Annotated in this window: 432 protein-coding genes, 7 tRNA genes, 1 pseudogene and 3 riboswitches (2 of these 443 cut by a window edge); of the genes and pseudogenes, 239 read left to right on the top strand and 201 right to left on the bottom strand. The window is 69.2% G+C overall.

Translation table 11 applies throughout. The features are described from left to right. The 7 genes from KF887_16975 to KF887_16945 all read left to right on the top strand — a co-directional run. A protein-coding gene (locus KF887_16975; GenBank protein ID QYK41060.1) for a DEAD/DEAH box helicase crosses the window boundary here: on the top strand, window positions 1-24 show its 3' end. Its footprint begins 5,916 nt before the window's first position; the window shows 24 of its 5,940 coding nt (coding positions 5,917-5,940); the start codon falls outside the window, past its left edge; its stop codon occupies window positions 22-24. Between the two features lie 448 nt (window positions 25-472). Then, window positions 473-961, top strand: a complete 489-nt coding sequence (locus tag KF887_16970; GenBank protein QYK41059.1) for a hypothetical protein — start codon at window positions 473-475, stop codon at window positions 959-961. A gap of 44 nt (window positions 962-1,005) precedes the next feature. Continuing rightward, window positions 1,006-1,335, top strand: a complete 330-nt coding sequence (locus KF887_16965; protein QYK41058.1) for a hypothetical protein — start codon at window positions 1,006-1,008, stop codon at window positions 1,333-1,335. A gap of 39 nt (window positions 1,336-1,374) precedes the next feature. Next, entirely contained in the window at window positions 1,375-1,527 is a 153-nt protein-coding gene (locus KF887_16960) for a hypothetical protein (GenBank protein QYK41057.1), read from the top strand. Window positions 1,528-1,791: 264 nt separating this feature from the next. Next, window positions 1,792-6,822 carry a RecQ family ATP-dependent DNA helicase gene (locus KF887_16955; protein QYK43627.1) on the top strand — a complete coding sequence of 1,677 codons (5,031 nt, stop codon included), beginning with the start codon at window positions 1,792-1,794 and terminating at the stop codon, window positions 6,820-6,822. A 94-nt stretch (window positions 6,823-6,916) separates the two neighbouring features. Continuing rightward, entirely contained in the window at window positions 6,917-7,210 is a 294-nt protein-coding gene (locus tag KF887_16950) for a DUF1778 domain-containing protein (GenBank protein QYK41056.1), read from the top strand. Beyond that, window positions 7,207-7,713 (top strand): GNAT family N-acetyltransferase, encoded by a 507-nt coding sequence (locus KF887_16945; protein ID QYK41055.1) that lies wholly within the window; start codon window positions 7,207-7,209, stop codon window positions 7,711-7,713. Before KF887_16950 ends, KF887_16945 begins: the two co-directional genes overlap by 4 nt. 361 nt (window positions 7,714-8,074) lie before the next feature. Here KF887_16945 and KF887_16940 read toward each other — a convergent pair whose 3' ends face one another. Genes KF887_16940 through KF887_16925 form a run of 4 tightly spaced genes read right to left on the bottom strand, consistent with a single transcriptional unit; the run spans window position 8,075 to window position 10,033 of the window. After that, a complete protein-coding gene (locus KF887_16940; protein QYK41054.1) occupies window positions 8,075-8,596 on the bottom strand; it encodes a hypothetical protein in 522 nt (173 codons plus the stop codon). Between the two features lie 30 nt (window positions 8,597-8,626). Then, window positions 8,627-9,574, bottom strand: coding sequence for a helix-turn-helix domain-containing protein (locus tag KF887_16935; protein QYK41053.1), 948 nt, complete (start codon window positions 9,572-9,574; stop codon window positions 8,627-8,629). Beyond that, entirely contained in the window at window positions 9,571-9,765 is a 195-nt protein-coding gene (locus tag KF887_16930) for a hypothetical protein (protein ID QYK41052.1), read from the bottom strand. The genes KF887_16935 and KF887_16930 overlap by 4 nt, the downstream gene beginning before the upstream one ends. Window positions 9,766-9,778: 13 nt before the next feature. Continuing rightward, on the bottom strand, window positions 9,779-10,033 hold the full coding sequence (locus tag KF887_16925) for a helix-turn-helix domain-containing protein (protein QYK43626.1): 255 nt from the start codon (window positions 10,031-10,033) through the stop codon (window positions 9,779-9,781). A gap of 300 nt (window positions 10,034-10,333) precedes the next feature. On the opposite strand from KF887_16925, the gene KF887_16920 reads away from it, so the two are divergent. The 4 genes from KF887_16920 (at window position 10,334) to KF887_16905 (ending at window position 15,776) form a co-directional block, all read left to right on the top strand. Further along, a complete protein-coding gene (locus tag KF887_16920; protein ID QYK41051.1) occupies window positions 10,334-11,101 on the top strand; it encodes a hypothetical protein in 768 nt (255 codons plus the stop codon). A gap of 153 nt (window positions 11,102-11,254) precedes the next feature. Further along, window positions 11,255-12,484: a tyrosine-type recombinase/integrase gene (locus KF887_16915; protein ID QYK41050.1), complete on the top strand. Its 1,230-nt coding sequence runs from the start codon at window positions 11,255-11,257 to the stop codon at window positions 12,482-12,484. A 234-nt stretch (window positions 12,485-12,718) separates the two neighbouring features. Next, entirely contained in the window at window positions 12,719-14,710 is a 1,992-nt protein-coding gene (locus tag KF887_16910) for a restriction endonuclease subunit M (protein ID QYK41049.1), read from the top strand. 541 nt (window positions 14,711-15,251) lie between these two features. Further along, on the top strand, window positions 15,252-15,776 hold the full coding sequence (locus KF887_16905) for a hypothetical protein (GenBank protein ID QYK41048.1): 525 nt from the start codon (window positions 15,252-15,254) through the stop codon (window positions 15,774-15,776). A 763-nt stretch (window positions 15,777-16,539) separates the two neighbouring features. Here the strand turns inward: KF887_16905 and KF887_16900 are convergent. Together KF887_16900 and ychF are read right to left on the bottom strand one after the other, a co-directional pair. Continuing rightward, window positions 16,540-16,629, bottom strand: a tRNA-Ser gene (locus KF887_16900). Between the two features lie 388 nt (window positions 16,630-17,017). Then, window positions 17,018-18,115: a redox-regulated ATPase YchF gene (gene ychF, locus KF887_16895; GenBank protein QYK41047.1), complete on the bottom strand. Its 1,098-nt coding sequence runs from the start codon at window positions 18,113-18,115 to the stop codon at window positions 17,018-17,020. A 113-nt stretch (window positions 18,116-18,228) separates the two neighbouring features. Between ychF and KF887_16890 the strand changes: the two genes are divergently transcribed. Genes KF887_16890 through trpA form a run of 3 tightly spaced genes read left to right on the top strand, consistent with a single transcriptional unit; the run spans window position 18,229 to window position 19,980 of the window. Next, complete coding sequence (locus KF887_16890; GenBank protein ID QYK41046.1) at window positions 18,229-18,642, top strand: VOC family protein; 414 nt, start codon at window positions 18,229-18,231, stop codon at window positions 18,640-18,642. Then, window positions 18,639-19,139: a GNAT family N-acetyltransferase gene (locus KF887_16885; GenBank protein ID QYK41045.1), complete on the top strand. Its 501-nt coding sequence runs from the start codon at window positions 18,639-18,641 to the stop codon at window positions 19,137-19,139. The genes KF887_16890 and KF887_16885 overlap by 4 nt, the downstream gene beginning before the upstream one ends. A gap of 49 nt (window positions 19,140-19,188) precedes the next feature. Continuing rightward, window positions 19,189-19,980, top strand: coding sequence for a tryptophan synthase subunit alpha (gene trpA, locus KF887_16880; GenBank protein QYK41044.1), 792 nt, complete (start codon window positions 19,189-19,191; stop codon window positions 19,978-19,980). A 3-nt stretch (window positions 19,981-19,983) separates the two neighbouring features. Here trpA and KF887_16875 read toward each other — a convergent pair whose 3' ends face one another. Together KF887_16875 and KF887_16870 are read right to left on the bottom strand one after the other, a co-directional pair. Beyond that, window positions 19,984-20,709, bottom strand: a complete 726-nt coding sequence (locus KF887_16875; protein QYK41043.1) for a hypothetical protein — start codon at window positions 20,707-20,709, stop codon at window positions 19,984-19,986. Then, the gene (locus tag KF887_16870) at window positions 20,706-21,206 is read right to left on the bottom strand and encodes an RNA polymerase sigma factor (protein ID QYK43625.1); all 501 of its coding nucleotides are present in this window, start codon (window positions 21,204-21,206) and stop codon (window positions 20,706-20,708) included. The genes KF887_16875 and KF887_16870 overlap by 4 nt, the downstream gene beginning before the upstream one ends. Window positions 21,207-21,383: 177 nt before the next feature. Between KF887_16870 and KF887_16865 the strand changes: the two genes are divergently transcribed. After that, the gene (locus KF887_16865) at window positions 21,384-22,760 is read left to right on the top strand and encodes a S8 family serine peptidase (GenBank protein ID QYK41042.1); all 1,377 of its coding nucleotides are present in this window, start codon (window positions 21,384-21,386) and stop codon (window positions 22,758-22,760) included. 9 nt (window positions 22,761-22,769) lie between these two features. Here the strand turns inward: KF887_16865 and KF887_16860 are convergent, their stop codons facing one another. Together KF887_16860 and KF887_16855 are read right to left on the bottom strand one after the other, a co-directional pair. After that, window positions 22,770-23,225: a MarR family transcriptional regulator gene (locus KF887_16860; GenBank protein QYK41041.1), complete on the bottom strand. Its 456-nt coding sequence runs from the start codon at window positions 23,223-23,225 to the stop codon at window positions 22,770-22,772. Next, the gene (locus tag KF887_16855) at window positions 23,218-24,330 is read right to left on the bottom strand and encodes a twin-arginine translocation pathway signal protein (GenBank protein QYK41040.1); all 1,113 of its coding nucleotides are present in this window, start codon (window positions 24,328-24,330) and stop codon (window positions 23,218-23,220) included. Before KF887_16855 ends, KF887_16860 begins: the two co-directional genes overlap by 8 nt. Window positions 24,331-24,477: 147 nt before the next feature. On the opposite strand from KF887_16855, the gene KF887_16850 reads away from it, so the two are divergent. After that, complete coding sequence (locus tag KF887_16850) at window positions 24,478-25,647, top strand: alpha-hydroxy-acid oxidizing protein (GenBank protein QYK41039.1); 1,170 nt, start codon at window positions 24,478-24,480, stop codon at window positions 25,645-25,647. A 52-nt stretch (window positions 25,648-25,699) separates the two neighbouring features. On the opposite strand, the gene kdsA is transcribed toward KF887_16850, so the two are convergent. The 9 genes from kdsA to cbiE all read right to left on the bottom strand — a co-directional run bounded on the left by kdsA (window position 25,700) and on the right by cbiE (window position 34,795). Further along, window positions 25,700-26,551 (bottom strand): 3-deoxy-8-phosphooctulonate synthase, encoded by an 852-nt coding sequence (gene kdsA / locus KF887_16845; GenBank protein ID QYK41038.1) that lies wholly within the window; start codon window positions 26,549-26,551, stop codon window positions 25,700-25,702. Next, window positions 26,548-28,515, bottom strand: coding sequence for a cation-translocating P-type ATPase (locus tag KF887_16840; protein ID QYK41037.1), 1,968 nt, complete (start codon window positions 28,513-28,515; stop codon window positions 26,548-26,550). Before KF887_16840 ends, kdsA begins: the two co-directional genes overlap by 4 nt. 83 nt (window positions 28,516-28,598) lie before the next feature. Beyond that, window positions 28,599-29,354, bottom strand: a complete 756-nt coding sequence (gene cobF / locus KF887_16835) for a precorrin-6A synthase (deacetylating) (protein ID QYK41036.1) — start codon at window positions 29,352-29,354, stop codon at window positions 28,599-28,601. 81 nt (window positions 29,355-29,435) lie between these two features. Continuing rightward, complete coding sequence (locus tag KF887_16830) at window positions 29,436-30,107, bottom strand: energy-coupling factor ABC transporter permease (GenBank protein ID QYK41035.1); 672 nt, start codon at window positions 30,105-30,107, stop codon at window positions 29,436-29,438. Between the two features lie 32 nt (window positions 30,108-30,139). Beyond that, window positions 30,140-30,372: riboswitch (cobalamin riboswitch) on the bottom strand. 17 nt (window positions 30,373-30,389) lie between these two features. After that, window positions 30,390-31,151, bottom strand: coding sequence for a uroporphyrinogen-III C-methyltransferase (gene cobA / locus KF887_16825; GenBank protein ID QYK41034.1), 762 nt, complete (start codon window positions 31,149-31,151; stop codon window positions 30,390-30,392). Beyond that, entirely contained in the window at window positions 31,148-32,458 is a 1,311-nt protein-coding gene (locus tag KF887_16820; protein QYK43624.1) for a cobyrinate a,c-diamide synthase, read from the bottom strand. The genes cobA and KF887_16820 overlap by 4 nt, the downstream gene beginning before the upstream one ends. Window positions 32,459-32,460: 2 nt before the next feature. Next, window positions 32,461-33,237, bottom strand: a complete 777-nt coding sequence (cobM, locus tag KF887_16815) for a precorrin-4 C(11)-methyltransferase (GenBank protein QYK41033.1) — start codon at window positions 33,235-33,237, stop codon at window positions 32,461-32,463. After that, a complete protein-coding gene (locus KF887_16810; protein QYK41032.1) occupies window positions 33,234-33,617 on the bottom strand; it encodes a cobalamin biosynthesis protein in 384 nt (127 codons plus the stop codon). Before KF887_16810 ends, cobM begins: the two co-directional genes overlap by 4 nt. Continuing rightward, a complete protein-coding gene (gene cbiE, locus KF887_16805) occupies window positions 33,614-34,795 on the bottom strand; it encodes a precorrin-6y C5,15-methyltransferase (decarboxylating) subunit CbiE (protein QYK41031.1) in 1,182 nt (393 codons plus the stop codon). Before cbiE ends, KF887_16810 begins: the two co-directional genes overlap by 4 nt. 73 nt (window positions 34,796-34,868) lie before the next feature. Between cbiE and KF887_16800 the strand changes: the two genes are divergently transcribed. Next, window positions 34,869-35,621 carry a cobalt-precorrin-6A reductase gene (locus KF887_16800; GenBank protein ID QYK41030.1) on the top strand — a complete coding sequence of 251 codons (753 nt, stop codon included), beginning with the start codon at window positions 34,869-34,871 and terminating at the stop codon, window positions 35,619-35,621. On the opposite strand, the gene cobJ is transcribed toward KF887_16800, so the two are convergent. From cobJ to KF887_16765, 7 genes are read right to left on the bottom strand one after another with little or no spacing between them, the layout of a single operon-like run. Continuing rightward, on the bottom strand, window positions 35,588-36,331 hold the full coding sequence (cobJ, locus tag KF887_16795; protein ID QYK41029.1) for a precorrin-3B C(17)-methyltransferase: 744 nt from the start codon (window positions 36,329-36,331) through the stop codon (window positions 35,588-35,590). The genes KF887_16800 and cobJ overlap by 34 nt on opposite strands. Further along, entirely contained in the window at window positions 36,328-37,050 is a 723-nt protein-coding gene (gene cobI / locus KF887_16790) for a precorrin-2 C(20)-methyltransferase (GenBank protein QYK41028.1), read from the bottom strand. Before cobI ends, cobJ begins: the two co-directional genes overlap by 4 nt. Then, window positions 37,050-37,679: a precorrin-8X methylmutase gene (locus KF887_16785; GenBank protein ID QYK41027.1), complete on the bottom strand. Its 630-nt coding sequence runs from the start codon at window positions 37,677-37,679 to the stop codon at window positions 37,050-37,052. Before KF887_16785 ends, cobI begins: the two co-directional genes overlap by 1 nt. Beyond that, window positions 37,663-38,808 (bottom strand): precorrin-3B synthase, encoded by a 1,146-nt coding sequence (gene cobG / locus KF887_16780; GenBank protein QYK41026.1) that lies wholly within the window; start codon window positions 38,806-38,808, stop codon window positions 37,663-37,665. Before cobG ends, KF887_16785 begins: the two co-directional genes overlap by 17 nt. Beyond that, window positions 38,805-42,041 carry a cobaltochelatase subunit CobN gene (gene cobN / locus KF887_16775; GenBank protein ID QYK41025.1) on the bottom strand — a complete coding sequence of 1,079 codons (3,237 nt, stop codon included), beginning with the start codon at window positions 42,039-42,041 and terminating at the stop codon, window positions 38,805-38,807. Before cobN ends, cobG begins: the two co-directional genes overlap by 4 nt. Before the next feature lie 5 nt (window positions 42,042-42,046). Continuing rightward, a complete protein-coding gene (gene cobW, locus KF887_16770) occupies window positions 42,047-43,078 on the bottom strand; it encodes a cobalamin biosynthesis protein CobW (protein ID QYK41024.1) in 1,032 nt (343 codons plus the stop codon). Then, window positions 43,068-43,463 carry a DUF1636 domain-containing protein gene (locus KF887_16765; protein QYK41023.1) on the bottom strand — a complete coding sequence of 132 codons (396 nt, stop codon included), beginning with the start codon at window positions 43,461-43,463 and terminating at the stop codon, window positions 43,068-43,070. Before KF887_16765 ends, cobW begins: the two co-directional genes overlap by 11 nt. Window positions 43,464-43,566: 103 nt before the next feature. After that, window positions 43,567-43,790, bottom strand: a riboswitch (cobalamin riboswitch). A gap of 39 nt (window positions 43,791-43,829) precedes the next feature. Between KF887_16765 and cobO the strand changes: the two genes are divergently transcribed. The 3 genes from cobO (at window position 43,830) to KF887_16750 (ending at window position 46,546) form a co-directional block, all read left to right on the top strand. Then, complete coding sequence (cobO, locus tag KF887_16760) at window positions 43,830-44,471, top strand: cob(I)yrinic acid a,c-diamide adenosyltransferase (protein ID QYK41022.1); 642 nt, start codon at window positions 43,830-43,832, stop codon at window positions 44,469-44,471. Between the two features lie 28 nt (window positions 44,472-44,499). After that, window positions 44,500-45,942, top strand: coding sequence for a cobyric acid synthase (locus tag KF887_16755; protein QYK41021.1), 1,443 nt, complete (start codon window positions 44,500-44,502; stop codon window positions 45,940-45,942). Window positions 45,943-46,033: 91 nt separating this feature from the next. After that, entirely contained in the window at window positions 46,034-46,546 is a 513-nt protein-coding gene (locus tag KF887_16750) for an OmpA family protein (GenBank protein QYK41020.1), read from the top strand. A gap of 102 nt (window positions 46,547-46,648) precedes the next feature. Here the strand turns inward: KF887_16750 and KF887_16745 are convergent, their stop codons facing one another. Continuing rightward, entirely contained in the window at window positions 46,649-48,781 is a 2,133-nt protein-coding gene (locus tag KF887_16745) for a caspase family protein (GenBank protein ID QYK41019.1), read from the bottom strand. A 341-nt stretch (window positions 48,782-49,122) separates the two neighbouring features. On the opposite strand from KF887_16745, the gene KF887_16740 reads away from it, so the two are divergent. The 5 genes from KF887_16740 to KF887_16720 all read left to right on the top strand — a co-directional run bounded on the left by KF887_16740 (window position 49,123) and on the right by KF887_16720 (window position 53,327). Then, on the top strand, window positions 49,123-49,509 hold the full coding sequence (locus KF887_16740; protein QYK41018.1) for a hypothetical protein: 387 nt from the start codon (window positions 49,123-49,125) through the stop codon (window positions 49,507-49,509). 273 nt (window positions 49,510-49,782) lie between these two features. Beyond that, window positions 49,783-50,742, top strand: a complete 960-nt coding sequence (locus KF887_16735) for a MotA/TolQ/ExbB proton channel family protein (GenBank protein ID QYK41017.1) — start codon at window positions 49,783-49,785, stop codon at window positions 50,740-50,742. A gap of 9 nt (window positions 50,743-50,751) precedes the next feature. Further along, entirely contained in the window at window positions 50,752-51,207 is a 456-nt protein-coding gene (locus tag KF887_16730; protein QYK41016.1) for a biopolymer transporter ExbD, read from the top strand. Between the two features lie 3 nt (window positions 51,208-51,210). Beyond that, entirely contained in the window at window positions 51,211-51,624 is a 414-nt protein-coding gene (locus KF887_16725; protein ID QYK41015.1) for a biopolymer transporter ExbD, read from the top strand. Then, window positions 51,621-53,327 (top strand): hypothetical protein, encoded by a 1,707-nt coding sequence (locus KF887_16720; GenBank protein ID QYK41014.1) that lies wholly within the window; start codon window positions 51,621-51,623, stop codon window positions 53,325-53,327. Before KF887_16725 ends, KF887_16720 begins: the two co-directional genes overlap by 4 nt. Before the next feature lie 120 nt (window positions 53,328-53,447). On the opposite strand, the gene KF887_16715 is transcribed toward KF887_16720, so the two are convergent. From KF887_16715 to KF887_16690, 6 genes are all read right to left on the bottom strand, one after another. Next, window positions 53,448-55,538 carry a serine/threonine protein kinase gene (locus KF887_16715; GenBank protein QYK41013.1) on the bottom strand — a complete coding sequence of 697 codons (2,091 nt, stop codon included), beginning with the start codon at window positions 55,536-55,538 and terminating at the stop codon, window positions 53,448-53,450. Window positions 55,539-55,543: 5 nt separating this feature from the next. Continuing rightward, window positions 55,544-56,350: a serine/threonine-protein phosphatase gene (locus tag KF887_16710; GenBank protein QYK41012.1), complete on the bottom strand. Its 807-nt coding sequence runs from the start codon at window positions 56,348-56,350 to the stop codon at window positions 55,544-55,546. Window positions 56,351-56,550: 200 nt separating this feature from the next. Beyond that, window positions 56,551-66,090 carry an autotransporter-associated beta strand repeat-containing protein gene (locus tag KF887_16705; protein QYK41011.1) on the bottom strand — a complete coding sequence of 3,180 codons (9,540 nt, stop codon included), beginning with the start codon at window positions 66,088-66,090 and terminating at the stop codon, window positions 56,551-56,553. Window positions 66,091-66,269: 179 nt separating this feature from the next. After that, complete coding sequence (locus KF887_16700; protein ID QYK41010.1) at window positions 66,270-66,998, bottom strand: hypothetical protein; 729 nt, start codon at window positions 66,996-66,998, stop codon at window positions 66,270-66,272. A 145-nt stretch (window positions 66,999-67,143) separates the two neighbouring features. Further along, on the bottom strand, window positions 67,144-70,833 hold the full coding sequence (locus tag KF887_16695) for a glycosyltransferase (GenBank protein ID QYK41009.1): 3,690 nt from the start codon (window positions 70,831-70,833) through the stop codon (window positions 67,144-67,146). 61 nt (window positions 70,834-70,894) lie between these two features. After that, window positions 70,895-71,833, bottom strand: a complete 939-nt coding sequence (locus KF887_16690; protein ID QYK41008.1) for a LysR family transcriptional regulator — start codon at window positions 71,831-71,833, stop codon at window positions 70,895-70,897. A 155-nt stretch (window positions 71,834-71,988) separates the two neighbouring features. On the opposite strand from KF887_16690, the gene KF887_16685 reads away from it, so the two are divergent. The 5 genes from KF887_16685 (at window position 71,989) to KF887_16665 (ending at window position 78,515) form a co-directional block, all read left to right on the top strand. Next, window positions 71,989-73,056, top strand: coding sequence for a sugar-binding protein (locus KF887_16685; protein QYK41007.1), 1,068 nt, complete (start codon window positions 71,989-71,991; stop codon window positions 73,054-73,056). A gap of 64 nt (window positions 73,057-73,120) precedes the next feature. After that, complete coding sequence (locus KF887_16680; GenBank protein QYK41006.1) at window positions 73,121-74,650, top strand: sugar ABC transporter ATP-binding protein; 1,530 nt, start codon at window positions 73,121-73,123, stop codon at window positions 74,648-74,650. Then, complete coding sequence (locus KF887_16675) at window positions 74,647-75,849, top strand: sugar ABC transporter permease (GenBank protein QYK41005.1); 1,203 nt, start codon at window positions 74,647-74,649, stop codon at window positions 75,847-75,849. Before KF887_16680 ends, KF887_16675 begins: the two co-directional genes overlap by 4 nt. A 12-nt stretch (window positions 75,850-75,861) precedes the next feature. Beyond that, complete coding sequence (locus tag KF887_16670; protein ID QYK41004.1) at window positions 75,862-77,604, top strand: dihydroxy-acid dehydratase; 1,743 nt, start codon at window positions 75,862-75,864, stop codon at window positions 77,602-77,604. A 5-nt stretch (window positions 77,605-77,609) separates the two neighbouring features. Then, window positions 77,610-78,515: a Gfo/Idh/MocA family oxidoreductase gene (locus KF887_16665; protein QYK43623.1), complete on the top strand. Its 906-nt coding sequence runs from the start codon at window positions 77,610-77,612 to the stop codon at window positions 78,513-78,515. Between the two features lie 9 nt (window positions 78,516-78,524). Here KF887_16665 and KF887_16660 read toward each other — a convergent pair whose 3' ends face one another. Further along, window positions 78,525-79,790: a lytic murein transglycosylase gene (locus KF887_16660; protein ID QYK41003.1), complete on the bottom strand. Its 1,266-nt coding sequence runs from the start codon at window positions 79,788-79,790 to the stop codon at window positions 78,525-78,527. Window positions 79,791-80,115: 325 nt separating this feature from the next. Between KF887_16660 and KF887_16655 the strand changes: the two genes are divergently transcribed. After that, the gene (locus KF887_16655; protein ID QYK41002.1) at window positions 80,116-80,940 is read left to right on the top strand and encodes a response regulator; all 825 of its coding nucleotides are present in this window, start codon (window positions 80,116-80,118) and stop codon (window positions 80,938-80,940) included. Here the strand turns inward: KF887_16655 and KF887_16650 are convergent. After that, the gene (locus tag KF887_16650) at window positions 80,937-83,135 is read right to left on the bottom strand and encodes a PAS domain S-box protein (GenBank protein QYK41001.1); all 2,199 of its coding nucleotides are present in this window, start codon (window positions 83,133-83,135) and stop codon (window positions 80,937-80,939) included. The two genes, KF887_16655 and KF887_16650, sit on opposite strands and share 4 nt — an antisense overlap. A 597-nt stretch (window positions 83,136-83,732) precedes the next feature. Between KF887_16650 and KF887_16645 the strand changes: the two genes are divergently transcribed. From KF887_16645 to KF887_16625, 5 genes are read left to right on the top strand one after another with little or no spacing between them, the layout of a single operon-like run. Next, window positions 83,733-84,407, top strand: a complete 675-nt coding sequence (locus tag KF887_16645) for a hypothetical protein (GenBank protein QYK41000.1) — start codon at window positions 83,733-83,735, stop codon at window positions 84,405-84,407. Window positions 84,408-84,459: 52 nt separating this feature from the next. Continuing rightward, entirely contained in the window at window positions 84,460-86,787 is a 2,328-nt protein-coding gene (gene bcsA, locus KF887_16640; GenBank protein ID QYK40999.1) for a UDP-forming cellulose synthase catalytic subunit, read from the top strand. Then, on the top strand, window positions 86,784-89,180 hold the full coding sequence (locus KF887_16635) for a cellulose biosynthesis cyclic di-GMP-binding regulatory protein BcsB (protein QYK40998.1): 2,397 nt from the start codon (window positions 86,784-86,786) through the stop codon (window positions 89,178-89,180). Before bcsA ends, KF887_16635 begins: the two co-directional genes overlap by 4 nt. Then, on the top strand, window positions 89,177-90,250 hold the full coding sequence (locus KF887_16630) for a glycosyl hydrolase family 5 (GenBank protein QYK40997.1): 1,074 nt from the start codon (window positions 89,177-89,179) through the stop codon (window positions 90,248-90,250). The genes KF887_16635 and KF887_16630 overlap by 4 nt, the downstream gene beginning before the upstream one ends. Then, on the top strand, window positions 90,247-91,641 hold the full coding sequence (locus tag KF887_16625) for a hypothetical protein (protein QYK40996.1): 1,395 nt from the start codon (window positions 90,247-90,249) through the stop codon (window positions 91,639-91,641). The genes KF887_16630 and KF887_16625 overlap by 4 nt, the downstream gene beginning before the upstream one ends. A 1-nt stretch (window position 91,642) precedes the next feature. Here KF887_16625 and KF887_16620 read toward each other — a convergent pair whose 3' ends face one another. Next, a complete protein-coding gene (locus KF887_16620; GenBank protein ID QYK40995.1) occupies window positions 91,643-92,707 on the bottom strand; it encodes a hypothetical protein in 1,065 nt (354 codons plus the stop codon). Beyond that, entirely contained in the window at window positions 92,694-93,590 is an 897-nt protein-coding gene (locus KF887_16615; GenBank protein ID QYK40994.1) for a viral aspartic protease, read from the bottom strand. Before KF887_16615 ends, KF887_16620 begins: the two co-directional genes overlap by 14 nt. Before the next feature lie 187 nt (window positions 93,591-93,777). On the opposite strand from KF887_16615, the gene KF887_16610 reads away from it, so the two are divergent. Next, window positions 93,778-94,755 (top strand): sensor domain-containing diguanylate cyclase, encoded by a 978-nt coding sequence (locus KF887_16610; GenBank protein ID QYK40993.1) that lies wholly within the window; start codon window positions 93,778-93,780, stop codon window positions 94,753-94,755. 24 nt (window positions 94,756-94,779) lie between these two features. Here the strand turns inward: KF887_16610 and KF887_16605 are convergent. Beyond that, window positions 94,780-94,856 (bottom strand) — tRNA-Ile (locus KF887_16605). Window positions 94,857-94,991: 135 nt separating this feature from the next. Here KF887_16605 and KF887_16600 point away from each other — a divergent pair. From KF887_16600 to KF887_16590, 3 genes are all read left to right on the top strand, one after another. Further along, entirely contained in the window at window positions 94,992-96,752 is a 1,761-nt protein-coding gene (locus KF887_16600; protein ID QYK40992.1) for a glycoside hydrolase family 19 protein, read from the top strand. Window positions 96,753-96,820: 68 nt separating this feature from the next. Then, window positions 96,821-97,867 carry a phosphoribosylformylglycinamidine cyclo-ligase gene (gene purM, locus KF887_16595; protein QYK40991.1) on the top strand — a complete coding sequence of 349 codons (1,047 nt, stop codon included), beginning with the start codon at window positions 96,821-96,823 and terminating at the stop codon, window positions 97,865-97,867. Then, a complete protein-coding gene (locus tag KF887_16590; GenBank protein ID QYK40990.1) occupies window positions 97,864-98,454 on the top strand; it encodes a phosphoribosylglycinamide formyltransferase in 591 nt (196 codons plus the stop codon). The genes purM and KF887_16590 overlap by 4 nt, the downstream gene beginning before the upstream one ends. 5 nt (window positions 98,455-98,459) lie before the next feature. Here KF887_16590 and KF887_16585 read toward each other — a convergent pair whose 3' ends face one another. Then, on the bottom strand, window positions 98,460-99,440 hold the full coding sequence (locus KF887_16585) for a Hint domain-containing protein (protein QYK43622.1): 981 nt from the start codon (window positions 99,438-99,440) through the stop codon (window positions 98,460-98,462). 251 nt (window positions 99,441-99,691) lie between these two features. On the opposite strand from KF887_16585, the gene rnd reads away from it, so the two are divergent. Continuing rightward, window positions 99,692-100,849: a ribonuclease D gene (rnd, locus tag KF887_16580; protein QYK40989.1), complete on the top strand. Its 1,158-nt coding sequence runs from the start codon at window positions 99,692-99,694 to the stop codon at window positions 100,847-100,849. Window positions 100,850-100,861: 12 nt separating this feature from the next. On the opposite strand, the gene KF887_16575 is transcribed toward rnd, so the two are convergent. After that, complete coding sequence (locus tag KF887_16575) at window positions 100,862-101,317, bottom strand: hypothetical protein (protein QYK40988.1); 456 nt, start codon at window positions 101,315-101,317, stop codon at window positions 100,862-100,864. A 135-nt stretch (window positions 101,318-101,452) separates the two neighbouring features. Here KF887_16575 and KF887_16570 point away from each other — a divergent pair, with 135 nt between their 5' ends. Continuing rightward, on the top strand, window positions 101,453-101,857 hold the full coding sequence (locus tag KF887_16570) for a SufE family protein (GenBank protein ID QYK40987.1): 405 nt from the start codon (window positions 101,453-101,455) through the stop codon (window positions 101,855-101,857). On the opposite strand, the gene KF887_16565 is transcribed toward KF887_16570, so the two are convergent. From KF887_16565 to KF887_16550, 4 genes are read right to left on the bottom strand one after another with little or no spacing between them, the layout of a single operon-like run. Then, a complete protein-coding gene (locus KF887_16565; protein ID QYK40986.1) occupies window positions 101,851-102,195 on the bottom strand; it encodes a DUF427 domain-containing protein in 345 nt (114 codons plus the stop codon). The genes KF887_16570 and KF887_16565 overlap by 7 nt on opposite strands. A 35-nt stretch (window positions 102,196-102,230) precedes the next feature. Beyond that, window positions 102,231-104,030, bottom strand: a complete 1,800-nt coding sequence (locus tag KF887_16560) for an aminopeptidase P family protein (protein QYK40985.1) — start codon at window positions 104,028-104,030, stop codon at window positions 102,231-102,233. Window positions 104,031-104,078: 48 nt separating this feature from the next. Beyond that, window positions 104,079-105,947 (bottom strand): cobaltochelatase subunit CobT, encoded by a 1,869-nt coding sequence (gene cobT / locus KF887_16555; protein QYK40984.1) that lies wholly within the window; start codon window positions 105,945-105,947, stop codon window positions 104,079-104,081. 49 nt (window positions 105,948-105,996) lie between these two features. Beyond that, entirely contained in the window at window positions 105,997-106,404 is a 408-nt protein-coding gene (locus KF887_16550) for a helix-turn-helix transcriptional regulator (GenBank protein ID QYK40983.1), read from the bottom strand. Between the two features lie 51 nt (window positions 106,405-106,455). Here KF887_16550 and KF887_16545 point away from each other — a divergent pair, with 51 nt between their 5' ends. Then, window positions 106,456-107,058: an NAD(P)H-dependent oxidoreductase gene (locus KF887_16545; protein ID QYK40982.1), complete on the top strand. Its 603-nt coding sequence runs from the start codon at window positions 106,456-106,458 to the stop codon at window positions 107,056-107,058. Window positions 107,059-107,062: 4 nt separating this feature from the next. Here KF887_16545 and KF887_16540 read toward each other — a convergent pair whose 3' ends face one another. Both KF887_16540 and KF887_16535 read right to left on the bottom strand, forming a co-directional pair. Next, window positions 107,063-107,422, bottom strand: a complete 360-nt coding sequence (locus KF887_16540; protein QYK40981.1) for a hypothetical protein — start codon at window positions 107,420-107,422, stop codon at window positions 107,063-107,065. Window positions 107,423-107,473: 51 nt separating this feature from the next. Further along, a complete protein-coding gene (locus KF887_16535) occupies window positions 107,474-107,836 on the bottom strand; it encodes a hypothetical protein (protein QYK40980.1) in 363 nt (120 codons plus the stop codon). Window positions 107,837-108,022: 186 nt separating this feature from the next. On the opposite strand from KF887_16535, the gene KF887_16530 reads away from it, so the two are divergent. Next, window positions 108,023-108,511 carry a DUF1801 domain-containing protein gene (locus KF887_16530; protein QYK40979.1) on the top strand — a complete coding sequence of 163 codons (489 nt, stop codon included), beginning with the start codon at window positions 108,023-108,025 and terminating at the stop codon, window positions 108,509-108,511. Here the strand turns inward: KF887_16530 and KF887_16525 are convergent. Then, complete coding sequence (locus KF887_16525) at window positions 108,508-109,185, bottom strand: aspartate/glutamate racemase family protein (GenBank protein ID QYK40978.1); 678 nt, start codon at window positions 109,183-109,185, stop codon at window positions 108,508-108,510. The genes KF887_16530 and KF887_16525 overlap by 4 nt on opposite strands. Window position 109,186: 1 nt before the next feature. Continuing rightward, complete coding sequence (gene cobS, locus KF887_16520) at window positions 109,187-110,161, bottom strand: cobaltochelatase subunit CobS (GenBank protein QYK40977.1); 975 nt, start codon at window positions 110,159-110,161, stop codon at window positions 109,187-109,189. A gap of 113 nt (window positions 110,162-110,274) precedes the next feature. On the opposite strand from cobS, the gene tgt reads away from it, so the two are divergent. The 22 genes from tgt to rpmE all read left to right on the top strand — a co-directional run bounded on the left by tgt (window position 110,275) and on the right by rpmE (window position 128,792). Beyond that, the gene (gene tgt / locus KF887_16515) at window positions 110,275-111,405 is read left to right on the top strand and encodes a tRNA guanosine(34) transglycosylase Tgt (protein ID QYK40976.1); all 1,131 of its coding nucleotides are present in this window, start codon (window positions 110,275-110,277) and stop codon (window positions 111,403-111,405) included. Window positions 111,406-111,723: 318 nt separating this feature from the next. Then, on the top strand, window positions 111,724-112,344 hold the full coding sequence (rpsD, locus tag KF887_16510; GenBank protein ID QYK40975.1) for a 30S ribosomal protein S4: 621 nt from the start codon (window positions 111,724-111,726) through the stop codon (window positions 112,342-112,344). Window positions 112,345-112,502: 158 nt separating this feature from the next. After that, window positions 112,503-114,116 (top strand): hypothetical protein, encoded by a 1,614-nt coding sequence (locus KF887_16505; GenBank protein QYK40974.1) that lies wholly within the window; start codon window positions 112,503-112,505, stop codon window positions 114,114-114,116. Window positions 114,117-114,193: 77 nt separating this feature from the next. Continuing rightward, on the top strand, window positions 114,194-115,279 hold the full coding sequence (locus tag KF887_16500; GenBank protein ID QYK40973.1) for a histidinol-phosphate transaminase: 1,086 nt from the start codon (window positions 114,194-114,196) through the stop codon (window positions 115,277-115,279). Next, on the top strand, window positions 115,276-116,214 hold the full coding sequence (locus KF887_16495) for a prephenate/arogenate dehydrogenase family protein (GenBank protein ID QYK40972.1): 939 nt from the start codon (window positions 115,276-115,278) through the stop codon (window positions 116,212-116,214). The genes KF887_16500 and KF887_16495 overlap by 4 nt, the downstream gene beginning before the upstream one ends. An 11-nt stretch (window positions 116,215-116,225) precedes the next feature. Next, window positions 116,226-117,407, top strand: a complete 1,182-nt coding sequence (locus KF887_16490) for an extensin family protein (GenBank protein QYK40971.1) — start codon at window positions 116,226-116,228, stop codon at window positions 117,405-117,407. A gap of 60 nt (window positions 117,408-117,467) precedes the next feature. Further along, window positions 117,468-118,952 (top strand): D-alanyl-D-alanine carboxypeptidase/D-alanyl-D-alanine-endopeptidase, encoded by a 1,485-nt coding sequence (dacB, locus tag KF887_16485; GenBank protein QYK43621.1) that lies wholly within the window; start codon window positions 117,468-117,470, stop codon window positions 118,950-118,952. A gap of 211 nt (window positions 118,953-119,163) precedes the next feature. Continuing rightward, on the top strand, window positions 119,164-120,657 hold the full coding sequence (ffh, locus tag KF887_16480) for a signal recognition particle protein (GenBank protein ID QYK40970.1): 1,494 nt from the start codon (window positions 119,164-119,166) through the stop codon (window positions 120,655-120,657). Beyond that, window positions 120,654-121,199 (top strand): GNAT family N-acetyltransferase, encoded by a 546-nt coding sequence (locus KF887_16475; GenBank protein QYK40969.1) that lies wholly within the window; start codon window positions 120,654-120,656, stop codon window positions 121,197-121,199. Before ffh ends, KF887_16475 begins: the two co-directional genes overlap by 4 nt. Further along, the gene (locus KF887_16470) at window positions 121,196-121,693 is read left to right on the top strand and encodes a GNAT family N-acetyltransferase (protein ID QYK40968.1); all 498 of its coding nucleotides are present in this window, start codon (window positions 121,196-121,198) and stop codon (window positions 121,691-121,693) included. Before KF887_16475 ends, KF887_16470 begins: the two co-directional genes overlap by 4 nt. Next, a complete protein-coding gene (locus KF887_16465) occupies window positions 121,690-122,187 on the top strand; it encodes a GNAT family N-acetyltransferase (GenBank protein QYK40967.1) in 498 nt (165 codons plus the stop codon). The genes KF887_16470 and KF887_16465 overlap by 4 nt, the downstream gene beginning before the upstream one ends. Continuing rightward, window positions 122,184-122,690, top strand: a complete 507-nt coding sequence (locus tag KF887_16460; protein QYK40966.1) for a GNAT family N-acetyltransferase — start codon at window positions 122,184-122,186, stop codon at window positions 122,688-122,690. The genes KF887_16465 and KF887_16460 overlap by 4 nt, the downstream gene beginning before the upstream one ends. Then, window positions 122,687-123,223, top strand: coding sequence for a GNAT family N-acetyltransferase (locus KF887_16455; protein QYK40965.1), 537 nt, complete (start codon window positions 122,687-122,689; stop codon window positions 123,221-123,223). The genes KF887_16460 and KF887_16455 overlap by 4 nt, the downstream gene beginning before the upstream one ends. Further along, window positions 123,220-123,786, top strand: a complete 567-nt coding sequence (locus KF887_16450; GenBank protein QYK40964.1) for a GNAT family N-acetyltransferase — start codon at window positions 123,220-123,222, stop codon at window positions 123,784-123,786. The genes KF887_16455 and KF887_16450 overlap by 4 nt, the downstream gene beginning before the upstream one ends. Then, a complete protein-coding gene (locus KF887_16445; GenBank protein ID QYK40963.1) occupies window positions 123,783-124,094 on the top strand; it encodes a chorismate mutase in 312 nt (103 codons plus the stop codon). The genes KF887_16450 and KF887_16445 overlap by 4 nt, the downstream gene beginning before the upstream one ends. A 40-nt stretch (window positions 124,095-124,134) precedes the next feature. Beyond that, window positions 124,135-124,488: a 30S ribosomal protein S16 gene (gene rpsP / locus KF887_16440; protein ID QYK40962.1), complete on the top strand. Its 354-nt coding sequence runs from the start codon at window positions 124,135-124,137 to the stop codon at window positions 124,486-124,488. Between the two features lie 52 nt (window positions 124,489-124,540). Beyond that, window positions 124,541-125,047, top strand: a complete 507-nt coding sequence (gene rimM / locus KF887_16435) for a 16S rRNA processing protein RimM (protein ID QYK40961.1) — start codon at window positions 124,541-124,543, stop codon at window positions 125,045-125,047. Window positions 125,048-125,123: 76 nt separating this feature from the next. Beyond that, window positions 125,124-126,053: a hypothetical protein gene (locus KF887_16430; protein QYK40960.1), complete on the top strand. Its 930-nt coding sequence runs from the start codon at window positions 125,124-125,126 to the stop codon at window positions 126,051-126,053. A 42-nt stretch (window positions 126,054-126,095) separates the two neighbouring features. Next, window positions 126,096-126,914 (top strand): tRNA (guanosine(37)-N1)-methyltransferase TrmD, encoded by an 819-nt coding sequence (gene trmD, locus KF887_16425; GenBank protein QYK40959.1) that lies wholly within the window; start codon window positions 126,096-126,098, stop codon window positions 126,912-126,914. Beyond that, window positions 126,907-127,920 carry a phosphotransferase gene (locus KF887_16420; protein QYK40958.1) on the top strand — a complete coding sequence of 338 codons (1,014 nt, stop codon included), beginning with the start codon at window positions 126,907-126,909 and terminating at the stop codon, window positions 127,918-127,920. The genes trmD and KF887_16420 overlap by 8 nt, the downstream gene beginning before the upstream one ends. A gap of 270 nt (window positions 127,921-128,190) precedes the next feature. Then, the gene (gene rplS / locus KF887_16415; GenBank protein QYK40957.1) at window positions 128,191-128,565 is read left to right on the top strand and encodes a 50S ribosomal protein L19; all 375 of its coding nucleotides are present in this window, start codon (window positions 128,191-128,193) and stop codon (window positions 128,563-128,565) included. Window positions 128,566-128,570: 5 nt separating this feature from the next. After that, window positions 128,571-128,792, top strand: a complete 222-nt coding sequence (gene rpmE / locus KF887_16410; GenBank protein QYK40956.1) for a 50S ribosomal protein L31 — start codon at window positions 128,571-128,573, stop codon at window positions 128,790-128,792. A gap of 173 nt (window positions 128,793-128,965) precedes the next feature. Here the strand turns inward: rpmE and metZ are convergent, their stop codons facing one another. Beyond that, window positions 128,966-130,147 (bottom strand): O-succinylhomoserine sulfhydrylase, encoded by a 1,182-nt coding sequence (gene metZ, locus KF887_16405; GenBank protein QYK40955.1) that lies wholly within the window; start codon window positions 130,145-130,147, stop codon window positions 128,966-128,968. 45 nt (window positions 130,148-130,192) lie between these two features. Next, window positions 130,193-130,270, bottom strand: a riboswitch (SAM riboswitch). A gap of 147 nt (window positions 130,271-130,417) precedes the next feature. Here metZ and KF887_16400 point away from each other — a divergent pair. The 3 genes from KF887_16400 to KF887_16390 all read left to right on the top strand — a co-directional run bounded on the left by KF887_16400 (window position 130,418) and on the right by KF887_16390 (window position 133,790). Beyond that, a complete protein-coding gene (locus KF887_16400) occupies window positions 130,418-131,296 on the top strand; it encodes an alpha/beta hydrolase (GenBank protein QYK40954.1) in 879 nt (292 codons plus the stop codon). A gap of 24 nt (window positions 131,297-131,320) precedes the next feature. Then, a complete protein-coding gene (locus tag KF887_16395) occupies window positions 131,321-132,022 on the top strand; it encodes a glutathione S-transferase N-terminal domain-containing protein (protein ID QYK40953.1) in 702 nt (233 codons plus the stop codon). 319 nt (window positions 132,023-132,341) lie between these two features. After that, window positions 132,342-133,790: a TrkH family potassium uptake protein gene (locus KF887_16390; GenBank protein QYK40952.1), complete on the top strand. Its 1,449-nt coding sequence runs from the start codon at window positions 132,342-132,344 to the stop codon at window positions 133,788-133,790. Window positions 133,791-133,796: 6 nt separating this feature from the next. Here the strand turns inward: KF887_16390 and KF887_16385 are convergent, their stop codons facing one another. Further along, a complete protein-coding gene (locus tag KF887_16385; protein QYK43620.1) occupies window positions 133,797-135,599 on the bottom strand; it encodes a peptidoglycan-binding protein in 1,803 nt (600 codons plus the stop codon). 198 nt (window positions 135,600-135,797) lie between these two features. Here KF887_16385 and KF887_16380 point away from each other — a divergent pair, with 198 nt between their 5' ends. From KF887_16380 to KF887_16345, 8 genes are all read left to right on the top strand, one after another. Beyond that, window positions 135,798-136,724: a glycine--tRNA ligase subunit alpha gene (locus KF887_16380; GenBank protein ID QYK40951.1), complete on the top strand. Its 927-nt coding sequence runs from the start codon at window positions 135,798-135,800 to the stop codon at window positions 136,722-136,724. Window position 136,725: 1 nt separating this feature from the next. After that, a complete protein-coding gene (locus KF887_16375) occupies window positions 136,726-137,256 on the top strand; it encodes a histidine kinase (GenBank protein QYK40950.1) in 531 nt (176 codons plus the stop codon). 4 nt (window positions 137,257-137,260) lie between these two features. Further along, window positions 137,261-139,477 (top strand): glycine--tRNA ligase subunit beta, encoded by a 2,217-nt coding sequence (glyS, locus tag KF887_16370; GenBank protein ID QYK40949.1) that lies wholly within the window; start codon window positions 137,261-137,263, stop codon window positions 139,475-139,477. A 122-nt stretch (window positions 139,478-139,599) separates the two neighbouring features. Further along, window positions 139,600-142,146, top strand: coding sequence for a pyruvate, phosphate dikinase (locus tag KF887_16365; GenBank protein QYK40948.1), 2,547 nt, complete (start codon window positions 139,600-139,602; stop codon window positions 142,144-142,146). A 190-nt stretch (window positions 142,147-142,336) separates the two neighbouring features. Then, entirely contained in the window at window positions 142,337-143,005 is a 669-nt protein-coding gene (locus tag KF887_16360) for a cell wall hydrolase (protein ID QYK40947.1), read from the top strand. Between the two features lie 83 nt (window positions 143,006-143,088). Beyond that, complete coding sequence (locus KF887_16355) at window positions 143,089-144,000, top strand: dihydroneopterin aldolase (protein QYK40946.1); 912 nt, start codon at window positions 143,089-143,091, stop codon at window positions 143,998-144,000. Between the two features lie 46 nt (window positions 144,001-144,046). After that, window positions 144,047-145,081 (top strand): dihydropteroate synthase, encoded by a 1,035-nt coding sequence (gene folP, locus KF887_16350; protein QYK40945.1) that lies wholly within the window; start codon window positions 144,047-144,049, stop codon window positions 145,079-145,081. Continuing rightward, window positions 145,078-146,421: a phosphoglucosamine mutase gene (locus KF887_16345; GenBank protein QYK40944.1), complete on the top strand. Its 1,344-nt coding sequence runs from the start codon at window positions 145,078-145,080 to the stop codon at window positions 146,419-146,421. Before folP ends, KF887_16345 begins: the two co-directional genes overlap by 4 nt. Window positions 146,422-146,533: 112 nt before the next feature. Here KF887_16345 and KF887_16340 read toward each other — a convergent pair whose 3' ends face one another. Beyond that, complete coding sequence (locus KF887_16340; protein QYK40943.1) at window positions 146,534-147,751, bottom strand: MFS transporter; 1,218 nt, start codon at window positions 147,749-147,751, stop codon at window positions 146,534-146,536. Between the two features lie 73 nt (window positions 147,752-147,824). Between KF887_16340 and KF887_16335 the strand changes: the two genes are divergently transcribed. Continuing rightward, the gene (locus tag KF887_16335; protein ID QYK40942.1) at window positions 147,825-148,283 is read left to right on the top strand and encodes a MarR family transcriptional regulator; all 459 of its coding nucleotides are present in this window, start codon (window positions 147,825-147,827) and stop codon (window positions 148,281-148,283) included. A 113-nt stretch (window positions 148,284-148,396) separates the two neighbouring features. Here KF887_16335 and ilvC read toward each other — a convergent pair whose 3' ends face one another. Further along, a complete protein-coding gene (gene ilvC, locus KF887_16330) occupies window positions 148,397-149,419 on the bottom strand; it encodes a ketol-acid reductoisomerase (GenBank protein ID QYK40941.1) in 1,023 nt (340 codons plus the stop codon). Window positions 149,420-149,547: 128 nt separating this feature from the next. Between ilvC and KF887_16325 the strand changes: the two genes are divergently transcribed. Further along, window positions 149,548-150,672: an alanine--glyoxylate aminotransferase family protein gene (locus KF887_16325; GenBank protein QYK40940.1), complete on the top strand. Its 1,125-nt coding sequence runs from the start codon at window positions 149,548-149,550 to the stop codon at window positions 150,670-150,672. A gap of 17 nt (window positions 150,673-150,689) precedes the next feature. Here KF887_16325 and KF887_16320 read toward each other — a convergent pair whose 3' ends face one another. From KF887_16320 to KF887_16310, 3 genes are all read right to left on the bottom strand, one after another. Continuing rightward, window positions 150,690-151,886 (bottom strand): UbiH/UbiF family hydroxylase, encoded by a 1,197-nt coding sequence (locus tag KF887_16320; protein ID QYK40939.1) that lies wholly within the window; start codon window positions 151,884-151,886, stop codon window positions 150,690-150,692. A 68-nt stretch (window positions 151,887-151,954) separates the two neighbouring features. Further along, window positions 151,955-152,197 (bottom strand): hypothetical protein, encoded by a 243-nt coding sequence (locus tag KF887_16315; protein QYK40938.1) that lies wholly within the window; start codon window positions 152,195-152,197, stop codon window positions 151,955-151,957. Between the two features lie 95 nt (window positions 152,198-152,292). Continuing rightward, complete coding sequence (locus tag KF887_16310; protein QYK40937.1) at window positions 152,293-152,940, bottom strand: pyrimidine 5'-nucleotidase; 648 nt, start codon at window positions 152,938-152,940, stop codon at window positions 152,293-152,295. Between the two features lie 126 nt (window positions 152,941-153,066). Here KF887_16310 and KF887_16305 point away from each other — a divergent pair, with 126 nt between their 5' ends. After that, entirely contained in the window at window positions 153,067-153,702 is a 636-nt protein-coding gene (locus KF887_16305) for a GntR family transcriptional regulator (GenBank protein QYK40936.1), read from the top strand. 2 nt (window positions 153,703-153,704) lie between these two features. Here KF887_16305 and KF887_16300 read toward each other — a convergent pair whose 3' ends face one another. Continuing rightward, entirely contained in the window at window positions 153,705-155,735 is a 2,031-nt protein-coding gene (locus KF887_16300) for a glycosyltransferase (GenBank protein QYK40935.1), read from the bottom strand. Between the two features lie 98 nt (window positions 155,736-155,833). Continuing rightward, complete coding sequence (gene carA, locus KF887_16295; protein ID QYK40934.1) at window positions 155,834-156,994, bottom strand: glutamine-hydrolyzing carbamoyl-phosphate synthase small subunit; 1,161 nt, start codon at window positions 156,992-156,994, stop codon at window positions 155,834-155,836. Window positions 156,995-157,171: 177 nt separating this feature from the next. On the opposite strand from carA, the gene KF887_16290 reads away from it, so the two are divergent. Further along, the gene (locus tag KF887_16290; protein QYK40933.1) at window positions 157,172-157,630 is read left to right on the top strand and encodes a GatB/YqeY domain-containing protein; all 459 of its coding nucleotides are present in this window, start codon (window positions 157,172-157,174) and stop codon (window positions 157,628-157,630) included. Window positions 157,631-157,764: 134 nt separating this feature from the next. Here the strand turns inward: KF887_16290 and KF887_16285 are convergent, their stop codons facing one another. The 7 genes from KF887_16285 to lipB form a co-directional block, all read right to left on the bottom strand. Then, entirely contained in the window at window positions 157,765-158,760 is a 996-nt protein-coding gene (locus KF887_16285) for an alpha/beta hydrolase (protein ID QYK40932.1), read from the bottom strand. Between the two features lie 119 nt (window positions 158,761-158,879). Further along, the gene (locus KF887_16280) at window positions 158,880-159,374 is read right to left on the bottom strand and encodes a DUF2244 domain-containing protein (GenBank protein QYK43619.1); all 495 of its coding nucleotides are present in this window, start codon (window positions 159,372-159,374) and stop codon (window positions 158,880-158,882) included. Window positions 159,375-159,466: 92 nt separating this feature from the next. Next, the gene (locus tag KF887_16275) at window positions 159,467-160,213 is read right to left on the bottom strand and encodes a Stf0 sulfotransferase (GenBank protein ID QYK40931.1); all 747 of its coding nucleotides are present in this window, start codon (window positions 160,211-160,213) and stop codon (window positions 159,467-159,469) included. Between the two features lie 52 nt (window positions 160,214-160,265). Further along, complete coding sequence (gene bla, locus KF887_16270; protein QYK40930.1) at window positions 160,266-161,162, bottom strand: class A beta-lactamase; 897 nt, start codon at window positions 161,160-161,162, stop codon at window positions 160,266-160,268. Window positions 161,163-161,245: 83 nt separating this feature from the next. Continuing rightward, entirely contained in the window at window positions 161,246-162,916 is a 1,671-nt protein-coding gene (gene ctaD, locus KF887_16265) for a cytochrome c oxidase subunit I (GenBank protein QYK40929.1), read from the bottom strand. A 235-nt stretch (window positions 162,917-163,151) separates the two neighbouring features. Then, window positions 163,152-163,580 (bottom strand): cytochrome C, encoded by a 429-nt coding sequence (locus KF887_16260; GenBank protein ID QYK40928.1) that lies wholly within the window; start codon window positions 163,578-163,580, stop codon window positions 163,152-163,154. A gap of 155 nt (window positions 163,581-163,735) precedes the next feature. Then, window positions 163,736-164,404, bottom strand: coding sequence for a lipoyl(octanoyl) transferase LipB (gene lipB, locus KF887_16255; protein ID QYK43618.1), 669 nt, complete (start codon window positions 164,402-164,404; stop codon window positions 163,736-163,738). 158 nt (window positions 164,405-164,562) lie between these two features. Here lipB and KF887_16250 point away from each other — a divergent pair, with 158 nt between their 5' ends. The 7 genes from KF887_16250 to KF887_16220 all read left to right on the top strand — a co-directional run bounded on the left by KF887_16250 (window position 164,563) and on the right by KF887_16220 (window position 171,275). Next, window positions 164,563-166,002, top strand: coding sequence for a peptidoglycan-binding protein (locus tag KF887_16250; GenBank protein ID QYK40927.1), 1,440 nt, complete (start codon window positions 164,563-164,565; stop codon window positions 166,000-166,002). Between the two features lie 90 nt (window positions 166,003-166,092). Further along, window positions 166,093-166,179: transfer RNA gene (locus KF887_16245), tRNA-Leu, on the top strand. Between the two features lie 165 nt (window positions 166,180-166,344). Next, window positions 166,345-167,487 carry an ABC transporter ATP-binding protein gene (locus KF887_16240; protein QYK40926.1) on the top strand — a complete coding sequence of 381 codons (1,143 nt, stop codon included), beginning with the start codon at window positions 166,345-166,347 and terminating at the stop codon, window positions 167,485-167,487. A gap of 54 nt (window positions 167,488-167,541) precedes the next feature. Further along, entirely contained in the window at window positions 167,542-168,609 is a 1,068-nt protein-coding gene (locus tag KF887_16235) for an ABC transporter substrate-binding protein (protein ID QYK40925.1), read from the top strand. 53 nt (window positions 168,610-168,662) lie between these two features. After that, on the top strand, window positions 168,663-169,928 hold the full coding sequence (locus KF887_16230; GenBank protein QYK40924.1) for an ABC transporter permease: 1,266 nt from the start codon (window positions 168,663-168,665) through the stop codon (window positions 169,926-169,928). Between the two features lie 4 nt (window positions 169,929-169,932). Further along, complete coding sequence (locus KF887_16225) at window positions 169,933-170,325, top strand: hypothetical protein (protein ID QYK40923.1); 393 nt, start codon at window positions 169,933-169,935, stop codon at window positions 170,323-170,325. Continuing rightward, window positions 170,322-171,275 (top strand): ABC transporter permease, encoded by a 954-nt coding sequence (locus KF887_16220; GenBank protein ID QYK40922.1) that lies wholly within the window; start codon window positions 170,322-170,324, stop codon window positions 171,273-171,275. The genes KF887_16225 and KF887_16220 overlap by 4 nt, the downstream gene beginning before the upstream one ends. A 14-nt stretch (window positions 171,276-171,289) precedes the next feature. Here the strand turns inward: KF887_16220 and KF887_16215 are convergent, their stop codons facing one another. The 8 genes from KF887_16215 to betC form a co-directional block, all read right to left on the bottom strand. Further along, the gene (locus tag KF887_16215; GenBank protein QYK40921.1) at window positions 171,290-172,225 is read right to left on the bottom strand and encodes an AEC family transporter; all 936 of its coding nucleotides are present in this window, start codon (window positions 172,223-172,225) and stop codon (window positions 171,290-171,292) included. Window positions 172,226-172,346: 121 nt separating this feature from the next. Then, window positions 172,347-173,150, bottom strand: a complete 804-nt coding sequence (locus KF887_16210) for an MBL fold metallo-hydrolase (protein QYK40920.1) — start codon at window positions 173,148-173,150, stop codon at window positions 172,347-172,349. Beyond that, window positions 173,147-173,959, bottom strand: a complete 813-nt coding sequence (locus KF887_16205) for a TatD family hydrolase (GenBank protein QYK40919.1) — start codon at window positions 173,957-173,959, stop codon at window positions 173,147-173,149. Before KF887_16205 ends, KF887_16210 begins: the two co-directional genes overlap by 4 nt. Before the next feature lie 17 nt (window positions 173,960-173,976). Further along, window positions 173,977-175,119, bottom strand: coding sequence for a DNA polymerase III subunit delta' (locus tag KF887_16200; GenBank protein QYK40918.1), 1,143 nt, complete (start codon window positions 175,117-175,119; stop codon window positions 173,977-173,979). After that, the gene (gene tmk / locus KF887_16195) at window positions 175,116-175,730 is read right to left on the bottom strand and encodes a dTMP kinase (GenBank protein ID QYK40917.1); all 615 of its coding nucleotides are present in this window, start codon (window positions 175,728-175,730) and stop codon (window positions 175,116-175,118) included. Before tmk ends, KF887_16200 begins: the two co-directional genes overlap by 4 nt. 16 nt (window positions 175,731-175,746) lie before the next feature. Next, the gene (locus KF887_16190) at window positions 175,747-176,898 is read right to left on the bottom strand and encodes a D-alanyl-D-alanine carboxypeptidase (protein QYK40916.1); all 1,152 of its coding nucleotides are present in this window, start codon (window positions 176,896-176,898) and stop codon (window positions 175,747-175,749) included. Window positions 176,899-176,915: 17 nt separating this feature from the next. Next, window positions 176,916-177,884 carry an SPOR domain-containing protein gene (locus tag KF887_16185; GenBank protein QYK40915.1) on the bottom strand — a complete coding sequence of 323 codons (969 nt, stop codon included), beginning with the start codon at window positions 177,882-177,884 and terminating at the stop codon, window positions 176,916-176,918. A gap of 199 nt (window positions 177,885-178,083) precedes the next feature. Further along, entirely contained in the window at window positions 178,084-179,604 is a 1,521-nt protein-coding gene (betC, locus tag KF887_16180; GenBank protein ID QYK40914.1) for a choline-sulfatase, read from the bottom strand. A 129-nt stretch (window positions 179,605-179,733) separates the two neighbouring features. On the opposite strand from betC, the gene KF887_16175 reads away from it, so the two are divergent. From KF887_16175 to KF887_16155, 5 genes are all read left to right on the top strand, one after another. Then, window positions 179,734-181,722 carry a CocE/NonD family hydrolase gene (locus KF887_16175; GenBank protein QYK40913.1) on the top strand — a complete coding sequence of 663 codons (1,989 nt, stop codon included), beginning with the start codon at window positions 179,734-179,736 and terminating at the stop codon, window positions 181,720-181,722. Between the two features lie 94 nt (window positions 181,723-181,816). Next, window positions 181,817-183,403, top strand: coding sequence for an ABC transporter substrate-binding protein (locus tag KF887_16170; protein ID QYK40912.1), 1,587 nt, complete (start codon window positions 181,817-181,819; stop codon window positions 183,401-183,403). A gap of 10 nt (window positions 183,404-183,413) precedes the next feature. Continuing rightward, complete coding sequence (locus tag KF887_16165; protein QYK40911.1) at window positions 183,414-184,370, top strand: ABC transporter permease; 957 nt, start codon at window positions 183,414-183,416, stop codon at window positions 184,368-184,370. Next, window positions 184,367-185,182, top strand: a complete 816-nt coding sequence (locus KF887_16160) for an ABC transporter permease (GenBank protein QYK40910.1) — start codon at window positions 184,367-184,369, stop codon at window positions 185,180-185,182. Before KF887_16165 ends, KF887_16160 begins: the two co-directional genes overlap by 4 nt. Beyond that, window positions 185,175-186,806, top strand: coding sequence for an ABC transporter ATP-binding protein (locus tag KF887_16155; GenBank protein ID QYK40909.1), 1,632 nt, complete (start codon window positions 185,175-185,177; stop codon window positions 186,804-186,806). The genes KF887_16160 and KF887_16155 overlap by 8 nt, the downstream gene beginning before the upstream one ends. 11 nt (window positions 186,807-186,817) lie before the next feature. On the opposite strand, the gene KF887_16150 is transcribed toward KF887_16155, so the two are convergent. Both KF887_16150 and KF887_16145 read right to left on the bottom strand, forming a co-directional pair. Beyond that, window positions 186,818-188,842: a M3 family metallopeptidase gene (locus KF887_16150; protein QYK40908.1), complete on the bottom strand. Its 2,025-nt coding sequence runs from the start codon at window positions 188,840-188,842 to the stop codon at window positions 186,818-186,820. Between the two features lie 33 nt (window positions 188,843-188,875). Continuing rightward, window positions 188,876-189,814 (bottom strand): alpha/beta hydrolase, encoded by a 939-nt coding sequence (locus KF887_16145; GenBank protein ID QYK40907.1) that lies wholly within the window; start codon window positions 189,812-189,814, stop codon window positions 188,876-188,878. A 187-nt stretch (window positions 189,815-190,001) separates the two neighbouring features. Here KF887_16145 and KF887_16140 point away from each other — a divergent pair, with 187 nt between their 5' ends. After that, window positions 190,002-190,442 (top strand): hypothetical protein, encoded by a 441-nt coding sequence (locus KF887_16140; protein ID QYK40906.1) that lies wholly within the window; start codon window positions 190,002-190,004, stop codon window positions 190,440-190,442. Between the two features lie 69 nt (window positions 190,443-190,511). On the opposite strand, the gene KF887_16135 is transcribed toward KF887_16140, so the two are convergent. Then, window positions 190,512-190,718 (bottom strand): cold-shock protein, encoded by a 207-nt coding sequence (locus KF887_16135; protein ID QYK40905.1) that lies wholly within the window; start codon window positions 190,716-190,718, stop codon window positions 190,512-190,514. 242 nt (window positions 190,719-190,960) lie between these two features. On the opposite strand from KF887_16135, the gene KF887_16130 reads away from it, so the two are divergent. The 4 genes from KF887_16130 to KF887_16115 all read left to right on the top strand — a co-directional run bounded on the left by KF887_16130 (window position 190,961) and on the right by KF887_16115 (window position 192,594). Beyond that, on the top strand, window positions 190,961-191,215 hold the full coding sequence (locus tag KF887_16130) for a GlsB/YeaQ/YmgE family stress response membrane protein (protein QYK40904.1): 255 nt from the start codon (window positions 190,961-190,963) through the stop codon (window positions 191,213-191,215). Window positions 191,216-191,247: 32 nt separating this feature from the next. Continuing rightward, complete coding sequence (locus KF887_16125) at window positions 191,248-191,568, top strand: antibiotic biosynthesis monooxygenase (GenBank protein QYK40903.1); 321 nt, start codon at window positions 191,248-191,250, stop codon at window positions 191,566-191,568. A gap of 107 nt (window positions 191,569-191,675) precedes the next feature. Beyond that, window positions 191,676-191,930, top strand: coding sequence for a GlsB/YeaQ/YmgE family stress response membrane protein (locus KF887_16120; protein ID QYK40902.1), 255 nt, complete (start codon window positions 191,676-191,678; stop codon window positions 191,928-191,930). A 70-nt stretch (window positions 191,931-192,000) separates the two neighbouring features. Then, a complete protein-coding gene (locus tag KF887_16115; protein QYK40901.1) occupies window positions 192,001-192,594 on the top strand; it encodes a hypothetical protein in 594 nt (197 codons plus the stop codon). A 93-nt stretch (window positions 192,595-192,687) separates the two neighbouring features. Here the strand turns inward: KF887_16115 and uvrB are convergent, their stop codons facing one another. Further along, window positions 192,688-194,874: an excinuclease ABC subunit UvrB gene (uvrB, locus tag KF887_16110; GenBank protein ID QYK40900.1), complete on the bottom strand. Its 2,187-nt coding sequence runs from the start codon at window positions 194,872-194,874 to the stop codon at window positions 192,688-192,690. 97 nt (window positions 194,875-194,971) lie between these two features. Here uvrB and KF887_16105 point away from each other — a divergent pair, with 97 nt between their 5' ends. The 6 genes from KF887_16105 to KF887_16080 all read left to right on the top strand — a co-directional run bounded on the left by KF887_16105 (window position 194,972) and on the right by KF887_16080 (window position 198,322). Further along, window positions 194,972-195,850: a methyltransferase domain-containing protein gene (locus KF887_16105; protein QYK40899.1), complete on the top strand. Its 879-nt coding sequence runs from the start codon at window positions 194,972-194,974 to the stop codon at window positions 195,848-195,850. A gap of 261 nt (window positions 195,851-196,111) precedes the next feature. Beyond that, on the top strand, window positions 196,112-196,423 hold the full coding sequence (locus tag KF887_16100; protein QYK40898.1) for an ETC complex I subunit: 312 nt from the start codon (window positions 196,112-196,114) through the stop codon (window positions 196,421-196,423). 71 nt (window positions 196,424-196,494) lie between these two features. Then, complete coding sequence (locus KF887_16095; GenBank protein QYK43617.1) at window positions 196,495-196,881, top strand: GNAT family N-acetyltransferase; 387 nt, start codon at window positions 196,495-196,497, stop codon at window positions 196,879-196,881. A 38-nt stretch (window positions 196,882-196,919) separates the two neighbouring features. After that, a tRNA-Arg gene (locus KF887_16090) sits at window positions 196,920-196,996 on the top strand. Between the two features lie 184 nt (window positions 196,997-197,180). Then, complete coding sequence (locus KF887_16085) at window positions 197,181-197,771, top strand: hypothetical protein (GenBank protein ID QYK40897.1); 591 nt, start codon at window positions 197,181-197,183, stop codon at window positions 197,769-197,771. Between the two features lie 110 nt (window positions 197,772-197,881). Further along, complete coding sequence (locus KF887_16080) at window positions 197,882-198,322, top strand: hypothetical protein (protein ID QYK40896.1); 441 nt, start codon at window positions 197,882-197,884, stop codon at window positions 198,320-198,322. Here KF887_16080 and KF887_16075 read toward each other — a convergent pair. Next, the gene (locus KF887_16075) at window positions 198,312-199,574 is read right to left on the bottom strand and encodes a mandelate racemase/muconate lactonizing enzyme family protein (GenBank protein ID QYK40895.1); all 1,263 of its coding nucleotides are present in this window, start codon (window positions 199,572-199,574) and stop codon (window positions 198,312-198,314) included. The two genes, KF887_16080 and KF887_16075, sit on opposite strands and share 11 nt — an antisense overlap. Window positions 199,575-199,624: 50 nt before the next feature. Further along, a pseudogene (locus KF887_16070) lies at window positions 199,625-200,759 on the bottom strand (MFS transporter). On the opposite strand from KF887_16070, the gene KF887_16065 reads away from it, so the two are divergent. Further along, window positions 200,671-200,862, top strand: a complete 192-nt coding sequence (locus KF887_16065) for a hypothetical protein (protein QYK43679.1) — start codon at window positions 200,671-200,673, stop codon at window positions 200,860-200,862. The pseudogene KF887_16070 and the gene KF887_16065 sit on opposite strands and share 89 nt — an antisense overlap. Window positions 200,863-201,029: 167 nt before the next feature. Here KF887_16065 and pcaD read toward each other — a convergent pair whose 3' ends face one another. From pcaD to glpX, 10 genes are all read right to left on the bottom strand, one after another. Continuing rightward, window positions 201,030-201,824: a 3-oxoadipate enol-lactonase gene (pcaD, locus tag KF887_16060; GenBank protein ID QYK40894.1), complete on the bottom strand. Its 795-nt coding sequence runs from the start codon at window positions 201,822-201,824 to the stop codon at window positions 201,030-201,032. Window positions 201,825-201,830: 6 nt separating this feature from the next. After that, on the bottom strand, window positions 201,831-202,799 hold the full coding sequence (locus KF887_16055; GenBank protein QYK40893.1) for a threonine/serine dehydratase: 969 nt from the start codon (window positions 202,797-202,799) through the stop codon (window positions 201,831-201,833). Between the two features lie 25 nt (window positions 202,800-202,824). Continuing rightward, window positions 202,825-203,667, bottom strand: a complete 843-nt coding sequence (locus KF887_16050) for an alpha/beta hydrolase (GenBank protein QYK40892.1) — start codon at window positions 203,665-203,667, stop codon at window positions 202,825-202,827. Window position 203,668: 1 nt separating this feature from the next. Next, complete coding sequence (locus KF887_16045) at window positions 203,669-204,352, bottom strand: haloacid dehalogenase type II (GenBank protein QYK40891.1); 684 nt, start codon at window positions 204,350-204,352, stop codon at window positions 203,669-203,671. Between the two features lie 250 nt (window positions 204,353-204,602). Next, on the bottom strand, window positions 204,603-206,495 hold the full coding sequence (locus tag KF887_16040; GenBank protein QYK40890.1) for an acyl-CoA synthetase: 1,893 nt from the start codon (window positions 206,493-206,495) through the stop codon (window positions 204,603-204,605). Between the two features lie 158 nt (window positions 206,496-206,653). Further along, a complete protein-coding gene (locus KF887_16035; protein QYK40889.1) occupies window positions 206,654-208,444 on the bottom strand; it encodes an ATP-binding cassette domain-containing protein in 1,791 nt (596 codons plus the stop codon). An 85-nt stretch (window positions 208,445-208,529) separates the two neighbouring features. Then, on the bottom strand, window positions 208,530-208,973 hold the full coding sequence (gene dtd / locus KF887_16030) for a D-tyrosyl-tRNA(Tyr) deacylase (protein ID QYK40888.1): 444 nt from the start codon (window positions 208,971-208,973) through the stop codon (window positions 208,530-208,532). A 16-nt stretch (window positions 208,974-208,989) separates the two neighbouring features. Further along, window positions 208,990-209,919 (bottom strand): carbohydrate kinase, encoded by a 930-nt coding sequence (locus KF887_16025; GenBank protein QYK40887.1) that lies wholly within the window; start codon window positions 209,917-209,919, stop codon window positions 208,990-208,992. 51 nt (window positions 209,920-209,970) lie between these two features. Then, a complete protein-coding gene (locus tag KF887_16020; GenBank protein QYK40886.1) occupies window positions 209,971-210,948 on the bottom strand; it encodes a phosphoribosylaminoimidazolesuccinocarboxamide synthase in 978 nt (325 codons plus the stop codon). Further along, window positions 210,948-211,913 carry a class II fructose-bisphosphatase gene (gene glpX, locus KF887_16015; GenBank protein ID QYK40885.1) on the bottom strand — a complete coding sequence of 322 codons (966 nt, stop codon included), beginning with the start codon at window positions 211,911-211,913 and terminating at the stop codon, window positions 210,948-210,950. The genes KF887_16020 and glpX overlap by 1 nt, the downstream gene beginning before the upstream one ends. 125 nt (window positions 211,914-212,038) lie before the next feature. On the opposite strand from glpX, the gene KF887_16010 reads away from it, so the two are divergent. Both KF887_16010 and KF887_16005 read left to right on the top strand, forming a co-directional pair. Further along, window positions 212,039-212,749 carry a hypothetical protein gene (locus tag KF887_16010; GenBank protein ID QYK40884.1) on the top strand — a complete coding sequence of 237 codons (711 nt, stop codon included), beginning with the start codon at window positions 212,039-212,041 and terminating at the stop codon, window positions 212,747-212,749. Continuing rightward, window positions 212,742-213,824 carry a GSCFA domain-containing protein gene (locus KF887_16005; GenBank protein ID QYK40883.1) on the top strand — a complete coding sequence of 361 codons (1,083 nt, stop codon included), beginning with the start codon at window positions 212,742-212,744 and terminating at the stop codon, window positions 213,822-213,824. Before KF887_16010 ends, KF887_16005 begins: the two co-directional genes overlap by 8 nt. On the opposite strand, the gene KF887_16000 is transcribed toward KF887_16005, so the two are convergent. Continuing rightward, window positions 213,825-215,111: a homoserine dehydrogenase gene (locus KF887_16000; GenBank protein ID QYK40882.1), complete on the bottom strand. Its 1,287-nt coding sequence runs from the start codon at window positions 215,109-215,111 to the stop codon at window positions 213,825-213,827. It lies immediately after the preceding gene. A 73-nt stretch (window positions 215,112-215,184) separates the two neighbouring features. Next, the gene (locus KF887_15995) at window positions 215,185-215,421 is read right to left on the bottom strand and encodes a hypothetical protein (GenBank protein ID QYK40881.1); all 237 of its coding nucleotides are present in this window, start codon (window positions 215,419-215,421) and stop codon (window positions 215,185-215,187) included. Between the two features lie 82 nt (window positions 215,422-215,503). On the opposite strand from KF887_15995, the gene KF887_15990 reads away from it, so the two are divergent. Beyond that, the gene (locus KF887_15990) at window positions 215,504-216,118 is read left to right on the top strand and encodes a TetR family transcriptional regulator (GenBank protein QYK40880.1); all 615 of its coding nucleotides are present in this window, start codon (window positions 215,504-215,506) and stop codon (window positions 216,116-216,118) included. A gap of 175 nt (window positions 216,119-216,293) precedes the next feature. Here the strand turns inward: KF887_15990 and KF887_15985 are convergent, their stop codons facing one another. Continuing rightward, window positions 216,294-217,205 carry a pirin family protein gene (locus KF887_15985; protein QYK40879.1) on the bottom strand — a complete coding sequence of 304 codons (912 nt, stop codon included), beginning with the start codon at window positions 217,203-217,205 and terminating at the stop codon, window positions 216,294-216,296. A gap of 192 nt (window positions 217,206-217,397) precedes the next feature. On the opposite strand from KF887_15985, the gene KF887_15980 reads away from it, so the two are divergent. Together KF887_15980 and KF887_15975 are read left to right on the top strand one after the other, a co-directional pair. Further along, a complete protein-coding gene (locus tag KF887_15980) occupies window positions 217,398-217,694 on the top strand; it encodes a hypothetical protein (protein QYK40878.1) in 297 nt (98 codons plus the stop codon). A gap of 65 nt (window positions 217,695-217,759) precedes the next feature. Then, window positions 217,760-218,239 carry a hypothetical protein gene (locus tag KF887_15975; GenBank protein QYK43616.1) on the top strand — a complete coding sequence of 160 codons (480 nt, stop codon included), beginning with the start codon at window positions 217,760-217,762 and terminating at the stop codon, window positions 218,237-218,239. On the opposite strand, the gene KF887_15970 is transcribed toward KF887_15975, so the two are convergent. Genes KF887_15970 through KF887_15960 form a run of 3 tightly spaced genes read right to left on the bottom strand, consistent with a single transcriptional unit; the run spans window position 218,236 to window position 221,063 of the window. Beyond that, window positions 218,236-218,820 (bottom strand): hypothetical protein, encoded by a 585-nt coding sequence (locus KF887_15970; GenBank protein QYK40877.1) that lies wholly within the window; start codon window positions 218,818-218,820, stop codon window positions 218,236-218,238. The genes KF887_15975 and KF887_15970 overlap by 4 nt on opposite strands. A 15-nt stretch (window positions 218,821-218,835) precedes the next feature. Then, window positions 218,836-219,366, bottom strand: a complete 531-nt coding sequence (locus KF887_15965; protein ID QYK43615.1) for a pilus assembly protein — start codon at window positions 219,364-219,366, stop codon at window positions 218,836-218,838. A gap of 26 nt (window positions 219,367-219,392) precedes the next feature. Further along, window positions 219,393-221,063 (bottom strand): hypothetical protein, encoded by a 1,671-nt coding sequence (locus KF887_15960; protein ID QYK40876.1) that lies wholly within the window; start codon window positions 221,061-221,063, stop codon window positions 219,393-219,395. Window positions 221,064-221,541: 478 nt separating this feature from the next. Here KF887_15960 and KF887_15955 point away from each other — a divergent pair, with 478 nt between their 5' ends. After that, window positions 221,542-222,981, top strand: a complete 1,440-nt coding sequence (locus KF887_15955; GenBank protein ID QYK40875.1) for a Glu/Leu/Phe/Val dehydrogenase — start codon at window positions 221,542-221,544, stop codon at window positions 222,979-222,981. A 16-nt stretch (window positions 222,982-222,997) separates the two neighbouring features. On the opposite strand, the gene msrB is transcribed toward KF887_15955, so the two are convergent. After that, the gene (gene msrB / locus KF887_15950) at window positions 222,998-223,486 is read right to left on the bottom strand and encodes a peptide-methionine (R)-S-oxide reductase MsrB (protein QYK40874.1); all 489 of its coding nucleotides are present in this window, start codon (window positions 223,484-223,486) and stop codon (window positions 222,998-223,000) included. Window positions 223,487-223,662: 176 nt separating this feature from the next. Here msrB and KF887_15945 point away from each other — a divergent pair, with 176 nt between their 5' ends. The 7 genes from KF887_15945 (at window position 223,663) to KF887_15915 (ending at window position 231,436) form a co-directional block, all read left to right on the top strand. Continuing rightward, on the top strand, window positions 223,663-224,913 hold the full coding sequence (locus KF887_15945) for a sarcosine oxidase subunit beta family protein (GenBank protein ID QYK40873.1): 1,251 nt from the start codon (window positions 223,663-223,665) through the stop codon (window positions 224,911-224,913). Between the two features lie 9 nt (window positions 224,914-224,922). Next, window positions 224,923-225,408 (top strand): hypothetical protein, encoded by a 486-nt coding sequence (locus tag KF887_15940; GenBank protein QYK40872.1) that lies wholly within the window; start codon window positions 224,923-224,925, stop codon window positions 225,406-225,408. Further along, window positions 225,408-225,740: a sarcosine oxidase subunit delta gene (locus tag KF887_15935; protein ID QYK40871.1), complete on the top strand. Its 333-nt coding sequence runs from the start codon at window positions 225,408-225,410 to the stop codon at window positions 225,738-225,740. The genes KF887_15940 and KF887_15935 overlap by 1 nt, the downstream gene beginning before the upstream one ends. Further along, complete coding sequence (locus KF887_15930; protein ID QYK40870.1) at window positions 225,730-228,642, top strand: sarcosine oxidase subunit alpha family protein; 2,913 nt, start codon at window positions 225,730-225,732, stop codon at window positions 228,640-228,642. The genes KF887_15935 and KF887_15930 overlap by 11 nt, the downstream gene beginning before the upstream one ends. Beyond that, window positions 228,635-229,177, top strand: a complete 543-nt coding sequence (locus tag KF887_15925) for a sarcosine oxidase subunit gamma (protein ID QYK40869.1) — start codon at window positions 228,635-228,637, stop codon at window positions 229,175-229,177. Before KF887_15930 ends, KF887_15925 begins: the two co-directional genes overlap by 8 nt. Next, window positions 229,177-230,322: an amidohydrolase gene (locus KF887_15920; GenBank protein ID QYK43614.1), complete on the top strand. Its 1,146-nt coding sequence runs from the start codon at window positions 229,177-229,179 to the stop codon at window positions 230,320-230,322. The genes KF887_15925 and KF887_15920 overlap by 1 nt, the downstream gene beginning before the upstream one ends. A gap of 166 nt (window positions 230,323-230,488) precedes the next feature. Next, window positions 230,489-231,436, top strand: coding sequence for an NAD(P)-binding protein (locus KF887_15915; GenBank protein ID QYK40868.1), 948 nt, complete (start codon window positions 230,489-230,491; stop codon window positions 231,434-231,436). On the opposite strand, the gene KF887_15910 is transcribed toward KF887_15915, so the two are convergent. From KF887_15910 to KF887_15880, 7 genes are all read right to left on the bottom strand, one after another. Beyond that, the gene (locus KF887_15910) at window positions 231,430-232,407 is read right to left on the bottom strand and encodes a 2-dehydropantoate 2-reductase (protein QYK40867.1); all 978 of its coding nucleotides are present in this window, start codon (window positions 232,405-232,407) and stop codon (window positions 231,430-231,432) included. The genes KF887_15915 and KF887_15910 overlap by 7 nt on opposite strands. Next, window positions 232,404-233,936, bottom strand: coding sequence for an AMP-binding protein (locus tag KF887_15905; GenBank protein ID QYK40866.1), 1,533 nt, complete (start codon window positions 233,934-233,936; stop codon window positions 232,404-232,406). Before KF887_15905 ends, KF887_15910 begins: the two co-directional genes overlap by 4 nt. A 24-nt stretch (window positions 233,937-233,960) precedes the next feature. Then, window positions 233,961-235,007, bottom strand: coding sequence for an Ldh family oxidoreductase (locus KF887_15900; GenBank protein QYK40865.1), 1,047 nt, complete (start codon window positions 235,005-235,007; stop codon window positions 233,961-233,963). Window positions 235,008-235,012: 5 nt separating this feature from the next. Then, on the bottom strand, window positions 235,013-235,774 hold the full coding sequence (locus tag KF887_15895) for an ABC transporter permease (GenBank protein QYK43613.1): 762 nt from the start codon (window positions 235,772-235,774) through the stop codon (window positions 235,013-235,015). A 101-nt stretch (window positions 235,775-235,875) separates the two neighbouring features. Beyond that, window positions 235,876-236,685, bottom strand: coding sequence for an ABC transporter ATP-binding protein (locus KF887_15890; protein ID QYK40864.1), 810 nt, complete (start codon window positions 236,683-236,685; stop codon window positions 235,876-235,878). Continuing rightward, window positions 236,685-237,707, bottom strand: a complete 1,023-nt coding sequence (locus tag KF887_15885; protein QYK40863.1) for an ABC transporter substrate-binding protein — start codon at window positions 237,705-237,707, stop codon at window positions 236,685-236,687. Before KF887_15885 ends, KF887_15890 begins: the two co-directional genes overlap by 1 nt. Window positions 237,708-237,777: 70 nt before the next feature. Next, window positions 237,778-238,692, bottom strand: a complete 915-nt coding sequence (locus KF887_15880) for a fumarylacetoacetate hydrolase family protein (GenBank protein ID QYK40862.1) — start codon at window positions 238,690-238,692, stop codon at window positions 237,778-237,780. Window positions 238,693-238,866: 174 nt separating this feature from the next. Between KF887_15880 and KF887_15875 the strand changes: the two genes are divergently transcribed. Continuing rightward, the gene (locus tag KF887_15875; GenBank protein ID QYK40861.1) at window positions 238,867-239,547 is read left to right on the top strand and encodes a FadR family transcriptional regulator; all 681 of its coding nucleotides are present in this window, start codon (window positions 238,867-238,869) and stop codon (window positions 239,545-239,547) included. A 12-nt stretch (window positions 239,548-239,559) separates the two neighbouring features. On the opposite strand, the gene KF887_15870 is transcribed toward KF887_15875, so the two are convergent. Next, a complete protein-coding gene (locus KF887_15870; GenBank protein ID QYK40860.1) occupies window positions 239,560-240,246 on the bottom strand; it encodes a fumarylacetoacetate hydrolase family protein in 687 nt (228 codons plus the stop codon). Between the two features lie 427 nt (window positions 240,247-240,673). Here KF887_15870 and KF887_15865 point away from each other — a divergent pair, with 427 nt between their 5' ends. From KF887_15865 to KF887_15845, 5 genes are read left to right on the top strand one after another with little or no spacing between them, the layout of a single operon-like run. Further along, window positions 240,674-241,417, top strand: coding sequence for a FadR family transcriptional regulator (locus tag KF887_15865; protein ID QYK40859.1), 744 nt, complete (start codon window positions 240,674-240,676; stop codon window positions 241,415-241,417). Next, window positions 241,390-242,412, top strand: a complete 1,023-nt coding sequence (locus tag KF887_15860) for a 4,5-dihydroxyphthalate decarboxylase (protein QYK43612.1) — start codon at window positions 241,390-241,392, stop codon at window positions 242,410-242,412. The genes KF887_15865 and KF887_15860 overlap by 28 nt, the downstream gene beginning before the upstream one ends. A 53-nt stretch (window positions 242,413-242,465) precedes the next feature. Next, window positions 242,466-243,443, top strand: a complete 978-nt coding sequence (locus tag KF887_15855; GenBank protein ID QYK40858.1) for a tripartite tricarboxylate transporter substrate binding protein — start codon at window positions 242,466-242,468, stop codon at window positions 243,441-243,443. A gap of 33 nt (window positions 243,444-243,476) precedes the next feature. Then, a complete protein-coding gene (locus KF887_15850) occupies window positions 243,477-243,929 on the top strand; it encodes a tripartite tricarboxylate transporter TctB family protein (GenBank protein QYK40857.1) in 453 nt (150 codons plus the stop codon). Between the two features lie 22 nt (window positions 243,930-243,951). Next, the gene (locus tag KF887_15845; protein ID QYK40856.1) at window positions 243,952-245,436 is read left to right on the top strand and encodes a tripartite tricarboxylate transporter permease; all 1,485 of its coding nucleotides are present in this window, start codon (window positions 243,952-243,954) and stop codon (window positions 245,434-245,436) included. Here the strand turns inward: KF887_15845 and KF887_15840 are convergent, their stop codons facing one another. Next, complete coding sequence (locus tag KF887_15840) at window positions 245,437-246,552, bottom strand: AFG1 family ATPase (GenBank protein ID QYK40855.1); 1,116 nt, start codon at window positions 246,550-246,552, stop codon at window positions 245,437-245,439. Between the two features lie 3 nt (window positions 246,553-246,555). Then, window positions 246,556-247,200: a FadR family transcriptional regulator gene (locus KF887_15835; GenBank protein ID QYK40854.1), complete on the bottom strand. Its 645-nt coding sequence runs from the start codon at window positions 247,198-247,200 to the stop codon at window positions 246,556-246,558. A gap of 120 nt (window positions 247,201-247,320) precedes the next feature. Between KF887_15835 and KF887_15830 the strand changes: the two genes are divergently transcribed. After that, window positions 247,321-248,175: a fumarylacetoacetate hydrolase family protein gene (locus KF887_15830; GenBank protein QYK40853.1), complete on the top strand. Its 855-nt coding sequence runs from the start codon at window positions 247,321-247,323 to the stop codon at window positions 248,173-248,175. A gap of 16 nt (window positions 248,176-248,191) precedes the next feature. On the opposite strand, the gene KF887_15825 is transcribed toward KF887_15830, so the two are convergent. Continuing rightward, window positions 248,192-249,133, bottom strand: a complete 942-nt coding sequence (locus KF887_15825) for a ketopantoate reductase family protein (GenBank protein ID QYK40852.1) — start codon at window positions 249,131-249,133, stop codon at window positions 248,192-248,194. Window positions 249,134-249,239: 106 nt separating this feature from the next. Further along, window positions 249,240-250,178, bottom strand: a complete 939-nt coding sequence (locus KF887_15820; GenBank protein ID QYK40851.1) for a LysR family transcriptional regulator — start codon at window positions 250,176-250,178, stop codon at window positions 249,240-249,242. A 264-nt stretch (window positions 250,179-250,442) separates the two neighbouring features. Here KF887_15820 and KF887_15815 point away from each other — a divergent pair, with 264 nt between their 5' ends. Genes KF887_15815 through KF887_15800 form a run of 4 tightly spaced genes read left to right on the top strand, consistent with a single transcriptional unit; the run spans window position 250,443 to window position 254,159 of the window. Next, on the top strand, window positions 250,443-251,441 hold the full coding sequence (locus tag KF887_15815; GenBank protein QYK40850.1) for a tripartite tricarboxylate transporter substrate binding protein: 999 nt from the start codon (window positions 250,443-250,445) through the stop codon (window positions 251,439-251,441). A gap of 26 nt (window positions 251,442-251,467) precedes the next feature. Then, window positions 251,468-251,920 carry a tripartite tricarboxylate transporter TctB family protein gene (locus tag KF887_15810; GenBank protein ID QYK40849.1) on the top strand — a complete coding sequence of 151 codons (453 nt, stop codon included), beginning with the start codon at window positions 251,468-251,470 and terminating at the stop codon, window positions 251,918-251,920. 21 nt (window positions 251,921-251,941) lie between these two features. Then, window positions 251,942-253,429: a tripartite tricarboxylate transporter permease gene (locus KF887_15805; protein QYK40848.1), complete on the top strand. Its 1,488-nt coding sequence runs from the start codon at window positions 251,942-251,944 to the stop codon at window positions 253,427-253,429. Between the two features lie 31 nt (window positions 253,430-253,460). Further along, window positions 253,461-254,159: a substrate-binding domain-containing protein gene (locus KF887_15800; GenBank protein ID QYK40847.1), complete on the top strand. Its 699-nt coding sequence runs from the start codon at window positions 253,461-253,463 to the stop codon at window positions 254,157-254,159. A 3-nt stretch (window positions 254,160-254,162) separates the two neighbouring features. Here KF887_15800 and KF887_15795 read toward each other — a convergent pair whose 3' ends face one another. From KF887_15795 to KF887_15780, 4 genes are all read right to left on the bottom strand, one after another. Beyond that, complete coding sequence (locus KF887_15795; protein QYK40846.1) at window positions 254,163-255,188, bottom strand: AbrB family transcriptional regulator; 1,026 nt, start codon at window positions 255,186-255,188, stop codon at window positions 254,163-254,165. Window positions 255,189-255,197: 9 nt separating this feature from the next. Further along, complete coding sequence (locus KF887_15790; GenBank protein QYK40845.1) at window positions 255,198-256,703, bottom strand: tripartite tricarboxylate transporter permease; 1,506 nt, start codon at window positions 256,701-256,703, stop codon at window positions 255,198-255,200. A 9-nt stretch (window positions 256,704-256,712) separates the two neighbouring features. Beyond that, the gene (locus tag KF887_15785; protein ID QYK40844.1) at window positions 256,713-257,153 is read right to left on the bottom strand and encodes a tripartite tricarboxylate transporter TctB family protein; all 441 of its coding nucleotides are present in this window, start codon (window positions 257,151-257,153) and stop codon (window positions 256,713-256,715) included. A gap of 72 nt (window positions 257,154-257,225) precedes the next feature. Continuing rightward, window positions 257,226-258,191 carry a tripartite tricarboxylate transporter substrate binding protein gene (locus KF887_15780; GenBank protein QYK40843.1) on the bottom strand — a complete coding sequence of 322 codons (966 nt, stop codon included), beginning with the start codon at window positions 258,189-258,191 and terminating at the stop codon, window positions 257,226-257,228. Between the two features lie 212 nt (window positions 258,192-258,403). Here KF887_15780 and KF887_15775 point away from each other — a divergent pair, with 212 nt between their 5' ends. The 10 genes from KF887_15775 (at window position 258,404) to phoB (ending at window position 268,428) form a co-directional block, all read left to right on the top strand. Beyond that, window positions 258,404-259,066 carry a response regulator transcription factor gene (locus KF887_15775; GenBank protein ID QYK43611.1) on the top strand — a complete coding sequence of 221 codons (663 nt, stop codon included), beginning with the start codon at window positions 258,404-258,406 and terminating at the stop codon, window positions 259,064-259,066. Continuing rightward, the gene (locus KF887_15770; protein QYK40842.1) at window positions 259,053-260,492 is read left to right on the top strand and encodes a sensor histidine kinase; all 1,440 of its coding nucleotides are present in this window, start codon (window positions 259,053-259,055) and stop codon (window positions 260,490-260,492) included. Before KF887_15775 ends, KF887_15770 begins: the two co-directional genes overlap by 14 nt. Then, complete coding sequence (locus KF887_15765; GenBank protein QYK40841.1) at window positions 260,489-261,517, top strand: ABC transporter substrate-binding protein; 1,029 nt, start codon at window positions 260,489-260,491, stop codon at window positions 261,515-261,517. Before KF887_15770 ends, KF887_15765 begins: the two co-directional genes overlap by 4 nt. A gap of 91 nt (window positions 261,518-261,608) precedes the next feature. After that, entirely contained in the window at window positions 261,609-262,160 is a 552-nt protein-coding gene (locus tag KF887_15760) for an invasion associated locus B family protein (protein QYK40840.1), read from the top strand. A gap of 207 nt (window positions 262,161-262,367) precedes the next feature. Beyond that, complete coding sequence (locus KF887_15755) at window positions 262,368-263,408, top strand: substrate-binding domain-containing protein (protein QYK40839.1); 1,041 nt, start codon at window positions 262,368-262,370, stop codon at window positions 263,406-263,408. Window positions 263,409-263,493: 85 nt separating this feature from the next. Further along, on the top strand, window positions 263,494-264,870 hold the full coding sequence (gene pstC / locus KF887_15750; GenBank protein ID QYK40838.1) for a phosphate ABC transporter permease subunit PstC: 1,377 nt from the start codon (window positions 263,494-263,496) through the stop codon (window positions 264,868-264,870). 13 nt (window positions 264,871-264,883) lie between these two features. Further along, window positions 264,884-266,188, top strand: a complete 1,305-nt coding sequence (pstA, locus tag KF887_15745; GenBank protein ID QYK40837.1) for a phosphate ABC transporter permease PstA — start codon at window positions 264,884-264,886, stop codon at window positions 266,186-266,188. Between the two features lie 17 nt (window positions 266,189-266,205). Beyond that, a complete protein-coding gene (locus tag KF887_15740) occupies window positions 266,206-267,003 on the top strand; it encodes a phosphate ABC transporter ATP-binding protein (protein ID QYK40836.1) in 798 nt (265 codons plus the stop codon). A 13-nt stretch (window positions 267,004-267,016) separates the two neighbouring features. Next, window positions 267,017-267,727 (top strand): phosphate signaling complex protein PhoU, encoded by a 711-nt coding sequence (phoU, locus tag KF887_15735; protein QYK40835.1) that lies wholly within the window; start codon window positions 267,017-267,019, stop codon window positions 267,725-267,727. 8 nt (window positions 267,728-267,735) lie between these two features. Beyond that, the gene (phoB, locus tag KF887_15730) at window positions 267,736-268,428 is read left to right on the top strand and encodes a phosphate regulon transcriptional regulator PhoB (protein ID QYK40834.1); all 693 of its coding nucleotides are present in this window, start codon (window positions 267,736-267,738) and stop codon (window positions 268,426-268,428) included. A 9-nt stretch (window positions 268,429-268,437) separates the two neighbouring features. On the opposite strand, the gene KF887_15725 is transcribed toward phoB, so the two are convergent. Further along, entirely contained in the window at window positions 268,438-268,698 is a 261-nt protein-coding gene (locus KF887_15725; GenBank protein QYK43610.1) for a hypothetical protein, read from the bottom strand. A gap of 219 nt (window positions 268,699-268,917) precedes the next feature. After that, window positions 268,918-269,802: a dienelactone hydrolase family protein gene (locus tag KF887_15720; GenBank protein ID QYK40833.1), complete on the bottom strand. Its 885-nt coding sequence runs from the start codon at window positions 269,800-269,802 to the stop codon at window positions 268,918-268,920. A gap of 243 nt (window positions 269,803-270,045) precedes the next feature. Between KF887_15720 and nrdR the strand changes: the two genes are divergently transcribed. Both nrdR and ribD read left to right on the top strand, forming a co-directional pair. Beyond that, window positions 270,046-270,513, top strand: a complete 468-nt coding sequence (gene nrdR / locus KF887_15715) for a transcriptional regulator NrdR (protein QYK40832.1) — start codon at window positions 270,046-270,048, stop codon at window positions 270,511-270,513. Between the two features lie 14 nt (window positions 270,514-270,527). Beyond that, the gene (gene ribD / locus KF887_15710; protein QYK43609.1) at window positions 270,528-271,607 is read left to right on the top strand and encodes a bifunctional diaminohydroxyphosphoribosylaminopyrimidine deaminase/5-amino-6-(5-phosphoribosylamino)uracil reductase RibD; all 1,080 of its coding nucleotides are present in this window, start codon (window positions 270,528-270,530) and stop codon (window positions 271,605-271,607) included. 62 nt (window positions 271,608-271,669) lie between these two features. On the opposite strand, the gene KF887_15705 is transcribed toward ribD, so the two are convergent. The 3 genes from KF887_15705 to polA form a co-directional block, all read right to left on the bottom strand. Continuing rightward, a complete protein-coding gene (locus tag KF887_15705) occupies window positions 271,670-272,098 on the bottom strand; it encodes a VOC family protein (GenBank protein QYK40831.1) in 429 nt (142 codons plus the stop codon). 186 nt (window positions 272,099-272,284) lie between these two features. Further along, window positions 272,285-272,614, bottom strand: coding sequence for an MmcQ/YjbR family DNA-binding protein (locus KF887_15700; GenBank protein QYK40830.1), 330 nt, complete (start codon window positions 272,612-272,614; stop codon window positions 272,285-272,287). A 35-nt stretch (window positions 272,615-272,649) separates the two neighbouring features. Next, complete coding sequence (polA, locus tag KF887_15695) at window positions 272,650-275,478, bottom strand: DNA polymerase I (GenBank protein QYK40829.1); 2,829 nt, start codon at window positions 275,476-275,478, stop codon at window positions 272,650-272,652. 72 nt (window positions 275,479-275,550) lie between these two features. Here polA and KF887_15690 point away from each other — a divergent pair, with 72 nt between their 5' ends. Further along, window positions 275,551-275,766 (top strand): hypothetical protein, encoded by a 216-nt coding sequence (locus KF887_15690; protein QYK40828.1) that lies wholly within the window; start codon window positions 275,551-275,553, stop codon window positions 275,764-275,766. Between the two features lie 66 nt (window positions 275,767-275,832). Here KF887_15690 and KF887_15685 read toward each other — a convergent pair whose 3' ends face one another. From KF887_15685 to KF887_15675, 3 genes are all read right to left on the bottom strand, one after another. Then, a complete protein-coding gene (locus KF887_15685; protein QYK40827.1) occupies window positions 275,833-276,018 on the bottom strand; it encodes a zinc-finger domain-containing protein in 186 nt (61 codons plus the stop codon). Window positions 276,019-276,046: 28 nt separating this feature from the next. Next, complete coding sequence (locus KF887_15680) at window positions 276,047-276,307, bottom strand: DUF2798 domain-containing protein (GenBank protein QYK40826.1); 261 nt, start codon at window positions 276,305-276,307, stop codon at window positions 276,047-276,049. A gap of 99 nt (window positions 276,308-276,406) precedes the next feature. Further along, window positions 276,407-276,997 carry a DUF1285 domain-containing protein gene (locus KF887_15675; protein QYK40825.1) on the bottom strand — a complete coding sequence of 197 codons (591 nt, stop codon included), beginning with the start codon at window positions 276,995-276,997 and terminating at the stop codon, window positions 276,407-276,409. 87 nt (window positions 276,998-277,084) lie between these two features. On the opposite strand from KF887_15675, the gene KF887_15670 reads away from it, so the two are divergent. From KF887_15670 to KF887_15650, 5 genes are all read left to right on the top strand, one after another. Continuing rightward, window positions 277,085-278,098 carry a MoxR family ATPase gene (locus KF887_15670; GenBank protein QYK40824.1) on the top strand — a complete coding sequence of 338 codons (1,014 nt, stop codon included), beginning with the start codon at window positions 277,085-277,087 and terminating at the stop codon, window positions 278,096-278,098. Between the two features lie 55 nt (window positions 278,099-278,153). Beyond that, entirely contained in the window at window positions 278,154-279,023 is an 870-nt protein-coding gene (locus KF887_15665) for a DUF58 domain-containing protein (GenBank protein QYK40823.1), read from the top strand. After that, window positions 279,023-281,794 (top strand): DUF4159 domain-containing protein, encoded by a 2,772-nt coding sequence (locus tag KF887_15660; protein ID QYK40822.1) that lies wholly within the window; start codon window positions 279,023-279,025, stop codon window positions 281,792-281,794. The genes KF887_15665 and KF887_15660 overlap by 1 nt, the downstream gene beginning before the upstream one ends. Further along, on the top strand, window positions 281,791-283,857 hold the full coding sequence (locus tag KF887_15655) for a hypothetical protein (GenBank protein QYK40821.1): 2,067 nt from the start codon (window positions 281,791-281,793) through the stop codon (window positions 283,855-283,857). Before KF887_15660 ends, KF887_15655 begins: the two co-directional genes overlap by 4 nt. A gap of 64 nt (window positions 283,858-283,921) precedes the next feature. Continuing rightward, a complete protein-coding gene (locus KF887_15650) occupies window positions 283,922-285,154 on the top strand; it encodes an FAD-dependent oxidoreductase (protein ID QYK40820.1) in 1,233 nt (410 codons plus the stop codon). A 12-nt stretch (window positions 285,155-285,166) separates the two neighbouring features. Here the strand turns inward: KF887_15650 and KF887_15645 are convergent, their stop codons facing one another. Then, window positions 285,167-286,042, bottom strand: a complete 876-nt coding sequence (locus KF887_15645) for an N-acetylmuramoyl-L-alanine amidase (GenBank protein ID QYK40819.1) — start codon at window positions 286,040-286,042, stop codon at window positions 285,167-285,169. 226 nt (window positions 286,043-286,268) lie between these two features. Next, the gene (locus tag KF887_15640; GenBank protein ID QYK43608.1) at window positions 286,269-286,958 is read right to left on the bottom strand and encodes a DUF599 domain-containing protein; all 690 of its coding nucleotides are present in this window, start codon (window positions 286,956-286,958) and stop codon (window positions 286,269-286,271) included. A 98-nt stretch (window positions 286,959-287,056) separates the two neighbouring features. On the opposite strand from KF887_15640, the gene KF887_15635 reads away from it, so the two are divergent. From KF887_15635 to KF887_15580, 12 genes are all read left to right on the top strand, one after another. Next, window positions 287,057-288,490, top strand: a complete 1,434-nt coding sequence (locus tag KF887_15635; GenBank protein QYK40818.1) for an FAD-binding protein — start codon at window positions 287,057-287,059, stop codon at window positions 288,488-288,490. A 55-nt stretch (window positions 288,491-288,545) separates the two neighbouring features. Next, the gene (locus KF887_15630; GenBank protein ID QYK43607.1) at window positions 288,546-289,664 is read left to right on the top strand and encodes an FAD-binding protein; all 1,119 of its coding nucleotides are present in this window, start codon (window positions 288,546-288,548) and stop codon (window positions 289,662-289,664) included. Beyond that, the gene (locus KF887_15625) at window positions 289,664-289,993 is read left to right on the top strand and encodes a hypothetical protein (protein QYK40817.1); all 330 of its coding nucleotides are present in this window, start codon (window positions 289,664-289,666) and stop codon (window positions 289,991-289,993) included. Before KF887_15630 ends, KF887_15625 begins: the two co-directional genes overlap by 1 nt. Beyond that, complete coding sequence (glcF, locus tag KF887_15620; GenBank protein QYK40816.1) at window positions 289,993-291,282, top strand: glycolate oxidase subunit GlcF; 1,290 nt, start codon at window positions 289,993-289,995, stop codon at window positions 291,280-291,282. Before KF887_15625 ends, glcF begins: the two co-directional genes overlap by 1 nt. Window positions 291,283-291,375: 93 nt before the next feature. Further along, window positions 291,376-292,191: a trypsin-like peptidase domain-containing protein gene (locus tag KF887_15615; protein ID QYK40815.1), complete on the top strand. Its 816-nt coding sequence runs from the start codon at window positions 291,376-291,378 to the stop codon at window positions 292,189-292,191. 10 nt (window positions 292,192-292,201) lie between these two features. Beyond that, window positions 292,202-292,672: a hypothetical protein gene (locus KF887_15610; GenBank protein QYK40814.1), complete on the top strand. Its 471-nt coding sequence runs from the start codon at window positions 292,202-292,204 to the stop codon at window positions 292,670-292,672. A gap of 69 nt (window positions 292,673-292,741) precedes the next feature. After that, window positions 292,742-293,176: a hypothetical protein gene (locus KF887_15605; GenBank protein ID QYK40813.1), complete on the top strand. Its 435-nt coding sequence runs from the start codon at window positions 292,742-292,744 to the stop codon at window positions 293,174-293,176. Next, window positions 293,173-293,760, top strand: coding sequence for a hypothetical protein (locus tag KF887_15600; protein QYK40812.1), 588 nt, complete (start codon window positions 293,173-293,175; stop codon window positions 293,758-293,760). The genes KF887_15605 and KF887_15600 overlap by 4 nt, the downstream gene beginning before the upstream one ends. Before the next feature lie 8 nt (window positions 293,761-293,768). Next, the gene (locus KF887_15595) at window positions 293,769-294,647 is read left to right on the top strand and encodes a trypsin-like peptidase domain-containing protein (GenBank protein ID QYK40811.1); all 879 of its coding nucleotides are present in this window, start codon (window positions 293,769-293,771) and stop codon (window positions 294,645-294,647) included. Window positions 294,648-294,782: 135 nt separating this feature from the next. Then, window positions 294,783-295,253, top strand: coding sequence for an Hsp20 family protein (locus tag KF887_15590; protein ID QYK40810.1), 471 nt, complete (start codon window positions 294,783-294,785; stop codon window positions 295,251-295,253). A 119-nt stretch (window positions 295,254-295,372) separates the two neighbouring features. Continuing rightward, on the top strand, window positions 295,373-296,431 hold the full coding sequence (locus tag KF887_15585) for a membrane dipeptidase (GenBank protein ID QYK40809.1): 1,059 nt from the start codon (window positions 295,373-295,375) through the stop codon (window positions 296,429-296,431). 106 nt (window positions 296,432-296,537) lie between these two features. Further along, window positions 296,538-297,143, top strand: coding sequence for a response regulator transcription factor (locus KF887_15580; protein QYK40808.1), 606 nt, complete (start codon window positions 296,538-296,540; stop codon window positions 297,141-297,143). A 23-nt stretch (window positions 297,144-297,166) separates the two neighbouring features. Here the strand turns inward: KF887_15580 and KF887_15575 are convergent, their stop codons facing one another. Continuing rightward, window positions 297,167-298,555 (bottom strand): glutamine synthetase, encoded by a 1,389-nt coding sequence (locus tag KF887_15575; GenBank protein QYK40807.1) that lies wholly within the window; start codon window positions 298,553-298,555, stop codon window positions 297,167-297,169. Continuing rightward, the gene (locus KF887_15570; protein QYK40806.1) at window positions 298,552-299,922 is read right to left on the bottom strand and encodes an aspartate aminotransferase family protein; all 1,371 of its coding nucleotides are present in this window, start codon (window positions 299,920-299,922) and stop codon (window positions 298,552-298,554) included. Before KF887_15570 ends, KF887_15575 begins: the two co-directional genes overlap by 4 nt. 165 nt (window positions 299,923-300,087) lie before the next feature. On the opposite strand from KF887_15570, the gene KF887_15565 reads away from it, so the two are divergent. Continuing rightward, entirely contained in the window at window positions 300,088-301,524 is a 1,437-nt protein-coding gene (locus KF887_15565; GenBank protein ID QYK40805.1) for a hypothetical protein, read from the top strand. 9 nt (window positions 301,525-301,533) lie between these two features. On the opposite strand, the gene KF887_15560 is transcribed toward KF887_15565, so the two are convergent. The 3 genes from KF887_15560 to KF887_15550 are packed head-to-tail and all read right to left on the bottom strand — an operon-like array spanning window position 301,534 to window position 304,936. Then, complete coding sequence (locus tag KF887_15560; GenBank protein ID QYK40804.1) at window positions 301,534-303,105, bottom strand: 5-guanidino-2-oxopentanoate decarboxylase; 1,572 nt, start codon at window positions 303,103-303,105, stop codon at window positions 301,534-301,536. Next, window positions 303,102-304,280 (bottom strand): pyridoxal phosphate-dependent aminotransferase, encoded by a 1,179-nt coding sequence (locus KF887_15555; protein ID QYK40803.1) that lies wholly within the window; start codon window positions 304,278-304,280, stop codon window positions 303,102-303,104. The genes KF887_15560 and KF887_15555 overlap by 4 nt, the downstream gene beginning before the upstream one ends. Next, window positions 304,277-304,936 carry a TetR family transcriptional regulator C-terminal domain-containing protein gene (locus tag KF887_15550; protein QYK40802.1) on the bottom strand — a complete coding sequence of 220 codons (660 nt, stop codon included), beginning with the start codon at window positions 304,934-304,936 and terminating at the stop codon, window positions 304,277-304,279. Before KF887_15550 ends, KF887_15555 begins: the two co-directional genes overlap by 4 nt. 90 nt (window positions 304,937-305,026) lie before the next feature. On the opposite strand from KF887_15550, the gene KF887_15545 reads away from it, so the two are divergent. Genes KF887_15545 through KF887_15530 form a run of 4 tightly spaced genes read left to right on the top strand, consistent with a single transcriptional unit; the run spans window position 305,027 to window position 308,159 of the window. Next, on the top strand, window positions 305,027-305,824 hold the full coding sequence (locus KF887_15545) for an ATP-binding cassette domain-containing protein (protein QYK43606.1): 798 nt from the start codon (window positions 305,027-305,029) through the stop codon (window positions 305,822-305,824). 31 nt (window positions 305,825-305,855) lie between these two features. After that, window positions 305,856-306,626, top strand: coding sequence for a transporter substrate-binding domain-containing protein (locus KF887_15540; GenBank protein QYK40801.1), 771 nt, complete (start codon window positions 305,856-305,858; stop codon window positions 306,624-306,626). 25 nt (window positions 306,627-306,651) lie between these two features. Beyond that, on the top strand, window positions 306,652-307,365 hold the full coding sequence (locus tag KF887_15535; GenBank protein ID QYK40800.1) for an ABC transporter permease subunit: 714 nt from the start codon (window positions 306,652-306,654) through the stop codon (window positions 307,363-307,365). 14 nt (window positions 307,366-307,379) lie between these two features. Beyond that, window positions 307,380-308,159, top strand: coding sequence for an ABC transporter permease (locus KF887_15530; protein QYK43605.1), 780 nt, complete (start codon window positions 307,380-307,382; stop codon window positions 308,157-308,159). 218 nt (window positions 308,160-308,377) lie between these two features. On the opposite strand, the gene KF887_15525 is transcribed toward KF887_15530, so the two are convergent. The 3 genes from KF887_15525 to KF887_15515 all read right to left on the bottom strand — a co-directional run bounded on the left by KF887_15525 (window position 308,378) and on the right by KF887_15515 (window position 311,228). Next, window positions 308,378-309,325, bottom strand: a complete 948-nt coding sequence (locus KF887_15525; GenBank protein ID QYK40799.1) for a hypothetical protein — start codon at window positions 309,323-309,325, stop codon at window positions 308,378-308,380. 386 nt (window positions 309,326-309,711) lie between these two features. Continuing rightward, window positions 309,712-310,608, bottom strand: coding sequence for a cation diffusion facilitator family transporter (locus tag KF887_15520; GenBank protein ID QYK40798.1), 897 nt, complete (start codon window positions 310,606-310,608; stop codon window positions 309,712-309,714). A 62-nt stretch (window positions 310,609-310,670) separates the two neighbouring features. Next, entirely contained in the window at window positions 310,671-311,228 is a 558-nt protein-coding gene (locus tag KF887_15515) for a hypothetical protein (GenBank protein ID QYK40797.1), read from the bottom strand. Window positions 311,229-311,345: 117 nt separating this feature from the next. On the opposite strand from KF887_15515, the gene KF887_15510 reads away from it, so the two are divergent. Continuing rightward, on the top strand, window positions 311,346-312,332 hold the full coding sequence (locus KF887_15510; GenBank protein ID QYK40796.1) for a D-glycerate dehydrogenase: 987 nt from the start codon (window positions 311,346-311,348) through the stop codon (window positions 312,330-312,332). 4 nt (window positions 312,333-312,336) lie between these two features. On the opposite strand, the gene KF887_15505 is transcribed toward KF887_15510, so the two are convergent. Further along, a complete protein-coding gene (locus tag KF887_15505) occupies window positions 312,337-312,741 on the bottom strand; it encodes a c-type cytochrome (protein ID QYK40795.1) in 405 nt (134 codons plus the stop codon). 139 nt (window positions 312,742-312,880) lie between these two features. On the opposite strand from KF887_15505, the gene KF887_15500 reads away from it, so the two are divergent. Then, the gene (locus tag KF887_15500; GenBank protein ID QYK40794.1) at window positions 312,881-313,696 is read left to right on the top strand and encodes an aldo/keto reductase; all 816 of its coding nucleotides are present in this window, start codon (window positions 312,881-312,883) and stop codon (window positions 313,694-313,696) included. A 100-nt stretch (window positions 313,697-313,796) separates the two neighbouring features. On the opposite strand, the gene KF887_15495 is transcribed toward KF887_15500, so the two are convergent. Then, window positions 313,797-314,786, bottom strand: coding sequence for an NAD-dependent epimerase/dehydratase family protein (locus tag KF887_15495; GenBank protein QYK40793.1), 990 nt, complete (start codon window positions 314,784-314,786; stop codon window positions 313,797-313,799). A gap of 49 nt (window positions 314,787-314,835) precedes the next feature. Next, window positions 314,836-317,232 carry a ligase-associated DNA damage response DEXH box helicase gene (locus KF887_15490; protein QYK40792.1) on the bottom strand — a complete coding sequence of 799 codons (2,397 nt, stop codon included), beginning with the start codon at window positions 317,230-317,232 and terminating at the stop codon, window positions 314,836-314,838. A gap of 111 nt (window positions 317,233-317,343) precedes the next feature. On the opposite strand from KF887_15490, the gene KF887_15485 reads away from it, so the two are divergent. The 4 genes from KF887_15485 (at window position 317,344) to KF887_15470 (ending at window position 321,684) form a co-directional block, all read left to right on the top strand. After that, the gene (locus KF887_15485) at window positions 317,344-318,156 is read left to right on the top strand and encodes a TIGR00282 family metallophosphoesterase (protein QYK40791.1); all 813 of its coding nucleotides are present in this window, start codon (window positions 317,344-317,346) and stop codon (window positions 318,154-318,156) included. Beyond that, the gene (locus tag KF887_15480; GenBank protein ID QYK43604.1) at window positions 318,153-319,037 is read left to right on the top strand and encodes a DMT family transporter; all 885 of its coding nucleotides are present in this window, start codon (window positions 318,153-318,155) and stop codon (window positions 319,035-319,037) included. The genes KF887_15485 and KF887_15480 overlap by 4 nt, the downstream gene beginning before the upstream one ends. Before the next feature lie 48 nt (window positions 319,038-319,085). After that, on the top strand, window positions 319,086-320,864 hold the full coding sequence (locus KF887_15475) for an SLC13 family permease (protein QYK40790.1): 1,779 nt from the start codon (window positions 319,086-319,088) through the stop codon (window positions 320,862-320,864). A 76-nt stretch (window positions 320,865-320,940) separates the two neighbouring features. Further along, the gene (locus tag KF887_15470; GenBank protein QYK40789.1) at window positions 320,941-321,684 is read left to right on the top strand and encodes a YebC/PmpR family DNA-binding transcriptional regulator; all 744 of its coding nucleotides are present in this window, start codon (window positions 320,941-320,943) and stop codon (window positions 321,682-321,684) included. Window positions 321,685-321,755: 71 nt separating this feature from the next. On the opposite strand, the gene KF887_15465 is transcribed toward KF887_15470, so the two are convergent. Then, window positions 321,756-322,775: a ribose-phosphate pyrophosphokinase gene (locus KF887_15465; GenBank protein ID QYK40788.1), complete on the bottom strand. Its 1,020-nt coding sequence runs from the start codon at window positions 322,773-322,775 to the stop codon at window positions 321,756-321,758. Between the two features lie 85 nt (window positions 322,776-322,860). Here KF887_15465 and KF887_15460 point away from each other — a divergent pair, with 85 nt between their 5' ends. Next, window positions 322,861-323,454, top strand: a complete 594-nt coding sequence (locus KF887_15460; GenBank protein QYK40787.1) for a 2-hydroxychromene-2-carboxylate isomerase — start codon at window positions 322,861-322,863, stop codon at window positions 323,452-323,454. A gap of 2 nt (window positions 323,455-323,456) precedes the next feature. Continuing rightward, entirely contained in the window at window positions 323,457-324,257 is an 801-nt protein-coding gene (locus KF887_15455; GenBank protein QYK43603.1) for an alpha/beta hydrolase, read from the top strand. Between the two features lie 11 nt (window positions 324,258-324,268). On the opposite strand, the gene KF887_15450 is transcribed toward KF887_15455, so the two are convergent. From KF887_15450 to KF887_15420, 7 genes are all read right to left on the bottom strand, one after another. After that, window positions 324,269-325,294 (bottom strand): low specificity L-threonine aldolase, encoded by a 1,026-nt coding sequence (locus KF887_15450; protein QYK40786.1) that lies wholly within the window; start codon window positions 325,292-325,294, stop codon window positions 324,269-324,271. Beyond that, window positions 325,294-325,737: a YcgN family cysteine cluster protein gene (locus KF887_15445; GenBank protein ID QYK40785.1), complete on the bottom strand. Its 444-nt coding sequence runs from the start codon at window positions 325,735-325,737 to the stop codon at window positions 325,294-325,296. Before KF887_15445 ends, KF887_15450 begins: the two co-directional genes overlap by 1 nt. Further along, window positions 325,730-326,650 (bottom strand): bifunctional riboflavin kinase/FAD synthetase, encoded by a 921-nt coding sequence (locus KF887_15440; protein QYK40784.1) that lies wholly within the window; start codon window positions 326,648-326,650, stop codon window positions 325,730-325,732. Before KF887_15440 ends, KF887_15445 begins: the two co-directional genes overlap by 8 nt. A gap of 30 nt (window positions 326,651-326,680) precedes the next feature. Next, window positions 326,681-327,124, bottom strand: coding sequence for a MaoC family dehydratase (locus KF887_15435; GenBank protein ID QYK40783.1), 444 nt, complete (start codon window positions 327,122-327,124; stop codon window positions 326,681-326,683). Window positions 327,125-327,246: 122 nt separating this feature from the next. Next, window positions 327,247-328,143, bottom strand: a complete 897-nt coding sequence (locus tag KF887_15430; GenBank protein ID QYK40782.1) for a TIGR01459 family HAD-type hydrolase — start codon at window positions 328,141-328,143, stop codon at window positions 327,247-327,249. Window positions 328,144-328,263: 120 nt separating this feature from the next. Then, window positions 328,264-329,184, bottom strand: coding sequence for a manganese-dependent inorganic pyrophosphatase (locus tag KF887_15425; protein ID QYK40781.1), 921 nt, complete (start codon window positions 329,182-329,184; stop codon window positions 328,264-328,266). 635 nt (window positions 329,185-329,819) lie between these two features. Beyond that, the gene (locus KF887_15420) at window positions 329,820-330,884 is read right to left on the bottom strand and encodes a TraB/GumN family protein (protein ID QYK40780.1); all 1,065 of its coding nucleotides are present in this window, start codon (window positions 330,882-330,884) and stop codon (window positions 329,820-329,822) included. A gap of 400 nt (window positions 330,885-331,284) precedes the next feature. Between KF887_15420 and KF887_15415 the strand changes: the two genes are divergently transcribed. Next, a complete protein-coding gene (locus tag KF887_15415; protein QYK40779.1) occupies window positions 331,285-331,611 on the top strand; it encodes a hypothetical protein in 327 nt (108 codons plus the stop codon). A gap of 55 nt (window positions 331,612-331,666) precedes the next feature. On the opposite strand, the gene KF887_15410 is transcribed toward KF887_15415, so the two are convergent. Beyond that, window positions 331,667-331,963 carry a hypothetical protein gene (locus tag KF887_15410; protein ID QYK40778.1) on the bottom strand — a complete coding sequence of 99 codons (297 nt, stop codon included), beginning with the start codon at window positions 331,961-331,963 and terminating at the stop codon, window positions 331,667-331,669. Window positions 331,964-332,276: 313 nt separating this feature from the next. Between KF887_15410 and KF887_15405 the strand changes: the two genes are divergently transcribed. The 3 genes from KF887_15405 (at window position 332,277) to KF887_15395 (ending at window position 334,737) form a co-directional block, all read left to right on the top strand. Further along, complete coding sequence (locus KF887_15405; GenBank protein ID QYK40777.1) at window positions 332,277-332,564, top strand: co-chaperone GroES; 288 nt, start codon at window positions 332,277-332,279, stop codon at window positions 332,562-332,564. A gap of 46 nt (window positions 332,565-332,610) precedes the next feature. Then, window positions 332,611-334,254, top strand: a complete 1,644-nt coding sequence (groL, locus tag KF887_15400; GenBank protein QYK40776.1) for a chaperonin GroEL — start codon at window positions 332,611-332,613, stop codon at window positions 334,252-334,254. A 141-nt stretch (window positions 334,255-334,395) separates the two neighbouring features. After that, entirely contained in the window at window positions 334,396-334,737 is a 342-nt protein-coding gene (locus KF887_15395; protein QYK40775.1) for a hypothetical protein, read from the top strand. Between the two features lie 11 nt (window positions 334,738-334,748). Here the strand turns inward: KF887_15395 and KF887_15390 are convergent, their stop codons facing one another. Further along, window positions 334,749-335,504 carry an alpha/beta fold hydrolase gene (locus tag KF887_15390; protein ID QYK40774.1) on the bottom strand — a complete coding sequence of 252 codons (756 nt, stop codon included), beginning with the start codon at window positions 335,502-335,504 and terminating at the stop codon, window positions 334,749-334,751. 63 nt (window positions 335,505-335,567) lie between these two features. Here KF887_15390 and KF887_15385 point away from each other — a divergent pair, with 63 nt between their 5' ends. Then, a complete protein-coding gene (locus KF887_15385) occupies window positions 335,568-336,041 on the top strand; it encodes an NUDIX hydrolase (GenBank protein QYK40773.1) in 474 nt (157 codons plus the stop codon). 18 nt (window positions 336,042-336,059) lie between these two features. Here the strand turns inward: KF887_15385 and KF887_15380 are convergent, their stop codons facing one another. The 3 genes from KF887_15380 to KF887_15370 form a co-directional block, all read right to left on the bottom strand. After that, a complete protein-coding gene (locus KF887_15380) occupies window positions 336,060-336,521 on the bottom strand; it encodes a low molecular weight phosphatase family protein (GenBank protein ID QYK40772.1) in 462 nt (153 codons plus the stop codon). Window positions 336,522-336,523: 2 nt separating this feature from the next. Then, window positions 336,524-337,000 carry a UPF0262 family protein gene (locus tag KF887_15375; GenBank protein ID QYK40771.1) on the bottom strand — a complete coding sequence of 159 codons (477 nt, stop codon included), beginning with the start codon at window positions 336,998-337,000 and terminating at the stop codon, window positions 336,524-336,526. Between the two features lie 71 nt (window positions 337,001-337,071). Next, entirely contained in the window at window positions 337,072-337,446 is a 375-nt protein-coding gene (locus KF887_15370) for a helix-turn-helix transcriptional regulator (GenBank protein QYK40770.1), read from the bottom strand. A 58-nt stretch (window positions 337,447-337,504) separates the two neighbouring features. On the opposite strand from KF887_15370, the gene KF887_15365 reads away from it, so the two are divergent. Further along, complete coding sequence (locus tag KF887_15365; GenBank protein ID QYK40769.1) at window positions 337,505-337,900, top strand: MAPEG family protein; 396 nt, start codon at window positions 337,505-337,507, stop codon at window positions 337,898-337,900. A 19-nt stretch (window positions 337,901-337,919) separates the two neighbouring features. On the opposite strand, the gene KF887_15360 is transcribed toward KF887_15365, so the two are convergent. After that, window positions 337,920-338,573 (bottom strand): glutathione S-transferase family protein, encoded by a 654-nt coding sequence (locus KF887_15360; protein QYK40768.1) that lies wholly within the window; start codon window positions 338,571-338,573, stop codon window positions 337,920-337,922. 98 nt (window positions 338,574-338,671) lie between these two features. Further along, window positions 338,672-339,973: a histidinol dehydrogenase gene (hisD, locus tag KF887_15355; GenBank protein ID QYK40767.1), complete on the bottom strand. Its 1,302-nt coding sequence runs from the start codon at window positions 339,971-339,973 to the stop codon at window positions 338,672-338,674. 170 nt (window positions 339,974-340,143) lie between these two features. Between hisD and KF887_15350 the strand changes: the two genes are divergently transcribed. The 7 genes from KF887_15350 to tdh all read left to right on the top strand — a co-directional run bounded on the left by KF887_15350 (window position 340,144) and on the right by tdh (window position 344,612). Continuing rightward, window positions 340,144-341,082 (top strand): pirin family protein, encoded by a 939-nt coding sequence (locus KF887_15350; GenBank protein QYK40766.1) that lies wholly within the window; start codon window positions 340,144-340,146, stop codon window positions 341,080-341,082. A gap of 71 nt (window positions 341,083-341,153) precedes the next feature. Next, on the top strand, window positions 341,154-341,426 hold the full coding sequence (locus KF887_15345) for a hypothetical protein (GenBank protein QYK40765.1): 273 nt from the start codon (window positions 341,154-341,156) through the stop codon (window positions 341,424-341,426). Between the two features lie 61 nt (window positions 341,427-341,487). Beyond that, window positions 341,488-341,564 (top strand) — tRNA-Asp (locus KF887_15340). A 38-nt stretch (window positions 341,565-341,602) separates the two neighbouring features. After that, window positions 341,603-341,679: transfer RNA gene (locus KF887_15335), tRNA-Asp, on the top strand. Between the two features lie 42 nt (window positions 341,680-341,721). Next, entirely contained in the window at window positions 341,722-342,285 is a 564-nt protein-coding gene (locus KF887_15330; protein QYK40764.1) for a helix-turn-helix domain-containing protein, read from the top strand. A gap of 109 nt (window positions 342,286-342,394) precedes the next feature. After that, a complete protein-coding gene (gene kbl / locus KF887_15325; GenBank protein QYK40763.1) occupies window positions 342,395-343,585 on the top strand; it encodes a glycine C-acetyltransferase in 1,191 nt (396 codons plus the stop codon). A 1-nt stretch (window position 343,586) separates the two neighbouring features. Then, complete coding sequence (gene tdh, locus KF887_15320) at window positions 343,587-344,612, top strand: L-threonine 3-dehydrogenase (GenBank protein QYK40762.1); 1,026 nt, start codon at window positions 343,587-343,589, stop codon at window positions 344,610-344,612. Between the two features lie 12 nt (window positions 344,613-344,624). Here the strand turns inward: tdh and KF887_15315 are convergent, their stop codons facing one another. Then, the gene (locus tag KF887_15315; GenBank protein QYK40761.1) at window positions 344,625-345,665 is read right to left on the bottom strand and encodes a two-component sensor histidine kinase; all 1,041 of its coding nucleotides are present in this window, start codon (window positions 345,663-345,665) and stop codon (window positions 344,625-344,627) included. Window positions 345,666-345,801: 136 nt separating this feature from the next. Between KF887_15315 and KF887_15310 the strand changes: the two genes are divergently transcribed. Then, entirely contained in the window at window positions 345,802-346,173 is a 372-nt protein-coding gene (locus KF887_15310; protein QYK40760.1) for a hypothetical protein, read from the top strand. A 3-nt stretch (window positions 346,174-346,176) separates the two neighbouring features. Here the strand turns inward: KF887_15310 and bfr are convergent, their stop codons facing one another. The 6 genes from bfr to KF887_15280 form a co-directional block, all read right to left on the bottom strand. After that, window positions 346,177-346,662, bottom strand: coding sequence for a bacterioferritin (bfr, locus tag KF887_15305; GenBank protein ID QYK40759.1), 486 nt, complete (start codon window positions 346,660-346,662; stop codon window positions 346,177-346,179). After that, window positions 346,610-346,903, bottom strand: coding sequence for a (2Fe-2S)-binding protein (locus KF887_15300; protein ID QYK40758.1), 294 nt, complete (start codon window positions 346,901-346,903; stop codon window positions 346,610-346,612). The genes bfr and KF887_15300 overlap by 53 nt, the downstream gene beginning before the upstream one ends. 94 nt (window positions 346,904-346,997) lie before the next feature. Beyond that, the gene (locus KF887_15295) at window positions 346,998-347,939 is read right to left on the bottom strand and encodes a nucleoside hydrolase (GenBank protein ID QYK43602.1); all 942 of its coding nucleotides are present in this window, start codon (window positions 347,937-347,939) and stop codon (window positions 346,998-347,000) included. A 100-nt stretch (window positions 347,940-348,039) separates the two neighbouring features. Continuing rightward, complete coding sequence (locus tag KF887_15290) at window positions 348,040-349,047, bottom strand: Fe(3+) ABC transporter substrate-binding protein (protein QYK40757.1); 1,008 nt, start codon at window positions 349,045-349,047, stop codon at window positions 348,040-348,042. Window positions 349,048-349,179: 132 nt separating this feature from the next. Further along, window positions 349,180-349,989: a nucleoside triphosphate pyrophosphohydrolase gene (mazG, locus tag KF887_15285; GenBank protein QYK40756.1), complete on the bottom strand. Its 810-nt coding sequence runs from the start codon at window positions 349,987-349,989 to the stop codon at window positions 349,180-349,182. Between the two features lie 65 nt (window positions 349,990-350,054). Next, complete coding sequence (locus tag KF887_15280) at window positions 350,055-350,657, bottom strand: DUF922 domain-containing protein (GenBank protein QYK40755.1); 603 nt, start codon at window positions 350,655-350,657, stop codon at window positions 350,055-350,057. A 125-nt stretch (window positions 350,658-350,782) separates the two neighbouring features. Between KF887_15280 and KF887_15275 the strand changes: the two genes are divergently transcribed. Continuing rightward, on the top strand, window positions 350,783-351,946 hold the full coding sequence (locus KF887_15275; GenBank protein QYK40754.1) for an amidohydrolase: 1,164 nt from the start codon (window positions 350,783-350,785) through the stop codon (window positions 351,944-351,946). A gap of 15 nt (window positions 351,947-351,961) precedes the next feature. Here the strand turns inward: KF887_15275 and KF887_15270 are convergent, their stop codons facing one another. The 4 genes from KF887_15270 to KF887_15255 form a co-directional block, all read right to left on the bottom strand. After that, on the bottom strand, window positions 351,962-353,173 hold the full coding sequence (locus tag KF887_15270) for a multidrug effflux MFS transporter (GenBank protein ID QYK40753.1): 1,212 nt from the start codon (window positions 353,171-353,173) through the stop codon (window positions 351,962-351,964). A gap of 131 nt (window positions 353,174-353,304) precedes the next feature. Further along, window positions 353,305-353,979, bottom strand: a complete 675-nt coding sequence (locus tag KF887_15265; protein QYK40752.1) for a DsbA family oxidoreductase — start codon at window positions 353,977-353,979, stop codon at window positions 353,305-353,307. After that, complete coding sequence (locus KF887_15260) at window positions 353,976-355,499, bottom strand: acyl--CoA ligase (GenBank protein ID QYK40751.1); 1,524 nt, start codon at window positions 355,497-355,499, stop codon at window positions 353,976-353,978. The genes KF887_15265 and KF887_15260 overlap by 4 nt, the downstream gene beginning before the upstream one ends. A gap of 231 nt (window positions 355,500-355,730) precedes the next feature. Next, window positions 355,731-357,446 carry an ABC transporter substrate-binding protein gene (locus KF887_15255; GenBank protein QYK40750.1) on the bottom strand — a complete coding sequence of 572 codons (1,716 nt, stop codon included), beginning with the start codon at window positions 357,444-357,446 and terminating at the stop codon, window positions 355,731-355,733. A gap of 388 nt (window positions 357,447-357,834) precedes the next feature. Here KF887_15255 and KF887_15250 point away from each other — a divergent pair, with 388 nt between their 5' ends. Beyond that, entirely contained in the window at window positions 357,835-358,608 is a 774-nt protein-coding gene (locus tag KF887_15250; GenBank protein QYK40749.1) for a 3-hydroxybutyrate dehydrogenase, read from the top strand. Next, the gene (locus tag KF887_15245; GenBank protein ID QYK40748.1) at window positions 358,586-359,650 is read left to right on the top strand and encodes a patatin-like phospholipase family protein; all 1,065 of its coding nucleotides are present in this window, start codon (window positions 358,586-358,588) and stop codon (window positions 359,648-359,650) included. The genes KF887_15250 and KF887_15245 overlap by 23 nt, the downstream gene beginning before the upstream one ends. Before the next feature lie 9 nt (window positions 359,651-359,659). Here the strand turns inward: KF887_15245 and KF887_15240 are convergent, their stop codons facing one another. From KF887_15240 to KF887_15225, 4 genes are all read right to left on the bottom strand, one after another. Beyond that, window positions 359,660-360,385 carry a DUF502 domain-containing protein gene (locus KF887_15240; protein QYK40747.1) on the bottom strand — a complete coding sequence of 242 codons (726 nt, stop codon included), beginning with the start codon at window positions 360,383-360,385 and terminating at the stop codon, window positions 359,660-359,662. Between the two features lie 69 nt (window positions 360,386-360,454). Next, a complete protein-coding gene (locus tag KF887_15235) occupies window positions 360,455-361,405 on the bottom strand; it encodes a pseudouridine-5'-phosphate glycosidase (protein QYK40746.1) in 951 nt (316 codons plus the stop codon). Further along, window positions 361,402-362,295, bottom strand: a complete 894-nt coding sequence (locus tag KF887_15230; protein ID QYK40745.1) for a kinase — start codon at window positions 362,293-362,295, stop codon at window positions 361,402-361,404. Before KF887_15230 ends, KF887_15235 begins: the two co-directional genes overlap by 4 nt. A gap of 70 nt (window positions 362,296-362,365) precedes the next feature. After that, entirely contained in the window at window positions 362,366-362,959 is a 594-nt protein-coding gene (locus KF887_15225; protein ID QYK40744.1) for a transglycosylase SLT domain-containing protein, read from the bottom strand. Between the two features lie 179 nt (window positions 362,960-363,138). On the opposite strand from KF887_15225, the gene gatB reads away from it, so the two are divergent. Beyond that, a complete protein-coding gene (gatB, locus tag KF887_15220; protein QYK40743.1) occupies window positions 363,139-364,650 on the top strand; it encodes an Asp-tRNA(Asn)/Glu-tRNA(Gln) amidotransferase subunit GatB in 1,512 nt (503 codons plus the stop codon). A 96-nt stretch (window positions 364,651-364,746) separates the two neighbouring features. Here gatB and KF887_15215 read toward each other — a convergent pair whose 3' ends face one another. The 10 genes from KF887_15215 to KF887_15170 form a co-directional block, all read right to left on the bottom strand. Then, window positions 364,747-365,028: a hypothetical protein gene (locus tag KF887_15215; protein QYK40742.1), complete on the bottom strand. Its 282-nt coding sequence runs from the start codon at window positions 365,026-365,028 to the stop codon at window positions 364,747-364,749. A 71-nt stretch (window positions 365,029-365,099) separates the two neighbouring features. Further along, window positions 365,100-365,531: a hypothetical protein gene (locus tag KF887_15210; GenBank protein ID QYK40741.1), complete on the bottom strand. Its 432-nt coding sequence runs from the start codon at window positions 365,529-365,531 to the stop codon at window positions 365,100-365,102. Beyond that, window positions 365,528-366,136: a hypothetical protein gene (locus KF887_15205; GenBank protein QYK40740.1), complete on the bottom strand. Its 609-nt coding sequence runs from the start codon at window positions 366,134-366,136 to the stop codon at window positions 365,528-365,530. The genes KF887_15210 and KF887_15205 overlap by 4 nt, the downstream gene beginning before the upstream one ends. 430 nt (window positions 366,137-366,566) lie before the next feature. Beyond that, entirely contained in the window at window positions 366,567-366,923 is a 357-nt protein-coding gene (locus KF887_15200) for a cupin domain-containing protein (GenBank protein QYK40739.1), read from the bottom strand. After that, window positions 366,895-367,560, bottom strand: coding sequence for a cysteine hydrolase (locus KF887_15195; GenBank protein QYK40738.1), 666 nt, complete (start codon window positions 367,558-367,560; stop codon window positions 366,895-366,897). The genes KF887_15200 and KF887_15195 overlap by 29 nt, the downstream gene beginning before the upstream one ends. After that, window positions 367,560-369,095, bottom strand: a complete 1,536-nt coding sequence (locus tag KF887_15190) for an ABC transporter ATP-binding protein (protein QYK40737.1) — start codon at window positions 369,093-369,095, stop codon at window positions 367,560-367,562. Before KF887_15190 ends, KF887_15195 begins: the two co-directional genes overlap by 1 nt. Further along, window positions 369,092-369,769: a cysteine hydrolase gene (locus KF887_15185; GenBank protein ID QYK40736.1), complete on the bottom strand. Its 678-nt coding sequence runs from the start codon at window positions 369,767-369,769 to the stop codon at window positions 369,092-369,094. The genes KF887_15190 and KF887_15185 overlap by 4 nt, the downstream gene beginning before the upstream one ends. Before the next feature lie 7 nt (window positions 369,770-369,776). After that, window positions 369,777-370,700 carry an ABC transporter permease gene (locus tag KF887_15180; protein ID QYK40735.1) on the bottom strand — a complete coding sequence of 308 codons (924 nt, stop codon included), beginning with the start codon at window positions 370,698-370,700 and terminating at the stop codon, window positions 369,777-369,779. Next, the gene (locus tag KF887_15175; protein QYK40734.1) at window positions 370,700-371,800 is read right to left on the bottom strand and encodes an ABC transporter permease; all 1,101 of its coding nucleotides are present in this window, start codon (window positions 371,798-371,800) and stop codon (window positions 370,700-370,702) included. Before KF887_15175 ends, KF887_15180 begins: the two co-directional genes overlap by 1 nt. A gap of 16 nt (window positions 371,801-371,816) precedes the next feature. Continuing rightward, a complete protein-coding gene (locus KF887_15170; protein ID QYK40733.1) occupies window positions 371,817-372,956 on the bottom strand; it encodes a BMP family ABC transporter substrate-binding protein in 1,140 nt (379 codons plus the stop codon). A gap of 149 nt (window positions 372,957-373,105) precedes the next feature. Between KF887_15170 and KF887_15165 the strand changes: the two genes are divergently transcribed. After that, window positions 373,106-374,008, top strand: a complete 903-nt coding sequence (locus KF887_15165) for a LysR family transcriptional regulator (GenBank protein QYK40732.1) — start codon at window positions 373,106-373,108, stop codon at window positions 374,006-374,008. A 72-nt stretch (window positions 374,009-374,080) separates the two neighbouring features. Here KF887_15165 and atzF read toward each other — a convergent pair whose 3' ends face one another. The 7 genes from atzF to KF887_15130 are packed head-to-tail and all read right to left on the bottom strand — an operon-like array spanning window position 374,081 to window position 383,518. Next, window positions 374,081-375,874 carry an allophanate hydrolase gene (gene atzF / locus KF887_15160; protein QYK43601.1) on the bottom strand — a complete coding sequence of 598 codons (1,794 nt, stop codon included), beginning with the start codon at window positions 375,872-375,874 and terminating at the stop codon, window positions 374,081-374,083. Further along, window positions 375,874-379,380 (bottom strand): 5-oxoprolinase/urea amidolyase family protein, encoded by a 3,507-nt coding sequence (locus KF887_15155; GenBank protein ID QYK40731.1) that lies wholly within the window; start codon window positions 379,378-379,380, stop codon window positions 375,874-375,876. The genes atzF and KF887_15155 overlap by 1 nt, the downstream gene beginning before the upstream one ends. A 4-nt stretch (window positions 379,381-379,384) precedes the next feature. Continuing rightward, a complete protein-coding gene (locus tag KF887_15150; protein QYK40730.1) occupies window positions 379,385-379,981 on the bottom strand; it encodes an urea carboxylase-associated family protein in 597 nt (198 codons plus the stop codon). A gap of 11 nt (window positions 379,982-379,992) precedes the next feature. Next, on the bottom strand, window positions 379,993-380,787 hold the full coding sequence (locus KF887_15145) for a DUF1989 domain-containing protein (protein QYK43600.1): 795 nt from the start codon (window positions 380,785-380,787) through the stop codon (window positions 379,993-379,995). Between the two features lie 15 nt (window positions 380,788-380,802). Next, a complete protein-coding gene (locus tag KF887_15140; protein QYK40729.1) occupies window positions 380,803-381,618 on the bottom strand; it encodes an ABC transporter ATP-binding protein in 816 nt (271 codons plus the stop codon). Continuing rightward, window positions 381,615-382,433: an ABC transporter permease subunit gene (locus tag KF887_15135; GenBank protein QYK40728.1), complete on the bottom strand. Its 819-nt coding sequence runs from the start codon at window positions 382,431-382,433 to the stop codon at window positions 381,615-381,617. Before KF887_15135 ends, KF887_15140 begins: the two co-directional genes overlap by 4 nt. A gap of 14 nt (window positions 382,434-382,447) precedes the next feature. Beyond that, window positions 382,448-383,518, bottom strand: coding sequence for a putative urea ABC transporter substrate-binding protein (locus KF887_15130; protein QYK40727.1), 1,071 nt, complete (start codon window positions 383,516-383,518; stop codon window positions 382,448-382,450). 462 nt (window positions 383,519-383,980) lie between these two features. Between KF887_15130 and KF887_15125 the strand changes: the two genes are divergently transcribed. Next, window positions 383,981-385,210 (top strand): hypothetical protein, encoded by a 1,230-nt coding sequence (locus KF887_15125; protein ID QYK40726.1) that lies wholly within the window; start codon window positions 383,981-383,983, stop codon window positions 385,208-385,210. 6 nt (window positions 385,211-385,216) lie between these two features. On the opposite strand, the gene KF887_15120 is transcribed toward KF887_15125, so the two are convergent. From KF887_15120 to KF887_15110, 3 genes are all read right to left on the bottom strand, one after another. Further along, window positions 385,217-386,305: a 5-(carboxyamino)imidazole ribonucleotide synthase gene (locus tag KF887_15120; GenBank protein QYK40725.1), complete on the bottom strand. Its 1,089-nt coding sequence runs from the start codon at window positions 386,303-386,305 to the stop codon at window positions 385,217-385,219. Further along, complete coding sequence (gene purE, locus KF887_15115; protein QYK40724.1) at window positions 386,298-386,774, bottom strand: 5-(carboxyamino)imidazole ribonucleotide mutase; 477 nt, start codon at window positions 386,772-386,774, stop codon at window positions 386,298-386,300. Before purE ends, KF887_15120 begins: the two co-directional genes overlap by 8 nt. 72 nt (window positions 386,775-386,846) lie before the next feature. Then, window positions 386,847-387,065: a DUF465 domain-containing protein gene (locus tag KF887_15110; protein ID QYK40723.1), complete on the bottom strand. Its 219-nt coding sequence runs from the start codon at window positions 387,063-387,065 to the stop codon at window positions 386,847-386,849. A gap of 208 nt (window positions 387,066-387,273) precedes the next feature. On the opposite strand from KF887_15110, the gene KF887_15105 reads away from it, so the two are divergent. Both KF887_15105 and KF887_15100 read left to right on the top strand, forming a co-directional pair. After that, a complete protein-coding gene (locus KF887_15105; protein ID QYK40722.1) occupies window positions 387,274-387,711 on the top strand; it encodes an Hsp20 family protein in 438 nt (145 codons plus the stop codon). Window positions 387,712-387,724: 13 nt separating this feature from the next. After that, a complete protein-coding gene (locus tag KF887_15100; GenBank protein QYK40721.1) occupies window positions 387,725-387,958 on the top strand; it encodes a DUF1150 family protein in 234 nt (77 codons plus the stop codon). A gap of 71 nt (window positions 387,959-388,029) precedes the next feature. Here the strand turns inward: KF887_15100 and KF887_15095 are convergent, their stop codons facing one another. The 3 genes from KF887_15095 to trxB form a co-directional block, all read right to left on the bottom strand. Next, window positions 388,030-389,745: a bifunctional sulfate adenylyltransferase/adenylylsulfate kinase gene (locus tag KF887_15095; protein QYK40720.1), complete on the bottom strand. Its 1,716-nt coding sequence runs from the start codon at window positions 389,743-389,745 to the stop codon at window positions 388,030-388,032. A gap of 176 nt (window positions 389,746-389,921) precedes the next feature. Beyond that, entirely contained in the window at window positions 389,922-391,046 is a 1,125-nt protein-coding gene (locus tag KF887_15090; GenBank protein QYK40719.1) for a 2OG-Fe(II) oxygenase, read from the bottom strand. 118 nt (window positions 391,047-391,164) lie between these two features. After that, the gene (gene trxB, locus KF887_15085; GenBank protein QYK40718.1) at window positions 391,165-392,103 is read right to left on the bottom strand and encodes a thioredoxin-disulfide reductase; all 939 of its coding nucleotides are present in this window, start codon (window positions 392,101-392,103) and stop codon (window positions 391,165-391,167) included. Window positions 392,104-392,293: 190 nt separating this feature from the next. On the opposite strand from trxB, the gene KF887_15080 reads away from it, so the two are divergent. Next, window positions 392,294-392,794 carry an Lrp/AsnC family transcriptional regulator gene (locus KF887_15080; GenBank protein ID QYK40717.1) on the top strand — a complete coding sequence of 167 codons (501 nt, stop codon included), beginning with the start codon at window positions 392,294-392,296 and terminating at the stop codon, window positions 392,792-392,794. 322 nt (window positions 392,795-393,116) lie between these two features. On the opposite strand, the gene KF887_15075 is transcribed toward KF887_15080, so the two are convergent. The 4 genes from KF887_15075 to lgt form a co-directional block, all read right to left on the bottom strand. Beyond that, window positions 393,117-393,299 carry a hypothetical protein gene (locus tag KF887_15075; GenBank protein QYK40716.1) on the bottom strand — a complete coding sequence of 61 codons (183 nt, stop codon included), beginning with the start codon at window positions 393,297-393,299 and terminating at the stop codon, window positions 393,117-393,119. A 229-nt stretch (window positions 393,300-393,528) separates the two neighbouring features. Next, the gene (pgeF, locus tag KF887_15070) at window positions 393,529-394,278 is read right to left on the bottom strand and encodes a peptidoglycan editing factor PgeF (protein ID QYK40715.1); all 750 of its coding nucleotides are present in this window, start codon (window positions 394,276-394,278) and stop codon (window positions 393,529-393,531) included. After that, on the bottom strand, window positions 394,263-395,333 hold the full coding sequence (locus KF887_15065) for an SAM-dependent methyltransferase (GenBank protein QYK40714.1): 1,071 nt from the start codon (window positions 395,331-395,333) through the stop codon (window positions 394,263-394,265). Before KF887_15065 ends, pgeF begins: the two co-directional genes overlap by 16 nt. Beyond that, entirely contained in the window at window positions 395,330-396,214 is an 885-nt protein-coding gene (lgt, locus tag KF887_15060) for a prolipoprotein diacylglyceryl transferase (protein ID QYK40713.1), read from the bottom strand. The genes KF887_15065 and lgt overlap by 4 nt, the downstream gene beginning before the upstream one ends. Window positions 396,215-396,376: 162 nt before the next feature. Here lgt and KF887_15055 point away from each other — a divergent pair, with 162 nt between their 5' ends. Together KF887_15055 and KF887_15050 are read left to right on the top strand one after the other, a co-directional pair. After that, entirely contained in the window at window positions 396,377-396,640 is a 264-nt protein-coding gene (locus KF887_15055; protein ID QYK40712.1) for an accessory factor UbiK family protein, read from the top strand. A gap of 181 nt (window positions 396,641-396,821) precedes the next feature. Continuing rightward, on the top strand, window positions 396,822-397,469 hold the full coding sequence (locus KF887_15050; GenBank protein QYK40711.1) for a sugar transferase: 648 nt from the start codon (window positions 396,822-396,824) through the stop codon (window positions 397,467-397,469). Between the two features lie 19 nt (window positions 397,470-397,488). Here KF887_15050 and KF887_15045 read toward each other — a convergent pair whose 3' ends face one another. Beyond that, entirely contained in the window at window positions 397,489-398,412 is a 924-nt protein-coding gene (locus tag KF887_15045) for a LysR family transcriptional regulator (protein ID QYK40710.1), read from the bottom strand. Window positions 398,413-398,533: 121 nt separating this feature from the next. Here KF887_15045 and KF887_15040 point away from each other — a divergent pair, with 121 nt between their 5' ends. From KF887_15040 to KF887_14990, 11 genes are all read left to right on the top strand, one after another. Then, window positions 398,534-399,520, top strand: a complete 987-nt coding sequence (locus tag KF887_15040) for a class 1 fructose-bisphosphatase (GenBank protein QYK43599.1) — start codon at window positions 398,534-398,536, stop codon at window positions 399,518-399,520. A gap of 1 nt (window position 399,521) precedes the next feature. After that, the gene (locus tag KF887_15035) at window positions 399,522-400,394 is read left to right on the top strand and encodes a phosphoribulokinase (GenBank protein ID QYK40709.1); all 873 of its coding nucleotides are present in this window, start codon (window positions 399,522-399,524) and stop codon (window positions 400,392-400,394) included. A 10-nt stretch (window positions 400,395-400,404) separates the two neighbouring features. Continuing rightward, window positions 400,405-402,384, top strand: coding sequence for a transketolase (gene tkt / locus KF887_15030; GenBank protein QYK40708.1), 1,980 nt, complete (start codon window positions 400,405-400,407; stop codon window positions 402,382-402,384). A gap of 4 nt (window positions 402,385-402,388) precedes the next feature. Next, window positions 402,389-403,468 (top strand): fructose-bisphosphate aldolase class II, encoded by a 1,080-nt coding sequence (fba, locus tag KF887_15025; protein QYK40707.1) that lies wholly within the window; start codon window positions 402,389-402,391, stop codon window positions 403,466-403,468. Window positions 403,469-403,480: 12 nt separating this feature from the next. Further along, complete coding sequence (locus KF887_15020; GenBank protein ID QYK40706.1) at window positions 403,481-404,944, top strand: form I ribulose bisphosphate carboxylase large subunit; 1,464 nt, start codon at window positions 403,481-403,483, stop codon at window positions 404,942-404,944. An 11-nt stretch (window positions 404,945-404,955) separates the two neighbouring features. Further along, window positions 404,956-405,345 carry a ribulose bisphosphate carboxylase small subunit gene (locus KF887_15015; GenBank protein ID QYK40705.1) on the top strand — a complete coding sequence of 130 codons (390 nt, stop codon included), beginning with the start codon at window positions 404,956-404,958 and terminating at the stop codon, window positions 405,343-405,345. Between the two features lie 69 nt (window positions 405,346-405,414). Then, the gene (cbbX, locus tag KF887_15010) at window positions 405,415-406,332 is read left to right on the top strand and encodes a CbbX protein (protein ID QYK40704.1); all 918 of its coding nucleotides are present in this window, start codon (window positions 405,415-405,417) and stop codon (window positions 406,330-406,332) included. Beyond that, on the top strand, window positions 406,329-407,030 hold the full coding sequence (locus tag KF887_15005; GenBank protein ID QYK40703.1) for a ribulose-phosphate 3-epimerase: 702 nt from the start codon (window positions 406,329-406,331) through the stop codon (window positions 407,028-407,030). The genes cbbX and KF887_15005 overlap by 4 nt, the downstream gene beginning before the upstream one ends. Beyond that, window positions 407,023-407,715, top strand: a complete 693-nt coding sequence (locus KF887_15000) for an HAD-IA family hydrolase (protein QYK43598.1) — start codon at window positions 407,023-407,025, stop codon at window positions 407,713-407,715. Before KF887_15005 ends, KF887_15000 begins: the two co-directional genes overlap by 8 nt. Continuing rightward, entirely contained in the window at window positions 407,712-408,362 is a 651-nt protein-coding gene (gene gph, locus KF887_14995; GenBank protein ID QYK40702.1) for a phosphoglycolate phosphatase, read from the top strand. Before KF887_15000 ends, gph begins: the two co-directional genes overlap by 4 nt. Before the next feature lie 52 nt (window positions 408,363-408,414). Then, complete coding sequence (locus KF887_14990) at window positions 408,415-409,209, top strand: dimethylarginine dimethylaminohydrolase (GenBank protein QYK40701.1); 795 nt, start codon at window positions 408,415-408,417, stop codon at window positions 409,207-409,209. 116 nt (window positions 409,210-409,325) lie between these two features. Here the strand turns inward: KF887_14990 and KF887_14985 are convergent, their stop codons facing one another. Beyond that, on the bottom strand, window positions 409,326-409,703 hold the full coding sequence (locus tag KF887_14985) for a hypothetical protein (protein ID QYK43597.1): 378 nt from the start codon (window positions 409,701-409,703) through the stop codon (window positions 409,326-409,328). A 95-nt stretch (window positions 409,704-409,798) separates the two neighbouring features. Here KF887_14985 and KF887_14980 point away from each other — a divergent pair, with 95 nt between their 5' ends. Then, entirely contained in the window at window positions 409,799-410,800 is a 1,002-nt protein-coding gene (locus tag KF887_14980) for a hypothetical protein (protein QYK40700.1), read from the top strand. Window positions 410,801-410,855: 55 nt separating this feature from the next. Here the strand turns inward: KF887_14980 and KF887_14975 are convergent. Then, window positions 410,856-410,930 (bottom strand) — tRNA-Gly (locus tag KF887_14975). A gap of 184 nt (window positions 410,931-411,114) precedes the next feature. On the opposite strand from KF887_14975, the gene KF887_14970 reads away from it, so the two are divergent. Beyond that, window positions 411,115-411,930, top strand: coding sequence for a phosphate ABC transporter ATP-binding protein (locus tag KF887_14970; GenBank protein ID QYK40699.1), 816 nt, complete (start codon window positions 411,115-411,117; stop codon window positions 411,928-411,930). 141 nt (window positions 411,931-412,071) lie between these two features. Here KF887_14970 and KF887_14965 read toward each other — a convergent pair whose 3' ends face one another. Next, the gene (locus KF887_14965; protein ID QYK40698.1) at window positions 412,072-415,530 is read right to left on the bottom strand and encodes a pyruvate carboxylase; all 3,459 of its coding nucleotides are present in this window, start codon (window positions 415,528-415,530) and stop codon (window positions 412,072-412,074) included. A gap of 223 nt (window positions 415,531-415,753) precedes the next feature. Here KF887_14965 and KF887_14960 point away from each other — a divergent pair, with 223 nt between their 5' ends. Next, window positions 415,754-416,149: a hypothetical protein gene (locus tag KF887_14960; GenBank protein ID QYK40697.1), complete on the top strand. Its 396-nt coding sequence runs from the start codon at window positions 415,754-415,756 to the stop codon at window positions 416,147-416,149. 69 nt (window positions 416,150-416,218) lie between these two features. Continuing rightward, the gene (locus tag KF887_14955) at window positions 416,219-418,609 is read left to right on the top strand and encodes a UvrD-helicase domain-containing protein (GenBank protein ID QYK40696.1); all 2,391 of its coding nucleotides are present in this window, start codon (window positions 416,219-416,221) and stop codon (window positions 418,607-418,609) included. Window positions 418,610-418,612: 3 nt separating this feature from the next. Here KF887_14955 and KF887_14950 read toward each other — a convergent pair whose 3' ends face one another. Next, on the bottom strand, window positions 418,613-419,752 hold the full coding sequence (locus tag KF887_14950) for a benzoate/H(+) symporter BenE family transporter (protein ID QYK40695.1): 1,140 nt from the start codon (window positions 419,750-419,752) through the stop codon (window positions 418,613-418,615). Window positions 419,753-420,256: 504 nt separating this feature from the next. Further along, on the bottom strand, window positions 420,257-420,472 hold the full coding sequence (locus KF887_14945; protein QYK40694.1) for a DUF1127 domain-containing protein: 216 nt from the start codon (window positions 420,470-420,472) through the stop codon (window positions 420,257-420,259). Between the two features lie 252 nt (window positions 420,473-420,724). On the opposite strand from KF887_14945, the gene KF887_14940 reads away from it, so the two are divergent. The 13 genes from KF887_14940 (at window position 420,725) to KF887_14880 (ending at window position 434,656) form a co-directional block, all read left to right on the top strand. Beyond that, complete coding sequence (locus KF887_14940) at window positions 420,725-421,789, top strand: Mrp/NBP35 family ATP-binding protein (GenBank protein ID QYK40693.1); 1,065 nt, start codon at window positions 420,725-420,727, stop codon at window positions 421,787-421,789. 646 nt (window positions 421,790-422,435) lie between these two features. Next, window positions 422,436-422,957, top strand: a complete 522-nt coding sequence (locus KF887_14935) for a division/cell wall cluster transcriptional repressor MraZ (protein ID QYK40692.1) — start codon at window positions 422,436-422,438, stop codon at window positions 422,955-422,957. A gap of 21 nt (window positions 422,958-422,978) precedes the next feature. Further along, window positions 422,979-424,007, top strand: a complete 1,029-nt coding sequence (rsmH, locus tag KF887_14930; protein QYK43596.1) for a 16S rRNA (cytosine(1402)-N(4))-methyltransferase RsmH — start codon at window positions 422,979-422,981, stop codon at window positions 424,005-424,007. After that, window positions 424,004-424,360: a cell division protein FtsL gene (locus KF887_14925; protein QYK40691.1), complete on the top strand. Its 357-nt coding sequence runs from the start codon at window positions 424,004-424,006 to the stop codon at window positions 424,358-424,360. Before rsmH ends, KF887_14925 begins: the two co-directional genes overlap by 4 nt. Beyond that, window positions 424,357-426,141: a penicillin-binding protein 2 gene (locus KF887_14920; GenBank protein QYK40690.1), complete on the top strand. Its 1,785-nt coding sequence runs from the start codon at window positions 424,357-424,359 to the stop codon at window positions 426,139-426,141. The genes KF887_14925 and KF887_14920 overlap by 4 nt, the downstream gene beginning before the upstream one ends. A gap of 17 nt (window positions 426,142-426,158) precedes the next feature. After that, window positions 426,159-427,631, top strand: coding sequence for a UDP-N-acetylmuramoyl-L-alanyl-D-glutamate--2,6-diaminopimelate ligase (locus KF887_14915; GenBank protein ID QYK40689.1), 1,473 nt, complete (start codon window positions 426,159-426,161; stop codon window positions 427,629-427,631). Between the two features lie 112 nt (window positions 427,632-427,743). Continuing rightward, the gene (gene murF, locus KF887_14910; protein ID QYK40688.1) at window positions 427,744-429,180 is read left to right on the top strand and encodes a UDP-N-acetylmuramoyl-tripeptide--D-alanyl-D-alanine ligase; all 1,437 of its coding nucleotides are present in this window, start codon (window positions 427,744-427,746) and stop codon (window positions 429,178-429,180) included. Between the two features lie 59 nt (window positions 429,181-429,239). Next, on the top strand, window positions 429,240-430,322 hold the full coding sequence (mraY, locus tag KF887_14905; protein ID QYK40687.1) for a phospho-N-acetylmuramoyl-pentapeptide-transferase: 1,083 nt from the start codon (window positions 429,240-429,242) through the stop codon (window positions 430,320-430,322). 563 nt (window positions 430,323-430,885) lie between these two features. Next, on the top strand, window positions 430,886-431,515 hold the full coding sequence (locus KF887_14900; GenBank protein ID QYK40686.1) for a LysE family translocator: 630 nt from the start codon (window positions 430,886-430,888) through the stop codon (window positions 431,513-431,515). Continuing rightward, window positions 431,508-432,185 carry an SDR family NAD(P)-dependent oxidoreductase gene (locus KF887_14895; protein ID QYK40685.1) on the top strand — a complete coding sequence of 226 codons (678 nt, stop codon included), beginning with the start codon at window positions 431,508-431,510 and terminating at the stop codon, window positions 432,183-432,185. Before KF887_14900 ends, KF887_14895 begins: the two co-directional genes overlap by 8 nt. Continuing rightward, complete coding sequence (locus KF887_14890) at window positions 432,179-432,598, top strand: ACT domain-containing protein (protein ID QYK40684.1); 420 nt, start codon at window positions 432,179-432,181, stop codon at window positions 432,596-432,598. The genes KF887_14895 and KF887_14890 overlap by 7 nt, the downstream gene beginning before the upstream one ends. Before the next feature lie 75 nt (window positions 432,599-432,673). Continuing rightward, window positions 432,674-434,074, top strand: coding sequence for a UDP-N-acetylmuramoyl-L-alanine--D-glutamate ligase (locus KF887_14885; protein ID QYK40683.1), 1,401 nt, complete (start codon window positions 432,674-432,676; stop codon window positions 434,072-434,074). A gap of 81 nt (window positions 434,075-434,155) precedes the next feature. Next, entirely contained in the window at window positions 434,156-434,656 is a 501-nt protein-coding gene (locus tag KF887_14880) for a GFA family protein (protein QYK40682.1), read from the top strand. A 79-nt stretch (window positions 434,657-434,735) separates the two neighbouring features. Here KF887_14880 and KF887_14875 read toward each other — a convergent pair whose 3' ends face one another. Genes KF887_14875 through KF887_14855 form a run of 5 tightly spaced genes read right to left on the bottom strand, consistent with a single transcriptional unit; the run spans window position 434,736 to window position 436,895 of the window. Next, window positions 434,736-435,215, bottom strand: coding sequence for an SRPBCC domain-containing protein (locus KF887_14875; GenBank protein ID QYK40681.1), 480 nt, complete (start codon window positions 435,213-435,215; stop codon window positions 434,736-434,738). 17 nt (window positions 435,216-435,232) lie between these two features. Then, on the bottom strand, window positions 435,233-435,691 hold the full coding sequence (locus tag KF887_14870) for an SRPBCC domain-containing protein (GenBank protein QYK40680.1): 459 nt from the start codon (window positions 435,689-435,691) through the stop codon (window positions 435,233-435,235). Beyond that, a complete protein-coding gene (locus tag KF887_14865; GenBank protein ID QYK40679.1) occupies window positions 435,684-436,169 on the bottom strand; it encodes an SRPBCC domain-containing protein in 486 nt (161 codons plus the stop codon). The genes KF887_14870 and KF887_14865 overlap by 8 nt, the downstream gene beginning before the upstream one ends. Continuing rightward, window positions 436,147-436,521 carry a winged helix-turn-helix transcriptional regulator gene (locus KF887_14860; protein QYK40678.1) on the bottom strand — a complete coding sequence of 125 codons (375 nt, stop codon included), beginning with the start codon at window positions 436,519-436,521 and terminating at the stop codon, window positions 436,147-436,149. Before KF887_14860 ends, KF887_14865 begins: the two co-directional genes overlap by 23 nt. Continuing rightward, window positions 436,518-436,895 (bottom strand): nuclear transport factor 2 family protein, encoded by a 378-nt coding sequence (locus tag KF887_14855; protein QYK40677.1) that lies wholly within the window; start codon window positions 436,893-436,895, stop codon window positions 436,518-436,520. The genes KF887_14860 and KF887_14855 overlap by 4 nt, the downstream gene beginning before the upstream one ends. 167 nt (window positions 436,896-437,062) lie before the next feature. Here KF887_14855 and KF887_14850 point away from each other — a divergent pair, with 167 nt between their 5' ends. The 14 genes from KF887_14850 to recN all read left to right on the top strand — a co-directional run bounded on the left by KF887_14850 (window position 437,063) and on the right by recN (window position 451,650). Further along, window positions 437,063-438,229 (top strand): cell division protein FtsW, encoded by a 1,167-nt coding sequence (locus tag KF887_14850; GenBank protein ID QYK40676.1) that lies wholly within the window; start codon window positions 437,063-437,065, stop codon window positions 438,227-438,229. Then, a complete protein-coding gene (locus tag KF887_14845; protein QYK40675.1) occupies window positions 438,226-439,323 on the top strand; it encodes a UDP-N-acetylglucosamine--N-acetylmuramyl-(pentapeptide) pyrophosphoryl-undecaprenol N-acetylglucosamine transferase in 1,098 nt (365 codons plus the stop codon). The genes KF887_14850 and KF887_14845 overlap by 4 nt, the downstream gene beginning before the upstream one ends. Next, entirely contained in the window at window positions 439,320-440,741 is a 1,422-nt protein-coding gene (locus KF887_14840; GenBank protein QYK40674.1) for a UDP-N-acetylmuramate--L-alanine ligase, read from the top strand. Before KF887_14845 ends, KF887_14840 begins: the two co-directional genes overlap by 4 nt. Then, a complete protein-coding gene (locus KF887_14835; GenBank protein ID QYK40673.1) occupies window positions 440,738-441,010 on the top strand; it encodes a DUF2484 family protein in 273 nt (90 codons plus the stop codon). Before KF887_14840 ends, KF887_14835 begins: the two co-directional genes overlap by 4 nt. After that, window positions 441,007-441,252 carry a DUF2484 family protein gene (locus KF887_14830; protein ID QYK40672.1) on the top strand — a complete coding sequence of 82 codons (246 nt, stop codon included), beginning with the start codon at window positions 441,007-441,009 and terminating at the stop codon, window positions 441,250-441,252. Before KF887_14835 ends, KF887_14830 begins: the two co-directional genes overlap by 4 nt. Window positions 441,253-441,254: 2 nt before the next feature. Next, the gene (locus KF887_14825) at window positions 441,255-441,518 is read left to right on the top strand and encodes a hypothetical protein (protein QYK40671.1); all 264 of its coding nucleotides are present in this window, start codon (window positions 441,255-441,257) and stop codon (window positions 441,516-441,518) included. Between the two features lie 406 nt (window positions 441,519-441,924). Further along, window positions 441,925-442,848: a UDP-N-acetylmuramate dehydrogenase gene (murB, locus tag KF887_14820; protein ID QYK40670.1), complete on the top strand. Its 924-nt coding sequence runs from the start codon at window positions 441,925-441,927 to the stop codon at window positions 442,846-442,848. Window positions 442,849-442,886: 38 nt separating this feature from the next. After that, window positions 442,887-443,807 carry a D-alanine--D-alanine ligase gene (locus tag KF887_14815; protein ID QYK40669.1) on the top strand — a complete coding sequence of 307 codons (921 nt, stop codon included), beginning with the start codon at window positions 442,887-442,889 and terminating at the stop codon, window positions 443,805-443,807. Continuing rightward, complete coding sequence (locus KF887_14810) at window positions 443,795-444,688, top strand: cell division protein FtsQ/DivIB (GenBank protein ID QYK40668.1); 894 nt, start codon at window positions 443,795-443,797, stop codon at window positions 444,686-444,688. The genes KF887_14815 and KF887_14810 overlap by 13 nt, the downstream gene beginning before the upstream one ends. Next, window positions 444,685-446,019 carry a cell division protein FtsA gene (gene ftsA / locus KF887_14805; GenBank protein QYK40667.1) on the top strand — a complete coding sequence of 445 codons (1,335 nt, stop codon included), beginning with the start codon at window positions 444,685-444,687 and terminating at the stop codon, window positions 446,017-446,019. The genes KF887_14810 and ftsA overlap by 4 nt, the downstream gene beginning before the upstream one ends. 213 nt (window positions 446,020-446,232) lie before the next feature. Beyond that, complete coding sequence (gene ftsZ, locus KF887_14800) at window positions 446,233-447,837, top strand: cell division protein FtsZ (GenBank protein QYK40666.1); 1,605 nt, start codon at window positions 446,233-446,235, stop codon at window positions 447,835-447,837. A gap of 207 nt (window positions 447,838-448,044) precedes the next feature. Next, window positions 448,045-448,965 carry a UDP-3-O-acyl-N-acetylglucosamine deacetylase gene (locus tag KF887_14795; GenBank protein QYK40665.1) on the top strand — a complete coding sequence of 307 codons (921 nt, stop codon included), beginning with the start codon at window positions 448,045-448,047 and terminating at the stop codon, window positions 448,963-448,965. Window positions 448,966-449,087: 122 nt separating this feature from the next. Further along, window positions 449,088-449,930: an outer membrane protein assembly factor BamD gene (locus KF887_14790; protein ID QYK40664.1), complete on the top strand. Its 843-nt coding sequence runs from the start codon at window positions 449,088-449,090 to the stop codon at window positions 449,928-449,930. A 76-nt stretch (window positions 449,931-450,006) separates the two neighbouring features. After that, window positions 450,007-451,650, top strand: a complete 1,644-nt coding sequence (recN, locus tag KF887_14785; protein QYK40663.1) for a DNA repair protein RecN — start codon at window positions 450,007-450,009, stop codon at window positions 451,648-451,650. Here the strand turns inward: recN and KF887_14780 are convergent, their stop codons facing one another. Further along, window positions 451,651-451,868 carry the 3' portion of a DUF4440 domain-containing protein gene (locus tag KF887_14780; protein ID QYK43595.1) on the bottom strand. 121 nt of this gene lie beyond the right edge of the window, so only the last 218 of its 339 coding nucleotides appear in the window; its start codon lies beyond the right edge, outside the window — the gene reads right to left on this strand; it ends in the stop codon at window positions 451,651-451,653.

The following is a 451,868-nucleotide window of genomic DNA, read 5'->3' as shown; positions in this document are numbered from 1 at the left end:
TTCCTAACGATTGAGCGCCTGTAACCGTGGGGCAGCTTACACTGCGACTATTCTGTCGCAACCTGTGCTCGGGTTGCTTATGCTTGGATGAAGCAAATTCCTTCGGCGATCGCGCAAGAAAGCCCAGCTGGGCGAACGCATCTGTCACCGGATTTCCCCCGCAGACGCCCACTGTCGCGCCAAGCTGACTGCGCTCGCGAAACTATCCTGATCAGCCGACTAAAGCGGGCTGCGCGCTAGTGCGGCGAATTGGGTCTTATCCACCCCCAACCGCGGGCTCGCTACTGCGAACTCGCGGTGCTGGCGGTCGAAGCCCTGGGGGCGGGGTTCGAAAACTTGGGACCGGGCTGATCGTTGCTTTGTCCGCACTCTAGAAGTTTGCGGTCGCCTCCCCCTCTTCGCGACGCGCGCCACGTCACCCTTGAAAACGTATCCGGGATACGCCATCTTGTCATGAGTAGGAGTGCGTCCGATGTCGGTTCAAGAGAGGATCAAGCGGTACAAGTCAACTGGCGGGGCAGCGGGCCTTGTCCGGGTCGAAGTCTTGGTGCCGTCCGAAGATCGTGCGCAGATTCTGGCCATGGCCGCAGAGCTTCGCGCGCGCCACCGTGCCCTGAAGCCCGCACCCACAGCACCGGCCGTCAACCGCGAGACGGTCAATGACCGTGCAAAGCTGATCTTGCACCGTCTGGTCGCAGGGCATCTGCGCCGCAGTGACCGGCTTCTGGTGGAAGCCCGGCAGCGCTTCAAGGCCATGCCGCAGCCGGTGCCCGACTATGTTCGGGACTGGCTCGAAATCCTTGACCAACCGGTCGGCGTGGTTGCAAGGCTGATCGTGAAGCGATCGGATGCTCTGACGCGGCTTCGCACTGCCTCTCCTTTCCGGCTATCGGCCGCCTATGACGACCCTGCCTGGCGCCGCCGCGTCTGGCAGAAGGCAAAACTCGGTGTGGCCCAGTGAGGCCAGTCCGCGATCGCGACGATCTTTTGCGCGCGGCACGTTCGGTGGCTGAGCATTTCCAGGCCGACCGTGTCATTGTGGTCGGCAGTCAGGCCATTCTGCTGACATGGCCCGACGCTCCGATGGCGCTAAAGATCACGCCCGAGATCGACCTCTATCCGGAAAACAACCGGGACTGGGAGGCGCGGAATCCAGGGTTCGAAGCATCTGAGGAAATCAGCGCGCTATTCGGCGAGATGTCTGCATTTCACCAAAGGTTCGGCTTCTATCTGGACGGTGTTGATGAGAACACGGCCCAGATGCCACCTGACTGGATGAAACGCGCGGCGACCGCCGAAATCGACGTCTATGGCCGGACCGTGGTCATCGTTTGACCGGCAATTCAGGATGTGGTCGTTTCGAAACTAAATCGCTTGGCCGAAAAGGATGTGGACTTCATTCGAGAATGCGTTGCCGCCGGTCGCATCGAGGTTGCTTCGGTTCTTGCGGGCCTGCGCGCGACAAAGCCTGACCCAGCCATTCTTTCGCGGGCGCAAAGCCTGTTTGAGGGAATGGCCACGCGCTGAAATGCAGGTTGGCCTGGAAGGGAGCGGCCAGCGCTGCGTGATCACTGAACTTGCGGGGATGGATGTCGTTCGTTGTTCTGGCGACCTGCCGCGGTGAGAGGGCGCGGCCGACGCCGCTGAGGTGCAAGCCGGGGTGCGCCCGAAACCCTTCCTTGCATCCATGAGTAGCAAGGTTATCAATCAGTTGATCTAAAGTTTAGCACCAGAAGCCCCAGTTTGACCCCTGACGCCTCCTCTTTCCTGTCGCGCTGCGTCTCTATTGATCTGGAGGTCGATCCGAAGTCTGCGCGGCTTTTCGCGTTTGCGGCGGTAAGGGGTGAGGCGGCGCTGGTTCACAAGGGGGCCGCGCTTGACCCCGCGCTGGACCGGCTGGAGGCGCTTTGCGACGGGGCGGCGCATCTGGTGGGTCACAACATCCTGCGCCATGACCTGCCGCATCTGGTGGCCAACCGGGCGCGGCTGGCGGGGCTGGGGGCGGCCGCCATCGACACGCTTTGGCTGAACCCCTTGGCCTTTCCGCGCAATCCCTATCACCATCTGGTCAAGCATTATCACGATGGGCGGCTGCAGGTCGGTCACGTGAATGACCCCGAACAGGATGCGCGGCTGGCGTTGCAGGTGCTGGCCGATCAGATCGCGGCCTTCACGCGGCTGGGGCAGGAGGCGCCGGATGCCCTTTTGGCCTATCATCATCTGACCACGCGGGGCGAAGTCTCGGCCGGGTTCGATGACCTGTTCCAGTTCCTGCGCTGCCCTGCGCCCGGTGAGGCCGCAGCCCATGCCGCCATCCGTCGCTTGCTGAACGGCCGGGCCTGCGATCATCGGCTGGAGCAGACCCTCGGCCGCCTGTCCGATCCGCGCAACGGCTGGCCGATGGCCTATGCGCTGTCGTGGATTTCGGTGGCGGGCGGGGACTCGGTGATGCCGCCTTGGGTGCGGATGCAGTTCCCGCAGGCCGGACGGATCGTTCGGCACCTGCGTGACACCAATTGCGGCGATCCTGCCTGCGGCTGGTGCGCCGAGAAGAACAACCCGAATGCAGCGCTGGAACGGTGGTTCGGCTTTCCTTCGTTCCGCCCACAACCCGTCGATGACATGGGCCGTCCCTTGCAGGAACGCATCGTGGCCGAGGCGATGGCGGGCAAATCGGTGCTTGGCATCCTGCCCACCGGTACGGGCAAATCAGTCTGCTATCAGATCCCGGCGCTGTCACGGTTCGACAAGACCGGGGCGCTGACGGTGGTGATCTCGCCTTTGGTGGCGCTGATGGCCGATCAGGTGCAGGGGCTGGCGCGAGCGGGGATATCGGCGGCGGTCACGGTGAACGGCATGCTGTCGCTGCCGGAACGTCATGACGCGCTGGAAAAGGTGCGGATGGGCGATGCGGCGATGCTGCTGATCTCGCCCGAACAGTTGCGGTCACCGTCGATCCGTACGGTGCTGCAACAACGCGAGGTCGGGCTTTGGGTGCTGGACGAGGCGCATTGCGTCAGCAAATGGGGCCACGATTTCCGGCCCGACTACCGCTACGTCAGCCGTTTTATCAGGGAATTCTCAGGCGATAGCCCAGCGCCCGTCCTGTGCCTGACCGCCACGGCCAAGCCGGAAGTGGTGCGCGACATCCGCGACCACTTCCAGACGCGCCTTGGGGTGGACCTGATGCTACTGGATGGGGGCGCGGTGCGCACCAACCTGTCCTTCGCTGTGCTGCCCACGCAGAAGGCGACCAAGCTGACCGACATCCTGTCGGCAATCGAGGCGAACCTTCCGCCCGAAGGCGCCTCGGGGGCTGTGGTCTATTGTGCAACCCGTGGGGCGACGGAAAGGGTAGCGGAGTTCCTTAAAGGGCAGGGGTTGGCGGCGGATTTCTTCCACGCGGGTCTGCCGCCTGACCGAAAGCGCGATGTGCAAGAGGCGTTTCGCACCGGCCAGTTGCGGGTGATCGCCGCGACCAACGCTTTTGGCATGGGGATCGACAAGCCCGATATCCGGCTGGTCGTTCATGGCGACATTCCGGGCTCCTTGGAAAACTACCTGCAAGAGGCAGGGCGCGCCGGTCGGGATCGCGCGCCCGCCAATTGTGTGCTGCTGTTCAGCCCCGAGGATGTGGAGCGGCAATTCTCGCTGTCGGCGCGCTCGCGTCTGGCCCGGCATGAGATCGGCGCGATCCTGAAGGCGTTGAGGCGGATGGAAAAGCACAAGTCGGGCGAAGTGGTTGCCACGCCGGGCGAGATCGTGCGCGAGGAAAAGGATCAGGAGTTCGAGCGCGACAAGACCACCGACGACACCCGCGTGAAAACCGCCGTGGCCTGGCTGGAGGAAGCGACGCTGCTTTCCCGCGAGGAGAACCGGGTGCAGGTGTTCCCGTCATCGCTGCGCATCCGGTCGGTGGATGAGGCGGCGGCGATTTTGGAAAAGGCGCAGATCACCGGTGTCAGGCGCACGCAACTGATGGACCTTGTGCGCCATGTGATGAATGCGCCCGTCGATGCCGGAGTTTCGACAGATGACCTAACGGGCGCTTGCGGCTTGTCAGGGCGCGAGTTGCACCGGGCCTTTGCCGATCTGGAGGCGCTGGGCATCGCCAGCAACGACACGGGCATCACGGTTTATGTGCATCTGGGTGTAGAGGATGCCTCGGCCCGCCGTCTGGATCACGCAGGCCGGATGGAGGCTGACCTGATTGCCCTGATGCAAGAGGCGGTGCCGGATGCCGAAGGAGCCGAGGCGCAACCCTTGAACCTGACCGAGACGTGCCAGGCCTTGCGCGACAAGGGTCATGTGCAGGTGCGCCCCGATCTGATGGAAACCATCCTGCGTGGCATGGCCCAAGATGGGCGTGATCAGGATGGCGGCAGGGGCAACCTGACCCTGCGCAAGGTCAGCCGCAACACGATTTTCGTGCGGCTGGAGCGGTCATGGCCTGTCGCCGCCCGTACGGCTGAACTGCGGCGGCAGGGCGCGCAGGCACTTCTTGGGCATCTGACAGGCAAGGTCGCGAAGGGGACACGCGGCAAGGACATTCAGGTGGAAACCACCCTTGGCGCGATGCTGGATGCGCTGAACGGCGACGCGCTGCTCAGGGCCGAGGTCAAGGACATGAACCGCCTGATGGACCGTGCGCTCTTGTGGCTGCACGAACAGCAGGTGGCCACGCTTGGCCGGGGCCTGACGGTGTTCCGCCCGGCAATCACTGTGCACCTGAACCCTAAGGGCGGGCCATTCTCTGTGCAGCACTTCGCGCCCCTCGAAGAGCATTACAGCGAGACGACAATCCAGACCCATGTGATGGCCGCCTATGCCGAGAAGGGCCTGGAGGCGATGGATCAGGCCCAGCGCCTCTCCGAGGATTACTTTGTGCTGGACCGCGATGCCTTTTTGCGCCGCTGGCTGCCCGGGCGCGGTACGGAAATCCGGCGGCAGACCACCGGCACATCCTGGCACGCAATTGTCGATGCGCTGGACAACCCCGCCCAGGCCGAAATCGTCCGCGATGATCGCGAACAGACCAACGTGCTGGTGCTGGCCGGGCCGGGATCGGGTAAGACGCGGGTGCTGGTGCATCGCATCGCTTACCTGATCCGTGTGAAACGTGAAGACCCGCGCGGCATTCTGGTGCTGACCTACAACCGCCATGCCGCCGCCGAGATCCGCGAACGCCTGCGCCGACTGATCGGAGATGACGCTGCGGGGGTGACGGTCTCGACCTGCCACGCGCTGGCGATGCGGCTGATGGGGGCAAGCTTTGCAGGTGACCAAGACGGCCCGCGCGATTTCGACGGTATTGTCATGCAGGCGGTGGCCCTGCTGCGCGGGGACGGGCTGGGCAAGGCCGAGGCCGAGGCGCTGCGCGAGACGCTGATCCAAGGCTACCGCTGGCTTCTGGTGGACGAGTATCAGGATATCGGCCCCGAGGAATACGCCCTGATCGGTGCGGTGGCGGGGCGGTCACTGGAGGATGACCTGCGCATCAGCTTGTTTGCTGTCGGCGATGACGATCAGAACATCTATGCCTTTGCCGGGGCCAGCATCGACTTCATCCGCCGGTTTGAGGCGGATTACGCTGCCAAGCCGGTCTGGCTGATCGAGAACTATCGCTCCTCCGCCCACATTGTCGCAGCGGCCAATGCCGTGATCGGCCCGGCGGCCCAGCGCATGAAGGCGGGCCACGACATCACCGTGAACCGCGCCCGTGCCAAGGCTGCGCCAGGGGGCGACTGGGCGGCGCTGGACCCGGTGGCGCAGGGTCGGGTCACGCTGCTGGATGCCGGGGGTGATGCTGTGCAAGCGGTGGCGGCGCTGGACGAACTGCTGCGCCTGTCACTGCTGGACCCGGATTGGTCCTGGCGTCGATGCGCCGTGATCGCCCGCGATTGGCGGCGGCTGGAACCCGTGCGCGCCTATGCCGAGGCGCTGGGCATTCCGATCGACATGGCCAACGAAAAGCCGCTCACCTTGTGGCGCATGCGCGAGATGCAGGGATTTGTCCGCGCCCTGCTGGCGGATCGGACCCGGTTGCTGACCATCCCTGATCTGGTCGGTATCCTGAACGCCCAACCGCAATCGCGCTGGACCGACCTGATCGGCGAAGGCATTGGCACCCTCGCACGCGAACTGGTGGAAAAGGCCGCCCCGGTGCCCGACATCGTGCAGTGGTTCGGCGAATGGGCGCGGGATGTGCGGGGCGAACAGCGCGGGCTGTTGCTGATGTCCGCCCACCGCGCCAAGGGGCTGGAATTCGACCATGTCGCGATCCTGAACGGCGGCTGGGATCGCCCGTCGCGCGGTGAGGATGCCGACGCCCCGCGCCGCCTGTTCTATGTCGCGATGACGCGGGCGAGGTCCACGCTGACCGTGCTGACCGACGGACCCCACGCCTTCGTGCAGCCCGGTGATGCTGTCCTGCCCCGCCGCGTCACCCCCGACGCTGCCGCCCTGCCGCGCGCCCGCCTGCGCTATGTGCCGCCCGATCCGAAACTGGTGGACCTGTCCTTTGCCGGGCGTCTGCGGCCGGGTGATCCGTCGCTGCTCGCCATCGCCGCCGCACGCCTTGGCGACTCCGTCCACCTGACCCGCGACGGCGACCGCTGGCGGATCGAGAACGTCCAGGGCCAGACCCTTGCCCGGCTCTCCCGCGCCTTTGCCCCGCCCGAGGGCACCACCTTCCTGCGCGGCGAGGTCGCGGCTATCCTCAACTGGCGGCGTGAGGATGGGGACAAGGAATATAACCAGCTGCTTCGCCGCGATGAATGGGAGGTGGTCCTGTCCGAACTCGTGTTCGAAAGCCCTCCGTGACCCACCCGCTCTGCGCCGGATCGCTCCATACGGCGGCAGGTTGATCTGTAAAGCGTTTGTCTTTACATTGGTTCTGTAAGTGGAGAGCAGAACCATGGTCGCAGTAACGCCCCAAGACGAAGCGCAGCGCCGGTCGCTGATCAACCTGCGGGTCACGCCGCGGGACAGGGACCTGATTGACCGCGCTGCCGCCAGCCTCGGCAAGAACCGGTCCGAGTTCATGATGGACGCAAGCAGGCAGGCCGCCGAGGACGCTTTGCTGGACCGGCAGGCGTTCCGGCTGGACGCGACACAATTCGCCGATTTCGTTGCTGCGCTTGACGCACCGCCCGCGCCGAATGACCGGTTGCGCCGCCTGATCGCGACTCCGGCGCCTTGGGACAAATGACCGACGGCACGCTGCAGGCTCCCGTCCCTCTGGCCGATCATCACGACGTTGAAGCATTCGCGTCTGGAGCCCCAACGCTTGATGCCTGGATCAGGCGAAAGGCGCGAGCCAATCAGGCCTCTGGCGCCTCGCGGACCTACGTCCTGTGCCGCACCGATCGGGTTGTGGGGTTCTACGCCTTGGCGGCCGGATCGGTCAGTCACGACCTCAGCCCCCGCAAGCTGCGCCAGAACATGCCCGATCCGGTGCCGGTCATTGTGCTGGGGCGTTTGGCAGTCGATGTCCGCGAACAGGGCAACGGCCTTGGCCGCGCGCTTCTCCGCGACGCCGTCCTGCGGGTTGCCGCTGCGGCGCGCGAGGTCGGGGTTGGCGCCATGCTCGTCCACGCTCTGAACGACCGGGCGAAGGCGTTCTACGTAGGCGCGGGCTTTGAACCATCCCCCGTGGACCCGATGGTGCTTATCCTGCGGATCAAGGACATCAATGCCCTGCTCTGCGAATGACCGACACGAACCTGCGTGCCTGCCATCAACGCCGCCTCCGATGCGGGCATTGCGGATGTAGGGAACCAGCCGGTCAACCGGAAGCATGTCTATCTGAAGCACGAGGCGGGGCCTTTCGGGGAAGGGCGGCCGGGCGGTGCGGCCTCAGGTGCGCACCCGCGCACCCAGAGCGCGCACCCAAGGCGCGGACCCAGATTTTTGTTCTGTCACTGGCGGATAGACGCGCCTAGGCCCCCCGCATAGGTCTCCCTTCCGGGAGAACCTAACGCGGGGGGCCTGCCGGGAGCGGCGGCGGGAGCAGGGGTGACGGGGTTGGGGCCGAAGCTTCGCGCTTCCGACACCCTTCGCCATCTTGCCCTCTTTATGCGTCAAAACCCGGGAAAGTGTCGCGCCCGAAGTTCGACGGATCGGGCCGGTTGTCGTCGGCTTCCGCGCCGCTTTCGCGCGGCGTTGTGCGGGTGGTTGCGGTGAGGGGTTTTGCGCCCTTGCCTTTGGCCTTTGATTTGTCGAGCTTTTCCAGCTTCTTCGAGATGGTGAGAAGGGCGGCCACCCAACGCCGCCAGGCGGTCGATCGCACCACCCCGGCGCGGATGCAGACCTGCCGCCAGCGAGCACCCTCGGCCCGGAGCCAGACGATCCGGGCGTCCTCAGGGTGCAGCATCAGCAGCCAGTCGAAGCATTCCTCCATCCGGCTGATGGCAGCGGCGCTGGGGATCACCCGCATCGGCCGTTCGGGTGTGTAGCCGTAGGCATGCTTGGCATCATGCACCACCGGCGGCCAGGAATTGCCGTAGCCGCGGGGGCGATCCTTCTCGGGCAGGTTCCTCAGGGTGTAGGCGGCTTCCTCGAGGCGATCCTCGATTTCGCGGGGCGTCAGGCGCAATGGGGGGCTCCTTCGGGGTAGGGGGCGGGGCTAGTAGATTTGGCGGGCGCGCAGGGTGGCCTCGGTGACAAGGCCCGCCCTCAGCAGGGCGTCGCGGGTGGTGTTGGTGAAGGCGCTGGGGGGCACGTAGCTGCCGGAGTTGATCCAGGCGGCGAGGCGCATCAGGTGTTCGGGAATGCCGCCCGGGGTGCCGGACTCCGCGGGTGGGCCGCCAGGGGCAACGGCAGGGCCAGCGCCAGCTTCCCCAGCCCCTTGCGACCGTGCCGCCTGTGCCAACCGCCGGGCATGGCGCGCCGCGATCGCCTGGGAGAAATACTCCCACGTCCGGATCGGGCTGCCTCGGGCTTTGGCCGTCCGTTCGGCGATCACCGGCAGGACGTCCAGTTCGAGGTCGTAGCCCGCCTTCAGCCATGCGCCGATCGTCGCCGTGGTTGCGGTGATTGCCGCCCGCGCTGCCGGTGCCATCCCTTCACCGCAGGCGGCAAGGCAGGCAGCCTCGGCCGCGTCCAGATCGGGGCCGTCATCCTCGGTCGAAGCCTCAGCCCGGGCCTCGCGCGTCGCGCCCGCGTCACGCGCGGTAGTAATTACTGGTTCTTTACTTACAGGGTTAGTGTCCAGATTCTGGACACGGCTTTTCGCGAAATCTGGACACGGCTCTGGGGTCGACCCATGTCCAGAATCTGGACATGGCTTGAGGGCGAAACCCTCCTCGAAGCCGAGGAAGTACCGGGTCGTCCGCTGGCGTTTCGTGTCGTCGTCGAGGCGCCGTTCGCGGCGGATCAGTCCGGCCCGTTCCAGCTTGTCGAGGTGGGTGTTGAGGCTGGCACGCGAGATTTCGGCATCGGCCGCCAACTCGTCCTGCGACGGAAAGCACCCGTAATCCGGGTTGTGCCGGTCGCAGAGATGCCAGAGGACGAGCTTGGTCGCAGGCGCCAGCCCGCGCTGCTGGATCGCCCAGTTGGTGGCACGATGGCTCATAGCGCGGCCGTCACCGTCAGCCGCTTCACGATCGCCTCCATCAGCGCGATCCGCAGATGCGCGTCGTCCTGACGCATCTTTCCGGCCCGAACCCGGGCCCAGTAGAACTGGCGCCGCAGGTCAAGTTCGCGCTGGGCTTCGGTGATCAGGGCAGAGACCGGGAACCGGCCCTCGGGGGTGATCTTGCTCATCGGTGCCCCCATCTCAGCGCCGCCCGGCCACGGCCTTGTGCTGGCCGGTTTTTCGAACTTCCTGATCACGCAGCCAGTCGCGGACGGCCTCCTTGCGATAGAGCACCTTGCGGCCGACGCGGACGCAGGGCGGCCCAACGCGCCGGGTCTCCCAGCGTTGCAACGTGTCGACAGAGAGGGCCAGTTGCCGGGCCAGCTCGGCCCGGTCAAGCCAGCCATCGAGCAGTGCCGGATCGGCGCCCGCGTCTTTCAAGGGATTGGTATCAATGGGTTTCTTCTCGCGCCGCCGCCCCGGGGATCGGGGCTGGTCATCGGCCAGGAGAGGCAAGCACGGGGCAGGGACCGGCGAAGAGGCGGAAACCGGCGGAAAGGAAAAGGGATTTACGCCGGTCACGCTGGACCGTAGTTCAACCGGCGAAACGGGCCCTCCAACCGGCTTGATCGGCGATAGTTTGAGTTATGGAAATGGGACCTTCAAATAGTGCTCTTACTTTAACGTTGCATGGCAAGCCACTAGTGAGTAGCCTCAACTTACTATATGTATCCTTGAGGCAGACGAGGCTGCAGAATGTTCTGGGAGTGGTGCTTCTTTTTCTCAAGCATTGTAGGATCTTTCGCTATACTTGACTCTATTGTTCCAAAGAAGCAGAAGAACGATATCGCATGCTTTATTTTTGGATTTCATAATTTCAATCTTTCGGGGCTCGAGCTCAATCTGTCTGACTCCGTTGTTGCGATGTTCTTAGATGGATATAGGCCAAAACTCATTCGGTTGTACGCATTCTCAGTAGTGAGCAATGTGCTTCTTTGGGTTCTTTTGACGCTCTTTCTTCCAGTCGTAAGCGGAAACATGTCGCTTGGTCAGAGCGCCGCATTTGTATCTGTCATGTTCGACAACTCAATCGCATATATTTTTGGGGTTTTTCTTGCAGTTGGCGCCGTGGGGCTCCCGGCAGACTATGTTAACTTCCTTGTTACCAAGTTTATCTTTCAGAGGCCAGTGTTTCGTCATCATCCTATAGTTGGTTTGGCTCTTGATGCAGTTCTTACAATTGGAACTTTCCTTATTGTCTTGGTGATTTTTTCTAGATTTTTGGCGTTGGGTGAAGATTTTCTGGTTCTGGCTTCGCCTTTCCTTCTCGGCCTTATTTCCGCCGTATTTTATTTTGGCGTTAAGATTCTGATCCTGTTGGTGAGCTTCGCCGCTAGGGGTTGTATACTGGCCACCAAGTTGAACTCGCGCTTGGTTCTTTTCTCTGATGTCCATGAGCATCCCTTCTTGTTTCTTGGATTGGTTGTTGGCGTTCTGGCAGTTGGCTTTGGCCTGCTTGATTGATAGACTGCAAGGATCCCATCTCCCCAAGTAGATTGGATCAAAGAAACACCGATCCTGCTGGGGTGTTTTTTCCGCCTCTGCGCCGGTTTGGCCCGAATGAGACATTGCTCCGCGCCGCGGGTCGTCGCTGACTGCGGGTGAAAGGAGCGTCGCATGAAGGCAAAACTCTCTGAACGCGTTGTAAAGGCTGCGGAAATCGGCAGCCGGAAGTACGTCCTTTTCGATGAGGATACCCCGGGCTTCGGGCTCTGTGTCTACACCACAGGCCGCAAGGGCTTCGTGCTGATCTACCGGATCGCGGGTCAGCAAAAGCGCTTCACCATCGGCGTCTGGCCGACATGGTCGGTCACGGCTGCCCGGGATGAAGCCAAGCGACTGATCCGCGAAATCGACCGAGGCGAGGACCCGCTTGATACCCGTAAGGCCGCCCGCGGCGCGCCGACAGTCAAGGAACTCGCCGAGCGTTTCATTGAGGAACATCTGCCGAAGCTGGCCCCGACCAATGCCTCGGATCAGAAGAGCATGCTAGAAAAGCTGGTTCTGCCGGAATGGAAGAACCGCAAGGTGGCCGACATCACGCCCACCGACGTCGATCGCCTGCTGACCAAGATCGCCGCAGGGCGGGCGCGGCCGTCCAAGAAGAAGCCTACCCAGAAGCGGCGCAAGAAGCTCGCTCCGCCGAAGCCCACGCCGGTGCGGGCCAACCGGGCTGGGGAAATGCTTCGCAAGATGTTCAATCTCGCCATGCTGTGGAAAATGCGCACCGACAACCCGGCCTTCGGGTTCCGCCGCCGCCCCGAGATCGCCCGTGACCGGTTCCTGTCCTTCGAGGAAATCGAACGACTAGCCAACGCCCTGGCCGTCGACGAGGACCAGCGGGCCGCCAGCATCATTCGCCTCTGCATGCTGACCGGCGCCCGGCTAGGGGAGGTCAGGACGGCGACCTTTGACCAGTTCAACCTCGATCTGGCGATCTGGACCAAGCAGGCTGCCTACACCAAGCAGCGCCGCATTCACCGCGTGCCGATCTCGCATGAGGCCGTCGCCCTGATCCGGCTCCGCCGGGAGATCGTGCCCAAGGGTTGTCCCTTCCTCTTCCCCGGCGACGTGCCCGACCAGCCCGTCGGTGATCCCAAGCGCTTCTGGCCCAAGATGCAGAAGGTCGCGCAGATCCCCGACGTCCGCATCCACGACCTGCGCCACACCTTCGCGTCCTTGTTGGTCTCTGGCGGCGCCTCGCTGGAAATGATCGGCCGCCTCCTCGGCCACACCCAGATCGGCACCACTCAGCGCTACGCCCACCTTATCGACGCCCCCTTGCGCGCTGGGGTGAACGCCGTGGGCGAGATGCTGAAGCCGAGGCTCAGGGTGGTGGGGGAGTAGGTGACGCGTGATGCTTGCAGGGGCCGCAGCGATGAACAGGGTGCAGAGCCCTTGTTCCACATGCAAAGACATGAAAGAAAAAGGGAAAGTGGCCTCAGACTTGACCCGTTGAAAGTGAGAACGAAAATGCAGCGTAGTTCGGATCAAGATTGGCTATCGCGTGCGTTCGCTGATGGACATCTCCAGCTCATTGCCGCCGGAAAATCTGAAAAGGTTCGATATGTCACGTGCAACGTGGCCGAGAAATGGAGCGATCCAGAGGAAAAAGTTCGCGCCGCTTATTACGCCGAACTGATATACCGCTACGGCTATGATCCTGAATTGCTTGGTGTCGAGGTCACAGTCCCCGACCGTGTCCCATATGATCGGGCGGACATAGTAGTTTTTCGAGATAAGGCGCAAACTCGTCCTTTTGCGGTGATCGAGTGCAAGCGCGATGGTGTGACCGACACCGAATTGAAGCAGGCCATCGAGCAGGCTTTTGGAAACGGTCATGCCCACAAGTTCCGCGCCGAATACATCGGCGTCATCGCTGGTCAGACGCGTGCTTTCTACGATTGCTCGGACAACTTCGGCGCTCTGGAACGTGAAGCGAATATCGTTGCCGACCTTCCCGTGAAGTTCGGCAAGCCTGAGGAGTTCAAGTACTACTTCGCCGCACCTCCCAAACCCGACATCTCGGCTGTTGGGCGCGATGACCTGATCAAGACCATTCGTAAGTGCCACCAGACCCTTTGGGGTGGTGGCCGTCTTTCGCCGCCGACAGCGTTCGGTGAGCTTTGCAAGCTCATCTTTGTCAAGACCCGCGACGAGAAGAAGCCGCGCCGAAAGGGCGAGCCCTACGAGTTCCAGATCAAAACTAACGAGAAACCTGAACGCCTCGCCGGGCGTATCCGGGCGCTCTATGAGGCCGAGCAGAAGAAGGACCCCGAAGTTTTCAACGAGGGGATCAAGATCGACGACGTGACCTTGAAGAACGTCGTTCTGCACCTTGAAGGCGTGAACCTCACCGCGACCGACCTGGATACTAAGGGGGTCGCGTTCGAGCAGTTCATGGACGGCTTCTTCAAGGGCGACTTCGGCCAGTATTTCACGCCGCGCAACATCATCGCCTTCTCGATCCAGATGCTGAACATCGAAAGCGATGACACCGTCATGGACCCAGCTTGTGGCTCGGGCGGCTTCCTGCTGCATGCGCTTGACCATATCCGCAAACAGGCCAGCGACTTTTACCCCGAAGACAGCCCGCAACATTTCAATTACTGGCACGACTTTGCGGAAAAACGTCTGTTCGGGATCGAGATCAACGAAGAGATCGCCCGCGTCGCCAAGATGAATATGATCGTCCACGATGACGGCCACACCAACGTCATCGGCAACGACGCCCTTGAACCCCTGACGGTGATCGCGGATCGCAACGAAACCTTTGCCCGGATCATGGGGATCGACCGGATCACCGGGCGGCGCGACGAGAGCAAGGGCTTCTCGAAAATCCCGACAAACCCGCCTTTCGGGGCCGTGGTGAAAGAGGAATTGCACACTTACCTGAGCAGTTACGAACTCTCCCGCTACGTCGCCAAGGGCACGGCGGGCGAGGATGAGGACGATGACGCCCGCAGCCCCAGTTCAGGCAAGAAGTCGATCAAGCAGCGGGCCAGCGTCAAGACAGAGATCATCTATGTCGAACGCATCTGGCAGCTTCTGAAACCCGGTGGTCAGGCGGCGGTCGTGCTGCCAGATGGCCTGTTGACCAACGCCAGCTTGCAAGGGGTCCGCGACTGGCTGTTAGAACGCTTCAAGGTTCTGGCCGTGGTGTCGCTGCCGCAGTTCGCCTTTGCCCATTTCGGCGCGGGCGTGAAGTCCAGCGTTGTCTTCCTTGAAAAACGCCCCTTCTCGATCACCAAGCGCCAGGGCAAGGAGATCGTTGTCGTCGGCTCAGTCAGCGATGACGAACCCATCTTCATGGCGATGGCCGAGAACATCGGCTACGACGCCGCCGGGCGGAACACCTACCAGATCGAGGTGTTAAGCGAGACGCCCGAAGTGGAGCGGATCGAACGGCATCGCAGCGACCTGTTCGATTGGCGGGTGGTTTATGACTGGAAGCCCGGCGAAGGGAAGAAGCCCGGCGCTTGGACGGAACGGCACCGCAACGTCACGCCGGGCAGCGGCCTTCTTGGCCAATACGCAGCATTCCAGCGGGACCCGACGCCTTTTTTCGTCTAACCCCCGTTCCCGCCGGGCAGGCTGTCTGCTTTGCGGTGAAACGGGGGGACCTGCCTCCTAGGCTAGACGCTGGCTTTACCCAAGCCCAGTCCTTTGCGCGGCAGCGTTTTGCCTTCCCAAAGGTGACCCTAGGTGAACTCGCTATCTCCATGAAGAGCGGGGGCACGCCGACTACATCTGTTCGTGAATACTGGAAACCTGAAAGCCTTTGGGTCAGCCCTAAAGATTTCGGAAACGACTTATACATAGACGATAGTGAGCTTTCGATCAGCAGGGAAGGCGCAGACGCTGCCAGACTTCAGGTCCTTGATCCCGGCACTTTAGCAATGGTCGTCCGAAGTGGTGTTCTCGCGCACACCTTGCCAGTTTCGGTATTGCAGGTGGAGGGGGCAACGTCACGACCAAGACGGAAACTACAAAGGGGGTTCGCGGGGGTGAAGGTGGACGCTTTCTTGTAACTGGCGAGATGTGGCGCGGCGAGTGGATCGAGCCCGCCGAAATGTCTTGGCGGATTGGCTATGGAGAGCCGGATGAGGCTATCATGGTCCAACTCGATGGTGGTGGAGGAAGAGTTGATCTGAAGACCCTCAACCGAGAGGAAGTGGGGAAGTACCTGTGGTTCAAACCGGAAGTGATAAATGACGTTCTGTCGCGCCGGGGCGCAATGATGCGTTGGTATACACACGATACGGGCGGTGTTTCCCCTTCACCCGATTGGTTGCTACACTTCGGTGTCAACAAACTCGGCCTCATCAACGCCTACGCATATGACGTCGCACGCCGACCGCTTTGGGAGCGGAGAATTTGGGGGGCGCACAATTGTCGGCCAGATGGAGGAGTATCCGCTGAACTCATGCAGGCGCAAATGGCTTGCGAACCCGCCTCGACCAAGTCCCCCGAGTTCCTGATCCACCATGCCCTCGGCTGGATCGGTCAAGTCTTCCAAGAAAGGTTTAATGTCACTCTTTTCAGAGACCACCATGAAGTGGAGGGACTGTCTTTCAGAATTCACAGATTCCGTGCACCGATGAGAGCGGTTTACGATCCCTTGCGAAGGATTTGGTAAAGATCTCAATCGAGAGGATCAATAAGAAGAGCCTGATAGAAGCACTGGGAGAAGGTAGGTCAGATCAAGGCACACTCAAGCTGCTCCAAAAACTGTTGGCCAAGTACACAGATGAGGACTACGCATACAGACGAATGAGCCCTTTATTTGGGGCTTATGATCTGCGGGGTGCGGATGCGCACCTGTCCAGTTCGGATGTGAGTGATTGCTATGAAAGAGTCGGTGTAGATCGCTCAGCTCCGCTGATAAAGCAAGCCGAACAATTGATACATAGAGTTGCAGAGGCGTTCGGAATTATCGGGACCGAGCTTCGAAGGTACGTTCCTGACCAGCAATCTCGAACGGGAAGTGACGGGCTGGGCCGCTGAAATCGCTCCACAGTCGCCCTAAGTTCTGAATGTCTGCTAGCTTTACCGACGGCAGAAACTTGGTCGTCGCAGCGAATGCCTGGAATCCGCCCTTCGCGCCGTTCAAACCAAATCTCCAAGGCGAACGGCGAAGGTTCGACCACAGACCCAAGACGTGCAGACGCCACTCAGATCCAAGTCCAATTTTGGGTTCCTGACAGCTGTTATTCTGCAATACTTTACAACCTATTCACCAAACTCGCACAGTCATGAGGTCCAGAGAACATCGGCCCCGAGAGACCGCTTCCGGGCCTCCCGGTGCAGAGTCCAGTACTCAGCCCCACCCGCATAACCCTCGAAAACAACGGAAAAATCCGGCCGCAGCCGGATCGGGAGAACGCTTTCGCGGGGGCATATGGCGGAGACGAAGGGATTCGAACCCTCGAGACGGTTTCCCGTCTGCACCCTTAGCAGGGGTGTGCCTTCGACCACTCGGCCACGTCTCCGTCCGCCGGTTTAGGGGGGAAGGCGGGCGGGAGCAAGGGGGATGTGGGCCCCGTGCCAGGACGATCGAGGTCGGGCGATGCGGTCGCCGCCGCTCGGGGCCGGGCGAGGGTGCCGGGGGTGGCCCGCCGCCGCTGGCCGGGGGATGGCGCGGTCGGCCGCCTCGCGCGGCCTGCCTGCGGCGCGTGTCGGCGGGCCGGACCGGGTCGCCCCGCCCCGGGCGCAGGGTCGGGTGGCTGATTCGCCGTTGCAGGTTAACGCGCCGCCGCGAACGGGCTGTCGGGACGGATGCCAGACGCGGACCAGACGCCCGCCAGACGCGAACCCGACCGGCGCCGCGCTGCCCGGCATGTCATGAATCCAGCGTTCGCAAGGAGTTGCGATGCAGGGTCAGCCCGAGAACAGGAAATGCAGCACGTCGCCGTCCCTGACCTCGTAGGTCTTGCCCTCGACCCGGAACCTGCCGGCCTCCTTGGCGCCGGCCTCGCCGTTCCCGGCGATGTAGTCCTCATAGGCCACGGTCTCGGCCCGGATGAAGCCGCGCTCGAAATCGCCATGGATGACACCTGCCGCCTGCGGCGCCAGGGTGCCCTTCGGGATCGTCCAGGCCCGGGCCTCCTTCGGCCCGACGGTGAAATAGGTCTGCAATCCCAGAAGGGTGTAGCCGGCGCGGATCAGCCGGTCCAAGCCGGGCTCGGCCAGGCCCATCTCCGCAAGGAACATCGCGGCCTCGTCGGCTGGCAGTTGCGCCAGTTCCTCCTCGATCCGGGCCGAGATCACCACCGATCCGGCACCCTGGGCGGCGGCCATCGCGGCCACGCGGTCCGCTTGCGCATTGCCGGTTGCCGCGGAATTTTCCTCGACATTGCAGACATATAGAACGGGTTTCGCAGTCAGCAGCTGCAGCATCCGCCAGGCGCGCCGGTCATCCTCGGCCACCGCGACGGTGCGGGCCGGGCGGCCTGCGTTCAGCGCCGCCTCGGCGATCGCCAGCAGGCGGTCCTGATCGGCCGCCTCCTTGTCGCTGCCCTTGATCTTGCGCGCCAGGTTCGCGCGGCGGCGGGTGATCGACTCCAGGTCGGCCAGCATCAACTCGGTCTCGATCGTCTCGGCATCGGCCACGGGATCGATCCGGCCCTCGACATGGGTGATGTCGCCATCCTCGAAGCAGCGCAGCACATGGGCGATGGCGTCGCATTCGCGGATATTGGCAAGGAACTGATTTCCAAGGCCTTCTCCCTTCGACGCGCCGCGCACCAGGCCCGCGATGTCGACGAAGGTCATGCGGGTCGGGATCACCTGCCGCGACTGGGCAATCGCCGCGAGCCTTTCCAGCCGGGCGTCGGGCACCGCCACCTCGCCGACATTCGGTTCGATGGTGCAGAACGGAAAATTCGCGGCCTGGGCGGCCGCGGTGCGGGTCAGGGCGTTGAAAAGCGTCGATTTCCCGACGTTCGGCAGACCCACGATTCCCATTCGAAAGCCCATGGCATCCCCCGGCGTTGACGCGCCCGCTTCTAGGGGCGCAAGGGCGCGGGTTCAAGGTTGTCCGTCGGGTCGGGCCGCCCTAAGCTGGCACCGACCCAGACGGATCCCGCGCGATGGCTTTCGTTCCGCTTCTCCAGTTCGACGGCACCTGTGCCGATGCGATGGCGTTCTACGCCCGGATTTTCCAGGCAGAGCTTTCGCTTACCCGATACTTCGAGGTGTCCGAGGGTGCCGGCCTGCCGGCCTCGGACCGGGTGATCCAGGCCGAACTCGTTCTGGACGGGGCGCGGCTGCTGGGCATGGACCTTCCCGACGGCGTGCCCGCGATGCCGCAGCAGGGGGTGGTGGTCACGTGGCGGGTGCCGGATGCCGCGGCGGGCCAGCACCTGTTCGACCTGCTGCTCGACGGCGGTTTCGCCATCATGCCCTACGGGCCGACGGTCTGGGCCGAGGGATTCGGGATGCTGCGCGACCGGTTCGGGACGCACTGGCTGATCTCCACGCCCGGCGGGCCGGGCGACCTGTGACGGCTCTGGCCGACCTGCGTGCGGCGCCGGAGCCGCTGCTGCGGTCGGTTCTGGCGCTGAATGCCGGGGTCGAGGATCTGACCTCGCCGCTCGACCGGGACCGTCTGGCGCAGCTTGTCGGATGGTCGGCGATGGCGGTCGCGGTGACGGACGGGCAGGGCGGTGCCCTTGGTTTTCTGATCGGCATGGCGGCAGGATCGGATTACGACAGCCCGAACTACCGCTGGTTCGCCGAACGTCTGCCCCGATTTTCCTATGTGGATCGGGTGGTTGTGGCGCCGCAGGCGCAGGGCAGGGGGGTGGCGCGCATGCTCTATGCCGCCTATGCGGACCACGCCCGCGCGGCGGGCCTGGGGCCGCTGTGCTGCGAGGTGAACACCGTGCCGCCCAATCCGGCATCGGACGCATTCCATGCCAGGCTGGGCTTTGCCGAGATGGGCCGCATGGTCTTTGGCCCGGACAAGGCGGTGCGCTACCTGATCCGGCGCGACGGTTGACTTTTCGCGCCCGCCGTCGCACCCCGGAGCCGAGGACAGGGAGACCCGAATGACCCGCATCGACGACACCTTCGCCCGGCTGCGCGCGCAAGGTCGCAAGGCATTTGTCGCCTATATCATGGCGGGGGATCCCGATGCGGAAACCTCGCTTGCGGTGATGAGGGGTCTGCCTGCCGCGGGGGCGGACATCATCGAGCTCGGCATGCCCTTTACCGATCCGATGGCCGATGGTCCGACGATCCAGCTGGCCGGGCAGCGCGCCCTTGACGGCGGGCAGACGCTGGACCGCACGCTGCAGATGGTGCGGGACTTCCGCGCCGGGGATGCCGTCACGCCGATCGTGATGATGGGCTACTACAACCCGATCTACTCGCGGGGGGTGGAGCGGTTCCTGGCCGACGCCACGGAGGCCGGGATCGACGGGCTGATCGTGGTGGACCTGCCGCCCGAGGAGGATTCCGAGCTTTGCCTGCCCGCGCAGGCGGCGGGGCTCAACTTCATCCGTCTGGCGACGCCGACGACGGATGACAAGCGGCTGCCGAAGGTGCTGCAGAACACCTCGGGCTTTGTCTATTACGTCTCGATCACCGGGATCACGGGGGCCGCGGCTGCGCAGGCCGCAGACGTCGGCCCCGAGGTCGCGCGCATCAAGGCCGCGACCGACCTGCCGGTCATCGTGGGCTTCGGCATCACCACGCCCGAGGCGGCAAGGGCCATCGCCGGAATCGCGGACGGCTGCGTCGTGGGATCGGCCATCGTGCGCGACATCGGGGCGCGCCGCCCGGTGGACGAGGTGCTGGCGGGCGTGGCGGCGCTGGCCGCGGGGGCCCACGCCGCCTGAATTCTACTCGGCCAGTGCGGCGGCCTCGGCCACGGGGTCCAGTGCGGCGCCCGCGCCGATCCGGTCAAGCAGCCCGTCCACCAGTTCCACCGCCGTCTCGGAGGCGGGCACGAAGCTTTCCGCCGCGCCCGATGTCACGGCAAGCGCGACGGCCCATCCGTCATCGCCCCGGCAGACCACGGCGCGTTCCGATCGGCCGTCGTCGATGGACAGGTCCAGCAACCGGCACAGGCCCAGATCGGTGCCATAGCTGCCAAGGACACGCGCCGTTCCGCCATCGAACACGCCCTCGCTGCCCGTGGGCAGCGCGGCAAGCGCCGTTGCCGCGCGTTCGGCGGGGTCCCCACCGGCCATCCCCGGCGCAGCGGTCCTGCCGGCAAGGAAGCCGCCGATCCCGACCGCAAGCGCCAGCGAGGCGGCAAGCGCCATCGGGATCAGGCGGGCGGCGGGGCGCGGCCGCAGGGGGATGACCTCGGCCCCGACCGGCGCGGCCAGTACCGCCTGAACCAGACGGTCGGGAACCGGGCCCGCCTCAAGCGCCTCGCGCGCCATGGCGCGGGTGGCCACGAACATCGCGAAACGGTCGGCCAGCGCGGGATCGGCGGCGACCCGGGCCAGCAGCGGGGCGGCGTCTTCGGGCGAGAGTTCACCATCGGCAAGGGCCATCAGCATGATCGTGCTTTCGTCATCCATGGGAAGCGTGGTCGGGGGGGCAAGGGGGTCGGTCATGCGCGGGTCGCTCCTGTGCTGTCCCGGGCGGGGATGTCCTGAAGTGCGGCGGCCAGGGAAAGGCGTGCCCGGCTGAGCCTGCTCATCACCGTGCCGTCGGGAATGCCAAGCGCCTCGGCCGCCTCGCGATAGCGCATGCCCTCGACACAGACGAGCAGCATGACCGCGCGCTGTTCCTCGGGCAGGGCGTCGATGGCGCGACGGACCTGCGCCAGATGCAGGCGGTTTTCCGTGACGACGCGCCCGTCGTCGCCCATCGGCTCGAACCCGTCCTCGACACCGTCGAGCGGCGTGGTATCGCGGCGGGCCCGGGTCTGGTCGATCCAGGCGTTCCGCATGATGCGGAACAGCCACGAGTCGAGCCGCGTGCCCGGCGCATAGCTGCCAAGGTTCCGCAGCGCCTTTTCGCAGGTCAGTTGCACCAGATCGTCCGCGAGGTCCTGCGACCGGGCCAGGCTGCGGGCAAAGGCCCGCAGGCGGGGCAGCATCTGGATCATTTCGGTCTTGATGGCATCAGACACGGACGGTCCTCGGTTCTGGTGATCTGCGGGGACAACGTTTGCGGTGCAGCGCCTATTCCCGGCCGATGCCGGAGATTTTCTTGGACCGGGGCCGGAATAGACCCAAGTGTGACTGCGTTATAGCCCGGATGTGCGCCTGGACAGGACTGGCCGATGACGAAAGACGACAGCGACGATGCCCCCCCCGCCGACCGCCGCCGCCGCACCCTGCTGCGTCGCCTCGGGGCGACCGCCCTGGGCCTGCCGCTGGCTGCCCTGGCCGGCCCCGTGCGCGCGGACGATGACGACGACGGTGACGATGATGACGGCGACGATGACGATGATGACGACGACGATGATGATCGTTCGTCGTTTGGTGACCGGGATCGTGCCGGACGTGGCGACGACGCCCGTCGCAACCGGCGCGCCGCCGGTCGCAGCCAGCCGCCTGCCCCCCGGTCCGCCCCCCCGCGCCCGCCCGAAATCGTGGTGATCCTGCCGGCAGGCGGGGACCCGGCCGTCATCCTGTCAGCCGGATACCGGGTGATCGCGACCGGGCAGGGACCGCTGCGGGGCGCGTCTGTCCTGCGGCTGGGACTGCCGCCCGGGCGCAGCCCCGCCGATGCCCGGGCCGAGGTGCAGGCGCTGCTGCCGGGTAGTCTGGCGGACGAGAACCACCTCTACCGCCCCGATGAATTGCTGTGTCGCGATGGCGACTGTGCCGCGCATGCGATGATCGGCTGGGCGGGCTGGCCCTCGGCCTGGGCACCACGGATCGGCATGATCGACACCGGCGTGAACGTGAACCACGATGCGCTGAACGGGCAGCGCATCACCGTGCATCAGATCCCGCTGACCGATCTGGATGCGGCCGGGCGCCAGCACGGCACGGCCATCGCGGCGCAGCTGGTGGGCCGGATGGACAGCCGGGTTCCGGGGCTTCTGCCGCTTGCGGAACTGGTTGCGGTCGAGGCGTTCCATGTGGGGGCGGGTGGCGACGCGGCCGATGCCTTCAGCCTTGCGCAGGCGGTCGAGACGCTGATCGACGCGCGGGTTTCGGTGATCAACATGTCCTTTTCGGGGCCGGACAACGCGGTGCTGCGCCAACTGGTGCAGGATGCCGGCGGGGCCGGTATCGGGCTGGTCGCGGCGGCGGGCAACGGTGGCCCCGGCGCGCCCCCGGGCTATCCTGCCGCCTGGCCCGAGGTGATCGCCGTTACAGCGGTCGACGGCGCCTTGCGCCCCTATCGGCAGGGCAACCGCGGCCCCTATGTCACGCTGGCCGCACCTGGCGTGAACCTGTGGACGGCGGCCTCGATCTCGGGCGGGCGGCTGCGTTCGGGAACGTCCTACGCCGCGCCCTTCGTCACGGCGGCGCTTGCGGTGGAACGGCTGCGCAGGCCGGACGCGCCGGTGGCCGAGGTGGTGACGGGCATGGTCGCCTGTGCCCGTGACCTGGGCGATGCCGGTTTTGACGAGGTGTTCGGCCATGGCCTGGTATCGTCGCCCTCGCAATGCACCACGGGCGGATATCTTGTCAGCGGGGAATGACGCGGCGGGTCAGGTCGCGTCACGCATCGCGTCCATCACCCGGCGCAGGTCTGCAAGAGCCGGGACAAGCGGCGCCACGCGCTGAACCGGAAACTGCGCGTTCAGTGCCAGAAGGTCGGGGCCAAGATCGGCGATGGCCCGTTCACGGAAGGTCCGGCCGTCTTCGGTGATCCACACGCGCTTCGACCGACCGTCCTGCGGGTTCGCCTCCATCCGGATCAGCCCGTGACGGTCGAGCACGGCAAGGCTGTGGGTCATCGTCGTCTTGGGCACCTGGAACGCGCGGGCGAGTTCCAGCGGCGTGCGGCCGTCCCTGACCCGCACGAGATGGTTCAGGACCGCGAACTGCCCAAGGACGAACCCCTTGGGCAGCCGCGCCTCGAACACCGCGCGGGACAGTTGTTCCAGGATGCCGATCTCGTTGAACAGGGCAAAATAGGTTTCGGCGGGTGTCGGTTCAGGCATTCCTCAGCCGGGTCTCCAGCGGCCATCGCGGCGTGCGGGGCACCGCCGGACCATAGCCCAGGCGCCCCAGCATTTGAACCGTCTGCCCGGGTTCGGCCAGCAGGGCATGGGCGCGGGCGTTGGGCCCGGCCATTTCGGGGAACTCCTGCAATGCCTGGCTGACCGGATGCAGCGACAGGCCACGCCCTGTCGTTGTCAGGTTCAGCCGCATCCATGCGCGCCCTGCCGCAATCTGGTCGGCGCGGCTGTTGCCCGCTGTCGAGATGGCGGCATAGGCCGGCGTCGCCTCCAGCATCGTGCGGTACATGGCCACGCCCTGCCGGAAAGCCGTTGATGCCGGGTCAAGCTGGGCCTCACGGTCCAGCACGCCGACCAGCATCAGCGTCTCCAGAAACGGCCCGCCAAGGTCGATGCCATCCGGGTTGGCCAGGATTTCACGCTTGCCAAAGCGCATCAGGTCGACGCTTTCGCGGAAGGTGTGCGGGGTCTCGGCCTCGATCATCCAGGCCTCCCAGGTCAGGGCGCGCAGTTCGGCCACAAGGGCGGGTTCGGTGATGATCCGGGCATGGGGTGCAAGCGCCTCGGCATCGCTGGCAGGCACGGCGCGGGGGGCAAAGGGTTCCTTGCAGGACCGCCGGTTCAGGACGTGGGCAAACAGCGGATCAAGGGTCGCGCCGGGCGTCAGGCGCACGTCCGCCACCGGCATGTCCGGTGCTTCGCCCTGCGGGTAAAGCGTGATCCCCGCGTGATGCCCGGTTGCACTGGCGGCCACCGACAGGAGTTCGAGGAAACAGCCCATGCCGATCGTCAGCTGGCGGTCGTGGGGATCGGTGTGGGGCAGGTTGCGTTCCGGATCGCGGTAGATGCGGATGCCGTCCTGGCCAGACAGTTCGGCCACCCAGGGCTGGCGGTTGTGCGGATTGGGGGCGAGGATCGCATGGCTCAGTGCAAAGAGGCGCGGTTCGGCCTGCTTGCCTGCGGCGTCCCAGGGGGCAAGCGCGGCATGGGGGGTGCGGGTCAGCGCAAAGCCCGCTGCGGCGGCGGTGGCGGCAAGAACGGTGCCGCCCCCGATCAGGGCGATGAAGCGGCGGCGCGAAAGGGACATCGGAGACTCCAGATTGATACGATATGGGATTATATAGTCCCATATCGTATCAAATGCAACCCTCCGTCACGCCTGCGTCAGTGATGCCCGTTGCGTGGCCCTGTGTGGATTGGTAACCGGGTCTGACCAATATGGGGAGGGCCGCGCATGCCCGTGATCACCTGCATCGAAGACCTGCGTCGCCTGCACAAGGCACGCGCACCCAAGATGTTCTACGATTACGCAGAATCGGGCAGCTACACCGAACAGACGTTCCGCGAGAACACGACCGATTTCGCGCGGCTGCGGCTGCGGCAGAAGGTGGCCGTGGACATGACCGGACGCAGCCTCGAAACGACGATGATCGGCGAGAAGGTCGCGATGCCGGTTGCGCTCGCCCCCGTCGGCATGACCGGCATGCAGCATGCCGATGGCGAGATCCTTGCCGCGCGGGCCGCCGAGGCCATGGGCGTGCCGTTCACCCTGTCCACGATGTCGATCTGCTCGATCGAGGATGTCGCGGCCAGCACCGGTCGGCCATTCTGGTTCCAGCTCTACGTGATGCGGGACGAGGATTTCGTGGATCGGCTGATCGAGCGCGCGCGGGTGGCGAAATGTTCGGCGCTCGTGCTGACGCTTGACCTGCAGATCCTGGGGCAGCGCCACAAGGATCTGAAGAACGGCCTTTCGGCGCCGCCGAAGTTCACCCTGCCCGTGCTGATGGATCTGGCGATGCGGTGGCGTTGGGGGATGGGCATGCTGGGCACCAGGCGCCGCTTCTTCGGCAATATCGTCGGCCATGCCAAGGGCGTGGGCGACACCGCCAGCCTGATGAGCTGGACGAACGAACAGTTCGATCCGCAGCTTGACTGGGACAAGATCGCGCGCATCCGCGACCGCTGGGGCGGCAAGCTGATCCTCAAGGGTATCCTGGACGAGGAGGACGCGCGCCGCGCCGCCGATTTCGGCGCCGATGCAATCATCGTGTCGAACCACGGAGGGCGGCAGCTGGATGGCGCGCTGTCGGCGATCCGCATGCTGCCCAGGATCGTGCGGGCGGTCGGCGACAGGGTCGAGGTCCACATGGATTCCGGTATCCGTTCGGGCCAGGACGTGCTGAAGGCGCTTGCGCTCGGCGCACGGTCCACCTTCATCGGCCGGGCCTATATCTATGGTCTGGGCGCCATGGGGCAGGCCGGCGTCACCCGGGCGCTTGAGGTCATCCGCAAGGAGCTTGATGTCACGATGGCGCTGTGCGGCGAACGGGATGTCCGCGCACTCGGTCGGCACAACCTGCTGATCCCGGCCGATTTCGAGGGCGACTGGGCCGACGGCTGAGGCTCCGCCACGACCCTGCGCGCGCTGCCGGACGCGATCGCATCGCGGCCTGTCAGGGGGCTGATGCCGTATCCAGCGACTTGCGCAGCCCGTCGAACCGGACCAGCACGCGCAGCAGGGCGGGCAGTTCGGCCAGGGGCACCATGTTCGGCCCGTCCGAAGGTGCGCGGTCCGGTGCCTCATGCGTCTCGATGAACACGCCGGCCACGCCCACTGCCACCGCCGCCCGGGCGAGCACCGCCACGAATTCCCGCTGCCCACCCGAGGCGCCGCCCTGTCCGCCGGGCTGCTGGACGGAATGGGTGGCGTCAAAGATCACCGGGGCACCGGTTGCTGCCAGGACCGGCAGCGCCCGCATGTCGCTGACCAGGGTGTTGTAGCCAAAGCTGACCCCCCGTTCGGTCACCAATACGCGGCCGTTGCCCGACCCGGTCACCTTGGCCACCACATGCGCCATGTCCCAGGGTGCCAGGAACTGCCCCTTCTTCACGTTCACCACGCGCCCGGTCTGCGCCGCGGCAACCAGAAGATCGGTCTGGCGGCACAGGAACGCGGGTATCTGCAGCACGTCGACCACCTCGGCCACGGCCGCGCAATGGGCCGGTTCGTGCACGTCGGTCAGCACCGGCAGGCCGAAGCGGTCGCGCACCTCGGCGAACACGTCGAGCGCGGCCGACATGCCGACGCCCCGCGCGCCGCCAAGGCTCGTGCGGTTGGCCTTGTCATAGCTCGCCTTGAACACCACGCCCACGCCCAGGTCACGGCCGATCCCGGCCACGGCTTCGGCCATCTCCAGGGCATGCGCGCGGCTTTCCATCTGGCAGGGGCCCAGGATGAAGGCCAGCGGCGCGTCATTGGCAAAGGTCACGTTGCCCAGACGGACGGCAGGCTGCGGGGCGGTCATGGCATGGCACCTCTCGGGCGGGCGGGGTCGGGGGTTTCCCTATCATCGCCTGCGTCCGGCTCAAACCCCCGGGCCGCCTGGCCCACCGGATCGGCCAGAAGCCGCAGGCCGTTCAACACCACCAGAAGCGTACCGCCCTCGTGGCCGATCACGGCCAGGGGCAGCGGCAGCACCCCTGCCACACTGCCCGCCACCAGCACCGCCATCGCACCAAGCGAGATGACAAGGTTCTGGCGGATGACGGCGCGCGTCCGCAGGCTCAGGCGGTGCGCGGCGACCAGGCGCATCAGGTCGCCCGACATCAGCGCCACATCCGCCGCCTGAAGCGCCACATCGCTGCCCGCCGCGCCCATGGCGATGCCGACATCCGCCCGCGCGAGCGCCGCAGCGTCATTCACGCCGTCACCGACAAAGGCCACGCGGCCCCCGGCCGCCAGGGCCCCCACCAGCCGCAGCTTGTCTTCCGGCAGAAGGTCGGCGCGGATCTCATCCGGGGCAAGCCCGATGGCCGCACCGACACGCCCCGCCACAACGGCCCGGTCGCCGGTCATCAGGGTCAGTGCCACGCCCCGCCGCCGCAGCGCCGCAAGCGCGGGCAGGGCCGATGCGCGCGGGCTGTCGGCAAAGGTCGCGGCCGCGCGCACCTCGGCGTCGCGCCCGGCCCAGATGACCGTCGCGTCCCCGTCAACCAGCGTGGCGGCCCCCGGCAGCGCGGCGGGGTCCGCGCCCATCCGTCGCGCAAGCCGACCGTTGCCCGCCCACACCGTCGCGCCGTCCAGCCGGCCCACCACGCCCTCGCTCGGGATCGTGCGCACGTCGCGGACCGCGGCGGCACCGATGCCCCGCATGTCCGCATGGCGCCGGACCGCAAGGGCGATGTGATGTTCGGCCTGCGCCTCAAGCCCCGCCAGGGTGGCGAGATCGCCCGCAGGGTCGCGCGCCACGAAGCCCGACAGCGTGGTCGTGCCATGGGTCAGGGTGCCGGTCTTGTCGAAGGCGAAGGCGCGGACCTCGGCCATCATCTCGAGCGCGGCGCCACCCTTGAACAGCACCCCGCCGCGCGCTGCCGCGGCAAGCGCCGACAGGATCGCGGCGGGAACCGAGATCACCACTGCGCAGGGCGAGGCCGCCACCAGCAGGGTGGCCGCGCGGTACAGCGCGTCGTCCCATGGCAGTCCGGAAAGCCGGAACGCCGCCAGCGCGATACCTGATCCCGCCAGAACCGCGATGGTATAGCGCTGCCCGAACCAGTCCGAGAAACGCTGCGACGGCGCGCGCGCGGCCTGCGCCTGACTGACAAGCGCGATCATCCGCGCCACGGTGCTATCGGCCGGCGGGCGCGTCACGCGCATTTCCAGCACGCTGTGCAGGTTTACCGTGGCCTCGAACACCGGGGCACCGGGGCCCTTTGCCACCGGCAGCGCCTCGCCCGTCAGGGTGCTTTCGTCCAGCCGCCCCTCGCCCTGAACCAGCACGCCGTCGACCGGCACCCGCGCACCCGGCCGCAACACGACCACATCACCCGGCCGCAGGTCGCCGGCCGGGATCTCGGTGACCGCGTCGCCCCGGCGGATCAGCGCGACCTCGGGGCGCAGGTCCATCAGCGCCTCGACGGCCCTGCGCGCCCGGCCCATGGCGCGGTGCTCCAGCGTGCCGGAGGCCGAGAACAGCGCCAGCAGCACGGCGCCCTCGAGTGCCGCGCCCACCGCTGCCGCCGCAAGCGCCGCAACCACCATCAGAAGGTCGATGTCGATCCGCCCTTGCCGGAACAGCGCCCGCAGCGCCGAAAGCGCCGCTGGAATGCCGCCCGCGGCAAAGGCCAGGATCAACCCGGCAGGCCCCCAGGGTCCTGCCAGCCAGAAGGCATCGACCAGCCCGAGGGCGAGCCCCGCAACGGTGGCCAGCGTCAGCGCGCCGTCGGCACCTTCCCATGGGAGAGGGGCGGTTTCCTGCATATCGGCCATGGGTGGGGTACCTGCCTTTGGCCTGTTGGCGGACAGCCCATCCTAGGCCGGTGATCGCGCCGTTGACAGGGCGGAACACACCGTCAGGCCGCGTCATCGCGCGCCAGAAGGTAGCAGTCCATGATCCACCCGTGTTCGGCCCGCAGCGCCGCGCGCCGTGCCGCGATGCGTGCAGCGGCCTGCACCAGGGGTCCATGGTCGATCGCCTGTTGCGGCAGGCCCAGATAGGCCCCCCACCAGATCGTGACGCCTTCGGCGGCCAGCGTCTCGAACGCGCAGCCCCCGTCCAGCATCACCGCAAGGCGCGTGGCGCCGGGCGGCCAGCCCGATTCACGCAGGCGGCGGCCGGTGGTGATGGTGACAGGCCCGGCCAGCGCGTTCAGCGGAATGGCATGGGCGGCGGTCAGTGCCTGAAGTGCGGTGATGCCGGGAATCACGGTGACTTTCGGGGCGGGGTGCAGCCGTGCCGCGATGCGCAGTGTCGAATCGTACAGCGACGGATCGCCCCAGACCAGCAGCGCCACACGGTCCACCGGGGGCCGCAGCGTGGCCAGCGTCCCGGCCCAGACGCGGGCGATGGCATCGTGCCAGTCGCCCACGCGCTGCAGATAGTCCGGCGTCGCGGGATCGCGTTCGGGAAGGTCGAACTCGACCAGCCGAACCGCCGGATTGGTCACGACATCGGCACAGATCGCGCGGCGCAGGTCGGCCAGATCGGCCTTGGTCTCGCCCTTGCGGGGTATCAGGATCACCTGCGCCGCGTTCAGCGCCCGGATCGCGCCCTGCGTCAGATGGTCGGGGCTGCCGGTGCCGATGCCGACGAGTGCGAGATGCTGCATGCGCGAAGGCTCCGAAACGAAAGGCCCGGGGGGTTGCCCCCGGGCCTTAGCGCAATCCGCGCGCTTGCAGAAGGGCGCGCCTCAGGCTGTCGCGTGCAGTCGCCGCGTCACCAGGCCCGAACCCTGCAGCCCCCGCATCGACTTGGCCCCCGCCAGGACCGCGAGGTCGACCAGCGGTTCAAGGATGATCACGGTCATGTAGGCCAGCCCGAAGGTTGCGACCGAAGACATGGCGTCGGCGCCCTGGCCCAGGAAGGCCCAGAACGCGACCCATGCCACGACGCCGCCCTGATAGGCGGTCGAGAGCTTCAGCGCCTGGGTATAGGTCAGGTCCACATAGGGCGTGTCGGGCGCGATGACGCGGCGCGCAAGTGCTGCGACCGCGAACAGCGGCACAAGCAGGGTCGTCACGTTCATGCCATACTGCGGCAGGTCGAACGGGGCGAAGAACAGGCCCTGCACCAGCAGGCCCAGGGCGAGTCCGATCGCGGCCGGTGCGGCGCCGAGGATCAGGAACAGGGTCGAGCCAAGGATGAAATGCACCTCCGACACGCCGACCGGAAAGGTGGGCAGCAGCTCGAAAAAGGTAAAGACGGCTGCGGTCGCAATGACGCTGCGCGCGGCCAGCGAGGCGATGCCCCGGTCGACCAATGCGTCAAGCGCAAGCTTCGCGGTGTAGAGCCCTGCGGTCGCCGCCGTCGCATAGCCCACCACAAGTTTTGCCCCGGTGACGAGGCCTTCTTCGATATGCATGTCCCTCTCCTTGCCGCCCCTCCGGCGGTCTGCGGATGTTTCCTTTGCATGGCCGGTCTCCTGGCTGGCGGGTCGCTGCGGCCTTCCGCCTTCCCGGGCCCGTGTTCCCCTTGCGGGGGCCCAGTGGCATTGTGAAAGGCCGCTCGCCGCTGACAGTCGCGGGGGCGGCCGGGTTCGGGGCGCCGCGATTGGGTCCGCCCCTGCCCGTTCCCGATGAAGCCCTGCGCTGCTGCGCGTTGCGGGCACCATGCTGCTTCATCTGCGCCCCGCCGGCCTCCGGCGTCAAGCGCCGTTTGCGCCATCCTGGCCGTCCCGCGCGACAGGGTCGGCAAGCGGCCCGAAGATGATCAGCGCGGGTGCGGTGCCGCCGGTCAGTGCCGCGTGGCCGGGCAGCGTCGCGACGGTGGCGCGGGTCAGCCTTTCGTCGGCATGGCCCACGCCCTCGGCCAGCAATGCGGGCGTGTCGCCCGGCAGCCCTGCCGCCATCAGGCGCGCGGCAAGGGCAGGAAAGGTGCGGCGGCCCATGTAGACCACGGTCGTCGTCTCGGGGTCGGCCAGGGCCCGCCAGTCCAGCGTTTCCGGCAGCCCGCCCGTCACGTCGGCGCCGGTCACGAACTGCACGCGCCGTGCCGTCAGGCGCCGGGTCAGCGGAATGCCCGCCGCCGCCGCCGCCGCCGAGGCCGAGGTGACGCCGGGCACGATCTCGAAACCGATCCCTGCGGCGGCAAGCGCCACGATCTCCTCCTCCAGCCGTCCGAACAGTCCGGCATCGCCGGATTTCAGACGGACCACCCGCGCTCCGGTCCGGGCATAGTCCACCAGCAGCCGGCTCACATGGTCCTGACGGGGCGAGGTGCGGCCCGCCCGCTTGCCCACGCCAACCAGATCGGCACCAGACCGCGCATGTGCCAGAACCGCCAGGGGCGCCAGATCGTCGTAGAGCACGGCATCCGCCCGTGACAGCCGGTCGACGGCCTTGAGGGTCAGCAACTCGGGGTCGCCGGGACCTGATGAAACGAAGGAAACGAAGCCGGGCGTGGTCATGGCTGGGCGGGTCCGATGAGGTGAAAGAAGGTTCCGGTTGCCAATCCCCGGCGGCTGCCGGTCTCGACGACCGTGTTGCCGGTGGCGTCGCTGACCCGGGCCAGCGGCGGATCGGGTTGCTCGATGATGCTGGAGTAGTGGAATTCGTGCCCGGTCAGCACGGTGCCGGGCCGCAGCGCGGCGAGGGGCGCCACAAGTTCGGCCCGGCGATAGCCCAGATGCATCCGCCGCTTGGCATAGGATGTCACAAGGCCCAGAAGCCCCGTCATGGCATGCGGCCGCCCCTCGGCGTCGATCAGCGCCGCCCCCATGGCCATGTATCCCCCGCATTCGCCATGCACCGGCCGGGTTTCCGCGAACCGACGCAGCGCCGCATGGAAAGCGCCCGCCGACGCCAGCCGCCCCGCGTGCAGCTCGGGATAGCCGCCCGGAAGCCAGCAGGCGCCCGCGCTGTCGTCCGGTGGCTGATCGTCCAGCGGCGCGAAGGGCAGCACGGTCGCGCCCTGCGCATGCCAGTCGGCCAGAAGATGCGGATAGGCAAAGCTGAATGCAGCGTCGCGCGCGATGGCGATGCGGTCCGCAGGCGGCGGCAGGCGGTGCGGCTGGCCGCTGGCAGGGTAGCGATGCGCGGCGGCGCGGATCGCGGGCAGGTCGCAATGTGTGGCGATGAATTCGCCAAGCGCCGTCAGCCGCGCCGCAAGATCTGCCGTCTCGCCTGCCTGCACCAGACCCAGATGGCGTTCGGGCAGTGACAGGTCGGGCCTGCGGGGCAGGGCACCCAGCACAGGCAGTCCCGCGCGGGCGATCCCCTCGCGCAGCATCGCCTCGTGCCGGGCCGAGGCCACGCGGTTCAGGATGACCCCGGCCACCTGCACGCCCGCCCGGAAGCCTGCGAATCCGGCGGCCACGGCCCCGGCCGACTGTGCTTGGCCGGACCCGTCGATCACCAGCACCACCGGCCAGCCGGTCAGTGCCGCGATATCGGCACTGGCCCCGGTGCCGCCCGCGCCCGGCGTCGCAACCCCGTCGAACAGGCCCATCGCGCCCTCGGCCAGGATCAGGTCGCCCGCGGCAATGGCGATGCGCGCGGCGATATCCGCCCGCGGCATGGCCCAGCTGTCGAGGTTGAAGGATGCCACCCCCGCAGCCGCCGCATGAAACGCCGGGTCGATATAGTCCGGCCCGCATTTGAACGGCTGAACCCGCAACCCCGTCGCACGGAATGCCGCCAGCAGCCCCAGCGTCACCGTCGTCTTGCCGGTGCCCGAAGCCGGGGCCGACACGATCAGTCCCGGCGGCGGTGCCAGCGTCACTCGGGGAACCTCGGGTCGGTGCCGACGGGGCGATAGCGCCGGTCGTAGTCGCCTGCGTAAAGTCGGCTGTCGTCGAAGCCTTCGGCGCCCAGGGCATGCCCCACCAGGATCAGCGCGGTGCGTTCGGGGGCATCGCCGACAGCGGCGGCCAGCCCCGAGAGGGGCGCGCGCAGCACACGCTCGTCAGGCCAGGTTGCCCGCCAGACCACGGCCGCCGGGCAATCCGGGCCGTAGTGCGGCAGCAGATCCGCGACCACGCGCTCCAGCAGATGGATCGACAGATGGATCGCCAGCGTCGCGCCGGTGGCGCCAAAGGCGGCAAGCGTCTCGCCATCGGGCATGGCGCTGGCACGCCCGGCAGTCCGGGTCAGCACGACGGACTGCGCAAGCCCGGGCAGCGTGAGTTCGGCGCCAAGCGCCGCCGCCGCCGCCGCGAACGAGGGCACGCCGGGCGTGACGGTATAGGGGATGCCCATCGCGCGCAGGCGGCGCAACTGCTCGCCCATCGCGGACCAGACCGACAGATCGCCCGAATGCAGCCGCGCCACGTCCTGCCCGGCGGCATGTGCGGCGGCAAATTCCGCCGCAATCTCGTCCAGGCTCAGGGGGGCGGTGTTCACGATCCGCGCGTCCGGCGGGCAATGCGACAGCAAGGCCCCGGGGACCAGCGAACCGGCATAGAGACAGACCGGGCAGGCCGCGATCAGGTCGCGCCCGCGCAGGGTGATCAGGTCGGGCGCGCCCGGTCCGGCGCCGATGAAATGCACGGTCATGGGGTTGGTCCTTCGGAAACGGGCGTTTCGGCGATGGCGCAGGTGGCGCGCCCGCAAGGAGATGGGCTGCGCGGTGCAACCAGACGGGCGCCGGGGCCGGCCGTTGCCAGCGCCGCCGCCTCGGCCAGACTGCGCCCGCCATAGCGTGCGGGGGCGTGGCGCGACGGCGCGGCGGTCGCGGTCGCCGCGATCCGGGCCAGCGGCACGGCGCGCAGCGGCAACCCGAGGTCTGCGGCAAGCGCCAGGATCGCCGGTGCCATCGCCTTGTCGGCGGCGGTGGCAAGCGCGTCGACACCCGCTGCGCCGCCCGCCGCCGCAAGCGCCGCCGACAGCGCGGCCCGGTCCGCCCCCGCACGAAAGCCGAAGCCCGCCACCCTCATCGGATTGCCCGCCACTGCACGACGGGGCGCTGCGCGGCCCAGCCCCGCATCCGCCCCAGAGGCTCGGCCTGCGCCACATCGAACCGCCACAGCGTGCCGCCAAGATCGGCCTGCGCCTGCGCCAGAACCGCCTCGGTCTCGACCGTCACGGCATTTGCCACGACCCGGGTGCCGGACGGGATGGCGGGCCACAGGATCGCAAGCAGCGCGCTGTCGCACCCGCCGCCAAGAAACACGGCATCCGGCGGTGGCAGATCCGCGATGGCGTCTGCCGCCCGCGCCTCGATCACCGAAATCCGGTGCGACAGGCCAAAGGCCTCGGCATTGGCGCGAACGTTGGCGGCCCGGTCTGCCCGCATCTCGACACTGACGGCCCGTCCGCCTGCCAGCGCAAACTCCACCGATATCGATCCCGATCCCGCCCCGACATCCCACAGCAGATCGCCCCGCCGCGGGGCAAGGGCGGCGATCGTCAGCGCACGGATCGGCGCCTTGGTGATCTGGCCATCATGGGCAAAGGCGGTCTCGGGCAACCCGGGGCTGCGCGGCAGGCCGGGCATGTCGCTTTGCAGCGCCACGGCGACGGGGGCGGCGATGCCCGACATGTCAAAGCCCTGCGCGCGCGCCGTGCGGATGCGTTCGCGCGGGCCGCCGAGCGCCTCCATCACCGTCATCCGCGTGTCGGCATATCCGTTGTCGCACAGCCAGCCGGCCAGCAGGCCCGGCGCCGCGCCGTCGCGCAGCAGGCAGATCGCGGGCTGGTTGCGACCGAACACCGGGCGAAGACGCGCGAAGGGTGCGGCGTGCAACCCCAGGCACAGCACGTCGTCAAGGCGCCAGCCCAGGCGGTTCGCGGCAAGCTGGAAGGTCGAGGGGGCAGGGTGGCTGATCCACTCCCCCGCTGCCAGGTGCGGGGTGATGCTGCCACCCGCGCCATGCCAGAACGGATCGCCCGAGACAAGCGCGACAACCCTCTGGCCGCGCAGGGCCAGCAGCGGTGCGGTGTCAAAGGGCACAGGCCAGGCGCGTGAGCGGTCGGGTCCGACCGCCGCAAGCGCAAGGTGCCGGGGCCCGCCGAACACATGCGCGGCCGTATCGAGCGCGGTGCGCGCGGCGCCCGACAGACCGGCCAGGCCGTCCTCGCCCAGGCCGATCAGGGTCAGCCAGGGGTCAACCATGGCCGTACCGGACCGCGCCGCAGGCCCTTGCGCCCCAGGCCGCCGCGCGGCAGGACAGGGCAGGAGGCGTGCGATGCGGGTGCTTATTCTGGGCGGAACGACCGAGGCGAGCCTGGCCGCCCGCGCCATCGCCGATGCGGGCATCGACGGCGTCTATTCCTATGCCGGACGTACTGCGGCGCCGTCGGGCCAGCCGCTGCCCTTGCGGGTCGGCGGCTTCGGGGGGGCGGAAGGCCTGGCGGATTGGATGCGGGCCGAGCGCATCAGCCATGTGATCGACGCCACCCACCCCTTCGCCGCACGGATCAGTGCGAACGCCGTCGCCGCCTGCCATCGCGTGGCCACGCCGCTGCTGGCATTCGAGCGGCCACCCTGGAGACCCGCGCCGGGCGACCGCTGGACCCGTGTTCCCGATATCCCGGCCGCCGTCGCCGCCCTGCCGCTGGCGCCGACCCGGGTGTTCCTCGCGATCGGGCGCCAGAATCTCGCCGATTTCGCCGCCGCGCGGCAGCACGACTATCTGCTGCGCCTGGTCGATCCTCCGGATGCGCCACTGCCCCTGCCGCGCGCCCGCGTGGTGGTCGCGCGCGGGCCCTTCGATGTCGCCGCCGACACCGCGTTGATGCGCGACCATGGCACGGCCATCGTCGTGGCCAAGAACGCGGGCGGCACCGGAGCGGTCGCGAAGATCGAGGCTGCACGCGCGCTTGACCTTGACGTGATCATGGTCGAGCGTCCGGCGGTGCCCAGCCGACCGGTGGCAGCGTCCGTTGCGGTGGTGATCGAATGGCTTCATGCCACGCCCCCGGCGCGGCGCGGCGCATAGACCCATCGGCCGACCCGCCGCGCATCGGCATTGCCGATGATCACCACCGTGCGCATGTCGGCCATGTCCTCGCGCGCCTCTGCCAGCGTGACGGTGACGATCTGCTCCTCCGGTGTCGTCACGGCACGGGCAAAGGTCACCAGCCGGTCATCGCCGCAGATCCCGCGCAGCAGCACCAATGCCCGGGCGAACCCCTCGGGCCTTGACCGTGACCGCGGATTGTAGAGCGCGATGGCAAACCCCGCACCCGCGGCCGCCGCAAGCCTGGCCTCGATGACATCCCAGGGCTTCAGGTTGTCGGACAGGTTGACCGCGCAGAAATCATGGCCCAGCGGTGCCCCGGCGCGGGCCGCCGCCGCCAGCATCGCGGTGATCCCGGGCAGCACGCGGATATCGAGCGCCTGCCAGTCCGCGCGGCCTTCCATCGCCTCGAACACCGCCGAGGCCATCGCGAACACGCCGGGATCGCCCGAGGACACCACCACAACCCGCTGCCCCGACGCCGCCAGCGAAAGCGCATGGCGGGCCCGGTCCAGTTCCACCCGGTTGTCGCTGGCATGCAGCGCAAGGCCCGGGCGCGGCGCGATCCGGGCGACATAGGGGATGTAGCCCACGACATCCGTCGCCGCGGCCAGTGCCGCCGAAACCTCGGGCGTGACCAACCCCTCGTCACCCGGGCCGAGACCCGCGATGGCCAGCCATCCCGTCATTCCGCAGCCTCCGGCCGTCGACCCTGTCCGGGTACCAGGACTAGCGCGAAATAGGGGCAATCTGCGGCCTCGACCTCGGACAGGCGCGCGACGCGCTCGCCGGTCATGGTTCCCCGCTCCACCAGCCAGGCCTCGTCCAGGCGCCCCGCGCGCGCCAGCGCCGCGCGCACGCGCGGCAGGTTGCGGCCCGTCTTCATCACCACAAGCGCGTCAGCGCGCGCCATCTGCGCGGCCAGATCATCCTCGGCCATCGTGCCGGTCAGCACGCACAGCACATCGTCGCCCCAGGTCATCGGGCCGATGCGGTTCCAGCAGCCCGCCATGCCCGGAATCCCGGGGATCACCTCGATTTCCGCGCGACCCCGCAGGCGGGTCCACAGATGCATGAAACTGCCGTAGAAAAACGGATCGCCCTCGCACAGCACCACGACTTCGCCCTGCATCGCGGCAAGCCGGTCGGCCCAGTCGTCATAAAAGGCCGACAGGGCCGCGACATAGGCGGGGCTGTCAAAGGCAAGCTCGGTCGTCACGGGGTATTCCATCGCGTGCTCGGCCACGCCCGGTGCCAGCATGCCCTCGACAATGGTGCGGGCCTGACCGCGCCGTCCGGCCTTGCGGAAATAGGCGATCTGGCTGGCCCCGCGCACGGCGCGGTCCGCCTTGACCGACATCAGTTCCGGATCGCCGGGGCCAAGCCCCGCGCAAATGATGCGCGCCATCACTCCCTCCGGCTGGCGAGCGCGTTGACGGCCGCGACCGTGATCGCCGACCCGCCAAGCCGCCCCCGCACGACCAGCGCCGGGCAAGGCGGCGCGGCCATCAGCGCGTCCTTCGACTCGGCAGCCCCGACAAAGCCGACCGGGCAGCCGATGATCGCGGCAGGGCGGGGGCAGGCGGCATCCTCCAGCAGGTTCAGCAGGTGGAACAGCGCGGTCGGCGCGTTGCCGATGGCCACGATGGCGCCATCCAGATGCGGCCGCCACAACTCGACCGCCGCCGCCGACCGGGTGTTCCCCATCGCCGCCGCCATGGCGGGCACCCGGGGGTCGTGCAGGGTGCAGATCACCGCGTTGCCTGCCGGCAGGCGGGGCCGGGTGATCCCCTCGCTGACCATCCGCGCGTCGCAGAGGATCGGTGCGCCACCCTCAAGCGCCGCCCGCGCCGCCGCGGCCATGCCCGGGGTGAAGGCGACATGGCGTTCCAGCCCCACCATCCCGGCGGCATGGATCATCCGCACCGCCACCGGTTCCTCGTCGGGCGAGAACCGCGCGAGGTCGGCCTCGGCGCGGATCATGGCAAAGGACGCGGCATAGATCGCGGCGCCGTCGGTTTCATAGATGTGGGGCATCGTCGGCCATCAGGTCGGATTGGGTGAAAATCGGCCCGGTCGCGGCGGCCGTGCCGTTTCGCACGAGGCAAAAGCCCTCGGGGGTGGCGGTCAGCGTCACGGGGGCCGGGCCGGGGTGGGCGCAGCCCTTGGCGCATCCCGACACATGCAGCAGGCCCCCGGGCGGGACCCGCGCCGCCAGACTGCGGGCCAGCGGACGGGTGGGTGCGTGCCCCTGCGGACAGCCCGGCGCCCCGGTGCAGGCCACGACGCGCAACAGCGGGTCGAACGGATCGCAGATCAGTCCGGGCCGGTCGGGCATGCCCTGCGCGCCCTCCACCAGCACCATCCGCCAGGGTGTCAACCGCAGCGGCCCGCAGGATGCCAGTGCCGCCAGCGTCGAGGCCTCCATCTGACCGAAGGCCAGACCGGCAAGCGCGCCCTCGGGCCGCAACCCGGGGCCGGGCTGAGCGACCGGCCGCGGCAGCGGCACCGAGGCAAACCCTTCCGGCAATGCCGCCAGCGGCAGATGCGATGCCATCCGCCCGCGTCCGGCGGGTGCGCCGCCGGTTTCAAGGAACCAGCGTGCCAGCCGCATGGCCAGTGCCGCCGCGCCCGCCGCGTTGCAGGGCGCGCCACGCACGGCCCCGCAGGGATGCACCGCGAAGGCATCGTCCCCCGTCCGCGTGATGAAGATGTCCGCCGAAACCTCGGCCAGAACCCGCGCGGGGCCGGTGTCGAGCGCAAAGCCGAACTTGCCAGGCAGCTGCGGCGCATCCCGACCCGCCAGGGCCGCCGCCAGCTCGGCCGCGATCTGTTCGGTTCCGTCGCCGGCCTGCCAGAACGGGCTGACCACCAGGTTCCGCCGCGCCTCGGTGCCCGCGTCGTCATCGACAAGGCCAAGCCCCCGCAGCCCCGCGATCAGCGGCGCGTGGCTGTCATCGGTCACGCCGCGCAGCTGCAGGTTCGCGCGGTTCGACAGGTCGATCAACCCGTTGCCATGCCGCGCCGACAGTGCGGCCAACCCGGCCGCCTGATGGCGCTCGAGCCGACCCATCGGCGGGCGCACTCGGACCACCCAGCCGTCGCCCGACAGCATCGGGCGCAGCGCGCCCGGGCACCAGCCCCTGATTTCCGGTGCCGCCGTCATCCCCCGGCCCCCATTGCCGCCGCGATCGAGTTCCGCCGTGTGCTCCACAACCCGGCATCCCGCAATGCGGCGAAACGGTCGCGCAGCGCGGCAAGCGCGGCCGGGTTCGCCGCCTCCATGAAGGCCACCACCTCGGGCCGCCCCAGCGTGGCCTCGTGGTACAGGTCGATCAGATGCGCCGGGACCGCGCGCGTCAGATGGGTGAAGGCGGCAAGGTGATCCATCGTCGCCGCGATTTCGGCGGCACCGCGGAACCCGTGCGCCATCATCCCCGCCGCCCATCCGGGCTGTGCGGCCCGGGCGCGGACGGTGCGCGCGATCTCTTCGGTCAGGCTGCGGGCGCGCGGGGCATCGGGGCGCGTCGCGTCAAGATGGTACATCGCCGGTGCCCCCGCCCCGAGCGCCGCCCGCGCCGCCGCAAAGCCGCCCTCATGCGCCGCATAGTCCGAGGCCACGAGGATATCCGTCTCGGCCAGGTCCTGCACATGGGCAAAGGCATCGGCGGCCTTCACCCGCGCCTCGATCGCGGCACGGTCGCGCCGTGCATCGCCCTTGGCGTCGATCGTCCATTCCGAAGCCGACAGCCAGGCCTGCCCCGCGGCCATCCGGCCCTCGTCCGAATACGCCTCGATCGCATCGCCCATGGCGAGACCGTAGAGACCCGGCTTCGGTCCGAAGACCCGGGGCGACGGGGACCGGTAGGGGTTGTCCGCCGCCGCCTCCTCCCGCGCGGCGAGGGCGGCCACGCCCGCCTCGAACAGTTGCGCAAGGCCGGGAAAGACATCGCGGAACAGGCCCGACACCCGCAGGGTGACGTCGATGCGCGGGCGGTTCAGCAGCGCCAGCGGCACGATCTCGAACCCCGTTACGCGGCCCGTGGTGGCATCCCAGCGGGGGCTCAGGCCCGCGAGGTGCAGCGCCATTGCGAACTCCTCGCCCGCCGTGCGCATCGTGGCCGACCCCCACAGGTCCACCACCATGCCGCGCGGCCAGTCGCCGTGGTCCTGCAGGTGGCGGCGCAGCAGTTCCTCGGCCAGCTTCACCCCCTGCGCATGGGCCGCGGCCGAAGGCACTGCCCGGGGATCGACGGAAAACAGGTTCCGCCCGGTGGGCAGCACGTCCGACCGTCCGCGGAACGGCGATCCCGCCGGACCCGCTGGCACCCGCTGCCCGGCTAGCGCCGTCATCAGCCCCGCCATCTCGCCCGGCGCGTCGCCATAGACGTGCAACCCCTGCCCGTAACGGCTTTCCTTCAGGTCACAGACGAAACGGTCGATCCGCGGAATCGCCTCGGCGGGGCTAGCGTCGGGCGGCAGGGCAAGGTCGTCCTCGACCCCCGCCGCCCGCGCCTCGTCACGGATCGCCGCGATCAGCCGACCGCGCCGCGCCGGGTCCAGCCCGTCAGCGGTGGCATATTCGTCCAGCAGGTGTTCCAGCCGGTCCAGGCCCTCGGGCAGCGCCGATGGGGCCAGCGGCGGCGGCATGTGGCCCAGTGTGACGGCGCCAATCCGCCGCTTGGCCTGTGCCGCCTCGCCGGGATCGTTCACGATGAACGGGTACAGCACCGGCAGCGGACCGGTCAGCGCCTCGGGCCAGCACTCCGCCGACAGCGCGACCGCCTTGCCGGGCAGCCATTCCAGCGTGCCATGCGCGCCGACATGGATCAGCGCGTGCAGCCCCTGACTGCGCAGCCACAGGTAGAAGGCCACATAGGCATGGCGGGGTGTGCGCGACAGGTCGTGATAATCGCCGTCGCGCGCGGCGATCTCGCCGCGTTCCGGCTGCAGCGCGATCAGGGTCGAACCATGGCGCAGGGCGGGAAACCGGAAGCATCCGTCGCGGCAGGCCGGATCATCCCCGGCCGGGCCCCAGGCGGCCTGCAACCGGTCGCGCAGGACCTCGGGCAGCCCGGCAAGCGCTGCGCGATAGGCATCCAGCGGCCAGGCCACGGTTTCCCGGCCCAGCCGTTCTGCCAGTTCGGCACCGTCGATCCGGCAAGCGCCCGCCATGGCCCCCGGCATCGCCGCGAGGATCGCGGCGGCCGACGCGGGCGCGTCAAGGCCCACCGCATGCGCCATGTTCCACCCCTTGCCCGGATAGGTCGACAGGATCAGCGCCACCCGCCTGTCATCCGGCGCGGCGACCTGCAGCCGGTGCCAGGCCGCCACCCGGTCGGCGACGGCGGCGATGCGGGCGGGGTCGGGGCGGTGCGCGAAGCGGCTGAACTCCAGGTCCGGATCGCGGCGCCCCGGCGACTTGAACGACGCCACGCCGGCGAAAATCCGGCCGTCCACTTCGGGCAGCACGACATGCATCGCCAGGTCGGCCGGCGACAGGCCCCGGTCGGCTGCCGCCCAGTCGCGCCGCCGGGCGGTGGACAGCGCGATCTGGAACACCGGGCATCCGGTCGCATCCAGCGGCGAGGCGCCGTCATCCCCCTTGGCCGAGAACGCCGTCGCATTGACGATCGCGGTCGGCGACAGTCCGGTCAGGGCGGCTTCGACCCAAGGCGCGGCCGGCCCCTTGAGCGAGGTTGCGAAAAGGCCCCAGGCATCGAACCCCCGGTCGCGCAGCGCGTGGATCAGCGCGTCCACCGGCCCGGTATCGGCGGCGGTCAGATAGCTGCGATAGAAGGTGACCACCACCGCCGGCCCCGCAGCGGCGGGCGGCGCGATCACGCCCCGGTCGGGGTCATACCAGCCGCAATCGGGCACCGTCTTGTCGCCAGCCACCGGCCCCGCATAGACCCCGGCAGCCAGCGCCATCTGGGAAAGCGCCGCCTGCGCCGCCACCGCGCCCCCCGCGTCGCACAGGGCCGCGAGCCGCCGCAGGGTCGAGACGGGCAGGGTGGACAGCGCGTCCAGCCGCGCATCGGGGCGCCCGTCGGCAGGCAGCACCGCCAGCGCGATGCCCCGCCGCCGCGCCAGATCCTGCACCGTCGCCAACCCGTAGGCCCAGTAGCTTTCGCCGCCGATCAGCCGGATCAGGATGCCCCGCGCATGGGCCAGAACCCGTTCCGCATAGGTATCGACCGACAGCGGATGCTTCAGCGCCACAAGGTTCTGCAACCGCGTGGGCGGCAGCCCGCCGCGCCCCCGGTGCCATCCGGCCGCGAAGGCGCCAAGGTCGCTGTCCGAGAAGGACAGCACCACCAGATCCGCCGGGCTCTGCCCCGGATCGTATGGTGTCTCGGTCTCCCCGAGCCCATGGCTTTCGCGAAAGACGACATGCACCGGGTTCAGCCCTCCAGCACGGCGCGGATCGCAGCCTCGTCGATGTCGTGGTGTTCCGCGATCACGACCAGCCGGGTTCGCCGGGGGCCTGCGCCCCAGGGGCGATCATACTGCGCCCGCACCCGCTCGCCCACCGCCTGAACCAGCATCCGCATCGGCTTGCCCGCCACGGCGACATAGCCCTTGACGCGCAGGATGTGCAGGTCACGGGCCAGGCGCCGGATGCGGGCCTGCAGGTCGTCGGGGTCGGCGATCTCGGGCAGGTCGATCACGATGCTGTCGAAATCCTCGTGCTCATGATCATCGGCGCCGTCATGGTGCGACGGACGGGCCGCCAGGTCATCCTCGGCGGCCGCGTTCAGGCCCAGGATGACGCGCGGGTCGATCACCCCGTCGGTCATGGCGACCATCGGCAGGGCGCGGGGCGCCTCGGCCAGGATCGCGGCGCGGGCGGCGGCAAGACCCGCCTCGCCTGCCAGATCGGCCTTGGTCAGCAGCACGATGTCGGCGCAGGCGATCTGATCCTCGAACACCTCGGCCAGCGGCGTGTCGTGGTCCAGGCTGTCGTCCGCCTGCCGCTGCGCGTCCACCGCCGCCGGATCCGGCGCAAAGCGCCCCGCCGCCACCGCCTCGGCATCGGCCAGCGTCACGACGCCGTCGACCGTGATGCGCGATCGCACCCCCGGCCAGTCGAACGCCTTCAGCAGCGGCTTCGGCAGCGCCAGCCCCGAGGTCTCGATCAGGATATGGTCGGGACGGTTGGGGCGGGCCAGCAGCGCCTCCATCGTCGGGATGAAATCCTCGGCGACCGTGCAGCAGATGCAACCGTTCGCCAGTTCCACGATGTTGTCCTCGGGGCAGTTCTCGTCGGCGCAGGACCGCAGGATCTCGCCGTCCACGCCCACGGTGCCGAACTCGTTCACCAGGATCGCAAGTCGCCTGCCGCCGGGGTTCGCCATCAGATGACGGATCAGCGTGGTCTTGCCCGATCCGAGGAAGCCGGTGATGACGGTGACGGGGACTTTCTCAAGGCTCATTGCGGCTCTCCATGGGCGGGATACGGGCGACGGACTGCTTGCGGAAGATTTCGGGCCGGTCCCGCCAGGGCACCAGCCCGTCAGGGGCCGCGGCGTAAAGCGCCGCGCCATGCAGGATGTCCGGCGCATGCGTGGCGGGGTCCAGCCCGCCATAGACATAGGCCCATTTCCCCGGCGCGGTCAGCGCCACGGCGCAGCCGTTCTGGCAGACCGACAGGCATTCGACGGCACGGATCGCCACGCCCGGCGGCAGATCCGCGGCCGACAGGGCGCGCAGCATCAGCGTGCCGGGGCGGTCGCCATCGCCGGGCATCTCGCCCGCGCGGCGGCAGGTCGTGCAGACGACCAGCGTGGCCGTGGGGGCGGGGGGCGGGGCGGTGTCCATCGCGGGCCTTCGGTCCTTGGTCTGGCGACCCGGGGCGCACGAAAGCGCAGGAGATCCGCTTGCGCGACACTCCCTGCTTCCGGTTGCGGCACACCCCGTCCGCCCGTGAAATCGTGGCGCAGGCAGGTCTCCCGGCTCGGCAGAGCGGGGCGCCACGGCACCCCACCGGCCCCGGCCTTCCCGGCATTGCTGCCAGTGGCATGGGGCCTCTCCGCGTCACGGTCGCGGGGGCGGCTGCGCTTCGGTTCCGCGCGGTTTCCCGTCGCTTCCCCTGTCGCATTCCCTCTTCGCCTGCGTTAGGCAGGCACCGGCGCCCGCCTGTCGTGAACCCGGGGGGGCGAAGTGTCAAGAACGGGAAGCGCCCTGATGACCCACGAGACCGACACCGACCCCGCGATCGCCCCCGACGACGCCGCGCGCCATGCCGCCAAGATGGCCAGGAAGAAGGCCGCGCGCGATCGCATGATGGCCACCAAGTCCGGCGAGAAGGGTCTCGTGATCGTGCACACCGGCGCGGGCAAGGGCAAATCCTCGTCCGGGTTCGGCATGATCCTGCGCTGCATCGCCCATGGCATGCCCTGCGCCGTGGTGCAGTTCATCAAGGGCGCGTGGGACACCGGCGAGCGGCGGCTGATCGAGGGACATTTCGCCGAGCTCTGCCAGTTTCACGCCATGGGCGAAGGGTTCACCTGGGAAACCCAGGACCGTGCGCGCGATACCGCCATGGCACAGGCGGGCTGGGAAAAGGCAAAGCAGATCATCCGCGACCCCGCCATCCGCCTGGTCCTGCTGGACGAGATCAACATCGCGCTGCGCTACGGCTATCTCGATCTGGCCGAAGTGCTGGCCTTCCTGCGCGACGAACGCCCGCCGCTGACGCATGTCGTGCTGACCGGGCGCAACGCCGCGCCCGAGCTGATCGAGGCCGCCGATCTGGTCACCGAGATGTCGCTGGTCAAGCATCCGTTCCGGTCGGGGATCAAGGCGCAGATGGGCGTCGAATTCTGATGGGTGCCGCCGGGCTTGCAAGGCGATCATGCCCGCACTGATGATCCAGGGCTGCGGGTCGAACGTGGGCAAGTCGGTGCTGGTCGCGGGCCTGTGCCGGGCCGCGGTCCGGCGCGGGCTTTCGGTCGCGCCGTTCAAGCCGCAGAACATGTCGAACAACGCCGCCGTCACCGCGGACGGCGGCGAGATCGGTCGCGCGCAGGCGCTGCAGGCCATGGCCTGCGGGCGCGAGCCGTTGACCGACATGAATCCGGTGCTGCTGAAACCCGAATCAGAGATCGGCGCGCAGGTGATCGTGCAGGGCCGCCGCGTCGCCACCGTCCGCGCCCGCGACTATGCCGCGCTCAAGCCGTCGCTGATGGGGCCAGTCCTGGAAAGCTTCGCGCGTCTGGGGGCCGGGGCCGATCTGGTGATCGTCGAGGGCGCGGGTTCGCCCGCCGAGGTCAACCTGCGCGCGGGCGACATCGCCAACATGGGCTTTGCCCGCGCGGCCGACGTTCCGGTGATCCTGACGGGCGATATCGACCGTGGTGGCGTGATCGCCCAGATCGTCGGCACCCGGGCGGTTCTGGACCCCGCCGATGCCGCACTGGTGACGGGTTTCGTGATCAACAAGTTCCGCGGCGACCCCCGGCTGTTCGACGATGGCTATGCGATGATCGCGGCGCAGACCGGGTGGCGCGGGTTCGGCGTGGTGCCATGGTTTCCGCAGGCGTCGCGCCTGCCGGCCGAGGATGCGCTCGACCTGCGCGACGGCGGGGGCGAGGGGCTGCATGTCGCCGCGCTCGCCTTTCCGCGCATCGCCAATTTCGATGACCTCGACCCGATCGCGCAGGAACCCGGCGTGCGGCTGACCATGGTGCGCCCGGGGCAGCCGATCCCCGGCGACGCGCGGCTGGTGATCCTGCCCGGATCGAAATCCACCCGCGCCGACCTGGCCGCCCTGTTTGCCGAAGGCTGGGATGTCGACCTTCGCGCGCATCTGCGGCGCGGCGGGCATGTGCTCGGGATCTGCGGCGGCTACCAGATGCTCGGGCGGGTGGTGCGCGACCCGGACGGCATCGAGGGGGCGCCGGGCGACACGCCGGGCCTCGGCATGCTGGATGTCGAAACGGTGATGACCCCGGACAAGCGCCTGACCCGGACAGAGGCGGTTCATGCCGCCACCGGCCAGCCGGTCAGTGCCTACGAGATCCATATTGGCCAGACCGAAGGCCCCGACCGTGGCCGGCCCTTCGCGCGAATCGGCGGCCAGGGCGAAGGCGCCGCTTCGGCCGACGGGCGGGTCTCGGGCACCTATCTTCACGGGCTGTTTCTGTCCGACGGGTTCCGCGCGGCCTTTCTGGGCGGTTTCGGTGCCCGCATGGCCCCGCGCGACCACGCGGCCGGGGTCGAGGCGACGCTCGATGCGCTGGCGGACCATCTGGAACTGCACATGGATGTCGCAACGCTGTTCAGGACGGCCCGATAACCGTGCTGTGATCTGCCCGGCCGCGCTGCTTCGGTTGACCGGCAGACCGCGCTCCGCTACCCTTCACCTGTATTATTGAAGAGGTTCAGACATGCGTCACGTTGCGCTTGCCGCCATTCTGGCATTTCCCGCCGCCTTGCCCGCATCCGCGCAGGATGCTCCCTATTCGGTCGATGAACTGGTCGAGTTCTTCGTGAACTCCGCCGATCTGGGCGCCACGCGCGGCATCTGCATCGGCACCCCGCAGGAATGCGCCCCGCCCGAGCCGCAGGGGCTCGACATGCTGGTGACCTTCGAACTGGACTCCGCCGACCTGACGGCCGAGGCCAAGGGGTATCTGGCCGTGTTCGCCCAGATGATGCAGGACGAACGGCTGGAGGTCGCGCATTTCAAGGTCGAGGGGCATACCGACGCCCGGGGCGGTGACGGCTACAACGTCGATCTGTCCGAGGCGCGGGCGGAATCGGTGCGCAGCTATCTCGTCAGCCTCGGCGTGGCGCCCGAACGCCTCTCGTCGATCGGCTTCGGCAAGGCGCAGCCCCGCACCGGCGATGCTTTCGACCCCGAGAACCGCCGCGTCGAACTGCGGATCGACCTGCAGTAACGCATCCCCGACAGGCAAAGGCCGCAGCGGCATTCCCGCTGCGGCCTTTTCACGATGTCCGGCCCCGGCATCCCTGCCGGGACGATGTCTGGCAATGCGGCGTCAGAACCCGCCGGGGTTCACCGCGACCTTCTTCTTCTGTTCGACGCGCTGCTGCTGCGTGGCAACCACCCGGTTTGTCTTGGGGTTGCGAACGCCCGCCTTGGTGACCTTCGCAGGCTCCTGTTTCAGGATCGGGCGGGTCTTGCCCGCAACCACGGCCTTGGCCACGCGCACCTCGCAGACCACCTTGCCCTCCAGCCGAAGCTGCGCGATCAGTTCGGGCGTCGGCTCCAGGGTGTCCGGCACCTGCCGCTTGGCGAGGAAATAGCTGGTCAGGGCGGTCCGCGACCCGTTGCCCCACGACCCGTCCACCGCAAGCTGGTAGCAGCCCAGGCGCTTCAGTTCGGCCTGTGCGCTGCGCGCCATTTCGCGCGGGTTCATGTCCAGCGTGATGTCGCTGTCGTCCAGCAGGCGCGGGTCGATCGCCGCAAGCAGCGCCCGGCCTTCGTCGTTGTCGGCCGTCACCTCGTTGCCGGCCACGCGATCACGATCGCCTGAAACCGCGTTCAGTTCCAGGATGCCCCGGGTTTCCCAGGTCAGTGCAGCCACACGCACCGGCGGCCCGATATCGGCCCCGAGCGGGGGCAGCGCCGACGGCTCCGGCGTCGGCAGCAGCGGTTCCGGCGTCACCGGCGCCACGGCGATCTGCTCGGGCTGCGCGGGCGCAGGCTCCTCGGGCAGGGCGGCGATCTGCTCCGGCTGCGCGGGCGCAGGCTCCTCGGGCAGGGCGGCGATCTGCTCGGGCTGCGCGGGCGCAGGCTCCTCGGGCAGGGCCGCGATCTGCTCCGGCTGCACGGGCGCGGGCTCCTCGGGCAGGGCCGCGATCTGCTCCGGCTGCGCGGGCGCGGGTTCCTCGGGCAGGGCTGCGATCTGCTCCGGCTGCGCGGGCGCGGGTTCCTCGGGCAGGGCGGCGATCTGCTCCGGCTGCGCGGGCGCGGGTTCCTCGGGCAGGGCGGCGATCTGCTCGGGCTGCGCGGGCGCGGGTTCCTCGGGCAGGGCGGCGATCTGTTCGGGCTGCGCGGGCGCGGGTTCCTCGGGCAGGGCGGCGATCTGTTCCGGCTGCGCGGGCGCGGGTTCCTCGGGCAGGGCGGCAATCTGTTCGGGCGCGTCGCCGCCCACAACCGTCACGCCCGTATCCGCAATCTCCAGCGCGGACAGATCGGCACCTGCCGCCTCGACAGGCGCCGCCGCAGACCCCGGCGCGGCCGCGATGATCGTCACATCCGCCTCTGCCACGATCTCCAGGTTCGCCTGCGCGATCGAGATCGCTTCGTCCGCGCGCTGCAGCGACTCGGCCGAAAAACCCGACATGCGCAGCAGATCCAGGAACTTCGCGCGATCCTCGGGTGTCAGCGAGGCCAGAAGCTCGTAATCCGCCTCGGACAGCTCCTGCTTGCCGCTCGACGGGGCCTCGGCGAAATAGAACTGCTCGCGCAGCGAAGACTGGTCCCACGGGGTCTGGCGCCGCAGCGTTGCCTCCTCCACCTCGTTGCGGACCTTGATCATCATGTCCGACACCGACAGGCCCGGCGCCTCGATGTGCTTCAAGAGCGCGGTGGTGAAGGGACTGTTCGGCGCGTCGCCCGCACCGTCATATGTCACGGCCCCCGGTTCGGTCGCGAAGGCCACGAACGTGCCCACGCCGGTCTGAAGCCGCGCAAGACCGTCCGCCTGGCCCGACCCGCGCACCGACTGCGGCAGCGGGTCGTTGCGGCAGGCATCCAGAAAGATCAGGGTCTGCCGCTTGCGGTTCTGAAGCCGCGCGATGATGCCGTCCAGGTTCCATGTCTCGGTGCGGATCGCCTCGCGGCTCTGCAACTGGGCGTCGACCGGAACAAGATAGTTCACGCCGCTCATCTGGAAGGCGTGGCCCGAATAGAAGAACAGCGTGCTTTCCGCCGTCTCGGCCGAATCCGCGAACGTGTCGATCCTGTCCCAGAAATCGCTGGACTGCACATCCGTCAGAAGCGTGACCTCGAAGCCCAGTCGTTCCAGCGCCGCCGCCACGTCGCGCGCATCGCGCGCCGCGTTCTTCAGGGGGGAAACGGTCGAGTAGTCCGAGTTGCCGACCACCAGCGCAAGACGCCGCGCCTCGGCGGCCGACAGGCCGGCGGCCATGAAAAACGCGGTCATCGCCACGACCATCGGGGCGCGGCGCGGCAAGGCCATATGGCGAAGTCGGTTCTTCAGCATTGATGACAGGTCCAATCCTTCACGGCGAATGACCCATCGTAACGCGTTCGGCACGTCGGTGCGAGTCGCAATGGCGTTAACTCGTTCCGGCCACCCGGCCGGACCCGGCTGCAATTCGCCAACGCGACGATGCCCCCGGATCGTTTCCGTCCGGAGAGGTTGATCCCGGGGGCGTTGCAGTCTATCCTTTAGAATAGCAGGGGGCGGTCTGCCGTTGTCCCGGGCAGTGGGCATGCAGGGATTTTGCGGTGTTTCGCGCCCGGTTTCGAAAGGAAGATATCATGCGTCTTGCCGTTCTCTGTCTCGCTTGCCTTCCCTTTGCCGCGCAGGCCGAATCGCCCGTCGCATCCTCGTTCATGCTGTCCGGCGCCTCGGTATGGGATACGACCGGCGAACCTGACGTCAGGGCACTGGCGGAACGCGACCGCATCTCGAAGCGCGGTGACGGGGATTTCGTCACGATCTCCAGCATGAGCAGCCGTCAGGCCAGCGACAATTTCAGCCGCGATTTCTCGCTCGACGCCGAGCCGGAGCGTGCGGGTACCGTCCCGCCCGCCCGCGTTTCCGTCACGCCCCGGCGCTCGGTCGCGCCCGTGCGCGCCGCCGATACCGTCCCGGCCGCCAGGTCCAGGAAGCTCGGCCCCTGGCAGACCGGCATCTATCAGTGACCTGACCAATTCCGCCACGGACCCCGGTCCGGGCGCTTTCGGTTGACAGATCGTCATCAACTCGGCCTATCTTCCATAGTGGGCGGCCTTGCCGCGCAATCGATTGGCCGGGGGAGTTTCTGATCGTGCTTGACAACCGTCATCTTCTTGGCGCGGCCTTCGTCGCCGCGTCCGCCCTTGTCGGTACCGCCTTTGGTGCTGCGGCGCAGACCGGCAACGTCGAACTGGAGTTGAACACGGCACAGGACATCTCGGGCGGGTGCCGCCTGACCTATGTCGCCACGAACGCCACACCGGTCGGCCTTGAAAAGGTGTCCTACGAGGTGGCGGTGTTCAATCTGGAGGGCATCGTCACCCGCCTTCTGGTGCTGGAGTTCGGCTGGCTTCCCTCGGGCAAGACCCGCGTGGTGCAGTTCGACCTGCCCGACCAGGCCTGCGCCTCGATCTCGCGCATCTCGGTCAACGGGGCGGTGGAATGCGCCTCGGGGCAGGGCGAGCAGACGGTCTGCCGCGACAACGCGCTGCTGTCCACGCGCGTCCGCACGATCCAGTTCAACTGATCCGCCGCGTGCGGCCGGGGGCGCGGGCGATGCAGCCATGCTGATGCCCGATATCGCGGGTCTTGACGCGGTCACGCTGACCGTCTTTGCCGCGCTTGGCCTGCTGTCGGCGCTTGGCACCACCGTCAGCCTCTACAAGATCGTGCAGTTCGCCATCCTCGGCCTCGGCCGCAACCGCCTGGCCGACGGCCTGCTGGCCGACTGGCATGCCGGGCGGCGCGACCAGGCGCTGACGGCGGCCCGCCGCGCGCGCGGTGTCCTGCCGCGGGTCCTCGCGACGGTGTTCTCCGCCCGCACCGAACGCCCCGAGGATACCCCCTGGGTCGAGGAGGTCGGCCGCCAGGCCGCGCTCGACGAACTGGCGCGCATCGGTCGCTGGATGCGCGGGCTCGAGGCGGCAGTGCAGGCCGCGCCGATGCTGGGCCTGCTCGGCACGGTCATCGGCATGATCGAGGCGTTCGGCCGCCTGGCCGAAAGCACCGGCGGGGTCGATCCGGCGGCCCTGGCGGGCGGCATCTGGACCGCCCTGTCCACCACGGCCGTGGGGCTGGCCATCGCGCTTGTGTTCTATGCGGTGGCGATCTGGCTGGAAGGCCGCATCGACGCCGAACGCCAGTCGCTGGAACGCGCACTGTCGCTGGCGGTGCACGGACGCCCGCAGGCAACCGGCTGAGGGCCGGACATGTCCGGTGCCATCCTTCCCGCCGCCGCCCGTCCGCGCCGCTACGGCTTTCCGCTGACCCCGCTGGCGGATGCGATGTTCCAGCTCCTGGTGTTCTTCATGCTGTCCTCCAGCCTGGCACCCTATTCGCTGATCCCGCTGACCGGCGGTGCGGCGTCGGGCCGGTCCTCGATCGACGGCGAGGCGCGGGCCGATGCGCCCCCGCCGCAGGAGAACGCCCCGGTCCTTATCTGGCACCTCTCGCGCGGCCAGTTGCGCGCCGGGACCCAGGTGCTGCCCCTGTCCGACATCCGCAGCCTTGTCCCCGCCCTGCGCGAGGCGGGCGATGTGGGTGTGCTGCTGTTCCCCGCCGCCTCGGCCACCGTGCAGGATCTGGCGCGGGTGACCGAGGTTCTGGCGCTTGCGGGCATTGACCGTGTGCAGATCATCGCGGGCAGCCGCGCCGCGGGGGGCTAGACCATGCCGCGCCCGATGCTGCTGCCCCCACCCCGCCGCCGCGCCGCCGATTTCTCGCTGGCGATCGTGAACATCGTGCTTCTGCTCGTGTTCTTCTTCGTCATCACCGGATCGCTGGTGCAGCGGGGCGAGACGCGCGTCGATCTGGCCCGGACCTCGGAACTGCCGCTGGAACGCCTGCCAAGACCGCTGCTGCTGATCGACGCACAGGGCGGCATGGCCGTGGACGGGGTCGAGGTCACGGCCGACACGCTGGCCGCCGCCCTGTCCGATCCGCCACCGCCCGCGCTGCATGTCCTGGCCGACGCGACGCTGCCTGCCGAGGTCCTTCTGCGCCTGACGATGCGCCCCGATCTGGCCCCGGTCGCGCTGCGCCTTGTGACCCTGCACGACGCCGCCTTCGGGGCCGCGCCATGACCGGGGCCGTGGCCGGGCGCGACGCCCCCGCCGGGGCGGTCTGGCTGGTGGCGGGCGCCGTGGCGATCACGCTGAACGGTTGGGCGATGCGCGAGGGGCTGGCGGCCTATGCCGCCCGCAGCGCGATGGCGGCGGCCCCGCCCGAGGCGCGTCTGGCGGCCCCGCCCCGCATCCTGGCCGGTGAAACCCGGCCGCTCGCCACGGTCGAGCCGTCGCAGTCCCTGTCCCCCGCCCGCCCCGAGGCCGAGCGTCTGGGCGCGGCGCAATCCGATGCGGCCGCGCAGGCGGGGGCGGAACGGCTGGGGGCCGTGGCCGAACCCGAGGCTGTCACGCGCCTCACCCCGCCCGCCGCCGCGGCCAGCAGCCCGGCAGCCGTCGCGCAGGCCGAACGCATCGCGCCCGAGGCCGCCGCACCGGCGCCGGTCGACCGCGACACGGCCGCGGTTGTGCCCCCCGCGGCTGCAGTGGCGCCCCCCACGGCGACCGTGGTGCCCCCTTCGGCCACGGTGGTGCCCCCCACGGCGACCGTGGTGCCCCCCTCGGCCACGGTGGTGCCCCCCTCGGCCACTGTCGCCGCCGCGCCCCGCACGGGCGGGCAGGCGGCGGTCCGTGCCGAAACGCCGGCCACGCCGGGCCTGCGCGCGCCCCGCGCCGATGCGGCCGCCGTGGCCGCCCCGCGCGAAGGCACGCGCGTCGCGCCGGCCATCACCGCCTCGCCGCCGCCCGCCGTCGCGGCAGCGGCCGCAGCCCCGGTTGCCTCCCTTGCCCCGGCGCCCCGGGGCGCCGACCGTGTCGCCTCCGTGGCGCCGGTCAGTCCGCCAGCGGCCCCCGCACCGCTGCCCGAGATTCCCCGCAGCGACCCGCCCCGTGTCGGGCAGGTTGCCCCCGCCAGCGCGCCCTCTGCCGCTGCCAGCCCGGGCGCCGACCGCGTGGCGGCGGTATCGTCCGCCCCCGACCGCGTCGCCGCGGCATCGCCCGACAGCGTGGCGGTCCAGCCCGTCGCGCCGCCGCCCCCGCCGCCCTCCGTCGAGGGGCAGGACGGAATCGCTGCCCCCGATCCGGCACAGGTCCCCCCCGACCGGACGACCTACAACGACGTTCTGACCATGCTGGCCGAAATCCCGTCACCGCCCTGCTTCGCCGCCCTGCCGACCTTGTCCGAGGACGGCGCCTTCGCGCTCGAGGTCTTTGCCCGGACCGAGGACGATCTGTCCCGGTTCGCGGCGCAACTGACCGAACGCCTGGGGCAGGTGCCGAACGCCACCTTCAAGCCCGTCAGCGCCCCGCAATGCGAGGCTGTCGACGCCCTGCGCCAAAGCCCGGCATTCCCCGCCTTCACCATCTACTTCGACCTCGCCGCGCGCGACATCGCCAGCGGGTCGGCGCTTGAGGGCCGGGTGGGCAACACGGGCCAGGGCGTCCTGACGCTCCTGGTCATCGACGACGAGGGCACGGTGCAGGACCTGGCGTCGTTCCTGCGTTTCGCCCCGGGTGAGGCGCGGTTCTCGGTGCCCCTCACCCTGACAGCCGGGCCGGTCGAGACGCGGCAACTGCTGATGGCCCTGTCCACACCGGCGCTGCCCCGCACCGTCATCGACATGAACGGGCAGACGGCCGACCGCTACTTCCCCGCGCTGCTGGCCGAAATGCGGTCACGCGGTATGCGCGAGGATGTGGCTCTGGTGGGCTTCTCGGTGCGCTGACATCCCATCAGGCCCCCCGATCCGGCGCCATTTCTTGACAAGTGGTAAATTCTGAAAGGCAACCCATTGAATTCGCTTGGGTCGTGCAGCGTCCCACGGTGGGACGCTGCACAGGCCCGCTCAGTTCTCCAGCCGGAAATGGCGCAGCGCGAGGGCCGGCTGCTGCCGCGTCGCCGTGAACTCGGTCGTCATGAAGGGGATCAGCGTCCGCGCCGTCACCCCGTTCGGCACCGCATCCAGCTTGGTCACAGGCGCATCCGTCACCACCGCCATCAACAACTGCGGCGTCGGTTCGGCACCGGCGGCCAGGTTCACGGTGAAGCTGAAGGTCGTCGCCCCGTCAGACGACCGCGACACGAAGGGCTTCAGGTTGTTGGTGGCCCCGACGGTTCCATTGACCAGGAACAGCGCCGCCGACCGGCCCGCCAGCCCCTCGATCCTGCCGGCGATCGTCTCGCCGCTGCGCAGCACATCGACCGGATTGTCCAGCACGATCCGCACCGGCAGCGTCGGGCTGTCGCGCAGCGAATTCGCGTAGTCGATCACAGGGCACTGCGGCGGGTTCACGATCCGGACGCCGATGTCGGGTTCGACCCCATGGGCCGCGGTGAAATCCGCCAGAAGCCGGGTGAAGGGATCGACCGACTGGCCGTAGCCCTCGATCGAAACCGCATCCCCGGTCGAGGACAGCATCTGCACCAGCGTGCATTCACCGGCATTGTAGGCACGCAGCCACGCGACCTGCTGGCCGATGGCATCCAGCGGCGATGCGGGCGGCGCAGGCTCGGGCTCCGGTTCGGGCTCGGGCTCCGGTTCCGGCGCGGGAGGTGTCGGATCGGGGGCAGGCGGCGTCGGATCGGGGGCAGGCGGCGTCGGATCGGGGGCAGGCGGCGTCGGGTCCGGCGCGGGTGGCGTCGGTTCGGGGGTCGGGGGTGTGGGCTCGGGTTCGGGCGGTGTCGGGTCCGGCGCGGGGGTGTCGCCCCCAGCCAGCTGCTGGGGCGGCTCCGGCGCCGGCTTGGGATCGAACACCCCCGCCATCCACGCCCCGCCACCGCCCAGCAACGCCACAACGGCCAGCAGGACCACGATCATCCCGCCCTTGCCGCCCTTCTTGACCTCCGGCGGAGGCGACTTGGAATCGGGGATGCCCAGGAACAGTTCGTTCGAGGCGGTCTTTGACGGCGCCTGCGTCCTGCCGCCCACGGCGGTGGTCTGCGTCCGTTCCTGGCCGCCCTGCCCGGGCTTCGGCAGCCGGACGATGCGTGTGCGGTCCGGATCGTCGTCATCCGACGGTTCGGCCGCGGCGGGCACCTCGTCCGGGTTGTCGAGCAGCCGGATGACCTCGGCCATCGACGCGGGGCGGTTGGCCGGATCGGGCTCGAGCATGTGCGACAGCAGCGGCTGCAACTCGGGGTAGACCCCCGACAGGTCGGGCACCCCGTTCCGCGCCCGCACCGCCTCGACGATCGACTTGCCCATGTTCAGGACACGGCCCTGCGCGACCGCAACCATCATCAGGGCCAGCGAATAGATGTCGGCCCGGCCGTCGACATTGCCGCCGAACGCGCCAAGCTGCTCGGGCGCGACATAGCTGAACTTGCCCGCGAACTGGCCCTGAAGCAGCGTGGCATCGCCCTTCATCGTGGATTTGGCGATGCCGAAGTCGATGATCTTGGCGTGCTCGACCGATCCGCCCTGAAGGATCACGTTGTCAGGCGACAGGTCACGGTGGACGACACCCATCGCATGCGCCTTGTCCAGACCCGATGCCAGCCGCCGCAGCAGCAGCTTCACCTCGTCCAGTGCCATGGGCCCCTGCTTCAGCCGCTCGTTCATCGAGGTTCCCTCGATGAACTCCATGATCATGCAGGGGCGGCCGATGTCGGGGTCGTTGGTGAAGACGTAGTAGCGCACGATCGCGTCATGCACGAGGCGGTTCAGGACCTTCGCCTCTTTCTGGAACAGCTGCGTGATCATCTCGTCCTGCGCCAGATGCGGCAGGACGATCTTGATGGCCACCGGTTCGCCATCGTGGATGTTGCGGCCGCGATAGACCTCGCCCATGCCGCCGGTGTTGATCAGCTTCTCGATCTCGTAGGTGCCGATGATGCGTGTGCCCGTCGTGACCGCCGTGACCGGGCGGCCGCCTTGCGGAACGCTCGTCACCGGGGTCCCGCCTGACTGCGGCGGGTTGGTATTGTCATCGGGCATGGTGGTCAGTCTTCCGCTTTTCCGTCATCCACACCGACCAGGGGGATGCCCGGCCGCGTCCGTTCGTCGTCGTCGTCGGTCGCATCGACCAGGCACCGTGTCACGATCACCGTCACATTATCGCGGGCGCCGCGATCAAGTGTCAACGCGATCAGACGGTCGCAAGCGGCCTGCGCGCTTGGTTGCATCAGATAGATTGCAATTTCCTCGTCGGCGACGTGTCCGGTCAGCCCGTCGGAACACAGCAGAAACGTATCGCCCGCCTGAAGGGTGCCGTAGGTCTCGTCCGTTTCCGGTGTATCGAACACGCCGATGGCCCGGGTGATCACGTTCTTGCGCGGCCAGTTCGCCGCCTGATCCTGGGTGATGGTGCCCAGCCGCAGCAGTTCGTTCACCTCGGTGTGGTCCGTGGTCATCTGGTGCAGCACACCGTCCCGCAGCAGGTAGATTCGGCTGTCGCCCGACCAGATGCAGGCAAAGTGGTGCTGATAGATCAGAAGCGCGGCCAGCGTGGCGCCGACGGTGGCGCCGTCCAGTTCGGCCGAATGACGGCGGATATCCTCATGCGCGAGCATCAGGCGGTCGAGGAAGCGCAGCTTCAGGTCCATCGCTGACGTGGGTATGCCCACCCAGTTGGCGCTTTCCACGATCTTCCGGCTGGCAAAGTCGCCCGCCTTGTGACCCCCCATGCCGTCAGCGACCAGCCAGACACCCGAAGCGGGACGGGTCAGGAAGCAGTCTTCGTTATGTGACCGAACGCGCCCGGGGTGGGATGCCGCCCCGGTATCGAAGACGAATTGCACGTCCAGCATCCCTTCCTCCCGCACAAATCAAACACTCGGTTCCAAAGGCGGCAACAATACGGCTCATCCTGTCCGAAAGAATAGGCGGATTCCATCGGCGCCGCAAAGTGGTCGTTGGCGATCCGGCAGAAATTTTCCGCCGCCGGGCACGTGGGAAAACGAAAAGGGGCCGGTGATCCGGCCCCTTTCCCGATTTCCGCCGATGTCCGTCAGAACGACAGGCGAACCTGCGCCGTGAGACTGTAGGCGTTGCTGACGTTCGAACCGAAGCGCGCATCGGCGCGGACGTTGGCGTTGAGCTGCAGCGGCTTGCCCGATGCGACATTGTCCAGAACCGTCACGTAGTTCCAGCCGATGCTTGCCTCGCCGAAGCCGCCGATGCCTTCGATGGTCAGGTTCTGCACCGGATCGCCGTTGCCGGGCGAGAAGGTCGCGGTCCGCTTGCCATCGACATCGTGATAGTAGTTCCCGCTGACGAACACGCGCTGGCTGGTCAGATCGTCCTTGCCGGGGAACAGCTTCACCAGCGTCGCACCCACGAACACGACGTTCGAGCTGTAGGCATCCAGCCGCAGCACGCCGCTCGACGCACTGGCGGGATCAAGCGACACGGGGTCGATGATCTGGATGTCCGACGATCCCGTCCGGGTGAGCGAGAAGCCGCCCGTGGGCACAAGGAACGTATCGCCCCTCTCGTTGACCGGGAAGCCATAGCTGACGCGGGTCGTGACGTTGGTCGACCGCGAGTCGAAGGTCTGGCCGTCCACGCCGAGGCCGATGAACCCGCCTTCGACGGTTTCGCGCAGGTCGTACTTGGTGCGGTCGAAACGCAACTGCGTGTCGATCGTCCAGCCGTCGCGGTTGATCGCGGCGTAGAGCCCCGCATAGGACTGCTTGAAGTCCGCGAAGGTGGTCGAGGACAGCTGGTCGCCGCCCACGCCGGGCAGGAACACGCCCTGATTGGTCTTGCCGCTGTTGTAGCCGAGGATGGCACCGGCCGTGCCGTCCCAGCCATTGAAGAACCGGCCGTCGTTGCAGCCGATGTCATAGCCGCCCTGGACGCCCCAGTAGGTGGCCGAGATGCGGGCCTCGTTGTCGCGCACACCGTTGTTGCTGGTGCCGGTCACTTCGGCGCGGCCACCCACGGCGCGGGCATAGCCACCCTGGAAGCAGCCCAACTCGCCCGTGACGCCGCCGGTGAAGGGGCTGGATGGCCGGTTGACGACGTTGGAGACCAGCGACTGCACGACCGAGACGTTCGCCGCAATGCCGCCGATGCCGCCTGAGGTCTGGTTGACGGCCTGAAGCTGGTTGCCGTCGACCTCGAGAAGTGTCACGAGCGCCCCGCCGGTCACGCCGCGCAGCACGAAGCTGCCCGCGTCGAACGCCGCCTGGGTGTTGCCGGATGTCAGAAGCGTCACCCGGTCACCCGGCCGCACGAGATCGCCCAGCGGGTTGAGTGTGAAGCCCACGATCGGGCCGCCGGTATCCACCGTGCCCGCCACCTCGATCCGGTCCGACAGGCCCGGCTGACCGCTTGTCCCGGTGACGAAACCGTCATCGACCGCTGTCAGCGGATTGTCCACGTAGGTCGAGCGGAACGAGGTGTCGACCACGAACTCACCGCCCGAAAGGTTGCCGACGATGGACAGAACGTCATCCGTCAGCCCGTTGACCATGTTCACCGTGCCGGTCAGCGCCGTCACCTCGCCGGTCATCGGATCGGGTGCCGAGAAGGTCACCGTGTTGGTGAAGCTGCCGCCGACCCGGGTGAAGCCGGTGACGTTCATCGTGCCGGTGTTGGTGACGTTCCCGCCGATGCTGTTCTGCGCCAGGATGTCGTTGCCCGCGCCGACAATGGTGGCGCCGACGAAGCCGCCTGGTGCGTTGCTGCCGGAGTTCACGTTCAGGTCCCCGGCCAGCGACCCGGTCAGCGTCAGCCGTGCCCCGGCGCCGACCGTCGTCGCGCCGGTGAAGGTGTTGGCACCGCCGAGCGTCGTGACATTGCTGCCAGTCAGCAGCAGGTTGCCGGTGCCGACAATCGGCCCGGTGATGTTCGATGCGCCGGTCTGCAATGTCAGGACCGTGCCCGCGCCAACGATGTTGGTCGTCCCGGCCGTGTTCAGGCTTGCGATGGTCTCGGACCCGCTGAGCAGGAAGGTGCCCGGGCCATTGACGGCGGTTGTGCCAAGAAGCGCGCCGCCGTCGGTGGCGAAGGTGCCACCCGCGATATTGATCGTTGTCGAGGCCAGCGTGCCACCGCCCAGCACGTTGAGCGTGCCGCCGGTGACCTGGGTCGTGCCGACATAGCCGTTGGCGCCGGTCAGGTTCGTGGTGCCACCGGCCACGGTCAGGCCACCCGCGCCATTGATCGCGCCGCTGACGTTCGAGGTGCCCGGACCCTGCAGTGTCAGGGTGCCCGCGTTGACGTTGGTGGTTCCGGCACCGCTCAGGCTGGCGATCGTTTCCGATCCGCCAAGCGTCAGGATGCCGGCGTTCGCCACATCGGCGCTGCCAGACAGGGCGCCGCCATCGGTTACCAGTGTCCCTGTCGCCGTCACCGTCACGTCGTCCGACGCGATCGTGCCGGCGCCGGTAACGCTCGTGGTGTTGTCCTGGACCGTGACCGCCCCTGCACCGTCGAGCGCGCCGAGGATCGAGCCGCCCAGCAGAAGCTGTGCGCCCGAGGCGGTCACGCTGGTGCCCGCGCCGATGGTCGCGCCATTCGACTGGGTGAAGGTGACGGTGTTGATGTCAACGCCGCCTGCCGTGATGCCAACGGACTGGCTGAACTGGGTCGCCACATTGTAGATGCCGCCATTGATCGTGCCGGCGACCTGGTTCAGCGCATTGATGGTCTCGGTCCCGGTGTTGTTCAGCGTGCCGCCGACCGTCACCGTTGCCCCGGCCGCAAGGGCCCCGCCGTCGGTGGTCAGCGTGCCGGTGTTGTCGACCGTCACACTGTTCGACGCGATGGAACCCGCACCCGTCACGGTGGTCGTGCCGTCCTGAACCGTCACCGCCCCCGCACCGCCAAGCGTGCCGAGGATCGAGCCACCCGACAGGGTCTGCGCCCCGGCCGCGCTGATCGTCGTGCCAGCCGCAAGGACGCCGCCGCCGCTCTGGGCAAAAGTGCCCGTGGCGGTGATCGTGCCGCCGCCGTTCACCGTTCCGCCGGTCTGGTCGAGCGAGGTGATGGTCTCGGCGCCACTGACGGTCAGCGTGCCCGCCGTGGTAACCGCGGCACCGGCCGACAGCGCCCCGCCATCGGTCAGCAGCGTCCCGCTGCCAAGCACGTTGATCGTGTTCGATGCGATCGACCCCGCTCCGGTCACGCTTGTGAGTGCGGTCTGCACGGTCACCGCGCCCGCGCCGCCGAGCGTCCCGAGGATCTGACCCCCCGACAAGGTCTGCGAACCGCTGGCGTTCACCGCGGTACCCGCCGCTACGATGCCGCCGTTCAACTGCTGGAAGGCTACCGTGTCGATCGTGATGCTGCCCGCGGTCGTGCCGCCGTTCTGGCTGAACAGGTTGGACAGCGTGATGGTGCCGCTGCCGCCGACCGTGGCGTTCGTCGTGTTCAGCGTGACAAGGCTCTCGGCCCCGGTGGTCTGGAACGTGGCCGGTCCGGTCATGCCGATCGACGCGCCAGCCGCGATCGCGCCGCCCGCGGTCGACAGCACGCCGCCCGAACTGATCTGGATGTCGGTCGAGGCGATGGTGGCGCCGGCGAGGAAAGTGGTCGTGCCCGTGGTCACCTCGGTTATGGCGCCCGCGCCGTCCAGCGTGCCGCCGATGGTTCCGCCCTGCAGCACCTGCTGGCCGCCCGGCGCCACGGTCACCGAGGTGCCCGCCGCAACGATGGCCCCGCCCGACTGGGTGAAGCTTGCCGCGTTGATGTCGACCGTTCCGCCCGTGGTGCCGCCCGACTGGGTGAAGGCCCCGCTCAGCGTCTGGACGCCCGTACCGTTGATGGTGCCGCCGGTCTGCGTGATCGCCGCATAGCTGTCGGTTCCGGACGAGGTGAAGGTGCCGGTGTCGCCCACGGTCACGGTGGCCCCCGCCGCCAGCGCGTCGCTGTCGGTGGTCAGTGTGCCGGTACCGTTCACCGTCACGTCCGTCGAGGCGACCGAACCCGCACCCGTGATCGCCAGGGTGCCGCTGTTGACAGTGGTTGCGCCCGTGTAGGTGTTCGCCCCGGTCAGTGTGGTGTTGCTGGTACCGGTGACGGTCAGCGCGCCGTCGCCCGAGATGATGCCCGAGATGTCGGAGGCGCCCGAGTTCAGCGTCAGCAGCGCGCCCGACGTGAGCGAGATCGCCCCCGGGTTGGACACGCCCGTGTTGAACACGTTGGCGATGCTCTCGTCTCCGCTGATCGCAAAGGTGCCGTCGTTGCGGATCGAGGTCGAGGTCGTCAGCGCCCCGCCATCGGTCGACAGGGTGGCCAGCGGGTCGATGGTGATGCTCGGGCCGGTCAGCGTGCCCGTCCCCGTCACCGCCAGCGTGCCGCCGCTCACCGTGGTGCCGCCGCTGTAGGTATTGGCTCCGGTCAGCGTCAGGGTGCCGCTGCCCAGCTTCTGAAGGAAGCCGTCGCCGTCGATCGCGCCGTCAAAGGTGCTGCTGCTGGCGTTGCCCGCGACCAGACCGCCGGTTGCGGTGGTGGTGATGGTGCCGCCCGTGCCTGTCAGGACGCCGGTGGTCAGGGTGGCCGTGGTGGTCACCGTCCCGGCCGTCATGTCAAGCGTGCCCACGGTTTCGGTCGTATTCACGTTCACCGCGCCGCCGGTCAGCGACAGCGTACCGGTATCCGACAGGTCGGACCCTGCGTTCAGGTTGACCGTCCCCGCCGAAACCGAAGTGTCGCCGGTCACAGTGCCCGCGTTGTCGAAGGTTCCGGTCGAGTTGTGCGTCAGGCTGGCCAGCGTTCCCACGTTCGAGCCTGCGCCCGCGCCCGTGTTGGTCAGCGCGCCCGCCGTGGCCCCGGCGTTGTTGGTGAAGGTGCCCGCGTTGTCGACATCCGCCATGGTGCCGCTGTTGACGACAGTGCCGCCGGCGCCGATGGTGGTATCGGTCTGCACGTCGCCCGTGCCACCGACCGTCGTGGTGCCGCCGGTCACGTTCAGCGTGCCGGTGCCGGTCACGTCGCCGTCGATGGTGGAGTTGCCCGTCGGGATGCCGTTCGAGGCGACGCCGTTCAGGGTCAGGACAGTGGCCGCGCCGTTGATCTCGAGCGTGCCGACGTTGCCGACGTTGGTCGCGCCCGCCGTCTCGGACCCGTTCACCCGCACGGTGCCACTGGCGATGATCGCCGCACCGTCATCGGTCAGGGCGCCGCCGTTCAGCTCCAGCGTGGCGCCGGTCGTGGCACCCACCGTGTCGGCTGCGACCGACCCACCCGCCGCGATGATCAGCGTGGCCGAGGAGGCGCCGGCAAAGCCCGGCCCCACCGCACCGGTGATGCTGCTGACGCCCGTCAGGGTCAGCGTGGACGAACCCAGCAGGTCGAAGTTGCCGCTGCCGGTCAGGCTGCCGGCAAAGGTCAGGCCGTTGCCCTCGGCCACCGACAGGGTATTGCCGTTCACGTCAACCGTGGACCCGGCAGCGCCCGACAGCGCGCCGATGGTCTCGTTGCTGGCCAGTTCGAAGGTCGCGCCGCCGGCGACATCCACCGCCCCGGTATCGGCGATGGCCAGACCGCCGGCCGCGATCAGCGTCCCGGCCGAGATGGTGGTGGTACCGGTGTAGGTGTTGGCCCCCGAGAGCGTGAGCGTTCCTGCGCCGATCTTTTCCAGCGGCCGGCCCGCCACATCCTCGCTGATCACGCCCGACTGCTCGGCCGCGCCGGTGGTTACCTGGACCTGCGTCGTATCGCTCGCGATCTCCACATCGGTGCCGATATTCACGCCGTCGGCATAGTCGATGACCGAACCGGTGGTGCGGATCAGGCCGCCCGCACCGCCCGCCGCGTCGTCCGATTCCAGCCGCAGCGTGGCATCATCCACCGTGATCTGCGTCATCGTGTTGTTGCCCGACAGAACCAGCGTGCCGTCGTTCACGGTGACCGTGTTGTTCGAAACATCGCCGGTGATCGTGAAGGTGCCGTCACCTTCCTTCACCAGATCGCCCGCACCGGTGATCGTGCCCTCGTACAGCGTATCGGTCGCGTCGCCCGTGGTCAGCGCGCCGTTGTCGATGTCGACGGCACCCGTCCCGGTTCCCGCGAGCGCGCCGATGGTCTCGTCCCCGTCGATCACCAGCGTGCCGCCGGTGTTCACGGTGACAAGTCCGGTGGACGACAGGTTCGACCCCGCCCCCGACAGGGTCAGGCTGGCGGTCAGCGCACCCGCACCCTCGACGGTTGTCCCGCCCGAGAAGGTGTTGTTGCCGGTCAGTGTAACGTCCGTCGACTCACCGAGCGCGACGCCGCCCGATACGACCAGCGCGATGTCCCCCGCGCCATCCTGGATCGCGCCGTCAAAGGTCGCCGTGCCGGTCAGCGTCAACCCGGCATCCGCGCCGCTGTTGGTGACGGTGCCGGCGCCCGACAGGGCGTTGACCGTTGTGTCAAACCCGCCGACGTCCAGCGCCGCCCCGTCTGCAACCGAGGTTCCGGCGATGGAGTCCAGAAGAGACGAGCCCGCCCCCGCGCTGCCAATCTGCAACGTACCGGCGTCGATCGCGATGGTCGATCCGGCGCTTTGCGCACCCGAGCCATTGACGACAACCGTTCCACCGGCCCCGGTGGTGCCGATGGCAAGCGCACCTCCGCCTGTCGGGTTCAGCGTGTCGATCGTCAGCGTGGTGCCCGTTGCCGCCGTGATCGTGCCGCCCGCCGCGTCGGTGCCGACGTCGCCGGTGATCGTGCTGTCGGACAGCCCGGTCAGCGTGCCGCCGGACAGTGTGGTGGTGCCGGTCAGGGCGCCGCCGTCAACCTCGAGGGTCGAGGTGATGGTCGTATCGGCGCTGATCGTGCCGGTCAGGGTGGTGGTGCCGGTCTGCACCGTGGCCGCAGCGCCCGACAGGGTGCCGCTGATGATGCCGCCGTCCAGCGTGGCACTGGTGGTCGTGTCCACCAGCCCCGCCATGTCTCCGCCCGACTGGACAAACGTATCCGCCGTGATGATGCCCGTGCCGTCGATGGTGCCGCCCGTCTGTTCCAGGGCGCCGATGGTTTCGTCGATGTTGTTGGTGAACGTGCCCGCGTTGACGGTGATCGTCTCGTCATCGGCAAACGCGTCGCCGCCCGCATCACCGACGTTGATCAGCGTGGCACCGGCACCGTCCAGGACGATGCTGTTGCCGGCAGTGTCGATGAAGCCGCCGATGTTGTTCAGGGTGCCGTCGGTGATCGTGATCCCGGTGGTGTTGCTGATGTTGCCCGTCGTCAGGTTCGTCTGGCCGGATTCGACCGTGATCGCCCCTGCGCCGTCCAGCCGACCGCCGATGGAGCCGCCCTGCAGGGTCTGGTCGCCGGATGCGGTGACGGTGGTGCCAAGCGCCACGACGGCCCCGCCCGACTGGGTGAAGGTGTTGGTGACGACCGTCACCGTGCCGCCCGTGGTGCCGCCCGACTGGTCGAAGGCCCCGGTCACCGTCAGCGTGGAATTGCCGTTCACGGTGCCGTCGCTCTGCGTCAGCGTTGCGATGGTATCGTCCTCGTCGACCGTGAACGTGCCGGTGTCCGAAACGGTCACCGTGCTGGTGTCCGCAAGGTCCGAGTTCGTCTGCAGCCGCACCGTCCCGCCCGACACGCTGGTGTCGCCGGTCACGGTGCCGGTGGTCAGCCCCCCGATGTTGGTGGTGCCTGCGGTGTTGGTCAGCGATGTCACCGAACCGGCGACGCTGGCAAAGCCAGAGTTCGTCAGGGCCCCGGCCGTCCCGCCGACCGACAGGTTGCCCGCGTTGTCGATGTCGGCGACCGACGAGGTGCCCTGCACCGTCACGGTGCCGTCCACGCCGATTTCCATGTTGCTGACGATGCTGCCACCGCCACCGATGATCAGCGAGCCCTCGGTCACAACCGTGGTGCCGGTGTAGGTGTTCGTACCGGTCAGCTGCAGGCTGCCGGTCCCGATCTTCTCGATCCCGTGCGGACCTGTCGTTTCCACGATGTTGCCGGTCTGGGTGGCGTTGTCGGCGCCGAGAACCTCAAGCTGGGTATCGTCGGAATCGAGATTGATCTCGGATGCCACCGAAACAGCGTCGGCATAGCTGATGACCGAACCGGTGGTGGTGATGGTGCCGCCGATCGCGCCCGAATTGCCGATGCGCAGCGTGCCCGATTCCAGCGTGACGTCTCCGGTGATGGTGCCCGTGGCATCGACGGTCACCGTGCCCGCGCCCGCGGCGATCGTGGTCGCCCCGGCGCCGGTCAGCGTGCCCGAGATGGTGCCGCCGGTCAGTTCCTTCGCCCCGGCCGAGGACAGCGTCGCACCCAGCGTGCCGCCGCTCTGGGTGTAGGACGTCGCGGTCAGCGTGCCGGTTCCGGTGATCGCGCCGGAGGACATGGCAACGGTGTCCACCGTGTCGCTGAAGCCCTGCAGCGCCAGCGTGCCGCCGTTGACCGTGACGTCCGAGGCGTCGTCGATGATGTTGTCGGCGCCGAGCCGGAACGTGCCCGCCGTGACGGTGGTCGCGCCGGTATAGGCAAGGCCGGTATCGAAACGCTGCGTGAAGTTGGCGCCGTTCAACGTGATCCCGCCGGTGCCGGTCACGTTGATGGCCGCGTTCGCGGAATCGGGAACGCCCGATCCGGCCAGCGTGATCGTGTTGCCGTTCAGGTTCAGCGTGCCGGAGGCAGCCCCCAGAAGCAGGCCCACCGTCTCGTCCGCCTCAAGCGATACCGTGCCGGTGGTGACCTCCAGCGCGTCGGTATTGCCCACGGCGTTCCCGCCCTGGAGCACGAGAGTCCCGCCATTGACCCGCAACCGACCAGAGCCGGTCATCGTGTTGTTGCCGCTGAGCGTCAGCGTCTCAGCGCCCTGCTTCAGCAGGTAGGTGGAATCGAACGTGGCCGATCCCGTGATGTCGCCGCTGTAGGTGCCGGCCGAGGACTGATTGATCGTCAGCGTGGCGTCAGGGACGAAGTTGATCGTGCCGCCGGTGCCCGACAGCGAGCCGACGGTGTCCGATGCGTTCACGTTCACCGTGCCGCCGTTGACGATGAAGTCCTGGGCGTCTGCAAGGTTGGTCCCGCTGTTCAGGTTCAGCGTGCCCGAGTTGATCGTGGTCGTGCCCTGCACGACCCCGGCATTGTCAAAGGTGCCGCTGCCCACGCGAAGGTAGCCGGTGATGGTTCCCGCGTTCGACCCGGTGGTCCCGATGGCATCCAGCGAACCACCGATCGTACCGCCAGACTCGATCACGATGTTCCCGTCCAGCGCCGTGGCAACAGGGCTGTTCAGGGTGCCGGTGCCCGAGATTGTCAGGGTACCCGCCGAAACGTTCGTCTGCGCCACCGTCTCGGTCGTGCTCACCGTGGGCTGGTTCGGGGCCCCTGCGTCGCTGATCTCTGCGGTCTGGCCGACGGTCGGTTTCGCGTCGCCGTCCCAGTTCGTCCCGGTGGCCCAGTCGCTGTCCGTCTCGCCGTCCCAGGTCTGCGCCTGCGCCTGACCGCCAAGGGTCAGCATCACGCCCGTGGCCAGGATGAACACCAGTTCGGTCGCGCGCCCCAGGCGGCAGTGGCGCCGCAGGCTGCGCTGCCGGATACCGATCTGGCGGGTGGTCGTCATCGGAAGGGGTTGGGACATGACCTGGTTCCTGCATACGAGCCAACGACCCCGCGAAGGGTCGTGAATGAGTTTGCCCGAACCTAGTCGAATGCCGTTCGCGGCAGCAACAGCAATCCGGGATTTTGACGCTCTTGCGCCATTGCCGCAGGGTGACTGTCGCCTTTACGACACGTCATCCGGTGCGTGATCGTGCCGCATCATTCCGCCCAGACCGTGCGCCGCGCGGTTTCGAGCAGCGCAAGGTCGTCGCGGTTGTTGTCTTCAAGAAACACACGCAGTTCCGGCGAGATCTCGGCGACTTCCTTCTCTACGGCGCGGTTCAGGTGCATCGACCCGGCCGAGAACTTCGGCCACACCGGCGCAACCAGCCGCTGAAACCGGCCGATGCTGTGGCCGAACCGCTCGACCTCGCCCACGAAGCTCAGCACCTTCAGCGCCGCCTCGGCGCGTTCCAGTTCCGGCTGCGGGCCGGGCACGAAGCGCGACAGGCGGGCGACGTGGAAGTCGCGGCACTGGCGGTCACCCCGCACGGCGATGCGCGCCCGCGCATAGCCGTCAAGGTCGGTGCGCCGGGCAAGTTCCACGCCGCGGCTGTCGGCCACGGCGGTTGCGGCCTGTGCGCGCTCGAAAAGATAGGCGGACCGGATGCGCTCGACCGGATCGCGCAGGAACAGCGCCGAAATGATGCGCACACCGGGAATTTCGGGCAGCGGACCCGAGGCGGTATGGCTGGAAAACGCCACCGCCTGCGGGTTCGAGACAATCCACTCCGTCACCTGATCGGTGTTGCTGGCGGGGCCTGTCGGAAATTCGGCCGTGACCCAGCGACCGGGAAAGTTCCATTTCAGGATGCCATCGAAAGAGGTCCCGGCATTCTTGAACAGGTGGTAGTGCAGGATGATCGTGCGATCCATCAGATGCGCCATCTGGCCTCCATGGCTGTTCCAGCGGCCCCCGCCGCAGGCACCGCACCCCGCCCGGCGTCACCGGGCCCCCCGGGCGGCGGGATTACCCACAATCGGCGGGTCGCGCAACGCCCGGACCGCGCCCGCCCCGCGGTTCGGGTTCCGGTCATGCGGTGGCGGTGGGCGGCGGGGGGCGGCGCGCCTCGATCAGCGCGCAGCCGGTCAGCGCGCATTCCGGAAGCGTCATGCGGTCGCTGCGCACGTCCCATCCTTCCGCCTCAAGCATCAGCACAAGCCGCATCAGGCGCGGCGCCTCGGCCCGGGCCGTGCCCGGTTGCTGCCCCACCGGCGCGCATGCAAGCACAAGCCGCGTGCAGGTGTCACCCGCGACGTCGAGCACGGTGCGCAGCATGTCCTCTGCCGCGTCGTCCAGAACGATGCGCGCGGCCAGAAGCTCGGCCGCGTCGGGCGCGACAAGCCGGCCGGACGGCGCAAGCGCATCGGCAAGCGACGGCATGTCACCCGCCACGGCCAGCGCGGGCAGGCGCGCCGGGTCGATCCGCGCCAGTGCCGTGTCCGGTTGCCCGGCCAGGCGTGCCAGGGCCTGCGCCGCCACGCGCTCTGCCGATCCGGGCAACCCGTCCCCGGCCGCCAGGCTGTCGGGCCGGTCGTCGTGCAGGAAGCGGCGCTGTTCGGCGGCGCCGGTGATCGTGCAGCGGCCCGAGAATGGCGCCGCGCCCACCTTGGCCAGCTGGCGCAGAAGACGGCGCCGCGTCACCTCGGGCGAATACGCGCGCGCAACGAAATCGCGCCCGCCACGGCTCAGCCGGTCCCACAGGTCGGCGTCCTCGACGACCCACAGCACCGCGGCCGCGAAATCCTCGGGACTGTCGGCGATCACGATCTCGCTGCCAGGCTGCAGGCCCATCCCCTCGGCCCCCACGGTGGTCGAGATGCAGGGCACCCCCGCCGCCAGCGACGACCCGATCTTGCCCTTGATGCCCGCGCCGTACTGCAACGGCACGATCGTGGCGACCAGCCCGTCCAGATAGCTGTCCAGATCCTCGACATAGCCCACCACCTTGACGCCCGGCAGTTTCAGCGCGTCGAAGGCGGCAGGGGGGCTGGAACCGACGATGTGGAACTCCAGGTCCGGTCGCGCGGACTGGATCAGCGGCCAGATGTCGGACAGGAAATACATCACCGCATCGACATTGGGGGTGTGGCGATAGCCGCCCACGAAGGCGATGCCGCGCCGCCCCTCGCGCGGAGGCACCCGTTCCGCAACCGGCATGACCAGTGGAATGACCGACAGGCTGTCACGCACCCCCATGTCGCGCAGGACGTCGCGTTCGTGGGTCGACACCAGGATCGTGTCCGATGCCATGCCGATCACCTGCAGCTCGCGCGTCCGGATCGCGGCGACACGCTCCATGTCCTCGGGCAGGTTCCCCTTCAGCCGCGCCTCGCGCGATGCGCGCAGGAAATGCAGGTCGGCGGTGTTGAAGATGATCGGCGTCGCCGGACACAACTGGCGCAGCCTCTCGATCCAGCGACCGCCTTCTCCGTAGCGGCACAGGTAGAAGACATCGAAATCGGATGCATGGCGATCCAGGTAGCGGCCGATGTCCTTGACGTAGGGGGTATGGATCAGCTCGACCCCCAGGGCCTGCAGCGCCGTGCCATAGCTTCCCGACGGCAGCAGGTTGTTCGGCACGAAGGTCAGTTCGTAGCCCATCCCCAGCAGCAGCCGGATGTGCCACCACGCGATCACCGACCCTGCGTCCTTGTCGGGTTCGGGCACCTCGTGGTCGATCATCAGGATGCGCGGGCGCCGCGCCCGGGGGATGTTCCGCGGATAGATGGTCTGGCTGTGTTCGTGCCGCTCAAGCGCAAAGGCCCAGCGTTCGCGCAGCTTCTCGAAGTTCACCACCTGGTAGGCCTTGATCCCGCTGTCCGTCGAGGTGCCCGAGGACACTCCCTCGAAATGGACGACGACCGAGGCGGGCTGATAGATCACGCGCCAGCCCAGCTGCCGCAGCCGCATGGCAAGGTCGGTATCCTCGCAATAGGCGGGCATGTAGCGGGTGTCGAACCCGCCCACGTCCCGCCAGACCGCCCGCGGGACAAGGATTGCGGCACCCGAGATGTAGTCCGCATCGCGGCGGGTGGAAAAGCCCGGCTCGCTCGGGTCCGCCCCGCGGCCGAGGTTCGCACCGCCGCCGTCCGACCAGACATATCCCCCTGCCTCCTGCAGCGTTCCGTCGGGGTAGACAAGCTTTGACCCGATGATCCCCGCGTCGGGGGTCTGGCGCGCGATGTCGAGCAGGCTGTCGATCCAGCCGGGCAGCACGGCGGTATCGTTGTTCAGCAGGAAGACATAGGGCGCGATCGCCGCCTGCGCGGCGTTGTTGCACGACTGCAGGAACCCCATGTTCTCGGGGTTGCGGATATAGGTGATGCCCGGCAGGTCGCGGAGGAAACCGGCGGTCTCGTCGCTCGATCCGTCGTCGGCCACGATCACTTGCAGCCGTGCCCGGTCACCGGCCCGCAGCATCGACCACAGGCAGCGAAGGGTATAGAGGAACTGGTTGTAGACCGGCACGATCACCGTGACCTCGGGATCGGCCCGGCCCCATCGCGCCACGCCTGCCCGCACCTCCTCGCGCAGCTGGTCCCAGCCGTCGAAATCGTCCGACCAAGCGGGTTCGCGAAGCTTCCGCCCCTCGGCCCGGCCGTGCATCAGGTAGTGCAGCAGCGGCGTGCCGGGGAAATCCTGCATCACCTCGGGGTAGCGCGTGACATAGAACCTGTCGGGGAAGCGGGGGGCCAGCGACATCCAGGGTTCGCGCCCGTGGTCGCGGTAGTGCATCAGCCCCGCGACACCCGGCGATCCCGTCAGATAGCGCTGCCGATAGAGGAATTCGTCGAAAAGCGGATTGGGGTCGATCCCCATCGCCGCCCCGGTTTCCAGGTAGTGCGCCAGCGGCGGCACCCCCCCGAGGTCGGCAGGCAGCCCCCGCGCCACCGCGCCGCGCCGGTAATGCGCGATGTCGAGCATCGGCGTCAGGTCGATCTCGCCCGCGCGGGGCGACGCCAGCACGGCATCCAGCAGCGTCAGTTCGTCATCCGCGCCGTGCAGGTCGGGCATCCGTTCCCAGGAATAGTCGCGCTCGATCAGGGGGTGTGGTGCGGCGGTCGTGCCCCGGTTGCGGCAATAGGCCTCGACCGCGCAGGCCTCGTCGGGCACCCACAGCGCGCGCCGGATATGGGCCGATGAAACCAGGACATGGGGGTCGGGGCGCTGACCTGCGGCGGTGGCGAACCAGGCGGCCAGCACGCCGGCAGGCGTCTCTTCGTCAGGCAGGCCCAGTGCCGCCGCTACCCGGTCGATGTCGAACAACGGTCGCGGTCCCAGCCGTTGCCGGGTCATCAGCAGGCCCAGCAGCGGGTTGTCGAACGGCAAACCGTCGGGCAGGCGCGACCGCAGCCACTTCGGCGCCACCAGCGGATGCGGCCGCCGGTTCTCCGATCCGCCCGCCGTGATGAAATGCAGCAGCGGATGCACGTCGGCGGCGGCGACATCGGGGTAGGTCGTCAGGTAGAACGAGGTCGAGAACAGGGGCGAAGGGTCGCGCCCCTCGGACATCCCGCTCGACAGGAAGTGCTCCAGCGGGTCCATCCCCGCTGCCGCCACGTCCGGGTTTTGCCGCAGATACCAGGCGCCGTCGAACAGCCCGTTGTAGCGCAACGCAATCTCGACCGCGCCGCGATCCGACCCGCCCGGGGCACCCATCCGTCGCTCCGCCTCGGTTCCGGCGTTCGGGCGCAGCCGCCGCATGTAGTCCCGGATCATTGCACCCTTGCCCCACCGACCGCCCTGCGCAGGCGGATAGAGGCGGGATTGGCCCCGGGTGTCAAGCCGACCGGGCTGCCGCGTGGTCAAGGATCATCGCCTGCAACCGGCCCGCCGAGGGCGTCAGCCCGGCCCCCGCCCGCGTCAGCATGCCGAAGGCCGGCACCTCGATCGCGAGGTCTTCGCAGAGCGCGGCGAACGGCGCGTCGGGGCGGCCCGCAAAGCGGTTGGCCACGGCCCGCGCAAGCGGCGCGATCGCGTCCGATCCGTCGAGGATCGCGAATGTCAGCAGGAAACTCGCGGTCGCCACCCGCCCCGGCGGATCGGGCAGGCCCAGCGCGCGCAGTCGGGCCACGACGCTGCGCCTGAGGATCGCGTCGGGCCCGGGCATCACCCAGTCGTAGTGCATGAGCGCCCCCGGCGGCACCTTCGACACGCCCGCCAGCGGATGCCCCCGGCGCACCACAAGGGCCACCGGCTCGGTGCCGACCGGCTGGAACAGCAGCGGTCCGGCGCCGCCGTTGCCGCCATCCTCTGGCAGGCGGGCCAACGCGAAATCCAGCCGCCCCGACAGCAGGCCATCGGTCAGCACGTCCGACGGTCCGACCACGACCTCGACCCGCAGGCCCGGCAGTTCCCGCTGGGCATCGGCCAGAGCGGGCAGCACCAGTTCCAGTGCCGGTCCGGTCACCGCCCCGAGCCGCACGAGCCCCGCACGGCCCTCGGCAATCTCGTCCAGTTCCCGACCGGCATCCTCGACCTCGATCAGCACCCGTGCCGCCCGGCGGGCCAGCGCCGCGCCGGCCGGGGTCAGTGCGATACCGCGCCCGGTGCGCAGATGCAGCGGCGTGCCCGCGATCCCCTCCGCCTCGGACAGGAGGCGCGAGGCTGCCGGCTGCGTCATGCCCATGGCTTCGGCCGCCGCCCCCACCTGTCCGGTCTCGGCCAGCAGCGCGAACAGGCGCAGATGCGCGATCTTCAGTCCCTTTCGCAGCAGCATCGCGACCCGTTATGCCATTTTCGATATGTTTCCCTGCGGAAACCACATTTGACAGACATGACCGCACTTGTCACTGCTGTCATTGCAGCGCCGGGCAATCCGTCCCGGCGTGCGGGCTTTCCCGGCAGCAAGACCGGGTTCTAGGGAGGAACTGCATGAAGATCTTCACCACGGCGCTTTCGGCGCTGGCTGTTGTCGCGGGCCTGGGGCTTGCCCCCGCCATGGCGCAGACCAAGGGCACCATCGGCATCGCCATGCCCACCAAATCCTCGGCCCGCTGGATTTCCGACGGGAATTCCATGGTCGACCAGTTCACCGCGGCAGGCTACGGCACCGATCTGCAATATGCCGAGGATGACATCCCGAACCAGCTGGCCCAGATCGAGAACATGATCACCAAGGGCGTGAACGTGCTGGTCATTGCGGCCATCGACGGCACGACGCTGTCGAACGCGCTCGAGAATGCCGCCGCCAGCGGAATCAAGGTCATCGCCTATGACCGGCTGATCCGCGAAAGCGGGAACGTCGACTACTATGCCACCTTCGACAACTTCCAGGTCGGTGTCCTGCAGGCCGAGTCGCTGGTCGCGGGCCTCAAGGAACGCTTCCCCGACGTGAAGCCCTGGAACGTCGAACTGTTCGGCGGCAGCCCCGACGACAACAACGCCTTCTTCTTCTACAACGGCGCGATGTCCGTGCTGGACCCGCTGATCGCCTCGGGCGATGTCGCGGTGCCCTCGGGCCAGATGGGGATGGACAAGGTCGGCACCCTCCGCTGGGACGGTTCGGTCGCGCAGGCCCGAATGGACAACCTGCTGTCAGCCAACTACGGCGACAAGGTCCTGCACGGCGCGCTGTCGCCCTATGACGGGCTGTCGATCGGCATCCTGTCGTCGCTCAAGGGCGTCGGCTACGGGTCGGGCGACCTGAAGATGCCCGTCGTCACCGGTCAGGACGCCGAGGTGCCGAGCGTGAAGTCGATGATCGCGGGCGAGCAGTATTCGACGGTGTTCAAGGACACCCGCGAACTGGCCCGCGTGACCGTCGGCATGGTCGACGCGCTGCTGGGCGGCGGCGAGCCCGAGATCAACGACACCTCGACCTATGACAACGGGGTCAAGGTCGTGCCGTCCTACCTGCTGAAGCCGGTGTCGGTCGACCTGTCGAACTACGAATCCGTGCTTGTCGGATCGGGCTACTACACCGCGGACCAGCTGAAGTAAGCGGGCCGGACCGGAACTGCGCCGGGCCCTTCCGGGGCCCGGCGCATCCGTCGGGGGGAAAGCCATGACAGCGCTTCTGGACATGCGGGGCATCGGCAAGTCCTTTCCGGGCGTGCGGGCGCTCGACAATGTCACGCTGAACGTCGAGGCGGGCGAGATCCATGCGATCTGCGGCGAGAATGGCGCCGGGAAATCGACCCTGATGAAGGTGCTGTCCGGCGTCTATCCGCATGGCAGCTACGAGGGCGAGATCATCTATGACGGCGCCCCGGCGCGCTTCCGCACCATCGCGGACAGCGAGGCGAGGGGGATCGTGATCATCCATCAGGAACTGGCGCTCGTGCCGCTGCTGTCGATCGCCGAGAACCTGTTCCTTGGAAACGAACGGGCCCGGGCGGGGGTGATCAACTGGCATGAAACCTTTGCGGCGACCGAACGGCTGCTGCGGCGCGTCGGCCTTTCCGAGCCGCCGACGACCGAGGTGGGCAAGCTGGGCGTCGGCAAGCAGCAACTGGTCGAAATCGCCAAGGCGCTTGCCAAGGACGTTCGGCTGCTGATCCTGGACGAGCCGACCGCCGCCCTGCAGGAGAACGACAGCCAGAAACTGCTGGACCTTCTGCTGGAACTGAAGGGGCAGGGGATCACCTCGATCCTGATCAGCCACAAGCTGAACGAGATCGGCCGCGTCGCCGACCGCATCACCATCCTGCGCGACGGCGCCTCGGTCTCGACCCTGACCCGGGCCGAGATTACCGAGGACCGCATCATCCGGGACATGGTGGGCCGTGACATGGCGCACCGCTATCCCGACCGAACCCCGAGGATCGGCGAGGTTCTGCTCGATGTGTCGGGCTGGCAGGTCAGCCATCCGGACCAGAAGGGCCGCAAGGTCATCCGCGACGGCGCGATCACGGTGCGCGCCGGCGAGATCGTCGGCATCGCGGGGTTGATGGGATCGGGTCGCACCGAGTTCGCGATGAGCCTGTTCGGTCGCAGCTATGGCCGCGACATCACGGGCCAGGTGCGGATGAGGGGGCAGGCGGTCGACGTGTCGACGGTGCCAAGGGCAATCGCCGCCGGGCTTGCCTATGTGACCGAGGACCGCAAGGCGCTTGGCCTGGTGCTGGACGAACCGATCCTGCGCAATGTCAGCCTGGCGAACCTGGCCGGCATCGCGCTGCGGGGCGTGCTGAACCGGGGGCGCGAGGCGCAGGTGGCCGAGGACTACCGCGCTGCCATGTCGATCCGCACACCCAGCGTGTTCCAGAAGGTCGTGAACCTGTCGGGCGGCAACCAGCAGAAGGTTGTCCTGTCGAAATGGCTGTTCACCGATCCGCAGGTGCTGATCCTTGACGAACCCACACGCGGCATCGACGTGGGCGCCAAGTACGAAATCTACACGATCATGAACGAACTGGCCGCACAGGGCAGGGGGGTCGTCATGATCTCGTCCGAGATGCCCGAACTTCTGGGGATGTGCGACCGCATCTATGTCATGAACGAAGGCCGGATCGTGGGCGAGCTTGACCGCGACCAGGCCAGCCAGGAACGGATCATGGCACTGATCCTTCAGAGCACGGGGAAAGCTGCATGAGCGACGCGACCGAAGGCCGCCCGACCGCCCGGGCAGGCGGATCGTCCTATCTGGCCGAGCATCTGCGCGAATACGGGATGCTGATGGCGCTCGTGGCGATCGTGCTGTTCTTCGTGGCGCTCGTGCGCATCCAGATCGGGGTCGACTTCCTGTCGGCGCAGAACATCACCAACATATTCCTGCAGAATTCCTATGTGGTCATCATGGCCCTCGGCATGCTGCTGGTCATCGTGTCGGGGCATATCGACCTGTCCGTGGGCTCGGTTGCCGCCTTTACCGGGGCGGTTTCGGCCGTGCTGACGGTAAACCTGGGCATGCCCGTCTGGCAGGTCATCCCGGCCTGCCTCGCGGTCGGCGCGCTGATCGGGGCCGCGCAGGGCTACTGGATCGCCTATTGGCGCATTCCGAGCTTCATCGTGACGCTGGCGGGGATGCTGGTGTTCCGGGGGCTGACGCTGTGGACGCTTGGCGGGCAGAACATCGGCCCCTTCCCCCGGTCGTTCCAGTCGCTTTCCACCGGATTCATCCCCGACGTGATCGGCCCGGGACGGCCCAACGTGACCGCCATGGTCATCGTGGTCGTGCTGTCGCTGGTGCTGCTCTGGGCGGGGTGGCGGGCGCGCCGGCAGGCGGCGCTCTACGACATGGCGCAGGAACCGCTGAACTTCTTCATCTTCCGCAACCTGCTGATCTGCGGCGCGCTGATCTTCGTGGGCTGGAAGCTGGCGAGTTTCCGCGGGTTGCCCAACGTGCTGATCGTGATGGCCGTGCTGATCGTGCTCTACGCCTTCTTCACCGAGAACACGACAACCGGTCGGCGCATCTATGCCGTGGGCGGAAACCTCAAGGCGGCGCGGCTGTCGGGGATCAACGCCGACCGGCTGACCTTCCTGTGTTTCGTCAACATGGGTGCGCTTGCCGCACTCGCGGGCATGATCGTGACCGCACGGCTCAACTCTGCCACCCCCAAGGCCGGCACCGGGTTCGAGCTTGACGTGATCGCGGCGGTCTTCATCGGCGGCGCCAGCATGGCGGGCGGTTCGGGCAAGATCGTCGGCGTCGTCGTGGGGGCCTTCATCATGGGGGTCATGAACAACGGCATGTCGATCCTCGGCATCGGCATCGACTATCAGCAGGTGATCAAGGGGCTGGTCCTTCTGGCCGCCGTGATCTTCGACGTATACAACAAATCCAAGTAGGAACAGACACATATGACCTTCAAGCCCGCCCCGTGGCCCCGGCGTCTGCGTTCGCAGGAATGGTTCGAAGGCTCGTCGAAGGACGCGATCTACCATCGTGGCTGGATGAAGAACCAGGGTTTCCCGCATGACCTGTTCGACGGTCGCCCGGTGATCGGCATCCTGAACACATGGTCCGAACTGACCCCCTGCAACGCCCATCTGAACGCCCTGGCCGAGAAAGTGAAGCACGGCATCTACGAGGCGGGCGGCTTTCCGGTCGAGGTGCCGGTGTTCAGCGCGTCGGAATCCGCCTTCCGGCCGACCGCGATGATGTTCCGCAACCTCGCCGCCCTGGCCGTGGAAGAGGCGATCCGGGGGCAGCCGATGGATGGCTGCGTGCTGCTGGTGGGTTGCGACAAGACGACCCCGTCGCTCCTGATGGCGGCGGCGTCCTGCGATGTGCCCTCGATCGTCGTCTCGGGCGGGCCGATGCTGAACGGCAGGTTCCGGGGCGAGGTGACAGGATCGGGCACCCATATCTGGCGGTTCTCCGAGGCGGTGAAGGCGGGCACCATGACGGAGGCCGACTTTCTCGAGGCTGAGGCCGGGATGAGCCGGTCGGCCGGGTCCTGCAACACCATGGGGACCGCCAGCACGATGGCCAGCATGGCCGAGGCCCTGGGCATGGCGCTGTCGGGCAATGCCGCCATTCCCGCGGTGGACAGCCGCCGCCGCGTGATGGCGCAGCTGACCGGCCGACGGATCGTGCAGATGGTGAAGGACGATCTGAAACCCTCTGACATCCTGACCAAATCTGCCTTCGAGAATGCCATTCGCACCAATGCGGCGATCGGCGGGTCGACCAATGCGGTGATCCATCTTCTGGCGATCGCAGGCCGTGTCGGCGTGGACCTGACGCTGGACGACTGGGACCGTTGCGGGCGCGACGTGCCGACGGTCGTGAACCTGATGCCCTCGGGCAAGTATCTGATGGAAGAGTTCTTTTACGCCGGCGGCCTGCCCGTGGTGATCCGCCGCCTGGGCGAGGCGGGGCTGCTGCACCGCGACGCGCTGACGGTGTCGGGCCGGGGCATGTGGGACGAGGTGAAGGACGTCGTGAACCACAACCCCGATGTGATCCTGCCCGCGGAGAAGGCGCTTGCCGCGTCGGGCGGGATCGTGGTGCTGCGGGGCAATCTGGCGCCCAACGGTGCGGTGCTGAAGCCGTCGGCGGCGACCCCGTCGCTGATGGTGCACCGGGGCCGGGCGGTCGTGTTCGAGGATATCGACGACTACAAGGCCAAGATCGCCGACGAGGATCTGGATATCGACGAGACCTGCGTGATGGTGCTCAAGATGTGCGGGCCGAAGGGCTATCCGGGGATGGCCGAGGTCGGCAACATGGGCCTGCCACCCAAGGTGTTGCGCAAGGGAATCAATGACATGGTGCGCATATCGGATGCGCGGATGTCGGGCACGGCCTATGGCACCGTGGTGCTGCACACCAGCCCCGAGGCGGCCGCGGGCGGGCCGCTGGCCGTGGTGCGCACCGGCGACATGATCGAACTGGACGTGCCCAACCGGCGCCTGCACCTCGACATTCCCGAGGCGGAACTGGCGGCGCGGCTGGCCGCATGGGTGCCGCCGGTGGCCGAGCCGCCATCGGGCTATGCCATGCTGCACCACCGTCATGTGACCGGCGCCGATACCGGGGCAGACCTTGATTTCCTGCGCGGATGCCGGGGCAATGCCGTGGGGCGGGACAGCCACTGATGGCGATGCGGATCGCCCTTGTCGGCATCGGGAAAATCGCGCGGGATCAGCATGTTCCGGCGATCTCGGACAACCCCGGCTGGGACCTCGCGGCCACCGTGTCGCGCAGCGGCCGGGTTGCGGGGGTCGAGGCCTTTGCCGATTTCGATGCCTTCCTCGCCGCGCGGCCGGACGTGCCCGTGGTGTCGCTGTGCCTGCCGCCGCAGCCGCGCTTTGCCTATGCGGCGGCGGCGCTGCGGGCGGGGCGGCACGTGATGCTGGAGAAGCCGCCGGGGCAGACCCTGGCGGAAGTGCATGAATTGCAGGGGCTTGCGGCCGAGCGTGGCGTGACACTGTTCGCCACGTGGCACAGCCGCATGGCGCATGGGGTCGCGGCCGCGCGGGACTGGCTGGCGGGGCGGCAGGTGACGGCCGCCCGCATCACCTGGCGCGAGGACGTGCGGCACTGGCACCCTGGGCAGGACTGGGTGTTCGAGCCCGGCGGGATGGGTGTTTTCGATCCGGGAATCAATGCCTTGTCGATCCTGACGGCGATCCTTCCCGCGCCCGTCCACCTGACCGGGGCCGATCTGGACTATCCCGCCAACCGCCAGACGCCGATTGCCGCCCGGTTGCGGTTCTCGGGCGGGGTGACCGCGGATTTCGACTGGCGGCAGGAGGGGCCGCAGACCTGGGACATCGAGGTCGATACCCCCGGCGGGCGGCTGGTGCTGCATGACGGGGGCGCGCGGCTGGTTGTCGACGGGGTTCCGGTGACGGCCGGGCCGAACCGGGAATATCCGATGCTTTACAACCGGATGGCCGAGCTTGTGCAGACCGGTGCCAGCGATGTCGACCTGTCGCCGATGGTGCATGTGTCCGACGCGCTGACCCTGGGGCGACGCATCGTGACCGATGGCTTCCATTTCTGAATCAGGGGCTTAGCCCCTGCGCAGGCGGTTCAGCAGATCCAGCGTCGGCTCGCCCGTCACCGGCAGGCCCGCACGGGCCTCGTAGCCCTGGATGGCCGCCCGGGTGCGGGCGCCGATGACGCCGTCGGTGCCCTCGGTGTCGAAGCCTGCGGCAGTCAGGCGGGACTGAAGCTCCTGGCGGTCGGCCTTGGTCATGCCGGTGCGATCGGGCGGGAAACTGCCGCGGATCGGTCCGCCCCCGGCCAGCCTGTCGGACAGGTGGCCCACGCCAAGCGCATAGTTCTCGGCATTGTTGTAGCGCAGTATCACGTTGAAATTGCGGAACAAAAGAAAGCCGGGACCGGTCGTTCCCGCAGGCCGGATCAGCGATGCGGCGCCATGGTCGGGGATCGTGCCGCCGTCGGCGGTGCGCAGGCCGGCGGCGCGCCAGTCGGCGACGGCGCGGGTCGTGCCGCGGCCGCTGGGGCCGGTGTAGCCGGGGGGAACCCGCACCTCCATTCCCCAGGGCTGGCCGCGCGTCCAGCCCGAGCGCGACAGATAGGCCGCCGCCGAGGCCAGCGCGTCGGTGGGATCGTCCGACCAGATGTCGCGCCGGCCATCGCCTGTAAAATCAACGGCATAGGCGAGGTAGGAGGTAGGGATGAACTGGGTGTGGCCCATCGCGCCCGCCCAGCTTCCGGTCATGGCGTCGGGGCTGATGTCGCCGGATTGCAGGATGCGCAGGGCGGCGGTGAGCTGGCTTTCGAAGAAGGCGCCGCGCCGACCGTCATAGGCCAGCGTGGCGAGGGCCGAGATCACGGGGACGTTGCCGCGACGTTCGCCGTAGTAGCTTTCCAGCCCCCAGACAGCGGTAACTACATGAGATTCCACACCATATCGGGCCTCGATGCGGGACAGGACGGCGCCCCAGCGGGCCAGCGCCGCGCGGCCCTTCGAGACCCTTTCGTCCGAGGCGGCGATCGACAGATAGTCCTCGGTCGTGCGCGAAAACTCGGTCTGATTGCGGTCGCGTTCGACCACGCCGGGCAGGAAGCCCGCGCCACGGAACGCGCGGTCCAGCGTGGCGGGGGTGATGCCACGCCCCTGGGCACGGCTGCGGAACGCCGAGACCCAGGCATCGAAGCCAGCATTTTCAACGGGTTGCATGGCGGGTTCGGGCGGGCGGGCGGTGGCGCGGCCGACCATCGCGCCGCCCGATCCGGTGCAGCCGGGCAGGAGCCCGGCCAGCGCCGATCCTGCCAGACCCGCCACGAAGATGCGCCGCGATGCCTGCATGTCCTGTTCCCCCGGGGTGTTGCGTCGGCAGGAGCCTAGCCCGGGTGGCGGCGACAGGAAAGCGCGGCCGGGCGAATCGGCGGTTAACGGCTGGAATGGCGGGATTTTCGCCGTATGGCATCCGTCCGGTGCGCGTCGGTTCCGCGTATGGTATCCGTCCCGACACGGCGCGCCGCCCGGGACCGGTTAACGCAACGCGCGCCGGAGGCGGCGCCACCATCGGGGAAGGCCGCGCCGGGTGCGGCTTGCAGCAGCGGCCGCAGAGGATTAGCTATGGCGATGGCCTTCTTCCGGCCCACCGGAAGAGGCAGATCGGACGGCAGAGATGACGGGCAAGCACAGCGACGAGGGCCAGACGATCGAGTTCCAGTTGGACCAGGTTGTCCGACAGTGCGAAGCTGCCTATGCCGCCCGGATGAAGGCCGATCGACGCAGCTTTCGCGTGATGATCGCCGTGGGGGCCGAACGCGCCCGGCTGGGCGATCCGTTCCGGCTGCGCGAGATGCTGGACACGCTGCTGGCAAGCCCGCTGGCCGATGCCGAGGAGGTGACGCTGTCGTTCAGCGGCCGGTCGGGGCGGCCGCTGGTGGTCGAGGTCAGCGGGGTCGCGCCGGCCTCGGCCCGGGTGCGCGAGCTGGTCAACCAGATGGGCGGCCGGTTGGAGACAACCGGTTCGGGCACGCAGCGGATCGAGCTGGATTTCGACATCGTCGAAGGTGCCGAACAGCACCCGGCGGCGGCCCCCGCGACAGGGGACCGTCCGGTGTTCCAGGCGCTGCGGCTGCTGATTGCGGACGACAGCCCGACGAACCTGATGGTGATCCGCGAGATGCTGGCCAACACGGGTGCCGAGATCACGGCGGTCAGCGACGGGCAGCAGGCGCTGGAGGCCTGGCGCAAGGCGCCGTTCGACCTGCTGCTGCTGGACATCGCCATGCCGGTGGTGGACGGGCTGAGCGCGCTGAAGGCGATACGGGCCGAGGAAGACGCGCAGAAGCGGCCGCATGTGCCGGCGGTCGCCGTGACGGCGAATGCCATGGCGCATCAGGTCGAGACCTATATCCTGGGCGGCTTTGACACCCATATCGCCAAGCCGTTCCGCCGCCACGAGCTGATCGACACGATCGCGGCGCTGCAGCCGCACGGCTAGGGCGCGACGTCGGGCGCGAGCGGCAGCCTCAGGCTGATGCGGGTGCCCCGGTTCGGCTGGCTTTCGATGCGGATCTCGCCCTGCATCATGTCGATGAGGCGCCGCACGATCGACATGCCAAGCCCGGTGCCGCCGAAGCGGCGGGTCGTGCTGCCGTCGGCCTGCTCGAATTCGTCGAAGATGCGGGCCACCTGTTCCTCGGTCATGCCGATGCCGGTATCCCGGATCTCGATCAACAGGGTGCCGTCGGGCTCGTCGGACAGGTAGACCCGCACCTCGCCGGCCAGGGTGAACTTGATCGCGTTGTTGACCAGGTTGTGCAGGATCTGCTGGACGCGGAGCGGATCGCCGAGACGCGGCACGAGGGCGCCGCCGGGCACCATGACCTCGAACGACAGGCGCTTGGCATCGGCCTGCCGCCAGAACAGCGCGTCCATCCGTTCGGCAAGGCGCATCGGATCGAAGGGCACGGTTTCGAGCGACAGCTTTCCCGCCTCGATCTTTGCCATGTCGAGGATGTCGTTCAGGATGTTCAGCAGCAGTTCGCCGGAGTCGCGGATCGTGGCCAGCATGCGCTGCTGTTCGGTGTCGGTGACCATGGTCGCCAGAACCTCGGCCATGCCAAGGACGCCGTTCAGCGGGGTGCGGAGTTCGTGGCTCATGTTGGCGAGGAACTGCGACTTGGCGCGGTTCGCCGCCTCGGCGCGGATCACCGCCTCTTTCAGCCGGAACTCGTTGCGATACTGTTCGGTGATGTCGGCCACCGACAGCACGAAGCGCGCCCGGCTGCGGCTTTCGACCGTGAGGGGCGTGGCGTTCAGCGACAGGATGCGCCGCTCGCCGTCGGAGCGGCGCGTGAAGGACAGGCGCTGGTCGCGCAGGAAGGTGGGCTTGCGCAGGAATCCCGCGAAGATCCGGTCACGATTCTCCAGCGGGCTGTCGTCGGGAAGGCGGATGTTCCATTCGGGGTCGTCATAGCGGATCGACCGGCCATCGGCCAGCGAGATGCCGAGGATCCGCTCCGCCTCGGCATTGGCGAAGACGAAGGCGCCGGTCTCGTCGAGCGCGATGATGCCCGACAGGCTGGTGGCGGTGAGGGTGGACTGGATGTCGCGCTCGGCCCGCAGCGCGCGCTGCAGCTGCTTGCGCTGCGTCGTGTCGTGCATCCGCAGCACCCAGCCCATCGGCGGGGCATTCCTGCCGAGGGGCCGGGGCAGGGGGGCGACCGACAGCGAGAAGTCACGCTCGCCCACCCGCAGCGGGATGCCGGTATCGACGAAGGTGCCCGAGATGATGGCGCGGATCAGCGGCGCGAGCCAGGTGAACGCCGCCGCGGGCAGGCCGCCGTCGGGCAGCATGTCGCCGATCAGGCGGCGGGCCTCGGGGTTGACGGTCAGCAGGCGGCCTTCGGGGCCGATCACGATGACCGGATCGGGCACGCTGTAGAACAGCACGTTGCGGGCGATGGCGTCGGTATCCATCACCCGGTTGTTCACGATCATCAGGGCCAGGACGGTCAGCACCGCCGAGAAGGCGAAGGGCGTGGGATCGAAGCCGAAGACGGTGAGGCCGAAGACGATGTAGCCGATGTTGGCCGCCGCGGGGGCGACGGTGATGACGAAGAGGGCGACGAAGAACCGGCGGAACGGATCCTGCGCCCGGATCGCGCCGAGGAAGGTCTGCCCGATGGCATAGGCCAGGAACAGATACAGGTAGGCGGCCAGGAGAAAGAACAGCGGGCCGTGGTCGTAGACGGCGCTGAGGCGCCCGGCCTCGTCCACCAGGCGGGTGGCGGGGCCATAGAACATCTGGTGCAGCGGGTTGGTGGCGGTGATGGCCAGCGCCACGACGGGCCCGCCCCAGAGCAGGGCGCGCTTGGTCCGCTGGAACCGGTCGACCATGCCGGGGAAGCAGTACTCCATGATGAAGAAGGACCAGGCGGTCGGCAGGAACACGATGGCCGACCAGCTGGCGCTGGCCCAGAACACCTTGCAGCCGAGCGAGAGCTGCGACATCTCCATCAGCCCGCCGACGAGCCAGAGCGTCATGGCGATCAGGCTGGCAAGGAAATGGTCCTTGCCGAAGAAGCGGTGCTGCCGCCGCAACCACACATAGACGCCGATCACGCCCAGCGCGACGAAGCCGGTGAAGTACACGGCGTCGTTCACGACATCGGGGCGGAAGCACTGCATCATCGCGTTGTCCCTGTCGTCGGCGCGTTTCAGGCCATGTGGTTCTGCGGGACGCGCCGTGCAAGCGACACCGTTCGGACGCCTGATATGTGACGCACCACCGCCACAAGTCGGAGTGATCTAGTCCAAGGATCACAACGGGTCACGCCGTTCAACCCCCGATTGATCGGGGCCGGGCGGGTCCGGGTGGATCGGTGGGGCGCATGGGAATTTCGGGGTTCAGGGTGGGTGTCGGAGAGGCGGGGGCGACGGGCAGGCGTGCGGGTGCGGCTCCGCCGCGCTGCGACGGATCGGCAGGATGACAGCCGATGGTGCGAATCCCGCTATGGTTGATCGGGCGATCACGCCCCCGCCGGCCCCGGTGCGATGCCGGAAACTGCCCGCCCCGGCGCTTCCGGCGGGCGCGATGGGCGTTTTTCGGGCGCCCCGGCGGCGAAAGATATCACGATATCATGCCGATAGCCCGGGAAACCGGCGCTGGCGGCTGGAATGTGATGCGGTCTGGGGATAAGTGGTACACAGAATGCATGTTGCTATGCTGCGGGCGGTGCCGCCCGGAGAGCCGAATCCAGGGGGCCGGGGCAGTTCGAGATGAGGTGGATGGCACATCCGACAGGTCCTGCGCGGCGGGCGATGCGTGCCGCGTCGCTGCTGGCCGGGGCGCTGGCGGTCTCTGGCTGCGTGGGCATGGCGCCGCCAAGCCTGCCCCAGACACAGCGCGAGATCGAGGACGTGACGCCGCTGGTTCACGTGCCGTCGCGGCAGGCCTGGGTGAACCCCGAGGGGCTGAAGATCGTGATGCAGCGCGGGCTGGGGAACGGCGCCGAGCAGCGGCTTGCCCTGCGCAACGAGACGGTGCTGGAGGGCGACAACGTCATGGTGATCCGCACCCGCCTGCCGTCCTTCCTGTCGGGCAGCCTGCGGTTCGAGGAATTCCTGGCCCGGGCGGGCGGATTGCCCGCGCCCTTCGAGGACATGACGTCGGGCGACCTGTCGGCGGGCGAGGATGCGCTGGGCCCCTATTTCTGGGCCGATCGGCGGTTCGGGGCGAACACCAGCTGCGTGCTGGCGATCCGGCGGCTGGACACCGGGGCGCGGCAGATGCCGGACGGTGCGCGGGCGATGGACATCATGCTGCGCAACTGCGTCAACGGCGAGCCGCAGGATGCGCTTGGGCCGATCCTGGCGGCTTCCGTCGGCGGGGGGCCGGGCGGGGCACCCGCAGGCGGGGAATCGCGGATGCTGTCGCCGCTGGCCGGGCCGACACCGCGATGACCCGCCCGCACCGTCCCGCCCGTCCGATGGCTGCCTGCGCGGAGGGACCGCGATGACACGGTCGACCCGCCTGTCGCTGATGCTGATCCCGCTGTGGGTGATCGTGCTGGTCCCCGTCTTCGTGCTGGCCTCGGTGCCCGCGTCAAACGCGGCGCAGGGCATGCTGAGCCTTGTCGCGCTGGCCATCGTCCTGATCCTGAAGCCCTTTGCGCGCCACATCGGCGCGCGGACCGTGATGATGGGCGTCGCCAGCATCATCGTGCTGCGCTACTGGTTCTGGCGGGTGACGGCGACGCTGCCCGAGGCGGATCTGTCGGTGTCCTTCGTGCTGGCGGTGATGCTGTTCGCCGTCGAGACCTATTCGATCCTGGTGTTCTTCCTGAACGCGGTGATTGCCGCCGATCCGGTGGACCGCGGCCTGCCGCCGCGCGTGCCGGTGGACAAGCTGCCCACGGTGGACATCCTTGTGCCGTCCTACAACGAGCCGGTCGAGATGCTGAGCATCACGCTGTCGGCGGCCAAGAACATGATCTATCCGGCGCGGCTGAAGACCGTGGTGCTGTGCGACGACGGCGGCACCGACCAGCGCTGCAATTCGCCGAACGAGGAACTGGCGAAGGCGTCGCGTGCCCGCCGGGCGCAGTTGCAGCAGCTGTGCGCCGACCTGGGCGTGGTCTATTCCACCCGGGCGCGCAACGAACATGCCAAGGCCGGGAACATGAGCGCCGCGCTGGAGCGGCTGAACGGCGACCTTGTGGTGGTGTTCGATGCCGACCACGTGCCGTCGCGCGACTTCCTGGCGCGGACGGTGGGGTATTTCGTCGAGGATCCCCGGCTGTTCCTGGTGCAGACGCCGCACTTCTTCATCAACAAGGATCCGATCGAGCGGAATCTCGGGCTGGCCTGCCCGCCCGAGAACGAGATGTTCTATGGCATGATCCACCGCGGGCTGGATCGCTGGGGCGGCGCGTTCTTCTGCGGGTCGGCGGCAGTGCTGCGGCGCAAGGCCCTGGACAGCGTGGGCGGATTTGCGGGCGAGACCATCACCGAGGACGCGGAAACCGCGCTGGAAATCCATTCGAAGGGCTGGCGCAGCCTGTACCTGGACCGGGCGATGATCGCGGGGCTGCAACCCGAGACATTTGCCTCGTTCATCCAGCAGCGCGGGCGCTGGGCATCGGGCATGATGCAGATGTTCATGCTGAAGAACCCCCTGTTCCGGCACGGGCTGCAGCCGCTGCAACGGCTTTGCTACCTGAATTCGATGAGCTTCTGGCTGTTTCCGATCATCCGGATGGTCTATCTGCTGGCGCCGCTGAGCTATCTGTTCTTTGGCGTCGAGATCTTCGTCACCACCTTCCGGGATGCGATGGCCTATGTGCTGAGCTACATGGCGATCAGCCTGCTGGTGCAGAACGCGATCTTCCGGCAGTACCGATGGCCGCTGATCTCCGAGATCTACGAGATCGCCCAGGCCCCCTATCTGGCCAAGGCGATCATCCGCACCGTGCTGCGGCCGCGCGGGGCGAAGTTCAACGTGACGGCCAAGGACGAGACGCTGGAGGCGGATTACATCTCGCCGATCTACGGGCCGCTGCTGTGGCTGTTCCTGCTGACGCTGGCGGGCGTCGTGGCGCTGGCGGTGCGCTGGATCGCCTTTCCGGGCGACCGCAGCGTGCTGTCGGTGGTGGGAACCTGGGCGGTGATCAACTTTGCGCTGGTGTCATTGTCGCTGCGGGCGGTTTCGGAAAAGCAGCAGCGCCGCAGTTCGCCGCGCATCGACATGCGCGCGCCCGCCACGGTGACGTGGGAGGGGCTGGGCGGCACGCTGCGGGCCGAGGTGCTGGACGCGTCGACCAGCGGCGCGCGGGTGCGGGTGCTGGAGATGCCGCGCAACCCCGAGGCACGGCCGCTGAAGAACGGCGACGAGATCCTGCTGCGCCCGCGCTTTCCCGAGGCCGAGCATCTGGAACGCGACGTGCGCGCGGTGATGCGGGGAACGCTGCCGCAGGCGGGCGAGGGGACGGTGCTGGGCCTGATGTTCGTGGCCGAGCAGAAGATGGATGTGCGCGAGGCGGTGTCCTACCTGATCTTCGGGTCCAGCGAGAACTGGCTGGCGATCCGCGAGCAGTCGCGCAAGGGCAAGGGGCTGATTGCGGGGCTGGCCTATGTGCTGTGGCTGGTGGTCACCTCGCTGCCGCGGACGCTGATGGACTTTGCCCGCGAGCCGGAACGGCGGCGGCAGGAGGCGATGTCGGCGCGGCAGGACCGCAAGCCCGCGCATCTGGTGGCCTTTGGCGCCGACCTCGACACGCCCGAGTATCGCAGCGGATCGCGGGCCACGCCCGAGATGCTGATCGGGTTCGAGGTGAAGTCATGAGGCGCGCGGGGTTCGGCCTGGCGCTGGTGCTGGCGGCGACCTGGGCCGTGGCGCCGGGGGCCGTGGCGCAGGATGATGCCGAGATCACGCTGCCCGTGCCCGAGACCGCGCCCGAGACTGCGCCCGAGACCGGCGGCACGGCTGCGGAACCGGCCGCCGGGCCCGCGCCCGCCGCACCGGCCCCCGCCGCCGTCCCTGCGGTTCCCGAGATCCGGCTGGACGCCACCGAGACCGCGGGCGACGCGGCGGCGGCCGGTGCGCCGCTGGCCGTGCCGCCGCCGCGCGACCAGTCGGCCCCCGCCGCGACGGCGGTTGCCGACTGGCTGATGCCGCTGGCGCCGGTGGGCGACCTGCCCGACACGGTGCGCGTCGGGGCAAGTCTGCCCGCGCCCGGGGTGCTGCGGCTGACCGGCGAGGGGGCCGCGCTGCCGATGCGGCTGTTCCTGCCCGCCGGTGCGGCGCCGCCGGGCGAACTGGTGCTGGCGATGCGGTCGAGCGTCAACATCCTGCCCGAGATGTCGGCCCTGACCGTGACGGTCAACGGCGGCGATCCGGTGACGGTGCCGTTGCAGAACCTGGCGGGGTTTGCCGCCGTCCGGGTGCCGGTGGCCGGGCTGGTGGCGGGCGAGAATGCCCTGGACCTGGCGGTCCGGCAGCCGCACCGGATATTCTGCGGGCCGGAAGCGAGCTTTGCCGTCTGGACCGAGATCGACCTGGCACAGAGCGGGGCGCCGGTTCCGCCCGCATCGCTGGAGGTCAGCGCGGACGGCTTCGTCGCGGCGGTGCGGGCACAGGCGATGCGGGGCGGGCGGATCGACGTGCTGGCCGACGCGGCGGCCGCGCCGCATGCGCTGCGCGCCGTTTCGGCTGCGCTGGCCGACACGATGGGCGGCGCGGCGCGGGTGGCCGTGCGGTCGTTCTATGCGCCGCCGGGCGCGGCCATCGCGGCCGTCGCGGTGATCGAGTCCGATCGGGCCCAGGTGTCGTTCCGCCGCGGGGCGAGCGGCGCGATCGTGATGCAGGTGGAATACAGCGGCGATCTGCTGCCCGATCTGGCGGGCGTGCTGTCGTCGACCGCCGCCGCAACCGTGCCGGAGGTGCCGCTGCTGACACCCGGGGGGCCCGTGAGCTTTGCCAGCCTCGGCACCGGGGGGTTCATCGGCAACACGCATTACTTCCGAGCCGACGTGCCGTTCCGGCTGGCGAGCGACTGGATGCTTCTGGCCAACCAGAAGGCGATGCTGACGCTGCACTACGGGTTTGCCGAGGGTCTGCCGCAGGGTGCCATCCTGCTGGTCAAGGTGAATGACGAGACGGTGCGCCTGCTGCCCCTGGACCGCGACGGCGGCCGGTTGCAGGCCCCGCTGGACATCGGGTTTCCGACCAACGTGCTGCACCCCGGCCCGAATGCGGTGACGCTGGAAATGATGGTGCCGGGCGACCCGCCCGACGCCGCCTGCCTGCAGCGCCGGGCCGACATGCTGGTGGTGCTGGGCGACAGCACGCTGGACATCCCGGTGTCGCCCCGGATGCGGCAGGCCGGCGCGGCGGTGCCGCTGAACGACCTGACACGCGACAGCGTGGTGGTACCCGACGGGGCGCCGGGCCAGGCGCAGGCCGAAAGCGCGGCGCTGACGCTGGCGGCGGCGATCCCGCCGCTGCCGGATGCGACAGGTGCGGCGCGGCTGAATGTGGTGATGGTGACGGCGGCGGGACTGGCGCCTCTGTCGGGCCTGGACGTCGGCGTGGCACAAGTGCAGGACGCGCTGTTCCCCCGCGCGGCACTGGTGGCAACCGAGGCTGCCGCCGCCGCGCCGGCGTCGGCACCGGCCGCCCCGGCATTCCGCCTGACCGAGGAGGTTCCGCAGGATGCGCCCGCCGCAGACACCGGGCCCGGCCCGATGCAGCGTTTCTGGACAGGGCTGACGCAAAGCTTTGCCGCCGATGGGTGGATCGCGCGGGAACTGGCCGCGTTGCGCAATGCCGCGTTTCTGGGCACGGACGGCACGCTGGCCGAGTGGCTGGCCGACCGGCGGGGGCAGGCGCTGCTGTTGCAGGCGGGGGACGGAGACGAGCTTTGGCTGGTCCTTGCCCCGGATGCGGGCGTCGATGCCGTCGCGCGTGCGCTCGTCACGCTGCGCGCCAGCGGCCGGGCGACCGGCGAGGCCGCGCTGCTGGATGCCGACGGGCAGTGGCAGGTATGGTCATCGGGGCGGATGCCCGAACTGCTGGAGCCGCTGAGCCTGTCGAACGCGCGGGCGGTTCTGGGCAACTATGCCTCGTGGTCGCCGCTGGTGTTTTCGGCGGTGCTGCTGGGGCTTGCGCTGGTCTCGGTGCTGCCTGCGCTGATGCTGGTGCTGCTGACGCGGCGGCGGCGGGGAGGGATCGGATGAACCGGCGTGGTTTCATGGGAACGCTGTCGATGGCCGTGCTGGCCGGGGCGGGGCCGCTGCGGGCACAGGCCGCCGCGCCCTTCGCGCCAGATCACCCGCTGCAGGCAAGCTGGCGCGACTGGAAGGCGTTGTGCCTGATGCCCGAAGGCCGGGTGGTCGACGGGTTCCAGGGCGGTGCCAGCCATTCCGAGGGGCAGGGCTATGGCCTGCTGCTGGCCGCGCAGTTCGGCGACGCGGCGGCGGCAGGCGCGATCCTGTCCTGGACAGAGGCCAATCTGGCGGTGCGCGACGATGCGCTGCTGGCCTGGCGCTGGATGCCCGATACGCTGCCGCGCGTGGTGGACCGCAACAATGCCAGCGATGGCGACCTGTTCTATGCCTGGGGTCTGGTGATCCTGGCGGCGCAGCAGGGGCGGCCCGAGCTTCTGGCGCGCGCGAAGGAGATCGCGGCGGATATCCTGCGGCTTTGCCGTGTGCCCGACCCGGCGGGCGGCGGCATGCTGATGCTGCCCGGCGCGGTCGGGTTCCGCACCGCCGAGGCGGTGGTGGTGAACCCGTCCTATGTGATGCCGCGGGCGATGCGCGAGGTGGCGGCCGCCACCGGCCTGCCCGATCTGGCAATGCTGGCCGAGGATGGGCGCCGCCTGTGGGACGCGCTGTCGGGACGCGGGATGGTGCCCGACTGGGTGACCGCCAGCGCGGCAGGCTATGGCCCGCCGCCTGCCGGATTCTCGGCCCAGGCGGGATACGAGGCGATCCGCGTGCCGCTGTTCGCCATGTGGTCGGGCGATGCGCAGGGCGGCGCGCTTCGGGCCTATGCGGCGGCGGTGGCCGGTGCCGGTGCCGGCGATCCGGTGACGGTCTTCGATGCGGCGAACCGTCAGCCGGTCGAACGCAGCGGGCACGCGGGATATGCGGCGGTCGCGGCGCTGGCGGCCTGTGTGGCCGGGGGTGGGGCCGGATCGCTGATGCCGCGTTTCGACACGGCGCAGCCCTATTATCCGGCGACGCTGCATCTCATGGCGCTGGTCGCCCAGGCCCAGAACTTTCCCCGGTGTGTTCCGATATGACCCGCTTGCTTGCGCTGATTGCCCTGATCCTCTACGTCGCCGGACCGGCCCGGGCGCAGGAGGTTCCCACGCAGGACGAGCTTCTGGCGCTGAACTTCTATGTCGGCCTGAAGGACGCGGCGGCGGTGTCGGCCGAACTGCGGCGCCTGCAGCTGAAGTATCCGGGCTGGACGCCGCCCGCCGACCTGTCGCGGCTGTCGGGCAGCGGACCCTCGACCGAGATCGACGAGATCTATGCCAAGATCGCCGCGGGCCAGATCGGCGCCGCCCGGGCGCAGATTGCCGAGACCGAAACGGCGTACCCCGGATGGTCGGCGCCGTCCGACATGCTGGCGCTGCTGGCCACGGCCGAGGGACAGCTGGCGCTGGACGTCGCGCTGGAGGCGGGCAACCTGGATCAGGCGATCCGCATCGCCACGGGGACGCCCGGGCTGCTGCGCTGCGACCGCATCAACAATGCCTGGAGGATTGCCGAGACGCAGGCGGCGGCGGGGCGGCGTGCCGATGCGCTGGGCACCTACCGCGCGGTGCTGGCGGCCTGCACCGATTTTGCCGCGATCGCCGCCACGCTGGAAAAGGCCGACGCCGTGTCGGAGGTGGAGGCGCTGCGCGGGCTGTTCGGGCAGGCGAGCGGCCGGTTCCCCGACCGCGCCGCCGATCTTGACGCGCTGCTTGCCCGGCTGCTGGCAGGGCGCGGGGTGGCCGTGCCGGGGACGTCGGCGCAATCACCCGCAGCGGCACCCGCAGCGGCCCCGGCCCGGCCGGCCAGCGATCCGGCTGTGCCGCAGACCCGGCCGCCCGCTGCACCCGCAGCGTCGGCCGCAGCCCCTGCGCAGGGCGGTGGCGGCGGTGTCCAGGCCGCGGCGCGGGCGGGCGACTGGTCGCGCTGCCTGGCGCAGTCCGAGGGGGCGCGGTCGGCCGCGGTGCTGTATGAACGGGCATGGTGCGCCTACAATCTTGATCGCACGATGGAGGCGCTTTCGGCCTTTCAGGCCGCCGAGGGCGGCGGGCTGGACGCCACGCGGCGCCGCGACGCGCGCTATGGCATGGCGCTGGCCTATCTGAAGATGCAGATGACCGAGAATGCCGCCGCCATCGCCGCCGCGACCGATTTCACCCGCAGCCAGCGCGTCGATGTCGAGCGCCAGATCCTTGATCAGCGGGGCGTCGCGGCCTTCAAGAAGCGGCAGTACCGCAAGTCGATCGAGTATTTCGACGCGCTGGAACAGCTGACGGGCGGCATCCGGCGCGACCTGGCCGTCCTGCGGGCCTATGCCTATCTGAATAGCGGCAATGCGGCCGAGGCGCGGCGGCAGTTCGAGGTGCTGAACCGGGCGCTTTCCACCCGCGAGACGCGCGAGGGCCTGCGGGCCGCAGAGGGTTCGGATTAGGTCAGAACCTCAGGCGTCCGAAGCGCAGGTCCACTGTGAATTGATCGTATTCTGCAAAGCCTGCGGTCGAGCGGTTGCGGGCATAGCCCAGCCGCAGTTCGGTGCCCGCGCGGATCTCGACGCCGATTGACGCGCCGCTGGCCCTGTCCCTGCGGGGCACGCCCAGGAAGGCACCGCCATCGGCCGACTGGTGCCAGAGGTCGAACCGCCAGGCGCGGTCGTTCCAGTGCCAGGCCAGCCCCGCATCCATCCGCCGGTCAAGCGCGGTTTCCCCGGCGACCGGTTCGCCCAGCGTCAGGGAGATGCGCGAGGTGGCGTGGTCCCAGACCGATTCGACCGACAGGGCGATCTGGTCCTGCGACTGCCGGTCGGGGCCGCCGGTGCGGGCCAGCCCGATGCCCAGTTCATGCAGTCCGCGCGGCGCGGCGATGACCCTGGACAGGCCGACCGAGGCCTGCCACGCCGACCGGTCGCCGAGATCGCGCCAGCTGCGTGACCCCCGGGCACAGAGATCAAGGAAGGTCCAGCCGGTGACATGGTTGCGGGAGCACAGCGCCAGCGCAGCATCGCCGCGATACAGGTCGTGTTCCGGCGACCAGGCGAATTCCGCCTGGCTGCGCAGTTCGATCACGCGGCCGTTGGCCCAGGCCAGACGCATCTGGCCCCCGGCCGAGGCCCCCGCGACGACGCCCGCGCGCGCCCGGAAGGCGGGATCGGCCTCGAACAGCAGGTCATTCTGCCAGAACCTGTCCTGCAGGACGCCGCCGTTGATGTTGCCGTCCCATGACAGCAGCGGTGCGGCCCAGAGACCGGTTTCGACGACGGCGATTCCCGGCCCGTCGAAGTAATAGCCCTGCCGCACCATCTCGTGACGCATCCGGGCGATTTCGGCGGGACCGGCACGTTCGGCTGAAAGAGCCTGCCCGACGGCGCGCAGGCGCAGCCGTTCCGAATCGGCAAGCGTGGCACTGCGCATCCGCGCCGCTTCATCGGCCGATGCCGGACCGGCAAGCGCCACAGCCGCGATCAGGACGGCGAGGCATGCCGCCCGATCAGGGAAGCGCATTCGGATCGGTGCCGTAGAACACGCCATCAACCGACACCGCCGTGCCGCCGTCGATTCCGGTGGCGGTGTAGAGACCCGATGTCGTCATGCCATGCGTGGGCCCGGAGTAGACGGGCGCACCGCCCACCGAGCCGCGCAAGGCGCCGTCGATTCCGAAGATCAGGCTGGAACCGGGATCCCAGATCTGGACCGTGACGTCGCCGCCGTAGGCACCGGTGACGATGTTGAAGGGAAGGCGGGTTCCGGTCACCTCGGTCCGGACCTCGGACGCACCTGACACGCCGGTCCGCAGGTTGATGTCGGCACTGGCGCTGTCGAAGTCCAGAACAAGGTCCACGAGACCGCCCGCCGTCTGGTTGCCGGACAGGAGCGGGCCGCCATTGATCGTGACCCAGGCGAAATTCTGGCCCCGCAGAAAGAACTTGCCGCTGCTGGTGACAAGCCGCCCGCCCGAAATGTTCTGCAGCGGCTCCTGATCTGCGGTCAGCCGCAGGATGCGCGTCGCCTTGTCGCCGTTCGCCGGATCGACCTGGGCGATGACCTCGATCGTCATGCGCCCCGTGTAGGCCGGATCGCTGAGCGCGATGAGCTCGCGATATCCGGCCGGCGAGGCGGGATCGCTGTCCTCGAACTGGGCGATCACCGGGGCGTCGGCCGGGGTGCTGCGATCCAGGCGGACCCGGCTGTAACCGTTGTGGTTTGTCGTGTAGGACTCGAAGGCGGGGGTGTTGACATCGACCCCCGTGGGCACGCCGCCCGCGCCGCCACCACAGCCCGCAAGCGCGAAGGCCAGCACAACCGCAAGGCGTGCCCGTCCGGCACGATCGCCAGAAAAAGCGCCACGGCGGGGAACCGCCCTGTCCGAATGTGCGGGTTTGGCCATATTCTGCACGTCTGATACCCTAAAGTCCGCCACAACTTGCGGGATACCCTAACCGAGGGACAACGAGGGGTCGACAAGCTTGTTTCCGTCAACCGAACCACCACATAGCGACGGGGGCATGGGGCTTGGCGGTTCCGTTCCTGTTCGGCAGGCGCGCAGATTCCCCGAGGGCAACGATGGCAGCCAGATGAGAGAGAGACGCCGACTGGCCGCGCTGTTTTCGCTCGATGTGCTGAACAGCCCGCGTGAGCCGATCATCGAACGCATCCTGCGGCTGGCGCGGAGCGAGCTTGGCACCAGTGCTGCGGCGATCGTGCTGATCGACCGGACCTCGGCGATCTTTCACACACGGATCGGCACTACCGCCAAGCGCTGCCCGCGTGACGGCTGGCCCTGCAACCTGACCATCAGCGGGGAAGAGCCGCTGATCATTCAGGACATGGCGACCGATCCGCGTGCCATCGCGCTGGCCGATGTGGCGGGCGCCCCGCCGGTGCGCAGCTACGCGGGCTTTCCCCTGCTGACGCGCGACGGGCTGGCGATCGGCACGCTGGCCCTGTTTTCGGCACGGCCCGACAGCATCACCGAAGGCCGCGAGGACATCGGCCGCAGCCTCGCGGCGATCGTGATGGACGCGCTGAACCTGCAGCGGCTGGCCTCGCGCGATCCGCTGACGGGCGTGCTGAACCGCCGCGGCTTCATGGAACAGTACGACCGCGAACTGCGCCGCAGCGAGGTCGAGGGAACGCCCCTGTCGCTGGCCATGCTGGACATCGACCGGTTCAAGCAGATCAACGACCAGTTCGGCCATGGTGTCGGCGACAGCGTGCTGCGCAGTGTCGCGGCGACCTTGCGCCTGCCGCAGGAAGAAGCCGCCTCGGTGGGGCGGATCGGCGGCGAGGAATTCGCCATCCTTCTGCCGGGCATGACCGGCGATCAGGTCGCGGCCGTTGTCGAGGGCCTGCGTCTGGCGATCTGCGACCTGACCTTTGCCGACGCGCCCGCGCTGAATGTCAGCGCGAGCTTCGGGATTGCCGAACTCGGTCGGGACGCAACCACCGATGTGCAGCTCATGGCGCAGGCCGACGCCGCGCTGTACCGGTCGAAGGAGACCGGCCGCAACCGGTGGACGCTGGCACGCGACCTTCCCGAGGCCGCCGCGTAGCAGCACGCAGGCCCCGCTGAGAGGTGGTAGGCCCGGAGGGATTCGAACCCCCAACCAAGGCGTTATGAGCGCCCTGCTCTGAACCGTTGAGCTACAGGCCCGTGCCCTTTGCCTAGGACAAGGCAGGGCTGGCGGTCAAGCCCGGGCCGGGCCCTTTTTCAGACAGAGAATCGTTGCCGTTCGGGCAGTTCTTCGTCCCAATGCCACCGGTAGGTGGTGGCCTGAGAGGGGTGGCGATGGCGGCGGATGCGGTGACCGACCTTGGCGAGATCATCAAGGCGGCCAAGCGGCGCCCGCAATCCTGCGCGATGCTGATCGGCCCGGACGGGCCGGTGATCGAGGCACATCCCAAGAAACCCGTCGAGATGATGCGCCGTGCAGCCAAGGCCCGGGGCGGCGGCCCGAAGGGTGCGCAAGGCATCCTGACGGTCGAGGGCAAGTGCCTGACACTGACCTGCGAGAACGATGACGTGCCGGCGTCGCTGCCGCGCATGGTCCGGCGGTTCCTTGCGGGGCAGGGCTTTCCGCTGAAGGTGGCCTTTGTCCTGCCGTCGGGCGGGCGCATGGAGGACGGTGAGGACGAGGTGGCGGCACTGGCCGAGGAGCCGCCGGTCGCGGCGCCGCCCGCGGCGTCCGCGGCCCCCGCCGCGCCAGCACCGCCAGCACCGCCGGTGCCGCCACCGCAGCCGATGCGCCGCGCGGCGGCGGCGCCTCCGCCACCACCGTCATCGGCGCCGGGTCCGCGGGCGGCGGTTGCGCCAGAGACACAGGCGATGCTGGCGCGGCGACTGGCGGCAGCGGCCGAGGCGGTGCGTGGCCTGCCTGCCGACGGGTCAGGCGTGGCAGAACGGCTGGGCAAGGCCCTTGCACTGGTGCGTGCGGCGCTGCTGCGGGGCGATGCCGCCGGAGCCGAGGCCGGGCTTGCGACCATCGAGACTGCGCTCGAACGGTTGCGGGACGGGCCGGGCATGGGTGCGGCAGCCCGGAGCACAGCGGTTGTGCCACCCGAACATGCCGCGCCGGTGCGCGACCTTGGCGCCCGCGTCACCGCGCTGGCGGCTGCGGCGCCGGGCATCGGGCGGGTGCTGGCGCGGGCCATGCTGGAACTGGTCATGGCGCTGCAACTGGGCAACATGCAGCGTGCCGCACAGATCAGGGCGCGTGTCGAGCAGGCGCTGCAGAAAGAGGCGCCGACGGCAACCGCAGCGGCATCTGTGCCCGGATCTGTGCCCGGATCCAAGACGGAGGCACCCGATGCCGCGACGGAGACGCCCGACAAGGTTGCGGCCAAGGCTGCGAAGCTGAAGGAGGTATTCCCGGGCGTCTCCGACGACTGGACCACCGCGATGGCCGAGGAGCTGACGGGAGCGGTTGGCGACGAACTGCTGTCGAATCCGAAGCGCCGCGCGCATTTCTTCGGGCAGGTCCTGCAGGAGGTGGGGGCACGCGGAACTCTGTCGGAGAACCTGAACTACACGCCCGAGGCGCTGATCGCCACCTTCAAGTACTTCAGGGACAACCCGGACGACGCCACCAAATATGGCCGGACCGCCGATCATCCGGCCGACCCCGAGGCGATAGCCAACCTGGCCTATGGAGGCAGAAAGGAACTGGGCAACGGCGATTCTGACAGCGGTGACGGCTGGAAATATCGCGGACGCGGCCTGATCCAGTTGACCGGCAAGGCCGGCTATGAGCGCTTCACCAAGCTGCATGAGGAGGTCTATGGCGAGAAGGTCGATTTCGTTGCCGACCCCGATCTGCTGCTGCAGCCGAAATACGCCATGCGCTCGGCCCTGATGTACTGGAAGGACAACGGGTTGTTCGAGATTGCGGATGAAGGCGTCACGCGCGAGGCGTCGGACAGGATCACAGCGAAGGTCAACAAGCACACCAAGAGCTATGAGGATCGCTGGAAGAACTCGCAAAAGCTGGATGCGTCGGGTGTGCTTGCGGATGATGCCGAGGACGCCCCGCAGGTGCCCCCGCCACCCTGAGGCGCGACGCGATTGCAGCCGCAGCGCCTTTTGCGTAAAGCGCGGCGGTGTGAACCACGGGGGCGGCGATGACCGACGGCAGGAACGGGCTGACCTATGCGCAGGCGGGCGTGGACATCGACGCGGGCAATGCCCTGGTCGAGCGGATCAAGCCTGCGGCGGCCGCGACGGCACGACCGGGAACCATGGCCGGGCTTGGCGGCTTTGGCGCGCTGTTCGACCTGAAGGCGGCGGGCTACCGCGATCCGATCCTGGTTGCCGCGACCGACGGTGTGGGCACAAAGCTGCGCATCGCCATCGACACCGGCAATGTCGATACCATCGGCGTGGACCTGGTGGCGATGTGCGTGAACGACCTGGTCTGCCAGGGTGCGGAACCGCTGTTCTTCCTTGACTATTTCGCGACAGGAAAGCTCGAGGTCGATCAGGCTGCGCGGATCGTCGAGGGTATCGCGCGGGCCTGTGCCGCAAGCGGCTGCGCGCTCGTGGGCGGAGAGACGGCCGAGATGCCGGGGATGTATCACCGCGGCGATTTCGACCTGGCCGGGTTTGCCGTGGGTGCGATGGAGCGCGGGGGCGACCTGCCGCAGGGCGTGTCGGAAGGCGACGTTCTGCTGGGACTTGCGTCCGACGGCGTGCATTCCAACGGCTACAGCTTTGTCCGCAAGGTGGTCGAGATGGCGGGCCTTGGCTGGGATGCTCCCTGCCCGTTCGGAGAGGGCAACCTGGGTGCGGCGCTGCTGGCGCCGACACGCCTCTATGTGCGGCCCGCGCTGGCGGCGATACGGGCGGGCGGTGTGCATGGGCTGGCCCATGTGACCGGCGGCGGGCTGACCGAGAATCCGCCGCGCTTCTGCCCCGAGGGGCTGGGCTGCCGGATCGATCTTGAGACGATCGTCCTGCCGCCCGTGTTCCAGTGGCTGCGGCAGACTGCCGGAATGGCCGAGGCCGAGGTTCTCAAGACCTTCAACTGCGGCATCGGCATGGTGCTGGCCGTGGCCGCCGACCGGGCGGCGGCGATTTCCGACCTGCTGTCGGGTGCGGGCGAGCGCGTCACGGTGATCGGGGCGATCGAGCCGGGCGCGGGTGTCAGGTACACGGGCCGTCTGGCGTGAGGCGCGTCGCCATCCTGATTTCGGGTGGCGGGTCGAACATGGCGGCGCTGCTGGCCTCGATGACGGGGGATCATCCGGCGCGGCCGGTGTTGGTTCTGTCGAACGACCCCCGCGCGGGTGGCCTGGCGCGGGCTGCGGCTGCCGGGGTTCCGGTGGCCACGGTCGATCATCGGACGTTCGGTCGGGACCGTGCCGGCTTCGAGGCCGAACTCGCGGCCGCACTTGACGCGGCCGCGCCCGACATCCTGTGCCTTGCCGGTTTCATGCGGATCCTGACGCCCGGCTTCGTGGCGCGGTACGCCGACCGGATGCTGAACATCCATCCGTCGCTTCTGCCAAAGTATCCGGGCCTCGATACCCACCGCCGTGCCCTGGAGGCGGGCGACACCGAAGCGGGCTGCACGGTACATGAGGTGACGGCAGATCTGGATGCAGGCCCCATCCTCGGGCAGGCGCGGGTACCGGTGTTGCCGGGCGACACGCCCGAGACGCTGGCGGCGCGGGTGCTGCCAGCGGAACACGCCTTGTATCCGGCGGTGCTGCGCCGGTTCGCGGCGGGCGACCGCAGGCCGGTCATCCTGCCCTGAGCCCGTCAGGCGGGTTCTCGGATCAGCCCCGCCTCGCGCCCGGTCAGCATGCGGCTGGCGGGCCTGACGGACTGGCCGGTGACAAGTTCGGGAAAGATCGCGGCAAGTTCCCGTCGCGCCGCCTCGGGAAGGGCGGCGAGCGCCATCGGCCCGGGATACAGGCTTTCTGTCAGCATCCCCTCGGCGCTGATGATCTCGTGCCGGTCAAAGGCAATGTGGACATAGTCCACGCGCGATCGCGGCGTCACCCGCACGCGCGCCCCGTCGACCAGATGCAGGGCCGCCACCAGAACCTCGGGTTCGCCGAAGTGCAGTTCGGCACGCCAGCCGGACACCAGGATACGGTGCTGCGGCGAGACCGTCACGGGCCGGGTGTTGCCGAACGCGCCTGTGTCGATGCAGACGGGCGCCAGATCGCCTGTGCCGCAGACCTGCCGCCGCCCGATCCAGCGCAACGGCTGCATGCCATGATCCCGTGTCCAGACCCTGTCGCCGCGCCGTAGCGTCTCGATCCGGCGCGGCCCCTGCGCGGTCAGGATGCGGGTGCCCGCCGCGAAGCAGATGACGATCTGGTCGGGCGAGGTCGCATAGGCCGAGAACCGCAGCCGTGCGCCAAGCGGCTCGTTGATGTCAGGTCCATAGACCCGCGTCCCGGGGGTTATGCCGTTCACGTCGAACAGCAGGCGGCTGCTGCTGGAGAATATCTGATAGGTCGAACCCGAAGCCTTGCCCTGGAACATGTCGTCCTGCGGGTTCAGCCAGGAATAGACGAGCGTGCCCTGCGGGTTGTCCGGGCTGTAGGTGTAGATCGAGACCCACTGGCCGTTGTGGAAGAAATCGACGCCGTTGTTGACCTGGGTGACGACGATGCGAAAGACGTCCTGCGAGGTGCCGAGGGGCTGCACGCCCGTCAGCGTCACCGTCATCTTTGACCCGTTGCCATGCGACGAAACACCGGTGTAGGTGCCGATCTCGTCGCCGACCATGTAGAGCGTGACGGTTGCCACAGACGACTCCGAAGGGGGCGACGCCGACCGGCGCGCCCTCGGCAAGGCCACCCACCTTCCCCAAAGGTGGCAGACCGGTTCCGCAGCAGGACAAGGCTACCGATTTTCCTGCGCCTTTACAAGGCTGTGGCTTTTCCATGACGGCAATGGAGCAGCACAGGCTTTTCTTTTGGGCATTCGCTGCCTATGACGGAAACAGGCGGGATGACCCCGCACCCACAGGCAGGCGCATGCGCACCATCACCACGACCGACGAACTGGCCGACTTCTGCGCGGCAGCCAGGGAAGAACCCTACGTCACCATCGATACCGAGTTCCTGCGTGAGCGCACCTATTGGGCCAAGCTGTGCCTGATCCAGATGGCCTTGCCCGGAAAGACCGGCGATGCCGTCCTGGTGGATCCGGTCGAGGGCGAGGGCATGAGCCTGGCGCCCCTCTACGACCTGTTCCGCCATCGGGCGACCGTGAAGGTATTCCATGCGGCGCGGCAGGATCTGGAAATCTTCTTCGTCGAGGGCGGCGTGTTTCCCGACCCGCTGTTCGACACCCAGGTCGCGGCGATGGTCTGCGGGTTCGGCGAACAGGCGGGATACGAGACGCTGGTGCGCAAGATCGCGCATCAGGCGCTGGACAAGACCAGCCGGTTCACCGACTGGTCGCGCCGCCCGCTGAGCGAGGCACAGAAGGTCTATGCCCTTGCGGATGTCACGCATCTGCGGGTGATCTATGAAAGCCTTTCGGCACAGCTGGCACGATCGGAACGCCAGCCGTGGGTCGAGGAAGAACTGCGCATCCTGACCGATCCGGCCACCTACACGGTGTCTCCCGAGGATGCCTGGCAGCGTATCAAGACGCGGAGTTCCTCGGGCCGGTTCCTGGCCGTGGTGAAGGAGCTTGCGCGGTTCCGCGAGGAATATGCGCAGCGCATGAACATTCCCCGTTCGCGGGTCCTGAAGGACGATGCGCTGCTGGAACTGGCATCGACCAAGCCCACCACGCATGAGGAACTGGGACGATCGCGCCTTCTGCTGCGCGAGGGACGGCGCGGCGACATCGCGGACGGGTTGCTGGCCGCGGTGAAGGCGGGCCTGGAAATGCCCGCGGACAAGATGCCGAAACCCGAGGCTGACCGCGATGCCGCCCAGGTGAACCCGGCGCTTGCCGATCTGCTGCGGGTGCTGCTGAAGGCGAAGGCCGAGTCACTGGGTGTCGCGCCGCGGCTGATCGCACCGGCATCCGATCTTGATGCGATCGCGGCCGGCGCCCGCAACGTCGAGGCCTTGTCGGGCTGGCGTCGCGAAGCCTTTGGCGAAGACGCGTTGCGGCTGTGCCGGGGCGAGATCGCGCTGACGGCAAAGGGGTCGGATGTAAAGGTGATCCGGCTCTGACGCCCTGGCGCCTCAGCGGCGGGTGCTTCGCGCGGACAGTTCGCCCTGCACCGTGATCTGGCGCAGGCCCTCAAGCATCTGGTTCGACAGGAAGGTCGCCACCACCACCTCGCGCGAGCGTTGCGTGGACACGTCGGCGGGCCGGGGCGGCGGGAACACGCGGAAATCGAACACCAGAACACCGTCATCGACCGGGCGCGCCACCAGTTCGGCCTCCCAGTAGCCCTGGGTCGGCGGCAGGCCGACAGCGCGCAGGATGGCGCCGCCGGGCGTTCGGTCGAGTGTCAGATCAATGACCTGCGCGACAAGCCGCCGCCCGTCCTGTGCGACCGCCGCATCCGTCACCACCACCTCGGCGGGCTGCGAGCGGCCGAACCAGTTGAACGGGTTCAGGCGCGAGTCACGGATGCGACCGCAGGCCGACACCGCAAGAACCACGACCATCATCGCCAGAAGCGGCTTGCGCATTGACCCGTCCCCTGTTCCGCGCCGTCTCGTGCGGGCGCCAGACTTGGGTAGCCCATGGCGGCGGCTTTGAAAAGCCGCCCCCGGCTGGACCTTTGGCGCCGTGGCGCCTAAGTCAGACCCGACAAGGAGCGCGCCATGGCCACCCCCGCCTTCGACGAGATTGCCGAGACCTTCGCCTTTCTGGACGACTGGGAGGACCGCTATCGTCATGTGATCGAGCTTGGTCGAGCCATGCCGCCGCTGGACGACGCCTTCAAGGTGCCCGCCTTCAAGGTGGACGGTTGCGCAAGCCAGGTCTGGCTGCGCCCGATGGTGGCGGACGGGCGGTTCGATTTCCAGGGCGACAGCGATGCGATGATCGTGCGGGGGCTGATCGCGGTGCTTCACGCGCTTTACTCCGGGCTGCCGACCGACCAGGTGGGGCAGGTGGACGCGGCGGCCGAACTGGCGCGGCTTGGCCTTGACCGACATCTGTCATCGCAGCGGTCGAACGGGCTGCGCGCCATGGTGGAACGGTTGCGCGCAGTGGCGGCTCAGTAGAGCCGTTCCACCGTCACGCGGTCCGTATAGAACGCCAGATGCCCGGCGATCTGCGACACATCGTCGATGGGTGTCTCATAGGACCAGACGGCATTCTCGATGCGGCCCTCCGGCGTGACCACCGAGAAATAGCTCGCCTGCCCCTTCCACGGACATGTCGAACTGCGGTCGGTGCGATCCAGCATCGCCATCGCCACATCGGCGCGCGGGAAATAGATGACTGGCGGGTAGCTGCCTTCTGTCAGTTCGAGGGCCCGCCTGCTTTCGCCAAGGATGGCGCCCCCCGCCCGCACCACCCATGTGCCCGGCGCCGTGCGGATGCGGATATGGTCGGCCATGCCTGTCCCCTGCGTGCCTTCGGTGATCCCCGGCGTCAGACTGGCATGGTCGCGGCAAAAAGCCAGTCCCGCGTTGTCGCGGACACGCGGTCTGCCAATTTTTCGCGCACCTCGGCGTGATAGGTGTTCAGCCAGCCGCGCTCTCCCGGCGACAGCATGTCGGTCCGGATCAGGCGGCGATCGAAGGGGACAAAGGTCAGCGTCTCGAAGGCATGCTGCAGGCGGTTGTCGCCCAGAGGCGGCGCCTCGGTCACCACGATCAGGTTCTCCAGCCGGATGCCGAACGAATCCTCGCGGTAATAGCCGGGCTCGTTCGACAGGATCATGCCGGGTTCCAGCGGCACTTCCGATATCCGCGACAACCGTTGCGGCCCTTCATGCACCGACAGGAAGGCGCCGACGCCATGCCCGGTGCCATGGTCGAAGTCCTGCCCGGCAAGCCAAAGGGCCTGTCGTGCCAACGGGTCCAGGTCGCGTCCGGCCAGCCCACGCGGAAAGCGCACGCGGCTGATTGCGATCAGGCCTTGCAGGACACGGGTGTAGCATTCGCCCGCTTCCGGTCCGGGGTCTCCGACGGCCACCGTGCGGGTGATGTCGGTCGTGCCGTCGGCATATTGGGCACCCGAATCGACGAGCAGCAGTTCGTCCTGCCCCACGCCCCGGTTCGAACCCTCGGTCACGCGGTAGTGCATGATCGCGCCGTTCGGACCGGCGCCGCAGATCGTGTCGAAGCTGATGTCGTGCAGCGCATTCGTGGCACGGCGAAACCCCTCGAGCGCGCGCACCACGTCAATCTCGGTCAGGCCACCCTGCGGCGCGTGGAAATCGAGCCAGCACAGGAACTCGCACATCGCCGCGCCGTCCCGCAGATGGGCATCCCGCATCCCCTGCACCTCGGCCGGGGTCTTGCGCGCCTTGGGCAGGCGGCACGGATCATCACCCCATGCGACGGACACACCCGCCGCCACGAGTTCCCGGTGGACCGCCAGCGGTGCGGTCGCCCTGTCGATCCGGACCGGCCCGGAAAGGGTGCGCAGCGCCGAGGCAAAGGCCTCCGGCGGACATAGCGTGACCTGTGGGCCAAGGTGCCTGCGCAGGGCGTCGTCGAACTTTCGCACGTCGGCAAAGACGGTGATGCGGGCGTCGTCATGCAGCACCGCAAAGCCCTGCAGCACCGGATTGCGCGGCACGTCAGCCCCCCGGATGTTCAGCAGCCAGCACAGCGAATCGGGCAGGGTGATCACCGCAGCGCGCTGACCCGCCAGACGCAGCGCGTCGGCGAGGGCGATGCACTTTTCGGCAGATGTTCTTCCGGCCAGCGCATCGGGATGCGCGAAGGCGCGGCCGGTCGGCGGGCCGGGCTGATCCGGCCAGATCGCATCGACGGCGTTGGCCACGGGGGCCAGCGCGATGCCCGATCCGGACAGACCATCCTCGATGCGTCCGATCTCCTCGGCGGTGTGAAGCCAGGGGTCGAAACCGATCGTGCCACCGCCGGACAGGTGGTCGCGCAGCCAGTGCGCGGGTTTCGTCTCGGGCCAGGGAACCGGCGTGAAGTGGCCCAGGTCGACCTGATGCTTGACCTGCACGCGGTATCGCCCGTCGATGAACACCCCTGCCACCTGCGGCAGGACAATCGCAAAGCCTGCCGATCCGGTGAAGCCGGTCAGCCACTGAAGCCGTTCGTCGCGCGGCGCCACGTATTCGCCCTGATGTGCGTCGGACCGTGGCACGATGAAGCCGTCCAGCCCCTGCTCTGCCAGCAGGCGCCGGAGCGCGGCCAACCGTGGAGGGCCCTGTGATGGGTCGGCGGTTGACTCGAACGTCTGGAACACGGGCTGCCCCCTTCACCTTGATCGAATGTGGCCTGTCCCAGTGCCTGGCTACCCGGCCCGCCGTGTGGCTGCCGCGCGCGCCCGTTTCCTGGGATCGCTCTCGAACAGGCTGGCCAATTGCTCGGTCATCGCGCCCGCAAGCTGTTCCACATCGGTAATCGTCACCGCCCGCTGGTAGTAGCGCGTCACGTCATGCCCGATACCGATGGCGATCAGTTCCACCATGCGGCGCCGCTCCACCATGGCGATCACGTCGCGAAGGTGCTTTTCGAGGTAGTTGGCGGGGTTGACCGACAGTGTTGAATCGTCGACCGGTGCCCCGTCGCTGATCACCATCAGGATCTTGCGAACCTCGGGGCGGGCCACCGCGCGTCGGTGCGCCCATTCCAGCGCCTCGCCGTCGATGTTCTCCTTCAGCAGGCCCTCTTTCATCATCAGGCCGAGATTGTCGCGAACCCGACGCCAGGGTGCGTCGGCGCCCTTGTATATGATGTGCCGCAGGTCGTTCAGACGGCCCGGTGCCTGCGGCCGCCCCTGCGCCAGCCACCGTTCGCGGCTCTGCCCGCCCTTCCAGGCCCGCGTGGTAAAGCCGAGGATCTCCACCTTCACGTCGCAGCGTTCCAGCGTGCGCGCCAGAACATCGGCGCAGATCGCCGCGATGCTGATCGGCCGACCCCGCATCGAACCGGAGTTGTCGAGCAGAAGCGTGACCACCGTGTCACGGAACTCGGTGTCCTTCTCGACCTTGAACGACAGCGGCGTGGTGGGGTTCGCCACCACCCGGGCAAGGCGTGCGACGTCAAGGATGCCCTCTTCCCGGTCGAATTCCCAACTGCGGTTCTGCTGGGCCTGCAACCGCCGCATCAGCTTGTTGGCAAGTCGGCTGACAGCGCCCTTCAGGGGCTCAAGCTGCTGGTCGAGATAGGCGCGCAGCCGCTCCAGTTCGGCAGGTTCGGCCAGGTCTTCGGCGCGGATCTCCTCATCGAAATCGGTTGTGTAGGCACCATAGTTCGGGTCGGCATCGGAATGTGGCGGCGGCGGTGGCGGCTCCAGCGGGGCCTCGCCCTCGGGCATCTCGGCCTCTTCGCCTTGCTCCAGCTCCGACAGGTCATCCTGGCTGACGCTTGCCTCGGCCGCATCCTGCTGCTGGTCCTGGCTCTGTTCGGGCGATGCCTCGGAATCGTCCTGATCCTGGTCCTGCCCGGTCGAGTCGGGCTGGTCCTCATCCGCTTCGGCGTCCTCGCCTGGGTCGTCATCCTGGGGTGCGTCAGGGTCGTCGCCGAGCTGGTCACCATACCCCAGATCCGAGATCACCTGCCGGGCCATGCGCGCAAAGGCGGCCTGATCGGTCAGCACGTCGTCGATCGCATCCAGCGTGCCGCCCGCCGTCTGGGCGATATGCCCCGACCACAGGTTCATCACCGTGTCGGCACCCCTGGGCAGGGCGCGCCCGGTCGCAAGATGGCGCACCATGTACCCCGCCGCGACCGACAGCGGCGCGTCCGATGGCTGCGTGATCTGCGCATAGCCCTTGCGGTCGGCTTCATGCGCGATCTTGGCGTCGATGTTGCCTGCGGTGCCGGGCATCGTTCGGGCGCCGACGGCCTCGCAGCGCGCGGTTTCCATCGCGTCATAGATGTCGCGGGCCAGTTGGCCCACGGGCGCGTACCTGCTGGACACGCCCTCGTCGTGATATTTCCGGCGCAAGGCGAAAGCGTCGGCCGTGCCGCGTGCCAGCATCACCTCGTCACGCGACATGCGGCGGCTGACCTGCGGCAGGCGCACGCCTTCGCGGTTCATCCCCGGCGGATCGACCGAGTAGGAGACGGTCATCTCGGGATCATCGGCCATGGTCCGGGTCGCCTCGGCCAGCGCCTTCTTGAACGGATCGGCGGGATTGTCGCTTGGCTTGCTCATGGCGAAAGGTAAAGCACTGCGCCCGGCCGGGGGCAAGGCCCCGGGCGGTCTAGTCGGCCGCGTTCCGTGCGGCATAGGCCGCGCGCGCCGCGTCGATGCGCGCGGCATTCGCGATCGTCCATTCCGCCAGTGCCTTGACCGGTGTCAGCAGGTCATAGCCGAGGCCGGTCAGCGCGTATTCCACCTGTGGCGGCTTCGACGGCGTCACCTTGCGCGTGACGAAGCCGTTCTCCTCAAGGTCGCGCAGGGTGGACGCCAGCATCTTCTGGCTGATGTCGCCGATGTCGCGGCGCAGCGCGTTGAAGCGCATCGGACCCTGCCCGAGCGTTCGCACCACGAGCAGCGTCCACTTGTCGCTGATGCGCGCCAGCATCTCGCTGACCCTTGCGCAGGCGGCGGTATCCTCGCCGCTACAAGGTAACCCGCAGGTGCCTTCTTGATCGATCAGGTGTTCCATCCGATATCCACGCAGTTACGATTCGTAACCATAATACGAGAGGATACTACTGTGGCGAAGCCCCGCATCGCACTCATCATCGGATCGACCCGGCCCAATCGCTTTGCAGAGGGCCCGGCGAACTGGTTCCTGAAGCAGGCACAGACCCGCGGCGACATCGACGTCGAGGTGGTGGACCTGCGCGATCATCTCCTGCCGTTCTTCGACGAGGTCAGTTCGAACCTCTGGACGCCCAGCCAGAATCCCGAGGCGCAGCGCTGGCAGAAGAGGCTTGCAGGGTTCGACGGCTTCATTTTCGTCGTCGCCGAATACAACCGCTCGATCACGGCGGTGCTGAAGAACGCGCTCGACCAGGCCTACAACGAGTGGAACCGCAAGCCCTTTACCGCCATAGCCTACGGCGGCACGGGCGGCTCGCGGGCGCTTGAGCATCTGCGGCTGATCGGCGTCGAACTGCAGATGGTGCCGACCCGGACCGCGGTGCATATCGGCGGGGCGGATTTCTATGCGGTGCATCCGATGGCCGGAAACAAGCCGATTGAATCGATCGAGGCGTCGTTGCTGCCTTCGGCAAAGGCGGCACTGGACGAGCTCGTCTGGTGGGCCGGGGCAACGATGGCGGCACGTGCCAACACATCTGCGGCGGCGGCCTGAGGCTTCAGATCAGCCCGCGTGCCCGTGCCGCATCCTCGCACCCGCGCGCCAGCCTTTCCATGAGGTCACGGCTCGTCCGGTCGCCGTCGATGGCGGCACGGATCATCCGCGCCATGTCGCGGGTGTCGCGGTCAAGGTGACGCGCAGCCTCGTCCGGATGCTCGGTGCGCGCTGCGGCGGCAAAGGCATGGGCAAGGGCGGCGTCGGCCGGATCCTGTGGCAGGAAGGGTGACCCTTTCGCAACGATCACCCAACCTGCCCAGAAGGCCGCGCATTGCACGGTGGGCGAGGCACGTTCTGCCCTTGCCGGCAGAGCGACGGCAACGGCGATGACGACAACGGCGAGAATCGAGACTGTTTTCATGTCGCAAACATGGGCATTGCGGCGCGATTCGGGCAAGGGCGCGGCTGCGTTTCAGATGCCTGGCAACAGACTGTCGCAGGCTGCGAGCCAATTGCGGGCCAGGCGCGCGGCCCGCGCATCGCCCGCAAAGCTGGCCCTGTCCCACAGGGCGCGCTGCGCCGCCTTGGCGGCGACGCGGCGATGCAGGGCCGCGGCGGGATCGGGAAATGCCGCAACCAGATCGGCGAAGGCATCGCGCCGCCGCTCCGCCTCTACCGACAGGGCGCCATCGAAAAGCCAAAGATGCTCGACTGTCGCCGAATAGCGACCGGCGCAGTCGGCAAAATCCATCTGTCCCGCCCCGGTGCCGGTCACATGCGCACCCGCCGGCGAATATGCCGCGGCGAGTGCCGCCAGAAACCACATGGTTTTCATACCGCACATGAATCGGATTCTACGCCGAAAAATCTGCCGATAAAGTAGGCAGATCGAAAATCACCGCCCCGGTGCGACCGGGCTGCAACCCGTGATGCGGCGGCCGCTGACAAGGTTGCTGTTTGGTGCAAGACTGCGCCCGCTGCTATGGCCAGGGACGGCCGCTCGCGACGGGGAAGGGGTGACATGGCCGAGAATGGTGAGAAAGATCGCGCGCCGCGGGTCCGCAAGCCCTGGAAACCCCGGCCCCTGCCGCCGATCGAACCCGGCACCGTCCGCCTTCTGACCGGGGGTAACCCGCAGATCGCCAAGGCAGACGGCGAGGCTCCGGTAGCCGCCTATATCGCGGCAATGCCTGGCTGGAAATCAACGGTGGGTCGCCGCATCGACGATCTGGTGCGCGAAGTCGTCCCCGATGCTGCGCGTGCCGTGCGCTGGAACGCACCCTTCTGGGGGGTGCCCGGACAGGGCTGGATGCTCAGCCTGTCCTGCACAGCGCGCTATGTGAAAGTGGCGTTCCTCACCGGCAGCGCGCTCCACCCGATGCCGCCCGAGGCATCGAAACATCCGGCGATGCGCTATCTTCATCTGTACGAGGATACATCGCTCGACCAGATGCAGTTCGCGGACTGGCTGCGGCAGGCGGCAGCGATTCCCGGTGACACGCTGTTCTAGAGACTGCGTCGCCCGGTTGCGAGATCCGCCAGAACCGCAACATGAACGTCAAGCGCGTCGATGACGGGATAGCCGGGTTCCGCGCCATCGAAGGCAAGGTTCAGGTCGGTGCCTGCCAGCACGACGGCCTCGGCCCCCGCCGCCACCATCCGCCGCCCGGCGTCGAGGAAGGTCGCGCGCTGCGCGGCAGTGCAGGCCCCCGCCACGGCAACATCCTGATAGGTCTGGCCCAAGACATCGATCTCGTCATCCAGTGCGATCGAGCGCGTCTGCCGCAACTGGCCGTAAAGCCGCGTGCGCATCACCACCCGCGTGCCAAGCAGCCCCACGATCCCGATCCCTTGCGCAACGAAATGCGCGTCCAGCGGTGCGACCGCCGAGACCAGGGGCAGCAACGACCGGGCGACCGTCTCATCGAAACAGAAATGCCCGCCAAGCGACGTGATTGCCGCGCAGTCGCAACCCGCCGCAGCCAACCGGTCGATCAGCGCAGCGTAGATGACAGCCTGTTCGGCGCGCCTGTCGGCGAGGTTGTTCGCGATCAGCGTCTGGATGTCGGCCTGCACGATGGTCAGGTCGAGCACCCCGCCCCGATCCGCGACCGCCCGGCACAGCCGCTGATAGTAGGCCACCGTGGCGGCCGGGCCGATCCCGCCGATCAGCCCAAGGTGCATGTCACTTCATCGCCATGCTGGCCGCGCTTTCCGGCAGTTCCTCGCCAAAGCAGCGCTGGTAGAACTCCGCGACCGTCTGCCGCTCCAGTTCGTCGCACTTGTTCAGGAAGGTCAGCCGGAACGCATAGCCCACATTGCGGAAGATCTCGGCGTTCTGCGCCCAGTTCAGCACCGTCCGGGGGCTCATCACCGTCGACAGGTCGCCGTTCATGAAGGCGGTGCGCGTCAGGTCGGCCACCGTCACCATCTGGCTGATGGTCTTGCGTCCCGCAGCGGTATTGTAATGCGGGCTTTTCGCCAGGACGATCGCCGTCTCGGCGTCATGGGACAGATAGTTCAGGGTGGCAACCAGGCTCCAGCGGTCCATCTGCGCCTGGTTGATCTGCTGCACCCCGTGATACAGGCCCGTCGTATCGCCCAGCCCCACGGTGTTCGACGTGGCGAACAGACGGAAGGACGGATGCGGCGTGATGATCTCGTTCTGGTCCAGCAGCGTGAGCTTGCCGTCATGTTCCAGCACGCGCTGGATCACGAACATCACGTCGGGGCGGCCCGCGTCGTATTCGTCGAACACGATGGCCACCGGATTGCGCAGCGCCCAGGGCAGGATGCCCTCGTGGAACTCCGTCACCTGCATGCCGTCGCGCAGCTTGATCGCGTCCTTGCCGATCAGGTCGATGCGGCTGATGTGGCTGTCAAGGTTCACCCGCACGCAGGGCCAGTTCAGCCGCGCCGCAACTTGCTCGATATGGGTCGATTTTCCGGTGCCGTGGTAGCCCTGGATCATCACGCGGCGGTTATAGGCAAAGCCCGCAAGGATCGCCAGGGTCGTGTCAGGGTCGAACTTGTAGGTCGGGTCGATCGCGGGCACCCGGTCGGTTGCCTCGGCAAAGCCCTTCACCCGCATGTCCGTGTCGATGCCGAAAACCTCGCGGACCAGAATTTCCTCGGTGGGTCTTGCGGGCGTGTCGAGCATCGGGCTTTCCTCAGGCAGGGTGCGGGCGAGTGATGGATCATATCGCGGGTGCGTGCAAGGGGAAGGCCCGCCAAGCCTCTTGCCTTCGCTCGGCGTCCGCGCGATGGGCAGGCATGACCGAACGCTTCTCCTTTGCCCTGCAGGCCCGCGACGGCGCGGCACGCGTCGGCATCATCCATACCCCGCGCGGCGACATTCGCACGCCTGCCTTCATGCCGGTCGGCACGGCCGCCACCGTCAAGGCCATGCTGCCCGAAAGCGTTGCGGCCACCGGCGCGGACATCCTTCTGGGCAACACCTATCACCTGATGCTGCGTCCCGGGGCGGAACGGGTGGCACGGCTGGGCGGGCTGCACCGCTTCATGAACTGGAATCGTCCGATCCTGACCGACTCGGGCGGCTTTCAGGTCATGAGCCTTGGTGCGCTCCGCAAGCTCTCGGAAGAGGGCGTGACCTTCTCCAGCCACATCGACGGGTCGAAGCATGTCCTGACGCCCGAACGCAGCATGCAGATCCAGCGCCTTCTCGGATCCGACATCGTGATGTGCTTCGACGAATGCCCCGCGCTGCCCGCCAGCGACGACGAGGTGGCGCGCGCCATGCGCCTGTCGATGCGGTGGGCGCAGCGGTCGCGGGACGCCTTTGGCGACAGGCCGGGACACGCGCTGTTCGGGATCATGCAGGGCGGCGTCACCCGCGACCTGCGGCAGGAAAGTGCCGAGGCGCTCACCTCCATCGGCTTTGACGGTTATGCGGTCGGCGGCCTGGCGGTGGGCGAGGGGCAGGAGGCGATGTTCGGCGTGCTCGACTATGCCCCGGGCTTCCTGCCGCAGGACAAGCCGCGCTACCTGATGGGTGTGGGCAAGCCGGACGACATCGTGGGCGCGGTGGAACGCGGCATCGACATGATGGACTGCGTCCTGCCCTCGCGTTCGGGCCGCACCGGCCAGGCCTGGACCCCGCGCGGCCAGGTCAACCTCAGGAACGCCCGCCACAAGGATGACCCGCGCCCGCTCGACGACACCTGCACCTGCCCCGCCTGCCGGGGCTACAGCCGCGCCTACCTGCACCACGTGGTCAAGGCGGATGAGATCATCGGGTCCATGCTGCTGACATGGCACAACCTGCATTACTATCAGATCCTGATGCAGGGCCTGCGCGATGCCGTCACCGCCGGGCGGCTGGCGGCCTTTGTCGCGGGCTTCCATGCGCTGCGGGCAGAGGGCGACCTGCCGCCCCCCTGAGCGGCGCGGCACCAGTCCGGCCGCCCCGGGGGCTGCCGCCCCCGGACCCCTGCGGGTATTTGGACAAAGAAGAGAACGGCAGGCTCGGATCCGGTCTCTGCCCTGCGCAAGTGCCCTGCGGGGGTGCGGCGCCTGTGATCGCCCGGGCTGGCGTCGGAAGCCCCGGTTGACTCCCCCCGCGCGAAGCGTATATGGCGCCCGGGTCTCGGGCTTGCACCGGGGCTTTTCATTGGTGTTGGTGGCCCGCGCAAGCGGGGACCTGTCGCCGGGGTTCCCCGGAAAGGACAACGCCCTTCGACAACATGAAGGAGATCAGCGGTGACCAAACGCACCTCTGCCAAGTACAAGATCGACCGCCGCATGGGCGAGAACATCTGGGGCCGTCCGAAATCCCCGGTGAACAAGCGCGAATACGGTCCCGGCCAGCACGGGCAGCGCCGCAAGAACAAGCTGTCGGACTTCGGCACCCAGCTGCGCGCCAAGCAGAAGCTCAAGGGCTACTATGGCGACCTCACGGAGAAGCAGTTCAAGCGCATCTATGCCGAGGCTGCCCGCGTGACCGGCGACACCGGCGAGAACCTGATCGGCCTGCTCGAGCGGCGCCTCGATGCGATCGTGTATCGCGCGAAGTTCGTCCCCACCGTCTTTGCCGCCCGCCAGTTCGTGAACCACGGCCATGTGACCGTGAATGGCAAGCGGGTGAACATCGCCTCTTACCGCTGCAAGGAAGGCGATGTCGTCGAGGTGCGCCAGAAGTCGAAGCAGCTCGCCCTCGTTCTCGAGGCCGTTGCGCTGACCGAGCGGGATGTGCCCGACTATGTCGAAGTCGATCACAACAAGATGACGGCGAAGCTGCTGCGCCAGCCGAGCCTCGGTGATGTGCCCTATCCGGTGCAGATGGAACCGAACCTGGTCGTGGAATACTACGCCAAGAACTGATCCGGCCGCGGCCGCGACAGATGCGGGGGCCGCGCGGCTGCGCTGCCCCTTTTTTGTTTCGGATCAAAATATTGTTATCCGGGCGGGCCGATTGCAGGTTGACCCGCTTCCAGATCGCTTTCAACTTGGTGAAGTGATTGAACAATATTGGTATTCTCGTGGCATCCAGTCTTTCTGCGCCGGTCGGCGATCCGAAATCGAAATCCGTAAAACCTGCCAACAAGCCCAAGGATGTCGAACTGCTGCAGCTTGCGCTGCTGGCCAACGGCTATCCGGTGGAGATCGACGGCAGGATGTCCCAGGGCGTCGTCACCTGCATCGAGAGTTTCCAGCGTCACAAGGCCAAGCTGAAGCCCACGACCGGCGTCATCGAACCCGGCGACCGCGTGTGGAAGCTGCTTCAGCCCCGGCTTTCGGCCTATGAGAAGGAGATCGCATCCTTCGAAGCCTATCATGTGATCGAGAACGGCAAGCCCAAGCAGATCACCGTGCAGGACTGGATGCGGCTGGAGCAGGAGGCGCGTGCGCGGATGCTGGAACGTGCCCGCGCCATGACGACCGAGGCCGACAACATCAGCAAATGCATCCGCGAGATGCACAAGGCGGCCGACGGGTCGGAAGGATATGTGAACGCGCTCGTCAGTCTCGGGGTGCGGATGGGCAAGGGAATCGACATCCCGAGCGAGCGCGCCGCACTCGATGCGCGGGGGGCCGCACAGCAGCTCGTGTCGCTTGTCGACCGCACCAAGCCCGACTGGGAGAAGGTCGAGGCGCAGCACCGCAAGGCCTCGCAGGCGATCAACAAGGCGGTGAAGGAATGGCAGGCCTTCGACCGGAAGTATATCGAGGGCGCCGAAAGCGGCCTGCTCGGCGCGACCGTGACCCGCGACGTCAGTTTTGGCGTGCTTGAGGTTCTGGCGACGGGCTACCTGATCACGACCAAGCGGATGCCGCCGGCCCAGGCCGCCGCGGTCGCGGCAGCGGGCTGCGAGGCGCTGAAGACCGGCGCGGGCGAGATCGGCGAATACACCGCCAATGACACCTTCGATCCCAAGGCTTCGGCTCGGAAGATCGTGGCGAATTCGCTGCTCGCCGGCGGAGCGGGCTTTGTCGGCGGCAAGCTGACCGGCCCGGCCTTGCAGAAGGTGACGAACAAGCTGGGCGAAAAGTTCGCCATGAAGGTGTCGAAGACAGCCGCGAACTATGTGTTCAAGTATGTCGACAAGGTGCTTGAATCGAAACTGGGCGAGGAACTCATCAAGAATGCCACCGCCGAGGCGATCAAGCTTCTGCAGAAGCCGCTGGGCGAGGGCAAGGCGCCGGGCGCGGACGATGTGATCAACGCCGTGCTGGGCGCGGTATCCGGCGGATTTCTGGCCAGCAAGCCGGTCAAGTCCCTGACCCAGTTCGACCAGAACTGGCCGAAGCACGCGCTGATGGACCTGATCGAGGTCGAGCGCGGGCCCGCGCTCAAGGCGATCCAGTCGCAGATGGTTCGGCACTTTCCCAATGATGCGGTCGATACGCTGCTCAGCAAGGCAGGGCGCGACATCCTGAACGAGGTCGCCGGCAAGATGCGCGACGAGGCCACGAAAGTCGGCCTGCAGCATGCGCTGTCGTCTGCAACCGGCCTCGAGGCGACGGCGGCCGAATTCAGGGCGCGCGCCATGGCGGCGCTGCGCGACGATCGGACCCTCGGCGCCGCGTTCGAGGCCGAGGCGGTGCTTGCCGCCCGCAAGCGGCTTGAGGCAATGCAGAAGTCGAAACGCTAGCACCCCGCCGGGCGACGGTTCCCACTGGTCAGGCCGGTGCCCCGCAGGTATGACGCGGGCGCGACAGGGAGCGACGCATGACCGAAGCCATTACACCCCAGCCCGGTATTCTCGAGATCGCCCTTTATCAAGGCGGGGCGAGCCACGTGGCCGGGGTGTCGAATGCGATCAAGCTCAGCTCGAACGAAAATCCCTTCGGTCCGTCGGACCGCGCGAAGGAGGCGTTCGCGCGTGCCGTCCACGGCCTGCACCGCTATCCGTCAACCGATCACGCCGCCCTGCGGCAGGCGATCGGCGAGGTTCACGGGCTCGAACCGGACCGGATCATCTGTGGCGTCGGGTCGGATGAGGTGATCACGTTCCTCTGCCAGGCCTACGCCGGTCCGGGCGACGAGGTGATCCACACCGAGCACGGGTTCCTGATGTACCGCATCTCGGCGCTTGCGGCAGGTGCCACGCCGGTCGAGGTGCCCGAACGCGAACGCACGACCGATATCGATGCGATCCTTGCGGCATGTTCGGATCGGACAAGGCTGGTGTTCATCGCGAACCCCAACAATCCAACCGGCACGATGATTTCTCACAGCGAAATGGAACGCTTGGCGGATGGAATTCCGACGGGCGCCATCCTGGTGCTGGACGGTGCCTATGCGGAATATGTGGAAGGCTATGATGGCGGCGCCGGTCTGGCGACCGACCGCCGCAATGTCGTCATGACGCGGACCTTCTCGAAGATCTACGGTCTCGGCGGGCTGCGCGTCGGCTGGGGCTACGGACCGCGTGACATCATCGACGTGCTCAACCGGGTGCGCGGCCCGTTCAACCTGTCGAATGCCGCGCTCGACACGGCCGAGGTGGCGGTGCGCGATCAGGACTGGGTGAGCCGCTGCCGCGCCGAGAACGCGCGGATGCGGCAATGGCTGGCTGGCGCACTGGCCGAACTGGGCGTGCCTTCCGATACCTCGATGGCCAATTTCGTCCTGGCGCGCTTTGCCTCCGAGGCCGAGGCGGGCGCTTGCGACGACTATCTGCGCGGGCAGGGCCTGATCGTGCGGCGCGTCTCGGGCTACAAGCTGCCCGCTTGCCTGCGCATCACGGTGGGCGACGAATCCGCCTGCCGCCGCGTGGCGCATGCGGTGGCACAGTGGAAAGGCCTGCGATGACCGTGATCTATGACCGCGTGGCGCTGATCGGGCTGGGCCTGATCGCGTCCTCAATGGCCCATGCGATGAAGGCGGGCGGTCTTGCCGGCGAGATCGTGGGCTACGCCCGGACCGAGGCCACCCGTGCGGCCGCGGTCGAGATCGGGTTCTGCGACCGCGTCACCGCCACCGCGTCCGAGGCCGTGGCCGGTGCCGATCTGGTCGTGCTGGCGGTGCCCGTGGGGGTCATGGCCGACATCGCGGCCGAGATCGCGCCGCATCTGGCGCCGGGCGCCTGCGTGACCGACGTCGGGTCGGTGAAACAGGCGGTGATCGACGCGGTATCCCCGCACATTCCCCCGGGCGTGTCCTTCGTGCCGGGTCATCCGCTTGCCGGAACCGAACATTCGGGTCCGTACAGCGGCTTTGCGACACTCTTCCGGAACCGGTGGTGCCTGCTGACCCCGACCGAGCTTTCCGCGCCCGAGGCCGTCGCGCGCCTGCGCCGCCTGTGGGAGGCGATGGGATCGAACGTCGACGAGATGGACGCACCCCACCACGACCTCGTGCTGGCCGTGGTCAGCCACACCCCGCACCTGATTGCCTATACGATGGTCGGCGTGGCGGACCACCTGCGCCGCGTCTCGAACTCCGAGGTGATCAAGTATTCGGCCAGCGGCTTTCGTGATTTCACCCGGATCGCCGCCAGCGATCCCGTGATGTGGCGCGACGTGTTCCTGACGAACCGCGAGGCGACGCTGGACATCCTCGGCCGGTTCACCGAGGAACTGTTCGTCCTTCAGCGTGCCATCCGCATGGGCGATGGCGAGGCGCTGCATGCCTATTTCACACGCACCCGCGCTATCCGGCGCGGGATCATCGAGGCTGGGCAGGATACCGCCGCCCCCGATTTCGGGCGCACCGGCGCGGTTGCACCGCAGGGCACGGGCCGCTAATCCTCGTGCCCATGCGGTTCCTGCTGGCCCTTGCCCTTGCGTCCTGTCTCGCCCCGCCGGTGCTGGCCGAAGGGTTGCGCCCCCTGGCCCGGCCCGCATCGGTCGAGCGCCTTGCGGCTTTCTCGCACGCCACCGACCTTGCCCCCCGCCAGGTCATGCGCCCGCGCGCCGGTCCCGCGGCCATGTCGGCGCCAACCGAACCCGTCCTGCCGGTGCTCGCCGCGGCACCCCGCCTGAGCGGCCCGTCCGCCGCGCCGGAACCGATCGCGGATCCTGCCCGCGCGCTCGGCGCCACGCGCGGGCTTGCCGTCACGCTGTCGGCGTCGAACGCAAGGGCGCCGGTCTTCATGCCCGTTGCCATGGCAGTGCCGCGCCCGCTGCTGCGTCCCGCTGTGGCAACGGCCCCGGTCGCCGTGGCGCCCGCCATGCCGCGGCCGCATGCACGCCCGTCCGGCCTGGCACCTCTGGAATCCGTTGTGCCCGCGGCCTTTGTCGTCGTCCCCCGGATGCCCGCGGCGGCCGCGGCGGTTGCCGCCCTTGTCTCGCCGCGTCCCGCGCCCCGCCCGCGCAATCTGGCGGCCCGCGCCGCAGCGCCCCGCAAGGCCCCTGCGCCCGAAAGCCTGATACAGGCTGCTGCCGCACCGCGCATCGACCCGGGCAAGGCCCTGACTGTGCCCAAGAAGAAGGGTGCACTTTGCGGTGATCCGCGCATCCAGGGGGCCGCGCTGGCGCCCATCACCTCCAGGGTGCAGGGCTGCGGTATCGCCCAGCCGGTGCGCGTGACGCAGGTGGATGGCGTGCGCCTGTCCACTCCCGCCACGCTCGACTGCGATACCGCCCGCGCCCTGACGCAATGGGTTGCGACGGGCCTGAAGCCGGCGGCAGGCCGTGCCGGTGTGGCCGAACTCAAGATCGCCGCACATTATGCCTGCCGTCCGCGCAACAACGTCAAGGGCGCCCGTATCAGCGAGCATGGCCGGGGCCGTGCCATCGACATCGCGGGCATAACCCTTGCCAACGGCAAGCCGCTGTCCGTCCTCGGTGACTACCGGCGCAGCGAAGTGCTGCAGAAGGTGCGCCGCGCCGCCTGCGGGATCTTCGGCACCACGCTTGGCCCGGGGTCCGACCGCCATCACAGCGACCATTTCCATTTCGACACCGCGCGCCACCGCAATGGGCCCTATTGCCGCTGATCCGCTTGGGACTTGCCTGATCCCGGGCGCAACCCCTATCCTGTGTCCATGTCATTGCCCTTGCAGCATTCCCGCCGCTGGCTGATCGCGGCCCTCCTGTCTGCCGCCGCGGCCCCGGTGCTGGCCGAGGCGCCGGCGCGATCGATCCGCCCGCCGCCCCGCCCCGGCACGCCCCGCCCTGCCGCCGAGCCTGCCCGTGCGGCCACGCCGGGCCCCGACCTCGGCCGGCTGGTCGAGGCGGCAAAACTTGGCGGGGCGACCGGCCTCGTGGTGATCGACGCGGCCAGCGGCCGCGTGATCGAGGGACTGAACGCCGACCGCGAGCTTCCGCCCGCCTCGGTCGCCAAGGCGATGACCTCGCTCTACGCCATCGACCGTCTGGGAACCGCACACCGCTGGACAACCCGCGTGATCGCCACCGGGCCGGTGGCCGGGGGGGCGGTGCAGGGAGATCTGGTGCTGGCGGGCATGGGCGATCCCACGCTGTCCACCGATCATCTGGGCGACATGGCCGCGGCACTGGCCGCGCGCGGCATCAGGGGCGTCACCGGCCGATTCCTGATCCACGCGGGCGCCCTGCCGCGCGTCGACCGGATCGACGACGGCCAGCCTGCGCATGTCGGCTACAACCCCACGCTCTCGGGCATGATCCTGAACTACAACCGCGTGCATTTCGAATGGAAGCGGAACGGCCAGGGCTGGGCGCTGACCATGGACGCGCGGGGCGAGCGCTTCGTCCCGCAGGTCGGCATGGCCACCATGCGTGCGGTGAACCGCGAGGCGCCGCTGTTCACCTATGCCAAGGGGCAGGGCACCGACGACTGGACCGTGGCAGCGGCGGCGCTCGGAAAGGGCGGGGCGCGCTGGCTGCCGGTGCGCCACCCCGAACTTTATGCGGGCGATGTGTTCCGCACGCTCTGCGCCGCGCGCGGGCTGCGCCTGCCCGCGCCGCGCGTCACCGCATCCCTTCCCGGCGGAACCGTTCTGGCCCAGGTGCAAAGCGACAGTCTCGTTCCGATCCTGCGTGACATGCTGCGCTATTCCACCAACATCACGGCCGAGGCGGTCGGCCTGACGGCATCGCGCGCGGGCAGCCTGCGGGCGTCGGGTTCGGCGATGACCGACTGGGCGCGCAGCCGCTACGCCACGGGTGGGCGGTTCGTCGATCATTCGGGTCTTGGCGGCGCCGCGCGGATATCGGCCATCGACATGGCGCGCGCCCTGGCGCGCGGGGCCGCCAGCGGCCTGCCGTCGATCCTGCGCGAACACGGCATGCGCGATGCGAAGGGCAACACCATCAAGGGGCATCCGGTGCGGGTTCTTGCCAAGACCGGCACGCTGAACTTCGTGTCCGGGCTTGCGGGCTATATCCAGCCGCCGAACGGCCGCAGCCTGGTGTTCGCGATCTTCTCGGCCGATGTCGCCCGGCGGGATGGCCTGCCGCAATCGCAGCGCGAACAGCCGCCGGGCGGGCCGGAATGGACCCGCCGGGCACGCGGGCTCCAGGCGCAGCTGGTTTCCCGATGGGCGGCGCTGACCGCCTGACGCCCGGTAGTGCCCCGGTTTGAGGATGGGCGGGGTTGACTCGGCCCCGTCGCGGGTCTATCCGCCCCGCAGTTCCCCGAAGGCCCGTGCCTTCGGTCCCTTGGCCCATGCCGGGATCGCCGTCTGCCAGCGCGTTGCGCCCGCAGGCGCCGTAGCCCATTGGTCCGCCCGCCGCCCGGCCCCATATCGGGGTCCCTGACAGGAGAACGCGATGTTCGAATCCCTTTCCGAACGCCTGGGCGGCGTATTCGACCGGCTGACCCGGCAGGGCGCGCTGACCGAGGCCGATGTCGAAACCGCCCTGCGCGAGGTGCGTGTGGCGCTTCTCGAGGCCGATGTCAGCCTGCCTGTCGCGCGCGACTTCATCCGCGCGATCAAGGGCAAGGCGACCGGCCAGGCGGTCACCAAGTCGGTCACACCCGGCCAGCAGGTCGTGAAGATCGTGCATGACGAACTGGTGCGCGTGCTGGCCGGCGATGGCCCCGCCGATGCGCTGAAGATCGACAATCCCCCGGCCTGCATGCTGATGGTGGGCCTTCAGGGGTCGGGCAAGACCACGACGACCGCTAAGCTTGCAAAGCGCCTGCACGACAAGAACGGCAAGCGCGTGCTGATGGCCAGCCTCGATACCAACCGCCCTGCGGCGATGGAGCAGTTGCAGATCCTCGGCGGCCAGATCGGCGTGGACACGCTGCCCATCGTCAAGGGTGAATCCGCTGTCCAGATCGCGCGCCGCGCCAAGACGCAGGCCGCAATGGGTGGCTATGACGTGCTGATGCTCGACACCGCCGGGCGCCTGCACATCGACGAGGTCCTGATGGACGAGGTGCAGGCGGTGCGCGACATCGCCCAGCCGCGCGAGACGCTTCTGGTCGTCGACGGGCTGACCGGGCAGGACGCCGTGCGCGTGGCCACGGAATTCGACGGCAAGGTCGGCATCACCGGCGTGGTGCTGACCCGGATGGATGGCGACGGACGCGGCGGCGCGGCGCTGTCGATGCGCGCGGTCACCGGAAAACCCATCCGCTTCGTCGGCCTCGGCGAGAAGATGGACGCGATCGAGACCTTCGAGGCCGATCGCGTGGCGGGACGGATCCTCGGCATGGGCGACATCGTCGCGCTTGTGGAAAAGGCGCGCGAGACCTTCGAGGCCGAACAGGCCGAGCGCATGATGAAGCGGTTCCAGAAGGGGCTGTTCAACATGAACGACCTCAAGGCGCAGCTGGAACAGATGATCAAGATGGGCGGCATGCAGGGCCTGATGGGCATGCTGCCCGGCATGGGCAAGCTGCAGGCCCAGGCCGCCGAGGCGGGCATCGACGACCGCATGCTGCGCCGCCAGATCGCGCTGATCCAGTCGATGACCAAGAAGGAACGCGCCAATCCCGACCTGCTGCAGGCCAGCCGCAAGAAGCGCATCGCCGCCGGTGCGGGGCAGGACGTGGCCGATGTGAACCGCCTGCTGAAGCAGCACCGCCAGATGGCCGACATGATGAAGAAGATGGGCAAGGGCGGCGGCATGAAGCAGATGATGAAGCAGATGATGGGCAAGTCGGGCCTGCCCGACCCGTCCAAGATGTCGCCCGCCGAACTGGAAGAGGCCGCGCGCGGCATCAAGCAGGGCATGGGCGCAGGACCGCAGATCGGCATGCCGCGCGGGCTGACCCTGCCGGCCGGCCTCTCGGGGCTGATGCGCAAGAAATGACCGCCGCCGCCGTCCCCTCGCTGACCGGCACGCCCGTTCTGGAAACGGACCGGCTGGTGCTGCGTGCGCCGGGGCTCGCGGATTTCGACGCCTATGCCGGGTTCTTCGCCTCCGCGCGGTCGGAAACCGTGGGCGGGCCGACGCCGCGGGCGCTGGCATGGCGCTATTTCGGCCACCATGTCGGCCACTGGGCGCTGCGCGGCTTCGGCTCGTTCTTCATGGCGCCGAAGGACGGGGGGTCGGCGGTCGGCCTGATCCTGGCCTGGCAACCCGAAGGCTATCCCGAACGCGAGATCGGCTGGGCGATCTTCACGGAGGCGGCCGAGGGACGCGGTCTTGCGGAAGAGGGCGCGCGCGCCGTGCTGGCGCATGTCTTCGGTGCCGGGGGTTGGACGACCGCGGTCAGCTACATCGACCCCGCCAACACCCGCTCGGCGCGGCTGGCGGAACGGCTGGGCGCGCGCCGCGATACGGCCGCGCCCACCCCTGACGACGACAGCGGCGCAGACGTCTGGCGCCACCTGCCGCGGGGCGCGGCATGATGGCGCCCACCCTGACCACCGCGCGCCTCGTGCTGCGCCCCATGCGGCCGGGGGACTTCCCGGCCTATGCGGCGTTCATGGCCACGGCCCGCGCCGGCTTCATGGGCGGTCCCTTCGACACCCGCGCGGCCTGGGGCATCTTCTGCCACGACGCGGCCGGATGGGCGCTGTTCGGCCACGGCGCGCTGATGATCGAGGCGGGGGGCGAGACGGTGGGGCAGGTCGGCATCAGCCACGGGCCCCTGTTCCCCGAGCCCGAGATCGGCTGGCTGCTCTACGACGGGCACGAGGGGCGCGGCTACGCGACCGAGGCGGCGGCGGCGCTGCGCGACTGGGCGTTCGCGCAGGGCCTGCCCACGCTGGTCAGCTACATGGATCCGCAGAACCGCGCCTCGGCGGCGGTCGCCGAACGGCTGGGCGCGCGGCTGGACCCGGCGGCGACGCCGCAGGATGCCGGCGACCTCGTCTATCGCCACGGGGGGGCATCCGCATGATTCCCCATCTGTCCACAGGCGAGCTGACCCTGCGCGCCCCGTTGCTTGCCGATTTCGAACATCGCGCGGCCTTCTACGCCTCCGACCGTTCGATCTTCGAGGGTGGCCCGCTGACCCGCGCGCAGGCCTGGCGCATCTGGGCGTCCGAGGTCGGCCAGTGGCCGCTGATGGGCTATGGTCCGTTCAGCGTCGATCACCTGGGCGCCTATGCGGGCGAGGTGGGCATCTACCACGCCGCCGAATACCCCGAGCCGGAACTGGGGTGGTTCGTGACCCCCGAGGCCGAGGGGCGGGGTCTTGCGGCGCAGGCCGCCCGCGCCGTCATGGTCTGGGCGCGCGGCACCTTTGGCTGGGATCACCTCGTCAACATCATCGACCCCCGGAACACCCGCTCCATCGCCCTGGGCCTGCGCCTCGGCGGCCGGATCTGCGATCGGCCGGGCATCGACCCCGGCGACGTGGTGATCGAGCACGACCTGCGGGGGCTGGCATGACCGCCCCGACCCTGATCACCCCCCGCCTGACCCTGCGCGCACCCCGCCCCGATGACCTGCCCGTGGTCGCGGCCTTCTACGCGACCGCGCGCGCGCGGTACATCGGCGGGCCGGTGCCCGAGACCGAGGCGGCGGGCTATCTGCACACCTCCCTCACCAACTGGGCCACGCGCGGCTATGGCTGGTGGACGGTCGAGGACCGCGCCAGCGGCGCGATCGCGGGCCGCTGCGGCATCGGCCACCCCGACGGGACCGCGACGCTGGAGCTTGGCTGGCAGGTCTATGACGGGTTCGAGGGGCAGGGGCTGGCCTTCGAGGCTGCCACCGCCGCCCGCGCCCATGCGCAGGGCGTCTGGGGGATGCGCGAACTCGTGTCGATGATCCACCCGGACAACCTGCGTTCCCGGCGTCTGGCGACCCGTCTGGGCGCCCGGTTTGACCGGATGGGAACCGTCGAGGGCGAAGTCTGCGAAGTCTGGCTGCACCCCGAGGCCGCCGCATGATCACGCTGTCCAGAACCCCGGTGCTGAACACCCCGCGCCTGACCCTTCGCGCCCCCGTGGCGGCCGACTGGCCGCATTTCCGCGATTTCGCGCTGTCCGAGCGGTCGCATTTCGTGCGCGCGCCCGACATCGACGAAACGCTGGCCTGGCGCGGCTTTGCCCATGTCATCGGCATGTGGGTGCTGCGCGGCTATGGCAGCTTCATCTTCTGCCGCCATGGCGAAGACCGCGCCCTTGGCATGACTGGCCCCTGGCATCCGGTGAACTGGCCGGAACCCGAGATCGGCTGGACCGTCTGGGATGCCGCCGCCGAGGGGCAGGGCCTGGCCTTCGAGGCCGCAGAAGCCGGGCGCACCCACGTCTTCCGCGATCTGGGCTGGCCCACGGTGGTCAGCTACATCGACCCCGCCAACACGCGGTCGATCCGGCTGGCGGAACGGTTGGGCGCCCGGCCCGACCCCGCCGCGCCGCATCCCAGGCCCGACGAGCCCTGCCTTGTCTACCGCCACCCGGCACCGCAGGGCATCGCATGACCGCTCCGCACGAAATCGCCTTTGCCGGCCCGGCCGCAGACCTTGCGGCCACCCTCGCCGCCGGGGTGCCGGTGATCGACACGCCGCGCCTGCGCCTGCGCGCGCCGGGGCTGCACGACCTGCCGGCCTGGCTGTCGATCTTCACGACCGAACGTGCCGCGCATATCTGCGGGCCATTCTCGCGCGATGACGCCTTCACCGAATTTGCCGCGACCGTCGGCCTGTGGCTGCTGCGCGGCCACGGTCCCTGGGCGGTCGAGCGGCGCGACGGCGGCGGGACCATCGGCTTTGTCCTCGTCGGGTTCGAAGCGGGCGACCGCGAACCCGAACTCGGCTTCCTCTTCACCGCAGAGGGCGAGGGGCATGGCTTCGCGCAGGAGGCCGCGCTGGCGGCCCGCGACTGGGCCCTGCGCGACATGCGCCTGCCCCGGCTTGTCAGCTACATCGCGCCCGGAAATGTCCGGTCGCGTGCCCTCGCCCGCCGCCTCGGCGCCCGTCCCGATGGCATGGTGGACGGTGCCGAGGTCTGGCGCCACGCCCCCGGAACGGAGACTGCCGCATGAACGACACCGCCGCACAGAACACCGCGGGCCTGGCCGCCGCCCTGCTGAAAGGCCATCGCGAATCGATCGACCGGCTGGACGCCATCCTGGTCTTCACGCTGGCAGAGCGGTTCAAGCACACGCAGGCCGTCGGGCGGCTCAAGGCCGCGCATGATCTGCCCCCGTCCGACCCCGCGCGCGAGGCCCAGCAGATCGCGCGTCTGGAACAGCTTTCCGCCGAAGCCGACCTCGACCCGGAATTCGCCAGGAAATTCCTGACCTTCATCATTGGTGAAGTGATCAGGCATCACGAGAAACTGCAACGCTGACGGGCATTTGCCCACCCAAAGCCATCAAAGGAGAATACCCATGGCCATGAAAATCCGTCTTGCACGCGGCGGCTCGAAGAAGCGCCCGCACTATTCCATCGTCGCCACCGACAGCCGCATGCCGCGCGATGGCCGCTTCATCGAGAAACTGGGCACCTACGATCCGATGCTCGCCAAGGACAACGAGAACCGCGTGAAGATGGATCTCGATCGCGTGAAGCACTGGCTGTCGCAGGGCGCCCAGCCCACCGACCGCATCGCCCGCATGCTGGAAGCGGCCGGCGTGGTGGAAAAGAAGACCCGCAGCAACCCCAAGTCCGCCGTGCCGGGCAAGGCGATGGCGGAACGCGCCGCGAAAAAGGCGGCCCGCGCCGCCGAACCCGCGGCCGAGTGACCGGGTTCCGTGCGGGCGCCCTCGCGGGCGCCCGCCGCCGCAAGGGATGACCATGGCGAACCCTGACCGCATCTGCGTCGGCGCCATTGCGGGCGCCTTCGGCGTCGCCGGTGAGGTGCGCCTGAAATCCTTCTGTGCCGAGCCCGAGGCGATCGCGGGCTATGGCGCGCTGTTCGTCGAGGACGGCACGCGATCCTACACGGTCCGGCTGACCCGGCCGGTCGCCGGGGGGCTGGGCGCGCGCCTGTCGGGCGTGCGCACCAGGGAAGAGGCCGACGCGCTGCGCGGCGTCACGCTCTGGGTGGATCGGTCGCGCCTGCCGCGCCTGCCCGATGACGAATTCTATCATGCCGACCTGATCGGTCTTGCCGTGCAGGACACCGGCGGTGCGGCGCTTGGCCGGGTCACGGCGGTCCACAACCATGGCGCGGGCGACATGCTGGAAATCGCCGCCCCGGGCGGCCGGTCGATCCTGCTGCCCTTCACCCGCGCGGCGGTGCCGACGGTCGATCTGGCAGCGGGTCGCATCGTCGCCGATCCGCCCGAAGAATCGGAATGAACGCCGCCGTATTTTCGCCGCCAACCGGGGCTAGGATGCACCGTCGCTCGCGGCAGCCGACTGGGGACAGACCAACATGAACCGCCTGCTTCTTCTGAAGATCCTGACGTTCATGCTCTATGCGGGGCCGCTGCTGGCGGGGCTCGCAGGGCAGGGCTGGGGGGTTCTTCCCGCCTTCGCGGCGGTGTTCCTGCTGTGGCAGGCGGTGATGCGCCCGGCCGACTGGCCGCGCGACCCCGCCCGCTGGGCGGAACCGGCACAGCTCGGCGCGGCCGCCGTCCGCATTGCCATCCTCGTCGCGCTTGTCGCGCTGATGTTCGGCATCGGGCGCGGCATCGGCGGCGTTGCCGGGCACCTGCCCGGCATGCCCGCGTTGCTGCCGCTGGCGCTGTCCTTCCTCGCCGTGCCACTGGCGCGGCTCACCTGGGATCCGGCGAAGGCGGCCGAGATGGATGCCCTGCTCGATCAGGCCATCGCCCGGATCCGCACTGCCACCCCGCCCGATGACGAGGATGCCGCAATGGCGATCGAACCCCTGCTGCTGCTGCCCGACGACACACCCGACGAAACCGCCCGCGCGGGCGCTGCCGACATCCTGTCGCGCGGCGACGCCCCGCGCCGCTGGCGCGCGCTGTCCGCCGCCCTGCGCGACGCGCCCGGCGCGCATCGCGCCACCCGCCGCGGGTTCATCCTCTGGGCCACCGACCCCGATACCGCCCGCGCCTGGGACGGCCTGACGATGCTGACCGACGCGTTCCAGGCCGCCGGCCACGATGCCGAGCTGCTGCGCCTCTACGCCGAACGCGCCCTGCCGCTGGCCGACAACATGCCTGGCGCCTGGGGCGATTTTCCCGCGCCCGAACTGCGCGTGGCCGCCGCCGAAGCCTGCGGCGATCCCGAGGTTGCCGCCCTGATCATCGAACTGTCCGACCGCATCGACGCCCACGCCCCCGAGGACTCCCGCGAGTTCACCCGGATGGGACGCCGCAGCGTCGGCAGTGCCTGAAGGGGACTTCCCGCGCCGGGCCGCCCGGGCTAATGACCGGGCATGTCCGAACCCGACGATCCGCCCGCCCCCCGCCGGTCCCACGGCCGCCTGACGATCCGCCCCTCGGTCACACCGCGCGACCTCATGGGGCCGCCCCAGGTGCATGGCGCATGGGAGGCGCGCGTCATCACCCTGTTTCCCGATGCGTTCCCCGGCACGCTCGGCCTCAGCCTGACCGGCAAGGCGATGGATGCCGGGCTCTGGCGGCTGACCCCGATCGACCTGCGCCCCTTCGGCGAGGGCCGGCACCGCAACGTTGACGATTCCCCCGCGGGCGGCGGCGCCGGCATGGTGCTGCGCGCCGATGTGGTCGACCGTGCCCTGGCCGAGGCGGCGCGCGGCACGCCCGCCGAACGCGCGCTGTGGCCGGTTGTCTACCTGTCACCGCGCGGCCGCCCCTTCACCCAGGACACCGCCCGCCGCTGGGCGGCAGGGCAGGGGATCACCCTGCTCTGCGGCCGGTTCGAGGGGGTGGACCAGCGTGTCCTCGATCATCACGGGGTGGAAGAGGTCAGCCTCGGCGATTTCGTCCTGACGGGGGGCGAGATCGCGGCACAGGCGATGCTCGACGCCACGATCCGGCTGATCCCGGGTGTTCTCGGCAACGCCGCCTCGACCGAAGAGGAAAGCTTTTCCCACGGCCTTCTGGAACACCCGCAGTTCACCCGCCCTGCGGTCTGGCAGGGCCTGCCGATCCCCGAGGTCCTGCTGTCCGGCCATCACGCCGACATCGCCCGCTGGCGGCGCGACCAGGCCGAGGCGCTGACCCGCGAACGCCGCCCCGACCTCTGGGCGGCGCGGGGCCGCGATGGTGGCTGACGGGCTGCCCTGCGGCCCGGCCGATCTGACGCCCGGCTGGCTCTCCGCCGCGCTCGCCCGCCCGGTCACTGCGGTGCGGACCGAACCCCTGAGCCACGACCGGGCATTTTCGGGCGGCTTGCTCCTGCGCCTGCATCTCTCGGGGCCGGGCGCCCCGGAAACCCTTGTGGCCAAGCTTGCCCCCGCCCGCCCCGACCTGCGCAGGCACCTCGCCGCCGCCAACGCGCGCGAGGTCGCGTTCTACGCCCGCCTTGCCGCCGATACGCCCGGCGTGGCCGGGGCGCTCTTCGCGGCCGTCGACGGGGCGGGGGGCAGCGTGCTGATCCTGCCCGACCTTTCCGACCATGCGGCCCTGCCGCTGGTCGCGGGTTGCCCCGTCGTCCGGGCCGATGCCGCGGTGCGCGCCCTTGCCCGCATCCATGCCCGCTGGTGGAATGCCCCCGCGCCCGCCGCGCTGCCACCGGCGGACCTGGCGCGGGACTTCGGCTTTGCCGCCCTCTGGCCGGGCTTCCGCACCGCGAACCCCAGCCTGCCGCCGCCGCTCGTGGCGCTTGGCGACCGGCTGGCGGCGGGCGCCACCCCGTCGCCCGCGCCCGCCACCCTCGTCCACCGCGACGCGCATCTGGAAAACGTGCTCTTCACGCGCGACGGGGCGGCGCTCTGGCTCGACTGGCAGATGGCCGGCTGGGGCGCGGGCGCCACCGACCTCGCCTATTTCCTGGCCGCCTCGCTGCCGCCCGATGCGCGGCGGCAGTCCGAGGATGCGCTCGTCGCGGCCTGGCACGCCGAACTGGCGGCCGCCGGCGTCACAGGCTATGGCCTTGCACAGGCGCTGCGCGACTATCGCGGCGGCCTTGGCGGCAAGCTTGTGCTGACCGTGGTTGCCACCGCCACCTTCGACAACGCCGGCCCCGCCCGCGCCGCCTATCGCAGGGCCGATCTCGACCGGCTCTGCGCCTTTGCCGCCGACCACCTCTCGGCCGACGGAACGCCGCGCCTGCGCTGACCTCCCGGCCCGCCGGATGCCCCTTGACCCGCCACCGCCCCGGCCCTATACGCCGCGCGTCCGGGGTCCGCAGGGGCCGCCGGGCCGCTTTCCTTTTGCCGTGCCGTCCCTGACCGGATGTCCCGGCCGGGCGGGCGGAACGACCAGAAACGCGCGCCTCACCTTCCCAGGGCCCCCATGCAACCGGCATGGCCCGCGCCCCCCGCCACGGGAAGCTCTAAGGCCGCACCACCTCTGCGGAATGAACCGCAGGCAGTGAAAGGACCAGGCATGAACCTGATCGCTCAGATCGAGGCGGAACAGATCGCCGCCCTCGGCAAGACCATCCCGGATTTCAAGGCCGGCGACACGATCCGCGTCGGCTACAAGGTGACCGAAGGCACGCGCAGCCGCGTGCAGAACTACGAAGGCGTCTGCATCGCACGCGCGGGCGGGGCCACCATCTCGGCCAGCTTCACGGTGCGCAAGATCTCCTTCGGCGAGGGTGTGGAACGGGTGTTCCCGCTCTACTCGACCAACATCGACTCGATCGAGGTCGTGCGCCGCGGCCGGGTGCGCCGGGCCAAGCTCTATTACCTGCGGTCGCGCCGCGGCAAGTCCGCCCGCATCGCCGAGAACAGCAACTACAAGGAAAAGGCGGAGTAAGCGCGATGAAAAAGGGCATCCATCCCGACTATCACTTCATCGACGTCAAGATGACCGACGGCACCGTGTTCCGCACCCGCACGACCTGGGGCAAGGCGGGCGACCAGATGGCGCTCGACATCGACCCGCTGTCGCATCCCGCCTGGACTGGCCAGACCGCCAAGCTGATGGACACCGGCGGCCGCGTGTCGAAGTTCAAGAACAAGTACGCGGGCCTCGGCTTCTGATACGGGCCGCATCGCCGCAGCCTTCGACGCCGCCCCCCGGGGCGGCGTTTTGCATTCCGCCGGGGCTTTCCCCGGCGGGCGTGCGGCCTCACGGTTCGTTAATCCGCCGCGCGCCCTGTCGGGACGGATGCCATACGCAAGACCGACGCCCGCGGGACGGATGCCATACGCCGTCAGGCGGTCTCCAGCGCCGCCGTCAGGTCGGCGATCAGGTCGCCCGCATCCTCCAGCCCCACCGACAGGCGGATCAGCCCGGGCGTGATGCCCAGCGCGTCCTTCTGGTCCTGCGGCAACCGCTGGTGCGTCGTCGTGGCGGGATGCGTGGCGATCGACTTCGCATCGCCCAGGTTGTTGGAAATCTTGATGATTTCCAGCGCATTCATGAACCGGAACGCGGCTTCCTTGCCCCCGGCGATGTCGAAGGACAGCATGGTCCCGCCCGATCCCATCTGCGCCATGGCCAGGCCGTGCTGCGGGTGCGACGGCAGCCCCGGATAGATCAGCCGCGTTATTTTCCCGTGCGATTCCAGCGCCTTCGCAATGACAGCCGCGCTCTCGGCCATGGCCCGGCAGCGCAGGTCCAGCGTGGCCATCCCGTTCAGCATGATCCAGGCGGTGAACGGGCTCATCGAGCCGCCGGTATGCTTCATGTAGGGTTCCAGAACCTTCCGCACCCATTCCCTTGTGCCGCAGACCACGCCCCCCAGGGCACGGCCCTGACCGTCGATATGCTTGGTGGCGGAATAGACCACCACATCCGCCCCCTGCTCGACGGCCCGGCTGAAGATCGGCGTGGCAAACACGTTGTCGGCCACCACCAGCGCACCTGCGGCATGGGCGATCTCGGAAACCGAAGCAATGTCAACAAGTTGCAGGGTCGGGTTCGACATGGTCTCGAAAAACACGGCCTTCGTCCCCGGCGTCACCGCCGCGCGCCACTGGTCAAGGTCCGACCCGTCGACAAACGTCACCCGCACCCCGTAGCGCGGCAGGATTTCCTCGAGAATATAAAGGCATGACCCGAACAGCGCGCGGGCCGACACGACATGGTCCCCCGCCCGCAGCATCGCCATCAGCGCCCCGTTGACCGCCGCCATGCCGCTGGCGGTGGCAAAGGCATCCTCGGTCCCCTCGATCGCCGCGATCCGTTCCTCGAACATCCGCACCGTGGGGTTGCCGTAGCGGGCATAGATGAACTCGTCCTCGCCCGCCTTGATGAAGCGCGCCTCGGCCTGTTCGGCGCTGTCATAGGCAAAGCCCTGCGTAAGGAAGATCGCCTCGGCCATCTCGCCATACTGGCTGCGGCGGCTGCCTTGGTGAACAAGGGCGGTGCGGGTTTTCCACGGGTCGGTCACGGCAGCCCTCCGGCCATCAAAAAGCCCCGGAAACCAAGAGGTTCCGGGGCGATGCCCGTCACCCTTTTAGCGGTTTGTTTAACGTGGCCCGCAATCCGGTCACAAAGCGCCACGCCCGCCGTCTAATCCCGCCCCGCGCCGCCGTCAATGGCCCCGGATGGCCCGATCGTTACCCATCCGTCACGCCCGCTTCACCGGGCCTTTGCGGCGGCACCTTACAAGAACCTGAAATCAATGGGGGAACCCCCCGGGCAGGAAAGGTGCCGTCCCATGACGGTTGTCGCGGTGAATGCCGGAACATGCGGCGACGGGCTGCCGCCCGGCATTGCGCCGCACCTGCGGGCCGGGGCGCCGGTCACGGTGATGATCCACGGGTTCCGCTACACGCCCGACGATCCGCGCCGCGATCCGAACGCGGACATCTTCGCGCTGTCACCCCGGGGTGGCCTGTCCTGGCCGCGCAGGCTGGGCTATGGCCGGGGCGCGCCGGGGGTGGCGGTGGGCTTCGGCTGGCGCGGGAGCGGCACGCTCTGGCAGGCGCATGAACGGGCGGAACAGGCGGGCGACGCGCTCGGGTCGCTGGTCCGCGGGCTGCGCGGCGCGGGTGCGGGCCGCGTCAACCTGATCGCGCACAGCCTGGGCGCGCGGGTGGCGCTCGCGGCGCTGCACGGGCTGGCGCCGGGCGATGTCGGGCGCATCGTGCTTCTGTCGGGCGCAGAGTTCCGTGAACGCGCGAAGGCCGCGCTGATGACCCCGGCCGGCCGCGCGACCGAGGTGCTGAACGTCACCAGCCGCGAGAATGATGCCTTCGATTTCCTGTTCGAGACGCTGATCGGGCGGCGGCATGGCCCGACGCTGGGCGCGGGGCTGCACCTGCCGCACTGCGCGACGCTGCAGATCGACGGTGCCGCACATCGCAAGGGACTGGCATCGCTGGGCTATCCTGTAGCGCCCGCAAGCCGGCTGGTCTGTCACTGGTCGGCCTACATGCGCCCGGGGCTGTTTCCGCTGTATCGTGCCTTCCTGCACCAGCCCGACCGCCTGCCTCTCGGGCTGCTGCGCGGGGCGCTGCCCTCCGACACCGCCCCCCGATGGTCGCGCATCCTGCCGCGCGCACCCTTGCCCCCGGGCCGGATTGCGGCACAGTAAGGGCAACCGCGAGAGGATTTGCCCATGCCCGCCCCCATCGACCTGCACTATTGGCCCACCCCGAATGGCTGGAAGATCACCATCGCCCTGGAGGAGATGGAATATCCCTACACCGTTCACTACGTGAACATCGGCAAGGGCGAGCAGTTCCGCCCCGAATTCCTGGCAATCGCCCCGAACAACCGGATGCCCGCCATCGTCGATCCCGAAGGGCCGGATGGCGCGCCGGTGTCGATCTTCGAATCCGGTGCGATCCTTCAATACTTCGCGCGCAAGTCCGGCCGATTCTACGGCGCGACCGAGCGCGACAGGATCGCCGTGGACCAATGGCTGATGTGGCAGATGGGCGGCGTCGGGCCGATGGCGGGGCAGGCGCATCACTTCCTGAAATACGCGCCCGCCATGGACCCGCCGAACGACCTGCCCTACGCCAAGGGCCGCTACCGGTCCGAGGTGGCGCGGCTTTACGGCGTGCTCGACCGGCAACTTGCCCGGGCGGAGTTCGTGGCGGGCGATTTCCTGTCGATCGCCGATTTCGCGATCTGGCCCTGGGCAAGCCTCTGGCAGGGGCAGGAACAGACGCTGGAGGACAAGCCGAACCTCGCGCGCTGGCTCGACGCGCTGGCGGCGCGCCCTGGTGTCATCGCGGGTCGCGCCGTAGGTGCCGAAAAGCGCAACGACATCGCGACGGATCGCAAGGCCCAGGAGGTTCTGTTCCGCCGGTAGCCCGGGGCGCGACGGGCTGCTGCCTGCACGCGCGCCGGATCGGCGGGGATGTGTCGGCGTGCCGGGACACTATCTCGCAAGTCATTGAAAATGAACAGCATTTCTGCCGATTCGACGGGTCCTTGATCATGCCGGCCATTTTGCGAACTGGCCCGGTGCGGTCGAGGGCGGCGTGCTTGCCCCGCCCACGATCACGTGGGCAGCAGGTGCCTTCGCCCCGTCCGGGTTCGCGCTGCGGCCGAGCGGACCCCCACTGGCCGAGGGCAGGGCACGGCACAGGGCTTGACACCCGGGGGGCCCGCGGCAAAGCCTGCCGCGCATGATCGACCTGCGCCCCGTCGGATACGTCATCGGCCTTCTGGTCGCCGTCATGGGCGCGATGATGGTCTTTCCCATGGCGCTCGACTACATGGCGGGCGATCCGAACTGGCTGGCCTTCCTCGAGGCGGCGGTCATCTCATGCGTCACCGGAGCGGTGCTTGCCCTGGCCTGTGCCAACGGGGCGGGGCGCGGGCTGACCCTGCAGCAGAGCTTCGTGCTGACCACCGGCGTCTGGGTGGCCCTGCCGGCCTTCGGCGCGCTGCCCTTCGTGTTCGGCGCCCCCGACGTGCCCTATATCGACGCCGCCTTCGAAAGCGTGTCGGGCATGACGACCACCGGCACCACCGCCTTTCCGCATCTCGACGGGCTGCCCCTGGGCACCAACCTGTGGCGCGGCATCCTGCAATGGCTGGGCGGGCTCGGGATCGTCATCGTCGCGATGATCTTCCTGCCGGTGATGAAGGTCGGCGGGATGCAGTTCTTCCGCTCGGAAGGCTTCGACACGCTGGGCAAGATCCTGCCCCGCGCGCTCGACATCTCGTCGGCGCTGATCCAGATCTACGTGGTGCTGACCCTGGCCTGCGCGCTTTCCTATTTCGCCTTCGGGATGAACGGCTTCGACGCGGTGATGCACGCCCTGACCTCGATCTCGACCGGCGGATTCTCGAACTACGACGCGTCATTCGCGGTGTTCAGCGGGCCGCTGGAATACATTTCTGCGGCGTTCCAGATCCTCGCGTCGCTGTCCTTCATCCGCTTCGTCCAGCTGATGCAGGGCGATCCCCGGCCGCTGTTCCGCGATGTGCAGGTGCGGGCCTACATCCGGTGGACGGCCTATGCCGTGGGTGTGATCGTCGCCTACCGCATGGCGGCGCTCGGGGCCTCGTTCCTGCCCGCGTTGCGGGAAACCACCTTCAACGTGGTTTCGGTCTTTTCCGGGACGGGCTATGCCAGCGCCGATGTCACCGCCTGGGGACCGTTCCCCTTTGTCGTCCTGATCGCCGTGGGCCTGATCGGGGGCTGCACGTCTTCGACCGGCTGCTCGGTCAAGGTGTTCCGCTATCTCATCCTGTTCGAGGCGGTGAAGGTGCAGATCGCGCGGCTGACCAATCCCTCGGCCGTGGTCGCGGTGCGCTATGACGGGAGGCGGGTGGACAAGGAGGTGATCGATTCGGTCATCCTGTTCTTCACGCTGTTCATCCTGACCTTCGGCGTGATCGCCGTTCTGCTGTCGCTGACCGGCCTGTCCACCCGCACCGCCGTCACCGCCGCCTGGACGGCGGTGGCCAACGTCGGACCTGTGTTCGGCGCGGGGGTGGGGCCGACCGGGTCGATCGAGGGCTTTCCGGCCGCCGCCAAGGTGCTGATGATCATCGGCATGATCCTGGGGCGGCTGGAACTGCTGTCGGTCTATGTGCTGTTCCTGCGGGGGTTCTGGCGGGCCTGACGGCCGTCACTTCCAGCAGGATACCAGCACGGTCATCCGTGTCGCGCGCTGCGTCAGGTCTTCGGGCGACAGCGCGCCGCCCGCGATGGCCGCCAGTGTGGCAACCCCGGCCTCGGCCAGCCGCGCCGCGATGCGCTCGGCCGAGAGGGCAAACGTGACACCTGGCGGAAGCTGCCGCGCCGCGTCGCCATCGCCCGGCAGCAGCATCCCCAGAACCGCACCCGACCCGTCCAGCACCGGCCCCCCGGCATCGCCGGGCAGCGCGGCGATCGCCAGGCGCCGCAGGTCGGCCTCGCCGTTCAGTCCGGTGGCCTGCGCCAGCGATCCGAAGGTCAGCGCCGGGGCAGGCAGCGCATCCTCATAGGAATACCCGGCCAGCGCGACCTCGCCCCCCGGGCGCGGCGACTGGGCCGACAGCGCGGCAACCGCCGGAGGCGCCAGCGGCGCGGCAGGCGTCAGCACCGCCAGCCCCAGTGCCGCATCGGCAAAGGCCACCCGTGCCTCGGTCGTGCGGTCAATGGTCAGCCGCGCGCAGCCCTGTAGTGCGTCGGTGGTTGTGGCCACGTCGCCGGTCGACGAGACATAGAAACCCGACCGCGACAGCGCCGGACGCCGAACCTCCATCCCCGCCAGCATCGCCGCCTGCGTGCCGCCGTCCAGCGGCACCAGATTGGGGTCGAGCGCCCGGCGTCCGGTGGCCTTGAAACTGGCCTTCATCAGCGGCAGCACCTGCGCCGCAAGGTCGGCGGCCTGCGGTTCCCAGATCAGCATCCAGCCCTTGATCAGGCCCTGCGAAAGCTCGGCATAGGTCTGCGACGCCACCCGTTCGTTTGCCGCCTCGATCGAAAAGCTGCGGTCCGACAGGGCGCGGGCGCCCTGCATCGGCACGACCTCCAGCGATTGCAGCAGGTCATAAAGCCCGCGCAGCGACCCCGCGTCGCCCGGCTGGCTGATCAGCACGACGCGCAGGCCGCTGTCGCCGCGTTCCGCATAGTTCACGAAGGGGGGCGCATAGCCATCGAAGGCGACGTGCCGCAGCGGCAGGGAAATCTCGATCCCGGCCTCGGGTTCCGCCACCGAGGACAGGCCAAGCGCCGATTCAAGCGCGGCCCGCTCGCCCAGAAGCGTCTCGCGCTGCCGGGTGGTCAGATAGCCGGTGGCCTCGACCCCCCGCGCAGTCTGCCAGGCGGTGATCGACCCGCGCGTTCCGGGCCCGAATGCGCCGTCGATCGCCGAGGTATAGAACCCGGCCCATTGCAGCGCCGACTGGATGGCCTGCCGTTCCTCGCGGTTCAGCCGCCCCTCGGCGGCGCGGGCCTCGGCCAGGGTCTCTTCCGGCGGCACCACCGGTGCCGCGACCTCGGGGGCGGGCGCGGCGCCGGGTTCGGGCAGGGGGGCCACGACGACCGGCCCGGTCGCCGGCGGTGGCGCGGCCGGCACCTCGACCGGGGCGGCTGGCGGCTGCCCGCCCACCGGCCAGAATGCCGCGCGATACACCTCGCCTCCGGCAAGGAAGCTGTCGCCCGGGATCAGGTTGTCGGCCCGCAGCGTCGCCAGCCGTTCGGCGGCACCCTCGCGGGTGTAGGGGCCCAGCGAAATGGCATACCACCCCGAGGCCATGCGGAACCCGGCGACATCCGGGAACACCTGCGCCCAGGCACGAGCCCGCGTCTCGGCGTCGGCAAGGCCGGGCTGCGCCTCGATCTGCACCCAGAACAGCGGGGCGGTCTGGGCGCGTGCGGTGACGGGCAGGAGCAGGGTCAACGAAAGGACGATGGCGATACAGGCAACCAGCCGCGACAGGCGCATGAACGGAAATTCCTTCGAAACGGTCATTCTGGCCGGAAACCACAGTTTGCCGATGATTTCCAGCGGTTCCGGCCCCGTTCCGGCGATTGTGACATCCCCCGTGGCGCGGATGCCCTCCCCCGGCGCTGCCCGGGCGCCGCATTGACCATCCCCCCCTGCCTGCCTATGGAAGGGGCGCCAATCCGACAGGGTGTTCCGATGCAGCAGTTCCCCGCCGCGCCCCGCAGCTTTCAGGAGATCATCCTGCGGCTACAGTCCTACTGGGGTGCGCAGGGCTGCGCCATCCTGCAACCCTATGACATGGAGGTGGGGGCCGGCACCTTTCATCCGGCGACCACGCTGCGCGCGCTCGGCGCGCGCCCGTGGGCCGCGGCCTATGTCCAGCCCTCGCGCCGCCCGACCGACGGGCGCTATGGCGAGAACCCGAACCGCCTGCAGCACTACTACCAGTATCAGGTCATCATCAAACCCTCGCCCGAGGATTTGCAGGAACTCTACATCGGATCGCTTCGGGCCATCGGCATCGACCCCGCCCTGCACGACATCCGGTTTGTCGAGGATGACTGGGAAAGCCCGACCCTCGGTGCCTGGGGCCTTGGCTGGGAGGTGTGGTGCGATGGCATGGAGGTGTCCCAGTTCACCTATTTCCAGCAGGTCGGCGGGCACGACTGTCGGCCCGTCTCGGGCGAACTGACCTATGGGCTGGAGCGTCTGGCCATGTATGTTCTCGGGGTGGCGCATGTCATGGACATGCCGTTCAACGACCCCCAGTCGCCCATTCCGCTGACCTATGGCGATATCTTCCGCCAGACCGAACAGGAATACAGCCGCCACAACTTCGATGCCGCCGATACGGCGCAGCTTCTGCGGCATTTCGAGGATGCCGAGTCGGAATGTGCCCGGCTTCTTGCCGCCCCGGCCGAGGACCCGCGCACCGGCCGTCGCATCGTGATGGCGCATCCTGCCTATGACCAGTGCATCAAGGCCAGCCACCTGTTCAACCTGCTGGACGCGCGGGGCGTGATCTCGGTCACCGAACGGCAGGCCTACATCGGCCGGGTCCGTGCCCTGGCCAAGGCCTGCGCCGATGCCTTCGTCACGACCGATGCGGGGGTTGCGGCCTGACATGGGCCGTTTCCTCGCCATCGTTCTCATCGCCTCGGCCGTCCTTGCGGGCGGCGGCATGTATTACCTGCAGGTCTACGGCTACTACCGCACGCTCGACCCGGCGTCGCCCGAGGCGATGCTGACCGTGGTCACCGATGCCGGACCCGTCCCCCTGGCGGTGGGCGCATTCGAGGGGATCGACAGCGACAGCTCGCCCATCCGCTTCCGCGCCTGCGCCCGGCTGGCGGGCGACCTGCCAGCCGACGCGCGCGCCCATCCCGCCGCCGTGCCGCTGACCGCGCCGGGCTGGTTCGCGTGCTTCGACGCCGCCGAGATCGGCGGTGCGCTCGAACGCGGCGAGGCGCGGGCGTTCTTTGCCGCCGAACACAGCCCCTGGGGCGTCGACCGGGTGCTGGCCGCCTTTCCCGACGGCCGCATCTTCGTCTGGCCCCAGATCAACCCCTGCGGCGCAGAACTGTTCGACGGCAAGCCCCTGCCCGAGGGCTGCCCGCCGCCGCCTGCCCGCCCCGAACCCAGCACCGGATACTGACGCCATGCCCGATCTCCTCCTTGAACTGTTCTCCGAGGAAATCCCCGCCCGGATGCAGGCCCGCGCGCGCGACGACCTGCGCCGCCTGGTGACCGAAGGGCTGGTGCAGGCCGGACTGACCTATGTTTCGGCCGGTGCCTTCTCGACCCCGCGCCGCCTGACGCTGGCGGTCGAGGGGCTGACCGCCGAAAGCCCCGCCCTGACCGAGGAACGCAAGGGCCCGCGGACCGACGCGCCCGAGGCCGCCATCGAGGGCTTCCTGCGGTCCACCGGCCTGACCCGCGACCAGCTTGTCATCCGTGACGACAGGAAGGCGCAGGTATTCTTTGCCGTCACCCGCAAGCCCGGCCGTCCGGCCGCCGCGATCGTGGCCGAGGTGGTGGAACAGGTCATCCGCACCTTCCCCTGGCCCAAGTCGATGCGGTGGGGGGCAGGGTCGCTTCGCTGGGTGCGGCCGCTCCGCGCGATCCTCTGCCTGCTGACGACCGAGGCGGGCGCCGAGACGGTGCCCCTGACGGTCGATCACCTGACCGCGGGCAACACGACCGAGGGCCACCGCTTCCTGTCGCCCGGCCGTTTCGCTGTCACGGGCTTCGATGACTACCGCGCCAGGCTCGCCCGCGCCCATGTCGTGCTGGATGCGGCCGAACGTGAGGCGGCGATCTGGCACGACGCCACCCAGATGGCCTTTGCACGGGGGCTGGAGGTCGTGCCCGATGCGTCGCTGCTGGCCGAGGTCGCGGGGCTGGTGGAATGGCCTGTCGTGCTGATGGGCCGGATCGCCGACGATTTCCTGCACCTGCCGCCCGAGGTGCTGCAAACCTCGATGCGCGAGCACCAGAAGTTCTTTTCGGTCCGCAACCCCGCGACGGGGCGGATCGAGGGCTTCGTGACGGTCGCCAACATGGAGACCGCCGACCATGGTGCGACCATCCTGGCGGGCAACCAGAAGGTGCTTGCGGCGCGGCTGTCGGACGCGCGGTTCTTCTGGGATGGCGACCTGCGCGTGGCCAGGGCTGGCATGGGCGACTGGGCCGAGGGGCTCAGGGCCGTGACCTTCCACAACAGGCTGGGCAGCCAGGCCGACCGCATCGCCCGCATCGCGGCCCTTTCGCGCGAGATTGCACCCGTGGTGGGGGCCGACCCCGAGATGGCCGACCGCGCCGCGCGGCTGGCCAAGCTGGACCTGCGGTCGGCCATGGTGGGCGAATTCCCCGAGCTTCAGGGCGTCATGGGCCGCTACTATGCGCTTGCCGCGGGCGAGGCGCCCGAGATTGCCGATGCCGCCCGCGACCACTATTCCCCGCTGGGCCCGTCCGATGCCGTGCCCACCGACCCGGTGACGGTGGCCGTGGCCCTTGCCGACAAGATCGACACGCTGACCGGGTTCTGGGCCATCGACGAGAAGCCGACGGGCAGCAAGGACCCCTTCGCGCTGCGCCGGGCGGCACTGGGGGTGATCCGGTTGGTTCTGGCCAACGCGCTGCGCCTGTCCATCGACCGCCTCGCGGATGTTCAGGTTCTGCGGCACCAGATCGGGCCGAACCCCGTCCAGGCTGCACGCCTTGAAGCGATCCTGTCTGTGGCGGTCGCGCAGGGCATGTTCGGCGACGCGACGCGCGACCTTGTCGCCGAGGTGCAGCCAGAGGCGGCTGACTGGTTGCCCCTGATCCGCGATCACAACCCCAGCATCAGCGACAGCCTGCGGGACTTTGTGCATGATCGCCTCAAGGTTTATCTCAAGGATCAGGGCATCCGCCACGACATCATCGACGCCTGCCTCGCCATGGAGGGGAACTGCGACCTCACCCTCCTCGTCCGCCGCGCTGACGCCCTGTCCGCCACCCTGAAGACCGACGACGGCGCGAACCTCCTTCAGGGCTTCAAGCGCGCCAACAACATCCTGACGCAGGCGGAAGCGAAGGATGGCGTCGAGTACTCCTACGGTCCCGATCCGAAGCTGGCCGAGACGCCCGAGGAAACCGCGCTCTTCGCCGCGCTCGATGCCGCCGAGGCGCAGATCGCCCCCGCCATGGCGGCCGAGGATTTCGCCGCCGCCATGTCCCACATGGCCGCCTTGCGCGCGCCCATCGACGCCTTCTTTACCGCCGTGCAGGTGAATGTGGCGAACCCGGTGATCCGCCGCAACCGCCTGAACCTGCTGCACCGCATCCGCGCCACCTGTGCCCAGGTTGCCGACCTGACCCGGATCGAGGGATAACCCCTTATTCTGTCTTGGAATATCCAACGGGCGCGCGGGGGTTGGCCATCGCCGCGTGCGACCGTTGCGCTTGCGTGACGGCCCGACAGGTGTATGCTGCACCAGACAGAAAAGGTGCCGCAGTGCAGAAATTCGAAGCCCCGCCCGAATTCGCCGCGGTCACCCCCACGGCGCGGATCAGCCCCGAAACCCACGGCTGGCGTGCCAAATGCCTGCAACGGCTGATCCGGCTTGACCTGCCGGTGCCGGTGACGGTCGCACTCCCGGCCGCCTCGGTGCGGGCCATCGCCGCCGGCCAGCCGGTCGACTGCGGCGCGATCCTCGGGCATTTCGGCGCGGCGCCCCTGGTTTCGGTGCGCCCCTCGCCGCAGCGGCCGGAATGGGGCGGGCCCTCGACCGTGCTGAACATCGGGCTGAACGCCGCGCGCCACGCGCTGCTCGCGGAAAGCCATGGCCAGCAGGCGGCCGATGCGCTGTACCTGCGGTTCGTGCAGGGCTATGCGATCAACGTCGCCCGGCTCGACCCCGACCGGTTCGAAGGGCTGACCCCCACGGGCGACAGCCTGACCCGGGCGCTCGCGGCCTATGAGGCCGAGATGGACGAACCCTTCCCCGACGACCCCGCCGCGCAACTGATGGGCGTGTTGCGGTCGATGGCCCGCGCCTGGGAAGGCACGTCGGCCCGCCTGCTGCGACAGGCCAAGGGTGCCCCCGCCGAGGCACCGCTGGGCCTTGTGGTGCAGGCCATGGCGCAGGGGTTCGGGCCGGGGCTTTCCGGTTCGGGCGTGGTCCAGTTCGTCGATCCGGTGACCGGCCACCCGCAGGTGACCGGCCGCTATCTGGCGCAGAGCCAGGGCCGCGACGCCCTGAACCGCACCGAGGCGATGTATCTGACCCGCGATCCGCGCGGCCCCTCGCTCGAGGATCTGGCGCCCGCGGTGTTCGCCGACCTGCTCCGCCACGGCGCGATCTGCCGTCAGCGGCTGCGCGAGGAGATGCAGATCGAGTTCACCATCGAGGGTGGACGGCTGGCGGTGATCGACGCGATCAAGGTGGTCCGGTCGTCGCGCGCATCGCTGCGCATCGCCGTGGCTCTGGCCGACGACGGGGTGATCGGCCGGGATGAGGCCGTGCTGCGCGTCGAGCCGCGGGCCCTGTCCGAGCTTCTGCACCCCCAGGTGGACCCGCGCAGCCCGCGCGATGTCTTTGCGCGCGGCATTGCGGCCAGTCCCGGGGCCGCGACGGGGCGGATCGTGTTCTCGTCCGCTGCGGCGCAGGCAAGTGCCTCGCGCGGCGAGCCCTGCATCCTGGTGCGGCGCGAGACCAGCCCCGAGGATATCCGGGGCATGCATTCCTCTGCCGGCGTGCTGACCGAACGCGGCGGCATGACCAGCCACGCGGCGGTGATCGGGCGGGGGCTCGGGTTGCCCTGCATCGTCGGCGCCTCGGATCTGCGGTTCGACAACAGGGAACGGCGGATCGTCGCCCGGGATGGCCGGATCTTCCGCGAGGGCGACATCATCACCGTGGACGGCACGACGGGCGAGGTGCTGGCCGGTGCCGCCGACATGCTGCCCCCCGCCCTGGACGACGCCTTCGACCGGCTGCTGGGCTGGGCCGACACGTTCCGCGACATCGGCATCCGCGCCAACGCCGACACCCCCGCCGATGCCCAGACCGCCCGCGCCTTCAAGGCGCAGGGCATCGGCCTGTGCCGCACGGAACACATGTTCTTCGAGGAAGATCGCCTTGTCGCCATGCGCGAGATGATCTTTGCCGACACGCCCAAGGACCGCGCCGCCTCGCTGGCCCGGCTCCTGCCGATGCAGCGCGCCGATTTCGTGCAGCTGTTCGAGATCATGCAGGGTCTGCCGGTCTGCATCCGCCTGTTCGACCCGCCGCTGCACGAATTCCTGCCGCAGGGCCGCGAAGGTCTGCGCGAGCTGGCCGAGGCGCTTGACCGCCCGCTGTCCGAGGTGACGCGCCGGGCCGAGGCCCTGGCCGAGTTCAACCCGATGCTGGGCATGCGCGGCGTCAGGCTGGGTGTCGTTCTGCCCGAGATCTACGACATGCAGGCGCAGGCGATCTTCGAGGCGACGGTCGAGGTTGGCCGCCGCGGTGCCACCGTCGTGCCCGAGGTGATGATCCCGCTGGTCAGCGCGCGGCGAGAGGTCGAACTGGTCAAGACCCGCGTCGATGCGGTGGCCGCCATGGTGCGCACCCAGACCCGCGCGGATTTCGCCTATCGGCTGGGGGTGATGGTGGAGACACCGCGCGCCGCGCTGCGCGCCGGCGAGATCGCGCAGCATGCCTCGTTCCTGTCCTTCGGCACGAACGACCTGACCCAGATGACCTACGGCCTGTCGCGCGACGACGCGGGCAAGTTCATGAACACCTATGTCCAGCAGGGGGTATTCCCCGAGGACCCGTTCCATGTGCTCGATGTCGACGGGGTGGGCGAGCTGCTGCTGGTCGGGGCCGGGCGCGGAAGGGCCACGCGGGGCGATCTGATCCTGTCGATCTGCGGCGAACATGGCGGAAACCCCGAATCGATTGCCTTCTGCCGCAAGGCCGCTTTCGACTATGTCTCGTGTTCGCCCTACCGCGTTCCGCTGGCGCGGCTGGCGGCGGCGCATATTGCGCTGTTGGACCGCCCGGCACAGTCCTGACCCCCGGCACGCGATCGGTTCCGGTCCGGCAACGGTGTGTGCCGGTTTCGGCGGGAATCTGCCGAAGCGAATGCGTGTGATGTTGCAGTTTTGCAACATCGCGTGGACTCATTGATCTTTCTGGCTTATGGCTTTGCGCTGCTTGCGGACGGGGTCAACTCCGCCGCGTTCGGTCGGGGGGCCAGACGTGATGCTTACCTTGAATTGCCGGGCGGCGCTCATTGCCGCGACGATGACGGTGTTTGCCTCGCTGGCGCAGGCCGATGCGACGCTCAGCCGCGCGAACGCGCCTGTTCCGGCAGGTGGCGCGCATCTTGCAGCATTGCTGGGCGCCGAACGCAACGCGCTTGCCGCCCTGCCGCCCGATGCCCTGGCCGCGCGTCCGGCCCGTCCTGCCACCGATCCCGCCGGGCTGCGCTACGATGACGTCTGGCTCGCCTCGCAATCGCCCAAGACCGGGGGCCGCGATTGGGAATGCCTGTCGCGCGCGGTCTATTTCGAGGCGCGGGGCGAAACGCTGCCGGGCCAGTTCGCCGTTGCCGAGGTGGTGCTGAACCGTGTCGACAGCCCGGCCTATCCCAACTCGGTCTGCGCGGTCGTCGGGCAGTCGGGCGGCGGCGGCTGCCAGTTCAGCTTTGTCTGCGACGGCAAGCCCGACACGATCGGGGAAAAGGCCGCCTGGCACCGGGCGGGCAAGATCGCCGCGCTGATGCTCTCGGGTGCGCCGCGCGCGCTGACCAAGGGCGCCACGCATTTCCACACGACCAGCGTCCGCCCCTCATGGGCGCATCGCTTTCCGCGCACCGCCGCCATCGGCGCCCATCTGTTCTACCGGCAACCGGTCCGCACCGCCCCCTGATGTCGGTCGGGGCTGCTTGACGGTCGCGCGCGGACGGGGCAGGGCGGTCGTACCGGGCCATGGGTTGCGGCAGAGGTGCCCGGATGACCGTTGAACCCGCCGCCGACCCCGTTGCTTCGGCTTTCGCCCATCCCGAGGCGCGCGCCCGCGCGTTGCGCGGACCCATGCCGCGTGACCGCATCCTGCTGCGCGAGCACATCGTGACGGCCGATATCGGTGCCTTCCAGCCGGAACGCGGCCGCACGCAACGCCTGCGCTTTGATGTGGCGGTCGAGGTGGCACCGGTTCAGTCGCCGCTGGCCGATGATGTGGACCGCATCCTGTCCTACGACCGGATCACCGATGCGATCGCGGCCGAACTCGCGGCCGAGCGGCTCAACCTTCTCGAAACGCTGGCCGAGCGGGTGGCGACCCGCGTGCTGGCTGAACCGCAGGCCGAACGGGTGTTCCTGCGGGTCGAGAAGCTCGATCTCGGGCCGCATGCCAAGGGCGTGGAAATCGTGCGCAGTCGCGCCGCCCTGCCCGAAACCGCCCCCCAGGACGCGCCGCCAAGACCCCTCGTGGTGCATCTGGATGCTGCCGCCGTGGCCGCGCCCGACCTGCCCGACCGGTTGTCCCGCTGGCAGGCCGACGGGGCGCCGCTGGTGATGACCGTGGGCTTTCCCGACCTGCCGCGCCCCCGCACCGGGCACGCCCCGACCGAGCGGCGCATAGACCTGCTGGCGATCGAACAGCAGGCCTGGGTGCTTGCGGCGCGCGACCGGCGCTGCGTCGTCGTGGCGACGCGCACCGAGATCGACTGGGCGCTGCGCCAGGGCCGCTGCGTGGTCTGGGCGCCGGGCAAGATGGTGCTGGATGCCGTGGACGGCCCGCGGTTCTCCGACCCGCTGGTGCTGGCGCTGTGGCTGGCCGAGACGTTCCACGCGCGCGCCGTGCTGGTTCACGGCGATGTCACATTCCCCGGTCCCGCGGGTATCCCCGTGATGCGCGCCTGATCCGCAGCCCTTGCGCAACCTTCCGCGCTGCGGCAGAGGGCGGCCCATGGCCGACCCCTGCTATCCGCGACCCATCCCCTGCACCGATCCGGTTCGCCCGCCGGATGCCCAGCCGCTGGCCGGGGGCTGGTGCTGGTTCGACCGTGTCCACCTGATGCAGCGCGGCGGCCCCGGCACGGTGGTTGCGGCACGGTCGCTGCCATCCGCGCTGCTTGACCGTCTGACCGCGCCGCGCGCGCCGCTGGCCGGGCTTTCCCTTGACCGCCCCCGGATCATGGGCGTCCTGAACATCACCCCCGACAGCTTTTCCGACGGTGGGCGCTTCCTGGGCACGGGCGCGGCCCTGGCACAGGCGCGCGCCCTGACCGACGGAGGTGCGGACATTCTCGACATCGGTGGCGAAAGCACGCGCCCCGGGGCCGAGCCCGTACCGGACGGGGCCGAGATCGCGCGCACGGCACCGGTGATCGCGGAACTGCGCCGCGCGGGCCTTGCCGCGCCGATCTCGATCGACACGCGCAAGCTGGCTGTGGCGCGGGCGGCGGTGCAGGCCGGTGCGGCGATCCTGAACGATGTGTCGGCGCTGACATGGGATGCGGCCCTCGGCCCCTACGCGGCGGACGCGGGCCTGCCGGTGATCCTGATGCACGCCCAGGGCCTGCCCGAGACGATGCAGGACGATCCGCGCTACGACGATGTGCTGCTGGACGTGTTCGACGCGCTTGCCGCCCGGATCGAGGCCGCGATGGCGGCGGGCATTCCGCGCAACCGCCTGGTGGTCGATCCCGGCATCGGTTTCGGCAAGACGGTCGCGCACAATCTGGCGCTGATCCGGGGTCTGTCGCTGTTCCATGCGCTTGGCCTGCCGGTGTTGCTGGGTGCCTCGCGCAAGCGGTTCATCGGGACGATCGGCGGGGAACCGCGTGTCGACCGGCGGATGCCGGGGTCGCTGGCGGTGGCGCTTGCGGGGCTGGCGCAGGGCGCGCAGATTGTGCGGGTGCATGACGTGGCCGAGACGCGGCAGGCCGTCGCGTTGTGGCAGGCGATCCATACACCCGGCGAACGGGGGGAGAGGGCATGAGCAGGCTTTTCGGAACCGACGGCGTGCGCGGCACGGCGAACAGCCATCCGATGACGGCCGAGATGGCACTGAAGCTGGGGTCGGCCGCCGGGCGCTACTTCCGCGCCAGGGGGGGCATGGGCGCGCATCGCGTGGTGATCGGCAAGGACACACGGCTGTCGGGCTACATGCTGGAGAACGCGCTGACCGCCGGGCTGACCTCTGCCGGGATGAACGTGCTGCTGCTGGGGCCGGTCCCGACGCCCGCCGTCGGCTTCCTGACGCGGTCGATGCGGGCTGACCTTGGCGTGATGATCTCGGCCAGCCACAACCCGGCCGCCGACAACGGCATCAAGTTCTTCGGCCCCGACGGGTTCAAGCTGTCGGATGAGGCGGAGGACGAGATCGAGGCGATCGTCGCCCGTGCGATGGATCTTGTTCCCCCCGCCGACATCGGCCGCGCCCGGCGGATCGAGGACGGCCGCGGGCGCTATCAGGAATTCGTCAAGACCACGGTGCCCGCCGGGGTGCGGCTGGACGGGCTGAAGGTGGTGATCGACTGTGCCAACGGAGCGGCCTACCGCGCCGCGCCCGAGGTGCTGTGGGAACTGGGGGCGACCGTGGTGCCGGTGGGTGTGGCGCCGAACGGGCTGAACATCAACGACCGCTGCGGGTCCACCCACCCCGAGACGGCGGCCGAGGCCGTGGTGGCCCACGGCGCGGATGTGGGGATCTGTCTGGATGGCGATGCCGACCGGGTGATCCTGATCGACGAGCACGGGGCGGTGGCCGACGGTGACCAGATCATGGCGCTGTTCGCGGCCCGCTGGGGGGCCGAGGGGCGGCTGAGGGGCGGCACGCTGGTTGCGAGCGTGATGTCGAACCTCGGACTGGAACGGTTCCTGACCGCGCGGGGGCTGCGGCTGGAGCGCGCGCCGGTGGGCGACCGCTATGTGGTCGAGGCGATGCGGCGGGGCGGCTGGAACCTGGGCGGCGAGCAGTCGGGGCACATCGTGATGACCGACTACGCGACGACCGGCGACGGGCTGATCGCGGGGCTGCAGTTCCTGGCCGAGATGGCGCGCACCGAGTCCCCTGCAAGCACCCTGGCCCGGCAGTTCGATACCGTGCCGCAGATGCTGAAGAACGTCCGTTTCGCCCCCGGCCAGACGCCGCTGGAGGCGGCCCCGGTCAAGGCGGCCATCGCTGCGGCCGAGGCGCGGCTGAACGGGTCGGGGCGGTTGCTGATCCGGAAATCGGGCACCGAACCGCTGATCCGGGTCATGGCGGAATGCGAGGACAAGGCGCTGCTGGCCGAGGTTGTGGGCGACATCGTGGGCGCGGTCGAGGCCGCTGTCTAGGCCGCCGTGCAGAGGCGTCCCACGGTGGGACGCTTTTCGTCGCCTTTGATATCAACGGGTTGCGTTTTCAGATTCACCGTTTCTTAACGAATGCGCGACGCCCGGCCTGCCGTCAGGCCATGCGGGGTGCCGGTTCGGCCGCGCGCGGGAAGGGCCGGTAGGTCAGCGCGATCAGGCAGGCCGACAGGCCGAAGGCGAAACTGGTAATGTAGAGGCCGCCGTAGCTGCCGGTGACATCGAAGATCCATCCGCCCACGACCGGGCCTGTCGCCATGCCGAGCGTGCCTGCCACGCCGACGCCGCCCATCACCCCGCCCATGATCGCGGATGAGAAATTCTCGCGGATCAGCACGTTGTAGAGCGGCATGATGCCCGCGTAGATGAACCCGAAGATGGCGGCGACGACATAGAACTCCCACAGGTCGCGGGCAAAGAAATATCCCATGGCGCCGAATCCCTGGGCGAGCAGGCCGATGACGAGGATGCGCTTTGCCCCGAAGCGGTCGCCCAGCATGCCAAATCCGATACGGCCGCCGAGGCCCGCCAGCCCCTCGACCGAATAGATCGTCACGGCGGCAATGGTCGCGATGCCGCAGAACTCGGCATAGCTGACGGTGTGGAAGATCGGGCCGGAGTGCGTGGCGCAGCAGAAGAAGAAGGTTGCGAAGAGGACGAGGAAGGGCACCGAGGCCATTGCCTGACGCAGTGTCATGTCGGCGGGCGGGGCGTCGGGCGTGGTCACGGCCGGGCGGTCGGGAGGTTGGCGCAGCAGCAGCGCCGCCGGGATCGTGATGGCCGCCACGATGGCCGCCAGCAGGGCCACGACCGTCCGCCAGTCGAAACTGACGACCAGCCAGGCGGCGAGCGGCGACATCGTGGCCGGCGCAAGCCCCATGCCGGACGAGACGAGCGAGACGGCAAGGCCGCGCCGCGTGGTGAACCAGCCCGTCACATTGGCCATGAGCGGGGCCATGAAGGCCATGATCGAACCGCCGAGGAGCAGGCCGAACAGCGCCTGGAACATCCAGAGCGCGGGCGCCCGGCTGGCAAGGAACAGGCCGAGCGAAAAGATCACGGCTCCGGTCAGCACCACGGGCCGCGTGCCGAAACGGTCGGAGGCCATGCCCCAGGGCAGCGAGGTGGCGGCCATCGCCAGGAAGGCGATGGTCATGGCGGCAGAAACCCCGGTGCGCGACCATCCGGTTTCGGCCGTGATGGAGTTGAGCAGCACCGGCAGCGAGAACAGCGCCCCCATCGCCGCACATCCCAGAACGCCGCCTGCCGCGACGATGACCCAGCGATAGGGCGGATCGGGCTGCTGGTGTTCCATCGGGCAGACCTTTCTGTTGCAATGGCCTTCGGGTCCGATTGCATGAGTCGGGAAAGATTGATATCAAAGCAACATGACTGACGCAACGGGCATGATCGAGACGATCCACGCGATCCGGGACCAGTGCCTGTGCCTGGCGACGCAACGGGCGGCGCGGGCACTGGCGCGGCGTTTCGACCGGCTGTTCGCGCCGCTGGGCATCACCAACGGCCAGTTTTCGCTGATGTGCGCGCTGATGGGCAGCTGGCGCCCGAAGCTGTCGGAGCTGTCGCAGTTTCTGGCCATGGATCAGGCGACGATGACAGCGGCGGCGCACCGGCTGGAGCGCAAGGGGCTTCTGGAGCTGGTCGCGGACGAGGGCGACCGGCGGACGCGGCGGCCGCGCCTGACCGATGCGGGGCGGGCCATCGTCGTTCGGGCGATCCCGCTGTGGAAGGCGGAACACGCGGCGTTGCAGGCAGAGGTCACCGGCGCCGACCCGAGGGACCTGTCGCGCATCCTGTCGCAGATCGGCCACGGCGCGGCCGAATAGGACAGGGACCCGCAGGGCGGCCGGGTCCGTGCCGGGCTACCCCGTGCCGTGATGCGCGAGCGCATGAAAAAGGGCGCCGGTGGCGCCCTTTCCGTCTGCCGGTGCGGCGCGGATCAGTTCCGCGCCTTGTCGACCATCTTGCCCTTGGAAATCCACGGCATCATGGCGCGCAGCTTTTCGCCGACCTGTTCGATCTGGTGTTCGTCATTGATGCGGCGGGTGGCCTTGAAGAACGGCTGGCCGACGGCGTTTTCCTGCATGAAGTCGCGCACGAACTTGCCGGTCTGGATGTCGCGCAGGACCGCCTTCATCCGGGCCTTGGTCTCGTCATAGGGCAGGATGCGGGGGCCCGAGACGTATTCGCCGTATTCCGCGGTGTTCGAGATCGAGTAGTTCATGTTGGCGATGCCGCCTTCGTAGATCAGGTCGACGATCAGCTTCACCTCGTGCAGGCACTCGAAATAGGCCATCTCGGGCTCGTAGCCGGCCTCGACCAGGGTCTCGAAGCCCATGCGGATCAGCTCGACAAGGCCGCCGCAGAGCACGGCCTGTTCGCCGAAGAGGTCGGTCTCGCATTCCTGGCGGAAGTTGGTCTCGATGATGCCCGACCGCCCGCCGCCGATGGCCGAGCAGTAGGACAGGCCGATTTCCAGCGCGCGGCCCGTCGCATCGTTGTGCACCGCAACAAGGCAGGGCACGCCGCCGCCCTTGACATATTCGCCGCGCACGGTGTGGCCGGGGCCCTTGGGCGCCATCATGATGACATCGACGCCCTTCTTGGGCTCGATCAGGCCGAAATGCACGTTCAGGCCATGGGCAAAGGCGATGGCCGAGCCTTCGCGCAGGTTGTCATGGACATATTGCTTGTAGGTGGCGGCCTGAAGCTCGTCGGGCATGGTGAACATGATCAGGTCGCACCAGGCGGCGGCCTCGGCGATGCCCATCACCTGCAGGCCTTCGGCCTCGCACTTCCTGGCGCTGGCCGAGCCGGGGCGCAGGGCGACGACCACGTTCCTGGCCCCCGAATCGCGCAGGTTCAGCGCATGGGCATGCCCCTGCGACCCGTAGCCGAGGATCGCCACCTTCTTGTCCTTGATCAGGTTGATGTCGCAATCGCGATCGTAGTAGACGCGCATGGCTCTCCCGCCCTTTGTCCCGTGTGCGGGCCCGTCCATAGGGGAGGCGGCGGCGAACCGCAAGGGCAAGGGGATTTGCCCGGCCGCCCCTGCCGCGCTAGCCTGCGGCAGCGACAAAGGAGATTCCCATGCCAGCCTTGCACGATGACGTCGACGAGGGGGGGCTCGACGAGTTTTCCGTGGTCTTCACCGACCGGTCGCTGAACCACATGTCGGCGCGGTTCCAGCAGGTGATGCGCGACATTTCGGCGGGCCTGCGCGAGGTCTATGGCGCGGCGGCCGTGGCGGTGGTGCCCGGCGGCGGCACCTATGCGATGGAGGCGGTGGCGCGCGCCTTCGGGCGCGGGCGGGTGACGGTGATCCGGAACGGCTGGTTCTCGTTCCGCTGGAGCCAGATCTTCGAGGCGGGCGGGTTCGCCGGATCGGTGGACGTGGTGATGGCGCGGCAGTCGGGCAACCACCCGCGCGCGCCCTATGCCCCGCCGCCGGTCGAGGAGGTGGTCGCGCGCATCCGCGAGACCCGGCCCGCGGCGGTCTTTGCCCCGCATGTCGAGACGAGCGCCGGGATCATCCTGCCCGACGGCTATGTCGCGCAGGTGGCGGCGGCGGCGCATGAGGTGGGCGCGCTGATGGTGCTGGACTGCATCGCCAGCGGCTGTGTCTGGGTGGACATGGCGGCGACGGGGGTCGATGTGCTGATCTCGGCGCCGCAGAAGGGGTGGTCGGCCTCGCCGTCGGCGGGTCTGGTGATGCTGTCGGCGGCAGCCGAGGCGCGGCTGAAGGACGCGGTGCCGGATACCTTCGCACTGGACCTGAAGCGGTGGCGCGGGATCATGGCGGCCTATGAGGGCGGCGGCCACGCCTATCACGCGACGATGCCCACCGATGCGCTGCGGGGCTTTCGCGACGCGATGGCCGAGACGCGGGCGATGGGCTTTGCCGAGGCCCGCGCCGCCCAGTGGGAACTGGGGGCGGCCGTGCGGGCGATGCTGGCGGCGCGGGGCGTCGCCTCGGTCGCGGCCGAGGGGTTCGGCGCGCCGGGTGTCGTGGTCAGCTACACCGACGATGCCGAGGTGCAGTCGGGGCGGAAGTTCCTGGCCGAGGGCATGCAGATAGCCGCCGGGGTGCCGTTGCAGGTGGGCGAGGGGGCAGAGTTCCGCACCTTCCGCATCGGGCTGTGCGGTCTGGACAAGCTGCGGGACGTTCCGGGGACGCTGGCGCGGCTGGAGCGGGTGGTCGACCGCGTCCTGTGATCCAGCCGGCGGGGATGCTAGCGCATCCCCATGCCCGCCTTCATCAGCCCGCGCCGCACCGGTGCCAGGGAATAGAGCGCGTCGAGTGCCGCCGCGCGCAGGTCGCGCAGCGGCTGCGCGCCCGCCATCGAGGCGCGGTTGAGCAGGTCGACCCCGGCCACGCGCGCCTTCACCTCCCAGTGGCGGCGGCGGTGATAGGCATCGAGCATCCGGGCGCTGCCCAGTCCCGCGGGGTCTGCGGTGGCAAGGTCGAGCAGCGCGGCCAGATCGGCCAGGCTCATGTTCAGGCCCTGCGCGCCGATCGGCGGCATGACATGCGCGGCCTCGGCCATCAGCGCGCAGCGCTGCCCCGCCATGCGGTCGGCGACCTGCGAGATGATGGGCCAGACCTGCCGTTCGCCGGTCAGCGTCAGCGGGCCGAGGATATGGCAGGACCGCGCCGAGGCCTCGGCCTCGAAGGCGGCGGGCGGCAGGGCGGCAAGGCGGGCGGCCTCGGGGCCGCGCTCCATCCAGACCACGGCCGAGGCGGGGCTGCCCTCTCGGTCGGGCAGCGGGACCAGGGTGAACGGCCCGCCCGAGCGATGAACCTCGGTCGAGACCTGGCCATGCGGGACCGGATGGGTGACCGAAAAGACCACGGCCTTCTGCCCGTAGCGCTGCGTGGTAACGCCGATGCCCGCGGCGCGGCGCACCAGGCTGTCGCGCCCGTCGGCGCCGACCAGCAGGCGCGCGGACACCTGCGTGCCATCGGTCAGCGTGACAAGCGCCTCGGATTCGCGGGTGGTGACCAGGGCGGTGCCGGTTCCGGGGCGGAAGGTCACGGCGGGCAGGGTGGCAAGATGCGCCACCATCTCGCGCCGCAGCAGCCAGTTGGGAAGGTTCCATCCGAACGGCTGGTCGGACACGTCGGCGGCGTCGAAATCCTTGATCACGCGGGGTTCGGCATCACGCCCGCCGGCATCGACGATCCGCATCACCTGCAGCGGCGCGGCATGGGGCGCGAGCCGTGCCCAGAGGCCCGCACCTTCCAGAAGCGCGACCGAGGGTTGCAGGAAGGCCGTGGTGCGCAGATCGGCGCCCGGCGCCTGCGCCTCGGTCACCGGGGGGGCGGGGTCGACACAGAGCGTGCGGAAGCCTGCCGCGCCGAAGGCCGCCGCCGCCGAAAGCCCGGCGACGCCGCCGCCCGAGATCAGGATGTCCACCGTCTGCCGCATCTGCCGCACCCCGCTTTGCACCCGATATAGGACGCTTCCGTCGGCCCCGCACGCGGCAAGGCGCCGCGTCACCCCCGGGTGATCAGGACCAGCGTGACGAACATCACCGGAACCATGGCGAGCGCGGTCATGGCCAAGGCGGCAATGCCCCAGGTCTTGACCGCCAGCACGACGATGGTGAGCAGGATGACAAGCGCGTAGAACACGTTTTCGGTGCCCCTGGCGATGTCGCGGGCGATGGTGCCGACGATCGGCAGGGCATGGATCACCCGCATCAGCGGGGATTCGCGGGTGGAGAGGGTCTGGGTCATCGGCGGCTCCTGAATTGATGAGCGGCAGATAGAGCTTCTGCGCGGCGCCGCGACGGGGCGGGTTGCCGCAGCGCGGCAGCCTGCCGCAGGCATGGTCAGCCGGTCAGCCGGGCCAGGAAATCCGACAGGTCGGTGTGGTGGTGGTGGATATGCGGCGCGGGTTCGGGGCGGGGCGCGATATGCACCGTCCGCATCCCGAGGGCATGGGGCACGGCGAGGTTGCGCGCGTCATCCTCGAACATGGCGGCGGTGGCGGGGTTCAGGCCGTCCGCGGCAAAGACCGTGGCGAAGGCCGCGGCCTCGGGCTTGGGCCGGAAACCGGCGTGTTCCACGCCGTAGACCGCATCGAACAGGCCGGACAGGCCCCGCGCCGCGATCACCTGCCGTGCGTAGGGGCTGCTGCCATTGGTATAGACGATCCGCCGCCCGGGCAGCGCGGCGATGCGGTCTGCCAGCGCCGGGTCGACGGGGATCACCGAAAAGTCGATCTCGTGCACCTCGGTCAGGTAGGGGGCCGGGTCGGCGCCATGTTCGGCCATCAGGCCCGCCAGCGTCGTGCCGTAGCGTGCCCAATAGCTGCGGCGCAGGCTGTCGGCAGTGTCGCGGTCGACCCCCAGTTCGCGCATGACCCAGGCGGTCATCCGCACCTCGATCTGGTCGAACAGCCGGACGGACGGCGGATAGAGCGTGTTGTCGAGGTCGAAGACCCAGGTATCGACATGGGCGAAATGGCGTGCGGGCATGGCACCAGCATAGCCGCCCGCGCGGCCGGGGCAACCGCGGTCCCGCGCGGCGGGGATTGCGGTTGAGAAGGCTGGCGCAGGTTTGTAACCTGCGCGTCATGCCATCGCGGCGGTGCAGGGGGACCGGTGCAGAAAGACGCCTATACGCTGATCCTGGACGCGATCGAGGCCGGCACCTACAAGCCCGGCGACCGTCTGGTCGAATCGGAACTGGCCGAACGGCTGGGGGTGTCGCGCACCCCGGTGCGCGAGGCGCTGCAGCGGCTGGAAACGCAGTCGATGCTGACACGGGACGGGCGCAGCCTGATCGTGGCCTCGCTCGACCACAACCAGCTTGCCGAGCTTTATGCCGTGCGGACCGAGCTCGAGGGGCTGGCGGCGCGGCTGGCGGCGCGCCATGCCTCGGGCGAGGAGGTGCGCGTGCTGCGCGGCATGGTCGAGGAGGACAAGCGGCTGCTGGGGGGCGATCCCAAGGCGCTGAGCCGGGCCAACAAGCGGTTCCACCGGCAGATTCACCTGGCCAGCCACAACAGGTTCCTGGTGCAGCAACTCGATCTGGTGCACCGGTCGATGGCGCTGATGACGAACACCTCGTTCGCCGCCGAGGGGCGCGATGCGGCCGGGCTTGCGGAACATGACGCGATCGTGGCCGCGATCGAGGCGGGCGACGGCGATGCGGCCTACCAGGCGCTGCGGGCGCATATCAGCCGGGCCTACGAGACGCGGCTGCGCGTCGACGCGGGCGAGTTGCGCACGCGCTGACGCTATTCGGCCGCGACCGGCGGTGCCCTGCGCCGCAGCAGCGGCGGCCGGGGCGTCCTGGGGGCGGCGCCGGGCAGAAGCGAGGGATGCAGGCGCCGCGCGCGGTCAAGCGCCTCGGCCCGCGACAGGCGGGCCGGTTCCTGCGGCGCGGCGGGGCCTGCCGCGGCATCCGAAAGGCCGTGCGCGGTCTTGTCCCAGTAGAACGGGTTCGTGACCATTTCCCAGGCGGCCTTGTAGGCGGCCAGGGTGGCCAGCGGGAAATAGGCGTGCAGCGCCAGCAGCCACAGTGGCGAGAACCGGTGCCCGGCACGCCGCAGCCCGACCCAGCCGACCGCCAGGTTCACCGCCTCGGTCAACAGGAACAGGCCGATCATCGCCGCGAAGGCCGGCGGTGGCAGGGCCGTGGCCACCGGATGGGCCAGGCCGAAGGGCACCAGCAGGAACGACCACAGCAACGGCGCCAGCAGGAACTGCGTGAGCGTTCCGAGGAACATCACCTGGAAGCCCAGAAAGCCGCGCGGGCCGAGGTCGCGCCACAGGTCGCGCGGGCGGCGCATGTGGACCGCCCAGGTCATCATGTAGCCCTTGATCCAGCGCGAGCGCTGCTTCACCCAGGGCCAGGGGCGGCAGTTCGCCTCTTCCCCCGTTACCGTCTCGATCAGTTCGGTCCGGAACCCCTGCCGGGTCAGCCGGATGCCCAGGTCGGCATCCTCGGTCACGTTCCAGGCGTCCCAGGCGCCGACCTGTTCCAGCACCGCGCGGCGGAAGAACAGCGTGGTGCCGCCCAGTGGCACCGCAAGGCGCAGCCTGTCGACCCCGGGCAGCACCATGCGGAACCATGCGGCATATTCCATGGTGAAGGCGCGGGCCATCCAGTTGGCGCGCGGATTGTAGAAGTCGAGCATGCCCTGAAGGCAGGCGACCTGCGGCGGGCATTCGTGAAAGCGCTGCACCACCCGGGCGATCTGGTCGGGGGCGGGGGCATCCTCGGCGTCATAGACGCCGACGATCGACCCACGGCACAGCCCGAGCGCATAGTTCAGGGCGCGCGGCTTGGTCTTGACGCGCCCGGGGGGCACGGCGACGACGCGCATCCAGGGCGGCAGCCCCGCCCGGGCAAGCGCATCCCGCGTCAGGTGATCGCCCGCCTCGACCACCAGCACGATGTCGAGCAGGTCGCGCGGATAGTCCAGCCGTTCCAGGCGCCGGACAAGGCGCGGGGCGATGTCGGCCTCGCGGTAGAGCGCGACCATGACCGAAACGACGGGCAGGCGCGCGATCACCGGCGGCGGGGCGGCGGGCGGGGCAGGGCGCAGCGCGGCGAGTGCGGCGGCCGCACGCAGGCCGGTGCACAGGACCAGCGTCAGCACCGTCCACCCGGTCAGCGCCAGCACCAGCACCTGCGGCATGTGCGTGGCCACGAGCAGGATTGCCGCCGCCGCCGCGGCCAGCCAGCGCCACAGCCCCGCCCCGCCCCATGTGCGGCTGCTGTCCTGCGCCGGCACCGAAAGCTCGGCCGCGCGCGCCAGGGCGGGCCCGGCAACGGCCAGCGTGGCAGCCTCGATCGCGGCGGGGGGCGACAGCGCCATCGCCACCGGACCCAGACACTCCTCAAGCGCCGCGCGATGGCGGTGAAAATCCGTCGGATGGGCCACCACCACATGCACGACCGGGCCAAGGCGGCGCCAGGGCAGCACGCCATGGCGCAGCGCCCGCGCGGCGCCGTAGCGTTCGACCAGGCCCGGATCGGGGGGCAGGGCGACCGGATCGACCCGCGGCACCTGCCAGTGTCGCGCCATGGCGGCATAGAGCCGGCCGGCGGCCGCCATGCCCTGCGTCAGCAGGATGTCGGTGAGCCGCCCACCGTGACGGCGCTGCACGGCCAGGGCACGCACAAGCGCATCGCCCGATACCACCCCCTCGGCGCGGAGGCGCAGCGCCAGGCCGGTTTCGGTGGGCTGGCCGGGCCCCGGACGGGACGGCTGCGCCGGGTTGACCGGCACGGATCGGACAGGCGCGGCGGCAGCAAACATGCGGGTTCCCGGCGCGCGGGACGTGGCGCCAGCGTAACGCTATGCGGCGGAAGCTTAATTTTCAGTTAATGCCGTCCGCGCGCCCGGCCGGCCCGCCGCTAGGCCGCGCGGCGGGCGCGCATGGCAGCGGCGAAGCGTTCGAACAGATAGACGCTGTCCTGCGGCCCGGGGCTGGCCTCGGGGTGGTACTGGACGCTGAACACAGGCCGGTCGGTCATGCGGATGCCGCAGTTCGACCCGTCGAACAGGCTGACGTGGGTTTCGATCACGCCGGGGGGCAGGGTCTGGCTGTCCACGGTGAAGCCGTGGTTCATGCTGGTGATCTCGACCTTGCCGGTTTCCACGTCCTTGACCGGATGGTTGGCGCCGTGATGGCCATGGTTCATCTTGACCGTCCGCCCGCCAAGCGCCAGGGCAAGCATCTGGTGGCCAAGGCAGATGCCGAACACCGGCAGGTCGGCCGCCAGCACGCCCCGGATCATCGGCACGGCATAGGCGCCGGTGGCCGCCGGATCGCCCGGGCCGTTCGACAGGAACACGCCCTCGGGGTTCAGTGCCAGGACCTCGTCGGCGGTGGCGGTGGCGGGCAGCACGGTCACCTCGCAGCCCGAGGATGCAAGGCAGCGCAGGATGTTGCGCTTGGCGCCATAGTCGATGGCCACGACGCGGAGCCCCGGCCCCTGCCGCCGCAGGTAGCCCTGGGGCCAGGCCCAGGTCATTTCGTCCCAGCGGTAGGATTGGGCGCAGGTCACGTCCTTCGCCAGATCGAGCCCGACCAGCCCGCGCCAGCCACGGGCCGTCGCGACCAGCCGTTCGAGGTCGAACTTGCCTTCCGGATCATGGGCAAGCGCGGCATGCGGGGCGCCCTGCTGGCGGATCGCGCGGGTCAGCCGCCGGGTGTCGAGCCCGCCCATGCCGATGCGCCCCCGCGCCGCCAGCCAGTCGGTCAGCCGCGACTGCGCGCGCCAGTTCGACGGTTCGGTCGGATCCCATTTCACCACCATCCCGGCGGCCACGGGGTCGGCGGTTTCGTCATCCTCGGAGGTGGTGCCGACGTTGCCGACATGGGGAAAGGTGAAGGTGACGATCTGTCCGGCATAGGACGGATCGGTCATGATTTCCTGATAGCCGGTCATCGCCGTGTTGAAGACCAGTTCCGCGACCGTCTCGCCAGTGGCACCGAAGCCGTGGCCGTAGAACACCGTGCCGTCGGCCAGCACGAGGCAGGCGGTGGGGCGTGCTGGCGTGCTGAGGGGCATGGGCGAACTCCGCTGTTCGGGGGCTGGCGGAACCTAAGGGGCCGGGGGGCGGGGGTCAAGGCCCTGTGAGAAAAGGAAAAAGCATTGAAATTCAGCAATTTGCACAGGACCGTGCCGGTTGCGCCCCGGGGGTGGTTCGGGCTATGGTCCTGCGGCCAGCGAAGCGGGGACCTCGGGATGACATTGCGCGAACGGCTTCAGGCCGAACTCAAGGATGCGATGCGGGCCAAGGCGGCGGACCGGCTGTCGACGCTGCGGCTGATCAACGCGGCGATCAAGGATCGCGAGATTGCGGTGCGCGGCACCGAGGATGCGGGCGAGGTGGGCGATCCCGAGATCACCGCCATCCTGGGCCGTCTGGTGAAGCAGCGGCAGGAAAGCGCGCGGGCCTATGAAGAGGGCGGGCGGCTGGAGCTGGCGGAGAAGGAACTGAACGAAATCAGGGTGATCGAGGAATTTCTGCCGCGTCAGCTGGAGGCCGCCGAGATCGAGGCGGCGGTGGCTGCGGCGATTGCCGAGGTCGGGGCCACCGGTATCCGCGACATGGGGCGGGTGATGGCGGCGCTGAAGGCACGGCACACCGGGCAGATGGATTTCGGCGCCGTCGGCCCGATGGTGAAGGCGCGGCTGACCTGACCCGCGCGCCGCCGCCCGGTGCCTGCGCGGTGTGCCTGCGCGACCGGCCCTGAAGAATTCGCTAACGGTCTGGCAGGCGTCTGGCATCCGTCTGGCCTGCGTATGGCGCGGCGGCAGGCAGCATGGGGTGCGGCTCAGGGTGCGGTCACGCGGGCGATGAAGGCCGCGGCACGCCCGAGGGCCAGCTGTCCGGCCGGGCTGCCGAGGTCGAACTGGTACTCGTGTCCGAGCGGCGGCTGGTGGTCGGGCGGGAAGAACAGCGTGTCGGTCGGTATCCCCAGGTCGGCGGCGCGGGTGGCCACAAGGTACGTGGGCGGGGCCAGCGGATCGGCATTGCCGACCGACAGGAACAGGGGCGGCACCCCCGGATGCAGGTTCGGCGCCACCTCGAACAGGTCGAGCCCCGGAATGTCGGCAAGCGAACGGCTGCCGAAATGCGCGAAAACCACGGCCCGCACGAAAAGCCCCACGATCCCGCTGCGCGGCAACCCCTCGATCCCCAGGCCGCCGCAGAACAGCACCATGCCGCGCAGCGCCGCCGCGGGCACCGCGGGCGCGACGCCAAGGCGCGCGGCATAGGCGGGGTCGGTGATCGCAAGCCCCGCCTGTGCCGCCACCTGCGCCCCCGCGCTGTCGCCCGCAAGGACGAGGCGCGCGGGGTCGATGCCGTAGCCTGTGGCGTTGGCGGCCAGCCAGTCGGTTGCGGCCAGGAAGGCGCGTGCCGGTTCGGGGTGGCGGGCGCGGGGAGACAGCGGATAGGCGGGGGCCGCCGTGGCAAAACCCTGGCCTGCCAGCACGCGCAGGTAGTTCGCGACCTCCTCCTTCGACCCCGACACCCAGGCGCCGCCGAAAGCCCAGACCACGACGGGCCAGCCGCCCGGCGGCGGGTCGCCCGGCGGCAGGTAGATGTCGAGACGCGCGGCGGGGCTGGCCGGATCGAAGGCGATGTCGCGGTGTTCGGTCAGGCCCTGCGGCACGAAGGGTTCCTGCGCGGCATGGGTCGCGGCGGCACCGCGTTCGAAGACCGTCCTGATCAGCAGGGCCGAGGGCCAGGGCGAGGCGACGAAGGCCGCGGTGGCGGCGACCGCCAGCAGCAGGACCACGGCAATCAGGCGCAGCAGAAGGCTCATGCAGGACCGTTCGCAACCGCAGGTGGACCAGACCTAGCACTTCCGGCCCGCCGAGGCGACGCCCCGATGCGCGGCGCGCCGCTGTCCGCGACGCCGCGCGACGCAGGGTGCCCGGCCGATCAGCGCAGCCGTGCAAGGGCGTTGCGCAGTTCCTCGGTCAGCGCGAGCCGTTCGTCTTCCGACAGGAAGGCGCCCAGTTCGACCTCACGCGGGCCGCCCTGCAAGGTCAGGTAGTTGGGAACCGGCCCGCCCGACGGATGCAGCACCGCGCGCACCCAGTGCGGATTGGCCTGCCAGTCCTGCCGCCGCCCGCGCGGGCCATGGCGGGTCAGCGTGATGCGGTCGGGCAGCAGCGCCAGATCCTCGATGATCTCGGCGTCGCGGTAGCTGCGGTCGAGCGCGAACCACAGCGCCCCGACGGCGAGGGCCAGGAACGGCAGCAGGCCCCAGAGGACGGGTGAGCCCAGCACCGACAGCAGCGGCACGGCGATCAGCAGGGCGGTGGCGCCGATGAACAGCGCCTGCCCGCGACGGGGCAGCGACCGGTAGGGCCAGAGGTGCAGCCTTGCGCCGGTCTGGCTGGCGTCGGGCGGGGGGAGCCATTCGTAGGGCATGGCACGGACGATATGCGGCCGGGCGGTTTTGGAAAGCGCCATGCGCTGCGACGCCCTGCCGCAGGTGCCCGCCCTGCCGGGGGGCGGCCCGTTCAGCGGCCGACAGGCCCCGGGGGCAGGTGCCGCTCGGCCCGGTAGCGGGCCGCCCAGAGGGCGCTTTCGGCATCGGCCATGCGGCGGTTGGGGGCGGCGATGACGGTGCCCGGTGCGGGCGACAGGCCGAGGCCGGACAGGAGGGCGGTGACGGCCGCCGCGGGCGCGTGGGCGAATTCCTCGTAGACGAGGGTCCGGGGGGCGATGCCGTTCGTCGCGAACCAGTCCTGCCACATGGCGTTCTGCGCGGCCGCCTCGGCCCGGAAGGTGTCGATCCGTGCTGCGTCATAGGCGGGCGTGGCGCGGGGGCGGTCGTTCTCGACCCCGTCAAGGTGCCAGACCTGGCTGACCTCGGCCTTCAGCCGCGAGACGGCCTGCGCCACGTCATCGCGGCGGCGGACAAGGACATAGCGGCAGGGGCCGAAGGCGCGTTCCAGAACGGCGGGATCGGCGGGCATCGCGCCGTGCAGGGCGCGGAGTTCGGCCAGCAGGGGCGCGAGGGTGGCGCCCTGGATGCGCAGACCGAAGGTGCCGTCGCGGCCCTGCCCGGCGCGGATCGCGGCGGCGAGGAAGGCGGCGCTGTCACCGGGGGCGGTGCCCCAGTCGGCCTCGTATTCGGCGCGGTCCTCGGCGCGGAACCAGCTTTCGGGCCAGCCCGCCACACCCGAGGCCCGCAGCAGCGCGCAGACCAGCGTGGAGCCGCTGCGCGGCGTGGTGCAGATGATCAGGGCGCGGGGCGGCGGCATGGCGGCACGCTAGGCGGGGGCGCGGCGCAGGGCAAGACCGGCCGCGCGGGGGTCAGGGGCGGCCCCCGGGGTCAGCGGCGATCACGGCGACCGCTGCCGCGCCCAGGGCCGAGACGGCGGCGTTGCGCCGGTTCCAGTCGGCGGGCGTGTCGGAGAGATAGATCGCGACGAACCAGGGCGCGCGGCCGGGCGGCGTGATCATCGCGGTGATCGCGCGCGTATGCTGCCGCCCGCCGCCGGAGCGGTCGGAGATGGCCCATCCCGGGGGCAGGTGGGGGCGGATCAGGGCACCGGTGACGCCGCCCGGCGCCATCCAGCCCGCCAGCCGTGCCCGCGACCCGGGCGACAGCAGGTCACCCGTGAGCATCCGCTGCCAGGTGGTGGCCATGGCCCCGGGGCTGGTGGTGTCGCGCGGGTCGCCGGGGGCGAAGATGTTCAGGTCGGGCTCCTTGCGGTCGAGGCGGGTGACCGGGTCGCCCGCGCGGCGCAGGAAGTCGGTGACGGCCCCGGTTCCGCCCAGCCGGTCGACCAGGAGGTTGGCGGCGCCGTTGTCGCTCTGGTCCAGGGTGGCGCGGCAGAGGTCGTCGATGCGCATCGCGGCACCGGCGCGGGGCCGGGTGACGGGGGCGTGGCCGTGGATCTGGTCGGCCCGGACCGGGAGCCGTTCGTCCAGCGACAGGGTGCCTGCATCGGCGCGTTCCAGCACGGCGGCGCAGAGCAGGGCCTTGAAGGTGCTGGCCATCAGGAAGCGTTCGGATGCCCGGTGGCCCCAGTGCCAGCCCGTGCCGCCGTCAAGCAGGTAGACGCCGATGCGGGCGTCGAGCCGCGCCTCGGTCCGGGCGATCCGATCGGCCAGGGCCTGCAGCGCAGCATCCCCGGCCCGCGCCGGGGTGGCGAGAAGCGACAGTGCAAAGGCCATCGCCGCGAGGAGGGAGGGGAGGAAGGGCATGCCGCCATCCTGTGCCGGGGTCGGGCAGACGAAAAGGCCCCGGGGGTCATCCCGGGGCCTTCCGTCGTTCCGGCCTGCTGCCGTCAGTGGGCGTGGCCCTTGTCCCAGTCTTCGCGCTTCGGCAGCTGCTCGAACGTGTGTTCGGGCGGCGGCGAGGGCAGGGTCCATTCCAGCGTGTCGGCATAGGGGTTCCAGTAGTTCTTTTCGGTCACCCGGGCCCCGCGGGTCAGCGTGTAGAACACGATGCCGAGGAAGAACACGAAGGAGGCGAAGGAGATGAAGGCGCCGATCGACGACCACCAGTTCCACAGCGCGAAGGCCTCGGGGTAGTCGATGTAGCGGCGCGGCATGCCCTGGCGGCCGAGGAAGTGCTGCGGGAAGAACGTCAGGTTCGAGCCGATGAACATCGCCCAGAAGTGCACCTTGCCCGCCCATTCCGGATACTGGCGGCCCGACATCTTGCCGATCCAGTAGTAGACGCCCGCGAAGATGCCGAACACGGCGCCGAGCGACATCACGTAGTGGAAGTGCGCCACGACATAGTAGGTGTCGTGATAGGCCCGGTCGACGCCCGCCTGCGACAGGACGATGCCGGTGACGCCGCCGACGGTGAACAGGAACAGGAAGCCGAAGGCCCAGAGCATCGGCGTCTTGAACTCGACCGAACCGCCCCACATGGTCGCGATCCACGAGAAGATCTTGATGCCGGTGGGCACCGCGATGACCATCGTGGCCAGCATGAAGTAGGACTGCTGGGTCAGCGACATGCCCACGGTGTACATGTGGTGCGCCCAGACGACGAAGCCCAGCACGCCGATCGCAACCATCGCATAGACCATCGGCAGGTACCCGAAGATGGGCTTCTTCGCGAAGGTCGCGATCACCTGGCTGATGATGCCGAAGGCGGGCAGGATGATGATGTACACTTCCGGGTGGCCGAAGAACCACAGGATGTGCTGATACAGGATCGGGTCGCCGCCGCCCGCGGGCTGGAAGAAGGTCGTGCCGAAGTTGCGGTCGGTCAGCAGCATGGTGATGGCGCCGGCGAGGACCGGAAGGGCCAGCAGGATCAGCCAGGCGGTGACGAAGATCGACCAGGCGAACAGCGGCACCTTGTGCAGGGTCATGCCCGGCGCGCGCATGTTCAGGAAGGTGGTGATCATGTTGATGGCGCCGAGGATCGACGAGGCGCCCGACAGGTGGACGGCGAAGATCGCCAGGTCCATCGAATAGCCGCCCTCGGAGGTCGACAGCGGCGGATAGAGCACCCAGCCCACGCCCGACCCCATCTGCCCGTTGCCGCCCGGCGAGAACACCGAGGCCACGGCCAGCGAGGTGCCCGCGACATACATCCAGTAGGACAGGTTGTTCAGCCGCGGGAAGGCCATGTCGGGGGCGCCGAGCTGCAGCGGCATGAAGTAGTTGCCGAAGCCGCCGAACAGCGCCGGGATCACCACGAAGAACATCATCAGGATGCCGTGGCCGGTGATCATGACGTTCCAGAGGTGGCCGTTCGGGGTGCATTCCGCCGTGGTGGTGGCGGTCAGGCGCATGCCTTCCATGCACATGTACTGCACGCCCGGCTCCATCAGCTCCATCCGCATGTAGACGGTGAAGATGACCGAGATCAGGCCGACAAGGCCGCCCGTGAAGAGATAGAGAATCCCGATGTCCTTGTGGTTCGTCGACATGAACCACCGGGTGAAGAAGCCCCGGGTGTCGTGTTCGTGGCCATGGATGGCTGCGTCGGCCATTGGCGTCTCCCGCTTGTCTGTCCCTGAAGGTCGCTGCGGGGGCGCAGGTGGCACCGCCCGACCGTTCCATGCGTTTTCTAGAATGTCCGCCGTGCGCCGTCCACCACCGACTTTGACGCAGGTCAAGCGGATGCCGGATTCCGGCGGCGAAAAGGCGGACGCGTTGTCGCAGGGGTGCGATGACAAAGGGCGCGCCCTGCGGCGCGCCCCCGGTCCGGCCCCGTCGGGGCTTCGGTCAGTTGGTGGCCGGGGTGGCGAAGGTCGCCAGATAGGCCGCCACGTCCTCGCCGCCCTTGGCGAGCTTGAAGGTCATCTTGGACTTGGCCTTGTCGCCGCCGCCGTTGGCCTTGAGCCACTTCACCGGGTCCTTGACATATTCGGCCAGCATCGCCGCATCCCAGACCACGCCCGCCGCGCCGACGGCCTTGATGCCGTCGCCGTAGCCGAAGCCTTCCTGGCTGGCGACCGGGCGGCCGATCACGCCCCAGAGATTCGGGCCAGTCTTGGGGCCCTTGACGATCTCGGTGCCGTCGGCAGCGACGATCATGTGGCAGGTCTTGCACTTGCCGAATTCCTTCTCGCCCTTGGCGGCGTCGCCTTCGGCGAAGGCCGGGGCGGCGAGGGCGGCCGCAACAAGCGCGGCGATCAGCGTGATGGTTTTCATGGTGTCCCTTGGTCCTTCTCTCCCTGGGTCCCGCAGGCGGCACGGTATCCGAGTCGCCGGGTGTGGCGCGATGAGGGCCCTCATGCGGATGATATGCAATAGCGGCAACTTGTCACTCGCGCGAGATCGGCAAGATGGTGCGCGTCGGCAGCGGGTCAAGCCTCTGCCGGGCAGCGGAAGGCCCGCGGAAAGGTCGCCATCAGCGCCGCGTCGAGATCGGCCAGGGTGACCGGCAGGCCAAGGTCGACCAGGCTGGTCACGCCATGGTCGCGGATGCCGCAGGGGACGATGCCGCCGAAATGGCCGAGGTCGGGTTCGACATTGATCGACAGGCCGTGAAACGAGACCCAGCGGCGCAGCCTGATCCCGATGGCGGCGATCTTGTCCTCGGCCGGGCTGCCGTCGGGGCCGGGAGGGCGGTCGGGGCGCAGGACCCAGACACCGACGCGGCCCGGACGGATTTCGCCGCGCACCCCGAATTCGGCCAGCGTGGCGATCACCCAGTTTTCGAGGTCGCGCACGAAGCAGCGCACGTCGCGCCCTCGCGCGCCGACGTCGAGCATCGTGTAGACGACGCGCTGACCGGGCCCGTGATAGGTGTACTGCCCGCCGCGCCCCGCGGCATGCACCGGAAAGCGGCCCGGATCGGTCAGGTCGGCCGGGTTGGCCGAGGTGCCCGCGGTGTAGAGCGGCGGATGTTCCAGCAGCCAGATCGCCTCGGGCGCGGTTCCTGCGGCGATCTCGGCCGCGCGCTGCTCCATCGCGGCGAGCGTTTCGGCATAGGGCGAGAGGCCCGGAAGATGCGTCCATTCGACCAAGGTGATGCGCCCCCGCCCGCGTTCGGCGGTTTCTAGCCCAGCGGCGGGGGTCGGGAAACCCCTACCCTCCGGCGCGGCCCGCAGATCAACTTTCCGTTTCCCGATGCAAACATGCAGGTGTTACCATCGCGCCAGATTCGAATCTGATTGGTGGAGTCACAGACATGGCATTCCGGAATATTGCAGGCTCGGCGCTTATTGCCGCGATGGCCGTGGGTCCTGCGGGGCAGGCGGCGGCAGACAATGCACTGGTGGGCGGGATCGTCGGCGGGATCATCGGCGGCGTGATCGTGAACGAGGCCAACAAGAACCGGCAGAAGCAGCGCGTGACGACCACGCGGTCATCCTCGTCGGGCCAGACCTCGGCCACCCGCGAGGCCAACCGCGAGGTGCAGATCGCGCTGAACTATTTCGGTTTTCCGGTCGGCACGCCGGATGGCGCCATCGGCCCCCGGTCGCGCGCGGCGATCAGCGAATACCAGGCGCTGATGGGCTATCCGCCCACGGGCAACCTGAACACCTTCGAGCGTGACCATCTTGTCGCGTCCTACTATCGCGCGCAGTCGGGCGGTGCGCTGACCGGCCAGCAGATCGCGTCGAACCCGATGGGCGTGCGCGGCCTGCTGCTGACCTATCGCGACGAGCGGATGGGCGTTCCGGCCGCCGGCTTTGCCGGCGGTGCGATGGCCGGGGCCGGGGCGAATCCGTTCGCCGGGGCGCCTGCCGCGCCCGCCATGCCGACGGCCGCACCCGCGATGCCGACCTTCGCGCCCGCCGCGGCCCCGGCGGCCCCGGCGCTGCCGTCGTTCATGGGCGGCGGTGCGGGCACCGTGTCGCTGGGGACGCATTGTTCGCAGATCGCCGTGACCACCTCGGCCAACGGCGGCTACATGACCCAGATGACGATGTCGAACCCGGTGCTGGCGCTGTCCGAACAGTTCTGCCTGGCGCGCAGCTTTGCCATCGCGCAGAGCCAGGACCTGATGTCCAAGGCCGCCGGTTTCACCCCGGCCCAGATCACCGAGCAGTGCGCGGCCTTCGGGCCGGTGCTGAAGGACCATGTGGCGGCGGTGTCGATCAAGTCGCGGGGCGAGGTGCTGTCGGGCGTGCAGTCCTTCGCGCTGACCTCGGGCATGGCGCCCGCGCAGCTTGGCGCGACGGCGCGCACCTGCCTTGGCAGCGGCTATGCAACCGACAACATGGATGTGGCGATCGGATCGGCGCTGATCCTGACGGTGCTGGGCGAGCGGGCCTATGGCGAGCTGGTCGGGCACCATCTGGCGACCGGGATCGGGGCCGCCGCGCGGGCCGACCTTTCGCTGGCGTGGTACGATGACGCGCTCGGTGCGCCCGGGGCGGAGGTGCCGCAGGTCTTTGCGCCGGGCATGCCTGACCGCGCCGGACTGGTGCGCATGGCCGCCTATGGTGCGGCGGGGCGTCCGCTGCCGGGCGGGTCGGTGATGCCTGCGGCGGCGCCGGTGATGCCCGCCCCGGCACCGGTCGCGGCAGCGCCCGCGCCGGCGCCTGCGGCGGCACCCTCGGGCGGGTTCCAGATGCCGAGCTTCAACCTGCCGATCTTCGGCGGGGCCGCCAAGCAGCCCTGACCACAGCGCTTCAAGAACGGCGTGAAGGGGCCAGATTGCCCCTTCACATCGCAGCGGCGCTTCGCTAGAGAGCGCCCTGTCCGGCGCGATGCGGATGTGGCGGAATTGGTAGACGCGCAGCGTTGAGGTCGCTGTTCCTTAACCGGAGTGAAAGTTCGAGTCTTTTCATCCGCACCACCCGGACCTGATCGAAGGGCGCGCCATGGGCGCGCCCTTTGCGTTTCTGCCCGTGCCGATGTCTTGCGCGGCCGGGATTGCCGAAGGATTGGGCATCTGACTGCCCAGGGGCAGGGCGGGCACGATCCTGTTGCATTGACCGGCCCCATTCGGTTTAGTCGGGGCATGAGCGCGGAGAACGCGCCGGTATTCAGGGGGTGTCGGTTGGCCAATGAAACCCGGGACGAAGGCTTTGTTGTCTTCGATCACGTCCAGAAGAGCTACGACGGTGTTTCGCTGGTCGTGAAGGACCTGAACCTGTCGATCGGAAAGGGCGAGTTCCTGACGATGCTGGGTCCGTCGGGTTCGGGCAAGACGACCTGCCTGATGATGCTTGCCGGGTTCGAGACGGCGACGCATGGCGAGATCCGGCTGGACGGCCGCCCGATCAACCAGGTTCCGCCCGAGAAGCGCGGCATCGGCATGGTGTTCCAGAACTACGCGCTGTTCCCGCACATGACGGTCGGCGAGAACCTTTCGTTCCCGCTTGAGGTTCGCGGCATGGGCAAGGACGCGCGCGAGGGCAAGATCCGGCGCGCGCTTGACATGGTGCAGATGGGGGCCTTCATCAACCGGCGGCCGGCGCAGCTTTCGGGCGGCCAGCAGCAGCGCATCGCGCTGGCCCGGGCCCTGGTGTTCGAGCCCGAGCTGGTGCTGATGGACGAGCCTCTGGGCGCGCTCGACAAGCAGCTGCGCGAGCACATGCAGTTCGAGATCAAGCACCTGCACGAGACGCTGGGGATCACCGTTGTCTATGTGACGCATGACCAGGGCGAGGCGCTGACGATGTCGGACCGCGTGGCGGTGTTCAACGACGGCGTGATCCAGCAGCTTGCGCCGCCCGACGAGCTGTACGAACGGCCGCGCAACAGCTTTGTCGCGCAGTTCATCGGCGAGAACAACAAGCTGAACGGCACGGTCGAGGAGATCGCGGCCGGGCGGGCGACGGTGCGGCTGGATACCGGCGAGGTGATCGACGCGACCCCGGTGAACGTGACCGCCAAGGGGCAGCGCACGCTGGTGTCGATCCGGCCCGAGCGTGTCGAGTTCAAGCCCGAGATGATCCCCGAGGGTGCCCACACCATCGAGGCCGAGGTGATGGAGTTCATCTACATGGGCGATCTGTACCGCACCCGGCTGAAGGTCGCCGGGTCGGAGGAGTTCGTGATCAAGAGCCGCAACACGCAGGGTCAGCGCCGGCTGAGCCCCGGCGAGAGGATCCGGATCGGCTGGGCGCCTGCGGACGCCCGGGCACTCGATCCGGCATGACCCGTTCGCGGGACGAGGGACAATAACCAACGACCAACCGGGAGATACCGATCCATGAAGAAACTGCTCATTCTTTCCACCGCGCTGTCCGGCGTGGCGTTCGGCGCGCAGGCGCAGTCGCTGACCGTGATGAGCTGGGGCGGCGCCTACGAGACGAGCCAGGTCGAGGCCTACAACAAGCCCTTCGCCGCGATGAAGGGGATCACCGTCAACATGACGGCCGCCGACAACCCGGCGACACCGATCAAGGCGCAGGTCGAGGCGAACAATGTCACCGTCGACGTGGCCGACATCGAGCTGTCCGATGCTGTCCGCCTGTGCGACGAGGGCGCGCTTGAGCTGATCGACCCGGCGATCCTGCCGCCCGCGCCCGATGGCACGCCCGCCACCGAGGACTTCATCGACGGCGCGCTGACCGACTGCGCGGTGGCGAGCATCGTGTGGTCGACCGTCGTGGCCTATGATTCGTCCAAGACCACGGGCGTCGCCACGCTGGCCGACTTCTTCGACCTGGAGAAGTTTCCGGGCAAGCGCGGCCTGCGCAAGGGCGCCAAGGCCAATCTGGAAATGGCGCTGATGGCCGACGGCGTTCCGGCGTCCGAGGTCTATGACGCCCTGGGCACCGACGAGGGCGTGGCGCGCGCCTTCGCCAAGCTCGACACGATCAAGTCGGAAGTCGTCTGGTGGGAGGCCGGCGCGCAGCCGCCGCAACTGCTGGCCGATGGCGAGGTGGTGATGACCACCGGCTACAACGGCCGGTTCTTTGCCGCAGCGGTGGCCGAGGGCAAGTCGTTCGACATCGTCTGGGACGGGCAGATCATGGACCTTGACCTGTTCGTGGTGCCGAAGGGGGCGCCGAACAAGGATCTGGCGATGGAATACATCGCCTTCGCGACCGATACCCAGCGGCTGGCCGACCAGGCGAAGTGGATCAGCTATGGCCCGGCGCGCAAGTCCTCGGCGCCGTTCGTCGGCCTGTTCCAGGACGGCAAGACCGAGATGGGCCCCCACATGCCGACCTCGCCCGAGAACCTGGGCAACGCGCTGCTGAACGATTTCGCATTCTGGGCGGATCGCGATGTGGAGCTTTCCGAGAAGTTCAACGCCTGGCTTCTGCAGTGATCTGACGCAGCGGGGCGGCCGTCCGGCCGCCCCGCCACCAACGGAGGACCGCAATGGCGGATGCGACGATGGAGGCCCCGGCGGGCGCGGGGCTGACCACCGCGGACGGGCAGCCGCTCAAGGCGGCACTGGCGCGCGCCACCGCGCGGTCGCGGCGACGGGCGTTCCTGCTGGTCCTGCCGCTGCTGGCCTTCATCCTGATCACCTTTGCGGTGCCGATCGCGCAGATGCTGACGCGGTCGGTGGCGAATGCCGAATTCGCGCGGAACATGCCCGATCTGGTGTCTTGGTTCGATGCCAACCCCGACGCGGCGCCGGACGAGGCGGCCTTTGCCGCACTGGCCGCCGATCTGGTCCGGGCGGCGCGGGAGCGCACCATCGGGTCGGTCGGAACCCGCATCAACTATGACGTGCCGGGGACGCGGTCGCTGTTCACATCGACCGCGCGGGGGGCGGCAAAGCTGGCCGCACCCTACCGCGAGGCGCTGATCGCGGAAAACCCCGACTGGGCCCGCGCCGACCTGTGGTCGGCGATGCGGACGGCGTCAAAGACGGTGACCGGCAGTTTCTATCAGGCCGCCTTCGACCGCAAGCTGACCGCCGAGGGCACCTATCAGGCTGCGCCGCAGGACCAGCAGATCTATCTGAAACTGTTCCAGCGGACGTTCATGCTGTCGGCGGCGATCACGCTGATCTGCCTCTTCATCGGCTTTCCGGTCGCGCACCTGCTGGCGACGCTGCCGCTGAGCAAGTCCAACCTGCTGATGATCCTGGTGCTGCTGCCGTTCTGGACCTCGCTTCTGGTGCGGACGACGGCGTGGATCGTGCTGCTGCAGGGGCAGGGCGTGGTCAACAACACCCTTCTGGCCATGGGCCTCGTGACCGATGACGGACGGCTGGCGCTGATCAACAACCAGACGGGCACGATCATCGCGATGACGCATATCCTTTTGCCGTTCATGATCCTGCCGCTCTATTCGGTGATGAAGACGATCCCGCCCAGCTATGCCCGGGCCGCGCGGTCGCTGGGTGCGACGAGCTGGACCACCTTCCGCCGCATCTATCTGCCGCAGACCGTGCCCGGGATCGGGGCGGGTGGGATCCTGGTGTTCATCCTGGCGGTGGGATACTACATCACCCCCGCGCTTGTCGGCGGCGCTTCGGGCACGCTGATCTCGAACCAGATCGCGTTCCACATGCAATCCTCGCTGAACTGGTCGCTTGCGGCGGCCCTGGCCTCGATGCTGCTGGGGTCGGTGCTGCTGCTGTACTGGATCTACGATCGGCTGGTCGGCATCGACAACATGAAGCTGGGGTAGGGGCATGGACGAGATCGACCCCGCGCGCGAGCGCCTGATCGAAAAGGCCCGGGCCGAGATGGCGCTGCTGGCGCTGATCGGGGCGCTTGCCGTCGCGACCTTCCTGATCATGTTCTTCACCGAGACCCGGATGGACCCCAAGGCGGCGGCGCTTGGCGTGGTCTGCGGGGTGTTCGGCCTTCCGATCGTGGCGCTGAAGGGGCCGCTGGCAACCCGGCAGTGGCCGGGCGCCGCCGTGACGCTGGGCCTGGTGGCAGCGGTCGCCTGGATCGCGACGGCGGGCAACCTGTGGGTGGCAGCCCTTGCCGCGGCGACAGGTCTTGCCGGAGCACTGGCGTTCTATCGCATCCGGAACAACACCGCCTATCGCCCGCGCCTGAGGGGGGAACCGCGTTGAAGCTGCCCGTCTACGCCACACCCCTGGAGCGCGTCTGGGCCTGGACCTACCGGATCATCTGCGCGGCGATCTTCACCTTCCTGATCGCGCCGATCCTGATCGTGATCCCGCTGTCCTTCAACGCCGAACCCTATTTCACCTTCACCGAGAAGATGCTGACCTTCGATCCCGAGGGATATTCGCTGCGGTGGTACGACAACCTGCTGACCTTCGGCATGATGGCGCCCGATGCGACGCGGGACGGGTCGTGGTGGTCGGATGCCTGGAACAACTCCACCTGGGTGCGGGCGGCAAAGAACTCGGTCATCGTGGGGTTCTTCTCGACCATCCTGGCCACGGTGCTGGGCACGGTGGCGGCGCTTGGCCTGGCGCGCGCGGAAATGCCCTATCGCAAGGCGATCATGGCGGTGCTGATCTCGCCCATGATCGTGCCGATCATCATCACCGCGACGGGCCTGTTCTTCTTCTATTCGAACCCCTGTTCGGTGCTGGGGCCGCTGGCGCCCGAGGGCGGCTGCGGGCGGCTGACCTCGACCTATGTCGGTGTCGTGCTGGCCCATGCGACGCTGGGCATTCCCTTCGTGATCATCACCGTCACCGCCACGTTGATGGGGTTCGACCGGTCGCTTCTGCGGGCCTCGGCCAGTCTGGGGGCGGGGCCGGTGACGACCTTCTTCAAGGTGCAACTGCCGCTGATCACGCCGGGCGTGGTTTCCGGCGCGCTGTTCGCCTTTGTCACCTCGTTTGACGAGGTGGTGGTGGTACTGTTCATCGGCAGCCATGACCAGCAGACGATCCCGCGCCAGATGTGGAACGGCATCCGGGAACAGATCAGCCCCTCGATACTGGCGGTGGCGACGATTCTGGTGGTGGTTTCCATCGCGCTTCTGACCACGGTGGAACTGCTGCGGCGGCGGTCGGAGCGGCTGCGCGGGGTGAGCCCGGCCTAGCCCGGCCGCGCGCCCTAGGGCAGCAGTTGCAGCCAGACCCAGGCCGTCACGAGACAGCCTGCGGTTCCGAACAGCACCGACGAGGCCGACACGCGCCTGGCCGCGTCGTAGAGGTTCGCGTAGAGATAGGCATTGACCCCGGGCGCCATCGCCGCCGTGATCACCGCCGACCGCATCGCATCGGTGCCGAGGCCCAGCAGATGGCCCAGCCCGAAGGTCACGGCGGGATGCAGGATCAGCGACACCGCGCAGACCATGGCAATGGTGGCGCGGTCGCCCTCGGGCCGATAGCGGTTCAGCACGCCGCCAAGCCCGAACAGCGCGGCCGGGATGGCGGCGACCGCGATCATCTCGATGGCCGACCAGGCAACGCCCGGCAGCGGCAGGCCGGTGACGTTCACCGCCAGGCCTGCGCTCAGCCCCAGGATCAGCGGCTGGCTGATCAGCCCCTTGCCGATCAGCCCGGAGATCGCCACCGGCGACAGGCCGGTTCCCCGCGCACGCGCCAGTTCCATCAGCGAGATGCCGAGGATGTAGAGCAGCGGGGCATGGATCGAGATGATCGCATAGTTGCCCGCAAGGCCCTCGGGGCCATAGGCGCGCTCGGTGATGGGCAGGCCAAGCAGCAGCGTGTTCGAAAAGGCCGCCGTGAACCCGATCGACAGGGCGTCGACCGCCGACCGCCCGAAGATGCGCCGCGCCGCCAGGTATCCCGCCCCGTAGGACGCGATCACGCCCAGATAGAAGGCTGCGATCAGCGCCGGATCGAAGGCCTGCGCCAGATCCAGCCGGGCGACGCCGCGGAACAGCAGGCAAGGCACGGCGAAGGTCTGGGCAAAGCGCATGACGCCATCGACCATGCCGTCGTCGAACAGCCCGGCCCGGGCCGCCGCATAGCCTGCGCCAAGCACGAGGAAGACGGGCAGGATGACCTGAAGAAGGGCTTCCATCGGGACCTCGACGTGGTGGCGGCGCCGCGCGCTGGCCGGTCAGCCCGCAGGCCACGATTCCGGCCGACCCGCGTCCGGGATAGGCGCCGCGCCGCGAAAGGGCAAGGCGCGGCGGCGCCGGTCAGGCGACGGGCAGTTCGATCACCATGCCATCATGGGCGGGGGTGACGTGTGGCGGCGTTTCGGCATCGACCTCGGCATGGTCGAGGTCGATGTGCATGTTCGTCAGGATGGCGCGGGCAGGGGCGGCGCGGGCGATCCAGTCAAGCGTGAGGGCGAGGTGCGCATGGGTCGGGTGCGGCTTGCGCCGCAGCGCGTCGACCACCCAGACGTCAAGGCCCTGCAGATGCGGCCAGCTGTCCTCGGGGATCGCCACGGCGTCGGGCAGATAGGCCAGTTGCCCGATACGGAAGCCGAGCGTGTGGATCGTGCCGTGGTCGGCCTCGAAGGGGTCCAGCCGTATCGCGCCGCCGGGGCCTGCCACGGTCAGCGGTCCGTCGATGGTGAACAGATCGAGGATCGGCGGATAGGGCGAACCCGCGGGCTGCACGAAGGCATATCCGAAGCGCGACAGCAGCGCGTCCTGTGTCGCCCCGTCGGCCCATACGGCCAACCGCCCGCGCATGTTGAACACGATCTGCCGCAGGTCGTCGATGCCATGGACGTGATCGGCATGGGCATGCGTGTAGACCACCGCATCCAGCGTGCCGACGCCCGCATCCAGCAGCTGCTCGCGCATGTCGGGCGAGGTGTCGATCAGCACGCGGGTGGTGCCGCCGGCGCCGATGCGTTCGGCCAGCAGGGAACAGCGGCGGCGGCGGTTGCGCGGATTTGCGGGATCGCAGGCGCCCCAGTCGTTGCCAAGGCGCGGCACCCCCCCCGAGGACCCGCAGCCAAGGATCGTGAAGCGGTACCGATCGGTCATGCGGCCGCCCGGTGTCCGGCAGCCTTGGCGAAGAGCCGGTCGAAATTGGCCGACGTGATCCTGGCGAAATCGTCAAGGCTCAGGCCGAACAGGTCGGCCCCGACCCGGGCGGTGTGGGCCGTGTAGGCGGGTTCGTTGCGGCGGCCCCGGTGCGGCGGCGGCGCCAGATAGGGGCTGTCGGTTTCCAGAAGGATGCGGTCGACGGGCGCGGCCGCGAAGATCGCGCGCAGGTCGTGGCTTTTCGGAAAGGCCGCGATGCCCGACATCGACAGGTAGAACCCGAGGTCGAGCGCGGTCCGCGCCAGTGCCGCGCCGGACGAGAAGCAGTGCATCACGCAGGAATAGGCGCCGTTGCGGAATTCCTCGGACAGGATGCGCGCCATGTCATCGTCGGCGGCGCGGGCATGGATGATCAGCGGCAGGCCGGTTTCGCGGGCGGCGTCGACATGGACCCGCAGCGATGCCTGCTGCACGGCGGCGGTGTCGGCGGTGTAGTGATAGTCCAGCCCGGTTTCCCCGATGCCGACGAACTTCGGGTGCCGCGACAGCGCGACCAGGGTGTCGGTGGTGACCGGCGGGTCCTCGGCCGCGCGCATCGGGTGGACACCTGCGGCATAGAACAGGCCAGGCGTCGCCTCGGCCATGGCGCGGACCTGCGGTTCCTGATGCAGGCGCGTGCAGATCGTGACCATCCGCGTGACGCCCGCAGCACGGGCGCGGGCGATGACCTGCGGCAGATCCTCGGCAAAGTCGGGGAAATCGAGGTGACAGTGGCTGTCCACGATCTCGGGCGGGGCGGCGGGGGTCATCGGGGCATCCCGGGGGGTCATCTCTGGGCGAGGATTCCCGCCGTCTCGTCGATCCTGAGGAGCATATCCATGAGAAGCGCAGCAGGGTCAAGGTTGACCGCCCGGCCCCTGCGGGCGCGGGCGCCGAGCGTCTGGGCAAGGTCGGCCCAGGCGCGGGCGGTCGCGGCGTCCGGGGCCAGGCGGGCGAACAGCGCGGCCTCGCCCGGGGCGGCCTCGGGGGCGGGATGGCCGCTGGTTCCGGCGCGCGCCAGCCGCGCCAGGGCGGTATCGACCAGGCGCACCGTCAGGTCGAAGCGCGCCTCGGCGCCCTTGCCCGCGACGGTGTCGGACAGCGACAAGGCGCGGGGCCGGTCCATCCGGGGCAGGGTGGCCAGCAGATCCACGATCCGCCGGTAGAGGTCGAGCCCTTGCAGGGCCTCCAGCCGGATGGCCTCGCCCGGGGCGCCGCCTGCGAGTTCGGCCAGCGCGGCGGGGTCGGGGGCCTCGAACCCGGCCTGTTCCATGGCACGTGCCAGGTCAGCGGGGGTGAGAGGCGACAGCCGCAGTTCGCGGCAGCGCGAACGGATCGTGGGCAGAAGGCCCGCCGGGCGGTGGCTGATCAGGAAGAAGGTGACGCGGGCGGGCGGTTCCTCCAGCATCTTCAGCAGGGCATTCGCGGCGTTGGTGTTCATCTCGTCCGCCGAATCGATGATCACCGCGCGGTGGCCTCCGTCGGCTGCGGACAGGTGCAGGTATTCGGTAAGCTTGCGCACGTCCCGCACCGTGATGACCGGGGATACCTTGTCACCTGCGTCTGTCGGCCCCCGCCGCAGCAGGTACAGCCGCCCCTCCGACAGGGCGCGCATCCGGCGGGCGACCGGGTGTTCGGGGTCGACATCCAGCGTGTCCGGCGGCGGCGGCGCACCGAACAGTCCGTCACCGGGCGCTTCGGCGGTCAGCAGGAAGCGCGCGGCCCGCCAGGCGAAGGTCGCCTTGCCCAGGCCCTGCGGCCCGGTCACCAGCCAGGCGTGGTGCAGTCGCCCCGACGCATGGGCGCGCAGGAAGGCGGCTTCGGCCTCGGTGTGACCGAACAGGCGGGCGGTCTCGCGCGGGTGGGGCACGCCCTCGACCCGGTCGGGTTCGGGCAGGTCGGACGGTTCTGACCTGGGCGCGCGGCTCATCGCGCGTCGAAGGCGGCAAGGACGTCGCCGGCGACGCTGGCGGGGGGGCGCGCGCCGTCGATCACGCGGAACCGCGTGGCATGGGCGGCGGCAAGCGCCAGAAACCCCTCGCGAAGGCGGGCTTGCAGTGCGGCGCCCATGTCCTCGAACCGCAGTTCGGCGCCTGCGCGGGCGCGGGCGCGGGCAAGGCCGGTCGTGGCGTCGATGTCGATCAGGAAGGTCAGGTCGGGTTCGGTGCCGATCATCCGGCTGTGCAGGTCATCGACCATCGCGCGCAGCCGGTCGCCGCCCTCGCGCGCGGTGCCCTGGTACATCCGCGTCGAATCCGCGAAACGGTCGGTGATCACCACCTCGCCTCGGGACAGGGCCGGGCGGATGGTGCGTTCCAGATGGTCGCGGCGGGCGGCGGTGAACAGCAGGATCTCGGTTTCCGGCGACCAGCGGTCGGTGTCGCCCTCGAGCACGAGGCGGCGGATGTCCTCGGCCCCTGGGCTGCCGCCCGGTTCGCGTGTCAGCGTGACCGCAAGGCCGCGCGCCCGCAGCGCTTCGGCCAGGAGGCGCGCCTGCGTGGTCTTGCCCGACCCGTCGATGCCTTCGAAGCTGACGAACACCGTGCCGTGCCGGTGATCAGGAGGCGGGCGGGTTCAGCCGCGCGATGACCATCCGGCCCGCGGTGGTCAGGCGCGTCATGAATCCCCCGCGCGCGACATCCGCCTCGGCCACCAGGGCCACCCGCGTTTCCGGCAGTTCCGGCACGCGGATCACCAGTTCCGCGACGGGCTGCCCCCGGGTCACGGGCGCGGTCAGCGGGCCGGTATAGACCACCTCAGCCCTTACACCGTCCTGCACGAGCGCCGGCAGCAGGATGGTCAGGTCCGACGCGGGGACAAGGCCCACGGTCTTGGCCGCCCCCATCCAGACCTCGGCCTCGGCCACGCGGACACCCGCGCGCGCGACGGTCTTTTCGACGAACTGGCGGAACGCCCAGTTGACGATGGACTGGCTTTCCTCGGCGCGGGCCTTCTCGCTGTCGAGGCCAGTGATCACGAAGATCACCCGGCGGTCGCCGCGCAGGGCGGATCCGACCAGGCCATAGCCCGCCTCGGAGGTGTGTCCTGTCTTCAGCCCGTCTGCCGTCCAGTCGCCGCCCGAGATCGCCAGAAGGGGGTTGCGGTTGCGCGCGTTGGCCGGGGCGCGGTCCTTGTAGTTGAACTCGGTCATCGCAAAGACCGGGTAGTATTCCGGAAACTCGACGATCAGCCGCCGCGCCAGGATGCCCAGGTCGCGCATCGACTGCTGGTGGCCCGCCGCCGGCCAGCCCGAGGAATTGATGAAGGTCGAGTTGGTCATGCCAAGCGCGCGTCCGCGCTCGGTCATCTGGCGGGCGAAGGTTTCCTCGCTCCCGGCGAGCCCCTCGGCCACGACCACGCAGGCGTCGTTGCCCGAGTTGATGATGATGCCCTTGATCAGGTCATCCACCGTCGGCTTGTCGGTTTCGTTCAGGAACATGGTCGAGCCGCCCATCGCCTTGGCGCGCGAGGACACGGGAAACACGGTTTCCGGTGTCACCCGCCCGTCGCGCAGCGCCTCGAACAGCATGTTCAGCGTCATCAGCTTGGACATCGAGGCGGGTGGCAGGGGCTGGTCGGCGTTCTTGTCCAGAAGCACCGTGCCCGACTTGACGTCATAAACCCAGGCCGCCGTCGCCCGCGAGTCGAATGCCCAGGCCATGGCAGGCAGCCCGAGGATCAGCACGGCGAGCGACAGGAGGCGGATCATGGCTGGGTCCTTTCTGTCTAGCGCGACACGAAGTAGGCGTCGCCAAAGCCTGCGGATTTCACCTTGGCAAGCATCTGGTCGCGGGTCATCGCGGCGGGCGCGGGTCCGGCGACCACGCGCCAGAACGTCTTGCCCTGGCTTTCCTCTTTCAGGATGCGGGTCGGCACGTCGGCCTTGGTCAGCGCGGCCGAGGCGCGGCCGGCGTTGGCTTCGACGCTGAAGATGCCGATCTGCACGAGACTGCGGCCGGCCGGGGCCGAGGCGGGTTTCGCGGTCTGCGGCTTGGGTGCCACCGGCGCACGGGCCGCGGCCGGTGTCGGTGCGGGCGCGGCCGAGGCGACCGTGGCGGCGGCGATGGCCGCGGGCGCCGCGACCGGGATGGCCGGTTTCGCGGTATCGGCGCGGTCGATGGCGGCCGTGGCGGTTGCAGCGAGCGTGGTGGTCTCGACCGTTTCGGCGGCGTCGAGGATGGGCGCGGTTGCGGTCGCGGGCGGTTCGTCCGCCACCTCCTCGCGGCGCAGGGCGGTCACGCTGAGCGTTGCGGGCTGCCCGGCTAAGATGTCGAGCGCCCCGGCCGCATCCGACGAGATCTGCAGCGTCGGACCCGGGTTCAGCCGTTCGCGGCGGAACAGCGCGCCGATCACGAACTTGCCGTTTGCCGGGTTGCGGATGATCACGCGTTCCGGATCGACCGCATCTGGCGATGCCACCCAGACCCCGCCGAGCGAGGGGCGGCCGTCCCACAGCGCCTTGTCGGTGGCCTGGAACACCTGCGGCGCCTCGATGTCGCGTTCGATGAGACGGGTGGAGGTCGCCGAACGGGCCACCGGCGCGGTTCCGTCGGCATCCTCGGTGCCGCCGCCCCCGGCGAACAGCCCCTTGCCCTCTTCACATCCCGTCAGCATCAGCATGGCGACGATGGCCGTCGCCCCCAGATAGGATTTGCCTGCCCGTTGACCGTTCCGAATACGGATCGCCCGTGTCATTCCTGCCTCGCTTGCCTGCGTGCTCTGACGGCCCGCTTGCCATGGTCCCCCGTTTTCCGGAGGCGATTGCCCGAAACGCCATGATGGCGTTGATGAGACAATAGCCGGAAGCGCGGCCTGTGGGAAGGGACACGCAATTGAACCGCGCGTGATCGACTGGGGGCGTGGCGGTCTTGCGCCGGTCATCCCGCGACGCGGCCTATTCTCCGCGGGGAAACCGCTTCTGCTCTTCCAGGACGTTCAGGTCCATGTGGTTGCGCATGTAGCGTTCCGAAGCGCGTTGCAGCGGCTGGTGGTCCCAGGGGTAATAGGCGCCATTGCGCAGCGCGGGATAGACCACCCACCGTCGCGCCTGGCTCTCGCGCACCGCGGCGTCGTAGGTGGCGAGATTCCAGCGTGCGTCCGCCATCTGGCGCAGCCGCGCCAGAGCCTCGGCCGCTGCCGGGGCGTCGGCAAGGTTCGCCCGTTCCTCCGGGTCGGCGTCCAGATCGAACAGCATCTCGGGGTCGGCGGCGCAACGGATGTACTTCCACCGGCCCTGGCGCAGGGCCACCATCGGGGCAATCGACCCTTCGGCGGCGTATTCCATGGCCACGGCGGCGGTGCGCGCCTTGCCCTGCATCAGCGGCAGCAGGCTTTCCCCATCGGTCCAGGGCATCACCCCGCCCATGTCCACCCCCGCCAGGTCGCAGAGCGTGGGTGTGACGTCGATGGTCGAGACCGGAGCGTCCACGAGGGCGGGCGCGACGCCCGGCACCGCGACCATCAGGGGCACCCGGGCGGAGCCTTCGAAGAAGTTCATCTTGAACCAGAGGCCGCGCCGCCCCAGCATCTCGCCATGGTCCGACACGAACAGGATCACCGCCTCCTGCCGCGTGGCCTCGAGCACGGCAAGGATTTCGCCGATCTTGTCGTCGACATAGCTGATGTTGGCGAAATAGCCCTGTCGGGCGCGGCGGATCTGGTCCTCGGTGATGTCGAAGGCCCGCCAGTCGCAGCTGTCCATCAGCCGCCGCGAATGGGCGTCCTGCGCGTCATAGGCGATGGCAGCGGGCGGCGCGAGTTCCGGGGCGTCCTGGTACAGGTCCCAGTAGCGACGGCGTGCCACGAAGGGGTCGTGGGGGTGGGTGAAGCTGACCGTCAGGCACCACGGCCGCGCATCCCCCCCGCGCGACAGGTCATAGAGCTTCTGGATCGCCTGGTGCGCCACGTCGTCGTCGTATTCCAGCTGGTTGGTGATTTCCGCCACCCCCGCCCCGGTGACCGAGCCGAGGTTGTGATACCACCAGTCGATCCGCTCGCCCGGCTTGCGGTAATCGGGGGTCCAGCCGAAGTCGGCGGGATAGATGTCGGTGGTCAGCCGTTCCTCGAAGCCGTGCATCTGGTCGGGGCCGACGAAATGCATCTTGCCCGACAGGCAGGTCTGATAGCCCGCGCCGCGCAGGTGATGGGTGAAGCAGGGGATGTCCGAGGCGAATTCGGCGGCGTTGTCATAGACGCGCGTGCGATGCGGCAGCTGGCCCGACATGAAGGAAGCCCGGCCGGGCGCGCAAAGCGGGCTGCCGGTATAGGCATTGGCAAAGCGCACCGACCGTGCGGCCAGCCGTGTCAGGTTCGGGGCGTGCAGGAACGGCGCCGGGCCGTCGGGGAACAGTGTTCCCGTCAACTGATCGACCATCAGGATCAGGATGTTCGGGCGGGCGGGCTGGTCGGGTCGCATACGGGGGCCTTTCTGTCGCGATGCGCCAAGCGGAAGGTCGCGCGGCGCCATGACATGCGCGCGCCGGGGGGCGCGTCTGTCCCGCCCGCGACGCATGGCGCGACGGTTGCGCCGGAAGGGACCGCACGGATGACCGCGACCGCGAACGAACCCCTGCCGCTTCTGGACCTGCCGGACGAAGGCATCGCGATGCCCGATGGCACGCGGCTTTCGGCACGCATCTGGCGACCGGACGCGCCGGGCCGGTATCCGGCGATCCTGGAGTTCATTCCCTACCGCAAACGCGACGGGACCCTGGCGCGAGACGAGCGGATGCACCCCTGGTGGGCCGCACGGGGCTATGCGTGCCTGCGTGTCGACCTGCGCGGGTCCGGCGACAGCGAGGGGCTGCTGACCGACGAATACACCCCGCAGGAACTGGCCGACGCCTGCGCGGTCATCGGATGGGCCGCGGCGCGGCCATGGTGCACCGGCGCGGTGGGCATGATGGGAAAAAGCTGGGGCGCGTTCAATTCCCTGCAGACGGCTGCCCTTGCGCCCCCGGCGCTGAAGGCGGTGATCGCGGTCTGCGGCACGACGGACCGGTTTGCCGACGACATCCACTTCAAGGGTGGCTGCCTGATGGGCGAGAACCTGGGCTGGGGTGCCACGATGCTGTCCTATTCGTCGCGCCCTGGCGATCCGCTGCTGGATGCCGGCTGGCGTGCGCGGTGGCTGGAACGGCTGGCGGAACAACCGTTCCACGCGCCGGAATGGGCGTCGCACCAGGCGCGCGATGCCTACTGGCGGCACGGGTCGGTGTGCGAGGACTGGGCCGCGATCCGCGCGCCGGTGCTGGCGATCGGCGGCTGGGCCGATGGCTACATGAACATGGTGCCCGCCCTGCTGGAGAACCTTTCGGTGCCGGTGAAGGGCATCGTCGGGCCCTGGGTGCACCAGTATCCGCACACGGCCGTGCCCGGCCCGCGCATCGGCTTCCTGCAGGAGGCGCAGCGGTGGTGGGACCGCTGGCTGAAGGGCGAGGCGAACGGGGTCGAGGATGACCCGGCGTTGCGCGCCTTCATGCCGCATTCGGCGCTTCCGGATGCCTCGGTTGCCGAGCGTCCGGGTCGCTGGGTTGCAGAGACCGCCTGGCCCTCGCCGCGCGTGGTGCCGACGCCCCTGGGCCTCGCGCCCGGGCGGCTGGGGCAGGGCACGGCGATGGACCTGCCGGTTTCGACGCCGCAGCATCTGGGCCTGCATGCGGGCGAGTATTTTCCGATGGGGCTGAATGCCGAAATGCCCGGCGATCAGGCGGCCGACGATGCCATGTCGGTTGTCTTCGACACCGAACCGCTGGCGGAGGGGATGGCCCTGCTGGGGGCTGCCGTCCTGCGGTTGCGGCTGTCGTCGGATTCCCCTCGGGCGCATCTGGTCGCGCGGCTCTGCGATGTGGCGCCCGGTGGGGCGTCGACCCGCATCGCGCATGGCATGCTGAACCTCTGTCACCGCGACGACCCGGCGAACCCGTCGGATGTGCCGGTCGGAACGCCGTTCGACATCGTGCTGCGGCTGGACCATTGCGCGCACCGGCTGGCCCCGGGGCACCGGCTGCGGCTGGCCCTCTCGACCACCTACTGGCCCTTCCTCTGGCCTGCGGGCCGTTCGGCGGTGCTGACCCTGCAGGACGGCACGCTGACGGTTCCCACCCACCAGGGCAGCGACGGGGATGAATGGGTCTTTCCGCCGCCGCATGTGCCCGACGGCGCCGGCGTCGCCGCGCTGACCCCGCCCGAGGCGGTGCGGCGGATCGAGCATGACCTGCTGACCGGCGAGATTTCGCTGGTGGTCGACGATGCGACCGGCCGGCAGATGGTGGAACGTCATGGCCGCGTGGTGGCAGAACGCACCACCGAACGCTGGACGATCCGCCCGGACGACCCGCTGTCGGCCCGCGCGACGATCGACTGGCACCAGCACCATGCCCGCGGTGCCTGGGAAATCACCACCGAGGCGCGTGTCGCGATGACCGCGACGGCGGAGGCGTTCCGCATGACGGCCACGCTGATTGCCCGCGAAGGTGGCATCGAGGTGTTCCGCCGCGACTGGGACGAAAGCGTTGCGCGCCGCTTTGCATGAAAATCCGATGACAGGCGAGAAAACCCTTCGCGGACCGGGAAAGCCTTGTTATTGATTCGCCAATCAACAAAAAACCGAGATCAGGGAGACGACCATGAACGACGACCTTTCCCGCCTTCTGGCCATCATCGACCGCGCGGGACTTACGCGCCGATCCTTCCTGTCGCGCGGCGCGGCGATGGGGGCGGTCGCGGCCATGGGTGCCGGCCTGCCCGCCCGCAAGGCCATGGCACAGACACCGAACAAGGGCGGCACGCTTGTCATGGGCCTGGGCGGCGGCGAGAGCACCAACAGCCTTGATCCGGCACTGGCGGCCAGCCAGGTGCCGTTCCACCTGCTGCGCACCACCGGCGAGACGCTGGTCGATGTCACCGCCGACGGCATGCTCGACATGCGGGTTGCCGAGGCGGTCGAAAGCACGCCCGACGCCAAGACCTGGATCTTCCGCATCCGCAAGGGAATCGAGTTCCACAACGGCAAGACCCTGACGCCCGACGATGTGCTTGCGACGCTGGAGCGCCATTCCGACGAGAAATCGCAGTCGGGCGCCTTCGGCATCATGCAGGGCATCGAGAGCATGAAGGTCGATGGCGACAACGTGCTGGTGACGCTGGCGACCCCGAATGCGGACCTGCCCTATCTGATGGCCGACTACCACCTTCAGATCCAGCCCGGCGGCGGGCGCGAGAACCCGGCGGACGGCATCGGCGCGGGCGCCTATCGGATCGTCACCAACGAACCCGGCGTGCGCCATACCTTCGCCAAGCACGCCAACTACTACGATTCGACGCGCGGCCACTATGACGCCGTCGAGTTCCTCGTGATCAACGACGCCACCGCCCGGATGGCCGCGCTGCAGTCGGGCCAGGTCCACATCGCCAACCGGGTGGAGCCGCGGGTCGCGGCGCTGCTGTCGCGGGCGCCGGGCATCCAGGTCAAGAACGTGCCTGGCCGTGGGCATTATGTGTTCATCATGCACTGCGACACCGCACCGTTCGACAACAAGGACCTTCGGCTGGCGCTGAAATTCGCCATCGACCGGAACGAGATGGTCGACAAGATCCTGCAAGGCTACGGTTCGATCGGCAACGACATCCCGATCAACGCGGCCTATCCGCTGTTCGACGAAACGCTGGCGCAGCGCGAGTATGACGTCGAGAAGGCCGCCGCGCACTACAAGGCCAGCGGCCACGATGGATCGCCCATCGTGCTGCGCGTCGCCGACGGCGCCTTCCCCGGCGCGGTCGATGCGGCGGCCCTGTTCCAGCAGTCGGCGGCGAAGGCGGGCATCCCGCTCGAGATCCGGCGGGAACCGAACGACGGCTACTGGTCGGAGGTCTGGAACAAGCAGCCCTTCTGCGCCTCTTACTGGGGCGGCCGCGCGGTGCAGGACCAGATGTATTCCACCGCCTATTCCTCGACCGCGGACTGGAACGATACCCGGTTCGTCAACGAGCGCTTCGACAGCCTGCTTCTTGCCGCCCGCGCCGAACTCGACGAGGCCAAGCGCAAGGAGATGTACGGCGAGATGGCCCGCCTCGTGCATGACGAAGGCGGCCTGATCTGCCCGATGTTCAATGACTGGATCGAGGCGATCAGCGACAAGGTGCAGGGCTGGGAAGCCGACGGCGTGCAGGAAGTCATGAACGGCCTTGCGCCGCACAAGACCTGGCTCGCATAGGCGGCGGGTGATGCACCCGATCCTAAAGCTTCTGGTCCAGCGAATCTCGCTGGGCCTGGGGCTGCTGCTCGCCGCCTCGGTGCTGATCTTCGTCGGCACGCAGATCCTGCCCGGCGACGTTGCGGCGTCGATCCTCGGTCAGGGTGCGACCGAGCAGTCGCTGAACAACCTGCGCGAGGCGTTGGGTCTGAACGACCCGGCGTATGTGCGCTACTTCAAATGGTTGGGCAGCGCGCTGCAGGGCGATCTGGGTGTGGCACTGACCAACGGACAGGATATCGCCACCTCGATGGGCGGCCGACTGTCCAACACCCTGTTCCTTGCGTTCTGGGCGGCGGTGATCTCGGTGCCGCTGGCGATCCTGCTTGGGTTGCTGGCCGTGCGCTACCTTGGCCGCTGGCCGGACCGGCTGATCTCGGGTGCGACGCTGGCGACCGTGTCGGTGCCCGAGTTCCTGCTGGGCTACATCGTGATGTTCGCGTTCGCGGTGCAGTACCAGGTCTTTCCCTCGGTCTCGACGATCAACGACACGATGTCGCTGGGACAGAAGCTGAACGCGATCGCGCTGCCGGTGATGGTGCTGGTCATGACGGTCCTGGGCCACATGATGCGCATGACCCGCGCGGCGATCCTGAACGTGATGCAGTCGGCCTATATCGAGACCGCCGAGCTCAAGGGCCTGCCGCCCTTCACGGTGATCGCGCGGCACGCGTTCCCCAATGCCATCGCCCCGGTGGTGAACGTGGTGATGATCAACCTCGCCTATCTCGTGGTCGGCGTCGTGGTGGTCGAGGTGGTGTTCGTCTATCCGGGCATGGGTCAGTATCTGGTGGACCACGTGTCAAAACGTGACGTGCCGGTTGTGCAGGCCTGCGGGCTGGTCTTTGCGGCCGTCTACATCGGGCTGAACCTGCTGGCCGACGTGATCTCGATCCTGGCCAATCCGCGGCTGAGGCACCCGAAATGAGGATACCGCTGTCCGCCCTGATCGGCCTGTTCCTTACCGGGCTGTACTTCTTTGCCGCAATCTTCGCCGACCTGCTGGCGCCCTACGGCATGGCCGAGATCGTCGGCAGCGTCTGGGAGCCGTCATCGTCCCGACACTGGCTCGGCACAGACGGCATCGGGCGCGACCTGCTCAGCCGGATGATCTATGGCGGCCAGACCACGATCTTTGTGGCGACCGCCGCCACGCTGCTGAGCTTTTCGGTCGGTTCGATCCTCGGCTTCACGGCCGCGGTGGCGGGCGGCTGGCTTGATCAGGCGCTGTCGCGCTTCGTCGATCTGATGATGGCGATCCCGTCGCTGATCTTCGCGCTTGTGGTGCTGTCGGTGATGCCCGTCACGCTGCCGGTGCTGATCCTTGTGATGGGACTTCTGGACGCGACGCGGGTGTTCCGGCTGTCGCGCGCGGTGGCGGTGGACATCACCGTGATGGATTATGTCGAGGCTGCGCGGCTGCGCGGCGAGGGCCGTGGCTGGATCATCTTCCGCGAGATCCTGCCCAACGCGCTCAGCCCGCTGGTGGCGGAGATGGGCCTTCGCTTCATCTTCATGGTGCTTTTCATCTCGACGCTGTCGTTCCTCGGACTCGGCATCCAGCCGCCGCTGGCCGACTGGGGCGGCATCGTCAAGGAGAACCGCGAAGGCATCGTCTACGGCATTCCCGCCGCGCTGATCCCCGCCATCGCGATCGCGACGCTGGCGATTTCGGTGAACCTTGTGGCCGACTGGGTGCTGAACCGCACGACCAGCCTGAAAGGGGGCCGCGGTGGCTGACCTGCTGACCATCCGCAACCTGCGCATCGAGGCCACGAGCTATCCGCCGGGCGAGCGGCCGCGCGATGTGGTGCTGGTGCATGACGTGTCGCTGACCCTTGCCAAGGGGCAGGTGATCGGCCTGATCGGCGAATCCGGCGCCGGAAAGTCCACCATCGGCCTGTCGTCGATGGCCTATGGCCGGGGTGGCGTGCGCATCACCGGGGGCGAGGTGATGCTGAACGGCCGCGACATCCTGAAAGCCGGTGTCCGCGGCCTGCGCACGCTGCGCGGACGCGAGGTGACCTATGTGGCGCAATCGGCGGCCGCCGCCTTCAACCCGGCGAAGCGGCTGATGGAGCAGGTGGTCGAGACCTGCGCGGTTCACGGCGTGATGGGCCGGGCCGAGGCGGAGGCGCGCGCCGTCGCGCTGTTCCGCAAGCTGTCGCTGCCTTCGCCCGAAACCATCGGGCAGCGCTATCCGCATCAGGTGTCGGGCGGGCAGTTGCAGCGCGTGATGACGGCGATGGCCCTGTGTCCGAAGCCCGATCTGGTGATCTTCGACGAACCGACAACGGCGCTTGACGTGACCACCCAGATCGACGTGCTGGCCGCGATCAAGGCGGCGATCCGCGACGAGGGGGTCGCTGCGCTCTACATCACGCATGATCTTGCGGTGGTCGCGCAGATGGCCGACCGCATCATGGTGCTGCGCGGCGGCAGGATGGTGGAAGAGGGCGACACCAGCCAGATCATCCATGCCCCGCGCGAGGAATACACCCGGGCGCTCGTGTCCGTGCGCAGCATCGACCATGCGGAAAAGGCACCCGCCGAACCCGTCCTGCGGATCGAGAACGTGACCGCCCGCTACAGCGGCACGAACTTCGACGTGCTGAAGAATGTCAGCATGGACCTGCCACCCGGTCAGACGCTGGCGGTTGTGGGGGAAAGCGGTTCGGGCAAGTCGACGCTCGCGCGGGTCATCACGGGCCTTCTGCCTGCATCGCGCGGCCGCATCGCCTTTGCCGGTCGCACCCTGTCGCCCGACCTGGCCGCCCGGACCCGCGACGACCTGCGCGAGTTGCAGATGATCTATCAGATGGCCGATGTCGCGATGAACCCGCGCCAGACCGTCGGAACCATCATCGGGCGCCCCCTGCAGTTCTATTTCGGCCTGACCGGCACGGCGCAGCGGGCGCGGGTGCAGGAATTGCTGGACCAGATCGAGATGGGCAAGGGCTTCATCGACCGGTATCCGGCCGAACTGTCAGGCGGGCAGAAGCAGCGTGTCTGCATCGCGCGCGCACTTGCCGCCAAGCCGAAGCTGATCATCTGCGACGAGGTGACATCCGCGCTCGATCCGCTGGTGGCGGACGGCATCCTGAAGCTGCTGCTGGACCTTCAGGCGCGCGAAGGGGTGGCCTATCTGTTCATCACCCATGACCTTGCCACGGTGCGCGCGATTGCCGACCGGATTGCCGTGATGTGGAAGGGAGAGGTGCGGCGCTACGGGTCCAAGACCGACGTGCTGACGCCGCCGTTCGACGACTACACCGACCTTCTGCTGTCCTCGGTGCCCGAGATGGAACTCGGCTGGCTGGAACAGGTGATCGCCCACCGCAAGATGGCGGCGGGCGGCCACTGACGGCAGCGGCCTCAGGCCGCGTCGAGCAGCCCGCGGCCCTTCAGCAACGCCTCGACCCCCGGCATGCGGCCACGGAACCGGGTGTACAGCACCTCCGGGTCCTCGGACCCGCCCGCCGACAGGATGTGCCGTTCCAGCCGTTCGGCCGTGGCCGGGTCGAAGGGATCGCCGGCCTCCTCGAAGGCGGCGAAGGCATCTGCGTCCATCACCTCGGACCACATGTAGCTGTAATAGCCCGCCGAATAGCCGTCGCCCGAGAACACATGCGCGAAATGCGGCGTCGCGTGGCGCATGCCCACGGCGCGCGGCATGCCCAGACCCTCCAGCACCGTGGCCTGCATCGCCATGGGATCGGCGGGCGGCTCGCCTTCGTGGAACGCCAGATCGACCAGTGCCGACCCCAGGAACTCGACCGTGGCAAAGCCCTGGTCATAGGTTGCCGCCGCCAGCAGGCGGGTCCGCAGCGCGGCGGGCATCGGCGCGCCGGTCTGCCAGTGGCGCGCGTGGGTTTCCAGGACCTCGGGCACCGACAGCCAGTGTTCGTAGAGCTGCGAGGGCAGTTCCACGAAATCGCGCGCCACCGATGTGCCGGATACGAAGCCATGCGTGACCTCGGACAGCATCTGGTGCAGGGCGTGGCCAAATTCGTGGAACAGCGTGCGCGCGTCATCCCATGACAGCAGGCAGGGATCGCCCTTGGCGAAGTTGCAGACATTCACGACGATCGGCCGCACCTCGCCGCCCAGTTTCCGCTGTGACCGCATGGCCGAGCACCAGGCGCCCGAACGTTTCGAGGCGCGCGCGAAATAGTCCCCGATGAAGACGGCGATGTGCCGGCCGTCGCGCGTCACCTCCCAGGCCCTTGCGTCGGGGTGATAGAGCGGCAGGTCGAGCGGGCGGAACGACAGGCCGAACAGGCGCGCCGCGCAGTCGAACATCGCACCCAGCATCGCCTCGAGCGACAGGTAGGGTTTCAGCGCGGCCTCATCCAGATCGTGCTCGGCCTTGCGGCGCCGTTCCGAATAATAGCGCCAGTCCCAGGGCTCCAGCGGCCCGTTGATCCCGTCGTCGGCCATCATGGCCTGCAACACCTGTCCATCGGCCTCGGCCTTGGCGCGGGCGGGGACCCAGACCCGCATCAGCAGGTCGCGCACGGCCTGCGGCCTGCGCGCCATCTCGGGCTCCAGCTTGAAGTCGGCGAAGGACGCATAGCCCAGCAGCGTGGCACGCTCGTGGCGCAGCGCCAGGATTTCGGCGGCAATCTCGCGGTTGTCGTGGTCGTTGCCGTTGGCGCCGCGTGACGTCCAGGCGGCATGGGCGCGGGCCCTCAGGTCGCGTCGGGGCGAGAATTGCAGGAACGGCACGATCAGCGAGCGGTTCAACGTGATCACCGGGCCGGGCCGTCCCCGTTCGGCCCCCGCCGCGCGGGCGGCGTTCACCACGAACTCCGGCAGGCCGGTCAGGTCGTCCTCGTCCAGATCCATGAACCATCCGCGTTCCTCGGCCAGCAGGTTCTGGCCAAAGGCGGTGCCCAGCACGGCAAGCCGGGACTTGACCGCCGTCATGCGGTCGGCATCGGCGCCCTGGAGCATCGCCCCGGCCCGCACGAACATCCGGCGGTAGAGCGTCAGCACCCGCATCTGCTCGGGGTCGAGGCCAAGACCGTCGCGGGCCTGCCACAGCGTCTCGATGCGCCCGAACAGCCGCTGGTTTCCGGTCACCTCGGAATGAAACGCGCTCATCTTCGGGGCAAGGTCGCGCATCAGCGCCTCGCGCGCGTCGGTCGAATCCGCGCCGGCGAGGTTGTAGAACACGCCCGCGACCCGATCGAGCGTTTCCTCCGCCAGTTCAAGCGCGGCGATCGTGTTCGCGAAGGTCGGAGCCTGCGGCGCATCCGCAATGGACGCGATGGCGGCGCGCGCCTCGGCCAGCCCGGCGTCGAAGGCGGGGCCGAAATCGGCATCGTGGATCGTTGCGAAGGGCGGCATCCCGAAGGGGCTGTCCCATGGCGCAAGCAGCGGGTTCGTCCGGGTCATCGGTGGTCCTCGGCAACGGGTTTTGCAGGGAACCTAGACGTCCGGGTCGGCGTGGTCCACCCCGCGCCCCTCTGCCAGCGCCAGGAGCGCCGCGCAGATGCGGGCAAAGCTGGCCCCGGCGCGCGGCACGCTGTGGCGTGCGCGCAGATAGCCGTGCACCAGCCCGGGTTCCTCGATCCACACCGCCTGGCCACCCGCGGCCCGGATCGCCCGGACATAGTCCTGCCCGTCGTCCGACAGAGGGTCGCATTCGGCCGTCACGACAAGGCTTGGCGGCAGGCGCGAGAAATCGTTGTCCTGCAGCGGGCTGGCGGTGGGGTCGCCGACCGGCGGCGGGCCGCCGTGCCGCAGCCTTGCATAGGCCAGCACATCGTCGCGCGTCAGCATCGGCGCATGCGCGTGGCGGATGTGGCTGCCGCGCCCGGTATCGCCGCCAAGGCCCGGATAGATCAGCACCTGGCCGATCAGACCCGGCGCCCCCCGCAGGGCATGGACCACAGCGGCGGCAAGATTGCCGCCCGCGCTGTCGCCGCACAGGATCGTCGGCCCGGCCGCCAGGGCGGCCCGTGTGGCGGCAAGGGCGTCGTCATAGGCCGCGGGATGCAGGTGTTCGGGCGCCAGGCGATAGTCGATGCTGCTGACCGGCAACCCCGTCGCAGCGCAGATCTCGGCGCAGACATCGTCGTGGCTGTCGAGTCCGCCCACCACGAACCCGCCGCCGTGCAGATAGATCACCCGCACCAAGGCCGGGCCGCTGCGGTAGTGCCGCGCCGGGACCCCGCCCAGATCGGCATCCGTCACGGCGACCCCCTCGGGGCGGGGGCGGCGGAAGGCCGCGCACATCGCATCATAGACCCGCCGCTGTTCGGCGACGCCCTGGAATGCGGTGTCGTCGGGGTAGTGGGCGGCCGTCGCATGGATGAATGCCCAGGTCGGGGCGTCGATCAGGGTTTGATAATCCGATTCGGTCATACTGTCCTCCGACCGCCGTGGCCGTCCGAATTGTGGCAGGCCCGCGGTGCCACCGCCCCTTGTGCCCCGTCCGGGCCGCAATCGGGGTGAGTCGAGCGGGAAAATAGCCCGATTCCGTCGCGGTTCCGCCCTGCCGGGGCGGTTTACTGCCTTCAATCGAAACAATCACGTCGTGAGGTCAGGGTCCATGCAGCTGTTTCGTCCGATCGATACCGAGAGCGCCGCGCTTGTCGGCTGGGGGGTGCGGGTGATGCTTCTGTCGCCCAGCGGAGGTGAGGGGCCGGGGCGGATCGCCGACCGGATCGCCGGGTTCGGCGGGCTGATCGAGGCCGAGGCCGACCTGTTCGCGGCGGTCGAGGCGATGCAGTCCGATGCCACGGGCTACGGGCTGTTCGTGATGGAATGCGATGCCTATGGCGGGCTGGAGGCGGGGCGCAGGGCCGTGGCGCTGATGGGGCGCGCGGCGGAGCGGACGCGGGTCATCCTGATCTCGCGCGAGGTCGAGGTGCAGCGGTTCCCCGAGGATGTCGCGGAACCCATCCTGCTGCGGTCGCCCATGTCCGCGGTCAGCCTGCGGGTCGGGTTCGAACATGCGCTGCGCGAGCGGCTGGTCTACATGGCCGCCTGAAGCCGTTGATCCGAAATGAAAAAGCGGGGCCTGACGGCCCCGCCCGGTATCCGGTCCCGAAGCTGCCGATCAGGCGAGCGACAGGTTCGTTGCCGATTCGCGGCCGTCGCGGCCCGACTCGATGTCGAAGGTCACGGCCTGGCCGTCCTTCAGGCCACGCAGGCCAGCACGTTCCAGAGCGGTGATGTGGACGAAAACGTCCTTGCGGCCGCCCTCGGGGGCGATGAAGCCGTAGCCTTTGGTTTCATTGAACCATTTCACGGTGCCCTTGGCCATCGTGAAGTCTCCTGTCAGTCTTGCCGCCCGCGGAATTGCGGCGGCCCGGCACGTCAGCTTGGATCGAAGGCTGTTGCGTCGGGGAGACGGAAGACAGGTCGATAGAGATAACGTCGCGTATCTCATATGGACGTGAAGCGCCCGAAAGGCAAGGATTTTCGCGTATGGCGGGCGTCTGGCCCGCGTCTGGCATGCGTATGGCATCCGTCCCGACAACGGTCGGGCACGGGGAGGGGGATGCGATGGGACCGGTGTCGCTGGTGGCTATCCTGATCGTCGGCGGCGTGGCCGGGTGGCTGGCCGGACGCATCGTCACGGGGCGGGGGCACGGTCTGCTGGGCAACATTGTCGTGGGCATCGCGGGTGCCGTGATCGGCGGGGCCGTGGTGCCGATGCTGGGGCTGGGGCTGGGCGTCGGGCTGGTGCGCCAGGTGATCACCGCGACGCTGGGCGCGGTGATCCTGCTGGGCATCGTCAAGGTCGTGCGCAAGGTCTGAACGTGGCATTATGGCGGCGGGAGGACCGCGCCATGCAGATCAGCCAGGACTTCGACGGGCAGACCGTCATCACCACCTTCGAGACGACCCCGGGCCAGTGCCCCGACCTGATGGAGGCGCTTGCCGCCGCCTATGACGAGGTGATCCGCCACCAGCCCGGGTTCATCGGCGCGGCGCTGCACATGAACGACGCGCAGACCCGCATCGCCAACTATTCCCGCTGGCGCCGCCGCGAGGATTTCATGGCCATGCTGCGGACGCCCGAGATGCGGGAACGCAACCGGCGGTTCAGCGCGCTGTGTTCGCGGTTCGAACCGGTGATGTACGAGGTGACGGGGGTGGTGGCTGGCTGACGGGCCCGCGGGGCGCCTTTTCGCCGTGGCCCGATCGTGTTTGACTGCGGGGTCCGGCACGCCCACGGTGTCATGACACGGGCAAGGGGCCCGCCGAGGAGGGTTCCATGGGAATCGAAGGCATACTGGTTACACTGCTGATCGGTGCCGTGGCGGGCTGGCTGGCCGGCAAGATCGTGTCGGGATTCGGCTATGGGCTGATCGGCAACATCGTGGTGGGCATCCTGGGCGCGCTGATCGCGGGCTACGTCCTGCCGCGCCTTGGCCTGTCGATGGGCGGCGGCACGCTGGCCGCCATTGTCCATGCGACGCTCGGTGCCGTCCTGCTGCTGGTGCTGATCAAGGTGGCCAAGAAGGCATGAGGGATCTGCGGTTCGCCAGCCTGTCTGCCGCAGGACCTGCGGTTCCCCGGGAAGAAGGCGGGCGCTGAGCATGTTCCTGTGGCTTGTCGCGGCTGTGTCGGCGGTGGGTTCGGCCATTGCGTTGCTGGTGCCGGGGCAGGAGGGCCTGCTTCTGGTGGCCGCGCCCTGCCTTCTGGCAAGCCTGATCCTTGCCGCGCGGCGCAGGCCCGCGCGGCGCGGCAAGGGCCGACCGGTCCGGAACGGCATCATCGTGGATGGGTCCAACGTGATGCACTGGAAGGGGGGCGTGGCCGACCTGCAGACGGTGCGGGCGGTGCTGGACGAACTGGCGCGTCGCGGTTTCACCCCCGGCGTGATCTTTGATGCCAATGCGGGCTACAAGCTGGCCGACCGCTACATGGACGATGCCGAGCTGGCGGCCCTGCTGGGCCTGCCCGAGGACCGGGTTCTGGTGGTTCCGCGCGGCACGCCCGCCGATCACTACATCCTGATGGCCGCCCGCGACATGCAGGCGCGGGTTGTCACCAACGACCGCTATCGCGACTGGGCCGGCGAGTTCCCCGAGGTGGCGGAGCCGGGTTTCCTGATGCGCGGCGGGTGGCGCGGTGACGGGCCCTGGCTGGCCGACACGGTCGAGGCGCGGCAGGTCGCCGCCGCAGGGTAGGGGCCGCCGCCGCCCCTTCAAGGTCCGGATCGGGCAGGCGGGCGGTCAGGCGGGCGTGGGCACGGCGCGGGGCCGCCGGGGCGGCGGCGGCGATCACCGCCTGCCGCCCCTTGACCGCTTTCCACCCCGCATCCCGGCGCGGCCGCCGGTGGACCGGCCGCGCGATTTCACCGCGTCTTCGACCGCCTCTTCCACCACCGATTGCCGGGCCAGCGGGTCGTCGGCGATCGCAAGCTCCACCGCTTCCAGGCGCTTGACCTCATCCCGCAGGCGGGCGGCCTCTTCGAATTCCAGGTTCTCGGCGGCCTTGCGCATGGCGGTGCGCAGCCCGTCCAGATGCGCGGCGAGGTTCGCACCGACCATCGGCTTCTCGACCCTGGCGGTGACGCGCGCCATGTCGGTGTCGCCCTGCCACAGGCCCGCCAGCACATCCTCGACGTTCTTCTTCACGGTCTGGGGCGTGATGCCGTGCTGCAGGTTGTAGGCCATCTGCTTGGCGCGGCGCCGGTTGGTTTCGGCCATCGCCCGTTCCATGCTGCCGGTGATGCGGTCGGCATACATGATCACCCGGCCCTCGGCGTTGCGGGCGGCGCGGCCGATGGTCTGGATCAGGCTGGTTTCCGAACGCAGGAAGCCTTCCTTGTCGGCGTCGAGGATCGCGACCAGCCCGCATTCGGGAATGTCGAGCCCCTCGCGCAGCAGGTTGATGCCGACGAGCACATCGAAGGCGCCAAGCCGGAGGTCGCGCAGGATCTCGATCCGCTCGATCGTGTCGATGTCGCTGTGCATGTAGCGGATGCGGACGCCCTGTTCGTGCAGGTATTCGGTCAGGTCCTCGGCCATCCGCTTGGTCAGCACGGTGACCAGCACGCGCAGGCCCCGGGCGGCGACGCGCCTGACCTCGTCCAGGAGGTCGTCGACCTGCATCTCGACGGGCCGGATTTCGATCTGCGGGTCGATCAGGCCGGTGGGGCGGATCACCTGTTCGGCGAACGTGCCGCCGGACTGGTCAAGTTCCCATGCCGCCGGGGTGGCGCTGACGAACACCGACTGCGGGCGCATCGCGTCCCATTCCTCGAACTTCAGCGGGCGGTTGTCCATGCAGGAGGGCAGACGGAACCCGTGTTCGGCCAGCGTGAATTTCCGCCGGTAGTCGCCCCGGTACATGCCGCCGATCTGGGGGACGCTGACGTGGGATTCGTCGGCGAAGACGATGGCGTGGTCGGGGATGAACTCGAACAGGGTGGGGGGCGGCTCGCCGGGCGCGCGCCCCGTGAGGTAGCGCGAATAGTTCTCGATCCCGTTGCAGGACCCCGTGGCCTCGAGCATCTCGAGGTCGAAGTTGCAGCGCTGTTCGAGCCGCTGCGCCTCGAGCAGGCGGCCTTCGGCGACAAGCTGGTCGAGACGCTGGCGAAGCTCGATCTTGATACCCTGGATCGCCTGCTGAAGGGTCGGGCGCGGGGTCACGTAGTGGGAATTGGCGTAGATCCGGATCTGCCGGAAGCTGTCGGTCCTGGCGCCGGTCAGCGGGTCGAATTCCACGATCGATTCCAGTTCCTCGCCGAAGAACGAGAACCGCCAGGCGCGGTCTTCCAGGTGGGCGGGCCAGATTTCCAGCGAATCACCCCGGACGCGGAAGCTGCCCCGCTGGAAGGCCTGGTCGTTGCGGCGGTATTGCTGGGCGACGAGTTCGGCCAGCACGCGCCGCTGGTCATAGCTCTGCCCCACGGTGAAATCCTGGGTCATCGCCGAATAGGTCTCGACCGAGCCGATGCCGTAGATGCAGGACACCGAGGCCACGATGATCACGTCGTCGCGTTCCAGCAGCGCGCGCGTGGCCGAGTGGCGCATCCGGTCGATCTGTTCGTTGATCTGCGATTCCTTCTCGATATAGGTGTCCGAGCGCGGCACATAGGCCTCGGGCTGGTAGTAGTCGTAGTAGCTGACGAAGTACTCGACCGCGTTGTCGGGAAAGAAGCCCTTGAATTCGCCATACAATTGCGCGGCCAGCGTCTTGTTGGGCGCGAGGATGATCGCCGGGCGCTGCGTCTGCTCGATGATCTTGGCCATGGTGAAGGTCTTGCCGGTGCCGGTGGCACCCAGAAGGACCTGGTTCTGCTCGCCCGCCAGGATGCCCGCCGACAGCTCCGCGATCGCGGCCGGCTGGTCGCCCGCGGGCTGGAACGGGGTCGACAGGACGAAGCGGCGCCCGCCTTCCAGCTTGGGCCGGGTCAGCACCTCGGGGCGCGGGGCAGGGGTGTTGGCGTTGTTGTGGGGCATGGGCGATTCCCTTCCTGGCACGAAGATGGTCCGTTTTTGTTCCGCCGCAAGCAGGAACCCCGTTGCCGCAGGCCCCGCGCCCCGCTAAGTCGTTTCAATGGGGGGGAAAATCGATACGCGGGCCATCGGGCTCGATACCGGCCTTGCGATGATCCGATGGATCACCGGGGCGGAAAGCCTGCATTATGGCGACTGGACCGGACTTGACGTCTGCGCAGGCAACCTGCGCGCGGCACAGGACGCCTATACCGACCGGGTGTTCGCCCTGCTGCCGCCGGCGCCGTGCCGGATTCTCGATATCGGCGGGGGGGCGGGCGAGACGGCGAAGCGGTTGCTGGCGGTGGGCCATGGCGTCGAGATCGTCGTGCCCTCGGCCTATCTGGCGGCGCGGTGCCGGGCGAACGCGCCCGCGGCGCAGGTGCACGAGACGACGTTCGAGGCATTCCGCGGGAGCGGGCCCTTCGATGTGTGCCTGTTCTCGGAAAGCTTCCAGTACATCCCGCTGACCGACAGCCTGCCGCGCGTGCTGTCGCTGCTGGCGCCGGGCGGGCAGGTGGTGATTGCCGACTGCTTCCGGTCGGACAGCTATCGCGGGCGTGACTCCCACGGGCCGCAGCCGGGGGGCGGGCATCGCCTGTCGGCGTTCCGGGCGGCCCTGGCCCGGCTGCCGGTGACGGTGACGCATGAGGAAGAGATCACGGCGGCGGTGGCGCCTTCCATCGACCTGGAGCAGGCGTTCTTCAACGTGATCGGGCTGGGCCTGACACGGGCGCGCGAGGAACTGGCGGCGAAACGGCCGCTGGCCTGCTGGGCGGTGACGCGGGCGGCGGCGGCCCTGCTGTCACCGGCGTCGCGGGCACGTCTGGCCGCGCGCCTGAACGGGACCGCACGCACGGCCGAGGCGTTCCGGACCTTCAACCACTACATGATCTATCGCCTGACGCCGCAGCCCGCGCAGCCCTTGCCGCAAGGTTAACAGCGGAATTTCAATCTTAGCGAAAATCCGCCTGAACCGCGCATCTTTCAGTTGAGATTCGCGAACGAAGGGGGCACATTGATCGGGCAAGCAGCAGAAGCGCTGTCGACGGGTTGCACCCCACACACCCCACCCACACTCCCCGTGATCCGTCGGCAGCGTCCTGTTGCAGGGGCTGCGGCGGCGCGATCCGCCGCCTGCTTGCCCCTTGCGGGGGGCGGGCACCTGCGGCATATCGGTGGCAACGGCAGGAGACCCCCCATGCGCGCCCGCATCTATCAGCCCGCCCGCACCGCCATGCAGTCCGGTTCGGCCAAGACGCAGGACTGGTACCTTGATTTCGCGCCCGGTTCGGCGCGCGAGGTCGATCCGCTGATGGGGTGGACATCGTCGGACGACACGCAGACGCAGGTCCGGCTGCGCTTTCCCACGCGCGAGGCGGCCGAGGCCTATGCGGCCGAAAAGGGCATCGACTATGTCGTGACCCTGCCCAAGCCGCGCAAGCCGGTGATCCGGCCGCGCGGCTATGGCGAGAATTTCGCAACCGACCGGCGCGGGGCCTGGACGCATTGAGCCTGCGGATCACCGAGGAAAGCCCGCTGGGTGCCGATCTCGGCCTGCTGTTCGACCGCCATACCCAGGCGATGCATGCCGACACCCCGCCCGAAAGCATCCACATGATGGACCGTGGCGCGCTGACCGCGCCGGGGATCCGGTTCTTCGTGCTGCGCGATGTGGGGATGCCGGTGGGGATGGGCGCGTTCAAGCTGCTGTCGGGCAGCCATGCCGAGATCAAGTCGATGCATGTGCTGCACGAACTGCGGGGGCGCGGTCTGGCGCGGAAGGTGCTGGACCACCTGATCGCCGAGGCGCGCGCCATGGGGCTGCGCCGCCTGTCGCTGGAGACCGGCGCACAGGACAGTTTCGCCCCGGCGCGCAAGCTGTACGAGATCGCCGGGTTCACCTATTGCGCACCCTTCGAGGGCTATGGCCCCGATCCCAATTCCGCCTTCATGACGCGCGAAATCTGATTGCACGGGGCTGGGGGCTGGGCCATGAACGGGTCAGCGGCCCCGTAGCTCAACCGGATAGAGCAGGGACCTTCTAAGTCCAAGGCTGGGGGTTCGAGTCCTCCCGGGGTCGCCATCCCATCCGTAACGTTTTGTAAGTGCTAGGTTATTTCCGGCGGGTTGCAATTTGGGACGCATGGGTTGCAACGTTCCCGTCCCGTTCTGTTCCCATCACGGCGCGGCGGCGGTCGGCTGCCCGGGTGTAGTGCTGCACCTCGGACAGGCTTTCGTGGCCTATCCAGGCGCCGATCTGGTGGGCCGTGGGCCTGTCCCGGCCGGAGTACCGCAAGCGGTTCGAGAAGTTCCAGCACGCGTTCGGCGCGGACAGGCTGGAGGTCTGGGCCTATGAGGCGTCCGGCTTTCCCGAGGGCTGCGTGGTGAAGGATTTCGCGGCGCGCATCGGCATCGATGCCAGCGGGATCAAGGTGGTGCGCAGCAACGAGAGCATTTCGTCGGAGATTGTCGCGCTGACGATCGACTGGATGCTGCCCGAGGCGCTTCGCCGCAGTCCCGAGGCCGACATCCGGCTGCGCCGCCGTGTCGTGGGGCTGCTGTCCCAGGGCCTGCCCGGCAAGTTCCGGTTCTCGCCCGATCTGGTCCGCCAGCATATCGACGCGGAGGATCTCGACTGGCTGCGCGAACAGTTCGGCATCGATTTCACGGGCCAGATCGAGAGTGCGCGGCACGCGCCCGGCGACATCGAGGATCAGGCATCGCTGGTCGCAATGCGGCCCCGCGCCATGTCCGGCCTTCGGAATGCACTGCAGGAACGCGGGCTGGACGCGGCGGGCGATGATCCCCATGCCCTGCTCGACCGTCTGGCGGCGTGGGTCCAGGGCAGGTTGGACTGATGGGCTGGTCAGGCGCCGCCGCCCGGCCTGACCTATACCGATGATCCGTTGCCCGGCCTGCGTCCGCGCATGATGCTGCGGGGATTGGATCGGGCATTCGGGAGAAGAACATGTTCGGCGGATTTCGGGTTCTCGGGGCGTTGGCCCTGGTTGCGGGGGCGATGCTGGCGGGGGTGGCGCAGGCGGATACGCGCGTGAAGCTGACGGGGCATATCGAGGGGATCAAGCTGTCGTTCGATGGCACGCCCGGCCTTGTCATGGTGGCCTCGCTTCGCGACATGGGGGGGCGGCTGGGTGTCTGCGGCCTGTCCTTTGCCGAAACCGCCAGCTCGCATGTGCTGAGCCGCAGGCGCGAGCTGCTGGGCCTTGTCGTGGTCGAGTTGCGCCGCAGGGCCTTGCCCGTCGCGACGAACGATTTCCCGTTCTACCCCTCGCTGAAGGAGGCCGAGGCGGGCACCGCGCGCTGCCTTGCGGTGAACCGGCCCTGGGAGCCGGCCTATGCGACGGAGCGGTTCACGCTGCGCACCCGGTCGAACAGCATCAGCGAGTGACCGGCCCCCGGTCGTGCGGGATCGACGAGGGCGCGCCGCCCTCGAAGCGGTTCGGCTCGCGGTAGCCGCAGGGCGCCTCCTGCATCTCCAGATGCAGCCGGGTGCCGGTGTAGGGGTGGGCGCGCGCCAGGTCCTCGTCGAACTCGATGCCCAGGCCCGGGGCCTCGGGCGGGATGATGTAGCCGTCTTCCCAGCGGATCGCGTGGCGGATCAGCCGCTGGTGGAAGGCGCCGCCCGTCTCGATCGTCTCGGCGATCAGCAGGTTCGGGATCGACGCCGACAGATGGATGTTCGCAGCCCATTCGACCGGCCCGGCATAAAGATGGGGCGCCATCTCGGCATTGAACACCTCGGCCATCGCCGCGATCTTCTTGGCCTCCCATATTCCGCCCACCCGGCCGAGCGCCGGTTGCAGGATCTTGACCCCCCCCATGCGCAGGAGCGCGCCGAATTCGGTCTTGGTGGTCAGGCGTTCGCCGGTCGCCAGCGGCACCCGCACCTGGGCGGCCACATTGGCGAATTCGGCCAGGTTGTCGGGGGGGATCGGTTCCTCGTACCAGAGGGGGTTGTAGGGTTCGATCTCGCGGCCGAGGCGGATCGCGCCTGCCGTGGTGAACTGCCCGTGCGTGCCGAACAAGAGGTCGGCACGGTCGCCCACCGCCTCGCGGATCGCCTTGCAGAAGGCGACCGAGCGCGAGATGTCCGACATCGCGGGCTGGTGGCCGCCCCGGATCGTATAGGGGCCGGCAGGGTCGAACTTGACCGCCGTGAAGCCCATGGACACGAAGCGTGCGGCCGCTTCGGCCGCCATCTCGGGGCTGACCCAGAACTCGGCCGATTCCTGTCCGGGTTCGGGGTAGAGGTAGGTGTAGCTGCGGATGCGGTCGTTCATCCGGCCGCCCAGCAGTGCCCAGACCGGGCGGTTGCGGGCCTTGCCGAGGATGTCCCAGCAGGCGATTTCCAGGCCCGCGAAGGCGCCCATGACCGTGGGGTCGGGGCGTTGCGTGAAGCCGGACGAATAGGCGCGGCGGAACATCAGCTCGATGTTCTCGGGGTTCTCGCCCTCCATGTGGCGGGAAAACACATCCTCGATCACCGCCTGCATCGCCTTTGGCCCCACGGTCGAGGCGTAGCATTCGCCGTATCCGGTGATGCCGCAGGCGGTCGTCAGCCGGGGGAATATCCAGTAGCGCCCGCCCCAGCCGGGGGCGGGGGGCGCGACCACGAAGATTTCGAGCGACTGAAGCTTCATGCGATCCGATCCTGTTGTGGCGAGCGACGGAACAGTGACATGGCGAAAGGCTAGGCGTGCGCGCCCTGCGCCGCGCGGCCGCCCGCGACATGCGCTGCAATGGCCGCGACCATCAGGAGCGCCGCCAGCAGGAAGGGCGCCCCCGGTGCGAAGACCGGCGCCGATGGGGCGGTGAACAGGGCAAAGACATTCGTCATGACCAGCGGTGCCGTGATCATCGCGATGGCGTTGAGCGAGGACAGCACGCCCTGCAACTCGCCCTGCGCGTTCTCGGGCGTCTGGCGCGACAGGATGGCCTGCAGCGCCGGGGTGACGACCCCACCGAGTGCGGTGATCGGGGTGACGAACAGCGCCAGCAGGCCCGATGTGATGAGGCCGAGCGCGGCCAGCGTCGTGACATCGACCCACATGCCGTACAGCGCCGCGCGATGTTCGCCGAACCTGCGGATCAGCGGCCCGACCAGCAGCGCCTGACCGGCGGCAAAGGAAATGCCGTAGATCGCCAGCGATACCCCGATCATCGTGGTATCCCAGCCGAACCGGGCGGTGCCGTAGTAGGCCCAGATCGCCGGGTAGACGTTCATCGCGATGCCGAGCAGCAGGAAGGTCAGCAGCGGCAGGCGCAGCGCGCAGGCGGGTGACGGCCCGCAGCGCGCCCAGCGGGTTGGCGCGGGCAAGGCTGAACGGGCGGCGGGTGGCGGCGGTGACGGTTTCGGGCAGCACGAGCGCGCCGAAGGTCAGGTTCGCGGCGGCCAGGGCGGCGGCGGCCCAGAACGGCGCCCGGGTGTCGATGCCCGCCAGAAGGCCGCCGATCAGCGGGCCCAGCACGAAGCCCACGCCAAAGCCCGCCCCGATCAGGCCGAAACGGCGGCCGCGGTCCGCCGGGGCCGAGATGTCGGCGATGAAGGCGGCGGCGGTGGAATGGGTTGCCGCCGCCATGCCCGCCACGATGCGCGCCAGAAGCAGCAGCCAGATCGTCGGGGCCACGGCCATCACCACATAGTCCGCCGACATCACGGCCAGCGAGACCAGCAGCACCGGGCGGCGCCCGAACCTGTCGGACAGCGCCCCGACGACGGGGCCGAACAGGAACTGCATGACGGCAAAGGAGGTGGCGATCACGCCGCCCCAGATCGCGGCATCCGACAGCGTGCCGCCCGTCACCTCCTCGATCAGGGCGGGCATCACCGGAAAGATCAGGCCGATCCCGATCGCGTCAAGCGTGACGGTGCAGATGATGAAGGCCAGCGCGGCGCGCGGTGCGGGTGTCACGGCGCGGCTGCCGTGAATCGGGGAATTCGCAGCATCTGCCACAGGCGCCGCAGATCGTCATCCGCTGCGGCATTCGGGCGCGAAATCAGCATAGCCCTGTCTTTCCAATGGCCTGGCGGCGTATTGTGCAGCGGCGCATGAAATGCTGTGGCAGGATGCGTTCCCGTGGACATGTTCGGTTTGTCATGGGCCGGCATGGCCGATGCCATCAAGGAACGTGCCCGCGACGGCGGCCCATTCGGCCGGCGCGTCGATGGTGGGCAGGTGCCCGGCGCTGCGGATCAGGTGGAACCGGCTGCCCGGGATCAGATCGGCCAGGTCGCGCACCAGATCGGGGGGCGTGGTGCCGTCATGCGCCCCGGCGATCACCAGGGCGGGCAGTCGCAGCGTGGCGGTGGTGGCCAGGAAATCGCTGCCCCCCACCGCATGGGCCGCGCCGCACCAGCCCTCGGCCGGCGTCGCCACCAGCCGGTCGCGCCACAGCCGCGCCTCGGGCCCGTCGCGGAACGGGCGCGGAAACCAGCGGGCCAGCGTGGCATCGGCCAGCGCCGCCACGCCGTCAGACCGCACGGTGGCGATGCGCGAGGCCCAGATGTCGGGGGTGGCGATCTTGGGGGCAGTGTTCGACAGGATCAGCCCCCGCACCAGATCGAGCCGCTTGACCGCCAGCCCCTGCGCCACCATCCCGCCCAGCGACACGCCACCGAACACCGCATCCCGCACGCCCAGATGATCCATCAGCCGTTCGGCATCGCGGATCAGCGCACCCATGGCATAGGGTGCGGGCGGCACGTCCGATGCGCCATGCCCGCGTGCATCGTAGCGGATCACCCGCAGGCCCGGCGGCAGCAGCGGCACAACCGCGTCGAACAGCCGGAGGTCGAGGCCCAGCGCATGGGCAAGCACCAGCACCGGCCCGTCGCGCGGCCCGTCGTCGCGGTAGTTCAGGCGCAGGTCGGGCAGGAAGGCCAGGGGCATCCGGGGTCAGGCCGGGAAACGGGACAGGGCCGTGGCGAAAACCCCGGGGTCGACGTTGCCGCCCGACGCGGTGGCGATCACGTCATCACCCGCGATCTGGTCGCCATGGAACAGCGCGGCAGCCAGCGCGACGGCCCCCCCGGGTTCCAGCACGATCCGCAGCCGGGCAAAGGCCAGCGCGACCGCCTGCAGCGCCTGATCATCGGTGACGACAAGGCCCGGCCCGGCCAGCCGCCCGAGAATCGGCAGGGTCAGGTCGCCGGGCGTGGGCGTGAGGATGGCGTCGCAGAGCGAACGGGCGGCGGCGTTGCGTTCCTTCCGCCCTGAGGCGAGGCTGCGGGCCATGTCGTCGAATCCGGCCGGTTCGGCGGTGCGGACGCGGAGGGCCGGGGCGCGGTCGGCCAGCGCCAGGGCGATGCCCGATGACAGGCCGCCCCCGCCGCAGCAGACGATCACATCGGCGGTCCCGATCCCCGCCTCTGCCGCCTGCTCGGCGATTTCGAGACCGGTCGTGCCCTGTCCGGCGATGACCTGTGCGTCATCGAAAGGCCGGATCAGCGCCAGGCCGCGTTCGGCCGCGATGCGGGCGCCGATGGCGTCGCGGTCTTCCGTCGCGCGGTCGTAGAGCACGACCTCGGCCCCCAGGTCGCGGGTGTTGGCGATCTTGACCTGTGGCGCATCGGCCGGCATCACGATGACGGCTGGCAGGCCATGGCGGGCGGCGGCCAGCGCCACGCCCTGCGCGTGATTGCCCGAGGAATAGGCGATCACGCCCTTCGTTCCCTGCGGAAGCGCCGAGACGGCGGACCAGGCGCCACGGAACTTGAAGCTGCCAGTGTGTTGAAGGCATTCGGCTTTTACCCAGACCCGCCGTCCCGCGATGCGGTCGAGGAAGGGTGATGTGAGAAGCGGCGTGCGCCGCGCGTGGTCGCCGATGCGCTGCCGCGCGGCCTCGATCATCGCAATGTCGGTCATTCTGTCCCCCGTCTGGCGCCCCTTCCTAGCCAGCGGGGCGGTCCGGGGCAACGGCGGTCAGGAAGGCGCGGATCGCGGCGAGGGATTCGGGTTCGTCCAGAAACGGGATGTGGGCGCGGTCCGGCACCTCGGCCAGGATCATGTCGGGGCGGCGGCGGTGCATCTCGGCGGTCGTGGCGGGCGAGAGGAGGTCCGAGTTCGCGCCACGGATCAGCGCGACCGGCAGGCCCGCCAGCGCGTCGAACAGCGGCCAGAGGTCGACGGGCGGCCCGGCGAAAGCATTGAGAAAGGCGGTGCGCAGGGCGGGGTCGTAGGTGATGCGCAGGCCCGCCGGGGTCTCGGCATAGTGCAGCCTTGCCTCGGCCAGCCAGCGTTCGGGCGGAACATTGTGGAATCCCGGCATGTTGCGGGGCAGTGCGGCGGCCAGTTCGGCATGTGTGGCGGCACGCGGGTTGCGGCCCACATAGTCCATGATCCGGTCGAGGCCGCTGCGGTCGATCACCGGCCCCACGTCGTTCAGGGCCAGGCCCAGCAGGCGGCGGCGTGCCGTGGCCGCGAGGAACATGCCGATCAGGCCGCCCCGCGAAGTGCCTAGAATTGCTGCCTTTTCCACGCCCAGATGGTCCAGCAGCGCGACCGCGTCGGCGGCTTCCTGCGGCACGGTGTAGGTTGCGGCCCCGGTCCAGTCGCTGGCGCCGCGCCCGCGATAGTCCATCCGGATGACCCGGCAGGGCGGCAGGTGGGGCATCAGATAGTCGAAATCGCCGATGGTCCGGGTGAGCCCCGCGAGGCAGAGGAGCGGCAGCCCGTCGCCCTGGTCGGCATAGGCCAGGCGAGTGCCGTCGGCGGTCGTGAAGTACTTGATCATGCTATGCTTTGCGCAGGATGTCGGGCAGCCCCGAAAGGTCGGGCAGGATATGGGCGGGGCGGTGCGGCAGCCGGTCGGGCGGCAGGCCCGCGCGGTTGACCCAGGCGGTGACGAAGCCGAAACCGGCGGCCCCCGCCGCATCCCAGCCGTTCGACGAGACGAAAAGGACCTGATCGGGGGTCGTGCCGAAGCGGTTCCCGACAAGCGCGTAGACGCGGGCCGAGGGCTTGAAGATGCCGGCGTCCTCGACCGATAGGACGGCGTCAAAGGCCGCGTCCAGGCCCGCCGAACGGACCGCGGCGGCCAGCATGGCGGGCGTGCCGTTCGACAGGATCGCACAGGCAAGCCCTTGGTCACGCAGGGATTTCAATGTCTGTGCTGCCTCGGGGTAGGCCGGCAGCTCGTCGTAGAGGGCAATCAGCCGTGCGCGCAGGTCGGGGTCGGCCAGGCCGGACGCCTCCATCGCCCAGTCGAGGCCATCGGCGGTGACACGGGCGAAATCGGCGTGGTCGCCGGTGATGGCGCGCTGCCAGGTGTATTCGAGTTGCTTGCGCCGCCAGTCTTCGGCGAGACGGGGCCAGACCGCAGCCAGCGCCGCGCCCCCGGGCTCGGCCGCGGCGCGGCGGGCGGCGCCGGCGACATCGAACAGCGTGCCATAGGCATCGAAGACGGCGAGGCGGATCATTGCCGCAGGTTAGGCGGTCGCGGGGGGATGGGGAAGGGGGAAGGTGCAACGCCCCCGGGGTGGCGCGAATCGGGGTTAATGCACTGAGATGGCGGGATTTCGCCTGTATGGTCTACGTCCCGCCCGCGTCCGTTCCGCGTATGGCCTCTGTCCCGACAGGGGGTGCGGGGGCGGGCGGGTAAACGCAACGCGCGGTGGCGGCGGAAGGCCGGGGGCGGCAGCCTGCAACAGGCGCCGCGCCCGGCTCCGATCAGGCCCAGTCCCAGGGACGGGTGAAGGCGCCCAGCACCTCGTTCACCCGGGCGTCGTCGACCGGGGCGTCCTTGGCGAGTTGCGCCACCAGTCCGCGCTTCTTGTCCTCGACCACGCCGGTGACATGGGCGGGGATCCCGGCCCCCTTGAGCGCGGCGTCATAGGTGCGGGTGATCGCCATGCGCCGCAGGTCGGGTTTGAACACCTTGCCGACGGCGGTCTTCGGCAGTTCGGCCAGAACCTCGATGTGCTTGGGCAGGGCCGCGCGTTCGTGGATGTGCTTTTCGGCATAGGCCATCAGTTCGTCGACCGTGGCGCCCTTGCCCTTGACCAGTTCGACATAGGCGCAGGGCAGTTCGCCCGCATGGGCATCGGGCTGGCCGATGGCGCCGACGAAGGCCACCGATTCATGGCCCATCAGCGCCTCTTCGATGAGGGCGGGGTCGATGTTGTGACCGCCGCGGATGATCAGATCCTTGGCGCGGCCGGTGATGTAGAGATAGCCGTCGGCATCCAGCCGCCCGAGGTCGCCGGTGCGCAGGTAGCGGCCTTCGGCGAACAGGCCCTTGTTCTTGTCGACCTCGGTATAGGTCGAGCCCTCGAACACGCCCGGGTTGGCGACGCAGATCTCGCCCACCTCGTCCACCGCGCATTCGCGCTGCACCGAACCGTCGCCGTTGGCGTGCAGGATGCGGACATGGGTGTAGGGCAGCGGGATGCCGACCGACCCGATCTTCTTGGCGCCCTCGGGCGGGTTGCACGAGACAAGGCAGGTGCATTCGGTCAGGCCGTAGCCCTCGATGATCTGGACGCCGGTCGCGGCCTCGAACCGCTTGTAGAGTTCGAGCGGCAGGGGCGCGGAACCCGAGAAGGCGCCGCGAACCGACGAGATGTCGGCATTGATCGGGCGCTGCATCAGGGCCGACAGGGCCGTCGGCACGGTGATCAGATAGGTGCAGCGGTAGCGTTCGATGAGTTTCCACAGGTTGTCGAACACGCCCTCGCCCCGATAGCCTTGCGGCGTCGGAAAGACGACATGCGCGCCCGAGGCGATCATCGACATCAGGATCGGATAGGCGGCGAAGACGTGGAACAGCGGCAAGGGCGTCATCACCACGTCGGAGGCGTTGAACATCAGGTTCGCGCCGAGCCAGCCGTTGTAGACCATGCCCGACACCTTGTGCTGGGCGACCTTGGGCATGCCGGTGGTGCCGCCGGTGTGGAAATAGGCGGCCACGCGATCGGCGGGATCGTCGGCGAAGGTCAGCCTGTCGGAAGGCTGGCGGGCGCATTCGGCCGCGAAATCCTTGACGTTGGCGGTATGGCCCACGGGGTTCTTGGGGCGCACCAGCGGCACGATCCAGGATTTCGGCGGGGTCAGGTAGCGGTTCAGGTCGACCTCGAGCACGGTCTTGACGCCGGGGGCGTGCTTGACCGCCTCGGCCACCTTCTGCGGCAGGTCGGTCTTGGGGAAGGCCTTGAGCGTGACCACGACCTTGGCCTTGGTCTCGCGCAGGATGGCGCTGATCTGGTCGGGTTCCAGAAGCGGGTTGATCGGGTTGACGATGCCCGCGACGGCGCCGCCGACCAGCGTGACCGCGGTTTCCATCGCGTTCGGCAGGATGTAGGCCACCACGTCGCCGGGGCCGATGCCGAGGCTGCGGAACAGGTTGGCGGCCTGGGTGACGCGGGCGTGATACTGCGTCCAGGTCAGGGTCTCGCCCTTCGACCTGGGGTCGGAGAGAAGCTGGAAGGTGATCGCGGACTTCGATCCGTGCCGCGCCTTCGCCTCGCTCAGGAATTCGTACATGGTGCGGGCGACCTTGCGGTCGGCCCATGTCGCCTCGGACTCGATGCGGTCACGATCGGCGACGGATGCGAAAGCGCCCATCGGTATCTCCTCCCCTTCCTGACCCCCTGTTGATCGGGGGTTCCCTGAGCCCGAAAGATGCGGGGAAACCGGCCGTGTCGCAACCGAAACCGGGGGCGGAAACGCAACGTCAGGCGGGGATCGCGGCCAGCCGGGGCGACCGGCGGCCGGGCCGTGCGCTATTCGGCGGCCATGCCGTCGGTGAACTGCAGCCGGGCGAGGCGGGCGTAGAGCCCGCCCTGGGCGACAAGCTGGTCATGCGTGCCCTGCGCGACGATGCGGCCCTGGTCGAACACCACGATGCGGTCGGCCTTTTTCACCGTGGCCAGCCGGTGCGCGACAACCAGCGTGGTGCGCCCGGCCGACAGCCGTTCCACCGCCGCCTGGACCGCGCGTTCGGATTCGGCATCAAGTGCCGAGGTCGCCTCGTCCAGCAGCAGGATGGGGGCGTCGCGCAGGATGGCGCGGGCGATGGCGATGCGCTGTTTCTGGCCGCCCGACAGCATCACGCCGCGTTCGCCGACGAAGGTGTCATAGCCCTGCGGCAGCGCGGCGAGAAAATCATGCGCGGCGGCGGCGCGGGCGGCATCCTCGATTTCGGCATCGGTCGCGCCGGGGCGGCCGAAGCGGATGTTGTCGCGGGCGGAGGCGGCGAAGATCACCGGGTCCTGCGGGACAAGCGCGATGGCGCGGCGGAAATCGTGGCGGGCGAGCGTGGCGATGTCGGTGCCGTCGATGGTGATGCGCCCGCCCTGCGGATCGTAGAAGCGCAGCAGGAGTTGCAGCACCGTCGTCTTGCCCGCCCCCGAGGGGCCGACCAGTGCCAGCGTCTCGCCCGGGCGCACCGAAAGGTCGATGCCGTCGAGGGCCGAGACCTCGGGTCGGGCGGGATAGCGGAAGCGCACGCCGTGAAAGCCGATCGCGCCGGACACCGGGCGGGGCAGCGCGGCGGGCGCGCGCGGATCCTGCACCGGGTCGTCGGTGGTCAGCAGTTCGACGAGCCGTTCGGTGGCCCCGGCCGCGCGCTGCAACTCGCCCCAGATTTCCGACAGGGCGCCGACCGAGCCCGCAACCATGACGGCATAGATCAGGAACTGGATCAGCTCGCCCGGGGTCATGCTGCCCGCGCGCACGTCGCGCGCGCCGACCCACAGGACGCCCACGATGCCGCAGAACACCAGGAAGATGACGATCACGGTCATCGCGGCGCGCGTCTTGACCCGTGCCAGCGCGGTGTCGAAGCTGCGTTCCGTCATCCGGCCGAATTCGGCGCGGCTTTCGCCTTCGTGGGTGAAGGCCTGCACGGTCTGGACCGACAGCAGCGCCTCGGAGGCGTTGCCGGAGGATTGCGCGATCCAGTCCTGGTTCTCGCGGCTGAGCACGCGCAGGCGGCGGCCCAGCGTGACGATGGGCACGATGACCGCCGGGACGATCAGCAGGACAAGGCCGGTCAGCTTGGGCGAGGTCAGCATCAGCGCGACGAGGCCGCCGAACAGCAGCAGCAGGTTCCGCAGCGCGACCGAGACCGACGAGCCGATGACCGACAGGATCAGCGTGGTGTCGGTGGTGATGCGGCTGAGCACCTCGCCGGTCAGGATGCGTTCGAAGAAGGCGGGCGACATGCCCAGGACACGGTCGAACAGCGCGCGGCGGATATCGGCCACCACACGCTCGCCAAGCCGGGTGACGAGGTAGTAGCGCAGCCCGGTGCCCAGTGCGAGCAGCGCGGCGATGCCGAGGGCGGCGGCGAAATACTGATCGAGCAGAGCGGCGTTGTCCTCGGCGAAGCCGTCGACGACGCGGCGGACCGCGAGCGGCAGGGCCAGCGAGACGCAGGCGGTGAGGACAAGCGCGGCGAAGGCCAGTGCGAAGCCGCCGCGATAGGGTGCCATGAACGGCACGAGACCGCGCAGTGCGCCGATTCGGCGCGACTTTGCACGGTCGTCCGCATGCGCGGCAGTGTCAGCCATCCCTCACCCCTCCCTTCGGGTGGCAAGGGTCTAGGGTGCGGGTGCGCGCAGCGCAAGCGCCCCAAGGCCGCACCCCGGCGCCGCGTCAGAGCGTATCGGTATCCATCCAGATCGTGACCGGTCCGTCGTTCAGCAGGTCAACCGCCATGTCGGCGCCGAATTCGCCCTGCGCCGTGGGAATGCCCTGGTCGGCCAGCGCCGCGATGAAGCGCAGCCACAGCGCGCGGCCGGTATCGGGGGCTGCGGCGGTGGAAAAGCCGGGGCGGTTGCCGCGCAGGTCGGCGGCCAGGGTGAACTGGCTGACCACAAGGGCCGCGCCGCCGGTATCGCGCAGGCTGCGGTTCATCTTGCCCGCGTCGTCGCGGAAGATGCGCAGCTTTGCGATCTTGTCGGCCAGACGCAGCGCCTGCGCCTCGGTATCGCCCTGCATCGCGCAGAGCAGGATCAGAAGGCCGGGGCCGATGCTGCCGGTGACGCGCCCCTCGACCGTGACCGAGGCGCGGGCGACCCGCTGGACAACCGCCCTCATGCCCGGGGGCCGTGGATCATTCGCCAAGCTCCCGCGCCCAGGGCGGGTTGGCGCCGGGGCGGCTGACCGTGACGGCGGCGGCGCGGGTGCCGAGCGACAGGGCGGCATCGAGCGTGGCATCGGGCAGCGCCGCCAGCGCCGCGCGGGTCAGCGCGCCCGCGCGGTGCAGGGCGGCCAGCGCGCCGGCGTTGAACGTGTCGCCCGCACCCACCGTATCGGCCACGGTGACCCTGGTCGCCGCGACGAAGCGGTTCTGCGTGGCGGTGATGGCGCGTGCGCCTGCCGCGCCTTCGGTCACGAACACCACGCTTGGCCCGCGCCCCAGGATGCCCCGCGCCAGTGCCGCGATGTCGCCCGGGCCTTCCAGCCAGTGCAGATCCTCGTCGCTCAGCTTCACGATGTCGGCGGTGGCGATCATCGTGGCGATCCGGGCGCGATAGGCGGCGGGATCGGTGATGAAGCCGGGGCGGATGTTGGGGTCGATCATCGTGACGCGCCCGGCCGCCGCGGCGCGGGCCTGGAAGGCGGCATAGGTGCCCGCCGCCGGATCGTTCACCAGGCTGATGCCGCCGAAGAACAGCGTTGTCACGTCGTCGGGCAGGGCGGGCAGGTCGGCCACGGCCAGCAGGCGCCCGGCGGTATTCTCGTCATAGAAGGCATAGGTGGCCTGGCCGTTCACCAGCTTGACGAAGGCCAGGGTGGTGGGCCGGGCCGAGCGGGCGGCCAGCGCCGTATCGACCTGGCTCGCGGCCAGCGTCTCGACCAGGATCTCGCCCATCAGGTCGGTGGAGAGGCCCGAGAAGAACCCGGCCGGCACGCCGAGGCGGCCCAGCGCGATGGCGGTGTTGAACACGGCGCCACCCGCATAGGGGGCAAAGGCGGCCTCGCCCGCCGTGGTGGTGCGGGGCAGCATGTCGATCAGCGCCTCGCCGCAGCAGAGAATCATGGCCGTTCCTCCCCCGTTTCGGCGACTGTTAGCGCGAACACCGCGGTTCTGTCACGCTTCGCCCGCGATGAAGGGTGCGAGGTTGGCGGCCACGCGGTCAAGCACCGTGGCACCTGCCGTGTCGGGCACGAAGGGCTGGCCGGTGATCGCCTCGACCGCCGCGACATAGGTTTCGGCCGTCTTGCGGATCATCTCGTCGGGGATCGCGGGGATCGGGTCGCGGTAGGGGTCGCAGCGGGATGCGACCCAGGCGCGGATCACGTCCTTGTCGAAACTGGGGGGGCGGGTGCCCGCGGCCAGCGCCGCCTCATAGCCCTCGGCCAGCCAGTAGCGGCTGCTGTCGGGGGTGTGGATCTCGTCGGCCAGAAGGATGTCGCCGTCGGGCGTCAGGCCGAATTCGTATTTCGTGTCCACAAGGATCAGGCCGCGCGCCGCGGCCATCGCCTGCCCGCGGGCGAACAGCGCCATGGCATGGGCCGAGACCTGATCCCACTGGCCAGGGGTCAGCAGCCCGCGCGCGAGGATGTCGTCGGCCGTCAGGGGCAGGTCGTGGCCCCCGTCGAATTCCTTGGACGTGGGGGTCAGGATCGCGGCGGGCAGGGCCTGGTTCGGGCGCAGTCCCTCGGGCAGCGTGTGGCCATACATGCGGCGCTGCCCCGCCTGATACATCGTCAGGATCGAGGTCGAGGTGGTGCCCGCCAGATAGCCGCGCACCACGATCTCGACCGGCAGGATGGTCAGCCGGCGGCCCAGCGTCACATTCGGATCGGGCCAGGCCAGCACGTGACTGGGGCAGATGTCGGCCGTCGCGTCGAACCAGAAGCGGGCGCATTGCGTCAGCACCTGGCCCTTGTGCGGGATCACCGCGAGGATCCGGTCAAAGGCCGAAAGCCGGTCGGTCGCCACCAGCAGCCGCGCGGCGGGGCGGCGGGGGGTGGCGGGCAGGTCATAGCAGTCGCGCACCTTGCCGTAATAGGGCGAGGGCAGGGGCAGATGCGCCTGCGGCAGGGTGCGCGCGAGGTCGATCATCAGCGCAGCGGGCTGCGATAGGTCATCCGGCGCACCGACCCGGTGCGCGACCGCATCAGGATCGTCTCGGTCGTGACCCAGCCGGGCTCGCGCTTGATCCCGGGCAGAAGCGAGCCCGAGGTCACCCCGGTCGCGGCAAAGATCACGTCGCCGCGCACCAGATCGTCGCGCGTATAGACGCGGTCGAAATTGGTGATCCCGGCCTTCCGCGCGCGCCCGCGTTCGTCATCGTTGCGGAACAGCAGCTTGCCGAAGAACTGCCCGCCCATGCATTTCAGCGCGGCGGCGGCCAGCACGCCCTCGGGTGCCCCGCCCGAACCCATGTAGATGTCGATGCCGGTGACTTCGGGTTCCGCGCAATGCATGGCGCCGGCCACGTCGCCATCGGTGATCAGCCGGATCGAGGCGCCGGTCGAGCGGACCTCGCGGATCAGATCCTCGTGCCGAGGGCGTTCGAGAATGCAGACCATGATGTTCTCGGTCGACACGCCCTTGGCGGCGGCCAGCGCCGAAACCCGTTCCGAGGGTGACATCGCCATGGTCACGGTGCCGGGGCGATACCCGGGGCCGATGGCCAGCTTGTCCATGTAGACGTCGGGGGCGTGCAGCAGCGTGCCCTTGGGCGCCATGGCGATCACGGTCAGGGCATTCGGCATGTCCTTGGCGGTCAGCGTGGTGCCTTCCAGCGGGTCGAGCGCGATGTCCACCGCCGGGCCGTTGCCGGTGCCGACCTTCTCGCCGATGTAGAGCATCGGCGCCTCGTCACGCTCGCCCTCGCCGATCACCACGGTGCCGTCGATGTCCAGAAGGTTGAGCTGGTCGCGCATCGCGTTGACGGCGGCCTGGTCGGCGGCCTTTTCGTCGCCCCGCCCGATCAGGCTGGCCGAGGCCAGCGCCGCCGCCTCGGAGACGCGGGCAAGGCCAAGGGAAAGCAGGCGATCCTGGAAGGTCTGGGCGTCAGACATGGCGATTCCTTCGGCAATTGCTCCGGTCGGATTTCCCTTATAGTCAGAGGCGAGGAGCCGACAAGCTGCTTGTCCGGTTGCCCGAACCGTGCGATGCTGCGCCGCAGAAAAACGAGGTGGTGTTGATGATGTCGCCCAAATACCTTGTGATTGGAATGAGCCATGTCGGCTCGCTGCTGCGCGCAACGTCAGCGACACAGCGAAAAGGCTTCACGATCGTGAATCTGCGGCACGAGAAGGCGGACATCGTCCGCGATCCCGAAGCACGAAAGGCAATGGCCGAGAAGTTCGGCCTTCCCGATGTGCTGTGCCTGGCGCTTGAGGGCAATTTTCACAATGTCATCGCCCTGCTCAACGATCCGGAGCCGTTCTTCATGGTTCCGTCAATCGCCAACGGGCATTTCATTCCGCGCGACATGATGCGGTCGCATATGGAGCTGCGCCATCAGAGGACGTTGCGCCTGGCCAAGGTGATCTGCGAGATGTTTCCGGCAAGACTGCGCATCGTGCTGGATCCGCCCCCGCCTGCCGGAGATGAGGCGCATATCCGTCGGCACCCCGGAATATTCGCCGACAAGATTGACCTGGGGCTGTCACCGACCGCGCTCAGGATTGCAGCGTACCAGTTGCAGAGCGATCTCTTTCGCAATCATGCAAAGGAGCTTGGCGCCGAATTCCTGCCGTCGCCATCGGTCGCGCATGACGAGAATGGAATGCTTGCCTCGAGATACTGGAACAACGATCCGACCCATGGCAACGCCGCATATGGCTCGTTGGTCCTGGATCAGATCGAGGAATTGAGCAGCAAGGCTCTCGGAGAATCCGCCAATGCGTAAGAACCCTTATGCGGGATTGCCCGACCGGCAGTTCTGGAAGAACGACCCGGGCATTGCCGATTACCCTGCATTCGATCCGGTTTCGGAAGTTCCTTTCAGGATTTCACGGAGCGACAAGGTTGTCACCGCCGGAAGCTGCTTTGCGCAGCATCTGGCGCACGGGCTTGTCAAGTCTGGATTCAACCACTTCGTGACCGAGAAGGCGCATCCGATGTTCCCCGAGAGCATCGCGACCGCATTCAACTACGGCGCGTTTTCTGCCCGCTACGGAAATGTGTATACGACGCGGCAGTTTCACCAGCTGTTGCTGCGCGCCTATGGCGAGTTTCAGCCGGTCGAAGCCTTCTGGCCCAGGCCGGGCAGCCAGACCCGCGTTGTCGATCCGTTTCGCCCGCAGATCCAGCCCGACGGCTTCGTGTCGGCAGAAGAACTGGCGGCCGACAGGGTTCAGCACTTTGCGGCGATCCGGCGCGCAGTTGAGGAATGCGATGTCATGGTTTTCACGCTCGGGCTCACCGAGTGCTGGGAGGATGTCCGGGACGGGGCGATCTATCCCCTTGCCCCCGGGGTGGCGGGCGGGGTTTACGATCCGGCCTGCGTCCGGTTCAGGAACTTCGGCGTTGCGGACTCGCTGGCGGACCTGATGGCGGCACTGAATTTCGTGCGCGCGCGCAATCCGGACGTTCGCCTGCTGCTCACGGTTTCGCCGGTGCCGCTGAATGCCACCTACGAGAACCGGCATGTGGCCGTGGCGACGACCTTTTCCAAGGCGGTGCTGCGTGTCGTTGCCGATGCCGCGGCGGGCGCCTTGCCGATGTGCGCCTATTTCCCGTCCTACGAGATCATCACGAGCCCACAGGCGCGGGGCCGGTATTTCGGGCCGGATTGCCGGTCGGTTCTGGCCGAAGGCGTGGCGCATGTCATGCGGACTTTCTTCCGGCATTTCTCGGAGGATGGCCCGCAGACGGCAGTCCCGACGCCAACCCCCGCATCCACGGTCGCGGAAGATCACCGCGCCGAAATGGAACGGCCGATCGACGTCTTGTGTGACGAAGAGGCGATCTCGAACACCTGATCAGACCTCTTCGATTCGCAGGGCGACCGGGGCGCCGACAAGCACCCCTGTGGCGGCAAACAGGCCCATGGCATGGGCGACGTCGTCGCGCGTGGCCTTGTGGGTGACGATAAGTACGGGGGCGTTCGGGCCCTCGTGGCCATACTGCCGCATCCGGTCGATCGAGATTCCCGCCTCGCCCAGCGCGGTGGCGATCTTGGCAAGTGCGCCGGGCTTGTCGACCAGCGTCATGCGCAGATACCAGGCGGCAGGGGTGGCGACAACGGCAGCCACGGGTTTGGCAAGCGTTTCAGCGGGTTGTCCGAAGGTGGGCAGGCGCAGCCCGCGGGCGAGGTCGATCACGTCCGACATCACCGCACTTGCGGTGGGGCCTGACCCCGCACCCGGCCCGCGCAGCACGATCTGGCCGACGCTGTCGCCTTCCAGCACCACCATGTTGGTGCCGCCCTGCAACTGCCCCAGCGGGCTGTCGGCGGGGACGAGGCAGGGTGTCATGCGCTGTTCCAGGCCCCGCCCGGTCAGCTGCGCCACGCCCAGCAGCTTGATGCGATAGCCCATGTCGGCGGCGCGGCGGATGTCGTCGATCGAGATCGCGCCGATGCCTTCCAGTTCCACCGCGTCAAAGCTGACCTGCGTGCCGAAGGCAATGGCGGCCAGCAGCGACAGCTTGTGGCCGGCGTCGATGCCGCCCACGTCGAGGTTGGGGTCGGCCTCGAGGTAGCCGAGCTGGCGGGCCTCCTCGAACACCGTGTCATAGGGCAGTCCGGCGGACTGCATGCGGGTCAGGATGTAGTTGCAGGTGCCGTTCATCACGCCCATGACGCGGCGCATGGCGTTGCCCGCGAGCCCCTCGGTCAGGGCCTTGATCACCGGGATGCCGCCGGCCACCGCGGCTTCGAACCGGATCTCGCGCCCGGCGGATTCGGCCGCCAGCGCAAGGGCATGGCCGTGATGGGCCAGCAGCGCCTTGTTCGCCGTCACCACGTCGCGCCCGGCGGCGATGGCGGCCTCGGTCGCGGTCTTCGCCGGGCCCTCGTGGCCGCCCATCACCTCGACGAAGACGTCGATGTCGGGGCGGCGGGCCAGCGCGACGGGGTCATCCTCCCATGCGTAGCCAGAGAGGTCGGCATCGCGGTTTTTCGTGCGGTCGCGGGCGCTTACCGCCACGATCTCGATCGGGCGCCCGGCCCGGGCGGCGATCAGCGCGGCATGGGCCTGCACGATGCGGACGACGCCGATGCCCACCGTGCCGAGACCGGCGAGGCCGAGACGCAGGGGGGCGGGCATGGGAAACCTCTCGGGCTGGACGCGCGGCACGGGCATAGCGGTTTGCCGGGGCCGGTGCAACGAAGGCCGGTGATCAGGGGGCGGGGCGGCGGCGGATGGTCGCGGCGCGGGCGCGCAGGGCGTCGGCGCGGGCGATCAGGGCGGCGCGGCGGTCGTCGGTGGCGATGGCGCCGGATTCCATCGCAAGCACCTGATCCGTCGGCAGAAGTTGCGGGGCGGGCGCATCGGAATAGGCGCCTTCCGCGCGCTCGACCTCGGGGAAGGCGGCACAGGCGGCAAGGACGAGGGGCAGGGCGAGGGCGGCACGCATGGCGGCACTGTAGGCCGGGCGGCAGGTTGCGGGCAAGCGGCGCCGGGGTTGAATTGAACGTGCGTTCAGATACGCTGGCCGGATGGCCCGAAAGACCGGATCGCATTCCGACATCACCGGCCCGCGTGTCCGTGCGGCGGCGCTGCGGCTGATCGCGCGGCACGGGTATGCCGCCGTCACGATGCGCCAGATTGCCGCCGAGGTCGGTGTGCAGGCCGGGGCGCTGTATCTTTATACCTCTGACAAGCAAGCACTTCTTGCCGATCTGATGCAGGGCCACATGGCCGATCTGGCCGACGCGCTGGCGGCACTGCCGCCGCTGGCCGACCCGGTGGCGCGGCTGGAGCAGTTCGCGCGGTTCCATGTGGGGTTTCACCTGGACCGGCCCGAGGCGGTGTTCGTGGCCTACATGGAGTTGCGCAGCCTGACGCCCGAGAACTTTGCACCGATCGAGGCGGCGCGGCGGGCCTATGAGGACCGGCTGGAGGCGATCCTGCGCGACGGGCGGGCGGCGGGTGTCCTTGCGGTGCCGGATACCAAGCTGGCGGCGATGGCGCTGATCTCGATGCTGACCGGGGTGACGCAGTGGTACCGCGAGGGCGGGCGGCGGACGCGGGGCGAGGTGGTGGCCATCTATGCGGCGATGGCGCTTCGCGCGGCGGGTGTGCAAGCCGTTGGGGACGCTGCATCAAGCTGAGATTTCCGGGGCCGGAACGCGGCTGTTCCGCGTCCCGCGGGTGTCGGTTCGGCGTATGGCATCCGTCCCGACAGCGCGTCACGCGCCGCGCTGTTAACCTGCAACGCGAATCGGCGGCATCCGCCGCCGCCGGTGCGGAGGCGGCGGCCTGCCGGGCGCGCCGGGGCGGGCCGGATCAGTGGGCGGGCCTGATGAAGGTGCCGTTGCGCAGGTCGCGCATCGCCTGTTCGATCTCGGCCTTGGTGTTCATCACGATGGGTCCGTGCCAGGCCACCGGTTCCTGCAGCGGCTGGCCCGAGATCAGCAGGAAGCGGATGCCCTGCGGTCCGGCCGTCACCGTGACCTCGTCGCCGGTGCCGAAGCGCACCAGCGTGCGGTCGCCCGACAGGTCGCGGATGTTGACCTCGTGGCCGGCGACCTCCTTTTCCAGAAGCACGCCCTCGGGTGCGGCGGCGTCGCGGAAGTTGCCCGCCCCCTCGAACACATAGGCGAAGGCGCGGCGCCAGCGGTCGAGCCTGAAGGTGCGGCGGCGCCCGGCGGGCACGAAGATGTCGAGATACTGCGGATCGGCGGCGATGCCGTCGACCGGCCCCGTCCTGCCCCAGAACGAGCCCACGATGACCTTCACGCGGGTGCCGTCATCATCGACGATTTCGGGGATGTCGGCGCCCTTGACGTCCTGGTAGCGCGGCGCGGTCATCTTGAGGCTGGAGGGCAGGTTGGCCCAGAGCTGGAAGCCGTGCATCTGGCCGCGTGCGTTTCCCTTGGGCATTTCCTGGTGCAGGATGCCGGAACCGGCGGTCATCCATTGCACGTCGCCGCCCGCAAGCGAGCCGCGGTTGCCCAGGCTGTCGCCGTGTTCGACGGTGCCCGCAAGGACATAGGTGATGGTCTCGATCCCGCGGTGCGGGTGCCAGGGAAAGCCGCGCAGGTAGTCGCGCGGGTTGTCGTTGCGGAAATCGTCGAACAGCAGGAAGGGGTCGGAGAGTTCCGGCGCACCGAAGCCGAAGGCGCGGTGCAGGTGGACGCCCGCGCCCTCCATCGTCGGGCGCGCGGCGGACTGGTCGAGAACGGGACGGATCGACATGGCGGTGCCTCCTGTGCTGGCGGAAAGATAGAGGCGGGTCCGTGGCCCGGCAATCTTGTGCCGTCGCAGCCGAGGTGTGCAGGGCAGCACAGTGCGCGACGATTCGCTGCGATGCGGTTTGACTTTCGCGTGCGGGGGACGTTCAGTCGGGGGTGTCACGGTGGCGTGATCAATCAGCCAGGAGCATCGGCCATGGAAAGCATCATTCCCCTGATCATACAGGCGCTGTCGGGTGCCGCGGGTGGCGGCCTGGCGGGGGCGACGCTGAAGTCGAGCCCGCTGTCGTCGTCGCTGCGGCTGATCGTGGGCGCGCTGGGCGGCATCGGCGGCAACGCGGCGCTGGGCGGCACGGTGAGCGGGCTTCTGGGGGCGGCCTCGGCCTCGGGTCTGGACATCATGAGCATCGTGAGCCAGGTGATCTCGGGCGGGGTGGGCGGCGCGGTGCTGACCGGGCTTGCCGGTATCCTGTCGGGGATGGCGAAGAAGTAACCCCGCCGGAACGTCGCCGCAGGAGAGCGTGACAGGTGGCCGAGACCGACGATGACACGCCGCGCGTGATCGCCCGGCTTTACCCCTCGGGGCCGCGGCGGGCCTTCGGGGTTGCGGTGCTGGTGGCGCTGGGCGCGATGCTAGTATGGATCGCCATGGCGCGGCCGCCCGAGGCGCTGGGCTGGCGGCTGTTCCTGCTGGGGTTCGGTGCTTTCGTGCTTTGGGCGGCGGTGCGCCTGTGGCAGGCGACGGCGATCGGGCTGGAACTGACCGAGGCGGAACTGCGCGAGGAGGGCGGCGGCCGGGTTCTGGCGGCCGTGGCGCGGATTCGCGGGGTCAGCCGGGGGGCGCTGGCCTTCAAGCCGTCGAACGGATTCCTGATCACGCTGGACGGTCCCGCGCCACGGGTCTGGGCGCCCGGCCTGTGGTGGCGGCTGGGGCGGCGGCTGGGGGTCGGTGGCGTGACCTCGGGCCAGGAGGCGCGGTTCATGGCCGAGACGATCGCCGCGCTGATCGCCCGGAGGGACGGCGGCGACCCGCGCTAGCGGAACACGATCCGCGGCGCGTAGCGGGGCGGGGTGACCACGAATTCCTCGAAGGTCATCGGCTGGAGGCCCGGCAGGTCGGCGAAGCCGAGCGACAGCGCGGGTTCGAAATCGAGCAGCGCCTCGAAGATGATCGCGGTCTTGCCGTCGCCCATGTCGGGGATGCTGCTGCGCATGGATGCGGCGTTGACGCCGGCGGTCGTCAGCTGCGCCATGCCCGAGGGCGAGTTCGACCATTCGACCACGAAGCGGTCCTGGATCTCGCTCCACATGATCGAGGTCACGCGGACCCGGGGCGTCTGGTCGCTGCCGAGCATCGTGCTCATGGTGTTCCGCAGGCCGGTGACATAGGCGGCGTTGATCGTGCGCTGTTCGCGGCTGATGAGGTCGGACATCGCATAGGTGACCTTCTGCAGGTCGGTCATCGTGCGATACGCATCCCAGTAGGAATAGAGCGCGACATAGCCCCAGACGAGGAACGGGATGATCAGGACCGCTTCCACCAGCATGTAGCCGCCCTGTCCGCGGCGGAAGCGGCGGAGGGCGCGGGCAAGACGCAGGCGGGGGCGGGGGCGGGCCATGATGTTCGGGGTCCCTTACGGTTCGTTCACGAAGGACGCGACGGTGACCAGCGCATAGCCGCCCTGGGTGTCGCGCACGATGCCGGAGCCGATGTTGGCGCCGGGGAAGATCGCATCCTGGATCACGCAGACGCGGACGAGCATCAGCTGGTTCTCGACGCCCGGGTTCGGGCGCAGCGAGGGGTTCAGTTCCTCGTCGCGGTCGAAGCAGGTGGTGGAGTCGGTGGGCAGGTTCCAGGTGGTCGTGCTGACCGGGCGCAGTTCGATGCGGATCGTGCTGTCGCAGTCGCGCAGGAACGGGGTGCGGTCGCAGATCGCGGTCTTGAGCACGTCGTGGCCGTTGGCGGCGCTGACGTCGAGCGCGCCCAGCCGCAGGTCGCGGATGGTCAGGTCGACGCCGCGTTCCAGCATGATCTGCCGGGTCATGTACATGCCGCTTTCGAAGGCAGCCATGAACACCAGCATCATCACCGGCATGACGATGACCAGTTCGACCATGGCCCCCCCGTCCTCGCGCCGCTTGAAGCGGGCGAGCATCCGGCGCAGGCGGCCGAGGATGGAGGGGCGGCAGGTCATTGCGTGAGCCTCAGCTGGCTGATGTTGGCCGCGATGGCGCGGAACGCCGTGCGGATGTCGAGCCCCTGCGCGTCGAAGTAGTGGGCGGGCGAGGAGGCGCAGCTTTCGATGGCGGCGCGGCCGTTCGACGGTGCCTCGAAGGCGATGCCGTAGATGATGACGCGCTGGTTCTTGGCCAGGTTGCAGATCGTGGCAAGCTGGGTGTCCATGGACGAGATCGGGGTCTGGCTGCGGAAGTTCGACATCCAGGTGTTGTAGGTGTTGGTGCGCGTCGAGGACGAGGTGCCGAGCGCGCGGGCGTAGAGCTGCCATGCCACCCACTGCACCCGGGCGCGTGCCCAGACCTGCGGCCAGGTCTGCTGGGTGTAGCCCGACAGCATCGACGACCGCCATTCGCCCGCGCCGCTGTTGCGGCTGGGGAACCAGTACTGGTTGGACCCTGCCGACGACGGCCGGCCCGACGTGTGCTGGATTGCGAAGGCGTTGGCGGACGAGGAATACCAGATCGGCGCGTTGCCCGACTTGTAGGCCGTGTTCACGCGGTCTTCCGCGAAGTGCTCGCCGTCGGTCATCAGGATGATGACCTTCATGGCCTCGTCGTCGTTCCAGTCGAACGGCCGCCCGGCGAAGTCGCCGTCGACATGGCCTTCGGTGACCAGTTCGTTGATCAGCGGGCGCTGCGCCGGGTCGAGCAGGGCGAGACCCCAGCGGAGACCCGCGTTGATCGAGGTGGCGCCGATCACCTGGAGATCGTCGATCCAGCCGTTCAGCGTGGTGGCGTCGCTGTTCATGACGCGAACGATGTTGGTGCCGAGCGGCGGGCACCAGTTGTTCGAATGCAGGCCGTCGGCGTTGATCGTATGGCCCTGGATCGCCACCCACGAGGTCGATTGCGAGGTCGAGCTGTAGGTGTCGGCATGGGCCGTGGCGGGCATCGCCAGGGTGCGGGACAGCGTCATCGAGGAATAGACGCTGGAGGGCATGTCCACGCAGTCGACATGCTGGGTGCCGCTGTGGTTGGTCACGTTGAACTTCTGCCGCAGCACCGGCCCGATGTTCACCTGCCCGTTGTAGGGCACCAGGGTGATCGCGATGCGGTTGTCGAGGTCGTTGCCCAGCACGGTGGAGACGAATTCCTTCGCCGCGTCCTTCAGGTTCTGGGCCTTGTTGTTGGTGTTCATCGACCCCGAGATGTCGAGGACCATCGCGATCTCGACATTGTTGATGCGCTGTTCGGCCTGGCTGGTCGCGGGCACCGAGAAGTTGGGCACGCCGACCATCTGCATGAAGAAGTTGCGCAGTCCGGCCGCCGCGTCGGCATCGACGTTGCGGAAGTTCAGCCCCTCGGTGACGGTGACGTCGGTGAGGTATTGCTGCAGGTCCGCCTTGTCCATGTAGTCGTTCACCACGACCTCGGGATCGAGATCCTGGGTGAGCGAGGCAGCGGCGAGGACCGAGCGGTCCAGCGTCTGCTGCAGCGCGACGCGGCGCTGTTCATAGCGCATCACGTCGACGGCGATGCCGCCGACCATGATCATCAGGACGAACAGGATCATCCCGAAGATGAACAGCGATCCGTCCTCGTCCCTGCGGAAACGCGCCAGTCGTCCGCCCGGGCAGGAGGCGGAGGTGGGGCGCGGCAAATACGGCGCGGCGCGGCGGGTCATGTCACAATCCTTCCTCTCGGGCCTGGCAGGGCCCGTGCTGGGGTCACGTCGGTACGGTCCGGCCCCGCCCCTGCGTCCACCGGGCGGGGGCCGGATGGTGAACGCAGGAGTCGGGACAGGCGGGTCCAACGCTCAGATGCCCCGGGGGTTGGGGCAGAAATGTGGCAGGTCCGCGGGGCCGCGGGGCGAAATCGACAGGGGCAGAAACGATCCCCGCTGGCGCCGGTCCATTGTCGATGCCGCCGCGACGGATGCGCCCGCCGGGCCGGGCGGGCGCCGCCATATATCGGACAGAATGGTTAACGGTGGCGCGGCGAGGGGCCGGGATGGCCGCCGCCGCGAATCACCCCGGGGCCGCCGGAGGGTGCCAGATTCCCCGGCACGGGCATCGAATACCGGGTGGCAAGCGGCGTCTTGGGCGATAGGCTGCGCCCACCGGCCCCGCCCGGCCAGGGGCCATGTTCAGGGAGGAACGACCATGCAGCCAGCCGCCCATGTGGGGGAGCCGAGTTTCCGCCAGTCCGTCGATCTGATGTTCAACCGGGCGGTGCGCCTGATGGACCTGCCGCCGGGCCTGGAGGAGAAGATCCGCGTCTGCAACTCCACCTATACCGTGCGCTTCGGCGTGCGGCTGCGCGGCAAGATCGAGACCTTCACGGGCTATCGCTCGGTGCATTCGGAACACATGGAGCCGGTCAAGGGCGGCATCCGCTATGCGCTGTCGGTCAACCAGGACGAGGTCGAGGCGCTGGCGGCGCTGATGACCTACAAGTGCGCTCTGGTGGAAACGCCCTTCGGCGGGTCGAAGGGCGGGCTGTGCATCGACCCCCGCCAGTGGGACGCGCACGAGCTGGAGGCGATCACCCGGCGCTTTGCCTACGAGCTGATCAAGCGCGACCTGATCCACCCGGCGCAGAACGTGCCCGCCCCCGACATGGGCACCGGCGAGCGCGAGATGGCCTGGATCGCCGACCAGTACATGCGGATGAACACCACCGACATCAACGGCCGCGCCTGCGTGACCGGCAAGCCGCCGCATGCGGGCGGCATCCAGGGCCGGGTCGAGGCGACGGGGCGGGGCGTGCAATACGCGCTGCGCGAGTTCTTCCGCTTTCCCGAGGACGTGGCCAAGACCGGCCTGTCCGGCGGGCTGGAGGGCAAGCGGGTGATCGTGCAGGGCCTGGGCAACGTGGGCTATCACGCGGCCAAGTTCCTGAGCGAGGAGGACGGCTGCCTGATCACCGCGGTGATCGAGCGCGACGGCGCGGTGGTGGACCCGCGCGGTGTCAGGATCGAGGACCTGAAGGCCTGGATCGCCCGCCACGGCACCGTCAAGGGCTATCCCGAGGCGGATTTCGTGCCGAACGGCGCGGTGATCCTGGAACAGGACTGCGACATCCTGATCCCGGCGGCGATGGAGGGGGTGATCCATCGCGGCAACGCGGCGGCGATCAAGGCGCCGCTGATCGTCGAGGCGGCCAACGGCCCGGTGACCTTCGGCGCCGACGAGATCCTGCGGCAGAAGGGCTGCGTGATCATCCCCGACATGTACGCCAACGCCGGCGGGGTGACCGTGTCCTATTTCGAATGGGTCAAGAACCTGTCGCACATCCGGTTCGGCCGGATGCAGCGGCGGGCCGAGGAGGCGCGGTCGCGGCTGATCGTGGAGGAGCTGGAGCGGCTGTCGGCAGACAAGGGGCTGGGATGGACGCTGTCGCCCGACTTCAAGCACAAGTTCCTGACCGGGTCGGACGAGCTGGCGCTGGTGCGGTCGGGGCTGGATGACACGATGCGCACCGCCTATCAGGCGATGCGCGAGGTGTGGCACGGCCGCCCGGACGTCGAGGACCTGCGGGTGGCGGCCTATGTCGTGTCGATCAGCCGCGTGGCCTCGACCTACCAGTCGAAGGGCCTTTAGGGCGGCCTCCGCCGCATCACGCCGGGGTGAACCCCAGCGCGAGGCCGTTGATGCAGTGCCGCTTGCCGGTGGGGGGCGGGCCATCGTCGAAGACATGGCCCAGATGCCCGCCGCAGCGGCGGCAATGCACCTCGGTCCGCAGGGCGAACAGGCTGCGGTCCTCGCGGGTGCCCACGGCCCCGGGGATCGCGGCCCGGAACGAGGGCCAGCCGGTGCCGCTGTCGTATTTCGTGGCGGCGTCATAGACCGGCAGGCCGCAGCCCGCGCAATCGTAGGTGCCGGGGCGGGATTCGTGCAGCAGGGGCGAGGATTCGCCCATCAGGCTGTTCGAGAAGGCACGCTCGGTGGCGTGTTCGCGCAGCACGGCGTAGCGGGCGGGCGAAAGCCGCGCGCGCCACTGCGCGTCGGTCATCGTGATCTCGAAGGGCGCGGCGACGATGCGGCGGGGCAGTGCGGCGGCGGCGATGGCGGCGAGGGCGGTGCCGAAGAGGGTGCGGCGATGCATGGCATGTGCTCCTGTCCTGATGTGATACATACGGGTGGGGGGGCGGAAAGGTTTCTTCGCCGGATCATGTTCACGGGCGACGCATTCTGTCGGTGATGGCGCAGGAAAGCGCTGCGGGGCATTGAATATGCCGCCGTGCGGGGGTTTCATGACCGGCGGCACGGGCGGAGGGCATGATGCGGTATTCGGGCGCGCGGGTGATCTGGGAAGGGCTGACGGGCAACCGTGGCTGGCGCCCGGCCTGGCGCGATCCGGCGCCGAAGCCCGCCTATGACGCGATCATCATCGGGGGTGGCGGCCACGGGCTTTCCACCGCCTACTACCTGGCCAAGAACCACGGCCTGACCAATGTGGCCGTGCTGGAGAAGGGCCTGCTGGGGCAGGGCAACATCGGGCGCAACACCACCATCGTGCGCGCCAACTACTTCCTGCCGGGCAACAGCGAATTCTACAGCCATTCCCTGAAGCTGTGGGAGGGGCTGGAGTCCGACCTGAACTACAACGTGATGCACAGCCAGCGCGGGCTGATCAACCTGTTCCATTCGGACGGCCAGCGCGACGCCTTTGCCCGGCGCGGCAATGCCATGATCAACCAGGGCGACGATGCGATCCTGCTGGACCGCGAGGGCGTGCGCGAGCGCCTGCCCTATCTGGACTTCGAGCAGACCCGCTTTCCGATCTACGGCGGCCTGCTGCACCCGCGCGGCGGCACGGCGCGGCATGACGCGGTGGCCTGGGGCTATGCCCGTGGTGCCGACCGGCGCGGGGTCGACCTGATCCAGAACTGCGAGGTCACCGGGATCGACATCGAGGATGGCCGCGTTACCGGCGTGCAGACGACGCGCGGGGCGATCCGGGCGCGCAAGGTGGGGATCGTGGTGGCTGGCCGGTCGGGGCAGGTGGCGGCGATGGCCGGAATGCGCCTGCCGATCGAGAGCCACATCCTGCAGGCCTTTGTCACCGAGGGGCTGAAACCCGTGATCGACCATGTGGTCAGCTTCGGGATGGGGCATTTCTATATCAGCCAGTCCGACAAGGGCGGGCTGGTGTTCGGCGGCGACCTTGATTTCTATGCCTCCTACGCGGCGCGCGGGAACCTGCCGATGGTCGAGCATGTGATGGAGGCGGGCATGACGCTGATGCCGATGATCGGGCGGGCCAAGGTGCTGCGGTCCTGGGGCGGGATCATGGACATGTCGCCGGACGGCAGCCCGATCATCGACAAGACCCATGTCGAGGGTCTGTATCTGGACTGCGGCTGGAACTACGGGGGGTTCAAGGCGGTGCCCGCCTCGGGCTGGTGCATGGCGCACCTGATGGCCACGGGCGAGCCGCATGAGGTTGCCCGACGGTTCCGGCTGGACCGTTTCGCCACCGGCCACGTGATCGACGAAGAAGGCACCGGCAGCCAGCACAACCTGCACTAGGGGCAAGCGATGAAGGCTTTCGCGCTTCTGTTCATGCTCGCGGCCCTTGAGGAGCCGTCGCCCGGATGGCCCGATGACGGCTGCTATGCGCGTGACTATGACGCCGCCCACCTGCGCAGCCATCCGGCGCAAGTCGTCAGGACCATGCACCTGTCGGTCAACCACGGTCCGGCGGTGGGTTTCCATGCCATGCTCCACGTCACGCTGGCCGATCAGGGCCATGCCGGCCGCGACGGTCTGGGCGGGCGGGCGTTCGAGCAGGGGCTGTTCTGCGACGGCGACCGGGGTGCTGTCCTGTGCGTGACCGAATGCCCCGGCGACGGCGCCCTGACGATCACCCGGGATGACGCCGGGATGCTTGAGTTCACCACCGATTTCCTGCTGGTCGGCCCGCGGTCGGCCTGCCCGCGCGCGACCGACCTGGCCGAGGTGCCGGGTGTCGCCGTCACCTACCGTCTGGCGCGCGTGCCCGATGCCGATTGCGAGGCCCCCTGATGCGACTGACCTGCCCCCTTTGCGGCCCGCGCGACCGGCGCGAGTTCTACTACTACGGGGCCGACGACTGGCTGGCCCGGCCCGCGGCCGATGCGGCGCCCGATGCCTGGCACGACTATGTCCACCTGCGCGACAACCCGGCGGGGCCGACCGTGGACCTGTGGTATCACGAGCAGGGCTGCGGCCAGTGGCTGCGGGTGCGGCGCGATACGGTGACCCATGCGGTGCATGCGGTCGACCTGGTGATGCCCGCGGTTCCGGCGCGGGGCGGCGATGCGCCGCCGCCGGCCCGGGCGAAACGCAAGACGAAGGGAGACGGCGATGCGGCTTGAGGGGCGGGGCCTGATCGACCGCACGCGCAGCCTGCCCTTCACCTTCGACGGGCGGGCCTATTCCGGCTTTGCGGGCGACACCGTCGCCTCGGCGCTGATGGCCGCCGGGGTGCGGGTTCTCGGGCGCAGTTTCAAGTATCACCGCCCCCGCGGCGTGATGACGGCCGGACCGGAGGAGCCGAATGCCCTGGTCGCGGTGCTGGAGGATGGGCAACAGACACCCAACGTGCGGGCCACGGTGCAGGAGCTTTACGCGGGGCTGGCGGTGCGCAGCCAGAACCGCTGGCCCAGCCTCGGCTTCGACGTGATGGAGGTGAACGATCTGCTGCACCCGTTCCTGGGTGCGGGGTTCTACTACAAGACCTTCATGTGGCCGCGCCGCCTGTGGGAAGGGCTGTACGAACCGGTGATCCGGCGGGCGGCCGGCCTGGGCAGCCTGTCCGGGCGCCATGACACCGCCCCCTATGAAAAGTGCTGGGCGTTCTGCGACCTTCTGGTGATCGGGGCGGGCCCGGCCGGGCTGATGGCGGCGCTGGTCGCGGCGCGGGCCGGGGCCGACGTCATCCTGGCCGAGCAGGACACGATGGCGGGCGGGCGGCTGCTGGCCGATGCCGGGATGATCGACGGGCGGCCCGGGTCCGAATGGGCGGCGGCGGTGGCGGCGGAACTGGCCGCCATGCCGAATGTCCGGGTGATGACGCGGACCACGGTGACCGGGGCCTATGACCACGGCACCTGGGGGGCGCTGGAACGGTCGGGCCTGCATGTGGCGCCGGGCGGCGACCTGCCGCGCGAATGCTTCTGGCGCATCGTTGCGGGCCAGGCGGTGCTGGCCGCGGGCGCGCTGGAACGTCCGGTCGCGCATCCGGGGAACGACCGGCCCGGGGTGATGCTGGCCGGTGCCGTGCGGGCCTATGTGAACCGCTGGGCGGTCAGCCCCGGCAGGCGGGTCGCGGTGTTCGGCGGCGATGACGCACGGGCGACGGCGGATGTGCTGCGATCCGCCGGGGTCGAGGTGGCAGCCATCATCGACCCCCGCCCCGATGCCGCGCGCGATGCCGATGCGCCGGTCTATCCGGGCGGCCGGGTGGTGGCCACGCAGGGGCGCACGGGCCTGCGTTCCGTCACCATCGCGCATCCCGGGGGCGAGCACCGGATCGAAGCCGACTGCCTGGCGATCTCGGGCGGCTGGAACCCCACCGTCCACCTGTCCAGCCACCTGGGCGCGCGGCCGGTCTGGCGCGACGACATCGCGGCCTTCGTGCCCGCGCCGGGCGGCGTGCCGGGGATGACGCCGGCCGGTTCCTGCAATGGCGCCGGGTCCACCGCCGCCTGTCTGGCCGAGGGGGCCGCGGCCGCCGGTGTCGCGCTGGCCGCCCTGGGCCGCAAGGTGCCGAAGGTGCCGCTGCCCGCCGCCGAGGACGCCGCGGCGGCCGTGACGCCGCTCTGGGCGGTCGAGGGCAGGGGGCGGGCCTGGGTCGACTTTGCCAATGACGTGACGGTCAAGGACATCCGGCTGTCGGCGCAGGAAGGCTTTGCCGCCAACGAGCACATGAAGCGCTACACCACGCAGGGCATGGCCCCCGACCAGGGCAAGTCATCCAACGTGGTGGCGCTGGCCGTGCTGGCCGAGGCCACGGGGCGCGGCATTCCGGAAACCGGCACCACCACCTTCCGCCCGCCGTTTGCGCCCGTGTCGATTGCCGCCATGGGGGCCGGGGGCAGGGCCGAGGGGTTCGCGCCGCAGCGCTTTGTCACCAGCGACCAGGCCAGCCGTGACCGGGGCGCACCGATGATCGAGGCGGGGCTGTGGTATCGCCCGTCCTACTTCCCCCGCAGCGGCGAGACGACCTGGCGCGACGCATGCGACCGCGAGGTCGCGATGGTGCGCGGCGCAGTGGGCGTGACGGATGTGTCGACGCTGGGCAAGATCGACCTCAAGGGCCGCGATGCCGGGCGGTTCCTCGATTTCGTCTATACCAACACCTTCTCGACGCTGCCGGTCGGGCGCGTGCGCTATGGCCTGATGCTGCGCGAGGATGGTTTTGTCATGGATGACGGGACCACCGCGCGGCTGGCGGATGATCACTGGCTGATGACCACGACCACGGCTGCCGCCGGCCAGGTGATGCGGCATCTGGATTTCGTGCACCAGGCATTCTGCCCGGAATTCCACCTGCGGTTTTCCAGCGTCACCGAACACTGGGCACAGTTCGCGGTGGCGGGGCCGCGCGCGCGCGACCTGCTGGCCTCGCTGGGCATCGCCGAGGTGCCGGGGTTCATGGGGGTGATCCCGGTCACGGTGATGGGGGTGGCGGGGCGCCTGTTCCGCATCTCGTTCTCGGGCGAGGAGGGATACGAGATCGCGGTGCCCGCGCGGTTCGGCGCGGGCCTGTTCCGTGACCTGGTGGCACGGGCCGAGACGCTGGGCGGCGGCGCCTACGGGATGGAGGCGCTGAACGTCCTCCGGATCGAGAAGGGGTTCATCACCCATGCCGAGATCCACGGCCGCACCACGGCCTTCGACATCGGGATGCAGGGCATGGTCAGCGCCCGGAAGGACTGCATCGGCAAGGCCGCATCGCAGCGCCCGGGGCTGAGCGGAGCCGACCGCGAGCAACTGGTGGGGCTGCGGCCCGTGCCGGATGCGGCGATCGTGGCCGGTGCGCATCTGTTCACGCCCGGCGATGCGGCGGTGCGCCAGAACGATCAGGGCTATGTCACGTCGGTCTGCTATTCGCCCACGCTGGGGGGCTGGCTGGGCCTCGGGTTCCTGCGCGACGGGCGGGCGCGTCTGGGCAGGCCGGTGCGGCTGGTCGATCATCTGCGCGGTATCGACGTGATGTGCGAGGTGGTGCATCCGGTGTTCCACGATCCGGACGGGGGGAAGATGCGTGGCTGACCTGATCGCAACCGCGCCGCTGGATGCGGCACCGCTGGACAAGGGCGGCGTGACCCTTGCCCTGGTGGACCCCGGACCGGTGACCTGCCTTGCGCTCTATCCCGGGGCTTCGGCCGACATCTGGCTGTCGCCGCTGGACCTGCCGTTTCCGGCGCCGAACCGCGTGTCGGCGGCGGGCGATCTGCGGCTGGTCTGGACCGGACGCGATCAGGCCCATCTGGTGGGGGCGGTTCCCCCGCCGGGCGGCGAGGGCGCGGCGGCGATCACCGACCAGTCCGACGGCTGGGTCTGCCTGTCGCTGACCGGGGCGGAGGCCGGGGCGGTGCTGGCGCGGCTGGTGGCGCTCGATCTGCGCGAGGCGGCGTTTCCGCCCGGCACTGCGGCGCGGTCGGCGCTGAACCACATGCCGCTGATCCTGTGGCGCGAAAGCGACGGGTTCCGGCTGATGACGTTCCGGTCGATGGCGCGCACCGCCTGGCACGAACTGGCCGAGGCGATGGCCCGCGTGGCGGCGCGGGCGGCGCTGCCGCGATGATGCTGTCGAACACCGACATCGCGGAACTGACCGACTGGCGTCGCGCCCTGCACCGGCGCCCCGAGCTTTCGGGGCAGGAGGCGGCGACGGCCGCGGCCTTTGTCGCGATGGTGACGCCGACGCGCCCGACGCGGGTGATCGAGCGGCTGGGCGGGCATGGGGTTGCGGTGGTCTATGACGGACCGTCGCCCGGGCCGACGGTGATGATCCGGGCCGAACTGGATGCGCTGCCGATCCCCGAGACGGGGCGCGCCGACTGGGTGTCCGAGGTGCCGGGTGTCGCGCATCTGTGCGGGCACGAGGGGCATCTGACGATCCTGGCCGGGCTGTCGCGCCTGCTGGCGCGGCGGCGACCGGCCTCGGGGCGCGTGGTGCTGCTGGCCCAGCCCGCCGAGGAGGACGGGTCGGGTGCCGCCGCCGTGCTCGCCGATCCTGCCTTTGCCGGGATCTCGCCCGACTGGGCCTTCGCGCTGCACAACATGCCGGGGATGCCGCTGGGGCATGTCTGGCTGAAGCCGGGGCCGATGAACTGTGCCTCGGTCGGGCTGAAGGTCGGGCTGGCGGGGCGCACGGCGCATGCCAGCGAACCGGGCGCGGGGCTGTCGCCGGGGCTGGCGGTGGCGCGGCTGATCCCGGGGCTGGCGGCGCTGGGGGCCGAGGGGCCGCTGGACGCGGCGTTCCGGCTGGTCACCGTGACGCATGCCCGGCTGGGCGAGCCTGCCTTCGGGATCGCGCCCGGTGTGGCCGAGGTCTGGGCGACGCTGCGGACGCTGACGGATGAGGGCATGGACGACCTGCGGGCGGCGGCGGTGGAACTGGCGCGGGCCGAGGCCGAGGCGGCGGGGCTGGGGCTGACGATCGGCTGGTCGGATGATTTCGCGGCCTGCGCGAACCATCCCGATGCGACGGCGCGGCTGGCGGCGGCGGTGCGGGTGCTGGGGTTGCCGCTGTCGGCGGGCGACCTGCCGATGCGGGCGTCCGAGGATTTCGGGCGGTTCGGGTCGGTGGCGCGGTCGGCGATGCTGTGCCTGGGCGCGGGCGAGGCCTGCCCCCGGCTGCATGCGTCGGACTATGATTTCCCCGACGCCCTGATCGCCCCCGGCGCGCGCATCTTCGAGCAGGTCATCACCGATATCCTGGGCTAGCCCGGCGTGGCGTCCCACGATGGGACATTTTTCGGAACCAACGATATCAAGGGCTTGACCCCCGCGCGTTAAGGGTTTGTCAACGTCTTGCCCGGAACCGGGCCGCCCGGCGCTGGACGCGGGCGCGGCGGGGCCTAGCTGCGGCGGCACGGGCAGGGGGGGCAGGATGTCGGAACGGTCGGTCGTGGTGGTGGGGGCGGGCATGGCGGGGCTGGCCTGCGCGCAGGGTCTGGCCGCGGCCGGATGGCGCGTGCGGGTTCTGGACAAGGGCCGGGGTCTGGGCGGGCGGCTGGCCACGCGGCGGACGGCCGAGGGCGCCTATGACCACGGCGGGGTGGTGCTGCGCCCCGAAGGCGACGCCCTTGCGGGCTGGCTGCGGCAGGCGGCGGCGGCGGGGGCGGCCGCGGAATGGCAGGGCGGATTCACGGGCCTGCCGGGAATGAGCGGGATCGTCGCACCGCTTGCCGCCGGGCTGGAGGTTTCGGTGCAGGCCGAGGCGACGGGCCTGATGCGCGACGGCGGCGGCTGGATCGTGGCGGGGCAGGGCTTTGCCCATCGCGCCGGGGCCGTGGTGCTGGCCATCCCGCAGCCGCAGGCGCTGCGGCTGTGCGGGGGGCTGGCGGTGGCGGGGGCGATCGGCGCGGCGTCGATGCGGGGATGCTGGGCGGCGATGGCGGCCTTCGGCACGCCCCTGCCGCTGGCGGCCGATCTGGTCGAGTGGCCCGACAGCGCGGTTGCGCGCATCGTGCATGAGAATGCCAAGCCGGGCCGGTCGGGCGGGCCCGCGCGCTATGTGGTGCAGGCAGGCGCCGCATGGTCGGCGGCCCATCTGGAACGCGAAAGGGACGAGGCCGCGCGGATGCTGCTGGCCGAAGCCCTTGCGCAGGCGGGCCTGCGGCCGGTGGCGCCGCTGGCCCTGCACGGCCATCGCTGGCGGTTCGGGTTCACCGATGTCGCGCTGGGGCAGAGCCATGTCTGGGACGGGGGCGCAGGCATCGGCCTGTGCGGCGACTGGTGCCTGGGCACCGGGGCCGGCGCGGCCCTTGACAGCGGCCGCGCGCTGGCCGCCGCGATGGTTGCCGCCCGACCGGCCGGGCCGCCGGGGGGTCAGTAAAGCCCGGCCACCCGCGCGCGCAGGCGCACGAGCGCCAGCACCGTGTCGATGGCGGGGGTGGGCGTGCCGGTCAGGCGGCCGAGTTCCGCGACCGAGGCCACCAGTGCGTCGATCTCCATCGGTCGCCCGGCGGTCAGATCCTGCAGCATCGAGGTGCGGTGCGCGCCCACCGCCGCGCCGCCGTCGATGCGGCGGTCGACGTCGATGGGGAATTTCACCCCCAGCGACTCGGCGATCGCCTGCGCCTCGACCATCATCGCGCGGGCCACGGCGCGGGTGCCCGGATCGGTGCAGAGCACGTCGAGCGTGGCATGGGTCAGGGCCGAGATCGGGTTGAACGACAGGTTGCCCCAGAGCTTGACCCAGATCTCGTCGCGCAGGCGCGGCCGCACCGGCGCCCGGAGGCCCGCCGCCGCCAGCGCCTTTGACAATGCGGTGGCGCGCGCGCTGGTTTCGCCCGAGGGTTCGCCCAGCGAGAACCGGTTGCCCTCGATATGCCTGATGGTGCCGGGTTCGGTGACCTCGGCGGCGGGATAGACCACGCAGCCCAGCACGCGGTCGGGCCCGAAGCCGTTCCATTGCGCATCGCCGGGGTCGACGCTGGCCAGGCGCGTGCCTTCCAGGGTGCCGCCGTGGCGGTGGAAATACCACCAGGGCACGCCGTTGACACCGCTGACCAGCGTGCTGTCGGGGCCGAGAAGCGGCAGGATGCGGTTGACCACCGGGGGCACCGAATGGGCCTTGAGCGTGACGATGACATAATCCTGCGGGCCGAGGTCGCGGGCGTCCTCGGCCGCGCGGACGGGCACGGTGACGGGATCGGCGCCGTCCTCGATCAGGGTCAGGCCGCGCGCCTGCATCGCGGCCAGATGGGGGCCGCGGGCCACCAGGCTGACATCGGCGCCCGCCGCCGCCAGCCTTGCGCCCATGTAGCCGCCGATGGCGCCCGCGCCGAAGATGCAGATCTTCATGCGGTCAGCCCCAGCTTTTCGGCCAGGCCGATGCGCATCAGCTTGCCCGTGGCGCCCTTCGGGATCTCGGCCAGGATGACCACGCGGCGCGGCACCTTGAAATCGGCCAGCCGTTCGGCGGCGAAGCGGCGGATCGCGGCCTCGTCGGCCTGCATCCCCTCGCGCAGGACCACGGCGGCGGCGACCTCTTCGCCCAGCCTGGGGTGCGGCATCGCGAAGGTCACGACCTGCTGCACCGCGGGATGATCCATCAGGATGCCGTCAACCTCGAGCGGGCTGACCTTTTCGCCGCCGCGGTTGATGATCTCTTTCAGCCGCCCGGTCAGCGACAGGTAGCCTTCGCCGTCGAGGCTGCCCTGGTCGCCGGTGCGGAACCAGCGGCGGTCATCGGCGATGAAGAAGTTCCTGGCATTGGCGTCGGGGTTGCCCTCGTAGCCCGGGGTGACATTGGGACCGGAAATCACCACCTCGCCGACACCGCCGTCGAGCAGGCGGTTTTCCACCTCATGCGCGATGCGCAGCAACGGCCCGGCGGCGATGCCGACCGAGCCGGGTTTCTGTGCCCGGGGCGGCAGCGGGTTCGAGGCCATCTGGTGCGCGGCCTCGGTCATGCCGTAGGCCTCGATCACGGGGGCGCCGAAGGTCTGCGACAGTTCGACCATGACCTGCGCGGGCAGGCTGGCCGAGGACGAGCGGATGAAGCGCAGCGGGTTCTGCGCGATGATCCCGGCGTTGCGCGCGGCGCGGGACAGGATGGTCTGGTGCATGGTGGGCACCGCGGAATACCAGGTGGGTTTCGCGGCATCGAGCCAGCCGAAGAAGCGCAGCGCGTCGAAGCCCGGGGCGCACCAGATCGAGGCGCCGGCGGCCAGGCTGGAGGACACGGCCGCGACGAGGCCGTGGATGTGGAACAGCGGCATCATGTTCAGGCAGCGGTCGCCGGGGGTCAGCGCCAGCGAGGCCATGATGTGGCGCGCCGAGGCCGCGACGTTCGATTGCAGCAGCGGCACGATCTTGGGGCGCGAGGTGGTGCCCGAGGTATGCAGGATCAGCGCGACGTCATCGGAGCCCGGTGCGGCGGTGTCGGGGGCGGCCCCGGCGGCGCCCTCGGCGTGCAGGGTGAACGTTCCGGCGGGCGTGGCGGGGTCGGTGACGACGCGCAGCACGGCCAGCCCATGCGCCCGCGCGGCGTCGAGCGCGGCGCCCTCCATCCCCTCGGGCAGCAGGATGGCCCGGGCGCGCAGGTCGGACAGGTAGAAATCGAACTCTTCCCGGCGGTAGGCGGGGTTCAGGGGGGCGGTCGTTGCCGCCTGCGCCACGGTCACGAAGGCTGCCGCCATCTCCGGCCCGTTCGGCAGCACGATCGCCACCCGGTCGCCACGCCCGATCCCGGCCGCGTGCAGGGCGGCGGCGGTGGTCTCGGTCAGGCTGCGCAGGCCGCCATAGGTCAGCCAGGGTCGATCCGGCGCGCCGAGGGCGGGGGCATCGGGCGAATGCGCGGCAAGAAGGGCTGCAAGCGTGTCCTGCATGGTCGGGTCTCCGGGGATGGGCGGTCAGACGGGCGACAGATCGCATTCCGCCGCGATGGCGTCCAGTTCGCGCTTCAGCGCGGGGTGGATCGGCACGCCATCGGCCATGCTGCGGGCGCGGCGCGCCTCGCGCCCGTCGCCGGGCACGCGGACGGGATCGTGGCCCGGCAGCGGCGGCGAGGCACGGAATTCGGCAAAGGCGCGGGCGGCGTGGGCCTGGAAGGCGGCGGGGTCGGTGAAGGCCGCGATGTCGATGGCGGCGACGAACTGGCCGGTGTTGGTGGGGCTGGCGCGGTCGGTGGTGAAATCGACCACGTCCGAGCCGAAGGCCGCCCCGTTCAGCACCCCCGCCAGTAGGCCGATGGCCACCGAGAGGCCATAGCCCTTGGCGCCGCCGATCGGCAGCAGGAAGCCTTCGTCGCGGCGGTTCGGATCGGTCAGCGGCCTGCCGTCGCGACCGATCATCCAGCCTTCGGGCATCGCCTCGCCGCGCTGCGCCAGCGTCTTGATCTTGCCCACGGCGGCGACCGTGGTCGCCATGTCGAGAACGAAGGGATCGTCGCCGCCCGAGGGCGCCGCGATGGCGACCGGGTTGGTGCCCAGGAGCAGGTCGGAGCCGCCATAGGGCGCGACATGGTTCGCGCTGCCCACGGCGGCGCAGAGCCCGATCATGCCCGCCGCCGCCTGCGGCCTGACATAGAGCGCGGCCGGTCCGGCATGGTTGCCGCCGCAGACCCCGACCCAGCCGATGCCTGCCCCGCGCGCCTTGGCGATGGCCAGGTCGGTGGCCATGCGCATGGCCAGATGGCCCAGCCCGTTGTCGCCGTCGACCAGCGCGGTGGCCGCGGTTTCGCGCAGCACCCGGGGCCGCGCGGCGGGGTTGCAGCCGCCGCCCCTCAGGCGGTTCACATACTGGCGCAGGCGGAACAGGCCATGCGTGTCGTAGCCCAGGGCATCGGCCTCGACCATCAGCGCCGCCACCGCGCGGGCGTCGGGTTCCGGCACGCCGAGGCGCCCGAACACCGTCGCCGCGAAATCGGCCAGCCGTTCTGCCGGGATCGCCAGGGTCATCGGGATCAGTCCGCCCCGCGGATCACGCGGTCCTTGTGCCAGAACACGAAGGTACGCTGGACCCATGTCACGAAGGCATAGAGGCCGAGGCCGACAATGCTGAGATAGAGGATCAGCGAGAACACGCGCGGCGTGTTGAGCTGTGAGGCCGCGGTGCGGATCAGTTCGCCAAAGCCCTTGCCCCCGCCCAGGAACTCGCCGGTGATGGCACCCGCCATCACGCCGACCGCGCCGATCTTGAGGCCGGTGAAGATCTGCGGCAGGCCGGTGGGCAGCTTCATCTTCACCAGCGTCTGCCAGCGCGAGGCGCCCATCGTCTTGAACAGCATCCGCGAATTGGAATCTGCCGCATGCAGCCCGGCCGCGGTGCCGACCACGATGGGAAAGGTGGCGATGAAGGCGGCAAGCGCCACCTTGCTGTCGATGTCGAAGCCGAGCCAGGCCACGAACAGCGGCGCGAAGGCCACCTTGGGCATCGTGTCGATGGCGACGAGATAGGGCATGATCGCCCGTTCGCCGAAGGCGGTTTCGCCCACGATCACCCCCAGGGTGAAGCCGATGGCGATGGCCAGAAGGAAGCCGTAGAACACCTCTTTCAGGGTGATCCACAGCGCGGGCAGCATGTAGCCGCCCGACAGCAGGTTGTTGCCGACAAACAGGATGTCGCGCCAGGTTTCCCACGGGTTCGGCAGGATGATCGGGGACACGAACTGGAACCGCGTGACCAGATCCCACAGCGCCACGAACACGACGAAGACGAAGGCCATCTGGATCCAGGCCGGAATGCGGTCGACCAGCGGGGTCTCCTCGATCCAGACCGTATCGTCGCCCGAGGCCGGGTTGGCGTCGGCAATGCGTTCGAGGTTCGTCACAGGAAGGCCTCCTTGTCCAGGCGCCCGCGGATCTGGTCGACCAGGGCGCTGAATTTCGGTGTCGTCATCATGTCGAGCGTGCGGGGGCGCGGCAGGTCGATCGGCACCACCTCGGCCACGCGGCCGGGACGCGGCTTCATCACATAGACCACGTCGGACAGGATGACCGCCTCGGGGATCGAATGGGTGACAAGGAAGGCCGTCGCCTCGCGCGACATGCAGATGCGCTGCAGCTCCATGTTCATGAAGTCGCGCGACAGTTCGTCGAGCGCCGAGAACGGTTCGTCGAGCAGCAGCACGGCGGGTTCGGTGATCAGCATCCGGCAGATCGAGGCGCGCTGCGCCATGCCGCCGGACAGTTCGTTGGGATAGACATCCTCGAACCCCTTGAGCCCGACCAGTTCGAGAAGCGTGCGCGCCTGGTCGCGCGCGGCCCGTGCGGCGGCCTTGCCGTCGCGGATCTCGATGGGCAGCACGATGTTTTCGATCGTGGTCCGCCAGGGGAACAGGGTGGCCTGCTGGAACATCATGCCGATGTCGCGGCGCGGGCCGGTGACGGGGCGGCCCTGAAGCACCACCCGCCCCGTCGAGGGCGGGATGAGACCCGCCATGATCTTGAGAAGCGTAGACTTTCCGCAGCCGCTCGACCCGATCACCGCCGAGAAGCTGCCCTTGGTCAGGGTCAGGCCGACCCCTTCCAGCGCGTGGATCGACTTGCGCGCATAGGTCTTGCCCACGTTGGTCAGTTCATAGACCGGCTCGCCCCGCTGATAGGCATGGAGCGCGATGGCTGCGGAAGCCTGCATCAGTTGCTCCCGTTCACTTTCAGCGTGAAGTCATTGGTATAGGCGGCGGTCAGATCGGGCAGCGGGCCTGCGAGGTCGCCGCCGGCGATCTGCACCTGCTGCCATTCCTCCCAGACCTCGGGCGGCTGGTAGCCAAGGCCCTTGGACATGTCGACCGGAACGGTCTTGGACCGCACGGCATCGAACAGGGCCGAGGCGAAGGCCGGGTCTTCGCTTTCCTGCGGGTTGCCTGCCACCATATGCGCCAGCACCTTGTCGCGGTTCGCATCGTCAAGCGCGAAGACATGGCCCCGCCAGATCGCGCGGACGAACTTTTCCACCAGTTCCGGGTTGGTGCGGATCAGCTCGCCCGTGGTGATGAAGCCGTTGCCGAAGAAGCGGGCATATTCGGCGGGCGTGATGTCGCGCACCGACACGCCGCGCTGGTTCAGGATCGCGGCATCGGCGGTCGAGGCCGCGTAGGCGGCGATGGCGTTCTGCTGGAACGCCGCGGTGGCGGGGCCGCCGTCGCCGACGGTCAGGAAGGTGTAGTCGGTGCCTTCCGTCATGCCCGAGCCGGACAGGACGTTGCGGGCAAAGCCCACCTCGGCGCCGTCGGCGGTGCCGGTGCCCACGACCTTGCCCTTCAGGTCGGCGGGCGCCTGCACGGGGCTGTCACTGGGGACGACGACGCCGAAGTTCGAGCGGGCGGCGAAGTTGTAGATGAACACCACATCCACGCCGCGTCCGCGCGCCGCGAGGACCGGGCCGGGGCCGGGGCGGCCGAACTGCGCCTGGCCCGAGGACAGGGCCTGAAGCACGGCGCCCGAGCCGTTGATCGCCTCGACCGTCACGTCGAGCCCTTCCTCGGCGAAATAGCCCTCGCCGATCGCCACGAACACGTTGAACGAGTTGATGGCCGAGGGGCTGGGCTGGACGAAGGTGACCTTCGTCATGTCCTGCGCCGCGACGGCCCCGGCGCCGAGCGCCGTGGCGGTGGCAAGCGCCGCGAATGTGGTTGCGAACGTCCGTCTGGTCAGCATGGTGAAGTTCCTCCCTGGATGGTGCGATGGTGAAGTGCGGCGCGGCGGGCTCTTTGCGGCCCGTCTGGCCCTATACGGCGCGGACCCTGTTCGAGAGCCGCCCGATTCCGTCGATTTCGCAGGTAACCTCGTCCCCGTCGGTCAGGAAGCGCGGGGGGGTCATGGCGTAGCCTACACCCGAAGGGGTGCCCGTGGCGATGATGTCGCCCGGTTCCAGCGTCAGCCCCTCGGAGAGCGAGGCGATCAGCGTCGGAATGTCGAAGATCATCGCGGCGGTGGTGCTGTCCTGCCGTTTCTCGCCGTTGACCCAGAGCCGGATGCCGACGGCCTGCGGATCGGGCAGGTCGTCGGCGGTGACGATCCACGGGCCCATCGGGCAGGACCCGTCCAGCCCCTTGCCCTTGAAGTACTGGCCGCCGTGGCGGCGCTGCACGTCGCGGGCGGTGATGTCGTTCAGGATCGTGTATCCGAACACATGGTCGAGGGCGCGATCCTTCGGGATGTCGCGTCCGGGCGTGCCGATGATCACCGCAAGCTCGACCTCGTAGTCGGTCTGGGTGGAGAGCGCGGGGAAGGTCAGCACCGGTTCGGCGGCGCCGATCACCGCCGTCGGCGGCTTGGTGAAATAGACCGGAACCTCGGTCACCGCGACCGTGGTGTTCTGGGCGCGCGCGCCTTCGGCGATATGCTCGGCATAGTTGCGGCCGACGCAGAAGACATTCTTTGCGGGGCGCGGGATCGGGGCGAGGAAGCGGACAGCCGAGGCCGGATGCACGGCATGTGCCAGTTCTCCGGCCTCGGCCCTGGCGACCAGGGTCGCCACCGCCCCGCGCGCCGCTCCCCAGCCGGCGATCAGGGCGGTCATGTCATTGGCGCGGATCGCGGGCAGGCTGTCGTCTGCGGCGGCAAGCGCCAGCACGCGGTCCCCGGACAGGCAGGCAACGCAATGGCGGTTTCCCGCGATCTCGACGGTCGAAAGTCTCATCTTTCCCCCCGGACCTTCCGGTCCAATTCCTTACCAATCCGGGAATGGTCCGCGATTGGTGACGCTGTCTCCCTGCGGCTATCGCGATTATCTGGCGTGATGCCGCTTGTCTTCAAGCACAATTCGCGCCATCACGCGGCGCAGGCAACGAACCAATACGGAAATTGGCCACGCATGAACGCGCTTACGCCACCGGCCAACCTGTCCGACCGCCTGCGGGCCTACATCACCGGCGGCGGGTTCAACCATACCGACAGGCTGCCGCCCGAGCGCGACCTGTGCCATCAGTTCGGCGTCACGCGCGGCGGGCTGCGCAAGGCGCTGGCCGAGCTGGAGGCCGACGGCCTGATCTGGCGCCACGTCGGGCGCGGCACCTTCATCGGGGCGCGGCCCATCCACAACCTTGAGGACGTGACCTTTCTGGGCGAGCTTGCCAGCCCGGCACAGGTGATCACCGCGCGCCTTGCGATCGAGCCCGAACTGGCGCGGCTGGCCGCGCTGTACGGATCGCAGGCGGATTTCGCCGAGATCCTGGCCTGCACGCGGCGTTGCCGCACGGCCGCCGACTGGCGCAGCTATGAGGCCTGGGACAACAACCTTCACCACGCCATCGCCAAGGCCACCCACAACAAGCTGCTGCTGCACCTGTTCGACATCCTGAACGTGGTGCGCCGCTCGACGGTCTGGGGGCAGTTGCGATCGACCCAGCTGCCGCCGCGCGACCACCGCAGTTTCGACGAACATGACGGCATCTATGCCGCCATCGCGGAGCGTAACGCGACGCTGGCCGCGCAACGGATGCGCGACCATCTTGTCTCGGTAAGAGACCGTGTCCTGCCAGCCCTGGCGGGGTGACAGGGGCATGGGTCAGACGACCGTGATCGTCAGGGTGCCGACGCCCGCGACCTCGCCCTCCATCACGTCGCCGCGGACCACGGCGCCGACACCCGCGGGCGTGCCCGTCATGATCACGTCGCCTGCGGCGAGTTCGAAGTAGTCCGAGAGATACGAGATCATTTCCGGAACCTTCCAGATCATCTGGTTCAGGTCGCCGGTCTGGCGCACCTTGCCGTTTACCTTGAGTTGCACCAGCCCTTCCGAGGGGTGGCCGGTTTCCGTGGCGGTGCGCAGGGCCGTCACCGGGCCGGAATGTTCGAACGCCTTGCCGATCTCCCACGGGCGGCCCATTTCCTTGGCGATGCCCTGCAGGTCGCGGCGCGTCATGTCGAGGCCGACGCCATACCCCCAGACGTGATCGAGCGCCTTGTCCACCGGGATGTTGCGGCCGCCGGACTTGAGTGCCACGACCATCTCGATCTCGTGGTGAACGTCCTTGGTCTGTTCGGGGTAGGGGAAGGTATCGCCGACATAGAGATTGTCGGGGTTCTTCTGGAAGAAGAATGGCGGCTCGCGGTTCGGGTCATGCCCCATCTCGATCGCATGGGCGGCGTAGTTGCGCCCGATGCAGTAGACCCGGCGCACCGGAAAGCTGGAGTCGGACCCGGCAATAGGCAGGGTGACGGTGGCAGGGGGGGTGATCGCGAACGACGACATCGACTCGTGGCTCCTGTGCAGGTTCGATGGAGAAGTCGCATAGCGGCGCGGGTCGATCAATCCGGATCAATATGAACGCGCCAAACCAATCGCGGAAATGGTCAGGGGGGCGGCCTTGGGGGGTATCTGGGTGGTGACGGGCCCGTGATGGGTGGGGAATGCTGCAGGCGGGGTGCGTCGCCGACGCCGTGCCTGTGATATCGCGCAAGGCGTAAAACGCTGTAATTCAAGAACAAGTCTTACGCGTTCGGTGTGACAACGGCTGCGGCGCCCCGGTGTTCCGCCCGCCGGTCTTGCCGCGCCGCCGCATGCCGCCTGGCCGGACGCTGGGGGAAGGGCTGGCGCGCAATGCGAAAGAATCGGTTGATCGCGCGCTTGTCATCAACCAATCCGGATCAATATGACCGGTCCAGCAAGAGGGCACGACATGAGCCGGGAGGTTGCCGACGTGGCCAGAGCGCTGCAGACCCCGCTGCCCGAGGCGGCGGCGGACCCGCCGGAGCCGTCGGTTTCCGATACCGCGGCGCTGGCGCATCTGCGTGCGTTCATTCTGGACAAGGGGTTGAAGGCGGGCGACCGCCTGCCCCCCGAGCGCAGGCTGGGCGACGACCTGGGCCTGCGCCGCACCGAGCTGCGCCGCGCGCTGGAGGTGCTGGTGGACGAGGGCGTGCTGTGGCGCCATGTCGGCAAGGGCACCTTCCTGGCCCGGCCCCCCGCGCAATCGGCGCAAAATGACATGGAGATGCTGGCCCGCCGCGTCAGCCCCGCGGATGCCATGCGCGCCCGTGCCGCGATCGAGCCCGCGATTGCCCGCGAGGCGGCGCTGCATGCAACAGCGGCGGCCATCGCGGCGCTGCGCGTGACGGCGGCGCGGTCGCGCGAGGCGGGATCCTGGCGCGAATACGAGGCGCTGGACACCGAGTTCCACCGCCAGATCGCGCAGGCCAGCGGGTCGATGGCGCTGCTGGCGCTGTTCGACCAGCTGAACATGCTGCGGCGCATGGTGTCCTGGGGCCGTCAGGGGCGGCAGGGGGCGCATCCGCCGGCCGACCACCCGAGCTTTGCCGAGCATGACCGCATCGTCGATGCCCTGGACGACCGCGACCCGGAGGCGGCGCATGCCGCGATGCGCTGGCATCTGAAATCGGTCGAGACGAGGCTGGACCCGTGACGGGCGCGCCCCTGACCCTGTCGGTCGCGGCCTGGGACCATGACCGGGTGATGCCCGTGCTGGACGGGCGGATACCGGTGCCGGGGGTCGTGGTGCAACCGCATGTCCTGCCCACGACGCAGCTCTTCCCGATTGCGGTGCAGGAGGCGCGGTTCGATGTGACCGAGCTTTCGCTGTCCAGCCACATCCTGCAGGTGGCGCGGGGCGATGCGGCCTATGTGGCGATCCCGGCCTTCATCAGCAGGGCCTTCCGCCACAACGGGTTCTACCGCCGCGCGGGCAGCGGAATCGGGACGCTGGCGGATTTCGCGGGCCGCGCGGTGGGGGTGCCGGAATACCAGATGACGGCCGCATTGTGGATGCGGGGCGTGATGGCGGACGATTTCGGCGTGCCTGCGACGGCGGTTCACTGGCGCACCGGGGCACTGGACCAGGGCATCCGGCGCGAGCGGCTGGCGCTGGCGCCGCCGCCCGACCTGCGCATCACGCCCATTGCCGATGGCGAGACGCTGCAGGATCTGCTGCTGGCGGGCGAGATCGACGGGCTTCTGGCGCCGAACCCGCCGCGCGCCTTCCTGGCGGGCGACCCGCGCATCGAGCGGGTGTTTCCCGATTTCGAGGCGGCCGAACAGGCCTGGCACCGCCGCACCGGGTTCTTCCCGATCATGCATATCGTGGCGCTGCGCCGGTCCCTGGCCGAGGCGCATCCCTGGCTGCCGATGGCGCTGTACGAGGCCTTCGTCGCGGCGCGCGATGTTGCCATGGCGCGGCTGCGCGAGGTCTGGCTGGGGTCGGCCAACCGGCTGTCGCTGCCCTGGCTGAACGCCGCGATGGAACGGGCGCGCGCGGCGATGGGGGCCGACTACTGGCCCTATGGCTTTGCCCGCGCCGAGGACGAGATTGCGGCGGCCTGCCGCTATTCCGTCGAGCAGCACCTCGCGCCGCGCCTGGTCGCGCCTGCCGAGCTGTTTCACCCCGCCGTTCTGGGAACCTGAGGAGGCCCGGAAAGGAACCGATCACTGCCAACGTCGAATAAGGGAGGACTGCCATGCTTATGAAGACCATGACCCGGTTTGGTGCCGCGCTCGTGCTGGCGCTTGCCGCAGGTGGCGCCCAGGCGCAGGAGATGCGCGCGCCGGAGGGCCCCATCGAATTCACCGTGGGCTCGGGTGCGGGGGGATCGCCGGACGTGATCATGCGCACCTTCGCCCAGATCATGAACGAAACCGGCCTGGTGCCGAACCCGATCGTGGTGCAGAACCGCACGGGCGGCGGGCATTCGAACGCCTACAACCATGTGCTCGGCCTGCCTGGCGACACCAACACGCTGCTGATGCTGGCCTCGCCGGTGTTCACCACACCCATCGTGCAGGGCACCCCCTCGGTCATCGACCAGGTGACGCCGATTGCGGCGCTGGTACAGTCGGAACTGCTGCTGTTCACGACGCCCGACAGCGCCTTCAACTCGCTGACGGACGTTGTCGCGGCGGCGACCGCCCAACCGGGCCGCGTGCGCGTGGCGGGCGGCGCGTCCGGCGGGAACGACCATATCCTGACGGGGCTTCTGGAATCGGCCACCGGCACGACGATGACCTACGTTCCGCACGAAAGCGGCGGCGCGGCGCGCGCCACCTTCCTCGGCGGCAATGTCGAGCTGCACTTTGCCACGCTGTCCGAGGGGATCGAGATGATCACCGCCGGAACGGGCAAGCCGCTGGCCATCTTCTCGAACCAGCGGCGGACCGAAGAGGCCCTGGCGAACGTGGCGACGGCGGTCGAGCAGGGGGTCGACGTGGTCTATACCCAGTTCTGGGGTGTCGGCGGACCCGTGAACCTTGACCCGGCGGTCGCCGCCTGGTGGGCCGACAAGTTCCAGAAGGCCGCGCAGAGCGAGCCGTTCCAGGCCTGGCTGGCGCAGAACCTCTATCGCAGCGACATGGTCACGCTGGCCGAGGCCGGCGCCTATTTCGCGCGCGAACAGCAGACGTTCCGCGACGTGCTGACGCGGATCGGGCTGGCCAAGTAACGGCCCCGCAACCCGGCCGGCCGGAGAGTGCCCATGCGCCTGATCGAGACCATTCCGGCCGCGTTCCTGCTGGCCGTCGCCGGGGCCGTGTTCCTGGGAACGGCGGGCCTGAACTACTGGGACGGGTTCACGCCGGGCGCCCGGTTCTTTCCGGGCATCCTGTCGGCAACCGGTGCCGCCATCGCACTGCTTCTGCTCTGGGCGCAGTCACGCGGCATCGAAAGCGTGCAGGTCGATTTCCCCCGCAACCCGGTCGACGGGTTGCGGGTGGTCGTGACGATTGTCGCGCTGTGCGCGCTTGCCTACGGCGCGCCGCGCATCGGCTTTGTGCCGATGCTGTTCGTGTTCGTCCTGTTCATGCTGCTGGCGGTGCTGCGCCAGCGGATCGCACCCTCGCTTGTCACGGCGCTGATCGTGGCGGGTTTCACCCATGCGGTGTTCATCCGGTGGCTTTCGGTGCCGATGCCGCAGCCGCTGGGTTTCTGACCCCGGAACCGAGGACGTCACGATGTTCGACCAACTGCTTCTGGGCTTTGCGACCGCGCTGGAGCCGCAGAACCTGCTGTTCATCTTTCTGGGCGTGCTGATCGGCCAGGTGGTCGGGGCGCTGCCCGGGCTCGGCCCCTCGGCGGGCATGGCGCTGCTGCTGCCCCTGACCTTCGGGCTGGAGCCGGTGACGGCGATCATGATGCTGGCGGGCATCATGTATGGCGCGCAATACGGCGGCACGCTGACCTCGGTGCTGATCAACGTGCCGGGCGAGGCGTCGGGGGTGATGACGGCGGTCGACGGCCATGCAATGGCCCGTCAGGGGCGGGCCGGTGCGGCGCTGTCGATATCCGCGATCGGGTCGTTCATCGCCGGTGTGGGCTCGGTCATGGCGGTCGCGGTGCTCACGCCGCCGCTGGCCAGTTTCGGCCTGAAGTTCAACGCGCCCGAGTATTTCCTTCTGGCGCTGCTGGGCATCCTGGCGATGGGCAGCCTCGGCGGATCGCCGATCAAGTCGATCGCGGCGGGCGTGCTGGGCCTGATGATCGCGATGATCGGGGTCGATCCGATGACGGGCACGCCGCGCCTGAGTTTCGACCAGCCGATCCTGTTCAAGGGAATCGACTTCATCCCCGTGGCCATCGGCGTGTTCGGGATCGCCGAGGTGCTGGCATCGCTGGAACGGGTGCAGAGCGTGCAGCCGATCCGGACCCGGCTGCGCGACATGTGGCTGACGGCAGAGGACTGGACGAAATGCCGGTTCTCGGTGATCCGCGGCGGGGCGATCGGCCTGTTCGTGGGGATCATGCCGGGTGCGGGCGCCTCGATCGCCTCGCTGCTGGCCTATCTGGCCGAGCGCAATTTCAGCAAGACGCCCGAGACCTTCGGCAAGGGGGCGATTGACGGTGTGGCGGCCGCCGAGGCCGCGAACAACGCGGCCTCGCACGGCGCGACGATCCCGATGCTGTCGCTGGGCATTCCGGGGTCGGCCTCGACCGCGATCCTGCTGGCCGCGCTGATCCTGCATGGCATCCGGCCGGGGCCGCAGCTGATGACGCAGGAATCCGCGCTGGTCTGGGGGCTGATCGCCAGCATGCTGGTGGGCAATGTGTTCCTGCTGATCCTGAACCTGCCGATGGCACCGGTCTTTGCGGCCCTGCTGCGCATTCCCTATGTCTATCTGGCGCCCGGCATCCTGGGCCTGTCGCTGGTCGGCGCCTATGCGGCGACGCTGGACATCGCGACCGTCTGGATGGCGCTGTTCTTCGGGGTGCTGGGCTGGCTGATGATGAAGTTCGACATTCCGCGCGCGCCGCTGGTTCTGGCGCTGGTTCTGGCCTCGCTGATGGAGATGTCGCTGCGGCAGGCCCTGCTGCTGTCCTTTGGCAGCCCGATGATCTTTGTCGAGCGTCCGGTTGCGGCGGTCCTGCTGGCGGCGGTGGCCTTTGCGATCTTCCTGCCGGTTCTGGGCGCGGTGCGGCGCAGGCGCGCGCGGCGCGCGTGATCAGGCCGGGTCCTGCCTGGCGCGGATCGCGGCCCCGATCCAGTCCGCGCCCTGCATCTCGCGCAGGCGGCTGACAAGGCGGGCGAACTCGAAGGACCCCTCGCCTTCGGGATAGAGCGCCTGGGGTGGAACCGCCGCGCCGATGATCAGCAGACCCTTCGCCTCGTAGAAGGCGTCGACCAGCGTCACGAAGCGCCGCGCATCGTCGTGGCGGCCCTCGGACAGGCGCGGCACATGGTCGAGCACCAGCACACGCAGCGCGTCGGCCATCGCCAGATAGTCGGCCGGGCTGCGGGGCGTGCCGCAGGCCTCGGCGAATGTCATGCGGGCGATGCCGTCATGGCAGGCGGGCAGCACAAGGTCGCGGCCCTGCACCCGCAGCGTGACGGGTCGCGCCTGGCCGCGGGCAAGATCGGTCCATATCCGGTCGAGCGCGGCGGTGGCGGCGGAATCGTCGGGGTGAAAATAGACGGGGGCACCCGCCATCCGGTGCAGCCGGTGGTCGGTGTCGCTGTCGATGCGGATGACCTCCATCCGGTCGCGCAGCAGGCCGATGAAGGGCAGGAACAGCTCGCGCTTCAGCCCGTCGCGATAGAGATCCTCGGGCGGGCGGTTCGAGGTCGTCACGATCCGCACGCCTGCCGCGAACAGGTCGGCGAAGATGCGCCCGACGATGGCGGCGTCGGCGATGTCCTGCACCTGCATCTCGTCGAACGCCAGCAGCCGCAGGCCGCGGGCGAAATCCGCGGTGACGCGGCCCAGCGGATCGTCCTGCCGCGCCTGCCGCGCACGGTGGACGGCCGCGTGGATGTCGCGCAGGAAGGCATCGAAATGCACCCGCCGCCTGCCGGGAACCGCCGTGATGGCCAGGAGCAGGTCCATCATCATCGACTTGCCGCGCCCGACCCCGCCCCAGAGGTACAGGCCCTGCGGGCCCGCGCCGTCGCGCCGCAACCGCGACAGCCAGCCCCCGCCCGGGCCGCCACGTTCCAGTGCGATCCGGAACGGCTCCATCCGGGCCAGCACGGCGCGCTGCGCGGGGTCGTTGCGCCGGTCGCCGGCGGCGACAAGCCGGTCATAGGCCTCGGTCAGGGAAAACCGTGGTTCCGGTTGCATGCGTCAGGGGCCGATCAGGTTCGATCGCACGCGATGCAGATGCGCCAGCATGGCGGCCTCGGCGCTGTCCGCATCGCGCCGCACCAGCGCCGCGACGATGGCGGCGTGATCGGCCTGATACTGCGCGCGGCGCTCCGGCGTCATGCTGCGCCGCTTCAGTTCGCCCCAGTCGTCGCGTCCCCGCGCCTGGGTGATCAGGTCATAGGCCGCCGCGATCAGCGGGTTTCCGGCGGCCCGGGCGATGGCCGCGTGCAGCGCTGCATCCCAATGCTCGAATCCCGCAAGGTCGGGGGCCTCGCCGCCCTGCGCCAGGCAATCCTGCAGGTGCCGCAGGTCCGCGGCTGTGGCGTGGGCGGCGACCAGATGCGCAAGCCGGGGTTCGAGAAACAGGCGCGTCTCCATCACCTGCGCCGGAGAGGGGCTGGGGGGCGACCGTTCCGGTTCGGCCAGATAGGTGCCGCTGCCCGCGCGGCGCAGCACCCGGCCCTCGCCCGCCAGCACCGCCAGCGCGTCGCGCACCGCTGCCCGTCCGACCGACAGGGCGGCGCAGAGATCGCGTTCGGTCGGCAGCCGGTCGCCGGGGCGCAGCGCGCCCGAGGCGATGACGGACAGCAGATGGTCGCGGACCTGCCGGTCTGGGGTGGCCATGCGCGTTCTCCCTTGCGGATCAGGCATAGCCGATGCGGCCGATTGATCAACCAATTTTCGAACTGGTTGACAACAGGGACGGGCGCCGTATCTCGTCACCCGCAGGCAAGGGAGGACCGGATGAAGATCGCAACCGTCGAATACCAGGGCCACCGGCGCCTCGGGGTCGTGACGCCCGATGGCGCAGGCATCGGCCTGCTGCCGCCCGGACATTCCGACATGATCGCGCTGATCGCGGCGGCGGGCCCGGTGCCCGCGCCCGAGACCACGGTGGCCCTTTCCGCCGTGCGCCTGTGCGCCCCGATCCCGCGTCCGGCGCGCAACATCATGTGCGTCGGCAAGAACTATCGGGAACACGCCCGGGAATTCGCGCGCAGCGGATACGAGGCGGGCGCCGTCGCTGGCAAGGATGTCGATGACTTTCCGGCGCTGTTCTCGAAACTGCCGGGCACGGTGATCGCGCCGGGCGACACCATCGACCTGCATGGCGGCATCACCAGCTCGGTCGACTACGAGGCCGAACTGGCCGTCATCATCGGCCCCGGCGGGCGCGGGATCGCCCGGGCCGATGCCTGGGCACATGTCTGGGGCTACACGATCGTCAACGACGTCACCGCGCGCGACCTGCAGCGCAACCACAAGCAGTGGTTCCTCGGCAAGTCGCTGGACACGTTCTGCCCCATGGGCCCATGGATCGTCACGGCGGACGAGGTCGATGCGCTGAACCTGCAGGTGACTTGCCACGTCAACGGCGAACTGCGCCAGACCGCGAACACCCGCGACCTGATCTTCGACATTCCGACGCTGATCGCCACGCTGTCGGCGGGCATCACGCTTCTGCCCGGCGACATCATCGCAACCGGCACGCCTGCCGGGGTCGGCATCGGCATGGCGCCGCCCCGGTTCCTGGCGCCGGGCGACAGTGTCGAGATCGCGATATCGGGCATCGGCACGCTGGCGAACCGCTGCGCCTGACGGCGCGGGCCGGGCGTCACAGACGCCCGGCAAGCCGCCGCTGTTCATAGGCCTGAAGATGCGCCGTGGCGAAGTCGAGGATCGGCGCGGCGATGCCCGCCGCGCGCGCCCGTTCCGCCATGAAGCCCACGATATGCATCCCCTCGGTGCGCGCGCCCCGTTCGATGTCGCGCAGCATCGACGTGGAATACTGCGACGCGGGGTCCGAGAAGGTGGCGCGATAGGTCGCCATGAAGGCTTCGGACGGCGGATGTCCGCTGCGCGCTGCCACCTCGGCATTGGCCGCCAGCAGGTTCAGCAGCAGGTCGCGTCCCTGCTCGGTCCTGACGATCTCGCCGACATTCGCGCGCATCAGGCAGGTCATGCCCGCCGAGGTGGCCACATGCACCAGCTTTTCCCACATGCGCTGCGCGATGTCGGGCACCGCCTCGGCCACCATGCCCTTTGCCCTGGCACATTCGGCGGCAAGCCCCGCCACCCGGTCCGACATCCGCCCGTCGCGTTCGCCGAAGGTCAGGAACCGCCAGTCGTTCAGGTGCTGCACCACGCCGTCAGGGGAAAGGGTGACCTGGATCTTGGCAGTTCCCCCCATGACCGCCGCCTCCCCGAACACCTGAACCAGCCGGTCAAGATGCGCGATGCCGTTCAGGATCGGCAGGATCGCGGTATCGGGCCCGATGGCGGGGCGCAGCGTTCCGATGGCGTCGTCAAGGTCGTAGGCCTTGCAGCTGACAAGCGCGAGGTCATAGCCGCCGCCGGGATCGGCGGAGGTGGCCACCTGCACCGGCATCGCCACATCGCCGAACTGGCTTGCGATGCGCAGCCCGTTGCTGCGCAGCGCGGCCGCCCGCGCCTCGCGCACCAGAAAGGTCACGTCGGCCCCGCCCTCGGCAAGACGGCCACCGAAATAGCCGCCCGTGCCGCCCGCACCCAGAACCAGAATCCGCATGCCTGCCATGGCTCTCCTCCCTCATCCCGGCACTTGCGTTATGCCCGGCGCACTCTGGGCACGGAACCGCCGGATGACCATAGCAGCGTTGCAGATGCCGCAACGCAGCATCCGGTCATGGCAGCGGCATCTCGTCAAAGCTGGCGGCAAGTTCTGCCAGCAGGTTGCGCGCCGCGCTGCCCATGATCCGCGTCCGGCGCCGGCACAGGCACATCCGCGTGTCGGTGCGTTCGGCGCCCTCCAGCGGCACGACCACCAGGTCGGCATGGGCCGGATCGTCCCAGACCGTCAGTTCCGGCACCACCGCGACGCCCAGCCCCGACTGGGCATAGGCCTTGAGCGCGGCAACCGAATTGGCCGTCATCTGCGGCTGAACGGATTTCATGGCGTCGGGCAGCAGCGAGTTGAAGGCCTGGCGGCTGGAATAGGTGCCGGGCAGGGCGGCGAAGGCCGTGGCCACCACCTCGGCCGGATCCACGCTGGTCCGACCGGCGAAGGGATGGTCACGCCGCACCACCGCCACGACGTGATTGCGCCGCTCTGCCACGATGTCGATGTCGGGATGTGTGGGCACCGTGATGATCAGCGCGAAGTCCGCGACATCCTCGACCAGCGCGCGCTCGGCCTGCCGCCCGGCGGCGACATTCAGCTCGATCTTCACATTGGGATACTTGGCACCCAGTTGCAGCACCCGTGGCATCAGGATGTGTTCCACCAGCGCCTGCGACGCAAAGACCCGCACGAACCCCCGGTTCATCGCATCGCCGTCGTCGATCTCGCTGGCCAGCCGTTCCATCCTGGCGATGACATGGCGTGCCGCCTCGATCACCAGTTGCCCCGCATCGGTCGGCCGCATCCCGCGCGAGTGCCGTTCGAACAGCGCAAGGCCCAACTCGTGCTCAAGCTGCGCGATCTTGCGGCTGAGCGACGAGGAGGTGAGGTTGACCATCTGCGCGGCGGCGAAGGTCGAGCCCTGCTCGCCGATCAGCACCACATAGCGCAGCACCTCCAGCGGCATGCGGGGCAGGGCGCCCACGATCTTTGACCGTCCCATGCGTCGCCCCCCCGGTGCCGGACCCTGAACCAGGCATAGTACAGCTTTGCAGGATGCGCAAAGCAGTTGGCAACATTCACTGATTGTCAAACGCGCCGCAGGCTGCATCTTTCGGCTGCGGAAAAGAGGGCCGCAAGGGTCCCGGACAGACGACGGTCCGGTCAGCCGGGCATATGGCCCGCCCCGGAAGGTCGGGGCGTCCTGACTGCGGCCGGTACCCAGTCGTAACTGTGCCATTCCTGCGAAATCCATGGGAGGATCACGATGACCACACTGTCCAGCATCTCGATACCGCGTCTGGCGCGCGCGCTCGGCGCGGCCGCCATCCTGGCCCTCGGCACGGCCACCGGGGCGATGGCCCAGGGCAAGCAGCCCTCGGGCCCGATCGACATCTCGGTCGGCGCCAGCCCCGGCGGGTCGCCCGACGTGATCATGCGCTTCGTCGCCAAGATCATGGTCGAGGAAGGCATCACCGACGTGCCGCTGGTGGTGCAGAACCGCCCCGGCGGTTCGGGTTCGGTCAGCTACAACTACGTCATCGGCCGCCCGGGCGACGAGAACCTGCTGCTGACGCTGAACCAGTCGAGCTTCACCACGCCGATGATGCAGGGGACCGAGCCGATCATCGACAAGGTCGTGCCGGTCGCCAACTTCATCCAGTCGGACCTGGTGTTCATGGTGCAGCCCGGGGCGCCCTACAGCACGCTGACCGAGTTCATGGAGGCGGCAAAGGCCGCGCCCGCGCAGATCCGCATCGCGGGCGCGCTGGCCGGTGGCACCGACCACCTCGCCACCGCGCTCCTGATGCTGAAGGGCGGGGTCGATCTGACCTATGTGCCTTTCGACGGCGGGTCGGTCGCGATCTCGACCTTCCTCGGCGGCAATGTCGAGGGCGTGTTCGCGACCCTGGAAGAGGGCGTGCCGCTGATCACCGAGGGACGCGCCAAGCCGATTGCGGTGCTGGCCGGGCAACGGATGAATGTCGAACCCTACACCAATGTGCCCACGGCGGTCGAACAGGGCTTCGACATCGTGTTCGGCCAGTCCTGGGGAGTTGCCCTGCCGCCGGGCACCGATCCCGAGGTTGCGGTCTGGTGGGACGACAAACTGCGCAAGGTCGTGGCCAGCCAGACCTGGCAGGACTCGATCAAGGCCAAGATGCAGCAGAGCGAATACTACGGCGTTGACCGCATCGCCCAGCGGCACGAGGAACTCAACACGCTCTACGGCGACCTGATGCGCGCCGTGGGCCTGGCCAAGTGATGCCGGCGGGGCAGGGGGCGCGCGCGATGCGGTTGACCGAAGCTCTCCCTGCCCTTGTCATGCTGGGGCTTTCGGCGGTCATGGTTCTGGGCACCTGGTCGCTGGGCGTCTGGGAACGGTTCACCCCCGGCCCGGCCTTCTTTCCGCTGCTGATCGCAATCTTCGCCACATCCTGCGCCGTGCCGCTGCTGATCCGGGCGCTGCGGGGCAAGGGTGGCGAGGGCGTGGAATGGCCCGCGCCGGCGGTGTTGCGCACGGTCGGTGCGGCCTACCTGTCGCTGCTGATGTTCCTGGTGCTGACGCCCCATCTGGGCATGATCCCGTCCATCGTGCTGTTCCTTCTGGCGGTGATGATCGGCGTGCTGCGCCAGCCCGTCACCGGCAGCCTGATCGCCGTGACGATCACCACGGGCTTCATCTACGTCATCTTCGTCCTCTGGCTGGCGCTGCCGCTGCCGCGCGGCCCCCTCGGTCTCTGACCCGCAATTCCGGACATCACGATGGAAAGTCTCGACCTTCTCTGGCAGGGCTTCGCGGTCGCCACGACGCCCGCCAACCTTGCCTTCCTCGTGCTCGGGGTGGTGCTGGGCCAGATCATCGGGGCGCTGCCGGGGATCGGACCGGCGGCGGGCATGGCGCTGCTGCTGCCCTTCACCTATTCGATGGAACCCGTGTCGGGCGTCATCATGCTGGCGGGCATCATGTACGGCGGCATGTATGGCGGCACGCTGACCTCGGTGCTGGTGAACGTGCCGGGCGAATCCTCCAGCCTGATGACGGCGGTCGACGGCTACCAGATGGCGCGCAAGGGCCGCGCCGGCGCGGCGCTGGCCATCGCGGCCATCGGGTCCTTTGCCGCGGGCATCGTGTCGGTCGCCCTGCTGGTCTTCATCGCCCCGCCGCTCAGCGAATTCGCGCTGCGTTTCTCGGCGCCGGAATATTTCCTGCTGGCCGCGCTCGGCATCACCGCCACCGCCAGCCTTGGCGGTTCGTCGGCGCTCAAGGCGCTGCTGGCGGCGTCGCTGGGCCTGATGATCTCGCAGATCGGGGTTGACCCGATCCTGGGCATGCCGCGCCTGACCTTCGGGGATGCACGGCTGCTGGAAGGGATCGACTTCCTGCCCGTTGCCATCGGCGTCTTCGGCATCGCGGAGGTGCTGGCCTCGATCGAGCGGATGGGCGACATGCAGCCGATCCGCACGCGGCTGCGCGACATGTGGATCACCTCGGCCGAATGGGCGCAAAGCCGCTATGCCATCGTGCGCGGCGGCGCCATCGGTTTCCTCGTGGGGGTGATGCCGGGGGCGGGGCCGACCATTGCCTCGATGATGGCCTATGTGGCCGAACGCAAGATCAGCCGCACGCCCGACGAATTCGGGCGCGGCGCCATCGCGGGCATTGCGGCGGCCGAATCCGCCAACAACTCGGCGTCGCACAGCGCGCTGGCGCCGATGCTGGCGCTCGGGATCCCCGGGTCGGCAAGCACGGCGGTGCTGCTTGCGGCGCTGATCCTGCTGGGCATCCGGCCCGGGCCCGGGCTGATGAACGAACAGCCCGATCTGGTCTGGGGCCTGATGGCCAGCATGTTCATCGGCAATGTCGTGCTGCTGATCATCAACCTGCCACTGGCGCCGGTCTTCGCCTCGCTCCTGCGCATTCCCTATGGCTATCTGGCCCCGGGCATCCTGGCGGTGTCGCTGTTCGGCGCCTATTCCAGCACGCTCAGCCTCTACCCCGTGGGCATCGCGCTGCTGTTCGGGCTGGTCGGCTGGCTGATGATGAAGCTCGACTTTCCCCGCGCGCCGCTGGTTCTGGCGCTGGTCCTGGCCCCGCTGCTGGAATCGTCGCTGCGCCAGTCGCTGCTGCTGTCGCTCGGCAGCCCGCTGATCTTTGTCGAACGGCCGATCTCTGCCCTGCTTTCCGTCGCGCTTCTTGCCTCGCTGGTCTGGCCCTTCTGGGTCGCCCTGCGCCGCCGCCGTTCCCGTTGATCCCGTTCCCACCCCGCGCCCCGAGGACCCCATGACCCAGGACATCGTTCTTCTGAGCGGCGGCGCGGCACACGGCCTCGTCGCGGCGCTGGAACCGGCCTTTCGCGCCGACACCGGCGCAGGCATATCCGGCACCTTCGGCGCGGTGGGCGCGATGCGCGATCTGCTGCGGTCGGGCACGGCGGCGGACCTGCTGATCCTGACCGGGCCGATCATCGCCGATCTGGTGCGCGAGGGCCGCGCCCTGGCCGACAGCGTGACCGACATCGGCCTTGTCCGCACCGCCGTCGCCGTACGGGCGGGCGATGCCGCGCCGGACGTGTCGGGGGCCGATGCCCTGCGCGCGGCGCTGCTGGCGGCCGACGAGATCTATTTCCCCGATCCGGCGCTGGCCACTGCGGGCATCCATTTCGCGGGTGTGCTCGACCGTCTCGGGATCGCGGGTCAGATGGCCGACCGCCTGCGCATCCATCCCAACGGTGCGCGGGCGATGGCCGCGCTTGCGGCATCGGGCGCCGCGCGCCCCATCGGCTGCACCCAGATCACCGAGATCCTGATCACCCCAGGGGTCCGCGCCGTGGGCTCGCTGCCCGATCCGTTCGGACTGGCCACGACCTATGTCGCGGCGGTTTGCGCAGGATCGCCGCGCGCGGCCCTGGCGCGCGGCTTCATCGCCGCGATGGTGGCCGACACGGCAGCCGGCCAGCGCCGCCGGTCCGGCTTCGAATAGGTCTCAGCGCCTGTCGGCAAGCCGCAGCATCAGCGGCAGGATGGCGATCACCAGCACGATCCGGAAGATGTGGTGCGTCGCGACGAAGGCCGGGTCATAGCCCAGCGCCAGGCCGATCGCCGCCATCCCCTCGACGCCCCCCGGCGCGAACGCCACCCAGACCGCCGGGAACGACAGACCGGTCAGCAGCGACACCGCCGCCGCCCCCGCCGCCGAGATCGCCACCGAAACCACCGTGGCCGCCGCCCCGGCGATGGCCAGCCGCAGCAGGTCGGCCCGCGCGATGCGGGTGAACCGGCTGCCGATCACGGCCCCGGTCGCGGCAAAGCCGAAGAACACCACGGCTGCGGGCAACCGCCCCTCGACCCAGCCCATCGCATGCGCCAGCCCGCTGGCGCCCAGCCCGGCGAGCAGGTAGGCGGCCGGCGTGCCCAGCCGTTCCAGCCCCGCCCCCCCGGCCATCGCCACGAGGATCAGCACGCCCGTCACCCAGGGCACCAGAACGGCGGCCCCGGACCCGCCCGGGGGCGGCAGCCCGACCCCGGCGATCGCCGCGATCGTCGGCGGCAGGCACAGTGTCACCAGCAGCAGCCGCAGGCTTTGCAGCACCACGACATCGCGCACCTCGCCCCGCCCCTCGGTCGCCAGCGCCACCGCATAGGACAGCGCGCCGGGCGAGGTCGACAGCACCGCGGTCGCGGGTGTCAGGCCGAAGCCGCGCGTCAGGATCGACCCCGTGACCAGCATGATCACCAGGATCGTCACGGTCAGCCCGGCCAGGCTGACCGGCCAGCGCGCGATGTCCGACAGGATGTCGTGGCTGATGCCCGCCCCCAGCGACAGGCCGATCGACACGAAGGCCAGATTGCGCAGGGGATCGGGCACGATCGGCCCGATCCCCATGAGGGCGGCGGCGGCCACCGCCGCCGTCGCCCCCAGAAGCGCCCCTGCCGGAACCCCTGCCCAGGCCAGCAAGGCGGCGGCGGGCAGGGCAAGGCCGAAGGCGATGGCGGTTCCGCGAAGTCTCAATCCCGCCTCTTACTCGTCGTCCTTCACCGCGCGGCGACGGCGCGACAGCCAGATCGGCACGACCACGATGGTGATCGCGAGTGCATAGAGCACGACCGAATTGACCGATTGCACGAGGATTCCCCAGTCGCCGCCCGAAATCGACAGTGCCCGGCGCAGGTTGTCCTCGAACAGCCGCCCCAGCACGAAGCCGAGGATGATCGGCGCAAGCGAGAAATCCATCTTGCGCAGGAACCAGCCGAACACGCCCAGTGCCGTGATCATGTACAGGTCGTGCGGGTTGGACACCACCGAATACACCCCGACGAAGGCCAGGACGGCGATCATCGGCGTCAGGTACTGCTGCGGGATGGTCAGCATCCGCGCAAAGAACCCGACCAGCGGCAGATTGATCACCAGCAGCGCGACGTTCCCGATGTACATGCTCGCGATCAGGCCCCAGGCGATCTCGGGCCGGGTCTGGAACATCATCGGCCCCGGCGTGACCGAGAACAGCAAGAGCGCGCCCAGCAGGATCGCCGTGGTGCCCGAACCGGGAATGCCCAGCGTCAGCATCGGCACCATGGCACCCCCGGCGCTGGCATTGTTCGCGGCCTCCGGCGCGGCAAGGCCACGGATGTCGCCGTTGCCGAAGGTCCCCTTGCCGCCGTTGATGCGCTTTTCCGTCCCGTAGGCCACGGCCGAGGCGACCGAGGCGCCGGTGCCGGGCAGCACGCCCACGACAAAGCCGATGATCGAGGACCGCACGACGGTCCATTTCACCGCCGCCATGTCCTTCAGGGTGACAAAGCTCTTGTCGATCTTCAGCGCCTTGAGCTGCCCCGTCACCTGCTGCTCGACCAGGCTGATAAGCTCGGCCATCCCGAAGAAGCCGATGACGATCACCAGAAAGTCGATGCCCGCCAGAAGGTCCGGCACCCCGAAGGTATAGCGGATCACCCCGGTGTTGGCGTCGATCCCGATCGAGGCCAGCATCAGCCCGATCACTGCACCCAGCAGCGTCTTGATCGGGTTGGCACCGACCAGCGAGGCTAGGCAGGCAAAGGCGAACACCATCAGCGCCACATAGTCCGAGGGCGAGAAGGTGACGGCGTAGGACGCCATCAGCGGCCCGAACAGCGTCATCATCACCACCGAGAAGGTGCCGCCGATGAACGATGCCACCGCCGACAGCGACAGCGCCTTGCCCGCCTCGCCGCGTCGGGCCATCGGGTTGCCGTCCAGCGTGGTCATCACTGCGCTGGCATCCCCGGGCACGTTCAGCAGGATCGAACTGATCCGTCCGCCGAACTCGGCACCATAGTAGACGCCCGCCAGCAGGATCAGCGCGCTTTCGGGGGGGAAGTTCAGGCTGTAGGCGATGGGCAGCAGGATCGCCACGCCGTTGATCGGCCCGATGCCTGGCAGGGCGCCGATCAGCGTTCCGGCAAAGCAGCCGATCAGAACAAGGAACAGGTTGAACGGGTCCAGCGCGACGGCAAAGCCCTGCGCGAGGCCGGAAAAGATGGCGTCCATGTCAGGGTCTCACAGAAGGGGTTGCAGGATGCCCGCAGGCAGGTTCAGGTCCAGCAGCACGGTGCAGACGAAATAGCCGACGATCCCCGCCGCCGCGCCGAAGCCCAGCGCCCGCACCGGGGTGGCCCCCAGGATCGCGCCCAGCACGGTGCAGAATGCCCAGGTCGACAGGATGAAGCCAAGCGGCTGGAACGCCGCCGCATAGGCCATCAGCAGGCCCACCAGGATGACGATGCGCATCGCCGTCGTCCGGTTCACGCCCATCGATTCGATGTCGGGCCGCGCGACGATGGCGGCGGTGCACAGGATCGCCACGATACCCAGAAGGCGCGGCCAGCTTTCCGGACCCAGCGGGTCATACTGGAACGGTGCGCGGATCGCGGTAAAGGCGATCCAGGTGTAGATCAGGGACACCAGCAACAGCACCCCGGCAAAAATACGGTCGGCCATGACGCCCTCCCTGCGCGCGGACCAAGGGGAAGGGGCCGGGCGCGAACGCCCGGCCCCGCTGCGTGATCGCCGTTACTGGATCAGGCCGGCTTCGCGGGCGATGGCGCGCATCGATTCGACCGCCGCCTTCATCTCGGCCTCGAACTCTGCCCCCGCCTTGTTGTAGGGCAGCAGGCCCTTTTCGGCCTGGTTCTTGGTGAAGGCCTCGGTCGCATAGGCCGCGTTGAACGCGTCGACCCAGGCCTGATAGTCGGCATCGGCCACGTTCTTGCCCATGTAGTAGCCGCGAACGATGCCCCAGACCGCGTCATAGCCCTGTTCGCGGGCGGTCGGGAACTGGTCGTAGGGGGGGCCCAGCCGCTCGGGCGACATCACCGCCAGCACGCGCATGGTGCCCGCGCCGATATGCGCCGCCTGCTCGGCCACGTCGCCGGTATAGACGTCGATCGACCCGCCCAGCAGCGCCGCGATCGATTCCCCGCCGCCGTCAAACGCCACGTAGCGCATGGTGCGCGGGTCCAGCCCTTCCGATTTCAGCAGGATCGCCGCCTTCATCCAGTCCTGCGAACCGACCGAACCGCCCGCCCCGAACACCACCTTCGTCAGGTCGGCCTTGGCGGCGGCCATCACATCGGCCAGCGACTGGTAGGGGCTGTCCTGCCGAACCACGACCGCGCCATAGTCGGTGCCCGCCGAGGCCAGCCAGCGCACGTCGTTCTCCGTCCACTGGCCATACTTGCCGGTGGCGATGTTCAGCAGCGAGCCGGACGAGAAGGCCACGATGGCATTCGCGTCGTCGGTGCGCGTGGTGTTGAACAGGTTGATCGCCACGGCGCCGATGCCGCCGGGCATGAACGACACCTGGATCGGGGTCGACATCTGGTCCGCAAGACCCGCCTGCGCCACGCGGCAGGTCAGGTCGAAACCGCCGCCCGGGTTGGCGGGGGCGATGCATTCGGGCCGGTTGATCTCGGCCGTGGCGGCAAGGCTCGTGGCGCCATAGATGGCGATCGCGGCTGCAATTCGGGTGATCTTCATGCCTTCCTCCCGTTGGCATTGTCATGGCGGGAGTCTGCACCGGCCCCGCGCCGCCGTCAGGCGCCGTGCCGGTCTGTCCTCCCCCGGGTCCGCGATAGCGGCCTGCGCTGACCGCTGCATGACCCGAAACTGACGCGACGCTGACACGGGGGAACCGGGACGACATTTCTGATGGAATCCCGCCGCCGCCGCGGCATGATCGCATCATGCGCATGCTGCTGGTCGAGGACAACGACGAACTGGCCGAGATGGTCATGGACCGGTTTCTGGCCGAGGGCCACGCCATCGACCGCGAAAAGGACGGCGCGCAGGCCGATGCGCTGCTGGTCCACAGCCGTTTCGACCTGCTGATCCTCGACATCAACCTGCCCGGCCTGTCGGGAACCGAGCTTCTGCGGCGGCTGCGCGCGCGGGGCGACCGGACGCCGGTGCTGATCCTGACCGCCCGGTCCGAAATCGACGACCGCATTGCCGGGCTCGATTCCGGCGCCGACGACTATGTGGTCAAGCCCGTTGACTACCGCGAGCTTGCGGCCCGCGCCCGCGCCCTGATCCGGCGCCGGTCGGGGCAGGCGGCCAACCAGTTCGTCGCCGGCGGCCTGATCTATGACCGCGCGGCCAAGCGCGCCACGCTGAACGGCGTCGATCTGGAACTGCGCTCGCGCGACGTGCAACTGCTCGAGGCATTTCTCGGAAGCCTCGGCCGCGTGCTGTCCAAGGAAGAGGTGGCTGATCGTCTCTATACCTTCGAGGAGACACCCACCCTGAACGCGGTGGAACAGGCGGTCGTCCGCCTGCGCCGCAAGCTCGAGGGTTCGCCCCTGCACCTGCGCACGATCCGGGGCCTTGGATATATCGCCGATGTCCGCGACTGACGCGCTGGGCCCGCCCTATTCGCTGCGCCGCCGCCTCATGGTGGCGATGCTCGCCGGCTTTGCGGTGATCATGACGGTGCTGTCCCTCGGCCTGTGGACCTATGCCCGCAACGCCGCCGACACCACCTTCGACCTGCTTCTGGACGGTGCCGCCATCGCCATCCTCGACAGCGTGACGGTGACACCCGCCGGGCTGACGGTGGACCTGCCGAACTCGGCACTTGAAATCCTGGGCCTGGCCGAGCGCGAACGGGTCTTCTACCGCATCGCCACGCGCGAGGGCGAGGTTCTGACCGGTGATGCCGCGCTGCCCTTGCCGCCGGGCAGCGTTCCGCGTGGCGCTCCCCGCGCCGGGCGCACCCTGTTCGACGCGCCCTTCGGCGGCGAAACCGTCCGCTTCGTCCAGCGCGTGCAGGAGGTGCCGGGCGCCTCGGGGCCGGTCTGGGTGGCGGTGCAGGTGGGCCAGACGCGCGGCGCGCGCGATGCCGTCCAGCGCGACCTGTTCGTGAAGGGCCTGGTCGGCCTCTCGGTGCTGGCGCTGATCGGCCTGTTCTTCGTGCGCGCCGCCATCCATCTGGCGATGCGCCCCCTTGCCGGGATCGAGGCCGACATCCAGGGCCGCGACCCCGCGAACCTCGCCCCGCTCAAGGCGCTCCCCCCGCGCGAGATCGCCGGTCTGATCGCCGCGATCAACGGCTTCATGCGCCGCCTCGGGTCCAGCAAGGACAATGCCGAGGCCTTCATCGCCGATGTGGCGCATCAGATCCGGACCTCGCTGTCGGCCCTGCGCGGGCAGCTTGAACTGGCCTCGGAAACCGCCGAGCCCGTGCTGCAGCGTGCCCGCGTCGCCAAGGCCGCCGATCAGGCCGCGCGCACCATCCGCCTGACCAACCAGCTGCTCGCCCATGCCATGGTGATGCACCGTGCCGACACCGCCCCGCGCGAGGCGGTCGACATGGTCGCCATCGCGCGGGGCCTGATCGAGGAAACCATCCGCGCACCCGGCGACGCGGGCGAGCCGGATTTCGAGGTGATGGTGGAACCGGGCGCCGAGGCACTGCGCGTGCCCGGCGATGCGGTCAGCCTGCGCGAGGCGATGCGCAACCTGATCGACAACGCGCTGCGCCACGCGGGCCCGGCGCCGCTGGTGCGCATCGCGCTGGCCGAGGACGTGCTGGGCCGCAGCCCCGCGCTCGAACTGCGGGTCGAGGACAACGGGCCGGGCATCGCCGCCGCCGACCGCGCCCGCGCGCTGGAACGGTTTGCAAGCCTTGGCGCAAGCGGCGGGTCGGGCCTGGGCCTGGCCATCGTGGTGGCGGCGGTGGCGGCCCATGGCGGCCGTTTCGAGCTTGACACCTCGCCCGAGGGCGGCCTGTCCGCCCGCATCACCCTGCCCGCCGAAGTCGCGCAGGCCGCCGCCGCATGATCCGCCTGCTGGCCCTTCTGGCGGCGCTGGCCGCCCCCGCCGCGGCCCAGACCGACCGCCTGCTGGTCCACAGCGCCACCGACACCGCCTCGATCGTCTCGGTGATCGAGCGTTTCGAGGCGCTGAACCCCGGAACCGACATCGTCTATCGCGAATACAACACCAGCGAGCTTCACGCCGCCGTCCTGGTGGCCCCGCCGGGCGAGATGGATGTGGTCATCTCCTCGGCGATGGACCTGCAGGTCGATCTGGTGAACCGCGGCCTGGCCCTGCCGTTCCGCCCCCGCGATGCGGTCGACCTGCCCGACTGGGCGGTCTGGCGCGATGAACTCTACGGCTTCACCTTCGAACCCGTGGTCATGGCCTACAACCGCGCCGCCTTCCGGGGCCGCGACCTGCCGCGCACCCGGTCCGATCTCGCGGGGCAGATGCGCGACGATCCGGCCTTCTTCAACGACCGGGTCGGAACCTATGACATAGGGCTCTCCGGTGTCGGCTACCTGTTCGCGGCACAGGACGCGCGCCGGGGCTACCAGTTCTCGCGCCTCGTGGAATCGCTGGGCCGGGCGCGGGCAAAGACCCACTGCTGCACCTATCTGATCATGAACGGCGTGGCCGACGGATCGCTGGTCTTCGGCTACAACGTCATCGGCTCCTACGCGATCGACGCCGCCACCCGCGACCCCCGCATCGGGCTCTACATCCTCGACGACTACGCCCTGGTGATGAGCCGCACCGCCCTGATCCCCCGCACCGCGCCCAACCCCGCGCTGGCGCAGCGCTTCGTCTCGTTCCTCCTGTCGCGCGAGGGGCAGTCGCTGATCGGGCAGGACGGCGGGCTGATCCCGCTGACCGCGCGCGACGATGCGGTCGCCCCCGCGCGCGTCGCGGCGCTGACGCGGGGCAAGCCGCTGTTCCCGATCCGCCTCGGCCCCGGCCTGCTGACCTATCTCGACCGGGTCAAGCGCGCGCGCTTCCTTGATGACTGGGCTGCGTCATTCGCGGCACCCGCCGCCACCGAATGACCCCGCCGCCGCCTGCGGCCTTGTGCTGCGGGCCGTTATCGCCTTACCTTCCGGCACGTCGCCGCCCCGTGACCGAAGGGACCCCTTCCTGATGATCCGCCCGCGTCTTCTGCCCGCATTCGCCGCACTCCTGTCCATCGGGGCCGCCGCGCCGCTGTCGGGCCAGTCGGGCGCCGGGGCACCCCCCGCCGCGCCGCGCAACGGCGACACATTCGGCGCCTGGGTGCTGACCTGCGAGGCGGTGGGCGTCAACCAGACCACCTGCGCCCTGCGGCAGCGCGTGCTGCGCGCCTCCGACCGCGCCTTCGTCGCCGACATGCTGGCCTTCTCGAACCGCGACGGGTCGAAGCGGTTCCTGGCCGCGCGCGTGCCGCTGGGCGTGCATCTCGCCTCGGGCTTCGCGATCCGCCCCCGGGATGCCGAGACGGAAACCCCCTTCGTCTGGCAGATCTGCAACCGCGAGATCTGCGAGGCGCTGGCCGAGGTCACCGACGACCAGCTTGCCGAGTTCGACGATGCCGAATCGATGGTCGGCGGCTTCCGCCCCGGCATGACCGCCCAGCCCCTGGTGTTCGGCTTCTCGATGGCCGGCGTGGTCGACGGACTGATCGCCCTCGACGCCTCGCGCGCCACCGCTCCCTGACCGCCGCCCGAAACGGTGCAGGCCCTTGCGGGCGCGCGGATTCCTGCGCGCACGCTGGCTTTTGCGGCGGCCACGGGGGTCCGCGACCAGACAACTGCATTCATGAAACTGTTGCAAATCTGTTGAATAACTGTCGCCGCGCGCGGTTACGCCCCGGGATACGCGGGCGCCACGGGTGCCCCGACCGCGAATCCAACGGAGTGATCCATGAAAACGATGAAACTCACCGCCTCGGCCCTGGCCATCGTGGCTGTGTCCGCCACCGCTGCCGCCGCCCGCGATCAGATCCGCGTCGTCGGCTCGTCGACCGTGTTCCCCTACAGCCAGGCTGTTGCAGAGGAATTCGCCAACCAGACCGGCGCACCGGCTCCGATCGTCGAATCGACCGGCACCGGCGGCGGCTTCCAGGTGTTCTGCGGCGGCATCGGCGAGGCACACCCCGACATCACCGGCGCCTCGCGCGCCATGAAGAAATCCGAGCATGACCTCTGCGTGCAGAACGGCGTGACCGACATCTCCGAAGCTCTGATCGGCAACGACGGCCTGTCGATGTCGGTGTCGCGTGGCAACACCTTCGACTGGGACATGACGCTGGGCGAGATGTATCTGGCCCTTGCCGCCCAGGTTCCGGTCGGCAACGAGTGGAAAGACAACCCCTACAAGATGTGGAACGAGATCAACCCGGCGTTCCCCGCCGTGGCGATCACCGTCTACGGTCCCCCGCCGACCTCGGGCACCCGTGACGCCTGGGTCGAGATCGCCATGCACGGCGGCTGCAAGCAGCTCGACTTCGTCAAGGCCGGCGGCTTCGACGGCAAGTGGATCAACGAGAACTGCTCGCGCATGCGCACCGACGGCCCGTTCATCGAGGCCGGCGAGAACGACAACCTGATCGTGCAGCAGCTGGAAGCGAACGCGAACGCGTTCGGCATCTTCGGCTACTCGTTCCTCTACGAGAACAACGACAAGCTGAAGGGCGTGAAGTTCGGCGGCGTCGAGCCCAACTTCGACACCATCGCGGCCTATGAATACCCGGTGTCGCGCCCGCTGTTCTTCTACGTCAAGAACGCCCACCGCGGCGTGATCCCGAACATGCAGGAATTCATCGAGGAATACATGTCCGATGAAGCCCTGAAGGTCGGCGGCTACCTGGCCGAGCGCGGCATGACCCCGCTGCCGGAAGCGACGATGAAGCAGTATCAGGACAGCGTGATCGGCGCTGCCAACATGACCGCTCCGAACAGCTGATCTGCCCGACAAGACAGGTGCCGCCCGGTCCGCCCGGGCGGCACATCCCTCTGCCGGACGGCGCAACTCGCCCACAGGATCGGCCATGACCTCCCTCGCATTCCTTATTCTCTTTGTGGTCGCCCTCGGCGGCTACATCCTGAACCGTGCCGCAGCCAACCAGTTGCGCGACAAGGGCTTCCGGCTGCATTCGCTGGCGGGTTTCCACGGCCTCTATGCGGGCCTCGTGGTGATGGTGCCCACGGCGGTGTTCCTGATCCTGTGGATACTGTTCCAGAGCAGCGTGATCGACCGCATGACGATGGGTGGGCTTCCGCCAGGTTCGCTCGACGGGCTCGATTCCGGCGCTGTGCAGTTGATCCTCGCCGAGATCAAGCAGATATCCACGGGCCGCGTGTTCGGCACGCCCGATCCCTGGAAGATGGACGCGGCCGAGCGAATGACATCCCTACGCGGCGCCGCCGCCCTGCTGATGGTCGTGCTGACGACGGTTCTGGCAACGGCCCTGGCCGTGTTTGCCTGGCGCCGCGTGGCACCCGAGTTCCGCGCCCGCCAAGGCGCCGAGGGGATCGTGGGCGGGCTCATGATCTTCTGCTCCACGGTCGCGATCTTCACCACCATCGGCATCATCGCCTCGCTGGTGTTCGAGACGTGGAAGTTCTTCACGCTGGTTCCGTGGTATGACTTCCTCTTCGGCACGAAATGGGAACCGCAGATTCCGCTGCGCGCCGACCAGATTGCCGCCGAAGGCGCCTTCGGCTGGTTGCCTGTGCTGCTCGGCACGCTGGTGATCTCCTTCGTGGCGCTGTTCATCGCGACCCCCGTGGGGCTCCTGTCGGCGATCTACCTGAACGAGTTCGCATCGCCCGCCTTCCGCAGGGTGGCCAAGCCGGTGCTCGAGGTGCTGGCGGGGATCCCGACCGTCGTCTACGGCTTCTTCGCCGTGCTCACCATCGCCCCTGCGCTGCGCGGCTTCGGCGAGTGGTCCGGCCTTCCGATCGCACCGAACACTGCCATGGCGGCGGGCATCGTGATGGGGGTCATGCTGATCCCGTTCATCTCGTCCTTCGCCGATGACGCGCTGTCCGCGGTGCCGCGCTCGCTGCGTGACGGCTCGCTCGCCCTCGGTGCCACGCGCGCCGAGACGGTGGTGAATGTGCTGTTCCCGGCGGCCATTCCGGGAATCGTCGGGGGGATACTTCTGGCCGTCAGCCGCGCCATCGGCGAGACCATGATCGTCGTCATGGCCGCAGGTCTGATCGCCAAGATGACGATCAATCCGCTGGACAGCGTGACCACGGTAACCGTGCAGATCGTGACCCTCCTGATTGGCGACACCTCTTTCGACAACCCCAAGACCCTGGCCGCCTTCGCGCTGGGGATGATGCTGTTCATCGTGACGCTGGGCATCAACGTGCTGGCCCTGCGCATCGTGCGCAAGTACCGCGAAATCTACGATTGAGGACGACAGGACCATGACCGACATCACCTCCGCCCCTGCCGCGCCGCAGGGTACGCGCAAGGTCGACTGGACCTCGCCCGAGATCGGCAAGCGCGTGAAGACGCGCAACGGCTCCGAAGCGCGCCTGAAGTACATCGGCCTCGCCGCCATCGGCTTCGCCTTCGCGATGCTGGCCACGCTGATCGGCTCGCTCGTGCTGACCGGGCGCCATGCCTTCACGCAGACGCATGTCACCCTGGACGTGACCTTCAGCGAGGAGTTCATCAACCCCGACAACCTGGCCCGGTCCAACTATCGCGGGCTGATGCAGGCGTCGGTGGCCGCCTCGCTGCCCGGCCTTGCCGAGGATGAACAGCGCATCGCCACTGCCATCCTGTCGAACGCCGCACAGTTCGTGGCGCGCGACCGGATCGTGGCCGACCCCTCGCTGATCGGCCGGACCATCACGCTCAACGTGCCGACCTCGGACCCCTACGACCAGCTTGCCAAGGGCCTGATCGACCGCTCCACCCCCGAGGAGTTCCGCCGCCTCAAGGACAACGAGATCGCGATCTTCGACCGCATGGTCGAGGCCGGCCGCGTGTCGAACCCGCTCAACACCGCGCTGTTCAACAACGCCGACTCGCGCTTCCCGGAACTCGCCGGCCTGCGCGGCGCGATCATCGGCTCGTTCTGGGCGCTGCTCACCTGCTTCGTGCTGTCGTTCCCCATCGGCATAGGCGCCGCGATCTACCTCGAGGAATTCGCGCCCAAGAACCGCATCAGCGACTTCATCGAGGTCAACATCAACAACCTGGCGGCCGTGCCCTCGGTCGTGTTCGGCCTGCTGGGCCTTGCGGTGTTCATTGGCGCCTTCGGTATGGGCCGGTCGGTGCCGCTGGTGGGCGGGATGGTGCTTGCGCTGATGACGCTTCCGACCATCATCATCGCCACCCGCGCGGCGCTCAAGGCCGTGCCGCCCTCGATCCGCGAGGCCGCGCTCGGCATCGGCGCGTCGAAACAGCAGGTGGTGTTCCAGCACGTCTTGCCGCTTGCCATGCCCGGCATCCTGACCGGAACGATCATCGGACTGGCGCAGGCGCTCGGCGAAACCGCGCCGCTTCTGCTCGTCGGAATGAATGCCTTCGTCACCGCGGCGCCCGCCACCCCCTTCGACCCCTCCACCGCCCTGCCTACCCAGATCTTCATCTGGGCCGACAGCCCCGAACGCGGCTTCACCAGCCGCACCTCGGCGGCCATCCTTGTGCTGCTCGGCTTCCTCATCCTGATGAATGCCGTCGCCATCTATCTGCGCAACCGCTTCGAGCGGAAGTGGTAAACCCGGGAGCGAACCCCATGAACGACATGCGAATTGCGGAGAGAACCGTGGACAGTCATGAAGCCAAGGTATCGGCCCGGGGCGTGCAGGTGCACTACGGCGAGAAGCACGCGCTGAAGGACGTGGATGTCGATATCCTCGACAAGACCGTGACGGCCTTCATCGGCCCCTCGGGCTGCGGCAAGTCCACCTTCCTGCGCTGCCTGAACCGGATGAACGACACCGTCGCCTCGGCCCGCGTGTCGGGCAAGATCCTGCTCGACGGCGAAGACATCTACGATGCCCGGATCGACCCGGTGCAGCTGCGCGCCAAGGTCGGGATGGTGTTCCAGAAACCCAACCCCTTCCCCAAGTCGATCTATGACAACGTGGCCTATGGCCCCAAGATCCACGGCCTCACCCGCAACAAGGCCGAACTCGACGCGATCGTGGAAACCTCGCTCAAGAAGGCCGCGCTCTGGAACGAGGTGAAGGACCGGCTGTCGGAATCCGGCACCGGCCTGTCCGGCGGCCAGCAGCAGCGGCTCTGCATCGCCCGCGCCGTGGCCACCAGCCCCGAGGTGCTGCTGATGGACGAACCCTGTTCGGCGCTCGACCCCATCGCCACCGCGCAGGTCGAGGAACTGATCGACGAACTGCGCGCGACCTTCTCGGTGGTGATCGTGACCCACTCGATGCAGCAGGCCGCCCGCGTCAGCCAGCGCACCGCCTTCTTCCACCTCGGAAACCTCGTGGAATACGGCGAGACGGGCCAGATCTTCACCAATCCCCAGGACCCGCGCACGGAATCCTACATCACCGGCCGGATCGGCTGAGGGAGCATCCACCATGAACTCCGATCCCCATATCCTCCAGGCCTTCGACCGCGATCTGGAAGCGGTGCAGGCCATGATCATGAAGATGGGCGGCCTGGTCGAGGCGGCGATCCTCGCCTCGGCCCAGGCGCTCGAAACCCGCGACGAGGAACTGGCCGACAAGGTGCGCCGGGGCGATGCCGCCATCGACGCGCTGGAGGAACAGATCAACACCGAATGCGCCCGCATCATCGCGCTGCGCGCCCCCACCGCGACGGACATGCGCACCGTTCTGACCGTGATGAAGATCGCGGCCAGCCTGGAACGCTGCGGCGACTACGCCAAGAACCTGGCGAAACGGTCCACCGTGCTGGCCCAGATGTCGCCCATCGGCGCCTCGGCGGGGTCGGTGCGGCGGATGGCCAAGTCGGTGGAGCAACTGCTGAAGGACGCGCTCGACGCCTATATCCAGCGCGACGTCGAACTGGCCGCCGATGTCCGCCGCCGCGACAAGGAAGTGGACCAGATGTACAACGCGCTGTTCCGCGAATTCCTCACGCACATGATGGAAGACCCGCGCAACATCACGGCCTGCATGCACCTGCATTTCATCGCCAAGAACATCGAACGGGTGGGCGACCACGCGACCGGCATCGCGGAACAGGTGATCTATCTGGTCACCGGCACGCTGCCCGCCGATCAGCGGCCGAAAGGCGACATGACGTCCTTCGAAAAGGGGACCTGAGGCGCGACATGGCAGGGAACGACCAACCCACCGTCCTCATCGTCGAGGATGAAGGCGCGCAGCGCGAGGTTCTGACCTACAACCTCGAGGCCGAGGGCTTTCGCGTGGCCAGCGCCGAGAACGGCGAGGAGGCGATGCTTCTGGTCGACGAGATGTCGCCCGACATCATCGTGCTCGACTGGATGCTGCCCAATGTCTCGGGGATCGAGGTGTGCCGCAGGCTCAAGTCGCGCAGCGACACGCGGCATGTGCCGATCATCATGCTCTCCGCCCGCTCGGAAGAGGTCGACCGCGTGCGCGGCCTCGAAACCGGCGCCGACGACTATGTGGTGAAACCCTACTCGGTCGTCGAACTGATGGCGCGGGTCCGCACCCAGTTGCGCCGGGTCCGCCCCTCGACCGTCGGAATGGTGCTGGAATACGGCGACATCCGCCTCGACCCCGAAAGCCACAAGGTGTTCCGGGGCGCCAACACGCTGAAACTCGGCCCCACCGAGTTCCGCCTGCTGACCACCTTCATGGAAAAGCCGGGCCGTGTCTGGAGCCGCGAGCAACTGCTGGACCGGGTCTGGGGCCGCGACATCTATGTCGATACCCGCACCGTCGATGTCCATATCGGCCGGCTGCGCAAGGCGCTTTGCGCCCATGGCGGCGACGATCCGCTGCGCACCGTGCGCGGCGCGGGCTACGCCCTCGGCTGACCCGTCCGGTCAGGCGGGCGGACGCGCCATGTCCCAGTCGGCGCCCATCGCCACGATGCAGGCGTTCCCGTTGGCATAGCTCTGCACCATGGTCCAGCCGCCGTTCTCGGCCGCCCAGACCTCCAGCACCGTCTCGCCGTCCCGCAGTCCGGTGGCGCGCAGCGTGGCGCCCTGATCCCGTGCCAGGCGCTCGACCATCGCGGGGCGTGGCGCGCAGATCACCTCGCCCACCGGAGACCAGCCCCAGGCCGCCGCCGGGAACAGGATCATCGCCAAAAGGCCGAGTCGCACCACCATGCACGGAATGGTAACACGGTGATGACAGATCGGGCCACACGATCTTGTGGCCCGCCCATCGCCAGACGCAAGGCGACCGTCGGGCCGACACGACCCGTCCGCCGCCATTCCTTGACAAGGGGTTAACGCGGGCAGGTCAACCCCTTGAAATCACGCGCAGCGACAGGCGTCCCACCGTGGGACGCCCCGCCGTCACGCCAGATGCGCCCGGAAATGCGCCACCGTGCGGTCCCAGGCCAGCTTGGCCGCCGCCTCGTCATAGCGCGGCGTGCTGTCGTTGTGGAACCCGTGGTTCACGCCTGGATAGATATGCGCCTCATAGGGCACCCCCGCCGCCTTCAGCGCCGCCTCGAAGGCCGGCCAGCCCTCGTTGATCCGCGTGTCCAGTTCGGCATAGTGGATCAGCAGCGGCGCCCGGATCCGCGCCGCATCCTCGGGCCGGGGCTGGCGCCCGTAGAACGGCACCGCCGCGCCCAGTTCCGGAAAGGCCACCGCCGCCGCGCCCGCCACGCCGCCGCCATAGCAGAACCCGGTGATCCCCACCCGGCCGGTCGAGGCCGGATGCGTGCCCATCCAGTCCACCGCCGCGAAGAAATCGTTCATCAGCTTCTCGGGGTCCACCGATTGCTGCAACGCCCGGCCCTTGTCGTCATTCCCCGGATAGCCGCCCACGCTGGTCAGCCCGTCCGGCGCCAGCGCCACGAAGCCCGCCTTGGCCACCCGCCGCGCCACATCCTCGATATAGGGGTTCAGGCCGCGGTTCTCGTGGACCACCACCACCGCGGGCCAGGGCCCGGCCCCCGCCGGCGTCACCAGATAGGCCCGCACCTCGCCATGCCCCCCGGGCGAGGGATAGGTCACGTATTCCGCCACGATCTCGGGGTCGGTAAAGCTCACCTGCTGCGCCAGCGCGTAATCCGGGCTCATCATGTTCAGGATCGCCACCGCCGTCAGCCCGCCCACCGCGAACCGCCCGGCCCGGTCCAGAAACTCGCGCTTGGTGATCCGCCCATGCGCGTAGAAATCGTAAAGCTCCAGGATCTCCGGCGGGAAATCCCTTGCGGTCATCCGTGTCATTCTCGTCCCTCCTGCCATCGTCCCGTGCAAGTCTGGCACGCCGGGCGCGATAGTCACGCCCCGGTTCGCCGCCCGGCCGCCACATTCGCGTGAGTCCCCCGCGCCACAGGCGCCGCCCCATGATCTTGCGGTCCGGCCAATCCCGCTATGCAATCCTGTGGCGTATCGCTATCCTTGGTGGCTGACCGGGGGGTACACCCCGGCATCTGAGGCAGGCATCGTCAACAACAGGGGAGGGGGCCCATGCGCTGCCCGTTCTGCGGCAATATCGACACCCAGGTGAAGGATTCGCGCCCGGCGGAAGATCACGTCAGCATCCGCCGCCGCCGCTTCTGTCCCGCCTGCGGCGGCCGGTTCACCACCTACGAACGTGTGCAGCTGCGCGATCTCGTGGTCATCAAGTCCTCCGGCAAGCGCGAGGATTTCGACCGCTCCAAGCTGGAACGCTCGATCCGCATCGCCATGCAGAAGCGCCCCATCGACCCCGAGCGCATCGACCAGATGATCAGCGGCATCGTGCGGCGTCTGGAAAGCATGGGCGACACCGACATCTCGTCCAAGGTCATCGGCGAGATCGTCATGGAAAGCCTGGCCCGCATCGACACCGTGGCCTATGTGCGCTTTGCCAGCGTCTACAAGAACTTCCAGGCCGCCGACGATTTCGAAAGCTTCGTCGAGGGCCTGCGCCCGCCCGGCCCCTCGGAAGAGTGACCGACCACGACCACATGGCCCATGCCCTGCGCCTGGCGGCGCGGGGCCTCGGGCGGACATGGCCGAACCCCGCCGTCGGCTGCGTGATCCTGCGTGACGGCCGGATTCTCGGCCGGGGCTGGACCCAGCCGGGCGGCCGCCCCCACGCCGAGGTCATGGCCCTGCGGCAGGCCGGGGCCGCGGCGGCGGGCGCCACCGCCTATGTCTCGCTCGAACCCTGCGCCCACCATGGCAAGACCCCGCCCTGCGCCGAGGCGCTGGTGGCTGCGGGCATCGCCCGGGTTGTCAGCGCGGCCACCGATCCCGACCCCCGCGTGTCGGGCCGCGGCCATGCCATCCTGCGCGCCGCCGGCATCGCGGTGACCGAGAATGTCCTGCGCGACCAGGCCGAACGCCTGAACGAGGGGTTCTTCCGCCGCGTCCTGGGCGGCACCCCGCATGTCACGCTGAAACTGGCCATGTCGGTCGACGGGCGCATCGCCAACGCGGCGGGCGCCTCGAAATGGGTCACCGGCCCCGCCGCCCGCGCCCGTGTCCACGCCATGCGCGCCACCCATGACGCGGTGATGGTGGGCATCGGCACCGCACTGGCCGACGATCCCGAGCTGACGGTGCGCGGCCTCGGCGTCGCGCATCAGCCCGTCCGCATCGTGCTCGACGGCCGCCTGCGCCTGCCGCCCGGGGGCCGCCTTGCCCGCAGTGCCGCCAGCGTGCCGGTCTGGCTGGTCCATGACGAAGCCGTGCCGGTTCCCGCGCCACTTGCCGATGCGGGCGTCACGACGATCCCCTGCCGCACCGACGCCGCCGGGCGCATCGACATCGGCGCGGCGCTGCACCGCCTGGCCGAAAGGGGTCTGACCCGGATCTTCAGCGAAGGCGGGGCAGGGGTCGCGGCGGCGCTTCTGGCGGGCAACCATGTCGGCGAACTGGTTGCCTTCACCGCCGGACATGTGTTCGGCGCGAACGGCACGCCCGGCACCGGCCCCCTTGCGGCGGGCCCGGTCCTGGATGACCCCGGCTATCTGCTCGACCGCGCCGAACAGGTCGGCGCCGATCTCATGCAGGTCTGGCGCCCCCGTCGGCACACGCCCTGACCCCCCGCGCCTGACGCCGAACGCATCCGCCGGGGGGGGCAAGGCCCCCCTTGCCGCGCGACCTACCAGTGGCCGGTGCTGGGCATGCTGGCCCAGGGTTCGGCCGGGGGCAGGGCGCCACCCATCTGCAGCAGTTCCACCGATACGTTGTCGGGCGACCGCACAAAGGCCATGCGCCCGTCGCGCGGCGGGCGGTTGATCGTCACGCCATTGGCCTGCAGATGCGCGCACATGTCATAGATGTTCTCGACCTCATAGGCGAGGTGGCCGAAATGCCGGCTGTCCGACGGCAGGCCCGCGTCGCCGTCCCAGTTGTAGGTCAGTTCCACCGGGCAGTCCTTCTGGCCGGGCGGCGCCATGAAGACCAGCGTGAAGCGCCCGCCCTCATTGTCATAGCGCCGCGTCTCCTCCAGCCCCAGAAGCCGGTAGAATGCGATGGATTTCTCCAGGTCCAGAACCCGGACCATGGTGTGAAGATAGCGGATCTGCATCTGTCCTCCGGCGTGTTTTCGCGTCCGGACGGCACGATAGCACGCAGCGCGGCAGGCGCCACCCGGCACGCGCCGGGCGATGCGCCGCACCGCTGCGGCGGCTGCGCGTGTCGGGACGGATGCCATACGCATGCCATACGCGTGCCAGACGCAGGCTGGCACGGGTTTTCCCGCCGTGTCAGCCAGTTAGCCCCCGCCCGCGGCCTGCGCCGCGTCCCAGTCCCGCAGCCACCGCTTCGGCGCCGCGTCGCGCCATTGCTGCACCAGCCGCGCCCGCGCCCAGCCCGGGTCGATCCGCCCCGCCCGCACCAGCACCAGCGGATGCGCGGCGTAATGCGGATGCAGGAAGAACGTCGCGGGGTCGGCGGCCATCAGCATCTCGCGCTCGTCGGGGTCCGCCCGGAACACCGCGGCATCGGCATAGGGCGACCACCAGCACCACATCTTGCCATGCGCCTTCAGGCAGGGGTTGCCCCACGGGGCCGCCTCGGAAATACCGGGCAGATTCAGGGACATGGCCAAAGCCTTCAGGCCCGGCCAGTCGGCGATCATCAATGCGCCTCGGCCCAGTTGGCGCCGCGTCCGGCATCCACGACCAGCGGCACCGACAGCTTCACCGCCGGGTCCGCCGCACCTTCCATGACCCCGCGCGCCACCGCCGTCAGCCGGTCGGCATCGCCGCTGGCCACCTCGAACAGCAGTTCGTCATGGACCTGCAACAGCATCGTCGCATCAATCCCCGCGATCGCCGCAGGCATCCGGATCATCGCGCGGCGGATCACGTCTGCGGCCGTCCCCTGGATCGGCGCGTTGATCGCCGCCCGCCGCGCAAACCCCGCGCCCGGCCCCTTGGCGTTGATCTCGGGCGTATGGATCTTCCGCCCGAACAGGGTCTGGACGTAACCGTTTGATTTGGCAAAGCTTACTGTCGAATCCATATAGTCGCGGATGCCCGGGAAACGTTCGAAGTAGCGGTCGATGAAGCCCTGCGCATCGGCCCGCGGGATGCGCAGGTTGCGCGCCAGCCCGAAGCCCGAGATGCCATAGATCACCCCGAAGTTGATCGCCTTCGCCCGCCGCCGCACCTCGGGCGTCATCTCCGCCAGCGGCACGCCGAACATTTCGGATGCCGTCATGGCGTGGATGTCGATGCCGTCGCGGAACGCCTGCCGCAGGGCCGGAATATCCGCCATCTCGGCCAGGATGCGCAGTTCGATCTGCGAATAGTCCAGCGATACCAGTACCCTGCCTTCCGGCGCTACGAACGCCTCGCGAATGCGGCGACCCTCTTCGGTGCGGACCGGGATGTTCTGCAGGTTGGGGTCTGTGCTGGCCAGCCGCCCGGTGTTGGCGCCCGCGATCGAATACGAGGTGTGGACCCGTCCGGTATCGGGGTTGATGTGGTCCTGCAGCGCGTCGGTGTAGGTCGACTTCAGCTTGGACAGTTGCCGCCAGTCAAGGACCCGCGCCGCCAGCCGCGCGCCCTGCGGATGCGTATCTTCCAGCGTGGTGATGTCTTCCAGCACATCGGCGCCAGTCGCATAGGCGCCGGTCTTGCCCTTCTCGCCCCCCGGCAGACCCATCTCGTCGAACAGGATCTCGCCCAGCTGCTTGGGGCTGCCCACGTTGAAGGGGCGGCCCGCAAGGTCCTGGATCTCGTCCTCAAGCGCCGCCATCTTCTGCGCAAAGGCGCCCGACATGCGCGACAGTGTGGCGCGGTCCACCCGGATGCCTGCCATCTCCATCCCGGCCAGCACCGCGACCAGCGGACGCTCCAGCGTCTCGTAGACGGTCGTGACCCGCGCGCGGTGCAGTTGCGGCCGGAACGTCCGCCACAGCCGCAGCGTCACGTCGGCATCCTCGGCCGCGTATTTCACCGCCTCGGCCACCGGCACGCGGTCGAACGTGACCTGCGCCTTGCCGGTGCCCAGCAAGGACTTGATCGGAATGGGAACATGGCCAAGGTAGGTTTCCGACAGCGTGTCCATCCCGTGGCCGTGCCGCCCGGCATGCATGGCATAGGACATCAGCATGGTGTCCTCGACCGGCGTGATGCGGATGCCGTGGCGGGCAAAGATCTTCCAGTCGTATTTCATGTTCTGGCCGATCTTCAGGATCGAGTCATCCTCCAGCACCGGCTTCAGCGTGGCCAGAACCTCGTCCAGCGGCAACTGCCCCGCCGCCAGTCCCCGGCCGCCGAACAGGTCGCCGCCGCCCTCGACATGCCCGAGCGGGACATAGGCAGCGCGTCCCGGTTCCACCGCCAGCGAGATGCCGACGAGTTCGGCGCGCATCTCGTCAAGGCTCGTGGTCTCGGTATCCACCGCGACCCAGCCGCGTGCCCGGATCGTGTCGATCCAGCGGTCCAGGGCCTGCGCCGTCGTCACCGCCTCGTAGGCGGCGTGGTCGAAGGGCACGTCGCCCGCGCCATGGCCCTTGTCCGCCGCCGCCTGCTCGATCGGGGCGGCGCCCTCGGCCACCGGCGGCGGCGCGATCTTCAGCCGTTCCGCGACGCGGCGGGTCAGGGTGCGGAATTCCATCTGCGTGAGGAAGGCCATCACCTGATCGGGGTCGGGCAGCCGCACCTCCAGATCGTCCAGCCCCACGGCCATTGGTGTGTCGCGCTTCAGCGTGACCAGTTCCTTCGAGATGCGGATCAGTTCCGCATTTTCCAGCAGCGCCTCGCGGCGCTTGGGTTGCCTGATCTCGCCCGCGCGGGACAGCAGCGTTTCCAGATCGCCATACTCCTGGATCAGCAGCGCGGCCGTCTTGAGCCCTATCCCCGGGGCCCCCGGGACGTTGTCGACCGAATCCCCCGACAGCGCCTGCACATCCACCACACGCTCGGGCGGCACCCCGAACTTCTCGAACACCTCGTCGCGGTCGATCACCCTGTCCTTCATCGGATCGCGCATGATCACGCCGCCGCCGACCAACTGCATCAGGTCCTTGTCGGACGAGATGATGGTGCAGCGGCCGCCCGCCTCGGTGGCCAGACGCGCCAGCGTGGCGATGATGTCGTCGGCCTCGTAGTTCGGTTCCTCCAGGCAGGCCACGTTGAACGCCCGCGTCGCCTCGCGCGTCAGGGGGAACTGCGGGCGCAGATCCTCGGGCGGCTCGGGGCGGTTGGCCTTGTATTTCGGGTAAAGTTCGTTGCGGAACGTGCGCGACGAATGGTCGAACACCACGGCAATATGGGTGGGCGCATCGCCCGATCCGTTTCGCGTCAGCTCGTTCCACAGGATGTTGCAGAACCCCGCCACCGCCCCCACCGGCAGTCCGTCGGATTTCCGCGTCAGCGGCGGCAGCGCGTGATAGGCGCGGAAGATATAGGCCGATCCGTCGATCAGGTGCAGATGGTGGCCCTTGCCGAATGTCATCCCCGTCCCCTCTTGCCCCTGCGGGGCGCATACTGGCACGATCACCCGGAGGCGGCCAGAGGCGGGCAGGCGATGTGGCGAATCCCGGTGGGTGCGGTGATCGGACTGGTGGCGGGCGCGGTGATCGTGGCCGTGCTTGCGATCGTGGCGGTCCCGATCTTCGACATCTCGCAGATGGAGGGCGCCTATGCGATGGGCGTCGCCTTCACGATGGTGCCGGCGGGGGCGATCCTTGGCGCGGTCATCGGGGGCATCCTGGGCGGCCTGCGCTGGCGCCGCCGCGCCTGAGCGCCGGTCGGCGCGACGCGCCGGGCGGTCAGGCCCGTGGCCGGCATGTCGCCCGGTGGCCCTGGCTCAGTGGTCGTCGTGCGCGTGGGCGCGGTCGATCACATAGCGCTTGTCGCAATAGCCGCATTCGACCCAGCCGGTATCCTCGGGGATGGTCAGCCAGACGCGCGGATGGCCGAGCGCCCCCTCGCCGCCGTCGCAGGCGACCTTCCAATGCGTGACGATCTGGGTTTCGGGGGCTTCGATGGGCATGGCTGTCCTTTCGGCTTGCGCGGACAGCTTACCTGCGGCCCGGGTCGCTGGGCAAGGGGAAGGGGCCCTGGCGGGTCAGCCGCGCGACGATCCGGCGCGTCACCGGCGCGACGATCAGCACGGTGGGAAAGGCCACCGCCCAGCTGAACGCCCACGAGACCATCCAGGCCCCCGCGAACCCTGGCCCCGGCCCGAGCGCCCGGAAGGTCGCGATGCCCGACACGATGCAGGACATCAGCCCCGACAGGATCAGGCCGAACAGGATGGGGGCATATCGGGGGGGAATCATCGGGTGCTCCGTTTTGCGGGCCAACGAACGCATCGCGGACGCGGGTGCAAGGGGGGGCAGGGCGCGCGTGCACGGCATCGTGATGCCCGCCCGTGCGGCCTAGCCGAGCGCCGCCTCGATCTCGTCCGACGGGGCGACCGGAAAGAACGCGCCGCCGGACCACAGGCCGAACCAGCGGGCGCCGTCCCGTTCCTCATGCGTGCAAAGATCGACAAGGCGGTAGAACGACTTGCGGTCGATCCGCGCCTCCAGCCCCGGGCGCATCAGCACATAGGGCGCGGGTTCGTCGGTCGCGGGGTCGCGCTGCACCCGCAGCGGGTGGTCGGGGCCGCAGGGCGCGCGCTCGTCGCCGCGTGTGGCAAAGGTCACCACCCTGTCCCGGCCGGCGCCCGACACGGCGAAATCCACCGCCAGGAAGGGTGCGTCATCGACCGCGATCCCGACCTTTTCCACAGGTGTCACAAGGAAATAGCGATCGCCCTCGCGCTTGAGGATGTTCGAGAACAGCTGCACCAGGGCCGGCCGTCCGATCGGGGTTCCCAGGTAGAACCACGTGCCGTCGCGCGCGATCCGCATGTCCAGGTCGCCGCAGAACGGCGGGTCCCACAGATGCACCGGCGCCGGTCCGCGCCCCTTTGCCGCGCGCTGCGCCGCTTTCATCACCCCTTCGGCGGTCGGTTTCACGATCAATTGTGGCCCCTGCGCTTTTGCCATTTGTGCCCGGTGGCATAGTTGGGTGTAATGCCAGCCGATCATAGACCTTTCCGGAGTGATGTCATGCCCGAAGCCCAGAACCCCGAGGCGCTGGTGACCGAGATCGAGGCGCTGGGGGCCCGTCTGGCCGAGGCCAAGGCATCCATCGACCGCCGCTTCATCGGCCAGGACAAGGTGGTGGACCTTGTGCTTGCCGCCATGCTCTGCGGCGGCCACGCCCTGCTGGTGGGTCTGCCGGGCCTCGGCAAGACGCGGCTGGTCGACACGCTGTCCACCGTGATGGGACTGCGCGGCAACCGCATCCAGTTCACCCCGGACCTGATGCCTGCCGACATCCTGGGTTCCGAGGTGCTGGATACCGATGCGGCCGGCGCGCGCGCCTTCCGGTTCATCGAGGGACCGATCTTCTGCCAGTTGCTGATGGCGGACGAGATCAACCGCGCAAGCCCCCGCACGCAGTCCGCCCTGCTGCAGGCGATGCAGGAGCGTGAGGTCACCATCGCCGGGCAGCACCGCCCCCTGCCGCGCCCCTTCCACGTTCTGGCGACCCAGAACCCGATCGAGCAGGAAGGCACCTACCCCCTGCCCGAGGCGCAGCTTGACCGGTTCCTCGTGCAGGTTGATGTCGATTACCCCGACCGCGCGACCGAGCGCGACATCCTGATCGCCACGACCGGGTCCGAGGATGCGCAGGTGCATCAGGTGTTCACTGCGGCCGAACTGATGGCGGCGCAGGCGCTGATCCGCAGGATGCCGGTGGGCGACCAGGTGGTCGAGGCGATCCTCGATCTGGTCCGGGCCTGCCGCCCCGGCGAACCCGAGGGTACGGCGCTGGCTGGCCAGTTGTCCTGGGGCCCCGGCCCCCGCGCCGCGCAGGCGCTGATGCTGACGGTGCGGGCGCGGGCATTGCTTCAGGGACGGCTGGCGCCCTCGGTCGCGGATGTGGCGGCGCTGGCCCGCCCGGTCCTGACGCATCGCATGGCGCTATCCTTCGCGGCCCGGGCGCGCGGCGAAAGCCTGGCTGCGATCATCGACGGCACCGCGACGCGCGCCCTGCGGCTCGAGGCGGCGGCGTGATGCCCGCAGCGGGACACCGGCGCATCCGCACATCCCGCGGCTGCGGAGGCCGCGCATGACCGACGCGCCCACCCTGCGCGCCCGGGCCGAAGGCCTGGGCGCCAGCCTGCCGCCGCTGCTGGCCGAGGCCGAGCATCTTGCGGCGACCGTGATCCTGGGCGAACACGGCCGCCGCCGCGCGGGCATGGGCGACGAGTTCTGGCAGTACCGCCCCGCCGCGCCAGGAGATTCGGCACGGATGATCGACTGGCGCCGCTCGGCCCGGTCCGACGGGCATTACCTGCGCGAACGCGAATGGCAGGCATCGCAGACCGTGTCGCTGTGGGTCGATCCGGCACGGTCGATGGCCTTCACCGGCGCCCGCGACCGTGCCGCGAAATCCGACCGCGCGCGCCTTCTGGCGCTGGCGCTCGCGGTGCTGCTGCTGCGGGGGGGCGAACGGGTGGGGCTGGCCGGGGCCGATGCCCCGCCGCGCGGCGGCAGGGCGCAACTGCTGCGGCTGGTGCAGGCGCTGTCGGACGGGGCCGAGGACTATGGCGTGCCCGATGTGGCGGGTCTCGCCGCCCACGGCCGGGCGGTGTTTGTGTCGGATTTCATGGGCGATCCCGCCGCCGTGGAAGAGGCGCTTGCCCGCGCCTCGGATCGCGGGGTCAGGGGCGCCCTGGTGCAGGTGCTGGACCCGGCCGAGGAAGAATTTCCCTTCGACGGGCGCACGATCTTTGAATCCATGGGCGGCACGCTGCGGCACGAGACGCTGCGCGCGGGCGACCTGCGGGCGCGCTATCTCGACCGGCTGGCCGAACGCAAGGCGCGGCTCGAGGCGCTGGCCCGCGCCAGCGGCTGGCATTTCCTGTGCCATCACACCGGGCAGGGCGCGCAGGCCGCACTTCTGTGGCTGTACCGCGCCCTGGAACGGGGGCGCTGATGTGGGTCGTCGGCCCCCTGGGCTTCACCACGCCGCTGCTGCTGCTGGGCCTGATCGCGCTGCCGATCCTGTGGCTGATCCTGCGCGCCGTGCCGCCTGCGCCGATCCGCCGCCGCTTTCCGGGCGTGGCGCTGCTGCTTGGCCTGCGCGATGACGAGCACGAGACCGACAAGACGCCCTGGTGGCTGCTGCTGCTGCGCATGGCGGCCATCGCGGCGGCGATCCTGGCCTTCGCCGGGCCGGTGCTGAACCCGCAGACCCGCGACAACGGCAGCGGCCCGCTGCTGATCCTGGCGGATGCCACCTGGGCCGATGCCCGCGACTGGCCGCGCCGCGCCGAGCGCCTGGCACAACTGGTCGAGGAAGCCGGGCGCGACGGCCGGCCGGTCGCGGTCGTGCAACTGACCGACGCGCCCGCTGCCCCCGCCTTCCAGGGCGCCGCCGCCTGGGCGCCGCGCCTTGCTGCCGTCGAACCCCGCGCCTGGGCGCCCGATTTCGCCGCCTGGGCCGAGGCCCTGCCGCAGGGCGACTTCGCGACCTTCTGGCTGTCCGACGGCCTGTCGCACGCGGGGCGCGACACGCTCCTGTCGGCGCTGCAGGCGCGCGGTCAGGTGACCGTGTTCGAAAGCCCCCGGGTGACGCTGGGCCTGCGGCCCGCCACCTTTGCCGACGGCGCGGTGCAGGTCACCGCACTGCGCCACCCGGCCACCCCGGAACCCGTGCAGGTCGAACTCTCGGCCCGTGGTCCCGACCCGGCGGGGATCGAGCGCGAACTGGCCCGTGCGCCCATCGTCTTTGCCCCGGGCGAATCCACCGCCGATCTTGCGCTGTCCTTGCCGCCCGAGATCCGCAACCGCCTGACCCGTTTCGAACTGGCGGGCATCCGGTCGGCCGCGGCGGTCAGCCTGACCGACGACAGCCTGAAGCGCCGGAAGGTCGCGCTGATCTCGGGGCAGGCCGGGGATGCCGAGGGGCTGCAACTCCTCTCGCCCACGCATTACCTGCGGCAGGCGCTGGAACCGGTCGCCGAACTGATCGACGGCACGCTGGGCGACGTGATCCTTGCCAGCCCCGACGTGATCGTGCTGGCCGATGTGGCGCGCCTGGCCCAGGCCGAACAGGATGCCATGCTCGACTGGCTGGACAAGGGCGGCCTTCTGCTGCGCTTTGCCGGGCCGCGCCTTGCCGCCAGCGATGTCAGCCGCTCGTCCGAGGACCCGCTGATGCCGGTTCGCCTGCGCGAGGGCGGACGCACCGTCGGCGGCGCGATGAGCTGGGGCGAACCCAAGGCGCTCGCGCCGTTCCGCGACGGCACGGCCTTCTTCGGCTTGCCGCTGCCGGGCGATGTGCAGGTGACGGCGCAGGTGCTGGCCCAGCCCGACCCGCAGCTTGCCGACCGCACCATCGCGGCCCTGGCCGACGGCACGCCGCTGGTGACGCGCAAGCAGGTGGGGCAGGGGCAGGTGGTGCTGTTCCATGTGACGGCCAATGCCGAATGGTCCAGCCTGCCGCTGTCGGGCCTTTTCGTGCAGATGCTGGAACGGCTGGCGGTATCCACCCGGCCCGTGGCGCCCGAGGCGGGCGACCTTGCCGGGCAGGTCTGGGCGCCGCAGGTCCTGCTCGACGCGCGCGGTGCCCTGGGCGATGCGGGCGACCGGCCCGGCGTTCCGGGCGAGGATCTGGCGGCGGCCATGTCCGCCGGGCCCAGCATGGCGCTGCCGCCCGGGCTTTACGCCGGGGACGACCGGCGCATCGCGCTGAACGTGATCGGCCCCGACGCCGCGCTGTCCGCCGCCGTCTGGCCCGCCGGCGTCGCCCGCGAGGGGTTGGAGATGACGCCCGAGCGTTCGTTGAAGGGGCTGCTCCTGTCGGCGGGGCTGGTGCTTCTGATGCTCGACGTGCTGGCGGCGCTGGCGGTGTCGGGGCGGCTGGGGCGCGGGCTGGGGGGCACGGCGGTGATCCTGCTGGCGCTGGCCATCGCCCCGCCCGCCCGGGCGCAGGATACCGACCCCGCCGCCGATCTGGCCGCCATCGAGGCCACGACCGCCGTGCGCCTGGCCTATGTCGTGACCGGCAACGCCCAGGTCGACCGCGTGTCCGAGGCCGGGTTGCGCGGCCTTGGCCTGCGGCTTTACGAACGCACCACCATCGAGCCCGAGGCGCCGATCGCGGTGAACATCGAGACCGACGAACTGGCCTTCTTCCCCTTCATCTACTGGCCCGTGACCGCCGATCTTGCCGCCCCCTCGGGTGCGGCCTATGCGAAGCTGAACCGCTACCTGCGGACCGGCGGGATGATCCTGTTCGACACGCGCGACGGCGACATCTCGGGTTCGGGCACCACGCCCGAGGCGCGGCGCCTGCAGGCCATCGCCGCCCCTCTCGACATCCCGCCGCTGGAACTTCTGCCCGAGGATCATGTCCTGACCCGCACCTTCTACCTGCTTCAGGATTTCCCCGGGCGCCACACCTCGCCCGCCCTCTGGGTCGAGGCCGCGCCCGCCGATGCCGCGGCGGCCGAGGGCATGCCCTTCCGCAACCTGAACGACGGGGTGACCCCGGTGGTTCTGGGCGGCAACGACTGGGCGGCGGCCTGGGCAGTGGATGACCGGGGCGCCGCGATGTTCCCGGTGGGGCGCGGCTTTGCGGGCGAGCGGCAGCGCGAGACCGCGGTGCGCTTCGGCATCAACCTGATCATGCATGTGCTGACCGGCAACTACAAATCCGACCAGGTCCATGTGCCCGCGCTTCTGGAAAGGCTGGGCCAGTGACCGGAACCCTGATCCTGTCGCCCCTTGTGCCGCTGCCGCTGCTGGCGCTGCTGGCCGTGCTGGCGGCGCTTCTGGTCGGGGTCGCCCTGTGGCGCGGCCTGTCGGGCTGGTGGCTGCGCGGGCTGGCGGCCGTCGCGCTGCTGGCCGCCCTCGCCAACCCCACGCTGCAACAGGAAGACCGCACGCCGCTGTCCGACATCGTCATCGCCGTGGTCGACGAAAGCGCCAGCCAGCGCATCGCGGGCCGCCCGGCCCAGGCCGAGGCCGCGCTGGCCCGCCTGACGGCGCAGGTGGCGGCGCTGGGCAACACCGACCTGCGGGTGATCCGGGTGGGCGACGGCGATGGCGATGCGGGCACGCAGGCGATGTCGGCGCTGGCCGAGGCGATGGCCGAGGAACCCCGCGCGCGCATCGCGGGCGCCATCCTGATCACCGACGGGCAGGTGCATGATCTGCCCGCGGCCCCGGCGCTTCCGGCGCCGCTGCATGTACTGCTGACCGGCGCCCCGGATGACTGGGACCGCCGCCTGATCGTGCGCAACGCGCCTGCCTTCGCCATCCTGAACGAACCCGTCATCCTGACCCTTCGGGTCGAGGACCAGGGCGCCGTCCCGCCGGAGGCGGCGGGGTTTGCCGCGCTGTCCATCGCCATCGACGGGGGAGAGCCGCAGGTCTATTCGGTGCCGGTGGGCGAGGATCTGGAGCTTCCCGTCACGCTGCCCCACGGCGGCATGAACGTGCTGCAGTTCTCGGTCGAGACCACGCCGGGCGAGATCACCGACCGCAACAACGCCGCCGTCGTCCAGATCAACGGCGTGCGCGACCGGCTGCGCGTGCTGCTGGTCTCGGGCGAACCCCACGCCGGCGAACGGGTCTGGCGCAACCTGCTGAAATCCGATCCTTCGGTCGATCTGGTGCATTTCACCATCCTGCGCCCGCCGGAAAAGCAGGATGGCATCCCGGTCTCGGAACTGTCGCTGATCGCCTTCCCCACGCGCGAGCTGTTCGTCGAGAAGATCGACGAGTTCGACCTGATCATCTTCGACCGCTACCGCCTGCGCGGCATCCTGCCCAACAGCTATCTGGAAAACGTGCGCGACTACGTGCGCCGGGGCGGCACCGTGCTGGTGGCGGCGGGCCCCGAGTTCGGCGCGGTGGACAGCCTGTGGCGCTCGCCCCTCGTCGACATCCTGCCGGTCGATGCCACCTCGCGCGTGATCGACCAGGGCTTCCGCCCCCTGCTGACCGACCTCGGCCATCGCCATCCGGTGACCGAGGGCCTGGAACGGCTGGCGCCCGAGGGCGGCTGGGGCCGCTGGTTCCGCACCATCGAGGTGACGCCCCGGTCGGGGCAGGTGGTGATGACGGGCGCGGGCGACCGGCCGCTCCTGGTGCTCGACCGCGTGGGCGAGGGGCGCGTGGCGGTCATGGCCTCGGATCACATGTGGCTCTGGGGGCGCGGCTACGAGGGCGGCGGCCCGCAGCTCGAACTGCTGCGCCGCCTGGCCCACTGGATGATGAAGGAACCCGACCTCGAGGAAGAGGCGCTGGTTGCCACCGCCGAGGGGCAGCGCCTGACCGTGACGCGCCGCACCGTGGGCGAGGATCCGGGGCCGGTGACGATCACCGCGCCCGACGGCACCGAAACCGTGCTCGACATGCCCGAAACCGGCCCGGGCCGCTATGCCGCGCAATGGGACGCGCCCGAGATCGGGCTCTACCGCATGGCGCAGGGCGATCTGACCGCGGTGATGGCACTGGGCCCCGCCGCCCCGCGCGAGTTCGAGGAGACGATCGCCTCGGGTGACCGGCTCGCGCCGCTCGTGGCGCCGTTGCGGGGCGGCATCCTGGCGCTGTCCGACGGTCAGCCCGACCTTCGCCGCGTGGGCGAGGGGCGCGCCGCCGCAGGGCGCGGCTGGATCGCGCTGACCCCGCGCGGTGCCTACCAGACCCAGGACATCCGCGTGAACGAGGTGCTGCCGCCCTGGGCCTGGCTGCTGCTGGCTGCCCTGCTGGCCGTGGGCGCCTGGCTGCGCGAGGGGCGCGGCGCCCCCCGCACCTGATCCCGACGCTTGCCGCCACGCCCGCCTTACCGCATCCTGACCCCGGGACAGGGTGGAGGGGGCCATGCAGGAAGTCGATGTCGCCATCGTGGGCGCGGGCTGCGCGGGGCTTGCCGCCGCCAAGGCGCTGCGCGACCGGGGCCTGACCTTCGCGGTGTGGGAGGCGATGCCCCGCATCGGCGGCCGCGCCTGGACGCATGACCGCGACTTCGGCATCCCCTTCGACATCGGCTGCGCCTGGCTTCACGCCGCCGACCGCAACCCCTTCTTCCCCGAGGCGCAGGCGGCCGGCTGGACGCTCTATCATCACGACATGGGCCTTGATCACCTGTATTTCGGCGCCCGCCGGGCCACGGCCGAGGAATTCGCCCGCACCCGCGCGGCCGAGGCCGCGCTGGCCGACTGTCTGGCGCAGGGCGTGCCCGGCGACCGGCTGGGCGACGTGATCGCCGACTGCCACTGCCTGCGGGCCAACGCGACCTTCGCGGGCCCGATGGACTATGGCATGGACCCCGACGAGATTTCCGCCGCAGACTATGCCGCGGCCGCCGATCTCGACCCCAACTACTTCACCCGCGAGGGTTTCGGCGCGCTGATCCATCGCTGGGGGTCGGATGTGCCGGTGTCGCTCAACTGCCCGGTGCGCAGGATCCGCTGGGACGGGCCGGGGGTCGAGCTGGAAGGCCCGCGCGGCAGCCTGCGCGCCCGCGCCGTCATCGTCACCGTCTCGACCGGCGTGCTGGCCTTCGAGGACATCGCCTTTTCCCCGGCCCTGCCGCTGCCGCACCAGGAGGCGGTGTTCGACCTGCCGATGGGCCTGCTGACCAAGATCCCGCTGCTGGTGCGGGGCGACCGGTTCGGTCTGGCGCCCTTCGACGATTTCCTGATCGAGCGTCACGCCCGGCACGATCTGTTCTTCCTGTGCTTTCCCTTCGACCTTGACCTGATGGTGGGTTTCGTCGGCGGCGATTTCGCCTGGGAGATCGAGGCGGCAGGCGTCGCGGCGGCGGTCGATTTCGCGGCCGACCGGCTGGCCGACATCTTCGGATCGCGCGCGCGCCGCGCCATCGACCATGGCGCGATGACCAACTGGGCGGCCGAACCCCGGGTGCGCGGCGCCTATGCGGCGGCCCGGCCGGGCCGGTCCGGCGCCCGGGCCGCGCTGGCCGCACCCGTCGCGAACCGCATCTGGTTCGCGGGCGAGGCGCTGGCCCCGCAGGGGCTGACCCAGACCGCCGCAGGCGCCCGCCTGTCGGGCGAGGATGTGGCCCGCGCCGTGGCCGCGGCACTCGGCTGACCGGCGGGCCGCTCAGGCCGGGGTCGCCGCCACGGTCGCCAGGTCCATCCCGCGCTCTGCCAGCGCCGCATCGGCGGCGCGGTTCGTGAAGCTCGTCCAGTAGGGGATCGGCACCTGCCCGGTGGCGCGCTGGAACCGCTCCAGCGCGCGCTGGCTGAAGTTGCCCCAGTGGCCGTCATCCTTCCATGTGCCCAGGTCATGACCCAGCGCGATCAGCACCCGCTGCCGCGCCCGCGTCGTCCACAGCGGTGTCCAGACATCGCGGATCGTGTCGTCGCCATAGATGCCGCGCAGCACCCGGGCAAAGGGAAACCCGGCCACGTCCTGCTTGTAGCCGGGGCAGATGTCGTGGTGGCCGTGGTGATCCTCCGGCCGGATATGCGGCCAGCGCGCGACGATCTCCTGCCCGACCGCGATCATCATCGCGATCTGCTCCTCGCCCCATGGCGCGATCTTCATGGTCCACGACGAATTGGTATCGACCGCCTCGATCCAGTCGGGGCCGGCCGGATGCCCCGGGCGGGCATAGCCGATGTGGCAGGTCTCGACCCCGATGCAGGCGGCGATGCCCGAGGTCTTGCGCAGGCTGGCCTTGCCGTCCCACCGCAGTTTCTGGTTCTTCTGCGCGTGCCACGACCGGTTCTCCAGCCTGACATAGCGGTCCACCCCTTCGGCAAAGCTCTGGCCCACCCCGTAATGCGCCGAAACCTTCGATTCCCGTGTATTGTGCCCGCCCAGCACGTCGCGCGTCCGGTCAAGCCGGGCGATCGCCGTCCAGTGCCAGGTCACGCCCATGGGCCGGTGGCCGGTCTCGGCGGTCCAGCCCGGATGGACGGCATGGCCCGATGTCAGGGGGACAAGGTGGTCGTCGCGGATGTCGAATGTCATGGCGGGAATCCCTCGGGTGATCTGTGCTTCCGTGAAATGCGGCGGCCCGAAAATGGCGGGCCCTGGTCAAGCCTGCCGGGGGTCGGCGCGATTCTCAACTGGGGATTGATCCTGCGCGGGCGGACTATCCCTTTGCGCCGCGCCCGTTGCATGCGTACGGTCTGTCGGGACGGATGCCATACGCGAAACCGACGCCTGCGGGACGGGAAACCGACGCGGTTTCCCGTCAGTCCCGGATGCCCGCCGCGATCGCCCGGCGCGACGCCGATGCAAATTCCCGACGCGCCAGGATCGCCAGTGCCGCCGTGGTGGCCACCGCCATCGCCGCCGGTCCCGCCAGCCCCGCAAGGGCCGCAAGCGCGAAATAGATCGACCGCAGCCCCCGGTTGAAACTGCGTGCGGCGGTGATGTTGACTTCGGCCGCCTGCGCCGCCCCAGGCAGCGCGCGGGGGTCCGAGGGGTCGTTCGGAACCGCCGCCATCAGGATCGCGCAATAGCCGAACAGCCTGTTCGCCCACAGGAATTTCAGCAGTGCATCCGCCAGGAACAGCAGCACCAGGGCAAGCCGCGCCTCGACCGGAATGCCGGTCACGGGCAAGGTCAGGTCGGCCGCCACCGTCTCCAGCCGGTCGGCGTTGCCGATCAGCGCGACCCCGCCGCCAAGCGCGATCAGGCAGGCCGAGGCAAAGAAGGCCGTGCCCTGCCGCAGGCTGTCGATGATGTTGGCATCGAAGATGCGCGGGCTGCGCGTCACGAACTCGCGCATCCAGGCCCGCCGATACCCCTCCATCATCCGCGCCACCGACGGCCGCCGCCGCGGCGGATGCTCGACCAGCCACCCCATCCCCGCCCAGGCCAGCACGATCCAGCCAGACGCCAGCGCCTCGGCAAGGGTGATCTGCGACAGGAAGGACATCGGCGGGAACATGCGATATCCATGCCGCAGAATGGCGCTTGCCAGAAGCGCCAAATTGGTTATATTTTCTTACCAATACTGGGTCCGGAGGCGACGCCATGGAACTACCCCCCGCCGACGCCCGCGTCATGGCCAACAGAACCCTGATCATTCAGGGGCTTATGTCCATCTTGCCCGCCGATGCCGTGATCGCCGACCTGCATGAGCTGCGGGCCTATGAATGCGATGCGCTGACCGCCTACCGCTGCCCGCCGCTTGCCGCCGTGCTGCCGCGCACGACCGAGGAGGTGGCGGCGGTGCTGCGGTTCTGCCACGCGCAGGGCGTGCCGGTGGTGCCGCGCGGGTCGGGCACCAGCCTTGCGGGCGGTGCCATGCCCACCGGCGACAGCGTGATCCTCGGGGTTGCGCGGATGAATGCGGTGCTGGAAACCGACTATGACAACCGCTTCGTGCGCGTCCAGTCGGGGCGCACGAACCTCAGCGTGACCGGCGCGGTCGAGGCCGACGGCTTCTTCTACGCCCCCGACCCCTCCAGCCAGCTTGCCTGCGCCATCGCGGGCAACATCGCGATGAACTCGGGCGGCGCGCATTGCCTGAAATACGGGGTCACCACCAACAACCTGCTGGGCGTCCGCATGGTGCTGATGGATGGCACGGTGATCGATCTGGGCGGTCCCTGGATGGACGCGCCGGGGCTTGACCTGCTGGGCGTGGTCTGCGGGTCGGAGGGGCAGCTTGGCGTCGTGACCGAGGCGGTCCTGCGCATCCTGCCCAGGCCCGAGGGCGCGCGGCCGGTGCTGATGGGCTTTGAGTCCAACGAGGTGGCGGGCGCCTGCGTGGCCGACATCATCCGGGCGGGCATCCTGCCCGTGGCCATCGAGTTCATGGATCGCCCCTGCATCCGCGCCTGCGAGGATTTCGCCCATGCCGGATACCCCGATTGCGAGGCGTTGCTGATCGTCGAGGTCGAGGGCAGCGCCGCCGAGATCGACGAACAGCTGTCGCGCATCCTGGCCATCGCCCGCCGCCACGATCCGGTCGCCCTGCGCGAAAGCACCAGCGAGGACGAGTCGAAGAAGATCTGGCTCGGGCGCAAGTCGGCGTTCGGCGCGATGGGGCAGATCAATGACTACATGTGCCTTGACGGCACGATCCCGGTCTCGGCCCTGCCGCTGGTGCTGCGCCGCATCGGCGAGATGAGCCGCGATTTCGGGCTGGATGTCGCCAACGTGTTCCACGCGGGTGACGGCAACATGCATCCGCTGATCCTGTTCGACGCCAACAAGCCCGGCGATCTGGAGAAATGCGAGGCATTCGGTGCGGCGATCCTGACGCTTTGCGTCGAGGTCGGGGGCTGCCTGACCGGTGAACACGGCGTCGGGATCGAGAAGCGCGACCTGATGACGGTGCAGTTCGCCCCCGAGGATCTGGAGGCGCAGATGCGGGTGAAGGACGTGTTCGATCCGAAATGGCTGCTGAACCCGGCCAAGGTGTTTCCCCTGCATGTCAGCGCGACGCGCCGCGCTGCCTGACGCGGTGCGGCATGGCGGACCGGCGGATGCGCGGACCAAGATGAAGGGGCAGGGGATGCGGCCATCGGATGAGACAGAGCTGGCGGAAATCCTGCGCGGCGCGAACGGCCCCCTTGCGGTGCGCGGCGGTAGCACGCGCAGCGCGGCGGCATCGGGCGAGGTGCTGGAGACGGGTGGAATCACCGGTCTTGTGCTCTATGAACCCGGTGCGCTGACGCTGGTGGCGCGGGCGGGCACGCCGGTTGCCGACCTCGAGATGATCCTGGGTGGCGAGGGGCAGCGGCTGGCGTTCGAGGTGCCGGACATGCGGGCGCTTCTGGGTACCGCCGGGCAATCGACGGTGGGCGGCGTGATCGCGGCCAATGCCAGCGGCCCCCGCCGCGTGCAGGCCGGGGCCGCGCGCGATTTCCTGCTGGGCGTGCGTTTTGTCGACGGGCGCGGATCGGTGATCAAGAACGGCGGCAGGGTGATGAAGAACGTCACAGGCTATGACCTTGCGCGCCTGATGGCGGGGTCGCGCGGGATGCTTGGGGTGCTGACCGAGGTGGCGCTCAAGGTGCTGCCGGCGCCCGAGACGCAGGCCACGCTGGTGGCGCGCGGCTTGCCGGTGCAGGCTGCGGTGGCGGCCCTTGCAAGGGCACTGTCCTCGCCCTTCGAGGTGACGGGTGCCGCGCATCTGGACGCGGGCAGCGCCGAGACGCGGATCCGGATCGAGGGGTTGGCGGGGTCGGTCGGGTATCGCGGCGGGGCGCTGCTGGCCCTGCTCGGGCCGGGGTGGGAAACCGTGACCGGCGATGCCTCGGCCAGGATGTGGCGCGAGGTGCGCGACGTGCTGCCCTTCGCAGGGGTGACGGGGGCGGTCTGGCGCGTCCACCTCAAACCCTCGGATGCACCCGGGTTTCTGGCGGGTCTGCGCAAAGGGGCGGATGTTCCGGCATTGCTGGACTGGGGCGGGGGCCTGATCTGGCTGCTGATGCCGGGCACGGGTGACGGCGGGGCGGCCGCGGTGCGCGGTGCGGTGGCGCCGCTCGGGGGCCATGCGACGCTGGTGCGCGCGGCCCCGGGGATGGACGACGTGCCGGCCCTGCATCCCGAGCAGCCTGCTGTCGGTGCCCTTGTTGCGGGTCTGCGCCGCCAGTTCGATCCGCGCGGCCTGTTCGCGGGTGCCGCGTGATGGCGGCCGTCGTCGTCTTCCTTGTGCTGCCGGTCGTCACGTTCCTGTCGCTGGTGATGCTGCCTGCGGGTCGTCCGGCGCTGGTCGGCGTGGGCGTGGCGGCGCTGGCGGTCGCGATCCTCGCCCCGCTGGTGGCGCCCGAGGATGGCGCGGGCTTCGGGACGCTGCTGCGCTGGCTGTTCGGCGGCGCGGTGGCGCTTGGCGGTTTCGTGCAGGCGCTGCGCCTGGTCCGCCTGCCGGGCGGGGCCGTGGTGCCCTATCCGCTTGTCGTGACGCTCTGCCTGCTGGGGGCCGTGATCACCACCGCCGTTTACCTGGGATTGTCCTGATGCAGACCACCTTCACGCCCGAGCAGCTGCGCGATCCCGGGACCGCCCGCGCGAACGAGATCCTGCGCAGCTGCGTCCATTGCGGGTTCTGCACCGCGACCTGCCCGACCTATCAGGTGCTGGGTGACGAACTGGACAGCCCGCGCGGCCGCATCTACCTGATCAAGGACATGCTGGAAAGCGGGCGGCCCGCCGACGAAAGGACGGTGCGCCACATCGACCGCTGCCTGTCCTGCCTGGCCTGCATGACGACCTGCCCTTCGGGGGTGCATTACATGCATCTCGTGGATCATGCGCGCAGCTACATCGAACGCACCCACCGCCGCCCCTTCATGGACCGGATGCTGCGCGCGGTGCTGGCGCGGATCATTCCCTATCCCACCAGGTTCCGCCTGGCGATGCTGGGGGCCAAGATCGCGCGGCCGTTCCGCCGGCTGGTTCCCGATGCGCGCCTGCGCGCCATGCTCGACATGGCGTCCGTGCCGATTCCGCCGGTCAGCCGCAACGACGATCCGCAGGTCTTTCCGGCGGCGGGGGCGCGCCGGATGCGCGTGGCGCTGATGACCGGCTGCGCGCAGCGGGCGCTGAACACCGACATCAACGACGCGACCATCCGGCTCTTGACCCGGCTCGGCGCTGAGGTGGTGATCGCGCGCGGCGCAGGTTGTTGCGGCGCACTGACCCACCACATGGGCAAGGAGGACCTGTCGCACGCGAGCGCGGCCGCCAACATCCGGGCCTTCCTGGCGGAAAAGGCCGGGGGCGGGCTTGACGCGATCGTCATCAACACCTCGGGCTGCGGCACCACCGTCAAGGACTATGGCCACATGTTCCGCAACGATCCGCTCGCGGCACAGGCGGCCGAGGTGGCCCATCTGGCGGTGGATGTGTCCGAGATCGTCACCCGCCTTGGCCTGCCGCAGGCTGCGCCGCGGGGCATGCGCGTGGCCTATCACGCGGCCTGCTCGCTGCAGCACGGCCAGCAGATCAAGTCCCTGCCCAAGGACCTGCTGAAACGCGCCGGGTTCGAGGTGACCGAACCTGCCGACAGCCACCTGTGCTGCGGTTCTGCGGGCACCTACAACCTGTTGCAGCCGCAGATTTCCGCCCAGCTGAAGGCCCGCAAGGTGGCGACGCTCGAGGCCCGGGCGCCGCAGGTGATCGCCGCGGGCAACATCGGCTGCATGATGCAGATCGGTTCGGGAACCGAGGTGCCGGTGGTCCACACGGTCGAACTGCTCGACTGGGCGACCGGCGGCCCGGTGCCGCGCGCCCTGCGCGGCGAATGACCCTTTGCCCGGCCGGCCCGTTCAATCTCTGCGCGAACAGCCTTAATTTCGCCGCAGCAAGGCGGTAACCGGCGCGTGAACACCGGAGAAGCCATGCCTTTCGTCGCCCGCACCCTGTCTGCCGTGCTTGCCCTTGTGCTGACACTTGGTGCGGCGGCGGCCCAGAACGGACCCCTGAAGCGGCTGGACACCGGCAACGACATCCGTGGCTGGGATGCCGTCGGACGGCTGGACCTTGGCCGCCGGGGGTTCTGCACCGGCGCGCTGATCGCGCCGCATCTGGTGCTGACCGCGGCGCACTGCCTGTTCGACAAGGATACCGGCGCCCGCATCGCACCCGGCCAGATCGAGTTTCGCGCCGGATGGCGCAACGGACGCGCGGCCGCCTATCGCGGGGTCAAGCACGCGGTGGCGCATCCCGAATACGTCTATGGCGGACACGAGAAGCTGGGCCGCGTGGCCTTTGACCTTGCGGTGATCGAACTGGACCAACCGATCCGCCTGCCGTCGATCCTGCCGTTCGACACCGATGCCCGCCCCGCCCGGGGCGACGAGGTCGGTGTGGTCAGCTATGCGCAGGACCGGTCCGAGGCCCCCGCGCTGCAGGAGGTGTGCCACGTCCTCGCTCGACAGACCGGCGTTCTGGTGCTGTCCTGCGACGTCGATTTCGGATCGTCCGGCGCGCCGATCTTTGCCATTCGCGACGGCGTGGCGCGCATGGTCTCGGTCGTGTCGGCCAAGGCGGACTACGAGGGCCGCCAGGTTGCGCTCGGGACGACGCTCGATGCGCCGCTCGATGCCTTGCTGACCGAGTTGCACCAGGTCAGTGCCACCTTCCAGCGGCCCGGCGCCGCGGCGAGCGGTGCCGCGGGATCGGCCAAGGAAACAGCCAAGTTCCTGAAACCATGAGGGGCTTCTGATGCGCATCCTGTCGGTCCTTGCCATGGTGGCGGGTTTCGGGATGGTCACATCGCCGTTCTGGCTGCCGCAGGTCGATCCGGGTATGCGGGGTTCCGGCGCCGCGCAGGCGCGGATGCCCGGCGGCAAGGTCGTGGCGCAGGCGCCGTCGCCTATCGAAGCGGTGCTGCAATTGGTGTGGGCGTTCTTCGGCGGCACCGGCATGCCTTCCGCCACCCCCCCGGGGCGTCTGCCCCGCGCGGCGCTGGCCCCCGTCGCACACGACGTGTCGATCCTGTGCCGGGCGGTCACCGCAGGAACGCTTGGCCATACCTCCGGTGCCGCCTGCATGGCGCAGGTCATGCCGGAGCACCGGCGCTTCCCGCGGCAGAACGCCGATGCGGCACCTCTCCGTTTCGAGACCGCGGCCGACGGAAACCGCGGCCCCGTGATCGGGCAACCGGATGCGAAACGCGTGCAGGTGGCGCCATGACCGCCGCGCGGTTCCGGATGCCTTCCGTGTTCATCACCTCTTGATCGGAGCGGGAAAAAGATGCGCGGCATGGCTGCAATCGGGCTGACCCTGGGGCTGGTGATGATGACGGCCCCGCTGTGGCTGCCCCGGCTGTCCGGGGGGGCGGCCCCGACCCCGTTCGCGGCTGCCCCTGCGACCCGGGCGATGCCGGGAACGCCGGTGGGCGACGGATACGCGGGGGTGCTGCGCGCGCTTGCCCAGGCGCAGGGAACGGCCGGCGTGCCGCAGGGCATGGTCGGGATGCCGCCGGGCGGGGCACCCTCCCCGGACGATGTGCTGCGCATGATGTCCGACATCTGCCGCAACATCGCTGCGGGCGGGCAGATGGGCGAATCCGAATGCCGCCGCAATCTCGCGGCCGCCACCACGCCGTCCGACCTGGCACGCGCGCTGCCGCAGATCGCCACGAAGCGCCGCAGCGGCAAGGCCCCCGACGCCAAGTTCGTCAGGGTCGACCGGTGAACCCGGCGCGGGCCCTGGCTTTGTGCCTGGCGCTTGCGCCCGTCCCGGTGGCGGCGGACCGGCCTGTTCCGGCATCGGTGGGGCAAATCCTTGGCGGACCCTGGGGCCCCTGCACGGGCGTCCTTGTCGCGCCCGATCAGGTACTGGCGCAGGCCGCCTGCCTGCGTGGCCCGTTCGGCGGCCCGGCCGAGGCCACGCGCCTGGCCTTCCGTCCCGGTGCAGGCACCGGGGCGACACGGGGCGCAAGGCTGATCCTGCATCCCGCCTTCGACGCCGCGGTGCGGTTTCGTGACGGGCAGGATGTGGACGCGGCGCTGCTGGTTCTGGCGGCTCCGGTCGATCCGGTTGCCGCGCGGCCTGTCGGGCTGCGCGCCGCCGCGACGGGGCGCGACTATATGATGGTGCATGTCCTGCCGCGGGGCGGGGCGCGGCATGGCGCCCATGTCGAAACCCTGCCGCTGCGCCGCACCCTGACGGACCTGCGCGCGCTTGCCGCCGGGCGCGACCCGCCGCGCGTCCTGCGCGGTGGCGCGGCCCGCGCATCCCACGAACTTCCCGGCCGTCTCGGCATCACCCGACCCTGAGGCATCCCATGTTCCGCACGCTTGCAGCCCTCGCCCTGATCCTTCTTGCCCCCGCCGCCCATGCACAATCGGGCGGGGCGCGCGCGCTCGACACCCGCGACGCCCTGCGCGGTTGGGAGGCCGTCGGCCGTGTCGACATGGCGCCCGCCCCGGGCATGCAGGGGGCGTTCTGCACCGGCGCGCTGATCGCGCCCGACCTCGTGCTGACCGCGGCGCATTGCCTGTTCGATGCCGGCCGCCCGCGCGATCCCGCCAGCATCACCTTCCGCGCCGCCCTGACCAACGGCACGGCGCTTGCGCAGGCCCGCGTGGTGGCGGCCGCGGCCCTTCCCGGCTATGTGCCGAACGAACGCCCCGATACCAACAGCATCCGCCACGACATCGCGCTCATGCGGCTGGATCAGCCGATCTCGACCGCCATCGCGTCGCCCTTCCGCATCGACACGCCCGCGCCGGGTGACGAGGTGTCGGTGCTGTCCTATGCGCGGGGTCGGTCCGAGGTGATGTCGCGCGAGCGTGTCTGCCGGGTGCAGGGGCGGGAACCGGGGCTGATGGCATTCGACTGCGACGTGACCTTCGGCTCGTCGGGCGCGCCGGTGTTCCAGCGGACGCCCGAGGCCGGGTCCGGCAGGATGCGCATCGTCTCGATCATCTCGGCCGGGGCCGAGGCGGGCGGGCCCGACCGGCTGGCCTGGGGGCCCGACCTGCCCGCCGCCGTGGCGATCCTGAAGCCGATGCTGGCCGCCAACCGCACGCTGCGCCCCGGTGTCGCCGCCGCCCCGGCAACGCCGGCTTCGGTGCCGCAGGCGCGCCGGCTGGGGGCAGGCGACGCCAGCCGCGACACCGGGGCGCGCTTCCTCAAACCGCGGGTCCCGGCTGCGCCCTGATCCGCGCCGCAGGGGTCTTGACGCGCCCCGGACCGCTTCCCACCTAACCCGTGCCGGGTGCCCGAACGGGGCCCGGCGGAACCGCCCGGCCCCCTGGGGGAGGGCAAACCGCATCGCTTCACGAAGGATGACACCATGCGTTCGCTCGATTTTTCGCCCCTCTACCGCGCCACCGTCGGCTTTGACCGCATCGCCGACCTGATGGATCGCGCCCTGTCGACCGATGTCGCCAGCCAGACCTATCCGCCCTACAACATCGAAAAGACCGCCGACCACGGCTATCGCATCTCGATCGCCGTCGCGGGCTTCACGCCCGAGGAATTGGCTGTCGAGGTCAAGGAACAGACCCTGGTCATCGCCGCGCGCAAGGCGGCCGAGGAAGCGGCACGCCACTACCTGCACCGTGGCATTGCCACCCGCGCCTTCGAACGCCGCTTTGCCCTGGCTGACCACGTCAAGGTCACCGGCGCCGTGCACGAGCACGGGATGCTGCACATCGACCTCGTGCGCGAGACGCCCGAAGCGCTGAAGCCCCGCCGCATCGAGATTGCGACAGGCGCGGGCGCCCAGACCCGGGCGGTCGAGGCCGAGGTTGTCGAGGCCTGAACCATCCGCCTGCCTCCGGCCACCGGGGCGCGCCTGCGGGCGCGCCCTTTGGTCTTTCCGCCCTTGCCACGGGGGCCCGGCGCTGCGACCACTCGGCCTGACCGGTGGAGAAGCTGCGCATGACCATTCCCGTCTTCGATGGCCACAACGACATCCTGCTGCGTCTCTGGCGCAACCCCGACCGGGTCAGCCTGTGGCTGACGGGCGAGGGGCGCGGTCACCTGGATCTGCCGCGGATGCGGGCGGGCGGCTTTGCGGGCGGGCTGTTCGCGATCTATGTGCCATCGCCCGCCGATCCCGCGCTTGGCAATCTGGAGCGGCTGATGGATGCGCCGCCCTATGCGCTGCCCCTGCCGCCCGCCGTGCCGCCGGTTCAGGCGCAGCCCGTGGCGCTGGCGATGGCCGCGCAGCTGATGGGGATGGAACGCGACAGCGCGGGTGCCTTTCGCCTGTGCCGCAGCGCCGCCGGGATCCGCGCGGCGATGGCGGCCGGGGCGGTCGCCGGGGTGATGCACATGGAGGGGGCCGAGGCGATCGACGAGGGGCTCGACACGCTGCATGCCTTTCATGCCATGGGGTTGCGGTCGCTTGGACCGGTCTGGTCGCGCCCCACGGCCTTCGGCCATGGCGTGCCCTTCGCCTTTCCCGCCTCGCCCGATCAAGGGCCGGGTCTGACCGACGCGGGCCGCCGCCTGGTCGCCGCCTGCAACGACCTGCGCATCATGATCGACCTCAGCCACCTGAACGAGGCCGGGTTCGACGATGTGGCGCGCCTGTCGCAGGCGCCGCTGGTCGCAAGCCATTCGAATGCCCATGCGATCACACCCTCGTCCCGCAACCTGACGGACCGGCAGTTGCACGTCATCGCCGACAGCGGCGGTCTCGTCGGGTTGAACTTTGCCTCGGTCTTCCTGCGCCCCGACGGCCGGGGCGACCCGGCGACCGGCTGGGACCCGGTGTTGCGCCATCTCGACCATCTGCTGGGGATTCTGGGCGAGCGCGGCGTGGGCTTCGGATCGGATTTCGACGGGGCCACCGTTCCCGCCTGCATCGGCGACGTTACCGGCCTGCCGGCGCTGCTCGATGCGCTTGCCGCGCATGGCTACGGACCCGCGCTTGTCACGCGCCTGGCCTGCGACAACTGGATCGACGTGCTGCGCCGCACCTGGGGCGGCTGATACACCGGCAGGTTGCGCCGCAATGCGGATGGAACTGGAAAATGTTCCCGGCCGTGTTAGGCTGCGGGAATAGTCGGTCACCGATTTCAGGAGGGTATTCCGGGTCATGAGAATCCTCGTCGCGGATGATCATGACCTCGTGCGTGAAACGGTGGCAGCATTCCTGCTGGCCGAGGGCATGGAGGTCGTGACGATGGTCGCTGCCATGCCCGAGGTGATCGCCGCGCTGCGCGCGGCCCGACATGACGTTGCGCTGATCGACGCGGGCCTGCCCGGGATCGACGGCCTGCGCGGGCTGGAACTGGCGGTGACCGAAGGGCAGGGCGCCGCCGTCGCGCTGATGGCCGCCTCGACCTCGCGGGAACTGGCCGAGGCCGCGCTCGAGGCGGGCGCGGCGGGGTTCGTGCCGAAGAAGATGTCGGCCCGCGCGATGGTCGCCGCCGTGCGGCTGATGGCACGCGGCGAACGTTTCCTGCCGATGGGCCTGCTGACATCCGACGCGGCGCCGGGCGGTCTGGCCTTCGGCCTGACGGGGCGCGAACTGACCGTGCTGCGCGGCATCTGCGCGGGCAAGTCGAACAAGGAAATCGCCCGCGACCTCACGCTGCAGGAGGTGACGGTCAAGCTGCACGTCAAGACGCTCACCCGCAAGCTCGCGGCGAAGAACCGCACCCATGCGGCCATGATCGCCCGCGACAGCGGCCTGGCCTGACCCTGTCCCCTGCCTGCGATTGCTCAGACCGTGTGCAGGTACAGGTCGTAGTCCACGTCCGCGATGGTGCGGGCGACGCGGGCATATTCGGCCGCCTTGATCGCGCAGAAGGTGCGGTGCATGTCGTCGCCCAGAGCCGATCTCAGGAATTCCGATCCCTGTGCCGCCTCGATCGCCGCGCGCCAGTCGCGCGGGATCGGGGGCGCGTCGGCCGGCGTGTCGTAGCCGTTTCCGGTGGTCTCGGGGCCGGGGTCGATGCGGTCGGCCAGGCCCTTCCGGATTCCCGCCAGCACGGTGGCCGCCACCAGGTAGGGGTTGGCATCGACACCCGCCGGGCGATGCTCGATCCGCCGCGCGCGGATGTCGCCCGCCGGGATGCGCAGCGCGACCGACCGGTTGTTGACGCCCCAGGTTGGCGACACCGGCGCATAGGACTGCGCGGCAAAGCGGCGCCAGGAATTCGCATGCGGGGCATAGACCAGCATCGATTCCCCCATCGTCGCCCGCAGTCCGCCGATGGCATGGCGGATCGTGTCGGACCACGCGCCTTCCTCGGCCTCGACGAACACGTTTCGCCCGGCCCCGTCCAGCAGCGACACGTGGAAATGCATCCCCGATCCCGCATATTGCTCGACCGGCTTGGCCATGAAGCAGGCGGTCACGCCATGCGCCCGCGCCTGCGCCCGCACGATCCGCTTCAGCCGCATCAGGTCGTCCGCCGCCTGCATCACATCCTCGCGGTAGTGCAGCGTCAGTTCGTACTGGCCCGGCGCATATTCCGAGATCAGCGTCTCGGCGGTGATCCCGGCCTTCGCGGCCCCGGCATAGATGTCGCTGAACAGCGGCAGCATCCCGTGCAGGTGATCGACCGAATAGACCTCGGTCTTGCGGCTGGCGCGCCCGTCCAGCACGTCGCGCGCAGGCTGCACGCGCCCGTCCGGACCGCGCTCGTTCGCGAGCAGGAAGAATTCCAGCTCGAACGCCCCGGCAGGATGCAGACCCTCGGCGGCCATCGCCTGCACCTGCCGCGCCAGGGCGTGGCGCGGGTCCGATGTCATCGGTGTCCCGTCGAGGTCATACATGCACATGAACACCTCGGCCCGGGCCGGTGTCGTGCCATGCAGGGGCTTCAGGGTTCCCGGCACCGGCCAGGCCCGCAGGTCGCCGTCGCCCTTGTCCCAGATCAGCCCGGTTTCGTGGACGTCCTCGCCGCAGATGTCGAGCCCGAGGATCGAGATCGGCAGGTGCCGCCCGTTCCTGTAGAATCCGGCCAGTTCGTGCCGCCGGATGATCTTGCCCCGGCCGATCCCGTTGGCATCGTGCAGCACGAGGTCTATGGCCTCGACCTCGGGATGCGCGGCCAGGAACGCCTCGGCCTCGTCGATGGTGGAACCCGAGGGGCTGGCGGTCATGGCGTCTCTCCGGTCAGGGCGTCCAGCACGGCGCCGAAGGCGGCGACCAGACGGTCGATCTGGGCGCGCGTCGTGACAGGCGATACCAGCATCATGTTGTGGAAGGGGGCGATCAGGCAGCCCCGGTTCAGCAAACCCAGGTGCAGCGCCGCCTCGACCTGTGGCTGATGCGCCGCCGCCGCCTCGGTGCCGTTGCGCAGCGGTCCCGGCGCGCAGATGAACTCGACCCGCGCGCCCACCCGCACGACATGCCAGGGCAGGCCGTGGCGGGCGATGGCCGCGGACAGGCCCGCGGCCAGCCGCGCCGCGCCCCGGTCCATCCGCGCATGGGCGGGCGCGGTCGCGACCTCGCGCAGCGCCGCGGCCAGAGCCGCGAACTGCACCGGGTTCGCGGCCAGCGTGGTGCCCATGCCGGAATGTCCCGCCGGACGCGTGGCGTGATAGTCGGCCAGACGCCCCGCCACCGCCGGCCGCAGCCCCCAGACCGCGACCGGCACCCCGCCGGCCACGCATTTCCCGACCACCAGGATATCAGGGTCCAGACCGTGCGCCGCCGTATAGCCGCCCCGCCCGGTCGACTGGGTATGCGTCTCGTCGATCATCAGCAGCGTGCCATGGGCGCGGCACAGGTCACGCAGGCTGGAAAGAAAGCCCTCGGCCGGCAGGACCATGCAGGAATTGGTCATCACCGGTTCGGTCAGCACCGCCGCGACGTCGCCCTGCGCGAGCGCCGCCTCCACCGCCGCCAGATCGTTGAACTCGACGCAGACGGCCCCGCGCGACAGGTCCTGTATCTGCCCCACCAGCCCGGGCCGCGCCACCGTGCGGCCGGTCTCGTCCAGGGCCACCATCGCGTCGTCGATCGTCCCATGGTAGCAGCCGTTGAACACCAGCACCCTGGGGCGCCCCGTCACGGCCCGCGCCACGCGCAGGGCAAAGCGGTTGGCATCGGTCGCGGTCATCGCCAGTTGCCAGCGGAAATCTCCCCAGACCTCGGTCAGCAGCCGCCCCGCCTCGGCCGCCTGATCCGAGGGCAGCATGTAGGTCAGGCCCCGGCCCGCCTGGGCGCGGAGCGCCCGGGCCACGGCGGGCGGCGAGTGGCCGAACATCGACCCCGTGTCGCCCAGGCAGAAATCGTCAACCTCATGCCCGTCGATGCAGGTCAGCCGTGCGCCCCTTGCGGTCGCCACGACCATCGGAAACGGCATCGGCCAGTCGCGCATCCAGTGCATCGGCACGGCATCCAGCCAGTCGTCCGACCGCGCCGCCGCCGAACGCGGCCGCGCGGCGGCAAAGCGCGCGGCCTCGGCCGCCCGGAATGCCCTGATCCGTGCCATCGAAAGGCCAGCCAGCATGTCGCCCGTCATCGTGGTCGTCCCCCGGGCGGCTTTATCCCCGGTTTTTTGATCAAATGGAAGGCCCGCCGCGGCCGAGGCTATACGGACGGATAGGTGCCGGCATGCCGCTTGCCACAGGCCGGACGACGGCTAGCCTTGCAGGGTACGTGGTCAGTCTTTTCAAGGGGTATTTGCATGCCGACATTTCGACTTTGGGGCCAGGCGGCGGTCGAGGATGCCTCCGGCGCCGTGCAGGCCGTCTTTCCCGCCTGGATCGATCTCGCGACGACGGCCGCCGGGCTTGCCTTCACCTATACCCTCCGGCCGGACATCGGCGACTTTGCGGCGATCGTCGACGTCCCCGCAGATTCGGGCACGCTGTCTGGCGACGACTTCCCTTTCATCACCCAGCCGTCCTTTGCGATCGAGCCCGCCGCGGTGTCCGCCTTCGTCTTCGAAGCGGTCTGGGGCGACGGCTTCGTGACCCAGATCATGGAGTTCTCGGCCTTCGGACCGAACGACGGCGAAACCGTGTACTTCCTCTTCCGCCTTGGCGGCCTGGCGTTGCCGATCGAAACACCCGACGAGTTCCGGGTGTTCTGGAGCGACGAGGTGCAGGACGTGCGGGCCATCACGACCCAAGCGCTCGCTCCGGATCGGCAAATCCCGATCTCCGCCATTCCCGACCGGCAGACCATCCCGGACTTCCCGCCGGGGCTGGACCTTGCGGCAATCACCTCACCCGATACGGTCGTCGGCGACAGCGGAAACGACACGATCCTCGGCGGCGGCGCCAGCGATCTGCTGCAGGGCCGCGACGGCAATGACCTGATCGACGGCGATACGGGCAACGACTACATCAGCGGCAATGCCGGGGCAGACATGCTGTTCGGCTTTGACGGCAACGACACCATCGCCGCCTCCGACGGCGACGATTTCGCGATGGGCGAGAACGGAAACGACCTGATCGGCGGCGGCAACGGATCGGATCGTCTGTATGGCAACGCCGGGAATGATGTGCTGCTGGGCGGGCCGGGCAACGACGTGGTTTATGGCGGCGACGATGACGATTTCGTCAGTGGCGGCCTGAACGACGACACGCTGTTCGGCGGCGCCGGGCGCGACAACCTGGCCTCGGGGCCCGGCAACGATGTGGCCTATGGCGGCGACGGCAGCGACACCATCGGCGGGGGCGACGGCAACGACTATCTGGACGGGCTGGCGGGCGATGATCTCATCGCCGCGGGGCCGGGCAATGACACGGTCTATGGCGTCGGGGGCAACGACACGCTGAACGGCGGGACCGGTGACGATTTCCTGTTCGGCAACGCCGGCGATGACGTGCTGAACGGCGGCCCCGGCAGTGATGTGCTCAGCGGGGGGTCCGGCGCCGACATCTATGTCTTCGGCAACTATTCCTCGGGTGCGACGGACGAGATCGTGCTGTTCGAGAATGGCGTCGACAGGATCCAGCTGGGCCTGATCGGCGGTGCCACGCCCGAAGCGAAGTTCGCCAGCCTCAACCTCTTCGACATATCGGGCGGGGTCGGGCTGCTGCGCGGGGGCAACCTGATCGTCATCAACGGGGTCACGCTTGACGACATGGATGTGACAGACTTCATCTTCGTGTGACGTGCCGGTTCAGCCCGCCGCGATCTCGATCAGGCGCGGCCCCCCGGCCGCACCGCCAAGCGCCGCGCGCAGGGCGGCGGGGTCCGGTCCGACCCGGGCAAAGGGCAATCCGCAGGCCGCCGCGAAGGGCTCCATCGCCAGCGGCGAGGGGTGACAGCCGATCACGGGCGCCCCCGCGCCCGCCATCGCCTCGGCAATCTCGCGGAAGCCCGCGTTGTTCCACACGGCAAAGGTCACCGGCAGCCGCTCGTCGACCGCCGTGCGCAACTCGCCGGGCGAGAACTGCATTCCCCCGTCACCGATCAGGCAGACCACGCGGCGCCCCGACCCGATGGCCGCGCCGACCGCCGCGCCCGGCGCATAGCCAAGCGCGCCAAAGCCGGTGGCCGCGTTGAACCAGGCGCCGGGGAAGGGGGCATCGTAGTACAGGTTCCCGGCATAGACGGGCTGCGTGCTGTCGCCCACGATCACCGCATCGGGCATCGCATCGCGGATCGCCTCGACCATCGCAAGCTGCGGATGCATGTAGGCGTCAAGTTCCGCCCGCGCCGCCTGCCGCGCGGCGGCGGCCCGCGCCGTGCCATCACCCTGCAGCGGCGAAAGCCCGCGCCACAGCGCCGCCAGCACCGGGTCGGCCAGGCCGTGAATGCGCACCGCCGCCGGGTGACGCGCCAGCTGCTCGCGGCAGCAGTCGATGCGGATCATGCCCGACAGGTCGGGAAAGCCGCCCCGCACATACATGTCGCAATCGGTCGAACCCAGTTCCGTGCCCACGGCAAGCACGACATCGGCCTCGGCGATCAGCCGCCGCACCGCGTTCAGGCTGGGCGAGGCGGGCACGCAAAGCGGGTGCCCATGCAGCAGCCCGCGCGCATTCGTCGTCTGCACCACCGGCGCGTCCAGTCGCTCGGCCAGAAGGCGCAGGGCGGCGTCGGACCGCCGCGTCCCGCCGCCGGCCAGGATGACCGGCGACCGGGCCGACTGCAGGCGCGCGACGCCCGCTTCGACCGCCCCGGGGTCCGCAAGCCACCACGGCAGGACCACCGGCGGCGCGGCCGGCACCGGCGGGGCGGGCATCGGCATCACGTCGGTCGGCACCTCCAGGTGCACGGGCTGCGGGCGGCCGCCCAGCATCAGCGCGAAGGCCTGATCGAGCGTCTGGTGCAGCGCGTCCGGCGCGGTGACCTGCAGCGTCGGGCACAGGCTGCGCACCATCCCGGCCTGGTCGGGCAGTTCGTGCAGCATGCCCAGGCCGCGCCCGAGGCTGTCGCGCCGGTTCACCCCCGACACCACCAGCATCGGCACCGAATCGGCGCGCGCCTGTGCCATCGCGGTCAGCGCGTTCGTGACCCCCGGCCCGGTGATGACAAAGGCCACCCCCGGCCGCCCGGTCACCCGCGCATAGCCGTCGGCGGCAAAGGCCGCGCCCTGTTCGTGCCGCACCGTGACATGCCGGACGCCCGACCCGGCCAGACCCCGGTACAGCTCGATCGTATGCACCCCCGGAATGCCGAACACGCAGTCGACGCCGCGCGCCGCCAGCCCCTCGACCAGTCGCTGCCCCACCGTCCGCCCGGTCATTGCGCCATCTCCCGGGCCAGCGCCGCGATCCGGTCGCAGGCCTCTGCCGTCACCGCATCGGGCTGGGTCAGGCTCAACCGCAGCCATCCGGCCGTGGAACGGCCAAAGCTCTCGCCGGGCATCACCGCCACGCCCTTTTCCTCCAGCAGGCGCCGGGCAAAGCGGTCGCCGCCGGCGCTGACCGCCCGCACGTCGACAAGCGCGAACATCCCCGCCTCGGGCCGCACCACCCGCAGGCCGGCCGTGCCGTCCAGCCGGTCCGCGATCATTCCGGCGCGCGCCGCGAACCGCGCCGCCATGCCCGGGGCCACCGGCGACGGAACCGCCACCGCCTGCGCCGTCATGTCGGCGATGAAGGGCTGGTTGCCGAACAGCATCGTCTCGGCCAGCGGCAGCAACCGCGTGCAGAACTCCTCGGGGCCTACGCACCAGCCCGACCGGAACCCCGGGGCCGCATGGGATTTCGAGATCGACGCGGCGACGACCGTGCGTTCCGCCAGGTGCGGCAGGTCCAGCGGGCTGGCAAAGGGCACGCCCGCGAACACCAGTTCCTCGTAGACCTCGTCGCAGAGGATCCACAGGTCATGCGCCACGGCAATCTCGCCGATGGCTGCGATGTCGGCCGCCCGCAGCACCGCGCCGGTCGGGTTGTGGGGCGTGTTCAGGAATATCACCCGCGTCTGCGGCGTCACCGCCGCCGCGATGTCCTCGGGCGCCATGCGGAATCCCCGTTCGGGCCGCAGCGGCACCGGAACCACCGCAGCGCCCGATGCGGCGATCACACCCTCGTAGGTGGCGTACATCGGGTCGCCCGCGATCACCTCGTCGCCGGGCCCCGCCATCGCCTGCAACACCGCATAGAGCGTGGTCTGCGTGCCCGGAAAGCACATCACGTTGCCCGGCCCGAACGCCCGGCCGCGTCGCGCGCTGTAGCGTTCGGCCAGGGCCAGCACCAGCCCGGCCTCGCCCCGCCCGTTGCTGTAGCCGGTGCGCCCCTGCGCCATCGCCGCCGTCGCTGCCGCGATCATCTCGGGGGGCGTCGGCACGTCGGGTTCGCCGATGGTCAGTTCCAGCACCGGCCTGCCCGCCGCCGCCATCGCCCGGGCCCGGATGTGCAGATCCCATTTCGCCCCGCCCAGGCCCGCCAGCCGGTCGGTCAGCGCCGCGTATCTCATGGCATTGCCCCCGCCAGATCGACCCCCAGGATGGCGCCCACCGATGTCAGCCCGATCCGCTCGATCTCGCCGGGCGCGAAGGCCTCGGGCAGGACCGACGCCTCCAGCCACAGCCCGTCGATCACCGCGTTGCAGGCGATGGCATCGGCGCGCAGGCGGGCGGCCGGAACCTCGCGCGGCAGCGCCGCGATCAGCGCCTGCAACCGGTCGCGATAGTCCAGATAGGTCGCCATATGGGTGTCACGGATGCCCTGGTCGCGCTGCACCATGTGGATGAACCCCGCCCACAGCCCGACTGTCGTCGGGTCCACCACCGGCGGCCGCAGGCTTGCGGCGACGAAGACTGCCAGCTGCACCAGCGGATCTCCGGTCTGGCCGATGACCGCCGCGTGGTTGACCAGCGTCATGGCGCCCATGACCCGCGCATAGGCCGCGCGCAGCAGTTCTCCGCGCGACTGGAAATAGTGCCGGATCAGCCCGGGCGTCACGCCCGCGCGCTCCGCCACGGCGCGCACCGTTGCCGCCTGCGTGCCGCCTTCGGCCACAAGCTCGACCGCAGCCGCGATCAGCGCCTCGCGGCGCTTTTCCTCGCCCTCGCGGCGAAACGGTTTTCGGTCACCGGTTGCGCCGGGCCGGACAGGCTTGCCCTCGGTCATCAGGGCCCCCCAGCCGCCACGACCCTATTATACGCTTGCAGAATTACGCGATGGCGGGCTTACTGCAAGCCCGAACTGCCAAAGGTGACGATGCTGCCCGAACCGCGCACAGTCCGCCCCCCGCTTGCCGACGCCCGCCCCGAGGCGATCCGGCTCGACTCGATCCGCAAATCCTTCGGCACCCTCGAAGTGCTGCGCGGTGTGTCGCTGACGGCGCGGCAGGGCGACGTGGTCGCGGTGATCGGCGGGTCCGGGTCGGGCAAGTCTACGATGCTGCGCTGCATCAACTTTCTCGAAACGCCCTCCGGCGGCCGCATCACCATCGGCGGGGAAGAGGTGGCGATGCGCCCCGATGGCAGCCCCGCCGACCGCCGCCAGATCGAACGTCTGCGCCGCAGCCTCGGGATGGTGTTCCAGCAGTTCAACCTCTGGTCGCACATGACGGTGCTGCAGAACCTGATCGAGGTGCCGGTCCACACGCTGAAGGTGCCGCGCGACCGGGCCGTGGCCCGCGCCCGCGCCCTTCTGGCCCGGGTGGGTCTGGCCGAGAAGGAAGACCAGTATCCGGCCTATCTGTCCGGCGGCCAGCAGCAGCGGGCCGCGATCGCGCGCGCGCTGGCCATCGAACCTTCGGCCATGCTCTTCGACGAGCCGACCTCGGCGCTCGACCCCGAGCTGGTGGGCGAAGTGCTGGGCGTCATCCGCGATCTGGCCGCCGAGGGCCGGACCATGATCCTTGTCACGCACGAGATGAAGTTCGCGCGCGAGGTGGCCAGCCATGTGGTGTTCCTTCACCAGGGCGTGATCGAGGAAGAGGGCCCGCCCGACGCCTTGTTCGGCGCCCCGAAATCGGAAAGGCTGCGACAGTTCCTCAAGTCCGTCGCCTGACAGGCGGACATCAACCAACCGGGAGACGACCATGAAGAAGACCCTCATTGCCCTTGCCACCTTCGCGGCCCTTGCCGCGCCCGCCGCGGCCCAGACCGTCAAGGTCGGCATCGCCGCCGAACCCTATCCGCCCTTCGCCAGCCCCGACGCCAGCGGCAACTGGGTCGGCTGGGAGGTCGAGATGATCGGTGCGGTCTGTGCCGCGGCCGAGATGCAGTGCGAAATCGTGCCGGTCGCCTGGGACGGCATCATCCCCTCGCTGACGGCAGGCCAGATCGACGCGATCATGGCCTCGATGTCGATCACCGAGGAGCGGATGCAGACCATCGACTTCTCGGACAAGTACTACAACACCCCCACCGTGATCGTGGCACCGAAGGGCGAGGCGATCACCCCCGACGCGGCCGGCCTTGCGGGCAAGATCATCGGCGTCCAGGTGGCGACGGTGCACGAGGCCTACGTGCAGAAGCACTTCGCGTCGAGCGCGGCCGAGATCAAGATCTACCAGACCCAGGACGAGGCGAACCAGGACCTCGTCGCGGGCCGCATCGACGCGACGCAGGCCGATTCGATCGCGCTCGACGCCTTCCTCGCCACGGCGGAAGGTGCCGCCTGCTGCGAATCCAAGGGGGCGGTGGAGGATGACCCGGTCGTCCTGGGTCTCGGCGTGGGCGTCGGCCTGCGCAAGGGCGAGGATGACCTGAAGGCCAAGTTCAACGCCGGCATCGCCAAGATCATCGCCGACGGCACCTATGACAAGGTTTCGGCCCCCTACTTCGCCTCGTCGATCTACGGTGGCTGACCGCCGCTAGGCAGGGCCCCCCGGAATGGACCAGACGCTGGCCCTTCTGGCCGACTGGGGGCCCAACCTCTTGCGCGGGTTGTGGCACTCGGTGCTGATCGCGGGCGGGGCCTGGGGCCTCGGCATCGTGATCGGCACCTTCGGCGCCCTGGGCAAGCTGCATGGCGGGCCCGTCACGCGCGACCTGCTGGCGGTCTATACCACGGTCGTCCGCGCGGTCCCCGAACTGGTCCTGATCCTGATCCTGTATTTCGCCGTGACCGACGCGGTGAACCAGGTGCTGCTGTCGATGGGGTATCAGCGCATCCAGATTTCCGGCGTCGCCGCCGGGATCACCGTTCTGGGCGTGGTGCAGGGCGCCTATCACACCGAGGTGCTGCGTGGCGCGATCCTTGCCCTGCCGCGCGGCCAGATCGAGGCGGCGCGCGCCATGGGCATGCCGTCGCTGCTGATGGCCCGGCGCATCGCCCTGCCTGCCGTGATGGCCGGGGCCGTTCCGGGGCTGGCAAACCTGTGGCTTGTCGCCACCAAGGACACGGCGCTGCTGGCGGTCGTGGGCTTTGGCGAACTGACGCAGGAAACCCGCCAGGCGGCGGGCGCCACCAAGGCCTTCTTCACCTTCTTCATGGCGGCCGGGCTGCTTTATCTGGCGCTGTCGCTGGTCTCGGGCGCGCTGTTCGGGCGCATCGAATCCTGGGCGCGGCGCGGCCAGCCAAAGCTGTCGGGGACGGGCCGATGACCGGACGCACCGCCATGGCCGGTCTGCGCGCCGCCCTGCCGCCGCATCGCATCGTCATGATCGCCCTCGCCCTGGCGCTTGTCATCTGGTGCGCGGTCTCGATGCGGTGGGACTGGCTGCCCCGCTACCTGCCGCTTGCGGCCGAGGGGCTGTGGCGCACGATCTGGCTGCTGCTCGTCACCGTCACCCTGGGCATGGCCCTGGCCATTCCGCTCGGCCTCGCGCAGGCGGCCGGGCCCTGGTATCTGGCCACCCCGGCGCGGGTGTTCTGCACGGTGATCCGGGGCACGCCGCTTCTGCTGCAGATCTGGCTGCTGTACTACGGCCTCGGCTCGCTGTTTCCGCAGTATCCCTGGATCCGCCAGTCCGACCTCTGGCCGATCCTGCGCCAGGCATGGCCCTATGCGGTGCTGGCGCTGACCCTGTCCTTCGCGGGCTACGAGGGCGAGGTGATGCGTGGCGCCTTCCGCTCGGTGCCGCGCGGCCAGCTCGAGGCCGCCCGCGCGATGGGCATTCCGCGCTGGCGGATCCTGCTGCGCATCTGGCTGCCGCAGGCCATCCAGCGGGCCCTGCCGACGCTCGGCGGCGAGACGGTGCTGCAACTCAAGGCCACCCCGCTGGTCGCCACGATCACGGTGGTGGAGATCTACGCCGTCTCGTCCCGCGTGCGGCAGGATACCTTCATCGTCTACGAGCCGCTGCTTCTGCTCGCCGTGGTCTACATGGCGGTGGCCGGGCTGATCGTGCTGGCGTTCCGCCGGCTCGAGCGCCAGTTCCCGGCGCGGATGGGCTGAGCGGTCCGGTCGGGGACGGGCAGGGGCCCGCATGCGCCCGCGCGCGACATTCGGTCATCCCTCGGCGCGCCAGATGCGTGGCACCCGCAGCATCGTGACCGGTCCGGAAGCGGTCGGTTGCATTGCATGCAGCGAACGGCGGCTTCGAGCCCGAAGCCGACGATCGGCAAGCGGAACTGCCGGGAATTCGGCAATGCTTGAGGCGACCTACAGTAGCCTTAAAGAATATCGTCGCTTTCCTCGTTCTGTTCATCGTAGCCATAGCTCAAGTGGTCGGACGTAGCTGCTTCCAGCATGCTGCTCCTCTCCTTGAAATCATCGACATCCGCATAGTGGACCTCCAATTCATCGAGAACAGAGAGCTTGTGTCGGTCGGATCTTAGTGCTGCAAGATAGTCGCCTTCTAGTTCCGGGTCGAATGGCAGCGGCTTGACAAGGTCCCGAATGAACCGGGCGTTAGGTCCTGTGGCGTCCTGAGAGAGAAAGTAGGCGAGTAGTTCAACTTGCAAGATGTCTTCAGTCTCGAAATCGAAGCTTTTGTGCATGAATATCTTGGATGCCTTTGACCGGTACTCGATCTCGTAGGTGTAAAGGTTGAGCCTAGATGCCTCGCTTCTGACAATATCAAAAGTCGGAAGAACTATCTTAGAAATCACCTTTCCAATAAACTTCTTATGGCGGCGTTCATTGCGTGTGACAGTGAAGCTCCCGCTGATGTCGATATTGATCTGAAGGTACTTTTCGAGAAAAAGCTTAAGATCGTCTCGCTCCCGTGCAGGAGCAGCAACCGATGCCAAACTGTACCGGCCGTAGCGGTGAGATTTGTAAAAGCTAGAGAGAATTCTTAAGAAATCATTGTGCACCGGCGCTAGGTCGATCTTGTGGTTATCTTTTAGGCGACGAACTAATTCTTGGTGACTATGTGTGATCAGTCCCTTTTCGAACTCATTTTGATCTGGAGCTTTGTCATGCTCAGTCAAAATTAGCGCAATCTTCAGCAATCTCTCGATCCCGACTGCGACCCCATACAGGAACTCAAAGACGTCCTCTTCGGCGGCAAAGTGTTCCATTTCGTGAAACGCATGCAGGCCGTTGAAGAGGAAGCGGCCGGCAATGTCGAGCTCAGTGCCAAGATTGAAGTTCTTCCAGTATTCATCAGGGCGCATCTACCAATCCCTTTGTGACCCACATCGCGGCGTCTTCTTAGCTCATTCGGTACCGTTCATCCCAAGGCCTGCAATTGCCCATTGTCAAGCAACAGCGACCGGCAGCCACGTCCTGCACGACTGTCATTGGCCCACGCTGCCGCAAGCGACCGCTCGCCTACCCCCGTTCCACCCTGGGTGTTCCCGGCAAGGTCTGCCCTCCGCGTCGGCGGTGCCGCAGCAAGGCGCCTGGCTCAACCGTCGCGGCTGCCCGCAAGTTCCACCATCTCTGCCCATCGGTCCCTGTTCCCGGCCGGGCGGCCCCCGGTGCCCCGGCAGGGCGCGACCCCGATCCGGCCGCCGGAACACGGACACCGCATCACCCTGTCGAAGTCACCCGGCAGGCATCATGTCCCGTCACGGCCAGTGCCGTGCCGCGCGACGTCCTTGTGGATGATCACGTCGGTCTGCGGATAGGCCTCGAGGATCGCGCGGCGCAACCCGGCACCGATCCCGTGCGCCTCGCGCAGCGTCAGCTCGCCGTCCAGCTCGATATGCAGGTTCACGAAAATCCGGCTGCCCGCCGTCCGCGTCTTCAGGTCGTGGAACCCCCGGACGCCCGGCCATGTCCGGGCGATCGCGCCGATTCCCTCGACCACCTTCGGGTCGGCTGCGCGATCCATCAGCGCATCCCAGGCGGCCTTGCCGATGCGCAGCGCCCCGACCGCCAGCATCCCGGCCGCCCCCACCGCCACCACCGCATCGACCGACGACAGCCCGAACCAGGCCGAGGCCGCCAGCGACAGGATCGCGCCCGCATTGGGCAGGAGGTCGCCCAGGTAATGCAGCCGGTCCGCCGCGACCACCCGGTTCCCCGTCCGCCGCGCCACATGCCCCTGCCACAGCACCAGGGCCAGTGTCAGCAGCACCGACACGACCATCACCGCGATCCCCGGGCCCTCGGCCGACAGCCGCACCGGTTCATCCGCCAGCAGCCGCGCGATCCCCGCCCAGGCGATGATCCCGGCCGAGGCCAGCACGAACGCCGCCTGCCCGAGCGCCGCCAGATCCTCGGCCGATGTATGGCCGAAGGCGTGGTCATCGTCCGCCGGCTTCGCCGCGTAAAGGATCGCCGCCATCGCGCCCAGCGACACCATCAGGTCCATCGCGCTGTCCGCCAGCGATGCCGCGATCGACAGCGCCCCGGTCTGCGACAGTGCCCAGAGCTTCAGCATCACCAGCACGAGCGCGACGCTCAGCGAGGCCGCGCCAGCCGACAGGTTCAGGCGCATGGTCGGGTTCATGGCAGGTCTCCGCAGTTCAGCGCGGGCTTAGTCCCCCCGGCCGATCCCGGCAAGCCCGCTGTTCAGTCGATCGTCTCGCCCGGCACCACGCCCCAGATCGACCGTTCCGGCAGCCAGCCGCGCATGCCGCCGGCCGACAGCCTGCACCATCCGTCGCGGCAGGACAGCAGCCGCGCCACCACCCCGGCCTCGGCCTGCATGACCACCTGCGCCTGCGGCTGCGGCGCGCTGCGGAATTCCGCCATGTCCTCGGTCACGATCACCGCCCGCGACCCCGACAGCAGCGAATAATGCACCCAGCCGCCCGCGCCGTCGGCATCCTCGACGCGGCGCCAGTTGTCATGCTCGGCGGTGATCCGCAGCGGCATCCCCGCCCGCGTGAACACCCAGTCGATGCGATGCGCCAGCCCGGGGCCGCGCCGGGCGTTGCCCTCGGATGTCTTCAGCGTCACATAGCGCGGCAGCGGCAGGTTGGTCACGGCGCCGCGCGCGGGCCCCGCCACGGCCGCCACCGGCTCGATTCCGGTGATGGCCGCGTCCTGCGCCACAGCGGCGCCCGCGATCATCGCCCATGCCGCCAGCGCCGCCGCCGGCGCGCCCGTCCAGCCCGCTCTTCGCATCGTCCTGCCTGCCTCGTATCCTGCTGCCGTCTGCTCGTGCCGGGGCTTGTGCGCCGCCCCGTGTCCGGCCACTGTGCCATTGCCCGGCGGGGTTTGGAAGCAGCGCAAGGGGGAAGCATGCCGCATCAGCGTCTGAGTGTTGTCGTCACGCGACGCCTGCCCGAACCGGTCGAGACCCGGTTGACCGAACTGTTCGACGTCACGCTGCGCGACCCCGACACCGCCATGCCGCGCGAGGACCTGGTGGCGGCGGTGCAGACGGCCGATGTGCTGGTGCCCACGATCACCGACACCATCGACGCGGGCCTGCTGGCCCATGCCGGCCCGCGCCTGCGCCTGATCGCGAACTACGGTGCCGGGGTCGACCACATCGACGTGGCCACCGCCCGGCAGCGCGGCATCCTGGTGTCAAACACCCCCGGCGTGGTGACCGAGGATACCGCCGACATGGTGATCGCGCTGATCCTGTCGGTCACCCGCCGCATCCCCGAGGGTCTGGCCGAGATGCAGGCGGGGGCCTGGAAGGGCTGGTCTCCCATGGCGCATCTGGGCGGGCGCATCGGCGGGCGGCGCCTCGGAATCCTGGGAATGGGCCGCATCGGGCAGGCGGTGGCCCGCCGCGCCCGCGCCCTCGGGATGCAGGTCCACTACCACAACCGCCGGCGCCTGCGCCCCGAGACCGAGGCCGAGTTCGAGGCGACCTATTGGGACAGCCTGGATCAGATGCTGGCCCGGATGGACGTGATCAGCGTGAACTGCCCGCACACGCCCGCCACGTTCCACCTGCTGAACGCCCGCCGCCTGAAGCTGCTGAAACCCTCTGCCGTCGTGGTGAACACCTCGCGTGGCGAGGTGATCGACGAGAACGCGCTGGCCCGCGGCCTCCGCGCGGGCGAGATCGCGGGCGCCGGCCTCGATGTCTACGAACATGGCGCGCAGGTGAATCCGCTGCTGCGCGACCTGCCGAATGTCGTGCTGCTGCCGCACATGGGTTCGGCCACGCTGGAAGGGCGCATCGAGATGGGCGAGAAGGTCATCCTGAACATCAAGACCTTCGCCGATGGGCATCGCCCGCCCGATCAGGTGGTGCCGGGCATGCTGTGACGGGTCAGTCGGTCCGCTGGATGGTCTGCAGCCAGGCCAGCAGGTCCGCCACCGTCTCGGTCACCATCATCGGCTGGCCATCGGGCAGTTTCACGCTGACCTGCCTGCCCTCGAAGAACCCGCCATAGACGGGCATCGGGCTGCCATGCGCGACCAGCGGGTCGCGCCCGTCGATCCGGCTTGCGGCCCGCAGCATCGGAAACACGCCGCCCGCCGTCACGGCAAGCCGCGTCAGGTCGGTCGGCTGGATGGTCAGGATCGGCGCCATCGGCCCCGCGCCTGTCGCGTCGATGCCGTGGCACACCGCACAATAGCGGTGGTAGGTCTCTTCGCCCCGTGCGGCATCCTGCGCCGCCGCCGCCCCTGCGGCCATTGCGGCGCCCGCTGCCAATCCGATGATGCCGCGCATCCTGCCATCCCCTGCCTGCCGCCCCCGCTCCGGCGATCCTGCGCCCATCCCCGGCCGCTCTCCTTGATCCAGGTCAGCACGGCGGTTTCCAGTGCGCCGGATTCGTGCCAGTTTGCCGCGATCCAGCAGGAGCCCCGCCATGTCCCCGACCCTTCGCCTTCTCGACGGGCACGCCATTCCGCAACTCGGCTTCGGCCTGTGGCAGGTGGCCGATGCCGCGCGCATCACTGAAACCGCGCTGTCGCAGGGGTACCGGCTGGTCGACGGCGCGGCGATCTACGGCAACGAGGTCGGCATGGGGCAGGGCATCGCCGCCTCGGGCCTGCCGCGCGATCAGGTATTCGTCACGACGAAGGTCTGGAACGACCGGCAGGGCCGCGACAGCACCCGCGCCGCCGTCGGCGAAAGCCTCGACCGGCTGCGGCTCGACCGGCTCGACCTCGTGCTGATCCACTGGCCCTGCCCGGGGCAGGACCGCTATGTCGAAACCTGGCGTGCGCTGATCGACCTGCGGTCCGAGGGCGCGGTCACCTCGATCGGCGTCTCGAATTTCGATGCCGTCCAGATCGACCGCCTGATGGCGGAAACCGGCGTGATGCCGGTCCTGAACCAGATCGAACTGCATCCGCGCCTGCAACAGGCCGCGCTGCGCGCTGCCCATGCGGAACGCGGCGTGATCACCCAAAGCTGGACACCGCTGGGGCGCGGCGGCGCGTTCGAGGCCGCCCCCGTCCGCGCGATTGCGGAGCGGCGCGGCATCTCGCCCGCCCAGGCGATCCTGCGATGGCACCTCGATCTCGGGGTTTCGGTCATCCCGCGCTCGACCCGGGCCGAGGGGCTGGCGCAGAACCTCGCCGTTCTCGGGGCCGATCCGCTCGACCCCGACGAGATGGCGGCGATGGCCGGGCTCGACGCGGGCGAGCGCACCGGGCCCGATCCGGCGGTCTTTGGCTGACGGCGCGGCGGGCGTTTCCTAAGAAACGGTTAACGCGCGAAGCCAAGCCATTGATTCCATTGGCTCCAGAAAGCGTCCCACGGTGGGACGCCCGCGAACCTCACACCCGGTAGTAATCCCGGTACCACGCGACGAACCGCGCCACGCCCTCACCGATGTCGGTGCGGGGCAGGGGTGCCCCCGTAACCGCCTCGATCAGCCCGGCATCGGCCCAGGTCGCCGGAACATCGCCCGGCTGCATCGGCAGGAACCGCTTTTCGGCAACCCGCCCCGTCGCCGCCTCGATCGCCGCCACGAAATCCATCAGTCCCACCGGCGCGCCGTTCCCGATGTTGACCACCCGCCACGGTGCCACCGGCGATGCGCCGGTTCCACCGGTGTCCGGCGGGCAGCCGATCAGCCGCACGATCCCCTCCACCAGATCGTCCACATAGGTAAAGTCGCGCCGCATTTCGCCGTGGTTGTAGATCTCGATGGGTTCGCCCGACAGGATGGCGCGGGTGAACTTGAACAGCGCCATGTCCGGCCGCCCCCAGGGACCGTAGACGGTGAAGAACCGGAACAGCGTGCAGGGCAGGCCGTAGAGGTGGGCATAGGAATGCGCCATCGCCTCGCCCGCCTTCTTGGTGGCGGCATAGAAGCTCATCGGATGGTCGGCCCGGTGATCCTCGGCATAGGGCATGACCGGGTTGGCGCCATAGACCGAACTGGTCGAGGCGATCAGCAGATGCCCGGGCCGCGTTCCCCGCGCCGCCTCCAGCACCTCGAAGGTTCCCGCGAGGTTCGCCTCGACATAGCTGCGTGGCGCCTCGATCGAATACCGGACCCCGGCCTGCGCGGCGAGGTGGATCACCGCATCCGCCCCCTCGGCCAGGTCCGCCACCATCCCGGGTTCCTCGACCCGCCCCGCCACCGCGCGGAAGCCCGGCGACTGCATCAGCATCGCGTGCCGCCGCTCCTTCAGGGTGACATCGTAGTAGGGGGTCATCGCATCCAGTCCGGTGACCAGCCAACCCTCGGCCAGCAGGCGGCGGCACAGGTGATAGCCGATGAAGCCCGCCGATCCCGTCACCAATGCCCGCCGCGCCATGCCCGCCTCCGCCCTTGCCCCGCCTTGGTGGGCCGGGCGCGGGCGAAGGTCAAGCGAGCCCGGCCTCTGCCATCAGTCGGGCTGCCGCCTGTGCCATCATGCGCGCGCGCCCCTCGCCATGCACCGGGATGCGCCCGGGTTCCAGGAACAGCGGCGCCGCCAGCGGCGTGACCCGGCCCAGCCGCAGCGTGTCGATCCGCCCCGCCACCCGCGCCAGCATCGCCTCGATCCGGCCAAAGTCGACCAGCCCGCGCTCGGCCTCCTCCCGTGTGATCTGCAACAGAAGATGGCCGGGGTCGTGGCGGCGCAGCGTGTCATACAGGATGTCCGACGAGAAGGTGGCCTGCCGACCGGTCTTGCGGCGGCCCTGGTGGCTGCGTTCGATCAGCCCCGCCACGATCGCCACGGCGCGGAAGGTGCGCTTCATCACCGCATTGCCCGCCAGCCAGGTCTCCAGCCCGGCGCGCAGGCGGTCGGCGTCGAACAGCGGCAGCGGGTCGAGCACCGGCTCCAGCCCCCAGATCAGCGTCGCATAGTCGGTGGCGACGAATCCCATCGGGGCCAGGCCTTCTTCCTCCATCCGCTTGGTCAGCAGCAACCCCAGCGTCTGCTGGCCGTTCCGCCCGGCGAAGCCGTAGACGCACAGGTGTTCGCGCCCGTCATGGGGAAAGCTCTCCACCAGCAGGCGGTCGCGCGCCGGCAGCCGCGACACCTCGCGCTGCAGGGCCAGCCAGGCCGCGGTGTGGTCGGGCAGGTCAGGCCAGGCCTCCTGCGCCAGCATGTCGAGGATGCGGTCGGTCAGCAGGGTCGAGGTGGCGAACTTCGTCCCGTTGAACACGGCCACCTTCGGATCGCGGCCGGGGCTTCGGGTCACCTCCACCGTCATCTCGCGCAGGCCCTCGTAGCGCACCACCTGCCCGCCGATCAGGAAGGTATCGCCGGGGGTCAGGGTCGAGGCAAAGCTCTCCTCGACCTCGCCCAGCGGCATTCCGCCCGCGCTGCCCCGCATGCGCACCTTCAGCGTCTCGATGTCCATGATGGTGCCCAGGTTCTGGCGGATCGCGGCGGCGGCGCGCGGATCGCGCAGCGACCAGCGGCCATCGCGCAGCATCAGGCGTTGCCAGCGGTCATAGGCACGCAGCGCATAGCCGCCGGTGGCCGCGAAATCGAGGCAGGCATCGAACTCGCCGCGTGTCAGATCCGCATAGGGCCCGGCCCGGACAACTTCGGCAAACAGCGCATCGGCGTCGAAGGGTCCGGCACAGGCGGTCAGCAGGATGTGCTGGCACAGCACGTCGCGCGGGCCGCGTCCGCGCGGCTCGCCATCCAGCGTGCCGGCCCGCACCGCATCGAGCGCGGCCTGGCATTCGACCACCTCCCACCGGTTCGCGGGCAGGATGCGGGCCTTTGACGGGGCGTTCCAGCGATGGTTGGCCCGCCCGATCCGCTGCACCAGCCGCTTGACGTTCTTCGGCGCGCCGACCTGGATGACAAGGTCCACGTCACCCCAGTCGATCCCCAGATCCAGCGACCCCGTGCAGACCACGGCGCGCAGGGTGCCCGCTGCCATCGCCGCCTCGACCCGCTCGCGCGCCTCGCGCGACAGGCTGCCGTGATGGATGCCGATCGGCAGCGCGTCCTCGTTCGCCAGCCATAGGTCGCGGAAGAACAGTTCGGCCTGGGCGCGCGTGTTGTGGAAGATCAGTGTCGTGCGGTGCGCCCGGACCTGATCGAGGATGGCGGCGATCGCGTGGCGGCCGCCGCCGCCCGCCCAGGGCGGCGGGCTGCCGGCATCCAGCATGGCGATGTCGGGGGGCGTGCCGGGATCGGCGATCAGCACGGCGCAGCCGGGCGACACCCAGGCCGCAAGCGCCGCCGGATCTTCCACCGTCGCCGACAGCGCCACACGGCGCAGGCCCGGTGCCAGACCGGAAAGCCGGGCAAGCAGCAGCATCAGCTGGTCGCCGCGTTTCGATTCGGCCAGCGCATGCACCTCATCCACGACGACGCGCCGCAGCCCCGCGAAGATGCGCGGCGCATCCTCGTAGGACAAGAGCAGCGCAAGGCTCTCGGGCGTGGTCAGCAGGATATGCGGCGGATCGGCCCGCTGGCGGCGGCGCTGCGTGTATCCGGTATCGCCGGTGCGGTCCTCGATGCGGATCGCGAGGCCCGCGCCCTCGACCGGCCGGCGGAGGTTCCGCCGGATGTCGGCCGTCAGCGCCTTCAATGGGGATATGTAGAGTGTGTGCAACCCAGGCCCCGGATTCGGGCCAAGTTCGGTCAGAGTCGGCAGGAAACCGGCAAGTGTCTTGCCGCCGCCCGTCGGCGCGACCAACAGCGTCGCGGGGTCGCCCGCGCGGTCCATCATCGCCCTCTGATGCGGATGCAGCGTCCAGCCGTTCGCGGCGAACCAGGCGGCAAGCGGGGCGGTCGGATCGGCACTCATGACAGGGATGCTAGGGCGGCCGGCCCGGGCTTCCAAGGGCTGCCGCAGATTATGCGGGGCCTGTTGCGCGCGCTCTTGCCCTTGCCATGCACTGCCCGTAACGCTCGCGCCATGCGTATCCTCTTTCTGGGCGATGTCATGGGCCGGTCCGGCCGGTCGGCGGTGGCCGCCCGCCTGCCCGCGCTGCGCCGGGACTGGGCCTTGGACTTCGTGGTGGTCAACGGCGAGAACGCGTCCTCGGGCGCCGGGCTGACACCGGACCACGCCAAGACACTGCTGGCGGCGGGTGCGGACTGCCTGACACTGGGCGATCATGCCTTCGACCAGCGGGACATGGAGTCGTTCATCGAGACCGAGCCGCGCATCGTCCGCCCGCTGAACTATGCGCGGCTGGCGCCGGGCAAGGGGGCACGGGTCTTTCCGGCGGCGGGCGGGCGGAAGGTGCTGGTCACGCAGGTTCTGGGGCAGGTGTTCATGAAACGGCCCTTTGACGATCCCTTCTCGGCCGTCGATGCGGTGCTGCGCGCCCATCCGCGCGGCGGGATGGTGCAGGCGGCCCTTGTCGACATCCATGCCGAGGCGACGAGCGAGAAGATGGCGATGGGCCATTGGTGCGACGGCCGGGCGAGCCTTGTGGTTGGCACCCATACCCATGTGCCCACGGCGGATGCCCAGATCCTGCCGGGTGGCACCGCCTATCTGTCGGATGCGGGGATGTGCGGTGACTATCTGTCGGTGATCGGCATGAACCGCGAGGAACCGATGCGCCGCTTCATCACCGGCATGACGAAGGGCCGGTTCGAGCCGGCGGCAGGCGAGGCCACGCTGTCGGGCGTGTACATCGAAACCGAGGATGCGACGGGCCGTGCGGTGCGGGTTGTTCCCGTGCGGATCGGCGGGCGCCTGGCGGAGGCCACGCCCTGAACCAGCGTCTGCTCTATCTGGGCATCCTGTTGTCCACCGGGCTTGCCTGGGGGTCCACGCAGACCCTTGGCAAGATCGCGGTGTCCACCGGGCATGGGCCGTTCGGGCTGATCTTCTGGCAGATGGTGATCGGCGCGCTTGTCCTCGCCCCCTTCGCGGGGCGGTTCGTGCCGGGGCGGCGCCAGGTGCTTTGGGCCGTGCTGATTGCGGTGATCGGCACGCTGGTCCCCAACACCACCTTCTACCTGTCGATCGAACGCCTGCCTGCCGGAATCATGTCGATCCTGATCGCGACCGTGCCGATCATCGCCTTCCCCATGGCGGTTGCGCTGGGGATGGACCGGCCCAGCCTGCCGCGCATCGTCGGGCTGGCCTGCGGCATCACCGGGGTCGCGCTGATCGCGCTGCCCGGTGCCAGCCTGCCCGACGCCGCGATGGTGGCCTTCATTCCGCTGGCGCTGATCGGGCCGCTTTTCTATGCGGTCGAGGGCAACGTCGTCGCGCGGATGGGCACGCCGGGCATGACGGCGGTGCAGGCGATGTGCCTGGTATCGGCCATCGGGGCGGTGATGATCCTTCCGGTGACGCTTGGCACCGGCCAGTGGATCAACCCGCTTGCGGCCTGGGGGCGGGCCGAGGGAGCGCTGGCGCTGTCATCCGTCGCCCATGCCTTTGCCTATGCCGCCTATGTCTGGCTTGCCGCGCGCGCGGGTGCCGTGTTCGCGGCGCAGGTGTCCTACATCGTCACGGGGTCTGGTGTGATCTGGGCGATGGTGCTTCTGGGGGAACGGTTCTCGCCGCTTGTCTGGGCGGCGCTTCTGGTGATGCTTGGCGGTCTCGCGCTGGTCATGCCGCGACCGCGAAGCGTACAGGCCATTTGACAAGCTGCACCGCAGCGTTACGAAGAGGCACCGCAAACGGGGGACGCGATGTTCGGTGTGGAGCTTTCCGAAACCGCGCAGGCCTGGGGCGCGCTGGTGATCGTGCTGGGGATGCTCGCGCTTTTCGTGCGCGAGGTGTTCCCGCCCGAGGTCACCGCCATTGGTGGCGCCGCGGTGATGCTGGTGCTGGGCATCCTGCCGCAGGGTGACGCGCTGCGGGTGTTCGCAAACCATGCCCCGTGGACCATTGCCGCGATGTTCATGATTGTCGGCGCGCTTGTCCGCACCGGGGCGCTTGACTGGGTCACGGCTGTCGCGATGCGCAATGTCGAACGCAACGCGGTGGTGACGCTGGCGGTGCTGACCATGGGCATCGTCGCCATGTCGGCCTTCATGAACAACACGCCCATCGTGGTGGTGATGATCCCGGTCTTCATGCAGCTTGCGCGGCAACTGCAGGTCTCTGCCTCGAAGGTGATGATACCGCTCAGCTATCTTGCGATCTTCGGCGGCACGGTCACGCTGATCGGCACCTCGACCAACCTTCTGGTCGACGGGGTGGTGCGCGACCGGGGGCTTGCCCCCTTTGGCATCTTCGACATCACGCCGCTGGGGATCGCCGCATCGGCGATCGGCATCGTCTATCTGTGGCTCTTCGCGCGCCGCCTGTTGCCGGACCGCGACAGCATGGGCATGCTGCTGGGCGACCGCGCCCGGATGAAGTTCTTCACCGAGGTCGCGTTGCCCGAGGGGTCGGCCCTGGTGGGGCGGCGTGTCGAGGAGGTGGACCTTTTCAAGCGCGACAACTGCCGGGTGATCGATGTGCTGCGGGGGGATGCCTCTTTGCGCCGCAACCTCTCCGACGTGGTGCTGGAGGCGGGCGACCGCGTGGTGCTGCGCACGCCGATGTCCGAGGTTCTGGCCCTGCAGCAATCCCGCGACCTGCGGCTGGTGGACAAGCTGTCATCCGTGCAGACCACGACGGTCGAGGTGCTGATCACGCCGGGCTGCCACATGGTCGGGCGGTCGCTGGGGTCGATGCGCCTGCGCCGGCGCTATGGCGTCTATCCGCTGGCGGTGCATCGCCGGAACCAGAACATCGGGCGGCAGCTGGACGATCTGGTTGTTCAGGTCGGCGACACGCTGCTTCTCGAAGGGGCGCCGGGCGACATCCAGCGGCTGGCCGCCGACATGGACATGGTCGACATCTCGAAACCGTCGGAACGCCCGTTCCGGCGCCGCCATGCGCCGCTTGCCGTTGGCGTCCTGGTGGCCATCGTCGTGCTGTCGGCGCTCAACATCGCGCCCATCGTGGTGCTGTCGCTGCTCGGCGTTGCCATCGTTCTGGTGACGCGCTGCATCGACGCCGACGAGGCCTTCGGCTTCATCGAGGGGCGGCTTCTGGCGCTGATCTTCGGGATGCTGGCGGTCGGGGCGGGGCTGGACCATTCGGGCGCGGTGCAGCTGGTCGTGGACCGGATTGCGCCCTGGCTGCAGGGTCTGCCGCCCTATCTGCTGATCTTCGTGGTCTATGCGCTGACCTCGATACTGACCGAGATCGTGTCGAACAACGCGGTTGCGGTGATCATGACGCCGATCGCCATCGGCCTGGCGGCGAGCCTTGGCATCGACTATCGGCCGCTGGTGGTGGCGGTGATGTTCGGCGCCTCGGCCAGTTTCGCGACACCGATCGGATACCAGACCAATACGCTGGTCTACGGCCCGGGTGGCTATCGCTTTGCCGATTTCCTGCGGATCGGGGTGCCCCTGAACGTGCTGATGATGGTGGCGCAGAGCCTGCTGATCCCGCTGTTCTTCCCGTTCTAGGGGGCCGGGGTTGCGGCCCGGCGGGGGGCTGGTGTAGAGACCGCCATCACCCAAGGGGACGGATCGGAGACGGGTCATGGCAGGCCATTCGAAATGGGCCAACATCCAGCATCGCAAGGGCAAGCAGGACAAGCTGCGCTCCAAGATGTTCTCGAAGCTGGCGAAGGAAATCACCGTCGCGGCCAAGATGGGCGACCCCGATCCCGACAAGAACCCGCGCCTTCGCCTGGCCGTGAAGGCCGCCAAGGCGCAGTCGATGCCCAAGGACGTGATCGAGCGCGCGATCAAGAAGTCGCTGGGCGGGGATGCGGCGGACTACAGCGAAATCCGCTATGAAGGATATGGCCCCAACGGCATCGCGATCATCGTCGAGACGATGACCGACAACCTGAACCGCACCGCATCCAACGTGCGCAGCTACTTTGCCAAGCATGGCGGCAACCTGGGCACCACCGGATCGGTCAGCTTCATGTTCGACCGCGTGGGCGAGATCACCTATCCGTCCGAGGCGGGCGACGCCGACACGGTGATGATGGCCGCGATCGAGGCCGGGGCCGATGATGTCGAATCCGACGAGGAAGGCCACTGGATCTACTGCGCGGTCGAGGCGCTGTCAGAGGTGTCCGAGGAACTGGAGAAGGTGCTTGGCGAGTCGACCGAGTCAAAGCTCATCTGGCGCCCGCAGAACCGCACCAATGTCGATCTGGAAACGGCCGAGAAGCTGATGAAGCTGATCGACACGCTGGAAGAGGATGACGACGTGCAGACGGTGACGGCGAACTTCGACGTTCCGGAAGAGGTCGCCGCGCAACTGGCCTGAGCCCGCACGGGGCGCGGCACCCTGCGGCACGGGCGACCGCTGCCCCCGTGCAATCCTGCGGGTGGCCAGGCTCAGCCGCGCGAGTACATGCCTTCATAGATCGGCACGAGCGTTTCCGTCTCGAACAGCGACGAGACGCTGGTGCCGTTCCAGATGTTCAGGATCGCCTGCGCGAACATCGGTGCGGTCGGCACGATGCGGATGTTCGAGGCCGCCCGGACCCGGTCGCCCTGTTCGATGCTGTCGGTGATCACCAGCGACTTCATCACCGACTTGCCGATCCGGTCGACCGCCGGGCCGGACAGGACGCCGTGCGTGATGTAGCTGTGCACTTCGGTTGCGCCGTTCTCGACCAGCACCTCGGCGGCCTTGCACAGCGTCCCGGCCGTATCGCAGATGTCGTCAACAATGATGCAGGTCTTGCCCCGGACGTCGCCGATCACCGTCATCTCGGCCACCTCGCCCGGCTTTTCCCGCCGCTTGTCGACGATCGACAGGGGCGCGTTGATCCGCTTGGCAAGCTCGCGGGCCCGCGCCACGCCACCCACGTCGGGCGACACGATCATCAGTTCGTCGAGTCGGCCGCGGAAGTTGTGCTCGATGTCGAGCGCGAACACCGGCGAGGCATAGAGGTTGTCCACCGGCAGATCGAAGAAGCCCTGGATCTGTGCCGCGTGCAGGTCGAGCGTCAGCACCCGGTCGACACCGGCCTGGGTGATCAGGTTCGCCACGAGCTTGGCGGAAATCGGGGTGCGGGCCTTGGCGCGGCGGTCCTGCCGCGCATAGCCGAAATAGGGGATCACGGCAGTGATCCGCGCCGCCGACGACCGGCGCAGCGCATCCACCATGATCAGCAGTTCCATCAGGTTGTCGTTTGCCGGGTTCGATGTGGGCTGGATCACATACATGTCCTCGCCCCGCACGTTCTCGAACACCTCGACAAAGATCTCCTGATCGTTGAAACGCTCCACCCGGGCATCGACCAGGGTGACCTGCATGCCCCGGTGCATCGACATCCGCCGGGCGATCGACCGCGCGAGCGAGAGGTTGGCATTGCCGGAGATCAGTTTGGGCTCGGTCAGGGCGGGCATGGGCTGGCTCCGGCTGCGACGGATTCGTGACGTTGACACCGCTTAACACCGGGTTAGGGTCTTGCCAAACCGATGGGGGGGCGCAATGGCGCATATCGACTATTTCTTCGCGACCGTGTCGCCCTACACCTACCTTGCCGGGATGCGGCTGGAGCAGATCGCCGCGCGGCATGGCGCGACAATCGCCTACAAGCCTCTGGATATCCTGTCGCTTCTGGATCGGACGGGAGGTGTCCGCCCGGCACAGCGGCACGAGAGCCGCAAGGAATACCGGCTTCAGGAACTGCGGCGACAGTCGGCAAAGGCGGGGCTGAAGCTGAACATCCAGCCGGCGTTCTGGCCGGCCAATCCGGCGCCGTCGTCCTATGCGATCATCGCGGCCGCCAAGACCGGGGCCGATGTGGGACCGCTGGCGCATGGCTTCTGCCGCGCCTGCTGGGCCGAGGAACGCAACATCGCGGATGACGAGGTGATCCGCGACATCCTGACGGCCCATGGGTTCGATCCCGCGATCGCAGACAAGGGCATGCTGATGGCCGCCGAGACCTATGCCCGGAACCTTGACGAAGCGGTGGAACGCGGTGCCTTTGGCGCCCCGTTCTACATCGTGGGGGCCGAAACGTTCTGGGGGCAGGACCGGTTGGACGACCTTGACCTGCACCTGGCCGGAAGGCTGTGACGCTGGAAACGGTTGCCGGACAGTCGGTGAACCTGCGGCGGTTGGGTTCGGGGCCGCGGACAGCGCTTGCCCTGCATTGTTCGCTGGCCCATGGCGGGGCGTTCCGGGGACTGGCCGCGGACCTGCCGGGGATCACCTTCCTTGCGCCCGACCTGCCCGGGCACGGTGACAGCGCCGACTGGGACGGCCGCGATGACCTGCACGCGCTGTCGACGCGCATCGCACTGGCCCTGGCCCATGCGCATGGTTCGGTCGACCTGATCGGGCACAGCTTCGGTGCGACAGTCGCCCTGCGCGCGGCCCTTGAGGCGCCCGACCTGGTCCGCACCCTGACGCTGATCGAGCCGGTGCTGTTCTGCGCCGCCCGCGCGGCAGGGGGGGCGGAGTTTGCCGCCCACGAAGCCGCACATGCGGATTTCGCGCGCCATATGGCGGCTGGCCGGCGCGAGGCGGCAGCCGAGGCGTTTCAGGCGATCTGGGGGGCAGGGCTGGAATGGGGTGACGTTCCGGCGCCGCAGCGTGCCTATATCGCCGCGCGCATCCATCTGATTCCGGCGCAGAACACCGCGCTGTATGACGATTCCGGCGGGCTGCTGGATCACGGTCGGCTGGAATCGCTGGGCCTGCCGGTCCTGCTGGTCGAGGGTGCGGCCTCACCGCCGGTGATGGCCGCGATCGGGCGGGAGCTTGCGCGGCGTCTGCCGCAGGCGCGGCGGTCCGTGGTGCCCGGAGCGGGACACATGGTGCCGATCACCCATCCGGCCGAGGTTGCCGGGCTGGTCGGGTCGCTGCTGCCGTCCTGAACGCCCCCGGGTCAGGCGATGGCTGCCAGCAGCCCGTCGACCTCGGCCGTCGTGGTGTTCCAGTGGGTCACCAGCCGGGCGGCCTCGCGCCCCGGGGGCGCGTCCCATTCATAGTAGACCGCGCCTGCCGCCTTCAACCGGGCATGGGTGCCCGTCGGCCATTCGACGAACAGGATATTGCCCTGCACCGGGTGCAGCATCCGCACGCCGGGAATGGCCGCCAGACCCGCGGCCAGACGCGCCGCCTTGGCATTGGCATGGGTGGCGACCGTCAGCCAGAGGCCATCGGCAAGCCATGGCGGGAACTGGCCCGACAGATAGCGCATCTTCGACGCCAGATGCCCGGCCCGCTTGCGTCGCAGTTCCAGTTCCCACCCCTTTGCGGGGTCGAACAGAACCACGGCCTCTGCCCCCATCAGCCCGTTCTTCGTGCCGCCGAAGGACAGGGCATCGACACCGGCCCGCCATGTCATCTGCGCGGGCGTCGCCCCCGTGGCGGCAAGCGCATTGGCGAACCGTGCGCCGTCCAGATGCACCGGCACCCCATGCGCATGGGCGATGTCTGCCAGCGCCGCGATCTCGCCGGGGGTGTAGAGCGTGCCGGCCTCGGTCAGGTTGGTCAGTGTCAGCGCGCCGCGCTGCACCCCGTGGACACCGTGCACCCCCGTGGCGCCCAGAACCCGGGTCAGGCTTTCGGCCGTGATGCGGCCGTGATCGCCCGGAATGCCGATCAGCTTGGCGCCATGGGTAAAGAACTCGGGCGCGGCGCATTCGTCCATCTGGACATGGGCCGCCTCGTGGCAGAATACCGCTGCCCAGGGCGGGCAAAGGCAGGCCAGTGCCAGCGCGTTCGCCGCCGTGCCGGTGGCGACGAAATGCACGACCGCCTCGGGCGCCTCGAACAGGTCGCGGATCATCGCCTGGGCGTGCCGTGTCGTGTCGTCATTGCCATAGCCCACCGCGCCGCCGCCAAGCGCGGCCAGGGCCTGCAGCACGGCCGGATGCACCGGAGCGCCGTTGTCGGAGGCAAAGAACATCAGGGCCGCTCCTCGATCACATAGTCTTCCCAGTCATCCTCGGACACCTCGGTCTCCGGGATCGTCCAGCCCTGCACGGACATCCCGGCAAGATGAACGGAGTCCGGGTCGCCCGAGATCAGCGGATGCCAGTCGAACAGGGGTTTCCCTTCGTGCAGAAGCCGATAGGCACAGGTGCGGGGCAGCCAGTAGGCCACCTCGGGCAGCTTTTCGGCGGTCAGCCCGACGCAGTCGGGAACATAGTCGCGCCGGGTTTCGTAGTGCTTGCACCGACAGGTCTCGCCGTCCAGCAGGCGGCAGGCGAGGCGGGTGAAGTCGACCTCGCCGGTGTCGTCGTATTCCAGCTTGTTCAGGCAGCATTTTCCGCAACCGTCGCAGAGCGCCTCCCATTCCTCGGCGGTCATGCCGGACAGCGGCACGGTTTCCCAGAAGCGGTCACGCATCGAGGATCGCCCTGGCGCGGTCGCAATCGGCCTGCATCTGGGTGATCAGCGCGGGCAGGCCATCGAACTTCAGTTCGGGGCGGAGATACTCCACAAGCGCCACCGACAGGTGCTGCCCGTAGAGATCGCCCTTGAAATCAAGCAGGTAGGTTTCGAGGTTCGGGGCGTTCCGGCCGAACATCGGCCGCACGCCCAGACTGGCCGCACCTTTCCAGGTGCCGCGCTGCGGTCCGGTCAGGACGTCGACCCATACGGCATAGACCCCAAGGCGCGGCAGGTGCAGCCCGTCAAGGGCCATGTTGGCCGTGGGATAGCCCAGATCGCGGCCGCGCTTTTCGCCGTGGATCACCTCGCCCTCGATCCGGTGCCAGTGGCCCAGCATCGCGGCGGCGGCGCGCGGGTCACCCGCAGTCAGCGCCTCGCGGATCGCCGTGGACGAGATCGGCGGGCCGTCGGGCGACAGCAGCGGTGCCACGGTGACGCCGATTCCGCGTTCCTGCGCAAGGGCTTGCAGGTCGGTCGCGGTGCCCTTGCGGCCCTTGCCGAAGCAGAAGTCCGACCCGACGACAACATGGGTGACGCCAAGCCCCCGGTGCAGGACCCGGTCGACGAAGGCATCGGGTGCGAGACCCGCAAGACCTTCGTCGAAAGGCAGTTCGTAAAGTCGCCCGACCCCGAGCTTGGCCAGGCGGTTGGCGCGGGCCTCGGCGTTCATCAGGCGAAAGGGCGGGGCATCGGGGGCGAAATGCTGGCGGGGGTGGGGTTCGAATGTCACGACGCCGAGCGGGCCGTGGGCGCGTGCCGCCTCGATCACGCTGCGGTGGCCGAGATGGACACCGTCAAAGTTGCCCATGGCCACCGAGGCGCCACGTGCCTCCGGCGCAAGCCCTTGCCATTGCTGGTAGATCTGCATGAACCCCCGGGCGGGCGGGGGCCCGCAGCGTCAGTCGAACTTGCGGCTTGGCGCCAGAACCAGCGCCTCACCCTTCAGCACCACGGTATTGCCCACGGCGCAGTGGGTTTCAAGGGTGACACGGCGGCGGGAATGGTCGATCGCCGCCACGCGCACCTCGGCCACGACGCTGTCGCCGGGGCGGACCGGGGCAAGGAACCTGAGGCTTTGCCCCAGGTAGACCGTGCCGTGACCGGGCAACTGTTCGCCGATGACGGCCGATATCAGGCCGGCGGTCAGCATTCCATGGGCGATGCGGCCCTGAAAGATCGTGTCGCGGGCATAGGCGTCGTCCAGGTGGACCGGGTTGCGATCTGTCGAAACCTCGGCAAAAAGCTCGATATCCCGGTCGGTTACGACCTTCCGCAGCGAGCGGGTCATGCCGATTTCGAGGTCTTCGATGCAGATCGTTCCGCGCGGGGCATTGTCGAGCATCGGGCGAATCCTTCTGTCCGGGGCTTCGGGCAGGTTAGGCTATGCCGCAGTGCAGCGCAAGATGGGCGGGTAATTTATGTTCTTATTGAGATCATCTTGCGAACTAATGTTGCTTTGCCGTCTCAGCGCAGGTGGCCCATGGCCAGGGTCGGGTGTCGGCCGTCATGGTCGAGCCAGGCCTGAAGCCGTGCGGCGTCGGGGTTGTCGGTGTCGGGGCCGAATTCCTCGGCTGCCAGGCCGCCGGTGATGAACAGGGTATCCAGACCCTCGGCGATGCCGCCCTGCACGTCGGTGGCGATTCCGTCGCCGACGCAGAGGATGTCGCCCTCCGCGATGCCGCCGTCATGGGCGGCAAGGCGGCGGCGGGCGAGGTCGTAGATCGGGGGGTGCGGCTTGCCGAAATAGAGGCTTTCCCCGCCCATCTGATCATAGAGCTGCGCCAGAGCGCCGGCACAATATATGCGCCGATCGCCGTAGTCGACCACAATATCTGGGTTGGCGCAAAGCAGTTTCAGACCGCGCGTCTTGGCCATCAGGAACTGCGGGCGGTAATCTTCGGGCAGGTCGCGATCCTCGTCGTTGGGGCCGGTGCAGACGATGCCTTCGGCTTCGGCGAGGGGCACGAAATCGAAGGGCGGCGCGGCGGCGGCCATCGGGGCCAGATCTTCGGCGAAATCGGTAAAGAAAGCCTTGTCCTTTTCCCAGGGTCCGATGTGGTGGATGCGCCGGCCCACGGCCCCGGACAACAGCGCATATTGCGCCGCATCGCCCGAGGTCGCCACGTCGTCCCAGCAGTCGCGGGGCACGCCGATACGGTCCAACTGGCTGATAACGCTGGGTTTCGGGCGGGGGGCATTGGTCACCAGGATGACCCGCCCGCCGCCCTTGCGGTAGGATTGAAGGGCCGCCACAGCCGCCGGAAAGGGCCGGACGCCGTTGTGCAGGCACCCCCAGAGGTCGCAGAACAGCGCGCCATAGCGGGAGGCGACCTGCGCCAATGATGGGATGATCGGCGTCATTCTGGGCCCCCGGTGCGGCTGCGGCACCCCGCGAGCGGGGGGCCGGTTAACGAAAGGTGAACGGTCTGGCAGGCGTATGGCACGCGTCTGGCAGGCGTCCAGACGCGGCCAGACCGGAAATCAGACCTTGAGCGCGGGCAGGATCTGCTTCTTGCGGCTCATCAGGCCCGGAATCGTCACGGTGTCGCCGGTGACGGTGACGCCGAAGGAGGTCTCGGCGATTGCCTTCACCAGATCGTTCGGGATCAGCAGATGCGCCTCTTCCCGGATGATGTCGATGATGAACAGCAGCACCTGGTCGGCCTTGTCCTCGGCGGCGACGGCGGGCATCGCCCCCATCAGCGCGGCCTTGCGGGCCAGCAGCACCTGCGGCGCGGTGGTTTCCAGAACCGAGACGCGCAGTTCCTTGCCGCCGACCGTATATTCCTTGCTGTCCATGCGCAGCAGGGCGGTATCGGAATAGGCCGACACGTCGGACTTGGCCTCGAATTGCGCGGTGGCCAGTTCGGGGATCGAGACGCCCAGTTCGGCGGCCAGCGCCTCGGCCACGGCCTTGTCATGGGGCGTGGTGGTGGGCGAGCGGAATTCCAGCGTGTCGGACAGGATGCAGGACAGCATGGCGCCCTTGATGGCGCGGGGGGCGCGGGCGATGTCGGCGCCGATCAGGTCATGCATGATCGTCGCGGTGCAGGCCAGCGGACGGATGGTGATGTCGATCGGTGCCGCGGTCTTGAGGCCGCCAACCAGCATGTGATGGTCGATGATGCCCTCGATCCGGGCGGCGTTGATCGAAGGGGGCAGTTCGGCCGGGTTGTTGGTGTCGACGATCACCACGGCGTCACCGGCCGCGACGTCGGCGATGATCCGGGGCTTCGGCAGATCCCAGTGGCGCAGGACGAAGGCGGCCTCGGTGTTGGGTTCGCCCAGCAGGGCGGGAACGGCCGGGGTGCCGCGCACCTCGGACAGATACCAGGCCCAGATGATGGGCGAGCCGGTCGAGTCTGTGTCTGGCGACTTGTGGCCGAAAACCGTGATCGTCATGGGAACCCCTTGGGCGTTGATTGTCGCGGCGGTCTTTAGCGTCTGGGCGCGCGAATGTCACGGGGCCATGCCGCGGCGCGGCGGGGCGTGTTGACGCGCGGCGCGGCGGAGGTTAGCCTGGGCATCTCTGAAGGGGAGTGCACTGACAATGGACACGCACCGCTGATCCTGTCGCCGCCGCGCCCGTGCCGGGCCGGCACCGCCATTCCGCCGAGAGGAGCATCCTGACAATGGACCTGTCCGTCTGATCCGCCTTTGCGCGGGCCGTGCCGCGTGGACCCGACTTTGCGCGGGCCGTGCCGCGTGGACCCGACTTTGCGCGGGCCGTGCCGCGCGGGGGGCGGATGCCCCCCGCGCCCCTCGAATCCGACCGAAAGGGCATGTCATGCCGAAGAAATCCGCAACACCCCCCGTGCCGGGGGGCTGGCCCGCACATGTGCAGCAGCCTGCACCAAGGTGCGTGGCCGCGAAGGCCGCCTTTGACCCTGCCAGCCTGAAGGCGAAGGGCGCCGCCCGGGGCCATCGTCCCGAAGCGGCAGTGAAGCGCCTGGCGCTGCCGGGCAAGTCGCGCGGCCGCTAGGCCGGCGGCCGGCCGCCGCCGCCCCTGCGGGCGCGGCGGCCGGTTCCGCGCGGCATCAGGGGCTTGGCAGCGGCAGGCGTTCCAGCCGCCAGCCGCCACGGTCGAGGAGCGCCAGAACACCTTCATGCCCGGAAAGGTGCAGGGCGCCGAAGGCGACGAAGACCGGGCCATCGGCCGCCGCAGCCTCGATCACCGGAATCCAGGCGCGGTTGCGGCCGTTCATCAGCGCCTCTTCCATGGCGGCGAAATCCGCCTCGACCGCCTCGGGCGTCTGGCCGGGCAGGTCGAGCGTGACGCGGCGCAGGAATTCCCAGATCACGCGGCTGTCCTGGCGGAAGTAGGCGGCGGCGAGGGTGGCCATCTGGTCCTCGGCGCGGGGTTCGAGCGCGAGGGAGGAGCGGATCATGCCGATCTGTGCCTCCATCGGCATGGTCTCGAAGATCCGGAAGGCGGTGTCGAAGGGTTCGAGCGCCTCGACCGGAAGGCCCCGGGCGGTGGCGATGTCGATCAGGCGCTTGTCCAGCCCGTCGCCCAGGGTGGCGGCGGGCATGGCGCAGGGCGGCACGGCCAGCAGGACCGAGATGTACCAGGGGCGGAACCGGGCGGCCATGAAACCGGGCAGACCGCGCGCGCGCATGGCCTGCGACAGGGTTTCCCAGTCGTCGGGGGGCAGCAGATCGGGCAGCGACTGGCCGTCCGGCAGCAGGATGAGCGAGGTGTTGCGGCCGACGTATTCCATCAGTTCGGCCTCCTGGTCGGGCCCGGCCTCGACCAGCAGGCGGGTGGCGGCGGCGAGGTCGGGGGTGACCGTCTCGACCGTCGCGGCGTGGCGCGGGTCGTCGAGGTGATAGGTGCCGAGGATCGTGACGGTCTGGCCGTCGCGGGTGGCACGCCAGAGATTGCCCTGCGGATAGGGCACCGCCTGCGCCACCCGTTCCAGCGCGGCGCGTTCGTCGGCGGGCAGGGCGGCGATCATGTCCTGGCCCGCGCATTCGGCCCCGATCGCCACGGCAGGCAGGGCGAGGGCGAGGAGGGCGGTGGCGGCGAGTCGGCGGAAGGCCATGGGGCGGGGCACCTTGGATCGGGGACGGGGTGAACCCTGCCACGGGGACCGGGCCATGCCAAGGCGCCGCCGGTCACGAATGCACAACCGAGGGGGGAATGCCGAACGGAAGATTCAGCTTTATGCCCGCAGAGGCATCTTCATAGTTTCGCCCACTGAGAGGGTGTCGGCGTTCTGCGGCTGTCGCAGCGGTTTCGGAAAACGCGTCATGGGTTTTGGCCCCGCGCATCATCGGAATGGAATTGGCGGCTTCAATCTCCGTCCGGTCCGCAGCGGTTTTCCGGCAGGCGATCCGGTGGCGCCGGGGATCTCGGTGCATTCGTTGGACAGGTGTCTTGCGGCTTTGGCCGCATGTGGAGGCAATTGATGACCGAGATTCTGAAGGGTGCGGTGGGCCTGGCCGTGAAGGGGGCGCCCAAGCCGCCGAACAACACCTGAGCGCAGCGGGCTGATCAAGATGCGCCACGAGATGGAGGTGAACCTGTTGCCCGATGCCATCAAGTCGGTGATGGGCAAGTCGAACACGCTGTCCAAGAAGGATCAGGTGCGGGTCCTGACGGAGATGGCCTCGAAGGTCTATGAGGAGATGCTGAAGGCGGGCACCAGTGCGGTGCTACCATCGGCCAGGCCCGACGATTCGCCCGACAAGCTGGCCACCGCGGCCGCGGCGGCGGCGGCAAAGGATGCCCAGGTCAAGAAACTGGTGCTGAAAGAGACCGAGGCCGCGCTGAAGCGGCTGAAGCTGGACCAGGGCGCCCCCGGACGCCGGGGCGCCAAGGACTGACGCCCCGGTGCCCGTCGGGTTGCCGCCCGGTGGAAGGCGGCAATCCGGCCGGCGGTCAGAGCCCCGCCATGCCGCCCCAGAAATCGGCCTGCGGGCCGGTGTGCGTATTGCCAAGCTCCTGTTCGGCAATTGCGCGGATCGCGCGCTTGTTCGTGATCTTGATCCCGCCGGCGCTGACCGCCTTGGCCAGATCGACATAAAGCTTGACCGGAACCTTGGCCGGGCCCTTGGCGCCCTTGGCGAAGATCTTCATGATCTCGGGGAACTTCTGGGCATTGTCGGACAGTTCGATGCATTTCTGGATTTTCTTCATCGCATCCACGCAGCAAGGCGCAAGCGTAACGTCGGCCATGAGTCTATTCCTTTGTTCGGGACATGAAACGCAATTCGGCAGGGTCGCCGCGGGACGATAGGACCCGCCCGGCATCTGGGGCAAGTTCGGAATCGGGGTGGCGTGCCGTCGCGTTCGTTTTTTGACGTTTGCAAAGGCAATACGGGCCGCCGCACGGCGCCCCGGTCGGCCCGTGCCATGGCCCGGCGCCTGCGCGGAATCGCGCCGGGCGCGCTTGACACGCGCCGCTGCCTTGCCTATCTCCGGCGACGTTGGCACTCGACCGAGGTGAGTGACAACGAAATTCAACCTGGAACCTAGGGAGTGTTCTCAGATGGCCTTCAAACCGCTGCATGACCGCGTGCTCGTGCGCCGTATCGTTGGTGAAGACAAGACCAAGGGCGGCCTGATCATCCCCGACACCGCCAAGGAAAAGCCCGCAGAGGGCGAGATCGTTTCGGTGGGCGAAGGCGCCCGCAAGGACTCGGGCGAGCTGATCGCGCCCTCCGTCAAGGCCGGTGACCGCATCCTGTTCGGCAAGTGGTCGGGCACGGAAGTGACGCTGAACGGCGAAGAGCTGCTGATCATGAAGGAAAGCGACATCCTCGGCATCATCGCCTGAGCGACGCTTATCCATCCCCCAACATCAATCCAAGGAGAACGCCAACATGGCCGCCAAGGACGTGAAATTCGAATCGGACGCCCGTGACCGCATGCTGCGCGGCGTCAACATCCTCGCCGATGCCGTCAAGGTCACGCTGGGCCCGAAAGGCCGCAACGTGGTGATCGAGAAGTCGTTCGGTTCGCCCCGCATCACCAAGGACGGCGTCACCGTCGCCAAGGAGATCGAGCTTTCGGACAAGTTCGAGAACATGGGCGCGCAGATGGTGAAGGAAGTCGCTTCCCGCACCAATGACGAGGCCGGCGACGGCACCACCACCGCCACCGTGCTGGCCCAGGCCATCATCAAGGAAGGCCTGAAGTCGGTTGCCGCGGGCATGAACCCGATGGACCTGAAGCGCGGCATCGACCTGGCCGTGACCAAGGTTGTGGCCGCGATCAAGGCCGCTGCCCGCCCGGTCAAGGACTCGGACGAAGTGGCGCAGGTCGGCACCATCTCGGCCAATGGCGAGGCCGACATCGGCCGCCAGATCGCCGACGCGATGCAGAAGGTCGGAAACGAGGGTGTCATCACCGTCGAGGAGAACAAGGGCCTGGAAACCGAGACCGAAGTGGTCGAGGGGATGCAGTTCGACCGCGGCTACCTGTCGCCCTACTTCGTCACCAACGCCGACAAGATGGTCGCCGAACTGGATGACGTGCTGATCCTGCTGCACGAGAAGAAACTGTCGTCGCTGCAGCCGATGGTGCCGCTGCTGGAAGCCGTGATCCAGTCGCAGAAGCCGCTGCTGATCATCTCGGAAGACGTGGAAGGCGAGGCGCTGGCCACGCTGGTGGTCAACAAGCTGCGTGGCGGCCTGAAGATCGCCGCCGTGAAGGCCCCGGGCTTCGGCGACCGCCGCAAGGCGATGCTGCAGGACATCGCGATCCTGACCGGCGGTCAGGTCATCTCGGATGATCTCGGCATGAAGCTGGAGAACGTCGGCATCGACATGCTGGGCCGCGCCAAGAAGGTGTCGATCACCAAGGACAACACCACCGTGGTGGATGGCCATGGCGACAAGGCCGAGATCCAGGCGCGTGTCGCCCAGATCCGCGCCCAGATCGAGGAAACCACCTCGGACTACGACAAGGAGAAGCTGCAGGAGCGCGTGGCCAAGCTGGCCGGCGGTGTTGCGGTGATCCGCGTCGGCGGCATGACCGAAGTCGAAGTGAAAGAGCGCAAGGACCGCGTTGACGACGCGCTGAACGCGACCCGTGCGGCCGTTCAGGAAGGCATCGTGGTCGGCGGCGGCGTGGCGCTGGTGCAGGCCGGCAAGGCGCTGGACGGTCTGAAGGGCGCGAACAGCGACCAGGATGCCGGTATCGCCATCGTGCGCAAGGCGCTGGAGGCGCCGCTGCGCCAGATCGCCGAGAACGCGGGCGTCGATGGCGCCGTGGTTGCGGGCAAGGTGCGCGAATCCACCGACCTGACCTTTGGCTTCAACGCGCAGACCGAAGAATATGGCGACATGTTCAAGTTCGGCGTGATCGACCCGGCCAAGGTGACGCGGACCGCGCTGGAAGATGCGGCCTCGGTTGCGTCGCTCCTGATCACCACCGAGGCGATGATCGCCGACAAGCCGGCCGACAAGGCCCCCGCTGCCGGTGGCGGCATGGGCGGCGGCATGGGCGGCATGGGCGATTTCTGATCGACCCTGCCACAGCTTTCGGAAAGGGGCGGCCCAGGGGCCGCCCCTTTTTCATGCGGTGCGGTGGCCCGGTGCGGCGGCACCGATTGACCGGCGGGCCCCGCGGTGCGACGCTGCGGCATTTCAGCAAGGATTTTCGCCATGGCCCAGCCTGCACCGTCCCGCCTGAACCGGTTCGTCCCCGTCTTCATGTCGCTGTACCTGATCGTCACGCTGGCCTATCGCGCGACGGTTCCGGGCACGGAGTTCCCGCCACGGTTCTACCAGATGTTCAGCATGGGCCTGGATGGGGCGATCACCCTGCTTCTTGCCGCGATGCTGACCGGTCTGGCGAAGGGCGTGCGCCCCGAGGGCGGCTGGTCGCCGGTGATGCGGCTGCTGATCCTGGCCGGGGTGCTGGCCGGGATCGGCCTGTTCGGCATCCGGCTGTCCAGTGACCATGGCTGGTGGACCGGGCACTACCCGCCGCTGGTCTTCGACTGACGCGGGCGCGGTCAGCCGCGCGGCGATGAGGCCGCGCGGACCATGCCGCCGTCACGGGCGAACCGGCCGTCGCGCAGGAAGGCCAGCGTCTGGGCGATGACGGTGGGGTTCAGCATCATGAAGGTATGCGACACCGGCAGGGTCAGGTGATCGGCCATGCCGTCCAGCATGGTGGAGGCGACCGAGACCTTGCCGTCGTCCGGCCCCTCGATCAGCGCCGAATAGGCGGGATTGAGCGAGCGGGAGCCTGCGATCACGCCGACCGTGTAGTCGGGCGGCGGCAGCCGGTTGGGCAGCGAGGCGGGACCGGTGCCGAGTTCCTGCCCCGCCGGGCCGTTCACCCAGTCGAAGGGTGGCAGGCCCGCGAGTTCGTCGACCAGTTCCGACCCGTGGTTCGGTGGCCCCAGCATCACCACATGCCCAAGCCGGGCCGGGCGGTTTTCGGCCAGCCAGTGCCGCGCCAGAATGCCGCCCAGCGAATGCGACACGATGTGAACCCGGGCGTCGCCGCAGGCGGAAATTGCCGGGCCGACATGGTCGCGCACGAGGTCCACCACCGGCGCCCGGGTCGAGGGATAGCCGCGGTTCACCACGCGATAGCCCTGCCGTTCGAGGACATGCGCCATCAGCGCCATCGACCCCGGGCCGCGCGCCAGCCCGTGCAGCAGCACGACGCAATCGCCGTCCTGCGCCGTTGCGGGCACGGGGGCGAGGGCAGCGGTCGCCACGAAGGCGAGCGCGGGGGCGATATCGGACAGGCGCCTCATGTCGCGGATGATAGGTCGGGGCGCCCGCTGGACAAAGCCCCGACGCGGCGTCACGGTCGCGCGATGCCGCAGCGTTCCGTTCGCCTGGCCGTCCGGGCCATCATCCTGCACCATGACCGCCTGCTGCTGGTGAACGCCTGGCCGGAGGCGACGGGTTCCGACCTGTGGTGCGCGCCCGGCGGCGGGGTCGAGGCGGGGCAGTCGCTGCCCGACAACCTGATCCGCGAGGTGGCCGAGGAAACCGGCCTGACGGTGGCGGTGGGTCCGCCCCGGCTGATCAACGAGTTCCACGACCCGCTTCGCGGCTTCCATCAGGTCGAGGTGTTCTTTCGCGCGCGGATCCTGGCCGGGCTGGTCGATGACGACCTGCCCCCCGACGCGCGCGACCCCGAGGGGGTGGTCACGCGCCGCCGCTGGGCCACCCGGGACGACATGGCGGGACTGCGCTTCAAGCCCGACAGCCTGCCCCATGCCGCCTGGGGCGGCGGGGGAGGCATGGCCCTGGGCTATGACCCGCTGGAGACCATCCTGCGCTGAGCGCCGGGGCGCCGCGCGTCAGGCCGCGTCGGCCTCGGGCGGGCCGAAGCGGGCGATCATGCGGTCGCGGATCTGGTCGCGGGCCTGGCGATAGGCCGCAAGCTTGGCCTCGCGCCCCTCGCCGATGGCGGTGGGGTCGAGGATCGGCCAGTATTCGATGTCGAGATGGTGGAACCGGGTCAGGTCGAGCGCCTGACGCTGGCTTGCCGGGGAGAGGGCGACGATCAGGTCGAACTGCGACAGGGCGTCGCCCATGTCCTGCATCTCTTCGAAGCTGCGGGACCGGTGGCGCGACAGTTCGATCCCCATCTCCTTGCAGACCGCGATGGAGAAGCCGTCGATCTCCATGTCGTTGGTCACGCCGGCCGACTGCACATAGGCGCGCTGGCCGTAGAGTTTCTTCATCAGGCCCTCGGCCATGGGGGAACGGACGGCGTTGTGATCGCAGCAGAACAGAACCGATGTCGGAAAGCCGCCCATCCTCAGCCCCAGTGCAGCACGCAGATCAGCGTGAACAGACGGCGCGCGGTGTCGGTGTCGACCAACGCCTTGCCCTCGAGCCGTTCCTGCAGGACCCGTGCGCCTTCGTTGTGGATGCCCCGGCGGGCCATGTCGATGGCCTCGATCTGGCTGGGAGGCAGCCGCTTCACCGCGTCGAAATAGCTTTCGCAGATCTGGAAGTAGTCCTTCACCACCTGCCGGAACGGGCCGAGCGAAAGGTGGAATTCGGTGACCTTCGCCTCGGCCTCGGTGGCGATGTCGAACACCAGCCTGCCGTCGCGGATGGCAAGGCCCAGCCGGTAGGGGCCGGGCGGCGGGGTGCGCCCGTCGCGGGGGGGCAACTCGAAGCGGTTTTCCTCGAGCAGGTCAAAGATCGCCACGCGCCGCTCCTGCTCGATCTCGGGCGTCGGGCGGGCAAGGCCGCGCTCGTCGATCTCGATGTTGCAGATGCGCGTCATGGGGGCGTGATCCTCTTGCGGCTTCCTCCCGCCGAATCGTCATGCACGATGGTTCCGCACCGTTCAAGGGTTCAGTCCGGGCCGGATGCCGCAGCGGGCGGCGGTGTGGCGAAGCGTTCCGGCATCCGCCAGCGTCCCGGCAGATTGTCCTGGGCCCACAGGCCCATGGCCACGATCACCGGCCGCAGGCTTTCGCCCTTTGGCGTCAGGCGGTAGGCGTGGCGCGGGGGGCGTTGCGAATAGGCCACGCGCGTGACCAGCCCCAGCGTCTCGAGCCGCCGCATCCGGTCGGCCAGCAGGCTGGGCGCGATCCGTTCGGGACTGGCTTCGAACTCGGCAAAGCGCGACTTGCCCGTTGCCAGATCGCGCAGCACAAGCAGGGTCCAGCGATCGCCGAACAGGTCCAGAAAACTGGCGACAGGGCAGGGCGAGCGGAAGGATTCCATGGTGACTTTCAGACCGGAACAAGTAACTTCGAATTCGATAGTAACCGAAGGAGCCTCGATGATCACGCCCGGACTTGCGCCCTTCCTTGCCCTGACGGCGGCCTTCGGCGTGATGCTGACGGTCCTTGGCCTGCGCGTCTCGCTGCGCCGATTCGTGCTGCCCAATTCGACGCTGGGCGATTGCGGCGATGCGCTGCTGCTGCGCCGGATGCGGGCGCATGGCAATTTTGCCGAATATGCGCCGGTGATGCTGGTCACGGTGCTGGCGCTGCATCTGGCAGGCTATGGGGCGGCTGTGGGCTGGGCGGCGGCGGGGGCCTTCCTTGTGGCCCGGCTGGCACATGCGCTGTCGATGCCCGATGACGCCCGCGTGCCGCTGCGGATCTTCGCCATGATCCTGCAGCACACCAGTCTTTCGCTGGCCGCCGCGGCGCTGGTCGCGGCGCTGATCTAGCACCGCAGCGCCGCCCGTTTCAGCCACGATGGGGCGTGACGGGCGGCAGCGCGGGCGCCTGCAGCCCGGCGAAGGGGTCGTCCCAGAAGGGCAGGGCGCCCAGCCGCCGCTCCCAGGCGGCCAGCGCGGGATAGTCGGCCAGCGGCAGGCCCATCACATCGTTGAAGGGCAGAAAGCTCGCCATGCGGAAATCGGCATGGCTGGGGCTGTCGCCGACCAGCCAGTCGCGCCGCCGAAGATGGTTCTCCAGCACCGCGGCCGCCTCATGGAACCGCGCCAGCCCCTCGGCCTCCAACGCCGGGTCGGATGGCCCGAGATCATAGCGCCGCTTCGTTCCGCGCTCGAACTGCACCATGTCGCAGGCACGCACGAAGGTCTCCTTGCCCCAGCTGATCCAGCGGATCATGTCCGGCAGGGCCGACCCGCCGCGCCAGAACTCGGCCCCCGTCATCTGCGACAGGCGGCAGGCGATGGCGTCGGCCTCCCAGAGGCTGTCGCCGTCCTCGACAAGGATCGGAATGCGCTGGGTGGGGTTGAGGGCACGGAAGCGGGCCGCGTGGTCCGGATGGAAGGGGGCAGCCCATTCCAGCGTGACCGGTGCATTCAGGTATCGGGCCACCGCGACCGCCAGCCGCGGGTTCGGATTGCGCGAGTAGTAGAGAACTGCGGTCATCGGTCGCTGTGCTCCTGCGTGCCGGGCGACGGCTGGTTCCCGGCCTGGCGAGCGTAGCGGATCGGGTGCTGCGGTGAACAGCGGCGATTGCCGGGTGTTCAGCCGTTCAGCCGGCCCAGCCGCGCCGTCACGCTGAGACCGTGGGCGTGCAGCCCCTCGGACAGTGCCAGCCGTTCGGCGGCCGGGCCGATGGCGGCGAGGCTGGCTGGGGTCATCCGGGCCAGCGTGGTGCGCTTCATGAAGTCGAGCACCGAAAGTCCGGACGAGAACCGCGCCGAGCGGGCGGTGGGCAGCACATGGTTCGGGCCGCCGACATAATCCCCGATGGCCTCGGGCGTCCAGCCGCCCAGGAAGATCGCGCCCGCATGGGTGATCCGGGCTGCCAGCGCCTCGGGGTCGTCGACCATCAGTTCCAGGTGTTCGGGCGCGATCCGGTCCGACAGGGCAGCGGCCTCGGCCAGGTCGCGCACCACGATCACCGCGCCGTGGGCGGCCCATGACGCGCCCGCGATGGCGGCGCGGGGCAGGGTGGCGAGATGCCGCCCGACCGCCTGCGCCACGGCCTGCCCCAGCCCGGCGTCGGTGGTGATCAGGATGGCTTGCGCGCTTTCGTCATGTTCGGCCTGCGACAGCAGGTCGAGCGCGATCCAGTCGGGATCGTTGCCGGCATCGGCGATCACCAGGATTTCGGACGGCCCGGCGATCATGTCGATGCCGACGCGGCCAAAGACGCGCCGCTTGGCGGCGGCGACCCAGGCGTTGCCGGGGCCGGTGATCTTGTCCACCGGGGCGATGGTCTGGGTGCCCCAGGCCAGGGCTGCGACGGCCTGCGCCCCGCCGACGCGGTAGATCGTGGAAACCCCGGCGACCTGGGCCGCATAGATCACCAGCGGGTTCACTGCGCCCCCCGGCGTCGGGCAGGCGATCACCAGGCGTGGCACGCCCGCGACCTGCGCAGGGATCGCGTTCATCAGGACCGAGGACGGATAGCTGGCGGTCCCCCCCGGCACATAGAGCCCTGCGGCGGACACCGCCGTCCACCGCCAGCCCAGGCGCGCGCCGGTGGCATCCTCCCACATCGCGTCCTCGGGGCGCTGGCGGTCGTGATAGGCGCGGATCCGGGCGGCGGCGAGGTCGATGGCCTCGCGGTCGGCAGGATCGACCCTGGCCACCTCGGCCGCGATCTCGTCGGGCGTGAAGGCCAGCCGGTCGGGGGTCAGGGTCAACCGGTCGAAGCGGGCGGTCAGGTCGATCAGCGCGGCATCGCCGCGTGCCCGGACATCGGCGATGATCGCCGCGACGGTGTCGTCCACATCCTGCGCCTCTTCGCGCTTTGCCCCCAGCAGCCGGGCGAAGGCTGGTTCGAAACCGGCATCGAGGGTGGACAGGAACACGGGCATGGGCGGACCTTTCGACGTATTGCCCGCGTCCTAGACCATCGCCGTGCCGGTTGGAAGCACACCGTGCCGCCGCCTGTGCCCCCCTGCACAGGGGCCGCGCGGGGCGCCTGCGCTGACATCGGCCGCCCGCACGGCTATCCTTGTGCAACCCACAATGGCAGGAGGCGAAGATGAGCTGGAACCCCGCGCTCGACCCCGACATCCCGATCGGAGATGCGGTGGACGCGATCGAGACCGTGATCGTGCCGCGCGCCCGCGACCTTGGCGGGTTCGAGGTGCGCCGTGCCCTGCCGTCGGCGGCACGCCAGATGGTCGGCCCGTTCATCTTCTTCGACCAGATGGGCCCGGCCGAGTTCCTGACAGGGCAGGGCATCGACGTGCGGCCGCATCCGCACATCGGGCTTGGCACGGTGACCTATCTGATGCAGGGCCGCATCCATCACCGCGACAGCCTGGGCACGGATCAGTGGATCGAGCCTGGCGCGGTGAACTGGATGGTGGCCGGGCATGGCATAACCCATTCCGAACGCACGGACGGCCCGGCGCGCGATGCGCCGCACGCCCTGTTCGGCCTGCAGACCTGGCTTGCCCTTCCGGCCGAGCGCGAGGACGACCCCGCCGATTTCGTCCACGCGCCCAAGGCGACGCTTCCCGCCCTGGAGGGCGAGGGGAAGCAGGTGCGGCTGATCCTGGGCGACGCCTGGGGCGAGCGCGCGCCGGTACCCATGCCGTTCGAGGTGTTCTATGCCGATGCGGTGCTGGCCCCCGGCGCGGCGATCCCGCTGCCCGACGGCCATGAGGACCGGGGCGCCTATGTGCTGTCTGGCGAGGTGCAGGTGGGCGGCCAGAGCTTCGAGACCGGGCGGATGCTGGTGTTCCGGCCGGGCGACCGCATCTCGCTGAAGGCGGGGGACCAGGGCGCGCGGCTGATGCTGCTGGGCGGGCAGACCATGGAGGGGCCGCGCTACATCTGGTGGAACTTTGTCGCCTCGTCCCGCGACCGGATCGACGCGGCCAAGGAAGCCTGGCGGGCCGGGGACTGGGCGCATGGCCGGTTTCGCCTTCCCCCCGGCGACGATGCCGAATGGATTCCGGCGCCCGATCGCTAGGGGCTTCACGCGGGGGGTCGGCCGGTGCAGGCTGCGGCCAGGACCGCCCCTGCCCGGAAGGCGACTGCGCCATGATCCGCGACCTGATCCTGCGTCTGATGCCCGCGTCGTGGCGGGCCGCCGCCGAGGCGGAATCCCGCGAATGGCACATGGTCTGCACCCGCTGCGGCCATGCCGCCAGCATCTGGGACCGGGGCGGGCTGCGGTTCAAGGCGGCGGGGCGGCCGCTGGCGCGGGCGCACTGCGCGGGCTGCGCGCAGGTGACGGTTGCCCGCATCGAACGCTGGCCCGGCGGGCGCCGTCCGCCGGGGCCCGATGGGGCTGGCGGGGCGAATCCTGCTTGACCTTGTCTGCGGGGTCGCGTAACCCGCCACGCACATCCGGGCCGGGCCCGGGCGATAGTCTGCGGTTGTAGCTCAGTCGGTTAGAGTACCGGCCTGTCACGCCGGGGGTCGCGGGTTCGAGCCCCGTCAACCGCGCCATCGCCCGCCCGCCCCGGATGTCTGTCGAAGGACCATGCGCGGTTGTAGCTCAGTCGGTTAGAGTACCGGCCTGTCACGCCGGGGGTCGCGGGTTCGAGCCCCGTCAACCGCGCCACTTTCCCTTGATTGCCGCCTGCCCGGGGTCCAGTCTGGCCGCATGTCCCGCGATGCCGAGATCCATGACCGTCTGGCCGCCGCGCTTCTGGCCGCGCGGCGGGCGCGCGGCCTGAGCCTTGATGCCGTGGCGCGGCTGTCGGGGGTCAGCCGGTCGATGGTCAGCCAGATCGAGCGCGGCGAATCCTCGCCCACGGTGGCGACGCTGTGGAACCTGACGCAGGCGCTGGGGGTCGATTTCGCGGGGTTGGTGACGCCGCGCGAGGGGCCGGCCATCACCGTGACGCGGGCCGGCGATGCCCCGGTGATCGAGGGGCGGGGCCAGGGCTGCCGCATCCGCATCCTGTCGCCGCCCGAGGCCGTGGGGCGGCACGAGGTCTATGATCTGTCCTTCGCGGTCGGGGGCGCGCTCGAATCCCGGGCGCATGGCCCGGGCTGCCGCGAGCATCTGACGGTGATCGAGGGCGCGCTGGCGGTGCAGTCGGGCACCGAGTCGGCGCGGCTGGGCCCCGGGGACAGCGCGCGCTATCCCGCCGACCGCGACCATGCGATCCGCGCCGAGGACGGCGCGGCGCGGGCCATCCTGATCGTGCAGGAGGGCGGATAGGGCAAGAGAGCGGATTCCGCGCGCGGATGGCGTGATAACGGATAAGAATCCGTGATATTGACCGCCTCGGCGCCATGCGGTATCCATCATCACGGAAAAGGAATCTGCCATGACGGATGCTGCCGCCTTTCTCGACCATCTGCGCGCCACGCTCGACGGGATCGCCGCCGAGGGGCTGATGAAGCAGGAGCGCGCGATGCGCGGGCCGCAGGGCACGCATGTGGTCATGGACGGCCGGCCCATGCTGAACCTCTGCGCCAACAACTATCTGGGACTTGCCGACGACCCGCGGCTGATCGCGGCGGCCGGGGCGGCAATGGCGGGCGAGGGATTCGGCCTGGCGTCGGTGCGCTTCATCTGCGGCACGCAGGGGCTGCACCGGCAGCTTGAGGCGCGGCTGGCAGGATTTCTGGGGACCGACGACGCGATCCTGTTCGCGGCCTGCTTCGACGCGAACGGCGGGCTGTTCGAACCCTTGCTGGGGCCGGATGACGCGGTGATTTCCGATGCGCTGAACCATGCCTCGATCATCGACGGCATCCGGCTGTGCAAGGCGCGGCGCTATCGCTACGCCAATGCCGACATGCAGGCGCTGGAAGATGCGCTGCGGACGGCGCGCGCCGAGGGGGCACGCTTTGTCATGGTGGCGACGGATGGCGTGTTCTCGATGGACGGCCACCTTGCGCCGCTGGGCGAGATCCGCGCGCTTTGCGACCGGTATGGCGCGCTGCTGATGGTGGACGACTGCCACGCCACAGGCTTCATGGGCCCGGCGGGGCGCGGCACGCCTGCGCATTGGGCGGTGCGGGCAGACATCCTGACCGGGACGCTGGGCAAGGCGCTCGGCGGGGCCCTGGGGGGCTATGTCGCGGGGCCGCAGCCGGTGATCGACCTGCTGCGCCAGCGGGCGCGGCCCTATCTGTTCTCGAACGCGCTGCCGCCTGCGGTGACCGGTGCCGCGCTGGCCGCGCTGGATATCGTCGAGGCGGCCGATGACCTGCGGTCCGCCCTGTTTGCCAACGCGGCGCGTTGGCGGGCGGGGCTGTCGGCGGCGGGTTTCGACCTGTTGCCGGGCGAACATCCGATCGTGCCGGTGATGACGCATGACGCCCGCGCGGCCCAGGCGATGGCCGAGGCGCTGGCGTCGCGGGGAGTGCATGTTGCGGGGTTCTTCTTTCCGGTGGTGCCGAAGGGGCAGGCCCGCATCCGCACGCAGATGAACGCGCGGCTGACGGCCGAGGATCTGGATTTTGCCCTGGCGGCCTTTGCCGCGGCCGGGCGCGAGGCGGGAGTGATCTGACATGCGGGCACTGGTGAAGGCGCGGGGCGAACCGGGGCTTTGGGCCGAGGACCGGCCGGTTCCCGAGATCGGCCCCGACGACGTGCTGATCCGGGTGCGGAAGACCGGCATCTGCGGCACCGACGTGCATATCTGGAACTGGGACGACTGGGCGCAGCGCACGGTGCCGGTGCCGCTTGTCACCGGCCATGAATTCGCGGGCGAGATCGTCGGACTTGGGCGCAACGTCACCGACCTTGCCATCGGGCAGCGATGCTCGGGCGAGGGGCACCTGATCGGGCGGCACAGCCGCCAGAGCCGGTCGGGCCGCTTCCACCTTGATCCCGAGACGCGGGGGATCGGCGTGAATGAACCGGGCGCCTTTGCCGAATACCTGCGGCTTCCGGCCTTCAACGTGGTGCCGCTGCCCGACGCGATCGACGACGAGATCGGCGCGATCCTCGACCCGCTGGGCAATGCCGTCCACACGGCGCTGAGCTTCGACCTGGTGGGCGAGGATGTGCTGATCACCGGGGCCGGTCCGATCGGCATCATGGCCGCGGCGGTGGCGCGGCATGTCGGTGCGCGGCATGTGGTGATCACCGACGTGAACACGGACCGGCTGTCGCTGGCGGCCACGGTGGCCGACGTGACCCCCGTGAACGTGGCCACGGAGGACCTGCGCGATGTCATCCCCCGGCTGAAGATGGCGCAGGGCTTCGACGTGGGCATGGAGATGTCGGGCAGCCAGGCCGCGCTGGACCAGATGGTCGAGGCGATGGTGATGGGGGGCCGCATCGCCATGCTGGGCATCCCGCCGGGCAAGTCGCCGGTGGACTGGAGCCGCATCGTGTTCAAGGCGATCACCATCAAGGGCGTCTATGGCCGCGAGATCTTCGAGACCTGGTACAAGATGATCGCGATGCTGGAGAACGGCCTGGATATCCGCCGGGTGATCACCCACCGCTTCCCCGCCGATCGGTTCGAGGAGGGGTTCGCCGCCATGCGGTCGGGACGGTCGGGCAAGGTGGTGCTGGACTGGGGCTGACAGACCCGCGCGTCAGGCCTGGGGCAGCAGGACCGTGAAGGTGCTGCCCTCGCCCGGTGTGCTGTCGATGCGGAAGCGGCCTCGGTGGCGGTTGACGATGTGCTTGACGATGGCCAGGCCAAGCCCGGTGCCGCCCTTCTCGCGGCTTCGGTGGCTGTCCACCCGGTAGAAGCGCTCGGTGAGGCGGGGCAGGTGGATCGGGTCGATCCCCTCGCCCCAGTCCTGCACCTCGATCCGCAGCGCCGGGCTGCGCAACGACGGTTCGCGTTCCTCATGTGTCAGCCGCACCTCGACCCGGCCGCCCGATCCGCCGTATTTCACTGCGTTTTCCAGCAGGTTGTGCAGGACCTGCGTGATCTGGTCGGGGTCCGCCATCACCATCGCGGGTTCCGCCGCGCCGGTCAGGTGCAGCGTCAGGCCCATCGAATCGGCCATCGGCCGCAGCGTGGTCACGACCGAGGCCGCGATGGCGGCCACGTCCACCCGTTCGCTGGGGCGGACCCGCTCCTCAGCCTCGACCCGGCTGAGCGACAGCAGGTCGCGCACCAGCCGGTTCATCCGGCCGGCCTCGCGCTCCATGATCCCCAGGAACCGGTCGCGCGCCGCCGGATCATCCCGGGCGGCACCCCTGAGCGTTTCGATGAAACCCAGAAGCGCGGTCAGCGGCGTGCGCAACTCGTGGCTGACATTGGCCACGAAATCGCGCCGCATCTGGCCGATCTGCACCGCCTCGGTGATGTCGCGGAAGGCGCAGAGGACGCCCGCACGCCCCTCGCCCGTTACCGGGCTGACGGTGACCGCCCATGTCGTTTCGGCAGACGGGCCGGTCATCACCATCCGCGCCTCGCCGCGCTGGCCGTGCCGCAGCGTGCCCTCGATCACGTCCAGAAGCGTGGGCTGGCGCATCGCCAGGATGTAGTGGCGGCCGACCGTGCCCGGGCCGAACAGGTCACGGGCGGGCGCATTGGCCGCGACGATCCGTTCGTCGCGCCCGATGATCACCAGCGGCAGCGGAACGCCTTCCAAAAGGGCGGCAGTAAGCTGCGAATCCATGCACGCACTCCTTGTCGGGTCGCCCAAAGCTATGTCGCGTCATCGCGCGGGTTGCCAGCCTTCCCGCGATGCAGTTAGCTTTGCGGCGGGTCATGTATGGGGCAGGCTGCACGGGCACTGGAGGGCCGGTGGGAACATGTCGCATTCGGGAAGCCCGGGCTCTGTCGCGGTGCGCAGGCCGCCGCTGATCGTGGTGCAGAGCCCGGTCATTCCTGCGCGGGTTCTGACGATACCGCGCCGCAACGTCGTGCTTCTGCTGCCGTTTGCGGCACTGACCCTGTCGGTCGTGGACAGGCTGCGCCCGCCGGCCGTCGCGCTTGGCCTGTTCTGCCCGGCCAACGATGCCGCGCAGGTGCTGGCCCGGCTGGCGCGGCTGGGATATCGCGGGCGGGTTCTGCTGCTGTCGCCGCCGCTGCCGGACAAGGGCATGGTCGAGCGCGAGTTGCGGGGTCAGTTCCGGTCGCTGCGGCTGTGGGTCGCGGAACTGCCCGAGAGCACCTGGCAATAGGCGCTATTCCGCCTTGTCGGCAGGCAGGGCGTTCAACTGCCCGTACTTCTCGGCGCCCAGCCGGTCGAACAGGCCGATCTGGGTTTCCAGAAAGTCGATATGGCCTTCCTCGTCGGCGATCAGGTCGTCGAACAGGCCCCGCGTCACGAAATCGGCCACGGCGTCGCAATGCCGCCGCGCCTCGATATACAGCGTGCGCGCCTCGTGTTCGGCCGCAAGGTCGCATTCCAGCGTTTCGCGCAGGGTCTGGCCGATGCGCAGCGGGTCGAGCTTCTGAAGGTTCGGATGGCCTTCCAGAAAGATGATCCGTGCGATCAGCTTGTCGGCATGGTGCATCTCCTCAATGCTTTCGGAACGCGACTTGGCCGCGAGCCTGCCATAGCCCCAATCTTCCTGCAGGCGGAAATGCAGCCAGTACTGGCTGACGGCCGTCAGCTCAGACCGCAGCGCCGCGTTCAAGTAGTCGATGACCTTCGGATCGCCCTTCATCTTCATTCCTCGCACTGGCTTGGTAGGATACGGGGTCGCGCAGCCGTGGCACGGCGAACCCGTCGGCCGAGCGTAGCGTATCGAGGAACAGAGGCAAGCATCCCCCGCAATCGGCCCGCTTGCCCAGTGCGCGATAGACCTTGCCCGGGGTGATGAGGGTCGCGGGGTCCGAGGCCCGCATCCAGGCGACGGCTGCGCGGATTTCGTGATCCGTGACGGACATGCAGTGGCAGACAATCATCGCGGACCCCGGTTGCGCGGGGAAACCTAGCAAATCTATCGGGAAATGAAAGCCCGATTCTTTTGCTTGGTCAAACTGTCGCTACGCAAACCTGTCACAGCCGCGCGATCCGCTCGTTCAGCAGGGCAAAGAACCCCGGTGCGTCGATGCCGCCCATGAACAGCGCGTTCGCGTGGCGCCGCGTGACGCCCCACCAGTCCGCCACCGTCATTCCCAGCGTCAGCTCCGAGGTGGTCTCGATCTCGACATTGATGTGGCGGCCGGTGAAAAGGCCGGGGCGTATCAGATACGCGATCACCGTGGGATCATGCAGGGGGGCACCCTGGCTGCCGTATTTCGCGACGTCGAAGCGTTCGAAGAAATCCGTCCACTCGGCGACCATCCGGCCGGGCTCGCTGCCCAGGCCGCGCATCCCCTCGACCCATTCGCGCGAGGTCAGCGCCTTGTGCGTCACGTCCAGCGGCATGACGACCAGCGGCACGCCGGACCGGAACACGATATCGGCCGCCTCGGGGTCGACGAAGATGTTGAACTCGGCGGCGGGGGTGATGTTTCCAACCTCGAAATAGGCCCCGCCCATCAGCACGACCTGCTGCACCCGGCCGACGATGTCGGGCGCCCGCCGGAAGGCCGTGGCGATGTTCGTCAGCGGTCCGAGGGGGCAGAGGGTGACGGTGCCGGACGGGTGTTCGCGCAGCGTGCGGATGATGAAGTCCACGCCATGTTCAGGCTGAAGCGGCATCGTCGGGTCGGGCAGTTGCGGGCCGTCGAGGCCGGTCTTGCCATGCACATGCTCGGCGGTGACAAGCTTGCGCTTCAGCGGCGCGTCGCAGCCGGCATGGACCGGAATGTCCCTGCGCCCCGCGAGTTCGCAGATGATCCGGGCATTCCGCGCGGTCAGGCGCAGCGGCACGTTGCCGGCCACGGCGACCACGCCCAGGACATCGACCTCGGCCGGACTGGCGAGCGCCAGCAGGATCGCCACGGCGTCATCCTGCCCCGGGTCGGTGTCGATGATGATCTTGCGCGGCGCCATGTGATGCACTCCCTGCCCGGCGGCAGAAAAGCCGAAGGGCCGGGCGTTGTCCACCCGGCCCCTCTTGCGCTGCCTGTGCGGGATGTGCCCGCCCGCTGCCTCAGCTGTCGAAGGCGATTTCTTCCATGATCTTCAGCGCGACGGGGCGCTGCCTGGCGACCTCGGTCAGGCCGAGGGTGTCAGCGGTGAAGTCCCCCCAGCTCTTGACCAGGTCCGACCGTTCGACCCCCGGCTTGACCGGGAATTCGTGGTTGGTTTCGGCATATATCTTCTGCGCCGTGTCGCCGGACAGCCATTCCATGAACTTCAGCGCCTCGTCCTTGTTCGGCGCGGCCTTGGTCATGGCGACGCCCGAGACGTTCAGGTGGGTGCCGCCGTTGGCGAAGGTCGGGAACACGATGCGAACCGAGTTGGCCCATTCGGTCTGTTCGGCATCGGCCAGCATCTGGCCCATGTAGTAGGTGTTGCCGATGGCGATGTCGCATTCGCCCGCCCAGATCGCCTTGACCTGATCGCGGTCGCCACCGGCGGGCTTGCGGGCCAGATTGGACTTCAGTCCCTCGGCCCAGGCCTTCGCGGCCTCTTCGCCGTGATGGGCCACGACCGCGCCCAGCAGCGCCACGTTGTAGTCATTGGTGCCCGACCGGGTGCAGATGCGGCCCTTCCACTTGGCGTCGGCCAGATCCTCGTAGGTTGTCACCTCGCCGTCGGCCACCCGCTCCTTGTGGGCATAGACGATGCGCGCACGCGCCGTCAGGCCGAACCACTGGTCGCCCTCGTCGCGCAGCTCCGCGGGGATGTTCGCCTCCAGCACGTCCGACTGCACGGGCTGGATGACGCCCGCATCGACCACCTGCATCAGCCGCGCGATGTCGACCGTCAGCACCAGGTCCGCCGGGCTGCGGTCGCCTTCGGCCACCAGACGCTCGGCCATGCCCTTGTCGACGAAGGCGACGTTGACCTTGACGCCGGTCTCCGCGGTGAAGGCATCGACCAGCGGCTGGATCAGTTCGGGCTGGCGGTGCGAGTAGACGTTGATCTCTTGCGCAACTGCCGGAAGGGCGGTGCTGCCAAGCGCGACGGCGAGCAGGGGAAGACGCAGGTTCATTCGCTGACCTCTTTTGTCGGAAATTCTGGCGCCCTTAAACCTGAGTCTTTTGCTTCGGTCAATGCCTGAGTGAAGACATCGGAAAATGCCTGCGCGATCGGAAATCAGCGTGGGCGGTCCGTGCCCCCGGCGCTATCCTTGCCGTTCCTCGGCCTTGGCGCGGTCCCATAGCGCGTCCATCTCGGTCAGGTCGCTGTGTTCCGGGCGCCGCCCGTCCTCGGCCAGCCAGTCCTCGATCCGGCGAAATCGGCGGGTGAACTTGGCGTTCGCCGCGCGCAGCGCCGCCTCGGGATCAACCTTCAGGTGGCGCGCAAGGTTCGCCATGACGAACAGAAGGTCGCCGAATTCCTCGGCAATCTCGGACTCGTCCAGATGCTCCCGTGCCTCGACCAGTTCGCGGGCTTCCTCGGCAATCTTGTCGACGACCTCGGCTGTCGATGGCCAGTCGAACCCGACGCGCGCCGCGCGGTTCTGCAGCTTGACCGCCCGGGTCAGCGCGGGCAGTCCCATGGCGACCCCGTCAAGCGTGCGCGCCGCACCCCGCTCGGCCGCCTTCAGGGCCTCCCAGTCGGCGGTCTGCTGGTCGGGCGTCTTGTCGCGGCTGTCGCTGCCGAAGACATGCGGATGGCGCGTCACCATCTTATCCGCGATCGACTGCACCACATCCGCAAAGCCGAACAGGCCCCGGTCCCGTGCGATCTGCGCATGGAAGACCACCTGCAGCAGCAGGTCGCCCAGTTCCCCCGGCAGTTCGTCCCAGGCCTGCCGGTCGATGGCGTCGGCCACCTCATGCGCCTCCTCGATCGTGTAGGGGGCGATGGTCGCGAAGTCCTGCACAAGGTCCCAGGGGCAGCCCCGTGCGGGGTCGCGCAGGCGGGCCATGATCGCCAGCAGCCGCTCGGTGCGGCCGCCGCCGTTCCGGATCAGTTCATCGTCCTGCATGCCCGCCCCCGCCTTGACCCCGCCTGTCTAGCGGCAGGGGCCGGACGGCGGAAGGCGGGTTGCGGCTATTTCGACTTGGTGAATTTCAGCACCGGCCCGTGACCGCTGGTGTCGAGGTCGCTGTTCACCTTCTTCATCCGCTTGTCCAGCTTGCCACCGTCGAAAGCGGCCTTGAACTGCTTCACCCAGTCGGCCGTCGCCGCCTTGACGGCGGCCTTCTTGTCCTTGCCGGTGCCCTTGCCCGCGATCTCGCCGATCTCCTTGGCCACAGCCTCGGCCTCGGCCTTGGTGGCCGCGACATGTTCGTCCTCGTGGTCCCGCACCCCCTTGACGAAGGTGGCCCAGGCCTTCTTGTCCTCGTCACTCAGGTCCTTGTCGTCGGTCAGCTCGGGCATCTGGATCACCGGTGACACCTTGATCTCGCCGCCCTTCGCGGTGACGATCCAGGCCTCGCCATCCTTGACCTTGGCCTTGGTGTCCTGCTCCTCGTCGAACTTGTAGCTGTTGGGGGTGTCGACGGGCGCCGTCGTGTAACCGGCGCGGGCCTTGCCGCCGTCCTTTGGACCCTTCTTCTGGATATCGTTCCAGATTTCCTCAAGCGTCTTTCCCGACACCTTGTAGGGCGTGACTTTCGGGGTATCGACCTTCACCGTAAGCTTGCTGGCCATGGTTCCTGCGTTCCTCTGCAATCGATTGACTCAATGGCCGACCATACCACGGGCCGGTGCATGCGGACAGTCCGTTGCCTTTGCCTGCCTGCGCATGGCATGACCTCGGGCAGAGGAGACCATCCATGCCCGTCCTGAACCGCATCGCCGCGATGACCGACACGATGACCGCCTGGCGGCGGCATCTGCACGCCCATCCCGAACTGAAGTTTTCCTGTCACGGCACCGCCGCCTTCATCGCCGAGCGGCTGCGCGAGATCGGCGTGGACGAGTTGCATCAGGGCATCGCCGAAAGCGGGATCGTGGCGATCATCGAGGGCCAGGGACCGGGCCAGACCATCGGGCTGCGTGCCGACATGGATGCGCTGCCGATCCCCGAGGCGACGGGGGCCGCCCATGCGTCGACCGTGCCGGGGGCGATGCATGCCTGCGGCCATGACGGGCACGTCACGATGCTGCTGGGCGCCGCCGCGTACCTGGCCGAAACGCGCCGCTTCTCGGGCCGCGTCGCGCTGATCTTCCAGCCCGCCGAGGAGGACGGCGGCGGCGGCGAGGTCATGGTGCGCGAGGGCATCATGGACCGCTTCTGCATCGACCGGGTGTTCGGTATCCACAACGCGCCCAACGTGCCCTTCGGCCAGTTCCTGACGACGCCCGGGCCGCTGATGGCCTCGGTCGATACCGCGACCGTGCGGGTTACCGGCAAGGGCGGGCACGGTGCCACGCCGCATGAATGCGTCGATCCGGTGGTGGCGGTGGTGGCCATGGTGCAGGCCATGCAGACGATCATCCCGCGCAACGTCCACGCGCTTGAGGAAGCGGTGATCTCGGTTACCCAGATCCACGCGGGCACGGCCAGCAACATCATCCCGGAAACCGCATGGTTCTGCGCGACGATCCGCGCCTTCTCGCCCGATGTCCGGGCGCTGCTGAAACGCCGGGTGCAGGAGATTGTCGCCGGACATGCCGCGGCCTTCGGCGTCACCGCCGATCTGGACTATGACTGGGGCTATCCCGCCACGGTGAACGATGCGGCCGAGGCCGATTTCGCCGCCGCCGCTGCCGCCGATGTGGTGGGCGAGGCGCAGGTAAACGCCAGCGCCCCGCGCGAGATGGGGTCCGAGGATTTCAGCTACATGCTCGAAGCGCGGCCGGGCGCCTATCTGTTCCTCGGCACCGGGCCGGGGGCGGGGCTGCACCATCCGGCCTATGACTTCAACGACGAGGCCGCCCCGATCGGTGCCTCGTTCTTTGCCCGTCTGGTGGAACGGGCCCAGCCGCCCGCCTGAGGGCCGGGCTGGCGTTCAGGCCGCAGCCGGCGGCGGCATCCGCAGCATCAGCAGAAGCCCCGACCCGGCCAGCGCCGCCACCCCCGCCGCCAGCGGCACGAGCGTGCCGTCAAAGGCCAGGCCCAGCGGAATGGCCAGGGCCGCGCCCGCGACTGTGGCGATCGCGCCCACCGCCGATGCCGCCATGCCCGCGATGTGGCCCACCGGTTCCAGCGCCAGCGCGGTCAGGTTGCCCATCGTCATGCCCGCCATGAAGAACACCCCGATGGTCCAGGCCAGATAGACCGGAAAGGCAAGGCCCGGTGGCCAGGTGCCCGCATGCGCGCCGACCGCCATCGCGAAGGACACGACCGCCTGCACCGCAAGCGTGACCGTCACCAGCCGCCGCATCCCCAGCCGCACCACAAGCACCGCGTTCAACAGGCTGGAGGTGCCCGCCACAAGGGCGATCAGCGCGAACCACAGAGGAAACTCGGCCGCCCGACCGAAGGTCACATCGAAGATCTGCTGGGTCGACGACAGCGTTGCGAACAACGCGCCGAAGCACAGCGCCTGCACCGCGATGGCGAGCACGATCACCCGGCGCGACATGACCTCGACCAGCGCGGCACGCAGCGGGCCTGCGGCCAGGGGACGGCGGCGTTCGGACGGCAGGGTCTCGGGCTGGCGTAACTGCAGCCACAGCATCGAGATCAGCGAGAACACCAGGAAGGCCGCGAAGATGCCGCGCCAGCCGGTCCCCGCCATGATCCAGGAACCGACGAGCGGGGCAACGGCGGGCACCAGCGTGAAGACCATCATGGCAAAGCTGACCACCCGCGCCATCTGCCGCCCCTGATAGAGATCGCGCACCATGGCCAGCGACACCACGCGCGGCCCCGCTGCGCCCAGGCCCTGCACCAGACGTGCCACCAGAACGGTTTCCAGCGACGGCGCCGCCCAGGCCGCCGCCGCGCCCAGGCAATACAGCGCCGCCCCCGCCACCATCATCGGCTTGCGTCCGAAACTGTCCGACAGCGGCCCGGCAAAGAACGTGCCGATTCCCATGCCCAGCACGAAGCTTGTGATGATCAGTTGCGCACGGTTCGGCGCGGCCGGTGTCAGTTCGGCCGCGATCTGCGGCAGGGCGGGCAGCATGGCATCGATGGAAAAGGCGATGGTCGCGAACAGCATCGCGATCAGGGCCACGAATTCGGTCTGGCCAAGCGGGCGTTGCGGCGCGGTCATCGGTGTCTCCTTCTGCGGCGGCGGGCTATCACGCGCGCCGCGCCGGTGCCAGAGTTGCCCGGCCGGACCGCCCCAAGGGTCAGAAAACCGTCAAAACGGAGGATCTGGTGCCAGCGCGCGCCGCCCGCGCGTCAGGTCGGCGGGTTGGCCTGCGCGGCAAGTTCGTCGATGACCTGCTGCCAGAATGCGACCGGTTGCGCCCCCGACACCACATATTGCCGCGCGATCAGGAAAGTCGGCACCGCGCTGACACCGCGGCGCCGCGCGTCGGCATCGCGCGCGGCAATGTCGTCGGCATCCGCGTCGCTGGCCAGAAGTCGCGTCACCACGGTGGCATCCATGCCCGCCTCGCCCGCGATGGCGGCCAGTGTCGCGGCGTCGCCGATGTCGCGGCCTTCGCGGAAATAGGCGCGGAACAGCGCGGCCGCGATGGCTGTCTGCCGCCCTTCCAGACCCGCCCAGTGGATCAGGCGGTGCGCGTCCAGCGTGTTCGGCGTGCGCTCCATCCGTTCGAAGTCGATGGGCACGCCCGCCGCCTCGGCCGCCTGCGCGACGCGGGCATAGATCTGGACGGCGCGGTCCCGGCCACCGAACTTCGCCTCAAGATAGGCGCGGCGGTCGGTGCCTTCCTTCGGCATGTCGGGGTTCAGCTGGAACGGATGCCATTCCACCGCGAAGGGATGGTCCGGGCGCGATTCCAGGGCGCGGTCAAGGTTCGCCTTGCCGATCATGCACCAGGGGCAGACCGGATCGGAAAAGATATCCAGCCGCACGCGGGTGGCATCGGGAAGCGTGGCGGGGGTCATGGCGCGGGGTCCTTCAGCAGGTCACGCACGGCACGGCGGTTCAGCTTGCCGTTCGCGGTGCGGGGCAGGGCGGGAAGATGACGAAAAAGGCGCGGCTGCTTGTAGCGCGCCAGACGTTGGGCAAGGTGGGTTTCCAGCGCCGTCTCGTCAAGCGGGGCGAGCCCGGAATAGGCCAGCGCGATCACGCTGACACCGGGGCGCACGGCATGTTCCACCGCCGCCGCCTCTGCCAGCCCCGGAAACCCCGCCGCCGCCGTCTCGACCTCCAGCGGCGACACGCGGAACCCGCCCGCGTTCATCATGTCGTCGTCGCGCCCCAGATAGGCGATGGCGCCATCGGGCTGCATGGCCACCCGGTCACCTGTCACGAACCATGTGTCGCGAAACCGCGCGGCCGTGGCGGCAGCATCACCCAGGTATCCCATGAACAGGCCGGGGTCCCGCCGGTCGATGGCCAGCACGCCGGGCTGGCCCACCGGCACCGGCATCCCGGCATCGTCAAGCACGGCAACACGCCGGCCGGGCTGGGGAAAGCCCGCGTGGCCCTCGGGCGCGGGCCGCGCCGGGCTGCCGGACACGAAGGTCGAGATCTCTGACATTCCCAGCGCCTCGTGGATGTCCGTCCCCGTGGCCGCCCGCCATTCCGCGCGCAGGTCGGGCGACAGGCTTTCGCCCGCCGCAAGGGCGTGGCGCAGGCGCGGCAGCGCGGGAAGACCTGCCCGCAGCATCGGCCGGAACACCCCGGGCGCCGCCGCAAAGATCGTGGCATCATGGCGTTTCAGCAGCAGCGGCAGTTGCGCGGGCTCGGTTCCCGGCAGGGGGATCAGCGCCGTTGCCCCCGCTGCCCAGGGGTCCATCAGGCCGGTGCCCAGTGTGTAGGTCCAGTTGAACGCGCCCGCATGCATCAGCCGGTCGCCCTGTCCCAGCCCCTCCCAACCGTCGCGCATCATGGTCCGGGCGATGATCGCGCGATGCGCGTGCATCACCGCCGACGGGCGCCCCGAGGTGCCCGAGGTGAAGACGATATAGGCCAGCCGGTCCGGCGGCCCCATCGCCCAGTCGCAGGGTGCGCGGTCCTCGGCGCCGCGCAGGGCGTCGGAGGCCAGCACCGGACAGGGCACGACGCCTGGCACCGCCACCCCCGGCCCCGCCACGATCAGGCGGGGGCCGATCACCGGAACCAGCTTTTCCACCTCGGCCGCCGTCAGTTGGGCCGAGGTGGGCACCGGCACCAGCCCGGCCGCGATCGCCCCCAGAAAGACCACCGGAAAATCGGGCGTATTGCCCAGCCGCATCAGCACCCGGTCGCCCGGAGCCAGCCCCTGCGCCAGCAGCGCCGCGCCGCAGCCGCGCACCGCCGCCACGAGGCGCGCATAGCTCCAGCGTTCGGCGCGCTGCGGGCCGACCAGCTGCAGCGCCGACCGTTCGGGGTGCGCGGTGGCCCCGGCCAGCACATGTGCGGCCAGGTTCATTGCGGCGGGCAGGGCGGGCGGGGCGCCTTCGGCGTGGATCGACAGCATGGCTCGCAGGGCTAGACCCCCGGCGCGCGCGGCGCAAGCCACCCGTCAGCCCGCCGCCACGATCACCCGGGGCGCAGTCCGCCGCCGACGCGCCACCATGCGACGGCCCGCCGCGTCACAACGCCCGCTGAACCGTCCGTGCGGCACCAGAGATATCTTCGCCCACCCCTGCCACGGTGTTGCAGCCCGCCAGTGCAACCAGGGCTGCCACCATCATCCAACGCATCGCCGTCATTCCTGAACCCACCAGACCTCGGGCTGGAACCCGATCCAGTCACCGTAGATCGGCAAACGATCCGGAAAACGCAACCGCCTGTGATGCGCGATCCGGCCGGTATCCGAGAACCATATCGGGATCACATAGCGCCCGGCCGTCAGCACCCGGTCCAGCGCGCGGGTCGCCGCCACGAAGTCCTCGCTGCCGGTGGCCGAAAGCAGCGTGTCGATCATCGCGTCGGCGGCGGGTTCGTCCACCCCCATCCAGTTGCGTGTGCCGGGTTCCCGGCCGGCGCGCGACGACCAGTAGAGCTTTTGCTCGGTTCCGGGCGACAACGACAGCGACCGCACGTAATGCGTCATGTCGAAGTCATAGGCATTGGTCCGCTGGACATATTGCGCGCTGTCCACGCTGGTCACCCGCACCTGCATCCCCAGCCGTTTCAGCGCCTCGATGTAGATGTTGGCAATGGCGATCATCTCGTCCTGCCCGTTCTGCAGCAGGATCTCGAAGCCAAAGGGCTCACCGCCGGCATTCCTCAGCAGCCCGTCCGGTCCGGTGGTCCAGCCTGCCTCTTCCAGCAGGGCGGTCGCCGCCCGGATGCCGCGCCTGTTGGCCTCGGACCCATCCGAAACGGGCAGCGCATAGCCCTCCAGCGTGCCGGGCGGCAGTTCGGTGGCGAACGGGGCCAGCAGTTCGGCCTCTCGCCCCTGCGCGGGCTGCCCGACCGCCATGCCGAGGACCGAGTTCGAGAAATAGCTCTGGATGCGCGGCTGCACGCCGCCGGTCAGGGTCAGGTTGATCAGTTCGAAGTTGAACGCCTCGATCATCGCCTGCCGCACACGCCAGTCGGCAAAGAACGGCTTGCGCGTGTTCATCGCCAGCCCCTCGATCCCCGAGGGGCGGCGATGCGGGATCAACGACTTCACCACTTCGCCCGATCTCACCCGGTCAAAGTCGTAGCGGTTGTCCCAGCGGGCCGCGTTGGTCTCGCGGTAGCTGTCGACAACGCCCGCCTTGAAGGCCTCGAACACCACCCCGCCATCGCCGAAATAGTCGATGCGGATCTCGGCGATGTTGTGCTGGCCACGGTAGAACGGCAGACCCGCGCCCCACCAGTCATCGCGCTTCTCGAAGACGATGAAGCGGCCGGGCTCGAACGACTTTACCCGGTAGGGACCGGACCCCACCGGTGCCACCAGCCCCGACTCGGCGAAATCCCGTCCCGCCCACTGCGCCTTCTGCAGGATCGGGCGCAGTCCGATGATCAGCGGAAGCTCGCGGTTGTCGGTACTGAAGGTGAAGCGCACGCTGCGCGGTCCTGTCGCCTCGGCTTTCTCCACCGCTTCCCAGGCGGCGGCGAAGCGTGGTGCGCCCTTGGTGCCCAGAATTTCCATCGACCACAGAACATCTTCCACGGTCACAGGGCTGCCGTCAGCGAATCGGGCCTCCTGCCGCAGGGTGAATTCCACCCAGTTCCGTGCCTCGTCGGTCTCGACCGATTCGGCCAGCAGCCCGTAAAGCGTGAAGGGTTCGTCGTAACTGCGCCCCAGCAGCGTCTCGACGGTGAACTGGGTCACGCTGGCGGGCGCGCGGCCCTTCACGATGAAGGGGTTGAGCGAGTCGAACCCCCCCGCTTCCGCGAACACGACCCGCCCGCCCTTCGGCGCATCGGGGTTCACATGCGGCAGCGACACAAAATCCGGTGGGAGCGCGGGCTCGCCATACATAGCGATGCCGTGCCGGGGCTCTGCCCGGGCGGGAATCACCCCCGCAAACAGCCCCAGCGCCACCAGTGCGCCGACCGCGCCCCAACGACCTCTGCCAGCGAAAAACTGCCTTGCCGCCATGTCCAAGATCCCTGCGCTGCCTGTTTTTCTTGGCCCCGACCCTAAGGCGCGTCCCAAGCAGTTTCAAACTTTTAACTTGGCCCGGGCCGCAGACGGGGCTATAAGAAGGGCACTGCTCGATAGGTTTCTTGCCTGTATGAAACCTGCCTCAACACTTAACGCCGGCTTCGCGCCGGCGTTTTTTTTGGCGCCGCGTCATCCCCGTTGACGGTTTCCTTTGCGGTCGCGGCATGGCACGTTGCCGCAAATGCAGCATCGGGGGTGGAACATGAGCCTGAGGGGCAAGCGCGCGGTCGTCACCGGATCGAATTCCGGCATTGGTCTTGGCATCGCGCGGGAACTGGCGCGGGCCGGTGCGGATGTGGTGGTCAACTCCTTCACCGACCGGGCCGAGGATCACGCGCTGGCGGCCGACATGGCGGCCGAATTCGGTGTATCTGTCACCTACATCCCCGCCGACATGGCGAATGGTGATGCCTGCCGCGCCCTCGTCGAGAGGGCGGGCGGCTGCGACATCCTGGTGAACAACGCGGGCATCCAGCATGTCGCCGCGATCGACGAATTCCCCGTGGCGAAATGGGATGCGATCATCGCGATCAACCTGTCCTCGGCCTTTCACACGACGGCCGCCGCCCTGCCCGGGATGAAGGCGCGCGGCTGGGGTCGCATCGTCAACATCGCCTCGGCCCACGGCCTGACCGCCAGCCCCTTCAAGTCGGCCTATATCGCGGCCAAGCACGGGGTGGTCGGGCTGACCAAGACCACCGCGCTTGAGGTGGCGGGGCAGGGCATCACCGCCAACGCCATCTGTCCGGGCTACGTGCTGACGCCGCTGGTCGAGGCGCAGATTCCCGACCAGATGAAGGTTCACGGCATGGACCGCGATACCGTGATCCGCGAGGTCATGCTGACCCGCCAGCCGTCCCGCCAGTTCGCCACCACCGAACAGATCGGCGGCACGACCGTGTTCCTGTGCTCGCCCGCCGCCGACCAGATCACCGGCACCACGATCAGCGTGGATGGCGGATGGACCGCGCTTTGATGGCGGCGGCGGGTTGCGCGCGGTGACGGCCGTCCGCATCACCCTGGCCCTGCAGGGCGGTGGCGCGCACGGCGCCTTCACCTGGGGCGTGCTCGACCGCCTGCTGGAAGAGGACGGGATCGAGATCGCGGGTATCTCCGGCACCTCTGCCGGTGCCCTGAACGGGGCCGCGCTCAAGGCCGGGATGATCGAGGGTGGCCGTGCGGGTGCGCGTGCCAGTCTCGATGCGCTCTGGCGGCAGGTGGCCCGGGTGGGCGACCTGCGGATGTCGTCGTGGCTGCGGCCCGCCTTTCCCTTCGCCGCCGCCGTGACCGAGGCGTGGGAGGCGATGGTGCCGGTCTCGCCCCAGGGGATCGCGGCGCAGGTGTTCTCGCCCTACAACCTTGGCCCGGCATGGAGGAACCCGCTGGAACCCGTGGTGCGGCGGCTCGATTTCTCCAAGGTCTGTGCCGACACCGGCCCCGCCTTCTACGTCTCGGCCACCAACGTCCGGACCGGCAAGATCCGCGTCTTCGAGGGTCAGGAGATCACGGCACAGGCCCTGATGGCCTCGGCCTGCATCCCCACAGTGTTCCAGGCGGTCGAGATCGACGGAGAGGCCTATTGGGATGGCGGCTATGCCGGCAATCCCGCGCTGTTCCCGCTCTATGCCCCCGCGCTTCCCGACGACATGGTGATCGTGCAGGTCAATCCGCTGCGGCGCGAGGATGTGCCCCAGACCCCGGCCGAGATCCAGAACCGCATCAACGAGATTTCCTTCAACGCACCGCTGCTGCGCGACCTGCGCGCCATCGCGTTCGTCAAGCGCCTGCTGGCGCAGGGCGTCATCTCGCCGGGGGCGATGAAGGACGTGCGCGTCCACATGATCGCCGATGACGCGCTGATGCAGTCGATGACCGCCGCCACCAAGCTGCTGCCCTCGCCCTGGTTCCTGTTCCGGCTGAAACGCGCGGGCCGCGCCGCGGCCACTGCCTTTCTGCGCGACCATGGCGCCAGTCTGGGGCGGCAGGGGTCCGTCGACCTCGCGGCGCTCTACAACTGACGCGCCGGGCTATTCCGCTGCCTGCGCGGGCGGCCGGGGCACCACCGAGACCTCGCCCTTGCCGTTCGGATAGACCAGCCCCGCCGAGATGATCAGCTTGGCGGCATCCTCGATCTTCATGTCCAGGATGCGCACGTCGCGTGCCGGCACGAACAGCAGGAAACCCGAGGTCGGGTTCGGCGTGGTCGGCAGGAACACCGACAGGATGTCCTCGCCCGGGGGGAACTTGGCCGCGATCTCGCCCTTCGCCCTGGTCGAGATGAAGCCGATTGCCCAGATACCCTCCTTGGGATACTCCACCAGGCAGGCCTGCTCGAACTTCTGATCGCCCTGGCTGAACACCGTTTCCGCGATCTGCTTCAGCCCGTTGTAGACCGACCGGACGATCGGCAGACGGTCCACCGTGCGCTCGGTCCAGTGCAGGAACGACCGACCGATGATCCCCTTGGCGATCCACCCGACGAATACGGTGAACACGAGGAACACCAGCACGCCCACGCCGCGCACGTTGAGCCAGGTCTCCTCGCCGAACCAGTAGCGGATCAGCGTGTCGGGCCGGTAGGCGGTGGGGATGAACGGCAGCACCCAGCCGTCGATCCAGCCGGTCACCACATAGATCAGGTAGATCGTCAGCCCGATCGGGATGATGACGATCAGCCCGGTCAGGAAACTGCTGCGCAGGCTGGCCAAGACACCCGGGCGCCGCCGCGGGGCAGAATGGGGCTGTTCGGTCATGGGACACTCCGTTGGCCGGAACTTAAGGCGTGGCGCCGCCGTTCTCAATGGCCCATTGCGCCGGGCGCCCTAGACCGGCCCGGAAACCGTGCGAACCGCCTGTGGTTTCGGCAGACCGGCCAGCGCGACCGCGATTTCCGCGGCCAGCCGGGCGTTGGCCAGCACCAGCGCCATGTTCGACGCAAGCGACCGCCCCGCCGTCGCCCGGAACACCGCATCCAGCAGGAACGGCGTCACCGCCTTGCCGCCGATTCCCGCGGCCGTGGCCTCGGCCAGCGCCGCCTCGATCGCCGGGCCGATCACGCCCGGCGCGATCTCGTCGGTCTCGGGGATCGGGTTCGCCACAAGTTGTCCGCCCGGCAGGCCCAGACGCCCCCGCATCCGGTGCGCCGCCGCGATGGCCGCGGCGCTGTCCATCCGCAGCGGTGCGCGCAGCCCGCTCGACCGGGACCAGAAGGCGGGGAAATCGTCCTGCCCGTAGGCGATCACCGGCACGCCCAGGGTTTCCAGAACCTCCAGCGTCTTGGGCAGGTCGAGAATGGCCTTCGCCCCCGCGGCGACCACCGTGACCGCCGTTTCCGCCAGTTCCCGCAGGTCGGCGGAAATGTCGAACGTGGTTTCCGCCCCCCGGTGAACCCCGCCGATGCCGCCCGTCGCAAAGACCTCGATTCCCGCCAGCCGGGCGCAGATCATCGTGGCGGCCACCGTCGTGGCCCCTGTGCGCCCCGTCGCCAGGCAGGCCGCAAGGTCGGCCCGGCTCAGCTTCATCGCATCCGGCGTGCGGGCAAGCGCGTCCAGCTCCGCCTCGCTCAGACCGGCATGGATGCGCCCGCCCATCACCGCGATGGTGGCCGGCACGGCGCCCGCCTGCCGCACCGCCGCCTCGACCGCGCGGGCGGTTTCGGCATTCTGCGGCCAGGGCATGCCATGGGTGATGATGGTGGATTCCAGCGCCACCACCGGCGCGCCGTCGCGCAGGGCACGGGCCACCTCGGGCGTCAGGTTCAGCGGTGCGGTCATGTGCCGATCTCTCCCGATACATAGTCTGCGGCGGCCCGCAGCGCGCGGGCCAGCGCCGCCTCGCGCCCCGCGCTGCGCCGCTCGGCCACCACATGCGCGGCCATGAAGGTGTCGCCCGCCCCGGTCACCCGCGTCACCATCACCGACGGGGGCGTCCCCTCGACCACGCCCGCCGCGCGCATGCCGTCGGCGCAGCTGCGCCCGCCATCGGTGACGATCACCCGTGCCGCCCCCCGTGCCAGCAGCCCGCGGGCCGCTGCGGCGGCGGAGTCGTAGCGCTCCTTCGCCAGCAGCCCGGCTTCCTCCAGGTTGACATACAGCGTCGCGCGCGGATGCGTCAGCAGGGGCAGCAGCCGTTCCGCCTTGCCGGGCGATGCCGGGGCCACCCGAAGGTCGGCCGCCGCGAACAGCGGCGACCCCGCGACCTCGGACAGCAGTGCCTCTGTCAGGTTTCCGTCCAGCGCGATCACCCCCGCGTAGGGTGCCGCCGCCGACCCAAGCCGTCCGTCCGACAGCGGGCGCAGGATCTTGTCTCCTGCCGCTTCCAGCGAATGCGCGTCGGCGATCGCGGCGATCAGCCCGTTCGCACCCTCGACCGCCATGTAACGGTCGGTCGGCAGGTCGTCGGACCGGTAGACGTGATCGGTGACCAGCCCCATCCGCGCTGCCGCCGCGACCAGTTCGTCGCCCTCGGCATCGCGCCCGATGGCGCTCAGCAAGGCCGGAACCTCGCCGAACCGGCGCAATGTCATCGCGATGTTCATCGCCACCCCGCCCGGCAGCCGGGTGATGCGCCCTGGCACGTCCGAACCCACGCGCATCGCGGCGGGGGCACGACCGATGGTGTCCCAGAGGACCGATCCGATGCAGAGAACGGCGGGCAGCGTCATGCCTCCGTCATGGCAAGGCCGCGCCTCCGCTGCAAGCCGTCCTGTCGCCGCGATGGCCGTCAGGCCGCCGTCACGAGGCCTTGCAATAGCTCTGCTGGCTGACCCAGGCGGCCATGTCGCTGCGCTTGGATGCCTTGCGGAACGGCGCCCAGTCGCGCCCCAGCCCCAGGGTGCCGCGCGGACCCGCCACATGGCCGTCCTTGGCCACCTTGTCGGCCATGATCTCGACCGCGCATTCCAGGTTCGCCGTGCCATCCTTCAGCGCCGCCGGGGTGCGCGCCTCGCAGCGGTAAAGCCGCGCCGTCGACGGTGCGATCTGCGTCAGCCCGATCCAGCGCCCGCCGCCGCCGCTGGCGCGCGGGTTCCAGGTGCTTTCGTGCTTGGCCAGCGCCGACAGCATCGCCACCCAGAAGGCGCGGCGTTCCGGAAGGCTGGCACTGGAATAGCCGGGGCACCAGGTTTCGATGTCATGGGGAACGCGCATCGCAAGCGCGTCGTCCTCTTCTGCCACGGCCATCAGCGTGCGCGCGGTCCAGTCGGTCGCCTCATCGCGGTGATCCCAGCGCATCGCGGGGCGGAACTGCATCATTCCGGCATCGGGGGCCGCAAGGCAGCCCGACAGCACAAGGGCCAGCATCGTGGCAAGGAAAGGTCGGCGGGTCATCCATCCGTCATCGGTTGCACCGCACCCGTCTGTGCGGCACGGCGTTCCTGCGCGGGGCCATGCACCGCATGCAACCCGCGTGCGGTCGCAGGGGGCGCGCATGGGCGCCTTTCCGCCGCCCCCGCCCTTGCCCCTGCGCGCCCCCTTGCCTAAACACGGGTGAAAATCCGGAGTTGCCGATGCTCGACCTCACCTTCGAGACCCCGAAACCCAAGGTCATCGCCGGGGCCACCGGCGACTGGGAACTGGTGATCGGCATGGAGATCCACGCCCAGGTCGCCTCGAACGCCAAGCTGTTCTCGGGCGCCTCGACCGCGTTCGGCGCCGAACCCAACGCGAACGTGGCCTTTGTCGATGCCGCGATGCCGGGGATGCTGCCGGTCATCAACGAGTTCTGCATCGAACAGGCGGTGCGCACCGGGCTCGGGCTGAAGGCCGCGATCAACCTGCGCTCGGCCTTCGACCGCAAGAACTATTTCTATCCCGACCTGCCACAGGGGTATCAGATCAGCCAGCTCTACCATCCCATCGTGGGCGAGGGCGAGGTGACGGTCTGGCTGGGGGCGGGCGTGGCCCGCCGGGTGCGGATCGAGCGCATCCATCTGGAACAGGATGCGGGCAAGTCGATCCACGACATGGACCCGGCGATGTCCTTCGTCGATTTCAACCGCACCGGCGTGGCGCTGATGGAGATCGTCAGCCGCCCCGACATCCGGGGTCCCGAGGAGGCGGCGTCCTATGTGGCCAAGCTGCGCCAGATCCTGCGCTATCTCGGCACCTGCGACGGCAACATGCAGAACGGCAACCTGCGGGCGGACGTGAACGTGTCGGTCTGCCGGCCCGGGCAATACGAGAAGTACCAGGCGACGCAGGACTTCGCCCATCTCGGCACGCGCTGCGAGATCAAGAACATGAACTCGATGCGGTTCATCCAGCAGGCCATCGAGTACGAGGCGCGGCGGCAGATCGCGATCATCGAGGATGGCGGCAGCGTCACGCAGGAAACCCGGCTCTACGATCCCGACCGCAACGAGACGCGGTCGATGCGGTCGAAGGAAGAGGCGCATGACTACCGCTATTTCCCCTGTCCCGACCTCCTGCCGCTGGAGATCGGGCAGGACTGGGTGGACCACATCGCGGCCACCATGCCGGAACTGCCCGACGCGCGGCGGGCGCGCTACATGGCGGATTACGGGCTGACCGACTATGACGCCGGGGTGCTGACGGCGGAGCTGGACACGGCCGCCTATTTCGAGGCGGTGGCGGCGGGGCGCGACGGCAAGCTGGCGGCGAACTGGGTGATCAACGAGCTGTTCGGGCGGCTGAACCGGCAGGGCCTGGGCATCGAGGACAGCCCGCTGTCGGCGGCGCAGCTGGGCGGCCTGCTGGACCTGCTGGTTTCGGGCGAGATCACCGGCAAGATGGCCAAGGACCTGTTCGAGATCCTGTGGACCGAGGGCGGCGATCCGGCCGAGATCGCCGCCGCCCGGGGCATGAAGGCCGTGACCGACACCGGCGCGATCGAACGGGCGCTGGACGACCTGATCGCGGCGAACCCGGCGCAGGTCGAGAAGGCGCGGGTGAATGCCAAGCTGGCGGGGTGGTTCACCGGGCAGGTCCTGAAGGCCACGGGGGGCAAGGCCGACCCGGCGGTGGTGAACCGGATGGTGGCGGCCAAGCTGGGGCTGTGAGGGGCGTCCCACGATGGGACATTTTCCCGGGCCAATGATATCAACGGCTTGACCCTTCGGGATTCATCCTTTGTTAGGGATTGCCGCGCCGTCCGGTCAGAGGTCGAGGCTGCCCTGTGCCCCCCGGGTTTCCTCGCGCGCGGCGCGCCTGAAGGCGTCGTCGCGGCGGGCGGGAAGCTGCACCGCGCGTTCGCGCAGGGCCATCGCCTGTTCGACGGTGACGATCTGCAACCGGGGGACGGGGGCGAAGCCGGGTTCTTCGTGCAGGCCCGCCGATGCGGCCTCGGTTATCATGGGTTTGGTGGGTTCGGTGAGGGTCAGGAACACGCCGACCCCCGCGCGTTCGCGTTCGATCACGCCTTTCAGGTCGCGGATCATGCTGACGCGAGGTTGCTGCGCAAATTGTTGACGCTGCAAATCTCCTGACGTCGGCGCCCAGATTGTCTGCTCTATTCAGGCGACACCACTTCAAAACGAATTGTGCTTTCGTTGTTAGCAGGAAAATTTTTTGCTATAGAGCGCCCACGAACCACTCCTGCCACAAAGTACCTGAATACATCCGGGTTCTTCCAAGGGCGAGTACTCGCGCCAGATGTCCTATTTCCGCCTTCGCTAATCATTCTTTCTGAGAAGCGAACAAGTCCCTTAGAGATTGTATCTATGTTTATGCCGATCCACTCACCGACTGATTCAATTCGATATTGTTCAACATAGTTGAGCGCAGCCATTTTCCTCAAGAACTGGCGGCAAGCCGTATTGACGGCCTTGGAATCGTTCTTTGACAGCGTATAAAGAAATATTCTGTCAGATTTCTTGAACATAACGAAACGATCAACGAGTCTGCTGAGGTCGGGTTCACTGAAGTCATCGTTGCCAGTCATCGTGCAGCGTTCCCGTTAGGCAAAGGGGATCTCATGTCATCAATCAAATCAAGCGAAATCCGACAATTCATGTTCCGAGCAAAAATGCGAGCGACATTTCTGATCTGCTCAATCTTAGGCCTCCGATCCTCCGAGCCATGAAACCTACCGGATCGGGCATTAAGAGTCCATGCGAGTTCATTCTCGACGTCGGTAGATTCATCAAGATACAGTTCGCCAGCAATTCTGGCTGTACCGTGCGCGACAATACACGGATGCCCAAGTTTCTTTTCAGAGGAAAGCATTGGATCCATGCCGCGTCTGATTGGAATTCCGCGCGGTACTGGTCTTTCGTTGATCTGCGCGATCTCTTCAATCGCAATTCTTATTTTCCCATCCTCACCCATCCCCCAAATAAAGTTGAGTGTCTGGGCAGCAGCTCTGAATGGTTGGGCTAGCGCGAGTTCGCGAAATTCCGCCATGGCCTTTCCTACACCCGCGTCGAAGAAACAAAGGGACAAGGGTTCGTGCCCAGTCTCCCAGTCATTGGTGGACTCCGCACTTCGCGGCAGGCCATATAGTTCGTCGAGGTCTCCGGGGATGAACAAACCATCAGATTCGGGCATTTTTGAGTCCACACGGTGCACTGTCGCACAAATTCTGTCAGATGTTGACCCTAATGTGTCAAGGCATCTCCTGCGGCATGGCTTCGTACTTCATCTATGACTCTTGCCCAGCAGAATCACGAGGTAGCGACTTGCAGTGCGTTGACAGCGCATATTGCCGTTGCCGGTCGGCTGAAGTTACCGGTGACGTACAACAGGCTGGGTTTCCATCACGTTAAGGCAGGCCAAGATGTCGGCCTTATCCGGGCGGCCGAACATCATGCTCTTCGTCTATGCCGAACTTGCCGTTGTGAGCGCAGTACGGTCGGGTTGTCGCCGTAAAAGAGATGGTTCGCCATGCCCGCCCCGCCCAAGGCCCGGCGCGAGCCTGCCGCCCCCCGGTTCAGGGCAGGTTAACGGCGGTCGCGGAGCGCGGCAACCGCGGGCGGGGTCAGGCGATGAATTCCACCGGGCGGTTCCACTGGATCAGCACGACGCAGCCGCCCGCCGACCAGACGCGGTGCTCGGTGCCCTCGGGGTTCAGGACCAGGGCGCCGGCGGGATAGTCGCCGTGGTCGTCGCTCTGCACGCCTTCGAGCACCAGGATGGTTTCGAGGCCGCGGTGGCGGTGGCGCGGCACGCCCGCGCCGGGGGCATAGCGCAGCAGGGCGACGGCGGGTTCGCCCGGCAGGATCATGCTGATCTCGACCCCCTCGCGGAAGGGGCCGAACACCGCGTCGCGCCAGCCGCCCGCCAGCAGCGCCGGAAGGCACAGCGGATCAGACACCCAGCGCCCCCAGCACCGCATCGACCGGCGCCGTCCAGCCGACGATGGCGCCCTGCGCCCGGATCATGCGCAGCGTGGCGGCCTTGAATTCGGGGAAATAGCTTTCGGTCGCATCCTCGGCCAGCAGGCAGTCGAAGCCGCGGTCGTTCGCCTCGCGCATCGTGGTCTGGACGCAGACCTCGGTGGTGACGCCGGCGAGGATCAGCGACCGGGTGCCGCGCCGGGCCAGTTCGGCCGCGAGCGGCGTGGCGTGGAAGGCGCCCTTGCCGGGCTTGTCGATCACCGTCTCGGTGCGCAGGGGCGCGAGTTCGGGGATGATCGCGGCGCCGGGTTCGCCCGCGATCAGGATGCGGCCCATCGGCCCGGCATCGCCGATGCGCAGGGCGGGGCTGCCCCGGTCGCGCTTCGAGGGCGGCAGGTCGGACAGGTCGGGGCGGTGGCATTCGCGGGTGTGGATCACCGGCACCCCGGCGGTGCGGCATCCGGCGATCAGCCGCGCGGTGGCGGGGATGATCGCGCGCAGCAGCGACACATCGTTGCCGAGCGCGGCGCCGAAGCCGCCGGGTTCGAGGAAGTCGCGCTGCATGTCGATGACGATCAGCGCGGTGGTGGCGGGTTCGAAGGCGAAACCGAAGGGATCGGCGGCGATCACCGGCATCAGGCGTGCCCCCCCATGTGATGGCCGATGGCGGCGATGCTGGCGCCTTCGGCCGGGGTTTCATAGGCGATGCGCCCCTCGGAGATCACGAGGATGCGGTCGGAAAGCTCCATCACCTCGTCCAGGTCCTCGCTCATCAGCAGGACGGCGGTTCCGGCGTTGCGGGCGGCGAGGATGCGGGCGCGGATTTCGGCGACGGCGGTGAAATCGAGGCCGAAGCAGGGGTTCGAGATGACCAGCAGCTCGACCTCGCCGGTCAGTTCGCGGGCGAGGACGGCGCGCTGGACATTGCCGCCCGACAGGGCCGCGATCGGGGCGTCGGGCGAGGCGGTCCGGACCTTGTAGGCGGCGATGAGGTCGGTCGCGCGGCGCCGCATGCCGGGGCCGTCGAGCCAGAACCGCTCGCGCCCGCCGTCGCGGTCGAAGCTGCGGAAGGCGATGTTCTCGACCACCGACATCCGGCCCGCGCAGGCGTTGCGCAGCGGTTCCTCCGGCAGGTAGCGGACGGCGAGCACCTGGCTTTCGCCGCGCGTGGCGGCATAGGGGCGGCCCTTGACCGTGACGGTGCCGCCGTGGCGGGCGCGCTGGCCTGTCAGGATTTCCATCAGCTCCATCTGCCCGTTGCCCGAAATCCCCGCGATGCCGACCACCTCGCCCGCGCGGACGGTCAGCGTGTCGATGGCGATCTCCTTCAGGCCGGAACGATCGGTCGCCCGGACGTCGCGCATCTCGAGCACCGGGGCGCCGGTCTGGCCGAGGCGGGCCACGGCGGCGGGCGGCTTTTCGGCGCCGATCATCATCGCGGCCATGTCGGCATGCGACAGGTCGGCCACCCGCCCCTCGCCCACCATCCTGCCGCGCCGCAGGACCGAGACGTGATCGGCAAAGGCCGTGACCTCGCGGAACTTGTGGGTGATCATCAGCACGCTGATGTCGCCCGCGGCACACAGCCCCCGGACATGGCCCAGAACCTCGTCCGCCTCGTCCGGCGTCAGGACGCTGGTCGGTTCGTCGAGGATCAGGAACCGGCGGCCGAGGTAGAGCTGTTTCAGGATTTCGAGCTTCTGCTTCTCGCCCGCCGCCAGCCGCGCCACGGGCTGATCCAGCGGCACGCGGAACGGCATCGCGTCCATGAACCCGGCAAGATCGCGGCGTTCGCGGCGCCAGTCGATCACGGCGGGGGCGTCCTTGCGGCTGATCACCAGATTCTCGGCGACGGTCAGCGAGGGGACCAGGGTGAAGTGCTGGTAGACCATGCCGAGGCCCATCGCATGGGCGTCGCGCGGGTCGGCGATATGCGCCTCGCGGTGGCCGACAAGCATCTGCCCCGCGGTGGCGTGGTAGAAGCCCATCATGCATTTGACGAGCGTGGACTTGCCGGCGCCGTTCTCGCCCAGAAGCGCGTGCAGGCTGCCTGCCGCGACCTTGATCGACACGTCGTCGAGCGCGGTGAAGGCGCCGAAGCGCATGGTCATTCCCAGCGTCTCGACCTCGAGCGCGCCGGTCGCGGGAAAGGTTTCGGGCACCAGCGTCATGGCAGCGCCGCGATCAGGGTGGCGCTGTCGCTGACGGCGCCGAACACGCCGCCCTGCATCGTCACCATCTTCAGTGCCGCCGCGTGGTTGCCCGCATCGGTGGCGCCGCAGCAGTCCGACAGGACCAGGCATTCGAAGCCGCGGTCGTTCGCCTCGCGCATCGTGGTGCTGACGCAGACATCGGTGGTGATGCCGGTCAGGATCAGGTTGTCGATGCCGCGGGTGCGCAGGATCAGTTCCAGGTCGGTGGCACAGAAGGACCCCTTGCCGGGCTTGTCGATGATCGCCTCGCCGGGTTCGGGGTAGAGTTCGGGGATGATGTCCCACCCCGGTTCGCCGCGCACGAGGATCTTGCCGCAGGGCCCCGGGTCGCCGATGCCCGCGCCGATCTGCTGCGACCGCCAGCGCTTGTTGGGCGGCAGGTCGGACAGGTCGGGGCGGTGGCCTTCGCGGGTGTGGATGACGTGGTATCCCCGGGCGCGCATCGCGGCCAGGACGGCGCTGATCGGGCCGATGGGGGCCTGCGTCATCGACAGGTCATATCCCATCATGTCGACATATCCGCCGGTGCCGCAGAAATCGGTCTGCATGTCGATGATCACGAGCGCGGTGTTCGCGGGGCGCAGGTCACCGTTCCAGGGCCAGGGGTAGGGGGTGGCGGATACCGTGGTCATCGCGGCCTCACTTGGTGATGGAAAGCTCGCCCGGCGCGCCCGAGATGGCCCGCGTGGTCGAGGATGTGGCGATCAGCACGCCCAGGGTCAGGACGTAGGGGGCGGCGTAGAACAGGTAGTAGCCCGAGGTGACGCCGACCGACTGCAACGCGGGGCCCAGCGCGCCGGCCCCGCCGAACAGCAGCGCCGCCCAGAAGCAGGCGACGGGATTCCAGCGGGCGAAGATCACCAGCGCCACCGCCATGAGCCCCTGGCCGGACGACAGCCCCTCGTTCCAGCTGCCGGGGTAGTAGAGCGACAGATAGGCGCCGCCCACCCCGGCGAAGGCGCCCCCGGCCGCCGTGGCCGCCGTGCGGATGACGGCAGGGCGCAGGCCCATGGCGCGGGCGGCATCCGTGCTGTCACCCACCACCCGCAGGATCAGGCCGATGCGGGTCGAGCGGAACATCCAGGCCATCGCGACGGCCAGCACGATGCCGACCAGGAACAGCACGTTGACGTTCAGCGCGGCACGCAGCTGCGGCAGGTCGGACCACCAGCCGAAGGGGATCGCGGGCAGGTCGGGCGCGACCGGCTGGACGTAGGGTTTGCCGAAGTAGAAGGCGAGGCCGGTGCCGAACAGCATCAGCGCGATGCCGATGGCGATGTCGTTGACGCGCGGCAGCGAACAGATCACCCCGTGCAGCAGCCCGAACAGCGCGCCCGCCGCCGCCGCCACCGCGACGCCCGCCCAGGGCGAACCGGTCAGCACCGCCGTCGCATAGCCCGCCATGGCACCGAAGACGAGCGTGCCTTCGAGCCCGAGGTTGATGCGCCCCGAGCGTTCGGTCAGCACCTCGCCCAGCGAGACGAAGAGGAAGGGGGTCGAGACGCGGATGGCGCCGCCGAGGATCGCGATGGGCACCGCCCAGAGGCCAAGGTCCTGGTCCATCACCGTCTCCAGCGGTCGGGGGCGAAGATGCGCAGGCGCCCGTGCAGCGTGTCGGACAGCAGGATCGAGACGAAGACGAAGCCCTGCAGCACCAGCACGGTGGCATCCGGCAGATCCATGCGCCGCTGGATCAGGCCCGAGGACGCCTCGAAGCCGGCCAGCAGGATGGCGACCGGTATGATCGCCAGCGGGTTGTGGACGGCGAGGAAGGCGATGAGGATGCCGGTGTAGCCATAGCCCGAGGCCAGCGAGGCGTTGGCCGCGCCATGGACCGCCGTCACCTCGAAATAGCCCGCAAGCCCGGCCATGGCCCCGGCGAGCGCGGTGAAGCCCAGGATCAGCCGCCCGACGGGCAGCCCCTGGACCTGCGCGGCCCGCACGTTCGCCCCGGCGATGCGCGCGGCAAAGCCCCAGGTCGTGCGCTCGATCAGCACCCAGCAGAGGATGCAGGCGAGGATGCCCAGCACCAGCCCCCAGTGCACGTCCATGCCCGGCAGGTTGCCGACGCGCAGCGGTTCGGGGACGGGGGCGGTGGACGGCTTGTTCAGGCTGGCGGGATCGCGCAGCGGGCCCTCGACCAGATGGTTCATCAGGGCGAGGGCGATGTAGGCCAGCAGCAGGCTGGAAATTGTCTCGTTCACCCCGCGCCAGTGGCGCAGCGCGCCCGCCGCGCCGATCCAGACGGCGCCGACGGCCATGGCGGCCAGCGCCATGGCGGGCATGGCGATGGCGGGCGGCATTCCGGCCAGCGGCAGGGCAAGCGCGCCCGCCGCGACACCGCCGAGGGCGATGGCGCCCTCGCCGCCGATGACCACGAGACCCAGCCGCGCGGGCAGGGCGACGCAGAGCGCCGCCAGAAGCAGCGGCGCGGTGCGGCTGAGCGTGTTCTGCAGCGAGAAGGCCGAGCCGAAGCCGCCCTGCCAGACGTAGCCGAAGAACTGCGCGGGCGACTTGCCCTGCGTCAGCAGGAACAGGCTGAAGGCCGCAAAGCCGACCAGCAGCGCGCCGAGCGGGATCGCCAGCGCCTCGGACCGCCGGGCAAGGATGGCCAGCCATGGCTCGGCCGTCATGCCGGGGGTGATCACCGCGTTGTCCGCCATCGGCCCGTCCCTTCCGTCACGAGGTCGAGCCGAGCACGCCCTCGACCAGATAGCCCATGCTTTCCAGCGCGATGTCGGTTTCCACCTGGGCCTGGCCCTCGGACAGGATCACGTTGCCCGCGTTGTCGCTGAGCGGTCCCTTGATGACGGCAAAGCCGCCCTTCATGATCTCGGCCATCGTGGCCTCGAACTGGGCGCGGCCCGCGTCGGGCACGGCGGGGCCGAGCGGCGACATCTTGATGAAGCTTTCGGTCAGGCCGCCGCGCACGAAGTTTTCGATGGTTCCGCCGTCCAGCATGGTCTGCACCATGCCGGTATAGACCCCTGCCCAGTTCCATTCTGCGCCGGTCAGGTATTTCTCGGGCGCGAGCGCCGACTGGTTGGCGTGGTAGCCGCACACGAAGCAGCCCCGCGCCGCCGCCGTCTCGATGACCACCTTGGGGCCGTCGACGTGGCAGGTGATGACATCGCAGCCCGCGTCGGCCAGCGCGTTCGTGGCCTCGGCCTCCTTCACCGCCAGCGACCATTCGCCGGTGAAGATGACCTGGCAGGTGATCGCCGGATCGACCGCGCGGGCGCCCAGCAGGAACGAGTTGATGTTCAGCAGGACCTGCGGAATGGGTTTGGCGGCGACGAAGCCGATCTTCTTCGTCTTCGTCGTGTGGCCGGCGGCGATGCCGTTCAGGTACTGTCCCATGCCGATGTAGCCGAAGTAGCTGCCGACGTTCGCCGGATGCTTGTCGGCCGACCACAGGCCCGCCGCGTGCTGGAACCGCACCTCGGGGTATTTCGGCGCCACGGCGAGGATGTGGGGGTCGAAATAGCCGAAGGAGGTGGGGAAGATCAGCGACGCGCCGTCGAGGTTGATCATCGATTCCATCGACTTCTGCACGTCGATGGTTTCGGCGACGTTCTCTTCCTCGACCACCGTCACGCCGGCCATCGCCTTGACCGCCGCCGCGCCTTCGGCATGGGCCTGGTTGTAGCCGAAGTCATCCTTCGGCCCGACATAGATGAAGCCCACGGTCAGCCCGGCCTGCGCCCGCGCGGGCAGGGGAAGGCCGGACAGGGTGGCGGCCCCGGTCAGCGCGGCGGCGCCCGACAGGAAGCGGCGGCGCGACAGGGGCGGCAGGGACAGGGAAGGGCGGCGGATCATGGGCTACCTCGTCGGACAGGGTGCGGAATGCGGATGCTGCGGTGCGGCGGCGAATCTTGCGAGTCACGTTGCGGCCTTGAACCGATGCTGTCTCCTGCTAAGAATGCAGCAGATCGCTGCAAATATTGCAGCACTAGGTCGGGGTCCGGATGCGCCAGCTTACCCCCCTGCAGTTCATCGACGCGGTGGCCCGCGCCGGGTCGATCCGCAAGGCGGCCGAGGGTCTGGGGCTGACCTCGACCGCGCTGAACCGGCGCGTGCTGGCGCTGGAGGCCGAGCTGGGCGTGCCGGTCTTCGAACGGCTGCCGCGTGGCGTGCGGCTGTCGACGGCGGGCGAGCTGATGATCCATTACCTGCGTGGCCAGGCATCGGACTTTGCCAAACTGCAGAGCCAGATCGCCGATCTTGCCGGCGAGCGGCGCGGGCATGTGTCGATCGCCTGTTCGCAGGCGTTGCTGCCGTTCTTCCTGCCGGCCGAGATCGGGCGCTATCGCCGCGAGCATCCGGGCGTGACCTTCGAGGTCAGGGTGCGCGACCGCGCGGCGGCCGAGGCCGCGCTGATCGAACATGCCGCCGACATCGCGCTGATCTTCGAGCCGGTCCGCCTGTCGGAGGTCCAGATCCTGGCTGCGGCGCGACAGCCGATCCATGCGGTGATGCAGGCCGACCACCCGCTGTCGCTGCGGCCGGTGGTGCGGCTGCGCGATTGCGCGGCATGGCCGGTCGGCCTGCCCACCGCACAGTATGGCGTGCGCCACCTGATCGACCTGGCGCTGGTGAAATCCTCGGTGCGGCTGCCCGTCGTGCTGGAAAGCGACAATTTCGAGTTCCTGCGCCTCTATCCGGCGCAGGAACGGCTTGTCACCTTCCAGATTCCGATCGGCCTGCCGCCGGACGGGCTGGCGGGACCGACGGTGTCGCGCCCGGTGGATGTGCGCGACGTGCCGGAGGGCCGGCTGTATCTGTGCCAGTTGCGGGGGCGGGCGCTGCCGGTGGCGGCGGCGAAGTTCGCGGTGCAGATGGGGCGGGAACTGGACGCGCGCTATCAGTGACCGGCGGGACCGGCAGGCCCATGCCGCGTGCGCGGGCCGCAAGGACCGCGAACAGGAACCGCCACAGCCGCGTCATGCCGCCCCCTGGGCCAGCCAGGCCCGCCAGCCGCCGAAGGACGTGACCTCGACCGCGTCCGCGACGGCATGCGCCTCGCACAGGAAGCCGGGAAAGGCCCGGCCGTCGGACAGCGTGACCTTGCCGAGGCCCAGCGGCGCCGGGATGCGGGCCGCGAAGGCGCCGAAGGCGGCCGGCGGCAGCGCCCAGAGTTCGACCGCGATGCCGGGGCCGGAGAAGGCCGGATCGAGGATCATCCCCGGCTTCGCGGGCACGGTGCCGGGCAGCGCATAGAGGCGATAGCCGGGTGCGGTGGTCGCCGCGCCGACCAGCACCCCGCCCGGCCCCGTCAGCTCGCCGTTCAGCGGCATGCCCGACAGATGCGCGCCGACGACAAGGATCGGGATCATGCCGTCGGGGATTTCGGGCGCCGGGGCGGGGGGCAGGGGCGCCGAACGGTCGTGTCCCATGCCGCAGGCCGCGGCGGCATGCATCGCGGCGGCGAAGGGCACCAGGGCGTCGTCGCTGAAGGCGGGCCCGACCAGCGTGACACCGGCGGGCAGGCCCGAGGGCCCGAACCCCGCAGGCACCGCGATGGCGGCGTATCCCAGCAGGTTCGCGAAGTTGGTGTAGCGTCCGAACTGGCTGTTTCGGGCGACGGGATCGGCCAGCATCTCGTCGACGCGGCAGGTGGTGGGCGAGGTGGGCAGCAGCAGCAGGTCGACCGCTTCCCAGACCGGCGCAACCGCGTGCCGCAGCTCTTCCAGCCGGTAGCGCCCGCGGAATGCCTCGACCGCCGTGCGCGTCCGCGCGCCCTCGATGATGCTGCGGACGGTGGGGTCGAAATCCGCGGCGTTGGTGGCCAGAAACCCCTCGACCGCGGCCAGCCGCTCGGCCACCCAGGGACCGTCGTAAAGCAGCGACGCCGCCTCGCGGAATGGGGCATAGTCGAACGGCACGAGCGTTGCGCCCAGGCGTTCGGCCCGGGCAAGGGCCGCGTCATAGAGCGCCTCGACCTCGGTGTTGCCGTAGAACGCACGCTCGGCGCCGGTCAGGATGCCGATGCGCGGGCGGGGTGGCAGCCCGACGGGCGCGGCCGGGCGCGAGAACGGATCGGCGCGGTCCAGCCCGTCCATCACGCGGCGGACGGCGGCGGCATCGGCGACCGTTCCGGCAAAGACGGTGATCACATCGACCGACCGGCAGGCGGGCACCACGCCGGTGTTCGGCACGAGGCCCGGGGTGGGCTTCACCCCCACGAGATTGTTGAAGGCGGCGGGCACCCGGCCCGAGCCGGCGGTGTCGGTGCCGAGGGAAAAGGCGCAAAGCCCGGCCGCCACCGCCACCGCCGAGCCCGAGGACGAGCCGCCGGACACATGGTCGGGGTCGAACACCGAGCGCGGCGCGCCGTAGGGCGACCGCGTGCCGTTCAGCCCGGTGGCGAACTGGTCGAGGTTGGTCTTGCCGATCACGATCGCGCCCGCCGCGCGCAGCCGGGCAACGGCGGTGGCGTCGCCGCCCGGCAGATAGGCATAGGCCGGGCAGGCGGCGGTGGTGGGCAGCCCGCCCACGTCGATGTTGTCCTTGACCGCAAAGGGAATGCCCCAGAGCGGCAGGTCGCGCGGCCCGGCCATCAGCGCCCGCGCGGCGGCGCGCAGGTCGCCGTCGGGGGTAGCGGTGATGAACACCGCCGGATCCCGCGCGGCAAGGGCGGCGCGTCGGGCGATCACCTCTTCCACCATGTCCAGGGGCGTGGCGCCCGCCGCATAGGCGGCGTCGAGGGCGGGCAGGGTCAGCATGGCGGGCAGCATCATTCGGTCTCCATCACGGCAAGGATGTCGCCCGCGCGAAGGGAGCGCCCCGGCACCGCGCGAAGCTCGGTCAGGCGCCCGGCGGCGGGGGCGTGGACGGCGATTTCCATCTTCATCGACTCGACAATGGCGATGCGGTCGCCCGATGCCACCCGTTCCCCGGCGGCCACGAGATATTTCCACAGGTTTCCGGGCACCGGGCTTTCGACCCCGGTCAGCCCGGCGGGCACGCCGCCCGCAGGGGCGGGCGGCCCCTCGTCGGACACGAACGTATCCAGCCCGGCCTCTTTCCAGCGCTGGCGCTCGGCCTCGAAGGCGGCCTGCTGGCGGGTCTTGAAGGCCGCGATGTCACCTGCATCCGCCAGCATCCGGCGCTGTTCGTCGGCCCAGCGGAACGTTCCCTGTTCGATGCGCACCGGCCAGGCGCCGTGCGGAAAGGCGGCGCGCGCCTCGGCCAGATCCTGCGCGTCGACGGGATAGAAGCGGATGCGGTCGAAGAACCGCAGCAGCCATGGCGCCTCGCGGAACGGTCCCCGGGCCGCCCAGGTGTTCCAGACCTGGATCGTCCGCCCGACCAGCTGGTAGCCGCCCGGCCCCTCCATCCCGTAGATGCACATGTAGGCCCCCCCGATGCCCACCGCATTCTCGGGCGTCCAGGTGCGGGCGGGGTTGTACTTCGTGGTCACCAGCCGGTGCCGGGGATCGACCGGCGTCGCCACCGGTGCGCCGAGATACACATCGCCAAGCCCCATCACCAGATAGTCGGCGTCGAACACGATCCGCCGCACCGCCGCCTCGTCCGGCAGGCCATTGATGCGGCGGATGAATTCGATGTTCGACGGGCACCATGGCGCATTCGGGCGGACCAGGTCCTGATACTTGCGCATCGCCAGTTCGGCCTGCGGATCATTCCAGGACAGCGGCAGGTGGACGGTGCGGCTGGGCACCGTGACCTCGGCCGCGTCGGGCAGCGTGGACTCGATCCGCGCCAGTTCGGCGATCAGGTCGGGCCGGGCGATGCGGGCGGGATCGTAGTGCAGCTGCAGCGACCGGATTCCCGGTGTCAGGTCGATCACCGGCAGCCCCGCCGCCTGCACCGCCTGCATCAGCAGGTGCACGCGCAGCCGCAGCGCGATGTCCAGCGTCATCGTGCCGTATTCCACCAGCAGGTTGGCGTCGCCCTGCCGCCGGTAGGTCACCGGGGTGCCGCCGGCCCCGCCCTGCCAGAGCACGGGCGATCCCGCCGTCTGCACCGCCGGCCCCGCCACGGGGTCGGACGGGCGGGGGGCGGGGTGGAACCGCACGCGGTCGCCGGGGCGCAACTGGCCGACCTTCCACAGGTCCGCATCGGTCACCACGGCAGGGCAGACGAAGCCGCCGAGGCTTGGCCCGTCCGGCCCCAGGATGATCGGCATGTCGCCGGTGAAGTCGATCGCGCCCACCGCATAGGCGTTGTCGTGCAGGTTCGACGGATGCAGCCCGGCCTCGCCGCCATCGGGCCGGGCCCAGGCGGGTGCGGGGCCGACCAGCCGCACGCCGGTGCGGGCAGAGTTGAAATGCACCTCGTAGGGGGCCGAGAACAGCGTGGCGATGTCGGCATCGCGGAAGAAATCGGGGGCGCCATGCGGGCCGTAGACCACCGCGATGTCCCAGTCATGCCCCAGCGGTGCGGGCTCCTGCGGTGCGGGGGGGCCGGTCGGGGCGTCGGCCAGCGACAGGAGGTCGCCGGTCTTGAGCGGTCCGGTGCCGTGGCCGCCGAACTGCCCCAGCGCGAAGCAGGCCCGCGAGCCGAGCACCTGCGGCGCGGCAAGGCCGCCCGCCACCGCCAGATAGGCACGCTGCCCCGGACCATCGATGGCGCCGATGGCCAGCACCGCACCCGCGGGCACATCGACCACCGGGCCGCCGACCGCCGCGCCGTCGAGCACCAGCCGCATGCGGGCGCCCGCGACCGCCACGCGCGCCGGCGAAAGGAAGCGCAGCGTCGGCCCCGACACGGTCATCTCCAGCGCCGCCGTGTCCGGCGGGTTGCCCAGCAGGCGGTTTGCGTTGCGGAACCCCCGCGGGTCCATCGGCCCCGAGGGCGGCACCCCGACATGCCAGAGTCCGAGCCGCCCCGGCAATTCCTGCAACGTCGTCTGCGGCCCGGGCACCAGAACCTCGATCCCGCGCGGCGCAAAGGCGAAGTCGCGCAGCGCCGTGGTGGATACGCGCCCGGATGCCAGCACGTCCGACCCCGCGATGGCCCGCAGATAGTCGAGATTGGTGGCGATGCCCGCCACCTGCGTGTCGCGCAGCGCCGCCCGCAGCGCGGCGATGGCCGAGGGGCGGTCGGGGCCGTGGACGATGATCTTGGCCAGCATCGGGTCGTAATGCGCGCTGACCTCGGTGCCGGTGGCGATCCAGCCGTCGACGCGCACGCCATCGGGAAAGCGCACCTCGGTCAGCCGCCCGGCCGAGGGGCGGAAACCGGCGTGCGGCGCCTCGGCGTAAAGCCGCGCCTCGATGGCCGCACCCTGCGGTTCGGGCGGCGCATCGGGAAGCACCGCCTCGCCCGCCGCCTGCCGGACCATCCATTCCACCAGGTCGATGCCCAGCACCGCCTCGGTCACCGGATGCTCGACCTGGAGACGGGTATTGACCTCGAGGAAATAGACCTCCTGCCGCTGCGGGTCATGCAGGAACTCGACCGTTCCGGCGGACAGGTAGCCGACCGACGCGCAAAGCCCGACTGCGGCGCGGTGCAGGTCTGCCCGCAGGGTGGCCGGAAGGCCGGGGGCGGGGGTTTCCTCGATGACCTTCTGGTTGCGGCGTTGCAACGAACAGTCGCGTTCCCCCAGTGCCATGACACGGCCCGCGCCGTCGCCGAACACCTGCACCTCGACATGCCGGGCCTGCGCGACGAAGCGTTCCAGATAGACCCGCGCATCCCCGAAGCTGGCCGCCGCGGTCCGCCGGACCGTGGCAAAGGCCGCGCGCAGTGCCGCCTCGTCGGCGCAAAGCTGCATGCCGATGCCGCCGCCCCCGGCAGTGCTTTTCAGCATCACCGGATAGCCCGCCTGCATCGCCGCCTGCGCCGCCGCATCGGCATCGGCCAGCAGGCCGGACCCGGGCAGCAGCGGCACCCCCGCCGCGCGCGCCAGATCCCGCGCGGTGTGCTTCAGGCCGAAGGCGCGGATATGGTCGGGACGGGGTCCGATGAAGACGATGCCGCTGTCGGCCAGCCGTTCGGCGAAATCGGCGTTCTCGGACAGGAAGCCGTAGCCCGGATGCACCGCCTGCGCGCCGGTGGCGCGGCAGGCCGCGATCACCGCGTCCGCATCCAGATAGCTTTCGGCGGCAGGGGCGGGGCCCAGCCGCACCGCGGCATCGGCAGCCGCGACATGGGGGGCGAAGCGGTCGGCATCGGACCATACCGCGACCGACCCGACGCCCATCCGCCTGAGCGTGCGGATCACGCGCAGGGCGATCTCGCCCCGGTTGGCGACCAGAACCCTGTCGAACATCGGCCTAGTCCCGGATGATGACGCGGATCGGCGTCGGATCGAACCCGTTGCAGGGGTTGTTGATCTGCGGGCAGTTCGAGATGACGCAGAGGACGTCCATCTCGGCCCGCAGTTCCACATGGTCGCCGGGGGCCGAGATGCCGTCATCGATGGTCATGGCCCCGTTCGGGCTGATCGGCACGTTCATGAAGAAGTTGATGTTGGCGACGATGTCGCGCTTGCCCATCCCGTGCCGTGCCAGTTCCAGGATGAAGTTCTCGCGGCAGGCGTGAAGGTATCGGGTGTCATGGCCGAAGCGCACGGTGTTCGATTCGCACGAGCAACAGCCCGCGCAGGTGTCATGCCGCCCGGCGGTGTCGGCCGTGACGGTCAGCATCACCCGGCCCTCGGACGACATGATCCGGGTGCCCGTCGTGATATAGGCCGCGCCGCCCTCGCGGATCGTGTCCTGCGCCGAATAGCGTTCGTCGTGGTCATGGGCATTGTAGAAGATCGTGTCGATGGCCTGCTGGCCGTGGCTGTCGATGATGCGGATGGTCTGGCCCTTGCGCACCAGTCCTGACCAGGGGCGTTCGGCGGGAATGTCGTGAACCTGTTCCATCGGGTCCTCCGTCAGGCGCGGGCGTTGTTTTCGAAGCCCCGGATGGCCTCGGCCGTCGCCGTGCGGCACAGGTCGTCGGCAGGCACCGGAACGGCGGCCAGCCGCAGGGCGGTGACGGCGGGAACCGCGCCCGTGGCGGGGTCCATCGGATGGCGGGTGTTCGACAGGGCCAGGACAAGGTCCATCTCGGCCCGCAGGTCGACCCAGTCATCGCCGGACAGCAGGGCGCCGCGCCAGCCGAGACGCCCGTCGGCATCGACCCGGACGGGGGCGAACAGGGTCAGCAGCATCGGCAGGTCGCGCCGGTCCAGCCCCAGCTTGGCGGCGGCCAGCATCATGTTGTCGCGCGTGCTGCGCCGGCCGGGGGTGCCCGGAGGCGATGCGCCGGACCCGCCGGTCAGCACGTCATGGGCGCCCGAACTGTCCTCGGTGATCGACAGCATCACGCGCCCCATGTCCGAAAAGATCACCCGGCCCCGGCGCAGGTCGGTCGTCCACTGAACCTTCACGGTATCGGGCAGGTTCATGCGTTCGGAGGTGTCGCGCGCCGCCCAGGCCGCCAGCGACACCGATGTGCCGGGCGCCCCCGCGACCCGCAGCACCTCGCCCGCCCGCAGCGCGGTCGTCCAGTACCAGCCGCCCGCGATGTCCTCGCGCTGCAGGATGCGGCCGGGGTCGGCGGCCGGGGCAGGGCGGGGGCTGGCGGCGGGCAACGCCCGGGGCGCAGATTCCAGGCCGCGCCGCTGGTGCTCCTCGTAGCGGGCGCGGTCGGCGACGATCTGTTGCGGGGATCGGGGGGTGTGGATCATGGCATCCTCGGGTTACCGGGCCGTCCCGGCAGCCGCCGCATCAAGGGCCGGGTCGTCCCGGCCGGGCTGGAAATCGCTGTCATAGGGGGTGCGCCGACCGGCCACGCGGGGCGGCCAGATGGCGATGTCGCGGGTGATCGTGGCGCCGTAGCGCATCCGTTCCTCGGGGCGGTCGCGCGGGCGCTCGAAGGCGACGATGCGGGTGGCCAGGGTGAAGGCCTCGCGCAGGTCATGGGTGACCATGACGACGGTCATGTCGCAGGTGTGCCACAGCCGCCGCATCAGCGCGTGAATCTCGGAGCGGATGCCGGGATCCAGCGCGCCGAAGGGTTCGTCCAGCAGCAGGACGCGCGGCCGCATCATCAGCGCCTGCGCCAGCGCGAGCCGCTGCTGCATGCCGCCCGACAGCTGCGCGGGATACTTCGTCTCGGCCCCCGCCAGACCCACCTCGGCCAGCATCGCCCGCGCATCCTCGGCCAGCGCCCGCCGCGCCGCCCCGAAGCGCCGACCGAGGAGGCGGGACGCCCGCAGTTCCGGCCCCAGCATGACGTTGCCCAGCACCGTCAGATGCGGAAACACCGAATAGCGCTGGTAGACGACACCGCGATCCGGTCCCGGTTCGCCCGGCAGCGGCGCCCCGTCCAGCAGGATGCGGCCCCGTGTCGGGCGTTCCTGCCCCAGCAGCATCCGCAGGAAGGTGGTCTTGCCGCAGCCCGAGGGGCCGACGAGCGCCAGAAAGGAGCGCGGCGCCACCTCGACCGTGACGTTTTCCAGGACGACCTGGCCGCCGTACTCCTTCCACAGCTTCTGCACGCTCAGCCCGGTCATCCCCGCCCCTCGAGTTCCGACCAGGGAAACGCCCGCCGCCGCAGCGCATCCAGTGCGACATCGGCCAGCACGGCCAGCAGGGTGATCCAGGCGACATAGGGAAAGATCACGTCCATCGACAGATAGCGGCGCACCAGGAAGATGCGGTAGCCGAGCCCCGCATCCGCCGATATCGCCTCGGCCGCGATCAGGAACAGGAACGCGGGGCCCAGTTGCAGCCGCAGGCCGGTGATCAGCCGGGGCAGGGCCTGCGGCAGCACGACCCGCAGCGCGATCAGCCAGGTCGAGGCCGACAGGGTTTCGGCCTTGACAATCTGCTCGCGGGGCAGGGCCAGCACCGCCAGCGCCAGGTCGCGCGTCAGGATGGGGGCGACGCCGATCACGATCAGTGCGACCTTGGACGTCTCGCCCAGCCCCAGGACGATGAACAGGATCGGCAGCAGGGCCAGCGGCGGCACCATCGACAGGAAGGTGACAAACGGTGCCAGCGCGGCGCGCGCCACCGGCAGCACCCCGATCGCCAGCCCCGCAAGCAGGGCGACGGCCGCCGAGATCCCGAGGCCCGCCCCCAGGCGCACCAGGCTGGCCAGCGTATCCGTCCACAGCAGGTAGGCGCCGGTGCGCGGATCGGGCGTGAAGGCCATACGGTCCACCGCATCGGCCAGCGCGGCCAGCGACGGCAGCAGCTTGTCGGCCGGATTCTCCGCAAGCCGCACCGCCGACCCCACCAGATAGGCCAGCACCAGCAGGGCAAAGGGCAGGCAGGCCAGCGCCAGCCGTGCCTGCCGTGACGGCGCCGCGTTGATCCACCGCATCGCCGCCCGTCCGGTCAGAGCGCGCCGTCGGCGGCCTGTCTCATGTAGATGTCGGAAAAGCGCAGCTTCACGTTGGCCGGATCACCCAGCACCGTGCCGCCGGGCAGCTCGATCCCGATCACATCCGCCGAGGCCGCGCCCGAACCCAGCAGTCCCTTGTCGAACAGGAACAGTCGCACCTTGTCCATCGTCGTTCCCAGATCGGGCGAGGCGACGAAGGCGACCGCCTCGGCCGGATCGGCAAACAGCCGCGTCGCCGCCATCTGTGCCTCGAATCCCGCCTGGTCGGTGCCCGAAGCCACCCCCATGGCCGCCCGTGCCGCCGCGCCCTCGGGCGTGTCCGACACCATCAGCGCGGCGGTTTCATACCAGATGCCCGCCAGCGCCTTGCCGAAATCGGGATTGTCGGCCAGCACCTGCGTGTTTGCGACCATCAGGTCGATGATCTCGCCGGGGATCTGGGCGCTGTCAAAGACGCTGGTGGCGCCGGGAAGGGCCACGATTTCCGACACCATCGGGTTCCAGGTGACCATCGCGGTGACCTCGGGTGTCTGGAACGCCCCCACCATGTCGGGGTCGGCGGTGTTCACCACCGCGACATCGCGTTCGGTCATGCCCACCGTGTCGAGCGCGCGCGCCAGCAGGTAATGCGAGACCGAGAACTCCACCAGATTCACGCTGCGGCCACGGATGTCGGCCAGCGTCGCGCCGTCCTTCAGGATGACGGCGTCGTTTCCGGCCGAGAAGTCGCCCACGATCACCGCCGTCGTGTCCACGCCCCCCGCCGCGGGAATCGACAGGCCGTCCATGTTGGTCAGCGTCACCGCGTCATAGGCGCCCGCCGTGTACTGGTTGATCGATTCGACATAGTCGTTGAACTGCGTGACCTCGATGGTCAGGCCGTATTTGTCGGCCCATTTCTGGACGATGCCGGCATCTGCGGCATAGCCCCAGGGCATCCAGCCCACATAGATCGACCAGGCGACCCTGAAGTCGGTCCTGGCCTGCGCCTGCACGGATCCGGCCAGGAACAGGGCGCACACGGCGGCCGTCGCGGCGAGCAGCGGTCTGCGGGTGATCATCATCGCTATCCCTTTCGCATGTTGGGGGAATAGCGGACCGTCGTGCCGCCAATCCCTTGGCTTTACGAGGTCTCCCGGGTTTTTGTCCCGCCGTGCACCGCGCGGGGATGTCTCCCCCGGCGGTGGCAGCTCTCGGACCAGTCGCATCCTCGCGGATGCCGGAACCCTAGCCGCCAACTCATGTTCAGACACTCGGGCGCGACATGGCCGCGGTTCAAGGCCGGTCGCGCTGCGTCGCCTGCCGCCGGGCAGGGCTGCCGAAAAATGCGCCGCTTCGGTCGGCTGGCGCCCGATTTCCGGGCGGCCGCAACCCCCGCGCCTGCACGCCGCGCCGCGGCAGGCCGGCCGGATGACAGCTGCGTGCGCGGCAAACCCCGTGCTGGCGCGGGCGGGATGGGGCGGCTATCCTGCCGCCGGGCTGGCGGAACGGGGTGGCGTGGGGTGATCGGGCGGGCAGGGAATCGGGTGGCGGCGATCGCCGCGGCGCTCTGGCTGGCGGTGATGACCGCGTCGCCGCCGGCGGCGCAGCCCGTGGCGCTGGTTGTCGGCAATGCCGATCACCTGCACCTGCCCGATGTCCCCTCGGCCCATGATGACGCCCGCGCCGTGGCCGAACGCCTGCGCGATGCGGGTTTCGGCGTCACGCTTCTGACCGACGTGTCGCTGCCCGTGCTGCGGGCGACCGTGCAGGCGCTGGGCCAGACCGGCGACCGGGATCGTCCGGCGGTGCTGTACTTCGCCGGTCATGCGATCACGCTGGGCGCCGCAAACCGTCTGGTGCCGGCCGAGGCACAGCTGAGCCAGGCCGCCGCGCTGGCCGACGAGACGCTGGCCCTGTCCGAGGTGACGGATGCCTTTGCCGGGCGCCCGCTGGTGATGTGGATCGATGCCGCCCGGCCATCGCCGGTGGCCGCAGCGGCGCGTCGGCTGGGCGTCGGGGCGGGCGGCATGGTGCCGGTGGATCCGCCGCCGGGTGGCGCGGTCATCCTCGCCGCCGAACCCGGCGCCATCGCGCCGGTGCCAGACGGCGCGGGCGGCGCGCTGGCGGCGGCGCTGGTTGCCCATCTCGGGCGGCCCGGTCAGCGGCTGGACGCGCTGGTGCAGCAGGTCGTCGTGGTGGTCTCGGCGGCAAGCGCGGGGCGGCAGGTTCCCTGGGCGCGCATCGCCCCGGGCGCCGAGGCCCTGCAGCTCGTGCAGCCCGCCGCCGCCGCGCCGGTGTTCGAGATCGTCGGGTCCGAAACGATCCTGAACCCCACCGACGATGTCCCCGCCGTGGCGCCCCCGCCGCCTGCCGAACCCGCGCTGCCGACCTTTGCCGCGCTGCCGTCGCCGACCGCCACGCCGCCCGACACCGCAGCCCTGCCGCCGGTGCCGGACGACCTGCCGCGCGCCGTCCAGGCCGAATTGCGGCGCATGGGGTTCTACTGCCAGGCCGTCGATGGCGACTGGGGGCCGGGATCGCGCCGGGCGCTCGCACGGTTTCACGAGGCGCGGGGCACCCCCCCGCCCGATCCCGCCGATCCGACCGAGGCCGTCTGGCGCGGCCTGCTGGAAGAGCCCGACGGGGCCTGCCCCGTTGCGGCCCCCGCGCCCCCCCGTGCCGCGACAGGCACCGCCGCCCCCCGCCGTCAGGACAGCACCGGGCGGCGCGACCCGGTCTGCACCTTCACCGGCAGCGCGGTGGTCTGCCGCTGAGACGGCTCAGCGGCGCGGGACCGGCCGGTTGACATGCCCCATCTTGCGGCCCGGCCGCGCCTCGGCCTTGCCGTAAAGATGCAGCGCCGCCGCCGGATCGCGCAGCAACCCCGGCAGCCGTGCGACATCGTCGCCGATCAGGTTCTCCATCGTCACGTCGGCATGGCGCGCGCCATCGCCCAGCGGCCATCCCGCAACGGCCCGGATATGCTGTTCGAACTGGTCGACCGTGCAGCCGTTCTGCGTCCAGTGCCCCGAGTTGTGCACGCGCGGCGCGATCTCGTTCACCAGCAGCCCGCCAGGCGTGACGAACAGTTCCACCCCCAGAACCCCCACATAGTCGAGCGCGTTCAGGATGCGCGCGGCGATCAGCACCGCGTCGCTGCGCTGCGTCGCCGACAGGCGGGCAGGCACGGTGGTGGTGCGCAGGATGCCGCCCTGATGGACATTCTCGCCCGGGTCATAGGCCGCGACCGATCCGTCAGGGCCGCGTGCCGCGATCACCGACACCTCGCGGTCGAAGGCGACAAAGCCCTCCAGAACGGCGGTTGCCCCCTGCATCGCCGCCAAGGCCTCCGGTGCCGCGTCGGGCGTCATGATCCGGGCCTGCCCCTTGCCGTCATAGCCCAGCCGCGCGGTCTTGAGGATCGCAGGCGTGCCGATCCGGCCCAGCGCCTCGGCCAGCGTCGCGGCATCGGTCACGGCGGCCCAGGGCGCGGTGGCAAGGCCCAGACCGTTCAGGAAGGTCTTTTCCGCGATCCGGTCCTGCGCCACCTCGATGGCGCGGCGGCCTGGGCGCAGCGGTGCGCGCCCTGCCACGGCATCCAGCGCCGGGCCCGGCACGTTTTCCCATTCGAAGGTCAGCACATCGACGCCGCTCGCGAACTCCGCCAGCGCGTCCGCATCGGTCCAGGGGGCGCAGACATGACGCGCGACATGGCCCGCCGGGGCTGCGGGATCGGGGTCGAACACGGCCGCCCGCAGGCCGAGGCGGCTGGCTGCGACGGCGAGCATCCGGCCCAGCTGGCCACCACCCAGGATTCCCACGGTCGCGCCGGGCAGCAGGCCGACCGGGCCGGTCGGGCGGTCATTCATCCTGCGGTTCCTCCGGGATCGCGGCCGACAGCGCCGTGCGCCACGCATCCAGCCGGTCGGCCAGCGCCGGATCGGACAGCGCCAGGATCGCCGCCGCCATCAGCCCGGCATTGGCGGCGCCGCCGATCGCCATGGTCGCCACCGGATAGCCGCGGGGCATCTGCACGATGGAATAGAGGCTGTCCACGCCTGCCAGCGCGCGGGTCTGGACCGGCACGCCGATGACCGGCAGCCGGGTCTTCGACGCCATCATGCCCGGCAGGTGCGCCGCGCCCCCGGCACCCGCCACGATCACCTTCAGCCCCCGCGCCACGGCGGTCCGGCCGTAGTCCCACAGCCGGTCAGGCGTGCGATGCGCCGAGACGATCCGCGTCTCGTAGGCGATGCCCAGGTCGTCCAGCACCTGCGCGGCATCCTTCATCGTGGGCCAGTCGGATTGCGACCCCATGATGATGCCTACAACTGCCATTCCCGCCCCCTTTGCATAAGGCGGCGCACTCTAGCGGGCTGCCGGATGGGGGCAAGGGCCTTCGACGGGACGTCAGGCGATGATGTCGGGGATCAACTGGTCCTCGATCTTCACGATCTGGTCCTTGAGTGCCAGCTTCTGCCGCTTCAGCCGCCGCAGCATCAGCTGGTCGGGCATCACCGTCGCCTCCAGCGCCCGGATCGCCTCGTCCAGATCGCGGTGCTCGCGTCGCAGCACCGCCAGCTTGACGCGCAGCATCTCGTCGAAGTCCATCTCGGAGGGTGCGTTCATCTGCCTGCCATCGGGTGAGTCGCCGTTCCGTCTGTCCGGGCAGTATAGCGCCGCCCATCGGACCGCATCCAAGAATCGGTGCGCCTGCGGGGCATTTCAAGGGTCGCGGCCTCCACTTGCGCCGTCTCGCCGCGCGCCCCATATCTGATGCGGCGGGCTGCCGAACGCGGGGCCCTGCCGTCGTGTCGCTTGTTCAAGGACATCGCAGATGACAAAACTGAGCTTTGGGGCCCATCCCTACCTTCTGGGGTTCGAACAGCTGGAACGCCTGGTCGAACGCACCGCGAAGGCCGCGACCGAGGGCTACCCCCCCTTCAACATCGAGGCGGTGGCCGACAACGCCTATCGCATCACCCTGGCCGTCGCGGGGTTCCGCGAGGAAGACCTGTCGATCACGGTCGAGGATCGGCAACTGGTCGTGCGCGGCCGCCAGCCCGACGAGGACGCGGGGCGCATGTACCTGCATCGCGGCATCGCGGGCCGTGCGTTCCAGCGCGCCTTCGTGCTGGCCGAGGGGGTCGAGGTGGCGGGTGCCGCGCTGGAGCACGGATTGCTCGGCATCGACCTGCGGCGCGCCGTGCCGGAACCGGTGGTGCAGACGATCCCGATCGCCGGACGACCCGGCGGTCCGGGGCGCAAGACCTGAGGAGGGGCAAGCCATGGATACGAAATTCGACAATCTGCCGGGCGGGCAGGACAACATCGTCTATGTGCGCCCCGTGGCGGTGGCCGATCTTCCCGACGACCTGCGCACGCAGGCCGAGGGGTTTGGCCTGCACACGCTCTATTCCGTTCACCGCCCCGATGGCGCCCGCCTTGCGCTGGTGCGCGACCGCGACATGGCCTTCGTGCTGGCGCGCCAGAACGAGATGGTGCCGGTCAGCGCGCACTGACCTGCCGGCAAGGGAAAAGGCCCGGGGGATGCACCCCCGGGCCTTTCCGTTTGCGATGGCCGCCGGACCGGTCAGCGCCCGCTGATCAGCCCCATGCTTTCCAGCTTCAGAAGCACCTGCTGCGCGCAGAAGTCCACATCGGTGCCTTCCGTATCGAGCCGCAGCTCGGGGTTCACCGGTTCCTCGTAAGGGTCGGAAATGCCGGTGAATTCCTTGATCTTGCCTTCGCGGGCCAGCTTGTACAGGCCCTTGCGGTCGCGCTTTTCGCATTCCTCGACGGTGGTTGCCACATGCACCTCGATGAAGGCGCCGAAGGCCTCGATCATCTCGCGCACCGCGCGGCGGGTCGAGGTGTAGGGCGCGATCGGCGCGCAGATCGCGATGCCGCCGTTCTTGGTGATCTCCGACGCGACATAGCCGATGCGGCGGATGTTGATGTCGCGGTGTTCCTTGCTGAAGCCGAGTTCCGACGACAGGTGCTTGCGCACCACGTCGCCGTCAAGAATGGTCACGGGGCGCCCGCCCATCTCCATCAGCTTGACCATCAGCGCGTTGGCGATGGTCGACTTGCCCGAGCCCGACAGGCCGGTGAAGAACACGGTGAAACCCTGCTGAGACCGCGGCGGCGAGGTGCGGCGCAGTTCCGCGACCACTTCGGGGAAGCTGAACCACTCCGGAATGTCCAGTCCCTCGCGCAGGCGGCGGCGCAGTTCGGTGCCCGAGATGTCCAGCACGGTGGACCCCTCCGGCACTTCGTTCGCCGGGTAATATTGCGCTTTTTCCTGCACATAGACCATGTGCTTGAAGTCGACCATGGTGATGCCGATCTCGGCCTCATGCGCCTTGAACAGCTCCTGGGCGGCATAGGGATCATAGAAATCCTTGCCCGCGCTGTTCTTGCCGGGGCCCGCGTGGTCGCGGCCCACGATCATGTGGGTGCAGCCGTGGTTCTTGCGGATCAGGCCATGCCACACCGCCTCGCGCGGGCCTGCCATGCGCATCGCCAGGTTCAGAAGGCTCATCGTCGTGGTCGCGGCCGGATACTTGTCCAGCACCGCCTCGTAGCAGCGGACGCGCGTGAAGTGGTCCACATCGCCCGGCTTCGTCATCCCGACGACGGGATGGATCAGAAGGTTGGCCTGCACCTCGCGCGCTGCGCGGAAGGTCAGTTCCTGGTGCGCCCGGTGCAGCGGATTGCGGGTCTGGAACGCCACGACCTTGCGCCAGCCCATCTTGCGGAAGAAGGCGCGCAACTCGTTCGGGGTGTTGCGGCGGCCGCGGAAATCGTAATGCACCGGCTGCTGGATGCCGGTGATCGGGCCGCCCAGATAGACCGGGCCGGCCGAATGGTGCAGGTAGTTCACCGCCGGATGCGCCAGATCGTCGGCGCCGAACACCATCTCGGCCTCGCGCGCCTTGTTGGGCACCCATTTGTCGGTCACCGACAGGATGGCCAGGATCACGCCTTCCTGGTCGCGCAGCGCGATGTCCTGCCCCGGCTCGACCGTCCCGGCGAACTTCTCGCTGACGTCCAGGGTGATCGGGATCGGCCACAGCGAGCCATCGGCGGTGCGCATGGTCTCGACCACGCCGTTATAGTCCGCCTCGGTCATGAAGCCCTTGAGCGGGTTGAAGCCGCCGTTCATCAAGAGCTCGAGATCGCAGATCTGCCGGGGGGTAAGGTCCCAGGACAACAGGTTGCCCGCCTCGTGCTTCAGCTTCTGGGCCGAATCGAACGAGACGAACAGTTCCGGGATCGGGGCGAGGTTGGACAGCGGAGTGGACATGGGGCCTCGGTGGGTCAGCGCCAGGCAGCCGCCCGGCAGGGGGTCATGACCGGGGCATCACCCGGCCGGTGCGCCGCGCGCTTAGCCCCGCTTCCGGGCGCAATGCAAGCCGCCGGGGAACAATTCCATCGTCATGGGGCGCAAAAGTCGCGCGATGGGGCGAAGTGCCGCCGATTTCAGCCGGCCGGCATCTGCGCTCCCGCGGGTTCCGACTGAGCCTGCCCGACAAGATGGCGGTTGGCATCGCGCAGTCGCGCGGCCGCATCGTCATAGAGGAACGGCAGGAACGCATAGCGTCGGCCGGCCGTTACCCGGCTGACGGCATGCAGCAGCGAGCAGGAAAACACCACGGCCCCGCCGGCCGGGGCCTTGAACCCCTGCCGCCCGTATTCGGGAAACGAGACCTCGCCCCCCTCGAAATCGGTGTTCAGGTTGACCGAGACGGCAAAGCGCCGGTGCGCGGTCCCGGCGGTGGTGTTGTCGCGGTGCGCCGCGAAGTGCCCGCCGTCCTCGGCGGTATAGCAACCGACCAGATAGCGCTCCATCCGCGTCACGTGGAACTGGTGGGCCTTTGCGATCTCGGGAATGACGCGACGGCGGAACCGTTCCTGAACGGCGCCGATCAGCCCCTGATCCTCGATCAGCACGTCCCGCCGGGCCTTGTGGCGCGAGTCGTTGATCCCGACGGTCCGTCCGTCGACCTCGCGCATGAAGCCCGAAAGCTCGCCCCCCTGCGCATCGTAAAGCTCGATCAGGCGGCGGCACAGATCGGGCTCGAACACGCGGGGCAGATACAGGATGGGGGCCTGCACCGGCTGCCCCGTATGCGCGCCGATCGGTGGCTGGGCGGCAAGGCAGGCCACAAGCCGCCCGATGTCGCCGCCGTCCGCGGCGAAGGGCAAGACCTCGATCACCCGCATCTGCGGGTCGATCACCACCCAGCGTGGCAGGTAGGGCCCGGTATCCGGCGCCAGCGGGGCGGCGCCATACAGCCGCGCGACCGTCAGGTCGGCATCCCAGAACACCCGCAGCCCGGGTATGCGCCCGGCGATCCTGCCGCCGCTCTCGTCCGCAGGGTCGGCGGTCACGAAGAAACAGCAGGCCCTGTCATCGTCGAACCCCGCATGGTCCTGCGCCGCCCGGATCGCGGCCGCCGCCGCCGGGTGCCCGGCCGAGCCGAGGATGCACAGCACGATGTAGCGCCCGGCCGCCGTGTCGAAGGCATAGCGCGGGTTCTGCGCGCTGCGCTGATGAAAGGATGGGGCTGGGTCGCCGGCGGTGATCTGGGCGTATCTCGGCATGGGACCTGTGCGTTCGGGACAGTTTCGCAAGCGTCGCGGGCCATGCCGCACAGGTCAAGCCAAATCTTCGCCAGTGCCGGAACCGCCTGCGCCCGGCAGTGCGCCGGGTCCGGGGCGTTCAGTGCCCGGCCAGGAACCGTTCGGCATCCAGCGCCGCCATGCAGCCCATGCCCGCGCTCGTCACCGCCTGGCGATAGACGTGATCGGTCAGGTCGCCCGCCGCGAACACGCCCGGAATGCTGGTTGCGGTGCCACCGGGCGTCACCTTCACATAGCCGCCGTTGTGCAGGTCCAGCTGGTCCTTCACCAGTTCCGACGCGGGCGAATGCCCGATCGCCACGAAGAAGCCCGCGCAGGCAATGTCCTGCTCGGCCCCGGTCTGCACGCTGCGCGCCCGCACCGCCGTCACGCCCAGCGGGGCGTCGGTGCCGATCACCTCGGTCACTTCATGGTTCCACAGGATCTCGACCTTCGGATGCTTGAACAGCCGGTCCTGCAGGATCTTTTCCGCCCGCAGGCTGTCGCGCCGGTGGATCAGGGTCACCTTGCTGGCGAAGTTGGTCAGGAACAGCGCCTCCTCCACAGCGGTGTTGCCGCCGCCGATCACCACCACTTCCTTGCCGCGATAGAAGAATCCGTCGCAGGTCGCGCAGGCGCTGACGCCGAAGCCCTTGAACTTCTCCTCGCTGGGCAGGCCCAGCCACCTGGCCTGCGCCCCGGTCGCCAGAACCACGGCGTCGGCGGTATAGGTCGTTCCGCTGTCGGCCCGCGCGGTGAACGGCCGCGCCGACAGGTCAAGCGAAGTGACATAGTCCGATATCACCTCGGCCCCCATGGCGCGGGCGTGTTCCTCCATGCGCACCATCAGGTCGGGGCCCATCACCTGCGAATCGCCCGGCCAGTTCTCGACCTCGGTGGTGATGGTCAGCTGCCCGCCGGGCTGCAGGCCCTGGATCAGCAGCGGGTTCAGCATGGCGCGCGCAGCATAGACGGCCGCGGTATAGCCCGCAGGTCCCGAGCCGATGATCAGAAGCCGCGTATGGCGCGTGTCGGTCATGTCTGCCCCCGTGATGTCGCCTGCGGATATAAAGATGCCCCGGCGCGGGCGGAAGGGGTGGCGGCCGGGTTGCGCAGCGGCCTCCTGCCGCGCAAGGCCGTGTATCTTTCTTGCGCGACCGTGAAACATTGTTGCGCAAATCGCCCCGCAGCCCTATCTGTGGCGATGCGAAAGGCAGGGAGAACACGCCATGGCCGGATCGAAGCTTGATCCCATCGACCGCCGGATTCTGGCCGAACTGCAGGCGGACGGGCGGATGACGAACGTCGAGCTTGCGCGCCGCGTGGGAATCAGCGCGCCGCCCTGTCTGCGCCGCGTGCGCACGCTGGAAGAGGCGGGATACATCCGCGGCTACCATGCCGACATCGACGCCCGGGAACTGGGGTTCGAGGTGGCGGTCTTTGCCATGGTCCGGCTGACCAGTCAGGCCGAAGGCGATCTTTCGGCCTTCGAGGCGCGCTGCCGCGCCTGGCCGCTGGTCCGCGAATGCCACATGCTGAACGGCGAGATCGATTTCATCCTGAAATGCGTGGCGCCCGACCTGTCCACGTTCCAGTCGTTCCTGACCGGTGAACTGCTGAAGGCGGCCAATGTCTCCAGCGTCAAGACCAGCCTGGTGATCCGCTGCGCAAAGGATGAACCTGGCCTGCCCTTCGACGTCCTGGAACAGCGGCTGGCGCGGCACGCCTGATGGGGCCGCACCCATCGGGGCGGCAAGGCGCTGCCGGAAAACGGGAAAGGCGGCCCCTTGGTGGCATGCAGAGGTTCATGCCAGAGCCGCCTTCCGTGCACCGAACCCGGTCCTGGACGGCCTGACGGCCTGTCCGCGCTTCGACCCGGGGACCCGCAGTTGCCTGCGTGCAAGGGAAAGGTGGCCGTCTGGCGGCGTTCTGTCAAAGAAAATCCTTAATCGGTGATGCCGGGGTCGCCAATCGCGCCCCGGTCTGCCGATTGTTGCGGGAAACGGTGCGGATCGGCCCTTCGGCCGTGCAGCACCTGATTCGCGGGGCGCATCAGCGCGCGGCGATGGCCGTCGGGCGTGGTGTGGCCACTGCGGAAAGGCCTGCCGGGCGGCGGCGGTTGCCGCGCTGGAAGGGCAGGGCCGGCAGGGTTTCCGGCGCGGCGGTCGCCGCGATCACGGCGGCCAGCCAGCGGCGCGGCGGGACGGGACGTTCGGTCTGGGTGCGATCGGTCATGGCGTGATCTCCTGTGCTCCGGTCCGCCGGCGCGGCTCCGATGAACCCGAATTTCGCCGCCGAATGCGGCATGCGATGGGCCGCCATGCGGGCCCCCGGGGCATTTTCGGGGCAGCCGGACCGATCCGTGGCAGCAACGCGAGCATCGTGTGTTTTTAAGCAAATTCAGTTGATTGACGGCCGTTGTTGCGGCGCTGGCAACAGTTCCTGCGCCGCGTTTCCGCCACAGTCACAGCCGTATGGCCGATATCAGCCGTCCGTAGTCTGCCTCGCCGCGATGGGTGGCGCGGCGATAGGAAAAGAATCGCCCCTCGTCGCGATAGGTGCAGTGGCCCAGCCATTCCGCCCGACCCACCCCTGCCGCGCGCAGCCGCATCAGCGCATAGCCCGGCAGGTCGAACATGGCCCGATCGCCCCGCCCGCCCGCGAAGTACCGTGCCGAGGCCGGGTCCTCGTCGATGAAGCCCTCGACGAACTCGGGGCCGACCTCATAGTTCGCCTGGCTGATCGTCGGTCCGATCGCCACATGCACCCGGTCCGCCCGGGCACCCAGCCGTTCCATGGCCGCGATCGTGGCCTCCAGAACGCCGCCCTTCGCGCCCTTCCACCCGGCATGCGCTGCCCCCACGACGCCCGCTTCCGCATCCGCGAACAGCACCGGCGCGCAATCGGCCGTCAGCACCGCCAGCGCCAGCCCCGGCGCCGCCGTCACCAGCGCGTCGGCCCGCGGACGTGCGGCGTCCGGACCCTCCAGCACCACCACATCGGCCGAATGCACCTGATGCACCGTCACCAACCGCCCGGTCTCGACCCCCAGCGCAGCGGCGACCCGGGCGCGGTTGATCGCCACCGCTTCGGACAGGTCGCTTGACCCCGGTCCACAGTTCAGCCCCTGGAAGATGCCCGAAGATGCCCCGCCCCGCCGGGTGAAGAACCCGTGGCGGGCAGGCAGAAGGTCCGAGGTCAGGTATTCGAGCATGCATCCAGTCCCGGCAGCGGGGCGGTGCCGCGCGCGGCCAGCCCCAGCACCTTGAACAGCGAACCCATTTGCGCGGGCGCGGTCAAGCGCTCAAGCGCCGCCGCGTGGCTGACAAGCGCGTCACCCTGCAGCCCGCGCGCCAGCCTTTCCGCCCGCTGCTCGATCCCGAGGCGCCGCAGGAACAGGCCCTGACCGGTCAGGCCGCTGGGTTCCAGCCCTGCCGCCGCCTGCGCCAGCGCCTCGAAATCCACATGCGCGGTCAGGTCGGCCTCGCCCGGACTGGCCAGCGGGTCCTCGCGGCGATGCCCGCGCAGCGCCTGCAGCGTGTCGCCCTTTGACCGCCAGCCGCCGTAGTCGACCAGAAACGCCGCCCCGCCCCGCGCCGCGATGCGCGCGGCGATTGCCGCGGCGACGGCCTGCGCCGGGGTGCAGGTCTCTACCAGCGTTCCGGGCGGATCGGCGCCGAACCGCGCGTCCGGCAGGGGCACCGGCCCCGACAGGCCAAAGCACAGCACGCCGCCCGACAGGCCCACCACCCGCTCGCGCCAGCCGCCCGCATCCCGCAGGAACTGGCGGATCGGCAGCGCATCGAAGAACTCGTTGGCGATCAGGAACAGCGGCCCCGGCGGCAGGTCCGCGACCGTCCCGGCCCAGTCCACCCGATACCCCGCCAGCCGTTCCGCCTGCACCCGGCGCAGGACGGGCGATGCCTCGACCAGCACGATCCGCGCCGCGTCATGGAACCCCGGAACCCCCCGCGTCGCCCGCAGCGCATCCGCCATCAGCGTGCCGCGCCCCGGGCCCAGTTCCGCCAGCACGAAGGGCGCGGGCGCACCCCGGTCCAGCCAGGCCTGCGCCAGCGCCAGACCCAGCAGTTCGCCGAACATCTGGCTGATCTCCGGCGCCGTCACGAAATCCCCGCCCGCCCCGAACGGGTCGCGCGTGGCATAGTAGCCGTGGTCGGGGTGCAGCAGGCAGTCGGCCATGTAGTCGGCCACGCTGATCGGACCTGTCGCGGTGATGCGCCGCGCCAGAATCGCGGCCAGCGGGGTCATGCCGCCGCGCGCCGCGCGCCCAGCGCCAGCCAGAGCCCGACCAGGATCATCGGCAGCGACAGGATCTGCCCCATCGTCAGGCCATATCCGCCGATGTGCAGGGCCAGGCCCAGCGGGTTGCCGGGCGACACGAAATAGGCATCGGGCTGCCGCACGAACTCCACGGCGAACCGCGCCGCGCCATATCCGGCAAAGAACACGCCCGCCACCAGCCCCGGCGCCCGCAACCCGCCCCGCCGCCAGACCAGCCACAGCAGCACCGCGCCAAGGATCAGCCCCTCCAGCGCCGCCTCGTACAGCTGCGAGGGGTGCCGCCCGCACAGTCCGGTCACGCCGGGGCAGTCTTGCGCCGCGGCACCGGGAAAGGCCACGGCCCAGGGCAGGTCGGTGGGCCGCCCCCAGAGTTCCGCATTGATGAAGTTTGCAATCCGCCCCAGCAACAGGCCCGGGGGTGTCGCCATGGCCAGCATGTCCGCCGCCGGGCGCAGCGCGATTCCCTCGGCCCGGCAGAACAGCCACGACGCCACCACGACCCCCGCAAGTCCGCCGTGAAACGACATGCCCCCCAGCCAGACCATCGGGATTTCCCAGGGATTCGCCAGGTAATAGGCCGGCTGGTAGAACGCCACGATGCCCAGCCGCCCGCCCGCGATCACCCCCACGATCACCCAGGTCAGCAGCCGTTCGACCTGATCGCGCGTCATCGGCGGCGAACCGCCCCACAGCGCGGGCCGGTCCAGCGCCGCCACCGCCAGCCGCCAGCCGATCAGGATGCCCGCGATATAGGCCAGCGCATACCAGCGCAGCGCCAGTGTCAGGCCGAACAGCGTGACCGAGAACAGTTCGGGCGATACGTCGGGAAAGGGCAGGGGTGCTGTCACGGCGGTCCTGTCTTGCGGTGCCTGCGCCGCGCCTCCGGCCCGGCTGCTCGTTCCGGCTTGTCGGGCGGGGCTGCGGCGAAGTCAACCGCCGGTGGTTCCTGCCCTTGTCCCGGCAGGCACGCTTGCGCATATAGACGGCGCAAGCACAGCCGGGAGAGCCCCATGCAAGGCCGCAACACCTTCCTTGACGACCTGTCGCAGCTGATGACCAACGCGATGGGCGTGGCCCAGGGCGCCCGCACCGAGGCCGAAACCGCGATGCGTGGCCTTGTCGACCGCTGGATGGCAGACCGCGATTTCGTCACGCGCGAAGAGTTCGACGCCGTCCGTGCCATGGCCCAGAAGGCGCGCGAGGAGAACGAGGCGCTTGCCGCGCGCATCGCCGCGCTCGAGGCCGCCGCAGCGCCCCGCAAGAAGGGCGGCTGACGCCTTCCGCGCCCTGCACGCGCGGCAACCCGCCGCAATCCGGCCCGCACATGACGCGGCGTCACGGCGGCCCCTTGCGCAGGACATGGCCCCGCTTCCGCGCTAGAAGCGCGCTCGCGCGGTCAGCATAGCGACTCGCGACGGCCGGCCGGGGGGCCGCCGATCCTGCCCGGGGGCTGCCATGACCTTCAATCCGTCCTTCGGCACCCTGCCGAAACCGCGCCGCATCCGGGTTCCGCCGTGGAAGCGCCCGCTCGACTTCTGCCTTGCGGGGCTGGCGATGCTGATGTTCTGGCCGCTGTTCCTGGCCATCGCGATCATCGTCCGGGCCACAAGCCCCGGGCCCGCCTTCTTCGTGCAGACCCGTGTCGGGCTGAATGGTCGCCGCTTCGGCATGCTGAAGTTCCGTTCGATGCATGTCGACGCCGAGGCGCGGCGCGCGGCGCTGGTCGCGGCGTCCGACCGGCCCGGCGTCTGCTTCAAGATGAAGGACGACCCCCGCGTGACGCCGTTCGGCCGGTTCCTGCGCCGCTCCTCGCTCGACGAGTTGCCGCAGCTCCTGAACGTGCTGCTCGGCGACATGAGCCTTGTCGGTCCGCGCCCCGCCCTGCCGGAAGAGGTGGCCGCCTATCCCGCGGGCGCAAGGGCGCGGCTGGCCGCGCTGCCCGGCATCACCGGCGTGTGGCAGGTGTCCGGCCGCGCCGACGTGTCCTTCGATGACATGGTCCGGATGGACGTGGCCTACGCCCGCGGCGCCACGCTGGCGGGCGACCTTCGCATCCTTGCGCGCACGGTCGCCGTGGTGCTGGCGGCACGCGGGGCCTACTGACCACGCGCCGCAGGCGCGCTCAGCGCGGCAGGAACGTGCCGCCCATGTCCACGATCGCCTTGTGGATGCGCGCGCCCGCCGCGGTCAGCGGCGCCGCCGCCGGGTGAACCAGATACCAGTGCCGCATGATCGGCAGGCCCGGCGCCCGCATCAGCACCAGCCGCCCGGTCCGCACTTCCTCGGTCACCGTGTGCAGCGACAGCAGCGCGATGCCCAGCCCGGCCATCACCGCCTGCTTGATCGTCTCGTTCGAATCCATCTCGATCCGGCGGAACAGGTGCCCGTCCGCGATCCGCTCCAGGTAGCGCTCCATCAGGATCCGGGTCCCCGAACCGTCCTCGCGCGTGATGAACGTCTCCTCCGTGATATCCTCGGGCGCCACCGGGTCGCGCCTGGCGAGGGGATGGTCGGGGGGCAGGATGATGCCGTGCGGATGCGGCCCCAGCGGGGTCGCCACCACTGCCGGATCGCGCGGCGGCCGACCCATCACCGCCAGGTCGACGCCGCCCTGGTCCAGCCCGGCGATCACCTGCTCGCGGTTGCCCACCCGCAGCCCGACGTCGATTTCGGGATGCAGGTCGGTCAGCCGCCGCAGCAGGCGTGGCGCGAAATACTTGGCCGTCGACACCACGGCCAGCGTCACATGTCCCACCTGTCCCTGCGACAAAGCGGCCATCCGGTCGCCCGCCAGCCGCAGCACGGCCTCGATCCGCCGTCCGGCCAGCACCAGTTCCTCGCCCGCCGCCGTCGGAACCAGCCCGGTGGCGCCGGGCGCGCGGGCCAGCACTTGCGCCTCGACCGCGCTCTCCAGGTTTTTGATCTGGCTGTGAATCGCCGGCGTCGTCAGCCCCAGTCGCGTGGCGGCGGCGGTCAGCGATCCGCTGTCGGCCACCGCCACCAGGGCGCGCAGCTGCTTCAGCGTCAGGGCATCCAGCCGGATCATGTTCAAGTTTCCTGAATTCGAGTTACCATTTTTTACATTTCATTAAAATTCAGAATCACGCAACTGTTCCTCCGACGGCGCAAGATGAGGGAGGAGCATCGTGCGGCACGGCCCTGCATCCATCGCCACGGATGGCCTGCCCGACGGGCTGGCAGACCTGATCGGCCGCATCGCGGACGTCTGTGCCGACCTCGCGCTTCGCATCGCCCGGGGCGGGATCGACGAACATCTGGGCGGCGCGGTCGGCACCAACCCCGACGGCGACGGCCAGAAGGCGCTCGACGTCATCGCCGACGACCTGTTCCGCGCCGCGCTGGCCGGATCGTCGGTCCGCTGGTACGCCTCGGAGGAACAGGACGATGCGGTCGCCATCACGCCGCAGGGCGCCTGGGGCCTGGCCATCGACCCGCTGGACGGCTCGTCCAACATCGACGTCAATGTCTCGATCGGCACGATCTTCGGCATCTACCCCGCCACCGACAGCATCGCCGGCACCTTCCTGCGCCCCGGACGCGACCTGGTGGCGGCAGGCTATGCGATCTACGGCCCGCAGTGCTGCCTCGTGCTGACCACGGGTTCCGGCGTGCGGAAATACGTGCTCGACCCCGCCAGCCGCCGCTTCACCCTGGTGGATGACGCCGTGCGGGTTCCCGCGGACTCGACGGAATTCTCGATCAACGCCTCGAACTACCGGCACTGGCAGGCCCCGGTCCGCGCCTACATCGACGATCTCGTGGCGGGCATCGAGGGGCCGCGCGGCCGGAATTCCAACATGCGCTGGGTCGCCTCGCTGGTGGCCGAAACCCACCGCATCCTGACCCGCGGCGGCATCTTCCTCTACCCGCGCGACGACCGCCCGGGATACGAGAATGGCCGGCTGCGCCATGTCTACGAATGCGCGCCCATCGCCATGGTCATGGAACAGGCCGGAGCGGCGGCGACCGATGGAACCGATCCCATCCTCGACCGCGTGCCGGCGCATCTGCACGCCCGCGCCCCCTTCGTCTTCGGCAGCGTGACCAAGGTCGCCCGGGTGACCGTCTATCACGACCTGCCGCACCAGGAAACCTCGGCGCTGTTCTCCAAGCGCGGCCTCTTCCGGAGCTGAGATGAGCAAGAAGCATCCGATCATCGCCGTCACGGGCTCGTCCGGCGCCGGCACCACCACGGTCAAGAACACCTTCGACCAGATCTTCCGCCGCGAGGGCGTGCGTGCCGTCTCGATCGAGGGCGACGCCTTCCACCGCTTCAACCGGGCCGAGATGAAGGCCGAGCTCGAACGTCGCACGGCCGAGGGCGACTATACATTTTCCCACTTTTCCTTCGAGGCGAACGAACTCAAGGAACTTGAGGATGTATTCAGAATCTTTGGGGAAACCGGAAAAGGCCGAACGCGGCACTACGTTCACGACCAGAAGGAAAGCGAACTTTACGGCGTGCCGCCTGGCGAATTCACCGGATGGGCCCCGTTCGAGGACGGCGCCGACCTGCTGTTCTACGAAGGGCTGCATGGCGCCGTCGTGAACGACACCGTCAACCTGGCGGCGCTGGCCGACCTGAAGATCGGCGTGGTGCCCGTCATCAACCTCGAATGGATCCAGAAGATCCACCGTGACCGTGCCCAGCGCGGCTATTCGACCGAGGCGGTCACCGATGTCATCCTGCGCCGCATGCACGCCTATGTGCACTGCATCTGCCCGCAGTTCACGCAGACCGACATCAATTTCCAGCGCGTCCCGGTGGTCGACACCTCGGACCCGTTCATCGCCCGCTGGATCCCCACCGCCGATGAAAGCCTCGTGGTGATCCGCTTCAAGAACCCGCGCGGCATCGACTTTCCCTATCTGACGGCGATGATCCACGGTTCCTGGATGAGCCGGGCGAACTCGATCGTGATCCCGGGCAACAAGCTCGACCTCGCGATGCAACTGATCCTGACCCCGCTGATCGAGCGGCTGGTGCGCGACGCGCGCCGGGCCTGAGGAGCATCCCATGACCACGCAGATCGTTCCCGCCGATGAAACCACCATGGCCAACGCCATCCGCGCGCTTGCCATGGATGCGGTGCAGGCCGCGAATTCCGGGCATCCCGGCATGCCCATGGGGATGGCGGATGTGGCGACCGTGCTGTTCAACCGCTTCGTCACGCTCGACCCCGCCGCGCACGACTGGCCCAACCGCGACCGCTTCGTGCTGTCGGCGGGCCACGGGTCGATGCTGGTCTATGCGCTGAACCACCTGCTCGGCTATCCCGACATGGGCATCGACCAGTTGCGCGCCTTCCGCCAGCTGGGCAGCCGCACCGCCGGGCATCCCGAATACGGCCACGCACAGGGCATCGAGGTGACGACCGGCCCGCTGGGGCAGGGCATCGCCACCGCCGTCGGCATGGCCATCGCCGAACGCATGGGCGCCGCCCGCTTTCCCGGCCTCGTCGATCACTGGACCTGGGCGATCGCCGGCGACGGCTGCCTGATGGAAGGCATCAGCCACGAGGCCATCGACATGGCGGGCCATCTGGGCCTGTCGCGCCTGGTGGTCCTGTGGGATGACAACCGCATCACCATCGACGGCGACACCGCCCTGTCGACATCGACCGACCAGATCGCCCGTTTCGCCGCCTGCGGCTGGCATGTGCAGGCGGTTGACGGGCATGACATGGCGGCGGTCGCCGACGCCATCGCCGCCGCGCAGGCCGATCCGCGCCCCTCGATGGTTGCCTGCCGCACGCTGATCGGCAAGGGCGCGCCCAACAAGCAGGGCGGGCACGACGTGCACGGCGCGCCTCTCGGTCCGGCCGAGATTGCGGCCGCCCGCGCGCATCTGGGCTGGGCCCATGCCCCCTTCGACATCCCGGCCGAGGTCTACGCCGCCTTCGCCCGCATCGCCGCCCGCGGCGCACGGGCGCGGGCCGACTGGCTGGCGCGCGCCGATGCCCATCCCGCCCGCGATGCCTTCGCGGCCCACCTGGCGCGCGATGCCGCCCCGCTCGCGGCGCCCATGGCCGCCCACAAGGCCGCGCTGATCGCCGACCGCCCCAGGGTCGCCACCCGCAAGGCCAGCGAGATGGCCCTGGCCGTGGTCAATGCCGCGCTGCCCTTTGCCGTCGGCGGCTCGGCCGACCTGACCGGTTCGAACCTGACGCGCACCGCGGCGCAGCGCGCCGTCACCGCCGCCGATTTCGGCGGCAGCTACCTGCACTACGGCATCCGCGAACACGGCATGGCGGCGGCGATGAACGGCATCGCCCTGCACGGGCTGTTCCGTCCCTACGGCGGCACCTTCCTCGCCTTCGCCGACTACTGCCGGGGCGCGATCCGGCTGTCGGCGCTGATGGGCGTGCCCGTCACCTATGTGATGACGCATGACTCGATCGGCCTGGGCGAGGATGGCCCGACCCATCAGCCGGTCGAGCATCTGGCCGCGCTGCGCGCCATCCCGAACCTCACCGTGATCCGCCCCGCCGACGCGGTGGAAACCGCCGAGGCGTGGGAGATCGCCATGGCCGCCACCGCCACCCCCACCCTGCTGGTGCTGTCGCGCCAGAACCTGCCCACGGTCCGGCAGGACGCCACGCAGAACATGACCGCCCGGGGCGCCTATCTGCTGCGCGCGCCCGAGACGCGCGACATCACCCTGATCGCCACGGGATCCGAGGTCGAGATCGCCCTTGCCGCCGCGGACCGCCTGGCCGAGCGGGGCATCGCGGCCGCCGTGGTCTCCGCCCCCGCGTTCGAGCTTTTCGCCGCACAGCCCGACACCTACCGCCGGGCAATCATCGGCACCGCCCCCCGCGTCGGGATCGAGGCCGCGATCCGCCAGGGCTGGGATTTGTTCCTCGGCCCCGGCGATGCCTTCGTCGGCATGACCGGCTTTGGCGCCTCTGCCCCCGCGCCCGCGCTCTACCGCCATTTCGACATCACGCCCGAGGCGGCCTGCCGCGCCGCGCAGGGCCTTCTGAAAAGGGACTGACCCCATGGCGCTCATCACGCTGCGACAGCTTCTCGACCATGCCGCCGAACATGGCTACGGCGTGCCCGCCTTCAACATCAACAACATGGAGCAGGGCCTCGCGATCATGGAGGCCGCCCGGGCCGTCGACGCGCCGGTCATCATGCAGGCGTCGCGCGGGGCGCGGTCCTATGCCAATGACATCATGCTGGCCAAGATGATCGAGGCGCTGGCGGCAATCTACCCCGCCATCCCGATCTGCATGCACCAGGATCACGGCAACAGCGAAGCCACCTGCATGACGGCGATCCGCCACGGCTTTACCAGCGTGATGATGGACGGCAGCCTGAAGGCCGATGCCAGGACCCCGGCCGACTACGACTACAACGTGGCCATCACCGAACGCGTCGCCCGCATGGCGCATTGGGTCGGTGCCAGCGTCGAGGGCGAACTCGGCGTGTTGGGCAGTCTCGAGACCGGCCAGGGCGAGGCCGAGGACGGCCACGGCGCCGAGGGCGCGCTCGACCATTCCCAGCTTCTGACCGACCCGGCCCAGGCGGTCGCTTTCGTCGCCCGCACCGGCGTCGATGCGCTGGCCATCGCCTGCGGCACCTCGCACGGCGCCTACAAGTTCAGCCGCAAGCCCGACGGCGACATCCTCGCCATGGGCGTGATCGAGGAAATCCACCGCCGCCTGCCCGACACCCATCTGGTGATGCACGGATCATCCAGCGTCCCGCAGGATCTGCAGGACATCATCAATGCCCACGGCGGCCAGATGCCCCAGACCTTCGGCGTTCCGGTCGAGGAAATCGTGCGCGGCATCCGCCACGGCGTGCGCAAGGTGAACATCGACACCGACTGCCGCATGGCGATGACGGCCGAATTCCGCCGCGTTGCCACCACCAACCCCCGCGAATTCGACCCCCGCAAGTTCCTGAAACCCGCCATGGACGCGATGCGCGACCTCTGCCGCGCCCGGTTCGAGGCCTTCGGAACCGCGGGACATGCCAGCAAGATCAAGGTCATCCCGATGGATGACATGGCCCGCCGCTATGCCGGCGGCACGCTTTCCCCGGCGGCCCCGTCCGCCAAGGCCGCATGAGGAGAACCGACCATGGCTGACGGCACCAAGACCGAGATCAAGGACAAGAAGGACCGCTATCGCGCCGGCGTCCTGAAATACGCCCAGATGGGCTATTGGGATGGCGACTACGAACCCAAGGACACCGACATCCTCGCGCTGTTCCGCATCACCCCGCAGGATGGCGTCGATCCGATCGAGGCCGCCGCCGCCGTGGCGGGCGAATCCTCCACCGCCACCTGGACGGTGGTATGGACCGACCGCCTGACCGCCTGCGACCAGTATCGCGCAAAGGCCTACCGCGTCGAACCCGTGCCGGGCCGCCCGGGCGAATACTTCTGCTATGTCGCCTATGACCTGATCCTGTTCGAGGAAGGCAGCATCGCCAACCTGACCGCCTCGATCATCGGCAACGTGTTCTCGTTCAAGCCGCTCAAGGCCGCGCGGCTGGAAGACATGCGCTTCCCCGTCGCCTATCTCAAGACCTACAAGGGCCCGCCGACCGGCCTCGTGGTCGAACGCGAACGGCTGGACAAGTTCGGCCGCCCCCTGCTGGGCGCCACCACCAAGCCCAAGCTGGGCCTCTCGGGCAAGAACTATGGCCGCGTGGTCTATGAGGGCCTCGTGGGCGGCCTCGACTTCATGAAGGACGACGAGAACATCAACTCGCAGCCCTTCATGCACTGGCGCGACCGGTTCCTCTACGTGATGGAGGCGGTGAACCTGGCGGCCGCGCGCACCGGCGAGGTCAAGGGCCACTATCTCAACATCACCGCCGGCACGATGGAGGAGATGTATCGCCGCGCCGAACTGGCCAGGCAGCTTGGCTCGGTCATCGTGATGATCGACCTCGTCATCGGCTACACCGCGATCCAGTCGATTTCCGAATGGTGCCGCCAGAACGACATGATCCTGCACCTGCACCGCGCGGGCCACGGCACCTACACCCGGCAGAAGAACCACGGCATTTCCTTCCGCGTCATCGCCAAATGGATGCGGATGGCGGGGGTCGACCACATCCACGCGGGCACCGCCGTCGGCAAGCTGGAAGGCGATCCGATGACCGTGCAGGGCTACTACAACGTCTGCCGCGAGATGCATAACCCCGTCGACCTGCCGCGCGGCCTGTTCTTCGAACAGCCCTGGGCCGACCTGAAAAAGGTGATGCCCGTGGCCTCGGGCGGCATCCACGCGGGCCAGATGCACCAGTTGCTCGACCTCTTCGGCGACGATGTGGTGCTGCAGTTCGGCGGCGGCACCATCGGTCACCCGATGGGCATCCAGGCCGGCGCCACCGCCAACCGCGTGGCCCTCGAAGCCATGGTGCTCGCCCGGAACGAGGGCCGCGACATCGCCGTGGAAGGCCCCGAGATCCTGCGCGCCGCCGCCAGGTGGTGCAAGCCGCTCGAGGCCGCGCTGGATGTCTGGGGCGACATCACCTTCAACTATCAATCCACCGACACGTCGGACTTCGTGCCGACCGCCGCCGTTTCGTGAGGAGACAGCAGATGCGCGTGACCCAAGGCTGCTTTTCGTTCCTGCCCGACCTGACCGACGACCAGATCTCGGCCCAGGTGGACTACTGCCTCGGCAAGGGCTGGGCCATCGGGGTGGAATACACCTATGACCCGCACCCCCGGAACACCTTCTGGGAAATGTGGGGCAACCCGATGTTCGACCTTCGGGATGCGAAGGGCGTGATGATGGAACTGGCCGACTGCCGCAAGGCGCATGGCGACGCCTACATCCGCTTCAACGCCTTCGACAGCACGCGGGGCTTCGAGACGGTGACGATGAGCTTCATCGTCAACCGCCCGGCCGACGAACCCACCATCCGCATGACGCGGCAGGAGGTCGACAGCCGCGCGATGCGCTACACCCACGAGACGATGCGCTGAGGGCGTGGCCCGGGGGGACACCCCCCGGGCCAGCCGTGGAATCTCCGGCAACAGACAGGGGTGCGAGGCATGGACGCGGGCGAGGGCGGGGCAGGCAAGGTGGACCTGCGGGCGGAGTTCGAAAGCTCCGGCGTCAGGGAACTGCTGGCCGAACTGGACCGCGAACTGATCGGGCTGAAACCGGTCAAGGCGCGCATCCGCGAGACGGCGGCCCTGCTGCTGGTCGAGAAGGCGCGCAAGTCGCTGGGTCTCAGCCACCAGACGCCCACCCTGCACATGTCCTTCACCGGGAACCCCGGCACGGGCAAGACCACCGTGGCGATGAAGATGGCGGGCATCCTGCACCGCCTCGGCTATGTCCGGAAGGGCCATCTCGTCAGCGTGACGCGCGACGACCTGGTGGGGCAGTACATCGGGCACACGGCCCCCAAGACGAAGGAGGTGCTGAAAAAGGCGATGGGCGGCGTGCTGTTCATCGACGAGGCCTATTACCTCTACCGCCCCGACAACGAGCGCGACTACGGGCAGGAGGCGATCGAGATCCTCCTTCAGGTGATGGAGAACAACCGCGACGATCTGGTGGTGATCCTCGCCGGCTACGCCGACCGGATGGAGAACTTCTTCCAGTCGAACCCGGGATTCCGCTCCCGCATCGCGCATCACATCGAGTTTCCCGACTACGACGATGCCGAACTGCTGCGCATCGTCGGCGCCATGCTGGACGCGCAGAACTACGCGATGACCGAGGGCGCGGCGGCGGCGATGGCCGAATACATCGCGCTGCGGCGTGGCCAGCCGCATTTCGCCAACGCCCGCTCGATCCGCAACGCGATCGACCGCGCCCGGCTGCGGCAGGCCAACCGCCTGTTCGACACCGCGGGGATGCTGGACGCCGCCGCGCTCAGCACGATAGAGGAGGGCGACATCCGCGCCAGCCGCGTCTTCCGCGGCGGGCTCGACAGCGAACGCAGGGGGACCGCGCCATGACCTTTCACCGCCGCATCAAGATCGCGCCCTCGATCCTGTCGGCCGATTTCGCGGATTTCGGCGCGGAATGCCGGGCGATCGAGGCGCAGGGTGCCGACTGGGTGCATGTCGACGTGATGGACGGGCATTTCGTGCCCAACATCACCTTCGGCCCCGCCACCTGCGCCGCCATCCGCCCCCATATCCGCGGGGTGATGGACGTCCACCTGATGATCGCCCCCGTCGATCCCTACATCGAGGCCTTCGCCCGCGCCGGGGCCGACATCATCAGCGCCCATCTCGAGGCCGGGCCGCATGTCCACCGCACGCTCCAGGCGATCCGGGGTGCGGGCTGCAAGGCGGGGCTGGCGATCAACCCGGGCACCGACGTGGCCGCGCTCGACTGGCTGCTCGACATGGTCGACCTCGTCTGCGTGATGACGGTGAACCCCGGCTTCGGCGGCCAGAAATTCATCCACAGCCAGGTCGAAAAGGTGCGCCGCCTGCGCGCCATGATCGGCGACCGCCCCGTGCATGTCGAGATCGACGGCGGCGTGACGCCCGAGACCGCGCCGCTGGTGGCCGCCGCCGGGGCGGATGTGCTGGTCGCGGGCTCGGCGGTGTTCAAGGGCGGGTCGGTGGCCGATCCGGCGCCCTACGGCAGCAACATCCGGGCGATCCGGGCGGCGGCGGAGGCGGCGGTTGGACAGCTTGCCTGACGCCATCATCTTCGACGTCGACGGCACCCTTGCCGAAACCGAAGAGGTTCACCGTCGCGCCTTCAACGAAACCTTCGCCCGCATGGGCCTGCTCTGGCACTGGACCGGCGCGGATTACGCGCGCCTGCTGACCACCACGGGCGGAAAGGAACGCATCCGCCGCCACATGGACGAAACCGGCGCGCCCCCGACCGATGTGGCGATGCTGCACGCCGCCAAGACCGAACGCTATGTCCAGCTGATCGCCGAGGGCCAGATCGTGCTGCGCGAGGGCATCGGTGCCCTGGTCGTCGCCGCGCGGCGGGCGGGGCTGAAGCTGGCCGTCGCCACCACCACCAGCCGCCCCAATGTCGAGGCGCTGGCCCGCGCCGTCTGGGGCCGCAGCGCGTCCGAGGTCTTCGACGTGATCGCCGCCGGCGACGAGGTGGCGGCCAAGAAGCCCGCCCCTGATGTCTACCGGCTGGCGCTCGACCGGCTGGGCCTGCCCGCCGCCCGCACCGTCGCGCTGGAGGACAGCCGGAACGGACTGCGCGCGGCCATCGCGGCGGGCATCCCCTGCATCGTCTCGCCCGGCATCTACACCCGGGCCGAGGATTTCTCGGGCGCGCTGGCGGTCCTGCCCGAATTCTCGGCCCTGGGCGGTCTCGACGGACTGGCGGCCCTGCTGGAAAGGCACGCGGCATGATCTCGGTCATCTTCGATCTCGACGGCACGCTGATCGATTCCGCGCCCGACATCCACGCCGCCTCGAACCGGGTGCTGGCCGAACAGGGCTTTCCCCCCCTGACGCTGCCGCAGGTCCGCAGCTTCATCGGCAAGGGCGTGCCGCATCTGGTGGAACGCCTGCTCGATGCCAGCGGCGACGATCCCGCAGGCCCGCGCTTTGCCGCCATGGTGGCCAGCTTCACCGCGGGATACGAGGATGCGGTGGGCCTGACCCGCCCCTATCCCGGGGTGGTCGCGGCGCTCGACCGTCTGGCGGCGACGGGCTGCGCGCTCGGAATCTGCACGAACAAGCCCCATGCGCCGACGCTGGCGGTGCTGCGCCATCTCGACCTGCTCGACCGTTTCGGGGTGGTGATCGGCGGCGACAGCCTGCCCCGGCGCAAGCCCGATCCCGCGCCCCTTCGCGCCGCGGCGCAGGCGCTGGGCCGCGACCGGGTGATCTATGTGGGCGACAGCGAGGTGGATGCCGAAACCGCCGCCAACGCCGCCATGCCCTTCCTTATTTATACCGAAGGCTACCGCCAGGCGCCGCTGGCAGCACTTCCGCATGACGCGGCCTTTGCCGACTGGGGCGCGCTGCCCGCGCTGGTCGAACGCCTGCGCTGATCTCGACAGGGCGCGGGGCAGGGGGTATCGGGGGGCAACCCCGGAGGCCCCGATGTTCCGTTCCACCACCTTCACCCATGCCATCACCCGCCGCCCGGCGCCCACCGCCACCCATGGCCTGCGCGCGGTCGACACCGGGGCGCCCGACCTGACGCGGATGCTGGCCCATCATGCCGCCTATGTGGACGCCCTGCGCGCCACCGGCGCCACCGTGATCGAGCTTGATCCGCTGCCCGACTACCCCGACGCGCAGTTCGTCGAGGATACCGCGCTCTGCCTGCCGCAGGGCGCCGTGATCATGCGGCCCGGCGCCCCCTCGCGCCTCGGCGAGGCGGCGGAAATGACGCCGCATCTGGCCGCCTTCTACGGCACGCTGGACCGCATCGGCGGCGCCGCCAGCTTCATCGAGGGCGGCGACATCCTGATGTGCGAGACCGAGATCCTCGTGGGGCGCTCGGCCCGCACCAACGCCGCCGGCATCGCCGAACTGGCGGCCATCGTCGCGCGCTGGGGCTGGCCGCTGCGCGAGGTCGAAACACCCCCGGGCGTGCTGCACTTCAAGACCGACTGCTCGCTGGTCGATGCGGAAACCATCCTGTCCACCCCCCGGCTGGCCGCCTCGGGCTGCTTCGCGGGCTACCGCGTGATCCACACCGCCGACGGCGAGGAGGCGGCGGCCAACGCCATCCGCTTCAACGGCGCGGTGATCGTGCCCGACGGCTTTCCCCGCACCGCCGAACGGCTGGCGCAGGCGGGCTATCCGGTGGTGGCCGTCGGCAATTCCGAATGCGCGAAACTGGACGGCGGCATGTCCTGCCTGTCGCTGCGCTTCACGCCCCCGGGCTGAGGCGCGGCGGCGGCCTTCGCGGCCCAGATGTTAACAAACCCTTGACGCGCCATGGTCAAGCCATTGATTTTCCTGCCTCCGCTCGGCGTCCCACGGTGGGACGCCCCCTGCGCCCGTCACGGCATCAGCACCTGCGCCCGGTTGAACTGCGCCTTCAGGAAGGTGCCGTCGTCCAGCTCCAGCACCACCGCGATGCTGTCCACCGACCCCAGCGGCAGCGCCACATAGGGCAGGTGCCCCTCCGACTTGATCGCGTTCGGGCTTGCCGTCCCCTCATAGCAGGGCTCCATCGGCCAGACATAGTCGGACGCGGTGCTGTTCACCGAGAACCGCACCGCCGCCAGCCCGCAGCGCCAGGCCAGCAGATGCGTGAAATAGACCAGGTCCTTGCCGTCGTATTCCCGCACCGCCACCCAGTTGCCCTGCGTCATCTCCAGGATCGGCCGCACCTCCGCCGCCGTGGTGAAGCCCTGCGCCACCGCCCCGCCCGCCATCGCCACCCACAGCGCCGCACCCGCCGCTTTTGCCTTCACCATCTGGTTCCCCCGCGCCATAGTCGCCCCGGGCATTCCCGCCCGCCGGGACCAGCATGTCAGAAACACCCCCCGCCGCGCAAAGGTTCAACGTGGCCGCCGTGGTGCAGGCCGGCCGCCTGACCTACGAGTCGGTGCTGCTCGCCGCCTCGCTGCGCGCCTCCGACCCCGGCTTTCCCGGCCGCCTGATCCTGATGGAGCCGCAGCCCGGCCCCCGCTGGCCCGAGGACCCGCGCCTCGCCGACCCCGAGGCCCGCGCGCTCCTGCACGAACTGGGGGCCGAGATCCTGCCCTTCGAGAACCGCCATTTCGGCGCCACCTACCCCTATGGCAACAAGATCGAGGGGCTGGCCTGCCTGCCCGACGAACCCTTCCTGTTCCTCGACACCGACACGCTGGTCACCGGCGCGCTTTCGGCCGTGCCCTTCGATTTCGCCCGCCCCGCCGCCTCGATGAAGCGCGAGGGCACCTGGCCCGTGCCGGAACTCTACGGGCCGGGCTATACCGCCATCTGGCGCGCGCTCTATGACCGGTTCGGCCTCGACTTCGCCTCCAGCCTCGACCTGTCGCAGCCCGAGGAATACTGGCGCCGCTATCTCTACTTCAACGCGGGCTGGTTCTTCCACGCCTCGCCCCGCACCTTCGGCGACCGGTTCCGCGACTGGGCCGTCGCCGTGCTCCGCGACCCGCCCCCCGAACTGGTGTGCCAGCCGATGGACCCCTGGCTTGACCAGATCGTGCTGCCGCTTGTCATTCACGCGCTCGGCGGCGGGCGTCCCGGGCCGGAACTGGCCGGGATGGATGACGGGGTGACCTGCCACTGGCGCAGCCTTCCGCTGCTCTACGCCCGCGAAAGCGACCGCGTGGTCGAGGTTCTGGAACGGGTCGCCGGGCAGCGCGAGGTCAAGCGCGTGCTGCGCGGCTACGGGCCGATGAAGAAGATGATCGAACAGGGCCAGGGGCGGCAGGTGCGTGCCCTGTTCGACCGCGCCGACCTGCCCCGCCAGGAACGCGCCATCCGCAACCGCATCAAGCGCGAGGGGCTCTGGGTGCGCTGAACCCGGGGCCCGGAAACGCGAAGGGGCGCCCCGAGGGCGCCCCTGCGATCCGATCTGGAGCGGGCGATGAGATTCGAACTCACGACCCTAACCTTGGCAAGGTTATGCTCTACCCCTGAGCTACGCCCGCGCCGTTTCGGTAGGCGGTGATTTAGCCGCGCGCCCGGGGGCCTGCAAGAGGGAAAACGCATCCGCGCGATGATGACGGCGGGATGAACCTTTCACGAAATCTGCTGCCCGATTGATCTGGATCGAATGATCCCGGCACCGATTCGCCGCAGCCTCGGCACAGGTCAACCGCAGAGGATCGCCCGATGTTCGACGACGCCGCCGCCCCCGAATCCGCTCCCGACCTGACCCGCCGCCCCGCCGTGCCGGTGATCGAGGTGAGGGACCTGTCGCTCTGGTATGGTCCGGCCCGCGCGCTTGATGGCGTGTCGTTCGACCTGTTCCGCGCCGAAATCCTTGCCTTCATGGGGCCTTCGGGTTGCGGCAAGACGACGGCGCTGAAATGCCTGAACCGGATGCATGACGCGGCGCCCGATGTCCGCATCGCCGGGCAGATCCGCATGCACGGGCGGGATATCAATGCCCCCGATGTCGATCCGCCGCTGCACCGGCGCCGCTTCGGCTGGGTGGCGCAAAAGCCCAATCCGTTTCCGGGCACGATCTGGCACAACGTCGCGGCAGGCCCGTTGATGCACGGGTTGTGCCCGACCCCGGCGGAACTGGCCGCGCATGTCGAGGAGTGCCTGCGCCGCGCGCATCTGTGGGACGAGGTGAAGGACAATCTGCACCGGATGGAGGCGCTTGCCCTGTCGGGCGGCCAGCAGCAGCGGCTCTGCATCGCGCGCGCGCTGTCGACCCGGCCCGAGGTGCTGCTGATGGACGAGCCGACGGGCTCGATCGACCCGATCGCCACCGCGGCGGTCGAGGATCTGCTGATGCAGCTGAAATCGGAACTGGCCATCGTGGTGATCACCCATTCCATCGCACAGGCCCGCCGCATCGCCGACCGGGTCGCGTTCTTCCACATGGGCCGGCTGATCGAGACGGGCCCCGCGGCCGAGGTCTTCGCCCATCCGCGCACAGCCGAGACAGCAGGGTTCCTGCGCGGCAGCTTCGGCTGAAGGGGGACCGCCGCGCCAGACGCCTGCCAGACGCGGGCCAGACGCGCGCCAGACCGTTCACGCCCTGTTAACCCGGCGGATTCCCCGTGTTTCCAACAGGCTGGCCGGTTCGGCCCGGTCTGGCCCCGCCGGGGCCACCCCTCACTCGAACTCCACCAGCAGGTCCTTGGCCTCGATCTGGGCGCCGGGCACCACATGCACCGCCTTCACCCTTGCGGCGCGGTCGGCGTGCAGGCCGGTCTCCATCTTCATCGCCTCGATGGTCAGCAGAAGATCGCCCGCCCGCACCTCCTTGCCCGCCACCGCCGCGACCGACGCCACCGACCCCGGCATCGGCGCGCCGACATGGGCGGGGTTGCCGTCCTGCGCCTTCGGCCGCGCGGCGGTGCGCGCCTTGACTGCCCGGTTCGGCACGCGGATGACCCGCGGCTGGCCGTTCAGTTCGAAGAACACCTTGACCTCGCCGTCGTCGCCCGTCTCGCCCACCGCCGACAGGCGGATCTCCAGCGTCTTGCCGGGGTCGATCTCGGCCGTGATCTCGTCGCCCGGTTCCATCCCGTAAAAGAACGTCCGCGTCGGCAAGGCACGCACCGGGCCATAGGTCTTGTGGCGCTGGCGATAATCCATGAAGACCTTGGGATACATCAGATATCCGTTCAGATCCTCGTCATCCACGCTTTCCGCCACGCCCTCGTCATCGCCCAGTTCGGCCACCACCCTGGCCCGCGTCGCCTCCAGATCGACCGGCGCCAGGCGGGCGCCCGGCCGTTCCGTCAGTGGCGCCTCGCCCTTCAGCACCTTCTTCAGGATGCCCGCGGGCCAGCCCCCGTGCGGCTGGCCGAGGTTGCCGCGCAGCATGTCGACGACCGAGTCGGGAAAGGCCACCTCGACCGCCGGATCCTCGACCTGCGCCCGCGTCAGCCCCTGCGCCACCATCATCAGCGCCATGTCGCCCACCACCTTGGACGATGGCGTGACCTTCACGATGTCGCCGAACATCCGGTTCGCATCGGCATAGGCCTGCGCCACCTCGTGCCAGCGTTCCTCCAGCCCCAGCGACCGGGCCTGCGCCTTGAGATTGGTGAACTGTCCCCCCGGCATCTCGTGCAGCCAGACCTCGCTGGCCGGGGCGGGCAGGCCGGATTCGAAGGCCGCATACTGCGCGCGCACCCCCTCCCAGTAGTTGCTGATTGCCCTGATCGCCGCAATATCCAGTCCGGTGTCGCGGTCGGTGTGGCGCAGCGCCTCGACGATCGAGCCAAGGCAGGGCTGCGAGGTGCCGCCCGAAAAGGCATCCATCGCCGCATCCACGGCATCCACCCCTGCCTCGCAGGCGGCCAGAACGGTGGCGCCCGCCAGGCCGCTGGTGTCATGGGTGTGGAAATGCACGGGCAGGCCCACCTCCTGCTTCAGCGTCCGCACCAGGACCCGGGCCGCGGCTGGTTTCAGCAGCCCCGCCATGTCCTTCAGCCCCAGGATATGCGCCCCCGCCGCCTTCAGTTCGCGCGACCGCTCGACATAGTACTTCAGGTCGTATTTCGCCCGGTCGGGATCGTCGATGTCGCCGGTGTAGCAGACCGTCCCCTCGCAGACCTTGCCGGCCTCGATCACCGCATCCATGGCGACGCGCATGTTCTCGACCCAGTTCAGGCTGTCGAACACCCGGAACACATCGACCCCGGTCCTCGCCGCTTGGGCCACGAAGGCGCGCACCACGTTGTCGGGATAGTTGGTGTATCCCACCCCGTTCGAGGCGCGCAGCAGCATCTGGGTCATCAGGTTCGGCATGGCGGCCCGCAGGTCGCGCAGGCGCTGCCACGGGCATTCCTGCAGGAACCGGTAGGCCACGTCGAAGGTTGCGCCCCCCCAGCATTCCACGCTGAACAGCTGCGGCAGGTTCGCGGCATAGGCGGGGGCCACGCGGATCATGTCGATCGACCGCATGCGGGTTGCCAGAAGGCTCTGGTGCCCGTCGCGCATCGTGGTGTCGGTGATCATCACCTTCCGCTGCCTGGCCAGCCAGTCGGCCACCGCCTGCGGGCCCTTCTGTTCCAGCAGGTTGCGGGTGCCGGTGGCGGGGCTGTCGGTCAGCGCCCGGGGCGGTCTCGGTGCCCGCGCCTCGGCGGGCGGCTTCGGTCGCCCCGCCGTCTCGGGGTGCCCGTTCACCGTGATGTCGGCGATATAGGTCAGGATCTTCGTCGCCCGGTCGCGGCGGCGGCGGAACTGGAACAGTTCGGGCGTCGTGTCGATGAACTTGGTGGTATAGGTGTTGTTCAGGAACGTCGGGTGTTTCAGCAGGTTGATGACGAAATCGAGGTTCGTCGCCACGCCCCGGATGCGGAATTCGCGCAGGGCCCGGTCCATCCGCTTGATGGCCGCCTCGGGCGTCTGCGCCCAGGCGGTGACCTTGACCAGCAACGAGTCGTAGTAGCGCGTGATCACCCCCCCCGCATAGGCCGTGCCGCCATCCAGCCGGATGCCCATGCCGGTGGCACTGCGATAGGCGGTCAGGCGGCCGTAGTCGGGGATGAAGTTGTTCTGCGGGTCCTCGGTCGTCACCCGGCACTGCACGGCATGGCCCGACAGGGTGATGTCGTCCTGCCGCGCGACCCCCGTGGCCTCGGCCAGCGTGGCGCCTTCGGCGATGCGGATCTGGGCCTGCACGATGTCGATGCCGGTGACCTCCTCGGTCACCGTATGCTCTACCTGCACGCGGGGGTTCACCTCGATGAAGTAGAAATGCCCGCTGTCCATGTCCATCAGGAACTCGACCGTGCCCGCGCATTCATAGCCCACATGGGCGCAGATGCGGCGGCCCAGGTCGCAGACCTCGGCCCGCTGGGCCTCGGTCAGATAGGGGGCGGGCGCGCGTTCGACGACCTTCTGGTTGCGCCGCTGCACCGTGCAGTCGCGCTCGTAGAGGTGATAGATCTGGCCGTGCTTGTCGCCGAGGATCTGCACCTCGACATGGCGGGCGCGCTGGATCATCTTTTCCAGATAGCCCTCGCCATTGCCGAAGGCCGCCTCGGCCTCGCGCCGCCCCTCGCGCACCTTGGCCTCAAGCTCGTCCTCCGAGAGGATCGGGCGCATCCCGCGCCCGCCGCCGCCCCAGCTTGCCTTCAGCATCAGCGGATAGCCCACCGCCGCCGCCTCGGCCTTGACCGCCGCCATGTCGTCGCCCAGCACCTCGGTCGCGGGGATCACCGGCACCCCCGCCGCGATGGCGACGCGCCGCGCGCTGGCCTTGTCGCCAAGCTGGCGCATCGTCTCGGCCTTGGGTCCGATGAAGGTGAGGCCCGCACGGTCGCAGGCATCCACGAAATCCGGGTTCTCGGACAACAGGCCATATCCGGGGTGGATGGCATCGGCGCCGCTTTCGCGCGCCACCCGGATGATCTCGGCGATCGACAGATAGGCGCCCACCGGGCTCAGCCCCTCGCCGATCCGGTAGGCTTCGTCGGCCTTGAACCGGTGCAGCGAAAGCTTGTCCTCCTCGGCGTAGACGGCGACCGTCTTCTTGCCCATCTCGTTGGCGGCCCGCATCACGCGGATGGCAATCTCGCCGCGGTTGGCGACAAGGATCTTGCGGAATTCGGGCATGGCAGCCTCCGGACAGGTGACTCCGGCACGTTAGCGTCGCTGCACTGCGGCGCAAGGGATTCGATGACAGGCCCGTGAAACCGGCTGTCCCCGCGTCGGCCTGTCGCCGGGCAGCCCGCACTTTTTGCTGCGTGGCAGCACGCATCGCGTTGTGGCCGCATCGCGTTAACCATTCGTTAAGAAAGGTTAACGAATGGCCGGGCGTTCATGATATGCCCCCACCATGACCGAGGCACAGGCCATCCTGATTCTCTGCGCCATGCTGGGTGGCGAGGCCGAGACGCGGCAGGACTATGCCATTGACCACGGCAGCCAGTTCATCCGTGTCGACTGCGAGACGGCCGACGAGGTGATCGAGGTCGGGCTGGACGGCAAGCGGTCGTCGATCGACAGCGTGCATCAGGCAGTGTTCGCCGCGCATCTGACGGGCAAGCGCCCGCGGGTGATCCTGATCGACCGCGACGGTGCAGAGGACCGCGCGCAGCATCAGGTCCGCATCGTCGCGCAGGGGCTGGGGGTGGCCTTCGGCACCGTGAAGCAGGATGCGCTGATCCGCTGGCACATGACGGCCTACCTGCGGTCGCTGGCCGGGCAGGGGCCTGCCGGGCCCGGAACCTGATCTGCAAGCCCCCGGAACAACGCGCGAACAAGCACTTTATTCCGCCGCCGCCGCCGCTATACTTGGGGGATGACCGCGACATCGCCCCTATCCCTGTCTGCGCAGGCCATGATGGCCCGCCCCGCCGCCCCCTATCTGGAGGGGTTGAACGCGGCACAGCGCGCGGCGGTCGAGGCGTTGGATGGCCCGGTACTGATGCTGGCCGGGGCGGGCACCGGCAAGACCAAGTCGTTGATGGCCCGATTGGCGCATCTGTTGACGACACGTGGTGTCGGCCTCGGCGAGGTTCTTGCGGTAACGTTCACAAATAAGGCCGCAAAGGAAATGAAACAGCGGCTGAATGAGACACCGTTTGAACTCGGAAAGCGTCTCTTTGGTGAGGTAAAAGCGTGGAGTGGCCTGCCATGGATGGGCACATTCCATTCCCTCAGCGTCAAGATCCTGCGCCGCCACGCGGAACTGGCGGGGCTGAAGTCGAACTTCACCATCCTCGACACCGACGATCAGCTGCGCCTGATGAAGCAGCTGATCGCCGCCGCGGGCATTGACGAGAAACGCTGGCCCGCCCGGCTGCTGGCAGGGTTGATCGACGGCTGGAAGAACCGCGCGCTGACCCCCGCCCGCGTGCCGGGGGCCGAGGGCGCGGCCTTCGACAACCGGGGGACCGAGTTGTACGAGGCCTATCAGGACCGTCTGAAAACCCTGAACGCCTGCGATTTCGGCGACCTTCTGCTGCATGTGGTCACGATCTTCCAGGCGCATCCGGACGTGCTGCAGCAATACCAGCGGCGGTTCCGCTACATCCTTGTGGACGAATACCAGGATACCAACGTGGCGCAGTACCTGTGGCTGCGGCTGCTGGCGCAGAGCCACCGCAACATCTGCTGCGTGGGGGACGACGACCAGTCGATCTATGGCTGGCGCGGCGCCGAGGTGGGCAACATCCTGCGGTTCGAGAAGGATTTTCCCGGCGCGCAGGTGATCCGGCTGGAACAGAACTACCGCTCCACCGCACATATCCTGGCCACCGCAAGCGGCCTGATCGCGGCGAACGAGGGGCGGCTGGGCAAGACGCTGTGGACCGAGGCCGAGGGCGGCGAGAAGGTCCGCCTGATCGGCCACTGGGACGGCGAGGAGGAGGCGCGCTGGATCGGCGAGGAGGTCGAGGCGTTGCAGCGCGGCACCCGGGGGCACGCGGGGCGGTCATTGGACGACATGGCGATCCTCGTGCGCGCCAGCCACCAGATGCGCGCCTTCGAGGACCGGTTCCTGACCATCGGGCTGCCCTATCGCGTGATCGGCGGGCCGCGGTTCTATGAGCGGCTCGAGGTGCGCGACGCCATGGCCTATTTCCGGCTGGCGGTCAGCCCCGACGACGACCTGGCCTTTGAACGCGTCGCCAACACGCCCAAGCGCGGCCTTGGCGAAAAGGGGATGCAGGACATCCAGCGCACCGCCCGCGCCGCTGGCGTGTCGCTCATCGAGGCCGCGCGCGGCATGCTGGCGCGGCGCGAGATGGGCGGGAAGGCCGCGAACCAGATGCGCGCCTTCGTGGATGGCGTCGACCGCTGGCATGCGGCCACGCTGCGCCCGGAGAAGGACGGCGGCGAAAGCCATATCCGTCTGGCCGAGACCATCCTGGACGAATCCGGCTATACCGCGATGTGGCAGGCCGACAAGACGCCCGAGGCGCCGGGGCGGCTGGAAAACCTCAAGGAACTGGTCAAGGCGCTGGAACAGTTCGAAAACCTTCAGGGCTTTCTCGAACATGTCGCGCTGATCATGGACAACGACACCGAGGAGTCGGCCGAGAAGGTCACCATCATGACGCTGCACGCCGCCAAGGGGCTGGAGTTTCCGGTGGTGTTCCTGCCCGGGTGGGAGGACGGCCTGTTCCCCAGCCAGCGCAGCATGGATGAAAGCGGCCGCAAGGGGCTGGAGGAAGAGCGCAGGCTTGCCTACGTCGGGATCACCCGCGCGGAAGAGCTTTGCACCGTCAGCTTTGCCGCAAACCGCCGGGTCTATGGCCAGTGGCAATCGCAACTGCCGTCGCGCTTCATAGACGAACTGCCCCCCGATCACGTCGAGGTGCTGACGCCGCCGGGTCTCTACGGCGGGGGCTACGGCGCGGCGGGCATGGCCTCGACGCTGGAAACCCGCGCGGCGCGGGCCGATGTGTACAACTCGCCCGGCTGGCAGCGGATGCAGGCGCGTGCCGGTGCCCGCCCGGTGGCCCAGCCGCGCGAGGCCCGGCATCAGGTGATCGACCTTGCCGCAGTCTCGCCCTGGTCCGAGGGCGACCGGGTGTTCCATGCCAAGTTCGGCTATGGCCGCGTGACCTATGTCGAGGGCGACAAGCTGGATGTCGATTTCGAGAAGGCCGGGATGAAGAAGGTGATCGCGCGCTTTGTCACCGCCGCCGACCGCGCCGCCGATCTGGATGACGACGTGCCGTTCTGAGCGTCAGCGCAGCCGCGCCAGCACCACCAGAACCAGCCCCGCCGCCAGCCCCCAGAACGCGGCCCCCACCCCCCAGACCGCCACGCCCGATGCCGTGACCACCAGCGTCGCGGCTGCGGGAAAGCGGGTTTCGGGGGCTGCGAAGGCGGTGGTCGCCGCCCCCATGAACGGCCCGATCAGGGCAAGGCCCACGATCGCCGTGACCAGCGGCGCGGGCAGGGCGCCGATCAGCGCCAGGATGACCGGCCCGAACAGCCCGAGCAGCAGCCAGAATCCGGCATAGACGATCCCCGCCTTCCATCGCTGGGCGGGGTCGGGATGCGTGTCGGGGCCCATGCAGATTGCCGCCGTGATTGCCGCCATGCTGATCGTATGCGCCCCCGCCAGTGCCGACACCGCCGAGGCACCGCCGGTCGCCATCAGGGCGGGTCCGACCGGCGCGTCATAGCCATGCGCCCGCAGCGTGGCAAAGCCCGGCAGGTTCTGCGAGGCCATGGTCACAAGGTACAGCGGCAGCCCAAGGCCGATCAGCACCTCGGCACGGAACGACGGGGCGACCAGCGTCAGGCCGGGCAGGGCGAAGGGCAGGGCCGGCGCGGCGGCATGCCCTAGGGCAAAGGCCAGCCCCGCCCCGGTGCCAAGCGCCGCCAGCACCGCAATCGCGGGGTTCCACAGCCGCACCCCGGCAAAGACCGCGACCATCGGCAGGACGATGCCGGGCAGAGCCTTGGCCGCCTCGGGCAGCCGCAGGCAGAACGGCAGCAGCACGCCCGCCAGCATCGCCCCGGCGACACCGTCGGGAATCGCCGCGACCGCGCGCCCCAGCGGCCGCACGGCGCCGGTCAGCGCGATCAGGGCCCCGGCCAGCAGGAACGCCCCCACGGCCTCGGCCATGGCGATGCCGCTTGTCGCGGCCACCATCGCGGCACCGGGGGTCGACCAGGCAATGATCGCGGGAATCCGATGGCGCCATGACAGCCAGGCACCCGCCGCCGCCTTGGCCAGGCAGATCGCGAACACCCACGAGGCTGTCTGGCCCTCGGTCGCGCCGACGGCCGCGGCCGCCGAAAGCACGAGCGCGATGGTCGAGCCATAGCCGACCAGGGCCGCCACCAGCGGGGCCGTCAACAGGGTGGCGCGCATGGCATCCTCCGGCTTCGGTCACGCCTTATCGGCGGCCCGGCGCGGACCTGCAAGTTCGGGATGTCGAGGGGGCAGTCGGCGGCGGACGCGGGGAGGAGGTCGCGTCCGCCGCCCTTGCTCCGACCGGCCCGAGGGAGGAGGAGGGGCCGTTCAGATCACGGTCGGGCCATCGCCCGCAGAAGAAAGGGCGGCAGCCCCAGGGAGGAGAAGAGGGCCGCCGCCTTGCACCGTCCGACCCAGGGAGGAGGAGGGGCCGGCCGGATCGCGTGCCGGGCCCGTCGCCCGGTGAAAGGGTCGGCGGCGACCCCAGGGAGGAGGAGGGGGTCGCCGCCTTGATCCGCTGGCCCGAGGGAGGAGGAAGGACCAGTCAGATGCCGTTCCGGGCAATCCGCACCATCGGGGCGCGGTGTCCGGGCTGTAAAAGGCGGCGACGCCAGGGAGGAGGAAAAGCGCCGCCGCTATTGCCATGGACCCCAGGGAGGAGGAGGGGGTCGGGCAAAACCGTCATTTGCCGTAGGCAGCCTCAAGCGCGATGCGGGTGATCATCGTGCGATGGATGCCCAGGTCTGCGAGCTCGCGGGACGACAGCGCGTTGAGTTCGCGCAGCGTCTGCCGGTAGATGGCGCGGCGGCGTGCAGCCTCGCGCAGGGTCTTCACGAAGGCGCTCAGGCGATCTGCCAGTCCGGCGGTCGCGGCGCGGGTGTCATTCACATAAGCCATGTCTCGGCCTCTTCTTCTGGTGGGTCGACGGGTCGTCCCGTTTCTGTTGCCGCAAACATGCGGTCTTTGCTGCACCTGCACAATACCCGGCACCGCATTGCTGCCATGCAGCATGATCATGGCTGGCCGGGCTGATTTACCCAAGGTAAACATGCGCTTCGCCGCAAAGTTATGCAGCGGGCGATGGTGCCCTTGCCGTTTGCCGTCGAAACGACGACCTATGCGCAAGGAATGTGCGGCGGAGGAACGGCGATGGTCGATCGGGCAGGGGTGATGCGGGTGCTCGAGGGCATCGCGGTTCCGGGAGGTGGCACGCTGGCCGGGGGCGACTTGATTCGCGCGCTGACGGTCGAGGGCGGCCGCATCTCCTTTGTCATCGAGGCGGCATCGCCCGACGCGGCGCGCGCGCTGGCCCCGGCCCAGGCAGCGGCCGAGGCCGCGCTGCGCGCGCTGCCCGGGGTCGCCCAGGTGCAGGTGGTGATGACCGCGCCCGCGGCCCGCCCGGCGCCGCCCGCGCTCAAGATCGGCCAGCACCCGACGCCGCAACCGGCAGGGCCGCAGCCGGTCAGCGGTGTCGACCGCATCATCGCCATCGCCAGCGGCAAGGGCGGGGTCGGAAAGTCCACGGTGTCGTCCAACCTTGCCGTCGCACTGGCACGGCAGGGGCGGCGCGTCGGGTTGCTCGATGCCGACATCTATGGTCCCAGCCAGCCCCGCATGATGGGTGCCACCGCCCGCCCCGCCAGCCCGGACGGCAAGACCATCATTCCGCTGACCGCCCACGGCGTCACGCTGATGTCGATCGGCCTGATGCTGAAGGAGGACGAGGCGGTGGTCTGGCGCGGCCCGATGATCATGGGCGCGCTGCAGCAGTTGCTGGGCCAGGTCGACTGGGGGCGGCTCGACGTGCTGATCGTCGACCTTCCGCCCGGAACCGGCGACATCCAGCTGACGCTGTGCCAGCGCACACGGCTGACCGGCGCCATCGTCGTCAGCACGCCGCAGGACGTGGCGCTGCTCGACGCGCGCAAGGCGCTCGACATGTTCCGCAAGCTGGGCACGCCGGTGCTGGGGCTGATCGAGAACATGTCGACCTTCTGCTGCCCGAACTGCGGGCACGAGACGCAGATCTTCGGGCATGGCGGGGTCCGGGCCGAGGCGGAAAAGCTCGGCCTGCCGTTCCTCGGCGAACTGCCGCTCGATCTTGCGGTCCGCGTGGCCGGAGACGCAGGTGTTCCGGTCGCGGCGGGGCCCGGGCCGATGGCCGATGCCTATGCGCGGCTGGCTGCGGGCCTGGTCGCGGGTGGGATGGCCTGATCGCGCCGGGACCGGCCGGGAAATCACGGGAAAGCGGATTCACGGCCCGCCACGGCGAATCACGCCAGCGTCAATGGGCGTGATTCTGGCAAGATTCGGGGTGATCTGGCCCGGAAACGGGCGGATCGGCAGCCAGAGCCATTGAACAGGTGGCCTGTTCCCGGGTGCTGCACCCTTTCCCTAGCGTCACAGCCGGATCTCTGGCAAATCCGCAACACCGCTAAATCTGGTGCTGCGAGCGTCAACGCTGGCCATAACTAGCGCCTCGTGTCGCGCCGGCCGCCACCAGATGCTGTTTCCCACCCTTTCCCGAAACAAGATCATGCGTCGGGCGGTAAAGATTTCCATTGCTTCCCATGTTTTCCCATGTCATCCCTTTTCACACGGAGACGGGACGGCACGACAAACAGGGGCAACGCAAGACCCCGAAACATAAGGCAAAAGCAGGCTTTCATACAGGCACCGCTTTCGTCTCCGCACAACAAGGATCCGGCGCGTGTGTGAGCAGCATCCCCCCAGGTGACGCGCGCAGTCCGGACGACCCGGCGACGGGACAGGGCGGCGGATCGGGCAGTGGCAGCAGCCCGATCCGCCGTTGTCCGTTTCGGGCACAGCCTAGCACACCAGGGGGCCGCCGGAGAAGCGGATGTCGGAGGCGTTCAGAGGCGAATACACCCCGACGCTCGACGCCAAGGCGCGGGTGCAGATACCAGCGTTCTTCCGCAAGGTGATCGTCGCGGGCGACCCGGGCCATGCCGAACAGGGCAGGGCGCGCTTCGTGATCGTCTATGGCGATGCCCGCCGGTCCTACTGCGAATGCTTCACCATCCGCGACATGCGCAAGCTGGAAAAGCGTATCGGCCGCATGCCCTCGGGCAGTGCGCCGCGCCGCCTGATGGAACGCAATTACATCTCGATGAGCCACGAGGTCGAGATCGACGACGAGGGCCGCATCGTCCTGCCGCCCGCCTGCCGCGAGAAGATCGGGCTTGGCGGCGCGAAGGACGGCGGAAAGCTGATGCTGGCCGGGATGCTCGACAAGTTCCACCTGTGGAAGCTTGAGGACTACCTGGCGGACCCGTCGCTGAACCGCATCCCCGACGAGATCCTGCCCGAGGGCGAGGACATGCTTTCGCTCCTGCCGCCCGATGACGAGGAGGAGGACTGACCCTTGCCCGACCGCGCCCCGCTGCCCGGACGCGATGCCGCCGACCCGCCCCATGTCCCGGTGCTGCTTGGCCCGCTTCTGGCGGCCTGCGCCCCGGTGCGGGGGCATTGGCTGGACGGCACCTTCGGGGCGGGCGGCTATGCGCGCGGGCTTCTGGCCGCCGGGGCCGACCGGGTCACCGGCATCGACCGCGACCCGCTGGCGCTCGACCTCGCGCAGGGCTGGATCGAACCCTACGGCGACCGCCTGCGCCTTGTGGCCGGAACCTTCTCGGACCTTGACACGCTGGCGGATGGCCCGCTCGACGGCGTGGTGCTCGACCTCGGCGTATCCTCGATGCAGCTCGATCTTGCGGAACGCGGGTTTTCCTTCCTGCGCGACGGCCCCCTCGACATGCGGATGAGCCAGCAGGGCGAAACCGCCGCCGATCTGGTGAACACCGCGCCCGAGGATCATCTGGCCGACGTGATCTACCACTATGGCGAGGATCGCGCCGCCCGGCGCATCGCCCGCGCCATCACCGCCGCGCGGGCGCAGGCGCCCATCGTCACGACGCTGCGTCTTGCCGAGGTGGTGGCGTCGGTCCTGCCGCGCCCGAAGCCCGGCCAGAGCCACCCCGCCACCCGCGCCTTCCAGGCCATACGCATTGCCGTCAACGCCGAGTTTTCCGAACTGGTCCAGGGCCTTGCAGCCGCGGAACGGGCGCTTGCGCCGGGCGGCCTGCTTGCCGTCGTCACCTTCCACAGCCTCGAGGACCGCATCGTGAAGCGGTTCTTCCAGGATGCGGCGGGCGGCAGCACCGGCAATCGCTACGCGCCCGAGCAGGCGGCCGCGCCCGCCCGCTTCACCCCGGTCACCCGGGGCGCGGTGGCGCCGGACGATGCCGAACTGGCCACGAACCCGCGCGCCCGCTCGGCAAAGCTGCGCGTCGGGCGGCGCACGGCGGCCCCCCCGGTCCGCCCCGACCCCGCCGCGCTGGGCGCCCCGGTGATCGCCGATGTCCGTCCCGCCCGCAAATCCAGCCCCCGCAGACCGCAGGCCCGCCCATGACCCGCCCCGCCCTCTACCTTCTGACCATCGTCGCGCTGATGTCGCTGGCCGTCTGGGCCTACCGCGAGAACTACGCCACGCAATCCGCGCTGCGCCGCATGGCGGCGCTGGAGTCCGAGATCGCCGGGCTTCAGCAGGCCATTGCGGTCCAGCGGGCCGAATGGGCCTATCTGAACCGGCCCGACCGGCTGCGCGATCTGGTCGGGGTCAACTTCGAGCGGCTTCCGCTCCTGCCGCTCGATCCCGGCCAGTTCGCCCGCATCGACGATGTGGTGATGCCCCTGCCGCCGCTTGCGCCGCTCGATCTTGACCCTGTCGCCCTGTCCGGCGACCTGACGGAGGACCCGCTGTGATCCGCACGCCCCTTCGCCCGCTTGCCCGCATCCTGTCGGCCCGTGCGGCCGGGCAGAACCCCGACGTGATCGAGCGCGAGAATGCCCGCCTGCGCGCCGAGGCCGCCCGCGACCGCAGCCGCGGCCGTGCCGAGCGTCGGCTGAAGCTCCTTGGCCTGGCCTTCGTGGCAGCCTTCGCCACCGTCGGCGTGCGCATGGGAACGCTGGCCGCGACCCCCGCCTCGGAACCCCGCGCCGGCGGTGGCGGTCCGCAGATCACCGCATTGCGCGCCGACATCACCGACCGCAACGGGCGGCTGCTGGCCACGAACCTCGTGACCCACGCGCTCTACGCGCATCCGCGCCAGATGATCGACCCCGCCCGGGTCGCCCGCGAACTGGCCGCGCTTTTCCCCGACATGACCGCCGAGGATCTGGAGCGCCGCTTCACCGACGGCCGGTCCTTCCTGTGGCTGCGGCGGAAACTGTCGCCCGAACAGGTGCAGGCGGTGCATGACATCGGCGATCCGGGACTGCTGTTCGGCCCGCGCGAGATGCGGCTCTACCCCAATGGCCGCCTCGCCGCGCATATCCTCGGCGGGTCCGCCTTCGGCGCCGAGGGCGTGAACGCCGCCGAAGTGATCGGAACCGCAGGGGTCGAGGCCGCGCTCGACGCCCGCCTGCGCGATCCCGCCCAGGCCGACCAGCCGCTTGCCCTGTCGATCGACCTGACGCTCCAGGCTGCCGTCGAGGAGATCCTCGGTGCGGGCATGGTGATGATGAACGCCAAGGGTGCCGCGGCCATCCTGATGGACGCGGCCAGCGGCGAAATCCTCGCCATGGCCTCGCTGCCCGACTTCGACCCCAACGACCGGCCGAACCCGCTGGTCAAGGGCGACCCCGCCGACAGCCCGCTGTTCAACCGCGCGATGCAGGGGGTCTATGAACTGGGCTCGACCTTCAAGATCTTCGCCGTGGCGCAAGCCATCGACCTCGGCCTGCTGAATGCCGAAACCATCGTCGACGCGCGCGCGCCGCTGACCTGGGGCAAGCACCGGATCAAGGAATTCCAGAACAAGAACTACGGCCAGATCTCGGCGACCGACGTCATCGTGAAATCGTCGAACGCCGGAACCGGCCGCATCGCCCTGATGATCGGCGGCGAACGGCAGCAGGCGTTCTACCGTTCGCTCGGCTTCTTCGACCCGACCACCGTCGAGATGATCGAGGCGCCGCGCGCCCGCCCGCTGATTCCCGCCCGCTGGCCCGAGATCGTGACGATCACCACCTCCTTCGGCCACGGCATGTCGGCCTCGCCGCTGCACCTTGCAGCGGCCTATGGTGCCATCGCCAACGACGGGGTGGCGGTCAGGCCCACGCTTCTGCGCCGCGACGGGCCGGTCGCCGGTGACCGCGTGATGGCGGCCAAGACCGCCCGCATCGCCCAGGACATGCTGCGCCAGGTGGTGACGCGCGGCACCGCCTCGCTGGCCGAGGTCGAGGGCTACGAGGTCGCGGGCAAGACCGGCACGGCGGACAAGCCGAAACGGTCGGGCGGTTACTACAAGGACAAGGTGATCAACACCTTCGCCAGCATGTTTCCCGCCTCAGACCCCCGCTACGTGCTGATCGTGACGCTGGACGAACCGGTCGAGACGTCCGGGCCCGAACCGCGCCGCACCGCCGGCTGGACCGCGGTTCCGGTGGCGGCCGAGATCGTGCGCCGCACCGCGCCGCTTCTGGGCCTGCGACCTGCCGTTGAACCTGACAGCCCCGATACGCTAAGCCAGGTCCGCAACTGACGGCAGTGGGGGCCTTCGTGCAGGCAAGGGACAGACGGCTTTCCGACCTCGGGCTGACCGCGCAGGGCGGGGCCGACCCGCTGGTCGGCGGGCTGTCGGTGGACAGCCGCGTCGTGCCGCGCGCGGGGCTCTTCGCGGCGCTTCCCGGCAGCCGCGCCCATGGCGCCGACTTCGCCGCCGACGCGGTGGCCAACGGCGCCGTGGCGGTTCTCACTGATGCCGAGGGCGCGGCCCGCCTGCGCGACCTGGCGGCGGCGGGCACCGCCCTCGTGGTCGCCCAGAACCCGCGCGAGGCGCTGGCCCGCGCCGCCGCGCTCTGGTTCGGGGCGCAGCCCGGATGCATGGTTGCGGTGACGGGCACCAACGGCAAGACCTCGGTCGCCACCTTCACCCGGCAACTGTGGCAGGCGCTCGGCCATGCCGCCATCAACATCGGCACCACCGGGGTCGAGGGCGCATGGGCCGCGCCGTCCGCGCATACGACGCCCGATCCGATCGCGCTGCACCGCATGCTGGCCCAGGCGGCGGCGGCGGGCGTCAGCCATGCGGCGATGGAGGCATCGTCGCACGGGATCGACCAGTACCGTCTCGACGGGGTCGATCTGGCCGCCGCGGCCTTCACCAACCTGACGCAGGACCATCTCGACTATCACGGCACGATGGCGGCCTATGGCGAGGCCAAGTCCGCGCTTTTCACGCGGTTGCTGCCGCATGGGCGCGGCGCGGTGCTGAACATCGACGACCCCTTCGTCGCCGCGCTGGCCGACCGGTTGCCCGATCACCGGCTCTGGACGGTGGGTCACGCCCCCGCCGCCCGCATCCGGATCGAGGCACAGCGCTACGACGCCCGCGGCCAGGACCTGCGCTTCGCCTGGGGCGACCGGACGCATCAGCTGCGCCTGCCCCTGATCGGCGGCTTCCAGGCGATGAACGCGCTGACCGCCGCGGCGCTCGTCGCCGCCTCCGGCACGGCGCCCGCCGATGTGATCGCCGCCCTGCCGCGCCTCTCGGGCGTGCGGGGGCGCATGCAGCATGTCGCCACCCGCGCGAACGGCGCCACCGTGTTCGTGGACTATGCCCATACGCCCGATGCGATCGCCACGGCGCTGACCGCGCTGCGCCCGCATGTCATGGGCCGCATCGTCATCGTCTTCGGCGCGGGCGGCGACCGCGACCGCACCAAGCGGCCGCTGATGGGCAGCGCCGCTGCCGCCCATGCCGATGTGCTCTACCTGACCGACGACAACCCCCGAACCGAGGATCCCGCCGCCATCCGCGCCGCCATCCGCGCCGCCTGCCCCGAGGCGAACGAGGTGCCCGACCGCGCCGAGGCGATCCTGCGCGCGGTCGATGCGCTGTTGCCCGGCGATGCGCTGCTGATCGCGGGCAAGGGGCACGAGACGGGCCAGATCGTCGGCCACGACATCCTGCCCTTCGACGATGCCGAACAGGCCTCGATCGCCGTGGCTGCCCTCGACGGGCATCCGTGATGGAAGGACTGCGCCCCTCCGTCGCCTGCCCCGCTGTCGCCTGCCCGCAGATGTCCCACGGGGGGGCAGCGGTGTGAAACCCCCGTCGCACCCCCGCCACCCGGAGCCCCGATTGACCCCTCTCTGGACCCACACCGATGCCGTTGCCGCCACAGGCGGCACCGCAACGGCGCCCTTCACCGCCTCCGGCGTCTCCATCGACACCCGCACGCTGGCGCCGGGCGACCTGTTCGTGGCGCTGTCCGCGGCGCGCGACGGCCATGACTTCGTGGCGCAGGCCCTGCAGAAGGGCGCCGCCGCCGCCCTGGTCAGCCGCATCCCCGACGGCCTGCCCGACGGGGCGCCGCTGCTGGTCGTGCCCGACGTGCTGGCCGGGCTGACGGCGCTTGCCGCCGCATCCCGTGCCCGCAGCGCGGCGCGGGTGCTGGCGATCACCGGATCGGTCGGCAAGACCTCGACCAAGGACATGGCGCGCGCCGTGCTGGCGGGGCAGGGCGCCACCCATGCCGCCGAAGCCAGCTACAACAACCACTGGGGCGTGCCGCTGACGCTGGCGCGGATGCCCCGGGATGCGGCCTTCGCGGTGATCGAGATCGGCATGAACCACCCCGGCGAGATCGCGCCGCTGGCCCGCCTTGCCGCGCCGCATGTGGCCATCGTCACCACCGTCGCCCCGGCCCATCTCGCGGCCTTCGACGATGTCGCGGGCATCGCCCGGGAAAAGGCCGCGATCATGGACGGCCTCGTCCCCGGCGGCACCGCGATCCTGCCCACCGACATCGACACCGCATCCATCCTGCTGTCCCGCGCCACCGGTCTCGGCGCGCGCGTGGTCACCTTCGCGGGCCCCGGCGCCGACTGGACGCTGGCCGAGACGCGCATGACCCCCGACGCCACCGTGGCCCAGGCCCGCCACGCCGGCGGTGATCTGCTGTTCAAGGTCCGCTCTCCCGGCCGCCATTTCGCCCGCAACGGGCTGGCGGTGCTGGCCGCCGCGCAGGCGCTGTCGCTCGACCTCGCGGTCGCCGCCTGCGACCTCGGCACCTGGGCGCCGCCCGCCGGGCGCGGTCAGCGCGAACGCATCACCCTCGACCGCGTGGACGAGGCCGGGTTCGACCTGATCGACGATGCCTTCAACGCCAACCCCGCCTCGATGGCCGCGGCGCTCGACCTGCTCGCGGTCTGCGCGCCCGAGGATGGCGTGGGCCGTGTCGGGCGGGGACGCCGCATCGCGATCCTCGGCGACATGCTGGAACTCGGCCCGACCGAGCAGGCCCTGCACCAGGCGATCGCCCGCCACCCCGCGCTTGCCGCGGTGGCCACCGTGCATTGCGTCGGCCCGCGCATGCGGGCGCTGCATGCCGCGCTGCCGCGCGACCGGCGCGGCGAATGGGTCGAGACCGCCCCCGAGCTTGCCGCCCGCGCGCGCAGCCTGGTCGATGCCGGCGACGTGGTGCTGGTGAAGGGGTCAAAGGGCATCCGCGTCAGCCTCGTGGTTGACGCCCTGCGGAAATTGGGGCAGGGCGCCCGGACGGACGACACGGCCTGACGGGCGGGGCCGCGCGAAACGATGGTCCGGGCGAACGGACCGCGAAAGGGACGAGTGCGATGCTCTACGGACTGACCGAATTCTCTGCGGGCGGGGATGTGTTCAACCTCTTCCGCTACATCACCTTCCGCGCGGGCGCGGCGTTCCTGACTGCGCTTGTCTTCGGCTTCATGTTCGGCCGCCCGCTGATCGACCTGCTGCGCCGCAAGCAGGGCAAGGGCCAGCCGATCCGCGACGACGGCCCGGCGACGCATTTCGCCAAGGCGGGCACCCCCACGATGGGCGGTCTGCTGATCCTTTCGGCGCTCCTGTTCTCCACCCTGATGTGGGCCCGGCTCGACAATCCCTATGTCTGGATCGTGGTCGGCGTGACGCTGGCCTTCGGGCTGATCGGCTTTGCCGACGACTACAAGAAGGTGACCAAGCAGAACACCAAGGGCGTATCGTCGCGCATCCGCTTCCTGCTGGGTCTGGTGATCGCGGCCCTGGCCACATACGCCGCCGCACGGTTCCATCCCGAGGCCCTGACCGACCAGCTTGCCGTGCCGGTGTTCAAGAACATGCTGCTCGATCTCGGCCTGTTCTTCGTGCCGTTCGGCATGATCGTGATCGTCGGCGCCGCCAACGCCGTGAACCTGACGGACGGACTCGACGGTCTGGCGATCATGCCGGTGATGATCGCGGGCGGCACGCTGGGGGTGATTGCCTATGTCGTCGGCAACTACAACTTCACCGAATACCTCGGCGTCCATTTCGTGCCCGGCACGGGCGAACTGCTGATCTTTGCCGCCGCGCTGTTCGGCGCGGGCCTCGGCTTCCTGTGGTACAACGCCCCCCCTGCGGCCGTGTTCATGGGCGACACCGGATCGCTGGCGCTCGGCGGCGCGCTTGGCGCCATCGCCGTCTGCATCAAGCATGAAATCGTGCTGGCCATCGTCGGCGGCCTCTTCGTGGTCGAGGCGCTGAGCGTCATCATCCAGGTGCTCTACTACAAGCGCACCAAGAAACGCATCTTCCTGATGGCCCCGATCCACCACCATTTCGAGAAGAAGGGCTGGGCCGAACCGCAGATCGTGATCCGTTTCTGGATCATCTCGCTGATCCTCGCGCTGATCGGCCTTGCCACGCTGAAGGTGCGCTAGCGGCCCGACGATCCCCGGCACCCCTGCCGAAGGCGCGGGGCGGGGCGCTGCCCGGCTTGTCGCGGGACCGATGATGGCGTGCCGCTCTGACCGGTTGTCGCGGCTTCCGCGCCGCGTCGGGTCAGCCGGCGGCCGGGCCGTTCGGCCCATCCGATGCGCCTTCGCACTGCACGGTCCCCCCGTGCCTGCCCTCGCGGTCCATCGCCGATCACGCGCGCGGGCGTGACCGCGGTTCCGGCGGCCGCCATCCGGTTCGGCGCCAACTCCCCCCGCCTCCGATGCCCTGCGCGGCCCGGCCCTGCCATCCTGGCCACCGCCGGGCGTCCCGGCCTCATGCCCTTCGTCCTGGCCGCAGCTGACCGCGGCGGATGACCGCCGCACCACCACGCGCCGCTTGAACACGGCCACCGGCACGTGCAACACCGATACCATCGCCAAGGACCGCCCCCCGGGGATCGCCCCCCGGACCCCGCGCGGCCACCGCCATCCGCACGACCCCGACCTTCACCATCGCCCGCCCCGGGGCCGATCCGCCCCTCCAGGCCCCGCAACAGGACCCGCACATGCCATCCTACGAATTGATGACCGCCTTTCTCCTCGCCGGGCTGATCTTCGCGGCGATGCCCGGTCCGGCCATGCTCTACACGGCGGCCCGCACGCTGGCGGGGGGGCGCCGCGCCGGGCTGATGGCGACCCTCGGCATCCACATCGGCGGCTGGGCGCATGTGCTGGCGGCGACGGCGGGGCTGTCGGCGGTGTTCCATGCCGTGCCCGCGCTGTTCATGGCGGTCAAGCTGGCCGGGGCGGCCTATCTGGTCTGGCTGGGGCTGCAGATGCTGCGCGCCCGCGCGGCCGAGGCGCCGGGCCCCGCCCTGCCGCGCCGCAGCCCCGCCGCCGCCTTCCGCCAGTCCGTCGCGGTCGAGGTGCTGAACCCCAAGACCGCGATCTTCTTCCTGGCCTTCCTGCCGCAGTTCGTCGACCCGGCCGCCTCGCTGCCGGTCTGGGCGCAGTTCCTGGTCCTCGGCGCCATCGTCAACCTGTTGTTCACCGCCGCAGACCTGGTCGCCGTCGCCGCCGCCGCAACCCTGTCGCGCGGGCTGGCCCGGTCGCAGCGGATGCAGGTCTGGCTGTCGCGGGCGGGCGGCGCGATCCTGGTGGGCCTGGGGCTCAAGCTTGCGGCCGACCGTGCCTGAACCCCGGCCGCTGCACCCGACGGCCCTTGTCACCGGCGCCAACCGCGGCATCGGCCGGGCCATCGCGGCGGGGCTGCGGGCCCGCGGCTGCGCCGTCACCCTCGCCGCCCGGGACGAGGCCGCCGGACGCGCCGCCGCCGCCGACCTGGGGGTCGCCTTCCTGCGCATCGACCTGACCGATCCCGACAGCTGTTTCGAGGCGCTCACCCGCAGCGGCGGCTTCGACATCCTGGTGAACAACGCGGGCGTCCTGTCGGATGTCTCGCTGCTGTCGCCGCGCTCTGACTTCGCCGAGGCGATGGAGGTGATGGTCAACGCCCCGCTCGATCTGGTGCGGCTGAACCTGCCGCACTGGCGGGGGCGCGGCTGGGGCCGGGTGGTCAACCTGTCGTCCGGCTGGGGCGCCCATGCCGAAGGGCTGGAAGGCCCCGGCGCCTATGGCGTGGCCAAGGCCGCGCTCAACGCGCTGACCCGGGCCCTGGCGCGCGACCTGCCGCCCTTCGTCAAGGTCAACGCCTGCTGCCCCGGCTGGGTGGCCACCCGCATGGGCGGCGCCGACGCCCCCCTGACGCCCGAACAGGGCGCCGACACGCCGCTGTGGCTGGCGCTGCTGCCCGATGACGGGCCGACCGGCGGCTTCTTCCGCAACCGCCAGCCGATCGCATGGTGACCGCGATGCCCGATGCCCCCGGCCCCGTCCGCGATCCCGCCGCCCTGCTGCGCGGCCTGAACCCGCAGCGCCAGCCCGGTGCCTGGGTCTTCGTCACCACGCCCGACCCGGCCGGGCTGGCCGCGCAGGCCCTCGCCACCTTCCGCGAGGCCGAGGGGGTGACGCTGGTCCTGCCGCTCGACCTGGCCCGCGCCGCCGGGTTCGACACCACGCTGCCGATGGCGCAGATCACCCTGCAGGTCTGGTCCGCGCTCGAGGCCGTGGGCCTGACCGCCGCCGTCGCGGCCGCGCTTCAGGCCCAGGCGATTCCCGCGAATGTCATCGCCGCCTATCACCACGACCATGTCTTCGTGCCCGAACCCATGGCCGATCGCGCGCTGGCCGCGCTGCGGGCGCTGGCCGCCACGGCCTGAGCCGGGGCCACGGCCCGCCTTGCACCCCCGCGCCCCGCCGGGCACTGTCGATGCCCGCAGACGTGGGGGGCAGCGATGATTCCGGTCAGGGGCTATGAGGGCGCGCGCATCGCCGTGCTGGGACTCGGACGGTCGGGCATGGCCACGGCGGCGGCGCTGGCCGCGGGCGGCGCCACGCCGCTCCTGTGGGACGACAGCCCCGAAAGCCGCGACCGCGCCACCGCCGCCGGGCTGGCCCTGCATGACCTGACGCGCGCCGGCGCGCTCGACGGGGTGGCGGCGCTGGTCACCTCGCCCGGCATCCCGCATCTCTACCCCCGGCCGCATCCGGTGATCGCCCGCGCCCTGGCCGAGGGCGTGCCGGTCGACAACGACATCGGCCTGTTCTTCCGCTCCTTCGCCACCGGCGCCTGGGACAGCTTCGACCAGACGCCCCGCGTGGTCTGCGTGACCGGATCGAACGGCAAGTCCACGACAACCGCCCTGATCCATCATGTCCTCGCGGAATCCGGGCGGCCCGTGCAGATGGCGGGCAACATCGGGCGCGGCGTGCTCGACCTCGACCCCGCCCGCGACGGCGAGGTGGTGGTGCTCGAGCTTTCGTCCTACCAGACCGACCTGGCCCGTGCGCTGACGCCGGATGTGGCGGTGTTCACCAACCTGTCGCCCGACCATCTGGACCGCCACGGCGGGATGGGGGGATATTTCGCGGCCAAGGCGCGGCTGTTCACCCAGGGCGGGCCTGACCGCGCCGTGATCGGCGTCGACGAAGCCGAAGGGCTCTATCTGGCCAACCAGATGGGGCAGGGGGCCGATGACGACCGGGTGATCCGCATCTCGTCGGGGCAGAAACTGGACGGGTTCGGATGGTCGGTCTTTGCCCGCAAGGGGTTTCTGGCGGAATGGCGCAAGGGGCGGCAGGTTGCCGCGATCGACCTGCGCGACATTGCCGGCCTGCCGGGCGCGCACAACCACCAGAACGCCTGCGCCGCCTATGCCGCCGCGCGCACCCTGGGTCTCGGGCCCCGGGCGATCGAGGCAGGGCTGCGCAGCTTCCTCGGCCTGCCGCACCGCAGCCAGCTGGTCGCCGAAATCGGCGGCGTGCGCTTCGTGAACGACAGCAAGGCCACCAATGTCGATAGCGCCGCCAAGGCCTTGCAGGCCTTTCCGCGCATCCGCTGGATCGCCGGGGGGCTGGGCAAGGATGGCGGCATCGCGGCCCTTGCGCCGCATCTGGGGGCCGTGGCCAAGGCCTATCTCATCGGCCATTCCGCCCGCGACTTCGCCCTGCAGATCGGCGATACGCCGCATGAGATCTGCGAGACGATGGCCCGCGCCGTGGCCCGCGCCGCCGCCGAGGCGCAGCCCGGCGATGTCGTGCTGCTGGCTCCCGCCGCCGCCAGCTTCGACCAGTATCCGAACTTCGAGAAACGCGGCGACGATTTCGCGGCCCAGGTGGCGGCGCTGCCGCGCTGACGGCCGCCGCCGGTCGCGCGCGGCTTGACCCCCGGCTGCGGTCATGGTCCGTTCTGTCCGGTTCAGGCATGGAGGCCCGGCATGGAAGGACGTTGCACCTGCGGGACGGTCCGCTACCGGCTTGGCGACCGGCCGCTCTTCACCCACGCCTGCCACTGCACCTGGTGCCAGCGCGAGACCGGCACCGCCCATGCGCTGAACGCGCTGATCGAGACCGCGCTGATCGCCGTCACCGGCCGCCCGCCGGTCGAGGTTGCCACCCCCTCGGCCTCGGGCGGCGGCCAGATCATCCTGCGCTGCCCCGTCTGCCACGTCGCCCTGTGGTCGCATTATCCCGGGGCGGGGCGCGGCTTTGCCTTCGTGCGCGTCGGCACCCTGGCCGATCCGGCGGCCTGCCCGCCCGACATCCACATCTTCACCTCGACGAAACTGCCCTGGGTGCAGCTTCCCCCCGGTGTTCCCGCCGTGCCCGAATACTATGACCGGCGCGACCACTGGCCCCCGCAGGCGCTGGCCCGCCACGCCGCCGCCCGCGCCGCGCAATCTGCGGGCGCCGCCCCTGCCACCCCGGACAAGTCTTGACAGATCGTTAACGGGGGCTGGTCAAGCCATTGAAATCGCTTGATCCGCAAAGCGTCCCATCGTGGGACGCCTGCGCCGGTCAGTGCTCGTCCGCCGCGTCCATGGCCGCCTGCAACCGCCCGTAGCAGGATTTCAGGCCCGGCGACATCGCCGCCGCCAGCTCGCCCCGCGCCGCCGGCGAGGAAAATTCCACCACCCGGCGCAGCCAGGCCCGCTCGTCCTGGTCCTTCACCTGCAACGTCACCCGCAACTCGCCATGCGTCCAGTCCGGCCGGTGCAGTTCGGTCATCACCAGCCGATCCGCAGCCAGTTCCAGGATCGTCCCCGCCATCCACGACTGCGACCCGTCGGGCCGCGTCCAGGCCATCCGGTATCGTCCGCCCGCCCGCGCATCCACCTCGCAGACCGACAGCGGCATCTCGGGCGAACCCATCCAGGCCGCAAGGATCGCCGGGTCCAGATGCGCCTTCATCACCTGGTGCCCGTAGGCATCATAGTCGGCCCGCAGCACCAGCGACTGCGGCCCCTCCGGCGCCAGGCGGATTTCGCTGTCGGTCATGGCATCCCTCGCGGCGGTCACAGGATCGGGTCAAGCCGATCATAGGCCGCTTCCATCCCCGCCGCCATGCCCGAGGCGGCGGCGCCGTCGCGGGCCTCGGGGCTGGAATAGACCACCTCCATCCGCAGCGCCGTGCCCCCCGGCACCGCCGCGAAGGTGGTCACCACCCGGGTCTCGCCGCCGGTCCAGTCGGGATCGAACAGTTCGACATGCTCGATCCGGCCGGGTGCGATGGCCAGAAAGGTGCCCTCGACCGCGAAGGTCCCGCCATCCGGCCCGGTCCAGACCTGCCGGAACCGCCCGCCCGGCCGCGGGTCGATCCGGCACTCGGTCATCGGATGGTCACCCCCGCCCATCCAGCGGGGCACCAGCAGCGGGTCCAGATGCGCCCGCTGCACCAGATCGGGCTGGGCGGCAAGGTGCCGGGTGATCACCAGCGACCGCGCCCCCTCGGCGAACAGGCGGAAGTCAGGCATCGCGATAGCCCGGCAGGCCCTCCAGCCGCTGATAGCTGGCCTCCATCCCTTCCGCCATTCCGGTCTCCAGCATCGCGGCACGCGATGCGGCATCGGCCACGGTCATCGTCATCACCATCAGCGTGCCGCCGGCATCGGGCCGGAACAGGGTCTCCACGCGGTTGTCGGGCGTCGGGTCGGGCAGGTGCATGCGCTCGACATGCAGGATGCGGCTGCCCTCGTCGATCTCGTGATACTCGCCGGTCAGGTGAAACCCGTTCTGCCCCTCGGCATCGACCCATTCGCAGCGGATGCGGCCGCCCGGGCGCGGTTCGCTGATGCAGACCCGCATCACCCAGCCATCCGGCCCGGTCAGCCACCGCGGCATGATCAGCGGGTCGACATGGGCACGGAACACCGTGGCGGGCGGTGCCGCAAAGCGGCGCGTGACGATGACCTGCGTGTCGCCCCTGGTTTCAAGTGTCAGTCTGGTCGTCATGTCCGGGTTCCCTTTCCGGTTGATCCTGCATCTCGGCCAGCACGGCATCCAGCCGCGCATAGCGCGCCTCCCACAGGGCGCGGTACTGCCCCAGCCAGTCCCACAGCGCCGCCACCGCTTCGGGGTTCAGCCGCCGGGGACGGGCGGTGCCCGCCACCCGCGTCTCGATCAGCCCCGCGTCCTCCAGCACCTTCAGGTGGCGCGACACCGCGGGCTGGCTGATCGCGAAGGGGCGCGCCAGATCCTGCACCGTCGCCTCGCCCTGCACCAGACGGGCCAGTATGGCCCGGCGCGTCGGATCGGCCAGGGCGGCAAAGGCCGCGTCCAGGTCGGGTGCCCGGTTGTCCGTCATTGCGGTTTCGAGATGTGGTGGTGCGCGATGCGCCATCCCTCGGGCCCCCGCACCAGCCCGAAGGTCGCGCGCACAAGGTCGCGGAATTCCCGCCCGTCCGGCGTCGTGCCGCCGCAGCGGATCAGCGCATGCGCGAAGGCCAGGCCCTCCGCCTCGGTCACCCGCAGGTCCTCGAAGTCAAAGACCGCATCGCCCGCGGTGTCCGGCATCCAGTCGTCCCAGGTGGCCGCATAGGCGGCGGGCGTGGCGTGTTCCACGGGGCCCAGCACGTCGAAGATGCGGGCATCGGGCAGGTGATCGGCCAGAATCAGGTCGCGCGCGTCGCGGCGCGTGCGGTCGGCCCACCGGTGCAGCACGGTTTCGGGGTTTTCCATCACGGGTCCATTAAATAACGAATCACTTATATAACGGAATCACATCGGCAAACAGCCCCCTTTCGCCGCGTTTTTGCTGGCCTGACACGGCGTTCTTCGCTAGTCTGACCCGCAGACCCGGGGCGAACCCGGGCATTCGGGCAGGACAGGCAAGGCAGGCGGTTTCCATGACTGAGATGGTCTATGGCTCGATGCCCTCACGGGTGGTCGAGCCGGTGCTTCCCCGTTGGTGGCGCACGATCGACCGCTGGACGATGATGGCGGTCTTCGCGCTGTTCGCCATCGGCATCCTGCTGGGGCTTGCGGCCTCGGTGCCGCTGGCGCAGCGCAACGGCCTCGATGCCTTCTACTACGTCCAGCGGCAGGCGTTCTTCGGCGGCGTGGCGCTTGCGGTCATGGTGCTGATCTCGATGGCGCCGCCCGCGATGGTGCGCCGGATGGGGGTGCTGCTGTTCCTCGGCGCCTTTGCCGCGCTGGCCGCGCTGCCGTTCCTCGGCACCGATTTCGGCAAGGGGGCGGTGCGGTGGTTCAGCCTCGGCTTCGCCTCGGTCCAGCCTTCGGAATTCCTGAAACCCGGCTTCGTCGTGCTGACCGCCTGGCTCATCGCCGCCAGCCACGAACCCACGGGGCCCGCCGGGCGCACATGGTCATTCGCGGTCACGCTGTGCATCGTGGCGCTGCTGGCGATACAGCCCGACTTCGGACAGGCGGCCCTGGTGCTGTTCGGCTGGGGCGTGGTCTATTTCGTTGGCGGGGCCCCGATGGTCCTGATCGTCGTCGTGATCGGCCTCGTGGCTGCGGGCGGTTTCGCCGCCTTCAACATGTCAGAGCATTTCGCCCGCCGCATCAACGGCTTCCTGACGCCCGACGTCGACCCCCGCACGCAGCTTGGCTATGCCACCAATGCGATCCAGGAAGGCGGCTTCTTCGGCGTGGGCGTGGGCGAGGGGCAGGTGAAGTGGTCGCTGCCCGATGCCCACACCGATTTCATCATCGCCGTCGCCGCCGAGGAATACGGGCTGCTGCTCGTGCTGTTCATCATCCTGCTCTATGCCACCGTCGTCGCCCGGTCGCTGTGGCGGCTGGTGCGCGAACGCGATCCGTTCATCCGGCTGGCGGGGGCGGGGCTGGCCTGCATCTTCGGGGTGCAGGCGATGATCAACATGGGCGTCGCGGTGCGCCTGTTGCCGGCCAAGGGCATGACCTTGCCGTTCGTCAGCTACGGCGGGTCGTCCGTCATCGCCGCCGGCATCACGCTCGGCTTCCTGCTGGCCTTGACGCGGACGCGCCCGCAGGGCGAAATCGGCGACATCTTCCACCGGAGGGGCGCGTGACGGCACCGCTTCTGCTCATCGCGGCGGGGGGCACCGGGGGGCACATGTTCCCCGCCCAGGCACTGGCCGAGGCGATGGTGCGTCGCGGCTGGCGGGTCAAGCTGTCGACCGATGACCGGGGCGCGCGCTATGCGGGCGGGTTCCCGCATGTGGTGCGGGTGGAACAGGTGGCATCGGCCACCTTCGCGCGGGGCGGCGCGGCGCAGAAGGCCATGGTGCCCTTCCGCATCGCGGGCGGCGCGATCGCCATGGCGGCGCGCATGCTGCGCGACCGGCCCGCCATGGTGGTGGGCTTCGGCGGCTATCCCTCGATTCCGGCGCTGTCGGCGGCCACGCTGCTGCGCCTGCCGCGCATGATCCACGAACAGAACGGCGTGCTGGGCCGCGTCAACCGGATCTTCGCGCGCCGGGTGATGGCGGTGGCCTGCGGCACCTGGCCCACCACGCTGCCCGACGGCGTGACGGGCACCCACACCGGCAATCCGGTCCGCGCCGCCGTGCGCGACCGCGCGGGCGCCGCCTACATCCCCCCCGGCGACTACCCGATGTCGCTGGTGGTCATCGGCGGGTCGCAGGGTGCGCGCATCCTGTCCGATACGGTGCCCGAGGCGGTGGCCCGCCTGCCCGGGCCGCTGCGCGAGCGGCTCCGCGTGGCCCACCAGGCCCGGCCCGAGGATGCGCCCCGCGTCATCGAAACCTATGCGCGGGCCGGTGTCCGGGCCGAGGTCGAGCCGTTCTTCCCCGATATCCCGCGCCGCCTGTCCGAGGCGCAACTGGTCGTGTCGCGCTCCGGCGCCTCGTCGATCGCCGACATCACCGCGATCGGCCGCCCGGCCATCCTGATCCCCTATGCCGCCGCCGCCGCCGACCACCAGACTGCCAACGCCCGCGGCATGGTCGAGGGCGAGGCCGCGATCCTGATCCCCGAATCCGCCCTTGACGCGCCCACGCTGGCGTCGCACATGGCCGCGATCCTCGAAAATCCCGGGGCGGCGGCGCGCATGGCCGCGAATGCCCTGTCTCTCGGCCGACCCGACGCCACCGATGCGCTCGTCGAACTGGTCCTCACGCTGTCCGGAAGCTCCGCCCCATGAACGCAACGAAACTGCCCCTGGAACTCGGCCCCATCCATTTCGTCGGCATCGGCGGCATCGGCATGTCGGGCATCGCCGAGGTGCTGATGACCGCAGGCTACCGCGTGCAGGGCTCCGACGCCAAGGCGTCGAAGATCACCGATCGGCTGGTGAAACTGGGCGCCACCTTCTTCGAGGGGCAGCGGGCCGAGAACCTGGGCGACGCGGCGGTGGTCGTGGTCTCCTCCGCCATCAAGCGCGGCAACCCCGAGCTCGAGGAAGCGCGCCGCCGCAAGCTGCCGGTGGTCCGCCGGGCCGAGATGCTGGCCGAACTGATGCGACTGCGCTCGAACATCGCCATCGCGGGCACCCACGGCAAGACCACCACCACCACCATGGTGGCGACCCTGCTGGACAAGGGCGGGTTCGACCCCACGGTGATCAACGGCGGTGTCATCCACGCCTACGGCTCCAACGCGCGGGCGGGCGCGGGCGAATGGATGGTGGTCGAGGCCGACGAATCCGACGGCAGCTTCAACCGCCTGCCCGCCACCATCGCCATCGTCACCAACATCGACCCCGAACACATGGAGCACTGGGGAACCTTCGACGCGCTGCGCAAGGGCTTCCTCGATTTCGTGTCGAACATCCCGTTCTACGGCCTTGCCGTCTGCTGCACCGACCATCCCGAGGTGCAGACGCTGGTGGGCCGCATCACAGACCGCCGCGTGGTGACCTTCGGGTTCAACGCCCAGGCCGATGTCCGCGCCGTCAACCTGCGCTACGAGAACGGCTTTCCCGCCTTCGACATCCTGCTGCAGCATGAGGGCGAGGGCGCGGTGATCGAGGGCTGCACCCTGCCGATGCCGGGCGACCACAACGTGTCGAACGCCCTCGCCGCCGTCGCCGTGGCCCGCCATCTCGGCATGAAGAAGGCCGAGATCCGCGATGCCCTGGCAGGCTTCGCGGGCGTCAACCGCCGCTTCACCCGCGTCGGCGAATGGCGCGGCATCCCGATCATCGACGACTATGGCCATCATCCGGTGGAAATCGCCGCCGTCCTCAAGGCCGCGCGCCGCGCCATCGGCGGCAATCCCGGCGGTCGCATCATCGCCATCCACCAGCCGCACCGCTACACCCGCCTGTCGCATCTGTTCGAGGATTTCTGCACCTGCTTCAACGAGGCCGATGTGGTGGCCATCGCCGAAGTCTATGCGGCGGGCGAGGAACCGATCCCCGGCGCCACCCGCGACGATCTGGTGGCGGGCCTCATCGCCCATGGCCACCGCCACGCCCGGGCCCTGCTGGACGAGGCCGACCTCGAACGGCTGGTCCGCGAACAGGCTCGTCCCGGCGACATCGTGGTCTGCCTCGGCGCGGGCACGATCAGCGCCTGGGCAGGCGCCTTGCCCGCCCGACTGATGGGGCAGGCTGCATGACCCACGCGCTGACCGCCGCCTGTCTCTGGGCCCTTGCCGCGACGCTGACGGCCTTCCTGCCGTTCCGCCGGCAGATGGTGCCGGGCATCGCGCTGCTGGCCGCCGCCCCCGTCATCCTGATCTGGATCGGGGCCGAGCACGGGCCCTGGCTGGCGCTCGCCGCGACCCTGGGTTTCCTCAGCATGTTCCGCAACCCGCTGATCCACCTCTGGCGCCGCGCCACCGGCCGGGCCGCACCGCCGTCCCCGGAACCGGAGCACCGCGAATGACCCCCGCGCTCGCCGCCGCCTGCCTCTGGGCCATCGTCGCCAATCTCGCGGCCATGCTGCCCTCGCGCTGCAACCACTGGCCGCAGGCCATGGTGCTGATTGCAACCGGCATCCCGATCCTCGGCTGGGTGACCTGGACGAACGGGCCGTTCTGGGGCATCGCGGTCTTTGCCGCCGGGGCAAGCCTGCTGCGCTGGCCGCTCTTTCACCTCTGGCGCCACCTGCGCCGCCGCGCGGGCTGACGATGGAGCGTGCCCTCCTCATCGCGCTGGCCGTGGCGGGGGCAGGGGGACTGGCCGGATACGGCATGGGCCGCGCGGGCTGGCGGACGGCGGGCATCGCCGTGGCCGCGGGCCTCGCGCTCGCTGCGGGCCTGCTGCTGCTGTCCGCCCGCGGTCGCCCCGGGTTCGACGGCATCGGCCAGGTGATCCTTGCCGTGTTCTTCGCCGCCCCGGCCGCGACCGGCTGCGCCCTGGGCCTCTGGTGGGGGCTGCGTCGGCGGGGCTAACCTCGGGCGCCGCGCCCGGCGCTACGGTCTGACATGGCGCGCGAAGCCGACCACCTCACCCGCCCGCCGCCCGACGGGATCGACCGCCTCCGCGCCGAAACAGCACATCTGCAAACCCGAAACCGCCACGATGCCGTCGATGCTGCGAAGGCACAGCGCCCGATGCGGGTTCCGGCACATCCGACCCTGCCGTCGCGCGGTTGCAGGCCCTGATCCCTGTCACCGGGATTGTGACCGGCACCGGCGGACCGGGTCCCTGGACGCCCCCCGGTGTCGGGACAGATGCCATACGCGTGCCAGACGCGTGCCAGACGCAGGCTGGCACGGGTTTCCCTGCAATCCCGGGGGGTTGGCCTTGTCGCGACACAGGTTGCGAAAACCGGCGTCGCGCGCTATCCCGCGCGCCATGCAACTCCCGACCCCTCGCGGCCCGCTGACCCCCGACCGGCCCCTGGCCGACCTGACCTGGCTGCGTGTCGGCGGCCCGGCGGACTGGCTGTTCCAGCCTGCCGATGCCGAGGATCTCAGGGCCTTCCTTGCGGCGCTCGACCCCGCCGTTCCGGTCTTTCCGATGGGCGTCGGCTCCAACCTGATCGTGCGGGACGGTGGCATCCGGGGGGTCGTCATCCGGCTGGGACGCGGGTTCAATGCCATTGAAATAAAAGGTGAATTCGTCACCGCAGGGGCGGCGGCGCTGGATGCCCACGTGGCGCGCCGCGCGGCGGAACAGGGCCGCGACCTGACCTTCCTGCGCACCATCCCGGGCAGCATCGGCGGCGCGGTGCGGATGAACGCCGGGTGCTATGGGCACTATGTTGCCGACCGCTTGCACGAGGTGCGCATCGTCACCCGCACGGGTCGCGTGGAAACCTTGCCCGCCGCCGCCCTGTCCTTGCGCTACCGCCAGTCCGACCTGCCCGAGGGCGCGGTCATCATTGCCGCCACGTTCCGCGCCCCCCCCGGCGACCCCGCCGCGCTCGAGGCCCGGATGGCTGACCAGATCGCCCGCCGCGATGCCAGCCAGCCCACAAGGGATAGGTCGGCCGGCAGCACCTTCCGCAACCCGTTGGGGCGATCCTCGACCGGCCAGGCCGATGACACGCATGAACTGAAGGCCTGGAAGGTGATCCAGGACGCCGGCATGCGCGGCGCCACGCGGGGCGGCGCCCTGATGTCGCCGATGCACGCCAATTTCCTGATCAACACCGGCACCGCCACCGCCGCCGACCTCGAGGGCCTGGGCGAGGAGGTGCGAAAAAAGGTTTTCCAAAACAGCGGGATCACGCTAGAGTGGGAAATCATGCGCGTCGGCGAACCGGCGCGAACATAACAACACAAAGGGGCGCAAAGCCCCGCACAGGCAAGATGATGGCGGGCATGTCGAGCAGGGCAGCCCCCAGGGTGGCGGTTCTGATGGGTGGCCCTTCCTCCGAGCGGGAGGTGAGCCTGTCGACCGGGCGCGGCTGCGCGGATGCCCTGGTGGAGGCAGGTTATCAGGTGATCGAGGTCGATGCCGGCCCCGATCTTGCCGCGCGACTGACCGATCTCGCGCCCGATGTCGCCTTCAACGCCCTGCACGGCCGCTGGGGCGAGGATGGCTGCGTGCAGGGCATGCTGGAATGGCTGCGTATCCCCTACACGCATTCGGGCGTGCTGGCCTCGGCGCTTGCGATGGACAAGCAGCGCACCAAGGATGCCTACCGCGCGGCCGGGCTGCCGGTGGTGGACAGCGTCATCGTCTCGCGGGAAGACGTTGAAAGGCAACATGTTTTGCCCCCGCCTTATGTGGTCAAGCCGAACAACGAGGGGTCGTCGGTCGGTGTCTATCTGGTGATGCCCGGCGCGAATGCGCCGCGGCTGGCCGCCAGCATGCCCGCGCAGGTGATGGCCGAAGCCTATGTCCCGGGGCGCGAGCTGACGGTCACGGTGATGGGCAGCCGCGCGCTCTGCGTCACCGACATCCTGACCGACGGCTGGTATGATTATGACGCGAAATACGCCCCCGGCGGTTCGCGCCACGTCTGCCCGGCGCAGATCCCCGATGCGATCGCGCGGGCCTGCATGGACCATGCCCTGACCGCGCATCACGCGCTCGGCTGTCGCGGCATCAGCCGCACCGATTTCCGCTGGGACGAGACCCGGGGGATCGACGGCCTGTTCCTGCTCGAAACCAACACGCAGCCGGGCATGACCCCGACATCGCTCGCCCCCGAACAGGCGTCAGTCATGGGCATCTCGTTCCCCGCGCTCTGCGACTGGCTGGTGAAGGATGCGTCATGCGATCGCTGATCCGCCGCCCGCCCGATCCCCTGCGCCGCGACCCGGCGCCCAGCCGCTGGTCCTACCGCATGCACCGCCTGTGGCTGACGCCGGTGTTCCGGCGGGTCACGCGCGTCGGCATCCCGGCCTTCGTGATCACGTTTGCCACCGGGCTCTACCTCGCCGACGAGGCACGGCGGATGCAGCTGACCGAGGCGGTCGTGTCGCTGCGTGACGAGGTGAAGAACCGGCCGCAGTTCATGGTCACGCTGATGTCGGTGGAGGGCGCGTCGCCCGCGCTTGCCGAAACGGTGCGGCAGGCCCTGGCGCTGCCGCTGCCGCTGTCATCGCTCGACCTTGACCTCGACGCGGCCCGGCAGCGGGTCGAGGGCATCGACGCCGTCGCCTCGGCACTGCTGCGGGTCCAGCCGGGCGGCGTGCTGCAGGTGGCAGTCACCGAGCGCGAGCCTGCGGTCGTCTGGCGCGGGCCGCAGGGCCTGATCCTGCTCGATGACACCGGCCACCGCATCGCCGCGCTCGAGACACGGGCCGAACGCGCCGACCTGCCGTTGATCGCGGGCGAGGGCGCGGAACATGCGGTGCCCGAGGCGCTGAGCCTGATCCTGTCCTCGGGCCCGCTGCTGCCGCGCCTGCGCGGCCTGGTCCGGTTGGGCGACCGGCGGTGGGACCTGGTGCTGGACCGCGACCAGCGGATCCTGCTGCCGCAGGTCGATCCGCTGTCCGCCCTGGAACGCTTCATCGCCATCGACATGGCGCAGTCCATCCTGTCGCGCGATCTGGTCGCAGTGGACCTGCGCCACCCCGACCGCCCCGTCCTGCGCCTCTCGACCTACGCGCTTGTGGAACTGCGCCGCCAACGCGGCATCCTGCCCCCGGAGACCGACCTGTGACCGATCTCTACCAGACCCAGCGTGCCATGCGGCACATGCGCCGCGCCGCCCTGTCCCGGGGCGTTCTGGCAATCCTCGACATCGGCACCTCCAAGGTGGCCTGCCTGATCCTGCGCTTCGATCCGCAGGCCAGCCCGCGCGAGACCGATGGCGTCGGGCCGCTGGCCGGACAGGCGAATTTCCGCGTGATCGGTGCCGCCACCACCCGGTCGCGCGGCGTGCAGTTCGGCGAGATCAGCGTGATGGGCGAAACCGAACGCGCGATCCGTACCGCCGTGCAGCAGGCGCAGAAGATGGCGAACGTGCGTGTCGACCATGTCATCGCCTGTTTCTCGGGGGCCGAGCCGCGCAGCTATGGCCTTGCGGGGGAATGGGAACTCCAGGATTCGGTGGTGACCGAACAGGATGTCGCGCGTGTGCTGGCTGCCTGTGACGTGCCCGACATCGGCCGCGGCCGCGAGGTGCTGCATGCGCAGCCCGTCAACTTCGCGCTCGACCACCGGACCGGCCTCGGCGACCCGCGCGGCCAGATCGGCAACCGGCTGGCCTGCGACATGCACATGCTGTCGGTCGAGGCCGATGTGGTGTCGAACATCATCCACTGCATCAAGCGCTGCGATCTCGAGGTCGCGGGGCTGGCGTCATCCGCCTATGTCTCGGGGATCGCGGCACTGGTCGAGGACGAGCAGGAACTTGGCGCCGCCTGCATCGACATGGGCGGGGGGGCGACCGGCCTGTCGATCTTCATCAAGAAGCACATGATCTATGCCGACTCGGTGCGCATGGGCGGCGACCACGTCACCTCGGACATCTCCAAGGGCCTCCAGGTGCCGATGGCGGTGGCCGAGCGCATCAAGACCAAGCACGGCGGCATCTTCGCCACCGGCATGGACGACCGCGAGATGATCGAGATCGGCGGCGACAGCGGTGACTGGGACAAGGACCGCCGCGCCGTCAGCCGCACCGAACTGATCGGCATCATGCGCCCGCGGGTCGAGGAAATCCTCGAGGAAATGCGCCTGCGCCTGGATGCGGCAGGGTTCGACAGCCTGCCGTCGCAGCAGATCGTGCTGACCGGCGGCGCCAGCCAGATCCCCGGGCTCGACGGCCTGGCCAGCCGCATCCTCGGGCAGCGTGTGCGCCTTGGCCGTCCGCTGCGGGTGCAGGGCCTGCCGCAGGCGGTCACGGGCGCGGCCTTTGCCAGTTCCGTCGGGCTCTGCCTGTTCGCGGCCCATCCGCAGGACGAATGGTGGGATTTCGACATTCCCGTGGATCGCTATTCGGCGCGATCCCTGAAAAGGGCGATCAGATGGCTGCGCGACAACTGGTGACCCCCATATCCTGCGATCCATCCGAAATCGCGCGGAAACCCGCCGTCGACCCGCCACATTTTGTGGCGAACCGGTGTTTTTCTCGTGACCTTTGGGCGGGTTGTGGATAGATTCGGCGATCAATCGGGGGATCGCGCCGGGACAGGCGCGCATACCCCCAAGAAACGGACCGGGACCACGGGCGGCGTGAACGACAAGGCAGGGCGAAACGGCATGGCACTCAATCTGATGATGACCTCGCAGCGCGAAGAGTTGAAGCCGCGCATCACCGTCTTCGGGGTCGGCGGGGCGGGCGGCAACGCCGTCAACAACATGATCGACAAGCAGCTTGAGGGCGTCGAGTTCGTCGTGGCGAACACCGATGCCCAGGCGCTTGCGCAAAGCCGCGCCAACGCGGCGATCCAGATGGGCATCAAGGTGACCGAGGGTCTGGGCGCGGGGGCCAAGCCGCAGATCGGCGCCGCCGCCGCCGAGGAATCGATCGAGGCGATCGTCGACCATCTGGCGGGGGCGCACATGTGCTTCATCACCGCCGGCATGGGCGGCGGCACCGGCACCGGCGCCGCCCCGATCATCGCGCAGGCCGCGCGGGAACTGGGCGTGCTGACCGTCGGCGTGGTGACCAAGCCCTTCCAGTTCGAGGGCAACAAGCGGATGAAGCAGGCCGAAGAGGGGATCGAGGCGCTTCAGAAAGTCGTCGATACGCTGATCATCATCCCCAACCAGAACCTGTTCCGGCTGGCCAACGAACGCACCACCTTTACCGAAGCCTTCGCCATGGCCGACGATGTGCTCTACCAGGGCGTCAAGGGCGTGACCGACCTGATGGTGCGCCCCGGCCTGATCAACCTCGACTTTGCCGACGTGCGCTCGGTGATGGACGAGATGGGCAAGGCCATGATGGGCACCGGCGAGGCGACGGGCGAGGATCGCGCGGTGCAGGCCGCCGAAAAGGCCATCGCCAACCCGCTCCTGGACGAGATCAGCCTGAACGGCGCCAAGGGCGTGCTGATCAACATCACCGGCGGCTATGACCTGACGCTGTTCGAGGTGGACGAGGCCGCGAACATCATCCGCGAAAAGGTCGATCCGGACGCCAACATCATCGTGGGCAGCACGCTCGATACCGGGATGGAAGGCGCGATCCGCGTGTCGGTTGTCGCGACCGGAATCGATGCGACCGCCGCGAACCGGGCCGAGCCGGTGGCAGGCCGCCGCGCGGCTGCCGCCGCAGCGGCACCGATGGCCGCATTCGTGCCCCCGGCCCCTGCGGCCCGCGCGCCCGAGGTGCCCCTGACCGTGGCGGTCACGCCGGCCCCCGCGGCCGCACCCGAGCCCGACCTGTTCGCCGCGGCGCCCGAACACGAAGCGGTGGAAGAGGTGCAGGACGAACTGCCCCCGCCGGTCTACCGCCCGCAGCCTGCCGCAACCCGTCCGGCGGCGCCGGTGCAGCGCGCCGCACCTGCGGCGGCGGCCACGCCCGACACCTATGTCGCCCCGCGCCCCCGCGCGACCGGCACGCCCTCGCCCGAGGCGCTTGCACGGCTCCAGGCCGCGGTCAGCAAGGTGCCCGGGCAGCGCGTGGCGCAGCCCGCTGCCGCAGCGGCTCCGGCTGCGAAACCGGCTGCCGAACGCCCGCGCTTCGGCATCGGATCGCTGATCAACCGGATGGCCGGTCATGCGGCGGAACCGCCCGCGGAACGCGCTGCGGCCCCGCGTGCCCAGCCGCCGGTAACGCAGTATGATGACGAGGCCGAGATGACGCCCGAACAGGAACGCATCGAGATTCCCGCGTTCCTGCGTCGTCAGGCGAACTGAGACGCTGTCACGAAGCGTTCGGAAAGGCCCGCGGCAACGCGGGCTTTTTCCTTTTTATATCAACGCTTTAGGCAGGGGGTCCGGGCTGTTACACCCCGTCACAAAGAGTGAGTTGTGGCGCTGCGTCATGTCACTTACCTAAAATGCGCGGCAACCGATGGGCACCAGTCCAGGGTTGCCGGGTGGAACGATGATGGATTCTCTCAGGTGCAGCACACGCTGAAATCGGATGTCGCCTTCGCCGGGGTCGGCCTGCACAGCGGGCGGCCCGTGCGTCTTGTGCTGCGTCCCGCCTCGGCAGACTACGGCATCTGGTTCCGCCGCACCGATCTTCAGACCGGCGACACGATGGTGCCCGCCCGCTGGGATGCGGTGGTGCCGTCGCGCCTGTGCACGCTGGTCGCCAATGCCGAAGGCGTGCAGGTGTCGACCGTCGAGCATCTGATGGCCGCGCTTGCCGGAACCGGTGTCCAGAACGCCCTGATCGAGATCGACGGGCCCGAGGTGCCGATTCTCGACGGATCGGCCCGGCCTTTCGTATCGCGCATCCTGCGCGCCGGTCTGCGGCCGCAGGCGTCGCCGGTGCGCGCCCTGCGCATCCTGCGCAGCGTCGAGGTGCGCGATGGCGAGGCCGTGGCGCGACTCGATCCCTCGGACATGCTGGAGATCGACTTCCGCATCGACTTTCAGGCCCCGGCCATCGGCCGCCAGGAAAAGCACATGTCGATGGCCAACGGCGCCTTCGTCCGCGAACTGTGCGACAGCCGCACCTTCTGCCTTCAGACCGATGTCGACGCGATGCGCGCCAGCGGCCTGGCCCTTGGCGGCACCTATGACAATGCCGTGGTCTTCGACGGCGCGCGAATCCTGTCTCCGGGCGGGCTGCGCCACAGCGACGAACCCGTCCGGCACAAGATGCTGGATGCGCTTGGCGACCTGGCGCTTGCCGGCGGGCCGGTTCTTGGCCGTTACACCGGTGTCCGCGCGGGCCACGCGCTGACCAACCGGCTGCTGCGCGCGGTGTTTGCCGATCCGGCCAACCATGCCTGGGTCGATTGCACCTCGCCCACGGGGCGCAAGCTGCCGGGTGTGGGCGTTGCGCTGGCCGATGTGCCGCGCGTCGCCTGATTCATGGGGCTCATCACAGCCGATAGAACCGAAAGGCGTTTTGCGCCCCGTTTTTTTCTGTGCTAGGACGGGCCAACCGCTTTGAAAGGCGGGCAGGCGAACGACGTTGAGGTAGACGGATCATGGGCTCCAGCAGGGTGCGCGCGCGGGTGGTCGGCACGGCGCTGCTGCTGGCGGTGCTGGCTGGCTGCGGTGGAACACGTCAGCGCGAGGCTCCGCTGGACACGCTCGAACCCGAGGTGATCTACAAGCGCGCCGAGTTCGCCCTGGCCAACGACCGCCGCCCGACCGAGGCGATTCGGCTGTTCTCCGAGGTCGAGCGGCTTTATCCCTATTCGGAATGGGCCAAGCGCGCGCTGATCATGCAGGCCTTCGCCCAGCACAAGGCGCGCAGCTACGAAGATGCGCGGGCGGCCGCGCAGCGCTTCCTCGATTTCTATCCGGGCGATGAGGATGCGGCCTATGCGCAGTATCTTCTGGCGCTGTCCTACTATGACCAGATCGACGAGGTCGGGCGCGACCAGGGGCTGACCTTCCAGGCCCTCCAGGGCATGCGCGAGGTGATCGAGCGCTATCCCGACAGCGACTATGCCCGTTCCGCGATCCTGAAGTTCGACCTCGCCTTCGACCATCTGGCGGCCAAGGAGATGGAGATCGGGCGCTACTACCTGAAGAAGGGCCACTACTCCGCGGCGATCAACCGCTTCAGGACGGTGGTGCAGGATTTCCAGACCACCACGCATACCGCCGAGGCGCTGCACCGGCTGGTCGAGGGATATCTGGCGCTCGGCCTGACCGACGAGGCGCAGACCGCTGCGGCGATTCTGGGCCACAACTATCAGGCCTCGCCCTTCTACCAGGACAGTTTCGCCCTGCTGAAAGGCCGTGGCCTGGAGCCCGAGGCGCGCGGCGAGGGCTGGCTGCGCCGGGTCTATCGCCAGGTGATCCGGGGCGAGTGGTTGTGACCGTGGGTGCGCGCAGGCGCACCCTCCGCAACCGGGGCAGGGGGCGCACCGCCACATCGCGCGCGGGAAATCCGGGATGCTCCTGACACTCGACATCCGCGACGTTCTGATCATCGACCGCCTGTCGCTGGCCTTCCAGCCGGGCCTGAACGTGCTGACCGGCGAGACCGGGGCCGGCAAGTCGATCCTGCTCGACGCGCTCGGTCTGGTGCTGGGCTGGCGCGGCCGGGCCGATCTGGTGCGACAGGGCGCGGCGCAGGGCGAGGTCGAGGCGGTGTTCCGCCTGCCCCCCGGCCATGCCGCCCGATCGGTCCTGCAGGAGGCGGGGCTGCCAGTGGCCGACGACCTCGTGCTGCGCCGGGTCAGCGCGGCCGACGGGCGCAAGACGGCCTGGGTGAACGACCGGCGCACCAGTGGCGAGACGTTGCGCGCCCTGTCCGATACGCTGGTGGAACTGCACGGCCAGCACGATGACCGGGGCCTGCTGAACCCGCGGGGGCATCGTGCATTGCTCGATGCCTTCGCGGGGGCAGATGCCGCGCCGGTCCGGGCGGCCTGGACCGCGCAGGCCCAGGCCCGCCGCGCCCTTGCCGAGGCCGAGGCGGCGCTGTCCGCCGCGCGCACGGAAGAGGATTTCCTGCGTCATGCGGTGGCCGAGCTTGACCGGCTGTCCCCGGAACCCGGCGAGGATGCCGCGCTCGACACCCGCCGCCGTGCCATGCAGGGCGCGGCGCGCATCCGCGGCGACGTGGCCCGCGCGCTCGATGCCCTGGGAATGGACGGGGCGGGGCGTGCGCTGACCGATGCGCTGCGGTGGCTCGAGGCAGCGGCCGACCGCGCCGAGGGACGGCTCGAGGCGCCGGTTGCCGCGCTGAACCGCGCCCTGATCGAACTGGCAGAGGCCGAGGCGGGGGTCGAATCCTGCCTTGGCGCCATGGATGACGACCCGCGGGAACTTGAACGGGTCGAGGAACGGCTGTTCGCGATCCGCGCCATGGCACGCAAGCACGGCGTGGCCCCCGACGACCTCGCGGGGCTTGCCGGCGCCCTGCGCGACCGTCTGGCGGCGATTGACGGCGGCGCGCGTGGCCTGACCGGCCTGCGGCAGGCCGAACAGGCGGCCGCGGCAGCCTATGACCTTGCCGCCGCGTCGCTTTCGACCGCGCGGGCCGAGGCGGCGGCGCGGCTCGACATGGCCATGGCCGAGGAACTTGCCCCGCTGAAGATGGAACGCGCCCGCTTCAGCACGGTCGTGGCACCGGGCGAACCGGGCCCCGAGGGCGCCGACATGGTGACCTTCACGGTCGCCACGAACCCCGGAGCACCGCCCGGTCCGCTTGACCGCATCGCCTCGGGCGGGGAACTCTCGCGGTTCCTGCTGGCACTCAAGGTCTGTCTGGCCGGGCAGACCCCGGGCCTGACGATGATCTTCGACGAGATCGACAGGGGCGTGGGCGGGGCCACCGCTGCCGCGGTGGGGCGGCGGCTGGCGGCGCTCGCGCAGGGTGCGCAGGTTCTGGTTGTCACGCATTCGCCGCAGGTCGCGGCGCTTGGCGCGCATCACTGGCGGGTCGAGAAACATGTGGACGGGGACATGACCACTTCGACGGTCGTGCCGCTCGACCCGGCGGCGCGGGTCGAGGAAATCGCGCGCATGCTGGCGGGTGATACGGTGTCGGGTGCGGCGCGCGAGGCGGCGCGCGTGCTGCTGGACGGCTAGTCAGGCGACCGGCGCAAATGCCAGTTGCTCTGCCGTCCAGCCATTCCCGCCCCGCAGCAGCGTCGCGGTCAGCATCGCCGCCTGACGCGGCATCTCTTGCCCGCCTGCATCGCATAGCCCTGAAATCACAAAGCGTTGCGCGACGATCCTCAGGTGTTCGGCAGGGGCGCGGCAGGTGGCCCTGCCACCCACGACCCGCGCCCGGGCAAGGGCGCCCC

The organism is Paracoccaceae bacterium, from assembly GCA_019454225.1.
Classification (GTDB): domain Bacteria; phylum Pseudomonadota; class Alphaproteobacteria; order Rhodobacterales; family Rhodobacteraceae.
The sequence above is the reverse complement of the archived record's forward strand: the minus strand, read 5'-3'. Positions and strand labels throughout refer to the sequence as shown.

Excerpts from the sequence above, each read along its gene's own strand:
- KF887_16630 (QYK40997.1), top strand. The coding sequence starts at position 89,177 with ATGAACCGGCGTGGTTTCATGGGAACGCTGTCGATGGCCGTGCTGGCC.
- KF887_15485 (QYK40791.1), top strand. The coding sequence starts at position 317,344 with ATGCGTATCCTCTTTCTGGGCGATGTCATGGGCCGGTCCGGCCGGTCG.
- KF887_16450 (QYK40964.1), top strand. The coding sequence starts at position 123,220 with ATGACCGCTCCGCACGAAATCGCCTTTGCCGGCCCGGCCGCAGACCTT.
- KF887_15520 (QYK40798.1), bottom strand. The coding sequence starts at position 310,608 with ATGAACCCGACCATGCGCCTGAACCTGTCGGCTGGCGCGGCCTCGCTG.
- KF887_16210 (QYK40920.1), bottom strand. The coding sequence starts at position 173,150 with ATGACCGATCGGTACCGCTTCACGATCCTTGGCTGCGGGTCCTCGGGG.
- cobM (QYK41033.1), bottom strand. The coding sequence starts at position 33,237 with ATGACCGTGCATTTCATCGGCGCCGGACCGGGCGCGCCCGACCTGATC.
- KF887_16225 (QYK40923.1), top strand. The coding sequence starts at position 169,933 with ATGGACGAGATCGACCCCGCGCGCGAGCGCCTGATCGAAAAGGCCCGG.
- KF887_15035 (QYK40709.1), top strand. The coding sequence starts at position 399,522 with ATGAGCAAGAAGCATCCGATCATCGCCGTCACGGGCTCGTCCGGCGCC.
- KF887_14850 (QYK40676.1), top strand. The coding sequence starts at position 437,063 with ATGACTGAGATGGTCTATGGCTCGATGCCCTCACGGGTGGTCGAGCCG.
- KF887_16080 (QYK40896.1), top strand. The coding sequence starts at position 197,882 with ATGTTCGGCGGATTTCGGGTTCTCGGGGCGTTGGCCCTGGTTGCGGGG.
- glyS (QYK40949.1), top strand. The coding sequence starts at position 137,261 with ATGCCCGATCTCCTCCTTGAACTGTTCTCCGAGGAAATCCCCGCCCGG.
- KF887_16390 (QYK40952.1), top strand. The coding sequence starts at position 132,342 with ATGATCGACCTGCGCCCCGTCGGATACGTCATCGGCCTTCTGGTCGCC.
- KF887_16215 (QYK40921.1), bottom strand. The coding sequence starts at position 172,225 with ATGGAAGCCCTTCTTCAGGTCATCCTGCCCGTCTTCCTCGTGCTTGGC.
- ctaD (QYK40929.1), bottom strand. The coding sequence starts at position 162,916 with ATGGCCGACGCAGCCATCCATGGCCACGAACACGACACCCGGGGCTTC.
- KF887_14990 (QYK40701.1), top strand. The coding sequence starts at position 408,415 with ATGTTCCGTTCCACCACCTTCACCCATGCCATCACCCGCCGCCCGGCG.
- KF887_16610 (QYK40993.1), top strand. The coding sequence starts at position 93,778 with ATGAGAGAGAGACGCCGACTGGCCGCGCTGTTTTCGCTCGATGTGCTG.
- KF887_14815 (QYK40669.1), top strand. The coding sequence starts at position 442,887 with ATGGCGGGCATGTCGAGCAGGGCAGCCCCCAGGGTGGCGGTTCTGATG.
- KF887_15510 (QYK40796.1), top strand. The coding sequence starts at position 311,346 with ATGCCGCATCAGCGTCTGAGTGTTGTCGTCACGCGACGCCTGCCCGAA.
- KF887_15855 (QYK40858.1), top strand. The coding sequence starts at position 242,466 with ATGCTTATGAAGACCATGACCCGGTTTGGTGCCGCGCTCGTGCTGGCG.
- KF887_16905 (QYK41048.1), top strand. The coding sequence starts at position 15,252 with ATGGTCCAACTCGATGGTGGTGGAGGAAGAGTTGATCTGAAGACCCTC.
- KF887_16920 (QYK41051.1), top strand. The coding sequence starts at position 10,334 with ATGTTCTGGGAGTGGTGCTTCTTTTTCTCAAGCATTGTAGGATCTTTC.
- KF887_16395 (QYK40953.1), top strand. The coding sequence starts at position 131,321 with ATGCCCGCCCCCATCGACCTGCACTATTGGCCCACCCCGAATGGCTGG.
- KF887_14870 (QYK40680.1), bottom strand. The coding sequence starts at position 435,691 with ATGCCTGACTTCCGCCTGTTCGCCGAGGGGGCGCGGTCGCTGGTGATC.
- KF887_15565 (QYK40805.1), top strand. The coding sequence starts at position 300,088 with ATGCCGACATTTCGACTTTGGGGCCAGGCGGCGGTCGAGGATGCCTCC.
- KF887_15985 (QYK40879.1), bottom strand. The coding sequence starts at position 217,205 with ATGTCGATCCGTCCCGTTCTCGACCAGTCCGCCGCGCGCCCGACGATG.
- KF887_16170 (QYK40912.1), top strand. The coding sequence starts at position 181,817 with ATGAACGACGACCTTTCCCGCCTTCTGGCCATCATCGACCGCGCGGGA.
- KF887_15385 (QYK40773.1), top strand. The coding sequence starts at position 335,568 with ATGCCGCAGCGTTCCGTTCGCCTGGCCGTCCGGGCCATCATCCTGCAC.
- KF887_16235 (QYK40925.1), top strand. The coding sequence starts at position 167,542 with ATGAAGAAACTGCTCATTCTTTCCACCGCGCTGTCCGGCGTGGCGTTC.
- rpmE (QYK40956.1), top strand. The coding sequence starts at position 128,571 with ATGAAAAAGGGCATCCATCCCGACTATCACTTCATCGACGTCAAGATG.
- KF887_14970 (QYK40699.1), top strand. The coding sequence starts at position 411,115 with ATGTTCGACGACGCCGCCGCCCCCGAATCCGCTCCCGACCTGACCCGC.
- cbbX (QYK40704.1), top strand. The coding sequence starts at position 405,415 with ATGGACGCGGGCGAGGGCGGGGCAGGCAAGGTGGACCTGCGGGCGGAG.
- KF887_15890 (QYK40864.1), bottom strand. The coding sequence starts at position 236,685 with ATGCAGGCTTCCGCAGCCATCGCGCTCCATGCCTATCAGCGGGGCGAG.
- KF887_15810 (QYK40849.1), top strand. The coding sequence starts at position 251,468 with ATGCGGTTGACCGAAGCTCTCCCTGCCCTTGTCATGCTGGGGCTTTCG.
- KF887_16100 (QYK40898.1), top strand. The coding sequence starts at position 196,112 with ATGCGCGCCCGCATCTATCAGCCCGCCCGCACCGCCATGCAGTCCGGT.
- glpX (QYK40885.1), bottom strand. The coding sequence starts at position 211,913 with ATGTCTGACGCCCAGACCTTCCAGGATCGCCTGCTTTCCCTTGGCCTT.
- KF887_15555 (QYK40803.1), bottom strand. The coding sequence starts at position 304,280 with ATGAGATACGCGGCGCTGACCGACCGGCTGGCGGGCCTGGGCGGGGCG.
- KF887_16785 (QYK41027.1), bottom strand. The coding sequence starts at position 37,679 with ATGCCCCACATCTATGAAACCGACGGCGCCGCGATCTATGCCGCGTCC.
- KF887_15720 (QYK40833.1), bottom strand. The coding sequence starts at position 269,802 with ATGACACGGATGACCGCAAGGGATTTCCCGCCGGAGATCCTGGAGCTT.
- KF887_16830 (QYK41035.1), bottom strand. The coding sequence starts at position 30,107 with ATGCATATCGAAGAAGGCCTCGTCACCGGGGCAAAACTTGTGGTGGGC.
- KF887_16065 (QYK43679.1), top strand. The coding sequence starts at position 200,671 with ATGACGGCAAAGGAGGTGGCGATCACGCCGCCCCAGATCGCGGCATCC.
- KF887_15790 (QYK40845.1), bottom strand. The coding sequence starts at position 256,703 with ATGGACGCCATCTTTTCCGGCCTCGCGCAGGGCTTTGCCGTCGCGCTG.
- KF887_14885 (QYK40683.1), top strand. The coding sequence starts at position 432,674 with ATGATTCCGGTCAGGGGCTATGAGGGCGCGCGCATCGCCGTGCTGGGA.
- KF887_14830 (QYK40672.1), top strand. The coding sequence starts at position 441,007 with ATGACCCCCGCGCTCGCCGCCGCCTGCCTCTGGGCCATCGTCGCCAAT.
- KF887_16530 (QYK40979.1), top strand. The coding sequence starts at position 108,023 with ATGGCCGAGAATGGTGAGAAAGATCGCGCGCCGCGGGTCCGCAAGCCC.
- KF887_16020 (QYK40886.1), bottom strand. The coding sequence starts at position 210,948 with ATGATCGACCTCGCGCGCACCCTGCCGCAGGCGCATCTGCCCCTGCCC.
- KF887_16625 (QYK40996.1), top strand. The coding sequence starts at position 90,247 with ATGACCCGCTTGCTTGCGCTGATTGCCCTGATCCTCTACGTCGCCGGA.
- mraY (QYK40687.1), top strand. The coding sequence starts at position 429,240 with ATGCTCTACGGACTGACCGAATTCTCTGCGGGCGGGGATGTGTTCAAC.
- KF887_15090 (QYK40719.1), bottom strand. The coding sequence starts at position 391,046 with ATGCCGAGATACGCCCAGATCACCGCCGGCGACCCAGCCCCATCCTTT.
- KF887_16400 (QYK40954.1), top strand. The coding sequence starts at position 130,418 with ATGACGGTTGTCGCGGTGAATGCCGGAACATGCGGCGACGGGCTGCCG.
- bla (QYK40930.1), bottom strand. The coding sequence starts at position 161,162 with ATGCCCTTCCTCCCCTCCCTCCTCGCGGCGATGGCCTTTGCACTGTCG.
- KF887_16645 (QYK41000.1), top strand. The coding sequence starts at position 83,733 with ATGGCACATCCGACAGGTCCTGCGCGGCGGGCGATGCGTGCCGCGTCG.
- KF887_15415 (QYK40779.1), top strand. The coding sequence starts at position 331,285 with ATGCGCCACGAGATGGAGGTGAACCTGTTGCCCGATGCCATCAAGTCG.
- KF887_16915 (QYK41050.1), top strand. The coding sequence starts at position 11,255 with ATGAAGGCAAAACTCTCTGAACGCGTTGTAAAGGCTGCGGAAATCGGC.
- KF887_15705 (QYK40831.1), bottom strand. The coding sequence starts at position 272,098 with ATGCAGATCCGCTATCTTCACACCATGGTCCGGGTTCTGGACCTGGAG.
- rpsP (QYK40962.1), top strand. The coding sequence starts at position 124,135 with ATGGCCATGAAAATCCGTCTTGCACGCGGCGGCTCGAAGAAGCGCCCG.
- cobA (QYK41034.1), bottom strand. The coding sequence starts at position 31,151 with ATGACCACGCCCGGCTTCGTTTCCTTCGTTTCATCAGGTCCCGGCGAC.
- KF887_16970 (QYK41059.1), top strand. The coding sequence starts at position 473 with ATGTCGGTTCAAGAGAGGATCAAGCGGTACAAGTCAACTGGCGGGGCA.
- KF887_15130 (QYK40727.1), bottom strand. The coding sequence starts at position 383,518 with ATGATGATCACCCGCAGACCGCTGCTCGCCGCGACGGCCGCCGTGTGC.
- KF887_15045 (QYK40710.1), bottom strand. The coding sequence starts at position 398,412 with ATGATCCGGCTGGATGCCCTGACGCTGAAGCAGCTGCGCGCCCTGGTG.
- KF887_15530 (QYK43605.1), top strand. The coding sequence starts at position 307,380 with ATGGCCGGTCTGCGCGCCGCCCTGCCGCCGCATCGCATCGTCATGATC.
- KF887_16035 (QYK40889.1), bottom strand. The coding sequence starts at position 208,444 with ATGGCTGACACTGCCGCGCATGCGGACGACCGTGCAAAGTCGCGCCGA.
- tdh (QYK40762.1), top strand. The coding sequence starts at position 343,587 with ATGCGGGCACTGGTGAAGGCGCGGGGCGAACCGGGGCTTTGGGCCGAG.
- KF887_15980 (QYK40878.1), top strand. The coding sequence starts at position 217,398 with ATGGAAAGCATCATTCCCCTGATCATACAGGCGCTGTCGGGTGCCGCG.
- KF887_16040 (QYK40890.1), bottom strand. The coding sequence starts at position 206,495 with ATGGGCGCTTTCGCATCCGTCGCCGATCGTGACCGCATCGAGTCCGAG.
- KF887_15895 (QYK43613.1), bottom strand. The coding sequence starts at position 235,774 with ATGGCCTTCGTCTTCGTCGTGTTCGTGGCGCTGTGGGATCTGGTCACG.
- KF887_15930 (QYK40870.1), top strand. The coding sequence starts at position 225,730 with ATGCGGCTTGAGGGGCGGGGCCTGATCGACCGCACGCGCAGCCTGCCC.
- KF887_15275 (QYK40754.1), top strand. The coding sequence starts at position 350,783 with ATGCCCGTCCTGAACCGCATCGCCGCGATGACCGACACGATGACCGCC.
- KF887_16695 (QYK41009.1), bottom strand. The coding sequence starts at position 70,833 with ATGATCCGGGACTACATGCGGCGGCTGCGCCCGAACGCCGGAACCGAG.
- KF887_16285 (QYK40932.1), bottom strand. The coding sequence starts at position 158,760 with ATGAGCCTTCTGCTGCGCCTGATTGCCGTGGTCCTGCTGCTGGCGGTC.
- KF887_15525 (QYK40799.1), bottom strand. The coding sequence starts at position 309,325 with ATGCGCCCTGATGAATACTGGAAGAACTTCAATCTTGGCACTGAGCTC.
- KF887_16950 (QYK41056.1), top strand. The coding sequence starts at position 6,917 with ATGGTCGCAGTAACGCCCCAAGACGAAGCGCAGCGCCGGTCGCTGATC.
- KF887_15825 (QYK40852.1), bottom strand. The coding sequence starts at position 249,133 with ATGGCAGGCATGCGGATTCTGGTTCTGGGTGCGGGCGGCACGGGCGGC.
- KF887_14985 (QYK43597.1), bottom strand. The coding sequence starts at position 409,703 with ATGGCGGGCGGGGCGGTGGCGCAGGGCTTCACCACGGCGGCGGAGGTG.
- KF887_15175 (QYK40734.1), bottom strand. The coding sequence starts at position 371,800 with ATGGCGGACAACGCGGTGATCACCCCCGGCATGACGGCCGAGCCATGG.
- KF887_15095 (QYK40720.1), bottom strand. The coding sequence starts at position 389,745 with ATGTCCACTCCGCTGTCCAACCTCGCCCCGATCCCGGAACTGTTCGTC.
- KF887_14980 (QYK40700.1), top strand. The coding sequence starts at position 409,799 with ATGTCAGAAACACCCCCCGCCGCGCAAAGGTTCAACGTGGCCGCCGTG.
- KF887_15770 (QYK40842.1), top strand. The coding sequence starts at position 259,053 with ATGTCCGCGACTGACGCGCTGGGCCCGCCCTATTCGCTGCGCCGCCGC.
- KF887_16865 (QYK41042.1), top strand. The coding sequence starts at position 21,384 with ATGACGAAAGACGACAGCGACGATGCCCCCCCCGCCGACCGCCGCCGC.
- KF887_16150 (QYK40908.1), bottom strand. The coding sequence starts at position 188,842 with ATGACCCGGACGAACCCGCTGCTTGCGCCATGGGACAGCCCCTTCGGG.
- KF887_16280 (QYK43619.1), bottom strand. The coding sequence starts at position 159,374 with ATGCCCTACGAATGGCTCCCCCCGCCCGACGCCAGCCAGACCGGCGCA.
- KF887_15540 (QYK40801.1), top strand. The coding sequence starts at position 305,856 with ATGAAGAAGACCCTCATTGCCCTTGCCACCTTCGCGGCCCTTGCCGCG.
- cobF (QYK41036.1), bottom strand. The coding sequence starts at position 29,354 with ATGCAGCATCTCGCACTCGTCGGCATCGGCACCGGCAGCCCCGACCAT.
- KF887_15660 (QYK40822.1), top strand. The coding sequence starts at position 279,023 with ATGTGGGTCGTCGGCCCCCTGGGCTTCACCACGCCGCTGCTGCTGCTG.
- purM (QYK40991.1), top strand. The coding sequence starts at position 96,821 with ATGACCGACGGCAGGAACGGGCTGACCTATGCGCAGGCGGGCGTGGAC.
- KF887_16045 (QYK40891.1), bottom strand. The coding sequence starts at position 204,352 with ATGATCCGCCTCGCCGTCTTCGATGCCTATGGCACGCTGTTCGATGTC.
- KF887_15870 (QYK40860.1), bottom strand. The coding sequence starts at position 240,246 with ATGTCGTCGTTCGCGATCACCCCCCCTGCCACCGTCACCCTGCCTATT.
- KF887_14945 (QYK40694.1), bottom strand. The coding sequence starts at position 420,472 with ATGGCTTATGTGAATGACACCCGCGCCGCGACCGCCGGACTGGCAGAT.
- trmD (QYK40959.1), top strand. The coding sequence starts at position 126,096 with ATGTCCGAACCCGACGATCCGCCCGCCCCCCGCCGGTCCCACGGCCGC.
- KF887_16930 (QYK41052.1), bottom strand. The coding sequence starts at position 9,765 with ATGAGCAAGATCACCCCCGAGGGCCGGTTCCCGGTCTCTGCCCTGATC.
- rnd (QYK40989.1), top strand. The coding sequence starts at position 99,692 with ATGCGCACCATCACCACGACCGACGAACTGGCCGACTTCTGCGCGGCA.
- polA (QYK40829.1), bottom strand. The coding sequence starts at position 275,478 with ATGACATTCGGCAAGGGCCACCATCTGCACCTGATCGACGGATCGGCC.
- KF887_15250 (QYK40749.1), top strand. The coding sequence starts at position 357,835 with ATGAGCCTGAGGGGCAAGCGCGCGGTCGTCACCGGATCGAATTCCGGC.
- purE (QYK40724.1), bottom strand. The coding sequence starts at position 386,774 with ATGGCAGTTGTAGGCATCATCATGGGGTCGCAATCCGACTGGCCCACG.
- KF887_15310 (QYK40760.1), top strand. The coding sequence starts at position 345,802 with ATGTCGCATTCGGGAAGCCCGGGCTCTGTCGCGGTGCGCAGGCCGCCG.
- KF887_15200 (QYK40739.1), bottom strand. The coding sequence starts at position 366,923 with ATGCGGTGCTGGGGGCGCTGGGTGTCTGATCCGCTGTGCCTTCCGGCG.
- KF887_16360 (QYK40947.1), top strand. The coding sequence starts at position 142,337 with ATGCTTACCTTGAATTGCCGGGCGGCGCTCATTGCCGCGACGATGACG.
- KF887_15015 (QYK40705.1), top strand. The coding sequence starts at position 404,956 with ATGCGCGTGACCCAAGGCTGCTTTTCGTTCCTGCCCGACCTGACCGAC.
- KF887_16190 (QYK40916.1), bottom strand. The coding sequence starts at position 176,898 with ATGATCCGCCTCCTGTCGCTCGCCGTGCTGATCCTCGGGCTGCCTGCC.
- KF887_15270 (QYK40753.1), bottom strand. The coding sequence starts at position 353,173 with ATGACCGCGCCGCAACGCCCGCTTGGCCAGACCGAATTCGTGGCCCTG.
- KF887_14840 (QYK40674.1), top strand. The coding sequence starts at position 439,320 with ATGAACGCAACGAAACTGCCCCTGGAACTCGGCCCCATCCATTTCGTC.
- KF887_15370 (QYK40770.1), bottom strand. The coding sequence starts at position 337,446 with ATGGAATCCTTCCGCTCGCCCTGCCCTGTCGCCAGTTTTCTGGACCTG.
- atzF (QYK43601.1), bottom strand. The coding sequence starts at position 375,874 with ATGCTGCCCGCCATGCTGACCCTGCCCGCCCTCGACGCCGCCTATGCG.
- KF887_16050 (QYK40892.1), bottom strand. The coding sequence starts at position 203,667 with ATGATCAAGTACTTCACGACCGCCGACGGCACTCGCCTGGCCTATGCC.
- KF887_15625 (QYK40817.1), top strand. The coding sequence starts at position 289,664 with ATGGCGGCCGTCGTCGTCTTCCTTGTGCTGCCGGTCGTCACGTTCCTG.
- KF887_15100 (QYK40721.1), top strand. The coding sequence starts at position 387,725 with ATGGATACGAAATTCGACAATCTGCCGGGCGGGCAGGACAACATCGTC.
- KF887_16535 (QYK40980.1), bottom strand. The coding sequence starts at position 107,836 with ATGAAAACCATGTGGTTTCTGGCGGCACTCGCCGCGGCATATTCGCCG.
- KF887_16715 (QYK41013.1), bottom strand. The coding sequence starts at position 55,538 with ATGCCCGATGACAATACCAACCCGCCGCAGTCAGGCGGGACCCCGGTG.
- msrB (QYK40874.1), bottom strand. The coding sequence starts at position 223,486 with ATGCATCGCCGCACCCTCTTCGGCACCGCCCTCGCCGCCATCGCCGCC.
- KF887_15630 (QYK43607.1), top strand. The coding sequence starts at position 288,546 with ATGCGGCCATCGGATGAGACAGAGCTGGCGGAAATCCTGCGCGGCGCG.
- bfr (QYK40759.1), bottom strand. The coding sequence starts at position 346,662 with ATGAAGGGCGATCCGAAGGTCATCGACTACTTGAACGCGGCGCTGCGG.
- KF887_14865 (QYK40679.1), bottom strand. The coding sequence starts at position 436,169 with ATGACGACCAGACTGACACTTGAAACCAGGGGCGACACGCAGGTCATC.
- KF887_16115 (QYK40901.1), top strand. The coding sequence starts at position 192,001 with ATGTTCCTGTGGCTTGTCGCGGCTGTGTCGGCGGTGGGTTCGGCCATT.
- KF887_16490 (QYK40971.1), top strand. The coding sequence starts at position 116,226 with ATGCGGTTCCTGCTGGCCCTTGCCCTTGCGTCCTGTCTCGCCCCGCCG.
- KF887_15560 (QYK40804.1), bottom strand. The coding sequence starts at position 303,105 with ATGACCGGGCGGACGGTGGGGCAGCGACTGGTCGAGGGGCTGGCGGCG.
- KF887_14955 (QYK40696.1), top strand. The coding sequence starts at position 416,219 with ATGACCGCGACATCGCCCCTATCCCTGTCTGCGCAGGCCATGATGGCC.
- KF887_15020 (QYK40706.1), top strand. The coding sequence starts at position 403,481 with ATGGCTGACGGCACCAAGACCGAGATCAAGGACAAGAAGGACCGCTAT.
- KF887_16200 (QYK40918.1), bottom strand. The coding sequence starts at position 175,119 with ATGAGCCGCGCGCCCAGGTCAGAACCGTCCGACCTGCCCGAACCCGAC.
- KF887_15055 (QYK40712.1), top strand. The coding sequence starts at position 396,377 with ATGCAAGGCCGCAACACCTTCCTTGACGACCTGTCGCAGCTGATGACC.
- KF887_15065 (QYK40714.1), bottom strand. The coding sequence starts at position 395,333 with ATGACCCCGCTGGCCGCGATTCTGGCGCGGCGCATCACCGCGACAGGT.
- KF887_16495 (QYK40972.1), top strand. The coding sequence starts at position 115,276 with ATGACCGTGATCTATGACCGCGTGGCGCTGATCGGGCTGGGCCTGATC.
- KF887_15195 (QYK40738.1), bottom strand. The coding sequence starts at position 367,560 with ATGCCGGTGATCGCCGCCGATCCCTTCGGTTTCGCCTTCGAACCCGCC.
- KF887_15495 (QYK40793.1), bottom strand. The coding sequence starts at position 314,786 with ATGGCGCGGCGGGCATTGGTGACGGGATCGGCGGGCTTCATCGGCTAT.
- KF887_16585 (QYK43622.1), bottom strand. The coding sequence starts at position 99,440 with ATGGTCGGCGACGAGATCGGCACCTACACCGGTGTTTCGTCGCATGGC.
- KF887_14925 (QYK40691.1), top strand. The coding sequence starts at position 424,004 with ATGACCCGCCCCGCCCTCTACCTTCTGACCATCGTCGCGCTGATGTCG.
- KF887_16430 (QYK40960.1), top strand. The coding sequence starts at position 125,124 with ATGAACCGCCTGCTTCTTCTGAAGATCCTGACGTTCATGCTCTATGCG.
- KF887_15775 (QYK43611.1), top strand. The coding sequence starts at position 258,404 with ATGCTGCTGGTCGAGGACAACGACGAACTGGCCGAGATGGTCATGGAC.
- KF887_15105 (QYK40722.1), top strand. The coding sequence starts at position 387,274 with ATGACAAAACTGAGCTTTGGGGCCCATCCCTACCTTCTGGGGTTCGAA.
- KF887_15230 (QYK40745.1), bottom strand. The coding sequence starts at position 362,295 with ATGACGCTGCCCGCCGTTCTCTGCATCGGATCGGTCCTCTGGGACACC.
- cobI (QYK41028.1), bottom strand. The coding sequence starts at position 37,050 with ATGGCGCGCATCATTTGCGCGGGGCTTGGCCCCGGCGATCCGGAACTG.
- KF887_16575 (QYK40988.1), bottom strand. The coding sequence starts at position 101,317 with ATGCGCAAGCCGCTTCTGGCGATGATGGTCGTGGTTCTTGCGGTGTCG.
- KF887_15390 (QYK40774.1), bottom strand. The coding sequence starts at position 335,504 with ATGAGGCGCCTGTCCGATATCGCCCCCGCGCTCGCCTTCGTGGCGACC.
- KF887_15005 (QYK40703.1), top strand. The coding sequence starts at position 406,329 with ATGACCTTTCACCGCCGCATCAAGATCGCGCCCTCGATCCTGTCGGCC.
- bcsA (QYK40999.1), top strand. The coding sequence starts at position 84,460 with ATGACACGGTCGACCCGCCTGTCGCTGATGCTGATCCCGCTGTGGGTG.
- KF887_16890 (QYK41046.1), top strand. The coding sequence starts at position 18,229 with ATGGCTTTCGTTCCGCTTCTCCAGTTCGACGGCACCTGTGCCGATGCG.
- ribD (QYK43609.1), top strand. The coding sequence starts at position 270,528 with ATGGCCCATGCCCTGCGCCTGGCGGCGCGGGGCCTCGGGCGGACATGG.
- KF887_15180 (QYK40735.1), bottom strand. The coding sequence starts at position 370,700 with ATGGACCAGGACCTTGGCCTCTGGGCGGTGCCCATCGCGATCCTCGGC.
- KF887_15410 (QYK40778.1), bottom strand. The coding sequence starts at position 331,963 with ATGGCCGACGTTACGCTTGCGCCTTGCTGCGTGGATGCGATGAAGAAA.
- phoB (QYK40834.1), top strand. The coding sequence starts at position 267,736 with ATGGCAGGGAACGACCAACCCACCGTCCTCATCGTCGAGGATGAAGGC.
- KF887_16290 (QYK40933.1), top strand. The coding sequence starts at position 157,172 with ATGACATTGCGCGAACGGCTTCAGGCCGAACTCAAGGATGCGATGCGG.
- ilvC (QYK40941.1), bottom strand. The coding sequence starts at position 149,419 with ATGCGCGTCTACTACGATCGCGATTGCGACATCAACCTGATCAAGGAC.
- KF887_15475 (QYK40790.1), top strand. The coding sequence starts at position 319,086 with ATGTTCGGTGTGGAGCTTTCCGAAACCGCGCAGGCCTGGGGCGCGCTG.
- trpA (QYK41044.1), top strand. The coding sequence starts at position 19,189 with ATGACCCGCATCGACGACACCTTCGCCCGGCTGCGCGCGCAAGGTCGC.
- KF887_15155 (QYK40731.1), bottom strand. The coding sequence starts at position 379,380 with ATGTTCGACAGGGTTCTGGTCGCCAACCGGGGCGAGATCGCCCTGCGC.
- KF887_16345 (QYK40944.1), top strand. The coding sequence starts at position 145,078 with ATGAGCAGGCTTTTCGGAACCGACGGCGTGCGCGGCACGGCGAACAGC.
- KF887_16745 (QYK41019.1), bottom strand. The coding sequence starts at position 48,781 with ATGACCGCGTTTTTCATGGCCGCCGGCCTGTCGGCCGCCGAGGCGCGG.
- KF887_15395 (QYK40775.1), top strand. The coding sequence starts at position 334,396 with ATGGCCCAGCCTGCACCGTCCCGCCTGAACCGGTTCGTCCCCGTCTTC.
- KF887_15405 (QYK40777.1), top strand. The coding sequence starts at position 332,277 with ATGGCCTTCAAACCGCTGCATGACCGCGTGCTCGTGCGCCGTATCGTT.
- rplS (QYK40957.1), top strand. The coding sequence starts at position 128,191 with ATGAACCTGATCGCTCAGATCGAGGCGGAACAGATCGCCGCCCTCGGC.
- KF887_16385 (QYK43620.1), bottom strand. The coding sequence starts at position 135,599 with ATGCGCCTGTCGCGGCTGGTTGCCTGTATCGCCATCGTCCTTTCGTTG.
- KF887_15840 (QYK40855.1), bottom strand. The coding sequence starts at position 246,552 with ATGCAACCGGAACCACGGTTTTCCCTGACCGAGGCCTATGACCGGCTT.
- KF887_15450 (QYK40786.1), bottom strand. The coding sequence starts at position 325,294 with ATGTTCTTTGCCTCCGACAACGGCGCTCCGGTGCATCCGGCCGTGCTG.
- KF887_15635 (QYK40818.1), top strand. The coding sequence starts at position 287,057 with ATGGAACTACCCCCCGCCGACGCCCGCGTCATGGCCAACAGAACCCTG.
- nrdR (QYK40832.1), top strand. The coding sequence starts at position 270,046 with ATGCGCTGCCCGTTCTGCGGCAATATCGACACCCAGGTGAAGGATTCG.
- cbiE (QYK41031.1), bottom strand. The coding sequence starts at position 34,795 with ATGGTTGACCCCTGGCTGACCCTGATCGGCCTGGGCGAGGACGGCCTG.
- KF887_16240 (QYK40926.1), top strand. The coding sequence starts at position 166,345 with ATGAGCGCGGAGAACGCGCCGGTATTCAGGGGGTGTCGGTTGGCCAAT.
- KF887_16375 (QYK40950.1), top strand. The coding sequence starts at position 136,726 with ATGGGCCGTTTCCTCGCCATCGTTCTCATCGCCTCGGCCGTCCTTGCG.
- KF887_16230 (QYK40924.1), top strand. The coding sequence starts at position 168,663 with ATGGCGGATGCGACGATGGAGGCCCCGGCGGGCGCGGGGCTGACCACC.
- KF887_16075 (QYK40895.1), bottom strand. The coding sequence starts at position 199,574 with ATGAAGCTTCAGTCGCTCGAAATCTTCGTGGTCGCGCCCCCCGCCCCC.
- cobJ (QYK41029.1), bottom strand. The coding sequence starts at position 36,331 with ATGACGGGATGGCTGGCCATCGCGGGTCTCGGCCCGGGTGACGAGGGG.
- hisD (QYK40767.1), bottom strand. The coding sequence starts at position 339,973 with ATGCCCGTGTTCCTGTCCACCCTCGATGCCGGTTTCGAACCAGCCTTC.
- KF887_16465 (QYK40967.1), top strand. The coding sequence starts at position 121,690 with ATGATTCCCCATCTGTCCACAGGCGAGCTGACCCTGCGCGCCCCGTTG.
- KF887_15445 (QYK40785.1), bottom strand. The coding sequence starts at position 325,737 with ATGCGTGACCGCTTCTGGGAAACCGTGCCGCTGTCCGGCATGACCGCC.
- KF887_16275 (QYK40931.1), bottom strand. The coding sequence starts at position 160,213 with ATGCCGCCGCCCCGCGCCCTGATCATCTGCACCACGCCGCGCAGCGGC.
- KF887_15140 (QYK40729.1), bottom strand. The coding sequence starts at position 381,618 with ATGACCGGGCTGAGCGTGCAGAAGCTGTGGAAGGAGTACGGCGGCCAG.
- KF887_16680 (QYK41006.1), top strand. The coding sequence starts at position 73,121 with ATGACAGCGCTTCTGGACATGCGGGGCATCGGCAAGTCCTTTCCGGGC.
- KF887_16670 (QYK41004.1), top strand. The coding sequence starts at position 75,862 with ATGACCTTCAAGCCCGCCCCGTGGCCCCGGCGTCTGCGTTCGCAGGAA.
- kdsA (QYK41038.1), bottom strand. The coding sequence starts at position 26,551 with ATGACCGCCCCGCAGCCTGCCGTCCGTCTGGGCAACGTGACCTTTGCC.
- KF887_15590 (QYK40810.1), top strand. The coding sequence starts at position 294,783 with ATGCGTTCGCTCGATTTTTCGCCCCTCTACCGCGCCACCGTCGGCTTT.
- KF887_15265 (QYK40752.1), bottom strand. The coding sequence starts at position 353,979 with ATGACCCCCGCCACGCTTCCCGATGCCACCCGCGTGCGGCTGGATATC.
- KF887_15580 (QYK40808.1), top strand. The coding sequence starts at position 296,538 with ATGAGAATCCTCGTCGCGGATGATCATGACCTCGTGCGTGAAACGGTG.
- KF887_16935 (QYK41053.1), bottom strand. The coding sequence starts at position 9,574 with ATGAGCCATCGTGCCACCAACTGGGCGATCCAGCAGCGCGGGCTGGCG.
- KF887_16025 (QYK40887.1), bottom strand. The coding sequence starts at position 209,919 with ATGATTCTCTGCTGCGGCGAGGCGCTGATCGACATGCTGCCCCGCACC.
- KF887_16635 (QYK40998.1), top strand. The coding sequence starts at position 86,784 with ATGAGGCGCGCGGGGTTCGGCCTGGCGCTGGTGCTGGCGGCGACCTGG.
- KF887_15740 (QYK40836.1), top strand. The coding sequence starts at position 266,206 with ATGAACGACATGCGAATTGCGGAGAGAACCGTGGACAGTCATGAAGCC.
- KF887_15280 (QYK40755.1), bottom strand. The coding sequence starts at position 350,657 with ATGGCCAGCAAGCTTACGGTGAAGGTCGATACCCCGAAAGTCACGCCC.
- KF887_15245 (QYK40748.1), top strand. The coding sequence starts at position 358,586 with ATGGCGGATGGACCGCGCTTTGATGGCGGCGGCGGGTTGCGCGCGGTG.
- KF887_15080 (QYK40717.1), top strand. The coding sequence starts at position 392,294 with ATGGCCGGATCGAAGCTTGATCCCATCGACCGCCGGATTCTGGCCGAA.
- KF887_15585 (QYK40809.1), top strand. The coding sequence starts at position 295,373 with ATGACCATTCCCGTCTTCGATGGCCACAACGACATCCTGCTGCGTCTC.
- KF887_15260 (QYK40751.1), bottom strand. The coding sequence starts at position 355,499 with ATGCTGTCGATCCACGCCGAAGGCGCCCCGCCCGCCCTGCCCGCCGCA.
- KF887_16840 (QYK41037.1), bottom strand. The coding sequence starts at position 28,515 with ATGGCCGATATGCAGGAAACCGCCCCTCTCCCATGGGAAGGTGCCGAC.
- KF887_15375 (QYK40771.1), bottom strand. The coding sequence starts at position 337,000 with ATGACGCGCATCTGCAACATCGAGATCGACGAGCGCGGCCTTGCCCGC.
- KF887_16135 (QYK40905.1), bottom strand. The coding sequence starts at position 190,718 with ATGGCCAAGGGCACCGTGAAATGGTTCAATGAAACCAAAGGCTACGGC.
- KF887_15760 (QYK40840.1), top strand. The coding sequence starts at position 261,609 with ATGATCCGCCCGCGTCTTCTGCCCGCATTCGCCGCACTCCTGTCCATC.
- KF887_15800 (QYK40847.1), top strand. The coding sequence starts at position 253,461 with ATGACCCAGGACATCGTTCTTCTGAGCGGCGGCGCGGCACACGGCCTC.
- KF887_16055 (QYK40893.1), bottom strand. The coding sequence starts at position 202,799 with ATGACCGACATTGCGATGATCGAGGCCGCGCGGCAGCGCATCGGCGAC.
- KF887_16765 (QYK41023.1), bottom strand. The coding sequence starts at position 43,463 with ATGGACACCGCCCCGCCCCCCGCCCCCACGGCCACGCTGGTCGTCTGC.
- KF887_16250 (QYK40927.1), top strand. The coding sequence starts at position 164,563 with ATGGCATTCCGGAATATTGCAGGCTCGGCGCTTATTGCCGCGATGGCC.
- KF887_16475 (QYK40969.1), top strand. The coding sequence starts at position 120,654 with ATGACCGCCGCCGCCGTCCCCTCGCTGACCGGCACGCCCGTTCTGGAA.
- KF887_15300 (QYK40758.1), bottom strand. The coding sequence starts at position 346,903 with ATGATTGTCTGCCACTGCATGTCCGTCACGGATCACGAAATCCGCGCA.
- KF887_15920 (QYK43614.1), top strand. The coding sequence starts at position 229,177 with ATGCTGTCGAACACCGACATCGCGGAACTGACCGACTGGCGTCGCGCC.
- KF887_15850 (QYK40857.1), top strand. The coding sequence starts at position 243,477 with ATGCGCCTGATCGAGACCATTCCGGCCGCGTTCCTGCTGGCCGTCGCC.
- KF887_16615 (QYK40994.1), bottom strand. The coding sequence starts at position 93,590 with ATGGCCAAACCCGCACATTCGGACAGGGCGGTTCCCCGCCGTGGCGCT.
- KF887_15225 (QYK40744.1), bottom strand. The coding sequence starts at position 362,959 with ATGACCCGCCGACCTTTCCTTGCCACGATGCTGGCCCTTGTGCTGTCG.
- ychF (QYK41047.1), bottom strand. The coding sequence starts at position 18,115 with ATGGGCTTTCGAATGGGAATCGTGGGTCTGCCGAACGTCGGGAAATCG.
- KF887_15575 (QYK40807.1), bottom strand. The coding sequence starts at position 298,555 with ATGACCGCCAGCCCCTCGGGTTCCACCATCGACGAGGCCGAGGCGTTC.
- KF887_16810 (QYK41032.1), bottom strand. The coding sequence starts at position 33,617 with ATGAGGGTGGCGGGCTTCGGCTTTCGTGCGGGGGCGGACCGGGCCGCG.
- KF887_16875 (QYK41043.1), bottom strand. The coding sequence starts at position 20,709 with ATGACCGACCCCCTTGCCCCCCCGACCACGCTTCCCATGGATGACGAA.
- groL (QYK40776.1), top strand. The coding sequence starts at position 332,611 with ATGGCCGCCAAGGACGTGAAATTCGAATCGGACGCCCGTGACCGCATG.
- KF887_16945 (QYK41055.1), top strand. The coding sequence starts at position 7,207 with ATGACCGACGGCACGCTGCAGGCTCCCGTCCCTCTGGCCGATCATCAC.
- KF887_15490 (QYK40792.1), bottom strand. The coding sequence starts at position 317,232 with ATGAGTGCCGATCCGACCGCCCCGCTTGCCGCCTGGTTCGCCGCGAAC.
- KF887_15215 (QYK40742.1), bottom strand. The coding sequence starts at position 365,028 with ATGATCCGCGACCTGAAAGGCGTGATCGAACGCGAACGCGCGGGGGTC.
- KF887_15685 (QYK40827.1), bottom strand. The coding sequence starts at position 276,018 with ATGCCCATCGAAGCCCCCGAAACCCAGATCGTCACGCATTGGAAGGTC.
- KF887_15665 (QYK40823.1), top strand. The coding sequence starts at position 278,154 with ATGACCGACGCGCCCACCCTGCGCGCCCGGGCCGAAGGCCTGGGCGCC.
- KF887_15865 (QYK40859.1), top strand. The coding sequence starts at position 240,674 with ATGAGCCGGGAGGTTGCCGACGTGGCCAGAGCGCTGCAGACCCCGCTG.
- KF887_14880 (QYK40682.1), top strand. The coding sequence starts at position 434,156 with ATGGAAGGACGTTGCACCTGCGGGACGGTCCGCTACCGGCTTGGCGAC.
- folP (QYK40945.1), top strand. The coding sequence starts at position 144,047 with ATGGCCGACCCCTGCTATCCGCGACCCATCCCCTGCACCGATCCGGTT.
- KF887_15670 (QYK40824.1), top strand. The coding sequence starts at position 277,085 with ATGCCCGAAGCCCAGAACCCCGAGGCGCTGGTGACCGAGATCGAGGCG.
- KF887_15240 (QYK40747.1), bottom strand. The coding sequence starts at position 360,385 with ATGACCGAACAGCCCCATTCTGCCCCGCGGCGGCGCCCGGGTGTCTTG.
- KF887_16175 (QYK40913.1), top strand. The coding sequence starts at position 179,734 with ATGACCGCGACCGCGAACGAACCCCTGCCGCTTCTGGACCTGCCGGAC.
- KF887_16120 (QYK40902.1), top strand. The coding sequence starts at position 191,676 with ATGGGAATCGAAGGCATACTGGTTACACTGCTGATCGGTGCCGTGGCG.
- KF887_15365 (QYK40769.1), top strand. The coding sequence starts at position 337,505 with ATGATCACGCCCGGACTTGCGCCCTTCCTTGCCCTGACGGCGGCCTTC.
- KF887_15440 (QYK40784.1), bottom strand. The coding sequence starts at position 326,650 with ATGCAGATCTACCAGCAATGGCAAGGGCTTGCGCCGGAGGCACGTGGC.
- KF887_14835 (QYK40673.1), top strand. The coding sequence starts at position 440,738 with ATGACCCACGCGCTGACCGCCGCCTGTCTCTGGGCCCTTGCCGCGACG.
- cobS (QYK40977.1), bottom strand. The coding sequence starts at position 110,161 with ATGCTCGACACGCCCGCAAGACCCACCGAGGAAATTCTGGTCCGCGAG.
- KF887_15650 (QYK40820.1), top strand. The coding sequence starts at position 283,922 with ATGCAGGAAGTCGATGTCGCCATCGTGGGCGCGGGCTGCGCGGGGCTT.
- betC (QYK40914.1), bottom strand. The coding sequence starts at position 179,604 with ATGCGACCCGACCAGCCCGCCCGCCCGAACATCCTGATCCTGATGGTC.
- gph (QYK40702.1), top strand. The coding sequence starts at position 407,712 with ATGATCTCGGTCATCTTCGATCTCGACGGCACGCTGATCGATTCCGCG.
- KF887_15460 (QYK40787.1), top strand. The coding sequence starts at position 322,861 with ATGGCGCATATCGACTATTTCTTCGCGACCGTGTCGCCCTACACCTAC.
- KF887_16855 (QYK41040.1), bottom strand. The coding sequence starts at position 24,330 with ATGTCCCTTTCGCGCCGCCGCTTCATCGCCCTGATCGGGGGCGGCACC.
- KF887_15345 (QYK40765.1), top strand. The coding sequence starts at position 341,154 with ATGATCCGCGACCTGATCCTGCGTCTGATGCCCGCGTCGTGGCGGGCC.
- ftsZ (QYK40666.1), top strand. The coding sequence starts at position 446,233 with ATGGCACTCAATCTGATGATGACCTCGCAGCGCGAAGAGTTGAAGCCG.
- KF887_14855 (QYK40677.1), bottom strand. The coding sequence starts at position 436,895 with ATGGAAAACCCCGAAACCGTGCTGCACCGGTGGGCCGACCGCACGCGC.
- KF887_16125 (QYK40903.1), top strand. The coding sequence starts at position 191,248 with ATGCAGATCAGCCAGGACTTCGACGGGCAGACCGTCATCACCACCTTC.
- KF887_16460 (QYK40966.1), top strand. The coding sequence starts at position 122,184 with ATGACCGCCCCGACCCTGATCACCCCCCGCCTGACCCTGCGCGCACCC.
- KF887_16205 (QYK40919.1), bottom strand. The coding sequence starts at position 173,959 with ATGACCCCCGCCGCCCCGCCCGAGATCGTGGACAGCCACTGTCACCTC.
- KF887_15500 (QYK40794.1), top strand. The coding sequence starts at position 312,881 with ATGTCCCCGACCCTTCGCCTTCTCGACGGGCACGCCATTCCGCAACTC.
- KF887_15545 (QYK43606.1), top strand. The coding sequence starts at position 305,027 with ATGCTGCCCGAACCGCGCACAGTCCGCCCCCCGCTTGCCGACGCCCGC.
- KF887_15805 (QYK40848.1), top strand. The coding sequence starts at position 251,942 with ATGGAAAGTCTCGACCTTCTCTGGCAGGGCTTCGCGGTCGCCACGACG.
- KF887_16380 (QYK40951.1), top strand. The coding sequence starts at position 135,798 with ATGCAGCAGTTCCCCGCCGCGCCCCGCAGCTTTCAGGAGATCATCCTG.
- KF887_15350 (QYK40766.1), top strand. The coding sequence starts at position 340,144 with ATGAGCTGGAACCCCGCGCTCGACCCCGACATCCCGATCGGAGATGCG.
- KF887_15785 (QYK40844.1), bottom strand. The coding sequence starts at position 257,153 with ATGGCCGACCGTATTTTTGCCGGGGTGCTGTTGCTGGTGTCCCTGATC.
- KF887_15515 (QYK40797.1), bottom strand. The coding sequence starts at position 311,228 with ATGCGAAGAGCGGGCTGGACGGGCGCGCCGGCGGCGGCGCTGGCGGCA.
- KF887_15255 (QYK40750.1), bottom strand. The coding sequence starts at position 357,446 with ATGTATGGCGAGCCCGCGCTCCCACCGGATTTTGTGTCGCTGCCGCAT.
- KF887_16340 (QYK40943.1), bottom strand. The coding sequence starts at position 147,751 with ATGGAACACCAGCAGCCCGATCCGCCCTATCGCTGGGTCATCGTCGCG.
- KF887_16690 (QYK41008.1), bottom strand. The coding sequence starts at position 71,833 with ATGCTGCTGCGAAAGGGACTGAAGATCGCGCATCTGCGCCTGTTCGCG.
- KF887_15935 (QYK40871.1), top strand. The coding sequence starts at position 225,408 with ATGCGACTGACCTGCCCCCTTTGCGGCCCGCGCGACCGGCGCGAGTTC.
- KF887_14900 (QYK40686.1), top strand. The coding sequence starts at position 430,886 with ATGCCATCCTACGAATTGATGACCGCCTTTCTCCTCGCCGGGCTGATC.
- KF887_14940 (QYK40693.1), top strand. The coding sequence starts at position 420,725 with ATGGTCGATCGGGCAGGGGTGATGCGGGTGCTCGAGGGCATCGCGGTT.
- KF887_16710 (QYK41012.1), bottom strand. The coding sequence starts at position 56,350 with ATGCTGGACGTGCAATTCGTCTTCGATACCGGGGCGGCATCCCACCCC.
- KF887_15470 (QYK40789.1), top strand. The coding sequence starts at position 320,941 with ATGGCAGGCCATTCGAAATGGGCCAACATCCAGCATCGCAAGGGCAAG.
- KF887_15190 (QYK40737.1), bottom strand. The coding sequence starts at position 369,095 with ATGACGCTGGTGCCCGAAACCTTTCCCGCGACCGGCGCGCTCGAGGTC.
- KF887_15815 (QYK40850.1), top strand. The coding sequence starts at position 250,443 with ATGACCACACTGTCCAGCATCTCGATACCGCGTCTGGCGCGCGCGCTC.
- KF887_16165 (QYK40911.1), top strand. The coding sequence starts at position 183,414 with ATGCACCCGATCCTAAAGCTTCTGGTCCAGCGAATCTCGCTGGGCCTG.
- KF887_15610 (QYK40814.1), top strand. The coding sequence starts at position 292,202 with ATGCGCATCCTGTCGGTCCTTGCCATGGTGGCGGGTTTCGGGATGGTC.
- KF887_15290 (QYK40757.1), bottom strand. The coding sequence starts at position 349,047 with ATGAACCTGCGTCTTCCCCTGCTCGCCGTCGCGCTTGGCAGCACCGCC.
- KF887_15420 (QYK40780.1), bottom strand. The coding sequence starts at position 330,884 with ATGGCCCGGTCCCCGTGGCAGGGTTCACCCCGTCCCCGATCCAAGGTG.
- fba (QYK40707.1), top strand. The coding sequence starts at position 402,389 with ATGGCGCTCATCACGCTGCGACAGCTTCTCGACCATGCCGCCGAACAT.
- KF887_16160 (QYK40910.1), top strand. The coding sequence starts at position 184,367 with ATGAGGATACCGCTGTCCGCCCTGATCGGCCTGTTCCTTACCGGGCTG.
- KF887_15915 (QYK40868.1), top strand. The coding sequence starts at position 230,489 with ATGTCGGAACGGTCGGTCGTGGTGGTGGGGGCGGGCATGGCGGGGCTG.
- KF887_16655 (QYK41002.1), top strand. The coding sequence starts at position 80,116 with ATGACGGGCAAGCACAGCGACGAGGGCCAGACGATCGAGTTCCAGTTG.
- KF887_15900 (QYK40865.1), bottom strand. The coding sequence starts at position 235,007 with ATGACCCTGGCGATCCCGGCAGAACGGCTGGCCGATTTCGCGGCGACG.
- KF887_15205 (QYK40740.1), bottom strand. The coding sequence starts at position 366,136 with ATGCCCGAATCTGATGGTTTGTTCATCCCCGGAGACCTCGACGAACTA.
- KF887_14950 (QYK40695.1), bottom strand. The coding sequence starts at position 419,752 with ATGCGCGCCACCCTGTTGACGGCCCCGCTGGTGGCGGCCCTGGTCGGC.
- KF887_15700 (QYK40830.1), bottom strand. The coding sequence starts at position 272,614 with ATGTCCCTGAATCTGCCCGGTATTTCCGAGGCGGCCCCGTGGGGCAAC.
- KF887_16600 (QYK40992.1), top strand. The coding sequence starts at position 94,992 with ATGGCGGCGGATGCGGTGACCGACCTTGGCGAGATCATCAAGGCGGCC.
- KF887_16800 (QYK41030.1), top strand. The coding sequence starts at position 34,869 with ATGCGGGTGCTTATTCTGGGCGGAACGACCGAGGCGAGCCTGGCCGCC.
- pstA (QYK40837.1), top strand. The coding sequence starts at position 264,884 with ATGACCGACATCACCTCCGCCCCTGCCGCGCCGCAGGGTACGCGCAAG.
- cobW (QYK41024.1), bottom strand. The coding sequence starts at position 43,078 with ATGAGCCTTGAGAAAGTCCCCGTCACCGTCATCACCGGCTTCCTCGGA.
- KF887_16665 (QYK43623.1), top strand. The coding sequence starts at position 77,610 with ATGCGGATCGCCCTTGTCGGCATCGGGAAAATCGCGCGGGATCAGCAT.
- ffh (QYK40970.1), top strand. The coding sequence starts at position 119,164 with ATGTTCGAATCCCTTTCCGAACGCCTGGGCGGCGTATTCGACCGGCTG.
- KF887_15690 (QYK40828.1), top strand. The coding sequence starts at position 275,551 with ATGTGGCGAATCCCGGTGGGTGCGGTGATCGGACTGGTGGCGGGCGCG.
- KF887_15960 (QYK40876.1), bottom strand. The coding sequence starts at position 221,063 with ATGACCCGCCGCGCCGCGCCGTATTTGCCGCGCCCCACCTCCGCCTCC.
- KF887_16620 (QYK40995.1), bottom strand. The coding sequence starts at position 92,707 with ATGCGCTTCCCTGATCGGGCGGCATGCCTCGCCGTCCTGATCGCGGCT.
- pgeF (QYK40715.1), bottom strand. The coding sequence starts at position 394,278 with ATGCTCGAATACCTGACCTCGGACCTTCTGCCTGCCCGCCACGGGTTC.
- KF887_16130 (QYK40904.1), top strand. The coding sequence starts at position 190,961 with ATGGGACCGGTGTCGCTGGTGGCTATCCTGATCGTCGGCGGCGTGGCC.
- KF887_16730 (QYK41016.1), top strand. The coding sequence starts at position 50,752 with ATGTCCGGTGCCATCCTTCCCGCCGCCGCCCGTCCGCGCCGCTACGGC.
- KF887_16755 (QYK41021.1), top strand. The coding sequence starts at position 44,500 with ATGCCCGCACTGATGATCCAGGGCTGCGGGTCGAACGTGGGCAAGTCG.
- KF887_16750 (QYK41020.1), top strand. The coding sequence starts at position 46,034 with ATGCGTCACGTTGCGCTTGCCGCCATTCTGGCATTTCCCGCCGCCTTG.
- KF887_14875 (QYK40681.1), bottom strand. The coding sequence starts at position 435,215 with ATGACCGACAGCGAAATCCGCCTGGCGCCGGAGGGGCCGCAGTCGCTG.
- KF887_16445 (QYK40963.1), top strand. The coding sequence starts at position 123,783 with ATGAACGACACCGCCGCACAGAACACCGCGGGCCTGGCCGCCGCCCTG.
- KF887_15875 (QYK40861.1), top strand. The coding sequence starts at position 238,867 with ATGAACGCGCTTACGCCACCGGCCAACCTGTCCGACCGCCTGCGGGCC.
- KF887_16470 (QYK40968.1), top strand. The coding sequence starts at position 121,196 with ATGATGGCGCCCACCCTGACCACCGCGCGCCTCGTGCTGCGCCCCATG.
- KF887_14860 (QYK40678.1), bottom strand. The coding sequence starts at position 436,521 with ATGACGGACAACCGGGCACCCGACCTGGACGCGGCCTTTGCCGCCCTG.
- KF887_15075 (QYK40716.1), bottom strand. The coding sequence starts at position 393,299 with ATGACCGATCGCACCCAGACCGAACGTCCCGTCCCGCCGCGCCGCTGG.
- murB (QYK40670.1), top strand. The coding sequence starts at position 441,925 with ATGCAACTCCCGACCCCTCGCGGCCCGCTGACCCCCGACCGGCCCCTG.
- KF887_15185 (QYK40736.1), bottom strand. The coding sequence starts at position 369,769 with ATGACCACGGTATCCGCCACCCCCTACCCCTGGCCCTGGAACGGTGAC.
- KF887_14790 (QYK40664.1), top strand. The coding sequence starts at position 449,088 with ATGGGCTCCAGCAGGGTGCGCGCGCGGGTGGTCGGCACGGCGCTGCTG.
- trxB (QYK40718.1), bottom strand. The coding sequence starts at position 392,103 with ATGACCGACACGCGCCATACGCGGCTTCTGATCATCGGCTCGGGACCT.
- tkt (QYK40708.1), top strand. The coding sequence starts at position 400,405 with ATGACCACGCAGATCGTTCCCGCCGATGAAACCACCATGGCCAACGCC.
- KF887_16300 (QYK40935.1), bottom strand. The coding sequence starts at position 155,735 with ATGTTTGCTGCCGCCGCGCCTGTCCGATCCGTGCCGGTCAACCCGGCG.
- KF887_15970 (QYK40877.1), bottom strand. The coding sequence starts at position 218,820 with ATGGCCCGCCCCCGCCCCCGCCTGCGTCTTGCCCGCGCCCTCCGCCGC.
- KF887_15880 (QYK40862.1), bottom strand. The coding sequence starts at position 238,692 with ATGAGACTTTCGACCGTCGAGATCGCGGGAAACCGCCATTGCGTTGCC.
- KF887_16455 (QYK40965.1), top strand. The coding sequence starts at position 122,687 with ATGATCACGCTGTCCAGAACCCCGGTGCTGAACACCCCGCGCCTGACC.
- KF887_16725 (QYK41015.1), top strand. The coding sequence starts at position 51,211 with ATGCCGCGCCCGATGCTGCTGCCCCCACCCCGCCGCCGCGCCGCCGAT.
- KF887_16095 (QYK43617.1), top strand. The coding sequence starts at position 196,495 with ATGCATGCCGACACCCCGCCCGAAAGCATCCACATGATGGACCGTGGC.
- KF887_16685 (QYK41007.1), top strand. The coding sequence starts at position 71,989 with ATGAAGATCTTCACCACGGCGCTTTCGGCGCTGGCTGTTGTCGCGGGC.
- phoU (QYK40835.1), top strand. The coding sequence starts at position 267,017 with ATGAACTCCGATCCCCATATCCTCCAGGCCTTCGACCGCGATCTGGAA.
- tgt (QYK40976.1), top strand. The coding sequence starts at position 110,275 with ATGACCGAACGCTTCTCCTTTGCCCTGCAGGCCCGCGACGGCGCGGCA.
- KF887_15910 (QYK40867.1), bottom strand. The coding sequence starts at position 232,407 with ATGAAGATCTGCATCTTCGGCGCGGGCGCCATCGGCGGCTACATGGGC.
- KF887_16525 (QYK40978.1), bottom strand. The coding sequence starts at position 109,185 with ATGCACCTTGGGCTGATCGGCGGGATCGGCCCGGCCGCCACGGTGGCC.
- KF887_15120 (QYK40725.1), bottom strand. The coding sequence starts at position 386,305 with ATGAATGACCGCCCGACCGGCCCGGTCGGCCTGCTGCCCGGCGCGACC.
- KF887_15640 (QYK43608.1), bottom strand. The coding sequence starts at position 286,958 with ATGTCCTTCCTGTCGCAGATCACCCTTGCCGAGGCGCTGGCGTCTGGC.
- KF887_16570 (QYK40987.1), top strand. The coding sequence starts at position 101,453 with ATGGCCACCCCCGCCTTCGACGAGATTGCCGAGACCTTCGCCTTTCTG.
- KF887_15680 (QYK40826.1), bottom strand. The coding sequence starts at position 276,307 with ATGATTCCCCCCCGATATGCCCCCATCCTGTTCGGCCTGATCCTGTCG.
- KF887_14965 (QYK40698.1), bottom strand. The coding sequence starts at position 415,530 with ATGCCCGAATTCCGCAAGATCCTTGTCGCCAACCGCGGCGAGATTGCC.
- KF887_15845 (QYK40856.1), top strand. The coding sequence starts at position 243,952 with ATGTTCGACCAACTGCTTCTGGGCTTTGCGACCGCGCTGGAGCCGCAG.
- KF887_15465 (QYK40788.1), bottom strand. The coding sequence starts at position 322,775 with ATGCCCGCCCTGACCGAGCCCAAACTGATCTCCGGCAATGCCAACCTC.
- KF887_16540 (QYK40981.1), bottom strand. The coding sequence starts at position 107,422 with ATGAAAACAGTCTCGATTCTCGCCGTTGTCGTCATCGCCGTTGCCGTC.
- kbl (QYK40763.1), top strand. The coding sequence starts at position 342,395 with ATGACGGATGCTGCCGCCTTTCTCGACCATCTGCGCGCCACGCTCGAC.
- KF887_16700 (QYK41010.1), bottom strand. The coding sequence starts at position 66,998 with ATGGCGCATCTGATGGATCGCACGATCATCCTGCACTACCACCTGTTC.
- KF887_15110 (QYK40723.1), bottom strand. The coding sequence starts at position 387,065 with ATGAACGCACCCTCCGAGATGGACTTCGACGAGATGCTGCGCGTCAAG.
- cobO (QYK41022.1), top strand. The coding sequence starts at position 43,830 with ATGACCCACGAGACCGACACCGACCCCGCGATCGCCCCCGACGACGCC.
- KF887_15430 (QYK40782.1), bottom strand. The coding sequence starts at position 328,143 with ATGACGCCGATCATCCCATCATTGGCGCAGGTCGCCTCCCGCTATGGC.
- KF887_15570 (QYK40806.1), bottom strand. The coding sequence starts at position 299,922 with ATGACGGGCGACATGCTGGCTGGCCTTTCGATGGCACGGATCAGGGCA.
- KF887_16850 (QYK41039.1), top strand. The coding sequence starts at position 24,478 with ATGCCCGTGATCACCTGCATCGAAGACCTGCGTCGCCTGCACAAGGCA.
- KF887_16550 (QYK40983.1), bottom strand. The coding sequence starts at position 106,404 with ATGGAACACCTGATCGATCAAGAAGGCACCTGCGGGTTACCTTGTAGC.
- pstC (QYK40838.1), top strand. The coding sequence starts at position 263,494 with ATGACCTCCCTCGCATTCCTTATTCTCTTTGTGGTCGCCCTCGGCGGC.
- glcF (QYK40816.1), top strand. The coding sequence starts at position 289,993 with ATGCAGACCACCTTCACGCCCGAGCAGCTGCGCGATCCCGGGACCGCC.
- KF887_15170 (QYK40733.1), bottom strand. The coding sequence starts at position 372,956 with ATGATCCGCCGCCCTTCCCTGTCCCTGCCGCCCCTGTCGCGCCGCCGC.
- KF887_15605 (QYK40813.1), top strand. The coding sequence starts at position 292,742 with ATGGCTGCAATCGGGCTGACCCTGGGGCTGGTGATGATGACGGCCCCG.
- KF887_15360 (QYK40768.1), bottom strand. The coding sequence starts at position 338,573 with ATGACCGCAGTTCTCTACTACTCGCGCAATCCGAACCCGCGGCTGGCG.
- KF887_16650 (QYK41001.1), bottom strand. The coding sequence starts at position 83,135 with ATGATGCAGTGCTTCCGCCCCGATGTCGTGAACGACGCCGTGTACTTC.
- KF887_14825 (QYK40671.1), top strand. The coding sequence starts at position 441,255 with ATGGAGCGTGCCCTCCTCATCGCGCTGGCCGTGGCGGGGGCAGGGGGA.
- KF887_16185 (QYK40915.1), bottom strand. The coding sequence starts at position 177,884 with ATGACACGGGCGATCCGTATTCGGAACGGTCAACGGGCAGGCAAATCC.
- KF887_16500 (QYK40973.1), top strand. The coding sequence starts at position 114,194 with ATGACCGAAGCCATTACACCCCAGCCCGGTATTCTCGAGATCGCCCTT.
- KF887_15550 (QYK40802.1), bottom strand. The coding sequence starts at position 304,936 with ATGACCGAGGGCAAGCCTGTCCGGCCCGGCGCAACCGGTGACCGAAAA.
- KF887_14810 (QYK40668.1), top strand. The coding sequence starts at position 443,795 with ATGCGATCGCTGATCCGCCGCCCGCCCGATCCCCTGCGCCGCGACCCG.
- KF887_15535 (QYK40800.1), top strand. The coding sequence starts at position 306,652 with ATGGACCAGACGCTGGCCCTTCTGGCCGACTGGGGGCCCAACCTCTTG.
- KF887_15595 (QYK40811.1), top strand. The coding sequence starts at position 293,769 with ATGTTCCGCACGCTTGCAGCCCTCGCCCTGATCCTTCTTGCCCCCGCC.
- KF887_15330 (QYK40764.1), top strand. The coding sequence starts at position 341,722 with ATGTCCCGCGATGCCGAGATCCATGACCGTCTGGCCGCCGCGCTTCTG.
- KF887_15295 (QYK43602.1), bottom strand. The coding sequence starts at position 347,939 with ATGGCGCCGCGCAAGATCATCATCGACACCGACCCGGGGCAGGATGAC.
- KF887_15780 (QYK40843.1), bottom strand. The coding sequence starts at position 258,191 with ATGAAGATCACCCGAATTGCAGCCGCGATCGCCATCTATGGCGCCACG.
- KF887_16005 (QYK40883.1), top strand. The coding sequence starts at position 212,742 with ATGCGTAAGAACCCTTATGCGGGATTGCCCGACCGGCAGTTCTGGAAG.
- KF887_15830 (QYK40853.1), top strand. The coding sequence starts at position 247,321 with ATGAAGATCGCAACCGTCGAATACCAGGGCCACCGGCGCCTCGGGGTC.
- KF887_15135 (QYK40728.1), bottom strand. The coding sequence starts at position 382,433 with ATGCGGTGGATCAACGCGGCGCCGTCACGGCAGGCACGGCTGGCGCTG.
- KF887_16675 (QYK41005.1), top strand. The coding sequence starts at position 74,647 with ATGAGCGACGCGACCGAAGGCCGCCCGACCGCCCGGGCAGGCGGATCG.
- KF887_16735 (QYK41017.1), top strand. The coding sequence starts at position 49,783 with ATGTCGCCACGAACGCCACACCGGTCGGCCTTGAAAAGGTGTCCTACG.
- KF887_16145 (QYK40907.1), bottom strand. The coding sequence starts at position 189,814 with ATGACCGAATCGGATTATCAAACCCTGATCGACGCCCCGACCTGGGCA.
- KF887_15165 (QYK40732.1), top strand. The coding sequence starts at position 373,106 with ATGCGCCAGCTTACCCCCCTGCAGTTCATCGACGCGGTGGCCCGCGCC.
- KF887_16000 (QYK40882.1), bottom strand. The coding sequence starts at position 215,111 with ATGCCCGCCCCCCTGCGTCTCGGCCTCGCCGGTCTCGGCACGGTGGGC.
- KF887_16660 (QYK41003.1), bottom strand. The coding sequence starts at position 79,790 with ATGCAGGCATCGCGGCGCATCTTCGTGGCGGGTCTGGCAGGATCGGCG.
- recN (QYK40663.1), top strand. The coding sequence starts at position 450,007 with ATGCTCCTGACACTCGACATCCGCGACGTTCTGATCATCGACCGCCTG.
- KF887_14935 (QYK40692.1), top strand. The coding sequence starts at position 422,436 with ATGTCGGAGGCGTTCAGAGGCGAATACACCCCGACGCTCGACGCCAAG.
- carA (QYK40934.1), bottom strand. The coding sequence starts at position 156,994 with ATGCCCCTCAGCACGCCAGCACGCCCCACCGCCTGCCTCGTGCTGGCC.
- uvrB (QYK40900.1), bottom strand. The coding sequence starts at position 194,874 with ATGCCCCACAACAACGCCAACACCCCTGCCCCGCGCCCCGAGGTGCTG.
- KF887_15755 (QYK40839.1), top strand. The coding sequence starts at position 262,368 with ATGAAAACGATGAAACTCACCGCCTCGGCCCTGGCCATCGTGGCTGTG.
- KF887_16860 (QYK41041.1), bottom strand. The coding sequence starts at position 23,225 with ATGCCTGAACCGACACCCGCCGAAACCTATTTTGCCCTGTTCAACGAG.
- KF887_15945 (QYK40873.1), top strand. The coding sequence starts at position 223,663 with ATGCGGTATTCGGGCGCGCGGGTGATCTGGGAAGGGCTGACGGGCAAC.
- KF887_16705 (QYK41011.1), bottom strand. The coding sequence starts at position 66,090 with ATGTCCCAACCCCTTCCGATGACGACCACCCGCCAGATCGGTATCCGG.
- KF887_16720 (QYK41014.1), top strand. The coding sequence starts at position 51,621 with ATGACCGGGGCCGTGGCCGGGCGCGACGCCCCCGCCGGGGCGGTCTGG.
- KF887_16320 (QYK40939.1), bottom strand. The coding sequence starts at position 151,886 with ATGCGGCAGACGGTGGACATCCTGATCTCGGGCGGCGGCGTCGCCGGG.
- KF887_16260 (QYK40928.1), bottom strand. The coding sequence starts at position 163,580 with ATGAAAACCATCACGCTGATCGCCGCGCTTGTTGCGGCCGCCCTCGCC.
- KF887_15885 (QYK40863.1), bottom strand. The coding sequence starts at position 237,707 with ATGCTGACCAGACGGACGTTCGCAACCACATTCGCGGCGCTTGCCACC.
- KF887_15150 (QYK40730.1), bottom strand. The coding sequence starts at position 379,981 with ATGGAACAGGTTCACGACATTCCCGCCGAACGCCCCTGGTCAGGACTG.
- KF887_15955 (QYK40875.1), top strand. The coding sequence starts at position 221,542 with ATGCAGCCAGCCGCCCATGTGGGGGAGCCGAGTTTCCGCCAGTCCGTC.
- KF887_16315 (QYK40938.1), bottom strand. The coding sequence starts at position 152,197 with ATGACCCAGACCCTCTCCACCCGCGAATCCCCGCTGATGCGGGTGATC.
- KF887_15210 (QYK40741.1), bottom strand. The coding sequence starts at position 365,531 with ATGACTGGCAACGATGACTTCAGTGAACCCGACCTCAGCAGACTCGTT.
- KF887_16010 (QYK40884.1), top strand. The coding sequence starts at position 212,039 with ATGATGTCGCCCAAATACCTTGTGATTGGAATGAGCCATGTCGGCTCG.
- KF887_16565 (QYK40986.1), bottom strand. The coding sequence starts at position 102,195 with ATGGCCGACCATATCCGCATCCGCACGGCGCCGGGCACATGGGTGGTG.
- KF887_15820 (QYK40851.1), bottom strand. The coding sequence starts at position 250,178 with ATGGGACGGTCAAAGATCGTGGGCGCCCTGCCCCGCATGCCGCTGGAG.
- cobT (QYK40984.1), bottom strand. The coding sequence starts at position 105,947 with ATGAGCAAGCCAAGCGACAATCCCGCCGATCCGTTCAAGAAGGCGCTG.
- pcaD (QYK40894.1), bottom strand. The coding sequence starts at position 201,824 with ATGCCCCTGGCCTTCCTGCCCGACCTGCGCCTGAACTACCGCGACGAC.
- KF887_14960 (QYK40697.1), top strand. The coding sequence starts at position 415,754 with ATGACCGAGGCACAGGCCATCCTGATTCTCTGCGCCATGCTGGGTGGC.
- KF887_16335 (QYK40942.1), top strand. The coding sequence starts at position 147,825 with ATGACTGACGCAACGGGCATGATCGAGACGATCCACGCGATCCGGGAC.
- cobG (QYK41026.1), bottom strand. The coding sequence starts at position 38,808 with ATGACGGCGGCACCGGAAATCAGGGGCTGGTGCCCGGGCGCGCTGCGC.
- KF887_16140 (QYK40906.1), top strand. The coding sequence starts at position 190,002 with ATGCAGCTGTTTCGTCCGATCGATACCGAGAGCGCCGCGCTTGTCGGC.
- KF887_16325 (QYK40940.1), top strand. The coding sequence starts at position 149,548 with ATGCCAGCCTTGCACGATGACGTCGACGAGGGGGGGCTCGACGAGTTT.
- KF887_15425 (QYK40781.1), bottom strand. The coding sequence starts at position 329,184 with ATGACGATCACGGTTTTCGGCCACAAGTCGCCAGACACAGACTCGACC.
- KF887_15435 (QYK40783.1), bottom strand. The coding sequence starts at position 327,124 with ATGCTCGACAATGCCCCGCGCGGAACGATCTGCATCGAAGACCTCGAA.
- dtd (QYK40888.1), bottom strand. The coding sequence starts at position 208,973 with ATGAGGGCGGTTGTCCAGCGGGTCGCCCGCGCCTCGGTCACGGTCGAG.
- KF887_16105 (QYK40899.1), top strand. The coding sequence starts at position 194,972 with ATGGGGGGGAAAATCGATACGCGGGCCATCGGGCTCGATACCGGCCTT.
- KF887_15905 (QYK40866.1), bottom strand. The coding sequence starts at position 233,936 with ATGCAGGACACGCTTGCAGCCCTTCTTGCCGCGCATTCGCCCGATGCC.
- KF887_15725 (QYK43610.1), bottom strand. The coding sequence starts at position 268,698 with ATGATCCTGTTCCCGGCGGCGGCCTGGGGCTGGTCTCCGGTGGGCGAG.
- KF887_15235 (QYK40746.1), bottom strand. The coding sequence starts at position 361,405 with ATGACCGCACCGCTGAACCTGACGCCCGAGGTGGCCCGTGCCCTGCGC.
- rimM (QYK40961.1), top strand. The coding sequence starts at position 124,541 with ATGGCGAACCCTGACCGCATCTGCGTCGGCGCCATTGCGGGCGCCTTC.
- KF887_16355 (QYK40946.1), top strand. The coding sequence starts at position 143,089 with ATGACCGTTGAACCCGCCGCCGACCCCGTTGCTTCGGCTTTCGCCCAT.
- KF887_15615 (QYK40815.1), top strand. The coding sequence starts at position 291,376 with ATGCCTTTCGTCGCCCGCACCCTGTCTGCCGTGCTTGCCCTTGTGCTG.
- KF887_15645 (QYK40819.1), bottom strand. The coding sequence starts at position 286,042 with ATGACATTCGACATCCGCGACGACCACCTTGTCCCCCTGACATCGGGC.
- KF887_15990 (QYK40880.1), top strand. The coding sequence starts at position 215,504 with ATGGCCCGAAAGACCGGATCGCATTCCGACATCACCGGCCCGCGTGTC.
- KF887_15940 (QYK40872.1), top strand. The coding sequence starts at position 224,923 with ATGAAGGCTTTCGCGCTTCTGTTCATGCTCGCGGCCCTTGAGGAGCCG.
- KF887_16740 (QYK41018.1), top strand. The coding sequence starts at position 49,123 with ATGCGTCTTGCCGTTCTCTGTCTCGCTTGCCTTCCCTTTGCCGCGCAG.
- KF887_16870 (QYK43625.1), bottom strand. The coding sequence starts at position 21,206 with ATGATCCAGATGCTGCCCCGCCTGCGGGCCTTTGCCCGCAGCCTGGCC.
- KF887_16310 (QYK40937.1), bottom strand. The coding sequence starts at position 152,940 with ATGCCCGCACGCCATTTCGCCCATGTCGATACCTGGGTCTTCGACCTC.
- KF887_15315 (QYK40761.1), bottom strand. The coding sequence starts at position 345,665 with ATGGATTCGCAGCTTACTGCCGCCCTTTTGGAAGGCGTTCCGCTGCCG.
- KF887_15835 (QYK40854.1), bottom strand. The coding sequence starts at position 247,200 with ATGGCCACCCCAGACCGGCAGGTCCGCGACCATCTGCTGTCCGTCATC.
- KF887_14890 (QYK40684.1), top strand. The coding sequence starts at position 432,179 with ATGGTGACCGCGATGCCCGATGCCCCCGGCCCCGTCCGCGATCCCGCC.
- mazG (QYK40756.1), bottom strand. The coding sequence starts at position 349,989 with ATGCAGGACGATGAACTGATCCGGAACGGCGGCGGCCGCACCGAGCGG.
- KF887_15050 (QYK40711.1), top strand. The coding sequence starts at position 396,822 with ATGACCTTCAATCCGTCCTTCGGCACCCTGCCGAAACCGCGCCGCATC.
- KF887_15995 (QYK40881.1), bottom strand. The coding sequence starts at position 215,421 with ATGCGTGCCGCCCTCGCCCTGCCCCTCGTCCTTGCCGCCTGTGCCGCC.
- KF887_15505 (QYK40795.1), bottom strand. The coding sequence starts at position 312,741 with ATGCGCGGCATCATCGGATTGGCAGCGGGCGCCGCAATGGCCGCAGGG.
- gatB (QYK40743.1), top strand. The coding sequence starts at position 363,139 with ATGCTCGACCTCACCTTCGAGACCCCGAAACCCAAGGTCATCGCCGGG.
- KF887_15765 (QYK40841.1), top strand. The coding sequence starts at position 260,489 with ATGATCCGCCTGCTGGCCCTTCTGGCGGCGCTGGCCGCCCCCGCCGCG.
- KF887_15380 (QYK40772.1), bottom strand. The coding sequence starts at position 336,521 with ATGGGCGGCTTTCCGACATCGGTTCTGTTCTGCTGCGATCACAACGCC.